The organism is Mycolicibacterium holsaticum DSM 44478 = JCM 12374 (assembly GCF_019645835.1).
GTDB lineage: Bacteria > Actinomycetota > Actinomycetes > Mycobacteriales > Mycobacteriaceae > Mycobacterium > Mycobacterium holsaticum.
The window spans coordinates 4,731,974-5,193,346 of the sequence record NZ_CP080998.1 but is presented as its reverse complement, the minus strand read 5'-3'; the positions used below and the strand labels follow the sequence as shown (position 1 = coordinate 5,193,346).

The window sequence follows — 461,373 nt, the reverse complement described above, 5'->3', positions numbered from 1 at the left end:
CGCCGTTTCTCGGCTTCGACAACTGGCCGCTGGCGGTCTCGATCAGCTCGATCCCGTTGGCGATCGGTCTGATCACCGCCCTGACGTGGTTGTCGTGGCGGCAACGAAAGGTGCACTGGGCGGTCATCATCGCGTTTGCCGGCCTGATCACCGGGGCGCTGGATCCATTGGCGAATTGGGCGACGTTCGCGATATTCGATCCGCGCATGTTGCACTTCCCGCTGTCCTGGCCGTACGTGAACATCTCACCGAATCTTGAACCGGCGCTGGCGTTCCTAGGGGGCTACGCCGCTTACTACCTGCTGAACGGTCTGGGCTTCTTGAAGCTGCACGACAGCCTCTTGGATCCGCTGATGCGTCGCGCCGGCTGGTTGGCACCGCGCAGGCTACTGCGGGTGTTCATCGGTGCGACGATCATCGCCGTCCCGATCAACGGGCTCATCCAGTTCACCTGGATGAGAGCCGGAATCTTCTACTACACAGAGGCAGTCGGTCCGGTGCTGCAGATCGGCCACATCCACTTTCCACTGATCATGGCGGTGTACGACGCCCCGATATTCGCCATGGTCGCCGTGATGTGCGTGCGGGACGAGAGTGGCGAGTTGGTGTTGATCAACCGACTCGCGCGCTGGTTGCCCGCGAGGCGGGGACGCCCAAAGGTGACGCTGACTCGCCAGTTACTGATATCTGTGACGGTGGGCCTGGTGTCGTTCGCTGTGCCGCTGGCTGTGTTGTCCGGGCTGCGAGAGGCAGGTCTGTCGCAGCCCTCCTTCGATCAAAACCCCTTTCCGGAGGTAAACCTGTACGACCCATACGGTCATCTCGAGGAAGCCGGTAAGCCGGGACCGTTTTACCGATAACTACGAACATGCCACGACGACGAGAACGGTTGCCCCGCAGGGCGCAGAAAGGGTGAGAGACAGTGATCGACTTCTCCGGTCGCCGCTATCGAGTTGTCCACGTCGGCACCGGGTTGACCGGCAGGGAGGCCTTGCGTGCGGTCATCGAGGACCCCTTGCTCGATCTCGTCGGGGTGAAGGTGTCGACACCGGAAAAAGCCGGGCTAGACGCAGGAGAACTGTGCGGCGCACCATCGGTCGGCGTACCCGCGACCGATGACCTTTCGACGGTTCTCGCGCTGAAACCCGACTGCGTGACATATTGCGCGACCGCCGTTCGACGCGAAGACGAGGTGATCGCAGACATCGCCACGTACCTCGAGGCGGGGATCAATGTGGTGACGTTCTCGCTGATCCCGATGATCTATCCCCGGGCCGCGCCCGCGTCATGGCGACAAGACCTGGAAAATGCGGCTCAGCAGGGTAATGCAACGTTCTATGCCACCGGCAGCGAGCCGGGGTTCATCAGCCTGAACATCCCCACCGCTCTGCTGACCGGGGCGGGTCGAGTCGACTCGTACCGGATGGACGAGTACGCCGTCGACCTCGACAAGTCCTACCCGATATGGGACGTCCTGCATGAGTCGATGGGATTCGGTAAGCCCGACGGCCATGTGCCCGTTCGAATCGCGTCGGGGAAGGTCAACAAGGACTGGGGCACGGTCGTGACCTACATCGCCGACATCCTCGGATTCGAACTCGACGGAATAGAACTGGACTGGGAGACTCTGCTCGCGCCGACCGACCTTCCGACCGCGCTCGGCGTCATCCCCCAGGGAACGATCTGTGCGCACCGGTGGCAGCTCGCCGGGATCGTCAGAGGCCGCCCAACCGTCGCGGTTCAGTACTTCGCGACGGTCAGCAGCACGCCGTGGCCCGGTCGTTGGCCCAAGCCGGCGCGTGAAGGCCAAGGCGGAATGGTATTCCGCGTCAACGGCAATCCCAACATGAACCTCGAACTGCACCTCGAGCAGTCGGACGACGACCGAGTGAATCCCGGTGTCGCGGCCACGGCGCTCGCGGCGGTGAACGCCATCCCCAGCGTGGTCGAAGCCCCGCGTGGCGTGATCGCCAGCCCTCTTTCCGGGCCGTCGGTCGTCACTCGACAATCCAGCGCTTAACTGCCCGTCACGCCGACGTCCACCGGAATGGCGGCAGCCGTGACAAATCTCGCGTCGTCGGATGCCAACCACGCGACCGCACGGGCGACGTCCTCGGCGGTGGTGATCGCGTCCGGCAAAAGTTGCTTTGTGAAACCGGGCCGCAGCGCCGGATTCGACTTCGCTGCCTCGGCCATCGCCTCGATCATCCGACCGCTTCCCATCGGTGTCGCCACCGAGCCAGGGTGCAAACTGTTGACTCGAATGTGGTATTTGCCGAGTTCGGCGGCAAATGAGCGGGCCAGGGCCGTTACGGCGTGCTTACTGGCTGTGTAGGCGATCATGAACGGCTCCACCGTGAGGCCGGCTGCCGAGCTGACGAGGATGATGGAGCCGCCCCGCCCGGCGGCGACGATGTGCTTGGCCCCCGCCATCACCGTGTTCCAGGTACCGACGATATTGATGTCGATGGTGTCCTGGAAGTCACGCGGCGACACTTGATCCCACGCGGCGGGCACACAGATGCCCGCGTTGGCGACGATGACATCGAGCCGCCCGAGCTCGGCGACCGCGTTATCGACAGCGGTGCAAAGGCCGTCGTGATCTCGAGTGTCGACGATCGCCGTCACTGCCCGCCGGCCCTTGCTTGCCACCATCTCCGCCGTCTCGGTCAGATCCTCGGGCGTGGCCGAATCGTAGGGGACGCTCGGTGGGAGCGGCCCCGCGATGTCAACGAGAATGACGTCGGCGCCGTCGGCGCTGAGCCTTTCGGCATGAGCGCGTCCCTGTCCGCGGGCAGCCCCGGTAATGAGCGCGACCTTGTCGGTCATGTCTGGCACACGCGCACGCTACCGCACCTGAGAATCCAGATTACCAGTTTTAGAGAACGTCCGTTGCGGAAGTGGTAGCTTTTCCGATCATGGGTGTGCTCGACGGTCAGACAGCATTCATCCTCGGTGCGTCGGCGGGCATCGCCCAGGCTTCAGCCAGGCTGCTGGCGATCGACGGCGCCACGTTGTACTTGCTGGGGCGATCCATGAAGCGGCTGGAAGCGACGCGTGACCGAATCCATGAGGCCGCCCCGGACGCGGAGGTTGTGCTGCAAAAGGGTGACCCCGAAGACGAAGACACCGTGAAAGCGGCGGCACAGTCCGCCCACGATGTCCACGATCGGCTGAACATCGTCATCGGCACGGTGGCCAGCGGCGGCACCGGGCCGCTGGTCGAACAGGACCTCGAAACCTTCACGAATTTCGTGATGGGTAACCTGCGCTCGAACTTTCTGGCGCTGCGCTATTCTGCGCCGCTGATGACGGGTGGCGGTTCAATCGTGTTCATCTCGTCGACATCCGCCAGGATTCCGATGGAGGGGCTGGGGCACTACTCGGCGGGCAAGGCCGCGCTCGAGATGTTCATCCGCGTCGCCGCCTCAGAACTGGGCGCGCGCGGTATCCGAGTCAACGCGGTACGCCCGGGCCTGACGGAAGCGGCCACCACTCAGGGCTACATCCACCTCGAAGAGCTGACAAGCAGTTTCCTGGAACGGGTACCGCTAGGCAGGCTCGGTGTCGCCGACGACATCGCTCCCGGCGTGCGCTACCTGGCTGGACCCGAATCCGGCTGGATGACGGGGCAGAGCTTCGCGATCGACGGAGGCAACGAGGTGCGGGGCGCACCACGCGGACCGATGTTCACGGTCTAACCGAAGTCCAGCGCGTTACGGGGCGCCGTGATCGGCAGATCCAGCGACGTGGCGATTCCCGGGGTCGCGGCGACCACGTAGGGGATGGCATTGACGACCCGCATGGCCGTCGCCTCCATCGCGTTGGCGTTGGCCGACTCTGGGGTGTCCTCGGTGCCGAGCTTCAGGTCGCACCGAATATGGGGCTGGCCGTCAATGATGAGCCGGTAGGTGCCGTTGGGCGCCGACGCCCACTCCGGTGCCAAGTCAGGCGCCATCCGGTTGACGTGCTCGATCGTGATCATCGGGTGACCGTCGACGACACCGGTGGTTTCCGCTCGGACGGCGCCACACGTTCCGGCGGGAATGGTTCCGCACGCGACGTGCAGATCCCGCGGGGTGAGCACCCGTTCGTAGGTTTCGGTGACCTTCTCGAGTTCCACCCCAAGCGCCTTGGCCACCAGCCCGATCGGCGGTCCCCAGGCAAACTGCTGTGCGCCTTCGAGTTCCAACAGGGGCGTGAAATCGAGCGGCTTGCCGAAGCCCATCGCATCGATCATCAGCTCTCGGTTGGGATACGTCGAGTAGTCGAAGATCTCTTGCGCTCGTATGGATCGGATGGTGTTCGACAATGTGGTCAGCAGTACCGCGAACTGGTCGCCGGCGAAGCCCGGTTCGATGCCCGAGGTGTAAATCGTGGCTCCTCCGGACAATGCGGCTGTACGCACCTGATCGGCGAGTTGCGGGATCCACCTGTCGGGGAACATCATTCCCGGGGTGTTGGTGGTCACCACGTTCAATCCACCGTTGAGTAGGCGGACGTAGTCGCGCACCGCGGCGGAGTCCATCTCCGCGCTGGCCGCACCGTAGACCACACAATCGGGCTTCGACGCGATGATGTCGTCGAGATTGCCGGTGGTGATCAGGCCGATCGGGCCCAGCCCGACGATTTCGCCGGCGTCGCGCCCGACCTTCTCGGGGCTGTGTACCCACACCCCGACAAGGTCCAGGTGCGGTCGGCGGACGATCGCGCGGATCGACAGGCTGCTGATCCAACCGGTGGATATCACGGCGACCCGTAATGGCTTGTCAGTCACCCGCTGCACTCCTTCTGTATCACGTCGTCTCAACGGGCAGTTGCGAACGATTTTCGCGCGACGCCCACGACTGCTGCGCCACTGCTGCAGACACTTTCACGATCCATTGCCGACGCTGAGTTCGGCCCCGTCACGATCGTCACCTGTCTGCGAGAGGGAACGGTTTCAGTGCCACGTCGCGAATGTACCGTAGCGAGAATGCAAGTTTCCGAAAATAGGAAACCGCCTTCACGTCAGCCACGACGTCATGGTCGAACTGCGGCACCATGCCGTGAAGCTGTCGCGCTCACGTGTCTGAGAGCAGATCGCTGAGCTGCTTTGCGAGTTCCGACTTCTTGACCTTGCCCGTGGCAGTGAACGGCAGCGCCTCTTTGTTTGTGACCCAAATGAACTTCGGGACTTTGTATGCCGACATCGTCCTGCGGACCTGCGCCTGCAGATCCGCGGCATCCAGCTGAGCGTCGCCGCGCGGTACCACCGCCGCGGCGACGATCGTTTCGTTGCTCTCGTCCTCGGCGCCGACGACATACGCCTCGAGGACGCCGTCGCAACCGGACAGCGCCAACTCGACCTCGCCGGGTGTGACGTTTGTGCCGCCACTCGTTTTGATCAGATCTCCCAATCGGCCGGTGAACTTGATCCATCCGTCGTCGTACTGGACACCGCGGTCGCCCGTTCGGTAGTAGCCGTCCGGCGTGAACACGTCTTCGCGTTCGCGCTTGTACAGCCGCTGCATCAGCGAGTAGCCGCGCACCCAGATTTCGCCTTCGGCGCCCGGTGTGACGGGTTCCCCCGTCGCCGGGTCCACCACCAGATGCGCCAACCCCTCGATCGAGTACCCGCCCGTTTCGCAGCGATCGGCGGGTTGCGCTGGATACGGGTCGACGCCGATGTGGTTGCCGCACAGTTCGGTCATCCCGAGGGCACTGGGGCCTTTCGGGCGGCGCTCGGGCGGCACCATCGCGGGCAGGCTGGTGCGCTGCACCGAACTGAGGTCGCGCCGGCCGAAATCCGGGTGGTCGGCCAGTGACTTGCCTTGCTGGGGCCAACCCAGCGTTGTCGTCGCGCGGTGGCGCTCGATCAACTCGAGGGCCTCGGCCGCGTCGAACGCCGGCTGGGTGACAAGCGTCGCGCCGTGGTGGATCACGGCGTGGATACCGGTGATCAGGCCGCCCACCCAGAAGAACGGCATGGAGGTGAACATCACCGTTTCGTTCGTGACGCCGTAGTCGAAGGTGAGATTGTAGGTGTGGCGCACCAGCGTGCCGTGCGTGTGCACGGGTCCCTTCGGGTCGCCGGTGCTCCCCGAGGTGTAGATGATCATCGCGTCGTCGGCCGGCGTCACGCAGGACTCGACGTCGACCAGGAAGTCGGCCGGAAAATCGGCATCGTGTCCCGCGGCGAGGTCATCGGGAAGGCGCGTCGCCCATGGGCGATCAGATTCCTGCCACACCACGATCGTGCGCAGATACGGCGCCTGGCGGATGGTGAGCCTGCCGGGACTGTCCTGGCCGGACAGTCCCGGCAGCGCCTCCTCGAGGCGATCGAGGAAGTCGTGGCCGCGGAACTCCGGCTGGGCGATGATCGCGCGCAGATCGGCGTGACGAGCCGTCCAGCCCAATTCTGCGGCTTTGTAAAACGTATTCAGCGGTACCGCGACCGCCCCGATGCGCGTCGTGGCGAACCAGGCGATGGCCCACTCCACGCTGTTGGGCATGAGGATCCCGACGTGATCACCCTTGCCGAAGCCCTCTGCCAGCAGCGCCGTCGCCAACCGCGCCGACCGCAGATCGAGGTCGGTGTAGCTGAGCGTCTGACCCCCGGCGATCAGGAACGGCTTGTCGCCGAACCGCGCCGCGCACGACCTGACCAGAGCGGGGATCGTGGGCGTCACGGTGGGAAAGGGCACGAGTTGAACATCCTCTCGGACAGGCTGGCCCTCACAGGATAGCCATCCTCGCCGAGGTGAGAATAGGCGTTCTCGCTAGAGTATTACACTTCAGCCATGTCAACCTCGGATCGGCTCGATCGCCTGGAGTCCGGTTTGGAGATCGCTCAACTGCCCAGCCGGTACGCGATGGCGCTCGATGCGCGTGATCTCGACGCCCTGGTGGCGCTTTTCGTCGATGATGTCGATGCGGGCGCGCAGGGCAGCGGCCGCGACGCCCTCAAGCGGTGGTATGACGTGGTGCTCCGCAGGTTCTATCGCAGCATCCACCTGATCTGCGGGCAGGTAGTCGATTTCGTCGATGACGACCATGCGACCGGATCGATCTACTGCCGGGCCGAACATGAGGACGGCGACGGCTGGTACGTCATCACGATGCGGTACGACGACGTCTACGAGCGACGCGGCGGCCATTGGTACTTCGTCACACGACGCGAGCATCCATGGTATTCGGTGGATGTGACCGAACGTCCGGGACCGGATTTCGTTCGGTGGCCCGCCGACGTACCACTGCGCGCGGCCATGCCGCATCGGATGCCGACCTGGCGGGCGTTTTGGGACAGGGGCGACCCGGAGGTTCCCGCCCAGCTGTCCCGGCGTCCCTAGCGCGTTTACAAACCGGTCGGATAGTGCGATTCTCGGAAAACGGAAATCTTTGTTAACAGTTGTAGGAGGCCGTCATTACCGTCGACAACGTGCTCAACGGGGTTCGGGTGCTGGAGGTCGCTGCATGGACTTTCGTGCCGTCGGCGGGCGCAGTCCTCGCCGAGTGGGGCGCCGAGGTGATCAAGGTCGAGCCACGCGACGGCGGTGATCCCCAGCGTGGCCTGGTCACGATGGGCATCGTCGACGAGGGTGGTGGTGCGGTCAACTACATGATCGAGATTCCCAACCGCGGTAAGAAGTCGATCGGTGTGGACCTGAGCACACCTGGCGGTCGGCAGGTGGTTCACGAACTGGCCAAGACCTGCGATGTGTTCCTGACCAGCTATTTGCCCGAGCGCCGCAGGAAGTTCGGCATCGACGTCGACGACATCCGCGCGGTGAATCCGAGCATCGTGTACGTCCGGGGATCCGGGCACGGCCCGAACGGGCCGGATGCGGACAAGCCCGGATACGACGGTGTCTCCTACTGGGCGCGCGGCGGCATCGCCACGGTTCTGACCGAGGACGCCGACCAGCTCGTCCGCTCCCGGCCGGCGTTCGGGGACCTCCTCGGCGGCATGACGATCGCCGGCGGTATCGCCGCGGCGCTGTACAAGAAGGCGACGACCGGTGAGGGATCGGTGGTCGACGTGTCGCTGCTCGGGCTGGCCGCCTGGAACCTCAGCCCCGACGTCGCGGTCAGCCAAATCCACGGCGGCAGCGCCATTCCCAAGTTCACGCACGCCGACGCGCCCAACCCGTTGGTCGGCACGTATCGCACGAAGGACGGTCGCTACGTGCAGTTGATGATGCTGCAGCTGGACAAGTTCTACGCCGAGGCGATGCGGGTGATCGGCCTGCCAGAGCTGGTCGACGATCCGCGGTTCGCCGATCCTGCCTCGCGCTACGAGAATCGGGTCGCCCTGATCGCGTTGCTCGACGAGGCGTTCGCCAAGCGCACACTGGCTCAGTGGCGCACGACGCTGGCGGTGCTGACCGGCGCCTGGGGCATCGTGCAGACCCCTGCCGAACTCTGCGAGGATCCGGCCGTCACCGCGAACGGCTATGTCGCGCATACCGAAACCGTCAACGGCGTGCCGTTCTCACTGCCCACCAACCCCGTTCAGTTCAACGAACGGTCGGTGACTCCGCCGGGCGCACCCGAGCACGGTCAGCATACCGAGGAAGTCCTGATGGACGCCGGAATCGACTGGGACACCATCGAGGAACTCAAGAAGTCGGGAGCGATCCTGTGAACGCCGCGTCCGCCGAAGTGGACAATGTACCCGCCGAATTCGACCCGTTCTCACAGGACTTCTTCGACGGTGCGTACGACACCTACCGCCGCCTTCGCAACGAGGCGCCCGTCTACTACAGCGCGAGGTGGGACTTTTGGGCACTGACGCGTTATGACGACGTGGCGTCTGCGACCAAGGATCACGAAACCTTCTCGTCGGCCAAGGGTGCCACGCTGGATATCGTCAAGGCCCACGACGACGCGATCCCGGTGCCCAAGGTGATCATCTCGATGGATCCGCCAGAACACCAGAAGATGCGCCGCCTGGTCAGCAATGTCTTCACCCCGCGTGCGATCGCCGCGCTGGAAGACATGGTGCGCGAAAAGGTCTACGAGCGCATCGAAGCGCTGAACCCCGAGGGTTTCGACGTCGTCGCCGACTTCTCCGCGCTGTTTCCGAACGAGGTCATCACCACCATGCTCGGCGTGCCCAAGGAGGATCGCGACCAGATTCGGCGCTGGCTGGACCTGCTGCTCGAACGTCGGCCCGGTGAGATCGCCGTTCCCAAAGAGGGATACGAGGCCTCGATGGACACCGGCCTCTACTATTACGACCTCGTACAGCAGCGCCGCGCAGTGCCGCAGGACGACATGATCAGCCGCCTTATCGAGACCGAGATCGAGCGGGACGGCGTGGTGGAAAAGCTCACCGACGTCGATATCACGGGCTTCGCGACGATGCTCGGCGGTGCAGGCGCCGAGACGGTCACCAAGCTGGTCGGCAATGCGATGGTCGCGTTCGCCGAGTTCCCCGACCAGTGGCGCAAACTTCGTGAGGACCGCAGCAAGATCCCCGCCGCGGTCGAGGAACTGCTGCGGTACGAAGCGCCGTCGCAGTATCAGGTCCGCACCGCGACGCGCGATGTCACGTACTACGGCACCACGATTCCCGAAGGCGCTGCGGTGCTGCTGGTCACCGGGGCGGCTCTCCGAGACGAGCGGATGTTCGACGAACCCGACCGGCTGGACATCGACCGCGAACGCAAGATGGGCTTCAACCTCGCCTTGGGATACGGCATACACAGCTGCCTGGGCGCCGCACTCGCGCGGATGGAAAGCCGCATCGCGCTCAACGCGCTGCTCGACCTCATTCCCGAATACGAGGTGGACCGCGAGGGCCTGCGGCGCGTGGCGATGTCGAACGTCTGCGGCTACGCCAACGTCCCGGTGCGCAGCCTGCACCGATGATGGCTACCGCCGGCGGGAGTTCCCGTCGACGAATCCGTTCACCGCGTATGCCCGGACGAAGTCGGCGACCGCGTCGTCGTCGCGCATGTCGATGGTCGGCGACGGAGTCGTGAACAGCGAGAACAGCATTCGTGCGAACCATTCGGTGGCCGACGGTACATCCAGGTTGGCGCGGACCTCTCCGGTCAGCCTGGCCGCCATGACGTAGGGCGCCAGGAAGTCCGCGCACTCCTTGAGCAGCGTGGCGGCGTTCTTGGTCATCATGAGGTTGACTTCCTCGGGGTCGAAGTACACCTCGGGCTCGATGACCTGACGCGCCTGGGTGACGAAGACGGCGGCGCGCACCAGCCGGCCTTCCAGCGTGCTGCCTCCGTGCCGATCGATGGCCTTGGCCATGTTGCGGTAGAACCGCTGCGACGCGGCCTCCGCGCAGGCCTCGACGATCGTCTCCTTATCCCGGAAGTACTCGTAGAACGTGCTGCGCGACACCTCGGCCGCCCTGGCGATGTCGACGATGGTCGTCTTGGCCAACCCGCGGGTCCGGAAACAGGCGAACGCCGCCGAGATGATGACATCCCGGGTGTCGACCACCACCGGTTGCGTCACGTCAGATGCCACCCGCACGACACTAACTTCTCAGTGGTCGGGCGCCAGGATCAGGCCGCTGGTCGGAACGCCGGTGCCCGATGTGACGAGCACGTGTTCGACGTCGTCGACCTGGTTGTACGACGTTCCGCGGACCTGGCGCACGCCCTCGGTGATGCCGTTCATCCCGTGGATGTAGGCCTCGCCCAGCAGTCCACCGTTGGTGTTGATCGGCATTCGGCCGCCCAGCGAGAGTTCGTCGACCGACACGAAATCCTTGGCCTCGCCCCGCCCGCAGAACCCGAGCTCCTCGAGTTGGCTGAACACGAACGGGGTGAAATGGTCGTAGAGGAACGCGGTCGAGATATCTTCGGGTGCCAGCCCGGAGTCGCGCCACAGTTTGTTGCCGACCACACCCATCTCGGGCAGCCCGGTGATGTCGTCCCGGTAATAGCTGGTCATCACCTCGCCGTCGTGGGCAGCGCCCTGGGCCGCCGCGGTGATCACCGCCGGCGGCTTCGCCAGGTCGCGGGCCCGCTCGACGCTGGTCACGACCATGGCCACGCCGCCGTCACTCTCCTGGCAGCAGTCGAGCAGGCGCAGCACCGGCTCGATGATCCAGCGCGACTGCTGGTGGTCTTCGATGGTGATCGGCTTCTCGTAGAACCAGGCATCGGGGTTGTTGGCCGCGTGCTTGCGATCGATGACAGAGATCTTGCCGAAGTCGGCGTTGGTGACCCCGTAGGTGGTCATGTAGCGCTGGGCGTGCAGGGCCACCCAAGCCGCTGGTGTCATGAAGCCGAACGGCGCATAGGGCGCCATCCACAGCGGGGTGACACCGGGTTGGCGTCCGGCGCCGCCGAACCGGAACCCAGAGCGCTCGTTGAATGCCCGGTAGCAGACCACCGCCTCGGCGGCGCCCGTCGCGACCGCCATGGCGGCCTGCATCACGGTGCCCGCAGCGGCGCCGCCCCCGTGCGGCACGCGGGTGAAGAACGTCAGGTTCTCGATGCCGACGTTGCGGGCGACCTCGATCTCCTCGTTCTCGTCGACGGTGAAGGTCACCATGCCGTCGATGTCCTTGGGGCGCAACCCGGCATCGTCGATCGCGGCTTTGACCGCCTCGCAAGCCAGTTGCATCTCGGTGCGGCCCGACTCTTTCGAGAACTCGGTCTGTCCGATGCCGACGAGCGCGGCCTTGCCGCCGATGCCGTCTGTCACGAGACACCCTCGAGCAGGCTCAGCACAGCCGTGCCCTTGACGTGATCGCCGAGGCTGTTGGTGCCTTTGAAGGTGACCTCGATGAGCCCCTCGCCGTCCGCCGAGGACTTGTCGGTCACGCTGCCCTCGAACCGCAGCGGGTCGTTCGGATAGGCGGGCACCCCGAGCCGGATGGACAGCTTCTTGACCATCGCCTCGGGCCCTGCCCAGTCGTGCAGAAACTTCACGCACAGCCCGTTGGTCGTCAGGATGTTGAGGAAGATGTCCTTGGAGCCTTGGGAATTGGCGAAGTCGCGGTCGTGGTGCACCGGCATGTAGTCGCGGGACGCGATGGCGCCCGCGACGATCAGCGTGGTGGTGACCGGGACGTTCATCGGTGTCACCGTGTCGCCCACGTTGATGTCGTTCCACTTGAGCGTGGTGGTGCGGTTCAGGGTCGAGGTCATGTGGTCAGTCCTTCCGCATACGCGTTGCCGAGGCGGGCCAGCTGCTGTGACGCCGACCCCAATGCCAGTTCAATCTGCTTGGCCCACAGGAAATACCGGGACAGTGGGTAGGTCACGTCGATGCCCATGCCGCCGTGTACCTGCTGAGCGGACGCGGCGACCCGCGCACCGGCCTCGGCGGCCCAGAACTTCGCGATCGCGGCTTCCCGCTCGGCCGGTCGACCCTCGGCGATCAGCCAGGCCGCATGCCAGGTGGTCCAGCGGATCGCTTCGGTGTCGATGAAGGCGTCGGCCAGGCGCTGCTGCACAGCCTGAAAAGACCCGATAGGACGCCCGAACTGCTCACGCTCGCCGGTGTAGGCAGCGGCCAGTTTCAGCGCCCGCTCGGCGACGCCGATCTGCATCGCGCACAGGCCGACCAATGCCCTGGTGTACAGCGTGCGGACCACGTCGGCGTCGGCATGCTCGGTGAGCCGCGACCCGATGGCATCCGTCAATTCGATATCGGCGAAAGGCTCGCCGTTGGTCGTGGTCGCCGGCGTCACGTTTACGCCGCCGCCGGTTTCGACGACAAACAGGCCGGGTCCGTCGTCCGCCGTGGCCGATACGACGATGGCCGTGGTGAGTTGTCCGGCGGGTACCAGTTCTTTGGTTCCGGTGAGCCGCCAGACATCGCCGTCGGGACGCGCGCTGGTCCGGGGCGCGGTCGGATCGGAGCTTCCCGGTTCGGTCAGCGCCGCGGTCAACAGGGTGCTGCCGTCGACCACTCCGGGCAAGAAGCGTTGCTGCAGGTCGGAATCACCGTGCCGGGCAATAGTATCGGCGCCAAGGGCGAGCGTCGCGTACACCGGGACCGGCGCGACGCTGTACCCGACCTCGCTGAGCAGCACGCCCAGCTCCAGGAAACCCCCGCCGGTGCCCCCGACGGCTTCGGGCAGCGCGATTCCTAGCAGATCCGCCGACGCCAACTCGGCCCACAGCCCGGCGTCGTACCGTACTTCACCCGCTTCGAGCTCGGTCAGATGCTCTGGTGTGGCGCGGTGCTCGAAGAGCTGTCGGGCGACCTTGGCGACGGTCTCCTGCTCCTCGGTGAAAGTGAAATCCATGTGTCGCTTCCTCTAATTCAGCGCGCCGGCCGAAACTGGTGGAGCACCAGTTCTTCCCCGCTGGGGAGAGCCTCGAAGGTCTCGTAGAAGACCTCGACCTGCATCCCGTTCGTTATCGCCTCAGGCTCGATATCGCACAGGTTCGACACGATGCGCACACCCTCGTCGAGCTCGATCAGCGCAACGACATAGGGGTATTGCAGGAAGGGCAGCGGCGGGTATTGCGGCATCACGAAGCTGTAGACGGTGCCCCGCCCGGTGGAAACGACATGGTCCCAGTTCAAGGATTGGCAGTTACCGCACATGGGTCTCGGCGGGACCCGCAAGGTTTTGCAGTCGGTACACCGCTGGATACGAAGCTCGTGCTCGTTGAGACCCGACCAGAAGAACTCGGTGTCGGGGCTGATGGAGGGTGCGAGTCGGCTGGCCATCAGTTTCCCGTCTTGAATCGCAGGGTGCGGAACCACTGGCGTCCGACGACCTCGCCGTTCTGGTCGCGGTAGGTGGTCACCCAGGTGACGAAGTAGCCGTCGCCCATGGCTGTCTTCTTCTCGTCGGAGATCGAGTCGAAGACAGTCTCCGAGGTGATCTCGTCGCCGACCCGCGGATAGCGCTCGATCTCGAACTCGGAGTTTGTCGCGATGATGCCGGTGTAACCGGCGTCGGCGAGAAATTGCAGAGGGTTCTCACCTTTCATCTCGATCGGCACACCACCGCGCTCGTGGATGCCCTCCAGCTTCGGCGGCGGCATCGTCCAGGTCTGCAGCATCACCGGCGGTGACACGATGTCGCCATAGCGCGAGTTCTTCGCGAATTCGGGGTCGAGGTAGGCCGGGCTCATGTCACCCAGGGCGTACGCCCAGTGGCGGATCATCGCGGCGTTCACCGGATCCGGTGCGCGTACCGGCTTGCCGACGCCGTCGGTAGGCTTGCCGATGAGCGCGTCAAGACGCTCACGCAGCTCGTCTTTGGCTGTGTCGGTCACTGCTGTCTTCCTTTCTCCGACACCCGCATGTCGCGGGGTGCCCGCGGCATCCCGAGCCCGGCCATGGCGATGATGTCGCGTTGCAGCTCGTTCGCACCGCCACCGAAAGTGTTGATGACAGCCAGCCGGTAGGCGCTCTCGAGTTCACCTTTCAGGGGCGCGGTGGCGCCTTTTCGGGTGCCGGCCTGCCCGACGACGTCGAGCAGTTCACGGGCCACCTGCTGGGTGAGTTCGGTGCCGAAAACCTTCGCCGCCGAAGCCTCCCCCATCCCGAGTGCCCCGGAGCTCATGGTGCTGTTGACCCGCAGGTTGAGCAGTCGGTAGGCGGCGACCTGAGCTTCGACGCGCGCCAGCGCCTGCTGGACCCATGGCTGGTCGATCACGTACCCGTCGTCCAGCGGCGTGGTTCTGGCCCAATCCAGGGTCTTGGCGAACAGTGGTTCCAGCGCACCGAGATTGCCCAACGCGGCGCGCTCCAGGTTCAGCTGGTTGGTCACCAACGTCCAGCCCTGGTTCTCGCCGAGCACGATCGCGCTCTCGGGGACGCGCACGTCGTCGTAGAACGTGTAGTACGTCGACACACCCGGCATGGTGTGCAGGGGTTTCCACGAGAAGCCCGGCGAATCGGTGGGCACGATGAACACGGTGATGCCCTTGTGCTTCTTGGCTTCTGGATCGGTTCGCGCTGCCAACCAGATATAGTCGGCGAACTCGGCGCCGCTGGTGAACATCTTGGAACCGTTGATGACGTAGTCGGTGCCGTCGCGGACGGCAGTGGTGCGCAGCGATGCCAGGTCGCTGCCGGCGCCGGGTTCGGAGTAGCCGATCGCGAAGTCGACGGTGCCCTTGAGTATCGCGGGAAGGAACTTTTGCTTCTGTTCCTCGGTGCCGTACTGGATGAGGGTGGGGCCGACGGTGTTGAGCGTGATCATCGGCAACGGCGCGTGCACGCGGCGCGCCTCCTCGCTGAAGATGTACTGTTCCAGCGCGGTCAGACCCCGTCCGCCGTATTCGACCGGCCAAGCGACGCCGAGCAGACCCGCTTCACCGAGCGCCCGCCTGCACTCGCCGACCGCGGCGCCGCCCTCCATCAGATCCGCGACGGCCGCGCGCCGCTCGAGAGTCATCACGGCCTCCAGGCGCGCCCGGAACTCGTTGCGAAGTTGTTCCTGTTCGGAGGTGAAGTCGAAGTCCATCAGACGCTTGCCCCCAGGCGCACCGGCATCCGTTTGACGCCGGGCACCATCGTGGCGCGCAGCCGGGTCACGTCACCGGTCAGTTCGATGCTCGGATAGGCCCCCAGCAGCACCTCGAACATCACCCTGGCCTCCAGACGTGCCAGTTGGGCGCCGAGGCAGGCATGTTCACCTGCGCCGAAAGCAATGTGTGGGTTGGGGTTTCGGGTGATGTCGAACTCTTCACCGCTGGTGCCGAAGACGTCCTCATCCCGGTTGGCCGAGCCGTACAGCATCACCACGGTGTCGCCGGCCTTGATCTTCTGCCCGCGGATGTCGACGTCGGCGGTGGCTCGTCGCGCCATGTGTGTCACCGGGCTGGTGAAGCGCAGCATCTCCTCGACGGCGCACGTCAGCAGAGAAGGATCCGAACGAAGCAACGCGAACTGGTCCGGATGTTCCAGCAGCGCGACGGTGCCGAGCGCAATGAGGTTGCGTGTGGTCTCGTTACCGGCCACCAGAAGCAGGAACGAGAAGTTGAGTAGATCGGCGTCGGTGAGGCGTTCGCCGTCGACCTCTGCGGCCGCCAGGATGCTCAACAGATCGTCTTGTCCGGTGACCTTGCCTGAGCGCCGGGCTTCGATCAGCGCGGTGAAGTACTCGTAAAGCTCGCCGAGCGCCACCAGGTGATCCAACTCGATGTCGGGGTCTGCCGTTCCGACGGCCGCATCCGACCAAGCCCGGAACTTCTCCCAGTCCTCGGGGGCGGCGCCGAGCATCTCGGCGATCATCCGGGTGGGCAGGGGCGCCGCGATCTCTTCGGCGAACTCGTACTCCCGGGCCGGATCGATGCCGTCGACGATGCCCGCGACGATCTTGCGGATCGTGGGCTCCAGCAACGCCACCTGGCGGCGGCTGAACCCGGCGTTGATGAGCTTGCGCAGCTGCCGGTGTCGCGGCGGATCCGTGAAGATCAGATTGCCTTCCTGGACGGGCTCAGGCTGGCTGGGATCCGGAATCGTGATGCCGTACTGCGACGAGAACAACAACGGGTGACCCGAAACGAAGCGCACGTCCTCGTATTTGGTCAGCGCCCAGAAATTCGTGACGTCGTTCCACACCACCGGCGTCGTGTTGCGCAGTTCCCGGTATGCCGGATACGGATCGCCTGCGTAGAAGTCCGGGGAGTGCAGTGGGTGTGCGGACGTGGCTCGGGACGTGGATTCAATCGGCACCGCGGCTCTCCTCAACGCATCGGCCATCGGACAAATAGCATCGCATTGTCCGGTGACGTTGTGTCTACCGTACGTATGACAGGCCTGTCAATCGACATCATCGCAGCACAGCCGCGTTGTGTATTGACTATCGGACGCCGGCGGGTTTACATACACCACAGAGATGTCCGACGTCGGGTTCACGTGGGATCGGTCGGCATCTGTCCGTCGGACAACCAGGAAGGTCAAGTGATCTGATGGCCGGGTCCAGCCTCGTCGACGACTATGACCTCTACATCAACGGCGCATGGGTGGCGCCGGACAGCGGACGCTACGACGTCATCGATCCGGCCACCGAGGCGGTGATCGCGTCGGCGCCGGACGCCGGGACCGCGCAAGTCGACCAGGCGATCGGCGCCGCCCGCACCGCGTTTGACACCGGACCCTGGCCGACGGCGACGCCCGAGGAACGATCCCGGTGCCTGCAACAACTCAGCGATGCGCTGCTCGCTCACGGCGATGAGATCTACGCGCTGGCCCAGGCCGAGTGGGGGTGCACAGCAAACGAGCGGCTGATCCACGTCGAGGGACCGGCGGTGATGGCCGGCCACGCCGCCGAGCTGGCCCTCGAGCCCGCTGAAGCGCCGATGGACGCATGGGGTGCCGCGGGCACGACGCTGTTACGGTACGAACCCCTCGGCGTTGTCGCGGTCATGACACCGTGGAACTTCCCGCACACGCTCAACGTGATGAAGGTGGGCGCCGCGCTGGCCGCGGGCAACACGCTGGTGCTCAAACCGTCACCGCTGACACCGCTGGCCGGGCTGGCGCTTGCCCGGATCATCAAGGAGGAGACCGATATCCCGCCGGGCGTGGTCAACGTCGTCACTCCCACCGGCCTCGAGGCAAGCAAGGTCCTGACCCTCGACCCACGCGTGGACATGGTCAGCTTCACCGGCAGCTCGTCGGTCGGCCGGGACGTGATGGCCGCAGCGGCGGGGACGATGAAACGGGTCCTGCTGGAATGCGGCGGCAAGTCGGCCTGCGTGCTGCTCGACGACGTCGAGGTGACCGATGAACTGCTCGAGCGGCTGCTGTTCGAAGGCTGCACCCTGCACGCCGGCCAAGCGTGCATCCTCAACAGCCGGCTCGTGGTGCCCGCCGTCCTGCACGACGAGGTCGTGACCCGGCTCGCCGACCTCGCCCGCGCGGTCACCATCGGCAACCCCGCCGATGACGGGGTGGACATGGGCCCGCTGATCAGCCGGCCGCATCTGGAGCGGGTGGAGGGTTTCGTCCGGCGCGCCGAGTCCGACGGCGCGAAGGTGGTGACCGGCGGAGGGCGTCCCGTAAACCGTTCGAGCGGATTCTATTTCGAACCGACGGTGCTGACCGATACCAGCGCCGACTCGTACATCGCGCAGGAGGAGGTGTTCGGTCCGGTGCTGACGGTGCTGAGCTACCGCGGCGACGACGAGGCCGTGGCGATCGCGAACAACTCCGCCTACGGCCTCGGTGGCGCGGTGTGGGGCACCGATGTCGACCGAGCCGTCGGGATCGCCCGGCGCATCAGGACGGGCCAGGTCTCGATCAACGGCACCATCCCCGGCGATGCGCCGTTCGGCGGCTTCAAACAGAGCGGCATCGGGCGGGAGGGCGGGGTGATGGGCCTGCGTTCTTACATGGAGCCCAAGGCGATCGGGGTCCCTGCGTGAGCGACGCTTGCGAGCGAACCATGGACCTGGACCGCGGCACCCGAGCCTGCGAGGGGATCGCGTGAGCACGGCGCTGGGCGGATTGCGCGTCGTCGAACTGGGCACCGAGATCGCGGCGCCGTATTGCACCAAGCTGCTGACCGACCTCGGCGCCGACGTGTGCAAGATCGAGCTACCGGCGGGGGATCCGCTGCGCTTTTGGGGACCTTTCCGGGACGACGCGTTGCACCACGGCGGGCTGTTCGACTACCTGAACGCCGGGAAGCGCGGGCTCACAATCGATCTCGGTACGCCGTCCGGTCAGGCGCAAGCTCATGAGCTGCTCGGGCAGGCTGATCTGCTGGTCGAGGATCTGCCCGCAGGATCGGCCGACCGGTTCGACTGGGGCCTTGACCGCGAGTCCCTGCAACAGATCAACCCCGACCTCGTCGTGGTCAGGGTCTCCGACTACGGTCAGGACGGCCCCCGACGTGAACAGCCGTCGACGTCGCTGACGCTGCAGGCGGCGTCGGGATGGGTCAACACCCGCGAATTCGGCCGGGCGCCGGTGCAGGCCGGTGGACGCATACCCGAATACATCGCGGGGAGCTACGCGGCGCTCGCGGCGTTGACCGCGCTGCGCATCGCGGACGCGCAACGGGGCAGGGTCGTGGAGGCTGACGTCTCGGCGTTCGAGTCGCTGTTGAGCACGCTGCCGTATCCGATGCTGTTGGCAGACCGGCTGAAAAGCATGGGGCTTCCGACGAATTCGAAGGCCGCACCGATGCTGGGTATCGTGCGGGCCGCCGACGGCTGGATCGGTATCAACTGCCTTACCGGACAGCACTGGCTGGATGTGTGCGCGATGATGGGGCTAGACGAGTTCGGCGAACACCAACTCGCCATCATGCTGGGCGGTCCCGAGCGCGACGAGTTCTTCGCCAAGGCCCAGCCGTGGCTGGACTCGATGCCCGTCGCCGACCTGGTCGAGTTGAGCCAGGCCATGCGGATTCCGGCGGCCCCGATCAACGACGGGGCGTCGATCCTGGACTGTCCGCAGTACCGCGATCGGGACTTCTTCGTCGAGAGCGGCCCGGACGCCGCACGCTTCCGGCGGCCCGGCGCACCGTTTCGGTTGTCGAAGACGCCGGTGCCTGCGCCGCGGCCTGCGCCGCTTCTCGGTGCCGTGGACAACGCGCGGTGGGAGAGCCGCGCGGAGCGCGACGCGCCGCACGTCGGTGACGTAGCGAACCCGTTCGCCGGTTTGAAGGTCTTCGATCTCAGCACGTTCTGGGCCGGTGCGTACCTCACCTGCTACCTCGGCGCGTTCGGCGCCGACGTGGTCAAGGTCGAGTCGATCCAGCGCCCCGACGGGCATCGGTACTCGGGCTCGCTGCTGCGTGGTAGCGACGACTGGTACGAGATCGGGCCGCTGTGGCAGGGCACGAACCTCAACAAGCGGGACATCACGCTCGACCTGGGCACCGACGCCGGGCGGGAACTGGCACTGCGGCTGGCGGCCGACGCCGATGTGGTGATCGAGAACTTCTCACCGCGGGTCGTCGAGCAATTCGGGTTGGACTACGACTCGCTGGCGAAGTCCAATCCGAGCGTGGTCATGGTGCGTATGCCCGGTTTCGGCTTGCACGGCCCATGGCGGGATTACGTCGGCTGGGCGCTGAACATCGAACAGCTGTCCGGGATGTCGGCGGTCACCGGTTTCCCCGACGGTCCGCCGTGCAATCTACAGGGCCCGGCCGACCCGATCGCCGGCGTGCACGCGACGGTGGCGCTGCTGGCCGCGCTCGAACACCGACGACGGACCGGTGAGGGGCAGTTGATCGAGGTGGCGCAGGTCGAGGTCGGCGCCGCGGTCACCGCCGAACCCGTCATCGAGTATTCGATGACCAAACGCGTGCGCGAACGTGAGGGCAACCGGCACCGCCAGTACGCGCAGGGCGTCTACCGCGCGCACGGCGAGGATGACTGGGTGGCCGTTTCGGTCCGCGGTGACACCGATTGGGTCGCCATGACCGAGGTGATCGGCCGTCCGGAACTGCGCGATGACCCGCGGTTCGTCACGGCGTACGCACGGTTGCAGCATCACGACGAGTTCGACGAGGTGATCGCCGAATACGCCGCGACGCGGTCGGCTGAGGAGTTCGCCGACGCGCTGCTCGGCCACGGGGTGCCCGCGCAGCGCCTGATGACGCCCGACCGGATGTACGACGTCGACCAACTCGCGGCACGGGGATTCTACGAAGACCTCAACCACCGGATCGCGGGCCGACAGCGTTTCCCCGGGTGGCCGTTTCGGATCACGCCGGGGCCGTCACACCACCACCGTTGCCCGTCACCGACCCTCGGCCAACACAACGACGAGGTGCTCGGTGCGCTGGGGTTGGCCGCGGATGAGGTGGCCAAGCTGCGCGACGATCAGATCATCGGGGAGCGACTGCTCAACGCGTAGCCGCGCCCGAACTGAACTTCGGTGTCGCCGTCTACTCGACCATCGCGGCGATCGTCTCCACCACACAGGCCGGCTTCTGCGATCCCTCGACTTCCACGGTGACCCGCACCGTGGCCCTGGCGCCATTGTTCGTGCGGTCCACCTTGACCAGTTCGGCGCCCGCGCGGATCCGTGAGTCGACGGGAACGGGTGCCGGGAAGCGCAGCTTGTCCACGCCGTAATTCACCTGCATCGACAAGCCGGTCACTCGGTAGATCTGCTGTACGAGGATGGGCACCAACGACAGCGTGAGATAACCATGCGCGATCGTCTTGCCGTACGGCCCGTTGGCGGCCTTCTCGGGGTCGACGTGGATCCACTGGTGATCACCGGTCGCCTCGGCGAACAGGTCGATCTCCTTCTGGGTGACCCGCAGCCAGCCGCTGTGACCGAGGTGCTCACCGACGTGCGCCTCGAATCCGGCGATGCCGTCGTACTCCGTCGGCGACGCCGCGGCCTGCGTCACGCCGGAACTTTCAGGCCCAGCTGCTCGATCGCGTTGCCGCCCATGATCTTCGCCTTGGCGGTGTCCGAGATCCCATCGAGCCGGTCCACGAAGCTCAACGGGTCGCCGATGCCCTCGGGGTGGGGGAAGTCCGACCCGAACATCACGTGGTCCTCACCCATGATCTCGACGATCCCCTTGATGTCGTCCTCGAGAAACGGGTGAATGTAGACGTTGCGCTTGAAGACCTCGACCGGATGCTCGTCGAACTCCTTCGGCATCGTCCGGTACGCCTTGTCGAGGAGGCGCAGAAGGTTGCGTACCCAGCCGCTGCCGTTCTCCACGACGAAGACCGTGAGATCCGGGAAGCGGGACAGCGCGCCGTGGCAGATCAGCGCCGCCAGGGTGTCCTCCATGGCCCGGAACCCCATCACCACCTCGCGCAGCGCACTGGGCTTGAACGACAGGTACTCGTCGCCACCCTCCCACTCCATGAGGTGCTTCTGGTAGCCGCTGTCAGCGGCATGGAAGGTCACCGGCACGCCTGCCTTGACCACTTCCTCCCAGAACGGGTCGAATTCGGGCAGGCCCATCGACCGCGAGCCACCGAAACGGCTTGGCACCGGCGCGGGACGGACCAGGAACGTCTTCATGCCGCGCTCGAGGCACCAGTGGAACTCCTTGATCGCCTCGTCGACCAGGGGCAGGCAGATCACCGGGGTGGCGAAGATGCGGTCGTGGTAGTTGAAGGTCCAGTGTTCGTGCATCCATTCGTTGAGCGCGTGGATGATCGCGTGGGTGAGGACGACGTCGTCGGTGGTGCGCTCCTCGATGAGGCTGGCGAGGGTCGGATACATCACGCACTGGTCGATACCCAGCTCGTCCATCAGCTCCAGTCGGGGCGCCGGGGACTGGTAGGCCGGGATGACATCCATTGGCTCACCGATGAATTCACGGAAGTTCAACCCGTCAGGATTATTGCCGAGAAAGTAGTCCTCTGCGCTGCCCGGCCGCGCCACCCGCTCGAATGTCGGGTTCGGGATCATGTGGCTGATGTGGTCCTTGACGACGAGCTTCGGGCGTCCGTTGACCTCGACGTAGCCGACCTTGCCTCGGTGCTGCTTCGGCAGATACTTGGTGAGAGCGTCCGTCGTCTCGTACATATGGTTGTCGATGTCGAAGACCGGATACGGCAAAGACCGGGGTGACATATGGCCGACCTCCTCAGAGCAGCGAATATGACCGTTTACGGTAAGTGAGAATGACGTTATCACCAAGGGTGGGCGACATCCATAACGGGTTAGTCGGCTGCGAGCTCACGCCACGCTTGGACAACGGCTTCGGTGGTGGTCACCGTCGCGAGCAGGGCCAACGTGTTGTCGATGACCGACTCGGCGTATTCGCGTGGATAGCCACTCACCGCGTCGCGGGGCAGCACGAACTGGTAGCTGCGGTTGACGGCGTCCATCACGAAGTTCGTGATCGCGATGTTGACCGAAACACCCACGCCCACAATGGTTCTGACATTCAGGTTGCGCAGCACCGAGTCGAGGTCGGTGCCGGTCATGGGGCCGACGCCGTGTAGACGGGTCAGAACGATGTCACTGGGCGCCTGGCCGAGTTCGGGCAGCACGGAGGCGCCCGGACTGCCGGGCGTCAAGTCGGCGGCGAAGGACTTACCGGCCATGAACAGCCGGGCGTTGGTGTTGGAGCCCCGTTGGTCCTGGCGCTTCTGGATCAGGCAGTGCACCACCGTGACCCCGGCTGCCCGGGCGGCGTCGAGCAGGGTGGCGATATTCGGAATCGCCTCGCGGCGCGCTTCTTCTGCGAGCATCGGCAGCCCCGCTTGCGGGCCGATGACCCCGCCCTGACACTCCTGGGTGACGAGCGCGGTGGTGGCGGGGTTGAGAAGATCGAGCAGGCGTGGTTGCGGCATGAGAACAGACGTTATCGTGTCACGGCAACTTGTGTTTACCGCGGAGGCCAAATGGACGGTTGGGAACTTGAAGTCCGAGAGTCGGTTCGCCAGACGCTATCCGACTACACCGCCGCCACCGACCGGTTCGATCTGCACGCGCTGGCGCAGTGCTTTGCACCCGAAGGTGTGCTGGAATTCAGCGGCGGCTCCGGACCGCTGACGGGCCCCGCGGCGATCGAAGCGGGTCTGGGCGCCGCGATGGCCGGGCAGCCGGATTCCGCTCGGCGCGCGCCGTCCCACGTCCGGCACCACGTTTCGAGCGTCCGGTTCGGACAGGTGGCCCGAGATCGCGTCGAAGTCAGCAGCTATTTTGCCGTGCACACCGACGTCGGGCTCGACCATTGGGGCCGCTATCGCGACGTCCTGGTGCCCGTCGCCGGGCGATGGCTGTTCGCGCACAGGCGCATCGGCGTCGACGGGTTCGCGGCCGACAGCCTTATGCGATGAACTCCTCGGCGAACGCCCGCGCGTGATCGATGACCTCGGCGCGGTCCGCACCCTGGGGAGCGATGGTCAGCCAGGTCACCCCCATGGACTCCAGCTTCGCGATCGTCGCGTGCCGTTCGTCGGTCGACCTGGTGTCGTCGAGCAGATTGCCCGCCGAAAAGCAGATGTCCAACGGTGCGGTGCGGCCGACTTCTGCCGCGTATCTCTTGGCCCACGCGATCACGGACTCCAGATCCTCGAGCGTGGAGATCTCCGCGGTGCGTGAGGCCGCCGCGTAGCCGAACGTGTTGAACGGCGCCCAGCCCTGGGCGCGGGACACCGCGCGCCGCACGGCGGGCTTGCTGTTGCCGCCGACCCAGATGGGTGGAGGCGTCGCAGGCACCGGCCGCAGCCGGACCCCGCGCGCGTTGAACGACGTGCCTTCGTATGCGGTGTCCTCACCGGTCATCAGCTTGCTCAGCACGTCGAGCGCCTCGTCGAGTAAGGCGCCTCGGGTGTCGAAATCGATTCCGAGTGCTTTGAATTCAGGCTTCAGGTAGCCAGCGGCGGTGCCGAGGATGAGCCTTCCGCCCGACAACACGGCGAGGCTCTGGATCGATTTCGCGCCGAGAAACGGGTTCCGATAGGCGGCGATGTAGACGTTGGTCAACAGCTTCACGTCGGTGGTGACCGCGGCGGCGAACGAAAGCGCGACGAACGGGTCAAGGGCGTGATGCCCGCCGTGGTCGAGCCACTTCGCATCGGGCGCGGGGTGGTCGGTGACATGGACCGCGGCGAATCCGCCGGCCTCGGCGCTGCGGGCGATCTCCGCTATCGCTTCGGCGGTGACGAACTCGGGCGCCGCCTCCACCCGCTGGGTGGGTAGTTCAAGCGAGTACGAAACGGTCACGGTGGTCCTTCCGGTTGGTGGCCCGATGATGCGACGAGGGTCGCCAGAGCCTGGGCGTGGTGGTCGGGGGTGCCGAAGATCAGCTGGGTGGTCTTCGCGCGGCGGACGTAGAGGTGTGCGTCGTGCTCCCAGGTGAACCCGATGCCGCCGTGGACGCGCATGTTGTCCAGCGCGACCTGCAGGAACGCCTCTGAGCACGCCATCTTGGCCACCGACGCCGCCACAGCGAGGTCCTCACCGTCGGGAAGTCCGGCGGCGTGCTGCACGGCGGATCGGGCGCCTTCCACCGCCACGAGCATGTCCGCGCAGCGGTGCTTGACGGCCTGAAAGCTGCCGATGGCCCGCCCGAACTGGATCCGTTCCTTGGCGTAGTTCACGGCCATGTCCAGGCATCGTTGCGCGGCGCCGAGCTGTTCGGCGGCGAGCGCGACGACCGCGAGGTGGTATGCCCGCTGCAGGCCGGGGGCCGCGCCGCCGTCGACGCCGATGCGCCGGGCGCTGACGCCGTCGAAGTTCAGCCGGGCCACCTTGCGCGTGCGGTCCAGCGTCGCCAGCGGCTCACGGGTGAGTCCGGCGGCATCCGAGGCATCCGTGTCGACCGCGAACAGCGTCGTGCCGACATCCGTATTCGCCACGGCCAAAACGGTATTCGCGGTGTATCCGTCGATGACGCGATCGGCGGCTCCGTACAGCCGATAGTCGGGGCCGCTGCGCGCCGTCAACGTCACCGCGGCGGGGTCGAAGGCATCGAGGGTTCCGTTGAAGATCACGGTGGCGGTCCTCGCGCCGTCGACAAGCGAGGGCAGGTACTCCCGCGCCGCGGCCGCATCGGCGCTGCCGAGCAGCGTCGGGATCGCCAACGCGACCGTGGCGAAGTACGGCGCGCACAGCAGTGCCGCGCCCATCTCCTCGAATACGACGGTCAGCTCCGCCATGCCCGCCCCGGCACCGCCGAACTCCTCGGGCACCGCGATCGCGGCCAGGCCGAGGTCGGCGGCCAGCTCACGCCAGAGGCCGTGGTCGTAACCGGAATCCATCGCGGTCCGTACTGCACTGCTGGGCGAGCGCGCGGCGAGGAAGTCGCGGACCACCTCGCGGAGGTCGCCCAGATCGACCGGTTCAGCCGTGGACACGCAGACCGCCTGCCCCACCTGCGGTCAATACCGTTGGTGCAGCCATGTTTTCCTTCCGCGCTGGCACGCCGGTGGCCGGCTTCGTGGTGAGCCGTCCTGCGACCGCACCCATTCGAGACTTCCCGGGATAGGCATTACCGATGGAGGATAGTATCTTTTCCTGAAAGAGAGAATAAGCATTCTCGCAACGAAGGAGCGGCGCGGTGACCACCCTCGACTACGGCATCATTGACTGCGATACGCACTGCTACGAGACACGCGACGCCTTTACCCGATACCTGCCGGAAGAGTTCAAGGACCGCGCGATCACGACCGTGCGGGGCGCTGACGGGGTGGAGGCGATCCTCGCGGGCCACCGTGTGGCGACGTTCAACAGCGAAGGCGGTCTCGGCCTGGACGTGGCGTACCGCCCAGGTTCGCTCAAGGAGATGCTGCGCCAGATGGGTTCGGGCAACCCCGAGGAATCCTACGAACCGCAGCCCATGCAACCGGAGTACATCGAACGTTCGGCCCGGCTGGCGGTGATGGCCAAGCAGAACGTCGAGCGGATGGTGATCTATCCCAGCGGGATGGCGCTGGCCGCCGAACACTACGTCGACGACACCCCTGCGCTGTATGCCAACCTGCGGTCGTTCAACCGCTGGATCGACGAGGAGTGGGGCTTCAACTTCGAGGACCGCATCTACGCGGTGGCGATGCTGTCACTGCGCGACCTCGACTCCGCGGTCGCGGAGACGGAGGCGATCATCGCCGCGGGCGCCAAGTTCGTGATGCTGCCGACCGGCCCGGCCTACGGCCGGTCGCCGGGCGATCCCTACTTCGACCCGATCTACGCGCGGCTCGAAGAGGCCGGTTGCGTGCTGGTGTACCACATCATGCCGTTCTGGTACTTCACCGCGATGTCCCCCGCGTGGGGACAGAACCCCGACCCCGCGTCGTGGCATATGTCGGCGTGGCAGTGGATGAACATCTACGGTCAGCGGCCGATCGAGGACACGCTGTCGGCGCTGGTCTTCGACAACCTGTTCGGCCGTTTCCCGAAGCTCAACGCGCTGGTGGCCGAGCACGGCGCCGAGTGGGTGCCGTTCTTCATCAAGCACATGGACAAGAGCAGGGGGATGGGCCGCAACGGGCCGTGGATCGGTGGCAAGCTGACCGAGCGGCCGTCGGCGATCTTCCGCAGGCACGTCCGCGTGGTGCCGTACCCGGAGGACGACGTTCCGGGCATCGTTTCCAGTCTCGGCTACGACGACGTGCTGGTGATGGGTTCGGATTTCCCGCACGCCGAAGGGCTGGCCGAACCGGCGGACTTCGTCAAACTGCTCGACCCGCTCGACGACGCGGCGAAGCGACGCATCATGCGCGGTAACGCCGAACAACTGTTGCTGGGGAGCTGACCGGTAGTGGGCACCGAGGGAGATGCCGCCCTCGACGATGCTGTCGACATCGAACTGGTTCGTGATGCGGCGCGAGAGTTCCTGGCCGGATGCGGAACGCAGGACGCGCTCAAGGACCTCGCGGCGATGGACTGGACGGGACTGCTGGTCGACGAGGAGCTCGGCGGCAGCGGATGGCGTCCGGTCGAGACCACGGTGATCGCCGAGGAACTCGGCCGGTCGGGGAACTCGACGCACTGGCTGGGCTGCGTCACCGCGGCGGCGGCCCTGAGTTCGGCGCCGAGCGATGTGCGCGACCGATGGTTGCCCGCGATGCTCGACGGGACCGGCATGGCGGCGTGTGCGCTGACCGGGGCGGTCACCCGGGTGGCGCGCGCCGATGCGGTCGAGATCATCGTCGCGTTCGACGGCAACGGAATTCAGCTGTTCGAGGCCGCCGATGCCCTGCCGCGCGAGGTCGACGACGAGCTGTTGGACGTCAACCGGCCGGTGTGGCGGGTAGCGCTGGCCGGCGCGGACAGTGTGCAGATCGGCGGACCCGACCGGGCCCGGCAGCTGCTCGCACTGGCCAGAGTCTTGCTCAGCGCGGATTCGCTGGGCGCGCTGTCGGCGACCTTCGAGCGGTTGGTCGCCTACCTCAGGGATCGCGTGGCGTTCGGTGCGCCGATCGCGAGTTTCCAAGCGGTGCAACACCGTCTGGTGGAGCTGTTGGTGTTCGAGGCCAAGGCCCGCGCGGTTCTCACCAAGGCCGCCCGTGCGCTGGCCGCCGAATGTGCGACGGGGGTGCAGTTGTCCGCCGCGGCGCATGCCTTCGTGGCAGCCAACGCCGCCGCCGCCGTCGACGAGTGCATGCAGCTCTCCGGCGGCATCGGTTTCACCTGGGAGTATCCGCTGCACCATGAGCTGCGGCGGGTCTTCACCAACGGATATCTGCTCGGCACGGCGCGCTCGAGTCGCGCGCTCTTCGCGGCGGGGGCCGGCTGGTGAGTGCCCCGAGTGCCCGGCCCACCGACACCGAGCTGACCGAGTTCCGTGACCGCGTGAGAGCTCATGTCGCCGAATATGCGCCGCCGTTCGAGGCCCGCGAGGGACATCGGGCGCCGGAGGATGCCGGGCAGGAAACCCGGCTGCGCACCTGGTTTGCGTCGCTGTTCCACGCCGGTTTCGTCGGCGGGGACTGGCCGGTCGAGTACGGCGGACGCGCCGACCACCATCCGCTGCACGACCGGATTGTTTCCGAGGAGATCCTGCGGGCGCGTGCTCCGCGGCCGGTCGACCAGGTCAACCTGGCGGCGCACGTACTGCTGCAATTCGGCTCCGATGAGCAGAAAGCCGCGCTGCTGCCGCGGATCCGGAGCAGCGAGCATGTGTGGTGCCAGTTGCTCAGCGAGCCCGACGCGGGCAGCGATATCGCCGCCGTGCGTTGCAGGGGCACCGCGCAGCCCGACGGATCATGGGTGATCGACGGGCAGAAGACGTGGATCACCGACGGGCACTGGGCCGACATGGGGTTGGCGCTATTCCGCACCGATCCGTCGTCGTCACGGCACCACGGCCTGTCGGCGTTCAGCGTGCCGTTGGCCGCACCGGGCATCGAGATCCGTCCGATCCGCACGATCAACGAGGCGATCGAGGTCAACGAGGTCTTCTTTGACGGTGTGAGGATCGCTGCCGACAGCCTGATCGGCGCGCCGGGCCAGGGCTGGTCGATCATCATGGCGGGACTGGATTTCGAACGCTTCGGCATCGGCGGCAACGTCATCCTGCTGGAACTGCTGATCGACGACCTGGTCACGGTGGCTCGTCACGGCCGGATCGACGACATGCCCGCACTGCAGCACGAGGACATCCGCCATCAGGTCACCGACTTGGCGGTCGAGGTCGAGGTGGCCAAAGCCTTCATCGACGACCACGTCGAACGCATGGTGGCCGGTACCGAGCAGACCGGGGACGGTTCGATCGCCAAGCTCAGCTTCGCCGAGACGTATCACCGGGTTTCGGCCTACGGCGCGCAGCTGTCGGCGATGGTCTGCACGGTCGCCTCCGATCCGGGCGTGGCACTGGCCAAACAGCGTCTGAAAGAATGCTGGCTGTGGTCGCGTGCATACACCGTGTCCGGTGGCAGCTCTGAGATGATGCGCAACATCCTGGCCAAACGACGCCTCCAATTGCCGACGCGCTGATGGCGCAGACCTATTGGGGCTTGGTCGACGCGGCGGCCCAGAAGCATCCCGACCGCGTCGTACTCGTTGACGACTACGGCCGCAGCTTGACGAACAGCCAGTTGCGCGATGCGGCGGAGCGCGCCGCCGCCGCGTTCGCCGAGCGTGGGGTCGCGGAAGGCACCGTGGTGACGTGGCAACTGCCGAGCACTCTGGAGACGATGGTCGTGATGGTGGCGCTGACCCGACTCGGCGCAATCCAGAACCCGGTACTGCCGATCTGGCGCGAAGCCGAAATCCGGTTTGTGACCGCGCAACTCGGTACCGAGATCTTCGTCGTTCCCGGGATGTGGCGCGGATTCGATCACGTCGCGCTCGCCGAGGAGCTGACCCGCGAACGGCCGATGACGATTGTGGTCGTGGACCACGGCGCGCCGGTCGCCGGGGATCTTCGGCTGCCGGGGGGCGATCCGGCGCTGCTGCCGTCACCACCGACCACCGACGAGGATGCGCGGTGGGTCTACTACTCGTCGGGCACGACCGCAGCACCGAAAGGTATCCGGCACTGTGACCGCTCGGTGATCGCCGGTTCGGCGGGGGTGGTGGGGATGTTCGGCGCCTCGAGCAGCGACGTCAACCCGATCGCGTTTCCGGTGTCGCACATCGGCGGTGCGGCGATGTTGGCTGCCAGCCTGCTGACAGGTATGCGCCTGGTGCTGTTCGACGCATTCGATCCCGCCGTCACGCCGAAGGCAGTCGCCGCGCACCGTCCGACGATGCTCGGATCGGCAACGCCGTTTTTCGTTGCCTACATGGCTGCCCAGCGTGAACACGGCGCCGAGCCACTGTTTCCGGATTTACGCGGGTGTGTCGGAGGGGGAGCGCCGATCACCCCCGAACTGGGGCGGCAGGCACGCGAGACGCTTTCGGTCGCCGGCATCGCGAACTCGTGGGGGCTGACCGAGTTTCCGGTCGTGACCTCGCCGCCGCCGGACGGCGAACCCGAAGTCCTCGATCACACGGTCGGGCGGCCGGTGCCGGGCGTGTCGGTACGGGTGGTCGACGAGAACGAGCGTGTGGTGGGGGTCGGTGAGGAAGGCGAACTGCGCCTCAAGGGGCCCCAGTGTTTCCTGGGCTACGTCGATTCGTCGCTTGACGCCGATGCGTTCGACGCCGACGGCTGGTTCCGTAGCGGTGATCGGGGACGGATCGACGCCGACGGCAATGTCGCGGTCACCGGCCGGATCAAGGACGCGATCATCCGCAATGCGGAGAACATCTCGGCGCTGGAGATCGAGGGCGTGTTGGCCACCCATCCCGCCGTCGCCGACGTCGCGGTCATCGGGGTGCCGGATCCCCGTACCGGAGAACGGGTTTGTGCTGTCGTCGTACCGGAGCCCGAAACCGAGATCACGCTGTCGGTGCTGGCCGAACATTGTCAGGGACAAGGCTTGAGCCGTCACAAATCGCCCGAGCGTCTCGAACTGGTAGACGCGCTGCCGCGAAACCTGACCGGCAAGGTGTTGAAGAACGAACTGCGCGCACGCTTCCTTCACGCCGAAAGGGACAAACGGGCGGGAAAGTGCGAGTAGATCGCGCCGAAACGTCGATCTCGGCGGGGAGGTTGTGCTCGGCGGAAAGCTAGATCCCGATCAGCTGCTTCAGGTTGCCGCCCATGACCTGTGCGGTGGTGTCCGCAGGCAGGTTCTCGAGTTCCGTGACGAACGACGAGGGTTCGGCGAGCCCCTCGGGATGGGGGTAGTCCGAGCCGAACATGACGCGGTCGGCGCCGAGCAGCTCCACGAGTTGCGACATGTCTTCCTCGTGAAACGGGTTGATCCAGACATGTCTGCGAAAAACGTCACCCGGATGCTCGTCGAAATCCTTCGGCCGCTTGCGGTACACCCGGTCGAACACGTCCAGCAGGCGGTACGCCCACGAGCCGCCGTTCTCGATGACACCGATACGCACCCCGGGAAAGCGCTCGAAGACACCGTGGGCGACGAATGCCGCAAGGGTATCGAAGATGTTTCGGCTCTCCTCGTAGATGAAACCGCGTAACTTGCTCAACGCGAACCCGTTGAACTCCGCGGCATCCTCCCAGTCGTCGACGTAGCGTTCGTAGCCGGAATCCGAATTGTGCATCTGCACCGCGATTCCCGATGACTCCACCAAACGCCAGAAGTCGTCGAACTCCGGCAGCGCGGGGGAGCGCGACGTGCCGTCTTCGCGCGGCACCGCCGCCGGCCGGATCAGCACCGTCCTGGCACCGTTCTCCAGGCACCACTCGAGCTCCCGGACACCCAACGCCGGATCGTTCAACGAGATCGCGGGCACCGGGAAGATCCGGTTCTGATAGTTGAACGTCCAGTCCTCCAGCAGCCACCGGTTGAACGCGTGCGTGACGGCGTGGGTGAGTTCGGTGTCGGATTTGGTGCGCTCCTCCAGCATGCCGGCCGTCGTCGGGAACATCACCGCACCGTCGACGCCCTGACGGTCCATCAACGCCAGGCGCAGGTCGGGGCGGCGGAACTCGTCGGGGCAGCGGATCGGCTCGGCGAGCTCACGCAGCGTCTTACCTTCGGGATTGATCCCCCGGAAGTAGTCCGACCAGGCACCCGGGGTCGGGATCACCTCGTAGGTCGGGTTGGGAATGGTCTCGGTGACGGTGCCGAGGATCTGAAGCTTTTTTCGTCCGTTGATGTCGACGAACTTCAGCGCCTCGGAGTACTTCTCCGGCAGGTAGCGCGTGTAGGCGTCGATCGTCTCGTACATGTGGTTGTCGGCATCCCACACCTCGAACGCTTTGTCGTCCACGAGCACCTCCACCGGCTATGAGAATAATGATTCTCAAGATAGCAAACGTCGGTATCCGTTGGGTGCCGGGTCTCACAGGTTCGTGAAGTGGCCGCCGTCGACACCAAGTGTCTGCCCGGTGACGTAACGGGCTTTCGGGCCGACCAGAAACGCGACAGCCGGGCCGATGTCTCGCTCCGGGTCGCCGATCCACCCGAGCGGGATACGTCGCGCCAACCTCTCCTGCATCGCCGGCTCCGCGGCGATCGCCGCCGTCAGCGCGGGCGAGTACGCCAACGGTGACACCGCGTTCACCGTGATGCGGTGCGGGGCCCACTCGCGGGCCAAGCTTTTGGCGAAGCCACGAAGCGCGCCCTTCATCGTGGCGTACAGGGGCAGCGTCGCGCTGCCCTCGATACCCGCAGGCGAGGTCATGACGAGAAACGTGCCGCCGCGCTCCTGGAGCGCCGGCAGCGCGGCGGCGGCGCAATGATGCGCACCGCCAAGCGACACCGAGAAGTGGTTTTCCCACAACGCGCGATCCACATCCGCCAGCTGGTGTGGTCGGCTCGACAGGTTGCTGGTGGCGTTGTGCACCACGGCGTCGAGGCGCCCGCTCGTCGTGATGGCCTGGTCGACGGCCGCGGTGACCGCTTGGCCGTCGGTCACATCGCAGCGCACCCAAATCGCCCGATGTCCCCGTGAGGTGATCTCGGCTGCCACGTCCTGTCCGGTTTCAGACCGGGTCGCGACGACGACGCATGCGCCCTCGGCGGCCAGGGCCATCGCGATACCGCGCCCGACTCCGCCGCCGGCGCCGGTCACCAGTGCGGTGAGGCCGTCGAGCATCACGGCAGCATCACCGAACCGCCGTCGACGACAACGGTGTGGCCGGTCAGATGTGGAAGGTCCTCGCGCAGCAGGAACTTCGACGCCTCAACGACGGAATGCACGAGTGTGTGGTGATCGCCGTACGCGGGCGCCGACAGGTGGGAGTCCACCTCCGGCGCGGCGGTGAACAGCCGTGCGGGTGCTGCGACCATGTTGACCGCGATGCCCTCGGCACCCCATTGCCGCGCCGCGGATTTCACCATCGCCCGAACGCCTTCGAGCGCCGTCGTGCTTGCGCTGAGCCCGGCAGCGCCGGACATGCCGATCGTGGGCACCACGACAAGAATTCGGCCGCCTCGTTCCGGAATCGTGGCGTGGGCGCTCTGGAGCGCCACGAGCACTCGCCACATCACGTCGTTGACAGTGTCCTGCCAATCCGGTGAGACGGCGAGGCGCGTGTCCATGTTGCCGTCGATCACGACCACGTCGTCGACGGCTTCTCTCAGTGCCTGCGCCAGCGCCGCAGCCGGCCAGAGCACAATCGCCGTCATACGGCAGCGAGCGCCGCGAGTTCGCGTTTGACGACCTTGCCGACGTCGTTGCGCGGTAGCTGCTCGACGAAGACGACGCGCACCGGAACCCGGTAGGGCGTCAGACGCTCACGACACCAGGTGATCAGGTCCTCCTCGGCCAGCTTGTCGTCGGCACGTGCGACGAAGGCCCACGGGACCTCGCCGAGGCGGTCGTCGGGGACGCCCACCACCGCGGCTTCTCGCACACCGTCGGCGGCCAACAGCACATCCTCGACGGTGCCGGGAAACACCTTCAGCCCGCCGCGGTTGATCATGTCCGACACCCGCCCGTCGAGCCACAGGAACCCGTCGTCGTCGAACCAGCCAAGGTCCCCGGTGTGAAACCAGCCGTCTTCGGTGAGCCGGTCGAGGAAGGCGGGGTCGATCTTGCGGGCAGCGGTCGTCGGCGTGCGGACCAGCACTTCGTCGTCGGCGATCTTGACGTCGATGCCCGGGAGCGGCCGACCGACGGAGCCCAACTTCGTCGTACCCCATTCGCGGGCATCGGCGGCCGACCATCCGACAACCTCACCGCCGAGTTCGGTCTGGCCGTACGAATTCAGCACGAGTACCCCGAACCTGTCGCGGAACCGGGCCGCGTGGACGGGGGATAGCGGGGCGGTGATGGACCGGACGATCTTCAGCGGGTCGAGGTCCGTTACCGACTCGTCGTGCAGGACCATGGTCAATGCTGCCGGGGGTAACACGGTGGACCGCAGCTGGTGGCGCTTCACCAGCGCCGCGAAATCCTCAGGCGAGAACCTGTCCATCAACACGACGCCAGAGCCCGCCCGGAACGCGAACAGCACCTGGTAGATACCGGCCCACAGGGACAACGACAGCGGCACCAGATTGGGCATCGCCGCACGGTCTGTCTTCGGGCCGGCACCTTTCGTCCCGCGCAGCTTCGCCAGCAGCCGGTCGATCAGGTCCAGCACGGTGGTGTGGCGCAGCGGCACCGGTTTGGGCGGGCCAGTCGTGCCCGAGGTGAACTGCAGCAGCGCAACGTCGGCGTCGTACCGCTGCGCGTCGGTGCGTGTTTCGGAGGACGAGGTCAACCTCCACGCCATGCCCGAGCCGGTGACAACGGGTAAGAAGAACGTCGAAAATCTATGAGCCAGTGCAGGTGTCGTGATCACCGCAACTGGTTTGAGGGTGTCGAGCTGGGCGGCCACCTCCGCATCGGCCGCCCTGGGGTTCAGCGGTGTGTACACGCCGCCCGCGCGCCACGTGCCGAACAACGCCGCGACCGTGGTGGCGTCGTTGGGCAGCATCACCGCCACCACCTGGCCGGTCGTCAGGCCGGCTTCGGTGAGGATCGCGCTCAGCTCATCTGCGCTCGCCAGGAGGTCGGCACGGGACACCTGAGCCGCCATCGTGTGCACGGCGGTGTCGGGAAGACCGGCCAGCAAGTCGGCAAGGCTCACGAATCAGCCTCCAGCGGCGCCCAATTGGGGGTCCGCTTGTCGGCGAACGCCTGTGGTCCCTCGTTCTGGTCGGGATGGCCCCACATCGACGTGAGGTGTTTGGCGCCCTCGCGACAGGCATCGGTCAGGCCCTGCTCGAGTGCGCCCCACAGTGCGCGTTTGGTGGCCCGCATCGCGGCGGGCGAGTTCCTGGCGATCTTCTCGGCGAGTTCTTGCGCGACGTGGGGCAGCCGCTCGGGCGGATCGACGATCTGGCTGATCATGCCCAACTGGTATGCCCGTTGGGCGCTGAGACGCTCATGGCTGCCGACGAGCGCCATCCGTAACACCGCCTCAGCGGGCATCTTCCGCATCAGCGCGATCGTCTCCAATGCGCTGACCTGGCCGATGGAGACGTGCGGGTCGACGAACGTGGCATCCGATGACGCGATGACGATGTCGGCGTCGGCGACCCAGTGCAGTCCGCCGCCTGCGCACACCCCGTTGACCGCGGTGATCACGGGCTTTCCGACATTGCAGTGCCAGGCCGTCAACTTCAGGTCCAACGTGCGCATGGCCTCCTGGAACTGCTGCACGCCCTCGCCGTCGAGATCGTCGACGTCGGCGCCCACCTGAAACGCCCTGCCGTTGCCGGTGTGCACGATCACGCGCACATCAGGGTCGGCGTCCAGTTCCGCCCATGCCCTGGGAAACTCATTGCGCATCACCGCGTCATACGCGTTGAGCCGGTCGGGCCGGTTGTTGATGATCCAGCCGACCGGGCCGCGGCGCTCGACGATCAATCTGTGATAGGTCACGAAACCTCCACCGTGTCGAGTGGGTGCCAGCGTGCCGGGCGCCTTTCTCGCCACGCCCGTGCCCCTTCGGCGTGGTCGGGGTGGTCGCGTAACCGCCAGATCTCCTGGTGGGCAGCGGCTCTGGCGTCGGACAGCCCGACTTCCAAGCTGTGCCACAACGCCTTCTTGGTGGCGCGCATCGCGGTGGGCGAATTGGTCGCCACGGCGGCGGCCAGCCGCCCGGCCGCCACCCGCAGCTGATCGCCCGGGACGACCTGCGAGACGATCCCCAACTCGTATGCGCGCTGGGCCGAGATGCGCTCACCTCTGCCGCTCAACGTCATTCGGGTGATCGCCTCCATCGGCGACTTTCGCAACAGCGTGATCGCCTCGTAGGCGACGGCTTGTCCGACCGACACATGCGGGTCGACGAACGTCGCCTCCTCGGCGGCGATGACGATGTCGGCGTCGGCGACCAAATGCAGGCCGCCGCCCGCGCAGACCCCGTTGACGGCCGCGATCACCGGCTTCCACACGTCGCAGTGCCACGATGAGATCTTCAGCTCGGCATCCCGGGTGCGGCGCGAGTGCTTGCGCATGGCCTGCTTGTCCCTGGCCACCTGTACGACGTCCATCCCGGTGCAGAACGCGTTTCCGTTGGCGGTGGTGACGATGACACGGACGGCGGGATCGGCGTCCAACCGCGCCCATGCGGTCTCGAGTTCGTCGAGCATCAACGCGTCGAAGGCGTTGCCGGCCTCCGGACGGTTCAAGGTGAGCCATCCGATGCCGTCGGACGTGTCGACGATCAACCGCTCATATCCGCTCATGAGCGGGGAATATCTTTCCACGGCTTGCCTTTCCAGGGGTCGGGCTCCCTGGGCAAGCCGAGGACCCGTTCACCGAGGATGTTCTTGTTGATGTCGGTGGTGCCGCCCTCGGTGCTGTTGGCCAAACTGCGCATCATCCCTTGGACCTCGCGTGGCAGCGCATCCGGATCGTCGCCGTCCGGCCATGCCACCGCGGCGGTGCCCAGGAGGTCCACCATCAGGTCCTGGATCTGCTGGTTGAGCGTGGCCTGATGGACCTTGCCGATCGAGGACGCCGCACCGGGAGACTGCCCGGCCGACAGGGCAGCACCCACACGCGCGTTGGTCCAGCCGCGGATCTGCTCCTGGGCCCACAGCCGCATGATCTTGTTTCGCACGTCGGCGTCGCCCCACCGGCCGGTTTCCTGGGCAAGTGAGATCAACCGTGCCGCGCTGGATCCGCCGAGGCGGCCCATGCCACCGGAACCCGAACCCGACACCATCTGGCGCTCACTGGACAACGTGGACGCGCTGACCCGCCAGCCATTGTTGACCTCGCCGACCCGATGCGCATCGGGCACCCGCGCACCGTCGAGGAAGACCTCGTTGAACTCCGCCTCACCGGTGATCTGGCGCAGCGGCCGGACCTCCACGCCGGGTTGGTGCATGTCGAGCAGGAAGTAGGTGATGCCTTGGTGTTTGGGCTGATCGGGATCGGTGCGGGCGAGCAGGATCGCGTAGTCGGCCTCGTCGGCCCAGGTGGTCCACACCTTCTGCCCGGAGATCACCCAGTGGTCCGCGTCGCGTACCGCGCGGGTCGCCAGCGACGCGAGGTCAGAACCCGCGCCGGGCTCGCTGAACAGCTGACACCACTTCTCCTCGTTGCGGACGATGGGTGGCAGGAAGCGCCGACGCTGCTCTTCTGTGCCGTGGCTGAACAGCGCCGCGGCGGCGTTGTTGAGCCCCAGCGGATTGAGCCGGGTCAGCCGCAACGGTGCGAGCACGGAGTCAATGGCGCGGGCGACGTCGTTGCCGATCCCGAGGCCGCCGTGTTCGGGAAGCCAGGTCGGCGCGACCAGACCCGTGTGCGCGAAGATCGGATACCAGTCGCGGTATTCCTGTGGCGTGCGAACGGACCTCAACGCAGCCGGCCCCTCGGCCGCGGCCGCTCGCCAGCGGGCCGGCACCTGAGCCTCGACCCACTCGCCCACCACGCCGACGGCGTCGCAGGCGGAGGTGTCCGGGGTAATTGGCAACGGGCCCATGGTCTTCGTCAACGCCCTGTGAAATCTGCGTCGCGTTTGTCGCGAAAGGCCGCCAGACCTTCCTTGAAGTCCTCGCTGCGGCTGGACAGTTCGAGCGCCATCGCCTCGTTCTGCAGATGGCGGTCGAGATCCAACCCGTTGCCGCTGTGCAGCAGCCACTTGGTCAGGCCGAGCGCCACCGTCGGCGCAGCGGCCAGCCGGCCGACGAGTTGCGCTGCGGCAGCATCGAGTTCGGTGTCGGGATGCGCACCGTGGATGATGCCCCATTCGGCGGCCGTGGTTCCGGGCAGCTCTTCGCCCAGCATCAGCAGCTGTCGGGCCCGCACCATCCCGACGAGGCGGGGCAGCAGCCAGGCCGCACCGCTGTCGGGGGTGAAGCCGCGCGCCATGAACGGTTCCCAGAACCGGGCATCTTCGGCGGCGATGCAGAAATCCGATGCCAGCGCGAGGTGGAAGCCCAGCCCGGCCGCCCAGCCGCGGACCACCGCGACGACGGGCACCTGCGTCTCGAGCAGTAGCGGGATCAGCCGATTGGCCTTGTTGGGCAGCCGGCGCTGGGTGCTGCCCACCCGGGGTTTGCGTTCAGACTTCGCGTTGTTGGCGATCAGATCGGAACCCGCGCAGAAGTCCGGACCTTCGGCGTCGATGCGGATGACGCGCACCGATTCGTCGACGCCTGCGGCGGCAAGGTGGCCGATCATCGCGTCGAGCATGGTGTCGTTGACGGCGTTACGCCGGTCAGCCCGATCCAACGTCAGATGCAGCACCGGGCCGCGGTGGTCGGCCAGGAGCCCGGGAACGCTGTCGTACGTCACGCTGCCTCAACGCTCCTGGAACTGTGCCGACACGGCGGCCAGCAGATCGGTGAGGTTCTCCGCTCCTCCGGGCGGGTCGGGCAACCGGACGGGGCCGTGGGCCCTGCTGGGCAGCAGTATCGTCGCGTGGCCCGGCGTGGTGACCTCGCCGCGGTGATTGGTGGCCGCCAGATCCAGGTCGACCGCCGGGCGGTCCCCGTCGGCGAGGTACTTGCGGGTGACGACACCGGTAATCGTGTGCAGGTCGCCAACGTAGTTGAACAACCGGAACTCGCAGTCCAGCCGCCACAACCAGGCGTCGTCGCCCATCCAGTCGGTGCACAGGTGGATGAGCCACGTCTCGCGCATGCGTCCATAGTCGAACGTCGTCGGGTTGCCCGCTTTCCGGGCGGCGCTCGGCTCCCAGTGCACGCGCTGCTGCACGTCGGGTACGCCGTGTTCGTTGGGCGTGTAGAACCGCGGGATGCGTTGGCGGTTACGCCAGGCCAACCTCAGCGGCCGCACACCGTACATCCCGGTGCCCATGCCGACGTGCCAGCACACCATGTCGGTGACCGTCAGCGGCCCTTTGGTCAACCGGCCCAACTCATCACCCTCGCTGACGTCTTCCCACCACCGCGGCGCGGCGCCGCGCGGGGCCTCGCACGCATACCGCTCATCGAGTTCGGCGATCTCGTCGGCCGTCCACGTCTTCAGCTCGACGTCTTCGTACTTTTTGCGTCCACGCGCCTTGGCGCGCTCGGTACGGATCATGTTGCGGTACTGGCCGCCCAGGATGGTGCCCTCGTCGTCGCGGAACACCTGCGCCGACCACTCGTGCACGGCGCGCCCGGCGAACTCGCTTCTCTTGTCCAACGCGGCGACCAGGGCGTTGCGCCGGAAGACGCGCCGGTCGGCGCGCAGCGGCGCCCACCACTCCCGCGACGACGATGCGTAGAAGGCGTGCACACCGCGCAGCGGGTCGCCCTTTGTCGCGGCGCGGTCCTCTTCGGAGAGTTCGGTGACCTCGTCCTCACCGATCAGCGTGTCGCCGCCGACCAACGCGGGCGGCGCGATCGGTTCACCCCACACCGACTTCGTCGCGTACTCGGGATCGGACCACAGCGGGTTGGCGTCACCGTAGCTTTCTGCGACGTGACGGAACGTATCCTCGTTGGGCCGCAGGTAATGCGGAGGTTGGGGGTGTGGGACGGCGATGCCGATAGTCGCGCGCAACCTGGCCAGGCCCTCATCGGTGATCTGGCCCGCAGCCGAGGACTGGGTCACGCATCGCCTCCTCAGTTCGGCCCATTACATCGGTGGGGACGTCGGCGGAAATTAAGATACCCGAAAAACGGAAACGTCGTTAACGCAGGGGTGAGCGAGTTGATCGAAGAGCAGTCGGGGATCCATGTCGTGGTCGGAGCGGACCGTGTCTGCCGCATCACGATCGACCGGGTCGATACCGCAAACGCGTTGTCCCCCTTGGCCCGTGACGCGTTGACCGATGCGTTCAACGCGGCCGGCGACGACCCGTCCGTGCGTGCGGTGTTGTTGCGGGCGACCGGCGACCGGCACTTCTGCTCGGGTGCGGGCCTGGCGCCGCCATCTGGACAGGCCCCGACGGAGAAGCGCCCGGGCGACATCGCCCGGATGCTGCAGAAGGGTTGGCAACGGTTGGTCTCTGCGGTGCTCGATTGCGACAAGCCGGTCGTCGCCGCCGTCAGGGGCACCGCCGCCGGTGCCGGCGCCAGCCTGGTGCTGGCCTGCGATCTGGTCGTCATGTCCACCGAGGCGAAGCTGGTCGAGGCGTTCGTGCACCGCGGCATACTGCCGGACTCGGGGGCGATACACCTGCTGACCAGGATCGTGGGGCTGCGCAAGGCCACCGAACTGTTGATGCTCGGCGAACCCGTCGACGCCGCGACCTGTGAGCGCCTCGGCATCGTCAACCGGGTGGTCGCGCTGAGCGAGACCGACGCGGTCGCCGAGGAACTTGCCGGGCGGCTGGCCGCGGGTCCCACCGTCATGTTGGCGCTGACCAAGCGGCTGCTGTCGGTGTCCTCGGAGTCGGGCCGCGACCGCGCCTTCGAGCAGGAGGCCTGGGCGCAGGAGGTGGTGTCGGGCACCGCCGATCTGCAGGAGGGGCTGAACGCGTTCGCTCAGCGCCGTCCACCGAACTTCCAGGGCCGCTGACGATCACCCGGTGGCAGGTCCGCCGCGGATCGTGAACGTCGCGCTGTCGTCGATCTCGTCGATCGCCGCCGCGACGGATTCAGCTGTCAGCGACCGGTTCTCGATACCCTTGGTGACACCGATGAACACCCGCGACACCTTGCCCGCGCCCACCGAATAGATGTGCGCGGTGCGGTCACAGTCGCGGTGGGACAGATAGACGACCACCGGCGTGACCAGTTCCGGGTCCATGGTCTTGCCCGCTTCACCCATGATGTCCTCGGTCATCCGGGTCCGCGCGATCGGTGCGATGGCGTTGATCGCGATGCCGTTGCGGGCTCCCTCGATCGCCAGGACATGCATCATGCCGACCAAACCCATTTTGGCAGCGCCGTAATTGGCCTGGCCGAAGTTGCCGAACAGCCCGGTGCCCGAGGTGGTTTGGACGATCCGCCCGTAGTTCTGCGCGCGCATGACGGGCCACGCCGCGCGGGTCACGTTGAAGGCGCCGGCCAGGTGCACCGATATCACCGCGTCGACCTGCTCGGCGGTCATGTTCTTGAACGCGGCGTCGCGCAGGATGCCGGCGTTGTTGACGAGGACGTCGAGGCGCCCGAACGCGTCGACCGCCGCGGCGACGATCGCGGCACCGCCGTCTTCGGTCGCGACGGAGTCGCCGTTGGCGATCGCGGTGCCACCGGCGGCGGTGATCTCGTCGACCACCGACTGCGCAGCAGAGATCGAAGCGCCGCTCCCGTCGACGGTGCTGCCGAGATCGTTGACCACAACGCGCGCACCGCGGCGGGCCAGTTCGAGTGCGTGACAGCGCCCGAGCCCGCCGCCGGCACCGGTGACGACGGCTACCTGATCGTCGAAAGTCATGGTCGATGAGCGCTTGCGCGAAGAGTTTTGATCGGACGCCATACGTGAGAGGTTACATTTACGCTGAAGAGAATCCGCATTTGCATCGAAAGGACACCATGGAGGGGGCTACCGCGCTGCTGCGTTGTGCACACCAGCGAGCGGAGGGCCTGCGGTCCCGGTATCGCGCCGCCGATCTCTGGTCGGATCGGCCGCTCGACGTCGTGCGCTTCACCGCCGAGCGGTATCCGACGCGACCGGCGCTACTCACCCGAGACGCCGAACTCACCTACGCAGACCTCGACGAACGGATCGATCGCGCGACGCATGCACTGCGGGATGCCGGTGTCGGCACGGCCACGCCCGTAGTTGTCGTGGCGGGCAACGATATCGACTCCGTCGTCGCCGTACACGCCGTGATCCGCGTCGACGCGATCGTGCTGCTCGTCCCGCGCAGCGCAGGCCCAGCGCAGGTCGCCGACGTCGTGGCGCGCACCGGCGCCGAGCACGGGGTGGCTGGCGACATCGGCCTGACAGGCGAACCGGCGTTGCATTCGGTCTGCGGTTGGATCGACATCTCGCGCGCGTCGAACACGCCGACGCCTACCCGGCCGATGCGGCCCGCCGACGAACCGTCCTTCGTGCTCTACACCTCGGGCACCACCTCTCGGCCCAAGGGCGTCATCCACTCGCTGAGCACGCTGGCCAAGGCGTCGGCCAACTACATCGCCGCAGCAGGCCTCGGCGCCGACGACCGCATCTTTCTCATCAGCCCGCTCGCCTCGGTCACCGGTGTGCTGCAGGCGCTGTTCATCGGCCCGATGCTCGCTGCGCCGGTTGTGCTCGAGGACCGCTGGGATCCCGCGGCCACCTGCGATCTCCTGTTGACGTCGGGGGCGACGTGGTACGGCGGGCCGGACCGGTTGCTCGACCGGCTGCTCGACGAAGCGGTGGCCCGCGAGCAGGAGGTGCCGCTGCGGGCGGTGTATCTGGGCGGCACGATGCTCGACCGGCGCATCGTCGAACGGGTCGAGGACGATTTCGGCATCGTCGTCATGCGGGCGTACGGATCGTCCGAAGCGCCGGTCAGCACCTCGGGGCTGCGAGCAGAGCCCAGGGCGGTGCGGCACGCGGATGACGGTGTGGCACTGAAGGATGTCGAGGTGCGCGCGGGTTCGGTGGCGGACCCGGGTGAGTGCTGCATCAGGGGCCCGCATACCTTCCTCGGCTACACCGACATCGACGACGACGTGAACGCGTTCGACGGGGACTGGTTTCGCACTGGCGACGTCGCGGAGGTCAGTGAAAACCGGGTGCGCGTCATCGGGCGGCTGAAAGACATCGTGATCCGCAACGGCATGAAGATCCCCGCGGCCGAGGTCGAGGAGGCGGTGGCCGGCATCCGCGGCGTGCGCGAGTGCGCTGCGTATTCCGTCGCCGACGCGACCACCGGCGAGCGGCTCGCGGTGGCGATGGTGCTCGAGGAGGGCGTCGAGTTGTCGCTCGCCGACGTCACCGAGGTGCTCGTCGCCCGCGGGTTGCCGAAGTACAAACTGCCCGAGGAACTGGTGCTGTGGAACGAGCCGCTGCCGCTCAACGACAACGGCAAGGTGCAGCGCAACACGCTCGAGGCACGTTCGCCGGGGCGCCCGCGGATCCTTGCCGACCGCCTCGCCTCGCCCTAGCGGTGATCCTCCGAAGACCCCGTGGTGTTCACGGTGACGTTCCTCATCTGGTCCTGCCAGTTCGATCCGCCGGTTTTTTCTTTTTTGGAGAGGGCTTGGATGGAGACGTCATGGCCCTCGGCGGCTTTGCGCAGGGCGCCGACGGTGGCTTGGTCTTTGCCGATGTGGGTGAAGGGGTCCCAGTGATACCAGCGCATGGCGTTTTGGTAGGTCATCTTGTTGATCTGGTCGTCGGGGACCTGGTTGGCGGTCAGGACCTCGTGCAGTTGTTCAGGGGCGCCGGGCCACATCGAGTCTGAGTGCGGGTAGTCGGCTTCCCAGCAGATGTTGTCCACCCCGATGAGCTCGCGGGTGGCCACCCCGACCGGATCGGCGATAAAGCAGGTCAAGAAGTGCTCACGGAACACCTCCGAGGGCAGTTTGCCGCCGAAGTCCTGACCGGTCCAGGTCGAGTGCATCTCATAGGTGCGATCCACCCGCTCCAAAAAATAGGGGATCCAGCCCGTACCACCCTCACTCAACGCGATCTTGAGCGCGGGGTACTCCTTGATCGGACGTGACCACAACAGATCGGCGGCGGCCTGCACGATGTTCATCGGCTGCAAGGTGATCATCACATCCATCGGGGCATCCGGGGCGGTGATCGCCAACCGCCCCGAGGACCCGATGTGCACATTGAGCACGGTGTCGGTGTCGACCAGGGCATCCCACATCGGCTTCCAATGCTCGAAATCATGAAAGCTCGGATAACCCATCGCCGCGGGATTCTCGGTGAACGTCAACGAATGCACCCCGCGCGCGGCGTTACGCCGAATCTCCGCCGCACACGCCACCGGATCCCAGATCACCGGCAACGTCATCGGAATGAACCGCGCCGGATAGGCCCCGCACCACTCCTCGACATGCCAATCGTTATAGGCCTGCACCAACGCCAACGAGAACTCGTGATCCTCGGTGGCAAACAGCCGCCCGGCGAACCCGGGAAACGACGGAAAACACATCGACCCCAAAATCCCGCCGGCGTTCATATCCTTGACCCGCTCATCGACCTGCCAACACCCCGGCCGGATCTCATCGAGCCCCTGCGGCTCAAGCCCGTACTCCTCCTTGGGCCGGCCCGCCACCGCGTTCAACGCCACATTCGGGATCACCACATCACGAAACTGCCAGGTATCTGACCCATCAGCGTTATGCACCAACCGCGGCGCCTCATCCAAATACTTCTTAGGCAGATGATTTTTGAACATATCCGGCGGCTCGACGATGTGATCATCCACGCTCACCAAGATCATCTCGTCCTTATGCATGCCCGTTCCCTTCAGGTGCGTTACGGTCCGGCCGAAAGACCGGCACCACGAATCCGTCGTCGCCTTCGCGAAAGTCGATGGTGAGTGTCATTCCGGCGCAGAGCTCTTCGGCCGGAGAGTCAGTGAGCACCGTCATCAGCCGGGGGCCCTCGTCGAGGTCCACCATGGCGACGACGTAGGGCAGCCATGCGTCGAAGGGCGCGCCGTTCTGGTGGATGACGCTCCACGTGTAGAGGCGCGCCCGTCCGCTGGCGGGCACCAGCGACACGTCCTCGCTCCAACAGTGCGGACAGAAAGGCCGGACGTACAGCGAATTTCGGCCACACGAGCCGCACGCGTTGATCAGGATTCGGCGATCCTGAACCGCGGCCCACCAGGTCTCGCTGTCGGTGTCGATGGTCGGCCGGTCCGGGCCGCTCGGCGAGGCCGTCATTGCCGCCCCAGGATCATCGTCGCGCTGTGGGTGAAGAAGCCGCCCATCGCGTGCACACACGCCAGGCGGGCGCCGTCGACTTGACGCTCGCCGCATTCACCCCGCAGTTGCCGAACCGCCTCGACCATCAGGAACATGCCGCGCATCCCCGGGTGACACGAGGCCAGCCCGCCGCCGTCGGTGTTGGTGGGCAGTGCACCGCCGGGACGCAGCGCTCCCGAACCGATGAACGGGCCGCCCTCGCCCTTGGCGCAGAACCCGAGGTCCTCCACCGACAGCAGCACCGTCGAGGTGAACGAGTCGTAGAGCTGGCACACGTCGATGTCGGCGGGGGCGACGCCTGCCTGGGCGAACGCGCGCGAACCCGACTGTGCTGCTGCTGATGTCGTGAAGTCTGCCCATTCGCTCATGCTCACGTGCGATGCCGCGTCGGCGGCGCCGAGGATCCAGACCGGTTCTTTGGCGCAGTTCTTCGCCACCCGCTCGCTGGCGAGCACGACCGCCCCACCGCCGTCGGTGCGCAGGCACACGTGCTTGGCCGTGAACGGGTCGGCGAGCATCGGCGCCGAAGCCACGTCCGCGGCGGTGATGCGGTCGCGCTCAAAGGCGTTCTCGTTCATGGCGGCCCACTCGTGCGCAGCGACAGCGACCTCGGCCAGCTGCGCTACGGTGGTCCCGTACTCGATCATGTGACGCCGCGCAGCCATGGCGTACTTGGCGATCAGCGTTGCCCCGTAGGGCGCTTCGAACTGCATGGCACCACCGGTGCTCAGCGCCGCTGCCGAGGCCCGCACGCGGCGCTTGACGTCCGAGCGTGCGGTCGAACCGTAGGTCAGCAGAACCACGTCGACCTCGCCTGCCGCGATCGCCGATGCGGCGTGGCCCGCCATCACCTCCCACGACGAGCCGCCGACGTTGGTGGCGTCGACCCACACCGGCCGCAGGCCCAGGTACTCGCTCACCTCGACGGGCGGCAACAACGTCCCGTGGCCGCCGAAGCCTTCGATGTCATCTTTGGTCAGCCCGGCATCGTCGACCGCGCGCCGCGCGGCCTGAGCCATCAGCGCCGTCGCCGTCTTGTCGGGCACCCGTCCGCAATCCGACAGCGCGGCGCCGACGATCGCGACCCGGTTCTGGGACATATCTAATGGGTACCACACCGATAATGCCGTTTACGAGAAGATGGAATCCTCGTTCTCAGTCGGTTACCGTGGGTGCGTGCCGGGACCGCTGCGAGACGCCTTGACGAGCGACCGCATGGTGCTGTGCCTGGCGCTGCTGAACGCCCGCACGCCCGACGTCCCGGCCATCGCGGCGGCCTGCGGTTACGACGCTGTGTATGTCGACCTGGAACACACCTCGTGCTCGCTGGAGACGGCCCAGATGCTCTGCGTGGCCGCGCTCGGCGCCGGCATCTCCGGCCTGGTGCGGGTGCCGTCACACGATCCCAGCGTCATCGCCCGTGTCCTCGACGGTGGGGCAGTGGGAGTGATTGTGCCGCATGTGAACTCGCAGGAAGAAGCGCGGGCGGTCGTCGATGCGGCTCGGTTCCCGCCCAACGGCCATCGGTCCATCTCGGGCCCGAACGCGGTGAGCGGATACGGGCCGCGGCCGGCGGCTGAGCTCACAGATGTGCTCGAACGTCGCACGGTGGTGGCGGTGATGATCGAGACCCCCGATGCGGTCGCGGCGTGCGATCGGATCGCAGCGGTCGACGGCATCGACATGCTGCTGCTCGGGCCCAGCGATCTGACCGCCGAGATGGGCATCCACGGCCAATATGAGAATGAGCATTTCCACCGTGCCGTAGAATCGGTCGCAGCGGCTTGTCGCGCACACGGAGTCGCGCTGGGAGTGGCTGGAATAAGGTCCCTTGACCTGCTGAAACGCTACGCGGGCCTGGGGCTTGGATTCATTTCGGCGGGAACCGACGTCGGGATGATGACCGAGGCCGCCACGGCCCGCGCGCACGCGCTGCGTGAGCTCGAGGGTCGCCCGGCGAGCGGCGCCGACCGGCGGTGCCGATAACCGAAAGCCTCGTCACGACAACAGGAGGACTGATGCCTACCGCGATCTACGCCGAGCAAGTCGCCGACCCGATGGCATGGACCGGCGCCGACTTCAGGAGCAAGGAGGACTTCGCTTTCGACCTGTCGTCGCGCAACTTGGCCGCGCTGGAGTCCATCCTGGCCAAGACCGCGCACAAGGATCGCGACGACATCACGCCCGAGGACGCCCGCCATCCCGATCTCGACGACGATCTCGCCCGGCTGTACCGCGACCTGATGTTCGGCAAGGGCCTGGCGTGCGTGCGCGGATTCCCCGTCGAACAGCACTCCATCGACGACCTCGAACGCATCTACTGGGCCTTCTGCACCCACCTCGGCTACCTGGTGTCCAACAACTCCTTTGGTCACCGTATGGTGCGCGTGCAGGAAGAGGTGCTGCCCAACGGCGTCCAGCCGGCCAGGGGCACGAAATCGAGCGCCGAGCTGGCGATGCACAACGACGCCGCAGACATCCTGTCGCTGCTCTGCGTGTACCCCGCGGCACGGGGTGGGGAAAGTCAGTTCGCCAGCGGGCCGGCCGCGCACAACCGGATCCTCATCGAGCGCCCCGACCTGCTGCCGGTGCTCTATCAGGGCTTCCCGCACCACCGGCGCAGCGAACAACCCGACGATCAACCCGATGTGACCCCGTACGACGTCCCGATCTTCTCCCAGATCGACGGGCGGATATGCATCAACTTCACGTACAGCAGCATCTTGCCCGCAATGCACACGCTGGGCCGGGAGTTCACCCCCGAACAGAACGAGGCCGTCGAGCTGTTGCGCAACATCCTTGTCGAACAGCAGGTCGAGTTCCGCCTGGAGTCCGGTGAAGCCGCGGTCGCCAACAACTTCGCGATGTGCCACTCGCGGTCGGACTTCGTCAGCAGCACCGACCCGAAGAAGGCGCGCTGCTTCCTGCGCGCGTGGATGGAGGTGCCGCGCGAGGACCGCCGCCTGCCCCTTGGGCGCGAGTACTTCCACATGGAGAACAAGGACCTGCGGCTGGGCTATGACCCTGTGCCCGGGCGCGACGGCACGATCGCACGCAACGACTACAAGAACGTGGACCCGGCGCTGGCGGACATGTTCAAGGCGGCGCAAGCGAAACCCAAAATCAAGCGATGAAAGCCCGCCCGCGACTGGTCTACGAAAGATGGACCGATCCGGTCGCCGGAGATATCCTCGCCGAAAGCGACATCGACGTCGTCAAACTCGAGCTGCGGGCACCCGAAGAAGGCTGGGCGGCACTGGAATCCGCGCACGGCTACCAGGTCGCCACGCGGACCGACGTCGCCTGCGCCGCCGACGGCGCGCAGTGGCTGGCAACACCGGCGCTGGTGAACCGCTGCCCCCGGCTGCTTGCCGTGTGCTCGGCGGGCGCCGGATACGACGTGATCGACGTCGAGGCGTGTACCCGCGCGGGAATCGCGGTGTGCAACAACTCCGGTCCCGGAGCCGAAGCGGTGGCCGAACACGCACTGGGGTTGATGCTCGATCTGGCCAAGAAGATCACCGCGGCCGACCGGGCGTTGCGCACCGGCCCGCTCGGTGACCGATTGGCGCTGCGCGGCACGCAGCTACTGGGCAAAACGCTCGGTGTCGTCGGCCTGGGGGCCATCGGCGGCCGGCTCGTCCAGCTGTGCGCCCCGTTCGCCATGGAGGTGCTGGTCTTCGATCCCTACGTCGACCAAGCGAGCGCCCGCGACAGGGGAGTGACCCTGGTGGCGCTCGACGAACTGGTGGAACGGTCGGACTTCGTTCAGCTCACCTGCCCGTTGACCGCCGAGACGCGAGGGTTGTTCGGCGCCAGGCAGTTTGCCGCCATGAAACCGTCGGCGTACTTCATCACCACCGCGCGCGGGCCGGTGCACGACGAAGCGGCCCTCTACGACGCCCTGGTCGGCGGACGGATTGCCGGTGCGGGTCTCGACGTGTTCCACGAGGAGCCACCCCGGCAGGACAACCCGCTTCTGCGGCTCGACAACGTGGTCGCCACCCCACACGTCGCGGGCATCACGGTGGAGGCGGCTCACGATATCGCGGTCGCCACCGCCACCCAGTGGCAGACGATCTTTGCCGGGCGGATACCGCCCCGGTTGCTCAACCCGGAGGTGTGGCCGCGCTACTGCGATCGTTTCCTCGAAATCTTGGGTGTCCGCCCGACCGCCAGCTGTGGAGTGAGATGACGAAATACGACACGATCACGTTCGAGGTTTCCGGTCATACCGCGTGTGTGACCCTGAACCGGCCCGAAGTGCTCAACGCGATCAACGACGAGATGATCGCCGAGCTCGCCGAGGTGTACACCGAAATCGAACGGGCAGAGAAGATCTGGACCGTCATCGTGACGGGTGCGGGCCGCGCACTGTGCGTCGGAGCCGACGTCAACAAGGCCGCCGACCACGACATGGAGAATGCGCCGGGAATCGACAACCAGGGCGAGCCCATCCTCAACTCGATGCGGCAGTGGGATGCACCGCAGGAGGCGACGCCACCGTGGCTGCAGATGACCAAGCCGATCATCTGTGCGGTCAACGGCATCGCCTGCGGCGCGGGCATGGACCTCGTCACGACCGCCGACATCACGATCGCCTCCGAGCGTGCGACGTTGATGGACCCGCATGTCAGCATCGGTGTCACCTCCGGGCGCGAAGGGGTCCGGCTCGCCAGGATCCTGCCGCTGCCGGTGGCCATGCGGCTGATCCTGATGGGCAGGCACGAACAGCTCGACGCCCAGCGCGCCTACGATCTCGGCATCTTCACCGAGGTGGTGGCCCACGACACCCTCATGGACCGCGCCTGGGAGATCGCCGAGATCGTCAACTCCAACGCCCCCCTTGCGGTTCGAGGGTCGCGGATGGCCGTGCGCAAGGGCCTGACGCTGCCGATCTACGAGGCTGAGCTGCTGGCCGAGAACTACCGCATGAAGGTGGCTCTGACCAAGGACGCCATCGAAGGGCCGCGCGCGTTCCTCGAGAAGCGCAAACCTGACTGGAAAGCCCGGTAACGACTCCGGCGAGCAGACGCAGAACCCCCCCAATCTCACGGATTCTAAGGAGTTTTCACGTCTGCTCGCGGGGAAAAGGAGAGCCCTACACCATTCCGAAGAACGTCTTGGCGTTGGTGGACAACACCTTGCGCTTCGTTTCTTCGTCCAGGCCCTCGGTCGCCTTGTTGGCGACCTCCATGCTGTGCGGCCAGTTGGTGTCGTTGTGCGGATAGTCGGTCTCGAACATGAGCTGGTCCGGGCCGACGAGGTCGAGGATGCGGAATGCGACCGGGTCACCGAAGGTGGAGAACCACACCCGGCCGGGCACCTGGGTGCTGGGCGGTTCGGTCAGCAGCGGATGGATGCCGCCCCATGCCCGCCGGTCCTCCCAGACCTCGTCGACGCGTTGCAGGTAGTAGGGGATCCAGCCGGCTTGCGCCTCGGCGAACGCGATCCTGAGGCCGGGGAACTGTTTGAGTTTCGCGGAGAACAGCCAGTCGACCAGTGCGATGGTGCAGTTGACCGCCATGAGTGCGCTGGTGACGACGTGGGGTGAATCCGGGGAGGACTTCGTCAGCGACGAGCTCGATCCGATGTGCAGCATGATGCCGACGTCGTTGCGTTCGCATGCGGCGAAGAACGGGTCCCAATAGCCGCTGTGGATGGAGGGCAGGTCCAGTCGCGACGGCAGCTCCGAGAAGCACACCGCGGGCATGCCTTTGGTGGCGACGCGTTCGACCTCTTCGGCGGCGAGCTCGACGTCCCAGAGCGGGATGATGCCCAGCGGGATCAGACGGCCGCCGGAACCGCCGCCCCATTCGTCGATCTGAAAGTCGTTGTAGGCCTGCACGCAGAGCAACGCAAGGTCCTTGTCCTTGCCGTAGAGGAAGCGCTGCCCGCAGAACCGGACCAGCGTGTTGGGGAAGCAGGCCGATGCCTCGATACCGGCGATGTCCATGTCGGCGAGCCGGTCGGCCGGACGGTAACAGCCGGGGCGCATCTCGTCGTAGGTGATCGGGTCGGTGCTGAGCTCGTCGAGTTCGTAGCCGGCCGCGGCGCTGATGAGCGGGATCGGGATGACCGCATCCTCGTAGTGCCAGATGTCGGCGTCGCGACCGTCCTCGTCCTCGACGAACACGACATCGGAGGTGACCGTGGGGTCCATTCGCCCGCGTTTGCGGATGATCCGCGGCCCGATGTCGCGGTAGCGCTCGGGTAGCCGGCTGGTCCACAGATCGGCCGGCTCCACGAGGTGGTCATCTGGCGAGACGATCAGGATATCTGCGGTCAACGCTGTACTCCTTAGGCGACGGCCGGCCACGCACGTGCGAAACGAATGTTCCCACAATCGAGAATCATCGTTTCCAGAGTACCGCACGGGTGATGGGGCGGGGCAGCTGACGTGAATCGTGCAGGGAACGCGTATTCTCAAGGCATCATGACTGCGAAGAAACGCGCTGCGCGCACCTCTGACGCCGATCTCGAGCTCGTCGGTGTCGAGCCCGACTCCGAAGTGCCGAGCAGTTGGCAGGAACGCACCATCGAGCGGCGGCTCAGCCAGGCGCGTGCGCGTGCGCTGGCGCGTAGTTCGCGCTTCCTGGCCACGGCGTTGGAACTGGTCGAGGAATCCGGTCGCGCCGATTTCACCATCCAGACGCTCATCGACCGCTCGAACCTGAGCCTGCGCGCGTTCTACCAGCATTTCGCGGGCAAGGAAGAACTGTTGCTGGCGCTCTACGAGAACGCCACCAGCCAGTTCATCGAAGCGATCCGCCACGAGGTGGCGGCCGCGGACGGTCCGATGGAGCAACTCGAGGCGTTCTGTCGTGGATTCCTCTCGCGGGCCGAATCATCCGAGGCCATCGGCGGCCGGGTGATGACGATCTACAACCTGAGTCTGGAGATCGAGCGGCCTGCCGATTTCGCCAAGATCTGGGAGCCGCACCAAAAGCTGCTCACCAAGATCCTCACGGCCTGCTCTCGCGCCGGGTTGGTCCGCAAGGACATGACCCCCGCGCAGTTGACGACCCTGCTGAACTCGACGCTGATCGCGCTCGCCCAGATCGGGGTCTTCCATCTGGGCGGCAAGGGCACCGAGCTCACCGAGGACCAGCTGTGGGCGTGGTGCCTGCAAGCGCTGACGCCGCCCGCGAGCATGCCCAAGAAGGCCGTCACCGCCAAGTCCACACCGCGCCGCAGCAGCACGCGTAAGCCCAAAGATCTAACGGGGTAGGCCCAGCCCGCGTTGGGCGATGATGGTGCGCTGCACCTCGCTGGTGCCTGCGTAGATCGTCGTGCCCAGCGAGAAGCGCATCAGGTGTTCGAAGCGGCCCTGCTCGGGTGCGGTCGGCTCGAAGTAGGACCGCATCGCATCGGGTCCGACGAGTTCCACGATGTCCTGGCTGGCGCGCACCAGAGCCTCGGTGGAGAAGACCTTCGACATCGGGCCCTCCGCGACCGGGGTCTGACCGTTCTCGGCCATCCACACGCATCGGCGCTGCAGCAGCATCGCCACCTCGAGCTCCATCGCGACCCGCGCGATCCGCCGCCGCACTTCAGGTTTCGCGATTCGGGGCGATCCGTCGGCTGACGACGCGTTCGATGCCCACGCCTCGGCATGGTGCAGCAGGCGGGCGATGTGCGGTCCCCATCCCGACGCGTGCTCATCCTGTAGCGACAGACCCAGCACCTGCCAACCGGCGTCGACATCGCCGATCCGCCACTCGTCGCCGATGCGCACGTCGCTGTAGAAGGTGATGTTCGTGCGTTCGCCGGACAGCGTCCACACCGCTTGCGCTTCGACGCCCTCGGAGTCCAGCGGCACCAGAAACATCGTGAGGCCCTTGTGCTTCGGCTTGTCGGGGCTGGTGCGGGCCAGTAGGAAGACATAGTCGGCGATGTGGCCGTTGGTGGTGAACATCTTGGAGCCGTTGATGACCCATTCGTCACCGTCGCGCACCGCCCTGGTGGCCGCCGCGGCTACGTCCGAGCCGCACTCGGGTTCGCTGAAGCCGAGCGCAATCGTGATGTCACCCCTCAACGCGCCACGCACGATGCGGTCCTTCATCGCAGGTGTGCCGATCTCCCGAATGATCGACGCGACCATGCGCGTGGTCTCCGACAGGTACACGGGCGCATCGCAGCGCATGAGCTCCTCGTTGAGCGCCTGCTCCTGCCAGGCGTTGCGATCCTGTCCACCGAGTTCGGCAGGCCAGCTCGGGGCGAAGTAGCCCTTGTCGACGAGGCCCCTGGCGAAGTCGTCGTCGTGCGCGACGCCGCTGCGGTAGATCCGCTCCTCGAACTCCGCAGTCAGCACGTCGTCGAGATGCGCGCGCACCCCGGCCCGGAACGCCTCGGTCGCGCTGTCGGGCTGAAAGTGCATGAGCGGGAACCAATCTGTCGGGAACGCGATGGGGGCAGAAGCAGACGATAATGTTACTCTCAAAACTGAGAGTAGCCATATTCGCACGTGAGAGGAATCGCGTGGATCTGAGCTTGTCCGACGAACAGCGACAACTCGTCGATTCCTTCGCCGCGATGTACGGACGCGAGTTCACGTCTGAGCGCGTGCGGGCCGCCGAGCCCTTGGGTTTCGACCAGAAGCTGTGGCAGGCGCTGCAGGAAACCGGTGCCCTGGAGATGGCCGTGGACGAGGTCGACGGTGGTTGGGGCGCTTCGGTGCTGGAACTGGCGTTGTGCGCCGAACAGTACGGCAGGGCGCTCGCGTCGGCTCCGGTGATCGAGGCGCAGGTGGCGGCGCGACTGCTGGCCGCGTGCGGTCGGGCTGGTGCGCCATGGCTGGCCGCGGCGCTCGCCGGCGAGAAGTTGGTCAGCTTCGCACCCCGGCCCTACGGCGGTACCACGCTGGGACTCGTGCCCGCGGGCGCCGTCGCGGATGCGGTGGTGGCCTTGGTCGACGGGCGCCTGCTCGCGGCACCCGTCGTGGAGCCGGCAATCGTGCAGAACCTCGGGTCGTTGCCGCTGGCGGATATCGCGGTCGGAGACGACGTCGCGCTGCTGGCCGACGGCGAACAGGCCAGCCGGTTGTTCTCGCACGGCGTCGACGAATGGCTGACCCTGACCGCCGCGGCGCTGGCCGGCGTCGCGAACAAGGCCGTCGAGATCGGCGTCGAGTACGCCAAACAACGGCATGCGTTCGGCACCCCGATCGGAGCGTTCCAGGCCGTGTCGCATCCGCTGGCCGACAGCGCCACCGCTGCCGACGGGGCGCGGCTGTTGGCACTGGAGGCGGCCTGTGCGTTCGCCGACGAACCACAGCGCGTCACCGAGCTAGCCGCGATGGCATTCGCGTTCGCGCACGAGGCAGCGCGTGACGCCACGCACCGCAGCCTGCACATCCACGGCGGCTACGGCTTCGGGATGGAAGGCGACATCCAGCTGTACTACCGGCGGGCCCGCGGCTGGGCCATGGTGTACGGCGAACCGGGCGTCGCGCTGGACCGCGTTGCGGATGCCCGTTACGGAGCGGTCACCGGCTGAACCGGTGCGCGTCCGGCGAATGTGGGATTGATGCACGTCTCACGCGCCGAATGCGTGACGGTAACCCACGTTCGGCCGGGTGACCGTCACGCCTCGGCGCGCACCTGATCCTTCACCGACAACACGACCGGCGGCGCCGTGCGCCAGTTCGGCACCCCCTGCTCCTCACCCGCGGTGGCGCGCTTGTCGTCGCGGACGCCGACCCAGTGCGAGTGGTTGAGTTGGTGCAGCGTGAAGCAGGACTGCAAGGCGTTGTAGAACCCCATGTTGTCCACGGACTGATTCACCGATTCCTTGATGAGCAGCGCCGCCATCGTCGGGACGGTGGCGATGCGGCGCGCCAATTCCAGGGTGCGGTCGGCCAGTTCGTCGCGTTTGAAGACCTTGCTCACCATCCCGAGGCGGTAGGCCTCCTCGATGTCGATCGCGTCGCCGGTGAGCATCAACTCCTTGGCGCGGCGGGGACCGAACTCCCACGGATGCCCGAAATACTCCATGCCGCACATGCCCAGCCGGGTACCGACGACGTCGGCGAAGCGCACCTCCTCGCTTCCGACGATCAGGTCGCACGCCCAGATCAGCATCAGGCCCGCCGAGAAGACATCACCGTGCACCTGCGCGATCGTGATCTTGCGCAGATTGCGCCAACGCAGGTTGTTCTGGAAGAAGTAGTGCCACTCCTGCAGCATGATCTTCTCGGCACCCTCGCGGGTGCCGCCGTCGATCGCCGCCGTCGGGTGTTGATCCGGGCCCGCCATGAATTCGGCGCGGGCCTGTTTGGAGCCGATGTCGTGGCCGGAGGAGAACATCGGCCCCTCGCCGGCGAGGATGACGACGCGGACCTCGTCGTCGGCCTCGGCGCGCCGGAACGCGTCGTCGAGTTCGACCAGCATTCCGCGGTTCTGCGCATTGCGCTGCTCTGGCCGGTTCAGCGAGATCCGCACGATCTGACCGTCGTCGAACGTCTCCCATTTCAAGAACTTGTAATCGGTCACGGCTTCCTCCACGGTGCTCTCAATGCGGTAATGGTGTTATCGATGAATGAGAAGGTATGTTCTCACAGATCGAGGTCCGGCCAGGGAAAGGGTGTGCATGACGGACGGCCAGCGTAACCCGCGGGTGATCCTCTGGGGTCCCGGTCAAGTCGGGGTGGGGGCGCTGCGCGCACTGATCGCACATCCCGGCCTCGACCTGGTCGGCGTCGTCGTGCACGCCGAGGCCAAGGACGGTATGGACGCGGGCGCGCTGTGCGGAATGCCCGAAACCGGCGTCGTGGCAACCCGAGATATCAATGCCGCGCTGGCGCTGGACGCCGATGTGGTGGCGTACTTTGCATCCGGGGACTACCGCTACCGCGAGGCAGCCGAGGACATCGCCCGCTGCCTGCGCGCCGGCAGAAACGTGGTCTGCACGTCGCTGGTGCCGATGTGTTATCCGCCTGCGGCCGACAAGGAGACGGTCGAGCTGATCGCCGCCGCCTGCGAGGAAGGCGGCACCAGCTTCTTCAACAGCGGCGTCGACCCCGGATGGGCCAACGACGTCATCGCGCTGACCATGACGGGGTTCAGCAGCCGCGTCGACACGATCACCATGCTCGAACTCCTCGACTACGGCCCGATCAACCAGCCCGACATCATGTTCGACTTCATGGGTTTCGGTCACCCGCCTGACCATCCGGCCCCGCTGTTCGACACCGATCGCCTCGCCGCGCTCTGGGCGCCCACCGTTCACCTTGTCGCCGACGGCGTGGGCTTACCGCTCGATCGTGTGGAGACCACGATCGAGAAGTGTTTGGCCACAGAGCGTTACGAGGTCGCGTCCGGCTGGATCGAGCCAGGCACCATGGGTGGCATGCGGTTCAAGCTCGCGGGCATGGTGGACGACGAGGAACGCGTCGTGCTCGAGCACATCACCCGGATGGGCGAAGGCTCGGCCCCGGATTGGCCACGGCACCCGTCGCCACACGGTGGCTACCGCGTGATCGTCGACGGCCTGCCGACCTACACGGTCGACATCGAGATGCACGGTCGAGGTAACAACATGCGCGGCTTGACCTATGCGACCGTCATGCGCGAACTCAACGCCATTCCCGCGGTGATGGCCGCACCGCCGGGCCTGCTGTCGACCCTGGACCTGCCGCTGGTCACCGGTCCGGTGCGGGGCGGCACCTGGCGCGGTGTGCTTCCGGCTACGACGCGGACATGACCCCGGAATCGGTGCCGACCACATCGGGCGACATCTGGACGGTCATGAGCACCGCATCGACGGTCCGTAGATATCGTGACGAACCCGTCGACGACGCCACCCTGGACCGGTGTCTTTCTGCGGCGACCTGGGCACCGTCGGGCGGCAATCAGCAGCCGTGGCGGTTCGTCGTGCTGCGGTCCGAGCAGGCCCGGGCCGTCGTCACCGCTGCCGCCCACCGGACGTGGGAAGAGCTCAAGGATTTCTACCGGGTCTCCGCGCCCGCGCAGGGCGCCGACGACTCCAAGTCCCGTGTGCTGCGCGCCATGGCCGAGCACATGCGTGTCGGCGGTGCGGCGCCTGCCCTCGTGCTGTTCTGCGTGCAGCCGCAGGCCGGGGCGTCCGAGTTGCAGCAAGGCGGGTCGGTGTTTCCGGCGGTGCAGAACTTCGTACTGGCCGCCCGCAGCCAGGGACTGGGCGTGGCCATCACCTTGTGGCACATGGCCTGCGAGGATCAGTTACGCGAACTGGTCGGGATACCCGACGACTGGATGATCGCGACACTTTTGACGGCGGGGTGGCCCAGAGGCAGGCACAAGTTGGTGCGTCGCAAACCCATTGGAGAGGTGGCGGTGGTCGATCGATGGGATCAGCCGTGGCCGGCGCGAAACCCGCGGTAATACTGCACCCTTCGGGCACCGTTGTGACGTTCGGTGACCTCGATGACGGCGCCAACCGTCTCGCGCGTTTCCTGCGCGGCGCCGGCCTGGTCGCCGGTGACACCATCGCGGTGCTCATGGAGAACAACGAGCATGTCCACATAGCGATGTGGGCGGCGCGTCGGTGCGGTCTGTACTACACCATGATCAACACGCACCTGTCGGCGGCTGAAATCGCCTATATCGTCGGCGACAGCGGGGCGAAGGCGATCATCTCGTCGCAGGCGATGCGGGCCGCCTGCGAAGCGCTACCATCCGGTTTGCCGACGCTGGCGTTGATCGCCGACGACGACCTCGCGGGCTGGCAGCGCTATCCCGAGTGTGTGGCCGGTGAACCGCCGGCGCCGATCACCGACACCCGCACCGGCCAACTCTTGCAGTACTCGGCAGGCAGCACCGGGCGCCCCAAGGGGATCCGCCGACCGCTGCCGCCCGCCGGGTCGACCGGGGTCACGATGTCGACGCCGGTGTTCGAAGCGCTTGGTGTGACGTGTGATTCGGTGTATCTGAGCCCCGCGCCGGTGTACCACACCGCGCCCGCGATGTGGACCATGTGTGCGCAGTCCGCCGGCGCGACGACGGTGATCATGGAACGCTTCGACGCCGAGGAGGCGCTGGCGTGTATACAGCGGTACCGGGTCACCCACGCGCAGTTCGTCCCGACGATGTTCGTGAAGATGTTGCGGCTGCCCGAGGCGACCCGCGCCGGGTACGACCTTTCCAGCCTCGAGCGCGTCGTACACGCCGCGGCGCCGTGCCCGCCGGAGATCAAACGCCAGATGATCGCTTGGTGGGGGCCGATCATCGACGAATACTACGGATCTTCGGAGGGCGCCGGCATCTCCTTCATCCGGGCCCAGGAGTGGCTCCGTCATCCGGGCTCGGTCGGGCGTCCGCTGCTGGGCACGCCACACATCCTCGACGACAACGGATCCGAAGTGCCCGCGGGACAGATCGGCGAAATCTATTACGAGGGCGGGTACGAGTTCGCGTACCTCAACGACGACGCCAAAACCGCTGCGGCGCGCTCGCCCCAGGGCTGGGTCACGGTGGGAGACGTCGGTTACCTCGATGAGGACGGCTATCTGTACCTCACCGACCGGCGCGATCACATGATCATTTCCGGCGGGGTGAACATCTACCCGCAGGAAACCGAGAACATGTTGATCAGCCATCCGCTCGTCGTCGACGCGGCGGTGTTCGGGGTGCCCGACGAGGTGATGGGCCAGCGCGTCACGGCCGTCGTGCAGTTGGCTGAACCGGACTTGGCCGACGGCGCGCTCGCCGAGGCGTTGACCGGTTGGCTCAAAGAGCGGTTGGCGCACCACAAGTGCCCCCGAGCCATCTTCTTCGAAGCTGAGCTGCCCCGCACCGACGCCGGAAAGCTGTACAAGCGCAAGCTGATCAAACGTTACGGCGGGTAAGGCAGCTGAAATTCGTCCGCCAGAAGGCTCTGGACGACGATCATCGCGGTTTGTGAGCCCGCCGCGATGGCTCCGGCCACATACGGCTGCTCGGCGCACAGGTCGCCCGCGGCGAACACTCCCGGTGTGCTGGTTCGGTGCAGTGGGTCGACGTCGACGGTGTCACAGGAAAGTGGGCCGTCGGCGCAGGCCGCACCGAGTTGCTCGGCAAGTGCCGACCGTTGCCGCAGCGGGGCCTCGACCAGGAGCCCATCTCGCGGCAGCCGGCCGACATCGGCGAAGGCCACCGCGGTCAGCTGGCTGTCGTGGCCGATGAGTTCGACGACGCGGCGTTCGTCGACGGCGACGCCGGCCGCTGACAACCGCCGACGCCCGTCGGCGTCGAGCTCGGCTGACCCGTCGGTGAGAAGGACGACGTCGTCGCTCCAGCCCCGCAACATCAACGCCGCGTGGACCCCCTCTTCGCCCGCGGCCAGCGCGGCCAGCCGCTTGTCCCGCATCTCCCAGCCGTGACAGAACGGACACTGGAACACCGAGACGCCCCAGAGCGCGTCGAGCCCGGGCAGGTCGGGCGGGCAATACTGCATGCCGGTGGCCAGCAGCACCCGCCCGGTAACCACCTGCTCACCGTCGTCGAGTTCGAGCACAAACCGGTCGTCGACCGGTGCGCCGCTGACCACCTTCCCCGCGCGGTAGCGCACGCTGGGATAGGCCGCGAGCTCGCGGCGCCCCGTCTCGTACAGCTCCGCAGGCGGGCGAGCGTCATGGCCCAGCAGCCCGCCGATCATCGGAGCTGCGGAATTGCTCGGCTCGCCGGCGTCGATCACCAGGGTGCGTCGGCGCGCCCGGCCCAGCACCAGCGCGGCGCTCAAACCCGCCGCACCTGCGCCGACGACGACGCATTCCCAGTCGTCACTCATGGCGCGAGCGTTTCCCGGTGCCGCTGCTAGCCAAACCTTTCGCGGCCGAAAACAACCGCGACGGGTAGTGGCACTAGGCACATCGCGTTTGAGGTCGGCGGGATCGGTCAAACCCGTTCCCCGTAGATCTCAGGAGGATTGTCAAGTGACCCAGCACAACAAGGCCGACCAGGCGCGTAAGGGTTTGATCGCGTCGGTGAAGGGCAAGGCGAAGGAAATCGCCGGCGCTGTCACCGGCAACGACTCGCTGACCGCCGAGGGGCAGCTCGAGCAGACCGAAGCGCGTAACCGCAAGGAAGCCAGCACGACCGAGTCGGTGGCAGACGCCCAAGCCGAGCAGGCGCGCACCGAGGCGACCGAAGCGCGCATCGAAGGCGCCGCTGAGCGCGCCGACGTCGAGGCCCAGGCCGCGACCGAGAAACAGCGCGCCGACCAGCAGCGGGCCGAGCAGAAGCGCGCCGTGACAGAGACCGCGCACCAGGATCTGGCCGCCCAACGCCGCCAGGCCGAACGCGACGCGCAGGCCCAGGTGCAGCAGGCCAGGGCGCACGAGCGGGCCGAGACCGCAGCCGCGAACGCAGAAGCCGACGAGGCCCTCGATGACCAGTGGTCGTCGGTGCGGGCATCGGCGCATGACCGCGCCGACGCCGCGCGCGCCCGCGACCGCGCCGAGGAACTCGCCGATGACGCGGGCGTACCGCGCGACCAGGAAGGAAGCTGACCATGAAGATCACCGACGTTCCGTTCGCAGTACTGCGTTTCCAGTACCAACTCGCCCGGTTCCCGCTGCAGGTCATCGAGGACCAGGTGGTCGCAAAGATGGATTCCGAGGCCCCGGCCCGGCTGTTCTACGAGCGTTCGCTCGGCAAGCTCGACGTCACCGTCGGCAGCGTGCTCGACGCCCCCGAGGTGGAGCAGCGGGGCACGGCGCTGATCGAGCGCAGCGACGCGCTGCGCCGCGCGGTCCAGCTGGAGGAGACCGCCACTCAGCGGGTCAAGCAGGCCAACACCGAGCTCGAGGAAACCCGCGAGCAGGCGACCGAGGCCAAATCGCAGGCGCGTGCCGACAAGGACCGGCAGATCAAGCAGGCGCAGACCGACGCCCAGCGGCGTAACCGCGCGGCCGTCGAGAACGCAGAGCAGCGGATCTCGAGCGGCAGCAAGCGCGCCGACGACGCCGCGGCACAGCGGAAGAAGTCCGCCGAGTCGGCCAAGAACCAGGAACGCGCCGAGATCACCAAGGCCGAGCAGCGGGTCACCGCGGCAGCCACCGCCAAGCTCGACGATTCGACGGACAAGCGCATCGCCGCGGCCAACAAGCGCGCTCAGGCCGACCAAATGGAGCAGCTCGCCGACGCGGAGAAGCGCAAGCGCCAAGCCGACGGTGAGTCCTCCGGCTGACCGGGTGATCACATGCCGAGCAGCGACTCGATCCAGCCGCGGGCAAAGTAGACCAGAAATCCTGCTGTCACGATCCACAGCAGCGGGCTGATCTCGCGGGCTTTGCCTGCGGCTGAACGCATTACGACCCAGGCGATGAAACCGACACCGATGCCGTTTGCGATCGAGTAGGAGAACGGCATCGTGACCACGGTGAGCACCACCGGCAGCGCCACCGAGAATTCGGAGAGGTCGACGTGGCGCAGGTGCGACGCCATCATCACGCCGACGACGACCAGTGCCGCGGCGGCGACCTCGGTCGGCACCACGGACGCCAGCGGCGAGATGAACATCGCGGCGAGGAACAGCGCCCCGGTCACCAGGTTGGCCAGGCCGGTCCTGGCGCCTTCGCCGATGCCCGCACCGGATTCGGCGAACACGGTGTTCGACGACGCGGACGCGGCGCCGCCGACGACTGCGCCCGCACCCTCGACGATCAGCGCCGCGCGCAGCCTGGGGAAGACGCCGTTCTCGTCGGCCAGCCCGGCCTCGCGGGACAACCCGGTGAAGGTGCCCATCGCGTCGAAGAAGTTCGCGAACACCAGCGTGAACACGAACATGATCGCAGCGATCGCCCCAATGCGGCTGAAACTGTCCAGGCTGACGGCGCCGACCAGGGACAGGTCGGGCACGGCGAACGGCGAACCCGACAGCGTCGGCGCCGACAACGACCATCCGCCCGGATGATCAGCCGCCACGCCCAGGTGCCAGATCGCCTCGATGACCACGGCGGCCACGGTGCCTGCGGTGAGCCCGATGAGGATGGCGCCGGGCACCCGCCGCACGACCAGCGCCCCGGTCAACAACAGCGTCGACACGAACACGACCGTGGGCACGGTGCCGATCGACCCGCTGCCGTCGCCGCCGAGTCCGACCGGCGGGGAAGCGGCCCCGGTGGAGCCGACGAAGCCGGCGTCGACCAACCCGATGAACAGGATGAACAACCCGATACCCGCGGTGATGGCTACCTTGAGCGGCATCGGCACCGCGTCGAACACCAGCCTGCGCAGCCCGGTCGCGGCCAGCACGACGATGATGACGCCGTTGATGACGACAAGGCCCATGGCTTCGGCCCAGGTCAGCGAGCCGACCAGGGTGGTTGCGACGAACGAGTTGATCCCCAGCCCGGCGGCGAACCCGAACGGTAACCGCGCGACCACGCCGAACAGGATGGTCATCACGCCCGCGGCCAGCGCCGTCACCGCCGAGACCTGGGCGAATTGCAGGCTGTTGCCCGCGACATCGTCGGTGCCGCCGAGGATGATCGGGTTCAGCACGATGATGTAGGCCATCGCGATGAACGTGACCAGGCCGCCGCGTAGCTCGCTGGCCACCGTCGACCCCCGCGCCGAAATCTCGAAGAAGCGGTCGAGACGGTTCATCGGTCGAGCCTATGACGGGCACCGGCGCGCACCCGCCGGTCGTCGGGGTCGGGTCGGCGCTCGATGAACCCCTTGGTACGCACTGGATGCCAGCATGGCCGCGGGTGACCTCGACCGGCTGCTGCACCTGGGCCGTTCACCCGAATGGGCGCCCGGTGCTCAACGCGGATCGACCAGGTCGCGCAACCTGTCCGCGGGGTAGACCGACGCACCGGCCGCCCGCGCCCGTTCGGCCAGCGTGCGATCCGAGGTGGCGACGACGACGTCGGCCGGGCGCTCATCGGCCAGCACCAACCGCACGATCTCGTCGTCGGCGGAATTGGCCGCGGCCTGCGGCGCGTGGGTGACGGTGATGACGGACGACGCGATTGGCGGCGACGGCGGGCGTTCGAACACCACGGTGACGTGGTCGACTTCGGGTGCCCAGCGTTCGAGATGACCGACGAGGGCGGTCATCGCCCCGGCGCGGTCACGCCACCAGCCATCGGGGCGCGACCCGATGACGTTCATGCCGTCAACGATCCAGCGCATGCTCCCGTTTGGCCGGCGTGTGGGGCCAGCCGAGCAGGTATCCCAGCCAGCGAATATCAAGTAGCACGGTAATAGACCTCTTCCGCTATGCGGTCTTCTTGGTCAGCAACGGCAGCAGGCGGCGGCGTTCGTCGATGCCTGCTGCGAATTGATGAAGGGCGTCGGGCACCGAGGCCGCGACCGGGAACCCGGCTGCGACGCCACCGAGTGCGTTTTCCACCGCGGGACTGGTCACCAAAGACCACTCCACCTCGGCGTGGTAGCAGCTGTCGTCAACCGCGTACAGCAGCGAAACGCAGTGCGGCGTAAAGGAAGTCACACCGCTCAGGTCGAGAACGAAGGCCTTCTCGGCGAGCACGAATCGCCGGGCGAATGCGTTCACCCGCTCGATGTTGGTGTCGTCGATGACACCGTCGACGGTCACCACTGTGGCCAGTTGACGACAAACGGCGTGAATCTGGGCCCCAGCGCAGTCGAATGTCGGATTTCCGTACATCACTGCCTCCTCTCGAGGTCCTCAACTTGAAGTCCAAGGTAGGCGGCCAATTTAAGGCAACCGGGAGCTGTGGCTAATACTTTGGTAAGAAGCCATTTTCGCTCGGGCTGGCAAATCGTCAGTCGCGGTGCAGCCACTGCGGACCCGAGTAGTTCTCCCACGGGTTGTAATCGGCGAGCAACGGTTCCTGCGGTGGCCGCTGCTTTTCCGGCACATGCTGCAGGTTGATCCGGATTCGGTACCAGATCGAACTGGGTCCCCGCATACCGTCGACGAGAACATCTGCGGGCTGGAGCTTTTCGGCTACTGACGGGTAACGTTGGCGCCACTGGTCAAGCGCCGCCATCGCCTCGTCCTTGGTTTTGGTTCTCGCGATCTCGATGAGCGGCTTGGCGGACACCCGCCGGCCGCCCTGGGATGTCGCACCCTTCTTGGCCCCGCGGGGTGCCTTCTCGGCAGGCCCCAGCCGGTCGGCGAGATCCAAGAGCGCGTCCAGCGAACCGGCCGAGTCGTCCATTCCCTCCCACGGGTCGCCGTAAACCTCGAACCGCTTCGGCACCGTCTCGATGGTGAACGCCTCGGGACGGCAGTCGGGCACCTCGTCCCAGCGCAGCGGTGTGGACACCCGCGCGTCGGGCGTCGCGCGTACCGAGTACGCCGAGGCGACCGTGCGGTCGAACGCGTTCTGGTTGAAGTCGACGAACACGCCCTGGCGTTCCTCTTTCCACCAGCGGGCGGTGGCGAGTTCGGGCGCCCGCCGTTCGACCTCGCGGGCGACCGCCTGCGCGGCGAGGCGGACGAGCTTGAACGGCCAGCGCCGCTGGATGCGGGCGTAGATGTGGAAGCCGCGCGAACCCGAGGTCTTGGGCCACACCGTCAGCCCGTGGTCCTCGAGCACCTCACGAGCGACCAGCGCGACGTCGACGATCTGGTCCCACGTCACCCCGGGCATCGGGTCCAGGTCGACCCGCAATTCGTCGGGGTGGGCGAGGTCGTCGGCGCGCACCGGGTGCGGGTTGAAGTCGACGCAGCCGAGATTGACCGCCCACACCAGCCCGGCGGAGTCGGAGATGACGGCTTCTGCCGCCGAGGTCCCCGATGCGTACTTCAACTCCGCCACGTCGACGAAATCGGGCCGGTTCGCGGGCGCGCGCTTCTGGAAGACCGCCTCCTCGGTGATGCCCTTGACGAACCGCTTGAGGATCATCGGCCGGCCCGCCACCGCGCGCAGCGCGCCGTCGGCGACCGCGAGGTAGTAGTGGATCAGATCGATCTTGGTGACGCCGATATCGGGAAAGATCACCTTGTCCGGATTGGTGATGCGCACCTGCCGGCCGTCCACCTCGAGCGCGAGCGGACCGGCCATGTCGCCATGGTAGTTCCGCACAGCATTCCGGCCGCCGTGCGACGCAAGTCACATATTGTGGCGGTATGCCCAAGCTGACAGATGTCCCGCTGCAGGCCGTCGCGAAAGCACAGCAGCTTCTCGAACGCGGCTCGGCTGAAATGCACTACTTCGGCAAGATGTTCGGAGCCGGCGCGTTCAAGATCGAACCGCCGCAGAACATCGCCGCGATGGTTGCCGACATCCGGCGCTGGGGGGAGTTCGGGATGATCCCGGCCCTGAACGCCCGGCGCACTCCGGACCGCGCGGCGGTGATCGACGACGACGGCGAGTTCACCTTCGCCGAACTCGACCACGCGGCGCACGCCGTGGCCAACGGTCTGCTGACGATGGGTGTCAAGGGCGGTGACGGGGTGGCCATCCTGGCGCGCAACCACCGCTGGTTCCTCATCGCGCTCTACGGCGCCGCCCGTGTCGGTGCTCGCATCATCATGCTCAACAGCGAGTTCTCCGGCCCGCAGGTCAAGGAGGTCTCCGAGCGCGAGGGCGCCAAGCTGATCATCTACGACGACGAGTACAGCGATGCGGTCGCCAAAGCCGAACCGCCCCTTGGCAAGTTGCGTGCGCTGGGTAAGAACCCGGACAAGGAGCAGCCGTCGGGCAGCACCGACGAGACACTCGCCGACGTCATCGCCCGCAGCACCGGGCGACCCGCCCCCAAGGCGACGAAGCACTCGTCGGTCATCATCTTGACCAGCGGCACCACCGGAACGCCCAAGGGCGCCAACAGAAGCACACCGCCGACGCTGGCGCCGATCGGCGGGGTGCTTTCGCACGTGCCGTTCAAGGCCAACGAGGTGACCTCGCTGCCCGCGCCGATGTTCCACGCGCTGGGGTTCCTGCACGCCACCATCGCGATGATGCTCGGCACCACGCTGGTGCTGCGCCGCCGGTTCAAGCCGGCCACCGTGCTCGAGGACATCGAAAAGCACAAGGTGACCGGAATCGTGGTGGTGCCCGTCATGTTGTCGCGCATGCTCGACACGTTCGAGGGCATGGAGAACAAGCCGGACCTGTCGTCCCTGCGCATCGTGTTCGTGTCGGGCTCGCAGCTCGGCGCCGAACTGGCCACTCGCGCGCTCAAGGACCTCGGCCCGGTCGTCTACAACCTCTACGGGTCCACCGAGATCGCGTTCGCGACGATCGCGCGACCGCAGGATCTGGAGAAGAACCCGGCCACCGTCGGGCCCGTGGTCAAGGGGGTCAAGGTCAAGATCCTCGACGACAACGGCAACGAGCTGCCGCAGGGCGAGGTGGGCCGCATCTTCGTCGGCAACTTCTTCCCGTTCGAGGGCTACACCGGCGGCGGGCACAAGCAGATCGTCGACGGGCTGATGTCCTCAGGCGACGTCGGCTATTTCGACGAGGACGGCCTGCTGTACGTCAGCGGCCGCGACGACGAGATGATCGTTTCCGGCGGCGAGAACGTGTTCCCCGCCGAAGTCGAGGACCTCATCAGCGGCCACCCCGACGTCGTGGAGGCCACCGCGCTCGGCGTCGAGGACAAGGAGTGGGGGCACCGGTTGCGGGCCTTCGTGGTCAAGACCGACGGCGCGTCGATCGGCGAGGACGACATCAAGCACTACGTCCGCGACCACCTGGCCCGCTACAAAGTGCCGCGCGAGGTGGTCTTCCTCGACGAGCTGCCACGCAACCCGACGGGCAAGATCCTCAAGCGCGAACTGCGCGAGATGGACCTCGGCGGAGCCGACGAGAAATCCTGAGGTCAGAAGGCGGCGTCACGACGCCATCATCGCCGCGCCGGGCACCGACAGGCACACCAGCATCAACAGCAGCAGGAACCAGCCGGCGCCCTGCCACGCCACCCAGCCGCTGTCTTCGGCCTTCCACAGGTGATAGGTCCGGACGAACGCGCCGATACCGCCCACGAGCAGGATCGCGGGCACAGTGGAGGCCCCGATGACCGAATCTCGGTCGATGAACGCGTAGAGGGCGAACGCGCCAGCCGCGATCGCGATCACCACCGCCCCGTAGGTGACGGCCGCGCGGAACGCACCGGGGCGGTCGAACCGCTTCTCAACGTCGTCGGTCATAGTCCAAGGGTTTCCGTGGCCGCGATTGCTAAACGATCGTCACGGGCCGTTGATGTACCAGGACAGGCAGCCCGGAAAGCCGCGGCAGGCGATCACCGCGGCCTGGTCGGGCATGCCGCCGCGCACCTTCGGTGGGCGCGGGCCGAAGTTGCACGACGTCACCCACGGATTACCGGGGGCGATGCCGTTGTAGCAGGGCGCGGCCTGGTATTGCGGCGACGGCGGGTCGATCAGCGCCAAGGGCGCCACGAGAACCCCCACCGCGGCCGCGGGGGCCGCCAACCAAACCTTGAGGATGCTCATCACCCCAGGTTACGCGGGTATGCAACCGATTTCCGGGCGGTTAGGGATCCCGCGGCAGCCCGAGCAGCCGCTCGGCGATGATGTTGAGCTGCACCTCGGTGGTGCCACCGTAGATCGTGGTGGCCCTGCTGCCGAGCAGGTATTCGATCCACCTGCCCTGGATTTCGCCCGGTTCGGCGATCGCGCCGTCGGTACCGAAGGATCCCACCGCGAACTCCGCGTAGCCCTGACCGGTCTTCATCGACAGCAGCTTGGAGATGGCCGCGGCCGGCATCGGGTCGCCGCCGGCGAGGGTCAGCAGCGTCGAGCGCATGTTGAGCACCTTGGCCGCATGGCCTTCGGCGATCAGGTGACCGGCGTGGTTCTGTTCGATCTGGTCGAACTGCCCGTCCCGGACGAACTCCACGAACCCGTTGAGGGTCGCGAGGAACGGCGGCTCGCTGCTGCCGATCGACACCCGCTCCGCCGTCAGCGTGTTGCGGCTGACCTCCCAGCCACGGTTCACCTCGCCGAGCACCATCTCGTCGGGAACGAACACGTCGTCGATGAACACGGTGTTGAACATCGCGTTACCGGTCAGCTCCCGCAGCGGTTTGACGTCGACGCCTTCGCTGGTCATGTCGAGCAGGAAGTAGGTGATGCCATTATGTTTGGGCGCGCTTGGGTCGGTACGGGCCAGCAGCGCGCCCCACTGCGAGTACTGCGCCCCGGTGGTCCAGATCTTCTGTCCGCTGATCCGCCAGCCGCCGTCGACCTTGGTGGCCTTGGTGGTCAGGCTGGCCAGGTCAGAGCCGGCGCCGGGCTCGGAAAACAGCTGGCACCAAATCATCTCGCCGCGGAACGTCGGCGGCAGGAACCGCTGCTTCTGCTCGTCGGTGCCGAACGCGACGATCGACGGGATGATCCAGGCCGCGATCCCCATGGCCGGGCGCTTGACCCGGCCGGTCTCGAACTCCTGGGCGATGATGATCTGCTCGACGGGTCCAGCCGAGCGGCCCCACGGCTTGGGCAGGTGCGGCTGCACCCAGCCGCCCTCCGCGATCGCGGTGTTGCGCTCGTCGCTCGGAATCGATTTGAGCCCAGCGACTTCCGCGCGGATCTCGTCGCGCAGCTTCTCGGTGTCCGGGTCGAGGTCGATGTTGAGTTGGCGCATCCCGGTGCTGGTCGCAACGTCGACCACCTGCTGCGGGTAGTCCGCGAGGCGGCCGAAGGACGCCGCCAGCACCAGCGCGCGCCGGTAGTACACGTTGGTGTCGTGTTCCCAGGTGAAGCCGATGCCGCCGTGCACCTGAATGCAGTCCTGCGCGCAGTGCTGAGCGGCCACCGGGGCCAGCGTCGCCGCGACCGCCGCGGCGAACTCGAAAGCGCTTTCCTGCGCGCCGTTTTCGCCGCCTTCGCGGGCTTCGTCGATCGCGCGCGCGGCATCCCACACCGCGGCGGTGGCCCGCTCGGTCTCGGCGATCATGTTCGCGCACTTGTGCTTTACAGCCTGGAACTGCCCGATCGGGCGGCCGAACTGCTCGCGAATCTTGGCGTACTCCGACGCGGTGTCGGTGGCCCAGCGGGACACCCCGATGCATTCGGCCGACAACAGCGTCGAGATCAACGCGCGGGCCAGCGTCGGACTCAGGTTGTGCAACACCCGGTCATCGCCGACCTCTACCGCGTTGGCGCGCACATGGGCCACCGGCCGCAGCGGGTCGACGCTCTTGACGGGTTCGATCTCGAGTTGGTCGGCGTCGAGCACCACCCATTTGGAGCCGCTGGTCCCTTCCTCCAGCCCGGCGACGGGCAGCACCAGCACCGACGCCTGCGCGGCGCCCGGCACGGCGCGCACCTCGCCGCGGATGACGAGGCTGGCCGAATCCGCTTCGCCCTGCCGGGTGGCGGTCAGCCCGGAGTCGATGGCGTACGCGGCGATGGCGTTGCCGGATGCCAGGTCGTTGAGCAGCTTCGCGTCGGGGTCGTGCGCGGAGATCAGCGCGCTGGCGATCGCCGAGGGCACGAACGGCCCCGGCACCGCGCCGTAGCCGAACTCGGCCAGGACGATGGCCAACTCGAGGATGCCGAACCCTTGTCCACCGACGGATTCTGCCAGGTGCACGCCCTGCAGACCCTGCTCGGCGGCCGACTTCCAGTACGGCGGCGGGTTGGGGATGGGCGTCTCGAGCGCCTCGTGCAGCACCTCCGACGGCGCCACCCGTTCCACCAGGGACCGCACCGAATCGGCGAGGTCGTTGTGCTCAGTGCTGATTGCGATCGGCATGGTTGCCTTCCCTCGTGTCTTCTGACCCCAAACTAACCGGTCGGTTGGGACCGAGGCTACCTTGGCGCCGTCGGTCCCGAGCAGGCGTGGCACGCAATGCGACCACCACCGCGGCGGAGAGCAGCATCACCGCGCCGACCGCCCACATTCCGGCCCGTTCGCTTCCGGTGAGGTCGACCAGAGCGCCGGTGATGTACGGCGCAGCGAAGCCGCCGAGGTTGCCGACGGAGTTGATCAACGCGATCGCACCGGCAGCCGCCACCCCGGTCAAGAACCGCGACGGCAGCGCCCAGAAACTGGGGATCGCGCAGAACACGCCGAGCGCGACGACCGTGACCGCGATCATCACCAGGACCGGACCGTCCAGATACAGCGCGACCGGGATGGTCAGCCCGCCGACGAGCATCGGGATCCCGACATGCCATACGTGTTCAGCGGTGCGGTCGGCGTGCCGCGACCACAGGTACATCCCGACCGCCGCGCAGGTGTACGGGATCGCGGTGATCATGCCGACCTGCAGGATCGACAGCGTCAGCCCGAAGCTCTCCTGGAACCCGGAGATGATCGACGGCAGGAAGAACGCCAGCGCGTACAGGCCGTAGGCGATCCCGAAATACACCACCGCCAGTGCCCAGATCCGCGGGCTGCCCAACGCGCGTCGCAGCGGAAAATCGAAGTGCTCGCTGACCTGACGTTCCTCGTCGGCCAACACCTCGACGAGCCAGCGACGTTCCTCGTCGGTGAGCCACTGTGCATCCGAGGGCCGGTCGGTCAGGTAGAACCAGCACACCACTCCGAGCACGATCGCCGGGATGCCGCAGCAGATCATCATGAACTGCCAGCCGGACCCGAACAGCCCGTCGCCGACGTGTATCAACCATGCCGCCAGCGGTGTGCCGACGGCGGCGGCGATGGGGGTGGCGAGCATGAACATCGCGACGATGCGGGCCCGGTATGCGCTGGGAAACCAGCGGCTCAGGTAGAAGATCACGCCGGGGAACAGGCCGGCCTCGGCGACCCCGAGCAGGAAGCGCAACACCAGCAGGGTTCCGGCGTTGGGTGCGAACCCGATGGCCACCACCACGATTCCCCACGACACCGCGATGCGAGCCAACCAGCGTCGCGCACCGAACCGGTGCAGGGCCAGATTCGACGGCACCTCCACCAGGACGTAGCCGATGAAGAAGATGCCCGCGGCGAAACCGAACATGGTCGTCGAGAGCTGCAGGTCCTCGCTGATGCTGGCCTTGGCGATGCCGAGGTTGGTGCGGTCCAGGTAGTTGACGAAGTACAGCGCCATCAGGAACGGCACCAGGCGCACGATGACCTTGCGCACGGTGCGCGCCTGCAGCGGCGGGGCGTTAATGGGTCTGTCCGTCGACAGTGTTGACGACGTGCAGCAGCGGTTGGCCCTCGTGCAGCCGACGGCAGTTGTCCACCGCGTGGGTCAGGTAGCGGCGCATCGTGTCAACGGTGTACCAGGTGACGTGCGGGGTGAGCACCACATTGGACAGGCTCAGCAGCGGATTGTCCGGTGCGACCGGTTCGGTGGCGAACACATCCAGCCCGGCCGCGGCCAGCCGGCCGGCCCGCAGCGCTTCGGTCAACGCGATCTCGTCGACGATCGCGCCGCGTGAGGTGTTCACCAGCACCGCTTCGGGTTTCATCCGGGCCAGTGCCGTCGCGTCGAGCAGGCCCAGCGACCGGTCGGTCAGCGGCAGGTGCAGCGAGACGATGTCGCTGGCCGCCAGCAGGTCGGGCAGCGGGCGCCAACCGGGATGCCCGTCGTCTCGGGTGCTGGTGTGCAGCACCGCCGACGGCGGGGTGCCCATCGCGACGACGATCCGTTCGACCCTCTTGGCGATGTTGCCGTAACCGACGAGCCCGACCGTGCAGCCGCCGATGTCGCGTACCGTCTCCCCGAGGCTGGGATCGGCGGGCCAGCCCCGGCCTTCGCGGGTGGCGCGGTCCAGTTCGAGCAGCCGACGCAGCGCGGCCAGCATCAGCAGCACGGCGCCTTCGGCCACCGATGCCGCGTTGGCGCCCGGCATGTTGGCGACCGCGACACCCAGCCGGGTCGCGGTGTCCACGTCGACCGTGTTGACCCCGGCGCCCAGCTTGTTCACCAGCCGTAGCCGCCTGGCCTTCTGTAGGTCCGCACCGGAGATCGGCCGCAGCACATGCCAGATGACGTCGGCGTCGGGCAGTTCCCGATAGAAGGTGTCGTCGTCATCCTCTTCGCAGTAGCGGATGTCGAGCCAATCGGTGTAGGGGGCAAGGAATTCGGTGACCTTCTCGCCTGGGGAGAAGTGCGCGAGAACGCTTAATGCCATCGTTTCGCGATCCACGTGGCGATCAGATCGGCCTTCTCGCTGCGGGCTCCGGGCGTGGTGAAGTAGTGGTCGGTGTCCACCGAGCACTGCGTCTTGTCGGTGCTGGCCAGCGCGTCATAGATGCGTTTGGCGTCCGACGGGTACACCCCGGTGTCCTGTTCGGCGTTGATCACCAGTGCGGGGCAGTCGATTCGGGCAAGGTGCGGTTCGGCGCGCGTCTGCGCGTTTCGAAGGCTCCACATGCCGATCCAGTTGCGCAGCGTGCATGCCGAGGCGATGCCGTGTGCCGAGCGGTTGGCCTTCACCGGGACGCCGGCGTAGCACATGTTGGCCGGCCGTTTGGTCGGTTCCAGGCTCGGGTCCACCATGCGCGGGTCGGCCCAGGTACGCATCACCGTGAACGGGCGGTCCGAGTAGCCGGCGGCGCGCACGCGCTTGAGTTCGGTCTCGGCCCAGTCGGTGATCGCGTGGTTGCGGGCGATCTGCGCGGTGCGGTAGCGCTGCACGAACTCCGGTGAGTACGGTGGGCCGTTGTCCTCGCAGAACAGGTCGAGGTCGGGGTCGGTTGCCACGGCGTCGTTTTCGTCGATCACTGCACCGTCCATCCATGCGGTGAGCACGTCGGGCCTGCCGAGGTGCGCGGCGCTGGCGATGTAGCCGTCGGCGGGCGGCAACTCGGTGAGCCCGGCCGCGGGCCGCATTCCGGGTAGCGGCGTCACGTGCGGGTCGACCGCCTGGGCCTGGTAGGCCGCCATCAGCGATCCGCCGCCTGAGTTGCCAAGCAGCACAATGGTTTCCACGCCTGCCACGTCGCGCAGCCAGCGCACCCCGACACCGATGTCGACCAGCGCGTGGTCGAGTAGGAAGCTGCTCTCGAAGCCCCGGTAGCGGGTGTTCCAGCCTAGGAACCCGATGCCGCGGGTGGCCAAATAGTCGGCGAGATAGTGTTCGGAGAAATCGATCTGGTAGTGCGTGGCGATCATCGCGACCTTGGGTTTGCGCCCCATTCCGCGGTGGTACAGCCCCTGGCAGGGGTGGCCGCCGGCGCCGGCTCGCCGCGCGGTCGACGAGTCGAGTCCGACGAACTCACGGGTGACGCCGGGCGCGCCGGCGCTCACCGGTGTTCTGGTCATGTGGGCCCCCTGTAATAGATCGTCCGGTGAAAGATGTTGGCCAGCGCGGTGATGCATGCCTCGTCGTCCGGATTTTTCCCGTCGCCGCGCCCGACGGGGTTCTCACCGCCGCCCGACAACTGTGTGTAGCAGAACTGGTTGAGCATCGACACCAGCGCCACCGCGGTCAGGTGCGGATCGTCGTCGGTGCAAAAGCCTTGCCGCTGAGCGTGCTTGATCATCTTGGTGATCAACGCGATGGGTAGTGCGCAGATGTCCGTCCAGTACTGCGCGAAATCGTCGTTGACCATCGCCAGCTGCGACACGCTGATCATCTCGGCCAGCCGGTGGCGATAGGTGGTCCAGTGCGCAGTGGCCACCTGATAGGACCGTTCCCAGTCGGTAAGCCCGGGTTCCGCCGCGGACCGGGACCGCTTCCTGGCTTCGTCGCGGAACCGCACGGCCCACTCACGGACCATCGCTTCCTTGGAGTCGTAGTAGTTGTAGAACGACGCCGTCGAACGGCCCGCTTCGGCGGCGATGTCCGAAACCGTCGTGGCCAGAATGCCTTTGCGTGCGATCACCGCACGGGCCGCGGCGTCGATGGCGGCTTTGGTCTGCCTGCCGCGCACGGTCGGCAGCGGCATGCGCGGCGTGACGGTCATTCCGGCGGACTCCTTCACGGGCCGTTGCTCGAAACTGAACCTGATGTTAGATTCAGTTTGCGTTCTTGGCCAGAGGTTCGCCCGAGGAGGCGTGGCATGATCAAGCCCGACAATCCCAACTCCGAGTTCGAACTCGGCGGCATCAACCACGTGGCGTTGGTCTGCTCGGATATGGAAAAGACCGTCGACTTCTACAGCAACGTGCTCGGCATGCCGCTGATCAAATCGCTCGACCTGCCGGGCGGTATGGGCCAGCACTTCTTCTTCGACGCCGGCAACGGCGACTGCGTGGCGTTCTTCTGGTTCGCCGATGCCCCGGACCGGGTCGCGGGCATTTCGTCGCCTGCGGCCATCCCCGGCATCGGTGACATCGTCAGCGCCGTCAGCACCATGAACCACCTGGCGTTTCACGTGCCTGCCGAGAAGTTCGACGAGTACCGGCAGAAGCTCAAGGACAAGGGTGTGCGCGTCGGACCGGTGCTCAACCATGACGAGAGCGAGACGCAGGCATCACCTACCGTGCACCCCGGTGTCTACGTGCGCTCGTTCTACTTTCACGACCCCGACGGCATTACTCTTGAGTTTGCTTGCTGGACCAAGGAATTCACCGAACAGGACACCGTCACCGTGCCGAAGACCGCGGCCGACCGCCGCCCCCGCGTCACCGCCTGACGCGCCGAAAGGGACAACCGGGCGAGAAAGTGCGAGTAGATCGCGCCAAGACGTCGAGCTCGGCGCCCAAGAACCCCAACAGAACTACATCTGCGCGAGCACTTCGAGGGCGGTGGCCAGCTGTTCGACGAGTTGGTCGGGTTCGAGGTCGACGTCACCGGACAGCCAGGCGCTGATGGTCTGACCCACCCCGCCGACCGCGAAGTGCGCGCTGGCCTTGATGCGTTCGTCGCCCCCGGCGCCCATCGCGCCCGCGTGCTGAAACAGCAGGGCGGCGAACAACGCCGTCGACTCCGCGCGTTTGCGCACGATCACGGTGTTCGACAACTCGACGCTGAACAGGAGCCTGCCCACCCGCGCGTCCGCGGCGATGCTGTGCACGACGTTGGCCATCCCGGCGCGCGCCTGTTCCTCCGGTGGTGCCGACGCGACGGCGGCCTGCGTGGTGGAGGCGATATCGGCGACGACGCTGTCGAACACCGCGCCGACGAAATCGTCCTTGTCGGTGAAGCTCTCGTAGAAGTAACGCACCCCCAACCCGGCCTGTGCACAGACGGCGCGCACGGTCAGCTCGGCCGGGTCCTGGGCGCCGGCGCCCAGCAGGTCCAGGCCGGCGTCGAGCAAGCGGCGCCGGCGCTGCGCGAGGCGCTCGGCGGCGTCGACGCCGCGGTACGGCCGGACCTGTGCCATGCCCTACATCTTGACACCCGTCAGGCCACTGGGGCAATATCAGGAAACATAGGTTCTCACATTTGCCGATAGGGGTGACGATGACGGTCAGCGAGCCGATTGCGCATGTCGACCGGGCGGTCAGCGATCCGCCCAAGCCGGCACCCGTCGCCAAGCGTGGCCGAGGAGCGGGTTTCGACGACGGCCTGATGGGTGTCGCGCTGCTGGCCGGGGCCGCCAACGTGATCATGCAGTTAGCCCGCCCGGGCGTCGGCTACGGCGTGATGGAGAGCCGCGTCGAGAGCGGCCGGGTGGACCGGCACCCGATCAAACGCGCACGCACCACCTTCACCTATCTGGCGGTGGCCACGATGGGCAGCGACCAACAGAAGGCCGCGTTCCGCCGCGCGGTGAACCGTGCGCACGCGCAGGTGTACTCACTCGACGACAGCCCGGTGAAGTACAACGCCTTCGACAAGGACCTGCAGTTGTGGGTGGGCGCCTGCCTGTACAAGGGCGGCGTGGACGTCTACCGGCTGTTCGTCGGTGAGATGGACGAGGAAACCGCCGAGCGGCACTACGAAGAAGGCATCCCGCTGGGCACGACGTTGCAGGTCCCCGAGGACATGTGGCCGAAGGACCGCGCGGCCTTCGACAAGTACTGGCAGGAGTCGCTGGAGAAGGTGCACATCGACGACGCCGTGCGCGAGTACCTGTGGCCGATCGCCGCGGGCCGCCTCCGCGGGGTCAAGCTGCCCGCTCCGGTCCAGCGCCGGATGGACGACTTCAACCTGTTGATCACCGGCGGGTTCCTGCCGCAGCGGTTCCGCGACGAGATGAAGCTGGACTGGGACGCCGACAAGCAGCGCCGGTTCGACAGGGTGATCGCGGTCCTGCGCACCATCAACAACCTGCTGCCCCCGTTCCTTCGGCAGTTCCCGTTCAACGTATTGCTCAAGGATCTGGACTGGCGGATCCGCACCGGCCGGCCGCTGGTGTAGGCCGCCGGGCGCGCTGTCGTATTCGCGGCGTATAACCGCAAGTGTGCGCACTGACGACGACAGCTGGGACATCACGACGAGCGTCGGTTCGACCGCACTGTTCGTCGCCGCGGCGCGAGCACTCGAGGCGCAGAAGGCCGACCCGGTCGCCGTCGACCCGTTTGCCGCGGTGTTCTGCCGCGCGGTGGGCGGCCAGTGGGCCGATCTGCTCGACGGGAACGCACCCGACCATGCGCTGAAATCCGAGTTCGGCGCCGACTTCGTGAACTTCCAGGGCGTTCGGACCAAATACTTCGACACCTATTTCCGCGCGGCGGCCGAGGCCGGGGTACGTCAGGTGGTGCTGCTTGCCGCCGGCCTGGATTCTCGTGCCTATCGGCTGGACTGGCCCGACGGCACGGTGTGTTTCGAACTGGACCAGCCGGCGGTGCTCGCGTTCAAGCGTGAGGTGCTGAGCGGCTACACCCCCACCGCCGAGCGCCGCGAGGTCGCGGTCGACCTGCGCGAAGACTGGCCCCAGGCCCTGCGCGACAACGGGTTCGACGCGTCGGCGCCATCGGCCTGGATCGCCGAGGGTCTGCTCATCTATCTGCCCGCCGCCGCCCAGCACCAGTTGTTCACCGGTATCGACAGGCTCGCGGCGGCAGGCAGCCACGTCGCCGTCGAGGAAGCCCCGCCGATGGACGCCGATGCGTTCGAGGCCAAGCGCGAAGAGGAGCGGGCGGCCGGCGAGGAGGGCACCTTCTTCACGCTGGTCTACAACGAACAGCACGAACCCGCCGCCGAGTGGTTCGGCGCCCGCGGCTGGCGCGCTCAGCCCACCCCGCTGACGGAACTTCTGCGGGAGAGCGGCAGGCCGGTGCCCGCGCCCGACTCCGAGGCGGGCCTCATGACGACCACCATCACGCTGGTCAACGCGGTAAAACACTGAGCTGAACGCCCGCAGCGGCCCGACCGTGCGTCTCGACAAGTTAGCTTATGCAATGCTAACTTCAGCCAAAGTTTGCTTAGCCAAATCGAGGGAGACGACGGGGCATGCCCCTTTCGACGGGAATTGCCGCTGCGGCCCGGGTCGACCGCGATGTCGTCAGCCGGTTCGCCACGTGTTGTCGTGACCTGGGGCTGTCGGTGCATGACCGGCGACGGCCGACCGACCTCGCCGCCGCGCGCTCGGGATTCACCGAACTCACCCGCATCGCCCGTGACCAATGCGATGCCTGGACGGGGCTGGCGGCTGCCGGGGACACCAGCGTCGGCGTCATCGCGGCCGTGTGGCAGACCGTCGCGACCGCGGGAGTACTGCAGCGGGAAATCGAGCTCGGCGACGGCGACCTGGCGTTCACCTATGACACCGGCCTGTACCTGCAATTTCACGCCTCCACCCCCGACGACTTCCAGCTGGCCTACGCCGTCGCGTGCGGTGACGCGGGCGACTTCGCCGCGGCGGACGAACTCGTCGACCCGCTCATCGCCAGGCGGCCCGGCTGGCAACAGGCCCGCTGGGTACGCGTCGCGATGTACTACCGCACCGAACGGTGGTCAGACGTGGTTCGGCTGCTCAGCCCGATCGTCAACGACTCGACGTTGGACGAGACGTATGCCCATGCCGTGCGCATTGCGCTGGGCACCTCCCTGGCGCGGTTGGGCATGTTCGCCCCCGCACTGTCGTATCTGGACGACCCGGTCGGTCCCATCGACGTCGCGACGGTGGACGGCACCCTGGTCAAGGCCCTGTCGCTGCGCGCGCAGGGTGAGGACCTCGACGCGGCCGACGTGCTCGCCGAGCTTTACGCCGCCAACCCGGAGAACGAACAGGTCGAGCTGGCACTGTCGGACACCTCCTACGGCATCGTGCCGACGACCGCAGCGCGCATCGAGGCGCGCACCGATCCGTGGGATCCGCAGACCGAACCCGACGAGAGCGACTTCATCGACCCCGGCGCCAAGGAGCGCAAGGCGCACCTGTTGATCGAGGCCGAGGCCGAGCTCGCCGAGTTCATCGGCCTCGAAGAGGTCAAATACCAGGTGGCCCGGCTCAAGAGTTCGGTCGCCATGGCGATCCGCCGCCAGGAGCGTGGGCTGGCTGTCGCCAACCGCGCCAACCACCTGGTGTTCGCCGGGCCGCCCGGCACCGGTAAGACGACGATCGCGCGCGTCGTCGCCAAAATCTATTGCGGCCTAGGCATTCTCAGAAAAGAAACCGTGCGTGAGGTCCACCGCGCCGACCTGATCGGTCAGCACATCGGTGAGACCGAGGCCAAGACCAACGCCATCATCGACAACGCGCTGGACGGTGTGCTGTTCCTCGACGAGGCGTACGCGCTGGTGTCGACCGGTGCCAAGAACGACTTCGGGCTGGTGGCCATCGACACCTTGCTGGCCCGCATGGAGAACGACCGGGAGCGGCTGGTCGTGATCATCGCCGGCTACCGCAAGGACCTCGACGCGTTCCTCGACACCAACGAGGGGCTGCGCTCCCGGTTCACCCGCAGCATCGACTTCCCGTCGTACACACCGCATGAGCTCGTCGAGATCGCCACCCGGATGGCCGAGAAGCGGGACAGCCTCTTCGAGCCCGCCGCGCTGGCGCACATGGAGACGCTGTTCGGCCAACTCGCCGAGGGCACCACGCCCGACTCCAACGGGGTAGCGCGGCGCAACCTCGACATCGCGGGCAACGGCCGCTTCGTGCGCAACCTGGTCGAGCGCTCCGAGGAGGAGCGCGAATACCGGCTCGACCATTCCGACGCCACCGAGTTCACCGATGACGAGTTGATGACGATCACCGACGAGGACGTGACCAGATCGGCCGTTCCGTTGCTGCGTGGACTCGGCTTGACGGTGCCCGGATGAGCGCCGCCGACAACCAGAACGAATACCCCGCCCGCGGAGACCGCCGGGGTTTCAGCTCGCGCACACCGACCAACCACAACCCCGACCACGTCGGCTACCGGCGCGGCTTCGTCACCCGGCACCAGGTATCGGGATGGCGATTCATCATGCGCCGCATCGCATCCGGGGTCGCCCTGCACGACACCCGCATGCTCGTCGATCCGCTGCGCACCCAGTCGCGTTCGGTGCTCGTCGGGGCACTCGTGCTGGTCACCGGGCTGGCAGGCTGCTTCGTCTTCTCGCTCATCAGGCCGGCGGGAGAGCCGGGTAACGACGCGATCCTGGCCGACCGCACCACATCGGCGCTCTACGTCCGCCTCGGCGACAAGCTGCACCCGGTGCTGAACCTGACCTCCGCCCGGCTCATCGCGGGCCGCCCCGACAACCCCACGATGGTGAAGAGCGACGAACTCGACCAGTTCGCGCGCGGCAACCTCGTCGGTATCCCCGGCGCTCCGGAACGCATGGTGCAGAACACAACTCGAGACGCGGACTGGACCGTCTGCGACGGTGTCTCGGGTCCGGCGACCGGCGTGACGATGATCGCGGGCGCGCTGACCGACGGCGGCGAACGGGCCGGCCCGCTGCCCGACGACAAGGCCGTCCTGGTCACCAACGCGAACGGACCGAAGGCCGGCACCTGGCTGTTGTGGGGCGGCAGACGCAGCCCGATCGATCTGAACGACCGCGCGGTGACCGGCGCGCTCGGGTTCGGCGTCGAAACGACCGATGCCCGCCCCATCGCAGCCGGCCTGTTCAACGCCGTACCCGAGGGTCCCGCGCTGAGCGCGCCCGCCATCCCCGCTGCCGGTGAACCGCCACGCTTCGCGCTCCCGGTGGCCGCGCCCGTCGGGGCCGTCGTGACGTCGTTCGACGCGGACAACACGCTGCGCCACTACGTGGTGCTCAGCGAAGGGCTGCAACCCGTTTCGCCGGTCGTCGCGGCGGTGCTGCGCAACACCGACTCGTTCGGGCTCGATCAGCCGCCGCGTCTCGGCGCCGACGACATCGCCCGCCTCCCGGTGGCCCGCCTCATCGACGATTCGGCTTATCCGCGCCAGCAGGTGACGCTGGTCGACGCCGGATCGGCACCGCTGACGTGTGCCCAGTGGGTCAGGCCCGCCGACGCCACCAGCGGCAGGCTCGAAATGCGTTCCGGCGTAACGCTTCCGGTTTCTGAAGAGCTGCGCAGCGTGCCCCTGGTGGGTGCCGGATCCGGCGGCACCGCCGACCGTGTCGTGATCACGCCGGGCCGCGGCTACCTGGTGGAAAGCGCAGGGGCGTACTTCTGGCTGGCGGACACCGGTGTGCGGTACGGCCTCGACACAGACGGCGACCAGGAAACCCTCGCGGCGCTCGGGCTCAACCCGCCGCCGCTGCCGATACCGTGGTCGATGCTGAGCCAGTTCGCACCGGGCCCGACGCTGTCGGCTGCCGACGCGCTGCTGGCCCACGACGGGCTCGCCGCCGACCCCCGACCCGCCGTCGTGAGGGAGACCCCGTGAGCGAAGCTTGCGCGCGAACCATGGCCACCGAATGCGCCGAACGAACCTGCGAGGACCGCGCGTGAGCCGGCTCATCTTCGAAACGCGCCGCCGGATCCCGCCGCCGACGACGCGCCAGGGCACCATCACCATCGAACCACCGCCAGAACTGCCGCGGTTGGTGCCGCCGTCCCTGCTGCGCCGGGTGCTGCCGTACCTGATCGTCATCCTCATCGTCGGGATGATCGTGGCGTTGGTGGCCACCGGCATGCGGCTGATCTCCCCGACGACGCTGTTCTTCCCGTTCGTCCTGCTCCTGGCCGCGACCGCGCTCTACCGCGGCACCGACAACAAGATGCGCACCGAGGAGGTCGACGCGGAGCGGGCCGACTACCTGCGTTACCTGTCGGTGGTGCGCGACAACGTCCGCGCCCACGCCGCCGAACAGCGTGCGGCACTGGAGTGGTCGCATCCGGACCCCGCCCTGCTCGGCGACATCCCCGGCACCAGGCGGCAGTGGGAACGCGACCCCGGCGACGCCGACTTCCTGGTGGTACGCACGGGCTTACACGATGCGCCGCTGAACGCCATGCTGCGGGTGAAGGACACCGCCAACGAGATCGACCTGGAACCGGTGTCGCACAGCGCGTTGCGCGGCCTGCTCGACGTGCAGCGCACCGTGCGCGCGGTGCCCTCAGGCATCGACCTGGCCAAGGTGGCGCGGTTGACCGTGCTCGGCGAACCCGACGAGGTGCGGGCAGCGGTGCGCGCGTGGATCACCCAGGCCGTCACGTGGCACGACCCCGCGGTGCTCGGCGTAGCCGTGTTGTCACCGCGCATCGAAGAAGACGACTGGTCGTGGTTGAAGTGGTTGCCGCACACCGATATTCCTGGAGTTGCCGACGGCGCGGGCCCGGCGCGGTACCTCAGCAGTGACGCCGCCGAGATGCGGTCGATGCTCGCTGCGGCGCTCGATGACCGCGCACCGTTCGGCGCGGCCACCGAGTCCGGTGGCAAGCACCTGCTGATCGTCGTCGACGATCCCGACGTCGACCCCACCACCCTGGTACCCCGCAGCGGCCTGTCGGCGGTGACCGTCGTGCACCGCTCCGAAGAGCCGCCGCACCGCGAACAGTACGTCGACCCGGAGCGCCCGGTCCTGCACGTCGTCGCCGGGCGGCTCGAGCGTTGGCGCAGCGGCGGGTGGCAACCCTACGTCGACGCCGCCGACCGCATCGATGCCGCGACCGCGCGCCACGTCGCGCGGCGGCTGTCGCGATGGGACTCCAACCCCAACCACGCGCGCACGAGCAACGCCGGGGTGGCGACGTTCTCCACCCTGCTCGGCATTCCCGACGCCGCGGCGCTGGACGTGGCCAGCCTGTGGGCGCCGCGGCCGCGGGCAGAAGAGCTTCGGGTACCCATCGGTGTCACGGCGACCGGCGACCCGCTGATGTTCGACCTCAAGGACGAGGCCGAAGGCGGCATGGGGCCGCACGGCCTGATGATCGGCATGACCGGGTCGGGCAAATCGCAGACGCTGATGTCGATCCTGTTGGCGTTGTTGAGCACACACTCGGCCGACCGGCTGATCGTCATCTACGCCGACTTCAAGGGTGAGGCCGGCGCTGACATCTTCCGCGACTTCCCTCAGGTCGTCGCGGTCATCTCGAACATGGCCGAGAAGCGTTCGCTGGCAGACCGGTTCGCCGACACCCTGCGCGGCGAGGTGGCGCGGCGCGAACAGCTGCTGATGGAGGCCGGCCGCCGGGTGCAGGGCGCCGCGTTCAGCTCGGTGCTCGAATACGAAGCCGCGATCGCCGCGGGCTACGACCTGCCCCCGCTGCCGACGCTGTTGGTGGTCGCCGACGAGTTCTCGCTGATGCTGGCCGACCATCCCGAATACGCCGACCTCTTCGACTACGTGGCGCGCAAGGGCCGGTCGTTCCGTATCCACATCCTGTTCGCGTCGCAGACGCTGGATGTGGGGCGGATCAAGGACATCGACAAGAACACGTCGTACCGGATCGGGCTGAAGGTCGCCAGCCCCGCCGTCAGCCGTCAGATCATCGGCGTCGAAGACGCCTTCCACATCGAGGCCGGCCCCGAGCACAAGGGCGAGGGCTTCCTGGTCCCGACCCCCGGTGCGATGCCGGTCAAGTTCCGCAGCACGTACGTGGACGGCATCTATGATCCGCCGCGGGTCGAGAAGTCCGTTGTGGTGCAGTCGGTCCCGACACCGCAGCTGTTCACCGCGGAACACGTTGAGGCTCCCGCCGACACCGTGACGATCGTCGAACCCGCCGCGCACGAGGACCGCCCGCCGCGCAAACTCATCGCCACCATCGGCGATCAGCTCGCGCACTACGGCCCGAAGGCGCCGCGGCTGTGGTTGCCGCCGCTGGACGAGCCCATCTCGCTCGACGGTCTGCTGGCGCGCGCCGATGTACCCGAAGGCCAATGGCGTTGGCCGCTCGGCGAAATCGACCGGCCGTTCGCGATGCGTCGTGACCCGCTCGTCTTCGACGCGACGTCGGCGGCGGCCAACGTGCTGATCCACGGCGGCCCGAAGTCGGGCAAGACGACCGCGCTGCAGACCTTCATCCTGTCGGCGGCCGCGCTGCACACCCCGCGCGAGGTCACGTTCTACTGCCTGGACTACGGCGGCGGCCAACTGCGTGCGCTGGAGGACCTCGCCCACGTCGGCAGCGTCGCCTCGCCCCTGGAGCCCGAGCGGGTCCGGCGCACGTTCGGTGAGCTCGAACAGCTGTTGCGGTCCCGGCAGGCGCGCGGGCACAACGGCTCGGGTGAGCGCAGAGCCGAAAATGGAGAGGTCTACCCCCACGTTTTCCTAGCCATCGACAACCTGTACGCGTTCAGTCGGGACAACACCGACATGTTCAACACCCGAAACCCGTTGTTGGCCAAGGTTACCGAGCTGGTGAACACCGGGATGTCATACGGTATCCACGTCGTCGTCACCACACCGAACTGGCTGGAGGTGCCGTTGGCCATGCGCGACGGACTCGGCTTGCGGCTGGAACTCAAGCTGTCCGACCCGCGTGACAGCAACGTGCGCATCACCGGCGCGCTGCGCCGCCCCGCCGAGGCGGTGCCCGCCGATCAGCCGGGTCGCGGCCTGACGATGGCCGCCGAGCACTTCCTGTTCGCCCAACCGGATCTGGCCGACATCCCGGTGATCAACACCCGCTACCCCGGCGTCACCGCGCCCCCGGTTCGCCTGCTGCCGCACAACCTGGCGCCCGCGACGGTCGCGCCGCTGTATCCGGCGCCCGAGCGAGTGGTCATCGGCCAACGCGAGCAGGATCTGGCAGCGGTGGCGGTGGACTTCGCCCGCAACCCGTTGTTGATGGTGTTCGGGGACAGCAAGTCGGGCAAGACGACACTGCTGCGCCACCTCATCCGGACGATCCGCGAACACTCCACCTCCGATCAGGTGGCGTTCACGGTGATCGACCGGCGCCTGCATCTGGTGGACGAACCGCTGTTCGCCGACAACGAGTACACCCCGAACATCGACCGGGTGACCCCGGCCATGCTCGGCCTGGCCGGCCTGCTCGAAAAGCGGCGTCCGCCCGCGGGTTTGACGCCGCAGCGGCTCGCCGACTGGAGCTACCAGTCAGGAGAGCATGGCCACACCCACTATCTGATCATCGACGACGTCGACCAGATTCCCGACGCTCCGGCGGTCAGCGGCCCCTATGTGGGACAGCGGCCGTGGACAGCGCTGCTCGGCTTGCTCTCCCAGGCCAGCGAACTCGGGCTGCGCGTCATCGTCACCGCGCGCGCCACCGGTTCGGCGCACGCCCTGATGACCGCCCCGCTGCTGCGCCGGCTCAACGAACTGCAGGCCGACATCCTCATGCTGTCCGGCAACCCGCAGGACAGCGGAAAGATCAGGGGACACCGCTTCCGCCGCCTGCCCACCGGGCGGGCCATGCTGCTCGACGACGGCGACGACGCCACCTTCGTGCAACTCGTCAACCCCCTGGCAGACGCAGTTGCCGGAGGATCCGAGAGACAGCCAAGAGATATTGGAAGGGAGTTGAACTGATGACTCTGCGTGTAGTGCCCGAAGGCCTGACCGCGGCCAGCGCTGCCGTCGAAGGGCTGACCGCCCGGCTGGCCGCCGCCCACGCGGCAGCCGCACCTCTGGTCACCACCGTGGTACCGCCCGCCGCCGACGCGGTCTCGCTGCAGACCGCAGCCGGCTTCAGTGCCCATGGCGTGCAGCACAATACGATGGCTGCCCAAGGTGTCGAAGAGCTCGGAAGAGCCGGTGTCGGCGTCGGAGAATCGGCGGCAAGCTATGCCGCCGGTGATGCGATGGCCGCTTCGTCGTATCTGGTGTCGGGTAGCTGACCATGACCGCCCCCATCTGGATGGCGCTTCCTCCGGAGGTGCATTCGGCGATGCTGAGCAGCGGCCCAGGGCCGGGTTCGCTGCTGGCGGCCGCGGGGGCGTGGCAGGCGCTGGCTACCGAATACTCCACCGCCGCCGCGGAATTGACCGGTCTGCTCGGCGCGGTGCAGAGCGGTGCGTGGGAGGGTCCGAGCGCCGAGCAGTACGTCGCGGCCCACGCGCCGTATCTGGCCTGGCTGGCGCAGGCAAGCGCCAACAGCGCGGCGAGCGCCGCTCAGCACGAGGCGGCGGCGGCCGCGTACTCCACAGCCTTGGCGATGATGCCCACCCTCGCCGAGCTGGCGTTGAACCGCACCACCCAAGCGACGCTGATCGCCACCAACTTCCTTGGCATCAACACCATTCCGATCGCCGTCAACGAAGCCAACTACGTGCGGATGTGGATCCAGGCCGCGACGACGATGAGCACGTACCAGGCGGTGTCGGGTGCCGCGGTGGCCGCCAGCCCGACCACCCCGCCCGCCCCGTTCGTGCTCACCCCCGGCGTGGGGGAGGCCGGAGCGGCGGCGGCGACGACGCAGCAGTCGTTCGCGCAGGCGACCGCGGCCGATTCGGGTTCGGCGCTGGCGAACTCGGACATCATCGCGCAGCTGTTGCGGTTCGTCGGCCAGATCTACCAGGCCTACGGGCAGTACGTCTATCAGCTGTTCGAGCCCATCATCGAATTCATGGCCGATCCGATCGGTAACACCCAGCAGCTGATCGTCGGGCTGCTGACCAATCCCGGCCCGACGCTGGTCGCCTACGGCCCGTTCCTGATGGCCGTTGCCTACCAGGCTGTCTCGTGGGTCGGCGCTTCGGTCACCTATCCCAACCTGCTGCTGACGACGTGGATGGCCCCGCTGGCGCTGGGCATCGGCGGCTACTTCCTGCACCAGTACCTCAACCCGCCCGTCGCGCCGGTGCCCGAAGCCGCTCCCGCGCCGCAGCAGGCGCCCTCATCGGCACCCGCGCAGCGCGCCGACCCGATGCCGGTGGCCGCCACGGTCGCCCCGACGGTGCCCGCCGCCCCCGCGGCGCCTGCCGCATCGGTGGCCGCCGGCGCCGCACCCGCGGGCGGCGTGGCCGCCGCGGCCGCCGCACCGGTGGTGCCGTACGCCGTGGCGGGTCCCGGCCCCGACGAGGGTTTCACGCCCACCCTGCGCGAGGGCGCCGGAGCCAAGGCACCCGCATCCGATATCGCCGCATCCGCTGCCGCCGCGGCCGCGGCGGCAGCGCTGGCCAAACGCAAGGCGCGGCGGCGCCGCGCGGCCCCGGTGCACGAACGCCAGTACGCCGACGCGTACATGGACTACGAACCCGGCCCGGAGGACACGCCGCCGGAGCCGGTCCGCAAACCGCGGGTGAGCGCATCCGACAAGGGCGCGGGCCCGATGGGTTTCACCGGAGCGGCCACCAAACCGGAAACCGAAGGAGCGGCTGGGCTGACCGAACTGGCCGGCGACCCGTTCGGCGGCGGCCCGACCGAGCCGCTGCTGCCCGGCGACTGGGACACAGAAGGGGGCTCGCGCAACTGAGAAGACCGACCGACCGCCCAGTTACGACAATCCGAAAGGTAAATCCATGAGCCTCTTAGACGCTCACATCCCGCAACTCGTATCGTCGGAGGCGGCGTTTTCCGCCAAGGCCGCGCTGATGCGCAGCACGATCGCGCAGGCCGAGCAGGCTGCCCAGTCGGCGCAGGCCTTCCACATCGGCGAGTCCAGCGCCGCCTTCCAGGCCGCGCACGCCCGGTTCCTCGAGGTCTCCGCGCGGGTCAACTCGCTGCTGGACATCGCGCAGGTCAACCTCGGCGACGCCGCGGGCAGCTACGTCGCTCAGGACGCAGCCAACGCCAGCACCTACACCGGCATCTGAACCACGAACTGACCAGAGGGAGATCCTGATGTCCCAGATCATGTACAACTACCCGGCGATGCTGGCGCACGCGGGTGAGATGGCCGGATACGCCGGTGCGCTGCACGCCGTCGGCACCGACGTCGCCAGCGAGCAGGCAGCGCTGGCCGCGGCATGGCAGGGCGATACCGCCATGACCTACCAGGCTTGGCAGGCGCAGTGGAACGTCGCCATGGAGGAACTGGTCCGGGCGTACCGCGCCATGGCCACCACCCACGAGACCAACACCATGGCGATGAGCGCGCGCGACGCCGCCGAAGGCGCCAAGTGGGGCGGCTGAATTTCGGTGTCTGCTAACGCAGTCGAACTGACCGCGGAGCAGGCCTGGTTCATCGCTGATGTGTTGAACGCCGGGAGCTTTCCCTGGGTGCTCGCCATCACACCGCCCTACAGCGACCATGCAGCGCGTCCGGCGGCCGAAGCCAGGCTCACCGCGGAACTGGCGGAGCTGGGACTGATCACCGCGGACGGTGTCGTCAATCCCGATGTCCGTCACTGGATCACGCTCACCTGCCGGCCGCGACGCTGGCTGGAGCTGAGGTTCGTCAGCGGGTCGGGCAACATGCTGCGCGGACACGTCGGGCGCCGTGAGGACCAGACCATCGTGGCGCTGCGCAGCGGCGGGCTGGTGACGTTCACGGCGCTGGAGATCGACCATCCGCAGGCGCTGGTGCCGGTGCTGACCGCAGGTCTTACCCGGCGCTCACCGGCGACGTTCGAGGAGTTCACCATCCCCGCGCGCATCGGGGCCCGCGCCGACGAGCAGCTGCGCAACGGTGCGACGCTCACCGAAGTGGTTGACTTCCTCGGTATTCCGGTGTCGGCGCTGCCGGTGGTCGAGGCCGCATACACACCCAGCCGCAGCTACGTCGAGATCGTGGCCGGTGACCACCGCGACGGGCACCGCGTCAGCACGGACGTCGGCGTCAGCGTCGTCGACACGAGCGCCGGACGCATACTGGTGTACCCGTCGCGCGCCTACGACGGTGAATGGGTGTCCACGTTCACGTCGGGCACTTCCCTTGCGATCGCGACCGCGATCGAGCGGCTGACCGCGACCCTGCCTGACGGCGCGTGGTTCCCGCAATTGCAGTTGATTCGAGACTTCAACCTCGACCAGAGAACGGAACACCAGAGATGGCGTCACACAGTTCATTGAACGGCAGCGCGTCGCTGAAGGCGATGCCGATCGTCCGCGTCGCGGTCCTCGCCGTCGGTGACGGCGGTAAGGGCCGTGTCACCGACATGGTGCTGCCGACCGAGTTGCCGCTGCGCGAGGTGCTGCCCGCCGTACGGCGAATGGCGATGGCGGCCGACGGCGACGGCGAGCACCCACCGGTACCGCTTTCGCTCGCCCCGGTCGGCGGCGCACCGTTCAGCCTCGATGCGACGCTGGACACCGTCGGCGTCGTGGACGGCGATCTGCTTGCACTGCAACCCGTCCCGGCGGGGCCCCCGGCTCCGCGGATCGTCGAGGACATCGGCGACGCGACGGTCATCTTCTCCGCTGCGCGAGAACGGCCCTGGGGCGCACCGCACATCATGCGGGGCGCGGGCGTCGCGGTCATCGGGTTCACCCTGGTCGCCACCGCCTTGGCTACCGCGCACCGCATCGTCAACGGTGGCGACGGGGGCCTGTTCGCGGCGGCGGGCGTCGCGGCGTTGACGGTGCTGACCGCGCTGCTGACCAGGGCGCCGTTTCACCGGTTCGCCACAGCGATGTCGGTGACCGCGTTGGCCCCGATCGCCGCGGCGCTCGCACTGGCCGTGCCGGGCGAGTTCGGCCCGTCGCAGGTGTTACTCGCCGCCGCGGGCGTCACGGCGTGGTCCATCGTTGCCATCACCGTCGCCGAGCGCGGCATCGCGGTGTTCACCGCGGCCAGCGTCGTCGGGTTGGGCGCTCTGATCACCGGTGGCGCCGCGGCGATCTGGGAGCTGAACTGGGTGGTCATCGGATCGGTGCTGGTGGTGTTGGCGCTGCTGGCGATCGTGCAGGCGCCGCAACTGTCCGCGTTGTGGTCGCGGCTGCCCGTGCCGGTGATCCCGGCCCCCGGGGATCCGGCGCCGTCGGCGCCGTCGATCACGGTGCTTCGGGACCTGCCGCGTCGGGTGCGGATCAGCGACTCCCATCAAACCGGATTCATCGCCGGTGGCGTACTGCTGATCACCGCCGGTGCGCTGATCCTGGCTGCACCACAAGGTGTTTCGAATTGGACGTGGTACGTCGTCGGGGCGGTGGCATTGGGGACGGTGTTGAAGGCCAGGGTGTGGGACTCGGCGCCGTGCAAGGCGTGGCTGCTGAGCCAGCCGCTGCTCATGGCGACCGCGTTCCTCGCGGCGTTCATCGCGGAGGGCCGCTACACCGCGGCATGGTGGGCGCTTGCCGCGTCAGCCGCGGTGACGGTGGTGTGGGTGATCGCGGCAATGTTCCCGCAGGTGGCTTCGCCGGACACCTACTCGCTGCCGATGCGGCGCCTGGTCGGGTTCGTGGCCTCGGCCGTCGACGCGTCGCTGATCCCGGTGCTGGCTTATCTGGTCGGACTGTTCGCCTGGGTGTTGAACCGATGAGGCTTCGGTGAATCGCATCGGGTGGCGTCGGATTCTCCCGGCTGCGACGGCTCCGCTGGCTGTCGCGGTGGTGAGCTGCCCTGCGGCGCTGGCGATCACGCCGCCGGAGATCGACCCCGCGGCCGCCCCGCCGTCGGGCAGCGCAGGACCCGTGCAGCCGATGGCCCAGCGCGGCCCGTGCGTCACCACCGGCGTGCTGCCCGGCACCGATCCCGGCGCGATCAACCCGAACCAGGCGATGTTAAACGTCGGCGGCGCATGGGAATTCAGCCGCGGTGAGGGCCAACTCGTCGCGGTGATCGACACCGGGGTACAGCCCGGGCCGCGACTGCCGAACGTCGAACCGGGCGGTGACTTCGTCGAGTCGACCGACGGGCGCTCCGACTGCGACGGGCACGGAACGCTGGTGGCCGGCGTCATCGCCGGCCAACCCGGTCCCGACGGCTTCTCCGGCGTCGCACCGGGCGCGCGCGTGCTGGCCATCCGCTCGACCTCGGCGCGGTTCGCGCCACGCGACACCGGCGAGGACCCGGCCACCGCGCGCGTCGCCCACGACGTCGCCACGCTGGCAAGGGCAGTCGTCCGCGCGGCGGACCTGGGTGCGCGTGTCATCACCATCTCCGCGGTCACCTGTCTTCGGGCGAACGAGGCGGTCGACCAGAACGAACTCGGCGCCGCGTTGCGTTATGCCGCCGTCGACAAGGACGCGGTGATCGTCGCCGCGGCAGGCAACAACCGGGCCGGGCTGAACCCCGGCTCGGCCTGCCCGTCCAACCCGCTGTCGGATCCCGGCCGTCCGGAGGATCCACGCAACTGGACGGGCGTGACATCGGTGTCGATCCCGTCGTGGTGGCAGCCCTACGTGCTGTCGGTGGGTTCGGTCAACACCGCAGGGCAGCCCTCGGAGTTCACGATGGCCGGCCCGTGGGTGGGCATCGCGGCGCCCGGCGAGAACATCACCTCGGTCGGCAACGCCGAGGGCGGCGGGCTGGCCAACGCGCTACCCAACGACCGTGGCGAATTGTTCGGGCTCAACAGTTCGAGCTTCGCCTCGGCCTACGTCGCAGGCGCTGCCGCGTTGGTGCGCAGTCGATTTCCCGAACTGACCGCACAGCAGGTCATCGACCGGCTGACGGCCAGCGCACAAGGCGCCGCCCGGGCACCGTCCAACCTGACCGGCGCGGGCCTCGTCGATCCGGTCGCGGCGCTGACATGGGATGTCAGCTCCGCAGGCGATATCGGCACAGCCGAACCCAAACCCAAACCGGTAGCCGCGCCGCCACAGCCGCCGGCTGCCGAATCCACCCCACGCACCGTCGCGTTCGTCGGCACCGGCGTGCTGGCCCTGGCCGCCGCCGCCACTGCCGCGGTCGCTGCCCAACGCAAGCGAAACACCGCGGCGCAGGCCGCACCTGGGAGGCATTCGAAGTGACCATCCGACTGGCGTTGACGCTGCTGGCTATCGTTGCCGCGGCGATGGCCTATCCATTCGACTCCACCACCGACCGTTGGGTCCTTGGCGTGGCCGTCGCCGTGGTGGTCGCGGTATTCGCCAGGTGGGGTGGGCTTTTCCTGACGACCAGGCTCGCACGCCATATCGCGGTGTGGCGGCGCAACCACTCCACACCCAAGCTGCAGCCCTCCAACGAAGCCACGGTGTTGCTGCGTATCGACGACCCGAACGCGGTGGGGCTGTCCTTGCCGCTGGTGGCCGGTTACGTCGAACGCTTCGGGGTCCGGTGCCAGAAGGTGCGCGTCACCAGCCGTGACCAGGCCGGTGTGCGCACGACGTGGATCAGCCTGACGCTCAACGCCGCTGACAACCTCACCGCGCTGATGGCCCGGTCACCCGAACTGCCGTTGCTGGCCACCACCGAGGTCCTCGGCCGACGGCTGGCCGACCATCTCCGCGAGACCGGTCTGCAGGCCGCCATCGTCGACGTCGCCGACCCGCCCGCCGGGCCGGGCCGGGAAAAGTGGCGCGCAGTGCACGACGAGCACGGCGTGGTGTCGGCATACGGCATCCCGGTCGACGATCGGCTGCCCGACCGGTTGAGCGAGGTGTGGTCGCGGCCCACCGAAACGTGGACGGCGGTGGAGTTCGCCGGTACCGCAACCCATCTGACGGTCACAGCGGTGTGCGCGTTCCGCACCCCGCAGGCCGTTCGGGGTGTGCCACTGGCTGGCCTGACCGCGCATCCGGGCATCCAGCGGCCGTTGCTCAACGCGTTGGACCCGCGGACCGCCGAGCGGCTCGACCTTGCGACCAGCCCACTGCCGACCGGGCTGTTGGACCGGATCGACTGGCCGGTCGGGTCGTTCAGCGAGCTCAGTCGAACATGAACGGACGCAGAAAACGCGTCATCCGCCGCAAGTAGTCCGGTTGGCTGACGTGCAACACGTGGTTACCGGGAAACCAGTGAAATGCGCAACGGTCCCAGTGTTCCCACAACATCTCGGCCTGCTCGGGCGGGGCCAGCCGATCGCCCAGACCGGTGATGATCAGCCGTCGCTCCTTGGCCACCACCGGCGCGTAGTTCAACGGTGAGGGGTACATCGTTGCCGCACCGGCCAATTCGTCGTCGGTGCGGGCGAGCAGGTTGCGCAACCGCATGACCTGGTTGGCCGGGAACCACTCGTCGGCCGTGCGATCCGGCGTGACCACAGGGACATTGGGAATCACTGCCTGGATACGGTCGTCCACGCAGGCCAGCAACGCGGCGGTGTAGCCGCCCAGCGACATGCCGGTCAGCGCGATCCGGTCCACCCCGGTGTACTCGAGGTAGTCGACCAGGGAACGGAAGTCGTGCACGGCCTGGGCCATCGCCTCGGCGAACCCCGAGAAGCCGTGCGCGAAATAGCCGTAACCGGAGAACGGGGAAAACCGTTCTGCGCGACGTCCGTGGAACGGCAGCGTCAGCAGCAGCACGTCGTAACCGGACCGGTAGAACCACGGCAGCGAGAAGAACAATCCGTTGAACAGGTAGGCCGAGCCCATGAAGCCGTGGATCAGGCACAGCGTCGGATGCGGCCCGTCGTCGTGGCGCCAATGCTGGGCGTGCACGACGTTGTTGCGTTGGTAAGCACGGCACCGGTCACGCAACGCGGGGTTGACCGCCTCGAAGCTGCTGTTGAACCGGATGTTGTGGACCTGCCCCTTGGCGATCCACTCGGCGACCGGGTCGGCGGGCCGCGAGGAGATCCGCGGTTCGACGGTCGGCGCGGGAAACGACAGCCGGGCGTCGGCCTCGTTGGCCAGGTCGGCGTAGAAGCGCAGATGGTCGCCCTCCGCGCGGGATTGGGACCGCAACGCGGCGCCGACGATCGTGGGCAGCATCGATGCGCCGATCATGGACGCGATTGCCGTGCGCAACGCGACGTCTGCCGCGGCCGACGAGTCGACGATGAGACGTTGGCGCAGTGTGAGGTCGACGCGCCGCGGCAGGCCGCGCGAGCTGGCGTCGTCGCCGGGCACATCGGGGACAGGGATGGGCGGATCGACCGGGGCGGCGTCCGAAGTGGTCACGTCCGCATGGTAACGCGGTCGCCGGTGCCGGGCCGGTGCCGGTGAGACACTGGCCTCATGTGGAATCCCGACGTCTACCTGGCGTTCGCCGATCAGCGCGGACGCGCGTTTTTCGACTTGATGTCGCGGGTGGGCGCCGAGACTCCGCGCCGGGTGGTCGATCTCGGTTGCGGGCCAGGCAATCTCACCGCCACGCTCGTCGAGCGCTGGCCGTCCGCGGTCATCGAGGCGTGGGACAGCTCACCGGAAATGGTCGAGGCGGCACGCGGGCGCGGGTTGGACGCCCATGTCGGCGATATCGCCGATTGGACCCCGCAACCCGACACCGACGTGGTGCTCAGCAACGCCACGCTGCACTGGGTCGCCGAGCATCGCGAACTGCTGGTGCGCTGGACCCGTCAACTCGGGTCGGGCTCATGGTTGGCCTTCCAGGTGCCGGGCAACTTCGATGCGCCTTCTCATCAGGTGATCCACGAACTGGCCGGGCGCGCAGAATGGTCGACTCTGTTGGGCAGCTTGCCATTCGGGGACGGTCAGGTCGACGACCCCGCCCGCTACGCGGGCCTGCTCACCGACGCCGGCTGCACGGTCGACGCGTGGGAGAGCACCTACGTCCACGAGTTGACCGGACCGAATCCGGTGCTGGAGTGGATCACCGGCACGGCGCTGCGTCCGGCGCGCAGCCGGCTCACCGACCCGCAGTGGCAGCGGTTCCGCGAGGAGCTGATCCCGCTGTTGAACCAGGCGTATCCGATGCGACCGGACGGCAGGACGTTCTTCCCGTTCCGGCGGATCTTCGTGGTGGCTCGGGTGGGCTGAGCCCGGCCGAGTGTGGGGTCGTGTCACGCTCGCGGCGCTTCGGGCGTGCGGGTAACGCACGTTCGGCGGAGCGGTTTCACGGGTGATAGGGCACGCCGACCGCGCGGAAGACGTACTCGGGCGGCACGTCGAACGCCAGGGACCGGCGGGGCAGGCGCATCAGCAGCTCGTCGGGCAGCGACTCCTTGTAGTGCAGGGACAGCTGCCCCTCGCACCGCGAATCCACCGCGTGCAGGTCGACCTCGATGAAGAGGCCGGTCTCGGACAGCTCGGCGGTGACGGTGCCTGCCTGCGGGGCGTCCCAGCGCTGATCGACGGTGCGGCCGGCGAGCTTCGGCACCGATGACAGCGTGGCCAGCACCCGCTCGTTGGTCAGCACCAGCGAGCCGACGTAGCTCGCGATGTCGCCGTTGGCGCGTTTACCCGGGATCTTTCCGCTGAAGCGGCGTGTCACGGGCACGTACTCGGCCAGGTGGATGATGCCCTCCGCGGCCACCTCGGCGCGCAGTTCGGCGGGTAGACCGCCGATGCGGAACAGCTTGCGCAGAAATACGGCCATGTGCAGCCACCCTAATCCGCGACGCATCGCAGGTGGTAGAGCTTATGGGTGGCACCACACAAGCGCTGGCTGATCGGCTCGGCGCTCGCAGCGACCGCGGGGTACGCGCTGCTGTGGATCGGCTACGCCCAGCAGTGGCGGTGGCTGAGCGACCTCGACAACGCGCTGCTGGAGGGCTTCTACCGCTACGGTGACGCACGCCCCGGCTGGGTGCTCGGCTGGCACGTGTTCTGCACCGTGCTGGGACCGATGGCCTTTCGGTTGGTGACGCTCGTCGTGATCGTCGTTGCGCTGGTCCGGCGCAACGTGCGTATCGCGATGTTCCTGCTCATCACGGTCGAACTCAGCGGGCTCATCACAGAAGCCGCCAAGCGTGCCGCCGACCGGCCGCGCCCTGCCACCGCTCTGGTCCACGCCATGGGCTCGGCGTTTCCGTCCGGCCATGCGCTGGGCGTAATGGTGGCCGTGCTCGCGCTGCTGAGCGTGGTCCTTCCGGTCGTGCGCAGGCCGCTACGGGCGTGGCTGGTGGTCCTCGGCGTCGTGATCGTCGTCGCGATCGGGTTGGGTCGGGTCGTGCTCAACGTGCACCATCCCTCCGACGTGCTCGCCGGATGGCTGCTGGGGTACGCCTATTTCGCCGTCTGCCTGGCCATGGTGTCGCCGACGCAGCCGATCACGGAACCGGACGAAATACCGGAAGCACCCGGTACCGCGTGACGAAGCTGGCCTCGTCGCATTCGGTGCCGACCTCGCCGTCGTGCGCCAGTACCGTCGTACCGTCGACCACCGTGAACTTGAACTCCGGCACCCGCAGTTCGTGGTACAGCGGGCTGCGTTCGAGGCGTCCCGTCGCCGCCGCGGCGAGTATGCGCAGCTTGGCCCACGGACGGCCGGTCTCCAGGATCCGGATGTCGAGCAGGCCGTCGTCGATGCGGGTGCGCCGCGCCGGGGCGAAACCCGACGGCAGATACGTCGAGTTGCCGAGGAAGAACAGCGACGTCTGCAGCGTCTTGTTGTCGTAGCGGATCCGCACGGGATCGTCGTGTCGCAGCGTGTGGTACATCGCATACACGCTTGCCAGCGGCTTGCCGATCCGGTGTTCGTACTTCTCCCGGGTCGCAACGAACGCCGGGTAGGCCCCGATGCTCGCGGTGTTGATCACCATGCGGTTGTCGTTGAGGCAGACCAGGTCGACGCAGGCGACGGTGCCCTGCTGGATCGCCTCGACGGTCTTGGCCACGGTGTCGCAGCCGATGTCCTTGGCGAAGTGGTTGAACGTCCCACCGGGAAACACCGCCAGCGGGATGTCGGCGTCGAGCGCGACGCCGGCCGCACACGACACGGTGCCGTCCCCGCCGGCCACGGCAAGCACCTCTGCACGCTCGGCCGCAGAGCGCAACGCCTCCTCGATGTCGTCGTCATCCCCGAGTTCGACAATCTCTGTGCGCGGCAATGCTTTTCGCACCTGATCGATGACCTCGGCCCCGGCGCCGGCACCCGAGGCCGGGTTGACGACAAGCACCGTACCCGCGCCGTCGGGACGCTTGGCGGCGCCCACCCACAGCGGGTCAGCGGCCGGAATCTTGGTCGGAACCACCGGCGGCACCACCCGCCCGCCGAGCACGGCCACCGCAGCACCCAGGCCGAGTCCTGCAAGGACGTCGCCGGGGTAGTGCGCGCCGGTCGCCACCCGCGACATCCCGACCAGGCCGGCCAGCAGTCCCAGCGCCAACCCGAGCGGCGGGCTCTCCAAGCCGACGCCGACGGCGAACGCCGCCGCGCTCGCCGAATGCCCCGACGGCAACGAGTTCGACGTGGGCGTGCGTCGTGCGCGCCGCGCCAACGGCACCAACCCCCAGTTGGGCCGCGCGCGCTTCCACACCCGCTTGGCCACCTGGTTGGTGACCAGGCTCGTCACCGCCAGGCTCAGCACGCCGCGCGTCGCGCCGCGACGGACCGACGGCCCGCCGACGGCCCCGAGCACCGCCGCGATCGCCAACCACAACTTCGAATAGTCCGCGGCCCTGGTCAGCCGGGGCATCACCGCGTCGAGCAGCGGGCTGGGCGAATCCGCGATGGCCTCGAACACCTCACGGTCGAGCGTGCCGAGCCCCTGACCGATCTGTCGGATGCCACGGTGCCGCCGTACGGGCAGTAAGTCCATGCCATCAACTTATCCAGCGGGCGCGCGGCTTAACCCAAACCGCACGCGCGGCCACTTAGCATGGTCCGGTGCGCCGACTGCTGATCGTGATGTGTGCCCTGGTGGCGCTGATCGGCACCGCCCCGCGGAGCCATGCCCAAACCCAGCCGTGGTTCGCCAACTCCGTCGGAGCCGCAACCCAGGTGATTTCGGTTGTGGGCGTCGGCGGTTCGAAAGCCAAGATGGACGTCTACCAGCGTACCCCGGCCGGCTGGCAGCCGATCGGAATCGGCATTCCCGCCTGGATCGGAGCCAAGGGCATGGCGCCGCAAACCCACGACGGTGAAATGAAAACCCCGATGGGGATCTTCACGCTCGACTTCGCGTTCGGCACCGCCCCCAACCCCGGCGGTGGTCTGCCCTACGTCCAGGTCGGCTCGGATCACTGGTGGGACGGCGATATGAAAAGCCCCACCTACAACACCATGCAGGTGTGCAAGAAGGTGCAGTGCCCGTTTGACACCGACCCGGCCAGCGGCACCGAGAACCTCGACATCCCGCAGTACGTGCACGCGGTCGTGATGGGCGTCAACAAGGACCGGGTGCCGGGCAACGGCGGTGCGTTCTTCCTGCACGCCACCGACGGCGGCCCGACGGCAGGATGTGTGGCCATCGACGACGCCACGCTGGTCAAGATCATGGCGTGGCTGCGCCCGGGCGCGCTGATCGCGATCTCGAAATAGCCGTCAAAGATTAAGCGCCCGACCGGGTTTCACCTTGAAGTTCAACCCTTCGGTGGACATCGAAGCATCGTAGGTGCGGTCGTAACCGGTTTCGCAGATCTTCCAGCCCTCGCTGGTGCGCCGGTAACGGTCGTGGTAGAAACCGGCGCCGATCAGCATGAAGTTGAAATCCGGTGCGATCACCCGGTCCTGTAGGTACCAGGTGCCGGTCGCCTCGTCGCCGGCCACGTTGATCTCGGGATGGGTGACGCGGTGCTCGGTGATGATCTCCGGGCCCAGTGAGTTGCGCATGAACGTCACCAGCTCATCGCGGTTGGTGAAGTGGTGCTCCTCGCCGATGGACTCGCCGTATCTGCCCACCACATCCTCGGTGAGGGTGTCGGCGAACTCGTCCCAATATTTGGTGTCCAGCGCGCGCAAATACCGGTATTTGACCTGTTTGATGTCGTCTATGTCACCCATGGTCGACATTGCAGCACAACCGCAGCCCGCCGCATACAGTGCCACCATGAAATTCGTCGACGGTTACGTCAGATCGCCCCTTGCGGGCCTCGCGCCGTGGATCTTGATGGGGATCATCAACGGTCCGGGCCGCTTCGAAGAGGCCGCCTCGGTCGCGCTGGCGTTGTCGCTGCTGACGCTGTGGGTCGGTGTGCGCCGGGGCGTGCCCGTGCATCTTCTGGAAGTGTTCACCGTGGCCTATTTCGGCGTCCTTGCCGTGCTGGGCTTGGCGGCCTCCGACGGCGCCATCGAGTGGCTGCAGCTGTGGGCCGGGGCGTTGAGCAGTGTGGCGCTGGCCGCGTTCGCGATCGTGACCTTGCTGGCCCGCAGACCCTTCACCCTTGCCTACGCGAAGGACACCACACCCGAGGAGTACTGGGACAGCCCGATCTTTCTGCGGATCAACTACGTCATCTCGGCGGCGTGGGCGGGCGCGTTCCTGTTCTCCGCGATCGTCGGCGTGTACGGAGACGCGGTGCTCGGGGACAACGACAACTTCTGGACGGCATGGGTTCTGCCGATCGGTGCGCTCATCTTCGCCGTGTCGTTCACCGAGTTCTATCCCGATTACGCGATGGGCGAGACCGCGTCAGTCGCCGGGGTCTTCGACTGGTTCCCGCCGTTTGTCACCGCGGTGGGCATCATCGGGTGGGTGACCGACGCCCTGCCCGACGCGGTGGCCATCGCGCTGATCGCCGCCGGTGTGGTCGGCTCGGCGGTGATGCGGAAGCTCGTCCCGGACAAGCCGGAACCGGAACCTACTGCGCCGCAGTGAGGTTACGTGTCGCAGGGCCTTCGAGCAGCGTGCCGTCGGGGGCGAACCGCGACCCGTGCAGCGGGCATTCCCACGATTCGTCGGCGTCGTTCCAGTTCACGATCCCGCCCAGATGCGGGCACACCGGCGACACCCGGTGCTCGACACCGTCGACGACGCTGCGGGCCTCCAGGTCCCACGGCGGGCCGCTGACCACACCGCCCTCCTCGGGCGTACGGTCGGTGATCCGCGTCGCCGGGGTGATCCAGCCTCTGGTCAAATACAGCGCCACCTCCAGGTTGAGCTGCATGGCCTTGGGGATGCCGGACAGTTCGTGCGGGCTCCAACTGGCGAACGCCTCGGCCCAGTCCATCCGCCCGCCCAGGATGCGGCTGGACAGCGCCAGCGCAGCCGCCGTCCCGTTGGTCATGCCCCATTTGTCGAAACCCGTCGCCACGAAGATCTTGTCGTGGCCCGGCAGGATGGGCCCGACATAGGGCAGCTGGTCAATCGGCGTGTAATCCTGCGCCGACCAGTAGTTGGTCTGCATCGCGCCGGGGTAGTGCGTCTTGGCCCACGCGTCGAGTTCCTGCACCGACGACGCCGGGCTCTTCTCGTGGCCGACGGGATGACCTGCACCGCCGACCAGCAGCCGGTCCCCGTCGGGCGTCGGCGCGTAGCGGATGGACCTGGTAGGTGAATCGGCCGAGATGTACATTCCCCGGGTGATGCTGCCGGGCACCTGGTAGGCCATGCAGTATGAGCGGCTCGGCTGCAGGCGGGCGAAAAACCCGCCTCGGTCGAGAATCGGAATGCCTGTTGCAAGTACGCATTGCTTTGCGTGCGTGTCGAATTCGGCACCGTCGCTGGTGCGCACGCTGAGTGAGAGGCCGTCACCGTCGTTGGACACCTTCTGCACCCGAACGCCTTGTGCGAGCCGCCCGCCGCGTTCGTCGAGTTCGACGATCAGACTGTCCAGCAGCGGCATCGGGTCGAACTGCGCCTGATCGGGCAGCCGCACCGCACCGGCGAACGGGAACGGCACCCCGTCCTCGTCCCTGGCATCGTCCGCCCACGTCGCATCGAGGCCCACCGACTTGCACGCGGCCAACTCCTCGCGCGCTGTCGACAGACCTTTTTCGGACTGGGCGTAGGTGTAGGCGTCCTCGCGCTGCACGGAGATGCCGTGGGCCGCACAGTGCTGGACCAACCATTCCTGGCCCTCGCGGTTGCCGTCGAGGTACTGCTTGGCGGTCTTGACGCCGTGCTTGCCGACGATCTTCGACATCTTCGTGCCCTGCAGCAGCGAGATCTTGGCCGTGGTGTTACCGGTCGCGCCTGCGCCGGCGAACTGCGCTTCGAGCACCAGGACGTCCTTGCCGGCGCGGGCCAGCAGGACGGCGGTGATCAGCCCGGTGATGCCCGCGCCGACCACGACGACGTCGGCAGAACGGTCGGCGTCGACCATCGGGTTGGATGGAGTCGCGCGGTTACCGCGGTTTGCTAGCCACAGAGATGTCATGGCCTGCCTAGTACCCGTTCACGACGGGCCAAAACCGTGACGGCCGAACGTCGTTGGACCGGAGTGTCTGACGGGTTTCGCCAGGCCGGACGGCTATCGTGTGGTCCGTTATGAGCGACCCGTTGGGGTTGTCGATCGGGACGACGAACTTGGTCGCGGCGCGCGTCGGCAATCAACCTGTGATACGACGTGCCGTGCTGGCCCGTGCCGACGGCACGGTGTTGAGCGGTTTCGTGGACCGCGTCGGCGACGCCGTTCCCCTGGTGGCCGCCGACGGATCGACCCATCCCGCCGAACAACTGTTGGCCGATGCGTTGACGGAGTTGGTCCAGGCCAGCGGGGCACAACCGTCGACCGACATCGCCATCGCGGTGCCCGCGCACTGGGGCCCCGCAGCGCTGCGCGCGCTGCGCAACGCGATGCGCGCCAATCCCGTGCTGGCGCCGAACGGTACGCCCGCGCGGCTGGTGTCCGACGCCGTTGCGGCGTTCACGGCGCTGAACGTGAACCCCGGCCTCACCCCCCACGGGGTCGCTGTGCTGCTGGACTTCGGCGGCGGCGGCACCAGCATCACGCTGGCCGATGCGGGTGCGGGGTTCGAGCCGATCGACGAAACCACGCGCTACCCGGACTTCTCCGGCGACCAGATCGATCAGGCACTGATGCGCCTGGTGCTCGACCAGATCGCGCGGACCGGGGAGGCAGATCCGGCAGGCACCGCCGCGGTCGGTTCGCTCACCCGGGTGCGCGACGAATGTCAGCGCGCCAAGGAGCGGTTGTCGACCGAGGCGGTGACCGAGGTTGTCGCAGAACTGCCCGGACACCGGTCAACGGTTCAGGTGTCCCGATCACAGCTGGAGTCGCTGCTCGCCGACCCGCTGACCGGAATGTTGGCGGCACTTGACGATACGTTGCAGCGCAACAGGATTGACTGGCGAAACGTGTCCGCGGTGGTGACGGTCGGTGGCGGTGCGAGCATTCCGCTGATCGGTCAGCGACTTGCCCAGCATTCGGGCGCGCCGGTGATCACCACACCGCAGCCCGCCCTGGATGCCGCCGTGGGCGCCGCGCTGTACACCGCATACGGCGCGGCCGCGGCCGCCGAAACCGGGCTGGCCCCCGCCGCGGCCGCCGAAACCGGGCTGGCCCCCGCCGCCGACGCCGCCACCGGGCTGGCCCCCGCCGCCGACGCTCCAACGGGGCTGGCTCCGGCTCCGCTGACCGACTTCGATGCACCGCAGTCGCCGACGGTCGGGGCACTGGCCTGGTCGCAGGACGACGACGGCGCCGAAGAACCGGTGCCATATACCGGCCCGCAGTCCTACGACACCGGCATGACAGCGATGCGTCCGCCCGTGCAGTACGTGCCGGCGACGGGCCCGATCGACGAGCCCAGCACCTGGCAACGGCTGCCCGTGCTGGTCTTCGGCGTGGCCGCCGCCGTCGCGCTGATCGCCGTCGGCGGGGTGGCGATCGCGCTCACCAGCGCGACCGACAGCACCGACACCACCGACCCGCCCAACACGTCGGCCGCCCCCGGTCCGCCCGCGTCGCCGCCGCCGACCAGCGAATTGCCGCCGAGTCCGCCCGTTGAGACGGTCACGGTGACCAGCGACCCGCCGCCTCCACCCGAGACCACCCAGGCGCCGCCGCCGCCGACGACCACCGTCGTCACGACGACCACCACGCCGCCCACGACCACCACCACAACGACCACGACAACGACCACGACAACGACAACCACGACCCCGCCGACCACGACGACGACACCGACGACCACGACCGCCGCGGTGACGACAACACACCTGGTGGTGCCGGGCATCGGGTCCATCCCCATTCCGGTACCCAACAACCCCAAACCGCCTGTGCCGTAGCGCGCCGACAGCGTTCGGCCCCGGTCAGCGCGGGTAGGGGTATTCCGGTTCGTGGAATCGGTTGATGATCGGGATGCGTTCGATGATCCGGTCACGCAGCCGCGGCTTGGGCTGCGGAACGTAGGCCGGCTGCGGTGGGGAGACGTAGGCCGGGGGCGGCGGTGGCGGCACATACGCCGGGGCGGGCGGTGTGTAGACCGGTGCCGCGGCCGGCGGAACGTACTCGGGTGCGGGTGCGACGTATTCGGGCGGGTCGTACACCGGTTCGGCGACCGGAGCCGCCGGCGGCGGCGGAACCGCGACGGCGATAGTCTGCGCGAGCACCGGGCGCGCCTCGGCCGGCGTTGACACCTTCTTCTCGGCCGGCGTCGACGCACCGTCGGGTTCCTCGACCGGGTTCGTCGCCGAGGCGGCCTCCGGCTGCCCGGATGGCGCACCGGGGGACAAGCTCAGCCCGACGGCGACCGACAGCGACACGACGAACGTCACCACCGCGGCCGCAAGGACCGAAGCCAATGCCCCCACCTTCGACGGCACCTTCGTCCCGGCGGAGTGCAGGCCGTTGACGGCGCGCGCCGACGCCAGCGCCGCGCCCCGGGCCAGTGCCAAATCGGCGTCTGCGCCCGAGAGGACCGGTGCCTCGGTCACGTCGCCGAGGGTGGACACGATCACGTCGAGGTCGTCGGCCGAACCGAGGACGAAGATGACGTCGGGCTGCCAGTCGTCGAGCTGCGACAAGGCCAGCACACTGCTGGGCAACTCCACCGCATCGGCACCGTCGAGGGGGCGGGCGATGCGGTCGACCGTCACGCCGTCGGGCTTGACCACGGCGACCACCGCAGCATCGGGCTCCACGACGCATACCGCGAGGTTGTCGTATCCGCCGATGTCGGCGAGGCCCGCCGCCAGCACGTCGGCGGCCTCGAGCTCGGAAACGGCGATCACGTTGGCGAAGCCCCGCACCGCGAGCGCGTCCAGCACGCCGGAGGCCGCGGCTTCAGCCTCGTTTGTCCAGGTCGCACCGATGGCGTGGACGGGGCCGTCGGCCTCGTTGGCCAAGATCACGTCCAGCAGATCCTCGGGTTCGACGGCCTCGGTGAAGCCGCAGGCGCCGCGGTCCGCGGTGTCACCTTCGCCCGTCGTTCCTTCGACGAGCACCCAACGAACAGCGCTGGAAGTCATCGATAGACCCAGCACGTGGTTCATGGCCATGCCCCCATCCTGCTGACGATCGAATCAGACGTTACCTCTCCCGTCAGAGGCGGTAGCCATTCCGTCAGGGCCGAAACGTCACGCCGCCGTCGACGCTGATGGTCTGGGCGGTGATGAAGCTGCCGTCATCGGAGAGCAGCAGGGTCGCCAGCGCGGCGATGTCATCGGGTGCCCCGAAGCGTGACTTGATCATCTGACGGGCACGTGCCTGCTCGACGACGCCGTCGGGCATCGGCTGATCGTCGAACTTGTAGTGCCAGATCAAACCGGGGGCGATGGCGTTGGCGCGGATGCCCTTCGGCCCGTACCTGCGGGCGATGTGGCGCATCAGCGCGAGCTCTGCGGCCTTGCTCATCTGGTAGGAGACCCGGGTGCTGGCCGCGTTGTAGGCGTCGGCTGACGCGGTGAACACGATCGCGCCACCGCCGCTGTCGATCATCGCCGGGATCGCGTGCTTGGCGCAGATCACGAAACCTCTGGTGTTGACCCGCATTACGTCGTCGAACACCTCCAGCGGCAGCTCGACGACGCCGCCGGGAAGATACGCGTCGGCGGTGTTGGCGAAGTTGAGGTGCAGGCCGTCGAGGCGGCCGAAAGTGCGCACGGCCAGCCCTACGATGGCGGCCACGGAGGCCTCGTCGGCGCCGTCCAGCCTCACCCCGCGCACCCGCTGACCGGACGGGTCGACGTCGGAGACGACGCGCGTCACCAGGTTCTCGTCGAGGTCACCGACGACCAGTCGGGCGCCCTCGTCGGCGAAGCGCCGCGCCAGGCCGTTTCCGATGCCGCCCAGACCAGCGAGGATGACGACCTTGTTCGCAAGCATGCCGACCACGAGTGATTTCCCCTGCGCCCATTGACAGAAGTCAGTTTGATTAGCTAGACATGCTACACACGCAGCAGTTACGTGTTACGTGTGCTGCGAAAGGGGTAGCTCCCTGATGACCGAAGTTCGGCGGGAACGGTCGAAAATAGCGCATATCATCCGCACGTTGGCGATACCGATCGTGCTCGGCTGGATCGCGCTGACGGTCGTCACCAGCGTCGCCGTGCCGTCGCTGGAAGACGTCGGCGAAGCGCACACCGTGTCGATGAACGCCCACGATGCGCCCTCGTTCATCGCGATGAAGCGGGTGGGCGCCGACTTCGGTGAGTTCGACTCCGACAGCAACGCGATGGTGGTGTTGGAGGGCGACAAGCCGCTGGGCGCCGACGCCCACCGGTACTACGACGACCTGATCGACAAGCTGCGGGCCGATACGGCCCACGTGCAGCACATCGCGGACTTCTGGGGCGATCCGCTGACCGCGGCGGGCGCGCAGAGCAATGACGGCAAGGCCGCCTACGTACAGGTGTATCTGCGGGGCAACCTCGGCGAATCGCTCGCCAACGAATCGATCGCGGTGGTCCGCTCGATCGTGGACCAGTCACCACCGCCGCCCGGTGTCCACGTGTACGTCACCGGAACCGGTTCCCTTGTGGCGGATCAACATCACGCCGGGGACAAGAGCGTCGTCAGGGTCACGCTCATCACGCTGGCGGTGATCGCGGTGATGCTGCTCTTCGTCTACCGAGCCGTCATGACGATGGTCATGGTGATGCTGATGGTGTTCGTCGAGCTCGGTGCATCACGCGGGATCGTCGCGCTTCTCGGGTATCACGAAGTCATCGGGCTATCGACGTTCGCGGTAAACCTGTTGACCCTGCTGGCGATCGCGGCCGGAACCGATTACGCGATCTTCGTGATCGGCCGCTACCAGGAGGCCAGGGGAGCCGGTGAGGACCCGGAATCGGCCTACTACACCATGTTTTCCGGGACCGCCCATGTGGTGCTGGGTTCGGGGCTGACGATCGCCGGCGCCATGTTGTGTCTCAGCTTCACCCGGCTGCCGTACTTCAACACGATGGGCGTGCCGTGCGCGGTGGGCATGTTGGTGGCCGTCGTCGCCGCGTTGACGCTGGCGCCCGCCGTGCTTGTCCTCGGCGGCCGCATCGGCCTTTTCGAGCCCAAGCGCCAAATCGCGTCGCGCGGGTGGCGCCGGGTGGGCACCGTGGTGGTGCGCTGGCCGGGTCCCATCCTGGTGGCTACCGTGGCACTGGCCCTGGTGGGTCTGCTCGCCCTTCCCGGCTACAAGACGAACTACGACCTGCGCAACTACATACCGCGCGACGTCCCGACCAACGTCGGCTACGCGGCCGCCGAGCGGCATTTCAACCCCGCCCGGCTGAACCCTGAGCTGCTGTTGATCGAAAGCGATCACGATCTGCGCAACTCCGCCGACTTCCTGGTGATCGACAAGATCGCCAAGGCGGTGTTCCGCGTGCCCGGAATCTCCCGCGTGCAGGCGATCACGCGGCCCGAGGGCAAGCCGATCGAACACACCTCGATCCCGTTTCTGATCAGCATGCAGGGCGTCACCAACCAGATGAACCAGAAGTACCTGCAGGACCGCATGGCCGACATGCTGGTTCAGGCCGACGAGATGCAGACCAACATCGACACGTTGGAGAAGATGTCCAATCTGACCCAGCAGATGGCCGACACCACGCACAGCATGGTGACGAAGGTCAAGACGATGACGATCGACATCACCGAATTACGGGACAACATCGCCAATTTCGACGATTTCTTCCGGCCGATCCGCAATTACTTCTACTGGGAGCCGCACTGCTTCGACATCCCGATCTGCTGGACGCTGCGGTCGATCTTCGACACGCTCGACGGCATCAACACGTTGACCTACGACGTGCAGCAACTCGTTCCCGACATGGAGCGGCTGGATTCGCTGATGCCGCAACTGGTCACGTTGATGCCCCAGCAGATCGAATCCATGAAGACGATGAAAACGATGATGCTGACCATGTACGCCACCCAGAAGGGCATGCAGGATCAGATGGCCGCGGTTCAGGAGAACTCGACGGCGATGGGCGATGCGTTCGACGCGTCGATGAACGACGATTCGTTCTACCTGCCGCCGGAGGTCTTCGATAACGAGGACTTCAAGCGCGGCATCAAGAACTTCATCTCACCGGACGGCAAAGAAGTTCGCTTCATCGTCAGCCACGACGGCGATCCGGCCACCGTCGAAGGCATCGAGCGCGTCGACGACATCAAACAGGCGGCCAAAGAAGCCATCAAGGGCACTCCGCTGGAGGGGTCCACGATCCTGCTCGCAGGCACCGCCGCGACATACAAGGACATGCGCGACGGCTCCAACTACGACCTGGTGATCGCCGGTATCGCGGCGGTGGCGCTGATCTTCACCATCATGCTGATCATCACCCGCAGCGCGGTGGCGGCGTTCGTCATCGTGGGCACGGTGCTGTTGTCGTTGGGCGCCTCGTTCGGGCTCTCGGTGCTGCTGTGGCAGCACCTGCTGGGCATCGAACTGCATTGGATGGTGCTGGCGATGTCGGTGATCCTGTTGTTGGCCGTCGGTTCGGACTACAACCTGCTGCTGGTGTCGCGTTTCAAGGAGGAACTCGCGGGCGGCCTGAAGACCGGCATCATCCGCGCGATGGCGGGTAGCGGTTCGGTGGTGACCTCCGCAGGCCTGGTGTTCGCGGCGACCATGGCCTCGTTTGCCTTCAGTGAGCTGCGCATCATGGGTCAGGTCGGCACCACGATCGCGCTGGGCCTGCTGTTCGACACGCTGATCGTGCGGTCGTTCATGACCCCGGCGATCGCGGCGCTGCTGGGCAGGTGGTTCTGGTGGCCGCAGATCGTCCGCCGCCGTACCGCACCTGAGCTGGGCGATCGCTCAGAAAAGCCGACAATGATTGCAGCAAATGTAACGAATTGATATAGGCTGCTGCCCGTGGGTCGGCATTCCTTAGCCACAAAGCGGCGTAGGCCGCCGATAGGCGTGGCTGCGCTCATCGCCCCGGCGGCTTTGCTCTTCGCGGTGGGGAGCGACGTGCCCTCACCGGCTGAGACCGTCCGCGAGGCCGAACCAATCGCCGCACCCGTCGAGACCCAGCAGAGCCCCGAGAACGCGGTGCCCTGCTGCGTCGAGCTGGTCGCCGCGCCGCCGATCGCGCCGCCGTTCATCGTCGACCAACCGGATGCGACGCCGCCGCCCGGCGAGGTGTTCGCCGCATCGCGCCTGCGCATCGTCGATCGGTCCCTGCCCGCAGGGATCGCTCCCGAGCGGGGTCTTCAGGTCAAGACAATCCTGACCTCGCGCGCCATCACCGAGGCGTTCCCCGAGATCAGCAACATCGGCGGTGTCCGACCGGATTCCCTGAGATGGCATCCCAACGGCCTGGCCCTTGACGTGATGATTCCCAACCCGACCAGCGCCGAGGGCATCGCGCTCGGCAACGAGATCGTCTGGTACGTGCTGCGCAACGCGAAGCGGTTCGGGATGCAGGACGCGATCTGGCGCGGCGTCTACTACACGCCCGACGGCGCCCAGGGATCCGGGCACGGACACTTCGACCACGTCCACATCACCACGATCGGTGGCGGCTACCCCGACGGCGACGAGGTGTACCTGCGCTGAGCCCGTCCCGTGCTGTCGCGGCGCTGAAACAGCGAGCGGAGCTGTGCGGACGCGGATTGCGCAGCGTTCAGCGCGATCTCGAGCTCAGTGATGCCCGGCGTCGTGTTCCTGGCTGTCGGGGCCGGCGGGGATTCCTGCAGTAGGCGCATCCGGCGCGGCGGGCGCGGGTACGCACGTGGGGGTGCCGTCAACGACGGATTCGCTTCCGGTGCAGGCGGGTTCGGCCAGTGACCGTGACGGCGTTTCGTTCAGCGCGCCCACCGCGGGACCCGCAACGAGCGCGACGCCGACGGCGGCTGCAGCGATGATTCGGCTGGTAGACCTTGGCAGATCGAACATTTCACACCTCTCAAATCGAGGAGTCGAGACTATCGGCGTGAATTGTCCGGTGTTGGAATTTCGGAAATAAGAACCGCAGAAACCCGGTACGAGAAGGTCGGCGCTGCGCGCTCGATGACCTTCCCGTACCGGGTCTGACCTGCTCGGCCCTACTCTGTGGCGCGCCTGCGCCGCCCCAGGAAGAGGAACAGTGCGATCGCGGCGAGTCCGAGTGCGCCGCAACCGGCCGCCGCCGCCACGGCCACCGTGGTCCACGAACTGGAGTGGTCGGCCTCGTTGTTGAGCAGCGCGACGTCGTAACCCGGCAGCGGGCTCTCCGAGGGGGCGGTGATGCCGGGCAGTTCTTGGGACTTGGTGATCACGAACATCCGCTCACCGTTGGGGGCCTTGGCCCACTGTCCCCACGCCGGGGTCTCCTCGTCGAGCAGCACCTTGTGGGCGCCCACCTGCGGGTCGTCGCCCAGATCGGTGAGTTGCCTGACCCGGAACGGCTTGGACGTCTCGTTGGTGTACTTGATCCGCACCAGCACGTTCTGGAAGGTCCGCAGCTGTGGCGGCTTCTGCGGCGCCGGCTGCCCGGGGGCTGGCAGATATCCGCCGCCCGAGAAGCTTCCAATCGAAACCTTCACCGGCGCACCCGATTCCGGAGTGGTCATGGCGGTGAAGTTGTACACCCCCGGGTTGCTTGCGGTGAGCGCGACGCGCTGCAGCGGCGGCACGGTGACGATGCGCGGTGCGTTGCCGTACGTGTACATGATCCGCAACGGTGTGCGGTACGGGTTGGTGATGATGGGTCGGTAGTAGCGGTCGTAGCCGACCCATTGTGAGTTCCATTGGGAGACCGAGCTGGACACGGTCAAGGACTGGGCCGTCTGCGTGAACTCCGTGACTTCAGCAGAACTCGCCGGTTCTGGATCGACCGCAGTCGTCGGCAGCCCCTTGGTCAGGTCGAGGTCCTCGTCGGCCACATCACCGGCGTCGACCTGCGGGCCGGTGACGTCGTCCTCGGCAGGTAGCTCAGCACCCAGGTCGAACCCGGACATGTCCTCGAGGCCGGGGTCGGCCTCGGGTTGAGGTTCCTGGTAGACGGGCTCGGGCTCGGGCGCTTGATAGACCGGTTCGGCCTCGGGCTGCGGTTCCTGGTAGACCGGCTCGGGCTCGGGTGCCTGGTAGACCGGTTCGGGCTCGGGTGCTTCGTAGACCGGTTCGGGCTCGTAGACGGGCTCGGGATCAGGTGCGCTGTAGGAGTAGTCAGGCTCGCTGTAGGAGTAGGAGCCGCCGTCGTAGTCGTCGTAGGGATCAGCGGAGGCGATGGCGCCGCTGCCGAGCAAGACCGATACGGACAGCGCGACCGAGGTCGCCACGATGGCGCCGCGGCGAACGAACGCGGTATTGATGGTGAGGCTCATGGTGTCTCCAATCGGGTTGTGTAAGCTCGGATTTCGAAGATGGATTGGGCGTCGGTCACGTGGTGGCCACCACCAGTTGGTGGCCGTACATGCCCCATGCCCTCTCGAAGTCGCGGATCGGCACCTGTTCGTCTGCGCCGTTTTCCGGCCCGCTGTCATTGAGGTGGACGATGCCGTTGGCGGTGTCGACACCGGTGACGACGACGGCGTGAATCCCGTAGTCGCCCGGGTCGTTCCAGATGATGTCGGCGTCGGCCATGGCGAGGACTGCCCCGCTGGTGTCCAGATATTTCTCCAGGGCGGCCATTCCGGTGTCATAACCGGTCTCTGCTGCCTGGTCGTCGTCGATGTAGACGGCATTGAGTCCGTAGACCGACATCAGGACCGGAATGTCGGCCTGGTCGGTGCCACCACCGGTGTTGGGGTCATCCAGGTTGGCCGGCTTGATGTAGATCGATCCGGGGTGCGCCTGGCTGGGCGTCGCCGCCGCCACCCCGACGATCTCTTCCTCGGAGGGGGTCGTGCCGTTGAAGTAGCCGATCAGGTGCGCCGCGGCCATGATGGCGCAGTCGTCGTAGGTCTGCTTGCTCCAGTTCTGCGCCCCGGCCTCGGGGTCGCCGTGTAGGCCTGCCGTGACAGAAGTAGCGGCGGCGGCCGGGCCAGCGAAGCCGATGACGGCGGTGGCCAGCGCGGCGGCGGTGACGGCGCCGATGGCGCACAGTTTCATGGCGAGTCCTTCCAGTTCCGATGCCGCGAAGCGCGGCTGCTGGAAGAAGCCTCAAGGGCGGTCCTTGACAGATTCTTGGAAAATTCTTGATGCGCCCACGTGTGCACGCCGGACGGTAGGGGAGGTCAACCGACCTTGCGCAGCTGGAACGGGCTATGGGTCAGGATTCCGCCCTCACAGCCGTAGTTGGAGTCCGAGGTCAACACCCCGCTCAGCGTCACCGGATCGACCGACATCGACACCACCGCCGGCTCGTAGCGCCCGTCATCGCAGATCAGACCGCCGGGCTTGGAGACCGTGAAGACCCAGCGGCCACCGGAGAACGTGGTGGGGGTGTGCCAGCCCTGGTTGCTGGCCACCGTGCCGGTACACCCGCTGGGGCCGCAGCTCGTCGTGATCGTCCACACGTTCATCGGATCGCCCCCGACTCCGCTGTAGGTGCCGTTGAGCAGCGCCGGATCGGCAGTGGCGGTGCCGGCGAGGGCGACGGCCGCGATCGCGGGCGCGGCGGCGACGGTGGCCAGGGTGCGCAAGACCTTAGTCATAATGCTCAGCAATTTAACGGCCGTGTCATCAAGATCGACGCAGCGGCGCGCTCGATTCCCGGTTGTATCTGTCCTGTCGCCGAATCGAAATCGGCGATTCAGATCAGGACTACCCCTGCTTGCTCGTCGCGGTCGGGCGCATCGTGTAAACCGCGCCGTCGGCCGGATAGAGCGACTTCCCGAACGGTCCGTTGTAGCGGGCGTTCAATTCCATGAAGAATGTGCCGCCGTCCGGGTCGGGCTCGACCGTCTCGATGACGCCACGTATTTCTAGGTAGCGATAGGGCTCGTCGGGATCGTGAATCGACAGCGCCACAGACGGATTGGCTTCGACGTTGCGGTGCTTCTGTTGCTTGGTCGAGAACGAGAACCGCAATGTCGTGCCGTCCCACAGGTACCAAACCGGATTTGACTGTGCGGTGCCGTCGGGACGGATCGTGGCCAGATGCCCGAACAGGGGACGCTCGAGTAGATCCCGGTGGCTGGGGGGAATGGTCGTCATGTCATCGACCAACGGCGGCAATGGTCGATCGCATTCCGGCTTGACGCCGGCGACACGAACCGAACCTCCACAAAAGGCGGTTCGGGACGCCTACCCGCTTCTCCGGAAAACCGCGGTCACCAGCGTGTTCATCGGTAGGATCCGGCGAGGTGATCGACCACAGGCACCGTTGCCGGCGAAAGCGAGACCCCGTGATGCCAACCCGCCGATCGTTTCTTGGACTCCTCGGGGGCGGTGCGCTCGCCGGTCCCGCGCTGGTGACAGTGTTTGGTACCGGCGAAAACGTCGCCGCCGCGTCACCTGCGGTGGCCGGGACAGTGCGCACGGCGTTCAACTGGGTGCCGGAGGTCGGGTGGGCGCCCTGGTACCTCGCCGATGCGAACGGTCTCTTCACAACCCAGGGCGTCACCGCGCCGTTCGTGTACAGCGGCCCGAATGACCGGCCCGTGGACCAGGTCGTCAGGGCCGGCGAAGCCGACGTCGGGGTGGCCGCCGACGAGTTGCAGCTCATTCAGGCCAATCGGCAGGGCGCCGACTTCGTCATCCTCGGAGCGATGTACCAGCGTTCGCCGAACGGCTTCCTATGGCTCGCCCAGACGCCGATCGCGGCGCCCCGCGATCTCGTGGGAAAGCGGATCGGACTGAACAGCGGGGACCGTGCCCGTGTCAACGCGGTGTTCCGGATCAACGGCTTGCCGGCCGACTACCAGGCCGTCCCGATGGGCCTCGACCCGCAGCCGCTCGTTGACGGTGCCGCCGACGTGATGACGTGCTACGTGACCAACCAACCGATTCGGCTGCAGTTGCAGGGCATCGCGGTGAGGTCTGTCCCGTACTCCGACTTCGGGCTGAAGTCCTACGGCGGCGTGCTGTTCGCGTCGAGGCGGTATGTCGAGACCAATCGCGACCTGCTCACGCACTACTTCGCCGGGCTGCTCGGTGGCGTCGATGCCAACGTCGCCGATCCCAATGCGGTACTTCCCATGCTCAAGGCCATAGATCCCAATGTCGACCTCGCCTACAGCGAGGCCGGCAATCGCGCGTACAACGCCTTGCTCGACTCTGACTACACGAAGACCCACGGGCGCCTGATGATCGACCCGGCGTTCGTGGAGGGGCAGGTGTACCCGAGTTATATCGCGGCGGGCGAGACGAACCTGCCGCCCGTCTCCCAACTGCTCGACCCGACGGTGATGGCCGACGCCCACACACTGCTGTAGATCTCGCTGGAGCCGGTGACGGGAATCGAACCCGCGCTCTCAGCTTGGGAAGCTGATGTTCTGCCATTGAACTACACCGGCCTGTTTAGGCACGAAGGCTAACATTCCAGCGGCTAGGCTCGTCGGGTGCTGCTCTCCGACCGCGACATCCGCGCCGAAATCGCCGCCGAGCGGCTGGGCCTCGACCCGTTCGACGACAGCCTGATCCAGCCGTCGAGCATCGACGTTCGCCTGGACAACCTGTTCCGGGTGTTCAACAACACCCGCTACACCCACATCGATCCGTCCATCCAGCAAGACGAGCTCACCACCCTGGTGCAGGCCGATCCCGGCGAGCCGTTCGTGCTGCATCCCGGCGAGTTCGTGCTCGGGTCGACGCTGGAGCGGTGCAGCCTGCCCGACGACCTCGCCGGCCGCCTCGAAGGCAAGTCCTCGCTGGGCCGTCTCGGTCTGCTGACCCACTCCACCGCGGGCTTCATCGACCCCGGCTTCGCCGGGCACATCACCCTGGAACTGTCCAACGTCGCCAACCTGCCCATCACGTTGTGGCCGGGCATGAAGATCGGGCAGCTCTGTCTGCTGCGGCTGACCAGCCCCGCCGAGCACCCTTACGGCAGCGCCAAAGTCGGCTCGAAGTATCAGGGCCAGCGCGGGCCGACGCCGTCGCGCTCGTATCAGAACTTCCTCAAGTCGACGTGACGTTGGCTCTGCGGTGAGGCCAAATTTCGGCCGGTTTTCGCGCCCTGCGCGCAGCACGAAATGACTAGCGCGCACGGACGTCGATCCGAGTAGGGTCGAAGTGCCGGCACCGACTCTTGACCGCCATCAGCTAATGGCACAGTGCAATGTAACGACGAGCCTGTCCATGCCGATGAAGTACTAGTCGCCGGTTTGCGCCAAATTCGAAAAGCGACGACGACCTAGACAGCGTAGCAAACTCATTGGAGGATTCGTGGACATCGTGTTGGGTGTGTCGATGACACCTACGACGGTCCGCATGGTGCTGGTCGAAGGCGAGAAGGCCGACGGGGTCACCGTCGATCACGACGTCTTCGAGGTCCAGGGCGAACCCGGATCAGCAACCTCAAGCGCAGCCAGCCAGGTGATCGACGCTGTGCTGGGCACCAAGGAGAGCGCCGAAACCGGCGGGCACCAACTCAAGTCCATCGGGGTCACCTGGAGCGACCACACCGAGGCCGCGGCGCTGCGGGAAGCGCTGGCCGCCCGCGGCATCGACGACGTCATGCTGGTCGCCGACGGCCACGCCGCGGCGGCGCTGGCCCAGGCGGTGGGCCGCGCGGTGGGATACGACACCACCGCGCTGTTGTTCATCGACCGCGACACCGCAACTCTGTCGGTCGTTGAGACCGACGACGGATCGGTCGTCAAGGTGCTCAGCCGCACCCTGCACAGCGACGACGCGATGGCGGTGCTGACCGAGATGGCCGCCGCCGTCGACGCGCAGGAGTCGCCGCCGCAGGCGATGTTCGTGGTCGGCTCCGGCGTCGACATTGCCTCGGTGAAGAACCACCTCGAACACCTCGTCAGCCTGCCCGTCAGCGCCCCGGACGAACCCGACCTCGCGCTGGCCCGCGGCGCCGCACTGGCCGCCGCCAACGCCCCCGCGTTCGAAGCGTCCACCGTCGGGCTGGCCTACTCTCAGGACCCCGACGGCCCCACGGCCGGCAGCGCATACGCCGCGTTCGCCGGCGCCGCCACGCAGATGGCCATGGTCGACGGCGCCGAACCGCTCGTCGACGATGGCGAGCCGCAGACCGACCTTCAGCCGGTCGGCGGCGAACGCAAGCCGTTTCTGCTCGTCGGCAGCGCGCTGACATCGATCTTCGTCGTCGGCGTCGTGGCCTTGGTCATCTCGCTGGCCGTCAGCATCCGCCCGACCGCCGACCAGCGCCCCAGCCCGGGGCAGAGCGCGATCGTCCCGAGCACCGTGGCCCCCGCACCGCCACCCGTGCAGCAGGAAGCCAAGCCGGCCGAGGCACCACCGCCACCGCCGCCGGCCGAGACGATCAAGGCCCCGATCCCCGTCGTGCAGGAAGCTCCCCAGGCCCCACCGCGAACGGTGTACGTCGAGGCGCCCGCGGCCCCCGCCCCTGCGCCTCCGCCGGCAGCACCACCGCCACCGCCACCCGCGGCGCCTGCGCCCGCGCCCGTCCCTGTGGCGCCCGCGCCGATCCCGGCACCGGTGTACATCCCTCCGCCCGTGTACAGCCCACCGCCGATGTGGTACCCGCGGCCGCAGAATCCGTGGAATCCGCCATGGCGCCCGCCGCGGCCGACCTATGACCCCCCGACGTCCACCTGGGACCCGCCGTGGGAGGAACCTGAGGCGCCGCGAAGCCCGCGGTGGCTGCCGTCGCAGGGCGGCCCCGGCTCGGGGAATTCGTCGGGATCCCGCGGTTCGGGTGACTACGGGTCCGGATCGCGCGGTCCGGGCGGTTCCCACGGGCCGTCCGGGCGCGGCGGTTCGGGCGGTTCGGGCCACAACTGCTTCCTGATATTCTGCAGCTAGTTATCTGCGAAAGCAGTTGAGCGGCAACTCGTTGGAGTGTCATCGTGCAAGATGGTCATCCGCATCGCCGACGCAACGGCCCGGTCAAGCTACGGGTTCGGTGGGTGGCCATGCACGGGGTGGTGCGGATGTTCTCCCGGCTGGCCGCCCGTCGCGGTGACCCGCAGGGCAGGCTGATCGCCGATCCCACGGTGCGCACCGATCCCGTCTCGTTCATCGAGGAAGTGCGTGCGCGCGGTCCGATCGTGCGCGGTCGGGCCGCCTACCTGACCGTCGACCACAAGATCGTCAACGATGTGCTGCGGTCCGACGACTTCCAGGTCTTCGCGATGGGGTCGACCCTGCCCAAGCCCCTGAAATGGCTGGCCGACCACACCAAGACCGACCTGCTGCATCCGCTGGAACCGCCCTCGATGCTGTCGGTCGAACCGCCGGATCACACCCGCTACCGCAAGCTGGTGTCATCGGTGTTCACCACCAGAGCCGTTGCGGCGCTGAGGGATCGGGTGCAGGAGTCGGCTGATGTCATGCTCGACGAGATCGCCGGGGCCGCCGGCGCCGTCGATATCGTCGAGCGCTACTGCGGGCAGCTGCCGGTCAGCATCATCGGCGACATTCTCGGAGTGCCCGACGAGGCGCGCCCGCACATTCTGGAGTTCGGTGAACTCGGCGCCCCCAGCCTGGACATCGGGGTGCCGTGGCAGCTGTACCGCCAGGTCAACCGCGGCATCGAGGGGTTCAACGACTGGCTTGTCGACCACCTGGCCGAGCTGCGGCGCAACCCGGGCGATGATCTGATGAGCCAGATCATCCAGGCCAGCGACGACGGCGCCCAGCTCAACCAGAAGGAGTTGCTCGCCACCGCGGGTCTGGTGCTTGCCGCGGGCTTCGAGACGACAGTCAACCTGCTGGGCAACGGAATTCGCATGCTGCTGGACGCTCCCCAGCAGCTGGAGACCTTGGCAGCCAGACCCGAACTGTGGCCCAACGCTGTCGAGGAGATCCTTCGACTCGACTCGCCTGTGCAGCTCAGCGCGCGAATGGTGCGCAGGGACACCGACATTGCCGGCACCAGGGTGCGGCGCGGCGAAGTCGTCATCCTCTATCTCGCCGGCGCCAACCGCGACCCCGACGTCTTCGAGGACCCGCACCGCTTCGATATCGAACGGGAGAACGCGGGCAAGCACCTGTCGTTCTCCGGCGGCAGGCACTACTGCCTTGGCGCCGCGCTGGCGCGGGCCGAGGGCGAGGTCGGGCTGCGCACGTTCTTCGAACGCTTCCCGGATGCCCGGCTGGCGGGCGACGGCAGCCGCCGCGAGACCCGGGTGCTGCGCGGGTGGTCGTCGCTGCCGGTCACGCTCGGCAAGGCGCGCACCCCGATCGGTTCGTCGATCTAGCCGCGGCGATTGGGTTAAGTTCGGGGCGTGGATTTCCGAGCAGCGCTGCTCGACCAGACCCGGGCCTTCGGGGAACTGATCCGCAGTGCAGACCCGTCAACGCCGGTTCCGACCTGTCCGGACTGGACCCTAAAGCAGCTGTTCCGTCATGTGGGGCGTGGAAGCCGGTGGGCCGCACAGATCATTGCCGAGCGCAGGACACAGCCTGTTGATCCGCGCGAGGTGCGCGACGGCAAGCCACCTGATGATCCCGACGCCGCGTTCGAGTGGTTGAACGCCGGTGCTCGTTCCGTCATCGCCGCCGTCGACCGGGTCGGCTCCGAACGGGTGTGGACGGCCACGGGGCCGCGCCCGGCAGGGTGGTGGATCCGCAGGCTGTTACACGAAGTGGCCGTGCACCGTGCCGATGCCGCGGTGGCGCTCGGCGCCGACTACAATCTTGCGGCTGATTTGGCCGCCGACGGCATCAGCGAGTGGATCGAGTTGATGACCGTCAACGCCACGCAGCACTCAGCACCCGTAGACCGCGGCCGCACCCTGCACCTGCACGCCACCGACGACGGCCTCGGGCCCGCCGGCGAGTGGACCGTCGTCAACGCCGAGGACGGCGTGACCTGGACGCACGACCACGGCAAGGGCGACGTCGCGCTGCGGGGTCCGGCCAAGGACCTGCTGCTGGCACTCGCACGTCGGCGCAGCGTCGCTGACGCAGGCATCGAGGTGTTCGGCGATGAAGCGGTGTGGGCGGACTGGCTGCAGCGCACGCCGTTCTAGGTGGCGTACGTTTCGACCATGAGCACTTCCGAAATCGCCACCGTCCTCGCGTGGTATGACGCGCTCAACGAGCGCGACCTCGACACCCTGGCGTCGCTGTCCAGCGACGACATCGACATCGGTGACGCCGACGGGGCCGCCCAGGGCCACGCGGCGCTGCGGGAGTGGGCGCAGCGCGCCGGCGTGAAGGTCGAGACCGGTCGGATGTATGTGCACGACGGCGTCGTCGTTGCCGAGGAGTTGGCCGCCGATCCCGGCACGGTGGCATCGGCCGCGGCTTTCCGCGTTGTGCGTGACCGCGTCACGTCGGTGTTTCACCACGGCGACCTCGCGTCGGCGCTGGCCGCCACCGAGCTGACCGAAAAGGACCTCGAGAGCTGATGCGCGGCATCGTTCTCGCCGGCGGGTCGGGCACCCGCCTGTACCCGATCACGATGGGTGTCAGCAAACAGCTGGTACCCGTCTACGACAAGCCGATGATCTACTACCCGCTGTCCACGCTGATGATGGCCGGTATTCGCGACATCCAGATCATCACCACCCCGGACGACGCGCCGGCATTTCACCGGTTGCTCGGCGACGGTTCGCATTTCGGCATCAACATCACCTATGCGGTGCAAAAGCAGCCCGACGGCCTGGCCCAGGCGTTCATCATCGGCGCAGAGCACATCGGAACCGGGCCGGTGGCATTGGTGTTGGGCGACAACATCTTCTACGGACCCGAATTGGGAACCGGGTTGCGGAGGTTCCAAAACATCAGCGGTGGTGCGATTTTCGCGTACCGGGTGTCCAACCCGTCCGCATACGGTGTGGTCGAGTTCAGCGCGGACGGCGTCGCGCTGTCGCTGGAGGAGAAACCTGCCACGCCGAAGTCGCACTACGCGGTGCCCGGACTGTACTTCTACGACAACGACGTCATCGAGATCGCCCGATCGCTGAAGCCCTCTGCCCGAGGCGAATACGAGATCACCGAGATCAACCAGACCTACCTCAACCAGAACCGGTTGAAGGTCGAGGTGTTGCCCCGTGGGACGGCGTGGCTGGACACCGGAACGTTCGACTCGCTGTTGGATGCCTGCGACTACGTGCGCACCATCGAACGGCGGCAGGGCCTGAAGATCAGCGTGCCCGAGGAAGTGGCGTGGCGGGTCGGCTTCATCGACGACGAGCAGTTGGCCGAGCGGGGATACGCCCTGCTCAAATCCGGCTACGGGGCATATCTTCTGGGGCTGCTGGAGGAACGCTAGCGACACGCGGGGTGGCGAGCACCGCCGCGATGGCCGTCGTCAACGGCACCGACAGCGCGAGCGCGATACCGCCCACCGCCGAACGGGCGATCTCGATGGCCACGCTCTCGCTCGTCAGCACGTCACCGAGGGACCGGTTGGCGACGCTGAACAACAACAGCAGCGGCAGCGCACTGCCCGCGTACGCCAGCACCAGCGTGTAGACGGTGCTGGCGATGTGGTCGCGGCCCACCCGCATCGCCCCGACGAAGACGGTGCGGCGCGAACTCCCTTCCAACTCGGCCAACTCGAACACCGTCGACGCCTGGGTGACGGTGACGTCGTTGAGTACGCCGAGCGAGCCGATGATGAACCCGGCCAGCAGCAGACTGGTGATCGACACCTCCCCGAGATAGGCGGCCACCGTGTTGTTCTGGTCCTCGGAAAGGCCGGTGAGGTGCGCTAGTTCGATAGCGGCCCAGGACAATACCGTTGCCAGCAGCAGCGAGGTCAGCGTTCCGAGCAGGGCGGCGCTGGTGCGCAGGCTCACCCCGTGCGCCAAATAGATCACCGCGTACAGGATCACCGCCGAGGCCACCAGCGCGACCGGGATCGCCGCGGCGCCGTCGCGCAGGGCGGGCAACAGGAAGACCACGAGCACCAGGAACGCGACGACGATTCCGATCAGCGCGCGCAACCCGCGCCACCGGGCCACGGCCACGACCACGATGGCGAACACCGCGGCGAGCGCGATCAGCGGCCACGTCCGGTCATAGTCGTAGAACGAGTAGGTGGTGGTGCCGGCGTCGTCGATCTGCCGGCTGATGCGGACCTGGTCACCGACGGCGAGGTTGGGCTGTCCCGGCCCGCCGCTGAACTCCAGCAGCGTGTTGGCGCCGGCGTTGGGTCCGGAGTCGATTGCGATGAGCCCCTGCACGCAGGTGCCGCCGTCGCCGCGGGCGGGCGCCGGAGGGGCGGTCAGGACGCGTCCGGCCGACGGGCTGCCGCAGGCGGCCAGGCTGCTGGACACCACGTGCCCGGCTTCGGTGGTGACCGCGCCGCCGGTCGCGTTCTGAAACGGCAACGGGATGTCGGCCTTCTGCTGGCTTGGCCACAGCCACACCGTGCCGGCCAGTACCGCGATGCCGATCACGAACAGCATTCCGACGACGACCTTCGCGGCCAGCGGGCCCAGCGGCGCCGGGCCGCTCAGGGAGTGTGAGTGTCCGTGCGAGTGCGCCACCCGAACAGGGTAGAGGTGTCCGCCATCGCCGCGGTGGCTCCGTCGCGTCCGGATAATCGGGCGGGTGAGGCCCGTGGAGATCCTGCTGTGTGTGCTGAACGCGAGCGGCCTGGGCGCGCTGCTGGTGCCGCCGCGCGGCCGCATCGGCCAGCTTCGCAACCTCGCCCTGCTGGCGCCGTTGGCGGCGGTCGCTCAGGTGACCCTGGAGGGGTACCGCTGGCAGATGGTCCCGGCCTACGTGCTGGCCGCGGTGATCGCGCTGTGGCGCATCGCCGGCGGCAACCGCCGGCGATGCGTGCGGGTGGTCGCGATCGGCGTCGGCGTCGTCGTGTTCGCGGTCTCGCTGACAGTCCCGGTGGCCGTACCGGTGTTCCGGTTTCCCGCGCCCGAGGGGCCCTACGCGATCGGTACGGTGACCTACCACTGGCGTGACGACGACCGCCGCGAGATATTCGACGCCGATCCCGGCGCGCGACGCGAACTCATGGCGCAGGTCTGGTATCCGGCCGAGGCCGGCGCGGACGCCCCGAGCGCACCGTATGTGCCCGATGCTGCGGCGTTTGCGCCTGCCGCGGGCCGGCTCCTCGGAGTGCCGGGGTTCATCTTCGATCACTTCGACGTCGTGCCGACCCACGCCACCCAAATGCCGCCGGTGGCAGCGGATCACACCCGCTATCCGGTGTTGGTGTTCGCCTCCGGGCTCAACGCGTTTCGTCAGTCGAACATGTTCCAGATCGAGCAGTTGGTGTCGCGCGGATTTGTGGTGGTGGGGCTCGACCAGCCCTATACCTCGGTGGTCACCACGTTCCCGGACGGGCGCGCGATCGAGGGATGGAGTAAAGACCGGTTGGTCGACGTCATTCAGCAGAGCATCACACCGTCCACGCCGGCACCGTCGCTTGGCGATGTGGCGCTGCCCGACGGACTGTTTCCGTACCTGGCAACCGATATCGGGTTCGCGCTGGATCAGCTTGCCGCGCTGAATACGTCGGATCCGCAAGGGCTGCTGACCGGCAGGCTGGATCTGGACCGGGCCGGAGCGTTCGGTGTCTCGCTGGGAGCCATCACCGTCGCACAGGCATGTCACACCGATCCGCGCCTGAAAGCGTGCCTGATGATGGATGCCGCGATGCCTGCAGATGTGGTGCGCGAAGGCCTTTCACAGCCGAGCATGTGGTTGACCCGGGACGCCGATTCCATCTTGTTGGAACGAAGCCGCAGCGGCGGCTGGCCGGACCATGAAATCCACGAGACCCTCACCACCCAACGAGCGACGTTCGACAAGAGCGCACCGGGACACGGTTACTTCGTCGAGATTCCCGGAATGTTTCACATGAACTACACCGACGCCCCGGCCTGGACGCCGTTGGCACAGGCGATGGCGTTCTCCGGTCCGATCGGCGGCCGACGTGGCCACGAGGTCCTCGCGGCGTACTCGGCGGCGTTTTACGAGCGGTTCCTTGCCGGCAGGCCGTCGGCTCTTCTCGACGGCCCGCCACCATGGGACGAGGTGCGCATCGACCGGCGTTGAGCAGGCGCTTGATTCACCTCGAGCCGTCCGGAATCGCCGGCTTACGGCCGGTAGCTGGTGAGGAAGTTGCCGAGGCGCTCGATGGCCGCGGCGAGGTCGCGGGACCACGGCAGGGTGACGATGCGCAGGTGATCTGGTGTGGGCCAATTGAATCCGGTGCCCTGAGTGACCAGGATCTTCTCCTGCAGCAGCAGGTCCAAGACCAGCTGTTCGTCGTCGACGACGTCATAGACTTCGGGGTCCAGGCGCGGGAAGGCGTACAGCGCGCCTTGGGGTTTGACGCAGGACACCCCGGGGATCTCGTTGAGCTTCTCCCACGCCACGTCGCGTTGTTCGAGCAGTCGCCCGCCGGGCAGCACCAGATCCTCGATGCTCTGGTAGCCGCCCAAGGCGACCTGGATGGCGTGCTGGGCAGGCACGTTGGGACACAGCCGCATGTTGGCCAGCAGGCCGATGCCTTCGATGAAGCTGGCGGCATGTTCTTTGGGCCCTGTGATGACCAGCCAGCCCGCGCGGTAGCCCGCGACCCGGTAGGCCTTGGACAGCCCGTTGAAGGTCAGGGTCAGTACATCAGGGGCGACGGAGGCCATCGTGATGTGCTCGGCATCGTCGTAGAGGATCTTGTCGTAGATCTCGTCGGCCAGCAGCAGCAGTTGGTGTTTGCGCGCCAGCTCGGCCATCTGGGTCAGCACCTCGCGGCTGTAGACCGCGCCGGTGGGGTTGTTGGGGTTGATGACCACCAGGGCTTTGGTGCGTTCGGTGATCTTGGATTCCAGGTCGGCGATATCGGGTTGCCAGCCTTGGGTTTCGTCGCACATGTAGTGCACCGGGGTGCCGCCGGCCAGCGAGGTCGACGCGGTCCACAAAGGATAGTCCGGTGCCGGGATCAGGACCTGATCCCCGTTGTCCAACAACGCCTGCAACGTCATCGTGATCAGCTCGGAGACCCCGTTGCCCAGGAACACGTCGTCGACGTCGAAACGCGGGAAACCCTCGACCAACTCGTAACGGGTGAACACCGCGCGCCGCGCGGGCAGGATGCCCTTGGAATCGGAGTACCCCTGCGCATACGGCAGCGCCTGGATGATGTCGCGCATGATCACGTCGGGCGCCTCGAACCCGAACGGCGCGGGGTTGCCGATGTTGAGTTTGAGGATCCGATGCCCCTCAGCCTCCAACCGCGACGCATGCTCGTGCACCGGACCACGAATCTCGTAGAGAACGTCCTGCAGTTTCGAGGACTGCGTGAACGTGCGCGGCCGCGGCTGGTGCCCGGCGGTATGGAACGGCACGTGGTGGGTAGTCACGCGCTCAATAGTCCCACTGCTGTCCAACGATTATCTAAAAACACTGGTCAGCCTGGTTCTGAGACGTTCACCGTTTACCCGGTGGGCGGGCACCCTTCGCGATGCCGAGGCCCTTGACCGGGGCCGCCGGCTTATCACCCTCGGCTGGGGCCGCAGCCTGCGGCTCACCGTCGGACCCGCCCTCGGCGTCCGGCTTGGGTTGCGCCGCAGCGGGCTTCCCCGCCGGGGCAGCCGACTTCTTCGCGCCGGGACGGCGTGCACCGGGCGCGATGCCGAGGCCCTTGACCGGAGCCTGCGGCGTTTCCGTCAGGCCGCGGTCCGAATCGGCAGTGTCGGTCTTGGTTTCCGGCGTGGCCTGGTCCGGATCCACGTTGGGCGGTTGTGTGACGGTGCCTTCACCCTCGTTGGGCGACACCTTCGGCGCGGCCTTCTTCGCGCCGGGACGGCGTGCGCCCGCGGCGATTCCGAGTCCCTTGGCCGGTGCGGCGGCCGGCTTATCGGCGACCGGTGCGGCGGCGGGCTTGTCTTCGGCGGCCGGTGCGGCGGCCTTCTTCGCCCCCGGTCGCTTGGCCCCTGCGGCGATGCCGAGTCCCTTGGCCGGTGCGGCGGCGGCGGGCTTATCGGCGACCGGTGCGGATTTCGCCTGCGCCGGCTCAGCCTCGGGCTGCGGCTCGGCTTTCGGCGCGGCCTTCTGCACCGCGGGCGCAGCCGCGGCGGCCTTGGCGGCACGCTCCTCGGATTCCTTTGCCGCCGTGCCCTTCTCGGGTAGTTTGATGCCGCTCTTGTCGAGCGAGTCCAGCAGCAACTGCGCCACGTCGAGCACCTCGGTCTTCTCGACCTCGCGGGCGGCGGCGACGTCGTCGACCCCGTCGGTGATCATCACGCGGCAGAACGGACAGGCGGTGGCGATGGCCGAGGCGCCGGTGTCCATGGCCTCTTCGACGCGTTCATGGTTGACGCGCTTGCCGATGTGTTCTTCCATCCACATCCGCGCACCACCCGCGCCGCAGCACAGCCCGCGGTCGGCATGGCGGGGCATCTCGGTGAGCTGGGCGCCGGACGCGCCGACCAGCTCCCGCGGCGCCTCGTAGACCTTGTTGTGCCGCCCCAGATAGCAGGGGTCGTGGTAGGTGATGTCGCGCCCGCCGTCGACCGGCTTGACCGGCACCAGCTTCTTGTCGCGCACGAGGCGGTTCAGCAGCTGGGTGTGGTGCAGCACCGTGTAGTTGCCGCCGACCTGCGGGTATTCGCGACCCAGCGTGTTGAAGCAGTGCGGGCAGGAGGTGACGACCTTGCGATCCACCCGCTCGACGCCCTCGAAGAGCTCGTTGAGGGTCTCGACGTTCTGCGCGGCCAGCTGCTGAAACAGGAACTCGTTGCCGGAGCGGCGGGCCGAGTCGCCGTTGCAGGTCTCGCCCTCGCCCAGCACCAGATATTTCACGCCGGCGGTGGCCAGCAGTTCGGCGACGGCCTTGGTGGTCTTCTTGGCGCGGTCCTCGTAGGCGCCGGCACAGCCCACCCAGAACAGGTACTCATAGCCGTCGAACGATTCGACGTCCTTACCGTAGACCGGCACGTCGAAGTCGACCTCGTCGATCCAGTTGGTGCGGTCCTTGGAGTTCTGGCCCCACGGATTACCCTTGGCCTCAAGGTTTTTGAACAGCACACCGAGCTCGCCGGGGAACTCCGACTCCATCATCACCTGATAGCGGCGCATGTCGACGATGTGATCGATGTGCTCGATGTCCACCGGGCACTGTTCGACGCAGGCGCCGCACGTGGTGCAGGACCACAGCACGTCGGGGTCGATGACGCCGCCCTGTTCGGCCGTGCCGACCAGGGGCCGGGCTGCCTGCTCGGGGCCCGAGCCCGGAACGCGACCGAATCCGGACTCCGGCACATGGTGGGCTTCTTGGTGCGCGGTCTCCAGGTCGAGGCCCTCGAGCGGTTCGGGCTCCTTGCCCAGCAGATAGGGCGACTTGGCCATCCAGTGGTCGCGCAGATCCATGATCAACAGCTTGGGCGACAGCGGCTTGCCGGTGTTCCACGCCGGGCACTGCGACTGGCAGCGGCCGCACTCGGTGCAGGTCGCGAAGTCGAGCATGCCCTTCCAGGTGAAGTCCTCGATCTTGCCGCGGCCCAGCACCGCGTCCTCGGCGGGATCCTCGAAGTCGATCGGCTGTCCGTTGGACTCGATCGGCAGCAGCGGACCCAACCCGTCGGGGAGTCGCTTGAACGTGACGTTGATCGGGGCCAAGAAGATGTGCAGGTGCTTGGAGTGCAGCACGATCAGCAGGAACGCCAGCATGATCGCGATGTGCAGCAGCAGGAAGATGGTTTCGATCCACTGGTTGGCAGTGGTCCCCAGCGGCGCCATCCACTTGCCGAACAGGTGAGACAGGAACGCGGCATTGCCGTAGGGCAGGTTGCCCAGCGCCGTCGCCGCACCGCGCAGCAGCACGTAGGTCCAGGCGACGTTGAAGATCATGAACAGGATCAGCCAGGCGCCGCCGTTGTGCGAGCCGTAGAAGCGTGAATCGCGGCCGTGCTCTTTGGGGCTGCGGAGGATGCGGATGATCGCGAACGTGACGATGCCCGCCGTCACCGCGACGATGAAGAAGTCTTGCAGGAAACCCAGCACACCCCACTTACCGATGATCGGGATGTGGAAATCGTGGTCGAACAGCAGACCGTAGGCCTCGATGTACACCGTGAGCAGAACGAAGAACGCCCACATGGTGAAGAAGTGCGCCAGGCCGGGGATCGACCACTTCAGCAGTTTGCGTTGGCCGGCCACCTCGGCGATCTGCGTCCAGATTCGCGTGCCGACCTCGTCGGTGCGGCCACTGGCGGGCTGGCCGGCCAGCACCAGCTTCGCCAGCCAGCCGACTCGCCGGGCCGCAAGCGCGACCACGATCGCGGTCATGCCAAGGCCGACGACGAGCCTGAGCAGCATTTGTGTATCCACCGCGTGCCTCCCGATCCTAAGTTACTCAAGGGTAACTTAACGCATGTTACCGGCCGGTAGCTTTAGCTCAGGGCCAGTTCAAGCCGGGCTCATCGTTGCACCCCACGGGGAAAGAGCGCTACAAAGGTTTACCTAACTACGTCCTGGGGGCCGGTCGATCAGCCCTGCGGTGCCAGCATCGCCCGCAGCATCGAGAGCATCTCCGAGCGGGATTCGGCGCCGAGCCGGCGACGGATCCGGGCGACATGGTGCTCGACGGTCTTCGCGGAGATGAACAGTTGCGCGCCGATGTCGCGGTAGGGCATGCCCAGCAGCAACAGTTCGGCGACCTCACGTTCGCGGTCGGACAACCGGGTGGACACCGGCCGGGCCGGTGCGCCCGGGCGGGATTCGGCGCCGGCACCGACGTCTGCGCCCGGTGTGTCGCCGAGCGTCGCGGTCTGCTTGAGGTCGCGGGCGAGTTGCAACATCGCCCCGGAGACCCGGCCGTCGGGCGTCTGCAGCGCGGCCTGGCCGGCCAGCCGGGTGGCGTCCCAGGTCAGCCCGAACTGTGACAAGAGCCGCGCGGCGGCGGTGACGTCCTCGACGTCGACGGTGTTGGCGAGCACCCGTAGCCATGTCCGGCCCGCCCTGGCAAGCGCCCTGGCGAACGCGCTGTCGGGTCCGTCCGCCCGGCTGGCCGCGGTCAGCGCCTGCCCGTGCGGTGCCACCGCGTCCGGTGAGTTGGCGAGGATTCCGGCGTGCACGCCTGCCCAGTGCAGCGGCACCGACCACAGCGCCGGGTTGCCGAGCGATTCCAGCAGGCCGAATGCTTCGTCGAGGGTGTGTTGCAGCCGGTCGACCTGGCGCAACCGGGCCGCGGCCACCCACAACTCACCCAGTGGCAGCAGGCAGAACAGATCCACCGAGTACTCGGCGAGCACTTCCATGGCGGCGTACCAGTGTTTCTGCACCGCACCGCTGTCGCCGCTGCGACGGGCGATCGCGGTCTGCAGCGCCGCCGCCCACAGCGCGTCGCGGCGGTGCAACGCGGCGTCGGTGAGGACGGACGCGGCATCGGCGCCGGCCGCCGGCAGATGCCCGTCCTGCATCCGCGTCCACCCCAGCAGCAGCCGGTGCCGTGGCGCGACGAACGCCGCGTTGTCGGCACCGTCGAGCCCGGCCCGAACCGCGCGGGCGATGACGCTGCGGGCCCGCACCGGGTCGCCGCCGTGCAACGCCGTCAGCGTCAGCAGCGCGGCCGGGGTGTCGGGTGCGACGCCGGCCGGGGAGTGCTCGGCGGCGACAGCCTGGCCCAGCCGGGCGATGGTGGCCGGATAGGGCGCCTCCAACGACATCAACAGGCCCTCGGCGAGGTTGCGGGCCGCGCGCGCCGTCGACGTCGGCGGCCCGGCGCTTTCGGCGCTCAGCGCCGCACGTGCGGCGGGCAGGTCGCCCGCACCCAGCAAGACGATGGCACCGGCCGCGCTGACGAAGGTGTCCGGATACGGGCCGAGCCACCGGACCAGATCAGCGGCCTGCGCGGCGCTGCCGTCGTGCACGGCGATGCTGGCCGCGATCCGCACAGCCGCGGCACGTTCGGCCGCGTCCTCAGATCCCAGCAGCTCGTCGGCCAGCCGGCCCGCCGTCGTGCAGTCACCGGTCAACGCGAGGGCGTCGGCGAGCTGGGAGGTCAGCGTCGTCGCGCCCGCCGCTGCGGCCGCGCGGTAAAACCTTGCCGCCCTTGCTGGTTGGCTGATGTGGCGGGAAGCCAGCTCGGCCAGCGCGGTGGCGAGGCGTTCGTCGCGCAACCCGTGCTCGGCCAGTTGCAGCGCCAGATCGCCTGACAGCGTTGCGGATTCGAGCTGGGACAGCAGCAACGACACCTCGATGTCGTGGTGGCGCGCCGCGCCGATGATTTGTGCGATGCAGCGGTGCAGTGCGCGAAGGAAGGCCGGGCTGTGCGACGGCTCGATCAGCCCGGTGGCGCGGGCGCGGTCCACCAGGTGCTGTGCGTCATCGGCGTCGCGGCGTAACGTCGCCGCCACGTCGTCGGGGCCCAGGTCACGGCTCAGCGATGACACCAGCAGGGTGTCGAGCACCGGTTCGTCGACCCGGCGTAACCGCTCGATCAACGCGAACTTCGCCGCGTCGGCGATGCCGGCCGCGGGGGCCTCGCCGTCGGCGGCCACCGTGGCCGAGATCGCCGGGTAAAGCAGGAAGGGAAGCCCGGCCGTCGCCACCATCAGCGGACGCATCAGGTCTGAAGTCGGTGTGGTGCCGAGTATTTCGGTGGCGGCACGGGCCGCGTCGGCGGAACTCAGCGCGCTCAACGCGACGGCGGGGTTCTCCCGCTCGAGCGCGGTGGTCAACGTGCGCAGGGCCGGCCGGTGTGCCAGCGGTTCGGCCGCGACGACGACCGTGGCGTCGGGATCGGCCACGAGGTCGGTGAGCCGGTCGAGGTCGTCGTCGCCGAGCAGGTGCGCGTCGTCGATGACGACTGCGGCGCGCGGATCATCACCGTCGCGTGGCGCTCTGGTGAGCACCGGGACGTCGGCGGCGCGCAGGGCCGACCGGATGGCGGTGAGCACCGAACTCTTACCGGTGCCGATGCCTCCCCACACCAGAAGCTTGACCGGCGCGGTCGGTGCGGAGGCCAGCGCCGTGACGGCGGTCCGTGCGGTCGGCGGAATGTCGGTCAGTCGTTCCGGCGCCGGTCTGGCCATGAGGTCACGCCCCCGGCTCCGGCTCAGGCTCCGGTTCGGGCTCAGGCTCGGGTTCGGGCTCCGGTGCAGGCGGCGAGGTTGTTGTGACGGTCGTGCGGGTGGTCGTCGGCGGCGTGGTCGTGGTCGTCGGCGCCGTGGTCGTGGTGGTCGTGGTGGTCGTCGTCGTGGTGGTGGTGGTCGTGGTCGTCGGCGCCGTGGTCGTCGTGGTCGGTGGGGGAGGTGGCGGCACCACCGAGGTGGTCGGTTGGCCGTCGGTTCCGGTCACCGTGATGGTCTGGGGCGCAACGGTTGTCGGTGGGCCCTCCGGTGAGGGCCCGGTCTCGACCGTGGTTGCGGTCTCGGTGACCGGACCTGTGTCGCTGCTGGTGCTGGTCAACGTGACCGCGAGCCCGCCGACGGCCAGCAGCGCGGCCGCCGCCGCTGCGCCGAACAGAATCGGTGGGCGCTTGTACCAGGGCAGCGGCTCAGGTTCGGGTTCGAAGCCCTCCTCTTCGTGGGCGAACGCCATCGGCGGGCGGGCGCCGGTGGCGCCCTGGTCGAAGGTGTAGTCCTCGCCCGCGTACGGCACGGGTTCACCGGCGGGGGAGTCGTCCTGCGACCACGCGAGCGCGCGGAACGTCGCGGACGCGGCGCCGTCTGCCGCCGACTCGGTTGCGGCCACACCTGCTGCACCCGCGGCCCACGCCGCGGCGGCCATGCTCGTCGGCGCGTCCGCAGCGGCCGGTGCCATCCCGGTGGGTGCGTCCGCGGCAAGGCCACGGTCGGCAACCAGGGCCGCACCCGCGGCCACGTTGAGCTGAGACTGCGGGGTGGTGACCACCGGCGCGCGCAGTCGCTCCGACAGTTGCGCGGTGACCAGCGGAATGTTCGCACCGCCCCCGACGGTCGCAACGGCCGAGATACTCGCAGGCGCAATGTTTCTGCGCTGCAAGGTCTCCTCGATGGTGTCGAGCAGGCCGGCCAGCGGCGCCGCGATCAGCTGCTCGAGCTCGCTTCTGGTCACCCGCACGTCGGAGTTGAACCCGGGGAACTCGGCGGGCACCACGGTGGCCGTCTCCGCGGACAGCCGCTCCTTGGCCTTTCGCGCTTCGTCGCGCAGCCGGGCCAGCGAGCCGAGGCCCAGCGTCCCGGTGGGGTCGGCGTTGCCGGCCTCGGCGATGCCGGTCGTGACATGGTTGAGCAGCACCTGGTCGATCTGGTCGCCCGAGAAGTCCGGATAGCGCACGGTCTCGCCGACTGGGTCGAAATTCGACCCGGCGTCGGCCAGCGTGATGCTGGTGCCGCTGCCGCCCAGATCCACCAACACGATGACGCCGTCTGCGGGTAATCCGGGCGCGGCCTGCAGAGACGCCAGCGCGGCGATCGAATCGGGAATGAGCGCCGGGGGCACCCCGTCGGGCATGAGGCGCGGCTTGGTGCGCAATGCGCCACGCAATGCGCCGACGGTCGCCGGCCCCCAATGAGCGGGGACCGCGATCGCGATGGGGGCGCCGCCGCCGACGGTGCGCGCCATCGCGTCGAGCGCTTCGACGAGCACGTATTCGCCGCGGTGCGATGACCCGTCGGCCGCCACCAGCGGGACCGGGTCCCCGACCCGTTCGACGAAGCCGCTGAGCACCAGACCGGGCTGGTTGGAATCACGGGCGGGCAGGCCGACTTCGGCGGGACGGTCGTGGAAGAGGGTGAGGATGGAGCGACGCATCACCGGGGGTCGGCCAATGCGGGCCGCCACCAGGTTGGTCATCCCGATCGACAACCCGAGTGAGTCGCTCATCTTCACCTCTACGTTTGGCCGTGTTTCACGATAATGGTTGGGCGCGCCAAGCTACGGCACATCCCCTAGTGCGTCGAAAACCCCTAACGCCCATCCCCCTAATGCGGGATAGGTAGAGCTGGGTTCGGCACCGATCACCGGCGGGTTCGCCGTCGATAGCATCGGAATCAAGCCATAGACAGGCGTAAACCGTAGCGCTGTCACCGCATGTATATCTGCTTTGGGAAGGAGGGTGTTTCGTGGCCAACTCGCTGCTCGACTTTGTGATGTCGGTGCTACGTGATCCCGACACCGCTGCCCGGTTCGCCGCCGACCCCGATCAAGCGATTTCCGACGCCAACCTGACCAACGTGACCAGCGCTGACGTCCACGCGCTGATTCCGGTGGTCTCCGAGTCGATGTCGTCGTTGGTGACCGATGTGCCGACCGTGGCCGGCCTGGACGGCCTCGGTGAGGCCGCGACGAACGTCTGGGCCACCGGCGCGGCGACCGCTGCTTTCGACGCGTTCGGCGACGACGTACCGGTTTCGGTGGTGGACGACGCGCACGCATTGATCGTCGACCACGTGAACGTCGTCGACGAACCCGACGAGGCGCTGCACACCGGACTCGGCATGCTCGACGACGCAGACATGCCCGTGCCCGTCATCGACGACATCCCCGCCGACGAGGCGCACACCGAGAGCGATCCGGGTGACGCCATCGTCGACGTGACCCACGTCGACACCGACGCATCCGGGTTCGACATTTTCTGATCCTTCCCCCGTCAACTATCCGAACTGCGCGGCAGGTTTACTGCCGCGCAGTTCGTCGTTGTTCGGGCTGGTCAGCGCCATCCCCTACGGATCCCCTAATCCCCTAACGGCTGGCGTTGGGGTAGCCCCGGATGACGGGCAGCGGGGAGGGGTTTCGACCCCGTTCCGCGGGGGTCGTCCGCTCCATAACGTGGGTGTCAGTTCGCCGGACAGCCCGGTAACCCAGCTCCTCCGCAAGTGAAAGGACCGAAGAAATGACGAACGTAATCGACTGGATCCTCAACCTGTTCCGCGACCCGGTTCGGGCCCAGGAGTTCATCGCCGATCCCGCTCGGGCGATGTCCACCGCCGGCGTGCAGAACCTGACCGCCGCGCAGGTGCAGTCCGTGGCCGCCACCGTGGCGCCGGCCGCGGTCCTGCAGGGCGGCGGCGACCCGGTCGTCGGGCTGCAGCAGGCCGTCGCCCAGACCCACGGCATCGCGTTCGCGCCGCAGCGCCAGACCGACCTCTGGTCGAACAACGACACGCTCAGCCACAACGACACCCGCTTCCTGAGCCCCGAGACCGACGTCAACAACATCGCCGGCCACGACCAGCAGCAGGGTGCCGTCAACCTCGGCCTGGACTTCGGCGACATCACCTTCGGCGACAAGACCACCAACACCGCCGCCGACGGCGGAGTGGTCAACACCGGCACCGCGGGCGACATCGACGCCACCAACGTCGACGGTGACGGCAACGTGGTCGGCGACGACAACGAGAACGTCAACACCGGCGACATCGACGACTCCAACGTCAACATCGGTGAGGACAACGACATCGACGACAGCGGCGATCAGACCGCGGGCGGCGACATCATTTCCGACAACGACGGCCCCGTCATCAACGACGTCGACATGAGCGGCGGAAACGGCGGCGGTGCGGTCGGCGGGGACGGCGGCGGCGGGCTGATCGGCGTCGGCAACGACGGCGGCAACGCCACCGGCGGAGCCGGCGGCAGCGGTGGCGGCATCATCATCAACGACGCCGACACCACCAACGTCGACGGCAACCAGACCAACGTCGGAGACATCGACGGCTCGGTGTCCGGAGGTATCTCGGGCGGCGCGAGCGTCGAGGACAACTCGGTGGACAACTCCGTCGACAACTCGGTGGACAATTCCGGCCAGGACAACTCGGTGGACAACTCCACCGACAACTCCGGCCAGGTCAACACCGATGTCGATGTGAGCAACGACGTGGGCATCTTCTGACGCAACCGCATCGCGCAACTGGCGGGGATCAAAAACTGATCCCCGCCAGTTGGCGCATCTACCGTTAGCAGACAGCGCTTTCGACAAGAGGAACCCATGACGGAACCGAAAGACCCGGCCAAACCGGCCACGGCCGGCGGGCCGGTCAAACAGGCCACGGCCGGCGGGCCGGCCAAACAGGCCACGGCCGGCGGGCCGGCCAAACCAGCCACGGCCGGCGGGCGGGCCAAACAGGTGAAGGTCATCGTCGAGCTGATCGATCACACCAGCAAGATCGCCGACGCGCACGAGCGCAATGACCTGGTCGAGCGGCTGTCCCGGGCCAAGATGCGGGTCACCGACCCGCAGATCCGGGTGGTGGTCGCCGGTCAGCTCAAACAGGGCAAGAGCCAGCTGTTGAACTCGCTGCTCAATGTGCCGGTGGCCCGCGTCGGCGACGACGAGAGCACGGTGCTGCCGACGGTGGTGACGTACGGCGAGGCGGCGTCGGCGAAAATCATTGTGGCGCGCGGCGAAGGCGAAGAGCCCGACGCGATCGACATCACGATGGCCGACATCAAAACCGATCTGCGCCGCGCGCCGCAAGCCGGTGGCCGGCAGGTGCTGCGGGTCGAGGTCACCGCGGCCAGCCCGCTGTTGAAGAACGGGTTGTCGTTCGTGGACACGCCCGGCGTCGGCGGTCACGGTCAGCCGCACCTGTCGGCGACCCTGGGTCTGCTGCCCGACGCCGACGCGGTGCTGATGTGCAGCGACACCAGCCAGGAGTTCACCGAGCCGGAGATGACCTTCATGCGGCAGGCGTTCGAAATCTGCCCGCTGGCAACGATCATCGCTACCAAGACCGATCTCTACCCGCATTGGCGTCAGATCGTCGAGGCCAACAAGGCCCATCTGCAAAATGCCGGCCTGGACATCCCGATGATCCCGTCCTCGTCACTGCTGCGCAGCCACGCCATCGCGCTCAACGACAAAGAGCTCAACGCGGAGTCGAACTTTCCCGCCATCGTGAAGTTCCTCACCGAACAGGTGCTGGCGCAGCAGAACGACCGGATTGGCAATTTGGTTATCAACGAGGTTCGTTCTGCCGCAGAGCATCTCACGATGGCGGTGGAGACCGAGCTGGCGGCGCTGAACGATCCCGAGACGCGCGAACGGCTCAAAGACGAACTCGAGCAACGCAAACAGGAAGCCCAGGACGCGCTGCAGCAGACCGCGCTGTGGCAGCAGGTGCTCAACGACGGGATCTCGGACCTGACCGCCGACGTCGACCACGACCTGCGCGGCCGGTTCCGGGTGATCAGCCAACACATCGAGAAGGTGATCGACAACTGCGATCCCACCCACCACTGGGCCGAGATCGGCGCCGAATTGGAGGAAGCGGTGGCTACCGCGGTGGGCGACAACTTCGTGTGGGCCTATCAGCGCGCCGAGGTGCTGGCCGCCGAGGTCGCGCGCACGTTTGTGGAGGCCGGTCTCGAGGCCGTCAAGATGCCGCAGATCGACCCCAGCCAGATGGGCGCGAGCCTCGGTGAGATCAAATCGTTGGCCAATCTCGAAGCCAAGCCGGTCGGCAAGGGCCGCAAGGTCACCATGGGCATGCAGGGCTCCTACGGTGGCGTGCTGATGTTCGGGATGATGACGTCGTTCGCCGGTTTGGGCATGTTCAACCCGCTGTCCATCGGGGCCGGGCTGCTGATGGGGCGCACCGCCTACAAGGAGAACATGGAGAACCGCATGATGCGGGTGCGCAACGAAGCCAAGCTGAACACCCGCCGGTTCATCGACGACACCCAGTTCGTGGTCAGCAAGGAATCACGGGATCGCCTCAAGGGCATCCAGCGCCAGTTGCGTGACCACTACCGCGGCATCGCCAACCAGACCACCCGATCGCTCAACGAGTCGCTGCAGGCCACCATCGCCTCGGCCAAGCTCGAAGAAACCGAGCGCAACAACCGGATCCGCGAACTCGAGCGCCAACTCAACATCCTGCGGCAGGTGAGCGATCACGCCCAGCCGAGCGACCAGTCATGACACCCGAACTCGTCCGCGGCGTGTCATAACCGGCCACTGGACGCGCTGGTGCCCGCGGTGCCTAAGCTGGTTCTTCCGGCCTTTACCGAGCGGGAGGACGTCGAGGTAGCGCGAGATGAGCACGAGCGATCGAGTGCGCGCGATCCTGGGCGGAACCATCCAGGCCTACCGCGCCGATCCCGCTTACCGTCAGCGCCCCGATGTGCACAACGAACTGGACCGCATCGGCCGCCGGCTCAACCAGCCGATCCGCATCGCGCTGGCCGGGACCCTGAAGGCCGGTAAGTCCACCCTGGTGAATGCCCTTGTCGGAGAGGACATTGCACCCACCGACGCCACAGAGGCCACCCGCATCGTCACGTGGTTCCGGCACGGGCCGACACCGAAAGTGACGGCTAATCACGTCGGCGGACGGCGGTCCAATGTGCCGATCGGTCGTGACCCGGCAGCGGGCGGCCTCACATTCGACTTCGCCACGCTCGACCCCGAGGACATCGTGGACCTCGACGTGGAGTGGCCGGCCGCCGAACTGATCGACACCACGATCATCGACACCCCCGGCACGTCGTCGCTGAACCGCGACGTCTCCGAGCGCACGCTGCGGCTGCTGGTGCCCGACGACGGCGTGCCTCGTGTCGACGCCGTGGTGTTTCTGCTGCGCACCCTGAACGCGCCAGACATCGCGCTGCTCAAGCAGATCGGCGAGTTGGTCGGCGGATCGGCGGGAGCGCTCGGGGTGATCGGAGTGGTATCGCGCGCCGACGAGATCGGCGCCGGACGCATCGACGCGATGCTGTCGGCCAAGGACGTCGCAGCCCGCTTCACCAGCGAGATGGACAGGACCGGGATCTGTCAGGCGGTGGTGCCGGTGTCGGGTCTGCTCGCGCTCACCGCCCGCACGCTGCGGCAGGGCGAGTTCGTCGCGCTGGAGAAGTTGGCCGCGGTGGACGCCACCGAGTTGACCAAGGCGATGCTGTCGGTGGACCGGTTCGTGCGCGAGGACAGTGCACTGCCGGTCGACGCCGCCACCCGGGCTGCGCTGCTGGACCGGTTCGGGATGTTCGGGATCAGGATCTCGATCGCGGTATTGCGCGCCGGTGTCACCGATTCCATGGCGCTGGCCGACGAGCTGCTGGAACGTAGCGGCCTGGTGGCGCTGCGCGACGTCATCGATCAACAGTTCGCGCAACGATCCGATCTGCTCAAGGCGCACACCGCGCTGCTGTCGCTGCGACAGTTCGTGCAGAACCACCCGATCTACGCGACGCCGTACATCATCGCCGACATCGACCCGTTACTGGCCGACACCCACGCCTTCGAAGAGCTGCGCTTGTTGTCCCAGTTACATTCGCGGCCAACGACATTGAATGATGACGAAATGGCGTCGCTGCGCCGCATCATCGGCGGCTCGGGCACCGACGCCGCCAGCAGACTCGGCCTGCAGCCCGAGGCGCCCTACGACGGGCCGAGGGCGGCGTTCGCGGCAGCGCAGCGGTGGCGCCGGCGGGCCGATCATCCGCTCAACGACCCGTTCACCACGCGGGCGTGCCGTGCGGCGGTGCGCAGCGCGGAGGCGTTGGTGGCCGAATACGCCGCGCGCGGTCGCTGACCCTCCGCGCGGTCAGGGCGGGAGATCAGCTGAAATCCCGCCCTCACCGCTGAATAAATGGGCCTACCGCCGCTGGACTCAGCCCTCGCCCTCGGGCGGAACGGTGACGGTCTCGGTCACCGTCTCGGTGCTCGTGCTGACGCTGGTGGTCGGTTCGGTGGTGGTCGTGGTGGTCGTGGTGGTGGGCGCTGTGGTCGTCGTGGTGGTGGTGGTGGTGGTGGGCGGCGCGGTGGTGGTGGGAGTCACTGTCTCCGTGACGGTTTCGCGCGACGGCACCGTCGTGACGACCGACCGTGATGTTGTGGTGAGCGGGGTCAACGTTTCGGAGTCCGTCGGCTCGTCACCACCGGTGATCAACTGGGCCAGACCCCACACGATAAGCGCGATCAGCACCGCGCCGAGCGCACCGAACGCGACCAGCGCGGCGGGTTTGCGATACCACGGCGTCGGCTCCTCGGGCGGGGTGCCGTAGAACTCCGTCGGTGAGTCGTCGGGGTAATTCGGATCGTCGGGGGGTCCGTATCGCGCCACGGGCACCGATAGTAGGCGCTCAGGGCCGCGGATAGAGCGTGCGCGTCACATTCGTGCGCGGTTGGCGACGGGTGGTGCGCTCGGTCGTGGTCTCTTCGTCCTCGGTTTCGGTGCTCGACTCTGCGCTGGAGGTGGTCTCGGTTTCGGCGGTGGTTTCCGACGTCGACGTGGTCTCGATTGCCGACAGGTCAGTCGTCTGCGGCGGGCTCGTGGTGGTGATCGTCGGGGTGGTGGTGGACGTGGTGGCCGTTTGACGCGCGGGCGCCGAATAGGTGGGCTCAACGAAGTCGAGCGGGGCTTGGTCGGGCTCGCTGGACTGGCGGGCGAGCACGGAGACGGCGAGCACCAGAACGGCGATCACGGCTAGGCCGATCATGCTCGCCCCGACCACCGCGGGCGTTCGGTTGTGCCACGGTTGCCCGTCGTCGCGATCGTCGTCCCGGCGGGTCACGGCACGCATCGTAGCCGCGGGGCATTCGTTAGCGCGCGTTCAGCGCAACGCGGGGACGACCTCGCGGGCGAAGAACTCCAGATGGTCGAGGTCGGACATGTCGAGAAGTTGCAGGTAGACCCGCTGGATACCGGCGTCGGTGTAGGCCGCGAGCTTGTCGGCGATCTCGGCGGGCGTACCCACCAGGGGAGAGTTGCTGCGCAGCTCGTCGACGTCGCGGTCGATCGCCGCGGCCCGCCGGGCGATCTCGGGCTCGTCGCGGCCCGCGCAGACGACGAACGCCGCCGAGAAGACCATTGACTCAGCGGAGCGACCGGCCGCCGTCAACGCCGCGCCGACCCGGCTGACCTGGGTCTTGGCCACGTCAAGGGAAACGAACGGCACGTTGAACTCGGCGGCGAACCGCGCGGCCAGCGCCGGTGTGCGCTTGGCGCCGGTGCCGCCGATGATGATCGGCGGGTGTGGTGACTGCGCGGGTTTGGGCAGCGCCGGCGAGTTCGTCACGGTGTAGTGGGCGCCGGAGTAGTCGAACGTGCCGCCGTGCGGTGTGGTCCACATCCCGGTGAGGATGTCCAGCTGTTCGGTGAGCCGGTCGAACCGCTCGCCCACAGGCGGGAACGGGATCGCGTAGCCGGCGTGCTCAGACGGGAACCAGCCCGCGCCGATTCCCAGTTCGACCCGTCCGCTGCTCATTTCGTCGACCTGGGCGACCGAAACCGCCAGCGGGCCCGGGTAGCGGAACGTCGCCGAAGTGACCAAGGTGCCCAGCCGGATCGCCGACGTCTCACGCGCGATGCCGCCCAGCGTGACCCAGGAATCGGTCGGGCCGGGCAAACCATCGCCGCTCATCGCGAGGTAGTGGTCCGACCTGAAGAACGCCGAGTAGCCAAGTTGCTCGGAGGCGCGGGCGACGGCGAGTTGGTCAGCGTAGGAGGCGCCCTGTTGCGGTTCGACGAACACCCGAAAATTCGACAGAGAGTTCACACGCACCAGCGTAGGGCCACGTAGTGGCGCAGCTCACCTCCATGCCCGATTTGATAACGATTCGATAACGCTCACGCCCCGGTCGCGGACGCAACCCGGCCCGATGTTTGCGCAGGGTTGCGGGGTGAACTCGAGGTTTTGACCGCCGATCGGGCCGGTCGGCGCGCTTGATCGGCTAGTGAGCCTGGCTTACGGTCGGCACACCGATGAACTGAACTGACGATGGTCGACAACTGCTCGGTGGTGACTGCTAACTGGTTATGTCCGCTCTCAATCGTGCCCCGCAATCGTGGGCTGGTGCCCTGCGCTCGCCGACGGCCGCAGACGCGCTCGCAATGCACCGCTTAGTTGCTGCGACCGGTGTGCTGGACCTCAATTCGTCGTATGCCTACCTGTTGTTGGCGACCGATTTCGCCGACACCTCGATCGTGGCGGAGCGCGACGGCAAACTCTGCGGGCTCATCACCGGCTATCACCCGCCGGCCCGCCCCGATGTGCTGTTCGTCTGGCAGGTGGCCGTTTCCGACGCCGCGCGCGGGCAGGGTCTGGCCAGTGCGATGCTCGATGCGCTGGTGCGCCGCGTCCGTCAGGACCGCTGTGGACACCCCGTCACCGTGGAGACCACGGTTGCCCCGAGCAATGCGGCATCACGGGCGTTCTTCGGGGCGTTCGCCCGGCGCCACGGGGTGCCGCTGGCCGAAAGCCCACACTTCAGCTCCGCACTCCTTGCTGCCGACGGGGAGCACGAAGACGAGCCGCTGCTACGCATCGGCCCGATCACGGCATCTTTAACCGCATGAAATGTCCGAAACCGTAAACTGATTGATCGAAACTGAGGATTGACTGCATGTCGCTGGCGATACTGACCCCCCTGTCCGAATCCGAGCTTCCCGAGGTCTACACCTCGGTGGAATCCGAAGTGCGCAGTTACTGTCGTGGTTGGCCCGCAGTGATGGAGAGCGCCCAGGGGTCCTGGGTCACCGATACGTCGGGTCGGCGGTATCTGGACTTCTTCGCCGGCGCAGGTGCGCTGAACTACGGGCACAACAACCCCGAACTCAAGAAACCCCTTCTGGAATACCTCGCGGGGGACGGGATCGTGCACTCCCTGGATATCGCCACGTCCGCGAAGACGGAGTTCCTGCAGACGTTCGAACAGGTGATCCTCAAGCCGCGTGGCCTGGACTACAAGGTGCAGTTCCCTGGACCGACCGGAGCCAACTCTGTTGAGGCGGCGCTGAAGCTGGCCAGGAAGGTGACCGGGCGCGAGTCGATCATCAGCTTCACCAACGCGTTTCACGGTATGACGCTGGGCGCCCTTTCGGTGACCGGCAACTCGATGAAACGTGCGGGCGCGGGCATTCCCCTGGTGCACGCCACCCCGATGCCGTACGACAACTACTTCGACGGCGTCACCGAGGATTTCCACTGGTTCGAACGGGTTCTCGACGACTCCGGGAGCGGGCTCAACCGGCCGGCCGCGGTGATCGTCGAAACCGTGCAGGGTGAAGGCGGGCTCAACGTCGCCCGCATCGAGTGGCTGCAGGCGCTGGAGAAGCTGTGCCACAAGCGCGACATCCTGCTGATCGTCGACGACGTTCAGATGGGTTGCGGGCGAACGGGTCCGTTCTTCAGCTTCGAAGAGGCCGGTATCGTGCCCGACATCGTGACGCTGTCGAAGTCGATCAGCGGGTACGGGTTGCCGATGGCGCTGACGTTGTTCCGTCGCGATCTGGACGTCTGGGCGCCCGGGGAGCACAACGGCACCTTCCGGGGCCACAACCCCGCGTTCGTCACCGCCACCCATGCCCTCAAGAACTATTGGCAGAGCGGGGATTTCACCGACGACACGGTGCGTAAGGGTGAATTCATGCGGGCTCGTCTCGAGGAGATCGCCGCCGCGCACGACGGCGTCTCCGCGCGGGGACGCGGAATGGCGCAGGGCCTGAAGTTCGAGTCCACCGAGTTGGCCTCGCAGGTCTGCCGCGCCGCATTCGACCGGGGCGCGCTGATGGAGACCAGCGGCCCCTCGGACGAGGTCGTGAAACTCCTTCCACCACTTACTATTTCGCAAGACGAACTCGAGAGCGGCCTTGACATTCTCGCCGAGGCTGTCACCGCGACGGTCTCCTGATAGGAAGTGTTCGATCCATGATTGTGCGTACCACCGCCGAGATCACCGGCACCGAACGCGACGTCTCCGACGGCGCGTGGAGGTCCAAGCGGATCATCCTGGCCGGTGACGGTGTCGGCTTCTCGTTCCACGAGACCACCATCGACGCGAACTCGGTCAGCGAGTTCCACTACCAGCACCATGTCGAGGCCGTCTGGGTGGTCGAAGGCAGCGGCTCGCTGACCAACCTCGAGACCGGCGAGAAATACCGGCTCGGCCCGGGAACCATGTACCTGCTCGACGGTCACGAACGGCACCGGGTCACCTGCGACGAGCAACTCAGAATGCTGTGCGTCTTCAACCCGCCGGTGACCGGGACCGAAGTCCACGACGAAACCGGCGCTTATCCGCCGCCGCAGATAGCATGAGCGCCGTCACGATGCCCCGCGTGCACGACCCCTATCCGACCCGGCTTGGCCACGCGGTCGCGCCGATTCCCCGTTCCGAGCCGACCGTGTGGGGCGGTCCGCACGACGGCCCGCTCAGCGCGGCCACCTTGGACGCTTACGCGCAGGCGGGCTACATGATTCGGCCCGGCACCCTTGGCGCAAACTGGCTACCGCCGCTGCGCCAAGAGCTCGAGCGCATCGGCGCCGAGCTCGACCGCGACGACCCGCGGGTGATCCACGAACCCGGCGGCAGCATCCGGTCGGTGTTCGAGCCGCACCTGATCAGCGACCTCGTCGCCGAGGTGGTCGGGCTGGAGACCGTGATACCGATAGCGCGGCAGGTACTCGGCAGCGAGGTCTACATTCATCAGGCCCGGATCAACTTCATGCCCGGGTTCACCGGCACCGGGTTCTACTGGCATTCGGACTTCGAAACCTGGCACGCCGAGGACGGCATGCCCGCCATGCGCGCTGTTTCGTGTTCGATCGCGTTGACCGACAACTTCCCCTACAACGGCCCGCTGATGGTCATGCCGGGATCGCATCAGGTGTTCTACCCGTGCGTCGGTGCCACCCCCGACAACCACCACACCTCTTCGCTGGTCCGGCAGGAAACCGGTGTGCCCGATCAGGACACCCTGACCAAGGCCGCCGCCGAATACGGCATCGACCAGCTGACCGGGGCTGCCGGCACGGCGATCTGGTTCGACTCGAACCTGCTGCACGGCTCCGGGTCGAACATCACGCCGCTGCCGCGGTCGAACATCTTCCTGGTGTTCAACTCGACGGAGAACGCGCTCGCCGATCCGTTCGCCGCGGCGCGCCCGCGGCCGGAGTACCTGGCGGCGCGCAGCGCCGAGCCGTTCGGGCTGCACCCGCCCGCGGTGCGTTAACCCCCGGCGTTTCGTCAGGCCCAGCGCACCATTTCCCGCCCCGGGTGGGCGTCGTGCCACGCCTGGATCGCGGCATCCCACTGGTCACCGTCCAGCGATGTCAGCGCCGCCGGGAAAAGCCCGTCCTCTTCTTTCCTGGTGTGCTCGAAGAGGTGTTCCACCGCGTCGCGGATGGCCTGCTGGCCCTCGGCGCCGGCGATGTCGACCGTGGCCAGCAGCGCCTCGAGTTCGCGGTGCTCGCGGACAAGGGGTTCGATGTGCTGTGCGAACAGGTCGTCGGTGGACATCATGACCGCAAACAGACCGGTCTCCTCACCGCGGAAGTGTGATCGCAGTTCCTCCGCCATGGCGGCCAGTCGGTCCCGCGCGGTCGGCAGGTCGCCGCGGTTGATCGCGCGGACTGCCTCGCCGCCGAGGTTGAGCACGTGGGCGTGCTCGCTGATGTAGTCACGGATCAGCGGCATGTCCCGGCACCCGCAGTATTGGCACATTCCTCAATGCTAGGGAAACGCCCAGGAAATACGCCCTTCTGCTGGCCAGCCGGACCTTTTGGGACCCCCGGGGAACAAACCGGCGCGGGCCGCCGTTGACCCTTTCGATACTTGAGTGGCTTAGGCTCAAGTCTGGTTTGACAGGATAGGATTCGTCGGAGCAGTCTTGAGTGCGGTGCACTCACACACCTAGTAGGACTATTTCAGGAGGCAAAGCTATGGCTCGTGCGGTCGGAATCGACCTCGGGACCACCAACTCCGTCGTGGCGGTACTGGAGGGTGGCGACCCCGTCGTCGTCGCGAACTCCGAGGGCTCCCGCACCACGCCGTCCGTCGTCGCGTTCGCTCGCAACGGCGAGGTGCTGGTCGGCCAGCCCGCCAAGAACCAGGCGGTGACCAACGTCGACCGGACCATCAGGTCGGTTAAGCGCCATATGGGCTCCGACTGGTCCGTCGAGATCGACGGCAAGCACTACACCGCCCCGGAGATCAGCGCGCGTGTGCTGATGAAGCTCAAGCGCGACGCCGAGGCCTACCTCGGCGAGGACATCACCGACGCGGTGATCACCGTTCCCGCCTACTTCAACGACGCCCAGCGTCAAGCCACCAAGGACGCCGGCCAGATCGCCGGCCTCAACGTCTTGCGCATCGTCAACGAGCCCACCGCCGCGGCGCTGGCCTACGGGCTGGACAAGGGGCAGAGTGAGCAGACCATCCTGGTCTTCGACCTCGGTGGCGGCACCTTCGACGTTTCGCTGCTGGAAATCGGCGAGGGCGTCGTCGAGGTACGCGCCACCAGCGGCGACAACCACCTCGGTGGCGACGACTGGGACGACCGCATCGTCGAATGGCTCGTCGAGAAGTTCAAGGGCACCTCCGGCATCGACCTGACCAAGGACAAGATGGCGATGCAACGGCTGCGGGAGGCCGCGGAGAAGGCCAAGATCGAGCTGAGCTCAAGCCAGCAGACGTCGATCAACCTGCCCTACATCACCGTTGACGCGGACAAGAACCCGCTGTTCCTCGACGAACAGCTCAGCCGCGCCGAGTTCCAGCGCATCACCCAGGATCTGCTGGACCGGGCCCGCAAGCCGTTCCAGTCGGTGATCAAGGACGCCGGCATCTCGGTGTCCGACATCGACCACGTCGTGCTGGTCGGCGGTTCGACCCGGATGCCCGCGGTCTCGGATCTGGTCAAGGAGATGACCGGCGGTAAAGAGCCCAACAAGGGCGTCAACCCCGACGAGGTTGTCGCGGTGGGTGCTGCACTGCAGGCCGGTGTGCTCAAGGGTGAGGTGAAAGACGTTCTGCTGCTGGATGTTACGCCGCTCTCACTTGGTATTGAAACCAAGGGTGGCGTGATGACCAAGCTGATCGAGCGCAACACCACGATCCCGACCAAGCGGTCGGAGACGTTCACCACCGCCGACGACAACCAGCCGTCGGTGCAGATCCAGGTGTATCAGGGTGAGCGTGAGATCGCCGCGCACAACAAGCTGCTCGGCAGCTTCGAGTTGACCGGTATCCCGCCCGCTCCGCGCGGCGTGCCCCAGATCGAGGTGACGTTCGACATCGACGCCAACGGCATCGTGCACGTCACCGCCAAGGACAAGGGCACCGGCAAGGAGAACACCATCCGCATCCAGGAGGGGTCGGGCATCTCCAAGGAGGAGATCGACCGGATGGTCAAGGATGCCGAAGCGCACGCCGAGGAGGACCGTCAGCGGCGTGAGGAGGCCGACGTTCGCAACCAGGCCGAGTCGCTGGTGTACCAGACGGAGAAGTTCGTCGCTGAACAGCGTGAAGCTCGCGAGTCGGGAGGTGGATCGGCGGTCCCCGAGGAAACCTTGAGCAAGGTCGACGGCGCGATCGCCGACGCGAAGAAGGCGCTGGAAGGCACCGATATCGCCGCGATCAAGTCCGCGATGGAAAAGCTCGGCGTCGAAAGCCAGGCACTCGGCCAGGCGATCTACGAGGCGACCCAGGCCGAACAGGCCGCAGGCGGCGGTGCCGCCGACGGTGGCGCCGCGGGTTCGTCCGCCGATGACGTAGTGGACGCCGAGGTTGTCGACGATGATCAGGAGAACAAGTGAGCCAGAACGATTCGCACGAGCCGGTGACCGTCACCGACAAGCGGCGTATCGACCCCGACACTGGCGAAGTCCGTGAACAGGCGACCGGGCCGGCCCGCAGCGGGCCGGCGCCGGAAGCCGGGGGTTCGTCGGAGGAAGTCACCGAGCTGAAGTCAACTCTGCAGCGCGTCAAGGCCGAGTACGACAACTACCGGAAGCGCACGTTGCGTGACCAAACGGTCATCGCTGAGCGGTCCAAGGCCACCGTCCTCACCGAGTTGTTGCCGGTGCTCGACGACCTGGACCGGGCGCGCAGCCACGGTGATCTGGAGTCCGGCCCGTTCAAGGCGGTCGCTGACAAGCTGACCAGCATCCTTGACGGCCTTGGCCTTTCGGCATTCGGTGACGAGGGCGAGGACTTCGACCCCGAGCTGCACGAGGCCGTCCAGCATGAGGGCGACGGCACACATCCCGTCGTGGGAACTGTGATGCGCCGCGGCTACAAGGTGGGCGATTTCGTGTTGCGGCACGCCATGGTGGGTGTCGTCGACACGGTGCCCGATTCGGCCGACACGTCGGATAACGGCGACGAATCGACCGAGGAAGCCGCAGAATCCTAATAACGACTAGGCAAATGGTGAGGAGGTGACGCGATATGGCCCAGCGTGAATGGGTCGAGAAGGACTTCTACTCCGAGCTCGGCGTCTCCTCCGACGCCAGCGAACAGGAGATCAAGCGGGCGGCGCGCAAGCTGCTCGCCGAGAACCATCCCGACCGCAACCCGGGCAACACCGCGGCCGAGGACCGGTACAAGGCCGTCTCCGAAGCCAAGGAAGTGTTGACGGATCCGGCCAAGCGGAAGGAATACGACGAGACCCGACGGCTTTTCGCCAACGGTGGATTCGGTCGTGGCAGGTTCGGTGGCGGCGGGGGCGGGTTCGGTGGATATAACTCCGACGGCGTCGAGTTCAACCTGAACGATCTGTTCGATGCTGCCGGCCAGACCGGTGGCGCGAACATCGGCGACCTGTTCGGCGGGCTGTTCGGACGCGGAGCCCAACAGGCCCGGCCGAGCCGGCCGCGGCGCGGCAACGACCTGGAGACCGAGACGGAGCTGTCGTTTCTCGAGGCCACCAAGGGCGTCGCGATGCCGTTGCGCCTCACCAGCCCCGCGCCGTGCACGAATTGCCATGGCAGCGGCGCGCGTCCGGGCACCAGCCCGAAAGTCTGCCCGAACTGCAACGGCTCCGGTGTGATCAGCCGCAACCAGGGCGCGTTCGGGTTCTCCGAACCGTGTACCGAATGCCGGGGCAGCGGCTCGATCATCGAGCACCCGTGCCAGGAGTGCAAGGGCACCGGCGTCACCACCCGCACCCGCACGATCAACGTGCGGATCCCGCCGGGCGTCGAAGACGGCCAGCGGATCCGGTTGGCCGGACAGGGTGAAGCGGGGCTGCGCGGCGCACCGTCGGGCGACCTGTATGTGACCGTGCATGTGCGCCCGGACAAGGTGTTCGGCCGCAAGGGCGATGACCTGACCGTCACCGTTCCGGTGAGCTTCCACGAGTTGGCGCTGGGCACAACACTTTCCGTGCCGACATTGGAAGGCAAGGTCGGGGTGCGGGTGCCCAAGGGGACCTCCGACGGGCGCATCCTTCGGGTGCGTGGACGCGGGGTGCCGAAGCGGTCGGGTGGCCACGGCGACCTGCTCGTCACCGTCAAGGTGGCGGTGCCGCCGAACCTTGAAGGTGAGGCCGTCGAGGCGTTGGAGGCGTACGCAAAGGCCGAGCGCGCCAGCGGCTTTGACCCGCGGGCGGGATGGGCAGGTGCGTGATGGCGGCGAAGCGTTCCAGCAGCCAAGCCCGCACGTTCCTGATCTCGGTCGCGGCCGAGTTGGCGGGTATGCACGCGCAGACGCTGCGCACCTATGACCGGCTGGGCCTGGTGCGTCCGCAGCGGACCGCCGGCGGCGGCAGGCGTTACTCCCAGCATGACGTTGATCTGCTGCGGGAAGTGCAGCGGCTGTCGCAGGACGAGGGTGTCAACCTTGCGGGGATCAAACGCATCATCGAGCTGACCAACCAGGTCGAGGCGCTGCAGGCCCGGATCAAGGAGTTGACCCGCGAGATCGATGATCTACGGGCGCAGCCCAGGGCCAAGAGCACCGCGCTGGTGGTGTGGCAGCCGCGCAACCAGCGTTAGGGGCGGGAGTGTCAATGCCTGCGGCACGCGTTGCCGTTGGTTAACCGGGCAATGGCTTCAAGCACCTGCCGACCCACCGAGGATTGGTACTCGCGCAGGTACTTCTCCCGGCGGGGGTCATCGTCGGCCAGCTGATGAGTGAACGGATGTGGGGTTTTCCAGACCGCCTCCTGCGCCGCCGCACCCACAGCAACCTCGAAGTCGGTCCTGTTCATTGCTCCCACATCGCGTGACATGACGGTTCGATACCCACAATTGTGCGAAACGGAACGGCGTTATGCAATTACCCTAATTATCGCCTGCGTTATTTCGGTTGATGTCGTCTAGCGCGCCGCGTTCCGGCTTGGCCACGGGGGATCGCCTCTCCGCGTGGCCACTTTAGTCACCAAATAGCCTGAGTCACAGCAACTATGACGGCACACCTTGATGTAAATGTTGATCTCTTGGACCCTGGGGCGTTGACTGAGCACGCTCGGTAGCTGGAGTGCCAATCGACCGCATCCGCCCCGAAATACTCGGGATCCAGCGTAATAACCGCGCGGTTTCCCGGGATGCGCCGGACAGAGCTACCTAAATTCTGGCTTTTTACGATCGGTTCCAGTTACCAAGTAGCGCCCGGATCGCATGCCGCTGCCCGCAGTCACGTGCCTGGATCGGACCGCTACAACGTGAAGAGGAAGTCAAGGATGTCGATCAGGGTGAGGAGGAGGATGGGCGGTTCCGTTGCTTGGCCGTCGCCGCCGTCGGTGAGGATGCTTCCCCCGTTCCCGCCGATGCCACCCTGCCCGGCGGTGCGGGGCCCGAAAGCTCTGGCGTCGCCGCCAGCCCCGCCAAAGCCGGGTACGCCGAGGAGATTCGAGGTGTCGCCACCCACACCACCGTTGCCGCCGATGGCTGCCCCCGGAATATCTGTCACGTCTGGGTGCAGCAGGTTGTACGCATCGCCACCTTTGCCGCCGCTGCCGCCGAAGGCGGTTCCGTCGCCGCCGTTGCCGCCTGCGCCACCGATGGCCCGAGCGGGGTCGCCGGAGGTGCCCAGAAGATATGCGAGAACGTTGATAACGGTGCTTATGGGGTCGTACTCGATGTTGATCGCGATGCCGCCGTCGCCGCCTGTTCCGCCTGTGCCCGTCAGCGGGTTCAGACCGTTGCCGCCATCTCCACCGGTGCCGCCCGTGATGGATCCGGGCACCAGGAGTCCTGGGACCCAGAGGACGAGTCGGTAACCCAAATTGAGGCTGAGAACCTGACCGCCGTTGCCGCCGTTGCCGCCGTTATCGCCGTCGCCGCCCCGACCGCCGTTGCCGCCGTCACCGCTGAGGAACCCGCCGTTACCGCCGTCACCGCCCCGACCGCCATTCCCGCGGGTGAGCGCTCCCTCGCCACCGTCGCCGCCGCGTCCGCCGTTGCCGCCCTTGCCGATTAAGAACGCGTGGCCGCCATTGCCGCCGTGGCCGCCGGAGCTACCGTTGACGCCCAAACCTAAGAGGGTGCCGCCGGACGCCCCGTCGCCTCCGTTGCCGCCGTTGCCGATGAACCCCGCGGCGCCACCGTTGCCGCCGTTCTCACCGGAGCCGGCGGGCGGAGAGTAGCCGTCGCCCCCATTGCCGAACAACCAACCGCCGGGCTTGCCGTCCGGGCTGTCCGCGGTCCCGTCGGCACCGTGACCGATGATCTGCCGCCCTCGCCATTCGTTCGTGAACCACGCGGTGGCGACTTCCTCAAGACTCAGGTAGATCGGGATATCGAGGATGGTTATCGGCGCCACCACGGCCTGGAACTGGGCGAGGAGCGAAGCGGCCACGGTAGGGAAGGTGAGGAGGAAGTCGAATTCGCCGGCCATCGGGGTGATCTCGGCGGCCGCCCCGATCAAGCCGCCCGAGTCGTCTGCTGCGGCAACCAGCTTTTCACCCACCGACGGGGTGAGTGAGACCCCATACGGAGAAAGCCATTTCTCGCTGAGAGTGGCCAAATCGACGGTAGTGGTCGTCGGTTCCGAGGTGCTCGGCGAGACGGTCTCCTCGGGAGGGTCGTCCTCTTTCGTGGCGACTTCGGGTGCGGACCCGTCCTCTGCTGAAGGCTCTGTTGCGTCGTCGTCGGCGATGACGACTTCGTCAGGGGGTACTTCGCCCTCAACCGGGTCGTCGTCTGAGGGTGGTTCTTCGTCTACCGGGTCGTCGTCTGCGGGTGGTTCTTCGTCTACCGGGTCGTCGTCTGCGGGTGCTTCGTCCTCTAGGTCTTCTAGCGGTTCCTCTTCTTCGAGGTCCTCGTCTACCGGTTCTTCCTCGGCGATGTCCTCGTCGTCTTGGGCTGCAACGTCGTCCGCGTCGGTGGGGTCCAAGCTGCTGTCGGCATCGTCAATGGTGGAGTCGTCGAAACCTGCGGCGCCGACGGCGTTACGCGTCACGCCGGTAGTGTCACGGCTGTCTGTGGTGTCGCGATCTGCGGTGCTCTGTCCGTCAGATTTGCTGTTGCTGGCCGACGGGGAATCGTTGCTTGGGGTGTCGGCGTGCGCGACTCCGGCGCCGGCGGCCATCCCGGCGCATACCCCGACGGCGATCGCTCCTGTGCCGAGCCAGAGCGCGACTTCACTCTGACGTTGCTGCTCACGGTGGCGACCAGCGCGACGTTTTGCTCTACTCTTGGCACCCTTTGCCACAGAGTGTCTGGCGGCCATCCGCGACACTCTACCGGCTACCTGCGTCCGCAGCCTATGGTTTCGAGTCTTTATTGACGGTCTCAGCTATTTGCTAGTTGAAGCTTTCCGCGTGACTTTGTGATCTGCACGCTTTCGCAACCGACGCAGTGTCGAGTGCGAAGCGTTTCCGGCACCGCGGCGTCAAGACGGCGTCAGGTGGTGGCTATCGCGGGTTTCAAGCCTGATGTAGTTCGTCAGCATGTTCTCGGCGTCGACCGGGACGAAGCCAGTGGACTCGATTTTCGTCAGGTCCAGCGCGCTGTTGGCTGGGCGCGGAGCAACGGGTCCTTCGGCCTGGCCGAAGTACACAGTGGTGGGCACGCCGGTCACCCGACTCGGGTCGTGGCCGGCAACAGCAAACGTATGTTGTGCGATCTGTACCCATGAACGAACCGAACCGGATCCCGTCACGTTGTAGACGCCATAGGGCGCGCGGGTCTCCGTCACGTGCCGGACCGCCCGCGCCAGTTCCGACGTGAACGTCAAGCGCCCGAATTGATCGTCGACTACGGACGGGTTCACGCCGCGGTCGGCGAGCGACAACATCGCGCGTACAAAATTGCGTCCGTCACCGATCACCCATGACGTGCGCAGGATGTAGTGGCGCGGCAGCGTGGCAACCAGTTGATCGCCCGCGGCCTTGGTTTGTCCGTAAACGCCGAGCGGCGCCAGCGGGTCGTCCTCGCGGTATGGCCGCGCGCTCGTGCCGTCGAACACGTAGTCGCTCGAGATATGGACAACGGTGATGCGATGCGCGGCCGCCACCCGCACCAGGGCCGCCACACCGGTGACGTTGGTAGCCCACGCCGCGGAACGTCCTTCTGCGGTCTCAGCCGCATCGACACTGGTGTACGCCGCGGCGTTGATGATCGTGTCGTAATCGCGCCAGTCACGCGCGGAATCAAGATCGCTCACCGTCAGGTCGAGATCGTCTCGCCCGACGAACTCGACCGTCGTCGTGTCTGCGTATGCGTGGCGCAAAGCGCGGCCCAGCTGTCCGTCCGCGCCGAGGACCAGGGTCTTGGGCGACGGTATGGGTTCGATTTCGGCCAGGCGCGGTTGGGCCCGATCCTTGTCCGACATCACCGCTTGGCTCAACGGAATTGGCCAGTCGATAGCGACGCTCTCATCGCCAGGGTCTACAGATGTGTAGTTCGCGTCGGGTGAGTAGTGATCGTTGACGAGGTAGGAGTAGACGGTATTCGGCGCCAGCGTCTGGTACGCGTTGCCGACCCCGCGGGGCACGAAGACTGCGCGCGACGGGTCGAGCTCTACGGTGAACACTGTTCCAAATGACGGGCCCGCCCGCAGGTCGACCCACGCACCAAACGCCCGTCCGGCGGCAACCGAAACGAACTTGTCCCAGGGTTCGGCATGGATACCGCGCGTCGTACCCACCGCTTCGTTGAAGGCGATGTTGTGTTGTACAGGCCCGAAATCCGGCATCCCGGCGGCCGTCATCTTCGCGCGCTGCCAGTTCTCCTTGAACCAGCCGCGATTGTCGCCGTGGACCGGCAGTTGCCAAACCGAAAGCCCCGGAATAGGTGAATCCTTGGTGTCAAATATCTTGCCGTACTCGGTCATTTCGATTGACTTCTCCGTCATTGCCCGAGTTGGGCGTAGAACGCTTCGGTGGCCTCTTTGGCCGGTGCCCACCAGTCCTCGTGTTTCCGATACCAGTCAATAGTCGCCGACAGCCCCTCCTCGAAATCTCCGTACCGTGGCCGCCACCCGAGCTCTGCGCGCAGTTTTGTCGAGTCGATTGCATACCGCAGATCATGACCGGTGCGATCCGCGACGTTGTCGTAGGCATCGGCATCCTGCCCCATCATGGTCAGGATCAACTCGACGACGGTTCTGTTGTCCCGCTCCCCGTCGGCGCCGATGAGATACGTCTCTCCGACTCTGCCGGCTTCCAAGATCTGCAGCACTGCCGACGAATGATCGTCGGCGTGGATCCAGTCGCGTACATTGCGTCCGTCGCCGTACAGTTTCGGCCGAATACCCCACAAGATGTTGGTGATCTGCCGTGGGACAAACTTTTCGACGTGCTGGTAGGGCCCGTAGTTGTTGGAGCAGTTCGAAATCGTTGCCGCCACACCATAAGAGCGGACCCAGGCGCGTACCAACATGTCGCTGCCGGCTTTGGTCGAGGAGTACGGCGAAGACGGGTTGTAGGAAGTGGATTCGGTGAACCTCGCGGGATCGTCGAGTGCCAGGTCGCCGTACACCTCGTCGGTGGAGACATGGTGAAGTCGGGTGCCGTGCTTGCGGACTGCCTCGAGTAGCGTGAACGTCCCGATCACGTTGGTGTGCACGAATGGCTCGGGGAAGTTGAGGGAGTTGTCGTTGTGCGATTCGGCGGCATAGTGCACCACCGCGTCGACAGATGCCACCAGTTCCTCGACGAGCTCCGCATCGGCGACGTCACCATGGACGAACTTCAATCGGGTTTCGGGCAGCCCGGACAACGACGCCAGATTGCCGGCATAGGTGAGTTTGTCGAGCACCGTGACGTGATGGTCGGTGTGGTCGAGGACGTAGTGCACGAAGTTGGATCCGATGAAGCCCGCGCCGCCGGTGACGAGAAGCCGAGCCACTAGCAGCCTCTTTCGAGGAGGTCCAGCAGATACGTTCCGTAGCCGGACTTGACCGACGTCATAGCCCGCTCACACAGCTCGTCGTCGCTGAGAAAGCCCTGGCGCCAGGCGATTTCCTCGGGTACCCCGATCTTCAGCCCAGTGCGGCGTTCCATCGTGCGTACATAGTCGGCGGCGTCGGTCATCTGGTCGAAAGTTCCGGTGTCCAGCCATGCGGTCCCACGTGGCAGCACCTGCACACGCAGACGTCCCTGCTCCAGGTAGGCGCGGTTGACGTCGGTGATCTCGTATTCGCCACGCTCGCTGGGGGCGAGGTCCTTGGCGATCGCCACGACGTCGTTGTCGTAGAAGTACAGCCCCGGGACCGCGTAGTTGCTTCTTGGTTGCTTGGGCTTTTCCTCCAGGGACACCACCGTTCCGCTCGCGTCGAATTCCACGACGCCGTACGCGGAGGGCTCGCTGACCCAGTAAGCGAATATCGTGCCACCGTCGATGTCGTCGAAACGTTTGAGTTGGGTGCCCATGCCCGGCCCGTACAACAGGTTGTCACCAAGAATCAGCGCCACCTTTTCGGCCCCGAGGAAATCCTCGCCGATCGTGAAGGCCTGGGCCAGCCCGTCGGGTGAGAGTTGTTGGGCGAAGGTGATCGACACCCCGAATCGCGATCCGTCACCCAGCAGTCGCTCGAAGCTTTCCGCGTCGTGCGGCGTCGTGATGACCAAGATGTCCCGGATACCCGCCAGCATCAGGGTGGAGAGCGGGTAATAGATCATGGGCTTGTCGTACACGGGGATCAGCTGCTTGGACACCCCGAGCGTGATCGGATGCAGTCGGGTACCGGATCCACCCGCGAGGATGATCCCTTTCACGGCACCGCCGGTAGATAGACGCCGCCCGAAAGTGGAGCCGCGCGTAGAGAACCAAGCGCGCCGCGCGCGGTCGTAGTCATTGTCCGCTCAGTTGACCACCGGCAGCGCCGACTATGCGGTCGCCTTTTCGGTGTCACGGGAAACGTTTGAGTCATTGCTGTCTGCCTTGGTGCCGGTGGTGCTCGACGTCGTCGTGGTTGCGGTCGACGTGTCGTCCGGTCCATCGTCATCGTTCTTGACTGCCGCGGGGTCGTTTTCGCCCGTCACCGGGTCGGTGTCGGTGTCGGTCTCATCGTCTGTCTCCGCGTCGACATCCGTGCTGACTTCTTCGTCGACGTCCGCGTCCACCTCCGCCTCGTCATCCACGTCGGTACCGATTGTGGCGTCTTCGGCGGGCGTCTCGGGGGTTAGTTCCGCGTCGGCGAGGATCTCGTCGGTCACCTCGGCTTCGGTGGGAATCTCGTCGGTCACCTCGCCTTCACCGGGTTGCTCTTCGCCTTCGGCCGTTCCGGTTTCAGAGGTTTCATCAGTTGATTCTGTTGCCATCTTGAGCGCGGCAACGAAGCCAGGCTGTTCTTCGGCGCCCGCGGTGTCGGCCGCCATCAGCGCGGCTTCTGGCTCTGGCTCTGGCCCTGGCTCCGGTTCGGGCGCCGGCGCCGGAAGGACCCCGATAGCCTGCAGCAGGTTCTTGAGCCCGTTGGCAATCCATTCGAGCGCTTGGACCAGCGGTTGGAATGGCCACAGCGTGTAATCCAGGACGTTCACCGCCAGCGCGAGGAAACCTTGTGCTGCGGCGTAGGCGTTGCTGTAAAGGTTGATAGCGGCAGTGCCAAAGAAGCCGGCGACAGTGGTTTGAGTGCCGTTGCCCCAAGGGGAAATACCGAGCGCGGCATTGCCAACACCGATCGCTGAGGCGGTGCCCGGACCCAATTGCAAGACGAGATTGCCCGCGCCTGAGGCGCCAGCATTAGCGGGCGCGTTCCCCATCGGGGAGGCACTGATGATGATGTTGGGTCCGCCAATCGAAGACGCGGTACCCGGCCCCACCTGGGTGACGATCCCGAAAAGGGAGAACATTGCCGCGGCAGTCGCATTGTCGCCGAACGCGGTTGCGGCGGTGAAGGCGCTCAGAGCAGCCGTGGCGTTGGCGCCGGAGCCGATCGCCACCGCGGTGCTGAAGAATCCCAACGAGGCGTTCGCAGTGGCACCGGGGCCGATCGCGATAGCGATTGTCGTGATGTTGCTCGAACAACCGTTGCCGTTGTTCAGCCCGAAGGCGGAGAAGCACGTCGCGTTAGCGGCCGGGGCTCCATTGACGGCACCGGTCGCAATGGCGGTGGAGACGGCCAACGCGCCGAACAACGATCCGCGCTTTTTCACTCGATGCTGAGCCATCGCAATCCTAGTTCCTCGTAGGACATTGCCAGTTCCGGACATTACCGTTGCATCTGCAGGTCCGGAGGCTTTTTTGCACGTTAATTTACTTTGCGGACAATATCCAGTGAATCCAGTGATCGGGTGAATGGGCCGAGAGCCCGCTTTACCGCTGAACGCCCCGCGTGCACAGGGTTTGACCAGCGAATTCGGGTTTGCGATGAGCGCGACGCGCTGCTAGCAGCAGGGGCGCGACCTGTGCGCTCGATCAGGTTGGCTTGAGGTTTACAGGTTGCAGCTCAGTTGTAACCGCTTCGTCCTCTTCCTCTTTTGGCAGCAGAAAGGCCCGCGCTACCGGACGCGGTGCCACGGACCGCAGCATCCGACTGGCCGGACGCGGACGAACGACTTGAGGCCACCAGAACCAACGCCCGAGCAGTGCGGCAATAGAAGGTGTGAGAAACGCGCGCACAACCAGCGTGTCGAACATCAAACCCAGGGCGATCGTGGTTCCGACCTGACCGATGATCCGCAAATCGCTGACCACCATCGCACCCATCGTAAACGCGAACACCAGTCCCGCATTCGTGACGACTTTGCCTGTACCGCCCATCGCGCGAATGATGCCGGTGTTGATCCCGGCGGCGATTTCCTCCTTCATTCGGGAAACCAGCAACAGGTTGTAGTCGGAACCGACTCCAAGGAGGACGATGACGGCCATCGGGAGCACCATCCAGTGCAAATTGATGCCCAAGATGTACTGCCATATCAGCACTGCCAAGCCGAACGACGCGCCCAACGAAAGGCCCACCGTACCGACGATCACCAGGGCCGCGATGATGCTGCGGGTCATCACGAGCATGATGATGAAGATCAAGCAGAGAGCACTTACAGTCGCGATGTACAGGTCGTACTTCGAGCCATCGCGAAGGTCCTGAAATGTCGACGAAGCGCCTGCGAGATAGATGCTGGCGCCTTGCAACGGCGTCGTCTTGAGCGCTTCCTCGGCCGCCATTCGTATCTGATCGATATTCGCAATACTCTCGGGCGCGCCGGGGTCACCCTTGTGGGAAATGATGAATCGAGCTGCTTTTCCATCGGGTGATAGGAAAGAACCCATTGCACGCTGGAAATCAGGGTTCTTGAACACTTCTGGGGGCAGATAGAACGAATCGTCGTTGTTAGCGGCATCGAATGCCTGCCCCATCGCAGTGGCGTCTCCAGTTGATTCGTTGAGCACGTCGAAGATCCCGGCCATGGTGCTGTGCATCGTCAGCAGCATGTCCCGCATCTGGGACATGATCTCGATCATTCGAGGCAATGACTCAAGTAATTTCGGCAACAGGACATCCATTTTTTCCATGCCGGTCACGAGGTCCTGCATCTTGAGGGTGAGCGTGTCTACGGTGTCGAGCGCATCGTAGATACTTCTTAACGCCCAACATACTGGGATGTTCATGCAATGCGGTTCCCAGTAGAAGTAATTACGGATGGGTCTGAAGAAATCATCAAAATCGGCAATGTGATCTCGGAGATCGGCGACTACCAGCGACATATCTTTCGTCGTACTGATCGAATCATGGGTGATTTCGGTGAGTCGCTGCTGCACTTCGTACATCGTCTTCGCCAAGGCAATCTGTTTGTCCATTAGCTCGGCCTGTGTCAGCATGTCGTTCACGCGGTCCTTCATGTGCTCCATCATCTGGACCATTCCGGCGTTCTGCATACTGATCAAAAATGGTATTGAAGTACGTTCAATGGGTGTGCCCTCTGGGCGGGTGATGCCCTGCACTCGAGAAACTCCAGGGACTTGGAATATCGCTTTGGCGAGCCTGTGTAGCACGAGAAAATCATCGGGGTTGCGCATATCGCGGTCGGTCTCGATCATGAGAATATCGGGCATCATCCGCGCTTGGGAGAAATGGCGATCGGCGGCCGCATAACCCAGGTTGGCTGGAACATCCCCGGGTACGTATTTTCGGTCGTCATAGCTTGTCTGATAGCCGGGCAGCGCGATCAAGCCGACCAACGTGATCGCTAACGTGGCAACCAGTATCGGGCCCGGCCAGCGCACGATGGCTGTACCAACCCGGCGCCACCGCCGCGTTCCAATTCGCCGCTTGGGATCGCACAGCCCAAACCCACTTCCGACGGTCAAGACCGCAGGAACAAGCGTGAGCGCGATGCCAACCGCGACAACCATACCGACGGCGCACGGCACACCGACGGTCTGGAAGATCGACATTCGCGTGAAGCTCAGGCACAACAATGCGCCGGCGATGGTCAAACCAGATCCCAAAACCACGGGAGCAACCCCACGATAGGTGGTGTAGAAGGCCGTTTCGCGGTCCTGACCAGCTTGACGTTCCTCTTGATACCGGCCGAAGAAGAAGATCCCGTAATCGGTGCCGGCGGCCATAGCAAGAGCTACCAGCATGTTGATGGAGAAAGTCGAGAGCAGGACCAGGTCAATGTGTCCGATAAAGGCGACGATTCCCCGGGCGGCAAAGACTTCTACTCCAACCGTGAACAGCAGCAGTATGACGGTCGCGATGGATCGGTAGACAACGAGCAGCACCGCGAAGATGATCAGGGCGCCTACCAGCGTCAGCCTCAGGATCGAGCTTTCACCGCTGTGCGTCATATCCCCGACGAGCGCTGCCGAGCCGGTGACATAGATGTCGATTCCCGGAGGCGGTGGCGTCCGGTCAACGATCTCGCGCACCGCTGCCACGGAGTCCTGCGACTTGGGTGTGCCTTGGTCGCCCGCCAGATTCAGCTGTACATAAACCGCCCGGCCGTCAGCGCTTTGCGCGCCCGCCGCGGTCAGCCGATCGCCCCATAGGTCCTGGACATGCTGAACGTGGGGGTCGCTTCTGAGCTCGCGGATCAGTCCTTCGTAGTACGGCCGAACATCGTCGCCGAGAGGTTGCTGACCCTCCAGCACGATCATCGCCATGCTGTCTGAATCGGACTCCTGGAAGACTTTGCCCATCCGGGCCATCGCCTCGACCGCCGGCGCGTCCCGTGGACTCATCGGCACGGCCTGTTGCCTGCCGACCTGTTCGAGAGAGGGGACCGCAAAGGTCACGAGTAGGGTCAGCGCGACCCAGGCAAGGATGATGAACGGCGCGAACTTGCGGATCGTCCGAGCTATGACGGGACGCCGACGGTGCACGGTGCTCATGGCGTCGTTAGCAGGCACCAACAGCCGATGCGATCGTCATTGACCGGCGCCACGATGCTCTCCGCCGCTGCCGGCATCCGCCGCGAAGTCTGCACCCTCCGGCGGCGGGCTCTGCAATAAGGCGCGCACTAACGGACGTGGGCCGGTGGACCTGAGCAACGAACTTGCGGGCCGCTGACGCACTCGTTGCGGCCACCAGAACCACCGTCCCAGCAGTGCGGCAATCGACGGCGTCATGAAGGCGCGCACGACCAAGGTGTCGAACAGCAGACCCAGGCCGATCGTCGTGCCGATCTGGCCGATGCTGAGCAGGTCGCTGATCGCCATCGAGCCCATCGTGGCGGCGAACACCAAACCCGCCGTGGTCACGACCTTGCCGGTGCCCGCCATTGCGCGAATGATGGCGGTGTTGATGCCTGCGCCCAGTTCATCCTTAATCCGCGCGACAAGCAGCAAATTGTAATCGGAACCCACGGCCAACAGCACGATCACTGCCATCACAAGCACCGCCCAGTGAATCGGAATGCCGAGCAGATACTGCCAGACGAACACAGACACCCCGAACGCTGCGCCTAACGAGACCAGAACCGTGCCGACGATAACTATTGCGGCAACGACACTCCTGGTCATGATCAGCATGACAATGAAGATCAGGCAGATCGCTGCGACAACCGCGATTATCAGGTCGAATTGCGATCCGACGACGATATCTTTCGTCATGGCCGCGGTGCCGCTCAGATAGATCGGAGAGCCCTCCAAAGGAGTTCCTTTGAGCGCCTCTTCGGCGGCATTCCTGATTGCGTCGACCCGCGCGATACCCTCCGGCGACGCGGGATCCTCTTTTTGGGTGATGAACATGCGGACGGACTTTCCGTCGGGCGATATAAATATGTCGATCACCCGTTTGAAGTCTTCATTCTTGAAGATCTCCGGAGGAATATAAAATGAATCATCGTTCTGGGCCGCGTCGAACGACTTTCCCATGGCAGTCGGATCGACGTTGGCTTCGTCCATCTGACCGAAAACACCAGTCATGGTGGCATGCATACTCAGCATCATCGTCCGCATACTTTCCATGATGGCGATCATCTGGGGAAATTGGACGAGCATTTGCGGCATCAGCACGTCTAGCTTGTCGAGATTCAACACCAAATCATCCAGCTTTTCGGTGAGCGCATCGACCCCGTCGATTGTGTCGAACAAACTCCTTATCGACCAACAAAGCGGAATGTTGTAGCAGTGCGGCTCCCAAAAGAGATAATTACGTATTGGCCTGATGAAATCATCGAAATGCGCAATGCTGTCCCGCAGTCTTTCCGTGATTTCCTGGACCTCATGGGTTTTGGCGGTCATGTCGTGCATCGTCGCGGCCATCTCTTCCATCAGGCCATACATTTGCCGCATGATTTTCACCGCTTCCTCGAGCATGCCGGCCTGCTCGAGGATCTGATCCATCTGTGTCTTCTGAAATGCCATGTACTGCTGTTGACCCGCTTGTTGCATGCTGAGCATGTAGGGGATCGTCGTGTGCGGGATTGGGGTGCCCTCAGGTCGAGTTACCGCCTGCACCTTCGATACGCCCGGTACGGCAAGTACGACTTTGGCGAGTTTGTTCAAAATCAAGAAATCGGTCGGATTGCGCAGATCCCGATCGGTGGAGACCATCAATATCTCGGGCGTCATCATCACCGACTCGGGAAAGTGTCGCGCCGCCGCCGTCATCCCTTGGTTAGCCGGAATATTCGTCGGAAGGTATTTCTGATCGTTGTAGCTCGGTTTGAAACCCGGCAGGATGAGCAGCCCGACAAGGGTCAGGGCCATCGTGGCGGTCAGGATGGGTGCGGGCCACCTGACGATCGCCGTACCGACTCGCCGCCACCCGTAATGGTTGAGACGTCGCTTGGGGTCGAGCAGACCGAACCTGCTTCCCACAACAATAACGGCGGGAAAGAGTGTGAGAGCTACCGCGATCGCCACCAATACGCCCACGGCACACGGCAGTGCTAACAGACTGAAGAACTGCAATCGGGTGAAGCTCAGACAGTAAAGGGCACCGGCGATCGTCAAGCCGGAGGCCAAGACCACCTTGGCGACCCCGTGATAGGTGGTGTAATAGGCGGTTTCTCTGTCCTCGCCTGCTTGCCGCGCCTCCTGGTAGCGCCCGAAGAAAAAGATCCCGTAGTCGGTACCCGCCGCAATGCACAGGGCCACCAGCAGGTTCACGCCGAAGGTGGTCAGACCAATGAAGTCGTACAAGCCAAGCAGCGCGACAACTCCTCGCGCGGCCTGCAACTGTGTTGCTACCACAGCCAACAAGATGAAAGCGGTCGCGAGGGAACGGTATACGAATAGGAGCATTACGAGGATCACGGAGATGCTCACCACCGTGATCAGGATTACCGTGCTATTCCCGCTTGCGCTGATGTCCGCGGCAACTGCCGACGGCCCGGTGACATATACCGCAAGTCCCGGCGGTGTTTGCACACGGTCGACGATGGCCCGAACCGCTGTTACCGATTCAATGGTCGAGGCTTGGTCTTGGTTTTGACTACCGACCAGGCTTACTTGGACATATGCGGCTTTGCCGTCGCTGCTCTGTGCGGCTCCCCTGGTGAGTTCGTCACCCCAGAAGTCTTGAACGGACAGCACATGCTTGTGATCGGCCCGCAGCTCACCAATCAACTGGTCGTAGTAGTTGTGAGCATCCTGGCCCAGGGGCTGCTCGCCCTCCAGGACGATGATCACGGCGCCGCCAGAGTCGGGTGCGTCGAAGGCATCGCTCATCCGCTCGGCAGCTTGAAATGACGGCGCATCTGTGGGGTTCAACGAAAGCGCCTGACGCTGTTCGACCTCCTCGAGCGTCGGGACTGCGACAGTCAGGATGCCGATGATCACCAACCACGCCAGAATGATCGGTACCGAAAGTCGCCGGATGGTCCGCGCTGCCAACGGTCGATTGCTGTGCAGCTGGTGATTGCTCATGCGGCCTTCAGCATGCAGCTGGTGAAGGTGCTGACCGCGTGCTGTTTGATGTTTTCTGATTTGACGACGTTGTCCACCAAGATGCGGCAGCCCAGACTTTCGCTATCCCCGTTGGCTGCGATGCTGCCAACACCGGCTGCCGTGGTGATCGGGAATTCGAGTGTCCACGGCAAGGACACGTCTCTGACGAACTTCGGGTTACCGTTTTCGTCGAAATAGCTGATCTGCGCGACAGTGCCTGGCGGCCCAAAGATCTCGTATCTCAAGTATTTCGGGTTGACGGGCGTCTCGTCATCGACTTTGGTATCGCCGTACGACAATGCGTTCACGGTGCCGAAGATGCTGTGCAGGCGCGATACCGTGAATGCTCCAGCGATGATCACAAGCACGATGACGAGTGGAAGCCAGACCCGCCGGAAAAGGCGGAACATCGCGGAGGCCGGGGTGCGGCGTCTCCTACGACCTGACCCGTTGACTGGAGGCCTGGGCGAAGGTTGACGTCCTCGCCGCCTAAGCAGGCCGCGCCGGCGAACCCGCTCGGGCCCGTCACTGCTGTCATCGACGGCGACATCGGAGAGGGCAGGTCCAACGTCGTGTGCACTGCCGTCGACCACCGCACCCATCCCTTTCCCCTTTCGACGTTTCGCCCCAGGGGCCATGCCAGCCGAACGGCGGTCTACCGCTAGGGCCCACCGCCTTGGAGGCCGGGGCCGATCTTGAGGACACCTAACCATGTAGGTGGTGCCCATATTGACGTTTCCGTAACGGATCGTAAAGCATGACCCTGAGATGCAGCCCAGGATTTTGCACCGCTCGTGATCTCTGCCCGAGCGTTGCGGTGAAGAGATCAGCAAACGTACTGATCACCAGAGTCTTCGCGTCCTCGCACTTTCATTCGGGGATGACCTGCCGAGGAGTCGTTCAGTCGATCTCGGCACAAAGGTTGAACTCGGTTAGCGTGCGTTCGACCAGATTCCGCAACGCGGCCTTCGTGGTTACGCCGCCGGGTTGGTAGGCCTGGATGCTCATCGAGATCTTGCCGACCGTTGGTAGCCGGCCGAACAAAACCTGCAATTGTCCACCGGTTCGCTCCAGCCGGTCTTGCGTGATGTATTGGTTCGTTCCGCGGGCCCAAGCGGACTGGCACTGGGTACCGTCGGGACAGGTCACCGCCGAGCCGACGTCGCCGAAGTTGGAAATGACCGTCGGCTGGTCGGGGTCGTCCATCGCCCACTCCATCAGCTGTTTCCACGTGCTCCTGGGGGTGAGCGGGGTAAGCGGAAGAAGCGGCGATGCTTCGTCCGGGGTATCCCGCAGGGTCTTCAGCGCTTCTTTTATCGCGTTGCGGGCAGCGCCTAGATCCGTCGTCACGTGCGTCGGGTCGATGCTCGCGCGGGCAAAAGACACCGCCACTGCGCGCGTGTCGTCTTCGGTGCGGTCGCTGACGATGACCTGCATCTTGACAGTGCCATCGTCGGGATGTCGTCGACCAAGATGCTCCCCGAGTCTTGCAGCCAAACCGGTGGCCAGTGTGTTGCTCGCCCCACCAAGGGCCTGCGCGCGGGCATCCCATTCCTCCGCGTCGATCAGAATCCAGACACCGGGCACCACGACACGGCGATCTTCTCCGAGGGCAGCGGTTGGCGTTGTGGGCTTTCTGGCGTCATCGGTTTGGCGTCGCCGCGCCTCCTTCGCCGCAGCTATAAGAGCCCGGGTGACCTCGGGCACGTCACGGGCGGTCTGGCCGGTGTCCTCGACCACGGCCCGCAGTCGAGTGCGCGACCGCGGCGGGGGGTAATCGTGTTCACGCGCCAAGCCCATGATCGCCTTGGCGACTTCGACGACGCTGCCGAGGCCGTCGAGCACATAGTGGGATATCACCCCGGTGATCGCGGTCGAGCCGTCTGTCAGAGGGAGGACGCCGATGTGCCATGCGGGCCCTTGTTCCGGGTCAACGGGTAGTTGCGCGCGTTCGTCGAACCAGTCGCCGAGTTCGGCGCGTGGACGGGCAGTCTCGGCGATGTCGATCGGAGCCGGCCGTAGATCGGCAACCCACCGGTACCGGGCGAACGGCAGGGGAGGACGCTCGATGAGCCGTCCCCACAGCGAGCGACTCATGGTCTGGTGAAACCGCTTCAGCCCATCAAGGTCGATCGCACGGTCGTAAAGCCATGCGACCTGCATGACTTCTTTCTGGCCACTGGCGCGATGTCCCGCGTAGAACGCTTGGTCCATCAGCGCGAGCCGATTGTCCGGGCGCGCGTTACCGGTCGATGCGCGGACAGGGCGGTCCTGGGTTGTCACTGAGAGCCTCCGAGGGCACAGAAGTCGCGCGTGGCCCCCGCTAGGGCGTCGGTGTCGACTGGTGGAACTTATTTGACATGAGCGTCAGAATAACCGACATACCTTTACATTCTGGGCGGTTTTCGTAGTGGTCTATGGCTGAGGCGGCGTGCTGCTGTCGGTTACGCTGCCCGGCGGGCTGTGGCACGTACAGGGACTGGGGGGTCGGAGCATCCGATGAAGTTCGTCCTGGCGTTCTACGGGACTCGCGGCGACGTCGAGCCCGGCCTCGCGGTAGGCCGCGAGTTGATGCACCGCGGGCATGAGGTGCGCATGGCGGTACCGCCGGACTTGATCGGCTCGGCCCAATCGGTGGGGCTTTCGACGGTCCCGTACGGACCCGATACGCAGGTGTGGCTGGAAGATACCCGCGACTTTTGGGGGTATTTCTTCCGCAACTTCTGGAAGGTCCGCGACGTGCGGAGGTATCTTCGCGAATCCCGCGAGCCCGGTATCCGGGCTTGGGGGGAGATGACCAGGACCCTGATAGCGGAGATGGACGGTGTCGATCTCCTGGTTACCGGGATCAGCTACGAAGAACTCGCATTCGACGTCTCGGAATATTGCCGTACACCGTTGGCGACGGTCTTGTGGTTCCCGATGCGGGTGAACGGCCGGCTGGTACCGAACCTGCCCGCGCCGATGGTCCGCACTGCGATGAAGCTGTACGAATGGCTGATCTGGCGGGGGGTCAAGGGCGTCGTCGGTGCGCAGCGGCGTGAGTTGGGTCTGCCACAGGCCGCAGGCCCCGTTCCGGGACGAATCGCCGAACGTGAGCTCCTGGAGATCCAGGCCTACGACGAGGTGTGTTTCCCCGGGCTGGCGAGCGAGTGGACGAGTTGGGATGGACAACGTCCGTTTGTCGGCACGCTGACGCTGGAGTTGGACACGAAGGCGGATGAAGACGTCATGTCGTGGATCGCCCAGGGGACTCCGCCGATTTGTTTCGGGTTCGGCAGCATTCCGGTGGACTCGCCGGCCGAGATGGTCGCCATGATCGCGGGAGCGTGTGCACGGGTGGGCGAGCGGGCGTTGGTGTGTGCGGGCTGGAGCGACTTCAGCGATACCCCACAGTTCGACCACGTCAAGGTGGTCGGTGCGGTGAACTACGCGACGATCTTTCCGGCTTGTCGGGCGGTCGTGCACCACGGCGGCGCGGGCACGACCGCAGCAGGACTGCGCGCCGGAGTCCCGACGCTCGTTCTCTGGATGGCAGACGTGCAGTTGATTTGGGGAGCCGCGGTCAAGGAGCTGAAGGTGGGTACCTCGCGGCGCTTTTCGGCCGCGTCCGAGAAGACGTTGGTTGCTGATCTGCGCACCATCCTCGCACCGCAGTATCTGCACCGCGCGCGTCAGATCGCGGCTCGGATGACAAGACCGACCGAGAGTGTCGCGTCCGCTGCCGACCTCTTGGAAGATCGAGCCCGGCGGCAGCGTGTCGGCTGAGCGATCCATGGAAACGTCAATAATTGACGTCCGCGCAAGTCTAGACTCAGCGCCGAAAATGCTGGTGTGCGAGATTGGGCGATTTTGACCATCACCGACTACGACGTGCGCGCTCTGTATCTGGATCTGCTTCGACGCAACCTGACCCGATACGGGATGCATGAGCGCCCACCCTCGGACTGGCCGTTGCGGCGGCGTCTGCTGCTCAAGACGGTCAACACTGTTGCCCCCAAGCTCAGAGGTGCGGGTCTGCGGAATCAACACCTGCGCGAAGCGGGTCTGGACTGGCCGCCTGAGGCCGAGACGATGATCGGCATGAAGAGGCTGACCAGCCTGCAGCGTTGCGTGGAAACCGTCCTGGCCGAGGACGTCCCCGGTGATCTCGTCGAAACCGGGGTATGGCGCGGCGGCGCATGCATTTTGATGCGGGCCGTGTTGGCGGCATATGGCGACACAACTCGCAGCGTGTGGTTGTGTGATTCTTTTCAGGGGGTTCCGCGCTCTGACACCGCTAATTATGCGGCGGACAAAGGGATCAGGGCAGAGTTCGCAGCCGGCATATTGGGTGTGTCAGAAGCGGAGGTAAGAGCGAACTTCGAGCGTTACGGGTTGCTCGACGCCCAAGTTCGTTTTCTCCCAGGGTGGTTCAAGGACACCCTGCACGACGCCCCCATCGAACGCATCTCCGTGTTGCGGCTCGACGGTGACCTTTATGAGTCCACGATCCAGGCCTTGGACGCGCTGTACCCACGGTTGTCGCCGGGAGGCTTCTGCATCATCGACGATTACCTGGCGGTAAAGGCGTGTGAAAAGGCTGTCACCGACTATCGCAAGCAGCACGGGATATCCGCGGAAATCATCGACATCGATGGAACGGGCGTGTTTTGGCGAAAATAGCGGAGCCATGGCCGGATTCATCCTCACAGCGCGCGCATGCCTGACGGCGAGGCTCTGGTACGGATCGGCATTCTGGGAGCGGCCCGCATTGCACCCGCGTCGCTGATCAAGCCGGCCAAACGCAACGCCGAGGTCGTCGTCGCGGCAGTGGCAGCGCGTGATACGTCGCGCGCCCGGCAATTCGCCGCCAAACATGGTATCGCGCGAGTGCACGACAGTTACGAAGCTCTGATCAGCGATCCGGATGTGGATGCGGTCTACAACCCATTGCCGAATGCCTTGCATGGCAGGTGGACACGAGCCGCGCTCGAGGCGGGTAAGCACGTCATATGTGAAAAGCCGTTCACCGCCAACGCGGCCGAGGCGCGCGAAATCGCTGATCTGGCGGCGAAGTCGGACCGCGTGGTCATGGAGGCATTTCACTATCGTTACCACCCGTTCGCATCACGCGTTGAGCAGATTATCGCGTCGGGGGAACTCGGCACACTGCTGCGCGTCGAGGCGGCCGACTGCTTTTGGGTGCCGAGGTTTTCGGCGAATGCCTACAATTTCTCGCTCGGCGGCGGCGCCCTCATGGATCTCGGCAGTTATGTGGTCGACATGCTGCGTACGTTCGGCGGTTCGACCCCGGAAGTTGTTTCCGCACAGGCGAAATTGCGTGGGTCTCAGGTGGATCGCGCGATGACCGCCGAGCTGCGTTTTGCCGACGGGCACACCGGCGGGCTCCGCTGTTCACTGTGGTCGGCGGATCTGCCGCATGTCACTGCCAGGGTGGTGGGGGACCGAGGTGAGCTTCGGCTCCATCCGGTGATCCCCTTCCAGCAGTTCTCGGTTCGGTCTGCCGACGGTCACCGCGTGGAGCGCTTCTTTCGGGCGCGCACCACCTACGACTATCAACTGGACGCCTTCGCCGCGGCGGTTCTGCGTGGTGAACCGGTGAAGACGACCGCAGCGGAAGCTGTCGAGAATATGACCGTGATCGATGCGATCTATCGTGCCGCCGGACTTCCGGTTCGTGAGCCCACCTAGACGCTAATCCAAAGATTCAGCTCTACTTTCGGTCGACGGCTGACGGCGGGAAGCCAGCGGTTCGAGCTCGTGGGGCAGGTCTGCGTCGCGGAGCCAGGAGTCGACGGTACGGGAAAAGAGGTCCGGATTGCTCAGCGGCCAGTTGTGGCCCATGCCGAGTGCGACCCGGTTGACCGCGTTCGGCATCGACTGCGCGAGCGCTGCGGCCGAGCGACGTACTAACCGCAACTCCTTACCGCCGGCGACGAATAGCGTTGGCGCGTGCGATTGATCGAGCCCGTTGGGGAGAGTGAAACCCGCGGAGGCTGCGGCAATGTGGGCAAACTGTGTGCCGGAATTGAGGCGTGCGTCCTCTTCGTAGCTTTGGTGCTTGGCCGCGTGGCGAGCATCCCAATGGCGGGTGATCAGCATCCATCGGAACAGGTCGCTGCGGGCAAACGCTCCCGCGACGCGGCGCGTTACCTGCGGTGCGGGCATCGTGTTGACGAACGCGCTGCTCAGCACCGCCCGGTCGACGACCTGAGGCGCGGTTGCCAAAACTTGTACGCCCACCTGGGCTCCGAGTGAAAACCCGACCAGGTGCGCTCGACCTCGCCTGACCCGGGTGCGGATGAGTTCTGCGACCGCATCCGCGGCTCGGCTCATCTCGAAGGGACCCTCCCAGAAACTCTTACCGTATTGCGGCAGGTCCGGTACGAGACAACGGTGATGCGCCATCCGCTCGACCACAGGCTCCCAGGTCCAGCCGCTCATCATCCCGCCGTGCAGGAACACGACGGCGGGCGCATCGACCGGACCGGATTCGAGCACGAACAGACCCACGTTTGCGATGCTATCCGCGCTCCCACCGCCGAATGAAGGCGGCGATGGAGTTATGTGGCGAAATGGGCCGCGTTGATGTGCTCTGCGACCCGCAAGGCATTAGCGGCGACGGTCAGGCTCGGGTTGAGGCCGGTGCTCGACGGGAAGAACGAGGCGTCCACCACATAGAGGTTGTCGACTTCGTGGGCACGGTTTTGCGGATTAAGCACGCTGCTGGTGGGGTCGGTGCCAAATCGGCACGTACCGCACACGTGTCCAAGGGTTTGGTTGTTGTCGGCTTGGCGCAGGGTCAGCGTGCGGAAGGGCTGCAGCACCTCATTGAGGTGGCGCAAGAACACCTTGCGGCGTTCGATCTCGCTCGGGTGGATGCGATATTGAAGCCGCAGTCGCTGGCGCCCGTCGAAACTTGGCTGGTCGCTCGGGAGGACTCGATTGTCGAGATATGGCAAGTCCTCCATCATCGCGACAAGCACCAATGCGCCACTGACCACCTGGTTGTAGATGGGCCGCGCAGCGGCGCTCATCAGCCGTAGCGCCCTCGATGTCCACCGCGGTTGGTTCATCAACATGTCCAGAGGCGCCAACGAAGCCATCGAGGCGGCTGACTGCACCGTGCCGTACTTTTGGCCTTCCATGAAATAGAAGTCGTTGAGCCCGATTTCCTTGTTCTCGGCTGTGATCTTGCTACTGCCATGGGGCCAAACCGCGATCCAGTCCATCAGGTGACGCATCAGGTTGCGGCCCACCATGTCTGAGCCGTTGGCCAGCCCGCGAGGCCAATGCTGGGACCGGGAGTTGAGCAACAGCACCGGCGTGGCCAGGGCCCCTGCGGCCAGGACCACGACCTTCGCTTTCAGCGCCAGCATGTCGGACCGGTGCTGGCAGATCACGGTCTGGACCCGTGTGCGGTCAGATTCGAGTCGCACGACTCGGCATTCGGCCAGCAAGTGAGCGCCGTATTCGGTGACGGCAGGTAGGACCCCGCACCGGGCACCGTCGTTCTTGCACGATTTCGCGCAAAGGTAGGCCTGACAGGTTGTGCAGGCATCGGTGTAGTCACAAGCCATCGGCAGGTGATAGGGGTGTAATCCGCGCCCCGTCAGGTAGTTGACCAGCGGCTGGTTATCGACGGAAAAGGGTGGTGCGGCCGGCAAGCCGACATTCACCGCCTCCGGCCGAAGGGGATCGGGTTGGCCGCGCACCCCGAGCAGCTTCTCTGCCTGCGAGTACCACGGCGCCAGCTGGTCATAAGAGATCGGCCACGTCTCCGGCACGGTGGACTCACCGGGGTCGGTGAAGTGTTGGCGGGGGGTGAAATCGTCGACGAAAAACCGTTCGCAGACCATGCCGTAGAGCGCCGATGACCCGCCGGTTCCGCTACCGATGAACGGCACGAATCGTTTCGGGCCGCGGCCGCTGATGTCTGTGATTTCATCGGTGCTGCGTCCGCCACGGGCCAGGGTGTCGAAGTAGGTGTTTTTTGCCCGGGCGGCCTGCGGCTCAGCTATTTCGGGCATCGCCGATCGGATCGTTCCTGGTGCCCCGGGAAGTGTCGAGCGTCCCTTTTCCACGAACAGCACTCGGCGGCCCGCGCGGGCCAACCGGTGGCCGAGCATGCCACCGCCCATGCCGGCACCTACGACGATGACGTCCCACTCGACGCGCTCTGCCTCTCGCCCAGTCACGTCGCCGTCAGGCACAATCACGCTCCTCATGGTGACGGCCCAAAAATGGCCGGGTCTAGGCGATTCGGGATCGTATCAACGACGCAACGGCACCAACAGGCGAACGCCTACCCGCGCGCCCCGAACAAGGATATTTTTACGCCGACGATAATTATGCGTCATAATGGTCGCTGCTCCGTGTGATGGCAAGTCGCGGGGCCCCTGAGAGGGAGGACTCAGGATGCATGTAGCGCTTCGTGCCGGCGTGGCGATCATTTCGGCTGTGGTCGCGGCTACGCTCGTGATCCTTGTTGCGGCGATGACCTTCACTTTTGTCGCGCTCGCGAGCACCACCGTTCTCATTATGGGCGGCACCGGACATCCGCTCTCGACGCCACCGGACACGATTCCTTACGTGCGGCAGTACATGAGCGAAGCGGTGAACAACTTCGTTTCACCCGCGGCCACGGCACCAGCCTTGAATGGCATTCCGCAGGGGCCATACAACAGCGTCGCGGTCATCACACCCGAAGAGAACTGGCCCAACTACGGACGTTTGAAAATCGGAGAATCCATCCGCAAAGGAGGCGCAGCCCTCCACAGCTGTCTCACCTCCAGTGTCTGCGACTACAACAAAGACGTGGACTCCGCCGCACCGTCCGTATCCGACACCTTCATAGTTTTCGGTTATTCACAGAGTGCCACCATCGCACTGCTCGAAAAGCAACGATTGGCCGCCGAATACGCTGAGGGCGAAGGCCCCAATGTCGTATTCGTGGTCATCGGCGCGCCACGACCGAACGGAGGATTGAGCTCACGAGATACGACAGGAATAGTGACATTCCTGCTCTTCGGGCGTTGGCCAGATCAGTCGATACCCGTGCCGATATCGACTGACACCCGGTATCTGACAGTCAATATCGCGCTTCAGTACGACGGTTTCTCGGACTTTCCGTTGAATCCCCTGAACCTGCTGGCGACCTTAAATGCCTACATGGGAATCACTCAGTCTCACGGCAGCTATGGGAGTCACAGCCTCAGCGACCCGGGAGTGCTTGATCAGGGGCAGTACGGAGACACCCGTTATTACCTGATCCCTGCCGACGTGCTCCCGTTGCTGAAACCGGTGCAGCGTATCCCATTCATCGGGCACGCCCTGGCCGATACATTGGATCCGGTCTTGCGGGTGATAATCGAGTCGGCCTACGACCGCAGCGTCAGTCCGGGAGTTCGGACGCCGTTCAATGTTTTCTACTTCGAGAACCCGATCGAATTCGCCAAGAACATCGTCGCTGCCATCCCGGTGGGTGTGGACAACGGGATCGAGACCATCTTGGGATTTCGACCGTTCGGGACACGGAGACCTGGCGCATTTGGTGTCGGTGGAGAAGAGATGAATTTCGTGGGGTCTGGTTCTGCCCCGGTTGAGGCTACAGAATCGGCGTCGGAGTCGTCGGCCGGTGACGACACCGACGTGGCCGATCCCGATGTGGATTCGGGGGCGGCCAATGTGTTGTCCGGCGGGGTCGATTCTGTCGCGGTTGAGACCGCGGAGTCGATGTCGGAGTCGTCGGCCGGTGACGACACCGAGGTGTCCGATCCCGATGTGGATTCGGAAACCGCGGATGTGATGTCGAGCGATGAGGGTCCGGCTGCCGCGACGACGCGAACGGATCTATCGGTCGTCCCCAATAACTCGACGATCTCAACCACACTAAGCAGAACGAATATCAACTTGCGGAAATTCATGCCGCACAGGGCATCGTCGACGAATACGCACGATAGCGACTCCTCCAACAGGGAAGATTCCACCGCTACCGGGGATGCGCGTCAGGATAACTCGAGTATGGCGACGAGTTCGTCGTCGTGACGGGCGCGATCGAAGTGTCTGGCTCTTTCCAGGGCGCCGGCAGCGAGGTTTCGTCGTAGCCGTTCGTCTGACTCGAGGGCGATCAGGTTGGCGGCGAGTGCCTTTGCGTCTCCGGGTGGGCTGAGCAGTCCGGTGACTCCTGGTTGGATGATCTCCGGTGTGCCACCTGAGTCCGTTCCGCATACCGGCAGTCCCGCTCTCATCGCCTCGACGGTGACGCGGCCGAACGCCTCTTGGTGGCTGCACATCAGGCCCACGTGGGCGGCGGCCCAATACGGTTGCAGATCGCGTGTCGGTCCGTGGATGCTCACGAGATCGTCTACGCCCAAGCGTCGAGCAACACGACCAAGTGGTTCAGGGCTTCCGGGGCCCAACAATGTCAACTCGATATCGATACCGGCATTTCGGGCGATAGCAATGGCCTCGATGGCTAGATGCTGTCCCTTGGCGGCGGAAAAGTAGCCGACCAGGATCGTGCGCATGCGCTCACCGGGACACCTCTTCGGTGGAGTGCCCAGCGCGCTGTCGACGGCGGGGTAGATCACGTGTGTCTTCATGCTGGGGCTCAACGCCAGCATGGCCTGCTCGACGGCGTGGGAATTGCAGATCACCGACTCCGATAGTCGACCGATCAGGTGGACGGTTCGGCGATAGCCGAACAGGAACCAGAGTCGATGGTCGTCTCTGCCGAACTCCCGGACTATCCAGTGGTGGGGGATGCCGAGGATCTTGGCGGCGATTGCGTGCGATGGAATGGTCATCGTGTTCGTGAGCACCATCGTCGGACGCAATCGGACAAAAAGCCGCAACGCCTGCACAATGCCTGGCAGAAGCAGTGCGGTGTAGGGCAGCCAGCCGATAAGCGCGTGCGGCTCGACTCTGCCGAAACGCCGCCATTTGCCAAAAGCCCACCACGGTGTCCAACCGATGACGGTTTGGATACCGTCGCTAGTGCATCGCTCTGCGACGGCCCCCTTCTGCGGGATGACCGCGACCAGATCAACGTCTGGCCGCTTTTCCCGCAGCCCCAACAAGATGTCCCGGAATCCGACGACGCCGCCGCCGCCGAAACTACTGACGTTCGAGACCACCACCACCCGCGTGCCGGGGTTCTCGTAGCGCGATGTTTTTTCCACGCGACGTCCGGTTTTCACGCGCGATGGCCGGGCGGCAGGCACGGGCAAAGTTTATGCCCAACCTGCAAACCTTAATCGGTAAGGGGTGCTACGAATATGGGTTGACGTACCCTTCATCTCGCTCACCTGAGCGTCTGGGTACAGCGAACTGAGTGCGTGGAGCGAAGAAGCGATGCAAGGAGCACCTCTCCCATGACCGACGTCATGCCGTTGCCCGACACGGCATTGGTGACGTTGTGGTGCCGCGCGAACGAAGCACGGCGATCCGATGCGATCATCGACGATCCGATGGCGATACGCCTGGTGGATTCAATCGATTACGACTTCAGCAAGTTTGCGCTCCCCGCCGAACGGCAAGATCTCGCGCTGCGGGCGCTTGCCTTCGACGACGGTACCCGCCGTTATCTCTCCACTCACCCCAGAGCCACCGTGGTCGCCCTCGGTGAAGGGATGCAGACCAGTTTCTGGCGCCTTGATGCCGCGGGCGTCGGCCACGAATTTCGTTGGCTTACCTTGGACTTGCCGCCCAATATCGAGCTTCGGCAGCAGTTGCTGCCCGATTCACCCCGCATGTCGACGTGTGCTCGATCGGTACTGGATTTCAGCTGGATGGAAGTGGTGAACCCAGAGGACGGTGTGTTCATCACCGCCGAGGGGCTCCTGCCTTACCTGGAGCCTGCCGAGGCGCTCAACCTGATAGGGGAATGCGCGCGCCGCTTTCCCGGTGGTCAGATGATGTTCGACCTGCCGCCGAAGTCGCAGGCGTGGCTGTCTAGCCGTCCACGATTGTGGAAGGCGTTGCGCGGCGACTGGCCGCGAACGCCGTTCAGTCTTACCGTGGGTGAGCTTGCGAGGTTGGCCGACACAGTGCCCGGCGTCCGGGCTGTGCATGACGTGCAGCTCCCCCGCGGTCGCGGACTGGTGTTCGACACGCTGTTGCCGAAAGCCCAGGGACGGCCGTTATATCGGCCGCTTCGTCGGTGGGTTGGTGTCAACTGGCCAACGATCGCGTCGCTGACCCTGCTCGAGTTCGATAGCTAGTGGCCAAGCGGGTGAAGTTCGGCGTCCTGGGGGCAGCCCAGATCACGCCGATGGCGCTGATCAATCCCGCGAAGGACAATGACGAGGTCTTGGTCGCGGCGGTCGCGGCACGCGATGTTTCACGCGCCGAAGCCTTTGCCGCCAAGCACGGCATCGCCCAGGTCCACGAAAGCTACGAGGCGCTGATCGCCGATCCGAATGTGGACGCGGTGTACGTTCCGTTGCCAAATGGCCTACATGGCAGCTGGACTCGGGCCGCGCTCGAGGCGGGCAAGCACGTGTTGTGTGAAAAGCCATTCACCGCTAACGCCGCGGAGGCCCGCGAGGTCATGCGGTTGGCGACGGCATCTGATCAGGTGGTGATGGAGGCGTTCCACTACCGTTATCACCCCTTTGCGTTGCGAGCCGAGGAGATCATCGCTTCGGGTGAGCTCGGCACGTTGCAACGCATCGACGTCGCCTTCTGCTTCCCGCTGCCCCGGTTCTCCGACATCCGCTACAACTACGCCTTGGCTGGCGGCGCGATGATGGACGCCGGATCTTACGCGGTGCACATGTTGCGGACATTTGGCGGTTCGACACCGGAAGTTGTTTGGGCACAGGCGAAATTACGTGACGGGCAGGTAGACCGCGCGATGAAGGCTGAGTTGCGTTTTCCCGACGGGCATATCGGTCGACTGCGCTGTTCGATGTGGTCGACGGATCTGCTACGGATCACCGTCAGAGTAATAGGCGATCTTGGTGAACTGCGGGTGCTCAACCCCGTGCTTCCCCACATTTTTCACCGCTTTTCTGTGCGATCTGGCGGCGCGAGCCGAGTGGAGCGCTTTCCGCGGCGTGCTACCTATGCGTATCAGCTGGATGCATTCGTCGCGGCGGTGCTACGCGGCGAACCGGTGAAGACGACGCCGGAAGATGCGGTCGAAAATATGACCGTCATCGATTCGATCTACCGCGCCGCGGGCCTTCCCGTTCGCGAACCGAGCTGACGGCATACTGACAGCGAGGCCGTTCTGGCCCGCGGTATTGCTGGTACAGCCGACGAAGCTGGGTTGGCGTCACCGCTGGGGGCGTGCAAGCCCTTGCTCCTACCTTGGTTCATGACCTTGGTGTTGATTAATTGGTTTGCCGGTGGCGCCGGAAAACTGAAGATCCGCAATCTCGGTGGTCACATGGTCGGAAAAAGTGGTCTTTTTCTGCAAAATAATTTGGGAATAAGTATTCAGGATGACATATTCGCCTTTGTAGTATTTCAAAAAGATATTAATCGCCCACGCCGGGTTGGCGCGTGCGCGCGGGAACCCCGCCCACAAGAGATCATCGAAAATCAATAGGCCACCCTGCTTCAGCAGGCGCCAGGCATTAACCCCATCCACTAAGACATCATCGGCAAAATGCGATCCGTCTACGTAGATCACATCAAAAACCTGCTCTTCGTCGAGCAGTTGCGGCAACACCTGTAGCGACGAGCCTTTGCGTTTGGTGAGCCGGGACGCACAAGGGGCGAGATTGGCATCGAACCGGTCTTCAAGGTCGCTCAGGTCCCGCGCCGCGTTATCCTGATGTTCGTCGCCACCTGCCCAGGTGTCCACAGCCGTTAAGTGCCCGTGCGTGAAGTACGTCAGAAGGAAGAGGGTCGAACGTCCCTCCCATGACCCGATTTCCAAGACGTGAACTGGGTCTTTGCGATCGAAAGTTCGCGAAAACGCATCGCACCACATCACCACGTTGATGTCGTATGCGTCAAAGAACAGTTCTCGAAACCGGCCCCGTGCAGCGTTGATCTCAAATTCTTTTCGTGCCTCAGAAATATGCTTTGCCGCGTTCGCAAGAATGCCAAGCTTGATCAACGTATAGCGCAAGTTGTCCTTGGCGAAATTCCACAAAACGGAAGGCCGTCCGCGACCGATCCACAATAAAAATACAAGAGGTCTGGTTGCCCACCGAATACGGGTTAATTTACTGTTTGAATGGTCCATTTCAATCCATCTACGCGTGGCGCAACCGTCGAGTTGGGCGTGTGAATGCTAGCAGGGCACGCGCGGTGGCGGCGGTTTTCTGCCCGCACTCCAACTATCCGCAGGACGCTACGTTCTCGACCCGCCTGACGTTTAGTGTGGTGCTCAGCGGCCTCATTACTAAGCCGCCGTGTTGAACAGTGGGGCGAATGAGGCTCAACCCTCCGGTGACTGGATCCGCGCGCCGGATGAGTACTGCGACCAGATTTCCCGTGTCGAGAGAATCACTCCAGGGAGATAGCCGAATGGCAAGTCGGCAGAGAAGGAACTTGTGATAATGGCCAAACTTCCTGACCTCGGCTAGGGGCACGAGGACGAAAGGCTGGGTCCGCAATGAAGTTCGTGCTGGCGTGCCACGGTGCGCGTGGCGACGTCGAGCCCTCGATAGTAATCGGCCGCGAGCTGTTGCGCAGAGGTCATGACGTTAGCATCGCGGTCCCGCCCAACATGATCAGCTTCGCGGAGGAAGCTGGACTCAAGGCCGTGGGCTACGGACAGGACTCACGGTTCATGATCGACGCGCAGCGCGAGTACTGGACGTGTTTCTTCCGAATCCCCTGGAAGATGAAGGATCTGGATAGGTTGGGTCGCGAAATCGGGGAAATCGTCCGCGAGTGCTGGACAGTGGAGGCAACCTCGGCTCTAGCGTCGCTAGCCGACGGGGCCGACATGGTCATCGCCGGCTACGGTTTCGAGCAGTTCGCTGCCAACGTCGCTGAGTACTACGACATACCGCTGGCCACGCTCCATTTTTTCCCGCTACGGGCCAACGGCAAAGTCCTCCCGTTCCTGCCCGGCCTGTTGGGCCGCGCCGCGATGACAGCGTACGAATGGATGTCGTGGAGCGGTCCGCTGAAGCAAGTTGAGGCGGCGCAGCGCCGCGAGCTTGGTCTGCCGGAGGCAAGAACTCCGTGGCCGCACCGGATGGCGCAACAAGGCGCTCTGGAGATCCAATGCTACGACGATGTGGTTGTTCCGGGTCTGGCCGCTGAGTGGGCGAAATGGGGTGGCCAACGACCTTTTACGGGCACGCTGACACTAGAGTCACCGACGGATTCCGGCGAGGAGGTCGCGTCGTGGATCGCGGCGGGGACGCCACCGATTTTCTTCGGGTTCGGCGGCGTACCAGTCGGGTCTCCGGCTGACACGATCGCCGTCATCAGCGCTGTGTGTTCGCAGTTGGGCGAGCGGGCGTTGGTGGGCGCCGGCGCCACTGACTTCAGCGAGGTCCCAAATCCAGAGCATGTCAAGGTAGTGGGCCAAGTGAACTACTCCACAGTCTTCCCGACCTGTCGCGCAGTCGTGCACCACGGTGGCGCCGGCACCATCGCCGCGTGCATGCGAGCGGGAGTCCCACAGGTGAGCCTTTGGACGTTGCCCGATCAATCATTGCGTACAGCTCAGCTCAAACGATTGAAGGTGGGCACAGGTCGGCGCTTTTCGTCGATCACAGTGGAGTCGTTGGTCAAAGACTTACGCCGGGTAATGGGCCCGCAATACCGCACCCGCGCCCAAGCGTTGGCGACGCAGATGACCACGCCCACTGAAAGTGCCGCGGCTGCCGCCGATCTCGTGGAAAGGGCTGTTCGCACAAGCCGTGAGTTCGGATCGGCGAGAGTCGACCGCCGCGACCGGTAAGTGGCGTACGACACTCGAGGAGTTCGATGGGTTGCAGATACCCGAGGTGAGTTGTCGGGTTGTCCCTGCGCATAGATCTCTGCATGCCGAGGGACGCCACATTGTTGTTCTCCGCCGACGCCGCAGCCCAAGAGGTCAACTTGCTTATCCACACCGCACACTGCCGTTTCGCCATGGGAGTGAGCAGCGATGATGCCAATTCCAGGCGTTCTACTTAGAACGTCTTCTAGTATCGCCTCAGCGGCGGTCGGACGCCGAAAACCGCGTACCGTCAGTCCGATCGACCGCAACACCGGAACTGGCCTTGCCAGCTTTGCGCGGCTTGACATAGGAGAGAGTGAAAGCCCATGCCACACGATGGGGGGCCGGTACGGATCGGCATTTTGGGCGCTTCAAGCTTCGCACCGACGACCATCATCAATCCGGCAAAGGAGAACGCCGAAGTTGTAGTGGCGGCGGCAGCATCTCGTGATCAGCCCAGTGCCGACGAGTTTGCGGCTAAGTACGGCATATCCAAGGCATATGGCAGCTACGAGGCCCTGATCGACGATCCCGACCTGGACGCCATCTATGTACTGGTGCCCACCAGCATGCACGGTCGGTGGACCAAGGCTGCCCTTGCCGCGGGCAAGCACGTGTTGTGTGAAAAGCCGTTCACCGCCAATGCCGCCGAGGCCCGCGAGGTCGCCGAGTTGGCGGCCAAGTCAGACCGGGTGGTCATGGAGGCAATCCAATTTCGACATCACCCGTTGACCCGGCGGGTCGAGGAGGTCATCGCCTCAGGGGAGTTGGGCACACTGCAGCGGGTAGACGTCAGCTTGTGTGTCTTGCTTCCGACGTTCAAGGCGAACTGCTATAACTTCGCGCTTGGTGGCGGCGCGATGATGGATGCCGGAAGTTATGTGGCGAACATGGCCCGCACATTCGGTGGGTCGACGCCGGAAGTAGTTTCGGCGCAAGCAAAACTGCAGAAACCACACGTGGACCGCGCCATGTCGGCCGAGTTGCGGTACGCGGGGGGCCACACCGGTCGACTTCGCTGCGCCTTATGGTCGGCCAACCTGTTCTGGGCTACGGCGAGCGTGGTCGGTGACGCCGGGAAGCTGCGGGTGCTCAGCCCCGCGGCACCTCACCTCTACCCACGGCTTTCGATCCGATCTGCCAACGGCCGGCGTGTGGAGCGCTTCTCGCGACGGGCCACCTATGCCTATCAGCTGGACACATTCGCCGCAGCGGTGCTGCGTGGGGAGCCAGTACGGACTACGCCAGAAGACGCGGTCGAGAACATGTCTGTTATCGACGCGGTCTACCGCGCCGCGGGCCTTCCGATCCGCGAAGCGAGCTGACCCAATCCGGGTGACCAAATTGCCGCTGGGGGTTCTCGACGGGATTTGGGCCGGAAACGCTCTGCTTAGCACCGCGTCCATCTGGCAGGGTCGCAACAAGCAGTCGAGCTGTGGCCGACGGGCCTGAGTCGTCAGGCCCCTAGGCGTCCGAGCCCGGTGATCTCCAAGCTGACCGACTTACGCTGTCCGACCGCGCCGAGCATGAACCGGATATCACCCCACGGTGCGCCCAACCAGAACCGCCAGAATCGCTTGTCCCACATCTTCCACACGTAGCTCCCAACCCCCAGTAAGCGCTGTGCTTGGAACCATTCGACGTGGTGAATCAGGCGCTTCACAGGATCCGTCACCATGGCGACGTTCATCTCCATGATCTCCAATCCCCAGGCCCGGTAACGGAACTCGAAGTCGTACTTGTTCTGGAACTCGTAGAACGCCCTCATTTCACCATTCGTCACCAGGTACTCGTCAAACACAAGAATCGAGCCCACAGTGAAGCGTTCCTTGCAGGTTTCCAGCGCGTGCAGACAGCTGTCGTAGGTGTCCAAATCCATATGGAAGAGCCGTATCGGCCCTGGGTGAGCATCGAGGAACGGCGCCAACGTGTCATAGGTGCTGCCCCTGACGAACTGGACATCACGTCCCAGCGCAGCTGGAATCCCGTCTTCGATCGTGACCCCGGTGTCTTCGATGAGGCGTTGTGCGAACGGCTCTGCAATCGACAATGCACCAGCCCTGATGAGCTTCTGGTCGTCTATCTGCCAATCCTCGACCAGGCCCTCGAACGTGTCGAAGCCGTACACGCGGCGACCGGACTTCTCCGCCAGCAGTCGGGTCGACCATCCGATCCACACTCCCAGGTCGAGGAGCAGCCCGTCACCTTGGAGTTGGGACGCCTCCCATAACAAGGTGTGGCCCGAAATCTTGCACTGGCGCAGATCTCTCAACGCCTGACGAATGAATTCCTGGTAGTCAGCCTCGTAGACGTTGATATCGCGGGAGTACAAGTCCGGGATATATCGGTCGCTTTGTCGAGGCACGCTGGCACTATAAGCGCACCGATCTGGCCTTGGGACGCTTTCCACGAAGCCCCGGCTGACAGCGGCTGTCACGAAACCGTCTTCATACCTGTGGCGCTTTCACCGAGACGGCCTGGCATACGGCGGTCGCCTGGCGCCACGCACACCCAGATCGCGATAGGTGCGCAGCGACCTACCTGCCGCGGGTCGTGCGCCCAGGCCGCCGGAAGCCGTCGCCGCCTACCTGCGCACGCGCGTGCCTTGGTCTTCCACTCAGGTCCGACAGCTGAAAGTCGTCACGAGGCTGCGCTTTTCGATGGTTGCTGAAAAGACATCGCTCCAGGCGTGCGCCGGGCGTCGGCTCTGCGATACCAGTCAAGGGTTTGCGAGTATGCTTCCCGTCCTGGGAAACCCGCCGGTTGCGTGGCTGCCGCTGGGGGTCTCGTCGAGAGTTGCATCGGCGCGTCTGTCGAGGTCGCCTCGGTTGTAGACAGGTTAGGTGTCAGCGTGGGCGAGCGCGAGGTCGGACAGGGCGCCGATGGCCGGAGTCAGCCCCCTGGAGTATTCGAGCGTCATGTGGTTCCGGTCGAAGTAGACAAGGGTGTTGCCGACGATGACCGGGCAGCGTTCTGCGGTACAGAACAGATCGGTAAGGTCGGCATATTGACCACCGCCGGCCTTGGTCGCGGCGGCCTCCGCGGTGATACCTGACCGGTTTACGGCGGCTGATCGCGCTGGCGCACAGGCGGTCGCCTCGTCGAGGTGAGCAGACACGCAGACCGGCACCATCGACTGTGGATCTGGGATCGGTCCCAGTACGAGCACCTGCGCTCCCGTGTCGCGCAACTCTTGCACCATCTGTGTGAGGCTGGCGAGCCACGCCGGATCATAGGAGGTAAAACTCGATGGCCACTCGGGTGAACCATAGCCTCGCCAATTACTGAGAACGACAAGCCGTGGGCGTTCGGCGCGCAACCGGGCGATGATTTCCTCGCGCCACTGCTGACATTCGGTGTAATCCCTGCGCAGAACGGTGTCGCCCACGGGTAAATCCAGTAGTGGGCAACCAGCCCTGGCCAGGGTCTCAAGGCGCCAGCGACGCTGATCGGCGAGATGCCGAAACGCCGGATTCCACATCGCGGCATGGGAATCCCCGACCAACGCGACCGTGGTGGCCGAATCCACATCGCCAGAAGCGCATTCAGGGTGCCCGGTTTCGAAGAAACTGCGCATACAGCCGTCGAGGTACACGCTTTTCTCTTCACCTTTTGCCTCGGCGAGAGGGGGATCCAGATTCGACGGGACGGCGGTGAGTCGAGTAGAGACCGCGAGCGCAGCCCGCACTTGGGCGAATGCCTCACTGACGGCGGTGTCGTAGACATCGACGCTCGCGCCAACGGGAACGCGTTCGGTGGTAATCGTCAACGGCGTCGCAGGGTCGCCACGGCCGACCGCGGGTGGCAGGACCTGGATCAACACCAAGCCGGCGCAGACAGCCATCGCGGTGGCTGCCCCGCCGAGCGCCAGGCTTCGCCTCGGCGAACTGCGAATCGTTGGACTGAAGCGGAGCGGATTTTCGATGTAGCGCAGGGTGAGCCAGGCCAGCCCGGCAGAGAAGAGAGCTGCACCCAGCCGCGCGTCCAATCCCAGCGAATGGCCCACCACCAGCGGGGCGAATACCAGCACCGGCCAGTGCCATAGATACCAGGAGTACGAGATGCGGCCGATCGCGCGCATCGCCGGCAGCCCCAGCAGGCGCCCGCAGCCCCGTGTGGGTGTGGCGCAGCCGGCACCGATGACCAGCGCGGCACCAAGGGTGGGGAGCAGTGCGGCGGTGCCTGGAAACGGTGTGGCCGGGCTGAACCAAATGCAGGCGAGCACGATGAGCGCCAATCCACCCCAGCCCAGGATCCCCGCGGGCACGGCGGAGAGCCGGCGCCATTGGTCGATGGTGAGTGCCAACAACCCCCCGATCGCCAGTTGCCAAGCCCGGGTGGGCAAGGAATAGAACGCCGTTTCAGGGGCGAGGTCGGTGGCGACATACGAGATGCCGAATGACGCGACCGCGACCAGGACGAGTATGACCAGAAAAGGGCGTTGGGTCGATGCCGCGGTGGTACGAGGACGCCGCATCGCCCGACAGATGAGCCGGACGAACCAGGCGGTGGCGAGAAACATTGGAGCCCAGGCCAAGTAGAACTGCTCTTCGACGCCCAGCGACCAGAAATGCAGGAAAGGCGACGGAGATATGTGGCTCGCGGCGCCGAAGTAGTCGACGCCTTCCTGTATGAAGCGGTAGTTGCTGACGTACAACGCGCTGAAGATGCCGTCGTAGAGAACCGCCGGCGCTTGCAGCGGTGGAAGCAGGAACGTCGCGGCGATCATCGTGAACACGCCGACCGCGGCCGAGGCCGGTAACAGTCGACGTGCTCGAGCACCGTAAAACGCGCGCAGTCGCACGGAGCCGCTGCTTTTCACCTCCCGCCAAAGCAGTCCGGTGATCAAGAAGCCAGAGATGACGAAGAAGACGTCGACGCCGACGTAGCCACCACCTAGGCCAGGTACGGCAGCGTGGAACAGGACCACAGCAAGGACGGCGACCGCACGCAGCCCTTCGATATCGGGGCGAAAGTTGGAGCGCTCTGCGCGTCGTTCACTCCGCTCTTTGGTAGTGCGAGCGCTGTCGGCCTGGTGCAAGGTCGCCTACTCAGGTGGGAGAACGCACTGCTCGGTGAGCATTCGTGTACGGGGCGGGACTCCGGAGAGTCTCGTCCTTGTCAGTTGCGGATGAGGAAGCCGTACGGTGCGAATGACCAACCGAATTTATTTTCGCGAGCCGTGTCATGCGTGTAGTCGTCGGGAAATTCGTTCTCGTACGCCTCGATCGCCTCGTAGGGACCCGGACCCCATTCGGGCGCGACGGGATGTCCGTTGAGAAGCGAATCTTCGACGACGAGGTAGTCGTCGGCCGACAGCAATGGCCGTAGAAGCTTCATCTCGGCCAGCACATGATCCATCGAGTGATCGCTGTCAAGGATGGCCCACACCTTGCCGGGGTACTCATTTCTGAGTTCCCGTATACGCTCCGCCACTTTCGGTGATGCAGAAGATGATTCGAGGAACTCCACGTCGGGGTCACGACGCGCTTGCGCCCTCAGCAGGTCATGGCTGATATCAACCGAAAGTACCTTGAACGGTTCGCCGGTCTGTCGCATCACGCTGGCCCAGTAAACGGCGGAGCCACCGAACGCCGTGCCGAATTCAATTATCAGAGAGGGTTTGAGCTGGACCAAAATCTCCTGGTAGTTCCACATATCGCAGGGCGACTTATAGGTCTCGATGCCCATCCAGGTGGTGTCCTGCCACACCAGATTGTTGAAGTACCACTCGCAGTATTCCTCGGGTTCCGCGCCAGTTGAGCGGTAGAACAGTTGAGAAAACAGGCGGGTACTGCGTCGGTCAAACGCAATCTGGTTCAGAATCCGCAGCTTGGTTGCCAGGGTCGACCGTTTTGGTCCGGCTGTTCGTTGACTCGGCATGCTATTCCTATTCTCGATGCGGCAGCACCGGCCGCATGGGCGTGAGCCACCGGCGTCTGCGTTGAAGGACCGATCAACCTTTGACGAAGTAGTACATCCGGTACGACATCCGCCCGTTCGCCAGATTCTGGTAGATCCACGATTCGCGCACCGGTGCCCCCTTTCGGGCCATTCGCTGCATGAATCTCGGTACCAGGCTGTCCATTACGCGGTCACCCCACGGGGTTGGGTTGAGGTCCAACGCTCTCAGCACTTCTGTGTTGATCTCGCGCCATGAGACAAGCTGCAGCCCCGGCGCACCGGCCAGCCCCGCTTCCCATCGCGGGCACTCGTAGCGCTGGCGCACGTCGGTATACAGAAACGCCCCTCCCGGCCGCAGCACCCGCTCAACTTCGCCGAGGAACCGGTCGAAATGTGGGTAACAATGCGATGATTCGACATTGATCACCCCGTCGAACGATGCCGCGGGAAAAGGCAGGCTCTCGGCATTACCCTGCACGAACTCCAAACCCGGCACTTGATGGTTCCGACGGCAGAACTCGATACCGGCAGGGTTGAGATCCAAACCGACATAGGATGTCGGACGCAGCGCGCGGGCGAGATAGGACGCGCCACCCCCGTGCCCGCAGCCGACCTCGAGCATCTGCTTGCCTTCAAGCCCACCGGCCTGGGTCGCGGTGCTGTGGTACAGCTGAATCGGATATCGGTTGGGTTCGTCCGCGGCTTCAAGTGGCACGCCCATCGGGGGGTCTTCTTCGTATCCCCAATTCAAGAAGAAGACGTCGTCGCTGACCCGGCGAGTCAGGTAAGGATAGAGCCGTTTGTTGACGCGTTGGATCGATTGCCGCATGACCGGACCGAGCGCAGCGTCCGCGGTGATGATCCGCCTGACGACGTCGGCGCGTGGCGTAGAAGGTCGTGTCATGGCAGGGATAGTATTCGCCCCCGCGAAGATTTTGACGTGGTTGACAATTTAGCCTGAATCTGTAGCGCGAGCGGTGGCCCGCTGGCGGGCAGAGGGCTGAGGCGCCACATTGATGTCGACGAAGTCGAGGGCGACCAGATGGGCCTTCCTGCCGGTGATTGACCGGTTCGGTTCAGCTGGGGAAATGCGCCCGATCCACATGTTCGGCGACGCGCAACGCATTTGCTGCGACGGTCAGACTGGGGTTCAAGCCTGCGCTCGACGGAAAGAATGAAGTGTCCACCACGTAGAGGTTCTCCACTTCGTGCGTTCGGTTCTGAGGGTCCAGCACGGTGGTGGTGGGATCGGTACCGAATCGGCAGGTACCGCAGACGTGTCCCATGTTGGAGTTGTCTTTGCCGCTCCCCAACCTCCGTTGACGAAACGGCTTCAGAATCTGCTGGAAAAGCCGCTGAAACGCCGCATGGCGGTCAATTTCGTTGGGGTGTAGCCGGTACTGTATTCGCATTCGCTGGCGACCGTTGGCGCCCGACCGCTCCGATAGCAGCACGCGGTTGTCGAGATAGGGAAGGTCTTCCATCATCGTGGCGAGGATCAGTCCGCCGGTGAAGAATTTCTCGTAGATCTGGCGTACTGCCGGGCGCATCAGCCGTAACGCCTTCCCTTGCGGAGTGGGTCGGTTGATGAGCCATTCCATCGGCGGGACCGCACCAAACGACTGCACGGTGCCGTACTTGTGGCCCTGAAAGAAGTAGAAGTCGTTGAGCCCGATCTCCTTGTTGGCAGCCGTGGTCGTGACGTCCGGCTGCGGCCAGATCTCGATCGGATCGAGCATGTGACGCATCAGGTTGCGCCCCACCATGTCTGAGCCGTTCGCCAAACCGTTCGGCCAATCGCCTGATCTGGAATCAAGGAGCAGGACCGGCGTGGCGAGCGCACCCGCGGCCAGCACCACCACCTTCGCCGTCAGTTCAAGACGACCCGACCGGTGCTCGCAGATCACCCGTCGGACCTCGGTGCGGTCGGCGTCAAGGCCGACCACCCGACACTCGGTGAGCAATTTGGCGCCGTGTTCTCTGACGGCTGGCAGCACGCAGGTCCGAGCGGCGTCGTTCTTGCACGACTGGGGGCAGAGATAGGTCTGACAGGTGGCGCACCCGTCGGTGTACTCGCAGGCCATCGGCAGGTGATACGGGTGCAATCCCAGACCCGACAGGTAGTCGACCACCGGTTGGTTGTCAGCCGAAAAGGGCGGCGCCCCGGGCAATCCGACTTCAGCGGCCTCCGGCCGTAGAGGATCGGCCTGGCCGCGCACCCGCAGCAGCTTCTCTGCCTGTGCGTACCAGGGCGCCAGCTGGCCGTAGGTGATCGGCCACGCTTCAGGGACCGTGGAATCGCCGGGATTAGGAAAGTTCTGCCGAGGCGTGAAGTCAGCGACGAAGAACCGTTCGCAGACCATGCCGTAAATGGCTGAGGAGCCTCCGGTTCCACTCCCGATGAACGGTACGAACCGTTTGCGAATGCGGCCGCTGACGTCTTCGACCTCATCGGTTGAGCGCCCCGCCCTGGCCAACGCGGCGAGGTAGGCATCGGCGGATCGAGCCGCCGCCGGCTCAGCCAGTTCGGGCATGGCCGAGCGGATGGTTCCCGGGGTTCCGGGCAACGTCGAGCGGCCCTTTTCGACGAACAGCACCCGTCGGCCCGACCGGGCCAGCGAGTAACCGACCATGCCGCCGCCCATGCCGGTGCCCACGACGATCACGTCCCATGCAATCCGCTCGGCTTCGCGCGAACTCAGCTCGCCGTCAACCAAAACCGAACTCCTCAGCGGGATGGCCCAGCACGGTTTCGTCTGCTCTGGGCGATTCGGGAGCCTATCAACGATTAGCCAAGCTAGCGGCCGAACGCTTACGCGGCCGTCAAAAGCGGGTAATAATGACCGTTGCTGCTGGTGATGCGCGGGCACCGGGATGAAAGGCCAAGACCCCGACGATGAGATTTGTGCTGTCGAGCTACGGCGGACGCGGCGACATCGAACCCGCCGTCGTCGTGGGCCGCGAGCTGCAGCGTGGAGGGCACGACGTGTGTATGGCCGTGCCGCCCAACCTAATTGACTTTGCGGCCGCTGCCGGGCTCGAGGCCATCGGCTACGGCCTGGATTCGGCGCCGATCCTCAACCTGCAACGCACCTACTTCACGTGTTACTCGCGCACACCGTGGAAGCTCAAAGAGCTCAGACGCATGGCGCGCGAAACCGAACAGTTTGCGGCCGAATGTTGGGCGGAGATGACCAGGTCGCTGATGGTGGCGGCCGAGGGGGCCGACCTTCTGCTTACCGGTCTGATCTTCGAACAGCCCGCCGCCAACGTCGCCGAGGCTCTCGACATCCCGTTGGCCACGTTGCATTACTTCCCGTGCCGGGCCCACGGTCAGCTCATGCCCTTCCTGCCGCCTCCGTTGAGCCGCACAGTGATGACGGTGAACGACTGGCTGGCCTGGCGCGGAACCCGCAGTGACGAGGACACCCAGCGCCGTGAGCTTGGCTTGGCCAGCGCCACCGGTCCCGCGCCGCGGCGGATCACCGAACGTGATGCGCTGGAAATTCAGGCCTACGACCGGGTGTGCTTCCCCAGGTTGGCCGACGAATGGGCGAAATGGAACGGGAAGCGCCCGTTCGTCGGCGCGTTGGCGTTGGAGTCCCCGACAGACGCCGACGAGGAGGTGGCGGAGTGGATCGCTGCGGGTACACCGCCGATCTTCTTCGGGTTCGGCAGCGTGCCAATCGGCTCGCCGGCGGAAATGATCCAAATGATCGGCGCCGCCTGTGCGCAGCTGGGTGAGCGAGCCATAGTGGGCGCCGGCGGAACTGATTTCGGCGTCGCGCCGACGTTCGACCACGTCAAGGTGGTGGGCCAGGTGAACTATGCGTCGATCTTCCCGATGTGCCGGGCGGTCGTGCATCACGGCGGCTCCGGCACCCTGGCGGCGTGCCTGCGCGCAGGAGTTCCGCAGTTGATCCTCTGGACGTTGCCTGATCAGCCGTTCTTTGCAGCCCAGTTGAAGAGGATGAAAGTCGGTGCTGGACAGCGATTTTCGACAACAAACGAGAAATCACTGCGCGCTGGTCTGCGTCGGATCCTGACCCCGCAGTACCGGAGGCGCGCACGTGAGATGGCGCCGCATATCATCAACGCATCCGAAAGCGCATCGGCCGCTGCCAGTTTGGTGGAAGACTTCGCTCGCTTACGTGCTAGGCGCTAGTTGCGGAAGAGGGACCCGTAGGCGGCGAAGTCAAATCCGAGCTTGTCCTCGCGCTGCAGCGCAAGTGGTCCTCACGGAACTTGCGGTCGTCGGCTCCGACGGCTCCACTGGCCGTGGTCCCGTCTAGCGCGACGGGAATCACGTGACGGGCTGGATCCGCCACCAAGAGGTTGAGTGACATCCACTGATGGCACCCAGGGCTAGCAGCCCAAATGAGCGCATCTTGGGGCGTGTGAAACAAGCGACTGAGGACGGTACTGGCCTCCCCGAGGTTGACATTTCAGGCGGTCGTTGTAAATTCCGAAAGTTCGGTTGATTGACGCGAGCGTTAGTTAGACTGCGCTGTCAGCGGGTGACGAGGGGTCCCTCGCTTACATCTAGCCGAACGCGTACGGCGCGCGCTGGAGGGCTTGGTACCGCAATGGTTAGAGGTGCGTTCGGACGCAGCGACGCTGAAATCGACTTGTTGGTGCGCGGCATGCGGTCGGGCATCGCCCTGGTGGGTTTCGGCTACATCGGCACGGTGATCGGGGCCGTGCTGGCGGACCGCGGTTGGCCGGTCACCGGGATCGACGTGAGACAGAACGTCGTTGACGAGATCAACCAGGGCAAGACGAGCGTGCCTGAACCCGGGCTTGATGAGCTCGTCTCCAACAGCGTGCGCATGGGTCGGCTCCGTGCGACGTCGGACTTCGGCGCTCTCGCCGATAACGATTTCGTCATCGTGACCGTCGGTACGCCGCTCGGTCCGGACTACGAGCCCATCGTCGATGACATCAAGGCAGCGGCCCGGGCCGTCGGGGAACAGTTGCGGGAAGGCCACCTGGTCATCCTCAAGAGCACAGTGCCGCCCGATACCACCGAACACCTCGTGCGGCCGATCCTCGAAGAGGCCTCAGGGCTTCGGGCCGGGGTCGACTTCGGGCTCGCGTTCTGCCCGGAACGGATCGCCGAAGGTCAAGCCATCCGCGAGCTGACCTCGATACCTGTCGTGGTCGGTGCTGTCGATGAGCGCAGCGCTCGGGCCTGCGCAACCCTGTGGCGACATGCGCTGGGCGTGGATTCCGTGGTCGTGGACGACCCGCGCACCGCCGAGATGGTCAAGCTCGCCGACAACCTCTGGGTGGACCTCAACGTCGCGCTCGCCAACGAGCTGGCCAAACTGTGCGATCGGCTCGGGATGGACGCCCTGCAAGTCATCGAGGCAGCCAACACCATGCCGAAAGGCAGCGGCCCGGTGAACATCTTGCGGCCGAGTATGGGCGTCGGCGGTTACTGCTTGACGAAGGATCCGTGGTTCCTCGACCACCTGGGCCAGTCGGTCGGGCTCGACCTCGCCATTCCGCGGACCTCGCGAACCGTCAACGACACGATGCCTGCCTACACCTACGGGCTGCTCACCGAACTCCTCGCCGAACAGGGCAAGACGATCGAGGCCAGCAAGATCGCCGTGCTGGGTATCGCGTTCAAGAACAACACCGGCGATTGCCGACTCACCCCGACGAAATACGTCATCGCCATGCTCGAGGAATCCGGATGCCAGCTGTCGGTCCATGATCCGTGGGTTCTCGAAGAGGAAGCGCATCTGGTGACGAAGATCCCGCTGACTGCCGACATCGAGTCCGCGGTCAAGGACGCCGACGCGCTGATGGTGCTCGCGGGACACCGCGAGTTCCACCAGATCCCGCTGACCCGGCTGGCCGAGCTGTCCACAACGGGATGTGTGTTCCTCGACGGACGGAACAGCTTCGACCCCGCGGCCGTGCGCGCCGCCGGCTTCGTCTACAAGGGGGTCGGCCGATAAGGGCCGGGTCGGCGCCAACCTCCGCATCGAACAGAGAGAACGAACATGTCGAATGTCGTCGTGACAGGCGGTTACGGCTTCGTCGGGTCACACCTGGTCACCGCAATGCTGAACCGCGGCGACACCGTCACGGTCTTCGACTTCGCCAAGAACACCCGCGACACCAGTATCGACTTCGACCGGCACCCCAATTTCCGGTTCGTGCAGGGTGACGTCACCGACCGCGCCGCCCTGGAGGCGGCCATCACCCCCGACGTGGACAAGGTCTTTCACCTGGCTTCGGTGGTCGGCGTCAACAAGTACGTCGAGGATCCGCTGCGGGTCGTCGACGTCAGCGTGATCGGCACGCGCAACGTCCTCGAACTGAGCCATCGCCACGGAGCGCGGGTCGTCTTCACGAGCACGTCGGAGGTGTACGGAAAGAACCCCAACACGCCGTGGGCCGAGGACGACGACCGCGTCGTCGGTTCGACGAGGACGGCACGCTGGAGCTACAGCACCAGCAAGGCCATGGCCGAGCACATGGTCTTCGGAATGCACGACGCCTACGGACTCCCCGTCACCGTCGTGCGGTTCTTCAACGTCTACGGACCCCGGCAGAACCCGATCTTCGTGCTCTCCAAGAGCATCCACCGCATCCTCAACGGCCGGGAACCGTTGCTCTACGACTCCGGAAACCAGACCCGGTGTTTCACCTACGTCGACGACGCGGTGGCCGGCACCCTACTCGCTGCTGACAGCGAAGCGGGCATCGGTGAGGTCTTCAACATCGGCAGCATGACCGAGACGTCGATGCGCGACGCCGTGGATCTGGCGATAAAGATCGCGAAAGTCGATTCAGTGTCGAGCACTGCGGCTTTCGACACCGCGGCGAGCTACGGCAAGAGCTATGAAGACATCCCGCGTCGCGTGCCGGACTCGACCAAGGCGCAGCGCGTCCTGGGATGGCGTCTGCAGATCGACCTCGAAGAGGGGCTGCGTCGCACGATCGACTGGGCTCGGGCCAACCCGTGGTACCTGGAAGAAACCGTCAGGAACGAAAAGGTTTAGCGCACACGATGAAATTCGTGTTAGCGAACTGGGGAACGCGCGGTGAGGTGGAACCGTTCATCGCGATCGCCCGCGAACTCGTGCACCGCGGGCATGACGCACACCTGGTTGTCGGACCGGAGTTGGTGGGTTTCGCTGAGTCGGCGGGCCTGAGCGCCGTCGCGTTCGGACCGGCGTTGGACACGGTCATCGAGGCGCACCACGAGTATTGGAGCCTGGTGTTCAGCAAGCCCTGGCGCGTCCAGGAAATGAACAAGTTGTTGAACGAGTTCGCAGCACCCCTCATCGAGTACCGCGAGCAGGCGCGAGAGACGCTGTTGGCGCTTTCGGCCGGGGCCGACCTGCTCGTCTCCGGGATGAACTACGAGGAGGTCGCGTCCAACGTGGCCGAGTATTGCGGCACCGCGTTGGCCACGCTGCAGGTCTTCCCGCTGCGAGTCAACGGCTTTCAGCTACCGTTTCTGCCGGTGCCGGTGTGTCGCTCGGTGATGGCTGCGTCCGAGTGGCTGACGTGGCGGGGGCACAAAGCCGAGGACGACGCGGAACGCAATGCTCTCGGTCTGCCGGAGGCGACCGGTCACTGGACGCAGCGCATCGCCGCGTTGGATGCGATGGAAATTCAGGCTTACGACGCGGTGTGCTACCCAGGGTTGGCAGACGAATGGGCGTCGTGGAATGACCAGAAGATCCCCAAACGGCCGTTTATCGGGGCGCTGACGATGGGACTGGCGGCCGATGAGGATGTCGCGACCGCGTCGTGGATCGCTGCGGGAACGCCGCCGATCTTCTTCGGCTTCGGCAGCATGCCGGTGGGCTCAGCAGCCGACGCGGTTGCGATGATCGCGGGTGCGTGCGCACAGTTGGGCGAACGGGCGCTGATTGGCGCGGGATGGGCGGACTTCGGCAGCGTGCCCGAGTACGACCACGTCAAGATTGTCGGCGCGATCAACTATGCGGAGGTCTTTCCGTCCTGTCGGGCGGTAGTCCACCACGGCGGGGCCGGGACGGTTCACGCGGGTCTGCGCGCCGGACGCCCCACCTTGCTCCTGTGGATGTTGCCCGATCAGGCCTGCTGGGCGTCTCGGCTCAAGAAGCTCAAAGTGGGTGCGGGACGGCGCTTTGTGGCCACCACCGAGAAATCATTGGTTGCAGACCTGCGCAAGATCCTCGCCCCGGATTACCTCGACCGCGCCCAACAACTTGCCGCCAGAATGACCAAACCCGCCGAGAGTGTGGTGGTCGCGGCCGACCTGATGGAAAGCTTCGCACTTTCGCGGCGCGCCTGACCTCAGCCGCGCACGCCGCCGGATTCGGCAGCGGTCCGATAGCTGCGGACTGCGATGGGCCCGATAATCGCGCCCAGACCGACGGTCCACACCACACCCCAGAGCAGCGGCCACCACGGGAGCCCGCCTTGAGCGAGCGTGCGCATCGAATCCACGATCGGCTCCATCGGCTGAAACCGAAGAAGCGGCCACATCCACGAAGGCAGCGATTCGACGGGAGGCGAGCCGGAGCTGGCAAACACAGCGGTGATTGCAGGCAGACCCAGCCAGATGAGCACGGTGCCGTCCTTGGCGCGCACCGCGACGGCGATCACCGCCATCGCGAACACGACAACCACCATCACCGGCACCAGCAGGTACAGGAGCATTTCGAGCGGGCCACCTTCGAAGCGAAGGCCCAACCCGATGCCGACCGCGGTGATCAAGACGGTGCTCACCAGCGTGCGCGCACCTTCGGCGATGAGCCTGCCGGTGAGCGCACTGGCGCGGTTCACCGGCAACACCCACAGCCTGCTGAGCAGGCCGGTGCTCCGTTCGAAGGGGAGGGTGAGGCCGACCGCGATCGCCCCGGAGAACGCTCCCGCTATGGCGCAGGTGGGCACCAAACCGTAAAGGCTGTCCGTCCCCGTGATGCGCATAATCGACTTGCCGATCAGCAGATAGTAGGTAATCAACAGAAAGGTGGGAAATATCAGCGCTTGGATCGGCACCAGCGGGTCGCGGCGCCAGTGGGCGAACTGCTGACCCGCGAACACCAGGCTTTCGGAAAACAGCGAACTGCGCACAGGCGCTTTCGTGGTCATTGCACGCGCCGTTGCATCCGCACCGCCATCGCCCCGAAGATCCCCAGTAAGCCGATGCACCACGCCAGGCTGATCAGCAGGCTGCTCACCGCGACATGGCCGGCGGCGAGTCCGCGCAGCGCGTCGGTGACCTGTGAAACAGGCTGATGCCGGACGAACCCGTGCAACCACTCGGGAAACGAATCGACGGGCGCCATCCCGGTCGACAACATGATCAGGACCATCTGGGGGACGAGGAGAATCTGGCTGGAGCCCCCGTTCCTGCCGATCGCAGCACCCGAGATGCTCACCCCGATCGCATCCGCGGCAAGCGAAAGCGCCAACGTCAACGCCAACACGAAAAGCGTGAAAACCACGAGGTGACCTGCTCCCCCGAGCATCCGAAAGCCGAAGGCGTACCCGACGGCGATCGTGACCACCAAGGCGATCGCTCCGCGGATAAGGCAGTACATCATGCGAGCGATCAACGGAGTCATCGCCGAAATCGGCAACGTTCGAAAACGACGGCCCAGTTCGGAGCCGTGGTCGCGGGCAGCCCGATCGACGGTTGTCAGCGCGCCGAGCAACGTCACCTGGACGATGATGACGGGCAGCACGTACTGGGGATAGCCGATCCCACCGGTGTCGATCACGTTGCGCAGCGCGAAGTTGAAGACGATGAAGTTCCCAACCGGTGCCAACACCGCGAACGGCAGATCGTTACGCAGCGTTTCACGGATCGTGCGTTCGGTCAGAATGGCGATTGCGGTCACGCGGTGATACTGCCCGTGAGGTGTAGGAACACCTCGTCCAGCGACGGCTTGCGCAGCGAAATGTCGGCGAACTCGACGTCAAGCTGATCGACCCGACGAAATACCTCGCTGAGCGTCCCCATTCCGTTGGGCGCCAACACCGTAACGATATTGCGCTCTTCATCGGCATGGGCATCCTCGAAATCGGCAACCGCAGCGAGCACCTTGGGCAGATCGGCGGGATTGACAGGACTGACCGTGCAGTAGCTGATTCCGACTCGGCTCTTCAGGTCCTCGGCCGTGCCGGTTGCGACGACCCGGCCGTGATCGATGACGACGATCGAATCGCTCAGCACATCGGCTTCCTCGAGGTACTGGGTGGTGAGCAGCACCGTCACACCTTCGGCTACCAACGATGACACCAGATCCCACACGCTGCGGCGGCTACGCGGGTCCAACCCGGTTGTCGGCTCGTCGAGGAAGAGCACTTTCGGCGGAACCACGAGTGCGGCGGCGATATCGACGCGCCGACGCATGCCGCCGGAATACGTCACCACTGCACGGTCGGCGGCGTCGATGAGGTCGAACTGTTCGATCAACGCGTCGGCCCGCGCGTTCGCCTGCTTGCGACGCATTCCGTGCAGCCGGGCGAACATCACCAAGTTCTCGCGTCCGGTCAACTGCCAGTCGATCGCGGCGATCTGTCCGGTCATTGCGATCGATGCCCGTACCCCCGCTGGATCTTTGACGACGTCACAACCGGCCACCACAGCTTTGCCGTACGTGGGTTGCATCAAGGTGGACAGAATGTTGATCGTCGTGGTCTTGCCTGCACCGTTTTGGCCGAGCAATGCGCACACCGACCCTGCCTCAACGGAAAAGCTCACATCCTGCAGCGCGAGTACGTTCCCATCGAACGTCTTCGCGACACCGTCAAGCTCGATCACGGATATTGACCCTAGCGTTAGCGAAGTTGCTTCGGGCGAAGTAGCGAAGTCTTCGTCGGGGTCGACTTGTCCCGCTCGACGGCTCGTCGACGAATCACATGCCGATCCAATCGAGAAGCGCACGTGTCCCGTCTTCGAGCGACCACTTCGGATGCCAGCGGAGTTCTTTCGTCGCCTGCTCGATATCGCATTTCGCAGCCCGCACATCCCCGTCGCGGAACTTCGCCACGACGACCGGTGCCGGCGCTTCGCAGATAGTCGCAAGTTGTCGGGCCAACTCGTGGATGGTGGTCGCGACACCCGAGCCGATGTCGAGGCAGCGCGATGACGGTGCAGGCTCGGCTATCGCCGAGAAGAGCGCCTCGACCACGTCGTCGATGTAGACGAAGTCACGTACGATCCGGCCGTCTTCGTACACCTCCAAGGTCTGCTTCTCCCGCGCCAACCGCGCGAAAAGCGCGACTATTCCGGTGTAGGAATTCGTCAGCGACTGGCCAGGTCCGTAGACGTTCTGCAACCGCAGCACACTGAGTCCGGTGTCGTGGGAGGCGGTCCAGGCCGCCAGCACATGTTCCTGAGCGAGTTTGGTCGCGGCGTAGATGTTGGTGGGTTTTGGTTGCGTTCGGGCCGCGTTGCTCGCAAGCGGCACGGCGGGCTCGCCCGACGGACTTTGGGGATCCCAGATGCTCGCCGCGAGTTGAGCATGGCTGCGCGGCGGCGGATAGAAGACGCGGCCGTCCGACTGCCAGGCGCCCTCGCCGTAGACGGCGCGTGAGGATGCCAAGACCACCTGCTCAGGCACGTGCCCGCAGCGGCTCAACGCGTCGAGAAGCTGGGTCGTCCCAACAACGTTGACGGATCCGTGCCGGCTGGCCTGGGACAGCGACTGCGCCGTTCCGGTTTCAGCCGCCAGGTGCACGATCTGAGCGGGCTTGAACAGTCGCAGCACCGCATCGCAATCGGGCGCGTGGGTGACGTCGCCGGTGAAAAGTCGCACCGATGAGGGCAGGTCGATGGCTGCATGCTCGGCGTGCACTTGCGGGTGCAAAATGTCCATCACTGCGACGTCGTAACCAGCTTGCACGACACGGCGGGCGAGTGCCGAGCCGATGAACCCGGCGCCGCCGGTGATGAGAACAGACGCTGGCACGTCGGGCCTCCTTCTTTTTTCGAGTCAGTTGTTGGCGAGCAGCCGGTCGACGAGCGCACCCATGGCGGGGGCGAGTAGCCGGGCGTACTCCAGCGTGGTGTGGGTTGCATCGACGTAGACCAGGGTGTTGCCGACGATGACTGGGCAGCGGTCGGCAGTGCAGTAGAGCTCAGTGGTGTCGACATATTCGCCGCCGCCGGCTTCGGTGGCGGCGGCCTCGGCGGCGATGCCCGATTCGTTGACCGCTGCCGACCGCTCCGGTGTGCACGCCTGCACGTCATCGAGGTACCCCGACAAACACACCGGGACAACGAAGCCGGGACTAGGTATCGGGCCGATCACCAGTACCTGTGCACCGGTGCCGCGAAGCCGTTGCACCAGGCGGGTCAGGCTGTCGATCCAAGCGTCGTCGTAAGGCCGGTAATCGGAGAGCGATTCTTCGGTGCCGTAGCCACGCCACAAGCTCAACACGATCAATTCTGGCCGCTCGGCTTCCAGCCGGGCGACGATCTCGGCGCGCCACTCCGCGCAGCGTTGGAGGTAGTCCGCCAGGCGACTCAAGGGGTTGGTGATCGGCAGGTCCAGCAACGGGCATGCGCCCTTCGCGAGCATCTCGAGCCGCCAATGCCGCTGGATGGCGACCTCCTGGAAGGCCGGAGTCCACATCGCCGCGTGGGAATCTCCCACCAGGGCCACCGTCGTCGACGAGGCGGTGACCGCCATCGCGCACTCCGGCTGCCCGCTTTGGAAAGGCTCGCGCAGGCAGCCGCCGAACAACATGGCATCCCTGTCAGCCCATGCCTCGGCGAGCGAAGGCGTCAGATTGGAGGGAACCGACCTCAAGTCAGCAGACGCCGCGACCGCGCGCTGTATATCGGCGAACGTGCGCTGCACCGTTGCGTCGTAGGCGGCCGCGTCCGATCCGGAGGGTACGAGTGTTGCGGTGAGGTTCACCGGCTTCGCCGGCAGACCTTGTCCGATCGGAGAGGGCACCACCTTGAGCAGCGCGATGCCGACACCGACGGCCGCCACGGTGGCGACCGCCCCCAGTCCGAGACTGCGCCAGGGGAAGTTACGGATTGTGGGGGCGAACCGCAGCGGGTTCTCGAGGTAACGGAAGGTCAGCCACGCCAACCCGGCGGACACCAGTGCGGCAGCCAACCGCGCGGGCAGCGAGAGTTGGTGTCCCAGCAGGAAAGGCGCGAGGATCAGCACCGGCCAGTGCCACAGGTACCACGAGTAGGAGATTCGTCCGACGGCGCGTACCGCCGGCAGACCGAGCAGGCGTCCGCAGCCCTGGCTGGGTGCCGCGCAGCCGGCGCCGATCACCAAGGCCGCACCCAGAGTGGGCAGCAATGCCGCGGTACCCGGGTACACGCTGGCCGGGCTCAACCATGTGCAAGCCAGCAGTATGAGGGCGAGCCCTGCCCAACCCATGATCGCAGCGGACAGCGGGTTCAGGCGGCGCCACTGGGTGACCGTGAGGGCGATCAGCCCACCGACGGCCAGCTGCCAGGCCCGAGTCGGCAACGAATAGAACGCTGCAGCGGGCACCAGGTAACTGGCGAGGAAAGACAACGCGAACGAAGCCACCGCGACCAGTGCGAGGAGCACGAGATATGGACGTCGCGAAGAAGCGGCGTCGATTCCGCGGCGTCGGCGCAGTCGCCGGATCAGCCACGCTGCGCCAAGGATCATGGGCGCCCAGACGATGTAGAACTGCTCTTCCACACCCAACGACCAGTAATGCAGGAAAGGCGACGGCGACACGTGGTCGGCGAAGTAGTCGGCGCCTCGCAACACGAACTGGTAGTTGCTGACATACAGGGCGCTGGCGATGCCGTCGCTGATGGCCGGCCGAGCCTGCAACGGCGGTAACAGAAGCGCCGAGGCGATCATCGTGACGACACCGACGGCAGCCGAGGCCGGCAGTAACCGCCGAGCCCGCGCGCCGTAGAACCGGCGTAGCCGCACGCTCCCGGTCGTGCTCACTTCCCGCCACAGCAACCCGGTGATCAGAAACCCTGAGATGACGAAGAACACGTCGACACCGATGTATCCGCCACCGAGACCCGGAACGGCGGCGTGGAAGAGGACAACCGCCAGCACTGCGACAGCACGCAAGCCCTCGATATCGGGGCGGAACTTGACCTGTTCTGTGTTCGGACTCTGCTGTGCCTCGGTGACGCCGAGGCTGTCGGCCTGCGACAAGGGCACCTACTTGCGTGTTCTACGGATACGTCAATTAGTCGAGGCATTCTTACACTCGGGCGCGTCCCTCAGAGCCGGTTTGTCTAGTCCGGCGCTCGGATTTGGTTTCGAGACCGTCAATTATGTGCGATGCGCATCTGCCAGCGCTTAGTCTGGCTAGCCGAGAACTAGGGGGCGAGGCGGTGGGCGCAATCGCTAAGCGCACGGCGGACCGGACGAGCAGGCAGTCGGTGGACCGCATGACCCTGCATCGGGTGTGGCGAGCCGTCCTCGTCGGCCTCGTGCTCGTCGTCGCCGCGGCGTGCTACTTCGTGCCGGCTCTGCTGATCCTGATCGGTGCGCTTCTGCTGTCGCTCGTGTGCGCGCGCCTGGTCTATCGAGGCCGCGACCGCTACATCCCGAACCTGTACGCCCGCGACATCAGGGTGTACGACGATGCCTACCGCGCGTTCATCACCGGCGGCCTGGCTGACTTGCGACAGCGCCGGATCCCAGGGCACACGCTGCTGTGGGAAGCGTCGCAACTGGCATCACCTTCGCCAGAGAATGCGTACGAACTCCAACTCGACTTGGGCGTCTGGATCGGCTGGTCGACAAGGTTGACCGCGGACGCATGCGGACGCACCGTCCACGGCTTCGACACCTTCTCCGGCCTGGTCGAAGACTGGGCCGTCGACGATCAGATGGTCGTCAAGAAGGGCACCTTTTCGCTGACGGAACCGCTGGCGCAACGGCTCATGGGGGAGACCGGGGTAACGCTGGACGACGACGGCGTCCCCGCCCCGCTCGGACGCGACGTGCAGTTCATCAAAGGCATGACCTACGACACCCTCGCCCCGTATCTGGCAGAGCGACCGGAGGCGCCGATCCGGCTGTTCCATATGGATCTGGACACCTACGAGAGCTGCCTGCACGCGTTGGAAACCTGCAAGGACCGGTTCATCGAGGGGTCGATCCTGGTCTTCGACGAATACCTCGTCACCAACGGCGAAATGCAGGCGTTCTACGAGTTCCAGAAGAAGTACGGGCTGCAATGGCGGTACCGCGCCTGGGGTCTCGAGATCTGGGAGATGAACGTGGAGATGGTGACCTCGCGCTGGAAGCGCCTGGGTTACTACTTCCTCGCCATCGCGCTCTTCTGGATGCTGGGCGGCGGTAACTTCGCGTGGGCGTTTTTCACCAAGCGCTTCTGGCGGTTCTGGCTGGGTGCACCGGTCGGCGACATCGCGTTCATGCTCGGTGCCGCCGGCCAACGGAAGTCGGTCAGCCTCGAGATCACCGGCCTCGGCGCGTTGGCCCGCGACAACCGATGATCCGCGGCGCCGTGTCACGCGTGGTCGGTGATCCACGTCGTGGTGAACCGCACCACCTCGGGGATGCTCGCCGCCAAATTGGCTCCGAGGGACTTCTCGAAATTGCCGCCGACGAGCGGAATCTTGACCTCCACCCGGCCGGTGAAACTCAGTTGCGAGCCTTCGGCGGCCGGCACCAGACACGTTTTCGCGTGGCAGGATCCAAGACCGCCGGAAATGGCGACGCTGATCTGCCCCCGTACCTCGCCGTCGCCCGCGGGGCGCCATGTCTCGCCATGAAGCAACTTCACGTCGCCAGGCAGGAACTTGGTGACCGACGCGGGTAGCAGCTGGCGCCCGAGGTACTGGGTGAGATGCACTTCCACCGTGCCGTCGGGGTCGACGGCGAGCGAATCCAACTCGGCGGTGGCGTCGCTGGTCGCCAGCCGGGCCCGCCAGTAGTCCGCGGACCCGAACGCTGCATGGATCTGTTCGACGCTCGCCGACGATTCGGTCTGGCCTTCGAACGAACGGGGCATAACCGCCAATCCTAAATTAACGTCAACGTCATCAATTCCTTGTCGGGGGCGCACCTTTGTGGGCAGGATCATCGCGTGAACTTCAACAGCGGCCTCGTGATGTTGGTCGACGCCCTGCCAGGGGTCAACCGGATCAGGGCGGTGAAGCGGGCGCTGGCCGGCCGGACGAACCCCGTCTACCTGGAGATCGGTGTTTCCCGGGGCCAGGCATTTCAGCAGATCCCTGCCGATGTGAAGATCGCCGTCGACCCGGCCTTCAACCTCTCGCAGCGCACCCGCGAGCGCGCCGACGCGAAGGGACGTGTCACCCATTACTTCGAGACCACCAGCGACGCCTTCTTCGAAGACCAGAAGGCTCTGCTGGAACGCCACCCCGTCGACGTCGCGCTGATCGACGGACTGCACACCTACGAGCAGGTGGTGCGCGACGTCGAGAACACTGTGCGCTACCTGCGCGACGACGGTGTCATCTTTCTGCACGACTGCAACCCGCCGTTCGAATTGGCCAGCCGCCGTGCGGAGTCGTGGGAGAGCTTCATGGCCCAGCAGAAGGGTCCGCTGGTGATCGGTGTGTGGAACGGCGATGTCTGGAAAGCCATCGTCCAGCTGCGCAGCACCCACGACGACCTGCAGGTCGGCGTCCTCAAATGTGACCAGGGCGTCGGGTTCGTGCGCAGAGGAACCCCGGAATCGACGTTGTCGTATTCGGTGAAGCAGATCGAGGCGCTTACCTACGCGGATCTCAAAGCCGACCGCAAGCGCCTGCTCAACCTCAAACCACCCCGATATCTGGACGAACTTCTCAGTGCGAGCACCGAGTCACCGAAGTAACGACCCGGGCGCGCAATGAAATTCGTGCTGGCGAGTTGGGGGAGTCGCGGCGACATCGAGCCGAATGCCGCGGTGGGACGTGAGCTGATGCGGCGAGGGCACGAGGTGTGTATTGCCGTGCCGCCGGACCTGATCGGCTTCACCGAGGCGGCCGGATTGCCGACCGCGGGCTTCGGCCCCAACTCGGGGTCGATCCTTGACGCTCACCGTGATTTCTGGACCTGCTTTTTTCGCACACCCTGGCGAGTCCGCGCGATGATCCGGTCGCGCGTCGCGATCGGGGGACCGCTGCTGCGCGGTTGGCAGGAGATGAGCACGACGCTGATGTCGCTGGCCGACGGTGCCGACTTGATATTCACCGGCATCAATTTCGAGGATGCCGCCGCCAATGTCGCCGAGCACTACGACATCCCGCTGGCCACCCTGCACTATTTCCCGCTGCGACCCAACGGTCAGGTGCTGACATTCCTGCCTGCGGCGTGGCGACGATCCGCCGTCGCAGCGTTTTGGTGGCTGTCTTGGCGGGTGATGAAGAAGGTGGAACACGCTCAGCGCCGCGAGCTCGGTCTGCCCAGAGCCAAAGGCTCCGCCCCGCGGCGGATCACCCAACGCAGATCGCTGGAGATCCAGGCGTACGACGCCGCATGCTTCCCGGGGTTGGCGGCCGAATGGACAGAATTCGCGGATCAGCGCCCCTTTGTCGGGACGCTGACGTTGGAGCTGGCTACCGCTGCCGACGAGGAGGTCGCGACGTGGATCGCTGCCGGTACCCCACCGATTTTCTTCGGTTTCGGCAGCATTCCAGTGGAGTCGCCCGCGGACACGATCGCCATGATCAGCGCGGCCTGCGCCCAGTTGGGCGAGCGGGCTTTGATCGGCGCCGCAGGAACCGACTACAGCGATGCGCCCCATCCTGACAACGTCAAGGTGGTGGGCACCATGAACTACTCGACCGTCTTTCCCGCGTGCCGGGCACTCGTCCACCACGGCGGTTCGAGCACCACCCCGATCGGAATGCGCGCGGGCGTCCCCCAACTGATCCTGTACTGGGACATGGTGCACGCGATCTATGGCGCCGCCGTCAAACGGCTCCGGGTGGGCACCGCGCGGCGCTTCTCGACCGCCACCGAGGCATCGTTGGTGGCCGATCTGCGGACCATCCTCGCGCCGGATTACCACGACCGAGCGCGTGCGCTCGCCGCCCAGATAACCCCACCTGCCCACGCCGCTGCAGCCGCGGCCGATCGCCTGGAAGATCTCGCTCGCCGCTACCGCAGGAGCTGACCAGCAGCGAAGCCTGGCGTCGGAAAAGATCGCGACGACAGCGTTCGCGCAAACCCCATGACAGGGCCCACGCCCCGAAGTATTGTTTACAGATTCTTACAGAAGCGTCAATTAGTTGATCGGGGGAGTCCAGGTGATCAGCCACCCATTTGACGATGGACATGCGACTTCTTCGTGTCGGTCAAGGACGAAGAGCAACACCCCCGGGGCGATGAGCGGAGCTTTCGATAACTAGAGCGTTCGACTTCGCGGACCCGATGGAGCTTGATGACAGCAGGCTTCAGCCGACCCCTGCACAGCGGCACCTCTGGAAGCGGCCGGTAAGGCGAGCGACCAGACCGGCCCCCGAGGAGATCGCGTACCCGCCACCGTGACCGGTATCGATCGCTCAACCCGTCCACACGTCAACAGAAATTCCACGCCTTGGCTCCAGGCGATCTGGCTGGCGCCGAAGCCTTTTGAAGAACCCCGTAGAGAGGACAGCCCCGTGACAACCATCGCAGACTTGATGGAGCGGGTACCGACGATCGTCGCCGAGGCTCCCGGGAGCTCGAGCGTCGCCGGCGGTGGTCGGAAATGACCGACCTCGGAAAACCGGTGCTGCCACCCCACGAGGCCTTCGCGGTAGTCGGCTACGCGGTGCGCGTGCCGGGCGCTGCCGACGCAGACGAGTTTTGGGAGGTGCTGCGCGACGGGCGGGATGCCGTATCGGAGGTGCCCGCGGACCGGTGGGATGTCGAGGAGTTCTACGACCCTGATCCTGATGCGCGCGGAAAGATCGTCACGCGTCGCGCAGGCTTCATCGACGACCCAACCGGGTTTGACGCGCCGTTCTTCGGGCTGTCGAAGCGGGAGGCGATGCTGATCGATCCCCAGCATCGGCTGTTGCTGGAGACGGCCTGGCAGGCGGTGGAGCACTCAGGAACTGCACCGTCGTCGTTGGCGAACACCAAGACCGGGGTGTTCATGGGGTTGGGAACCCACGACTACCTGCAGCTGATAGCCGAGGCGGTTCCGGACGCCGACATCGACTCGTATCAGGCGATCGGCTCGTCGGCGGCCGCGGGCGCAGGCCGGATCAGCTACGCGATGGGGCTGCAGGGCCCGGCGATCACGGTCGACACGGCGTGCAGCTCTTCGCTGGTGGCAGTTCACCAGGCATGCCAGGCGTTGCGCTTCGGGGAATGCGACGTCGCGCTCGCCGGTGGCGTGAACGTTCTGCTCAGCCCCAAGAGCGTGATGTCGTTCGCCCGGGCGAAGATGCTGGCCCCGGACGGCAAATGCAAGACCTTCGACGCGTCAGCAGATGGCTATGTGCGCGGCGAGGGGTGCGGTGTCATCGTCGTGAAACGCCTCGATGACGCCCTGCGCGACGGTGACCGGATCCGGGCCGTGATCCGGGGCAGCGCGGTGAACCAGGACGGCGCATCGGGCGGTTTGACGGTTCCCAACGGCGTCGCGCAGCAACGGGTCATCAGCGAAGCCCTGGCCCGCGCCGGGGTCGCTGCCTGCGACGTCGGATATCTGGAGGCGCACGGCACCGGGACCTCCCTGGGCGACCCGATCGAGGTCCAAGCCGCCGGCGCGGTGCTCGGCGACGGGCGCGACGCCGACCGGCCACTGCTGATCGGGTCGGTGAAAACGAACATCGGGCATCTGGAGGCTGCCGCCGGGATCGCCGGTCTGATCAAGGTGATCCTGGCGCTCGAGCACGAGGAATTGCCGAAGCACCTGCACTTCCAGAACCCGTCTCCGCACATCCCCTGGGACCGGCTTGCGGTGCGCGTTGTGGACGAGGGCCGTCCCTGGCCGCGCGGCGCACGTCCCCGTATCGCCGGGGTCAGCTCGTTCGGATTCTCCGGGACGAACTCGCACATCATTCTCGAAGAAGCGCCCGCTGCGGTCGAGCCGTCCGCGGCGGAGCCGCAGGCGCCGTCCGACGACAGACGCTTCAGCGTGCTACCGCTGTCGGCGCGCAGCCCCGATGCGCTGGTACAGCTCGCGCAGCGATACGACGGCTGGCTGGCTGCCCACCCGGACGCAGCACTGGCCGATGTGTGCTTTACCGCCGGTGTCGCGCGATCACACTTCGAGTACCGGGCCGCGTTGGTGGTGAACTCGACGGAGTCCGCGCGTGAGGTGCTTCGTGGGCTCGCCGAAGATCGCCCGGCGCCAGGTCTGTTGCGCGGTGAATGTGGAGACCGGCCGAAGACAGCGTGGTTGTTCACCGGGCAAGGCAGCCAGTACGCCGGCATGGCCCGGGAACTGTTCGAGACCGAACCGGTGTTCGCCGAAACCATGACGCGGTGTGCGGCCGCCGTCGCCGATGTCCTCGAAAAGCCGTTGCTGGATGTCATCTTCGACGTGGATGCTCCAGATGCCGCCGAGACCTTGCGGCAGACGAGCTATGCCCAACCGGCGTTGTTCGCGGTGGAGATGGGCCTGGCCCGGCTCTGGCAGTCGTGGGGCTTCGAGCCCGACGTGGTGATCGGCCACAGTGTCGGCCAGTACACGGCGGCCTGCGTTGCGGGCGTGTTCAGCCTCGAGGACGGCATGCTGCTGATGGCCGAGCGTGGCCGCCTGTTCGGCAGTCTGCCTGCTGGTGGCCGGATGGTCGCGGTCTTCGCGGCCGCCGAACGGGTCGAAAGCCTGACCGACGAGTTTCCCGGTTTGTCGGTGGCCGCCTACAACGGCGCCAACACCGTGCTGTCGGGCCCCGCACAGGATCTGGAGTCGGCGGTGGCCAGGCTGGAGGCCGACGGTGTGCGCTGCGACTGGCTCGACACCAGCCACGCGTTTCACTCGGCGCTGCTGGATCCCGTTCTCGACGAGTTCGAGGCGTACGCGAACCGCTTCGAGTTCGGTGCGCCCCGAAAGACACTGGTGTGCAACCGTACCGGTGCCGCATTGGGTCGCAAAGCGAAACTCGATGGCGCCTACTGGCGTCGACACGCACGGCAGCCGGTCGAGTTCGCCAAGAGCGTGCGCACACTGGCCGACCTTCATTGCTCGGTGCTGCTGGAAATCGGCCCGCAGCCGGTGCTCACCGCCGCAGCCATGCGCGCCTGGCCTGACCCGGCAACCGCCCCGCGGGCGATCGCATCGCTGCGCCGAAACATCGCCGACCACCGGCAGATCACCGAGGCCGTCGCCAACGCATACATCGCCGGTCACCGGCCCGACTTTGCTGCCCTGATCGGGCCGGCGGGCACGCTCGACCTGCCGACCTATCCGTTCCAGCATCGTCAGTACTGGTTCCGTGAGCAGCGCGACCTGCCCAGTCAGACGGTCGAAGGGGCGCAAGCCGCGCGCACCGAAACCATCCAACTTCTCGAGGACGGCCGGATCGACGAACTCGCCGCGCTCTTCGATGGTGACGGCGACAAACAGCAGGCGGTCAATCTGCTCAAACAGCTTGCCGCGCAACATAACCAACAGCGCAATGCACTGTCGATCACAGACACCCGCTATGAGATTCGCTGGGAGAAGTCCGCTGCCACAGCGGCACGTCCGCAAAGCGGTGAAGGTTCCTCCTGGTTCCTGATATGCGACGACGCCACCGCAGCGCAACCGCTGGTCGACGCGCTGACCGCACGTGGGCACCGGCACCGGATCTTCGGGGTACCCCTGTCTGATACAGACGAGGAACGGCTCTCGGCCACCTTGCGCGCCGCGGTAGCCGACGAACCGACGACTCGCATCATCAATCTGTGCGCCCTCGATTCGGATCCTGCGCCGTCGACGCAGTCGTTGTTGCGGATGCAACACCAAGTGTTGAGCGGAACGCGGCGACTGTTCTGCGCGGCGGCCGCAGCTGAACTCCGGGTACCCATCTGGCTGGTGACTCGTGGTGCACAACGAATTACCAGTACCGACACGGTGTCACCGGCACAGTCGGCCCTGTGGGGGTTCGGTCGCGCCGCATCGCTGGAACAGCCGCGGCTGTGGGGCGGCCTGGCGGATCTGTCCGCGACCGGAGCCTTGGACGAGGCGACTTGGTCGCGGCTCATCGACCAGCTGCTGGTAGCGCCGGCCGGTGAAGACCAGATCGCGCTTCGCGACCAGGCGGTTTACGTAGCCCGGCTGACGCGACGCGCGGGGCAGCCGAACGCAACACCGGTCGAACTTCGCGAGAATGCCACATATCTGATAACCGGCGGGCTCGGCGCCATCGGACTGGAGGTCGCCGGGTACCTGGCAGCGCACGGTGCCAGGCACCTGGTGCTCACCAGCCGTCGCGCGCCCAGCGATGCCGCACAACAGCGCATCGATGCGATACGTGAGCACTCCGGCTGCGATGTCCGGGTGATCAGGGCCGATGTCGCCAACCCGCACGACGTCGCTCGGGTACTGCCCACCGTGCGGGCCGAGATGCCACCGCTGGCCGGTATCGTGCACGCCGCCGGAGAGATCAGCACGACCCCCTTGCCAGACCTCGATGACGAGGAAATCGGCCGGGTGTTCGCCGGGAAGGTCTGGGGTGCCTGGAATCTGAGTGAAGCCACAGCGGACCTGCCGCTGGATTTCTTCGTCAGCACGTCTTCGATCGCCGGGGTTTGGGGTGCCGGCGGTCAGACCGCGTACAGCGCGGCCAACTCCTTCCTCGACGGATTGGCGTGGCGGCAGCGTGAGCACGGCGTTCCCGGGATCAGTGTCAATTTCGGTCCGTGGCTGAACGCGGGGATGGCCGACGAGGCCGCGCGCGCTGAACTGGACAAGCGTGGGGTCCGGCCGTTGTCGCCCGCCGACGCATTGGCCGGGATGGCCGAGCTGATGGCTTCCCCGGGTAAGGGCGCGTCCCACGGTGTGGTGGCCCGCATCGATTGGGCCGCATTCCTGCCGCTCTACCAGATAGCAGGCAAGCGGTCCTTCTTCGCGCAGTTGCAGCGGGAGGTGCCTGAGGCGGCTCCCACGGCATCGGGGGCTGCCAGCACCCAGCTGGTCGAGCGGGTCACCCTCGCTCCGGCGCAACAGCGAAAGAAACTGGTCGTGGACTACCTGCGCGACGTCGTCGCGGAAGTGACCCGCATCGACGCGTCCGAAATCCGCGATGAGGCAGGCTTCTTCGATGTCGGCATGGATTCGCTGATGGCCGTCGAACTTCGGCACCGGGTCCAACGGGCGGTGGGCAAGGAGTTGCCCTCGACCCTCGCGATGGACTACCCGCGCCTGGTCGACGTCGCCGATTTCTTGCTCAGCGACGTTCTCAACATCGGCACCCCGGCGCCCACCGTGCCGGCGCCGGTCCAACCGGCCCCGGTAGTGACGACGCGCAGTGATGAGCCGATCGCAATCGTGGCGGTCGCCTGCCGCTTCCCGGGCGCGCCCGATCCCGAAGCGTATTGGGATTTGTTGTCGGGCGGGATCGATGCGATCCGGGAGATCCCCGACGACCGCTTCGATGTCGACGAGTACTACGACCCGGATCCCGAAGCGCCGGGCAAGATCTATACCCGCTACGGCGGATACCTGGACAGCGTCGACGGATTCGATCCGGAGTTCTTCGGTATCTCGCCGCGTGAGGCCGTGTGGATGGACCCGCAACAGCGCTTGATGCTCGAGATCGGGTGGGAGGCGTTGGAAAGAGCCGGGTACGCACCGTCTTCATTGCGCGGCAGCCTAACCGGCGTGTTCGTGGGGGTTGCCGCCAACGAGTATTCGCAGCTGTTGGGTACCAACGCGGTCGAGACCATCGAAGCCCACTACATCACCGGCAACGCACTCAACGTCATCGCCGGCCGGGTAGCGTTCGCCCTCGGTCTCGAGGGTCCCGCGATGGCAGTGGACACCGCGTGCAGCGCGTCGCTGGTGGCCGTCCATCAAGCCTGCCAGGCTCTGCATTCCGGTGACTGCGATATGGCGCTGGCCGGTGGAGTGAACGTTTTGGTCAGTCCGGCATCCATCGTTGCCACTTCACGCGCGCGAATGCTTGCCGCCGACGGCCGATGCAAGACCTTCGACGCCGCCGCAAACGGTTATGCGCGCAGTGAAGGCTGCGGTGTCCTGGTGCTCAAGAGGCTCAGCGATGCGGAGCGCGACGGCGATCCGATCTGCGCGGTCATCCGGGGCAGCGCGGTCAACCAGGACGGTGCTTCCAGCGGTTTGACCGTGCCCAACGGCGGTGCGCAGCAACGGCTTATCGCCGCAACGCTGGCCCGCGCGGGTCTCGTCGGCGGGGACGTCGACTATCTCGAGGCCCACGGCACGGGTACCTCGCTGGGTGACCCGATCGAGGTCCAGGCAGCCGCGGCAGCCTATGGCGTGGGCCGTGACGCGGATCGCCCGCTGCTGATCGGATCGGTCAAGACGAATGTCGGACACCTCGAATCGGCAGCGGGCATCGCCGGTCTGATCAAGGTCGTATTGTCCTTGCAGCACGGGGTGTTGCCGCAGAACCTGCACTTTGAGAACCCGTCGCCCAATATCCCGTGGGACTCACTGCCTGTGCGGGTGGTGGACAAAGCGATTCCGTGGCGGGCCAACGGAAGACCGCGCCGGGCCGGAACAAGCTCGTTCGGATTCTCCGGCACGAATGCACACGTGCTCATCGAGGAGTCACCACCGAAAGTCGCTGCCGAAGATGAACGCTCCGAAGGCTCCACGCGCGACAGCAGTGCGGTAACGGAGCCAGTCGACGGCGACAAACCAATCAGCGTGCTGCCGCTGTCGGCGCGGTCGTCGGAAGCGCTGGTGGCGTTGGCGCAGCGTTATGGCTCCTGGTTGGACGCGCATCCAGAGGTCGATATCGCTGATGTGAGCTTCACGGCCGGGGCGGGACGTTCACATTTCGAGCACCGGGCCGCCCTGGTCGTGGACTCGGTCCAGAATGCGCGCGAACTGCTGGTCGGGTTGGCGGAGAACCGGCTGGAGCCCGGTGCGGTGCGCGGCCAATGCGGTGACCCCCCGAAGACGGCGTGGTTGTTCACCGGACAGGGCAGCCAGTACCCGGGAATGGCACGGAAACTGTTCGACACCGAACCAGTTTTCGCCGAGACGGTGACACGATGCGCGGAGGCGGTCGAAGGCATGCTCCCGCGCCCGTTGCTGGAGGTGCTGTTCGAAACTGACAGCGGCTCCAACGGCCAGTCCGGGAACGCGTTGGGGCACACGTCATTTGCTCAGCCGGCGCTGTTCGCCGTCGAAATGGGGCTGGCCCGGTTGTGGCAGTCCTGGGGCATCGAGCCCGACGTGGTTCTCGGGCACAGCGTGGGCCAGTACGCGGCCGCGTGTGTGGCCGGCGTGTTCAGCCTCGAGGACGGGGCGCGGTTGATGGCCGAGCGCGGCCGACTCTTCGGTGAACTGCCCGAGGGCGGCCGGATGGTGGCGGTCTTCGCCGCCGCCGAACAGGTGGAGCGGGCTGCCGAGGGGCTCCCCCAGGTTTCGGTGGCTGCCTACAACGGCCCCAACACGGTGCTGTCGGGTCCGGCTGCGAATCTGGAACAGATTGTCGCCAAGTTGGAGGGCGCGGGGATCCGCTGTAAGTGGTTGGACACCAGCCATGCCTTCCACTCGGTGTTGCTGGAGCCTGCGCTGGACGAATTCGAATCGTATGCACAAGGTTTCGACTTCGCGGTTCCGACGCTGCCTCTGGTGTGCAACCGCACCGGCGCGGTCCTCACCGCCGAGACCCCGCTGGATGCCCAATACTGGCGGCGGCATTCCCGTCAACCGGTGCAGTTCGCCGAAAGCGTGCAAACGGCGGCTGCGCTGGGCTGCTCGGTGTTGATGGAGATCGGCCCGCAACCGATTCTGACCGGCGCCGCCGTGCAGGCCTGGCCGGATTCCTCAGCAGCTCCGCGCGCTGTCGCTTGCCTGCGTAAAGGCACCGACGATCGGCGTCAGATGGCAGAGGCGCTGGCCGCGATCTACGTCGCCGGGCATCGGCCGGATTTCGCTGCGTTGCACCATCAGCCACGCCGCAGGGTCGAAATGCCCACCTACCCGTTCCAGCGTCGTCGTTTCTGGCCCCGGATCGTCGACATCCGCGCCACCGATGGTCAGGGCATTTTTGGTTCGGGAATCCTCGGTAGCGCAAAGGATCTGGCCTCTGGCGACACCGTCCACACCGGCCTGTGGTCCGTCAAGACGCAGCCGTGGCTGTCGCATCACGTCATCTACGGCACGATTGTCGTTCCTGGCGCGACGTACGCGGCGATGGCGCTTGCCGCGGTCGGGACACCGGCGCAGGTGCGTGAGGTCTTTTTCTACGAACCGATCATCCTGCCCGAGAAAGCGTCTCGAGAGGTGCAGCTGACTCTGCATCACCTCGAGGACGGCAGCGGCTCCACCTTCCAGGTACACAGCCGCCCGCACGGTGAGCGCGACGCCGAGTGGTCGTTGAACGCCGACGGACGAATCGTGACCACCGTCGACGACGAGCCGGGCACGGCGCCAACCGAATCCATCGAGGCCGCATGCGAGCGGTTGAAGCGGACACGTCCACAGCAGCTGTTCGACACCTTCGCCGATATGGAGCTGACCTGGGGCCCCACCTGGTCCACCTCGCTCAAGTCGCTGTGGACCGGTGACGGCGAGGCGGTCGGCGACGTCGCGATCGGCGACGAGCTCGCCGAACATCTCGGTAGTGAGCCGATCCATCCGGTGCTGCTTGACCTGTGCACCGGAGTCGCCTTCCCGGCCTTCCCCGCGGTTCTCGCAGCGACCGAGGACAGCGGCCCGATGGCCGATCTGTTCCTGCCGCTGCGGTACGGGCGGGTGGTGCTGCGGGAGAAGATGCCCAACCGGTTCTATTGCCGCGCGCGGTGGCAGAGCGGAAGCGCCGAAAGCGAAACACAGGTATTCGACCTCGACTTTGTGGATCGCAGTGGTCGTCTGCTGGGTGAGATCCGCGATTTCGCGGTCAAGCGGGCACCTCGAGAAGCGTTGTTGCGCGGGCTCGGTGGCGACACCACCCGGACCCTGTACACCGTCGGTTGGCAGGAGATGCCGCCGCCGGCCGAGACCGATACGGCCGACAAGAGCGACGGTACCTGGCTGATCGCCGGGTTCGACGAGTTGTCGACCCGGCTGCCGGACTCCGTCTCGCTCGACCGGACATCACTTTCGGATCCGGAGTTCTGGAGGCGGCCGTTCGTGCAGGCCGCCGAGCGCGGTGCCCCGATTTCGGGCATCGTCTGGCGCAGCGCCGGACAACCCGGCGCCGACGAGTCGGCTGCTGAATTCGCCGAGCGGCTGGAAAGCGAGATCGACCAGCTGCTCACAGTCGTGCGGACTCTGCAATCGCAAGAAGACGTAAAGCTGACCGGCGGCCTGTGGATCGTCACCGAACGAGCGGTCGCCACCGAATCCGGCGAGGCAGTCGATCCGGCGCAGTCGGCGCTGTGGGGCCTCGGACGAACGATCATGACCGAGCAACCGGCACTACGTTGCAAACTGGTCGACTACGACACCCTTGACGACGTCGTGCGCTCGCTGCCGGGCCTACTCGGTACGTCTGTCGACGAGCCAGAACTTGCGCTGCGGCAAGGGAAGTATTTGGTGCCGCGAATGCTGCCCTGGGCACGCGGCGGCCCTCTGGCGGTGCCCCGCGCGACGGATTACACCTTGGAGCCGACCGAGCGCGGAGCTATCGACAACCTTCGTCTCATCGAGATCGACGTACCGCCGCCGCCCGCGGGACAGGTGCAGATCCGGGTGGAGGCCGCGGGGCTGAACTTTCGCGACGTGCTGAATGTGCTCGGTCTTTATCCGGGTGATCCGGGACGGATCGGTGGCGACCTCGCAGGCATCGTCACCGAGGTGGGTGCGGGCGTCAGCGGGTTCGAAGTCGGCCAGCGCGTCTTCGGCTTCATGCAGGGAGGTTTCGCCACCCGGGTCAACATTCCAGCGCAGTTCCTATCGCCGTTGCCCACCGGGGTGAGCGCGGTGGGTGCGGCGACCATACCTGCTGGTGCGCTTACCACGAGGCTCGCGTTCGACTGGGCAAAGGTCGGGCCCGGCGATCGTGTGCTCATCCACGCCGCCAGCGGTGGTGTCGGTCTGGCCGCGATCCAGTTGGCCCAGCAGGCCGGTGCAACGGTCTTCGCCACGGCCAGCACCTACAAGCGGGCGACGCTGCGCGAGATGGGGGTGGAATACGTCTACGACTCGCGCACCACGGATTTCGCCGACCAGATTTTGGCCGACACCGGCGGTTCAGGCGTCGACGTGGTGCTCAACAGCCTCACCAACGAAGGGTTCATCGAAGCGACGGTGCGGGCGACTGCCCAAGGCGGCCGGTTCGCCGAAATCGCGAAACGAGACATTTGGACGCCCGAACAGATGGCGGCGGTTCGTCCCGATATCGATTACGAGATCATCGCGCTGGACGCGACCATCGAGCAAGAACCCGAGCGGGTGGGGAACTTGCTGGCCGAGTTGGCCGACAGCATGGGCAGCGGCGCGCTGGCGCCGCTTGCCGCCGAGGTGTACCCGTTGACCGAAGCCAAGACCGCGTTCCGGCGCATGCAACAGGCTCGGCACATCGGCAAGATCGTGCTGCAGATGCCGAAGCCGTTGCAGCCGCGCGAGGATCGCAGCTATCTGATCACCGGTGGCGTCGGTGCGCTCGGCCTGTACACGGCGGCCCACCTGGCCCAACTCGGGGCGGGTGACATCGTGCTGAGCAGCCGACGGGCGCCCGACGCGGATGCCCAACGGGCGATCGCCGATCTCACGGAACGCTACCGGTGCCGGATCCATACCTTCGCGGCCGACGTCGGCGACGAGTCGCAGGTTGTCGCGCTGCTGGAACGCATCCGTGCGGAATTACCGCCGCTTGCAGGCGTGATCCACGGGGCAGGTGTGCTCGACGACGCGCTGCTGACACAGCAGACCGTGGACCGTTTCCGAGACGTGTTGGCACCCAAGGCATACGGTGCACGGCACCTGCATCGGATGACGGCCGACGACGAACTCGAGTTTTTCATCGTGTACTCGTCAGCCGCCAGCGTGCTCGGCTCGCCCGGTCAGGCCAACTATGTGACTGCCAACGCGCTGCTCGACGGGCTGGTCGCGGACCGCCGCGCCCAAGGACTCCCCGCGACCTGCGTCAACTGGGGTCCGTGGGCGCACGGCGGTATGGCGACTTCGCACGCTGCACGGGCGAATCTCAGTGCGCAGGGGCTGATTCCGCTGGAGCCAGCGGCAGCCCTCAACGCGCTCAACGAGACCATCGCCCACGGAACGGGGCAGGTGACCGTCCTCAAAGCGAACTGGCAGCGTGCCGCCAAGGGCCTGGGTGGCTCGCGTCCGTTCATCCTCGACCACCTTCTGCCGAGTGCTGTCACCGCGACGCGCGGCGACAGCGAACTGCTTCGGCAGCTGCATGACGTACCCGAGGAGGAGCGCAGAAGCTTCCTCATCGAATTCCTACGGTACGAAGTACAGAAGTTCCTGCGGCTCGCGCAACCGCCGGCTGCAACCAGCCGGTTCCTCGAACTGGGTACGGATTCACTGATGGCCGTCGAGTTCAGCAACCGGTTGCTGCCCCAGTTCGGCGGCGTGGTCACGATCAGCGCCACCGCGGTGTTCGACTATCCGACGATCGGGTTGCTCGCCGAGTACCTGGCCGGTCAAGTCCCGGTGCCGGAGGAGGCCGAACCCGTCGGTGCGCCCAAGCACGACCAATGACGAAAGAAGCACTCATGGATCTTTCTAACGAGCGTTCGGAAGGCGATACGCAACTGGCGATGTCGGCATATCTGGCTGACGATCTGCTCTCCACGACCGCCGGTGGCTGGCGCAGCTTCTACAACAAGCTGAGCCGTCGCTTAGAAGACGTGGGAGTGGCGGATTCATCGTTCTTTCTCAACTATGGATATCTGCCAATCGATTCCAATAACGAGTCGGCGTTCGAGATTCGGGAGGGCACTTTCAACGTCAATTCGGTTCGGCTGGTGTTGGAGGTCGTCGGGCCAGTTGATCTCAACGACCGCACTATCGTCGAGATAGGGTGTGGCCGCGGGGGAAATTCGGCGCTCATCGCGGAAAAGTTCAACGGTCAGGTGACCGGTATCGACATGTCCTCCGAAGCGATCGCCTTCTGCAGTCGGGCACATACCAAGGACCCGATCGATTTCAAGGTCGGCGATGCCTTGGATCTACCCTTGCCAGATGAGTGTTGCGATGCCGTCGTCAACGTGGAGTCGTCGCATTCGTATGGAAACCTTCCCAAATTCCTGAACGAAGTCCGCAGGGTTTGCCGCGCCGACGCGTGGTTCTTGCACACGGACTTTTTGAGCCCCGAGGACTGGGACTATGTCAGGGCACGGTTGAAGGCGCTCGGGTTTGTCACCGAAAGCGACCGCGACATCACCGCCAACGTGTTGGCGTCACGCGATCAAGCGAGCAACAACTGGGAGCAGGTTTACGGCGACGGGAACGCCCGTGTCGCCAACTTCCTGGCGCTGCCGGGGTCGGCCATCTACGAGCAGCTACGGGCGGGGCTGTTGGAGTACCGAATCCTACGATCCCGACTGTGTACCGCGCAGTCAGCGTAGTTCTGCTGCGGTGCGTCGAGCAGGCCAGCAAGCTCGGGCACGACCGGAGCGAGATCGGGTCGGGGGCGGGCTGCGCGCTCGGAGGTTTCAACGCGGCGGCGGGCCGACCCGGAGTCCAACAGACGTTAGCACAGCAAACTAGAAAAAATGTGCCCACGGGACACTACTTGACTACTGGCAACGGTATTCGCGCACTAAGCGCTCCGCTCAACAGTTCGAGGCCGAAAATCAGTCGCCTTGGGAACGTAACTGCGCGTGACAGGGTTAACACCCAACCGCGTGACAGGGCTCACACCCGCGAAGTATCGTTTACAGATTCTTGCAGAAGCGTCAATTAGTTGGATCTGGAGCACCGGGTGAGCAGCAACCCCTTTGACGACGAAAGCGGAAGCTTCTTCGTATTGGTCAACGACCAAGATCAGCACAGCCTCTGGCCGACCTTCGCTGACGTGCCGGCCGGATGGCGGGTGAGGTACGGCGAAGCGGACCGCGCAGCCTGTCTGGACTACATCGAACAGAACTGGGCCGACGTCCGGCCGAAGGCCCTACGCGAGAGGTTGGGCGTAGGTGGGACAGGCAGTTCGGGGATCTGATGGAACTCGGGGACAACGTGCTGCCGCTGACGCGTGCACAGCTCGACATTTGGCTTGCGGAGGAAACGGGTCACTCCCACACGGACTGGCAGCTGGGTGTGCTTGCCCGCTTCGACGGTGCCATCGATCATGACTTGCTCGGCCGGGCGATTCGTCAGGTGATGCGGGAGGCCGAACCGGCCAGGGCCGCCATCGTCGAAGCCGACGGCCAGGTATTCCAGAAAGTGATCGACGACCCGAACGTCGAAGTGACCTTCCATGACCTGACTGACTCCCCCCACCCGGTGCAGGAAGCCCGTCGGATGGCGCTGGCGATCCAGCGCACGCCAATGCCGTCTGCTGGCCCGCTGTTCAAATTCGCGCTGTTCCAAACCTGGGATGACGAGTTCTACCTGTTCGGGTGCTTCCACCACATCGTCATCGACGGGACCGGAATTACCCTTCTCGCGCATCGGATTGCGACTGTCTACGACGCGATGGTCTCGGGCGCTGCCCTTCCTCCGGCGTTCTTTGGTTCGTTGCAGAACCTGATCGACTGCGAGGCGGACTACGAAGCCTCTCCGGATTATCTGGAAGACGAGGCCTACTGGATCCAGAACCTGCCATCACAGAACGGATCCGGTATTCGGTCGCCTCATACCGCAGCCGAGACCGATCCGGATCAGCCGTTGACGCCGGTTCGACTCGATCCCGTCGTCCTTCGACGGGTTCAAGAACTATCCCAAGAATGGAACGTGCCCCGATCATCGGTGATCACCGCCGCGTGCGCGCTTCTGGTGCGGGGATGGTGCGCTGACGGTTCGGAGGTGGTCCTCGACTTTCCGGTCAGCAGGCGGGTGCGTCCGGAGTCCAAGTCGCTTCCCGGGATGGTGTCGGGAGTCGTGCCGCTGGTGTTGAGGATTTCACCGGATGCCACCGTTGCCGACTTCTGCGCATATGTTGATGCGCGGATACAAGAAGCACTGCAGCATCAGCGGTATCCGGTGCACGCCCTTGAACGCAAGGCCCGACCGCGCGGCACAGAGCAGGACACCCATCGGGTGAGCGTCAACTTCATGCCGTCGGCATTGACGTTGGACTTCAACGGTGTCGAGGCGTCGGCATCCTTCACCAACCCCGGCCAAGTCGGCGACTTTGCGTTGATCTTCTCCGGAGCCGGCGACCAACTCTTCTTCAGCACCGCGGGTAACTGGGGACCGTTCTCGAACTTTGACCTTCCCGAACTGGCCAAACAGCTGGAGCGGGTGTTGGTGGGGTTGGTTGGTGGTTCGGGTCGGCGGGTGTCGTCGGTGGGTGTGTTGGGTGAGGGCGAGTATGCCCAGTTGGCGGGGTGGGGTAATTCGGGGGTGGTGGATCGGCCGGTGTCGGGGGGCCGGTCGATTCCGGGGGTGTTTGCTGGGCGGGTTGCTGATGCTCCTGAGGCGGTGGCGCTGAGTTGTGAGGGTCGTGTGTTGACCTATCGCGAGCTTGATGAGGCTTCGAATCGGTTGGCGCATTTGTTGGTGTCTCGTGGTGTGTCTTGTGGTGATCGGGTGGGGTTGTTGTTGCCGCGTGGTGTTGAGGCGGTGGTGGCGGCTCTCGGGGTCATCAAGGCCGGAGCGGCCTATGTGCCGATTGATCCGTCGGTGCCTGCGGCTCGGGTGGATTTTGTGTTGGGTGATGCTGATCCGGTGGCGGTGGTGACGTCGGCGGTGTTGGCTGATCGTGTTGGGGGCCGAGGTTTTTCGGTGGTGGATGTGGCTGATCCTGGGTTGGTTGATCAGCCGGTGTCGGGGTTGGCTGTGCCTGGTGCTGATGAGGTGGCTTATGTGATTTACACCTCGGGTACGACGGGGGCGCCTAAGGGGGTGGCGGTTGCTCATGGTGGTGTGACGCGGTTGTTGGCGACGTTGGATGCTGAGATGGGTCTGGCGGGGCAGGTGTGGTCGCAGTGTCATTCGTTGGCGTTTGACTATTCGGTGTGGGAGATCTGGGGGGCGTTGTTGTACGGGGGCCAGGTGGTGGTGGTCCCGGATGCGGTGGTGCGTTCGCCGCAGGATTTGTATGCGTTGTTGGTGGCTGAGGGTGTGACGGTGTTGAGTCAGACGCCGTCGGCGTTTTATGCGTTGCAGGGGGTTGAGGAGGTCGGCGCCGGGGGTGGGGAGCTGGCGTTGGGTGCGGTGGTGTTTGGTGGGGAGGCTTTGGAGCCTGCGCGGCTCAAACCGTGGTTGGCTGCGCATCGGGATGGGCCGCGGTTGATCAATATGTATGGCATTACCGAGACCACGGTGCATGCCTCGTTCCGTGAGATCGGCGCGGTCGATGTGGATGGTGGGGCGTTGAGTCCGATCGGGGTGCCGTTGGCCCATTTGGGGTTCTTTGTTCTTGATTCGTGGTTGCGCCCGGTGCCGGTGGGGGTGGCTGGTGAGTTGTATGTGGCCGGTGCGGGGGTGGCCTATGGGTATGTGGGTCGTTCGGGGTTGAGTGCGTCGCGGTTTGTGGCGTGTCCGTTGGGGGCGCCGGGGCAGCGGATGTATCGCACCGGTGATGTGGTGGCCTGGGGTGCTGATGGGCAGTTGCGTTATCTGGGTCGTGCTGATGAGCAGGTCAAGATTCGTGGGTATCGCATTGAGTTGGGTGAGGTGCAGGCGGCGTTGGCCACCGTGGAGGGGGTGGTTCAGGCTGAGGTGATCGTGCGTGAGGACCGCCCGGGGGATAAGCGGTTGGTGGGTTATATCACCGGCAGTGCTGATATTGCGCGGGTGCGCGCGGTGTTGGCGCAGCGGTTGCCCGATTACATGGTGCCTGCGGCGGTGGTGGCGGTGGCGGGGATGCCGTTGACGGTCAACGGGAAACTGGATAAGCGTGCGTTGCCGGCTCCGGAGTATCAGGACAGCGGGTCGTATCGGGGCCCTGGTGATGCGGTTGAGCAGATCCTGGCCGATATCTATGCCCAGGTGTTGGGGCTGGAGCGGGTCGGGGTTGATGACAGTTTCTTTGAGTTGGGCGGGGATTCGATCTTGTCGATGCAGGTGGTCGCGCGTGCCCGCGCGGCCGGGGTGATCTGTCGGCCCCGCGACGTGTTCGTCGAACAAACCGTCGCCCGCCTCGCCCGAACCGCCACCATCACCGACGTCGACGCCGAATCCGACGACGGTGTCGGCCCGGTCATCAGCACCCCGATCATCCGCTGGTTGGAAAGCCACAGGGACGCCGGCAGTCCGGTGGACCACTTCAACCAAACAGTGGTCGTGCAGGCGCCCGCGGGAACCACCGAAGCCGATGTGCTGGTGATGCTGCAGGCGCTGCTGGATCGGCACGCCATGCTGCGGTTGCGTGTCGATGACGACGGGGCCGGCGGATGGTCGCTGACCGTGCCCGAACCCGGTGCCGTCGACGCCGCACACTGCCTGCAGACCGTCGACACCCTCACCGACGAAGCCGTGGTGCGCACGGGATTACGGTTGAACCCGGCCGCTGGGCAGATGGTCAGCGCACTGTGGGTCACCTCCACCCGCCGGCTGCTCGCGATCGTGCACCACCTGGCCATCGACGGCGTGTCCTGGCGCATCCTGCTCGAAGACCTCAACCTCGCCTGGACCCAACACCGCACCGGCCAACCAGTGGTGCTGCCCGAGCCCGGTACGTCGTTCGCCCAGTGGGCCGCGCTGCTCGCCGAGCACGCCCGAGATCCCAAACTCGTTGAGCAGGCCGAAACTTGGCGGCAGATTGCGTCCAGCCCCGCAGCGCTGCCGCCGGTGCGCCCCGAGGCGGACACGTTGAACACCGCGGGAAACCTCGCGGTGAACCTGGATATCGAGACCACCCGGATGCTGCTCGGAGAGGTGCCCGCAGCGTTTCACACCGGGATCAACGAGATCCTGTTGATCGCATTCGGATTGGCACTGGCGGAATTCTTCGGGATATCAGGCGCCCAGGACACGCCCATCTGCATCGACGTCGAGGGACACGGACGCGAGGAGGAACTGGCCGCCGACATCGACCTGTCCCGCACGGTGGGCTGGTTCACCGCCAAATACCCGGTCGCGCTGAACGTCGGTGGATTGGACTGGGCGCAGGTGCGCGCCGGGGACGCCAAGCTGGGCGCACTGATCAAAGCCGCCAAAGAACAACTCCGCGCCCACCCCGACGGCCTCAACTACGGGATCCTTCGTTACCTGAACAGCGAGATCGACTTGGAAGGAGCTGACCCGCCGATCGCGTTCAACTACCTAGGCCGCCAAGGTGTGATGACCGCCGAGGACTCCGGTGACGTGTGGCAGATCTGCTGGGACGGGTTGGCCACCGTCAGCCCGAGCGTGAAGCCGCCCATACCGTTGATGCACACCCTGGAACTCAACGCGGGCACAGTGGACACCGACGCGGGTCCATACCTCTGTGCGATGTGGATGTGGGCGCCCTCGGCACTGAACCACGCGCAGGTTAACCGGTTGAGCCAACTGTGGTTCGACGCGCTCACCGGTATCTGCACCCACGTGCGGGGCGGCGGCGGCGGGCTCACCCCCTCCGACATCGTCGCCGGTCTCAGCCAACAGCAGATCGATGAGCTTCAGCGGCAGTATGCGGATAGCTGATGTTCTGCCGCTAACCCCCCTGCAGCAGGGGTTGCTGTTTCATGCCAGCGCTGCGCAGGCTGGCGACGACACCTATGCAGTACAGCTTGATGTCACGCTGAACGGTCGACTGGATTCCGACCGGCTGCGCGCGGCCGTCCAAACGGTGATCACCCGACATCCCAACGTCGCGGCACGGTTCTCTCAACAGTTCGCCGAGCCGGTGCAGATCCTCGTCACTGAGCCGACGGTGCCGTGGCAGTACGTGGAGATCGATGGTGCCGGCGGCGATGTCGAGGAGCAGATGGCGCGGGTGTGCGCTGAAGAGCGTGCCGCCGTCTGCGATTTGGCTACTCAGCCGCCGTTTCGGGCGGCCTTGATTCGTACTGCTGTTGACCAGTACCGGTTTGTGTTGACCAACCATCACATCGTGCTCGACGGCTGGTCGCTGCCGATCCTGTTGGCCGAGGTGTTCGCCGGTTACTACGGGCAGCGGCTACCGCCGGCCACACCGTACCGCCGCTTCATCAGTTGGCTGGCCGAGCGCGACCTCGACGCCGCACGCTGCGCATGGGCGCAGGCGCTGAACGGTTTCGACACCCCCACTCTGGTGGACCTGTCGGGTAACACAGCCCAGGGTCGGCGAGACGTCGCTTCGTTCGTTGTGGCTGAAGACATCACGAATGCGCTTGGCGATCTGGCGCGTACGTGTCAGACCACGGTCAGCACCGTGCTGCAGGGTGTCTTCGCGCAGGTGTTGATGTCGCTGACCGGTCAGCGCGACGTCGTCTTCGGCACGACGGTTTCGGGGCGCCCCGACGAGGTATTCGGCGCGGACTCGATGGTCGGGCTGATGATCAACACCGTGCCTGTGCGGGCCGCCATCACCGCGGCCACCACCACTGTGGAGTTACTCAATCAGCTGCAAGAGGCCCACAACCAGACTTTTGAGCACCAACATCTTGCGCTGAGCGAGATCCACCGTGTCACCGGCCAGGAGCGGCTGTTCGACACATTTTTCGTCTACGAGAACTACCCGATCGACATCGCGAAGTTGTCTGGCGATGACGGCCTGACCGTTACCGGGTTCACCCACCATGAGAACAACCATTACCCGCTTGCGGTGCAGGCGCTGCCGGGCCGTGAGCTTGGCCTTCGCGTCGAATTCGAGACCGGCGTATTCGACCGGAGCGACATCGAGACGCTGATCGAGCGGTTCAAGCAGGTATTGGTGGCGATGACCGCCGACCCGCAACAGCCGCTGTCGTCAGTCGATGTCCTGGATCGCGCTGAGCGTGCGCGCCTTGACGAGTGGAGCAATCAGGCGGCGTTGGGCCAGCCCGCGCCCGCCCCGACGTCGATTCCGCAAATGTTCGCCACGCAGGCCGCGCGTGCCCCCGACGCGGTGGCACTGACCTGGAGTGAGCGGTCATGGACCTACCGCGAGCTCGACGAGGTGACGAATCGGTTTGCACATCTGCTGGCCGGCCAGGGGATAGGCGCCGGGCAGCGGGTGGCGCTGCTGTTGCCGCGCTCGAGCGACGCGATCGTGTCGATCCTGGCGGTTCTGAAAACAGGTGCCGCGTATGTGCCGATCGACCCGACGGCCCCGACTGCGCGCACGGAACTCGTTCTCGCCGACGCCGCCCCGACGGCCGCCATCACCAACCGCGAACTGTCCGGTCTGCTGGCAGGCCAGGATCTGCACATCATCGACGTCAACGATCCCGCCATCGACACCCAACCCAGCACCGCGCTACCCGCACCGGCGCCCGGTGACGTCGCTTACCTGATCTACACCTCGGGGACCACCGGCATCCCCAAGGGCGTCGCCATCACCCACCACAACGTGACCCGACTCATGGAGGCATTGGACGCCAGTTTCGAACTGGCGGGCCAGGTTTGGTCGCAGTGGCATTCGCTGGCCTTCGACGTCTCGGTGTGCGAGATGTGGGGCGCGCTGTTGTTCGGTGGCCGCTTGGTGGTGGTCTCCGAATCGGTGGCGCGAGCCCCGGAAGAATTCCATGCGCTGCTGGCTAGGGAACACGTCACCGTACTGAGCCAGACACCGTCGGCGTTTTATGCGCTGCAGACCGCCGACGCGCTCCAGCCCGAGCTGGCCAGGCAGCTGAAGCTGCAAGCGGTTATCTTCGCTGGGGAAGCCCTTGAGCCACAGCGCCTTCGGACCTGGCTGGAACACCATCCGGGTGCGCCGCGCTTACTCAACTTGTATGGAACCACCGAGACGACAGTGCACGCCTCGTTCCGGGAGATCGTCGACGGAGACGCCGACAACGATGTCAGTCCGGTCGGCGGCCCCTTGCCCGGCCTTGCTTTCTTCGTATTGGACCAGTGGTTGCGGCCGGCGCCGGTCGGCGTAATCGGTGAGTTGTATGTGGCTGGCGTACAAGCCGGCTTGGGATACTGGCGACGGCCCGGACTGTCGTCGTCGCGGTTCGTGGCGTGTCCCTTCGGGCCGCCAGGTCAGCGCATGTATCGCACAGGCGATCTGGTGTGGTGGGGTGCCGACGGGCACCTGCGGTATGTAGGCCGCGCCGACGAGCAGGTCAAGATCCGCGGCTTCCGCATCGAGTTGGGCGAGGTCCGCGCCGCCCTGGCTGAGCTGGACGGGGTCGAGCAAGCCGTGGTGATCGCCCGTGAGGACCGCCCGGGTGAGAAACGGCTGGTGGGCTATGTCACCCCGGCCGCTGCTGCTCCCCTCGATCCGGCCGCGGCGCGCACCGCGCTGGCGCAGCGACTGCCCGAGTACATGGTCCCGGCGGCCATCATGGTGATCGACGATATGCCGTTGACGGTCAACGGAAAACTCGACAGGCGCGCGCTACCGGCACCGGAGTTCCACGATACCGAGAGTTACCGGGCACCGACGACCGCCGTCGAGGAGATCTTGGCAGGTATCTACGCCAAGGTGCTGGACGTCGAGCGGGTCGGCGTCGATGACTCATTCTTCGACCTCGGCGGGGATTCGCTGTCGGCGATGCGCCTGGTAGCGGCCGTCAATACTGGTCTGGAGTCCGGCCTCTCGGTGCGTGCGTTGTTCGAGGCGCCATCGATCGCCCAACTAGCGGCGCGCATCACCGGCGGCGGCGGCCGGCTCGAACCGCTGACGGCGATGGAGCGGCCCCCGGCCATCCCGTTGTCGTTCTCCCAGAACAGATTGTGGTTCCTCGACCAGCTGCAGGGACCATCGGCCACCTACAACATGGCGGTGGGCCTGCGGATGCAGGGGCACCTGAACGTCGAGGCGCTCGGTGCCGCGCTGGCCGACGTGGTGGGTCGCCACGAGAGCCTTCGCACGATGTTCCCGGCGCCCGACGGGACACCCCGGCAGCTGGTCGTGCCCGCAGAACAAGCCGATTTCGGTTGGGAAGTCGTCGATGCCAGCGGTTGGTCGGAATCAGAACTAGACGATGCGATCGGCGCCGTGGTGCGCCACCCCTTTGACCTGGCGGCCGAAATCCCCTTCCAGTCACGACTTTTCCGCCTCAGCGAGGACGAGCACGTCGCGGTGTCCGTAGCGCACCATATCGCCGCCGACGGCTTATCCATGGCGCCGATGGTGAACGACCTTGGCATGGCCTATGTCTGCCGCTGTGCGGGGCTGGACCCGGTGTGGACCGAATTGCCGGTGCAGTACGTCGACTACACGCTCTGGCAACGCGCACAATTCGGCGACCTGAACGACGAGAACAGCCTGATCGCCGAGCAGTTGGCGTACTGGCAGGCCGCGTTGGCGGGGATGCCCGATCGGCTTCAGTTACCGACGGACCGACCCTATCCACCGGTCGCCGACCAGCGTGGCGCCAGCATCTCGATGACCTGGCCCATCGAACTGCAGGAGCGGATCGCCCAGGTGGCCCGCGAACACAACGCCACCAGTTTCATGGTGGTGCAGGCGGCCCTGGCAGTGCTGCTGGGTAAGCTCAGCGCGAGTTCCGATGTGGCGGTGGGCTTCCCGATCGGCGGACGGCGCGATCCCTCGCTCGACGATTTGATCGGCTTCTTCGTCAACACGCTGGTGTTGCGGGTCGACGTCGGCGGTGATCCCACCGTCGCCGACCTGTTGGCTCAGGTGCGTTCGCGCAGCCTGGCTGCCTACGAGAATCAGGATGTGCCGTTCGAAGTCGTTGTCGAGCGGCTGAACCCGACCCGGTCGCTGACCCATCACCCGCTGGTCCAGGTGATGTTGTCCTGGCGCAGTCTGCCCGCGGAGGCCAGCGATGAGATCGCGGTGGCCCTAGGAGATCTGCAGATCACGCAGATCCCGGTCGACACGCACACGGCCCGAGTGGATCTGGCATTCTCGATGAGCGAAGGCTGGACCCGCGACGGTGGCCCCACCGGGATCGGGGTATTCGCCGAATTCCGGACCGACGTGTTCGACGCGGCCAGCATCGAGTTGATGCTGGAACGGCTGCGCCGGATGTTGGTGGCGATGACCGCCGACCCGGTGCGTCGGCTCTCGTCACTGGATGTGCTCGACGAAGCCGAGCACGCGCGGCTGGACGAGCTGGGCAACCGCGCATTGCTGACCCGCCCTGTGGCCGCGGCAGTTTCCATCCCGGACATTTTCGCCACACAGGTCGCCCGAACTCCCGAGGCGGTGGCGCTTTCCTTCGGCGACCGGTCCATGACCTACCGCCACCTCGATGAGGCGGCCAACCGGCTGGCGCACTTGTTGTCTGGGTACGGGGTGGGTCCAGGGTCCTGTGCCGCGTTACTGCTGACACGTTCGGACCAAGCCGTCGTCGCCATGTTGGCTGTGCTGAAAACCGGGGCGGCCTACCTGGCGATCGACCCGACGCTGCCGGCGGCGCGCATCGAGTTCATGCTGACCGACGCGATGCCAATCGCGGTGCTCACCACCGAGGACCTCAAACCGCGGCTGGACGGGCGCGATATCACGGTCATCGATCTGAACGACCCGGCCATCGAAACCCAGCCCGGCACCCCGCTGCCGGCGCCGGCAGCCGACGACATCGCCTACTTGATCTACACCTCCGGCACCACCGGCACCCCCAAGGGGGTGGCCGTCACCCACGCCAACCTGGCGCACTTGGCCAAGTCGACGCCGACGGACCTACCGACGGAACAGGTTTGGACCCAGTGCCATTCGTACGCATTCGACTTCTCGGTGTGGGAGATCTGGGCGGCGCTGCTGGGCGGCGCGCGGCTGGTTGTGGTGCCCGAGTCCGTCGTCGGCTCACCGGCCGACTTCCACGCCCTGCTGGTCAGCGAACGAGTCAACGTGCTCACCCAGACTCCCTCGGCGGTTGCGGCGCTCTCACCTGACGGCCTTGAGTCGACGGCGTTGCTGCTCGGCGGCGAGGCCTGCACCGCCGAGGTGGTGGACCAGTGGGCACCCGGACGGGTGGTGATCAACGCATACGGCCCCACCGAGGTCACCGTCTACGCGTCGATGAGTGCCCCGCTTTCTGCGGGTTCGGGCGCAGCGCCGATCGGTGCTCCGCCGTCGACGGTGGCGGTGTTCGTCCTCGACGAGCGATTGCGCCCGGTACCCGTGGGTGTCGTCGGTGAACTGTACGTGGCGGGTCGAGGCGTGAGCGTCGGCTACGTCGGCAGGCCCGGGTTGACCGCAGCGCGGTTCGTGGCGTGCCCGTTCGCCGGCGGTGCGACGTTTGGTGCGCGCATGTACCGGACCGGAGACCTGGTGCGCTGGCGTACCGACGGTCAACTGCAGTACCTCGGGCGTGCCGACGAACAGGTCAAGATCCGTGGATACCGCATAGAGCCCGATGAAGTCCGGGCCGCACTCGCCGAATTGGACGGCGTGGAGCAGGCGGTGGTGATTGCCCGCGAAGACAATCCGGGCGACAAGCGGCTGGTCGGTTACATCACCGGAACCGCCGATCCGGCCAAAGCGCGCGTTGCGCTCACCGAGCGGCTGCCCGGCTACATGGTGCCCGCTGCGGTGGTGGCGTTGGCGGAACTGCCATTGACGGTCAACGGAAAACTCGACAGACGAGCCCTGCCGACACCGGAATACACCGCCGGTGATTACCGGGCGCCCACCACCCCCACCGAGGAGATCCTGGCGGGCATCTTCGCCGAGGTGCTCGGGCTTGATCGAGTCGGGATGGATGAATCGTTCTTCGATCTCGGTGGAGATTCGCTGTCAGCGATGCGCCTGGTCGCTGCCGTCAACGCCAGCCTCGATGCCGGCATCTCCGTGCGAACGGTGTTCGAGGCACCCACGGTCGCCCAGTTCGCCCTCCGCATCGGTGAGGGACAGGCACGGCTGGATCCGTTGGTAGCCGCCCAACGGCCTGCCGAGGTGCCGTTGTCGTTCGCCCAGAGTCGGTTGTGGTTCATCGAGCAGCTTCAGGGCCCGTCGGCGACCTACAACATCGCGGTGGCACTGCGCCTGCACGGGCTGCTCGACACCGACGCGTTGGGTGCGGCGTTGACCGATGTGGTCGGCAGGCACGAGAGCCTGCGCACCTTGTTCGTCGCACCCCAAGGCATACCCCGGCAACTGGTGGTGCAGCCCGAAGACGTCGATTTCGGCTGGGACGTCATCGATGCCACCGGCTGGTCTGAACGTCGGCTCAAGGAGACGTTCGACGAGCTGGCACAGGACCCGTTCGACCTTGTCGCCGAAATCCCATTGCGAGCACGGCTTTTCCGCATCACCCACGACGAGCACGTGCTGGTCTCCGTCGTGCACCACATCGCCGCCGACGGTCTGTCGATCACGCCGTTGGTGCGCGATCTGGGTGTCGCGTACGCCAGCCGGTGCGTGGGGCACGACCCCGGCTGGACGGAACTGCCGGTGCAGTACCTCGATTACACGCTGTGGCAGCGCGCGCAGTTCGGTGACTTCGGCGACAGCGAGAGTCCCATCGCCGGGCAGCTGAGCTATTGGGTCGAAGCGCTGGCCGGCCTGCCAGAACACCTGCAACTGCCCACCGACCGGCCCTACCCGCCCGTCGCGGATTACCGCGGCGACAGGGTGTTGTTCGAGTGGCCTGCCGAGCTGCAACAGGCGATCGACCGGTTGGCCCGCGAGCACAACGTCACCAACTTCATGGTGATGCAGGCCGCTCTTGCAGCGCTGCTGGGTAAACTCAGCGCGAGTTCCGATGTGGCGGTGGGCTTCCCGATAGCAGGACGGCGTGACCCCGTGCTCGACGACCTGGTCGGCTTCTTCGTCAACACGCTGGTGTTGCGGGTGGACCTCGGCGGTGATCCCACCGTCGCCGACCTGTTGGCTCAGGTGCGTTCGCGCAGCCTGGCTGCCTACGAGAATCAGGACGTGCCGTTCGAAGTCGTTGTCGAACGACTGAACCCGACCCGGTCGCTGACCCATCACCCGCTGGTCCAGGTGATGGCGTCCTGGCGGAAGCTGCAGGAGGACGGCGAATCCGCCGGGTTGGCGCTGGGCGACGTACAGGTCACCGAGATGCCGCTAGACACCGGGACCGCCCGCGCGGACCTGTCGTTTGGCTTGGCCGAGCGGTGGGCTGCGGAGGGAACGCCTGCCGGCATCACGGGTGAGGTGGAATTCCGCACCGATGTGTTTGACGCCGCCAGCGTAGAAGCGTTGATCGAACGCTTCCGGCGGATGTTGGTGGAGATGACCGCTGATCCGGGCGGCCGGTTGTCGTCGGTGGATGTGTTGGACGCAGCTGAACGCGTTCGCCTCGACGAGTGGAGCAACCGGGCGGTGCTCTGCCAGCCCGCGTCCGCGCCGTTGTCGATTCCCGCGCTGTTCGCTGGTCAGGCCGCCCGCACCCCGGAGGCAGTCGCCGTCAGTTGCGGTGACCGGTCGTGGACGTATCGCGAGCTCGACACGAAGTCGAATCGGTTGGCACATCTGCTGATTGAGCGTGGTGTGTGCCCCGGCCAGAAGGTGGCACTGTTGTTGCCGCGGACCGCCGAGGCCGTGGTGGCGATTCTGGCGGTGGTCAAGGCGGGCGCCGCCTATGTGCCGATCGACCCATCGGTGCCCGCGGCCCGCATCGGGTTCGTACTCGCCGACGCCGCCCCCGTCGCGGCCATAACCACAGCCGAATTGGTCGAACATCTTGGCGGGCACGAGCTCTGCATCGTCGACATCGCAGATCCGGCTATCGATACCCAGCCGGTGTCGGGGTTGGCTGTGCCTGGTGCTGATGAGGTGGCTTATGTGATTTACACCTCGGGTACGACGGGGGCGCCTAAGGGGGTGGCGGTTGCTCATGGTGGTGTGACGCGGTTGTTGGCGACGTTGGATGCTGAGATGGGTCTGGCGGGGCAGGTGTGGTCGCAGTGTCATTCGTTGGCGTTTGACTATTCGGTGTGGGAGATCTGGGGGGCGTTGTTGTACGGGGGCCAGGTGGTGGTGGTCCCGGATGCGGTGGTGCGTTCGCCGCAGGATTTGTATGCGTTGTTGGTGGCTGAGGGTGTGACGGTGTTGAGTCAGACGCCGTCGGCGTTTTATGCGTTGCAGGGGGTTGAGGAGGTCGGCGCCGGGGGTGGGGAGCTGGCGTTGGGTGCGGTGGTGTTTGGTGGGGAGGCTTTGGAGCCTGCGCGGCTCAAACCGTGGGTGGCTGCGCATCGGGATGGGCCGCGGTTGATCAATATGTATGGCATTACCGAGACCACGGTGCATGCCTCGTTCCGTGAGATCGGCGCGGTCGATGTGGATGGTGGGGCGTTGAGTCCGATCGGGGTGCCGTTGGCCCATTTGGGGTTCTTTGTTCTTGATTCGTGGTTGCGCCCGGTGCCGGTGGGGGTGGCTGGTGAGTTGTATGTGGCCGGTGCGGGGGTGGCCTATGGGTATGTGGGTCGTTCGGGGTTGAGTGCGTCGCGGTTTGTGGCGTGTCCGTTGGGGGCGCCGGGGCAGCGGATGTATCGCACCGGTGATGTGGTGGCCTGGGGTGCTGATGGGCAGTTGCGTTATCTGGGTCGTGCTGATGAGCAGGTCAAGATTCGTGGGTATCGCATTGAGTTGGGTGAGGTGCAGGCGGCGTTGGCCACCGTGGAGGGGGTGGTTCAGGCTGAGGTGATCGTGCGTGAGGACCGCCCGGGGGATAAGCGGTTGGTGGGTTATATCACCGGCAGTGCTGATATTGCGCGGGTGCGTGCGGTGTTGGCGCAGCGGTTGCCTGATTACATGGTGCCTGCGGCGGTGGTGGCGGTGGCGGGGATGCCGTTGACGGTCAACGGGAAACTGGATAAGCGTGCGTTGCCGGCTCCGGAGTATCAGGACAGCGGGTCGTATCGGGGCCCTGGTGATGCGGTTGAGCAGATCCTGGCCGATATCTATGCCCAGGTGTTGGGGCTGGAGCGGGTCGGGGTTGATGACAGTTTCTTTGAGTTGGGCGGGGATTCGATCTTGTCGATGCAGGTGGTCGCGCGTGCCCGCGCGGCCGGGGTGATCTGTCGGCCCCGCGACGTGTTCGTCGAACAAACCGTCGCCCGCCTCGCCCGAACCGCCACCATCACAGGCGATTCCGTGGACGAGCAGGATGCGGGGCTGGGCAACGTGCCGATCACGCCGATCATCGGTTGGCTCCGCGACGTCGACGGCCCGACCGATGAGTTCAACCAGACGGTGTTGCTTCAGGCGCCGGTGGGTGTGACAGAGGCTGACGTCGTCGCCGTACTGCAGGCGCTGCTGGATCGGCACGCCATGCTGCGGCTGCGTGTCGATGACGACGGGGCCGGCGGATGGTCGCTGACCGTGCCCGAACCCGGTGCCGTCGACGCCGCACACTGCCTGCAAACCGTCGACACCCTCACCGACGAAGCCGTCGTCGAGGCCCGGTCGCGGTTGAACCCGGCCGCCGGGCAGATGGTCAGCGCACTGTGGGTGACCAACACCCGCCGACTGCTCGCGATCGTGCACCACCTGGCCATCGACGGCGTGTCCTGGCGCATCCTGCTCGAAGACCTCAACCTCGCCTGGACCCAACACCGCACCGGCCAACCAGTGGTGCTGTCGGACACGACGGGCACTTCCTTCCAACGGTGGGCCGCGGTGCTCACCGAGCACGCGCACAACCCCGAAGTCGTTGAACAGGGCCAGGTTTGGCGCGACATCGCGGCGGTGCCTGCGCCGTTGCCTGCGGTGCAACCGGCGATCGACACCTACGCCAATGCCGGCAGCCTGTCGGTGAACCTGGACGTCGAAACCACTCGAATGCTGCTGGGCAAGGTGCCCGCAGCGTTTCACGCCGGAATCAACGACATTCTGTTGATCGCATTCGGACTGGCGCTCGGTGAGTTCCTGGGCGAACTCGACGCCGGCGCTTCCCAGCTCGTGATCGACGTCGAGGGGCACGGACGCGAGGAGGAACTGGCCGCCGACATCGACCTGTCCCGCACGGTGGGCTGGTTCACCACCAAATACCCGGTCGCGCTGAACGTCGGTGAATTGGACTGGGCGCAGGTGCGCGCCGGCGACGCCAAGCTGGGCGCACTGATCAAAGCCGCCAAAGAACAACTCCGCGCCCACCCCGACGGGCTGTCCTACGGAGCGCTGCGGTATCTCAACGATGCCGTCGACCTCCAAGGGCCCGATCCGACCATCGGGTTCAACTATCTGGGCCGGATGGCCGCGGCAGCCACACAGACATCCGGCGATTACTGGGAGATCTGCCCCGACGGGTCCAGCGCGGGCACCGCCGCCGCGATCCCGATGCCGTTGATGCACACCCTGGAACTCAACGCGGGCACGGTGGACACCGACGACGGGCCGCGCCTGCGCGGCGGCTGGACATGGGCCCTGTCTGCGTTGGATCACGTACAAGTCAACCGGCTCAGCGAGCTCTGGTTCGATGCGCTGACCGGTATCTGCACCCACGTGCGCGACGGCGGCGGCGGTCTGAGCCCCTCCGACATCACGCCCGCCCGCCTGGCGCAGCAGCAGATCGACGAACTGTGCCGCGACGCCCAGGTCGCCGACATCTTGCCGTTGACCCCCTTGCAGCAGGGACTCTTGTTCCATGCCGCGGTCGCACACGGCTGCGGTGACGATGTGTATGCCGTGCAGCTGGACGTCACGCTGACGGGTCGCCTGGATCGGCATCGGCTCAACGATGCGGTGCAGGCGGTGGTCACCCGTCACCCCAACCTGGCCGCCCGGTTCTCCTACGCGTTCGACGAGCCAGTGCAGCTGATCGCCGCAGAACCCGAAATCCCCTGGCGCTACCTCGATCTGGCCGGAGACGGACAGGACACCGATGCGCAGATCGCCCACGTGTGCGCAGCCGAGCGCGCCGCGGTCTGCGACCTGACCGAGCAGAGCCCGATCCGGGCGGTGCTGATCCGCACCGGCGCCGACGAGCACCGGTTTGTGTTGACCAACCATCACATCGTGCTCGACGGCTGGTCGCTGCCGATCCTGTTGGCCGAGGTGTTCGCCGGTTACTACGGGCAGCGGCTACCGCCGGCCACACCGTACCGCCGCTTCATCAGTTGGCTGGCCGAGCGCGACCTCGACGCCGCACGCTGCGCATGGGCGCAGGCGCTGAACGGTTTCGACACCCCGACGCTGCTCGGTCCGCCTCACCCGGTGGAACCGGCGAGCCGACGTGTTGCGGCAGTCCGCGTTGCTGAGGACACCACCCGGGCCCTCGGCGAGCTGGCCCGCTCCCGGCAGACCACGGTCAGCACCGTGCTGCAAGGCGCATGGGCGCAGCTGCTGATGTCGGTGACCGGCCGACGCGACGTCGTCTTCGGCTCCGTCGTCTCCGGACGGCCGACCGACGTGGTGGGCGCAGATTCGATGGTCGGGCTTTTGATCAACACGGTGCCGGTGCGGGCCAGCGCCGACGAAACCACGACCACCGTCGACCTCATCGACCAACTCCAGCGCGTCCGCAGCCAGACACTCGAGCACGAACACCTGGGCCTGAACCAGATCCACCGGATCACCGGCCAGCCAAGACTTTTCGACACGGTCTTCGTCTACGAGAACTACCCGACCGACCCAGCCCAGCTGGTCGGCGCCGATGGATTGGCCATCACCGCGCTCGACAACCGCGACTACTATCACTACCCGCTCGCCGTTCAGGCGGTGCCTGGCGACGAACTGGACCTCCGGTTCCAATATCGCGCCGACGTATTCGACAGGGTCGGCATCGAGGCACTGATCGAGCGCTTCCAGCAGGTGTTGGTGGATATGACCGCCGACCCGCACCGGCCACTGTCGGACAGCGGGAACCTCGCACAACCCGACAACACCCAGCCGGTGAGCAAACCCCAAGCGCCGCAACACCACAACGGCAGCGGCGATCGGGGCCCGGCCGACGCCGTCGAACAGGTCCTGGCCGATATCTACGCCCAGGTGCTCAACCTCGACAGCGTCGGCGTTGACGAGTCCTTCTTCGACCTGGGCGGGGACTCGCTCACCGCGATGCGGGCGGTGGCCGCGATCAACGCCGCCTTCGATATCGACGTTTCGCTGCCCACGCTGCTCGCGGCGCCCAGTGTACGAAGCTTGGGCGGCAACCTGAGTTCTCTGCCGGGGGTCCAGATACCCGGCGGGAGATAGCCAAAGATGCGGCGCGGACACTTTCCGGATTGTGGCGAAAGCGTTAAGGGGGTTCGGTGACGGCCGTTCTCAGACTGTTGGTTTCCGGCCTCGCCCAACCTGTGGTGTTGGGTGTGATTGTGTTCGTCGTCGCCGGCACGGTCGACTACTGGCAGGCGTGGCTCCTGGTGGGGGTGTTCCTCGTCTCGGTATGGACGTCGAACGTCTATCTACTTCGCGCCCATCCCGCTGCGCTGCAACGGCGGATGCGCGGAGGGCCGGGGGCGGAGACCCGGATGGTGCAAAAGGCCGTCATGGCCGGATTGTGGCTGTCGCTGCTGACCATGTTGGTGGTCAGCGCCCTCGACCACCGCTTTGGTTGGACCCATGTGCCCGCGCCGATCTCCTTAGCCGGAAATGTGTTGGTGGCAGCCGGGTTGATGGCACCGATGCTGGTGGTCATCCAGAACAACTACGCCGGATCAACCGTCCGGGTGGAGGCAGGACAGCCGCTCGCGTCAACCGGCCTGTACGGGCTGGTGCGCCACCCCATGTACACCGGCAACGTCATCATGATGGTCGGCGTCCCCCTTGCGCTCGGTTCCTACTGGGGACTGATCCTGGTCCTTCCGGGCGTACTCGTGCTCGCCACACGCATCCGCGACGAGGAGAACCTGCTCAGAGCAGAGTTGGACGGATACCTCGAGTACACCCAGAAGGTGCGCTACCGCCTCGTGCCGGGGATGTGGTGACGTTCACCGCACGCTGATCGAGAACCGCGCGGTCTCGGGTCTACCGGGCACCGCGTAACGGTAGGTGCCGCGCCGCAGCGAATCGGTCGGTGCGGCCATCGGTTCGATGGCGACGATGTCGTCGCTGCGAGGGGCGAAGATCTGCGCCGCGGGATAGCCCGCCTCGAACTTGACGTCGATGCGACGGTCGCCGCCGGACACCGAGAACACCGCCCCGTCGGGCACGTTGTCGAAGCCGTCGTCGTACTCGACGTGCTTGAGCGGTTCGGTGGCCCCGTTCCACTCCTGATGTTCCCCGGTGGGAATGCCCCAGTGGTCCACCGGCAGGCGACGCATCGACGGGGTGGTGAGCCGCCACTGTTCGCGCGGAACGCCGGGGATCGTGAGGTAGGGGTGGTAGCCGAAGCACAGCGGCACCGACGCCGACGTCGTCGGCATCACCGTGGTCTCGACGGTGAGTTTGCGGTCTTCGAGCGCGACGCTTTGCGTCAGCAGATGCGGAAACGGGAACGACGCCAGCAGTCGGGGTTTGCCGCCGTAGTCGAGCACGGCGGTCAGCGAGTTCTCGGACCGGGCGGTGACCAGCCACCCCGGGTAGGCCGCCAGCACGCCGTGGATCGGCACACCGTGCTCGTCGGTGCGGACCCCGCCGGTGCCGGGGGTCAGGGTTACGACGGCCCCGTTGATCCCGTACTTGCTGGCGCTCAATCGATTCGCCCACGGATACAGGATCGGAATGCCCATCGTCTTACCGGTCGTCACGTAGGCGTTCAGCCCGCGGCGCTGGCCGAGGAACTCGTCGCCGGCGTCGGCGAGCGAGGTGCCGACCATGCCGGCAACGGGTACGAACGTGGCGGTCATCGACGATGCCGGATCCTTCAGCATGACGCTCTCAAATTCGGCCATGCCAGCAGATCCTGCCACCGGATGCGGTTAGATCAAGCGGTGATCGAAAATCCGCGGACGCACGATCAAACCGAAGCGCGCAACCTCGAGGTTGTCCGCGCCGGTTTCGACGCGTGGAGCAACGGCAGCGGCAGTCCCTACGAGGCACTGGCCGATGATGCGGTGTGGGAGATCGTCGGCAACTCGGCGGCATCGCGCGTATACACCAGCAAGGAAGATTTCCTGAGCAATGTCATCAGGCCGTTCAATGCGCGGATGGCCACCCCGTTGCGCCCGACCGTCCGTGACATCTACGCCGACGCGGATACCGTCATCGTCTTCTTCGACGCCGAGGGCACCGCTCGCGACGGGATACCGTATCGCAACACCTATTCGTGGTTTTTGACGCTCACTGATGGTCGAATTGTCAGAGGCGCAGCGTTTTTCGACAGCATCGCCTTCAACGACTTCTGGCACCGGGTGTCCGCCGAAAGTCAGTCGTAGACGATCACGGCGCGACCGACGAAGTCACCGCGGCCCAGCGCCTCGATGTGGTCGTTGACGTCCTCGAAACGGACCTCGGTCACCGAGTCCTTGATCTTGCCCGCCTCGGCGAGTGCGATCACCTCGGTGAGGTCGTTGTAGTTTCCCCAGAACGAGCCGAACAACGTGTATTCACGGCTGACCAGAGGGAACAGCGGCATGTCGACACGATTGCCGACCAGCCCCACCGTCGCCACCGCGCCTTCGGTGGCCAGCAGTGCGAACGCCAGCCGGATGGTGTTCTGCGCTCCGGCGCATTCGATCACGGCGTCGAACTCGGGCCTGCCGGTGGCCTGCGCGAGCGTTTCGCGCACCTCGTCGTCGGTTTTGTCGCCGATGTTGATGGCGTGGTCGGCCCCGTTCTCCGTTGCCAACGCGAGCTTTTCGTCGTTGCGGGCCAGTGCGACCACCGTGGCGCCCGCGCCGAGCAGCTTCGCGTACTGCACGGCGTAGGCACCGAGTCCGCCGACGCCCATCACCGCCAGCGTGGTGCCCGGCCCGAGGACCCCGACGGCGCGCAGCTTCTTCAGGCCGCGGTAGGGCGTCAGGCCGGCGTCGGTCAACGGCGCCAGTGACAGTGCCGACAGCTGGCCGCTGACCTTGATCAGCTGTTGGTAGGCGACGGGCACGTATTCCTGGTAGCCGCCGTGCGGCCCGAAGCCGATCCAATGTCCGTTGTTGCAGATGTGCTCGTTGCCGCGATGGCATTGGCGACAGGACCCGTCGCCCTGTGGACCGAAAACCACCACATGGTCACCCTCGGAAAGACCCTCGGCGGCTGGAACGTCGGCGCCGAGCCGGTCAATGGTCCCGGCGATCTCGTGGCCGGGTGTCGCCGGGAGCGCCATATCCGTGCCGAAGTAACCGTCGATGAGCTGAAAGTCTGTGCGGCACATGCCTGCACCGCCCACCTTGACGAGTACTTGATCGGGCGCGATGTCGGGTATGGGGATCTCTTCGAGCTTCAGCGGTTGCCGGTATCCGTACATCCGTGCAGCGCGCATGGTCGGCATGGCTTCTCCTCAGCCGTAATGATCTGAACAGTGTATGAGCGTGCTCGCCGACGTGCATCCACGGCGAAATTTTGCCCGGTTTTCGCCGTGAGTGCGCGTGTGCCGAGGCGGTTGAGGAGGTGAGAGGACCCGCCGTCAGTTCGACAAGGGATCGTGCTGAATTCGATCGGCCGGCGTGCCTTTCGCGAGCAGCGCGGCCTTGGTGGCTTCGACCATCTCCGGTCCGCCGCAGACCAGGATCTGCCGGTCGCCCCAGTTGCCGTACCTGGTCACCACCTCGGGCAGCCTGCCCGTCTGACGCACATGCAGGCCCCGGGGCGGGGTCACGTCGGGATAGTCGCCCGCCCACGGTGGATCGACGTTGTACTCCGACACGGGCGTCACCGACAGCCACGGGTTCTGCGAGGCGATCTGCCACAGCGTCTTCAGGTCGTAGAGGTCGCTGGGGTAGCGGCCGCCGAAGAACAGGTGCACCCGAGGGTTGACCCCCCACCGGGTGAGGTCCATGATCAGCGTCCGCAGCGGGGCCAGGCCGGTACTGCCCGCCACCATCAGCACGTCACCGCCGTCGCGGTCGACGTGCAGGCCGCCGTGGGGGTTCGACAGCCGCCAGCGGTCGCCGGGCCTGGTCTCGCCGACGATCGTCGGCGAGACCATGCCGCCGGTCACCGAGCGGATGTGGAACTCGATGGCGCCGTCGGGGTCGGCGGGAATCGACGGGCTCAGGTATCGCCACCGTCTCGGCCACTGCGGCACCTGCACGGTGACGTACTGGCCGGGGTGGTAGGGCAGCGGCCGGTCCAGTTGCAGCCGCACCACCGAGACGTCGCGGGTGGCGCGGATGTGCTCGACGACCGTGCCGTCACAGTACGGTGGCCCCTTCTCGGCGTCGGCCGCGCCGCGCATGACACCGACGAACAGCGCGACCGCGTCGTGGGTGGCCTCGGCGATCTTGTCGTCCCAGCTGTCGACGAGATGCGCGCGCAGCGTGCTCAGCAGAGCGCTCTGCATGCTGTCGTAATGACGTTGGGTGACACCGTATTTGCGGTGATCGCGGCCCAGCTGGGCCAGGAACGCCACCGGCTCGTCGGCGCGTTGGGCGACGAGTTCGCCGAACAGCCACGTCATCGCTTGCGCGAACACACCGCGTTGTTGGGCCATGTCGGGCGGAAACAGGTCCCGCACCGACGGGTCGGTGGCGAACCAATGGGTGTAGAACCTGCGGATCAGGTCCTCGGAGCCGAGCGCGGGATCGACCGCGTCGCGCAGCACGCGCAGCGCGTTCCGGTCGTCGAGTCCCACGCCGCCCGAGTGTAAGTCAGGTCGGCCGGTTGCCTCGTTCCCGTAGGCCAGCGATGACCATCAACGCCGCGCCGACCACTACCCAACAGGCCAGCACGATGATCGGCATCGCACCGCCTGCGCCGTCGAAGAACGCCGTCGACCGCAGCAGGCTGGCGTTGGCACCCTGAGGCAGCCACTGACCGAGTTGGCCCCACCCGCCGGGCAACATCTCCGGTGCGCTGTTCAGCCCGGACAGCGGGTTGCCGACCAGCAGGGCGAGCAGCGCGCCGACGATCAACCCGGCCCGCCCGAACACCGAACCCAGCCCCATGATCGTCAGGCCGGCGGCCAGCACCCCCAGCGTCAGGCCCGCGGTGACGGCCCAGAAGTTCTGGTCGATCGAGCCGAGCACGAAGCGCAGCAGCGCCGCGATCGTCACGGCCGACACCCCGGAGAAGACGACCATGGCCGTCACGCGGGTCCAGATCTCGCGCCTGAGCACCAACACCAGCGCGACCGCGGGAAGCAGCGCGGCCAGAGTGATCGGTAACGCCGAGGCGGCCAGGCCCGCTCCGCGCGGATCGTCGACGGTCGGCGGCGCGAGGTCCTCGATCTGCACCCGAGTACCGGTTTGCCTGGCGATGCCGTCGGCGATCTGGGTGAGCGCCTGCGCGACGATCGGGCTGCCGCCGGTGGCGATCATCAGAGTCGGACCGTCGTCACCGAATACCAAGCCGCCGTAGATATCCCGGTGGAGCACCGCATCACGCAGTGCAGCCTCGCCGGGGTAGTACGTGATGGCGAACGCGCCGGGAGCGTGTTGGTTCAGCATCGCCTCGACTCCCCTACCTTGTGGAGTCCCCTGTCCGCCGGCCGCCTGCGGGCCGGCCGCGCCGATCGGCACGTCGCGGGGCGCCGTGTGCACTGCGGGCAGGGCGAAGGCGAGCGCGACGATCGCGAGCACAACCGTGAGGGCCACCACGATGCCGGCCGCGCGGATGGCCGCGGGCGGTTGGTGAGTTGGTGGCGCGGGCGAGGTGTCCAGCCGTGTTTCGGTCATGGTCCCAACCTTTTCATCTGATGTTGAATTAATGCCTGCACGGAGCGTAACTCCGTGCAGGATCGATTTCAACACCCATTGAAATGTTACTGTTGAGATATGCCGTCACCAGCCACGACGCCCAAACGTCGGGGCCGCCGCCAGGGTGATCCGGTGTCGCGTGATGCGGTGCTGGCCGCCGCCAAGAAGCGGTTCGCCACCCAGGGCTACGACAAGACGACGTTGCGGGCGATCGCCCGTGACTGCCGTGTCGATCCGGCGATGGTGCTCTACCTGTTCGGCTCGAAGGCCGACCTGTTTCGGGAGTCGCTGAACGTCATCGTCGAACCGGAGGCGCTCGCGGCGGCCGTCGCGGGCGGGCCCGCCGACGACCCCGACATCGGCGCCCGCATGGTGCGTGCGTATCTGCGCATCTGGCAGTCACCCGAGTCCGGCCCGACGATGGTGTCGATGCTGCAGTCGGCCACGTCGAACCCCGATGCCCACGAGGCGTTCCGCGGGTTCATGCAGAACTATGTGCTGGCCGCGGTCTCCGGCGAACTCGGGGGCGGGGAGCAGGCCCGGTTGCGTGCGCTGCTGGCGGCGAGCCAACTCGTCGGCACCGCGATCCTGCGCTTCGTCATGAAGATCGAACCGTTGGCCACGCTGCCCGACGACGACCTGGTCCGCCTGCTGGCGCCCGCGGTGACCCGGTACCTGACGGCCGACGCCGACGAGCTCGGGCTGCCGAAACGCTGACCGCGCGGTCGTGACCTAAAGGCCGTGAATACCCTTGTACAGCACCATAAGCCCGATCACGACGAGGATCACCGCCATCAGCACGGCGTGCTGTTCTTCCATCCAGGCCTTCAGCCGGGTCAGCGCACCGTCGAGGCGGTCACCGGACACCGCATAGGCCAGGATCGGCAACGCCACCGTCGATCCGGCGACGGCGACGAACCAGACTACGGCGATCCACAGGTTCGACGAGTCGAGACCTGCCGTACCGATCGCCAAACCCGCTGCGGCACAGATGAATAGCACCTTCGGGTTCGCCACCGTCAGCGCCGCGGCGGCCCCTGCGGCGCGCAGCGGGGTGAGCCTGCCGAGGCTCTGCATCCAGCGCGGCATGTGCGCAGACTTGTTGCGGGTGAACCAGCGGTAGAGGCCGAACACGATGAGCGCGGCGCCGACCACGATGCGCAGCCACGATGCCCAGCCGGGGGGTTTGTGGCCGAGACCGCCCAGCAGGCTGGAGACTCCGAGGAACGCCGTCGTCAGCGCCGCGATGCCGACCAGCCAGCCGATCAAGAACGCCAGCCCGGTCGGGCGTGGGTGCGGTGTGTGCAGCACCAGCACCGCCGGGATGATCGACAGCGGGGACAGCGCCACCACTAGCGCCAGCGGGATGAGTTCGGTGAGCACCGATTTCAGCATCGCCAACCTCTCGGTTACGGGTCCGTCGCACTATATGGTCTCGACGGGGTGATACCGGCACGCCCTCCACTGCGCGCCCTCGCGGACAAAGTCGACGGCCAGCGTCTCGGTGTGGCTGGCCGCTTCGAAGCGCACGTTGGCAACGGCCGAAGAGGCCGGGTCGCCGGCCACCGACACCGAGCGGACGGTGATTTGCGTGGGCCCGTCGACACGCCTGCTGGAATACCAGTCCGCCTCGAAGCCGGCGGAATGCCGCATCGCGGTGCACACATGCTGCGCGAACCCGTCGAAGTCGAACCGGTTGTACGAGTCGTTCATCCCGTCGAGGACCGCACGCACCTGTTCCTGGTCGGTCGCCGCCCGGGCCGTCCCGGACGGCCACGCCAACCCGAGCACCGCCAGCACCGTCAACCCCGCGACCAAACGCAACATGGGTCAAGGGTCGCCGACCCGAGCGTACGAAACGGGTACACCGCAACGGCGTGTTGCGGAAGAAGGTGCGCGCTCGCAGAAAAATTTGGCAGACTTGAGCGGAACAGACTCAACCTTGACTGCGTTGAACATCGCGACAAGGCTTTTTCTACCCCTTTCGCAACGAACGGAGGACTGTCGTGGACTCTTTCAACCCGACGACCAAGACCCAGGCGGCGTTGACTTCGGCGTTGCAGGCGGCGACCACCGCAGGCAATCCGCAGATCACCCCCGCCCACCTGCTGATGGCACTGCTCACCCAGAACGATGGCATTGCCGCTCCGCTGTTGGAGGCCGTCGGCGTTGAACCCGCGACGATTCGCGCCGAGACCCAGCGGCTGCTCGACCGGTTGCCCAGCGCGACCGGTGCGGCCACGCAGCCGCAGTTGTCGCCGCAGGCGCTCTCGGCCATCACCGCCGCCCAGCACCTGGCCACCGAGATGGACGACGAGTACGTCTCGACCGAGCACCTGGTGGTCGGCCTGGCCGGCGGTCTGGGTCGCTCCGCAGGCTCTGCTCCCGCAGGCGACACCGACGTCGCCAAGCTGCTGACCGGCCACGGCGCCTCTCCGCAGGCGCTGCGTGAGGCGTTCGTCAAGGTCCGCGGCAGCGCGCGCGTCACCAGCCCCGACCCCGAGGGCACCTACCAGGCGCTGGAGAAGTACTCCACCGACCTGACCGCCCGCGCCAAGGAAGGCAAGCTGGACCCGGTCATCGGGCGCGACAACGAAATCCGTCGGGTCGTGCAGGTGCTGAGCCGTCGCACCAAGAACAACCCGGTGCTGATCGGCGAGCCCGGCGTCGGTAAGACCGCGATCGTGGAGGGCCTGGCCCAGCGCATCGTGGCCGGCGACGTGCCCGAGAGCCTGCGCGACAAGACGGTCGTCAGCCTGGATTTGGGCTCGATGGTCGCCGGCTCGAAGTATCGCGGTGAGTTCGAGGAACGGCTCAAGGCCGTGCTCGACGACATCAAGAACAGCGCGGGCCAGATCATCACGTTCATCGACGAGCTGCACACCATCGTCGGCGCCGGCGCCACCGGCGAGTCCTCGATGGACGCGGGCAACATGATCAAACCGATGCTGGCCCGCGGTGAGCTGCGGATGGTCGGAGCCACCACGCTCGACGAGTACCGCAAGTACATCGAGAAGGACGCCGCGCTGGAGCGCCGCTTCCAGCAGGTGTTCGTCGGCGAGCCGTCGGTGGAGGACACCGTCGGCATCCTGCGCGGGCTCAAAGACCGCTACGAGGTGCACCACGGGGTGCGCATCACCGACTCCGCGTTGGTGGCGGCGGCCACGCTGTCCGACCGCTACATCACCTCGCGCTTCCTGCCGGACAAGGCCATCGACCTGGTCGACGAGGCCGCATCACGGTTGCGGATGGAGATCGACTCGCGGCCCGTGGAGATCGACGAGGTCGAGCGGCTGGTGCGTCGCCTCGAGATCGAGGAGATGGCGCTGTCGAAGGAAGAGGATGAGGCGTCGAAGGAACGGCTGGAGAAGCTGCGCGCCGAGCTGGCCGACTACAAGGAGAAGCTGGCCGAGCTGACCACCCGTTGGCAGAACGAGAAGAACGCCATCGACGTGGTCCGTGAGCTCAAGGAGCAGCTCGAGACGCTGCGCGGCGAGGCCGACCGTGCCGAACGCGACGGCAACCTCGAGCGGGCCGCCGAGCTGCGCTACGGGCGCATCCCCGAGGTCGAGAAGAAGCTCGACGCCGCATTGCCGCACGCCGAGGCGCGTGAAGACGTCATGCTCAAGGAGGAGGTCGGACCCGACGACATCGCCGAGGTGGTGTCGGCGTGGACGGGCATTCCGGCCGGGCGGATGCTCGAGGGCGAGACGGCCAAGCTGCTGCGGATGGAAGACGAGCTGGGCAAGCGGGTCGTCGGCCAGAAGCGTGCGGTGCAGGCGGTGTCTGATGCGGTGCGGCGTAGCCGTGCCGGGGTCGCCGACCCGAACCGGCCGACGGGGTCGTTCATGTTCCTCGGCCCGACCGGTGTCGGTAAGACCGAGCTGGCGAAGGCGTTGGCGGAGTTCCTGTTCGACGACGAACGCGCGATGGTTCGCATCGACATGAGCGAGTACGGCGAGAAGCACTCGGTGGCTCGGCTGGTCGGTGCGCCCCCCGGCTACATCGGTTACGACCAGGGCGGTCAGCTGACCGAGGCGGTGCGCAGGCGTCCGTACACGGTGATCCTGTTCGACGAGATCGAAAAGGCCCACCCCGACGTGTTCGACGTGCTGCTGCAGGTGCTCGACGAGGGCCGGTTGACCGACGGTCAGGGCCGCACGGTCGACTTCCGCAACACCATCTTGATCCTGACCTCGAACCTGGGTGCCGGCGGCACCGAAGAGCAGGTGATGGCCGCGGTGCGCTCGGCGTTCAAGCCGGAGTTCATCAACCGGCTCGACGACGTCATCGTGTTCGACGCGCTCAACCCCGACGAATTGGTGCACATCGTGGACATCCAGCTCGAGCAGCTGGCCAAGCGGCTGGAGCAGCGCCGCCTCACCCTCGAGGTGTCGCAGCCTGCCAAGAAGTGGCTGTCCGAACGCGGCTTCGACCCGCAGTACGGCGCACGGCCGCTGCGCAGGCTGATCCAGCAGGCGATCGGCGACCAGCTGGCCAAGCTGCTGCTGGCCGGTGAGGTGCACGACGGCGACGTGGTGCCGGTCAACGTCAGTCCGGGCGGCGATTCGCTGGTCCTGGGCTGAGTTCTTCCCGCCGTGGGCCCCCGCGCAAGCTGGCGACAGACACAAAATCGCACTGACACACCGTCAGGAATGCGATTTTGTGTCTGCTCGCGCTTCGGATGCGGGACCGTGACCAATCCGAGTTCGGGATTTGGCCGCATCTGCAAGTAGGCTGACCGTAATGGTGCCGCTTTGGTTCACGCTGTCCGCACTCTGTTTCGTGGGTGCGGCGGTGCTGCTGTACGTCGACATCGACCGTCGACGCGGGCTGGGTCGACGACGCAAGTCGTGGGCCAAGTCGCACGGGTTCGACTACGAGCACGAGTCGTCGGACATCCTCAAGCGCTGGAAGCGCGGCGTGATGTCGACGGTCGGCGATGTCACCGCCAAGAACGTCGTGCTCGGCCAGATCCGCGGCGAGGCGGTGTTCATCTTCGACCTCGAGGACGTCGCGACGGTGATCGCGCTGCACCGCAAGGTGGGCACCAACGTCGTCGTCGACCTGCGCCTCAAGGGAATCAAAGAGCCCCGCGAGAACGACATCTGGCTGCTCGGCGCGATCGGCCCGCGCATGGTCTACTCGACCAACCTCGACGCCGCGCGTCGCGCGTGTGACCGGCGGATGGTGACGTTCGCCCACACCGCCCCGGACTGCGCGGAGATCATGTGGAACGAGGAGCACTGGACGTTGGTGTCCATGCCGGTCACCAGCACCCGCGCGCAGTGGGACGAGGGGCTGCGCACGGTGCGCCAGTTCAACGACCTGCTGCGGGTGCTGCCGCCGACGCCGCAGCCCGGTGCGCAGGCCGGCCAGGCCGCGCTGGCCCGCCGCAGCGGCTCACCGAGCCGTCCATTGGCTCCCGCCCCACCGCGCGCGGAGATGGCTGCCGGCCGCGCCGAGCCTGCGCAGGGTCGCGCGGAATCCCTCCCGCCCGCCCGCCCGGAGGCGGCTCGCTACCCGCAGCCGCCTGGCCGCCCGGAAGGCATCCGACGGCCGCCGTCGGCGCGCAACGGACGGCAGTCACCGCACTACCAGCGGTAAGTACCCTCTTAGGCATGTCACGTCCTGTCGCGCTGATCACTGGGCCGACGTCGGGCCTCGGCGCGGGCTTCGCGCGTAGGTACGCCATCGACGGCTACGACCTGGTCCTGGTGGCCAGGGACGCCCAGCGCCTCGAGCGCCTCGCCGCCGAACTGCACGACGAGGCCGGCGCGGGTGTGGAAGTGCTCGTCGCCGATCTGGCCCAGGCGGCCGACCGGGCCAAGGTGGCCGACCGGCTCGCCGGTGGGGTGCGGGTGCTGGTCAACAACGCCGGGTTCGGTACCTCCGGCGAGTTCTGGACCGCCGACTACGCGTTGTTGCAGTCTCAGCTCGACGTCAACGTCACCGCGGTCATGCAGCTCACCCACGCCGCGCTGCCCGCGATGCTGGCCGCGCGCGAAGGAACCGTCATCAACGTCGCCAGCGTGGCCGGTCTGCTCCCCGGCCGCGGGTCGACATACTCGGCGTCGAAGGCGTGGGTGATCGCGTTCTCCGAGGGGTTGGCCAACGGGCTGGGCGGCACCGGCGTCGGTGTGTACGCGCTGTGCCCGGGGTTCATCCGCACCGAGTTCCACGAGCGCGCCGGCATCGAGATGAGCGGCACACCGTCGTTCCTGTGGCTGCAGGTCGACGACGTGGTGCGCGACACGATGGCCCACATCGGCAAGGACGACAAGAAGAACAAGGTCGTGATCGTTCCCGGGCTGCAGTACAAGGCGCTCACCACCGGCGGCCGGGTGGTGCCCCGGCGCCTGGTGCGGGCCATGACGAAAGTTGTTGGGCGTGGCCGGAATAGAACCTAGATCCGGACGTACGTGCGCGCGCTGATCGCGACGCTGGCAGCGATTGTCGTCGTCGCGGCCTCGGCGTGCTCCAATGACGACCGGCTCGAATCTCCCTACGCCGCACAGACCACCGCCGTCGGCGAATCGCTTGCCGTGCTGGGCTGGAACATGTCGGTGTCCAACCTGCGCGTCGACGGCGACCACGTGTTGATCGACGTCGACGCCGCCCCGGCCCAACCGGACGCCCCGCACGCGAAACCCGAGGACATCAGGTTCGGCCTCTACGGTGCGCTGGCGCATCCGATCGAGGCCAACGCGATCGGCGGCTGCCGTGACGTGACCAACCTTGCAGTGCAACCAGTCTCGGCGTCATCACCGGACCGGATATCGGGCACGGTGTGCCTCGGCCCGCACCGGGACCTGGTGCAGGTGCGCGGGGTCTACGTGTACTCGCCGCACGACCGGATCGCCGGTACGACGACGGCCTATCCCGCGGCGTTTCCGGTCGGGTTGCCGGCGACCAAGGACAACGAGACCGGGCTGTCCATCAAGACGACGAGCATCGACGCGTTCCGCGCCGACGGCACCATGCTCAACCCGACCGCGCTTGGCGATCCCAACGCCTTCCAGGGCAACGGCTACATGCTGCTCGGACTCGAGATCAGCGGGCTGGCAGAGCAATACCGCGAAGCCTCGCAACGCAGGGGCGGTCCGACGATGGTGCTGGTGTCCCCGACGCTGCCGGCGCCGGGGTTGAGCCACGCCTGCGACGTGTACGGCGCCTCGGTGTTGGTGCTGCCCGACGCGTCGCGCGACGCGGTGCAGGTGCGGGTGTCGCTGTGCCCGCAGGGCGAGATCAACCAGGCGCTGCTGTACAGCACCGTATCGGTGATCGGCACCCACGCCGGGCTGTGGACCGTCGATGGATGAGCCGGGCCCGACCGAATGGGGCCAGAGCCCCGGTGTCGGCCCGTGGCAGGGCCCGCCGCCCGAGGACGACCGCTACGACCCCGCGCTGCTGCGCGACGGCGACACCCGCAACGTCGTTGACGCGTACCGCTATTGGACGCGTGAGGCGATCATCGCCGACATCGACCAGCGGCGCCACCCGCTGCACATCTCGATCGAGAACTTCGGCAACGACGCCAACATCGGCGCCGTCGTACGCACCGCCAACGCGTTCGCCGTCGACACCGTGCACATCGTCGGCAGGCGCCGCTGGAACCGGCGCGGAGCCATGGTGACCGACCGCTACCAGCGGCTGCGGCACCACGACACCACCGCCGAACTGCTGGCGTTCGCCGCCGACGCCGGGTTGACCGTCGTCGCCGTCGACAACGTGCCAGGCGCCGCACGCATCGAAGACACGACGCTGCCGCGGGAGTGCCTGATGATCTTCGGTCAAGAGGGGCCGGGTATCACCGACGACGCCAGCGCGGGGGCGGCGCTGACCGTGTCGATCGCCCAGTTCGGGTCCACCCGCAGCATCAACGCCGGGGTCGCCGCGGGCATCGCCATGCACACCTGGATCACCCAACACGGGGACATTACCAAGGCCTGGTAGGGCAGGATCGACACATGGATCAGGTATGGGCCAACCGCGCCGCCAGCGCCGAAGCCGCGATCGAACGACGACACCTGAAACGACTGTGGGGGATGCCGGGCACCCAACTCGGTGTGGTCGCCTGGCCGGCGGCGCGCAAACAACAATGGTTCGGCACCTGGCATTACTGGTGGCAGGCCCACTTGATCGACAACCTGGTCGACGCGCAGGTCCGCGACCCCCGGCCCGAGCGGCAGACGGAGATCCGCCGGCAGATCCGGGCGCACTGGCTGCGAAACACCGGCTGGGTCAACGACTACTACGACGACATGGCCTGGCTGGCGCTGGCGCTGGAGCGCGCCGAGCGGCTGGCCGGTGTCGCCCAGCCCAGGGCGCAGAAGAAGCTGGCCGACCAGTTCGTCAACGCATGGGTGCCCGAGGACGGCGGCGGCATCCCGTGGCGCAAACAGGACCAGTTCTTCAACGCCCCGGCCAACGGCCCGGCTGGCATCTTCCTGGCCCGTTACGACGACCGGCTGCGGCGCGCACAGCAGATGGCCGACTGGATCGAGGAGACGCTGATCGACCCGGAGACCCATCTGGTCTTCGACGGCATCAAGGCCGGCTCCCTGGTGCGCGCCCAGTACACGTACTGCCAGGGCGTGGTGCTGGGGCTGGAGACCGAACTCGCCGCGCGCACCGACGACCCCGACCACGCGGTACGGGTGCATCGGCTGGTCGCCGCGGTCAAGGAACACATGGCCCCGGGCGGGGTGATCCGCGGCGCAGGCGGCGGCGACGGCGGGCTGTTCGACGGAATTTTGGCCCGCTACCTCGCGTTGGTGGTCACCATGCTGCCGCAAAACGACCCGCAGGACGCCGCTGCGCGCGACACCGCCCGATCGCTGGTGCTGGATTCCGCTCAGGCGGCCTGGAACAACCGCCAAACCGTCGACGGGCTGCCGCTGTTCGCCGCGTTCTGGGACCGCATCGCCGAGATGCCAACGGCGGCAAGCAAAGAGGCACAGTTCGTCGAGGGCGCCGTCAACGCGTCCGAAGTGCCCGAACGTGATCTTTCGGTGCAGCTCGCCGGCTGGATGTTGATGGAAGCCGCGCACGCAGTCTCCCAGACGTGATCGCCGAATCGGCACCGCGGATCGTCCGACTGCTGCCCACGCGGTTCAGCCGCGACGGCAGGGCGTCACGGACCGGGGAGAACAGCGCGGCGGCACTGCTGCTGGCGGCCACGCTCATCGCTATCCTCTGGGCGAATTCGCCGTGGGACCACAGCTATTGGGCGCTGCTGGACACCCACATCGGGGTCACGCTCGGGACGAACGACTTCGAGCTGACTGTCAAGCATCTGGTGAACGACGGCCTGATGACGTTCTTCTTCTTCATCGTCGGCCTGGAAGTCACCCGCGAGTTCACGATCGGCGAGCTCACCGACCGCTCGCGGGCGGCGGTGCCCGTGGTCGCCGCGATCGCCGGGCTGGTACTGCCCGCGCTCATTTTCGTGCTGTTCAACTCGTCGGGGGAAAACGCGCACGCGTGGGGCGTGGTGATCTCCACCGACACCGCGTTCCTGATCGGCGCGCTGGCCATCATCAAACCCAAATTTCCTGGGCGGCTGAGGATCTTCCTGCTGACCCTGGCCGTGGTCGACGACGTCGGCGCGCTGATCGTCATCGCGGTGTTCTACTCCGACCGCATCGAGGTGGCACCGCTGGCGCTGGCGGTCGCACTGATCGTCGCGATCGCGATGGTGCGCTTGCTGCCTGCGGCCCGCGGACCGGCGTACGCGGTGCTCGGGTTCGCGTTGTGGGTGGCGCTGGCCGTCGCGGGTATCCACCCGACGCTGGCCGGCGTCGCCGTCGCGCTGCTGATCCCGGTCTTCACCCCCGAACGGCAAAGCGTCGAACAGGCGATCGAGGTGATCCGCGCGTTCCGCCAGTCGCCGAACTCGCGCTACGCCCGCACCGCGGCGCGCAGGCTGCGCGAGTCGATCTCGATCAACGAGCGGCTGCAGACCGACATCGGGCCGTACGTGTCGTATTTCGTGCTGCCGCTGTTCGCGTTGGTCAACGCCGGTGTGCACCTGGACGCCGCCAGCCTTGCCCAGGCGTTCGGATCGTCGTTGACCTGGGGCATCATCGCCGGGTTGGTGTTCGGCAAGTTCATCGGCATCACCGGCGCGACGTGGTTCATGCATCGCGGGCCCCTTGGGCAGTTGGCGCCGGGGCTGACGGTCAAACGGTTGGCGGGCGGCGCCGCGCTGTCCGGGATCGGCTTCACCATCTCCCTTTTCATCGTCGACATCGCGATCGCCGACCCCGACCGCCAGGATCAGGCCCGCATCGGCGTGCTGGCCGCGTCGCTGATGGCGTTCGCCCTCGGCTGGGCGATATTCCGGATCACCGACTGGCTCAGCCCACCAGAACCGGTCGGGCTCAGGATGATTCGACCGATCGACCCCGAGCGCGATCACCTGCGCGGCAATCCCGACGCCCCGCTGAGCCTGGTCGAGTACGGCGACTTCGAATGCCCGTTCTGCAGCCGCACCACCGGCGCCATCGACGAAGTCCTGGCACATTTCGGCGACCGGCTGTGCTACGTGTGGCGCCATCTGCCGCTGGAGCGGGCCCACCCGCGGGCCTTCGATGCCGCGCGGGCCAGTGAGGCGGCCGCGCTGCAGCACAGGTTCTGGGAGATGGGCCGCGAACTGTTCGCGCACCAGGACGACCTGGAATGGTCGGACATGTACCGCTACGCGGTGGCCGCGGGCTGCGACATCGAGCAGTTCGACCAGGACGTGCGCGTGCAGCCGTCGAAGGTGCTGCACCGGGTGACCGACGACGCGCAGGACGCCGAGGAGATGGACCTCAACGCGACGCCGACGTTCTTCATCAACGGCAAGCGGCACAAGGGGCCGTGGGACGCCGCCAGCCTGATCCGCGCGTTGGAGGCCGCTCGCTAGCTCCAGAGCGTGACGTGGATCTTGGGCCGGAACCGTGTCACGCCGACACCGGCGCCGCGCAACATCGCCTGCGTACATCGCGGCGTCGTGATGAACCGGACCAGCTCGGAGGCCGCGGGCTGGCGCGCCGCGGGCGGCAGCGTCATCGCGCACCACTCGCCCGGTCGCTGTAGCCGCGGGCCCTTGATGTGGACCAGCCGTCCCGCGGCCAGGTCCTTACCGACGGCGAAACCGATCGCCAGGCTGACGCCGCCGACGTGCGCCACTTCTTCCAACGCGGCGGCGTCGCTCTGGAAGATCCGCTGCTGCTCCTCGGGGATCGCCAGATCCGCCAGCATCGACGCGATCTCACCGTCGACGCTTCCCGCCGACGGGCCGAGCATCCACTGCTGTTCGTGCAGCGCCGACAACGGTGGCGGCGCATCGGAGAACGCCGCCAACGGGCTGTTGGGCGCGGTCACCGTCACGATCTGGTAGTTGAGGAACGGCCGCAGGGCCACCGAGCCGTCGTCGAGGCCGGCGACATCGCCGGCGACGCGACCGAGCGCGATGTCCACCGCGCGTGAAACGATCAGCTCCCGAAACCTACTCGTCGGATGCACGCTCAGCTCCACCGAAAGGTCCTTCGCGCGCGACGAGAACAGCTCGATCAGGCCGGGCGCCGCGTGTTCGGCGAACGCGCTCGACGCCGCGATGCGCAGCAGCCGCCTGCCGTGGGCGGCCTCGGTGACCTCGATCGCCGTCTGCTGCTGCAGGCCGAGGATCTCCACGGCCCGGCTGGCCAGCCGCAGCCCGCCAGGGGTGAACGCCAGACCCGCCGAGGTCCTGGAGAACAACGGGTCGTCGAGTTCTTTGCGCAGCTGCGCCACGTGCATCGAGATCCCTGCGTCCGATACGCCGAGCTCCTCGGCGGCCGCCCGCACCGAGCCCAACCTGACGACGGCCGAGAAGGCACGAAGCTGAGCCGGGGTCACGACGTGAGCCTAGTACCAGCCCAGTGGGGCGCCGCGCCGCCGGAAGCCAGGTCGGCCCACCAGTTAAGCGATCGCTTAACTCCCTATTGACGCCCAGGTCAGAGACACCGACACTGGGGGCCCAGCCCATCCCGTGTGAGGACGATCACATGCAGGTCCCCGGACCATTCGAATACGAACGTGCCACCAGCGTCGATCACGCCGTCGGACTCCTGGACCGCCTCGGAGACGGCGCGATGGTCGTGGCCGGCGGGCACAGCCTGCTGCCGATGATGAAGCTGCGCATCGCCAACCCCGAATACCTCGTCGACATCAACGACCTGGTGAACGAGCTCGGCTATATCGAGGTCGAGCCGACCAGGGTGCGCATCGGGGCGATGACGCGGCACCGGCAGGCGCTGGAATCCGATGCGCTCGCCGCGGTCTGCCCGATTTTCCGGGACGCCGAGAAAGTGATCGCCGACCCGGTGGTGCGCAACCGCGGCACCGTCGGCGGATCGCTGTGTCAGGCCGACCCCGCCGAGGATCTGACGACCGTGTGCACGGTGCTCGACGCGGTGTGTGTGGCCCGCGGCCCGGCGGGGGAGCGGGAGATCCCCATCGCCGATTTCCTGGCCGGCCCGTACGAGACCGCGCTTGCCCACAACGAGCTGCTCACCGAGGTCCGGATCCCGCGGCGCGCGCACAGCTCCAGCGCGTACTCGAAGGTGGAGCGGCGGGTCGGCGACTGGGCGGTCACCGCGGCAGGCGCCGCGGTGACCCTCGAGGGTGACACCCTGGCCGCCGCCCGGCTCGGGCTGACCGCGGTGAACACCGACGAGGCTGCGCTGGCCGCCGTCGGTGCGGGCCTGGCCGGGCGCCCGGCCACCGAAGAGTCGTTCGCCGAGGCGGGCCGCGGCGCCGCGCAGGCGTGCAACCCGGTCAGCGACATGCGCGGCAGCGCCGACTACAAGCGCCACCTCGCATCCGAGCTCATCATCCGAACGTTGCGCACCGCGGTGGCGCGGGTGCGCGACAACAACTGAGGCCGAAGGGATCTGACGATGCAAGTGAATATGACCGTCAACGGCGAACAGGTCGCCGCCGAGGTGGAGCCGCGCACGTTGCTCGTCCACTTCCTACGAGATCAGCTGCGGCTCACCGGAACCCACTGGGGCTGCGATACCAGCAACTGTGGCACCTGTGTGGTCGAAATGGACGGTGAGCCGGTCAAGTCGTGTACGGTGCTCGCCGCGATGGCCAGCGGGCGCGCCATCCGGACGGTGGAGGGCCTGGAGGTCGACGGCCGCCTCGACCCCGTGCAGGAGGGCTTCATGCAGTGCCACGGCCTGCAGTGCGGGTTCTGCACACCGGGGATGATGATCACGGCGCGGGCCCTGCTGGAAAAGGATCCCGACCCCGACGAGGAAACGATCCGCGAGGCGATCTCCGGACAGATCTGCCGCTGCACCGGTTACACGACGATCGTGCGGTCCATCCAGTGGGCCGCCCAAGCCCGCCGTGCCGAGACAGAGGAGGCGGCCAACGCATGACCACCACCGAAGTACGCCCAGAGGGTGTACCCGACGACGCGACCGACAACGACCGCAAGCCGTGCGGTCACGGGCGGATGCTGCGCAAGGAGGATCCCCGCTTCATCAGGGGCCGCGGAAACTACGTCGACGACGTGGCGCTGCCGGGGATGCTGCACCTGGCGATCCTGCGCTCACCGTATGCGCATGCCCGCATCGTCGGCATCGATACCAGTGCGGCCCAAGCACATCCGAAGGTCAAAGCGGTGGTCACCGGGGCGGATCTGGCCGCCAAGGGGCTGGCGTGGATGCCGACGCTGTCCAACGACGTGCAGGCCGTGCTGGCCACCGACAAGGTGCGCTTCCAGGGCCAGGAGGTGGCCTTTGTCGTCGCCGAGGACCATTACTCGGCGCGCGACGCGCTCGAGTTGATCGACGTCGAGTACGACCCCGTCGATCCCGTCATCGACGCGCGCCGTGCGCTGGACCCCGACGCCCCGGTGATCCGCACCGACCTCGACGGCAAGTCCGACAACCACTGCTTCGACTGGGAGACCGGCGACGCGGCCGCCACCGAGGCCGCCTTCGCCAAGGCCGACGTCGTCGTCAAGCAGGAAATCGTCTATCCCCGTGTGCATCCCGCACCGATGGAAACGTGCGGCGCGGTCGCCGATCTGGACCCGGTGAGCGGAAAGCTCACACTGTGGTCGACCACGCAGGCGCCGCACGCCCACCGCACCTTGTACGCGTTGGTCGCCGGTCTGCCCGAGCACAAGATCAGGGTCATCTCACCGGACATCGGCGGCGGGTTCGGCAACAAGGTGCCGATCTATCCCGGTTACGTGTGCGCCATCGTCGGCTCGCTCCTGCTGGGCAAACCGGTCAAGTGGATGGAGGACCGCAGCGAGAACCTGACCTCGACCGGGTTCGCGCGCGACTACATCATGCTCGGCGAGATCGCCGCCACCTGGGACGGAAAGATCCTGGCGATCCGGTCCAACGTGCTCGCCGACCATGGCGCGTTCAACGGCACCGCGGCCCCGGTGAAATATCCCGCCGGTTTCTTCGGGGTGTTCACCGGCAGCTACGACATCGAGGCCGCGTACTGCCATATGACCGCGGTGTACACGAACAAGGCGCCCGGCGGTGTCGCCTACGCCTGCTCGTTCCGCATCACCGAGGCGGTCTACCTCGTCGAACGGCTGGTGGACTGCCTGGCCCACGAGCTGAAGATGGATCCCGCCCAGCTACGGCTGTCCAACTTGCTCAAACCCGAACAATTCCCGTACAAGTCCAAGACCGGCTGGGTCTACGACTCGGGCGACTACGAGACGACCATGCGGTTGGCCATGCAGATGGTCGACTACGACGCGCTGCGCGCCGAGCAGAAGGAGAAGCGCGAACGCGGCGAGCTGATGGGCATCGGGATGTCGTTCTTCACCGAGGCCGTCGGCGCGGGCCCGCGCAAGGACATGGACATTCTCGGTCTGGGCATGGCGGACGGCTGCGAGCTTCGGGTCCACCCCACCGGCAAAGCCGTTGTGCGGCTTTCGGTTCAGAGCCAGGGTCAAGGCCACGAGACGACGTTCGCCCAGATCGTCGCCGAGGAACTCGGAATCCCGCCCGACGACATCGACGTGGTGCACGGCGACACCGACCAGACCCCGTTCGGGCTGGGCACCTACGGCAGCCGGTCCACCCCGGTGTCGGGTGCAGCGGCCGCGCTGGTGGCCCGCAAGGTCCGCGACAAGGCCAAGATCATCGCCGCGGGCATGCTGGAGGCCAGCGTCGCAGATATGGAATGGGACAAGGGCACGTTCCACGTCAAAGGTGACCCGTCGGCGTCGGTCACCATCGCCGACATCGCGATGCGGGCCCACGGTGCCGGGGATCTGCCCGACGGTCTCGAGGGCGGCCTGGACGCGTCGATCTGCTACAACCCCGAGAACCTCACCTATCCCTACGGTGCGTACTTCTGCGTCGTCGATATCGACCCCGGCACCGCCGTGGTGAAGGTGCGGCGGTTCCTCGCCGTCGACGACTGCGGCACCCGCATCAACCCGATGATCATCGAGGGTCAGGTGCACGGCGGCATCGTCGACGGGATCGGCATGGCGCTGATGGAGATGATCGCCTTCGACGAGGAGGGCAACTGCCTCGGCGGATCGCTGATGGATTACCTGATCCCGACCGCCGTCGAGGTGCCCAACCTGGAGACCGGACACACCGTGACCCCCTCGCCGCATCACCCGATCGGCGCCAAGGGCGTCGGCGAGTCGGCCACCGTCGGTTCGCCGCCGGCCATCGTCAACGCCGTGGTGGATGCCTTGGCGCCGTTCGGTGTTCGGCACGCCGACATGCCGCTGACCCCGTCGCGGGTGTGGGAGGCGATGCAGGGCCGGGCGCAACCCCCGATTTAGGAGCCTGATATGACGATCACCGAACGGGTCGCCCAGTTGCGCCGTGCACGCACACCTTTCGTGCACGCCACCGTCGTCCGTGCCCAACAGCCCGCATCCGCACACGCCGGCGATGAGGCAATCCTGTTGTCGGACGGCACGATCGAAGGTTTCGTCGGTGGGCACTGCGCGCAGAACTCGGTGCGCAAGGCGGCGCTCGGCGCGTTGCAGGCCGGGGAGAGCGTGCTGCTGCGGGTGCTGCCCGACGGCGACGTGCACTACCCCGAGGCGCCGGGCGCATGCGTCGTGGTCAACCCCTGCCTGTCCGGCGGGGCGCTGGAGATCTTCCTCGCGCCGCAGTTGCCCGCGCCCCTGATCCGGGTGTGCGGGAGCACGCCGATCGCCGAAGCGCTGGCGGACATGTGCGCGGTGCTCGGCTACGACGTGGCGCGCGACGGGGACGGTGAAATCAACCAGGCCACCGCGCTCGTCATCGCCACCCACGGCGGGCCGGAAGCCGAAACGATCGCCGCGGCGCTCGACGCGGGGGTGGGCTACGTCGGGCTGGTGGCCAGCAAGATCCGTGGCCAAGCGATCCTCGATGAGCTCGACCTCACCGAGCAGCAGCGCCGACGTGTGCACACCCCGGTGGGCCTGCCGATCGGTGCGAGGACCCCCGCTGAGATCGCGGTGTCGATCCTGGCCGAGGTGATCCGCGGTATCCGGGTGGACGGCCTTGCCGCCGACCGGGACGCGACGAGCACACCGGAGACGCGAAGAGAGGAAGCATGCCACAGTCACGGGTGACTGGGATAGTGCTGGCGGCCGGCTCATCTCGCCGGTTGGGTGGTACGCCGAAACAGTTGTTGAAACTCGGTGATACGACGGTTCTGGGTGCCACCCTCGCGGTCGCCAGAAGCTGCCCGTTCGACCAGCTCATCGTCACCCTCGGCGGCGCGGCGGATGCGGTGCGAAAATCGGTGGTCCTCGACGGCATCGACATCGTGATGGCTGACGACCCCGGCTCGGGATGTTCTTCCTCGCTGCGCACCGCGCTGCCGTGGGTGGATCCGCGCGCCGACGGTATCGTGCTGATGCTCGGTGACCAGCCCGGCGTGGCCCGCGCGTCGGTCACCAAGCTGATCGCGTCGGGGCGCGGCGCCCCGATCGCGGTGTGCCGATACGATGACGGTATCGGCCATCCGTTCTGGTTGGGCCGCAAGGTGTTTCCCGAGCTCGCAGAGTTGCACGGTGACAAGGGTGTGTGGCGGATGATCGAGTCCGGTCGACATGACGTGCGCCGCATCCCGATCGACGACGTGGTACCGCTGGACGTCGACACCTGGGACGACTACGAACGTCTGCTCGCATCGGTGGCGCGATGACCCGACCATCGGCACTGTTCGCCGATGTCGACGACGTCATCCGGCGCTTCGACACCCACGACTACCTGCTGGACACCGGTACGGCGTCGGCGATCTATCTGGCGGCCACGCTCGGGCGTCCGCTGCTGCTGGAGGGTGAACCCGGGGTCGGCAAGACCACTGCGGCCAAAGTCCTTGCCGCGGTGGCGGGTACGCCACTGGTGCGGCTGCAGTGCTACGAGGGCCTGACCGCGGCCGAGGCGCTGTACGACTGGAACTACCAGCGTCAGCTGCTGGCGATCCGGTTGGCCGAGGCACGCGGCAGCGGAATCGACGAGTCCGACCTCTACACCGAGGCGTACCTGGTCGACCGGCCGATCTTGCAGTGCGTCCGGTACCGCGGACCCGGTGCGCCGATCCTGCTGATCGACGAAATCGACCGCGCCGACGACGAATTCGAGGCGCTGCTGCTGGAGTTTCTCGGTGAGGCCGCCGTCACTGTCCCGGAACTGGGCACCTTCGTCGCCGAACGACCGCCGATCGTGGTGCTCACCTCCAACCGCAGCCGCGACCTGCACGACGCGCTGCGGCGACGGTGCCTGTACCACTGGATCGACTACCCCGACCCGGTGCGCGCGGCGAACATCGTGCGGCGCACCGTGCCCGGTGCCAGCGCCCCGCTGATCGAGCACGCCGCCCAGTTCGTCGGTGCCACACGCGGTCTCGACCTCGACAAGCCACCAGGGGTCGCGGAAACGATCGACTGGGTCGCCGCGCTCGTCGCGCTCGGGGTGACCGACCTGGTCACCGCCGACACCGAACGCGGGTTGGCGAGCCTGGGCGCACTGGCCAAGACCCCCGACGACCTCGCGCTGATCAAGGGCGCGTTCGCCGAATACAGCTGAAAACCGAGAGGAAATACTTGATGAAGATCGCCAACGAGTTCACCGTCAGTGTCCCCATCGAAGACGCATGGCGGCTTCTGACCGACCTCGAACAGGTCATTCCGCTGATGCCCGGCGCGCAGATGACGGGCCGCGAGGGCGATGACGTGCTCGGCAAGGTCAAGGTGAAGGTCGGCCCGGTGACCAGTGAGTTCAGCGGCAAGGTGCGCTTCGTCGAACAGAACACCGACGAGCACCGCGCAGTCATCGACGCCAAGGGCAAGGAGGCCCGCGGTACCGGCAACGCCGCCGCTACCGTCATCGCCCAGTTGCACGACGAAGGTGACCACACCCGGGTCACCGTCGACACCGACCTGAAGGTGGTCGGCAAGCTTGCCCAGTTCGGAAGCAGCATGCTGCAACAGGTTTCGGAGAAGCTGCTCGGTCAGTTCGTCGAGGCGCTCGAGGCCAAGTTAGCCGCCGACAAGGCAGCGCCGGCCGCGCCGGAAAGCGGTGGCACCGCCTCGGTCACCCATCTCACGACGGCCAAGCCCGAACCCGAGGCCATCGACCTGATCGACCTCGCCGGTGGCGGTGCGTTGAAGAAGTACGCCCCGGCGGTGCTTGGCGCCGTGGTGTTGGCGGTCGTTCTGGTCATCATGGGCCGGTTGCGCGCCGCGCGAAAGGCCCGGCACGCGAACGGATGACGACGCCGTACCTGCTGCGCGGCGTCGACATCGCCGCCTTCGCCGTCGCGCTGGTGGATCGGCTGCACAACGGTGGTGTCGCGGTCTCCGCCAGCGGCCCAGCGGGATTCGTCGAGGTGCTGCGACACGACTGGCCCGCCACCCGCACGCAGTTGTACTGGGCGGCGCGGCTGACCCTGGTCAACCGGGTCGAGGACATCGCCCCGTTCGACGCGGTGTTCGACGCGGTGTTCGCCAACGCCGTGCTCGGCGTGGATCCCCCGGGGCTCAAGCGCAGCCTCGGCACGACCGCCGCCGCCGACCCGGGCGTGCCCGGTCGCCAGGACACCGTCGCCGAAGGCGGGCTGCCGTGGAGCACCCGGCCCGCGTCGGTGACGGCGACCGACCCGCATGACGGTGACGTCGGCATTCCCGACACCCTGCCCAGCCGCATCGTCGCGCACGCCGACGAACCGTTCGATCACTTCGATCCGGACGAGCTGCGGTTGATCGGGCGGTGGCTGGAACAGTCGGTCGTGCGCTGGCCGCAGCGCCGCAGCATGCGCAGGGAACGCCACCACCACGGCAAGCGCATCGACCTGCGGGCGACCATGAAGCAGTCACGCCAGACGGGCTGGGAGACGATGCGGGTCACGCGGACCCGCGCCCGTGCACATCCCCGCCGCGTGGTGCTGCTGTGCGACGTCAGCCGCTCGATGCAGCCCTACGCCACCGTCTATCTGCATCTGATGCGGGCTGCCGCGCTGCGGCACAGCGGAATTCGACCCGAGGTGTTCGCCTTCTCCACGTCGCTGACCCGGCTCACCGCCGCGCTTTCGCACCGGTCCGCGGAGGTGGCGCTGGCCAGAGCCAACGCCAAGGTCGCCGACCGCTACGGCGGCACCCGCATCGGGCACTGCGTGGGCGAGCTGTTGTCGGCACCGCAGGGCAATGCGCTACGCGGCGCGGTGGTGATCATCGCCTCTGACGGGTGGGACAGCGACCCGCCGGAGGTCCTCGAGCGGGCGCTGGCGCGGGTGCGTCGGCGCGCTCAGACGCTGGTGTGGCTCAACCCGCGCGCGGCGAACCCCGACTTCCGCCCGTTGGCTGCATCGATGGCCGTCGCGATGCCGTACTGCGACCACTTCCTGCCGGCGCACTCACTGACCGAGCTGAAGAGGTTGTTCGCGGTGCTGGCCGACCAGGCGGGCTAAGACGGCTGCTCGGTGGCCGGCTGGGCGCCGGCCCGCTTGGCGGCGCGGCGACGCTTGTACCACTCGATGAACATCGGCAGCACCGACACCACCACGATCGCGATGACGATCGGCTCCAGCAGCTGCTGCACGGCCTCGAACCGACCGAGCCAGTAGCCGAGCAACGTCAGCCCGATGCCCCACACCACGGCGCCGAGAATGTTGAAGAACGCGAACGCCGGATAGTTCATCCGGGCGGCGCCCGCGGTCAACGGTGCCAGCGTCCGCACAATCGGCACGAACCGCGCGATCACGATCGCGAACGGCCCGCGCTGCTCGAAGAACACATGCGCCTCGTCGAGGTACTTCTGCTTGAGGAACCGGGCATCGGGTTTGAACATCGCCGTGCCGACGTTGCGCCCGATCCAGTAGCCGACCTGGCCACCGAGGATGGCCGCGATCGGGATGAAGACCAACAGCTGCCACAGCTGAAAGTTGATGGTCTGGCCGCCGTCCTTCGCCAGCGCTGCGGTGCCCGCGGCGAGCATCCCGGCCACGAACAGCAGCGAGTCGCCGGGCAGGACCGGGAACAGCACACCTGACTCGACGAAGATCACGACCAGCAGGCCGACCAAGGCCCACGTCCCGAAGTACCCGAGCAGCGTCATCGGGTCCAGGAAGTCGGGCATCAGCGCCAGTTGGTCGCTCGCCGCGAAAAAGGCCGTGGTGGTCACAACGCCCCAAGATACCGGTCGGCCACGCCGATCAGGGAAACGCGTTGGCAGGCGGCCCCGCGTCGGCGCCGCTAATGTTCGAATATGCCAAGTCACAGAGCCGTTCTTGTCGAGTCGGCGGGCGCGCCGCTGGTACTCAGCGACGTCGAAACCACGTCGCCGCCGCGCGACCACGTGCGCATCACGGTCGCCGCGTGCGGCGTGTGCGGCACCGACCACGGCATCGTCAACGGCGCATTCCCCGAGATGACATGGCCGGTCACGCCCGGCCACGAAATCGGCGGCACGATAGCCGAACTCGGTGACGGCGTGGACACGTTCGCGGTCGGTGACCGGGTCGCGGTGGGGTGGTTCGGCGGCAACTGCAACAAGTGCGTGCCGTGCCGCAAAGGCAAGTTCATGCAGTGCGAGCGCATGCAGGTGCCGAGCTTGCACTACCCCGGCGGGTACGCCGAATCGGTCGTCGTGCCCGCGACCGCGTTGGCCCGGATTCCCGACCAGCTGTCCTTCGCCGAGGCCGGACCGATGGGGTGTGCCGGCGTCACCACGTTCAACGCGCTGCGCCGGACCGCGGCCAGGCCCGGTGACCTGGTGGCCGTCGTCGGCATCGGCGGCCTCGGACACCTCGGGGTGCAGTGGGCAAGGGCGATGGGCTTCGAAACCGTGGCGATCGCTCGCGGCGCCGACAAGGCCGACGACGCCCGCACCCTCGGTGCGCACCACTACATCGATTCGACCGCCGAGGATGTGGCGGCGGCCCTTCAGGCGCTCGGCGGTGCGACCGTGGTGTTGGCGACCGCGGCGAACTCGGCGGCGATCGGCCAGGCCGTCGGCGGCCTGGGCCCGGAGGGCGATCTGGTGGTCTGCGGCGTGTCACCTGATCCGCTGCCGATCACGCCGGGGGAGTTGATCATGGCCGGGCGTCGCATCACCGGGCATCCGTCCGGCACGTCGCGCGACGTCGAGGAGACCATGCAGTTCGCGGTGCAGACCGGGGTGCGGGCCTGGATCGAGGAGCGGCCGCTGGCCGAGGCCGCCGCGGCGTACGACGCGATGGAGGCGGGCCGCGCGCGCTACCGGATGGTGCTCACCATGTGATTTCGGTGTATTTGGTCACGCTGGGCGTGACTAACTACACCGAAATCACGACTGCGGGGCCTGGCAGATCTTCCACTGGTCGTCGCGGAACTGCAGGTCGAAACTGCGGGTCGAGCGGGTCTGCGGGGCGAACGCCATGAACGTGGTGACGTTGGCCTCGGCGTGGTCGCCGTTGACGACCACCTCGTCGATGCTGGCCACCACCGGGTACTGCTTGGCGGCGGCCACCCGGGCGTGGGTCTCGGCCCACGAGTGATCGTTGTACTTGACGTAGCTGTCGCGGGTGGCGCCGCAGGTGATGCTGCGCAGGGTGGCCAGGTCGCCGTTCTGGATCGCGATGTCGAAGTTCTGGATCGTCGAGCGAACCTTCTCCTCCTGCGACACCTTCGACTCCGAACCCCGCGTCAACAGCACGGTGCCCAGGATCGCGATGGCGGCCAGGGCCGCGATCACCAGGACCACCGCGATCACCCACCCCCAGCTGCGGCGGTTCGCGAGCATCTTGGACCCCTCGCCGCGCGGTGGGATCATCTGTGGTGCAACGGGTTTCTGCGGCGGCACCGCGCCGGGCGGTGGCGAGAACACCTCGGTGGCGGGATCGGTCGGGGTGTCGATCTTCTGCGTCGACCCGGCGTCGAAACCCGACGGCGCGGTGTACCGGCGCTCGGCGGGTTGGCTCACCGGGGCCTGCTCGGTGTGCGCCTGGGCCTGCGAGATCACCTCGGTGGCCGGTTCATGTTCGGGGTCCGGAGGCGGCAGCACCTCGGTGGCGGCCTCGGACGCGGTCCGGTCGGTGTCGGCGGCTACGTCGGCGGGGGTCTCGTCGACCTCGTCATCTGGCTGGTCAGGCCCTGATGGGTTCGGCATCCGTGCTGCTTTCCTCCCTTACGACGCTACGGCCGGAAGCTTAATCATCCGGCCGGATCTTTGCTTTGCCCGCCGCACGGCACAATGGGGCCATGACGCGGATGGGTGATCTTCTCGGACCGGATCCAGTACTGCTTCCCGCGGACAGCGCCGCCGAAGCGGAGTTGGCCGCCGCTGAGAACCCCGCGATCGTGGCCGCCGCGCATCCGACGGCGTCGGTGGCGTGGGCGGCGCTGGCAGAAGCCGCACTCGCTGCCGATCAGGCCGTCACCGCGTACGCGTACGCCCGCACCGGTTACCACCGCGGGCTGGATCAGTTGCGCCGCAACGGGTGGAAGGGTTTTGGGCCCGTGCCCTACCGCCACGAACCCAACCGCGGCTTCCTGCGGTGTGTCGCCGCGCTGGCCCGCGCCGCCGACGCGATCGGTGAATCCGACGAGTATCAGCGTTGTCTTGATTTGCTCGACGACTGCGATCCCGGCGCGCGCCCGGCGCTCGGGCTCGGCTGACCGATCACTCGGCTTCGCATCTGCAGTCCGCGGCGTCGTCGGGCGGCTCCACCTGAACGGTCGAGTGGTCCAACCCGCGGGCGGTCAACACCGCGCGGGCGTCGTCGAGCACCAACGCCGAATCGCGCGCGCTGGTCAGGTGCGCGGTGACCATGTCCTTACCGGGCACCAGGGTCCACACGTGCAGGTCGTGCACTTCGGTGACGCCCTCCACGTCGCACAGTGCAGTGCGCAGTTCGTCGACGTCGATGTGGGCCGGTGAGGACTCCGAGAGGATTCGCAAGGCGGCGCGGGCCAACGAGAACGCCCGCGGCAGCACCCACAGCGCGACGAACACGGCGACCACCACATCGGCGTAGGGCCAGTGCGTGGTGACCGTGACGATGCCGGCGATCAGCACGCCGATGCTGCCCACGGTGTCGGCGACCACTTCCATGTAGGCGCCCTTGACGGCCAGGCTCGTCTTGGAATGCGACCGCAGCAGCAGCACGACAACGGCGTTGGCGGCCAGCCCGGCCAGCGCGACGACGATCATCGGCACGCCGGGCACATCGGGTGCGTGGCCGAGCCGTTCGAACGCCTCGTACAGGATGAACGCCGCCACCCCCAGCAGCAGCACCGCGTTGGCGACGGCGGTGAACACCTCGGCGCGGTGCCAGCCGTAGGTGCGCGCGGGTGAGGTGCTGCCGCGGCGGGCCAGCAGCACCGCGGTCAGGCCCATGAACATGGCCACCAGGTCGGTGAGCATGTGGCCGGCGTCGGCGAGCAGCGCGATCGAGTTGATCAGCAGCGCGGTCGTGAGCTCAAGCGCGAAGAACGCGGTGAGGATCGCCGCGGCGATGACCATCCGCGAGACGCGGGCATCGACCGACCCGTGATCATGTCCGGCACCCATGCCAGCAATATATGCAGAAATACGCATATGTCAAGGACTCCGTCGCGCGCCGCCCGGCTCCGGCACGGGACGTCAGAGCCAGGCGGACCAGAACCGGGTCAGCGCGCTGCCGGCGCCCACCAGCTGCCGCGGCACACCGGAGAAGTCGAAGAACCACAGCACGACGTTCCAGAACCACTGGTTGAGCCCGGGTGCCAGCAGCAGGATCAGCAGGATGAAAAAACCCCACTGCTTGGCGGGCTGCAGCGCGCGCTGGGTGTCGGGGCTCAGGTGCGGTTCCAGCGCGCCGTAGCCGTCGAGGCCGGGGATCGGCAGCATGTTGAGCACGAACGCGGTCACCTGCAGGAAGCCCAGGAACGCCACCGCAGACCAGAACACCGAGCGCTGTGGGTCACGCATCGACGCGGTGAGGGTCAGCAGCAAGATCGCGAAGACCAGGTTGGTGGCCGGCCCTGCGAGGCTGACCAGCGTCTTCTGGCGTTTGGTCATGAACGACGTGCGCACCCACACCGCGCCGCCGGGCAGCCCGATACCGCCGATCGCGATGATCAGGATCGGCAACCCGATCGACAGCAGCGGGTTGGAGTACTTGAACGGGTTCAGGGTCAGGTAGCCCCGGACGGGAACGTCGTGGTCACCGAAGCGCCACGCGGTGAAGGCGTGGGCGAACTCGTGCAGGCACAACGTCACCACCCAGCCGGCGATGACGAAGACGAACACCCCGACGTAGGCCAGCGGTTCTGCCGCGTCGGCGGCCACCCACGCCAGCGCCCCGCCGAGCGCCGTCAGCGCGACGATCGCCAGGAAGATCGGGCTGGGGCGCACCGACTGGTTCAGCGGACGGACGGTCACGACTCGGACGCTACCGATCCCGCCAGTTTCGCCCAAAGGGACAACCGGGCGAAAAAGTGCGAGAGAAGTCCGCCGTTTCGTCGATCTCGGCGCGGCGCATCGCATCAGCCGACCCGCAGCCAGCCTTCGGTGTGCCGGTAGAACGTCGAGCGCCGTACCGGCCGCGGCGCCGGCACCCCGTCGCGCAGGACGACCGCACCCGTCGTGCCCAGCTGGACGGCGCGGCCGGTGACCCAGCGCAACCGGCCTCGGCGCAGCACCGCCGCACGCAGCCCGGGCAGCGTCGGCGTGGGTGTGACGCGGACCCCGGCCGCCTCCCCGTCGAACAGCACGGTGTCGTCGACGACGGCCTCGCCGTGCAGCGCAGCGCCGACCGGGTCGCCGTGCCATTCCGCCGCGCCGACGATCACGGTGCCGGTTTCGTCGCGGATGAGCGGCACCCGCGTGGCGACACCGCGCAGCGCGCGACGTGCCTGCCAGCAGCGCCGCACGTGCGCGACCTCGACGTCGAGCCGGTCGGTGCGCAGCAGCCGCGTCAGCACGCCCGCCAGTTCGGCATGGGCCCCGACGACGATCATCCGGCGGCACGGGGCGTCGGGCGTGTCGGCAACGGGCAAACCGCGCAGCGCGCGGGGCAGTTCGCGGCCGCCGAACAGCAACACCACGGCGTCAGCGGCGCTCAACGCGGCTCCTCACATGGGGCTGGGATAAGGTAGCTCACCGGCTGCAAAGTGTTGATGCAAGAGTAGCGGGACTGCGAGGACCGAGCCATGCCGGCAATCGTGCTCATCGGCGCCCAATGGGGCGACGAGGGCAAAGGAAAAGCCACCGATCTACTCGGTGGGCGTGTCCAGTGGGTGGTGCGCTACCAGGGCGGCAACAACGCCGGCCATACCGTCGTGCTGCCCACCGGCGAGAACTTTGCCCTTCACCTGATCCCATCGGGGATCCTCACCCCCGGCGTCACCAACGTCATCGGCAACGGTGTGGTGGTCGATCCCGGTGTGCTGCTCACCGAGCTGAAGGGGCTGGAGGACCGCGGCGTCGACACCGAGCGGCTGCTGATCTCCGCGGACGCGCATCTGCTGATGCCGTATCACGTGGCGATCGACAAGGTCGTGGAACGCTACGCGGGCAGCAAAAAGATCGGCACCACCGGCCGCGGTATCGGCCCCTGCTACCAGGACAAGATCGCCCGCATCGGAATTCGTGTCGCCGATGTCCGCGATCCCGTGCTGCTGGTCGAAAAGATCGAAGCCGCACTGGAATTCAAGAACCAGGTGTTGGTCAAGATCTACAATCGCAAGGCCATCGAGACCGACGAGGTGGTCGAGAACCTGCTGGAGCAGGCCGAGGGGTTCAAACAACGCATCGCCGACACCCGCTACCTGCTGAACGCGGCGCTAGAACAGGGTGAGACGGTTCTGCTGGAAGGTTCGCAGGGCACGCTGCTCGACGTCGATCACGGCACGTATCCCTATGTGACGTCGTCGAATCCGACGGCCGGTGGCGCGGCGGTGGGATCGGGAATCGGCCCGACACGGATCACCACGGTGCTGGGCATCCTCAAGGCGTACACGACGCGGGTGGGTTCTGGCCCGTTCCCCACCGAGCTGTTCGACGAGTACGGCGAGTACCTGTCAAAGGCCGGCGGCGAGGTCGGCGTGACGACGGGCCGTCGGCGCCGCTGCGGGTGGTTCGACGCGGTGATCGCGCGCTACGCAACACGTGTCAACGGCATCACCGACTACTTCCTGACCAAACTCGACGTGCTGTCCAGCCTGGAGACCGTACCGGTGTGCGTGGGCTATCGGGTCGACGGCAAGCGCTTGACCGATATGCCGATGACGCAGTCCGATATCGCCCGCGCCGAACCGATCTACGAGGAGATGCCGGGCTGGTGGGAGGACATCTCCGGGGCCCGCGAGTTCGACGATCTGCCCGCCAAGGCGCGTGACTACGTGCTGCGGGTCGAAGAGCTTGCCGGAGCTCATGTTTCGTGCATCGGCGTCGGCCCGGGGCGCGACCAGACCATCGTGCGCCGCGATGTGCTGGCGGCCCGCGCGTGAGCGATGATCCGCACCTGATCGATCCCGACTATGCCAAACACGGTGGCTTTCCCGATTTCGCGCCCGCGGAGCCGGGACCCGGTTTCGGACGGTTCCTGACCGCGATGCGTCGGCTGCAGGACCTTGCCGTCTCCGCGGATCCCGACAGCGACACCTGGGACCAGGCCGCCGACCGCGCAGAGGACTTGGTTCAGCTGCTCGAGCCCTTCGAGGCGCCCGAAGGCGTCGGCCCCGCCAACCGGGTTCCGTCGCTGCCCGGCGCGGGCAGCCTGCTGATGCCGCCGTACCGGGACGTCACCCTGCGCCCCGAGGGGGTCGAGCTCACCGTGCAGTTCAGCCGCTTCTCGGTGGGTGGCAACTCCGCGGTGCACGGCGGCGTGCTGCCGTTGCTGTTCGATTCGGTGTTCGGCATGGTCATCCACGCCGTGGGGCGCCCGATCAGCCGTACCGCGTTCTTACACGTCGACTACCGCAACGTGACCCCCATCGACACCCCGCTGACCGCACGCGGCTGGATGCGAGAGGCCGAGGGCCGCAAGGCGTTCGTCAACGCCGAGCTGCGCGACCCCGAGGAGAACCTGCTCGCCGAGGCCAACGGGCTGATGATTCGCCTGCTGCCGGGCCAGCCATGACCACGCCCGCGCGACACCGGCTTTCCACACCCCGCGCAGCGGCGCTCGCCGGGGTGATGTTCGCGGTGCTGTTCACCACCGTGATCGTGTTGATGCGCACTGGCGTGCCCGACGGCGGCGATGCGCGGGCCCGGGTGGCCGCGATCCTGATGCCGTTCGCGGGCATCGCGTTTCTGTGGTTCATCGGTGTGGTGCGCGACGGCTTCGGCGGCTTCGAGGACAAGTTCTTCTCGACCGTGTTCATCGGCAGCGGGTTGCTGTTCCTGGCAATGATGTTCGCCGCGTCGGCGACGAATATGGCTGCCGCACACGGCAACGGCGAGACGGCCGAGTTCGCCCACGAGCTGATGCTCGCGTTCGCCAAGACGTACGGGTTGCGGATGGCGGCGGTGTTCATGATCACGCTGGCCACCATCTGGCTGAAGACCAACCTGATGCCACGCTGGCTGGTGGTCGCCACTTACCTTGCCGCGGTCGGCATCCTGGTGGCCAGCGACACCTCCATGTGGCTGGTGCTGGCGTTCCCGCTGTGGGTGCTGTTCGTCAGCGTGCTGCTGCTCACTCGACGAGCCGGAGCGCTTGTGACGGACACAGCTTGACGGCTTCTTCGACGTTGTGCAGTTGGTCCTCGGGCACCTCGCCGGTCTGGACGGCTCCGCCGTCCGCGTCGACGAGCACCACCACGATGCCGTCGTCGTCCTGATCGAACACCGCGTCGGCGACCATCACGCAGTTACCCGCCTGGATGCACACCTCGCGATCCGCTTGAACTCTCACTTGCTCATCTCCATGCCACCCTCAACGACTTCAGACCGTAGATGAAGTGAAATGACCGGAACTGGACATCCGCGAAATCCTCGGCCAACTCCAGCGTCGGAAACCGGCGCAGCAGCGCGGGAAACGCGATGCGCATCTCCATCCGGGCCAGCGGCGCGCCGAGGCAGTGATGAACCCCGTGGCCGAACCCGAGATGCCCGATCGCGCCGCGCCGGATGTCGAGCACCTCGGGCGAGTCGATGAAATCGGGGTCGCGATTGCCTGCAGGCAGTGAGACGAAGACGAGTTCGCCCGCCGGGATCGGCACCCCGGCCACTTCGACGTCGGTGGTGGTGTACCGCGGGATCGCGTTGTGCACGATCGACAGCCAGCGCATCAGCTCCTCCACCGCGGGCGCGACCGCGGTCGGGTCGTCGCGCACCGCGGCCAGCTGTTCGGGATGGCGCAGCAGGGCCAATGTGCCCAGCCCCAACATGTTCGACGTGGTCTCGTGGCCGGCCAGCAGCAGCAGGCTGGCGATACCGACGAGTTCGTCGTCGGTGAGTTCGGCGCCGTGTTCGCGCACCAGCATGCCCAGGATGTCATCGCCGGGATTTCGCCGGGCATGCTCCACCAGCGAGCCCATGTAGGCGCGGCTCTGCCGCTGCAGGTCCACCCGTTCGGCGATGGGGATGGACAGGTCGAGTTGACGTGCGCTGCGCTGTTGGAATTCGGCGCGGTCGCCGTAGGGCACTCCGAGCAACTCGCAGATCGCCAGCGAGGGGATCGGCAGCGCGAAGGCGTCCACCAGGTCGACGGGCGGACCGGCTTTTGCCATCGCGTCGAGCTGCTGATCGACGATCTGGGCGATGCGCGGCTCCAGGCGCTTCATCCTGCGGATGGTGAACTCCGGGGTGAGCATGCGGCGCAGCCGCTGGTGCTCGGGCGGGTCGAGGCCCAGCAGGTTACCGGAGCGGGCCTTGGCCAACTCCTCCTCGGAAAGCGTTGGCGCGCCGGGCAGCACGAAGCCGGCCGGGCGGGTGTTGGAGAACCGTTCGTGGTCCGACAGCACGGCCTTGACGTCGTCGTGGCGGGTGACCAGGTAGACCCGCATGCCGAGCGAGTTGGTCGAGACCGACACCCCGGCGCTCTGCCGGATCTCCCGCAACGCCGGCGTCGGGTCGAACCCGTCGCGGCGCATGTGCAGCGGCGGTACCGCGACGGTTTCGGTCATGTTCTCGACGGTACCCGCGAGGCGTCGTTGGCCCCGAGATCGACGTTTTGGACGCTTTTACTCGCACTATCTGTGCGATTTGTCCCGTCGGGCCGGAGAGTGGGCGTCCGACTCCTTGACCCACGGAGCAGGCCACCAGATGCGCGGGCCGATCAGCGTGAACAACGCCGGGATGATCACCGTGCGCACCAGGAAAGTGTCCAGCAGGATGCCGAGCCCGACGATGATGCCCACCTGGGTCAACACGATCAGCGGCAACACCCCAAGGACGCAGAACACCGCCGCCAGCACGATCCCGGCGCTGGTGATGACGGCGCCGGTGGCCGAAACGGCACGCACGATGCCGTCGCGGGTGCCGTGCTCGGGGGTCTCTTCGCGCGCACGGGTGACCAGGAAGATCGTGTAGTCCACGCCGAGTGCCACCAGGAACAGGAACGCGAACAGCGGCGCGGTGTTGTCCAGCGCGGGAAAACCGAAGAGGTGCACGCTGGCCCAGCCGCCCAGGCCGAGCGCGGCCAGCGCGCTGAGCACCGTCACCGCCACCAGGACCAGCGGCGCCAGCGCCGACCGCAACAGCACGTACAGCACCGCCAGCACCACGACCAGGATCGCAGGTATCACGACCAGCCGGTCATGGCCCGCCGCGGCGCTGGCGTCCCGCGCGGTGGCATCCGAGCCGCCGACCAACGCGTCGTCGTCCACCGCGCTCACCGAGCCGCGAAGATCGTCGATGATGTTGAACGCCGCGTCGGAGGCCGGTTCGGCGTCGAGCACCACCGACCACTGCGTGAGCCCGGAGGGGCTTTGGCCCGCCGGTGTCACCGACACCACCCCGGGGGTGTCGGTGATCGCGCGTTCGACCTCGGCGGCCCGTGCGGTGGGAGCGACGACGTGCGTGGGATCGGTCAGGCCGCTGGGGAAGTGTTCTGACAACCGCTCGTATCCGGTGACGGACTCGGCCTGCACCCGGAACTGTTCGGTCTGCGAGAGGCCGACCGGCGTGTTCCACACCCCGATGCACAACAGCGCCAGCCCCGCGATGGACACCGCGACGACGCGGCCGGGACGGCGGGCCACCGATTCGGCGATACGGTGCCAGACCCCGCTGTCGGTAAGGGGTTTGGCGCCCAGCTGGGGGACGAACGGCCAGAACAGCCGCCTGCCGAACAGCCCCAGCAGCGGCGGCAGTACCAGCAGCACATACACCGCCGCGACGATCAGACCCGCCGCGGCCTGCACGCCGAGGCTGCGCACGCTCGGCGACGAAGCGAACACCAGCGTCAGCAGCGCCAGCACCACGGTCGCGTTGCTCGCCAGGATCGCCGGCCCGGCCTGGCGCACCGCGACGGCCAACGCCTCTCGGTGGTTCTCGTTGCGGCCCAATTCCTCTCGATACCGGGAAATGAGCAGCAATGCGTAGTTGGTGCCGGCGCCGAACACCAGCACGCTGGTGATGCCCGACGTCGACCCGTCCGGGCTCATGCCGACGGCCTGAGCCACGGCGGTGCCCAGCACCGCGGCCACCCGGTCGGCGAACCCGATCACGGCCAACGGCACCAGCCACAGCACCGGCGAGCGGTAGGTGATGATCAACAGCAGCGCGACGACGGCGGCCGTCACCGCGAGCAGCGTGATGTTGGCACCCGAGAACGAGTTCGCGATATCGGCGCCGAACGCCGGGCCGCCGGTGACCTCGGCGCGCAGATCCGGCGGCAGCCCGGCCGCGGCGTCGCCGCGCAGCTGTTTGACCGCGTCGTTGAGCTCGAAGCCGGACAGGTTGGAGTCCAGCGGCACGGCTGCCAGCGCGGCCTGGCCGTCTTCGGAAACCTGAGCGGGCCATTTCCGGTCGACGGCGTCGACGTCGGCCGGGCTCAGCGCGGCGCCGTCGGTGCGGGTGACGACGATGATCGCCGGTGCGCTGTCCCCTCCGGGGAACTGCGTGCGCAGCGCGTCGACGCGGGCGGACTCGGCGGAGTCGGGTACCGGCACCGGCGAGCGCCCGCTGGAGTCGTCACTGCCGATCAGGGCCATCAGGACGCCGGAGAGTGCGACCACGAGCACTGCCAATACCCAGGACACGCGCCGCGACATCTCTCCAATATCTCAGAGACGGGCATGAGCCCGCCGAACCGTTCATCTGGCAGGCTGGACATCGCGATGAGTGACACGACGCAGGACGACGCAGCCGACGGGTCCGCAGCAGCGGCGAACTCGACGGTGATGCTGCTCGGCGCCGGGGAGCTGGGCCGTGAGTTGGCGCTGGCGTTTCAGCGGCTGGGCGCCGACGTCATCGCTGTGGACCGCTACGCCGACGCGCCCGCGCACGGGGTAGCCGATCGGTCCGTCGTCGCCCAGATGAACGACGCCGACGCGCTGACCGCGCTGATCGAGAAGGAGAGCCCGCGCTACATCGTGGCCGAGGCCGGACTGATCGCCGCGGATGCGTTGATCGCCGTCGCCGAGCGCGGCGACGTGGAAGTGTTCCCCACCCCGCGCAGCACCCGGCTCGCACTGGACCGGGAGGGTCTGCGCCGGCTGGCCGCCGATGAACTGGGTCTGCCGACCGCGCCGTTCTGGTTTGCCGGCTCGGTCGATGAGTTGACCGCGGTGGCCCAGCACGCCGGTTTTCCGCTGCTGGTCAAGCCCGTTTTTGCGGCGGCGGGCGACGGTGAGTCGGTGCTGTTGCGGGCCGAGGATGTCGAGCCGGCCTGGCAGCGCGCCGTCGTGGCCGGAAGGATCCCGCACAACCGGGTGATGGCCGAGACGATCGTCGACGTCGACTTCGAGGTCACGCTGCTGACCGTTCGGACGACCGGTCCGACGGGGCCGGTCGTGCACTTCTGCGAGCCGATCGGGCACCGCCAGGTCGACGGGGGTGTGCTGGAGTGCTGGCAGCCGCAGCCGATGCCGTCGGCGGCGCTGGACGTCGCGAAGTCGATCGCTGCGCGCATCGTCAACTCGCTGGGCGGGCGCGGCGTGTTCGGCGTCGAACTGCTGGTGCGCGGTGACGAGGTGTACTTCGACAGCGTGCGGCCGCGTCTGCACGACAGCGGACTGGTGACGCTGCGCTCGCAACGACTTTCGGAGTTCGAACTGCACGCCCGCGCGATCCTCGGCCTACCGGTGGACACCATCATGATCTCTCCGGCCGCCGCGGAAGTAACCTACGCCGGCGCCGAATCGACCGCCGGCACCGGCGTTGATCCGCAGATCGTGCTCGCCGATGCGCTGACCGTGGCCGAAAGCGACGTGCGGTTGTTCAACCGGCCCGACGACGGCGAGACGCCGCGCCGTCTGGGGGTGGCGATGGCAACCGCCGCCGATCCGATCGTGGCGCGCGACCGCGCCAAGCGCGTCACGACCGCGCTGCGGGGGCTCTGGTAGCCATGTCCGAGCCCACCCCGGCCGACCGGCCGACGATGACGCCGTTCCTGGCGGCGCTGGGGGTCTTCGTGCTCGTCGTGGTCGGAATCGCTCTGTTCAATCTGCTGGGCGACGACGAGCCGTCCGCCGAGGCTCAGGTCGCCCGCGCGGCGGTCGGCCAAAACGATGCGCTGCAGCGGCAGAGTTACGCCGATTTCGGTTCCTACACCTGTGCTGCCGAGCGGGGTACCGAAGCTGACCTGCTTGCCGGTCAACGGAATTCGGTCGATTCGCGCGGTGAGCGGTTTGTCGACGACGTCACCGATGTCACAGTGCAGGGCGACCGCGCCAGCGCCAAGGTGACCTACCACTTCGACAAGGCGCCGGACGCCAAAACCAGTGTGAACATGAACTTTGTCCGCGAAGACGGGGCATGGAAGGTCTGTTCAGCTGGCCCCAGGTAGCTGTGGGACACTTCGGTCCGTGAGCTATGCCGGAGACATCACACCGCAGGAGGCCTGGGCGCTGCTGACCGACGACCCAGAGGCGGTACTGGTGGACTGTCGCACCGCGGCCGAGTGGCACTTCGTCGGGGTTCCCGATCTTGCCACGCTGCAGCGCGATGTCGTGTTCATCGAGTGGAACCGCACGGACGGAACTCACAACGAGGCGTTCGTCGACGACCTCGTCCAACAGATCGGCGACGCAGGCAACCGCCCGGTGGTGTTCCTGTGCCGCTCGGGTAACCGCTCGATCGGCGCGGCCGAGGCCGCCACCGCAGCCGGCATCGCGCCGTCCTACAACGTGCTCGACGGGTTCGAGGGCCACCTCGACGAGCACAGACACCGCGGCAGGAGCGGCTGGAAGGCGGTCGGCCTGCCCTGGACGCAGTCATGAGCGGCCCCGACACCGACCACGACGAGGTGCCGTCGGTGCGCCGCCCAGCCGAACTGCCCAACGGCGTCGGCCAGGCCACCATCGGGGTGCGCGGGGGGCTGCTGCGCTCGCAGTTCGAAGAAACCGCCGAGCCGATATACCTGACGTCGGGATACGTCTACGCGTCGGCCGCCGAGGCCGAGAAGTCGTTCACCGGTGAGATCGACCGCTACGTGTACTCCCGCTACGGGAACCCGACCATCTCGATGTTCGAGGAGCGGCTGCGCCTGATCGAAGGTGCGCCCGCGTGCTTTGCGACGGCCACCGGGATGGCGGCGGTGTTCACGTCGCTGGGGGCGCTGCTGGGCGCCGGTGACCGTCTGGTCGCCGCGCGCAGCCTGTTCGGGTCGTGCTTTGTGGTGTGCAACGAGATCCTGCCGCGATGGGGGGTGGAGACGGTCTTCGTCGACGGTGAGGACCTGTCCCAGTGGGAAGAGGCGCTGTCGGTCCCGACCACGGCGGTGTTCTTCGAGACCCCGTCGAACCCGATGCAGTCGTTGGTCGACATCGCCGCGGTGTGCGACCTGGCCCACGCAGCGGGTGCAAAAGTGGTGCTGGACAACGTGTTCGCGACGCCGATCCTGCAGCAGGGTTTTCCGTTGGGGGTCGACGTCGTGGTGTATTCGGCCACCAAACACATCGACGGGCAGGGCCGCGTCCTCGGCGGGGCGATCCTGGGGGACAAGGCCTACATCGATGAACCGGTGCAGAAGCTGATGCGGCACACCGGCCCGGCGATCAGCGCGTTCAACGCCTGGACGCTGCTGAAAGGGTTGGAGACGTTGTCGGTTCGGGTGGATTACCAGAACACGTCGGCGCAGCGGATCGCCGAGTTCCTCGAGAATCATCCCGCCGTCAGCTGGGTGCGATACCCGTTCCTGGAATCCCATCCGCAGTACGACCTGGCCAAGCGGCAGATGACCGGCGGCGGCACTGTCATCACGTTCGAGCTCGCAGGCGCCGGCGGTGCCGGCAATCCAGCCACGGCCAAACAGCGCGCGTTCGAGGTACTCGACAAGCTGCAACTGGTCGACATATCCAATAACCTGGGCGACGCCAAGTCGCTGGTCACCCACCCCTCCACCACCACCCACCGCGCGATGGGCCCCGAGGGCAGGGCGGCGATCGGCCTCGGCGACGGGGTGGTGCGAATCTCGGTGGGGCTGGAGGACACTGACGATCTGATCGCCGACATCGACCAGGCGCTGAGTTAGTTGTCACGGCGGACGGACGCGAAAAAGGCGCGGCGACGCAAGCGGCGCGCGGCGCGTGACGAGCGTTGGGTGCCCTACTCCGTCATGGACGCGATGTCCGAGGACATCGAACTGGCTGCGGTGCTCGAGGAGTTCGACAAGCGAATCACCGAGCGCGGCTGGGTATTCGACGACGAATCCTCTGACGACGAGTCGGCATTGTGGTGTTATCCACCGTCACAAGCCGACGTCGTGGACGACGAGATCGTCGACATGACGACGATCGTGTTGGTGGCTGCCGACGGGGCAGACGTCGTCCACGTGGTGTTCGTCGGCACCAGCGATGACTACCAGTTCGGCTTCGAGGAACTGTTCGAGAACCTCGATGCCGTCGAGGCGTACCGCAGCGGGGATCCGCGCCCGGTGTTCGGGTCCTGAAGCTTTAACGGCGCCACGAACGTTCCTTACCACTCGAACTTCTGGCCGAAATTCGAGCGGTAAGGAACGTTCGCGCGGCATGGAACCGGGCGCCGGGCCACGCGCGTCTTATACCCATGGGCCCATTCATTGGTTCGGAAGCGGTGGCCGCCGGAGTCGTCAACCGGTACCAGCTGGCCACCCGACACGACGCAGTGTTTCGCAACGTGTACGTACCCAGCGGATACGTCGTCACGGCTGTCGACAAGGCAGTGGCGGCGTGGCTGTGGTCGGAGCGGCGCGCCACCGCTGCCGGTCTTTCCGCCGCCGCGCTGCACGGCACGCTATGGATCGACGCGCACCTGCCTGCCGAAATCAATCAGCCACATCGCCACAAGACCACGGGAATCTTGCTGCACTCCGACAAGCTCGCGGACGACGAGGTATGTGTCGTGAACGGTATACCGGCGACCACCCCCGCACGAACGGCCTACGACCTGGGACGTCGCCGTGGGCTCACCACAGCCGTGATCCGGCTCGACGCGCTGATGCAGGCGACCGAGCTCAAGCCCGCTGACATCCAGTTGCTCGCCGATCGCCACCGCGGTGCACGGGGCATCGTCCAGTTGCGTGAAGCAATCAGCCTGTCCGATGCCGGTGCGGAGTCGCCCCAGGAGACGCGTACCCGACTGATCCTGACGCAGGCCGGGTTGCGGCCGACGTGCACGCAGCTCGAGGTCTTTGATGAATGGGGTGATTTCGTCGGCCGCATCGACATGGGCTGGGACGAGTGGCGGGTCGGCGTGGAGTACGACGGGATTCAGCACTGGACGGACCCCCGGGTCCGGGAGAAGGACATCGAGAAGCAGGCCAAATTCCAGGGTTTGGGATGGCGGATCATTCGCGTCAGCGCGAACATGCTCCGCAACCGTCCCCATGTCGTCATCGGTCGCACTCGAGCGGCTTTGCGTGCCGCGGGCGCATCAATGTGAACCCGCCGCGAACGTTCCTTACCACTCGAAACTTCCGCGAAAGTTCGGGCGGTAAGGAACGTTCGCGCCGCATGGAAGCGGTCGGCGGGCTACTTCTTGTCCGGTCCTTCTACCACGCCCTGGGCGGCCTGCGCGCGCTGCTCATAGCCCTGCCGCGCAGAGGTGTCGAACTCGAGGAACACCCGGTCCAGGCCGAGTTTCTTGTTCAGCCACCGGCGTCCGCGCGGCCCGAGCATCTGGGCGGCCTGCGCGGTGAAGCGCAGCGGAGGTGGAACCGACACATGGGTTTTCGGTTTCTGCAGGGTCTTGACGACCGCCGCGGCGATGTCCTCGGGCTCCACCGGCTTGATGGCTCCGCCGCTCTTGGTGCCCGAGATCAGCTCGGTGTTGGTGAACGGCGGCATGACGACCGAGACGTCCACGCCGTGCGGGGCCATCTCGTCGGCCAGCGCGGCCGACAGCCCGACCACGCCGAACTTGGCGCCCACGTACACGACCTGACCGGGCACCGGGATCAGCCCGGACAGCGAGGCGATGTTGATGATGTGGCCGCTGCGGCGCGCGATCATCCCCGGCAGTACCAGCTGGCAGCCCGCGATCACGCCGTACAGGTTCACCTCGATCGAGGACCGGATGGACTGCTCGGACTGCTCGAGGAACGGCCCGATCGGCATCACGCCGGCGTTGTTGATCAGCACATCGATATGGCCGCCGCCGTCGGTGCGGGCCTTGTCCAGAAACGTCGCGAACGACTCGCGGTCGGTGACGTCGAGCGGATAGCCCGACACCGGGCCGAGCTTGGTGAGCTGGGCGACGGCCGATTCCTGGAACGCCACGTCACGGTCGCCGATCACCACCCGCGCGCCGTGTTCCAGCAGCGCTTTGGCGGTCGCATATCCGATGCCGCGGGCAGCCCCGGTGATGGCGATGGTCTTGCCCCTGATGTTGTCCATGCGGCCGAACTTTACACGTGTCAAGTTCGGGGTGAAAGTGCGCAGGGATGCACCCGACCGCGGTATCCACCCGGCGAAGTTCGCGAAGCAAGTCCTTGGTGGCCTAAGTAAGTACTTGCTACCTTGTGTTGCATGGGTCGCACGGGTCAACGACAGGGGGCGCAGATGGCGGGTTCCGACGACGCCGAAACCGTCGAGGTGCTGATCCTGGGTGCGGGGCTGTGCGGTGTCGCCGCGGCCGTCGAACTCGGCCGCGCGGGCATCGACGATGTCGTCATTGTCGAGCGTGCGGGCAGCGTTGGCGGTACCTGGCATCACAACACGTATCCGGGGTGCGCGGTCGACATCCCGTCCCACGTGTACAGCTTCTCGTATGCGCTCAAGCCCGATTGGTCGCGTGTGTACGGCACCCGCGCCGAGTTGGAGGCCTACATCGGCGCTGTGGTCGACGACTTCGGTGTGCGCGACAAGGTGCGGCTCCACACCGAGGTGCTCGACGCGCAGTGGGACAACGCCGACGGCCGCTGGAATATCGTGACGGATCGCGGCGTGTTCCGGGCGCGGTTCTTCGTGATCGCCGCCGGCCCGCTGCACGATCCGGTCATTCCGAAGCTACCCGGCCAAGACCTGTTCCGGGGCAGGGCATTTCATTCGTCGGCCTGGCCCACCGATCTCGACCTCAGCGGCCGTACGGTCGTGGCGATCGGCACCGGTGCGTCGGCGATCCAGTTCGTACCGGCGGTGCAGCCGCAGGTCGCCAAACTCACGCTCGTGCAGCGCACCCCGTCGTGGGTGTTGCCGAAACCGGACTGGGAGATCTCGGCGACCTCGAAGCGGTATCTGACTCGAATCCCGCTGCTGATGAAGCTCATCAGGCTGGTCACCTGGCTGCTCATGGACGCCTTCACCACCGCGGCCATCCGTTCACAGCGGTTCGCCGGCGCCGTGTTGGGGTCTATCTGCCGAATGCACATCCGCCGGTGGATCAAGGACGATGCGACGCGACGGGCGTTGACGCCTGCCTACCTGCCGACGTGCAAGCGGCTCTGCTTTTCCAACGACTATTACCGTGCGCTTGCCCAGCCCAACATCGACTTGGTGACCTCGCCGGCCGTCGGATTGCGCGAGCATTCCGTAGTGACTGCGGACGGCCGCGAAATACCAGCTGACACAGTCATTTACGGCACCGGATTTCACACGATGCAGCACCATCCCGTCGCCGAACGTATCCGCGGCCGGTCCGGCGAGACGTTGGCCGAAGTATGGAAGGGCGATCCCAAGGCGTACCTGGGCACCACGATCAACGGGTTTCCCAACGCGTTTCTGATGTTCGGGCCCAACGTCGGCACGTTGTCTGGCTTCACGATGGCCGAGGCGCAGGCCACCTACCTCGTCGGCGCCATCAAAGAAACCAATCGCCTCGGGGTGCCCGCACTCGAGGTGTCGGCTGCGGCGCAGGAGCGGTTCGTCGCCGAGGCCGACGAGATGTTGGACAAATCCACGTTCGCCCTCGGTGGCTGCGACAGTTACTACCTCGCCGACGGTCACCGGCGGGTGTCGTTGCCCTGGCCCGGGACGATGTTTTCGCTCACCAGGCGGCTTCGCACATTCGATGCGGCGTCCTACGAGCCCGTCGGAGCCGCGGGATAAGTCAGCGCTCTGGCGGGGTTCCCACGCCGTGGATGAGCATGGACGTGATCGCCTCTGCCGTTGCGGCACGATCGCGCTCACGCGCATTCAGCCGGTCGGCGGTGGCGACGAACCATGCCATCCCGACGGCCAGCCGAACCATCAGCGCGACGTCGAAGTCCTTGTGCCGCCATGCCGAAAGGTTCGCCTCGACGACACGCTCGATGTCATTGAGCGCCGGGTCGATGCGGTTGCGGAAATACTCCCCGGCGCGGTCGGCCTGCCCGAACAGCATGACGCCCATCAGCGGACCGATCTCGTCCATGACCCCAAGCAGATCGAAAATGAAGCGATAGGTCCGGTCGTACATCACCGTGCCGGTGGCATCGAACTCTTCTGGAGGGGCGCCGGATAACTCGACGACCTTGTTCACCGCCTCCTCGAGCGGTGCGGCGACCGCAGCTTCGAACAACTCCTCTTTCGACCCGAAGTGGCGGTAGAGCAGCGCCTCGTTCACCCCCGCCGCGGCTGCCAGATCTCGCGTGCGGGCGCCGTCGAACCCGGTCTGCTCGAATACTTGGCGGGCGGCCTGGATGATCTGCTGTCGGCGTTCGTCGGCGGAGAGGCGCGGCTGCGGATTCGAGTAGGGGGCGCGGCTACGAGCCGATCTAGACGGCACCGGCAGCCCGCGTGGTAAGTGAATACTTCACCCGCTGAGTATAGGGACCTCTCCTCGCCAACCGCGGGATCGGCCGAACCCCCAGCCGTGCGCGGTAGGGTCGCGTGCGAAGTGCCGCATCCTCAACCTCGTTTCGTATCGGTGGGCCAGGACGACCCGCTGGCCCAGCCGCTGCTCGCCGAGTTGGCGGTGGAATACGCGGGTCGCTACGGCGGCACCGAGGAGCGCGTCATGAAATGGCTGCGTTCGGTTCCGTCGGACGCGTTCGCCCCGCCGAGTGGCGGGCTGCTGATCGGACTGGTCGGTGAGCAACCGGTGACCGGCGGCGGGTTCTGCCGCTTCGACGACGACACCGCAGAGCTCAAGCGCATCTGGACCGACAGCCGGTTCCGGCGCCGGGGCCACGCGCGGGCACTGCTTGCCGCGTTGGAGGCCAAGATCGCTGCGCGCGGCTACCGGCGGGTGTACCTGATGACCGGTGATCGCCAACCGGAGGCCGAAGCGCTTTATTCTGCAACCGGATACACGCGGCTGGACGAGCCGCTGCCCGCCGACGGCGAGGTTTTCCCGGTGGCGTTTGCGAAGACCCTGGACGGGCACCCCTCGCAGATCGGCGCGGCTGACAGCGAGGACACGGAAGTGGGCATGTGACGTTGACGCAGACGACCGTCGGCTGGCTGATCCTGTTGGCCGCCGTCGGAGCGTTTGCGCTCGGAGTCGCGTCGCGGGTATTCATCGGCCGCAGGCGCAACACCCGGGCGGTGCGGGGCCTGGTGCACGCGTTCCGCAAGACCGGCGTGGCACGGGTGCTGTTCGGCCGGTTCCAGGACGACGTGCTCGACGACGACGAACTCGACAGCATGATCCTGATGCCGGCCATCGTGGTGGCGTGCGGCCTGTGCCTGACGGCGATCTTCTTGCTGGGCTACCAGACCCTCACCTGAGAGTCGATCCGCGCCTCGCGGTGTCGGCGGCCTCCCGGATCGACCCGCGCCACACCGGGCCGTGCCCGGGCAGCAGCACCTCGGCGTCGAGCATCGCCAGGGCGTCCAGGCTGCGCACACAGCCGTCCTGGTCGTGGTTGAACAGCGTGGGCAGCAGCTGCGGCCCGCCGCGCGGTGCCAGCGGGTGCCCGGTGACCAGAGCGTCGCCGCTGACCAGCACACCGTCTACGACGTACGAGCAGTGACCGCCGGTGTGGCCGGGGGTGGGAATCGCCATCGGCCGGCCGGGCAGGCGGGCGGCGACGTCCTCGGTGAGCGCCTGGGTGGCCGGGATTCCTTCGCGGATCAGCGCGCCCTTGCGCGCGATGGCCACGCTCCACGCGAGATACCGCGGATGCCAGATGTGTTTGGCGATGTCGACCGGCGAGGCCTGCTCGAGATACTCGCGCTTGGCGTGTCCCACCTCGGCGCCGTGCGAATACACTGGTGTGCCATGGGTTTTGGAAAACCAGATGGCCGACCCGAAATGGTCGATGTGGGCGTGGGTCAACAGGATCGCGCGCAGGTGCTCGACCCCGAAGCCCAGCTGACGCAGCGACGCCAGCACGTCGTTGCGGCTGCCGGGGAACCCGGCGTCGATCAGCAGTACACCGTCGTCGTCGGTGACGAGCGTCCAGTTGACCAGGTCGGTGTGCGCGAAATGGACGTTGTCGGTGATGGCGGTCAGGACCGGGGCCATCCCGCGATTCTAGGTAGTGGAGTAGAAACGAACACGTGGCTGAACTCAAACTGGGATACAAGGCGTCGGCGGAACAATTCGCCCCGCGCGAACTCGTCGAACTGGGCGTGGAGGCCGAAGCGCACGGCATGGACAGCGCGACCGTCAGCGATCACTTCCAGCCCTGGCGCCATGAGGGCGGCCATGCGCCGTTCTCGCTCGCCTGGATGACGGCGGTCGGTGAACGCACCGAGCGGATCGTGCTGGGCACGTCGGTGCTGACGCCGACGTTCCGCTACAACCCCGCCGTGATCGCGCAGGCGTTCGCCACCATGGGTTGTCTATATCCGAACCGGATCTTCCTCGGGGTGGGCACCGGGGAGGCGCTCAACGAGATCGCCACCGGGTACGAGGGTGACTGGCCGGAGTTCAAGGAGCGGTTCGCCCGGCTGCGCGAATCCGTGCGGCTGATGCGTGAGCTGTGGGTCGGTGACCGGGTTGATTTCGACGGCGAGTACTACCACACCAAGGGCGCGTCGATCTACGACGTGCCAGAGGGCGGCATTCCGGTCTACATCGCCGCCGGCGGCCCGGTGGTGGCCAAGTACGCCGGGCGCGCGGGCGACGGTTTCATCTGCACCTCGGGCAAGGGTGAGGAGCTCTACAAGGACAAGCTCATCCCCGCGGTCGCAGAAGGTGCCCAGGCTGCAGACCGCAGCGCCGATGAGATCGACCGGATGATCGAGATCAAGATCTCTTATGACCCCGACCCGGACCTGGCGCTGGAGAACACCCGGTTCTGGGCGCCGCTGTCGCTGACCGCCGAGCAGAAGCACAGCATCGATGACCCGATCGAGATGGAGAAGGCCGCCAACGCGCTGCCCATCGAACAGGTCGCCAAGCGCTGGATCGTCGCGTCAGATCCCGACGAAGCCGTGGAAAAGGTCGGCCAGTACGTGAAGTGGGGCCTCAACCACCTCGTTTTCCATGCGCCGGGGCACGATCAGCGCCGGTTCCTGGACCTGTTTCAGAAGGATCTGGCGCCCCGGCTGCGCCGGCTTGGTTGATCTTGGCGTCGGGCGGCCGGGTATTCGCCGGCCGCCCGGTGGCCCGGTAGACCCGGAACCGTTCGTCGCCCGTCGCGCCGTACACCGAATGCACCAGCGTGCCGAGACCGGCGCCGTCCTGCCACAGGGTGGGGTAGCGCAGGTTCAGCGCATCGGCGTTGCTGATCGTCGGGTTGCTGGCCACGATGTACTGCACGCCGAAATCCCACGGCCGGTTCAGCGCGGGGGCGAAGTCGTAGTCGCTGGTGATCAAGAACTGGCGTGGCCGGTCAGACGCCAACCAGACACCCCACGTGTTGAATGTGTCCATCAGGACTGAGCCGTCGGGTAATTGCTTGCGATCGAAGTAGTCGGCCAGCGCGCGATCGTTGACCATCAGTCGGCGGTACCACTGTTCGTCGGGCGGATACCGGTCGGGGTCGACCAAAGACCGCAAGCCGAACTGGAGTTGCTGATTGCCGATTCGTTCGTCCGACATCGCTGCCACCGTCACCGGAATCCCGATCATCAGCGAAACGCACACCAGTACAGCGCCGACGCGGCTCGCGACATCGTTGACGCGCCACCGAACGTTTTCGCGCGCTGAGTCGGGTTCCCACAGCGCCAGCGCGACACAGATCACCAGCGGGATCGCCAGCAGATAGAACCGGAACCAGCCGAACGTGGCCGACGTGTACTGTCCCCATACTGCGAATGCCAGTACCGGGCCCAGCACCGCGACCGGTACCAGCACGTCGGCCTTTCGGCGCAGCACACTGTGCGCCACAGCGATGGCCACAGCAAGCACGACAAAGGGCTGCATACCGAGGAGCCGGGCAGCGATCACCACCCAATCGCTGGAGGCCGCCTCGGCAAGCGGGCCGCCACGCTCCATGGCCGCGGTCACCTGACTGTCGTTGCCGTACTGCGAGGACAACGTCGCGAACAATTCGCCGGAAACCACCCAGCTGGTCATCGCCCAGACGATGAACGCCGCCGCCAACGGAAAGAGCACGATGATCACGCAGAGTATGGCGTTGTTGACTCGTTGCGATCGTCGCGCGGTCTGGAACGCGACGACGCCAACCAGCAGAGCCGCCCCGCATGCGGCGGGGACCGTTTCATAACGGCACAGGTAACCCAGGCCCAAAGCGATACCCGCCCAAGCAAGATCGCCAACGCGGTGGAGGTGCACCCACTGCATGAGGTGGCGGACGCACCAGAGGAGGCAGAAGGTCTCGGCCGCTTCACTCATCCCGGACGCGCCGTAGATGATGATCATCGGCTGCAGCGCGAAGCACCCGACGGCCAACCAGCGCCATGCCGTCCCCACCCTGCGGTCCAACGCGATCCGCCGCACCATCACTGCCGCGCCGGCCATGAACAATGCGCTCTGCACGACGCCGGCCAACCCGTGGGTCTTCAGCTCGGGCCACCACTGACTGAACGGAAGGATCGGGATCTGGACCATGCTGGGCAGTGGGTTCCAGACGAAACCGATGGCCGACAGATGTGGGTGACGGCTCATCACCACGTAGCCGGCGTTGGCAACCCGGCTCGGTGCATCCGGGTCGAACATGTTGAACCGCAACACAAGTACGGCCCCGACAGCGAAGTACAGTCCGGCCAGCACCGCGAACAGGCCCGCTCCCCACGCGCGGCCAGGTTCAGTCGCGGGCATCGGGTCGGCGGCCACGACAATTCCTGCGTCGCCGGCGATGACGGGCCGTTCGGTCATTACCTCACCGGGTTCGGCGTCGCCAGCGGACCATTACCAGCACCAGCGCTGCGATGGCTATCGCGACCCCGGCCGCGATCGACACCCATGCCCACCACTTCCAGGCGTCACCCGGGTATTCGTTCATCAGCCCGCCACCCTCACGGACAGTGAGGTTGACGGTGTGACGTTCGGCCCCGGTGGCGACGACATCGCCGCTCAAAGACGCCCAGCGATTCTCCAGACCGCGGATGTAATTGAACGACTCGGCCACCAGCGACCAATCACCGCTGCCGGAAATCGCCAACACCTTGCGGTCGTTATGGGTGAACGTCTGCACGACGCCCAACGGACCGCCCAGATCCAGATCGGTCTCCGGGTTGGCATTGACGCTGACGGTGTTCGGCGCACCCGGTTGAATCGGCGGCCTCATCCCCGCGTCGGCCAGTTCGCTGCCCCCGGTGACCGCGAGAAGGCCCGTGCCGGCCGAGGCGGCTGCGGCAAACGTCGTGAGCCGCGGGCGCAACGCCACTGTGGTCTGCTGTCCCATCAGGTTGATTGCTTGCGCGGCGTACGTCAGATGGTCGGGGCTGTCGATTGCCACATCGAAGTCAGGTGTGAACGCCATGGGCAGCACCGGGAAACCGCCGCGGTTATGGGTCCCTGGCGTAACGGTCACCGTCGACTGTGGGTCCAGCCAGAAGGTCATGCGATCGTTTGCGGGCGCACATTCCTGGCGCGGGGAATACCGCAACTCGAGTGCCAAACCGACGGTCGAAGTGATCGACTCCGGCGGAATGTCACCTGTCACGTCGAGCACACCGGATCCGTCCAGGACCCGGGTGGCCAGCACCGTCGATCCGGACCGGATCAAGACCGACGCCTCTCCGCCGACCACCGGTGTGTACTTGGCTTTGAGGTGGACCTTCGCGTGGCTGATCGAGCCGAGGGCGAACTTGCTGACGTCGAAGCCGGCGTACAGCGTGCTGGCGCCAAGGACCGACGCCTCACCGGTCATGCCGAGCTGGGCGAACGTCTTGATATTGGTCGCCTTGCTCCGGTCCTCCAGCGCCGAAAGAGTTGCGGCCGAAGGTGTCTGGGCCAGGCTGAAGCGGCGATCGGCAAACAGGTCGACCTGCTGCACGAGCTCTAGGCCACTGCCGGTGATCGCCAGCACCGCGCCGGGGCTACCTGGCTTCTCGACGGTCAGCGCCGCCGTGCCACCATCGCGAATGTCGATCACCCGTCGTGCGATGGCGCTCCCCGGCGGGACCGGGCCATCGGAGTTGTCCACCTCGATGCGCACGGGCATTGGGCGGTACAACTGGGTGAGCTCAGCGACCAGATCAAGCGCGGCCTGCTGCTGACTCTCCGTCGGTGCCGGGCCCACCCGGATCAAGACCTGGTCGAGGTAGCCGGGTAGAAAGTCTGCCACGGTGCGAGGGGCCGGAGTGGGTCCGGAGAACGCCGCGGCGAGTTGGCTCAGCGCCAGCGACGGCGGTTGTGTGCAACTGTCGGCGGCGGCGGCCGTCTTGTCGCGCAGGATGAAATTGAGCTGCGCCTGGCCGTCCTTGACTTCGGCGCGGGAGATGTCGACTTTGAAGGGAACGGTGGCCAGGTCGCCCGGCACCGGGATCGTGCCGAGCACGATGCCGCGTCTGTCGAGAACTTCGATCCGGCCTTGCACCACGTTGATCACCGACCCGATCTGACCGGTCAGCGTCGTGGGTTGCACACCCGAAGGCACGGGAACCGCGACCCCGGTGGCCTGGTTGGCCCCGATCAACTCCAACCGATCGGGCAGTCCCAACTCGGGCCAGACGATCGGCGGCGTCACATTCGAGCCGGGAACATCCTGACCCCTCGGCTCTGCCGAGGCGGCCGGCAGCGCAGGCGCGAGGACCTGCGCCCACAGGGCTGCGACGACGAGGAGGGGAGCCCCCGCAGTCCGGACGAGCGCTTTCACCGAATACCTCCAGCCGATGGTGACGGAGCGTTTGGATGGGTCAGGCCGTGCACGGTCTTCTCCCAGAAGAACGGCCGGAACACCAACTGATAGATGGCTTTAACGGCGGCGACGGCTTGCAGGACCCAGTACAGCGGGGTCAGAAGCGCGGCCGGCCACAGATGCGGTTTGCCGAGCTCCTTGGTGACGACCAAGCCGGAGAACACCGACAACGGGGCGCCGATCAGGAACAACGCCAAGCATACGTAGTAGGTCATCGGCGGAAAGACCATGGCGATGACGGGCGGGCGCCCCAGCACCCAGACCAGCATCGTGAACCAGAAAACCAGGTTGCAGACAGAGGTCAACGGCACCCCGCCGGTCATGTTGAGCAGCCGAAGGATGGACTTAGTGCCGATCTCGCGCCGCAGCCCGGCTGGGTTACGCAGATGCACCAGCATCGTCTGCAGGTAGCCCTTGTACCAGCGGGACCGCTGCCTGATCCAGTTCACCACGTCGGAGTTGGCTTCTTCCAACGTGATCGAGTCCAGGATCAGCGTGCGGTAACCGTGGCGCGCCAGCCGCACCCCGAGGTCAGCATCCTCGGTCACATTGAATTCGTCCCAACCGCCGACTTCGCGCCAGGTGCGGGTGGACATGTGATTAGAGGTGCCGCCGAGCGGGACCACGCAGCGTGCCTTCTCGACGGCGGGCAGGATGACGCCGAACCACTGGTCGTATTCCAGGGAGAACCAGCGGGTGAGCAGGTTCTGGCGCTCGTTGAAGTACCCGAGCCGGGCTTGCAGACAACCGATTTCGTCGGGCAGCCGTCGGAACGCGGCCACCGCGCGGCGCAGTTGCAGGGGGTCGGGGATGTCCTCGGCGTCGTAGATCGTCACCATCTCGCCACGCAGATCCGGTAACGACATCCCGTAGTTGCAGGCTTTCGGTTTCGTCTTCGGCAGGCTGTGGGGGACCAGCACGACGCGCACCGATTGGAGTTCGGCGCCGATCAGCGCCGCCTGGGTCGCGACGTCGTCCTCCTCGACCAACAAGAGCACTTCCAGCTTGTCGCGCGGGTAGTCGAGCTTGCCGACTCCGTTGATCAGGTTCGTCACGATCGACGGTTCGTCGTAGACGGGTAGCAGAACCGTGTACACGGGTAGTTCGTCGTCGGACAGCGCCAACGCTTCTTCGCGGGTCACGCGTACCATCGCCGAGGCTCGAAGACCCTTGAACAACAGGTAGTTTCGGTCCAGCGTGGCCGCCAAATAGAGCAGTGCCACCAGGCCGGTCAACAGTGGTGCGACGATGCGCGGCGCCGCGATCACCGCGCCCACCACGACCGCGCCCAGCAAGCCGAACCGGATCAGCGATGCACGGTTCATCGCCGTGCGCGCGGAGAAGTGGGCCGGCAAGAACGACGATGTAGCGGTCTCAGCCACCTGTCGGTGCCCTGGTCAGCTCGGCGGACTTCTCGAGTTGTCGCGTCAGTTGGTCGGCGCGGCTGATGACCGCCGGGTCTACCTCACCGTCGACGTGGGGCTGCTGCCGTGTGGTCCACAACGCCGGCCTGATCGAGGTGTCCAGCAGGGACAGCGGTGCGGGGGCAGGGGGCATGGCGCGTCCGTCGAACGCCTGGCTGACGATCACGGTGACACGCTCATAGCTGGCGTCTGTGCGCCAGTCCCAGGTGACGGCGTACCAGTGCTGATCCGCGTCGTACGTTGCCGTATCGGCGTTGCTGTGCACGATCCGGGCACCTGCGGGCAAACCGGCCGACGATGGGGCGAGGCGGTACTCCACCGGGCTGAAACTCGGATACCAGACCGCACCGGCGAAATCGTCCAGCACCGCCCTGTTGGGGCTGGACATCACATCGACCGCGGCGGCCGGCCTTCCGACCGAACCAGGAATCGAGTAGCGCACCAGCGTCGCGTCTGCACCCAAGGACTGGGTGATGAAGGGGAACGCGGTGGGCGCCACGAGGCCGGCGCGTGCTGTCCAATCGGCCGCGACGAGGGGCGCATCGGGCAGACGGGAGCCCGGGTAATTGACGACCGCCAGCGCGATGGCGACGACCGTCAGCACCAGAAGCGATATCGGCGAGACCAGCGGCAGCCGGGTTTCAGCCGAATCCGGCGCGTCGCCGCTTGCCGCCATTGCCCGCCTCAGCACAACGACAGTGACGACCGGGAGGACACCCGCGCCGACGATGACCGCGGCGAGCAGGCCGATGTGCGCATCGAGGGATACCACGATGGTGGCTGCCAGAACGAAACAGGAGATCGTCGCGAACAGCCGGTGCCGGAACGGGACAACTTCTGACGCCAAGAACACCGCGACGGCGCCGACAGCCGCGACCAGCAGGGCTGCTGCGTCGTCCGAGCCGCCAAGTGCGGCCGTCGCAAGCAGGAAGGGCAGCGGCGTCGCGCAGCAGACGGCGAACACCCACAGCTTCCACATCCGGACCACGTGGCGGGCGCCGAACAGGATGGCCAGCAGACACCCGAACCACACGACGAAGCCCAGGGACTGCAGACGCCACAGCGAAGACAGGGTCGGCATGCGTTCGCTCAGCAGGTAGATCCCCGTGAAGCAGCCGAACCCCACCACCGCCGCGATGATCCAGTCGGACTCCGCGTCGTCGACCCCGCGCGCCGGCAACTGATAGCCGGTGGCGATCAGCACCATCAGCAGCGGGGTGACCACCATAACTGCCGCGCGCGATCCGGCCGCGGCATCGGCGATGGCTTGGCCGAACATCGAGAAGTACGGAATGAGGGCCAGCGTGGCGGCGATGCAGATCCGCGCGGTGAACGGCAGTTCTGCTACCGACGTGCGCTTTCGCGGGGCGGTGGTGACCGGCGGTTGCGCGGGCACCAAGCTCAAGGTGACGGATCGCGTCGTGAGACCCGTGCGAAGGGCGGTGTCGGTCATGGTCCTCGCAATATTGGGGGCCGCCGACTACACTCCTCGCGGCGCCGTGGATCGTTTGCTGAATCTACACACGCAAGTGAATTTACATAATAGTTAATACGTGTGACATGTTGATACGTCAGATGACGTCTCACGCGCAAACCTATGGTACTTTACTGAGACCAAAATCACATCGGTTTTTTCCCGGGCGGTGGAAACTCTGTGGGAGCGGTCTCGCGGCCGTCGCGTTTCCCGTCCGGCCGCACCCGCGTGCGTGCCCTAGGCTTGACCCGTGCCGCGCGAGCGCTCAACATCGGCGATCTACATCGCGTCCCCCGAGGGCGACACCGGTAAATCGACGATCGCTCTCGGCATCTTGCATCGCCTCACGGCCACGGTCGCGACCGTCGGCGTCTTCCGGCCCATCGCCCGGCTGGGCGAACGACGCGACTACATCCTCGAGCTCCTGCTCGCCCAGGCCACCGCGGACCTGCCCTACGAAGACTGTGTTGGCGTCAGCTACCAGCAATTGCATGACGACCCCGACGCGGCGATCGCCGACATCGTCGATCGCTATCACCAGGTCGCCGAGCGGTGCGACGCGGTGCTGATCGTCGGCAGCGACTACACCGACGTCGCCACCCCGAGCGAACTGTCGACGAACGCGCGCATCGCCGCCAACCTCAAGGCCCCGGTGGTGTTGGCGGTGAAGGCCAAGGACCGCACCCCCGAGCAGGTCGCCCAACTCGTCGACATCTGTGTTGCCGAGGTGGCCGGGCAGCACGCGCATACCGCGGCAGTGGTGGCCAACCGCTGCGATCCGGCTCAGCTGCAGGCGGTGGCCGAGGCGCTCAAGGAATTCGGGCCGCACTGCTACGTGCTGCCCGAGGCGCCGCTGCTGGTGGCGCCGACCGTGCGTGAGTTGCAGGCCGCGGTCGACGGTTCGATGGTGATCGGCGACCCGGCCCTGCTCAACCGCGAGGTGACGAGCATGATGGTGGCCGGCATGACCGCCGAACATATTTTGGAGCGGCTGACCGAGGGTGTCGGCGTCATTGCTGCCGGTGATCGCTCCGACGTGGTGCTGGCCCTGTCGAGTGCACATGCCGCCGAAGGGTTTCCGTCGCTGTCCTGCATCATCCTCAACGGCGGCCTTGAGCTGCATCCGTCGATCGCCGCACTGGTTTCCGGTCTCGGCCTGCGGCTGCCCATCATCGCAACGGAGTTGCGCACCTTCGAAACCGCCAGCAGGGCTGCTGCGACACGGGGCCGGGTGACGATCACCTCGCAACGCAAGATCGACACGGCACTGCAGCTGATGGACACCCACGTCGATACCGCCGAACTGCTGGCGCAGCTTGCTATTCCGATCCCGGACGTCGTCACCCCGCAGATGTTCACCTACCAGTTGCTTGACCAGGCCCGGTCGGAACGCAAGCGCATCGTGCTGCCAGAAGGCGACGACGACCGCATCCTCAAGGCCGCAGGCAGGCTGTTGCGCCGCAAGGTCGCCGATCTGACCATCCTCGGCGAGGAGTCTCAGATCCGTTTCCGCGCTGCCGAACTCGGGGTGGACCTGTCGTCGGCGTCGGTGATCAACCCGCAGACCAGCGACCTGTGCGACAGGTTCGCCGAGCAGTACGCCGAACTACGCAAGAACAAGGGTGTCACGGTCGAGCAGGCCCGCGAGATCATCCACGACGTCTCGTACTTCGCCACCATGCTGGTGTACAACGACATGGTCGACGGCATGGTCTCCGGGGCGCGGCATACCACCGCCCACACGGTGCGGCCCGCGTTCGAGATCATCAAGACCGCACCGGGTGTCTCCACCGTGTCGAGCGTCTTCCTGATGTGTCTGGCCGATCGGGTACTGGCCTACGGTGACTGTGCGATCGTGCCGGACCCGACCGCAGAGCAACTGGCCGACATCGCGATCTCCTCGGCAAGCACCGCTGCGAAGTTCGGCATCGAACCGCGGGTCGCCATGCTGTCGTACTCGACGGGCACCAGCGGATCGGGTGCGGACGTAGAAAAGGTTCGGGCGGCAACGGAACTGGTGCGAGAACGCGCCCCCGACCTGCTGGTCGACGGCCCGGTCCAGTACGACGCGGCGGTGGAGCCGTCGGTCGCCGCGACGAAGATGCCCGACTCGAAGGTGGCGGGCCGCGCGACGGTGCTGATCTTCCCCGACCTGAACACCGGCAACAACACCTACAAGGCGGTGCAGCGTAGCGCGGGCGCCATCGCGATCGGCCCCGTCCTGCAGGGCCTGAGAAGACCCGTGAACGACCTGTCACGGGGTGCACTCGTGCAGGACATCGTCAATACCGTTGCGATCACCGCGATCCAAGCCCAAGGTGGACGATGATGACGTCGCCGACGCGCACGGTCCTGGTCGTCAATTCCGGGTCGTCCTCGCTGAAATGTCAACTGATCGACCCCGACTCGGGCGCATCGCTGGCAGACGGCACCGTGGAACGCATCGGCGAGGATTCTGCGCTGGCCGGAGTGAGCGCCGGCGAACGCGAAGCCCGGCGCGACGGTCCCGCCATCGTCGATCACGAGGCCGCGCTGCGCACCACGTTCGACCTGCTCGAGGAGGTCGGCACCAGCCTGGACGCCGTCAACCTGGTCGCCGTCGGGCACCGAGCGGTGCACGGCGGGCGCAGTTTCTACCAGCCGACGCCGGTGACCGACGAGTTGATCGCCAAGATGCATGAGCTGTCACCGCTTGCGCCCCTGCATAACCCGCCCGGCGTACTCGGCATGGAGGTGGCGCGCAAGATCCTGCCGGACCTGCCGCACATCGCCGTGTTCGACACCGCCTTCTTCCACGACCTCCCCGCCGCCTCCGCCACCTATGCGATCGACCGAGACGTCGCAGAGCAGTGGCACATTCGCCGCTACGGGTTTCACGGCACCTCGCACAAGTACGTCAGCGAGCAGGCGGCGGTATTCCTCGACCAACCCCTGGCGTCGCTGAACCAGATCGTGCTGCACCTCGGCAACGGCGCATCCGCGTCGGCCATCGCCGGCGGGCGTCCCGTCGACACCTCCATGGGCCTGACACCGCTGGAGGGGTTGGTGATGGGCACCCGCCCCGGGGACATCGACCCCGGCATCATCTTCTACCTGGCCCGCACCGCGAAGATGAGCATCGACGAGATCGACGAGATGCTCAACCGGCGCTCCGGCGTGTTCGGCCTCGGCGGCGAGATCGATTTCCGGGAGCTGCACAAACAGATCGGATCCGGTGACACCGCAGCACAATTGGCCTACGACGTGTACATCCACCGGCTGCGCAAGTACATCGGTGCGTACCTGGCGTTGCTCGGGAACACCGACGTCGTCGTGTTCACCGCCGGGGTGGGGGAAAACGATGCCAGCGTTAGACGCGACGCGCTGGCGGGGTTGACGGGGTTGGGCATCGAACTCGATGTGCACCTCAATGCCAGCCCAGGGCACACCGCCCGGCGCGTCTCGGCCGACGACTCACCCACGACCGTGCTGGTGATCCCCACCAACGAGGAACTGGCGATCGCCCGCGACTGCATCGCGGTGCTTACCGCCGAACGATAGATCAGACCAGCGCGCCGTCACCGGCCTGCACGTCGTCGAGCAGCGACTGAGGCTCCTCGAGGGGCAGGGACGCATCGGGATTGCAGACGGCGAGAAGGCGGCGTACCTGCCTGCCGCAGCGCAGCTGCCAGGTGACGTTATTGCGGATGCAGACGACGTTGATGTTGTGCAGGGCGGCGAAGCCGGCGGTGCCGAAGAAATCGACCAGCCGAAGGTCGACCAGCAGATGCGACGCGCCGACCAACTGCGCCTCCACATATGTCACCATCGCCCGGCTGTTGGCGGCGTCGACCTCGCCCTCCACCGTGACGACGACCCTGGATGCGTGGTGCGACGCCGAGAACTGCGCGCGATGGTGGTGTTCGCGCCGGTCCAGCGCCTGAGGGTCGGGACGGAACACCCGGTAAGTACCTACTGCAGCAGACACGATGGAACTCCCTCAGCCGAAACTCATGATTCGTACTGTGGATGCCGCCATAGGCCGGGTTGTGCACCGATGGCGTCACCAGTCAGCTGTTAACTCAACCTGATCGGAGATTACTACGGATTTCGTTGCTTGACCATGGTTGATCTGCGAGCGAAAACACTGGTCAAGGCCACACGGGCGGGGTGTGCGACAACTGATTCCGTAGCCCGGCCCAGCAAATCAAAAAGTACTGGTCGGACGCACGCTGTTGGCCAGGTCAACCAGCGCGTAGCGGTGCGCCTGCGTGGGCGCGACGCGGGCCAGCGCGCGCAGCGACGCCTCGACGCCGAGCTGCAGGCCGTGCTGGGTGAACGGGAAGCCCAGGATGTGGTTGGTGCTCGCGGTGTTGTCGGCGTTGTCGGCCAACCAGTCCATCGCGGTGCCCAACACCAACGCCCTGATCTGCAGCACGCGTGGCTCGGTGTCGGGCAGCGCCTCCACGCGGCGAGCGGCGTCGCGGATGTGCTGCTCGGTGATCTCGCTCATCGAGCGCCCCGACAGCAGCGTGACCGCACTGGTCAACCGCGCGGTGGTGAAATGCCGTGACATCGCAGGCACCTGGTCCAACGTCTTGACCGCGGCGTCCCGGTCGCCTGCCGCGGCTTGCGCACGGGCCAGCCCGAACCCTCCGGAGATGACGCCGTTGTCCGTGGACCACACCGTGTTGTAGAACTTGCGCTCCTGCGATTCCTCGATGTCCGAACCGGCCAACTCCGCGGTGGCCGCCAGCGCCAGCTTCGGTGCCAGCTCTCCGGGAAGTGTGTCCAGCACCTCAGTGAAATGCTTTGTGGCAGAAACGTAGTCGGCGGTCAACAGTTCGGACACGGCGCGGAACCACACCAGCCGCCAGCGCCAGCCCACCCGGGCGGCCAGGTCGTCGAGCTTGCGGGTGGCCTTGGCGACGTCCCCGAGATCGAGCAGCGCGCGCGCTTCCATCAACGGCAGCTCGACGGATTCCGAAACGTCGATACCCTCCGAGTCCAGCGCCCCGTGCCGCGCCGCACGCAGTTGGTCCAGCGTCTGGATCGGCTGGCTCAGCACGCTGGCCGACAAGACCGGCGCACCCACATCGGTCGGGTCCACCAGCGGCACCGGCAGGGCCTTGACGATCTCCTGCGCGGTCAGCTTCTCCGAGTGCACCTGTCCGTCCAGGTAGACGTCGGTGTGGGCCACCAGCAGATCGATGCCGAACGTGGATCGTGCGGGGGAGAACACCGTCGACAAGCCGGGCTTGGGGGTGCCGGTGTTGCGGGCCACCACCTCACGCAGCACACCGAGCAGCTGGCTGGACATCTCCTCGGCGCTGCCGAACCGGCGCCGGGGATCTGGGTCGATGGCACGGCGCAGCAGCCGGCCGAACGAATCGTATTCGGCCAGAACGGGATCGTCCTCGGGCAGCCCGTCGACGTAACGACCCCTGCGGGTCCGCAGTTTCAACGTCAGCGCCGCCAGCGTGCGACCGACGGTGTAGATGTCGGTGGCCACCGTCGGACCCGTGCGCACGATCTCCGGCGCCTGATAACCCGGTGTGCCGTAAAGGTAACCGAACGAGTTGATCGTCGAGACCGCGCCGAGGTCGATGAGCTTGAGCTGCTCCTCGGTGATCATGATGTTCTCGGGTTTGAGGTCGTTGTAGGCCAACCCGATCGAGTGCAGGTAGGCCAGCGCGGGCAAGATCTCGAGCATGTAGCCGATGGCCTGATCGACCGGAAGCTTCTCTCCCCTGCCGGGTTTGAGCGACGTGCCGCCGACATACTCCATCACGATGTAACCGACCGGGTTGCCGTGTTTGTCCTCGTGCTCGACGAAGTTGTAGATCTTGACGATCCCCGGATGGGTCACCTCGGCGAGGAAGCGCCGTTCGGCCATCGCGATCTTCTGCGCCTCGGCATCGCCGGAATGCACCAAACCCTTGAGGACAACCGGTCTTTCGTTGACATTGTGATCCAGTGCGAGGTACACCCAACCAAGCCCACCGTGTGCGATGCAGCCCTTGATCTCGTACTGGTCGGCGACCCTGTCTCCCGGGCTCAGTTGCGGCAGAAACGAATACGCGCTGCCGCAGTGCGGGCACCAGCCCTCCGACAGTGCTGGGCCCTGATCTGTTGCTCGGCCGACGGGGCGCCCGCAGTTCCAGCAGAACCGCTTCGATTCCGCAACCACCGGATTGCGCATCAAGGCCGTGAGGGGATCCTTGGCGCGTACCCGCGGGATCTCCACCAGCCCGCCCCCGAGGCGGCGGGTGGGTGACAACGCCCTGGTCACCGTCGTGTGGTCGTGGGGTTCGGTGTCGCCGGTGCCGTCGGAGTCGTCGGCGTCGTCATCGAACTGCGGCCGGTACACCGCCTGGGTGGCCATCGGCCGCAGCGTCGACGCGGAATCCATGCCCATGTCGTCGAAGCTGGCGGGCTGCGTCCCGACCGTCGGTTCTTCGGAGGCCCGCCGGTCCTCGCCGAAGTCGTCTTCTCGTGGTTCGCCCATCAGTCCGAATACCTCGCGACCGGGGGTGCCGGCGCCGGGCCGAGCACCGTCAGCCACTTGCGGTACAGCGTGTACCAGGTGCCGTCGCGGCGGATCCGCTCCAACGTGCCGTTGACGAAACGCACGAGCCCGGTGTTGTCCTTGTTGATCCCGATTCCGTAGGGCTCCTCGTTGAGGCTGGGCCCCACGATGTGCAGGTAGGGATCCTGCGAGACCAGCCCGGCCAGTATCGAGTCGTCGGTGCTCACCGCGTCGACCTGGCGCTGCTGAAGCGCGACCAGGCAGTCCGCCCACGCCACCACGCCGACGACGATCGGTGGCGGGGTGATCTCCTGGATCCGCTGCATCGACGTGGTGCCCTTGGCCACGCAGACCCGCTTACCCGACAGATCCGACGGCTGCGCGATCGTCGAATCGCGAGGCGCCATGATCCGTTGATTGGCGTTCAGGTACACCGTCGAGAAGTTGATCTGCTTCTTGCGCTCGCAGGTGATCGTCATGGTCTTGACCACGACGTCGACCTCGTTCTTCTCCAGCCCGGCGATGCGGTCGGCCGAGGACAGGATCCGGTACTCCACCTGTGACGGGGTGCCGAAGATGTCGCGGGCGACCTCACCGGCGATGTCGACGTCGAATCCGGTGATCTGCCCGGTGATCGGATCGCGGAAGGAGAACAGGTTGCTGCCGATGTCGAGCCCGACGATCAACCGTCCGCGCGCCCGGATGTTCTCCACGGCCGCGTCCGCCTCGGCCTTGGTGCCGAACGGCCGCAGGCTCGCCGTGCGGTCACAGTCGTCGTTGGACTCCTCCGGAACGCGCACCGGCTGCGGCGCCATCTCCTCCATGCCCGCCGGGGTCGGCGGCGCCAACGTGACCCCCGGTGGCATCGACGTCGACGCCGCTTGCGTACACCCGGACAGCATCGCCGCCGCGACCAGCGCAACTCCCAGCTTCTTCAACATCATCGGTACTCGCTGAGCCGCGGCCACAACCCCAGCGCCACCGACACCGCGGCCACGATGCTGAGCACCGCGGCGCCCACGGTCGCCCCGGACAGCACCCGGTGGGCGTTGACGATGTTGTTGCGCAGTTGGCCGCGGCTCCCTTCGATGCCCTTGCTCAACGCCTCGTCGAGCTGGTTGAACGCCGGGGTGGAATCGTCTTCGCGGGTGCCCAGCGCGACCTGGGTCGCGGCCTGGTAGTTGCCCACGTTGATGTAGGCGTTGATCCGGTCGTCGGCGGCGCGCCACCGGTCGAGCAACTGCTGGGCGTCGACGAGGTCGGTCTTGTCGATCGCGTCGTCGCGGCCGAGGTACTGCGAAAGCTGCTGGGCCATCGTGTCGATGCGCTGATAATAAGACTGCTTGCGCACCGTCTCGTCACCGCGCCGGATCAGCGAAAGGATCTCGTCGGCGCGGGCCTGCTGCGCGGTGATCGCCAGGTTGGTGATGGTCTTCAGCGACTGCGCCGCAGTGTCTTTGGCGCTGCGGCTGTCTGCCGTCGAGAGGACCAGCGCGGTGCCGACCCAGATCAACATGATCGACACCGCCAACCCGCCTGCCACGAACCCGATGTTGATCCGCCGTCGGGTCCGGCGTGCCAACCAGCGGTTGGCGAACACCCCGAACAACAACGTCGCGAGCACCACGAGGATCACCGGCCCCGGGATCCGCGTCGACGCGGTCGTCTCGGCGTCCACCATCGCCGACGTCTTCTCATACAGCCGCTGGGCGTTGGGCAGGATCTGGGTCTGCATCAACGCCGACGCCTCGGACAGGTACGACGAGCCGACCGGGTTTCCGGACCGGTTGTTCGTGCGTGCGGTCTCGACCAGACCGGTGTAGACGGAGAGTTGGGCGTTGATGCGGCCGAGCAGTTGGACCATGTCTTCGTCGGTCAGCCCGCTGGCCGCCCGGGTCACCGCGACCGACGCGTCGGTGATGGCCTGTTCGTAGCGCTGTCGGACGTCGCGCGGTTCGGCGCCGGCGATGAAGGCGGTGGCCGCGGCCGCGTCGGCGACCGACAGCGTCGTGTAGAGCTGCCCGGCGGCGAATGCCAGCGGCTCGGTGTGGTTGAGCACCCGGGTCAACACCTGCTGGCGGTCGTTGATCGTCGTCGACGTCGCGAAGGCGCTTGCGATCACGAGCGCGGACAACACGAACCCGATGCTGAGGATGCGGCCGGGGGTGGTCCAGAAGAACCACCAGCGCGGATGCGCAGGGGCGGTCGGCGACCGCGATGCGAGCGGCTCGGTCGACGGGTGCGCCAACTCCACAGTCACGTGCGCGCGGACTCCATCACTTTTATCCGACTCGTGCTTTTCCGGCTGTCGTTCCCGACCGCTCAACTCTATAAAAGAAGTCTAAGAGGTTGGGGATGCGCGCGCGTCCGTATTCTGATCCCGTGCGTGGCGACGGTGACGGCTGGGTGGTGTCGGACACCGGCGCCGCTTTCTGGGGGCGGTTCGGTGCGGCTGGCCTGCTGCTGCGGGCGCCGGATCCCGGCGGTACGGCTGCGGTGCTGCTGCAGCACCGCGCGGCGTGGAGTCATCAGGGCGGCACCTGGGGACTGCCCGGCGGCGCCCGCGACAGCCACGAAACCCCCGAAGAGGCCGCCGTGCGTGAGGCGCAGGAAGAGGCCGGGCTGACAGCCGAGCAGCTCACGGTGCGCACCACCGTCGTCACCGCGGAGGTGTCCGGCACGGGCGGCGCCTACTGGAGCTACACCACCGTCATCGCCGACGCGCCAAAACAGCTGGCGACCAGCCCCAACCGCGAGAGCGCCGAACTGCGCTGGGTCCCGGTCGCGCAGGTCACCGATCTGCCGCTGCACCCGGGTTTCGCCGCGAGTTGGGAGCGGCTGCACACGCTCACCACGTCGATTCCGTTGCTGATCAACTAGCGGCCAGCGCCGCCTTGAGGTGTCGAGCCGCCGCGCGTGGATCGTCGGCCGCGGTGATCGCCCGCACCACCACGATTCGGCGTGCGCCGGCCTCCAGCACCTCCGGTAGCCGCTGCGCGTCGATTCCGCCGATCGCGAACCACGGCTTGTCGGTGCGTAGTTCGGCCGCCGCGCGCACGAGGTCGAGGCCGGGGGCGGGCCGGCCCGGTTTGGTCGGCGTCGGCCAACACGGGCCGACGCAGAAGTAGTCGACCGCTTCGCCGACCGCGGCGCTCACCTGATCCGCGTCATGGGTGGACCTGCCGATCAGCGGGTCGGGGCCGATGACGTCGCGCGCGATGGTCAACGGCAGGTCGTCCTGGCCCAGGTGCAGCACGTCGGCGCCGGCGGCCAGGGCGATGTCGGCGCGGTCGTTGACCGCGAGCAGCGCGCCGTGCCGCCGCGCGGCATCGGCGAGCGTGGCCAGCGCGTCCAGTTCCTGGCGGGCCTCCAACGGTCCGAACCGCTGCTCACCCGGCGAGCCCTTGTCGCGTAGCTGAATGATGTCCACCCCGCCGGCCAACGCCGCATCCGCGAATTCGGCGAGGTCGCCGCGCTCACGGCGGGCGTCGGTGCACAGATAGAGCGACGCGGCGCCAAGACGGTCACGAGGGTTCTGCACAGGGCGAACGGTAGCCGTTCGCGCTGGCGGCCCGCGACTGGAAACCGCACATCCGAGGACGCCGCGCCCCCCGAGTAGGGTGGGTGGCGCGACACGGGAGTCCCGGGACCGGGGACTGAGAGTGGGCCCGCCTGCCCTTACCGTCACACCTGATCCGGGTCATGCCGGCGAAGGGAGGGATCTTGGACTCAGGAACCACCGGTAGGTCGCTGGCCGTCATCGGCGGCGGCGTCATCGGGCTGTCCGTCGCCCGCCGCGCCGCGCTGGCGGGCTGGACGGTCCGGCTGCACCGCAGCGACGAACGCGGCGCCTCCTGGGTGGCCGGCGGCATGCTGGCACCGCACACCGAAGGCTGGCCCGGCGAGGACGAAATGCTGCGGCTGGGGCTGGAGTCGTTGGCACTGTGGAATGACCAGGGGCGGGGCTCCTATCTCGACGGGCTGCCCGACGGCGTGGTCACCTCGCGCGAATCGCTGGTGGTCGCCGTCGACCGCGCCGACGTCGCCGACCTGAAGAGGGTGGGCGAGTGGCTGGCCGGCCAGGGTCATCCGGTGATCGGGACGTCCAGCGCGCGCGATGTCGAACCGATGCTGGCGCAACACATCCGGCACGGTTTGCGCGCGGAAAACGAACTGGCCGTTGATAATCGGGCCGTCGTCGCGGCGCTGGAAGCACACTGCGAGCGGCTCGGGGTGCAGTGGGCCCCGGCTGCGCTGCAACTCGCCGACGTGCGGGCCGACGTCGTGGTGATCGCGAACGGGATTGACGCGCCTGCTCTTTGGCCCGGCCTGCCGATCCGCCCGGTGAAAGGCGAGGTGCTGCGGCTGCGCTGGCGACGCGGCTGTATGCCGGTGCCGCAGCGGGTCGTGCGCGCGCGGGTACATGGCAGGCAGGTGTACCTGGTGCCCCGCGCCGACGGCGTCGTCGTCGGCGCGACGCAGTACGAGCACGGCCGCGACACCGCGCCGACGGTCACCGGGGTGCGGGAACTGCTCGACGACGCGTGCGCGGTGATGCCGGCGCTCGGAGAATACGAACTGGCCGAAGTCTCGGCGGGCCTGCGCCCCATGACGCCCGACGGGCTGCCGATCGTGAAACGGCTCGATGAGCGCACACTGGTGGCCGCGGGACACGGGCGCAACGGATTCCTGCTGGCGCCGTGGACCGCACAGCAGATCGCGGCCGAACTCGATGTCATAGTTGGAGCAAGTCTCGGAGCAAGCAGATGAAAGTGACCGTCAACGACGAAGCGGTCGAGGTCGACGCCGACACGACCATCGCCGCGCTGTTGTCCCGCCTCGGCTTTCCCGACAAGGGCATTGCGGTGGCATTGGACTGGTCGGTGCTGCCGCGGTCGGAGTGGGACACCACGCTGGCCGACGGTGCGCGCCTGGAGGTGGTGACGGCGGTGCAGGGTGGCTGATTCGATCTCGCAGCGGGAGAGCGTGACGACCTCGGAATCAAAGTTGACCATTGCTGGGCGTGACTTCGGCTCCCGTCTGATTCTGGGCACGGGAGGTGCGGCCAACCTCGCCGTCCTGGAGCAGGCGCTGGTCGCGTCCGGAACGGAGCTGACCACGGTGGCGATGCGCCGCGTCGACGCCGAGGGCGGCACCGGCGTGTTGGATCTGCTCAACCGGCTTGGCATTTCGCCGCTGCCCAACACCGCAGGGTGCCGCAGCGCCGCCGAGGCGGTGATGACCGCACAGCTGGGCCGCGAAGCGCTGCAAACCGACTGGGTCAAGCTCGAGGTGATCGCCGACGAGCGCACGCTGCTTCCCGACGCCGTCGAGTTGGTCAAGGCGGCCGAGCAGCTGGTCGACGACGGGTTCATCGTGCTGCCCTACACCAACGACGACCCGGTGCTGGCCCGCCGCCTCGAGGACACCGGGTGCGCGGCGGTGATGCCGCTGGGCTCACCGATCGGCACGGGGTTGGGGATCGCCAACCCGCACAACATCGAGATGATCGTCGACGCGGCTTCGGTGCCGGTGGTGCTCGACGCGGGCATCGGCACGGCCAGCGACGCCGCGTTGGCGATGGAACTCGGCTGCGACGCGGTGCTCTTGGCGTCCGCCGTCACCCGCGCCGACGATCCGCCCACCATGGCCGCCGCGATGGCCGCGGCGATCACCGCCGGGTACCTGGCCCGTCAGGCCGGCCGGATCCCGAAGCGGTTCTGGGCGCGCGCATCCAGCCCGTCGGTATGAGTCGCTATGTCGCGCGGGCACCACGCATGGTCCGCTGACCCGTCGACGACCAAGTTCGGGCTGCTCTGGCCCGGTCGCCCGTCGTGCGCAACAGGCACGATGCCAGAACTTACCGCTACCGTGGTGGGCGATGAGACACACAAAGTCGTCGAAACTGGTCGCGGCCGCAGCCGCAGCCGTCGTGGTCCTGGCCGGATGTGGCCGCGCGGCACACGAGCAGCCGTCGCCGTCCACACCCGCCGGGCCCAGCGCGGCCGCCACGGACTTCGCGGAGACGCTGCAGCAGCAGGTGACGGTCGATGCGCTGACCGGGCACCTGAGCAAGCTGCAGGAGATCGCCGACCAGCACGGCGGCAACCGCGCGTTGGGCAGCCAGGGCTACGACGCCAGCGTGGACTACGTAGCGAACACACTGCGGGACAACGGTTTCGATGTGCAGACCCCCGAGTTCGAGGTGCGCATTCCGTTCGCCGAGGAGCCGTCGCTCACCGTCGGCGGCGCCGATATCGCCGCCAGCCCGCTGAACTTCACCATCGGCACCCCGCCCGAGGGCATATCGGCACCGCTCGTGCCGGCCCGGGTCGAGGACTCACCGGGGTGTACACCGTCTGACTACGACGGGCTTCCTGTCGCCGGCGCGGTGGTGCTCGTCGACCGGGGCACCTGTCCGTTCTCCGAAAAGGAAAGCGCCGCTGCCGAGCGCGGGGCGGTGGCGTTGATCGTCGCCAACAACGAGGAGGGCGACGAGATGGGCGGCACGCTCGGCGAGCAGACCGAGGTGAAGATCCCGGTCATCAGCATCACCAAGGCCTCCGGTGAGCGGCTGCGGGCCGACCCGGCCGACACCACCATCAAGCTGCACGCCGGGGTGAACACCGAACGCACCCGCAACGTCATCGCCCAGACCAAAACCGGGTCCACCGACAACGTCGTGATGATCGGCGCCCATCTGGACAGCGTCCCCGAGGGACCCGGGATCAACGACAACGGCTCGGGGGTGTCGGCGGCTCTGGAAACCGCGGTGCAGTTGGGCAGCTCACCTGAGGTCAACAACGCGGTGCGGTTCGGGTTCTGGGGCGCCGAGGAGAACGGCCTGCTCGGATCCAGCGACTACGTGTCCTCGTTGACCGTCGACGAACTCAAAGACATTGCCCTGTACCTGAACTTCGACATGATCGCATCGCCCAACGCCGGCTACTTCACCATCGACGGCGATCAGTCCGGCCCCCCGGACCAAAGCCAACCCGTCCCGCGGGTGCCCGAGGGTTCGGCGGGTATCGAACGCACGCTGGTGGCCTATCTGAAGGACGCCGGAAAGCCGCCCGCAGACATCAACTTCGAAGGCCGCTCGGACTACAGCAGCTTCACGTTCGCAGGCATCCCGGCCGGCGGCATCTTCTCCGGTGCAGAGGGGAAGATGTCTGAGCAGCAAGCCCAGCGGTGGGGCGGTCAGGCCGATCAACCCTTCGATCCCAACTACCACAAGGCATCCGACACGCTGGAGCACATCAACCGCACGGCGCTGGAGATCAACGGTAAAGGCGTTGCCTACGCTGTTGGGATCTACGCGCAGGATCTTGGCGGCCGCAACGGCGTTCCGATCCGCGACGACCGCACCCGCCACGCCATCGAATCATGATGAGGTGGGCGGCGCTCATCGCAGTGGTCGCGGTGCTGATGTCGTGCGCGAAAGGCGACGACCAGGCCTCGGCGGCCGAATTCCCCCGCCGGGTGGCCGACGCCGTCACCGCCGACGGGATGTACACCCACCTGCAGAAGCTGCAGGACATCGCCGACGCCAACGACGGCAACCGGGGGCAGGGCTCTGCGGGGCTGGCGGCCAGCGTGGACTATGTCGCGCAGTTCCTGCGGGACAAGGGTTTTGATGTCGAGACACCGGAGTACGAGCGGCTGGACCGGGTGCAGGGCGGCGATCCGACGCTGACGGTCAACGGTCGTGACCACCATGTCGATCAGGCGTCGTTGTTGATCAGCACACCGCCGGGTGGGCTGAAGGCGATCACGCTGCGCCCCGGGAAACCGTCGGGGTGCCGCACCGCCGACTACGACGGGGTATCGGTCAAGGGCGCGATTTCGGTGGTCGACGACACCGGTTGCTCGGTTGTCGACAAGCAGAACGTGGCCGTGTCCGAAGGGGCGGTGGGGCTGCTCGTCGTCAGCGGACCGCGCCAGGGCGGCGGCAGCCCGCCCGGCCTGTTCACCCCCGGTTACTACCGTGGGCTGACCGTCCCGGTGGGGGTGATCGACGCGGCTACCAACTCGGCGCTGCGCCGCACCACCGCCCGCGTGACGCTGGTGCTGGATGGCAAGCCGGTGATGGCCAAGGGCCGAAACATCCTGGCCCAGACCAAGACTGGAAACACCGACAATGTCGTGGTGGCCGGCGCCCACATCGACAGCTCGGCGGCCAGCCCGGGCATCAACGACAACGGCTCGGGGGTCGCGGCGCTGTTGGAGACCGCATCGGCGTTGGGACCACGACCGCAGACCGCCAACGCCGTGCGGTTTGCGTTCTGGGGTTCGGAGCAGAACGGGCTTGCGGGCGCGACGAGCTATGTCCGCGGGTTGTCGGCCGAACAACTCGACCAGATCGCGCTATACCTGGACTTCGACATGATCGGGTCGTCGAACGCGGGGTATTTCACCTACGACGGTGACCAGTCGGCGCAACTGAACCCCGACATCCCGTTGCATTCGGTGCCGGAGGGGTCGGCCGGTATCGAGCGCACCCTGGCCGGCCATCTCTACTCCGTGGGCGCGCGGCCCGCCGACATGCCGCTGAGCAGGATCACCGACTACAACGCGTTTCTGAGCGCCGGGGTGCCGATCGGCGGGTTGACCGCGGGCTCCTCACAACGCAAATCCGAAGCACAGGCTCGCCTTTGGGGCGGCACGGCCGGTGTTGCCTTCGACCCCAACTACCACACCCGACGCGACACGGTCGACAACATCGACCGGGATGCGCTTGCGGTGATGGGGTCGGCCGCCGCGTTCGCGATCGCCACGTACGCGCAGTCGATCGAAGGCGTCAACGGCGTTCCGGCTCAGGGGCAGCGACATCGGGGCGCTCGCTAGCCTGCCTGAACCCGAGCAACCTCATGCCGTGATACACCAGCAGTGCGGCGATCGAACCGAGCGCGATTCCGGTGAACGTCAAACTCCCCGCATGCCAGGTGAAGTCGGCGATCCCGACGATCAGGGGAATGGCAGCGGTCATCTGGTTGAGCGGCTTGGAGAAGTCGACGTGGTTGCTCAACCAGATACGTACGCCGATCACGCCGACAAGTCCGTACAACACGACGGTCGCGCCGCCGAGAACGCCGGCAGGGACCGCCGAGATCGTCGCGCCCACCTTGGGGCACAACGACAGCCCGATCGCGACCGCCGCCGCGACCCAGTAGGCGGCCGTCGAGTAGACCCGGGTGGCCGCCATGACGCCGATGTTCTCGGCGTAGGTGGTGGTCGCCGAACCGCCGCCGAAGCCGGCCAACGTGGTGGCCAGCCCGTCCGCGGCGATCGCGCGGCCCGTCACCGGATCCAGATCGGTGTCGGTCATCTGGCCGACCGACTTGACGTGCCCGATGTTCTCGGCGACCAGCGCGATCACCGCGGGCACAAACATCGGCAGGACGGCCAATGTGAAGGTGGGCGACTGGAATTCGGGTAGGCCCAACCACGGCGCGGACTTGATCGCCGACGTGTCGACACCGCCGGTGAGCAATGCCAGCAGGTATCCGGCGACCACGGCAAGGAAGATGGCCATGCGTCCGACGATGCCGCGGAAGAACGCCAGCGTCGCGACCAGCAGCACCAACGTGACCAGGCCGACCAGCGGCCCCTTCTCGAAGTTCGCCTTGGCGGCCGGCGCAAGGTTGAAGCCGATCAGCGCGACGACCGTCCCGGTGACCACCGGAGGCAATGCCGCGTCGATCCAGTGGGTGCCGATCACGTGCACGACCGTTCCGATGACGATGAGCGCGACGCCGACCGCCACCAGACCACCCAGCGCGCTGCCGGCCCCCTGTGTGGCGACCGCGGCGGTCACCGGGGCGATCACCGCGAAACTCGAGCCCAGGTAACTGGGCAGCCGGTTGCCGGTGACCAGCAGGAACAGCACCGTGCCGACCCCGGAGAACAGCAGCGTGGTCGCCGGCGGGAACCCGGTCAGCACTGGGACCAGGAAGGTGGCGCCGAACATCGCCACGACGTGCTGGGCGCCGATGCCGATGGTGCGCGGCCAACTCAGCCGCTCGTCGGGTGCGACGACGAAGTCACTGTCCGGCGGGGCCTGCACCGGCGTCCACGTCATGGAAATCATGTTGTAAGACGGTATGCCAGCGGACCCACCAGTGAGAACGCCAGCAGCAGACAACCGATGAATCCGGCGGTCGGAATGACCCGCCGACCCAGCGTGAACGCCGCGGCGTTGGCGATCGCGTAGTACATCAGCACGGCGAACGAGGAGAATCCGATCGCGCTACGCACATCGGCCACCGCCGCCAGCACGGCCACCACGGCGCCGACGGCGACGTCGGCGCGGTGCGGGCTGCCGAAACGCGGGTGCACCACCGCAAGTGCGTGGGGCAGGCGCCGGTCGCGCGCCATGGCCAGCGTCGTGCGGGACACCCCGAGGATCAAGGCCAGCAGTGAGCCGAGCGCCGCGACCGCCGCACCGGCCCGCACCACCGGCTCGAAGCCGGGGTAGCCGGCGGCCGCCACCGCGTCGGCCAACGGCGCCGTGGCCAAAGCCAGTGTCTGGCCGCCCAACTCGGACAGCACGGCGACCGCGACGGTGGCATACACCACCAACGTGATACTCAGCGCGATGGGGATGGCGCGCGGGATCGTCGTGGCCGGGTCACGTACCTCTTCGCCGAGCGTGGCGATGCGGGCGTAGCCGGCGAACGCGAAGAACAGCAGCGCGGCGGCCTGCAGCACCCCGGCCGCGGACACGTCGTCGCCGAGCGTCAGCCGTGCCGCGTCGATGTCGCCGAAGCCGAGCACCACCACGACCACCGCCGCCAGCACCGCGAGCACGACCGCGACCAGCACGCGGGTCAGCAGTGCCGACTTCTGGATGCCCACGTAGTTCACCGCCGTCAGCGCCACCACCGCGCCGACCGCAACCGCGTGTGCCCAACCCGGCCACACGTAGTACCCGACCGTCAACGCCATGGCCGCGCAGGACGCGGTCTTGCCGCTGATGAAGCTCCACCCCGCGAGGCCGGCCCAGAACCCGCCGAGCCGTTCCTTGGCGTAGACGTAGGTGCCGCCGGACTGCGGATATATCGCGGCCAGCCGAGCCGATGAGGTCGCGTTGCAGTACGCGACGGCGGCGGCGACCACCAGCCCGATCAGCAGGCCGGATCCTGCCGCAGCGGCGGCGGGAGCGAACGCGACGAAGACGCCGGCGCCCATCATCGAGCCCAGCCCGATGACGACGGCGTCGACGGTTCCCAGCTGCCGGTGCAGCGCAGGGCCGTCCGGCGTCTTCACGCCGAAATGGTAGGTCAGATTGTGTCGCGGTGCGGTGTCAGTGATTCGCGCACCGACGTCGCCGCCGATGCCACGACGACGGCCAGCAGCACCACGCCGCTGATGGCCGCCAGCGGAATCGTCCACAAGCGGCGGCTCAGCAGCGCCGACTGGCATTGGTCGACGTAGTTGGTGTCGCCGACGACCGCGGCGGCCTGGGTCAGATCGGAGACGTAGCCCGTCCCGCACTTGATCTGGAAACCCCACTGGTCATAGGCGTCGAGGAAGACCGGGAAGTTCATCGCGAACAGCCCGACACCCAAGAGGACGGCGGAGACGATGCCGATGTAGGCAAGGCGGTGATGCCGCTGGCTCAACAGTGCTCCCGTTCAGGTCATGCAGACGTCGGAAAAGAGCAGCACCGGCCAGGACACGATCGACCCGAGATAAGAAACCACCAGGTCGATGCCCGCCATGTGCTGCAGATGTTCGGTGTGTGTGCTGGACCAGAAGACTCCCATGACCAGGTACGGGGTTCCGAGGACCAGCCCCACCATGATCAGCTCACCTACTGTCACGCGGAAGCCCAGTACCCTGCGCAGCGTGCCCAACACCCCCATTATGTTAATCGCGATTCTGTCCGGCGCCAGACCCTTCGCGATGAATTCGACGTGGAGTCGGCAGATATGAGCCCATAAGGTCGGTTATCGTGAATGCCATGTCGCCCAGCGGGCAAGCCCGCACTGATGCGGTGCGACGTCGCCCGAAGGACCGCAAGGCCCAGATCGCGCAGGCGTCGGCCGAGGCGTTCAGCGCGTTGGGGTATTACGGCGTGAGTATGGAGGCCATCGCGTCGCGCGTCGGCATCTCCGCGGCCGCGCTGTACCGGCATTACGCGAGCAAGTACGAACTGTTCCGCGACGCGGTGCTCAGCCTGGGACAGCAGTTGGTGGACTGCACCGCGTTCGCCGACGGGGTCGAGCTCGACGATCCGCCAGTCCTGCTCGACCGGTTGGTTGCCGCGCTCATCGAAACCGCGATGCGCAACCGCGTCTCCGGTGGGCTCTATCGGTGGGAGGGCCGGTATCTGCGGGGTGACGACCAGGCATCTCTGATCGCGCAGATGCGCATCGTCAACCACCGAATCCAGCGGCCGCTGAACGAGATTCGCCCGGACCTTACTTCGCGGCAACGATGGACCCTGTCCATTGCGGTGCTTTCGGTGATCGGCAGCATCGTCGATCACCGGGCCAAGCTGCCCGCCGTCCAGGTTCGCGCGCTGCTGGCTGACCTCGCCCACGCGGTGTTGACGACCGACCTTCCCGACGTCGCGGATGCCGACGCGGCGCCGCGGGCACGCATCGCCGCGGACTCGTCGAAGTACGAAGCGTTGTTGACCGAGTCGATGTGGCTGTTCAACATCAACGGCTACCGCGAGACCAGTATGGAGGACATCGCGGCGGCCGTGGGCATGCCCGCGTCCGGGATCTACCGGTACTTCTCCGGAAAGAGTGACATCCTGGCCGCCGCTTTCCGGCGGGCGGCCGACCGGCTGTCGGCTGAGCTGGCGACGATCACGAGCACCATTGCCGATCGGGAGGACGCGCTGACCGCGGTCATCGACGCCTACGTCGAGCGATCGTTCGACCAACCCGAACTGGACTACGTGTACTACACCGAGCGGCTCAACATGACCGCGGCCGACCAGAAGATCCTGCGCAACATGCAGCGCGCCACCGTGGAGGCGTGGGTCGACCTGGTGGTCGCGGTGCGCCCCGAGTGGACGCCCGGTCAGGCCAGGTTCGCCGTGCACGCCGCGATGTCGCTGGTGATCGACCTGGGCCGGTTGACCCGCTACGAGAACTCACCGCAGAGCCATCTGATGCTGCAGCGGCTGCTCGATCTGACGCTGTTGGGCCGCTACCGGTTACGTGCGACGTTGCCCGCGAGGTAGACGAGGTACCCGACCGTGCCGAGGATGGCCAGCTTGCGCGTCTTCCGGGCGGCCAAGCCGAGACCGAGCGCGGTCTCGATGCCGCCGTTGATGTAGATGTGCTGGCGGCTGTTGTCGCCGAAGGCCTGTTCGGTGATCGACTCGAACAGTTCAGGTTTGGCGAAGTGCGCCAGCCCGGTCCCCGCGACGGCTAGCCCGGCGAGGGTGGCGGCACGCGAGTTGCTTCCTGATTCGTCCACTGGCACAGCGGTGTTCCTCTCTGATCACGCAAACTGGTAGTCGTTCAACGGAAAATGTGAAGCCTCTTTGAGTGCCGTGCGGGTGGGCATCGGCCGCAGAAGTGATGCCTCCCCCGCAGGGTCGAAGTAGTAGGAGCGCGACGTCGCGCAGCTGCCGACGGCGAACACCGAGTCCTCGATGAGGTCGGTCATCCGGTCCAGGTAGCGGGTGTTGGCGCGCTCGGTGACCTCGAACGTGGTGGCCCCGCGGCGCTTCACCTCGCCGAACAGCCGGTCCATGTGTCGCATCTGATATTCCATGGTGTTGAAGAAGTTCAACCCGAGGAACGCGTAGGGGCTGGCCAGGCTCAGATAGTTGGGGAAGTAGGGCACCGCAACACCCTGGTAGGCCTGGAACCGGTTGTCGCGCCACCACTTTCCCAGATTGCGCCCGTCGCGCCCGACGATCTCGATCGCCGGGAAGTTGGCCTCCCACAGGTCGAACCCGGTGGCCAGCACCAACGTGTCGATGACGGTCTTGGTGCCGTCGTTGGCAACGATGCCGTCGGCCTCGATGCGTTCGATGCCGTCGGCCTGCAGGTGCACGTGCGGGTTGGTGAAGACGCGGTAGTAGCTGTTGGAGAACGTCGGCCGCTTGCAGCCGAAGTCGTAATCGGGCGTCAGCTTCTTGCGCAGCTCGGGATCACGCACCGACAAGAACCGGTGCGTCTTGGCCAGATCGGAGGCCGCGATGTTGAGGCGACGGAAGAACAGCTGCCGGTGGTGCAGCACGACGAAGATGAAGAATTCGTAGAGCGAGTCGGTGACCGCGCGGATCGCGCGCTGCGCCAACGGCACTCGGGTGAACAGCCGCTTCACACTCGGCGAGAACCGGAAGTCGAGCTTGGGCACCACCCAGATCGGAGTGCGCTGGTAGACGGTCAGATCGGCGGCGGTCTTGGCCAGCTCGGGGATGAGCTGCACGGCGGTGGCGCCGGTGCCGATGATCGCGACGCGCTTCCCGTTGAGGTCGTAGTCGTCGTCCCAGGCCGTGGTGTGGATGATCTTGCCGGCAAAGCCGGTGATGCCCGGAATGTCGGGAGTGCGCGGCTGGGAGAGGAAGCCGGTGGCCGTGATGAGGTAGCGCGTGGTCAGCGTCGCGCCACCGGCCAGCGCGACCCGCCAGACCCTGGCCTCCTCGTCCCACCGGGCACCTTCGACGGTGGTGCGGAATCGCATGTGCCTGCGCACGTCGTACTTGTCGGCGACGTCCTCGGCGTACTGCTTGATCTCGTCACCGGTGGAGAACAGCCGCGACCAGTTCGGGTTGGGCTCGAAGAAGTAGGAGTACGTCGTCGTCGGGACGTCGACGGCCAACCCGGGGTAGCGGTTGACGTGCCAGGTGCCGCCCAGGTCGTCCTCGCGGTCGACGATGATGAAGTTCTCGTAGCCCATCCGCTTGAGCTGAATGGCCGCGCCGATTCCGCCGAAACCGGCGCCAACGATCACGGCGTCGAACTGCTCGGAAAGCATGTGGAAACGGTACCTCAGGTACCGCTTGAGAACGGGAACGCCTCGGCTGCGCGGTCAGCCTTTGATGGTTCCCGCGCGTGGCGGATCCAGCGTCGCGATGCAGGTTACCGCCCTGTCGCCGGCTGCCCAGGTTTCGGCAGTGGGATAGAGCACATACATCTGGATGGAGTCGTCTTCCATCGCGGCGGGGGAGTAACTGGCCAACTCGGGGCTGCACTTGTCGGCGTAGTCGTCGATGGCGTTCTGGCCCGGAAAATCGCCGTCGGGCATCAACAGCACCGCGAAGACCTCACCGGCGTGCGGTTCGTCACATCCGGTGGTTTGCACCGTCAACACCCGGGCGCCGTCGGGAATCTCCTTGAGGCAGTCGCCGACCTTCACATCCGTGGCGGTGACGGTGTCCTTCCCGACGATGAGGAACAACGCGATGCTGCCGCCGACGACGAGCACGATCAGCCCCACGATGACGCCGAGCACGATCAGGAGAACCTTGTTGGACTTGGAGTTCGGCTTCTGCTGCGGTTGGTAGCCGCCGGGCGGTTGCGAGTACGGCGGCGGGGGAGGCGGCGGATACGGCTGCCCGGGGGGCGGTGGGTACGGCTGCCCTCCGTACGGCGATGGAGGAGGTCCGTATGGGGGCGGTTGGCCCGGCGGCGTGGTCACGCCAGCAAGCGTAGTGCCGCATCGACCGCCATGGTCGGTACATCGAGGGACTTGGAGCCCAGGTCATGGCGTGCACCGGTGATCTCGACGATCTCGGTGCGCGCGTCGACGAGCGTCGCGGCGGTGCGCAATTCCTCGACGGTGCCGAACGGATCCGAGGTGCCGTGGGTGAACACGGTCGGGGTGGTGATGCGCGGCAGGTGCTCGGTGCGCAGCCGCTCCGGCTTGCCGGGCGGGTGCAACGGATAGGAAAACAGCGTCAGCACATCGACTTTGGCGCTCTGGTCGGCGACCACCATCGACGTCATCCGGCCGCCGTAGGAATGCCCGCCCGCGATCACCGGACCGTCGGCCAGCTTGCGGACCGCGGCGACGGCCTCGGCGACACCGGCTTGATCGGCCTTGGCCGACCCCGACGGCGGACCCTTGGGCCGGCGCCTGCGGTACGGCAGGTTGTAGCGCACCGCCAGCCAGCCCCGTCGCGCCCACTCGTCGCAGATCCGAACGAGCAGCGGCGCCTCCCGGCTGCCGCCTGCCCCGTGGGTGAGCACGACCACCCCCGTCGGGGTGTTCGCCGGTTCGTGGACGATGCCTGCGATCTGGTCCAGGTTCACCGGCTCAGCCTGAACAACGGCGACACCGGCCCGTGACCTTGGCCTAACGGATAGGCCGCGCTGAGACATTCGGTGACCCAGCGTTTTCCGAACGCGACGGCATCGGGCACGGAGTAGCCATGGGCCAGCGCGCTGGCGGTCGCGGCGGCCAGCGTGTCACCGGCGCCGTGGTCGTGGCCGGTGTCGATGCGCGTCGCGTCGAACTCGACGAAGTCGGCACCGTCGAACAGCAGATCCGGGCTCTGCGACGACGTGCGCAGATGGCCGCCCTTGACCAGCGCCCACTGCGGTCCCAGCGCGTGCAGTGCGCGTGCAGCGTCGCGTTGCGTAGCGGCGTCGATGACCTCGATGCCGGTGAGCAGCCGAACCTCGTCGAGGTTGGGCGTCACCAGGGTCGCCAGCGGAAACAGCTGACGCCGAAGGGAATCCAATGCGCTGGGATGAAGCAGTGGATCACCGTGCATCGATGCGCACACCGGGTCGACCACCAGCGGCACGTTGCCGGCCAGCCCCTGGCTTCGCCAGACGTCGGCCACGGTGTCGATGATCTGCGACGACGCCAGCATGCCGGTCTTGGCGGCCTGGGCCCCGATGTCGGAGGTCACCGCCTCGATCTGGCCGGCGATGACGTCGAGCGGAACCTCGTGAAAACCCTTGACGCCCACGGAGTTCTGCACCGTCACAGCGGTGACGGCGACGAGGCCGTGCACGCCGAGCAACGCGAACGTGCGCATGTCGGCCTGGATTCCGGCGCCGCCGCCGGAGTCCGATCCTGCGATGGTCATCACCCGCACCGGCGTCGCACCGGGTGGCGGCACCGGCAGAAATTGCGAATTCGGCGTGATTTCTTTCGCTGAGCGAACGTTTTCACGCCCAAATCGCTGGTTCATGCCAATGGAAGATAGACGCGGTTGCCGTGTTCGGCGAACTCTCGGGACTTCTCGGCCATCCCCACCGACAGGGCCGCCTCGATTGCCTCCTCGGTGTCCAACCCGTGTTCGGCGGCGTAGTCGCGGACGTCCTGGGTGATGCGCATGGAGCAGAACTTCGGACCGCACATCGAGCAGAAGTGCGCGGTCTTGGCCGGTTCGGCGGGCAGCGTCTCGTCGTGGAACTCGCGGGCGGTGTCGGGGTCGAGCGACAACGCGAACTGGTCGTTCCACCGGAACTCGAACCGCGCGCGTGACAGGGCGTCGTCGCGATCTTGGGCATGCGGATGTCCCTTGGCCAGGTCGGCGGCGTGTGCGGCGATTTTGTAGGCGATCACGCCGTCCTTGACATCCTTGCGGTCGGGCAGGCCGAGATGTTCCTTCGGGGTGACGTAGCACAGCATGGCGGTGCCGGCCTGGGCGATGATCGCCGCGCCGATGGCCGACGTGATGTGGTCGTAGGCCGGTGCGATGTCGGTGGCCAGCGGCCCCAGCGTGTAGAACGGCGCCTCCTCGCACAGCTCTTCCTCGAGGCGCACGTTCTCGACGATCTTGTGCATCGGCACGTGGCCGGGCCCTTCGATCATCACCTGCACGCCATGGGATTTGGCGATCTTGGTCAGCTCACCGAGCGTGCGCAGCTCGGCGAACTGGGCGGCGTCGTTGGCGTCGGCGATCGAGCCGGGACGCAGCCCGTCACCCAGCGAGAACGTCACGTCGTAGCGGGCCAGGATCTCGCAGAGCTCGTCGAAGTTGGTGTAGAGGAACGATTCCCGGTGATGGGCCAGGCACCAGGCGGCCATGATCGAACCGCCGCGGCTGACGATGCCGGTGACCCGCTTGGCGGTCAGCGGGACGTAGCGCAGCAGCACGCCGGCATGCACGGTCATGTAGTCGACGCCCTGCTCGCATTGTTCGATCACGGTGTCGCGGTAGAGCTCCCACGTCAGCTCGGTCGGGTCACCGTTGACCTTCTCCAGCGCCTGGTAGATCGGCACGGTGCCGACGGGCACCGGCGAGTTGCGCAGGATCCACTCCCGGGTCATGTGGATGTCGCGGCCGGTGGACAGGTCCATGATGGTGTCGGCGCCCCAGCGGGTGGCCCACACCATCTTGTCGACCTCCTCGGCGATGGAGCTGGTCACCGCCGAGTTGCCGATGTTGGCGTTGACCTTCACCGCGAACGCCTTGCCGATGATCATCGGCTCGGATTCTGGGTGGTTGTGGTTGGCGGGTATCACCGCGCGTCCGCGGGCGACCTCGTCGCGGACCAGTTCGGCCGCGACGCCTTCGCGGGCGGCGATGAACGCCATCTCGGCGGTGATCTCGCCTGCGCGGGCGCGTTGCAGTTGGGTGCCGCGGTCACGCACCACGCCGGGCCGCGGCGGCAGCCCGCGCTGCAGGTCGAGGTCCGCGCTCGGATCGGTGTACGGACCCGACGTGTCGTACAGGTCGAAGTGTTCACCGTTAGACAGGTGCACTCTTCGGAACGGCACGCGGGCACGGTCCTGGAGTTCCCGGTAGATCTTGGAGCTGCCCGCGATGGGGCCGGTGGTGACGGACGGAGTTGCCGCGGAATCATTCGACAGCGCCATTTGAATCATCTCCCTACGCCGGCATTACCCGGTCAGGTTCGTACGGTCGACGGGCCCACCCGTCCTCTCAGCGCACTCGGCGTGCACTCCCGTGTATGGACGCTGACCACGCTAGCGCAAGCGGATACGCGTTTGGGAGGAGGAATTGCCCCCAGATGGTTTGCATAGCTAATATATGTGTTTTCCCGCGAGCGACCCCAGACAACGCAGATGTCGACGGAGATCGAGATGACGAAGCTCCCGCTGGCGCCGGGTGTCGACAAGGCACTCACCGAGACCGCGCGTCGGCGCCGGCGCATGGACCAGGACCACCCCTTCTACAAGTGGATCGTGCTGTCCAACACGACGCTGGGCATGCTGCTGGCGTCGATCAACGCGTCGATCGTGCTGATCTCCCTGCCGGCGATCTTCCGTGGCATCGGGCTGAACCCGCTCGCCCCCGCCAACGTGGGCTATCTGCTCTGGATGCTCATGGGTTACCTGGTGGTGACCGCAGTGCTGGTGGTGTTCTTCGGGCGGCTCGGCGACATGTTCGGCCGGATCCGGATCTACAACCTCGGGTTCGCCGTGTTCACCGTTGCCGCGATCGCCCTGTCCTTCGATCCGTTCCACCTCGGTCCAGGTGCGCTGTGGCTGATCGGCTGGCGGGTGGTGCAGGGGATCGGCGGCGCGATGTTGATGGCGTCCTCGGCGGCGATCCTCACCGACGCGTTCCCGTCGAACCAGCGCGGCATGGCGCTCGGCGTCAACATGGTGGCCGCGGTTGCCGGATCGTTCCTGGGCTTGCTGATCGGCGGCCTGCTCTCGGAAATCCACTGGCAGGCGATCTTCTGGGTGGGCGTGCCGATCGGGGTGCTCGGCACGGTCTGGAGCTTCCGGTCGCTGAAGGAGCTCGGGGTGCGGACTCCCGGCCGGCTGGACTGGGCGGGCACCGTCACGTTCGGCGTCGGCCTGACCGCGCTGCTGACCGGCATCACCTACGGCATTCAGCCGTACGGGGATTCGACGACGGGATGGGCCAACCCGTGGGTGTTCGGCTCGATCGCCTTGGGCGTGCTGTTGCTGGTGGCGTTCTGCTTCATCGAGCTGCGCGTTCCCCAGCCGATGGTCAACATCCGGCTGTTCCGCTCGACCTCGTTCGGCATGGGCAACCTCGCGGGCTTGATGTCATCGGTGGGACGCGGCGGCCTGCAGTTCATGCTGATCATCTGGTTGCAGGGCATCTGGCTTCCCTTGCACGGCTACAGCTTTGAATCGACACCGCTGTGGGCGGGGATCTACCTGCTGCCCGCGACCTTTGGTTTCCTGGCCGCGGCGCCGCTGGCGGGAGTCTTCGCCGACCGCTTCGGCGCCCGGCCATTCACCGTCGGGGGCATGGCGCTGATGGCCGCATCCTTCATCGCCTTGATGATGATCCCGGTCAACTTCGACTATTGGGTGTTCGCCGTTTTCGTCTTCCTCAACGGTCTGGGCGGGGGGATCTTCACCGCGCCGAATACCGCAGCGATCATGTCCAGCGTCCCGGCCGCCGAACGCGGTGCCGCTTCGGGGGTGCGCGCCACGTTCTTCAACGCGGGCTCGTCGTTGTCGATCGGGATCTTCTTCTCGCTGATGATCATCGGACTGGCCAACACGCTGCCGTCGGCGTTGAGTACCGGCCTACAGGACCAGGGGGTGTCCGCCCCGGTGGCGAATGAAGTCGCCAACCTGCCACCGGTCGGCAGCCTGTTCGCCGCATTCCTCGGCTACAACCCCGTCGCCGAGCTCCTCGAGCCGTATCACGCCCTGCAGCAACCCGGTGTCAACGCCGAGGTGCTGACCGGCCAGACATTCTTCCCACACCTGATCACCGAGCCGTTCCACTCCGGTCTGGTTGTGGTGTTCGTCGCCGCGGCGGCGATGATGGTCATCGGCCTGATCGCGTCGCTGTTCAACCCCGGCCGCTACGCCGAGGAGGGCTAGAACGGCGGGTCGTCGTCGGGCAACGGCGGCGGTTCTGGTGGAGGCTCCCACTCCGGCGGCAGCTCCTCCGGCTCGAACGGCTCGTTGATCCAAGGACACCAGGGGCTGGTGCTCGGCGTGCCGCCCTTGAAGAGGATGAGCATCCTGCGTGACTGGTTGCGCCACCTGCGCAGACGGATCTCTTCGCGGCAGGCTCGGTTGACCCGGCGCCTTTCGGCGTTGACTGGTCGCTGCGCCTGAAGTTTCTTGCGGGACTTAGTGATTCGGGCCGCTCTTTCTTCGGAACGGTTATGCAGCCGCGGCTTGGGAGGTTCGCAGGGCAAGCACATCTCAGGAAACAGGTCGCCCCGCCGGGTGTCGTGCGGTAGGTGCGGCCCGTCGGCGAGGTCCACACGATGGTGCCATCCGGTAGCTGTTCGTCGCGCCACCCTCCCGGACCGCCATGAAATGTCTTCAGCCGGTGGTGTTCTCGGCAATAACATGCCAGGTTCCACGGGACGGTCAGGCCGCCGGCGGCGGGATCGTCGTGGTTGAACGGGACAGTGTGGTCCAGGTCGCAGTGCGCGGCCGGACGATCGCAGCCGGGGAACCTGCACGTGAGATCGCGGAAGCGGACCCAGCGCTCGACGGCGGCGGACGGGTGATATCGCAGTGCCTCTTCGGGGGTGACTTGCGGTCGGTCGACCATTCGCCAGGATGCGTCCACGGCGAGTTCGCGCACCTGATCGGCGTCGACCACGCCGAAGCCTTCCACGTAGCCTGGTTGATCGCTCTCGCCGGTGAGGGTGCACTCGGAGGCGATCACGTTGATCACCGGCCGGGCCACTGGAGGCGCCGGGACCTCGGTTGTGTTCGCGGGGCAGTCCGGAGTACCGCAGGCGCACGGCAGTCGTTGACCCTCCATGAGGGCGGTCACCGCGTCGGCCCGCCGCTGTTTGACCGTCCGTGGATCCTTCGCGCACACCGACATGGCCAACTGTGACAGCCGCTTGTCAAACGCTGCTGCCGCGGTGGCGGGCAGGGTGCCGTGAACTTTGGCCATACCGTCTGGCTGACCGGTGACACCGATGTTGCGATCGTGGTAGGCAGCTACCCGCCGATCCTTGACGGCATCGGGATCGACGGAACGCACCGCGGCGTCGACCTTGTTGATGATCCGTCGTCGTGACCAGCAGTCCCACCGCCCGATTTGTCGAGCCAACGACTTGTCCAATTTGGCGATCACGTCGCTGTCGACGAATTCGGTGCGGCTGATGACCAGTTGCACTGTGCGCCAGTCGGTCTTTCCTTCGGCCAACAATCTGCCGACCTTGGGAAGGCGGGAATCCAAATCCTCGGCCTGGCCCACCAGCTGGCGGGTGGCCATCGGGGACATGTTCATGGCTGCCGACACCTCGGCTGTGGTCCGGGCGAACCCCGTGACCATCATGTAGCCAGGGTCGGGATCAACCTCCTCGACCTCGGCGATGCGTTGCCCCAGCAGCTCGGCGATCGCCGCCAGCCTGCGCGCCATGAGAATCGACTCTTCGTGATGGGTCGACTCGATCTCTCCGAGCAGAACGCCCGGACTCGCAGACTCGAACATGTGTTCGATCGACATGCTCTGATCGTGCCACCCGCCACCGACAACTTTTCAGGACAACTCCACCAGCACCGGCGCGTGGTCGCTGGGCGACTTACCTTTGCGTTGTTCCCGCACGATTTCGGCGTGGATCACCCGTTGCGCCAGGGCGGGTGATCCGAGGATGAAGTCGATGCGCATACCGCGGTTCTTGGGGAACCGCAGTTGGGTGTAGTCCCAGTAGGTGAAGACGGCAGGCCCCGGCGTGAAAGGCCGCACCAGATCGGTGAACTGGGCATCGAGGATGGTGTTGAACGCCGCGCGTTCGGGTTCGGTGACGTGGGTGCTGCCCTGATAGAACTCGACGCTCCACACGTCCTCGTCAGTGGGTGCGATGTTCCAGTCGCCCCCGAGTGCGATCTGTGCGGACGGATCCTCAGACAGCCACTTCTCGGCGGCGTTGCGCAGCGCGGCAAGCCATTCCAGCTTGTACAGGTAGTGCGGCGAGCCCACGGAGCGACCGTTGGGTACGTACAGACTCCACACCCGTACCCCGTCACACGTCGCCCCAACGGCGCGTGCCTCGGCGGCGGCTTCGACCTCGGGCTTATCGCTCCACGTGGGCTGACCCTCGAAACCGACCTGCACGTCGTCGATGCCGACGCGCGAGGCGATCGCCACGCCGTTCCACTGGTTGAACCCGCAGTGCACTACCTCGTAGCCGGCCGCGAGAAACGGCATGACCGGGAACTGCTCGTCGGAGCACTTGGTCTCCTGCATGGCCAGCACGTCGACGTCGTCGCGCTCCAGCCAATCCACCACCCGATCCACCCGTGCTCGGATCGAATTGACGTTCCAGGTCGCCAGTCGCATGCCCTACAGGCTACGAAAGGCCACGAAAACCAGCAGATGAGCGGTAGCGTTCGGGGTCATGAAGCGCTGCATCGTCGCAACAGTGGCTGGCCTGCTGATGGCGGCGGGGACGATGACGTTGGCGCCGCAGGCCAGCGCCGGCTGCCACTATGGCGGGCTCTACATCAGCAAGTGCGACGGGCCGGTTCAGCCCGACGGCACCTGGGAACGTTGCGTGGGGGTTGCGCAGTGGGTCCCCAGCGGCCTGAGTTCCCATCTGACACCGGTCAAGCACTGCGGTCTGATGGGTCCCGGCCAGCACACCGCGGACCTCGCGTTCGCCGACCCGCCGATCCACATCGACGGCTGAGCTACCGGTCAGCGCCCAGATGAAGGGCGTCGGCTCGCATGTAACGCGAGCGATGATGCTCGGTGAAACCCATCGACTCGAACAGCCTTCTGGCCGGTGCGTTGTCGATCAACACCTGCGCGTAAGCGTGGGAGGCGCCGTGATCCAGACCCCAGGACAGCAGCGTCGAACACAGCCGCCGCGCGTGCCCGCGCCGGCGGGCGGCGTCGGTCACCCGTAAGGCCGAGATACCCACCCAGCGGCTCAAGTCGAGCGTCGTCGTCACCGCGGCTCGGGCGACGGCCGCACCGGGAGCCGTGGCGAACACCGCCTCGCCGTCCACCACCGAGGTCAGCACCTCGACCGGCACGTCGCGCTCATACCGCCGAAGCCACTCGTCGCCGGGGGCGGGGGCCAGCAGCACCGTCGCATCGCGTACTTCAGCGGCACCGAGTTCGCGTGCCATCACGACGGTTTCCAGATGCGGAGCGGCATCGGCGAGTTTGAACAGCCGATCGGGAATCGAAAGCCACGGCGTGAGGCCACGCGAGGAGTACCACTCGACGATGTCGGGCAGTGCCGATGCGGTCGCGTCGAACCCAAGCGGCACAGCCGAATTGCCGCGACGGGTGTGTCCGCCGGCGGCCCGCAGGAACCACCCCTCGACCCAGCGCTGTTCGACGCCGGGCCAGGCCAGCGCGGCCGCGTGTTCGAGCTTGCGGATGTCGGCGGTGCGAACGGTCGCCGCGGGCAGTTCCCGAAGGACCACCACGTCGTCGGCCGCGACCGCAACGACGTCACCGGCTTTGGTTCGCACGGTCAGTGTTCGGCCCGCCTCGAGCAGGTGACCGACCACGTCACTCAACGGCGGCTCGGAACCGGCGGGCAGCCGATAGCGGATCACCACCCGGGACCCCACCGCTGGAACCTGCATCAGTGACCGAACGGGTCGGGGTCCTCGCCGGGCATCCACGACAGTCCCGGCACGCCCCACCCGTGCGACTTCACCGCGCGCTTGGCGCTGCGGGCGTGCCTGCCGACCAACCGGTCCAGGTACAAGAACCCGTCCAGATGACCGGTCTCGTGCTGCAGCATGCGCGCGAACAGACCGTTGCCCTCCACCGTGATGGCGTTGCCGTCGGCGTCCAGGCCGGTGACCCGGGCCCAGTCGGCCCGGCCGGTCGGAAACGATTCGCCGGGCACCGAAAGGCACCCCTCGTCGTCGTTGTCGGGGTCGGGCATCGTCTCGGGCACTTCCGAGGTTTCCAACACCGGGTTGACGACCACACCGCGGCGACGAGTGGTCCGGCCCCGTTCGTCGGCGCAGTCGTAGACGAACACGCGCCTGGCAACGCCGATCTGATTGGCCGCCAAGCCAACGCCGTTTGCGGCAGCCATCGTGTCGTACAGATCCTGGATCAGATCCGTGATATCGGCGGGCAGCGAACCGTCGTCGTTGACGGTCACAGGCTCGGTAGCGGTGTGCAGGACGGGGTCTCCTACGATGCGGATTGGTACGACGGCCACGGGGAAAGCTTAAGGCGGCAACCCTTATACCCCGACTCGCGGGCATATCTGACGCCTCAGGTCACAAACCCGTGATTGAATGTTCGCCGAACCACAGCGATGTTATTTCGATTGTCGGAAGGGTCCAAGGAGCGAGATGGACGGCGCAATCGCGCGGACTGAGCAATCCGGGGACGACTCTGATTCCAGCGATGGGCTGACCCGCCGAGAACACGATATTTTGGCGTTCGAACGCCAGTGGTGGAAGTACGCCGGATCCAAGGAAGACGCCATCAAAGAGCTGTTCTCGATGTCGGCCACCCGCTACTACCAGGTACTGAACGCGCTTGTCGACCGCCCCGAGGCGCTGGCAGCCGACCCGATGCTGGTCAAGCGGCTACGGCGGTTGCGGGCCAGCAGGCAGAAGGCACGCGCGGCGCGGCGGCTCGGCTTCGACGTCACCTGATCTTCGTTGGCCCGACGGGCCGTTACAGTGGGCGCAATGAACCAGCGAAACTCCTCCGGCCTGCCGCTGCGCGCCATGGTGATGGTGCTGCTGTTTTTGGGTGTGGTGTTTTTGTTGGTGGGATTTCAGGCGATGGGCTCGGACAACGACGACGACGCCGAGCAGTCGACGATCGCCACGAGCACCATCACGACCACCGCGACCAGCGCGGCGGAATCGCCGGAACCGGCCAAGGCCGACGTGCGGGTCTACAACATCTCCGAGGTCCAGGGCGCAGCCGAAGGCACCGCCAACCGGCTGCGGGAGGCCGGCTGGGACGTCACCGAAACGGGGAACCTGACGCTGCCGGACGTGCCGGTCACCACGGTGTATTTCAGCGACGCGCCCGGCGAGCAGCAAGCGGCCGATGAGGTGGGCAAAGTGCTGGAGGCACCGGTGGAACCACGACGCCCGGAATTGGCTGAGCAACCGCCGGGCGTGATCGTAGTCGTCACCGGCTAGGCTCTTGCCCATGCTCAAGACCGTCGCCGCAGCCGCCTTGTTTGCCGTTCCCGCTCTTGCGTTGAGCGCATGCGCCTCGCCTGACCAGCCCAGCGATACACCGGGCACCACACCGTCGATCTGGACCGGTTCGCCCTCACCGACCGCCGCGCCCGGCGCGCAGGGGGGCGGCGAAGGCGCCGAGGGCGGTAGCGAGAAGCTGACCGCGGATCTGAAGTCACCCGACGGCACCACCGTGGCCACCGCCGACTTCGATTTCGCGAACGGATACGCCACCATCACCGTTCAGACCACTGGCGCGGGCAACTTGACCCCCGGTTTCCACGGCATGCACATCCACTCCGTCGGCAAGTGCGAGGCGAACTCGGTGGCACCCACCGGTGGCGCGCCCGGCGACTTCAATTCCGCGGGTGGACATTTCCAGGTGTCCGGGCACACCGGGCACCCGGCCAGCGGTGACCTCGCCTCGCTGCAGGTCCGCGAGGACGGTTCTGCGCTCCTGGTGACCACCACCGACACGTTCACCGCAGAGGATCTGCAGGCCGGCGAGAAGACCGCGATCATCATCCACGAGAAGGCGGACAACTTCGCCAACATCCCGCCGGAGCGCTACCAGCAGGTCAACGGAAACCCGCCGCCCGACGAGACCACCCTGGCTACCGGCGACGCCGGAAAGCGTGTGGCGTGCGGTGTTATCGGCACCGGTTAGCAGCCATATAGATTTCGCCGGATCGCCCCGGCCTACCGTCGGGGTGGAATGGGAGTTCGCGCTCGTCGACGCCGAAACTCGCGACGTGAGCAACGAGGCCACCCAGGTCATCGAGGAGCTCGGCGAGAACAACCCGCGGGTGCACAAGGAACTGCTGCGCAACACCGTCGAGATCGTCACCGGGATCTGTGATTCGGTGCCGGAGGCGATGGAGGACCTGCGCGAAACGTTGGGGACCGCCCGCGAGATCGTCCGGGGCCGCGGGATGGAGTTGTTCTGCGCGGGCACCCATCCGTTCGCCAAGTGGTCGCCGGGCAGCCTGACCGACGCGCCGCGGTACGCAGAGCTCATCAAGCGCACCCAGTGGTGGGGCAGGCAGATGCTGATCTGGGGCGTGCACGTGCACGTGGGGGTGCGGTCCGCGCACAAGGTGATGGCGATCAACACGTCGCTGCTCAACCACTACCCGCACTTGCTGGCCCTTTCGGCGTCGTCCCCGTTCTGGGACGGTGAGGACACCGGCTACGCGTCGAACCGGGCGATGATGTTCCAGCAGCTGCCCACCGCCGGGCTGCCGTTCCACTTTCAGACGTGGGCGGAGTGGGAACGCTTCGTCTACGACCAGAAGAAGACCGGCATCATCGACCACATGAACGAGATCCGTTGGGACATCAGGCCTTCACCGCACAACGGGACCGTGGAGATCCGCATCTTCGACGGTGTTTCCAACCTTCGTGAGTTGAGCGCTCTGGTCGCGCTGACGCATTGTCTGGTGGTCGACCTGGATCGGCGTCTCGACGCCGGCGAGCGGCTGCCGACGATGCCGCCGTGGCACGTGCAGGAGAACAAGTGGCGCGCTGCGCGTTACGGTCTGGACGCGGTGATCATCTTGGACGCCGAGAGCAACGAGCGGTTGGTCACCGAGGATCTCGACGAGCTGCTGAACCGGCTCGAACCGGTGGCCGAATCGCTGCACTGTGCCGACGAGTTGGCCCGCGTCGCCGACATCTACCGGACGGGCGGGTCCTACCAGCGTCAGCGCAGGGTGGCCGAGGAGCACGACGGCGATCTGCGGGCGGTGGTCGACGCGCTGGTTGCGGAGTTGGAAGTCTAACCGTGGCCGCGATACCGATGTTTCCGCTTCAGGTGGCGATGCTGCCCGGAGAAGAGTTGCCGCTGCGCATCTTCGAGCCCAGATATACCGCGCTGGTCACGGACTGTCTGGCGACCGAGGATCCGGCGTTCGGTGTGGTGTTGATCGAGGCGGGCCGCGAGGTCGGCGGAGGTGACATCCGCAGCGACGTGGGCGCGCTGGCCCGCATCGTCGAGTATGCCGACCACGGCGACGGGCGCTACCGGTTGCGTTGCGTGATGGGTGAGCGGATCCGGGTGCTCGAGTGGCAGCCCGACAACCCTTACCCGCGCGCGGCTGTCGAGCCGTGGCCCGACGAGGTTGGTGGCACCGTCGAGGTCGACGCGATCCGCGACGTCGAAGACCGCATGGTGGCGTTGTTCGAGCGGATCGCCGCCGCCCGCGGCACCGAGGTCAACGGTCGAGACATCGTGGTCGGCGCCGACGCCTCCGGGGACGCCGGAATGTGGTTGTACGCGTTGACGTCCCGACTTCCGATCGGACAGGCCGACCGGTACGCGGTGTTGGCGGCACCGAGTGCGTCGGCGCGGCTGGCCGCGCTCAGCGATGCGGTCGAGACCCTGACCGCGATGGTGGAGTTCCAGCTGTCGGCCGGAGAGTAGGCGACGCACCCGCGCAAGCTCACGTTCGGCGGATCTAGAACACGCTGTCGAAGCTTCCTGAGAGGGCCGAGTCGGTGACCTCATAGGTATTGCCCGCACCGCGTACTGCCTGAGCCAATTCGGTGAGGTTGGCGGCGATGACGTCAACCCGCTCGGCAACGTGCGCACCGACCAGTCGCGCGGCCCACTGGGTGGCCGTCCCTCAGCACACCCGCCGGGCGTCGATGAACTCGGTGCGAGGTGTGGTCCCTGCGGACTCCTCAGCGCCGGCGCGACCGTACCGATCCATCAGGTCTGCCGCTGTGGTGGACGTGACCTCCCAACCGTGTCCGGTCAACCATTCCGTCACATCGGTGCGCTCCTCGGCGTACCACAGGTCCTCGACGTCGAAGACGTTCTCTTCCTCGTCGGCACCGGACTCCTCGCGCAGTTGACGCAACTGCTCGCGCCGGCTGGCCAGATAATCCCCATCGAAAAAGCCGGCTCCGAAGGACTCCACGGCGATCCGGCTGCCGGCCGCGCTGAGCTCATGGATGCGTTCGAACAGCAGGTCTTGGCCCGCGGCCGGCAGGTAGGGCAACAGGCCTTCTGCCGTCCAGGCGGTCGGCTCGGTATCGTCGAACCCGGCGTCGCGCAACGCTTTCGGCCAGTTCTGGCGCAGGTCGATCGCCACCTGCACATACCGGGCGGCCGGCTGGACGTCGTTGGCCCGCAACGTCTCGGCCTTGAACGCCAACACCTTCGGCTGATCGATCTCGTAGACGACGGTCTCGTCCACCCACGGCAGCCGCCACGCCCGCGCGTCCAAGCCCGCGGCCAGGATCACCACCTGCTCGATTCCGTTGGCCCCCGCCGCGATGACGAACTCGTCGAACCACTTCGTGCGTGACGCGGCGTAGTCGGTGATCGACCGGATCCGCTCCAGCATGTACGCGGGCGGCAACTGCCAACCGCGGGCCAGGGCGGCGTCGATGAACATCTGCGCGTGCGGATCGGTGAACAGCGGACATTCCGAGGCGTTCTCCTGCGCCCGCGACCAGGCCACACCCAGTGCGGTCGCGCCGACACTTTCGGTGACGTCCCAGTTGTCGTCCTCAGTTCTCGCCATTGTCGTCTAGTTCCCCTTCCGCGACCGCTTCACGCATGTCGTCCCTCGTGAGCAGATCGTCGCGGAAGCTGTGTTCGCGGTACGCCAGCTGTCCCACCCGGTTCGCGATGACCGGGGCGGTGATCACCGCGAACAGTCCGGTCAGGATCAACATGCCGACGTCGGCGTTGCCCCGCAGCCGGATCGTTGCGCCCGCGATCACCAGCAGCAGCCCCAGGGTCTGGGGTTTGGTCGCAGAGTGCATGCGCGTCAAGGTATCTGGGAAGCGAACGATGCCGATAGCGGCGGTCAGCGCCAGCGTGGAACCACCCAGGATCAGCACTGCGGTGATGATGTCCGCGACGTTCATCGCGGCCCCCGTCCACCGAGCGGCTTCTCCACGTCCCGCACGCGGAACCGCGCCACGCTGACCGTGCCGACGAACGAGATCAACGCCAACGCCGCCATCGGGTAGGTGACGGTGGAGTCCTGGCTGAACGCCGCCCAGGTGCCGATGCCGCACATCGTCACCGCGGTCAGGGTATCCAGCGATACCAGCCGGTCGAGGGTGCTCGGGCCGGTCAGCATCCGGTACATCGTGATGATGGCGGCAGCACTGATCAGCACGGCGGCGATCACCCACACGTAGTTCACGCGGCCTCCTTGTCGGCAGCCGGGCGCCAGTCGGCGTCGCGTTCCAGCGCCGCTTTGAGCAACCGCTCCAGCGTCACCATCTGGTCGTGGAATTCGCGCATGGCCCGGTCGGTGTGCGCGTTGAGCACGTGCACGTAGACGACTCGGCGGGCCTGGTCGACCTCGAGCGCGATGGTCCCCGGGGTGAGGTTGATGAGGTTGACCGCCATCGCCAGCACCAGATCGGATTTCAGCGCGAACTGGGCGCGCAGCACCGCGCTGACCGGCGGCGGTCCCGGTTTGACGGCCAGCCACGCCACCTGGATCGAGGACCGCACCAACCAGTACGTCATCTGGACCACCAGGCGCAGCAACGACAGCGGGTGCACTTTGCCTTCCACCGGCACCACCGGCAGTGGCAGCAACAGGGTGATGACCAGCGCGACCACCAGACCGCCGATGAAGTTCGCCACAGAGATGCTGCCCCACAACAGCATCCACACCAAGATCAGTCCGCCCAGCACGCTGAGCCGCAGCAGCACAGCCCTCATCGATGCACCTCCAGCACGGCGGAGATGTACTGCTGGCGGTTGAGCACCTGATCGGCGGCGCGCTCGCTGTACGAGATGATCGGCCCGGCGAAGACGGTCAGCGCCAGACCCACCAGGATGAGCGCGCCGGTGGGCACCAGCATGCTGACTGGCATACGGCCGACGTGCAGCCGATCGGCGAACTCGACGTCCTCTGAATCGTCGAGCAGCACTGTCGGCGTCGCGGCGGCCAGGTGTCCCTCGGGGGCATCGGCCCGGGTCCGCCAGAACGCCTTGGTCCACACCCGCGTCACCACATACAGCGTGAGCAGGCTGGTGACCACGCTGCCGCCGACCAGGACCCACGCCAGCACCGATCCGTTGTCGGCGCCCGCCTGCATCAGCGCGACCTTGCCGATGAAGCCGGAGAACGGCGGAATGCCACCGAGATTGAGCGCGGGGACGACGAAGACGAACGCCAGCAGCGGGCTGGCCGCGGCCAGCCCGCCCAGCCGCTGAAGGGTCGACGCGCCGGCTTGCCGCTCGATCAGGCCGACCACCAAGAACAACGTCGTCTGCACGACGATGTGGTGGGCGACGTAGTAGATCGCGCCTGCCGTGCCGAGGTCGCTGGACAGCGCGATGCCGAACACCATGTACCCGATGTGGCTGACGAGTGTGAACGACAGCAGACGTTTGATGTCGCTCTGCGCGATCGCGCCGAGGATCCCGACCAGCATCGTCACCAGCGCGGCCACCAGCAGCACCGGGTCCAGGCCACCGTTGGGGAACAGCAGCGAGTGCGTGCGGATGATCGCGTACACACCGACTTTGGTCAGCAGGCCGGCGAACACCGCGGTGACCGGTGCGGGCGCAGTGGGGTAGGAGTCCGGCAGCCACGCCGACAGCGGGAACACCGCGGCCTTGACGCCGAACGCCACCAGCAGCACCGCGAACATCGCGGTGCGGGTCCCACCGCTGACGTGGTCAAGGCGCACCGCCAGTTCGGCCAAGTTCAACGTCCCGGTCGCCGAGTACACGAACGCGATGCCGAACAGGAAGATCATCGACGAGACCATCGACACCATGACGTAGGAGGCGCCCGCGCGTACCCGGTCCTCGCTGGCGCCGATGGTCAACAACACGAAGCTCGCGGCGAGCAGCACCTCGAAGCCCACGTACAGGTTGAACAGGTCACCGGCGAGGAACGCCATGGCGACGCCCGCCGACAGCACCAGATAGGTGGGCAAGAATATCGACACCGGTTGACGTTCGTCGCCGTCGCGGATGCCCTGCCCGATCGCGTACAGCATGACGGCGAGCAGCACAACGGAAGACACCACGAGCATCAACGCCGACAACCGGTCGACCACCAGCGTGATGCCCAGCGGACCGATGCCGGGAACCGTGGGGCCCCAACCGCCGACGTGCAGCGCCATGGTGCCGCTTGCGTCGGACAGCACCAGCAGCAGCGAACACACCACCACCACGGCCGTCAACGCGACGATCGTGATCAGGCGCTGCAGCCGCACCCGCCGGCCGGCCAGCAGCGTCATGGCGGCGGCCAGCGTGGGGATCAGGACCGGTAACGGCGTCAGCACGCCCGCGAGCGTCATCGTGAACCCTCGTGCCCGGGCAACGCGTCCAGTTCGTCGGGTGCGTCGGTGTCCTTGTGCAGCCCGGGTGGTTGCGGGCGGTCGGCGTCGATGGTGGTGGCTTCCTCGTCGGAGAGCTGAGACACCCGGGTGTCCTCGGGGTCGTCGCTGACCTCGTCCACCGTGGTGAGCCGGTAGGACCGGTAGGCCAGCGCCAGCACGAACGCCGCGACGCCCATGGTGATGACGATCGCGGTGAGGATCATCGCCTGGGTCAGCGGGTCCACGGTGTCCTCGGCGCCGTTGCTGGTACCGCCGCGGATCGGCGGGCTGCCCGACGCGCCCCCGGCGCTCAAGATGAGCAGGTTCACCGCATTGCTGATCAGCAGCAGCCCCATCAGCATCCGGGTCAGGCTACGTTCCAGCAGCAGATACACCCCGGCGCTGGTGACGCCGCCGATCAGCACGAGCTGAACCAGGTAAGAGGTCATCGGGCACGCACCTGCGACCTGCGTCGAACCGGGCTCGACTCGGCCAACTCGACGTCCAGGCGGGCACCCAAACTGCGTAACACGTCGAGAACCAGGCCGAGCACGATCAGGTACACCCCCGCATCGAAGAACAGTGACGTGACGAACTTGACGGTGCCCAGCACGGGCACGTCGAACTCGATCAACGCCGACGACAGCGCCGGGGCGCCGAACAGCAGCGAGGTGACCGCGGTGCCTGCCGACAGGGTCAACCCGGCGCCCAGCACCCGACCGGCGTCGAACGGCAGCGTTTCGCCGAGTTCGTAACGGCCACCGGCGATGTAGCGCAAGACCACGGCGAGCCCCGCGGTCAACCCGCCGGCGAAGCCGCCGCCGGGGGTGTTGTGGCCGGCGAAGAAGAAGTACACCGACAAGACCATGATCAGCGGGAAGATGATGCGGGTCGCCACCTCCAGCACCAACGACCGGTGTTGCGGGTCGCGCAGGTCGCTGCCGCGCAGCCAGGTGATGTCGCCGACGGCCGGGCTGATGTTGATGAACGCCGCGATCCGGCCGATGTCGGGCTGGCCGGCATCGGCCACCCGCGGTGGCGTGCCAAAACGTCTGTGCCGGAACACCATCGACGTCACTCCGGTGGCCGCGACCAGCAGCACCATGATCTCGCCCATGGTGTCCCAGGCGCGGATGTCGACCAGCAACACGTTGACGGTGTTGGCGCCGTGGCCCACGAAATAGGCCGCGTCGGGCAGCAGTTCGGAAACCGATATCCCGGTACGCGCGGCGGCGGCGAAACTTGCCAGCGCGGTGACGGTGGCGCCGACGGCCAGCGCGAGCACCGCGCGTGGCAACCGGTGCGCACCGACGTGGGCATGGTCGGCTTCGGCGGGCAGGGTCCGCAGCACGAGGACGAAGATCACCAGCGTGAGCGTCTCGACCAGGAACTGGGTCAGCGCCAGGTCGGGCGCGCCGTGCAGCGCGAAGATCACCCCGCAGCCGTAGCCGGTCACCCCGACCAACAGCGCGGAAGCCAACCGGTTGCGCATCACGGTCAGGCCGAACGCGGCCGCCAACATCACCAGCGCGACCACGGCGTGCAACGGAAGGTCCCACACCGCGAAATTGGGTCGGTCCCGGGCCCCGAAGGCCAACCCCACCGACGGCACCGCGACGAGGGTGGCCAGGATCGCCGACTGCGTCGCCGGGATCGACCCGCGCTGGGTTATCGCTGTCACCCGCACCGAGAGCACGTCGAGCGCGCGGACCACCGCGTCGTAGATGTGGTCGGCATTGCCCAGCGGCGTGGGCGCGGTGCGCACTCGGCGCAGTTGTTCGCGGCCGACGTAGGCGGCCGTGCCGACGCCGAGCACGACGATCGACAGGATCAGCGGCAGACCGAAGCCGTGCCAGAGCGCGAGGTCGTAGTCCACCCCGCCGGGAACGGTGTCGGCGTAGTCGGCGAGCACGTCGTCGAGCCGCGACGGCCACATCCCGAAGACCAGCCCGGCCACCGCGAGGATCCCCGGTGGGATCAAGAAGGTGAACGGAGGGCGGTGCAGCTCGGCCACCCGCTTGCTGGGCTTGGCCAAGCCTTTGCGGCCGAACGCGCCGAACAGAAACCGCAGGCTGTAGATCGTGGTGAACACCGATCCCAGCACGATGCCGGTCAGCACGAACGGCGCGGCCGAGCCCAGAGCCGGGCTGTACAGCACGGTTTCGAAATCGGCCTCCTTGGCGACGAAGCCGAAGAACGGCGGCAGCGCCGCCATGCTCGCCGTCGCGAGGACCGCGATGACGAGCAACGGTTTCGCCCGATCACCGAGCCAGGCCAGCCTGCGGATGTCGCGGGTGCCGGTGGCGTGGTCGATGATGCCGACGACCATGAACAAGGTCGCCTTGAACATGGCGTGCGCGACGAGCATGGCCAGCCCGGCCAGCATCATGTCGCTGCCGCCGCCACCGACCATGACGGTGATCAGGCCCAGCTGGCTGACCGTGCCGAACGCCAGGATCAGCTTCAGGTCGTATTCGCGCACCGCGCGCCACCCGGCCAACAACATGGTCAGCAGACCCAGGGTGATCACCGTCGGGCGCCAGATCGGCGAATCGGAGAATCCCGGCGTCATCCGCGCGATCAGATAGACGCCCGCCTTGACCATCGCGGCGGCGTGCAGGTAGGCACTCACCGGGGTGGGAGCGGCCATCGCGCCGGGCAGCCAGAAGTGCATCGGCACGATGGCTGACTTCGACAGCGCGCCGACCAGAATGAGCACCAGGCCCACCGCCGCGGCCACCCCGGTCGGCGGGGCCGCGATCAGCTCCGACAACAGATAGGTGCCTGCGATGTTGCCGAGCACCACGATGCCCACCAGCATCGCCAGCCCGCCGAACGTGGTGACCAGCAGCGCTTGGGTGGCCGCGCGTCTGCTGGTGGCCCGTTCGGCGTAGTGGCCGACCAGAAGGAACGACAGCACGCTGGTGAGCTCCCAGAACACGTAGAGCACCAGCATGTTGTCGCTGACGACGAGACCGAACATCGTGCCCGAGAAGGCCACCATCTCGGCGGCGAAGCTCGGCAGCCGGTTCTCCATGCGGCCGTCGCGGTGATGGAAATAGTCCCCGCAGTAGAAGAGCACCAGCGCACCGATGCCCAGCACCAGCACGCTCAATATCGCGGCAAGCGAATCGAACCGCAGCGTGATGTTCATCGACAGCTCGGGCACCCACTGCACGTCGGCGGTCTTCGCCTGACCGGCACCCGGCCAATTCAGCACCACCCAGACCAACGAACCCAGCGGCACCAACGCCAGCGGATAGAACGCGTTGCGACCCCACCGGTACACCAAAAGCGGCGCCAACGCGGTGGCCACCGCATGGGCGAGCAAGATGGTGAGCATGGCACTCCGATCGGGTCGTCTGGTCGGCATCAGCCGTCAGGCGATGTGCAGAGGGCGGGGTGTCAGCCGGTGTCAAACGGCCAAGTTCGGAGCCATTCTACGTGGGCCGATGTCGTGCCCACGCACCCTCGTGGTGCCGCCGGTGTGCTATTGGGCCGCCCTCACCACCATCCGGTGACATCGGAGAGTTGGCGGCCCAGCTCGTCGGCCAGCGTCCGCACATAGGTCGACGAGAGGTGATGGGCGTCGTGGTAGACGAGCACGTTGCCCTCGACCGCACGGCAGATGTCGACCCGGCACACCGCATCGCTCAGGTCGAGTATCGACATCGACCGGTAGCGGCCGAGGTAGTCGTATGTCGGGTTGCGTTCGGCCAGTGCCTCATGGCGCGGCAGCCCGCAGAGTTCGGCGTCACCGCCCTCGGCCAGACAGTCCACCGGTGCAAACAGGGTGCCGTCGCGGTACATCCACGGGGTGTCGCGCAGCCCGAGGATCGCGATGTCGTTGGCGTCGAGCTCATCCCAGACGCCGAGATAACCGTCGGGCACCATGTCGCCGGGCCCGGCGGGATGGGGCCGGGTCGTCGTGGTGAACACGTAGTCGGGCCGGTCGGCGACCAACGCGTCCAGCGCATCCCGCACCCACGACCGGCACTCCGGATAGGGCTCCTGTGTGACGGCGTTGCGCGGATCGTCGTCCGTCGTCAACGGGCAGCCCATCTTGAGATAGGTCACGACGCGAAAGCCGTGCCGCACCCCGAGCAGGTCCAGCCCGGCGATCCAATGCTCGGAGTGCGAACCGCCCGCCAGCGCTATGGTTCTGGTCGCGCCGGGGTCGCCGTACACGCACCGGATCACCTCGGTGCTGGCGAAGTCGGTGATGCAACCGTCGGTCGTGGTCGCAGGAAGATCATCGGCGGCCTCCAGGATGGAGGGCCGCATCGGAAGCGCGGGCACCCGCACCGGTTCGATGAGCGCGCGGGCACCGGGATAGTCACGCGGCGACAGCGACGACAGCTCGTTGCCGTTCGCCCGGATACCGGCGATGTGGTCGCGCCATCCGAACGACGTCACGCACAGGGTCACCGCGAGCAGCGCCACCACCGTGCCCAGCGCCGCGGTCAGCCGACGTGCCCGGCCTCGAACCGGTTGTGGGGCAAGGGCCGTCGTGCCGGTTGTCTTACGCAGCGGATCCTCGACGAACCGCCACGTCAGATAGGCCAGCAACAGCGACGCGGCGAACAGCAGCACGCCGCCGCGCAGCCCGACGACGTCGCGGTCCAGAAAGGCCATGGCGAAGATCAGCAGCGGCCAGTGCCACAGGTACAGCGCGTAGGCCATGGCGCCCAGCGTGACCAGCGGGCCGGCGGCCATCAACCGGTTCGGCCACGGCAGCTTGCCCTCGGCTCCCGCGCCGCTGAAGATCAGCAGGATCGTGGCGCCCACGGGGACCAGCGCCCACGGGCCGGGGAACTGCGCCGCTCCGTCGATCAGGATGCCGCAGCCGACGATCATCGCCAGCCCGGTCAACGCGGCCGCGGCGCGCAGCCATCCGGGCATGCGCACGACGGCGATCACCGCGGCGGCCAGCACACCGGCCAGCAGTTGCCAGGCGCGGGCGAAGCTGTCGTAGTAGGCGCTGGTCTGGTCGAGGTGATGGGCGAACACCGCGTAGGTGAACGAGGCGACGGTGGCCACGCCGGTGACCGCGACCAACACCTGGCGTCGGCGCGCACCCCAGCCACGTTTGTCGGAGGCGATCATCACCAGCCAGGCGATCAGCAGCATCGCGACGAAGAACTGGCCCTGCACCGACATCGACCAGATGTGTTGCAGCGGGCTGACACCTTGGCCGGCGCGCAGGTAGTCGTTGGCCGTCACGGCCAGATACCAGTTCTGGAAGTAGCCGAGGCTGGCCAGGCTCTGATCGGCGAACGCCTCCCAGCGCGTCTGCGGCTGGATCACCACCGTCAGCACCGCCGACGCGGCCAGCACCACCACGAGCGCCGGGCACAGCCGGCGGACCAGTCGAATCAGCGCACCGGACAACGGCTCGTCGGCGCCGGGTTCGGCGGCCTGCCGCAGCAACCGGCCGCCGAGGAAGAACCCGGACAGCACCAGGAAGACGTCGACGCCGCCGGAGACCCGCCCGAACCAGATGTGATAGACCACCACCAGCGCGATCGCGATACCCCGCAGGCCGTTCAGATCGTCACGGACCCGACGGTGCACAGCTTGAGCAGCGGGGTAGGGCTTTACGGCGGGCACGCGGAATCCTATGGGCGCCGGGCACCACACCCGGTCAGCAGGTCAGAAGTCGCTCAAAAATACCGCAGCCAACCGGCACCCGGGCCAGCACGGTGGCACGGCGCCGCATATCACCGCCAGTAGCCGGACGAACACGTCGGCCATGCCGGTGCGACAAGGCCGAATCGCGTTGGCCCGCGGAGTGATTCGTGTGACGACGATCGGGTCGCGGTCGACGTCAGCGTGTGGCCGAGCACCCCGATGCCCGCCCCGAGGATGGGCCAGACCGGCCAGAAGTACCAGGAGCCCGCCGTCAGGCCGACCGCGAGCCACACGGTGAGCACGATCGCGACCATCGTCAGGTAACCCGCCAGGTGGATCCGGACGGCGCGCCGCGCTGCCTGTCTGCGGGCCTGCCGGCGCTGCGGATCGTCGCGCTTGAGCCGGTCGACCGGCAGGTCGGCGGTCAGTTCGCGCAGTTGCGCGCGGGTATTCGCGGCGAACGTGGTCTGCAGCCGCGACTCGTACTCGTCCATGGGGAGATAGCCCTGCGCGAGGGCCTGGCCGAGCAAATTCGCGGTGTTCTCCCGGTCGGTGTCGCCTGCGCGCACGCCGGCCGTGTCGGGGACGATCATGGTGAACCTCCGCAATCTTGACATTGACAAGTTCACCTGCCGACTATGCCGCCTGAACCTGGCACTGTCAAGATGTGTCCGCGGCGGGAGGTCAGCGAGCCGCGGAGAACGCGCGCAGCGACTCCACCTGCGCCGCGTCCAGCGACGGCCGCACGGCATCGCGGGCGGCGGCGACGTCGGCGGCCGTCACGTCGGCCGCGTCGATGGAGCGCCGCATCGCGGTCAGCGCCGACTCGCGCAGCAGCGCGACACAATCTGCGGCGCTGTACCCCTCCAGGTCGTCGGCGAGCGAATCGAGGTCGACGGCCTGATCACCCTCGGAGGCCAGCGGAATCGACTTGCCCGCGGTGCGCAGGATCTCGCGGCGGGCCTCGGCGTCGGGCGGTTCGACGAACACCAACTTCTCCAGCCGACCCGGACGCAACAGCGCGGGATCGATGAGATCGGGCCGGTTCGTCGCGCCCAGCACCACCACGTCACGCATCGGCTCGATCCCGTCGAGCTCGGTCAGCAAGGTCGCCACCACGCGGTCGGTGACCCCGGAGTCGAAGCTCTGCCCGCGCCGGGGCACCAGCGCGTCGATCTCGTCGAGGAACACCAGCGACGGCGCCGAGTCCCGGGCGCGTTGAAACAGTTCGCGCACGGCCTTTTCCGAGGATCCCACCCATTTGTCCATCAGCTCAGCGCCTTTGACCGCATGCACCGACAACCTGCCCGAACTGGCCAGCGCCCGCACCACGAACGTCTTACCGCACCCGGGCGGACCGTAGAGCAGCACGCCTCGCGGCGGCGCGACGCCCAACCGGGCAAACGTGTCGGGATGCTGCAGCGGCCACAGCACCGCCTCGGTGAGCGCCTGCTTGGTGGCGGCCATGTCGCCGACGTCGTCGAGTGTCACCGAACCGACGGACACCTCCTCGGTGGCCGAGCGCGACAGCGGACGGATCACCGACGTCGCGCCGATCAGGTCTTCCTGGGTCAGGCGCGGCGGTTCATCTTCGGCGCTGGCGCGTGCCGCCGCCCGCAGCGCCGCCTCGCGAACCAGCGCGGCCAGATCCGCGACGACGAAACCCGGTGTGCGATCGGCGACTTCGTCGAGGCTCAGATCGGCGGCCGGGACGTCGCGCAGCAGCACCTCCAGCAGCTGTCTGCGGATCGCGCCGTCGGGCAGCGGCAGCCCCAGCTCGCGGTCGCACAGATCGGGTGCGCGCAGCCGCGCGTCGACGTTCTCGGGCACCGCGGAGGTGGCGACGAACGCGACCCCGCGGGTATGTACGGCGTTGCGCAGTTCGGCCAGGATCAGCGAGGCCACCGGCTCCGGCGTCGATGGCAGCAGCGCGTCGATGTCGGTGATCAGCAGCACCCCGCCGCCGTCGCAGACCGTGCGCACCGCCGACGCCACGCTGCTGAGCCTTTCCTCGGTGCGCAGCGCCCCGACGTCCGGGCCGTCGAGCTCGATGAGCCGCCGGTTGGCGCACACGGCGCGCACCATGGTCGCCTTGCCGACACCGGCGGGACCTGACACCAGTACACCGAGGTTGGCTGCCGCACCGAGTGTTTCGAGTAGTTCGGGCTGATCCAGTGCGAGCTTGAGCCATTCGGTCAGGCGCTCGACCTGGGCTTGGACGCCCTTGAGGTCCTCGACACTGCGCGCCGGCGTTGGCGCGGTGGTCGGCGCCGACGCGGTCGTGGTCGGCGCGCCGTCCGAGTTGGCTGAGGATGCCCATGCCACCGACGTATTCGGTTGCACGCTCACCGGTCCGGCGGGGTCGGTCGCGGTCACCGTCAGCAGTTCCGATGTCCAGGTGATGCCGACCGAGGACGCCAACGCCGCCGTGGCACGCGAGGTGGGGATGTCGGGGCCGAGTTCGCGGGGCAGCAGCGACACCGTGTCACCGACCGTCATCACCTTGCCCAGCAACGCCTGTCGCAGTGTCTGCGGCGAAATCGACTGGGTCGCCAGCTTGGAACCCGACAGCGTCACCGAGCGCGCGCCGTAGACGGTCACCGGGGCGACGAGCACCGTGGTGTCTTCCCGAAGCCCGGCGTTGGACAGCGTGACGTCGTCGAGTAGCGCGGTGCCCGCCGGTGTGCCCGCCGGGGCCGCACCCACGACCGCGGAGGTGGTCCGTGCGCCGGTCAACGACACCGCGTCCCATTCCCGGACGCCCAGCGCCGCAATGGCTTCTGGGTGCAGCCGGATGACTCCCCGCCTGGAGTCCAGCGCGGATGTGTTTAGCCGCGCGGTCAGGCTGAGTTGCTGTTCGGTCACGTCAGGAGCCCGGCCTGCGCAGTCCGAGCCGCAGCATGGAGCGCCGGTGCGGTTGTGCGCGACGGATGGCCCGTCGCGCCGCGCGCTGTTGGCGCGGCCGCTCGTCCCACACCTCGGGATGCTGAGCCAGGAACCGCTTGGTGCGCACGGCGAACGGGATATGGATCACGTACGCCGCGATGATCAACAGGATCACGAGGTAGCCGTAGAGGATCGCGGCCGCGACGCCGAGCGCCAGCAGCGCCAGCAGCGGCGCGACCATGTTGGGGGACACCGAGAACGTGTGGATCTTGCGCATCGGAATGGTGCTGACCACCAGCAGTGAGACGCCCACCATCCAGATCACCACGGCCCACTCCGACGTCCACCAGCCGTCGCCGAACTGCATTTTGGCGGCAAGGGGTCCGATCGCGCCGATCGCGCCTGCCGGTGCGGGCATCCCGACGAAGTACTTCTTTTCGAAGGCGGGTTGATCCACCGCCAGCATCGCGTTGTAGCGCGCCAGGCGCAGCACGATGCACACCGCGTACAGCAGCACCACCATCCAGCCGATCCGCGACTGCGACAGCAGCGTGCCGTACACGATGAACGCCGGTGCCACACCGAAGTTGACCGCGTCGGCCAGCGAGTCGATCTCCTCGCCCATCCGTGAGGTGGCCTTCAGCGCGCGGGCCATGCGCCCGTCGAGCGCGTCGAGGATCGCCGCAACGGCAAGAAAGGCCATCGCCTCGGTCGGCCGGTTGTCCAGCGCCATCTTGACCGCGGACAGGCCCAGGCAGATCGCGGCCACCGTCATACCGCTCGGCAGGATGCGCAGGCTGACCACGCCCGGCTTGACCCGAGGTTTGATCACGGAGCCGCTCCGGCGGCGACATCGGATCGCGGCAGCTCGGCCAATACCGTTTCACCGGCCAGCGCGCGCTGCCCGGTCGTCACCAGGATGTTCGCGTCGGCGGGCAGGTACGTGTCCAGCCGGGATCCGTAGCGGATCAGCCCGTACGTCTGCCCCATCGCGAGCTTGTCGCCGATTTTGGCGTCGCACACGATGCGGCGCGCGATCAGCCCGGCGATCTGCACGGCGATCACCTCGACGCCCTCGGGGCTGCGGATCACCATGCTGTTGCGTTCGTTGTCCTCGCTGGCCGCCTCGAGTTCGGCCGAGCCGAACAAACCGGGCCGATGCACGACGGCGGCGACCTCGCCGCCGATCGGTGCGCGCTGCACGTGCGCGTCGAACACCGAGAGGAAAATGCTGATACGCATCAAAGGTGTTGCCGGCAGACCCAGTTCGGCTGGCGGCGGCTTTTCCTCGATGAGACAGATCAACCCGTCGGCCGGTGCCACGACAAGACCCGGGCGGGTCGGTGCCACGCGGGGCGGATGCCGGAAGAACGCCGCGTTGGCGGCCGCCGACGTCAGGCCCGCCCTGCGCAGCCACGGGTTCTTCCACCCGAGCGCGGCGACGGCGAGGCTGGCTCCCACGAAGGGCAGCCCGGCGCGGTGCATCGGCGGAATCGTGGTGCGCACCAGCGCCGCGAGCCGCTCGGGGCCTGATGTGAGGTCGGGGCGTCTGGCCATTGTCCCGCGATTCTACGGGCGAACGCCTCGGCCGAGACGCCTATGCCAGGTCCCACACCCGCACGTGGGTCCCCGCGGCGACCTCGGTGACGTCCTCGTCGATCTCCAGCAGACAGTTCGCCGACGCCAGCCAGCGCAGATGATGTGAGGCGGGCGGGCCGTAACCGGTGACCGTGCCGGCGTCGGCGTCGAACACGCCGCGGCGAAACTGGCGCTTGCCCCGTGGTGAGGTCAGGTCCTCGGTCAGCACCGCGGTGCGGCGCGGACGCTCCGGGTTCGGCAGCCCCATCGCGGCACGCAGCGGCGCGCGCAGGAACACCTCGAAGGACACCAGCGCGCTGACCGGGTTGCCCGGCAACGTGATGATCGGCGTGCCCTCGAATTCCCCGCAGCCCTGCGGCATGCCCGGTTGCATCGCCACCTTGACGAAATCGACCGAGCCGCTCAACGCGTCCTTGACGACCTCATAGGCGCCCGCGCTGACGCCACCGGTGGTGACGATCAGATCGGCGTCGCGGGCGTGGCGGGCCAGCGTGTGGCGGAACGAGTCGACGTCGTCGCCGGACATCGCCGAGGCCACCACCTCGGCGCCGGCGTCCCGGACGGCCGCCGCCAGCATCACCGCGTTCGACTCGTAGATCTGGCCGGGCTGAAGCGGCGTGCCCGGGGTGACCAACTCCGTGCCCGTCGACATCACCAGCACCCGCTGGCGCGGAATCACCGTCAGCTCACCCAGTCCGAGCGCGGCGGCCAGGCCCAGCGCCGCCGGGGTGACCAGATGCCCGTGGTGCAGCACTGTGGTGCCCGCGGTGACGTCCTCGCCTGCGCGGCGGATGTGTTTACCGGGTGTCGCGCCGGCCCGGATGGTGACGGTGTCGACGCCGCCGTCGGTCGCCTCGACCGGCACCACGGCCGTCGCACTGGACGGCACCGGTGCTCCGGTCATGATCCGGTGTGCCGTACCGGGTTTGAGCGTCAGCACATCGGTGCGGCCGGCCGGGATGTCCTCTGCGACGGGCAGGACGACCGGCTGCTCGGGCGTCGCGGCCGCCACATCCTCGGCGACGACGGCGTATCCGTCCATCGCGGAGTTGTCGAACCCGGGCAACGACAGCGGCGCGACCACGTCGTCGGCCAGCACCAGACCCAGTGCCTCGGCGATCGGCACCCGGACGGGGGAGCGGGGCGCGATGAGTCCCGCGACGACGCGTTGGTGTTCTCCGACGGGGCGCATCAGACGGGAAAGGTGACGCCGGTCAGCTCTTCGGACATGCTCCAAAGGCGACGTTGGATGTCTTCGTTGTGCGATTGTGCGCTGGAGGCAACGAGTTTCGGATGCCCCCTGGTCTCGCCGATGCTGTCGGGTCCGTAGTACTGGCCGCTCTGCACGCCGGGGTCGGTGGCCGCGCGCAGGGTCGGCAGCGCGCCCATCTCGGCGGGTTGGGCGACGATCTTCCAGAAGAGGTCGGGGATCAAGTCGGGCAGATGCCGCATGAGTTCGGTGTCCGACAACCCCGGGTGTGCGGCCACCGCGATGGTGGGGGCGTCCTTGGTCTTCAGCCGGCGGGCCAACTCGTAGGTGAACAGCAGGTTGGCCAGCTTGGACTGGCCGTAGGCCTCCACCCGGTTGTATTTGCGCTGCAGGTGCGGATCCTCGAAGTGGATACGGGCCAGCAGCCGGTGGCCCACGCTGCTGACCGTCACGACCCGCGACCCGCCGACCGGCAGCAGGTTCTCCAGCAGCAGCCCGGTCAGCGCGAAGTGGCCCAAGTGGTTGGTGCCGAACTGCATTTCGAAACCGTCCTCGGTGGTTTCGCGCTGGGGTACATACATCACGCCGGCGTTGTTGATCAGCAGATCGATGCGTGGATAGGCGGCGCGAAGCTCGCCCGCGGCCTTGCGGACGCTGCGCAGCGAGGACAGGTCGAGCTCCTGCAGCGTGACGTCGGCGTTGGGGCTGGCGGACCTGATCCGGTCGACGGCCTGTTGGCCCTTGTCGAGGTTGCGCACAGCGAGCACCACATGTGCGCCCTTGTCGGCAAGCACTGCAGCGGTGTCATAGCCCAGTCCGGAGGTGGCGCCGGTGACGATCGCCACCCGGCCTGACTGATCCGGCACGTCGGCCGCGCTCCATTTGGCGGTCATGCGATCAACATACTGCGCCCGGCATACGTCATGCTCGGATCATGGATCTGGTTGAACCCGCCCATCCGCCGAGTCGCAAGGCCCCTCTGGTGTGGGCGATCGGCGCGGCGATCCCGTGGCTGGTGCTGGCGTTGGCCCAGCTGGCCTGGCTGATCGTCGACCCGCGGAGGTGGTGGCTGCACGCGTTGGCGGCGGTGCTCACCGCGGTGGGCGTCGCGGTTTTCGTGGTCGTGGTGCCGCTGTGGCGGTATCGCGTGCACCGATGGGACATCGACGCGCGGGCGGTGTACACGCGGTCGGGTTGGCTGGTGCAGGAGTGCCGGATCGCGCCGATATCACGGGTGCAGACCGTCGATACCGAACGAGGGCCGCTGGACCGGCTGTTCGGCCTGTCCACCGTCACGGTGACGACGGCGTCGTCGGCGGGCGCGGTGCGCATCGTGGCGTTGGACGCCGAGGTGGCCGACACGATCGTCGCGCAGCTCACCGACGTCGCCGCGCTGGGCGCGGAGGACGCGACGTGAGCGAGCTTCCCACCGCGCAGGTGTGGCACCGGCTGAGCCCGCGCATGCTGCTGGTGCATCCGGTGCACGAGGTGATGCGCCAGATCCCGGTCATCATCGGATCGTTGGTGCTGGGTTCGGCAACCGGGAACCCGGTGGTGGTGGTGATGGTGGTGGCGGCCACGGTGGCGTTCGGCGTGGCGCGCTGGTTCACCACCACCTACCGCATCGGCCCCACCGATGTGCAACTGCGCACCGGGGTCCTGCAACGCAAGGTGCTGTCGGTGCCGCGCAACCGGATTCGTTCGGTGTCCACCGAGGCGCGGCTGCTGCACCGGCTGCTGGGCCTGACGGTGCTGCAGGTGAGCACCGGCAAGGAGGCCAGGGGCGACGCGGTGTTCGCGTTGGATGCGGTGCAGGCCGAGGAGGTGCCGCGGCTGCGGGCCGTGCTGCTGGCCGACTCGTTGGCGGTCGCCGCAGAAGAGCAGGGCCCCGCCGGGCGGGTGCTCGCGCAGTGGGAGCCGTCCTGGCTGCGTTACAGCCCGCTGAGTTTCACCGGGTTGGCGATGATCGCGGCGGCGGCCGGTTTGGTCTATCAGATGGGAGCCGGTGCGGCGCTGGAGGGTTCGCAGGTGGCCCGGTCGGGTCTGAACGCTGCCGAACAGTTCGGTGTGCTGGCGACGGTTGCGGTGCTGGTCGCCGGCGTGCTGCTCGCGTCGGTGGTGCTGTCGGTGCTGCAGTCACTGTTGAGCTACGGGAACCTGGTACTGCGGCGCGACGCGGATGTGCTGCACCTCAAGTTCGGCTTGGTTCGGGTGCGGGAGCACACCTTCGACATGCGCCGGTTGCGCGGTGGAACGCTGCGCGAACCGTTGTTGGTGCGACTGTTCGGCGGTGCGCGGTTGGATGCGGTGATGACCGGTGTCGGCGGGGAGGGCGAGGCGTCGCTGCTGTTGCCGCCGTGTCCGAGGGCGACGGCCGAGACGGTGCTGACCGATCTGATCGCGCGGCCCGACGTGGTGCGCGGCCCGCTGCGCGGACACGGCCCCGCCGCCACCCGGCGGCGGTGGACGCGGGCGATGCTGGTGCCGGTGGTGGCCGCCGTCGCGCTGGCTGTCGCGTCGGCGCCCACGTGGGCCTGGGTGCTGTGCGCGGTGCTCGCGGTGTGCTGTGCGCTGTTGGCGTACGACCGGTCGCGGGCGCTGGGGCACCAGGTCGGGAACGGCTGGTTGGTCGCGCGCACCGGCAGCCTGCAGCGGCGCCGTGACTGCATCGAGACGTCGGGCATCATCGGCTGGACCGTGCGGCAGACGCTGATGCAGCGCCGCGCGGGAGTGGCGACGCTGATCGCGGCGACGGCGGCGGGCGTCAAGCACTATCAGGTGATCGACGTGCCTGAAGAGTTGGCGTGGTCGGTCGCCGCGCAGGCGTCACCGTGGGTCGCCGACAACGAGTGGGCCCGGGCGGGGTCCGAGTTGCGCTGAATCGGTTGCCGTTTAATGTCGGGCAATGGCGATCGGTGGAGTGCTCTTCGACATCGATGGTGTGCTGGTGACTTCATGGAAACCGATCGAGGGTGCGGCGACGACGCTGCGCACGCTGGCCGACCATCAGATCGCCTGCTCCTATCTGACCAATACGACGACACGCACCCGGGTGCAGATTGCCGAACTGCTCACCGAGGCGGGCATGGCCGTACGCCCCGACGAGGTGATCACCGCGGCGGTGTTGACGGCGGAGTATGTCCGCGACCGGTTCCCGGACGCCCGGTGCTTTCTGGTCAACAGCGGTCAGATCGCCGAGGACATGCCCGGCATCGACATCGTGTATTCGAACGAGTTCAGCGGACCGCAGACGCCCGACAAACCCGACGTCGTACTGCTCGGCGGCGCGGGTCCGGAGTACAGCCATCTGACGCTGTCGTGGGTCTATGACTGGATGGCCCAGGGCGTGCCGGTGGTCGCCATGCACCGCAGCACCGCCTGGACCACCACCGACGGGTTGCGGGTGGACACCGGGATGTATCTGATCGGGATGGAGGAGACGTCCGGACGCAAGGCGACCGCGGTCGGCAAGCCGGCGCCCGACGGGTTCCTCGCGGCCGCAGGCCGTCTCGGCGTCGAACCCGACGAGATGTATATGGTCGGTGACGATCTCAACAACGATGTGCTGGCCGCGCAGGTGGTCGGAATGACGGGGGTGCTGGTGCGCACGGGCAAGTTCCGGCAGGACACGCTGGACCGTTGGGCCGCAGACGAGTTCGCGATGCAGCCCAACCACGTGATCGATTCGGTGGCCGGGCTGCCGAAGCTTCTCGGGCTGTAATGATGACAGTGTGGGAGCGGATGCAGCAGGCGCTGCTGCGGCGGGGGATCAACACGGTGTTCGAGCTGGTGTTGTGGATCGCGTTGGCGTACACGGTGATCGGTGTCGGCTACGCGATGCTGCACATCGAATTGATCGGCCAACTCAAGCACGTGCTCAGCGCCGACTTCACCGTGTTCGCCAACATCGCGGCGCTGATCGTCGCGGTGGCGTTCTGGCCGGTGCTGCTGGCCAGTTCGCTGCTGTGCGGCGTGGCCGGCTGCGGGTTGCTCACCTAGCTAGTCACGTCTGAAGCGTGCGGACCGCCTCGATGCGCGCCCGCAGTTGCTCGGTGGTGGCCGCCGCCACCGGGGGCCCGCCGCAGATCCGGCGCAGCTCGTTGTGGATCCAGCCGTGCGGCTTACCGGTGCGGTGATGGGCGATCGACACCAGGGCGTTGAGCTCGCGGCGCAGTTCGCGCAGCTGTCCGTGGCGCGAGATGTGGGCCACCCGCTCCGTTTCACCGCTGGCGGTGCCCGACTGGGTGTCGCCGACCGCGCGGCTGCGACGGTCGATCTGCTCTTCCTGCCTGCGCCGCAACAGGTCTCGCATCTGCTCGGCGTCCAGCAGCCCGGGGATGCCGAGGTAGTCGGCTTCCTCGTCGCTGCCGGCGGGCGTCGCGGTGCCGAACGACGAGCCGTCGAAGATCACCTGGTCCAGCTCGGCGTCGGCGCCCAGCGATTCGAAACCGTTGTCGAGCTCGCTGGGCTCGGACTTGCGGGGTTCGACGTAGTCGTCGTCGCCGTCGGATTCGCGGTGCGGCTTGCCGAGCACGTGGTCGCGCTGGGCTTCCATCTCGCTGGCCAGCATCAGCAGGTTGGGCACCGAAGGCAGGAAGATGCTCGCGGTTTCCCCGGGTCTGCGGGACCGCACGAACCGGCCGATGGCCTGGGCGAAGAACAGCGGCGTCGACGCGCTGGTGGCGTAGACGCCGACGGCCAGCCGCGGCACGTCGACCCCTTCGGAGACCATGCGCACGGCGACCAGCCAGCGGCTGGTGCCCGCCGAGAACTGGCTGATCCGGTCCGACGAGCCGGGGTCGTCGGAGAGCACCACGGTCGGCGCCTCGCCGGTGATCTTGGTGAGCAGTTCGGCGTAGGCGCGCGCGGTGGTCTGGTCCGAGGCGATGACCATGCCGCCGGCGTCGGGCATGTGCTGGCGCAGTTGCCGGAGCCGGGTATCGGCGGCGGCGATGACGGCGGGCATCCACTCGCCGGCCGGGTTCAGCGCGGTGCGCCAGGCCCGTGCGGTCTGCTCGGCGCTGAGCGGCTCGCCGAGGCGAGCGGAGTGTTCCTCGCCCGCGCTGTCGCGCCAGCGGGCCTCACCGGAGTAGGCCAGGAAGACCACCGGACGCACCACCCCGTCGGCGAGCGCCTCCGCGTAGCCGTAGGTGTGGTCGGCCACCGACCGGCGCACACCGTCGCCGTCGGGCTCGTAGGTGACGAACGGGATCGGGCTGTCGTCGCTGCGGAACGGCGTACCCGTCAGCGCCAGCCGGCGCGCGGCGTCGCCGAACGCCTCGCGCATGGCCTCGCCCCAGCTCTTGGCGTCACCGCCGTGGTGGATCTCGTCGAACACGACCAGCGTGCGGTAGTTCTCCGTGCGCACCCGGTGCCGGGTCGGGTGGCTGGCCACCTGGGCGTAGGTGACGACGACGCCGTGGTACTCCGAGGACGTCTGCGCCGACGAGTTGGTGAACTTCGGGTCGAGCGCGATCCCGACCCGGGCCGCCGCCATCGCCCACTGCGTCTTGAGGTGGTCGGTCGGCACGACGACGGTGACCCGCTCCACGGTGCCGTCGGCCAGCAGCTCACCGGCCACGCGCAGGGCAAACGCAGTCTTGCCGGAACCGGGCGTCGCGACCGCGAGAAAATCGCGCGGTTGGGCGCCAAGATACCGCACCAAAGCCCGACGCTGCCAGCCTCGCAAAGCCTGGGTGTCGGGCGCTGAATTAGCCCGCACCCAAGACTCCTCACTGATCGGTAAGCAGCCTAGCGCAACGGATTACGCGTTCGCATCTTCCCCGGGCTACGTGTCGACAAAGAAATTGTCGTTACGGACGAACCAGTCGTGCCGCTCGTCGTCGGTCATGTCGCCGAGCTGCGCCAGGCCCTCGAAGTAGTGCTCACGGGGAGCGCCTGGAGCAAACAACATCAACAGCGACGCGGGCTCGTCGGCTTCGTTGCGGAAGCCGTGGATGCCCCCGGGTGGGACGTAGAGGAAGTCGTTGGGGTTCGCGTCGGTCCAGTCGCTGCCGTCGTAGAGGGTGACGGTCCCGGACAGCACGAAGAACGCCTCGGACATCGCCCGGTGGAAATGGGGTCCGGGTCCGCCGCCCTTTGGGGCGATCTCGACCCGGTACAGCCCGTAGTCGCCGTCGGTGGCTTCCTGGTTGGCCAGGTAGCGGTACTGCACCAGGCCGAACGACTCGTAGTCCGGCGGTTCGTCCCCGCGTTTGACCCACGCGCTGACCTCCGGTTGGTCCTCGGTGTACCGGGCTGGAGGATAGGGCGGCACATCCCGCGGATTCCAGAGTGACATCGCATGTCAGCCTGCCATATTCGGATACCGGGAATCGCGAACTCCGGTCAGTTCCTCCGTCGCCGCCCGCAGGGTGGGCAGCGCGCCCATCGCGGCCGTGGCCGACGTCAAGACGATCCTGGTCAAAGCGCAGGTCATGCGGAGCTGTGACCCCGAGGCGGCACAGCGACTCGTCGATGTCATTTTGGACGGGCTGCGGACCCGCTAGACGACCTTGCACTCTCCCTGGTCGAGTGCTAAGAATGCAGTTGGCACTCGCGACCGGTGAGTGCTAGGTCGGGCCGGTGAGGCAAGGGGCCGCAACCCGCGGAGCACACCCAACGCCGTCCGTCGCGGGCACTGCACCCGGCCAACAGATGTGCCACCCCCAATCCGGAGGAATCACTTCGCAATGGCCAAGACAATTGCGTATGACGAAGAGGCCCGCCGCGGCCTTGAGCGGGGCCTGAACGCCCTCGCCGACGCGGTAAAGGTGACGTTGGGGCCCAAGGGTCGCAACGTCGTGCTGGAGAAGAAGTGGGGCGCCCCCACGATCACCAACGATGGCGTGTCCATCGCCAAGGAGATCGAGCTGGAGGACCCCTACGAGAAGATCGGCGCCGAGCTGGTCAAGGAAGTCGCCAAGAAGACCGACGATGTCGCCGGTGACGGCACCACCACCGCCACCGTGCTGGCCCAGGCGCTGGTGCGCGAGGGTCTGCGCAACGTCGCCGCGGGTGCCAACCCGCTCGGCCTGAAGCGCGGCATCGAGAAGGCCGTCGAGAAGATCACCGAGACGCTGCTCAAGTCGGCCAAAGAGGTCGAGACCAAGGAGCAGATCGCTGCCACCGCGGCGATCTCGGCCGGTGACACCCAGATCGGCGAGCTGATCGCCGAGGCCATGGACAAGGTCGGCAACGAGGGTGTCATCACCGTCGAGGAGTCCAACACCTTCGGGCTGCAGCTCGAGCTGACCGAGGGTATGCGCTTCGACAAGGGCTACATCTCGGGTTACTTCGTCACCGACGCCGAGCGGCAGGAAGCGGTCCTCGAGGATCCGTACATCCTGCTCGTCTCGTCGAAGGTGTCGACGGTCAAGGATCTGCTGCCGCTGCTGGAGAAGGTCATCCAGTCCGGCAAGCCGTTGCTGATCATCGCCGAGGACGTCGAGGGCGAGGCGTTGAGCACCCTGGTCGTCAACAAGATCCGCGGCACCTTCAAGTCCGTCGCCGTCAAGGCCCCGGGCTTCGGTGACCGCCGCAAGGCGATGCTGCAGGACATGGCGATCCTCACCGGTGGCCAGGTCGTCAGCGAGGAAGTCGGGCTGTCCCTGGAGACCGCCGACGTGTCGCTGCTCGGCAAGGCCCGCAAGGTCGTCGTCACCAAGGACGAGACGACGATCGTCGAGGGCGCCGGCGACAGCGAGGCGATCGCGGGCCGGGTCGCGCAGATCCGCGCCGAGATCGAGAACAGCGACTCCGACTACGACCGCGAGAAGCTGCAGGAGCGTCTGGCCAAGCTGGCTGGCGGTGTTGCGGTGATCAAGGCCGGCGCTGCCACCGAGGTGGAGCTCAAGGAGCGCAAGCACCGCATCGAGGACGCCGTTCGCAACGCCAAGGCGGCTGTCGAGGAGGGCATCGTCGCCGGTGGCGGCGTGGCTCTGCTGCAGTCCTCGCCGGCGCTGGACGATCTGAAGCTCGACGGTGACGAGGCCACGGGTGCGAACATCGTTCGCGTGGCGCTCGAGGCACCGCTGAAGCAGATCGCCTTCAACTCGGGCCTGGAGCCCGGCGTGGTGGCCGAGAAGGTGCGCAACCTCGACGCCGGTAAGGGCCTGAACGCCGCGACCGGTGAGTACGAGGACCTGCTCAAGGCAGGCGTGGCCGACCCGGTCAAGGTGACGCGTTCGGCGCTGCAGAACGCGGCGTCCATCGCGGCGCTGTTCCTGACCACGGAGGCCGTCGTCGCCGACAAGCCGGAGAAGGCGGCCGCGCCCGCGGGCGACCCGACCGGTGGCATGGGCGGCATGGACTTCTAAGTCTGTCCGACGAAAAGCCCGGTTCCTCGCAAGAGGGCCGGGCTTTTTCGTGGGTGAACAGATCCGCCGAACGTGGGTTACCCGCACGCTTTTTCGCGCCAGCCGTGACACGAGGCCACACTCGGCGGGCCGCGCAGCGGGATTACTTCTTCAGCGGCACGCAGTCGTGCAGGCAGTCCGGGCTCGTCGACGGCGATTGAGCCGTGGCTTTACGGTGCAGCACCGCGCGGGTCGGCGTGATCTGCAACGTGTCGTCAGCGGGTCGGCCGGTTCCGTCGACGATCAACGAGTAGCCGCCAGGTTCGCGCGGCGGCCAGAGCACCGTGACATCGCCGTGCGCGGTGACGTTGCGTTGTGTGGTCTTGCCGATGGATCCGACGTCGAGCGTGCCGTCGACGAGGACCGGGTCCACCGCGACGGTGTGCGCGCGGTAGTCGTCGCCGACGGTGATCAGGTAGGCGAAGTCGAAATCGGCCAGCGCGTCACCCAGCTTGTCGAGGTCGACTTTGACACTCATGACGTCGGCTCCGGTTGCCGACCCCGGATCAGCCGGCCGGGGCGCGCCGCGGTCGGAACACCGTTCTCGGCGATGATCTCACCCGACACGATGGTCGCCACGTAACCGTCGGCGCCCTGGTCCAGGCGGCGACCGCCCGCGGGCAGGTCGTAGGCGATGACGGGCCGGTGCAGATGCACCGCCGCGTGGTCGATGACGTTGAGGTCTGCCTTGTAGCCCACCGCGATTCGGCCGCGGTCGGCCAGGCCCGCCACGCGTGCGGGCACCGAGGTCAGCTCGCGCACCGCCTCGGCCACCCCCAGCCTGCCGGATGCGCGGTCACGCGCCCAGTGCGCCAGCATGTACGTGGGAAAGCTTGCGTCGCAGATCATTCCGTAGTGCGCGCCGCCGTCGCCGAGGCCCAGCACGACATCGTCGCGGCGGATCAGCTCCGCCACCGTGTCGAGGCTGCCGTCGCGGAAGTTGGCCAGCGTCACGAGCAGCATGGCATGGCCGTCGTCGTCGAGGAGGCGGTCGTATGCCTCCTCGAGCGGGCTGACACCGCGTTCCCGGGCCCGGCTGGCGATGCTCTCCGACCTCGGCGGTTCGTAGTTCGGCGGATCGCCCAACGGGAACATCCACTCGAACGCCTGCGCCGCGAACATCAGCGGGTGGCCGTCGGACGCCGGCGTATCGGCCAAGATCCGTTGGCGGACCTCGGGTCTGCGCATCTGCGCGATGCGTTCGGCCAGCGGCAGGTCGGCGATCTCCCGGTAGCTCGGGTACATGACGAACGGGTTGCCCGAGAGCTCGAGTCCGAGCACCAGCCCGATCGGCCTTGGGAAGATCTGCGCGGTGACACGGGGCCCGTCACCGCCGGCGGCGTTCGCCTTCTCGACCATGGTGAGCGCGTCGACGAAGAACGGGTCGCCGGCGTTGCCGATCGCCAGCGTGAACGTGACCGGAAGGCCGACGTCCTCGGCGACGTCGAACACCGTCTGCAGCACGGGTTCGTAGTCGCCGGCGACGAGGTCGGGGACGAACTGGATCAGGCCCCCACCGCCGTCGTCGACACCGCGGGCGATCGCCTCGATCTCGGCGCGGTCGGCGTCGTAACTCGGGATGGGCCGGCCGCTTTCGGTCTTGTGCAGCGTGAACCGCGACGACGCGAACCCGAGCGCGCCGACCTGAACCGCTTCGGCGGCCAGCTTGCGCATCAGCGCGAGGTCCTCGGCCGTAGCCGGTTCACGGTCGACGCCGCGCTGGCCCATCACGTACACCCGCAGCGGGGAGTGCGGCAGAAGGGCCGCCACGTCGATGTCCCGGTGTCGCGACTCCAGCACATCGAGGAACTCCGGGAACGTCTCCCAGCTCCACGGGAGCCCGTCGACCATCACCACACCGGGGATGTCCTCCACCCCGGCCATCACGTCGACCAGCACGTCATGGTCTTCGGGGCGGCAGGGCGCGAACCCGACGCCGCAGTTGCCCATCACCGCCGTCGTCACGCCATGCGCGGAGGACGGGGTGAGCCGGTCCGACCAGATCGCCTGGCCGTCGTAGTGGGTGTGCAGGTCGACGAACCCTGGGGTGACGAGCAGACCGGCCGCGTCGATCTCGCGCGCCCCGTCGCCGTCCACCGCGCCGACGGCGGCAATCACCCCGCCAGAGATGGCCACGTCGCCGACGTAGGGTTCGCCGCCGAGGCCGTCGACGATGGTGCCGCCGCGGATCACGAGTTCGTATGTCATATGTCGAATCTACGATGTCCCGGTGATCGATCACTTCGGAATCAACTGTGCGGACTTCCAGAGGTCGCAGGCCTTCTACGACAAGGTGCTCGGCGTGCTGGGTTACACCCGGCAGCTGGACTATCAGGTCGCCGTCGGCTACGGCAGGGACGGCAAGCCCGACTTCTGGATCGCCGACATGAGCAAAGGCGACGCGGCGGGCCCCAACCGCGAGGTGCATTTCGCGTTCTCGGCCGCAGACACCGCCGCGGTGCAGGCCTTCTACGACGCCGCGCTCGAGGCCGGTGCCGAGTCCCTGCACCCACCACGGCTGTGGCCGGAGTACCACCCCGGCTATTACGGCGCGTTCGTGCGTGACCCGGACGGTAACAACGTCGAAGCGGTTTTCCACGGCTTTTCCGGTGACGCGCAGCCCCAGGCGGACTGAGTACCGTCGGGGTATGGCTGACTCTGATGTCTCGGCGGTCCGCGAACTGCTGCGGGACATGTTCACCCGGCAGATCGAGCACGTCGAGGAACTGACCGACGGGTTGAGCGACGAGGTCGCGTTCTACCGCCCGACCGAGAACGCCAACAGCATCTCGTGGCTGATCTGGCACGCCGCGCGGCAGCACGACCTGCAGCTGTGCGCGATCGTGGGCACCGAGCAGGTCTGGTTCCGCGACGGCTGGGTCGACCGGTTCGAGCTGGACCTTCCGCGCGACGCGATGGGCTACGGCGACGGGCCCGAAGAGGTCGCCAAGGTGCGCGCGTCGGCCGACCTGCTGGCCGGCTACTACCGCGCCGTGCACAAGATGACGCTGGAGTACATCGCGTCGGTGACGCCCGACGAGTTGGGCCGCGTCGTCGACGAGCACTGGGATCCGCCGGTCACCGCGGGGGTGCGCCTGGTGAGCATCGTCGACGACGCCGCCCAGCATCTGGGTGCCGCCGCCTACCTGCGCGGTATTGCGTGATCCGGTGGTGGCCGGCGGCCGGTTTGACCGCGATGGTGCTGCTCGGCTGGGTCGTCGGTAAATCCAGCACCGGGCTGGACGACTGGTTTCACCAGTACAGCAACAGCCCGACACGCGACCTACGAGGGTTCACCGACCCGCTGGCGCTGGCCGTGGTGGTGGCGGCCACCGTAGCCTTCGCGCTGTATCGGCGCCGGTGGCTGCTCGCCGGTATCGCGGCCGTGCTGCCGTACGGCGCCTACCTGTTGGTGCAGGTGATCAAGCCGTTCTTCGGCCGGGACAAGGGTGGCGGTCTGGCGTATCCGAGCGGCCACATCACCACGACGACCGTCGTGCTCGGGCTCTTTGTGCTGGTCACCGGATGTGCGTTGTGGGCGTTGGTGTTCGCGACGGTCTATGTCGGGCTGGCGGTGATCGGGGTCGGCACCACCTTCCACTACTTCACCGACACGATCGGCGGGGTGCTGCTGGGAACGTCGCTGGTCTGCATCGCGGCCCTGCTCGCCGCACCGAACTTGACGCGTGTCAACACCCGTGCGACCTGGGTCACACGGGGTGGCTAGCATGGGGTTATGACTGCGACGCCCGACGTTGAGCTGCCCGATACCGGCACCGTCCGCAATCCCGCGACCGGCACCGTCGCCGGCACCGTGCGATGGACCGACCCCGCCGACGTGCCACGGGTCGCCGCGCGGTTGCGCGAGGCGCAGAAGCAGTGGGAGGCGCGCGGCGCCAAAGGGCGGGCCAAGGTGCTGGCCCGTTACGCGGTGTGGATGGGTGAGCACCGCGACGAGATCGAGGCGCTGCTGATCAAGGAGACCGGCAAGTCGGCCACCGACGCCGCCCAAGAGGTGCCGCTGCTGATCATGATCGCCTCCTACTACATCAAGACGATGGAAAAGGCGTTGGCCCCCGAGGCCCGGCCGGCGGCGCTGCCGTTCCTGTCGATCAAGAAGGTCGAGGTGCATTACCGCCCGCGCCCGGTGGTCGGCATCGTCGCGCCGTGGAACTATCCGGTCGCCAACCTGTTGATGGACGGCCTGGCCGCGCTGGCCGCCGGATGCGCGGTGCTGCTCAAACCGTCCGAGCGCACCCCGCTGACCGCCGAGTTGCTGCTGCGCGGCTGGCTGGATTCCGGCGCGCCGGAGGTGATGGCGATCGTGCAGGGCGCGCGCGAGGCGGTCGAGGCCGTCGTCGACAACTCCGACTACGTTCAGTTCACGGGCTCGAGCGCGACGGGCGCGAAGGTGATGGAGCGGGCCGCGCGCCGGCTCACCCCGGTCAGCCTGGAGCTGGGCGGCAAGGACCCGATGATCGTGCTCGAGGATGCCGACATCGAGCTGGCGGCCAACGCCGCGGTGTGGGGCGCGATGTTCAACGCCGGCCAGACGTGTGTATCGGTGGAGCGGGTGTACGCGCTGGAGTCGGTGTACGACGAGTTCGTCGCGGCGGTCGTGCGCGCGGTGGCGAACCTGAAGATGGGTGCGGGCGAGGGATATGACTTCGGCTCGATGATCGATGAGAGCCAGGTCGAGGTGACCGACCGGCACGTCCGCGAGGCGGTGGCCGCCGGCGCGAAGGCGCTCACCGGCGGCAAGCGACCGGACGGCCCTGGCAGTTTCTATCCGCCGACCGTGCTGGTGAACGTGGACCACTCGATGGCGTGCATGACCGAGGAGACGTTCGGCCCGACGCTGCCGATCATGAAGGTGGCCAGTGTGGCCGAAGCGGTCCGGCTGGCAAACGACAGCCCGTACGGCCTGTCGGCATCGGTGTTCTCGAAAGATATCGAACGTGCCAAATCGGTTGCTTTGCAACTGGATTGCGGAGCGGTCAACGTCAACGACGTGATCTCCAACCTGATGTGCACGACGGCGCCGATGGGTGGCTGGAAGACCTCGGGCATCGGGGCGCGGTTCGGCGGTCCCGACGGGGTGCGCAAGTTCTGCCGCCAGGAGGCGGTGGTGGCGCCGCGCACCAACGTCGGCGCGGGCGGAAACTACTACAACAACTCGCTCAAGGCGCTCAAGCGGATGAACAAGCTGATGACCAAGTTGGCGTTGGCCCGACCGCGGCGCGTCGCGAAGTAGCTCGGGCATCGCCGAAACCTCACCGAGGTCTTTGCCCGTCGGCGCAGAAGATCTGCGGCCGAAGGGCTTGAGTAAGTTCGACTAGGGCAACGAGGCGAGGAGGGCACGCGTGCGGCTGGTGGCGACCGTGGTGTTGTGGCTCGTCACCACGGTCCTCCTTGCCGTAGCGGTGCCCGCGATGTGGGCGCAGAGGAACGTCATCAGCGAGGACGGCTACGCCGCGTTCGCGGCCTCGGCCGCCAAAGACCCGCAGTTGCAGAGTGCAATGGCCGCGGAGCTGACCCGGCAGATCATCTCTTTTGCGGCCGACAACGGATACACGCTGAACCGGGACCTGGTTCGCGGCGGCACCGTCGCCTACACCAGCAGCGCCGGGTTTCCCGGGCAGTTCGGTCAAGCCAACCGCATCGCGCACCGCTGGATGTTCACCGACTCCGTCCAACGGGAAGAGGGCTCCGACCGCTGGTTGATCGATATCGCCCCGATGCTCAACGACCCGTCGATCAAGGAGTTGCTCGGTGATATCGACCTGGATGTCCCGCAGACGCTGACCGTCCCGATCACGGTGCCCGAAACCACCGGCCTGTACCCGGGGCGACTACGGCAGGTCTCGACGTGGGGGCCGTGGATCACCGTCGGCGCGACGATCTTGACTGGTGTGTTCGCCCTGTTGACCTTGGCGGCATCCCGATCCCGCGGGAAAACGCTCGCGGCGCTGGGGGTGTCAGCTCTGCTGGTTGGTGCGGCGGGATGGGCCGGGCTGGAGGTGGCGCGCGGCCATGTCAACGACGCGCTCAACCGCACCGCCGGCGACATCCGCCAGATCGCCGACGTGATGGTCAGCCGCGCAGAAGACAGCCTGCACCACTGGCTGAACCTGACGTTGGCCGCCGGCGCCGCGCTGGTGGTGTTCGGGGTGCTGGTGGCGATGTTGGGCGGTTTGCGAAGCCGCGACGCTTAGCCCGCCTTTGCATTGATACCGTCGACTCATGCCGTTCGTCTCGGACATCGTCGGCCCGCAGCTGCCCGTCCAGACATCGCCGCCGCTGGCCACCGGTGCCTTGCGTCGCACCAGCACCATCGACACCCATCCGGACGGTGACGGGAGCTCCGATGTCGACCTGCGCGCCAGCGACGTGGCGGGACGCGGTCCCGACGCGGTGGATACGCTCGGCCACCTCGGGCTGCGCGCGCACCTGACCGGCCGGGTCATCGACGGGATCGCTGCCGTGCCGCCCGACGACCGGCTGAGCCGGCTGATCGGCCACCGCGTCGGTCCCGGGTTCCGTTCGGCGGTGGCTGAGCTGCTCCCCGGCGAAGTCGATCGGGCCAGCCTGCTGCACCTGCTGCTCGACGATTGGGTGGGTGCGGCGCTGGTATCCGGTTATGCGTTGCAGTACAGGGGGATTGAACTCGGCGTCGAGCAGAAGCTGCCGGCAGGTACCGCGGATCGTATGGCGGGTATCTGTGCGGGCTTCGCGCCGGACGCCTCGCTCGTGTCGTATGCCCGCCGCCACGACATCGTCCCGACCGCGCGCGGCCCGCTGGCGCCACCCATCGAGTTGGCGCACGCCGTCGAACCGTTGCGCCCCAACGGGATGCGCAGGTACCGACGACTCGACCTATGCGTGGCCGATGACAGGTCCGCGGACTTCGACGCCCACTTCCGTGACTCGCACATGGACAGCGACGGGGTCGAGACGATCGTGCACGAGTACACCGTTACCGGTTCGGTGGACACGTCCACGCGGACCATTACCGCGGTCACGGCGGACGTGCGGGTGCTGCCGTGGCAGGAATGTCCCGGTGCGATCGCGAGTGCGCAACGTGTGCAGGGGTTTTCGCTGACGGAGCTGCGCGGCCGTATCCGCGGTGAGTTCGTCGGTACGAGCACGTGTACGCACCTCAACGACACACTGCGTGCCATCGGCGATCTCGACGCGCTATTCGACTTGCGCTCAGGGCTCGATGACGTGTGACGGGTCGGGTCGTCTGTCGGACGACGCCTGGCTGTAATCGCCCCAGGGACCGTCGCGTTGTTCAACGGCAGCCCGAACACCTTGTGAGGCAGCTGTTTCGACGAAGCCGAGCGCATCGGGGGTGTTGCGCATCAACCCGTCGAGGATACCGCCCAGCGTTTGGGTCGACGCCAGACCCATGTTCTCGTAGGCCTGGTTGACGATCAGCTTCTGGGCCTGAAGTTGGGACAGCGGAATCTTCGCCAGCTTGGCCGCAACCTCACGGACCCGGGTTTCGAGGTTCTCGAACGGCACCGACTCGTTGATGAGTTCGATTGCGGCAGCTTCTTTTCCGGTCAGTGGTTCACCAGTCAGGGAATGCCACTTTGCCTTCGACAGGCTCAGGCGGTAAAGCCACATGCCGGTCAGGTAGGCGCCCCACATCCGCGCATACGGCGTCCCGATGACGGCGTCGTCGCTGGCGATGACGATGTCGGCGCACAGGGCGTAGTCGCTGGCGCCGCCGACGCACCAGCCGTGCACCTGGGCGACGACGGGTTTGGATGCCCGCCAGATCGCCATGAACTTCTGGTGCGGGCTGGTCTCCCGCGCGCTGACCATCGCGAAATCCTTGCCCGGGTCCCAGCGGCCGTCGGTGTTCATCGCCTCACCCCAGTGGGTGAAGCCGCCGCCGAAATCGTAACCGCCGGAGAACGCGCGGCCGGCCCCGCGCAGGATCATCACCTTGACCGCGGGATCGCGCTCGGCCAGGCCGATTGCCTTCTCGATCTCGTCGGGCATCGGTGGCACGATGGTGTTGAGCTGATCGGGCCGGTTCAGCGTGATCGTCGCGATCGGTGCTTCGGCGGCGTAGAGCAGGGTCTCGAACTGCGGCGTTGTCGGCATCTTTCAAGTTTGGCAGAGGGGTCGATGGTCCAGACCCGTCGTGGCGGAATCTTCAGTTCGGAGCCGGAATCCCGACGTCGTCGAAGGCCTTCGAAATGGCCGCGAGCTTCTTGGCCTTCACTGCTTGTGCACTGCGACGGAACAGGCTCTTGGCAGACAGTTCGAGCGCGTCGCGGCTGGTGCTGAACCCAGATGTAGGCGCCAGCCGTTGCGTGAGCGCAAGGTAGAAAAGCGCAGAAACCTCTTGGGGTGTGAACAACAGGTGCTCCCCGTCTTTGGCCGTGATGATGTTGAAGGCAGCCTTGTTGTGGATTCCGCTGTTCGTGTGTACCCCGCCGAAATCGCCCTCGGTTGCCAGGTAGTCGTTCATATGGTCGGGCTGTCCGCGTCGCGGCGGATCGCTGATGTCCCGTAAGGGAATTCCGGTACCGCTGAGGTCTTCGCCCATCTCCCAGTCCCACTCCTCGATGTCGTCCTCGTGGGCATTGGCGATGATGATGCCGAAAATATCTGAGTAGCTCTCGTTCAGCGCACCGGGCTCATCTTGATATTGCAGCCCCGCGGTGTGGTCGGTGAGCCCGTGGGTCATCTCATGCGCGACGACATCGATTGCTGCTGCGTATGATCGGAGCCTGCCGTCGATCATCCGCTGCCCGTAGACCATTTGGGTCCCGATCCAGGCGGCGTTTCGCCATTGCTTTGGCGTGTTGTCTCGGATCGAACGGCAGTTGATCGATGAAATGAACCGTCCCCCAGTGCCATCCAGACCGTTTCGTTTCAGCGTGTGGAACAGGTAGTCGGCGACCTGCTGCGCATTGGCGTGGGCGCTCACGGCAGCCGAACTCCACGGTTGCGGTGGGTTAGCCACCGGAGCGCCGGGAAGGGCTGCGCGTTGCAGTTCAATTCGACGAAATTCGAAGTCGTAGGTTTCGATGCGACGTTCCGAATCGACTAGCCGGGTATTGCCATTCTCGTCACGCTCGGCGCGCACCCGTCGGCTGTTGCCTAATTCATCGGCGATATCAAGCTCTTCTGGTGTCCACACGATGGATTGTGTACGCGACAGTTTCGTGACCAGTTCTCCAGAATGCGCATCTACCACGTAGTCGAATACTTCGGGAAGTGCGGTCGGTTGGCGGGTGGATGCATGCTCTCCACGCCGCGGAACGTTTGTGGCGATATAGACGAGCCGCCACTTTTCCGCCTTGGTGTCGTAGTAGTAGTTCAACGTGGGTGGCGTCGTAAGTGGAAGGGCGTCCTCACCCGCGTCGCCGATTATTATTTCCTGGGCATCTGCCGGCGATAGCTTGGCGACCGAATCGACGTCCGTGGGTGCGCCGAGCGCGGTATTGACGGCCAGCATTGAATTGTCTTGGTCGAGCTCGATACTGACCAATGAGCCGTACACCGGAATCTTTTGTACTACCTGTTCGAACTTGACCACCGTGGAGTCGGTGAGCGGCACGGTCTCAGTGCTCAGGGTGCGGTACTCCGTCGTCACGCCCTCGTCGGCCAAAGCCGGAATCTGCGGGCTTTCGATCAACTGCGTCAGATACTGGCGTGCGGCCGTCTCGGGATCAAGCTTGTCGCGAGCCAGTGGAGCGACGGCGCTCGATGTCGCCAACTCCTCGTTGATCGCGGCGAGTGTCGGTCCCTGCTGAGAGTCCTCGCTATGGAGTGAGAAGCTGTCGAGGCCGTTGTTGATCATGTTCATCATCTCCTTTATTACAGCCCTAAGTAATTTTGCGTCACCCCTAACTCCTGCGCCTGATATTCCGCATTTATCTGAGAAACTCTATGGTTTTCAACTCCAGTGGAGAATAATCGAGAGACAATGACGGAACGGGCCGCAACTGGTGTGACATATGGTGCCAAACACAAAGGCGATAACGATGAAACTGTTGGTGACCGTTTGCATTCATATATCGCTTATTGGCGTATATCGACGGCGTGAACAATGACGAGCGGTCCGCCGCCCGCGCCGCAGCGTCGTCCGCCGCTTGTCAGCCCTCTTGTTCTGGCGACCGCCGACGCGTCGTCGCCGGATGCCGCCAACGCGATGGTCGCCGATGACGAAGATCGTCGGCTGCTCCTCGTCGAATTGCGGGTGCGCGCCGGCGACGACCCGGAGTCCGTGCGTGAGCGGTTCATCGAACTGTTCGACAGGGTTTTCCGCTCAGGTGATCGGCCGCCGCGGCCGGTGCCGATCGGCCGACACTACATGCGGTGCGCACTGACGCCGGATCAAGTGATCCGGCTGGTACAGGGTGGCGCCAAGTCGGCCGATGCGAAGGCGGCGTTGCGTGCCCTGGAGATCATCTACCACGTATGGCCGGACTTGGTCGTCGACGCGCATCTCGATCGATCGCTGACCACGATCAAGGCCGACGCCGCCTCGCGTACATACAGTTGCGGTGGTGCCGGAGTCGTCTGGGGAATCCTCGATTCCGGCATCGACCGTAACCACCCCCACTTCGCCGAGTACAACACTTTGGCTGGTGACTCAGTCAAGCATCTGCACCGTGATTTCACGCTGCCGGCTACGCTGGGACCACCGCCGGATCCGTTGCGGGATCTGGTCGGCCACGGCACTCATGTGGCAGGAATCGTCGCGGGCTGCTCGCCAAGCGATGCGCGCAGACTGCGCATCGCGTCCAACGAACCCACGGTCGAGGGCTTTCCCCGCTGGTCTGGAAGAACGCTGCCCAAGGGCACAAGTCTGAGTGGGGTGGCGCCGCAAGCTCACCTGGTGAGCCTCAAGGTGCTCGACGACAACGCCAAGACGGTGTCGAGCGTGGTCATCGAGGCGCTCGATTATGTCCGCACTATCAACGGCCAAGGGCGAAGCCTGCAAATCCACGGTGTGAACCTGTCACTCGGCTGCGGTTGGTTGCCCGAGGAGTACGGCGCCGGGCAGAGCCCGCTGTGTAAAGAACTCGACCTCCTCGTCGGGACGGGTGTGGTGGCCGTGGTCAGCGCAGGCAACTCCGGTGCAGCCGGGACGACCAAGCTGGTCAGCAGCGATGTTTATGGGCAGCTGTCCACGATCACCGACCCGGGCAATTCGGCGACCGCCATCACAGTCGGTTCGGTGCATCGGTATCGGCCGCACACGTACGGTGTCACGTTCACCTCATCGAAGGGCCCGACCCTTGACGGTCGACTCAAACCGGACCTCGTCGCTCCCGGCGAACGAATCACCTCCGCCGCCACTGGAGCATTCGCCACCGGGGTGCCACCCCTCACCGCGGAACGCGCCGAGCGACAAAACCTCGCTCGGTATGTCGAGCACAGTGGCACGTCGATGGCCGCTGCGCATGTTTCCGGGATGATCGCCGCATTCCTGTCGGCCAGAGAAGAGTTCATCGGCCAACCGCAGCTGGTGAAGCAGCTGTTGATGGATACCGCATCCGACCTCGGCCGCCACCAGTTTTTTCAGGGCGCCGGGCTGATCGATCTCATGCGTGCCTTGTCCAGCACATGAGAACGAAGGAGAAACAACACTATGCCCACGATCAGCGGCCTGCCCTACTACGAGGTTCATTTCAACGCCGACGGGACGCTGAACGCGTCGGTCGGCAACGGTCACGGTGAGCTGCGCGCCGCCGTGTCCGCAGGCGACATCGATGAACTGTTTGTGTTCGCCCATGGCTGGAACAACGGTGTCGAATCGGCTCGCGACCTGTACGCGGCGATGTTCACCCTCCTCGCCGGCCAACTCGGCGGCGACTTCTCGGGAAGTGCGGTCGTCGGGGTGTTCTGGCCATCGCTTCTCTTCCCGGACGACGATCCGGCGACCGCGACACCGCACCCGTCGACCGGTGCGCAGATCGTCACGGCGCTCGCTCCGGCTTTTCCCGACCAGCAGCAAGATCTGGCGACCATCGGAGCGCTGCTCGACGAAAAGCCCCAAGACCCCGACCGGCTGAGTGAGTTCCAGTCCCTTGCAGCCAATTTGGTGACAACCGCCCCCCAAGGCGACGAGGACACCGGTGAAGCCGCAATGCTCGACGGCGATACCGCCACTGTCATCGGCCAAGGTGTCGCGATGGCACCCAAAGGAGACGGTGACGCACAGGGAATAGGCAACCCGTTCACAGGGCTGTGGTCAGGCGCGCGTGAGGTACTGCGCACCATGAGTTACTACGAGATGAAGAACCGCGCCGGCGTCGTCGGCAAAGACGGGCTGGGTCCGCAGATCGCCGCCCTTACGCCCGCTCCGCGGGTTCACCTGATCGGCCACAGCTTCGGCGCGCGTCTCGTTGCCTACGCATTGGCCGGGATGCCAGAGAATCTCACCGGGTCGGCATCGCCGGTGAAATCAGTGACCTTGATCCAAGGCGCCTTCTCGCACTTCGCCTTCGCCGCCCCGATGCCGATCGACGGCGACCGAAGGGGCGCACTCGCCGGGTTCGCAAATCGGGTGGACGGCCCGCTGCTTGCGACCTTTACCTCCGCAGATCGCGCCGTCGGATGGTGGTATCCGACCGCGAGCATGCTGGCGCGTCAAGACAATGAAGCAGTCGATGACCTCGTGTATCGATGGGGTGCCATGGGACGGGACGGATTTCAACAGAATCCGGCGGCCGTGGTGACCCCGCTGGCCGCTGCAGGTCATGTCTATGACTTCGATCCGGGCGGCTTCTACGCGGTGGATGCCAACGCGGTCATCAAGGCGAACCAGTCAGCGTTCTCCGGAGCCCACAGCGATATCCGGCATCCCGAGGTGATGTGGGCAGTGGCCGCAGCGGCCGGACGCACTTAGACAGGTCGATTCGGGCGTGACGAGTCGCAGGCGAAGCGCCCCCGACGACGCCAGGTCGCGGCACGGTGTGTACACCGTCGTCGCCGTCCAGATCTGGGGACGGCTCCTCAACGACTGGATAGCTCACCTGCCGGACTTCGAAATCATCGGCAGCGCCACCAACGGCGTGGAAGCCGTGGCCGAGTTGCAGCGATCGGATCGGCCGATCCAGATCGTCGTGATTGACGCCGGAGGCCGCTTCGCCCTCGAAACAGCCGCGGCGATAAGGCAGGCCGACGCAAGCAAGCGGCTGGTGGCAGTCAACGTCGGTGAAGATCCGGATCGAGCCGTCGTCTGGGCCACGACGGGCGCGCTGGGTCTTGTCGGTTCAAGCGCATCGCTGGACGAACTCAGCGCAACTCTCCGGGAGGTGGCGGCGGGCCAGGCTGGGTGTTCCGTCGGAATTTCCGGGGCGTTGGTTCGAGGCGTCGGCAACAACGGCGTTGCCCGGCTGCATCGAAACGGCGCACCGCTTACGGCTCGCGAACTGGAGATCGCACGCCTCGTGGCCAACGGTTTGACGAACCATGAGATTGCCACCCGACTGCAGATCTCCACGGGCACCGTCAAGAGCCATGTCCACAACATCATCCGAAAGCTTGGCGTGGGCCGGCGCGCGCACATACGCCAGAAGCTCAACCCGGAAAATCCACTACCCCCGCACCGTGATGCAGCACCGAACGGGGGAACTGAGTGACCGTGCATCCGTCGGCAATGGGTGGCACCGGTCCCATCTACGCCGTCGGAACAATCGGGTTTGATTTCGGTACGCAGGCGCGTCGAGACAGCATCGGCGAGGAGATGCATTTGGCCCAGATCCGTGGCAACCCAGACGATCCGGTTCAACTACGCAGACTTCTGAGGTTCCGACCCTGGTTGGTGGACAAGGTCATCTGGGTTCTGAAGGTGGACCGCATTGCCCTTTATGCACTCGAGCCTGAACGAGCACACCGCGGCAACTGGCAGGAATTCGTTGCCGGCGAGGTTTCTCAAGTTCTGTCCACCCTCGCCCGCGCGATCGACGGCCAGGCCGCACCCGCCAGCAGTGACAGTTACGTCTCGCGGGTTTCGTTAGCAGGATGGCTCACGACGCGCACGGCCCGGCTGATATCAGGGCAGGTTCTGCCGGTGGTGGAGGTGGCTGCGAGGCGCATTGACCTGTGGCTCGAGAACGTGATCGTCGACTCGGCGGTCTCGGCCTTCCTCGAGGATCCGCGGCTCGCGCAGAGGACCGGTGTCGATGTCCGGGACACGGCCGATTCGGTGGTGCGTGCCGTGCTGAACAAGACCTATGCCGAACTTCGCAACGGTGGACACACGCCTGCGGACCGGGCGTTGAACTTCCTCGGAACGGGACTTGTGCATGCCAGTCGATTCTTCAAAGAGCCATTGTTTGCCGGATGGGAGCTCGACGATGTCCCGGCATCGCACGAGCTCGCGTCCGAAAGTCTGAATCTCTATACGCTGGGCCGAGTCGTGGTGTCCAGAAGTCCTGTCGGATCGTTGTATTCAGACAGCTGGGACGTGACCCTGGTGTTTTTCGACCCTCGCGCACCGCAGCGAGCCAAGGCTTGTTACGTCTTCACGGTCGATGTGCGTGATCAACTGCCGGTATTGCGACCGCACTACCACAGGTTCATTTCCAGCAGCAGGTTCGCTTGCTAGCGATCCATTAAAGACGTTGTGACACAATGCATATTGAGCTACCCTTGGGAGATGTACCATGGCGGGGCCTTCGGGGGCGTCGGCGAATACATCTCGTATCTCGATGATGCGGAGACCATCGCGACAGCGCCGAAGAGAGCCAGCATTTCAGCGCTGGCGTTGCTTCCCGGAGACGCCGTGCTCGACGTCGGGTGCGGAACCGGTGGCGATGTCCGCCATCTCGCGGAGTCAGTGGGCGCGACGGGACGAGCGGTCGGGTTAGACGAAAGCCCGGAGATGATCGCTACGGCAGGATCACGTGCAGCGGCTTGGCCCAATGTCGAGTTCATCGTCGGTGACGCCGCGGAAATGCCCTTCGCCGATGACGAGTTCGCCGCCGCTCGAGTTGAACGCGCACTCCAGCACATGCGGGATCCCGCATCTGCCGTAGCCGAGATGGCCAGGGTGGTGCGGTCAGGCGGGCGGATCGTCGCGATGGAACCGGACTGGGACACCCTCGCCATCAGCGCGGCCAATCTCGAGATCACCCGCAAGGTCGTGCGGAAGTCGGCGGAACGGTTCCGCCATCCCGACTCGGGCCGCAGGCTACCGGAATGGTTCGCCCGCGCAGGTATCGACATTCTCCGCGTGGAGGCGTCGGCCGTCCCGATCCGAAGCGTCGAGGTCGCCGACGAGGCGTTCAGGCTGACGCCGGTCGCTCGTGCGCTCGGCGCGGAGGACTGGCTGGAAGACCTGCGTGTACGTGAGATGCACAATGCGTTCATCGCCTACTCGATGGGTGTCGGCGTGGTCGGTCAGGTGCGTTGAAGCGACGCATAGCTGTCCCAGTCATCACCTAGTAGTCCCCGGATCTCGTGTAACGGCCGTGGCTGCCAACCCATCGACCTGGTCGCCTTGGGATGACTGTTGTCCTCATGCAGGATCGCCACCAACAGGGCGTCATCGTTGTCGCAGAACACGGTGTTCGAAGCATGGCTCCGAACGAACCTGATGTCTTCACCGGTGGTCACCGGGTCAAATGGATGAGCACGCCACGCGTCACGCGTGTAGCACAGTCCGCTGCCGGCCACCCAGGGCCGGTGCGCATTCTGCGGATAAACATAGCGCCAGCACTGATTGCGGGCCGGCGCGTAGAACCGTACCCGCCGCGGGCCGCAGACCTCGGCGCCATGTCTGTGAAGTCGGGCGATCTGCGTGCCGAGGCGATCGGATGGGTACCAGTCATCATCGTCCCAGTGGGCGATGATATCGCCGCGCGCAAGTTCACAGGCCTGGTTCCGCTTCTCGCCCAGCGGAATTGGGTGCCGCAACCGCACATAGCGAACCCGGTCATCCGTGGCGGCCAGATCTTGCACCGGTGTTTCACCATCATCGATGATCACCAGCTCACGGGGCTCATAACTCTGGCGGAGGAAATAGGTCAAGGCGCGGCGGACGAACGACCGCCTGGCACCCGTCGGCATGATGCACGTCACAAGGGGATGTTCCGATTCCCGGATCTTTGAATAAAAGTGCCGGTCCGCTGACGAGAAGCGCGGCTCGTCTGCAACCCGCCATCCATCGCCGTTGCCGCACTGAAAGTTCCAGGAGTTGTGGCCGTGGCGAACGTACATGAACAGCCCCGACCCGTCGACCCGGGCCAGGCGGGATTTCCGCCGTAGCGCCGAAGCCACAAACCCGGCGTCTTCGGCGAGTGACGCATCGGGGAACCGAACCGAGCCGCCCCAAAGAGTACGCCGGAACACCAGCGTCCCCGCAGCGACGTCCTGAAGAAACATGCGTCGGTGCAACGTTGGGGACACACGCCAGAATGTCCAGCTGTGCACATCGAAGAACAATGAAGCGGTGAGCGCCGAGATGTCAGCGTCGCCGTCGATCAGCGGAGCGAGTTGTGCCGAGAGTCGCTGCGGACCGTACCAATCGTCGTCATCCCACAGCGCGATGAATTCGCCTTTGGCGGCCGCGCACGCCCGATTGCGCTTGGCGCCGATCGTTTCGCCGCCGTTGGCTTCGAGGAAACGCACTCCCGGTGGAAACACACCGGACATCTGGTCACCAACGATGATCAGTTCACGAGTCGGATAGTCCTGCGCCGCGAATAGTCTGATCGCTTGGCGCACGAAATGCGGCCGCCTGCATGTTGGCATCACGCAGCTGACGAGCGGCGATGCGGGTGTCATGATCGACAGAGGGTGCACCGGCGAGATCTCGCCGATGCACCCTCGACGGTTTCAGATCAGGCCGGCCAGCGCGGGCAGCGCAACAGGGGCGGCGGCTTTGGCCACATCTCCGAGGACGTCCCAGAACCCTGAGGCCTGGACACCGGAACTCGCGGCGAATGCCATCGCACCCGCTGGAGTGCGGTCGATCGGAGCGGATTGTGCCGGAAGGATATTGGTTGTGCTGGACATTGATAACTCCTATGTGATGAGTGGAAATCGTGCCGCAATGACTACTCCGATGAGCGTTTGTCCCTTCCCTTTCTGTCGGCGTTTCACCGGAGTGAAATCACCATCGCCCGCAGCCGGCCATTGCGTACGACGCGAGTGTCGGACATATCGCCACACTGAACGGTGCGGCAAGGGAGAAGGGCCGACAGGGATCGTTGGGGTCCAAGCCGAACGGCCCGAACCTCGACATCCGAATGATCTTCTTCTTGCCGTCGATGTCAACGAATGTGCGGTCCCAGAGGGTGACGTGTAACTGCGGTGTGCCGTCGAGGTTGCGAGCCGACGGGGAACGGTCGACGGGTGGTGCCTGGACCGGCAGATACGGTGTTTCGGGTGCCCGTTCGAGTGCCATGAACTCCCGCCGCCGGGCGACAACGACTTGCGTTGGTGAGTGCTTGAGTGCAGAGGGAAGCGGGCGCACCTCCATCGTGCCCTCCGGGGCAAGCGCATTCAGCCGAAACACTGCGGCCGGGCTCGTCGAATCGGTCATGTCGCCTCCGTCGGATCAAGGTTTGTCAGGGGCCTAGGGTCTGCCCGGCGCGGCGCATCGGCGCTGCTGCCCGCCGATGCGCCGCAGAGCACTCAGATCATGCCGGCCAGAGATGACAATGCGGCGCTGCCTGCGGCCTTGCCGACGTCACCCAGTACGTCCCAGAAGCCCGACGCGTCGACACCGGTTTGGTCTGCGAAAGCTGCTGCGCCAGAAGGTGTGCGGTCTATCGGGGCGGCCTGAATCGGAAGCATGGTTGTGGTGGACATTGCTTACTCCTTGGTGATGAGAACTTATCCGTGTGATGCAGCGATGACGTATTAGCTGATGGTCAACTCCTTTCAGGGTCTCCGTCAGAACCCGCTGATGCCTTGATTCAGGTAGCAGATTGAGCGGGCAGGACCTGTGAGGTCTCCGCAGCTGCGAGACGCGGTGACCCCAGCAGAATCCGGTCTACCGCCGGCCTCGGCTTGTCGCGGAATGCCCGGCGACTGCAGCGGGATGAGTTCTGAGCGCTTCTTGGGTTGCATGGCTTAGCCTCCGCCTAATAGGTACTGATGTGTCGGCGACAGCGCCACAGGAAGCTCGTCGCTGACGTCGACCGTGGTTTGGTACACGACCCGCGCGCGTCGATCGTTGTCGGGTGCGAAGAACGTGAACCGCACGTCCCAGCAATCCGAATCGATTCGGCAGTACGGGCTTCGGACCGCGCTGATGCTCTCGAGGGAGTACAGGACCGTCGTGTCGCTGTCGGCGACCTCCCCGGACAGAAGTCCTTGTGCGATGACCGACGTGTAGTTGAACGCGTTGGTCGCCATGTAATTGATCGCGCGGTCCTGCGGCGACGTGCCCAGGTTGCGCAGTTCGTAGTACACCTTGTCCAGCATCTGGCGCACTTTTTGCTCCAGGCGGCGCTGCGCGGCGTCCTCATCAGCCACACCGACGGCGCTGAGCACGGACGGCAGATCGATCGACTCCACCACGGCGTTGACAAGCGCCTGTTCGCTCCAAGCGGCCAACCCCCGACGCTGTACCACGACAACCGGGACCACCTGCCCGGAGTAGAGCCGGACCGTTCGATCGGTCAGCACACCGGGCAGCGACACGCGGGATACGAAGTTCTCGTCGAATGCGGGCAGAACCTGGTTTCGCAGGATTGTCCGGAACAGTTCGTAGACGCGTTCGGCGTAGGTGACCTCTGCCTCGACGGCGTAAACCGGCGTCAGATCGAGGTTCACCGTCCATATCACCTTCGTGCAATCCCACGGATTGCTGTCGAGGTAGTCGGCGAGTTGGGTGGCGTCATATGGATTTGGTTCCCGTTGTATGGGTGGTGAATCGAAGCTTTCGGTCACCGGCATCAGCTGGCGGAATGTGTCGCGACGGGCCTCGGTGCCGAAGTCGAAGCCGATGTTGCCGATCGCGAAGACGCGCGCGACCGGTGTCGGATTCGCCGCGACCGGTGGCGTCGGCGCTTCACCAGACGGTTTCGTTCCGCACGAGCAGCCACCGCCACCCGACGCAACGACGGCGGGCGCTGCGGCCACCGGCGCGGGGATCGCGACCGGAGGAGCTTCGGATGCGATCACGGCCGCTTCAGGTGGGCTCGGTGCCACCGCAACCGCGGGAGCTGTCATGGCGGGCGGTGGTGGCTGCGCAGGCATGCTTGGGGGCGGCGGACCCGGGTCCATCGGGGGAAGCTCACCGCCGCCCGGTGCGGCGCCGGCAGGTACGACTCCGGCGACCGGCGTGGCCATTGCGCCTCCCGGTGCGGCCATGTGTGTGGCATACAGTCCACTTATTTGGGTCACTTCGCCTCCTCGTGTGATGAGTTCGTGCGCGCCCCGTACGTTTAAAATCCCGCCGAGACAGCGCGATAACCGGTCCGGTTCGCCTTCGACGCATGGCAACGCGCTCTTCAAGATCGCCTCGCGCACGGCGGTGATGTCGGTTGTGCCGAACAACCGCAGCTGTTCACAGAGCATCAGGGCAGCTAGGGCGCTGACTATGGGTGTTGCGAAGCTTGATCCGGTGTAGGTCGTGATCGCGCCACCGGGTACCGCGCCGGGGATCTTCTCTCCCGGCGCGAGCACGCCGTGTGCGGAGTACGAGCTGCCGAAGTTGCTTGACGGCACGGGGTCGCCTGAACGACCGAGGGCTCCCACGGCCAGCACCGTCGGGATCGCCGCCGGGACGTGGACGCAGTCACAGCTGTCGTTGCCGGTGGCCGCGACGACCAACACACCACTCTGCTCGCAGAGATCGATCGCGCGAGCGAGCAAGGGGTCTGGGTCCCCGCCGGAGACCCGCTCCCCACCGCTGATGTTGATTACCTGCGCGCCTTCGTTGACGCTGCGTTCGATCGCACGCGCGAGATCGAGTTGCGAAAGGTATCCACTGTTGTCACGGAACACCGGGGCGACCACGCCGCGGCACCCGGATGCCAAGCCGAGGGTTCCGTTGAGGGGTTGGCCGAAGACCACGCTGGCCACGTGCGTGCCGTGCGCCGACATCGGGCCGGGGCCGGCCTGGTCGCCGACCAGCGTATCTACCCGCCGTAGGGTTGCACCACGAAAACACGGGTGGCCTAGATCAACTGGGCCGTCGAGGATCGCGACGCATATGTCAGGGTTAGGCGGTATCTGATCGCGCAGCGCGCTGAGCTCGCTGAGGATCATGGAGGTATGCCCCGGGCCCAGCGGGTCGGAAACCGCTTGCGCGGTCATCACCTCAGCCATGGCGCAATGCTGCTCGTCAACACAGCGGCAGACAATTCCCCGTAGGGTCGATCTTTGGCCGTGCACCCTGGCTTTGCGCCGGCCTCTATCTATCGGTCACAGGATATAGACCGTCTGGACCATTTGCGCGGTGCCCGCTTGACATGAGCCGAGCTTGAGGTCTACCACAAAGAGCATGGCGCGCAAGAAAACTGACATTCAGAATGTCCGCAGCGAACTCATCAAGGTCAAGCAGCGGCAAGCACAGGATCAGGTCGATCGCAAGATCTTGATCGGTCGGCTGGACCGGATCTCCGACGGAGAATCACCCATACTGCGCGAGCAGCGCAGGTGGAATTCGGTCGCACCGCTTCTGCCGCAGCAGGTTTCGATCTGACCGAAGTACGCGGGTCGAAGGCTCAGCTCACCTCGGCGGGGAGTTGTCCGACAACTGCAGTCGGGTGCTCGTGGCCGTGGCACAGCTTGGTCTGCTGGGGGAGTGTCACAGCGACGTGTCCTCTGCGTACCACACCGAGTTTGCGGATCACGTTGTGCACGTGACTTTTCACCGTTCCCGGTGAGATCTGCAGACGTTCCGCGATCTCCTTGTTCGTGAAGCCTCCCGCTACGAGCCAGGCGACCTCCTGCTCACGGCTACTCAGGAGACTGCCGGCCTCGGATGTTCTGGACCGAACGGTCAACCGGCGGTCGGCTTTGCCGCCTCCGATCCCGCGAAGCAGCGCGCCGGAGATACCTGCCGAACAATGTGCCGCACCGCCGGACACTTCGCCTAGTGCGTTGAGCAGTTCCTCGTAAGTTGCGTTGCCCTCGACGAGGCCGACTGCTCCCGCGGTGGCCCACGCGATGGCTTGTCCAGGATCCTCATCGAGCCCGACCGCGACGATCCTCGTCGATGGATGGGATCGGTTCATCGCTGTCGCAAACTGAAGTGCGTGCCGGGTCGTGGCGTCGATGACGACGATGCAGCCCGGTGAGCAGATGCGCTCGAGTTCGGCCAGGGCAACGGCGCCGTCGGCCGCACTGCCGACGACATCGAAGTCACCCAATTGCCTGATCTGAAGTTCGAGCAACTGCGCCCACAGTCGGACGGCGACGATGAACACGCGCTGTCGCATGCTTCAACTCCCGCCCCGAAGCGTCGGGCAATTCGGTTCGCCGCCGCCGACTGGACCGAAACGTCGTTTGCTGTGAGTCCGACCGGCATATCGTGCCACTTTCTGCGCTTTCCCGCACCACGATTGGCTACTGCATTCTCCGGTCGTTGATCGCTGAACCAGCCCAAAGAATCGGGCCTACGATAGAGCGCTAACTTGCCGCGCGTTGCTGAAATCGCAAGTGGCGGACCGAGATAGTGGTAGGGCTGCTGCGGTCAAAACTCGATTTGCAGACGAGTCGGCAAATTCGAAGGCCGCGGCGGCACGGGATAAATGCCGAGGGTCGATTTGCCAAAGCCAAATCGAATTCAGGGTCCAGTAAATGCACCATCGGAAATGGCGGAATCCGTGTTGGCCAGCCAGCCGGAATGCCTTTGGTCAGGCGCAACGCCAAAGGCGCGTTGCCGCTGTGCTCAATCGGGGCCGTCGAGTTCGACGATCGCGATGGCGAGTCGGCGCGCAGTAGGTCCGGCGCGAAATTGCTTACCGTAGGGACTGGCGAAGCGCCGGTAATTTGCCAGATCGCCGCTCAGCGCAAGGGCCTTGTTTCTCTGGATTATTCGGAAGTCGGTCCCCAGCTATCCCGGCGTGGTAATCGCACCGGCGGTGACCTATACCGCATCGGCGGCAGCGGCGATTCGCGCGGGCTAGTCCAGGAAACACGTGCACGGCGGTGGGCCTTGCACTTATCGGTGCGCAGCGACTGTGGGGGGAATAGACATTTACTGCCGTCAGGCGTACGCCAACCCAACGTTCGGCGACGCGGTGCGTCCTGTTAGGTGTGCCTACCCTCCGACATGCGCGAGGTGTTATGTTCAGCCTCGCCCGACGGAGAGGTGCATATGAACCGCTACATCGCATGGACCGTGCCCGTGGCAGCAGTCAGCCTCATCCTGGCCGGCTGTTCCAGTGACGGCTCCGGCGACAGCGACGCCGCCGCGACCACCGACGCCACCACGACGTCCGCGGCCCCAACCGTTCCCGCCGAGGTCCTGGACAAGGCGGCCGCCGACTACAAGGCCTACGCGCAGCGCAACATCGACGAACTTCAGCGTGTGGTAAAGGTTTTCACCGATGCCGTGCGCGCAGGTGATTTGACGGCCGCCCAGGAGGCCTACGCGCCGTCGCGCGCACCGTGGGAGCGCATCGAGCCGATCGCGGGCCTGGTCGAAGACATCGACCGCAAGATCGACGCCCGTGTCGAGGACTTCGCAGGCGCCGACGATCCCGAGTTCACCGGCTGGCACCGTCTGGAATACCTCCTGTTCGCGCAGAACACCACCGAGGGCGGCGCCCCGTTCGCCGACCAGCTCGACAAGGACGTCGCTGCGCTCAAAGAGAAGTTCCCCTCGGTCGAGGTGAAGCCCGTCGACGTGTCCAACGGTGCCGCCGAGCTGATCGAAGAAGTGTCCGAGGGCAAGATCACCGGCGAAGAGGACCGCTACTCCAAGACCGACCTGTGGGACTTCGACGCCAACCTGCAGGGTGCCCGCGATGCCGTCAACACGTTGAATCCCGCGTTGGTGAAGGCGGATCCGGCGTTGTTGGGCAAGATCGGCGCCGGGTTGAACTCGATCTTCGACACCATGCGGCCGCTGCGTCGCGGTGACGGCTGGGTGCTGTTCTGCACCGAGAACGACCCCTACCCGTCGCCGCGGTGCACCGGGGTGACGGTCGATCCGCCGACGATCGACAAGCTCAAGGCAGAGCTCGCCGGGCTGTCGGAGAACCTGTCTCAAGTCTCCGGGGTGTTGAAGCTGAAGTGACTCGGCGGCAGCGGCCCTCGGGCATCTCTCGCCGGACGTTCGTCGCCGGGGCGTTGGGCACCGGCGCCGTCGTGGGCGCCGGCGCGGGGCTGGTCGGATGTTCGCGTGACGACGGCCCGCCGGCAACACCGCAACCCGAGTTCGTGCCGTTCGAAGGCGCGCACCAAACCGGGATCGCCACGCTGCCGATACCCGCACAAGGCCTGGTCGCGTCGTTCAACGTGTTGTCCAAGGACCGCGCCGCGCTGTCGGCCACGTTGGCCGAGCTCACCGACGAGATCCGCGGCCTGATGGCCGGCAAGCCGCCGGAGGTGCGCGATCCGGAATACCCGCCCGTGGACTCGGGCATCCTCGGGGACAAGCCGCCGGCCGACAACCTGTCCATCGTGGTCGGGGTCGGGGCGTCGCTGTTCGACGACCGGTTCGGCCTGGCCGATCGCAAACCCAGGGAACTGGTCACCATGCCGTTTCTGGCCAACGACCGGCTGGATCCGAAACTGTCACACGGCGACCTGTCGATCATCTTCGAGGCCGGGCACATCGACACCGTGCAGTTCGCGCTGCGACAGCTGATGCGCCGCACCCGAAGCGACCTGGTGTTGCGATGGATGGTCGACGGCTACGCGCGCGGCATCGGTGCCGGCCGGGCCTCGGAGGCGACGACACCGCGAAACCTGCTCGGGTTCAAGGACGGAACCTCCAACCTCGACGTGGACGACACCGCCGTGATGGACCGCCACGTCTGGGTAGGCGCCGACGACGGCGAGCCCGAGTGGGCAGTCGGCGGCTCGTACCAGGCGGTACGCATCATCCGGATGTTCGTCGAGTTCTGGGACCGTACCCAGCTCGTCGAACAGGAGGCGATCTTCGGGCGCAACAAGGTCAGCGGGGCGCCGCTGGGCATGTCCGACGAGTTCGCCGATCCCGACTATGCCGCGGACCCCGACGGCAACCGGATTCCGCTTGACGCCCACATCCGGCTGGCCAACCCCCGCACCCCGCAGACCGACGAGAACCTGATCCTGCGCCGCGGATTCAACTACTCGCGGGGTTTCGACGGGGCGGGCCGGCTCGATCAGGGCCTGGCCTTCATCGCCTACCAGCGCAGCCTGAAGAAGGGTTTTCTGACCGTGCAGGACCGGTTGAAGGGTGAACCGCTCGAGGAGTACATCCTGCCGGTCGGCGGCGGCTTCTTCTTCATCCTGCCCGGCGCAACCGGCCCCGACCGGTTCCTGGGCGACCAACTGGTCAGCTGAGCACCGACCACAGGAACTCGTAGATCAACGCCGACCGGAACGCGGTCTGGGCGTTGTCGGCCGCGCCTGCGTGTCCACCCTCGATGTTCTCGTAGTAGTGCACCGGATGGCCGGCCGCCTCCAGCGCCGCCGTCATCTTGCGGGCATGTCCCGGATGCACCCGATCATCGCGGGTGGACGTGGTGATCAGCACCGGCGGATAGCGCCGGTCAGCCGAGATATTCTGGTACGGTGAGTATTTGGAGATGAACGCCCAGTCTTCTGGATTGTCGGGATCGCCGTACTCGGCAACCCAGGACGCGCCGGCCAACAGCAGGTGGAACCGGCGCATGTCCAGCAGCGGCACGCTGCACACCAGCGCACCGAACAGCTCCGGATAGTGCGTCAGCATCACGCCCATCAGCAGCCCGCCGTTGCTGCCGCCCTGCGCGCCGAGCTCCTCGACGGTGGTGATGCCCCGCGCCACCAGATCTCTTGCCACAGCCGCGAAGTCCTCGTACACCAGATGCCTGTTCTCGCGCATCGCCTGGGTGTGCCACCGTGGGCCGTACTCTCCGCCGCCGCGAATGTTGGCCAGCACGTAGGTGCCGCCGCGCGCCAACCACAGCCGGCCAAGCACACCGCCGTAGCTCGGTGTGTTGGCGACCTCGAAGCCGCCGTACCCGCCGAGCAGCGTCGGGCCCGGCGCTTCGACGTGACGGTGGCCGACAACGAAATACGGGACCTCGGTGCCGTCGTCGGACTCCGCGAAGTACTGGGTGACGACGAGATCGGCGGCGTCGAAGAACGACGGCGCCCGCTTGATCTCGGTCAGCTCGCCGCCGGCGGGTCCGTGTAGCAGGCGGGACGGGGTGTCGAATCCGCTTGAGTCCAGGAAGATCTCGTCGCCGAGATCGTCGGCCGTCACGATCACCGTGTTGGTGTTGGGCGGCAGGCCGGGCGCCGGCTCGGCCCGCCACGTCCCCGGCGTCACGATCTGCACCCGGCTGGCGACGTCGGCCAGTGTCACCATCACCAGCCGATCGCGGGTCCACGCGTAGTGGTTCAGGCTGGTGTGCTCGTCGGGTTCGAACACCACCGCCAGTTCCGCGGTGCCGGCGAGGAATTCGTCGTAGTCCGCGGCCAGCAGCGAGCCGGCCGCATACTGCGCCGATCCGGTGAACCAGTCGGTGCGCAGCTCGATCAGCAACCAGTTGCGATGCGCCGCGACGGTGGCATCGGTGGGCGCGTCGATGCGGATGAGCTCCTCGCCGCGTAGTTCGTAGACCTCGTCGTTGAAGAAGTCGATCGCCCTGCTGATCATGGTGCGCTCGAACCCCGGCGTGCGGTCCACACCGGCCGCGACGATGACGTCGTCGGGCGCCGCGCTGAAGACTGTCTCGGCGTCGGCGAGCCGTTGGCCCCGTCGCCACCGCTTGACCAGGCGTGGATAACCCGATTCGGTCAGCGAGCCCTCGCCGAAGTCGGTACCGACCAGGACGGTGTTTTCGTCCTCCCAGGTGATCTGCGTCTTGGCCTCGGGCAGCTCGAACCCGTCCGAAACGAATTCCCGTGTCCGCATGTCGAATTCGCGCACCACCGCCGCATCCGAACCGCCGCGCGACAACTCGACGAGCGCCAGATGGTGATCGGGCTCGATGACGTCGGCGCCTGCCCATACCCAGTTCTCGTCCTCGGCGGCCGCGAGCACGTCGACGTCGATGAGTACATCCCACTCGGGTTCCTCGCTGCGGTAGCTGGCCAGCGTGGTGCGCCGCCACCGCCCGCGCGGGTTGGCCGCGTCGCGCCAGAAGTTGTAGAGATACTCCCCGCGCCGACGCACATAGGGGATGCGGGCATCGGTGTCGAGCACTTCCAGCGCCTCGACGCGCATCTGCTCGAAGCGTTCACCGCCGAACTGCGCCAGCGTCGGTTCGTTGTGCTTGCGCACCCAATCCAGCGCGTCGTCGCCGGTGATGTCTTCGAGCCAGAGATACGGGTCATCGGTCACGTCAGCCATTGTGGCGGCTCAGCGTAGTGTGAGGTGGATTACACCGTCCAGAAGGGAGTCGCTGATGACCGTTTACGCTCGCCCCGGTTCGGCGGACGCACTGATGGCATACGAGTCGCGGTACGGAAACTTCATCGGCGGCCAGTGGGTGCCGCCGGTGTCCGGTGACTACTTCGAGAACCCGACGCCGGTGACCGGTCAGCCGTTCTGCGAAGTGGCGCGGTCCACCGAAGCCGACATCGACAAGGCCCTCGACGCCGCCCACGGTGCGGCCCCGCAGTGGGGCAAGACCGCGCCCGCAGAACGCGCCGACATCCTCAACAAGATCGCCGACCGCATGGAGGCCAACCTCGAGTCGATTGCGCTGGCCGAGGCTTGGGACAACGGCAAGCCCATCCGCGAGACGCTCAACGCCGACATCCCGCTGGCGATCGACCACTTCCGCTACTTCGCCGGCGCCATCCGCGCCCAGGAGGGCTCGCTGAGCCAGATCGACGACGACACCGTCGCCTATCACTTCCACGAACCGCTCGGCGTCGTCGGCCAGATCATCCCGTGGAACTTCCCGATCCTGATGGCCACCTGGAAGCTGGCGCCCGCGCTGGCGGCAGGCAACGCCGTCGTGCTCAAACCCGCCGAGCAGACCCCGGCGTCGATCCTGTACCTGATGTCGTTGATCGGCGACCTGTTGCCCGCCGGAGTTGTCAACGTGGTCAACGGCTTCGGGTTCGAGGCGGGCAAACCGCTCGCGTCGAGCAACCGCATCGCCAAGATCGCGTTCACCGGTGAGACCACCACCGGCCGGTTGATCATGCAGTATGCGTCGCAGAACCTGATCCCGGTCACCCTGGAGCTCGGCGGCAAGAGCCCGAACATCTTTTTCTCCGACGTGCTGGCTGCCGCCGATGACTACCAGGACAAGGCGCTGGAGGGCTTCACCATGTTCGCCCTCAACCAGGGCGAGGTGTGCACGTGCCCGTCGCGCAGCCTGGTGCAGGCCGACATCTACGACGAGTTCCTCGAACTCGCCGCGATCCGCACCAAGGCCGTGCGCCAAGGCGATCCGCTGGACACCGAGACGATGATCGGCAGCCAGGCCTCCAACGATCAGCTCGAAAAGGTGCTGTCCTACATCGACATCGGCAAGTCAGAGGGCGCTAAGGTCGTCACCGGTGGGGAACGCGCGCAACTGGGCGGCGACCTCAACGGCGGCTACTACGTACAGCCCACCATCTTCGAGGGCAACAACAAGATGCGCATCTTCCAGGAGGAGATCTTCGGGCCCGTCGTCGCCGTCACGTCGTTTTCCGACTACGACGACGCGATTGCCATCGCCAACGACACCCTTTACGGGCTCGGTGCGGGCGTGTGGTCGCGCAACGGCAACACCGCCTATCGTGCCGGTCGCGACATCAAGGCCGGCCGGGTGTGGACCAACTGCTACCACGCCTACCCGGCGCACGCGGCGTTCGGCGGCTACAAGCAGTCCGGGATCGGCCGCGAGAACCACAAGATGATGCTCGACCACTACCAGCAGACCAAGAACCTGCTGGTGTCCTACAGCGACAAGGCGCAGGGCTTCTTCTGACGAGCGCTTGCGCGAGGAGGCGAGGATTCTGATCATGCCCGGGCGCGAACGTGGGTTACCCGCACACCGAACCGCGGATTCACGTGCGGGTAACCCACGTTCGGCGCAAGAAGCGGCGCCGCCGCGGGCGCTGCTCACCGCGGCGGCGGCCGATCTGCTGGCCAGGCTGCAGGCCAAACACGGCGCGCTGATGTTTCACCAGTCCGGCGGATGCTGCGACGGGTCCTCACCGATGTGCTACCCCGACGGCGAGTTCCTCGTCGGCGACCGCGACGTGCTGCTCGGGATCCTCGACGTCGGGGACGGCGTGCCGGTGTGGATCTCGGGCCCACAGTTCCAGGCGTGGAAGCACACCCAGCTGGTGATCGACGTGGTGGCCGGCCGAGGCGGCGGGTTCAGCGTCGAGGCCCCCGAGGGCGTGCGGTTCTTATCCCGCGGGCGGGCGTTCACCGGCGAGGAGAACGCCATGCTGGCCGAACACGCGCCGCTCACCGGCGCGGATTTCGCCCGCGGCATGCGCCCGACACCGACACCGCCGCTGGGGCGTGGCTCAGAGGTTTGACGGCCCATCGGCGTTAACCTCGAAAGCGTGATACCGCTGCCGCGTCCGTGGCTGCTGACCAGTGCGATGCTGGTCGGGGCGGCGGTCGGCGTGATCATCGGCATTGCCGCATCGCTGCTGGTCACTGCCACCATCCGGCCCGACATCGTCATCGGGCTCGTCGTCGGTGTGCCCAGCGTGATCGGGATGTTGACCATTCTGCTGTCCGGCCGACGCTGGGTGACCACCGTCGGCGCGTTCGTGCTGGCCCTGGCACCGGCCTGGCTGGGAACACTGGTCGCGATCCAGGTGGTCAACGGTGCCTGACACCGTGAACCGAGACCTCCTTGCCGGCGAGCCGACCGAGCCCTACACGCCGATGTTCACCGGCGCGCTGCCCGCGGCGACCCAAGCCGCTGACGCGCCGTCGGAGCCGTTGCCCGCCCCGGCGCACCCGCTCGTCGTCCCCGGTAGCCACCCGTTCCTCAAACGCTGGACGTTCGTCGGGGTGGTGGCGTGCGTGTGGATCGCGGCGGCTGCGGCCGGCTGGGGCCTGTACTACTGGTGGTTCCAGTCGATCGACAAGACCGCGTCGCTGTTCGTCGTGCTGGTCTTCCTCGTGGTCTGCGGGGTCGGTGGCCTGCTCACGGCCATGGTTCCCGACCGGCCCGCGGTCGCGGCGCTGGCGATCGCGTTGATGTCGGCGCCGCTGGCGGCCACCGCCGGCGCGGCGGTGCTGCACGGTTTGAACTTCTGCGAGTACGCCAGCCGCTGCCTCATCGGCCTGATCCCGTACTGACGACGACGGCCGGATAGCACCGTGCCCACGGCGCAGTCCGACCAGATCGTGCTGGCCTTTGGCACTAGGGTGATGAAGGTGACCCACTATGACGTCGTCGTCCTCGGAGCCGGCCCCGGCGGGTACGTCGCGGCCATCCGCGCCGCCCAGCTCGGACTGAACACCGCAGTCGTCGAACCCAAATACTGGGGCGGGGTATGCCTCAACGTCGGCTGCATCCCGTCGAAGTCGCTGCTGCGCAACGCGGAGCTGGCCCACATCATCACCAAGGACGCCAAGCTGTTCGGCATCAGCGGTGAGCCCACCATGGATTACGGGGTGGCCTTCGACCGCAGCCGCAAGGTCGCCGACGGCCGCGTCTCCGGTGTGCACTTCCTGATGAAGAAGAACAAGATCACCGAGATCCACGGTTACGGGAAGTTCAAGGACGCCAACACACTCGACGTCGATCTGAACGACGGCGGAACCGAGACGGTCACCTTCGACAACGCGATCATCGCCACCGGCAGCAGCACCCGGTTGGTGCCGGGCACGTCGCTGTCGGACAACGTCGTCACCTACGAAGAACTGATCATGTCGCGTGAGCTGCCGTCCTCGATCGTGATCGCGGGTGCGGGTGCGATCGGCATGGAGTTCGGTTACGTGCTGCGCAACTTCGGCGTGGACGTGACGATCGTCGAGTTCCTGCCGCGCGCGCTGCCCAACGAGGACGCCGAAGTCTCGAAGGAGATCGAGAAGCAGTTCAAGAAGCTGGGCGTGAAGGTCCTCACCGGTACGAAGGTGGAGTCCATCAGCGATGACGGATCGACGGTGACGGTCCAGGTCAGCAAGGACGGCAAGTCCGACGAGCTCAAGGCCGACAAAGTGCTGCAGGCCATCGGCTTTGCGCCCAACGTCGAGGGCTACGGCCTCGACGCCGCAGGGGTCAACCTCACCGACCGCAAGGCGATCGGCATCGACGACTACATGCGCACCAACGTACCGCACATCTACGCCATCGGCGATGTCACCGCGCTGTTGCAGCTGGCACACGTCGCCGAGGCCCAAGGCGTGGTGGCTGCCGAAACCATCGCGGGCGCAGAGACTTTGGCGCTCGGCGACTACCGGATGATGCCGAGGGCGACGTTCTGCCAGCCACAGATCGCCAGCTTCGGGCTCACCGAAGAGCAGGCCCGCGACGAGGGCTACGACGTCAAGGTCGCCAAGTTCCCCCTCACCGCCAACGGGAAGGCGCACGGGCTCGGCGATCCCAGCGGCTTCGTCAAGCTCATCGCCGACTCCAAATACGGTGAACTGCTCGGCGGTCACCTCATCGGACACGACGTCTCCGAACTGCTGCCCGAGCTGACCCTGGCGCAGAAGTGGGATTTGACCGTCAACGAATTGGCCCGCAACGTCCACACTCACCCGACGCTGTCCGAAGCGCTGCAAGAGTGCTTCCACGGTCTCGCCGGCCACATGATCAACTTTTGAGAGCCATCTGGGTCGCCGGTATCGGCGGGCTGGTGGTCGGCCACATCTTGTGGCTGGCCGGCATCTCCCTTGCCACCGCCACCAGTACGGTCAGCAGCTGGGTGTTGGTGGTCGCGGCGTTGTCGTTCGTCCTCGGCGCGGTTTCGGCGGTGCTGGGCTGGCGGGCATACCAGCGCAAGTCCGAGGTGTGGGCGGCGTTCCTGTGCGCCCTGCCGATCTCGCCGGTGCTGCTGTCGATCGTGGTGCTCGGGGTCACCTACCTCTAGCGATATCGGTGTAGTTCGTCACGCTCACCGTGACCAAATACACCGAAATCACCAGGAGATCACGAGGGGAAGTCCAGCGGCACGTTGAGCGTGGTGATCGTCGCGGCCAGCCCGTCGTACTGGGCGGCGAGCATGCAGAACTCGATCAGCTGGGGTTTGGTGAGGTGGCGGGCCAGCGTCGACCACGTCTGCGCCGACACCCCGCGGGTGACGACGAACTCGTCGGTGGCGGTGATCAGCGCGCGCTGACGCTCGGTCAGCCCCTCGGCGTCGGGGCCCTCGAAGATCTTGGCCTGCACGTCCGGGCCGAGCCCGCGGGTGCGGGCCAGCCGTCGATGCTGCTGCAATTCGTACTCGCAGTTGCGTAGGTGACCGACGCGCAAGATCACGGTCTCGGCGTCCTTCACCGGCAGCTTGCTCAGCATCCCGAGCAGTATTCCGCTGTAGGGCAGCCACGCCAGAAACAAAAGCCGGTGCTGGCCAAGGACATTGAACAGGCTGAACCTCGGCGCTCGGATCGCACGCGCACCGAGTTTGGCAATGGCCCAGTTGAGCGGGCCGAGTTCCTTGAATCCGCCGGGCGCGATGCGCGCGGGCTCGATGGCGCTCACCGAATCGAGTCTGTCACATCGGCTGGGGCTTCTTCACCAGGTAGGGCGACACGGTGCTGCGGTGCTCGCTGATGTCCAACGCGCGGCCCAGCGCGGGGAAGGCGCGCTGCGGGCAGTTGTCCCGCTCGCAGACCCGGCAACCGGCGCCGATCGGCGTCGCGTTGTCCCCGGACAGGTCCAGCCCCTCGGAGTAGACCAACCGGTGCGCGTGCCGCAACTCGCAGCCGAGCCCGATCGCGAAGGTCTTGCCCGGTTGGCCGTAGCGTCGGGCGCGGCGCTCGACGGTCCGCGCCACCCACAGGTAGTTGCGCCCGTCGGGCATCTGGGCGATCTGCACGATGATCTTGCCCGGATAGGCGAACGTTTCGTAGACGTTCCACAGCGGGCAGGTGCCACCGCTGGAGGAGAAGTGAAACCCGGTGGCGGACTGCCGTTTCGACATGTTTCCCGCGCGGTCCACCCGAACGAACGACAACGGCACCCCGCGCATCGACGGCCGCTGCAACGTCGACAGCCGGTGCGCGATCGTCTCATAGGAGACCGAGTAGTAGGCCGACAGGCGTTCCACGTCATAACGGAAGCTCTCGGCGACCTCGTGAAAATGCCGGTATGGCAAAACCGTTGCGGCCGCGAAGTAGTTCGCCAGGCCCAGCCGAGCCAGGATCGTGGACTCCTCGCTGGTGAACTTGCCGTCGTCGACCAGCTTGTCGATGAGGTCGCCGAACTCGAGATAGGCCAGTTCGGTCGCCATCTTGAACACCGTCTGGCCGGAGGACAGGTGGTTGCTGATCTGCAGCACCTTGGTGTCCGGATCGAACCGGTGCAGCACCGTGTCGCCCAGATCGCTGCGCCGCACGATGTGCACGCCGTGCACCATGGTGAGCCGGTCCGACAGCTGCCGGCCCAGTTCTTCGCGGTGCATGCCCAGGCGGATGGTGAAATCCTCAGCGGCGGTGTCCAGTTCGTGCAGATAGTTCTGTCGCTCGTAGAAGTAGTCGCGCACTTCCTCGTGCGGCATGGTGATCGCGCCGCTGCCGCTGCCGTCGGAGTACCTGTCCTCGGTCGCGGCGGCCAACTGGGTGGTGGTCAACCGGTAGCGCCGGTGCAGGTTCACCATCGCGCGGGCCAGCGCCGGATGTGCGGCGACCATGTCGGCCACCTCCGTGAGGTCGGCGTCGACGTCGACATCGCGGTCGATGGTGACCTCGCGCAGTTCGGCGACCAACCGGGTGTCGTCTTCGGAGGCGAAGAACGTCGCGTCCACCCCGAACACCTCGGTGATGCGCAGCAGCACGGCCACGGTCAGCGGCCGCACGTCGTGCTCGATCTGGTTGAGGTAGCTCGGCGAGATCTCCAGCATCTGCGCGAGCGCGGCCTGGCTGAACCCGCGTTCGCTGCGCAGTTGACGGACCCGTGAACCGACGAACGTTTTCGCCACGTGAACCACCCTAACCCCGTTGTGAAGACCGCCTTCGCATTGTTGGCAAGTTGGCGGCTGTGGGAGGATTTATCGGGTCGGAAATCAGGGGAGTAACGCGCATGGCGGCTAACGCAGGTAACGCCGGTTTGGCGAAGGTGATGATGCCGGTGCCCGACCCGCACCCCGATGTTTTCGACCGGCAGTGGCCGCTGCGGGTTGCCGACATCGACCGCGTCGGCCGACTGCGTTTCGACGCCGCCACCCGCCACATCCAGGACATCGGCACGGACCAACTGCGCGAGTTGGGCTACGAGGAGACGCATCCGCTCTGGATCGTCCGGCGCACGATGATCGACCTGATCAGGCCCATCGAGTTCCAGGACATGCTGCGGCTGCGCCGCTGGTGTTCGGGCACGTCGAACCGGTGGTGCGAGATGCGGGTACGCATCGACGGCAGGCGCGGCGGCGGGCTGATGGAATCCGAGGCGTTCTGGATCAACATCAACCGGGAGACCCAGGGGCCCGCGCGCATCTCCGACGACTTCATCGAGGGCCTGCGACGCACCACCAACGTCGACCGGCTGCGCTGGAAGCCCTATCTGACGGCCGGCAGCCGCGAGGACGCCGCGCAGATCCGCGAGTATCCGGTGCGGGTGGCCGATATCGACATCTTCGACCACATGAACAACTCGGTGTACTGGACGGTGATCGAGGACTATCTGTTCTCCACGCCCGAACTGCAGGGCAAGCCGATCCGGGTGACGATCGAACACGATGCCGCCGTGGCGCTGGGCGACAAGCTGGAGATCATCTCGCACGTACACCCGCCCGGATCGACCGAACAATTCGGTCCGGAGCTGACCGATCGCACTGTTACAACGCTCACATATGCGGTCGGCGACGAGACCAAAGCCGTCGCGGCGATCTTCGAACTCTGAGCGCAGCCGTTTAACAGTACGCCCGTACTGACCAGCGAAAATGTGTTACCGATCGGTAACTACTGAACCGGTCAAGTGCGAAGGCTTCTTCGCAAGATTTGCAAATTCGCGCGTGCCGTTAACGGAACTTGACAAGCGAAACGACTGGACCTGCGGTTATGGCGTAGGGCATGCTCGAATTATCGCGACAGTTCCGTCGCCCAGCTGTTAACAACGCTCACACATTTGGAGGGAACCATGTCAACGGTCGGTAAGCCGAAGACTCCCGAAGAGATCCAGAAGGATTGGGACACCAACCCGCGGTGGAAGGACGTCACCCGCGAGTACTCCGCCGCAGACGTGGTAGCGCTTCAGGGCTCTGTCGTCGAGGAGCACACCCTGGCCCGCCGCGGCGCCGAGGTGCTGTGGAGCCAGCTGCACGACATGGAGTTCGTCAACGCCCTCGGTGCGCTGACCGGCAACATGGCCGTCCAACAGGTGCGCGCCGGTCTGAAGGCCATCTACCTGTCGGGCTGGCAGGTGGCAGGCGACGCGAACCTGTCGGGTCACACCTACCCGGACCAGAGCCTGTATCCGGCCAACTCGGTGCCGCAGGTGGTGCGCCGCATCAACAACGCGCTGCTGCGCGCCGACGAGATCGCCAAGGTCGAGGGCGACACCTCGGTGGAGAACTGGCTCGCCCCGATCGTCGCCGACGGTGAGGCCGGTTTCGGTGGCGCGCTCAACGTCTACGAGCTGCAGAAGGCGATGATCGCCGCCGGTGTCGCGGGTTCGCACTGGGAGGACCAGCTGGCGTCGGAGAAGAAGTGCGGCCACCTGGGTGGCAAGGTGCTGATCCCGACCCAGCAGCACATCCGCACCCTGACCTCGGCCCGGCTCGCCGCCGACGTCGCCGACGTGCCCACGGTCGTCATCGCGCGCACCGACGCCGAGGCCGCCACGCTGATCACTTCCGACGTCGACGAGCGTGACCGCCCGTTCATCTCCGGGGAGCGCACTTCGGAGGGCTTCTACCGGGTCAAGAACGGTCTGGAGCCGTGCATCGCGCGGGCCAAGGCCTACGCGCCGTACGCCGACCTGATCTGGATGGAGACCGGCACCCCGGATCTCGACCTGGCCCGCAAGTTCGCCGAGGGCGTCAAGTCCGAGTTCCCCGACCAGATGCTGGCCTACAACTGCTCACCGTCGTTCAACTGGCGCAAGCACCTCGACGACGCGACGATCGCGCGGTTCCAGAAGGAGCTCGGCGCGATGGGCTTCAAGTTCCAGTTCATCACGCTGGCGGGCTTCCACGCGTTGAACTACTCGATGTTCGATCTGGCCTACGGCTACGCCCGCAACCAGATGACCGCGTACGTCGAGCTGCAGGAGCGCGAGTTCGCCGCCGAGGAGCGCGGTTACACCGCGACCAAGCACCAGCGCGAGGTCGGCGCCGGCTACTTCGACCGGATCGCCACCACGGTGGACCCGAACAGCTCGACGACGGCGCTGGCCGGTTCGACCGAAGAGGGCCAGTTCCACTAGGAGTTCCTCATCGCCCGAGCGCACGGTTGTTGATACGCATCAATAACCGTGCGCTCGGTGCGTTAAGAGTCAGAAAGCCGGCGCTTCTCGGCCTTGATGTCGAAATCGGCGGGCGGCCACGACAAGTCCAGCTTCTCGAGCGCCTCGATCAACAGCTCGGTGACGGCTAACCGGCTGTACCACCGCCGGTCGCACGGCAGCACATGCCATGGCGCGTATTCGGTCGACGTGCGATCGAGCATCGCCTGATAGGCCTGCTGGTAGGCCGGCCATTTGAGACGTTCGTCGATGTCGCCGGGGTGGTACTTCCAGTACTTCGTCGGATCCTCGAGCCGTTCGAGCAGTTGCTCCTTCTGCTCGTCGAGCGAGATGAACATCGCGACCTTGACCAAAGTCGTTCCGCTGTCGACCAGTTCGCGCTCGAACGTGTTGATCTCGTCGTATCGCTTCTCCCACACCTCAGGTGGCACCAGGTTGTGCACGCGGACGATCAGCACGTCCTCGTAGTGGGATCGGTCGAACACGCCGATGTGCCCCGCGGGCGGCAACGCGTTGCGGATCCGCCACAGGTAATGGTGGCCCAGTTCCTCCTCGGTCGGCTTACCGAAGGCGGTGTAGCGCACCCCCATCGGGTTCACCGCGCCCACAACGTGTTTGACGATGCCACCCTTACCCGCGGCGTCCATGCCCTGCAGCACCAGCAGCACCGAGCGCTGATCGTCGGCGGCCTTCCAGTTGGCGTAGAGCAGCTCCTGCAGCTCGGCGAGGCGCTCGTTGCGCGACGCCTGCACCGGCGCCGCATCCGACTTGGACCCGGAAAAACCAGGCGTCGCGTCGGTGTCGATGTCGGCGACCGAGTCGCCCTGGCGGAACCGCAGAAGTGCCGGGATCTGGCTCATTTGGGACGTCGCTGCATCGGCAGCGCCGGTGACGGGTGCGGCTGCTCGCGGAACTTCTGCAACGACCCACCGACCTCCACGATGCCGCACAACGCATTCCACGACAGCATCGTCAGATAGTCGATCAATTCATCGGCGCTCATCCGCCGGTCGCTCATCCACGAGTGCGTGGCCAACTGCACCCCGCCGACGGTGTGGTACGCCCACGGCCCGACGCCGCCGGTGTCCATGCCCACCTCGGCCATGCGGCGGCGCAGCATCACCGCCAGCATCCTGGCGATGATCTGCTCGGAGGCCGCAACGGCCTTGCTCTTGCTCGCGGAGTTGTTCGCCATCACGAACTGGTAGGGCTCCGGCTCGGCGGCCACCGTTTCGACGTAGACGCGGATGATCTCGCGCGTCAGCTCGTATCCGTCGAGGTTCGACGACAGCGCCGCGGCCATGTTCGGGATCAGCGTCGTCTGCGCGAACCGCATCATCACCGCGGTCGTCAGATCGTTCTTGTCGACGAAATAGCGGTACAGCACCGTTTTGGAAACCCCGATCTCGGCCGCGATCTCGTCCATGCTGACGTTGCTTCCGCGTCGCCGGATGGCCTCCAAGGTGCCGTCGACCAGCTCGTTTCGGCGCTCCACCTTATGTCGATGCCACCGCCGCTTACGCCCGTCGGGTTTGACCGCAATGGCCTCGCTGTGCTGTGCCACTTTCTCCGTGATCCGTTCCGTAGTTCCCCCCGATAGTACGGCTGATCTTGACATCGGGCGCTCGGAAGGGGTCGCCGGCTTCGGGCATAGCGGATGATGGTGGGGTGGCACACAGACCCGACACCGGCCGACGCGCCGTGACCCGGGATCGCCCCAGTTTCGCCGAGTCGCTCGCAGGTGCCGACAGCGTCGCCGACGCCGAGCGGCTCCGCAGCCTGCGTCGGATGAAGGTCGTCGCGCTGTCCTTCCTCGTCGGCGCCACCGTCATCTTTCTGATCTGCACGTGGGCGCAGTCCCACGGCGCACCGGGCTGGGTCGGCTACGTCCGCGCCGGCGCGGAGGCCGGAATGGTGGGCGCGCTGGCAGACTGGTTCGCGGTCACCGCGTTGTTCAAGCACCCGCTGGGCATCCCGATCCCGCACACCGCGATCATCAAACGCAAGAAGGACCAACTCGGCGAGGGGCTCGGCAACTTCGTCCGCGAGAACTTCATGTCCCCGGAGGTGGTCGCGACCAAACTGCGCGACGCCGAGGTCGCAGGCCGGGCCGGCAAGTGGCTCTGCGAGCCCGCGCACGCCGAGCGGGTGGCCGCCGAAACATCCAGGGTGCTAAGGGTTCTGGTGGAGATGCTGCGCGACGAGGACGTCCAGCAGGTGCTCGACCGGATGATCGTCAAACGCATCGCCGAACCGCAGTGGGGGCCGCCGATCGGACGGGTGCTGGCCACGCTGCTGGCCGAACACCGCCAGGAGGCGCTGCTTCAACTGCTCGCCGACCGGGCCTTCCAGTGGTCGCTGAACGCAGGCGACATCATCGAGCGCGTCGTCGAACGCGATTCGCCGACCTGGTCGCCGCGCTGGATCGACCATCTCGTCGGCGACCGCATCCACCGCGAGCTGATGGACTTCACCGACAAGGTGCGCCGGAACCCCGACCACGAACTGCGGCTCTCGGCCACCCGGTTCCTCTTCGAGTTCGCCGACGATCTGCAGCACGACGACGCGACGATTCAGCGCGCAGAGAACGTCAAGGAACAGATCATGGCCCGCGAGGAAGTCGCCAGGGCCGCCGAGACCGCCTGGACCGCGGCCAAGCGGATCATCCTCGAGTCGGTCGACGATCCGTCCTCGGCGCTGCGCGCCCGCATCGCCGACTCCGTGGTGCGGATCGGGGAGAGCCTGCGCGACGACGCCGAACTGCGCGACAAGGTGGACGACTGGATCATCCGCGCCGCGCAGCATCTGGTCGGTGAATACGGGGTGGAGATCACCGCGATCATCACCGAGACCATCGAGCGCTGGGACGCCGACGAGGCCAGCCGGCGCATCGAACTGCACGTCGGCCGCGACCTGCAATTCATCCGGATCAACGGCACCGTGGTGGGTGCGCTGGCCGGCTTGGTGATCTATTCGGTAGCCCAACTACTGTTTTGACCTGCGCTAACTAGTGCTTGCAAAAGTTAGCACTCCGTCGTAGTCTGGTGTTGTCGTATTTGGATACCCAACGCACGAGGGGGCCTCGCATGTCGCAAGACGACAACCTTGCCGTCGTCGTGTCCAGCGCTGCGCAGAACGCTGCTCAGGACATCGGCAGCTTCATTCGCACCCAACGCGAGGCTGCACAGGTATCCGTGCGCCAGCTGGCCGAGAAGGCCGGTGTCAGCAATCCCTACCTCAGCCAGATCGAGCGGGGATTGCGCAAACCCTCCGCCGACGTGCTCAACCAGATCGCCAAGGCGCTGCGCGTCTCTGCCGAAGTGCTCTACGTGCGGGCCGGGATCCTCGAGCCGAGCGAGACCAGTGAGGTCCGCGACGCCATCATCACCGACTCGGCGATCACCGAGCGGCAGAAGCAAGTGCTGCTCGACATCTACACGTCGTTTTGTCAGCAGAACGAAGCCGAAGCCAGCCAGGCAGATGAGGAGCCGACTGATTGAGCCATTTCGACTGACCACTCCATACCTGCAGTGACACAACCAACTTCGAAAGGAACAACCACCATGGCCAAGAACACCCCGGCCAAGAACCAGCCGACCGCCGACGACCTGAAGGCCCCGCTGCTCGCCGCGGTGGGCGCCGCCGACCTGGCGCTGGAGCGGGTCAACGAGATCGTCGCGACCCTGCGTGAGCGTGCCGACGACGCCCGCAGCGACGCCCGCAGCACCGTCGAGGAGCGCCGCGCGCGCATCAACAAGCTGCAGGAAGAGCTGCCGTCGCACGTCGGTGAGCTGCGTGACCGGCTGAGCAGCGACGAACTGCGCAAGTTCGCCGAGACCTATGCAGAGGCCGCGCAGAGCACCTACAACAAGCTCATCGAGCGTGGCGAGGTCGCGCTGGAGCGGTTGCGCAGCCAGCCCGGCTTCTCCGATGCGGCCGGCCGCGTCGAGGGCTACACCGACCAGGCCGTCGAGCTGACCCAGGAGGCGCTGGGCAACGTCGCCGCGCAGACCCGCGCCGTCGGTGAGCGTGCCGCCAAGCTGGTCGGCGTCGAGTTGCCGAAGAAGGCCGAGAAGGGTGCGGCCCCGGTCAAGAAGGCCGCCAAGAAGGCGCCGGCCAAGAAGACCCCGGCCAAGAAGGCGCCTGCGAAGAAGGCCGCGGCCAAGAAGGTCACCCAGAAGTAGTTCGACGGAAATTCGCCCAGAGGGCGTAACCCGCATAGGCTTAGCTCGTGCAGCTCGAAGGCCTAGTGGGTTACGTCCTCTTCTTTTTGCAGATCGCCGTGCTGGCGACGGTCGTGTACGCGTTCGTGCACGCCGCCATGCAGCGCCCCGACGCCTACACGGCCGTCGACAAGCTGACCAAGCCGGTGTGGCTGGTGATCCTCGGCATCAGCGGGTTGCTGGCGCTGGTGCTGGGCATCATGGGCACGGCCATCGCGGCCGTGGCCGCCGGCGTCTACCTGGTTGACGTGCGGCCCAAGATCCTGGAAGTCCAGGGAAAGTCCCGGTAGTGCGCCCGCTGCTGACGCTCGCCGTCGCGGCGGGCGGTGTGCTGGGGGCCGTCGCGTTCGCGCCCGCTGTCTCCGCCGCCCCGGCGGCGCCGGCCCCGCCGTACGTCGAGGACGTCGAATGGGCGAAGTGGGGCGATCTGTCGAGCCTGCGGGTCTATCCCACCGACGCCGGGCGTGAAGCCGCCACCCTGGGCAGCCCCGTGGGTCCCGACGAGGCGTGGGCCGAGGTGCTGGCGCTTTCCCCGGACGCCGACCTCCCCGGTATGCGGTCGCAATTCGAATGCCACTGGTACTACGCCGAACTCGCGGAGCCGGGCAAGTCGAGCTGGAACCTGGAACCGTGGCGGCCCGAGGTCGGTTTCGACGCGATGGTCGCCGCGGGGTGCAACCCCGGCGGTACCGAAGAGCCGTTCTAGCGGTGGGCACCTACCGTCGCGCGGACGTGGCCGCGCTGGTCGACCACACCCTGCTCAAACCCGAGGCCACCGCGGCCGACGTCGCGCGGCTGGCCGATGAGGGCGCGCAGTTGGGGGTGTACGCGCTGTGCGTGTCACCGTCGATGGTTTCGGTGGCGGCGCGCGCGCGATCGGGCGCCCAGAAGATCTGCGCGGTGGTCGGATTTCCGTCAGGCAAACACCTTTCGACCGTCAAGGCCGAGGAGGCCCGGCTCGCGGTGGCCGAAGGCGCCGACGAGATCGACATGGTGATCGACGTCGGCGCCGCGGTGTCGGGTGACTTCGGGGCGGTACGCGCCGACATCGCCGCGGTGCAAGCCGCCGTCCGGGCCGCCGCGGGCATACCGATCCTGGTGAAGGTGATCATCGAGTCCGCGGCGTTGCTAGAACTGGCCGGAGAGCGCATCCTCACCGAGACGTGTGTGGCCGCCGCCGACGCGGGCGCGGACTTCGTGAAAACCTCCACCGGTTTCCACCCTGCAGGCGGTGCGTCGGTGCGGGCCGTCGAAGCCATGGTCGCCGCAGTAGGGCCGCAGGTCAGGGTGAAGGCGAGCGGAGGTATTCGCACGGCGGCAGACGCCGTCGCGATGCTCGACGCCGGCGCGGCCCGGCTGGGCCTCTCCGGCACCCGGGCAGTACTCGACGGAATCAAGTAGGATAAACGAGTTAATTTACGGGACGAATAATTTGCTGCCGTCAAACGCGAGCACACGGATAGGATCAGAACATGACTGAACTGAATCGTCGACCTCGGCAGCTCGCAGCTGTCGTCGGCATGGGTGCTGTCATCGCCATGGGCGCCTTGACCGCAGGCTGCTCCAGCGACGAGGAGAAGGCCCCCGAGACGACGACCACCACGTCCACGACGACGTCGGCTCCGGCGCCGGTCTCCCCGACCGAGAAGGCGCCTCGCATCGATCCGAACAACCCGAACCCGTTCTCGCCGACCGTTCATGCTCCGACGCCTGAAGGCCCCACGCCTGGCCGCCATCACGGTCCTCGGGGGCAGTAGGCGCCGGGTTTCGGCCCTCTTGGTCGCCGCGCTGCTGATCGCGGCGTCTGCGGCGTGCGCGACGCGCACTTCGGCGGTGATCACCGGTCCGTATGCGGCGCTGCTGGGCAGTTCGACCGATCTGGGTCCGTCGCGCTCGGCTGACACGCAACTGACCGTCACGCTCGCTGGTGCCGACGCACCGGATGCGTTGATGGAGTGGGCCGGGGCGCGCGACCTGTGGGTGCGCTGGCGCCACGGTGACCGCTGGGCAATCGTCCAAGGCGCCGCCGACAACGTCGCGCGGGCGTTCGACGTACCCGTGCGGGACTACCGGGGCCCCAAGGATCAGGTGTTCTACGCGTCGCCGCAGCAGCCGTCGGTGCCGGGGCCGCTGCGCGGATCGGTCACCGAGGTCGGCCGGATCATGAGCTACACGCCGCACTACACCAAGAACCCCGGCTTTCTTCCGCTCGACGTGCCCAAGGGCGGGCTGACGCCGCGGGGTCTGCTCGAGGCGTACAACGCGTCCCCGCTCGCCGACAAGGGTTTCACCGGCAAGGGCTCGACGATCGTGTTCTTCGCGTTCGACGGCGCCGAGCAGGACGACCTCGATCAGTTCGCCGACACGTCCGGGTTGCCGCGGTTCACGCCGGTCTGGGTCGGCGGGAAACCCGAAGAGTCACGCGGCGAGACCGCGATGGACCTTCAAGTGGCCCACGCCATCGCGCCCGACGCGCAGCTCGTGGTGGTCAACGCCCGACCGACCGTGGAGGGCGACGGCGCCTACGAGAAGATCGGTCAGCTGTTCGAGTCGGTCGACCGGCAGTTCCCCGGCGCGGTATGGAGCCTGTCCATCGGGTGGGGTTGCGAAAAACTGGTGACCGCAGCGGATCTGGCTCCGGTGCAGGCGGCGTTGACGGCCGCCCAGGAGCGCGGCACGTCGGCGTTCGACGCCAGCGGCGACAACGGCGGGCTGGAATGCAAGGGCGGTGACGAGTGGTCGTCGCCGCCGGGCTCAGATGACGTCGGCCTGGACTCCATCTCGTCGCTGCCGACCATGACCGCGGTCGGGGGCACCACGCTGTCGACGGGTCCGCGCGGCCAGTGGCGCGCCGAGCACGCGTGGGTGGATTCGCCGCTGTCGCATGGCAGTAGCGGTGGGGTGTCGCAGCTGTTCGACCGGCCGCACTGGCAGCAGCACCTGTCGGTGGATCGCGACACCGAGGGCAGGCGGCTCTCACCCGACGTCGCCGCGGTCGCCGACCCGTTCACCGGAGTGCGGTTCATCTACCAGGGCACCGAGGTGCTCGGCGGCGGCACGTCGCAGGCCGCGCCGATCTGGGCCGCGCTGACCGTGCTGATGAACCAGTACATCGTCGCCAACGGCGGGCGCCCGCTGGGCAACCTCAACCCGCAGCTGTACCGGGTGGCGGCCGGTTCGAACCTGCCAGGGTTCCGCGACGTGCGCCGCGGCGGTAACAACGTCGACCTCACCCAACCGGGCTATGACCTGGTCACCGGTCTGGGCAGCCCCAACACCTACAACCTGGCGCGCAACCTCCTGGACCTGCAGAGGGGGACGGCCCCGCGGTGAGCACCGGAGACGACGCGGCTGCCCAGGCTTGCCCGGCGTGCCGCGCCGACGGGCCGGGCGCGACATTCTGCGGCACCTGCGGGGCACCGCGTTCGGCTCGGCGCGGCCGGCTGCGGCTGGGCAGCTACGCGGCGGCGCCAGGGGAGTCGGTGCTGCGGCCGGCGGTGACCAGTTCGCTGTTCCCGCACCTGCCGCGTCGCTCCCGCGCACCGTTCGGCGTGGCGTTGACCGTGCTGGTGGCGACGGCGGTCGGGTTGGCGCTGTTGCGTTGGCAGGCGCCGTTGATCGTGGTGAGCGCGCTCGGGTTGCTCTTCGTGGTGGCGCTGTATCTGTACGAGGCCGACGCCCATCGCGATCTGCCGATTCGCTCGCTGGTGCTGACCTCGGTGTCGGCGATCGGCATCGGTGTCGGATGGGCCTGGTTCATCGGGGTGGCGTTCGCCGACGCCTACGACATCGCCCTGTTCGGCCCGGAGACCGACGAGCGGGCCTACGTGCTCGGCGTCGCGATACCGACCGTGGGCGCCGTCCTGATGCTCGTCCCGGTGGCCGCGGTACGGCTGATCCGCCAACCCGGCAGAGAACCCTTGGACGGGTTCGCACTCGGGTCCTTGAGCGCGCTCGCCTTCAGCGCGGCGGCCACCATGACCCGGCTGGCGCCGCAGTTCACCATGGGTCTCACCGCCGAGGACTGGCCGCTGAGCGGGCTGCTGGTGCAGGCCGGGATCGTGGGCGCCGCGATCCCGGTGACCGCCGCGGCGATCGGCGGCCTCGTCGGCGCCGCGCTGTGGTCGGGGCGGACGCGGGCGATCGTCATCAGTATCGTTGTGGCGCTTGGGCTTTACGCCGCCTCGGGGCTGCTCGAGGTCTCCCCGCTGTTGCACGGCCAGCACCTCGCCCTGCACGTGGTGATCGCGGTGCTCGCGCTGTTGGCGTTGCGGATCGGGTTGCAGGACATGCTGCTGCACCACGCCGACCACGCTGCGGATCCCGACCGGCGGGTGCTGTGTGCGCACTGCGGGCACGTCGTCGCCGACACCGCGTTCTGCCCGAACTGCGGGGCGGCCAGCAGCGCGGCCTCGCGTACCTCGCGCGCCGCGCGCCGCGCGGATGTGCCGACGCGTCCCACCAGCCTGGCCAGGGTGCTCACGGTGCTGGCGGCCGGCGTCGGCGTCGCGGCCGCGGGCGGGTTGACCGCCGCGGCGTTGCTCACCGCGCCGCCCGCGGCGTTCGTCTGCCCGCCGGACTGCGGGAGCCCACCGTTCGGCGAACAGGTCGAGTCCAACCCGCGGTTCGTCGCCAGCGACGGCGCGTTCACCGTCCAATACCCCGGCCCGGGAACGGCTTACGAGGCGACGCTGGAACCCGACGGCGTCACGCTGGATTTCGTCGGCGGCGACACCGGCACCATGTACCTGTTCGGGATGCCCGCACACGACCAGTCGGCCGAACAGATCGCCCAGGACCTGATCCGCGAGCGGTTCCCGGACGCCGAGGTCGATTACGAGATCCCCAACGCCATGGTGGGATACGAACCCGGCTACGGCGTCGTGGTCGACGATTACGCGGCCTACGGCAGGCTACGGCTGATCGTCATGGTCGCCGTCAAGTACGACTACGCGTTGGTGGCCGCCGCGGTCGGCCCCTACCGCGAGTTCACCCCCGACGACGGCCCCGGCCACCCGTCGGCGGCCAACCTTCAACTCGCCATGGATATGGGTAAGTACGTCAACAGCTTTCGGTGGCGCGACCTGAGCGGCTGAGGTTCTACAGCCGCGCGAAGCAGGGGTCTTGTTCGCCCTTCGGCATCGACGCGTTCTTTGTGGAGAACTGGCTCACCACACCGGAATCGGTGACCTGCACCGAATCCGCGGAGATGCCCATCGGGTAGTTCTCCGTCAGCGAGGCGGTGAAGGCGTCCAACGCCGGCTGCACGACCTCGCGAGGCAGGGTGAAGCCCAGCCCGGTGAGCTGGGTGACCTGCAGCGAGATTCCGCTGTTGACGACCACAGGCCTGGCCTTGATGCTGCCCAGCGTCCCTTCCAGCTCGATGGTGCCCTCGGACGGATTGGTCGTCACCCCGTTGACGAACGCGCCGACGAGCGGAATCGAATCGGCGATCGTCTGCCGGATACCCTCTGACGTCCAGTCGATGTTGGCGACCAGCGAGCCGACCGAACCGCTGGAGGTCGCGGTGTCCTGCAGGCGCACATCGGTGATCGTCAGGGTCACCTTCATCCCCTTGGCGTCGCGGACCTGGTTGCCCGCGGTCTCGATGTGGATATTGGTGTAGTGCCCGGTCATGTGCTGCCACAGGAACGGGGGCATGACACCGAACGAGGCGCTGGCTTCGTCCTGCACCACGCATTGCACGACCCCTGCCACCACGGTGTTGGCGCGGTTGCGGGCGTAGAGCTCACCGGCGAGCAGCCCGGCGAACGCCAGCGCCAACACGGTGACGACGACCAGCACGATCGACAGCGGGTCGCGCAGCAGGCCGGTGAGCTTGCCGAGCAGCGATGCGTCATCTTCGGGAGGCGGCCCCGACGGTCCCGCCGGTCCTTGCGGAGCTGGCGGCGGGGGTCCCTGGGGCGGGCCATTCTGGGGCATCGGTGGCGGTGGGCCGGGCTGTTGTGGCGGCGGGCCCGGCGGCTGCGGGCGGGACCACGGATCAGTCATCCCCGCGATTCTGCCTTACCTGAGGAAGTGAACTCCGCGCGGTTGTTCATCACCGCGATCGTCGCGCGGGTCTTCTCCGCGGCGGCCAGGTCGATGTCGGTGACGAGCAGCTGCGGGTCGGCGCCCGCGGAGGCCACCACCTGGCCGACCGGAGAGGTGACCAGGCTGCCGCCCACCCCGGTGGGGCCGACGGCGGCGATTTCGTCCCCCGGGTAGGCCTGGTCGACGGCGGCGACGAAGCCGGTGGTGTCGATCGCGCGGGCCCGGGCCAGCAGCGTCCACTGGTCGAGCTTGCCGTCGCCGCTGCCCCACGAGGCATGCACGGTGCACAGCTGTGCGCCGCGGCGGGCCAGTTCGACGTACAGCTCGGGGAAGCGGACGTCGTAGCACAGGGTGAGGCCGACGGTCACGCCGTCGACCTGGATGACCACCGGCTCGCGGCCCGGCGCGACGGTCTTGGACTCGGCGAAGCCGAATGCGTCGTAGAGGTAGATCTTGTCGTAGTGCGCATCGACGTCGGGGCCGGTCGCGATCAACGTGTTGGTCACCCGCCCGTCGGGCGCCGGCACGAACATGCCCGCGACGACGACGATGCTCGCCCGCTCGGCGATGGCCCGCACACCGGATGCCCACGACCCGTCGAGCGGTTCGGCGATCGGGCCGAGCGGGACCCCGAACCGGCACATCGTGGCCTCGGGAAACAACACCATCTGTGCGCCCGCGTCGGCGGCGCGGCGGGTGTACTCCTCGACCAGCCCCAGGTTGGCCGAAGGTTCGGTGCCGCTATGGATCTGCGCCAACGCAATCCGCATGGAGCCAGTCTAGCCGGGTGACACCGTCGCCCACGGCACGGTCAGCACGCCGTCACGCATCCGGCGCCGCGGCGGCTCGATCGGAAAGCCCTGCGCGCGCAGCAGATCCAGCATCGCCCGCCAGCGCACCCGCGGCCCGAACACCCCGTGGCCGGCGACGCTGGCCCACGCACGGTCGGCGTCGGTCAGCAGCGTGTGGATCGGCTGGCCCGCGACGTTGTGGTGGATCAGCACCTTGGGCAGCCGTTCGGCGAGGTCGGACGGCCGCTGGATCGCGAACGGATCGCAGGCCAGCGTCAGGCTGACCGGCCCGTCGGCGTCGAGCAGCACCCAGCAGCACCGGCGCCCGAGCTCGTCGCAGGTGCCGTCGACGATCAGCCCGCCGGGCGCCAACTGCGCCGACATCCGCGACCACGCCTCGGGCACCGCCTCGGCGGGGTACTGGCGCAACACGTTGAACGCGCGCACCAGCACCGGCTGCAAACCGGCCAATTCGAAACCGCCGAGCGCGAATTCGACGGTGTCGCCGCCGGCCGCGCACGCCGACACCACACGTTGGGGATCGATCTCCAACCCGACGACGCGCAGGTCTTCGCGCACCACCCGCAGCCGCGCGGCCATCTCGAGCGTCGTCACCGGGCGTGCGCCGTAACCCAGATCGACCACCAACGGGTGCACGGCCGACAGCAGCGTCGCCCGCACGCGAGGGGAATGGGTCAGCCAGCGATCGCTGCGGCGCAGCCTGTTGAAACCGGTGGTGCCCCGTGTGAGCTGGCCGATCGGGGCGCCCATTGCCCTGATTTTACGGGCGGCGGCGCGGTTCTCCGGAACCCACGCCGATGCCGGCCGGGTTTCACACCGGGGCGCCTAGTGGTGCTTTGCGATCCAGTCGGCGGCGAAGGCCTCCTCGGCGTCGAAGAGCGACGTGATGTGGTGCAAGATCAGGTCCTCGAGCGCACCGCCGACCAACGGAATCGACACCTTGCACACGGTGGCCAACCGCAACTGGCTGCCGGCGTCGGTGTCGGTGAGGAAGTACCGCCCGCCGAACCGGCCCGGCGCGCGCGGAACCGACGCCGCGTAGGTGCCGACCGCCCGGTTCTTCGCATGGTCGAACGGATCGAAATGCTGCCTGCGGGTGATCACCATGTCGGCGGGGATCACCGAGCGCGCGATCGACGGCAGCTCCGAGCGCGGCATCTCCTGGACGAACACGATGTCGGTGCCCCGCTCATCGGACGAGAACGAGGTGATTCTCGACGGGGTCAGCCGCCGGTACGCCGCCATCAGGCTGTGCCAGTAATCGCGGCTGGTGAAGTCCTGGTACATCTTCGCCGCCGGCACGTCGAACGCGATCGTGTACTCCATGCGTCGCGACATACCGCATAAGTTTACGTACTGATCAGGCGTTTTCGGTGATCCACCCCGTGGTGAAGCGTTGCTCGGCGATGAGCAGGTCGACCAGCTTCGAGCCGATGAAGTTCTCGATCTTGCCGCCGACCAACGGCACCCGGACCTCGACGCTGACGTTGAACTCGAGCCGCGAGCCGCGGCCCGTGGCAGACGGCGCCAGCACGGCGGTACCCGACAACCCGGCAGGCGCACCGTCGATGGCACCCTTGATCGTCGCGGTGGCCCGCCCGTCGCGCACCGGGCTCCAGGTCTCCTCGCGGACGAAGCTCAGATCGCCCCAGTGAAACTGCGTCACCAGGCCGGGCAACCGGTCGGCGCGCAACGTCTGGGTGGTGACCACGTCGATTCCGCCGTCGTCGTCGACCACCATCGAATCCAGCGAGTACTCGTCGGCGCCGGAATCGGTCAGCCGCGCCGACCAATACTGCTCGTCGCGGAACGCCCGGTGCACCTGTTCGACGCTGGCCTCGTAGTCGGCGGCCATGTCGAATGAACGCGGCATAGCTGGCCACGCTACCGTTACCGGCCGTGGTCACATCGGTCATCGGGGGCGCATCCGTCGCGGAGGCGGTGCCGCTGGGTCCGTTGACCACGCTGCGCGTCGGCGGGGTCGCGCAGCGGCTCCTCACCTGCGACACCACCCAAAAGGTCGTGGACGTGGTGCGTGCCCTCGGCCCCGACGACGACGCGCTGGTGCTTGCCGGCGGATCCAACGTCGTATTGGCCGACGACCTGACCGATCTGACCGTCATCCTGCTCGCCAACACCGAGATCACCGTCGAGGACAACGTGGTGCGCGCCGAGGCGGGCGCGGCGTGGGACGACGTCGTGGTGACATCGCTGGCCCACGGCCTCGGCGGGCTCGAATGTCTGTCCGGCATACCGGGTTCGGCGGGCGCCACCCCGGTGCAGAACGTCGGCGCGTACGGCGCCGAAGTCGCCGACTCCATCCGCCGGGTGCGGCTGCTGGAGCGTCGCACCGGCGAAGAGCGGTGGGTGGCGGCCCACGCGCTGAAGTTCGGCTACCGCAGCAGCGTCCTCAAGCACTCCGATGACGCGATCGTGCTCGAGGTGGAGTTCGCGTTGGACCCCGGCGGGCGCAGCGCCCCGATGCGCTACGGCGAGCTGGCCACCGCGCTCGGTGTCGAGGCCGGCGCACACGTCGACCCGGTGCGCGTGCGGGAAACCGTGCTGCAGCTGCGGGCCCGCAAGGGCATGGTGCTCGACGAGGCCGATCACGACACCTGGAGCGTGGGCTCGTTCTTCACCAACCCCGTGGTGTCACGTGCGGAGTTCGAGCGGCTGCGCACCAGCGTCGACGGGCCGGTGCCCAACTACCCGGCGGCCGAGCGGGTGAAGCTGGCGGCGGGCTGGCTCGTCGAGCGCGCGGGGTTTGCCAAGGGCTATCCCGGTGACGGCGCACCCGCGCGGCTGTCCACCAAGCACGCGCTGGCGATCACCAACCGCGGCACGGCCACCACCGCCGACGTGATCGCGCTGGCCCGGACCGTCCGCGACGGCGTCAGAAGCGCGTTCGGGATCGAACTCACACCCGAGCCTGCACTGGTCGGCTGCCGCCTCTAGGTACGCTGGGTTCGCGTGAGCCCCGGCCCGAATTTCGATGCCTGGCCGCCGCAGATCAGCCGGCGGCGCGCCCTGTCCGCCCTGGTGGTCGGGGTCGTCGTACCCGGGGCGCTGGCGGCCTGTTCCGGTAAGACGAGCTCGACGCCGGGGGAGGCGGCCGCCCCTGCGGCGCCGTCGGTCAAGTTCGAACCGGCCGACGCGGCCACCGACGTCTCGCCCGTCGCGCCGGTGCGCGTCGAGGTCACCGACGGCTGGTTCCAGCACGTCACGCTGACCAATCCGGAGGGCAAGGCCGTCGCAGGCACGCTCAACCGCGACCGCACCGCGTTCACCGTCGCCGAACCGCTCGGCTACGGCGTGCGGTACACCTGGGGCGGCTCGGTGGTCGGCCGCGACGGCAACGCGATGCCGGTGTCGGGCGACTTCACCACACTCGACCCGGCCAAACAGGTCAGCGGACAGTTCCAGCTCGCCGACGGTCAGACCGTCGGGGTGGCGGCGCCGATCATCCTGCAGTTCGACGCGTCGATCAGCGACAAGGCGTCGGTGGAGCGAGCCGTCAAGGTGACCACCGACCCGCCGGTGGAGGGCGGCTGGGCCTGGCTGCCCGACGAGGTCGGCGGCTCGCGCATGCACTGGCGCACCCGCGAGTACTTTCCGCCGGGCACGAAGGTCGACGTCGATGCTCGGCTGTACGGGGTGCCGTTCGGCGACGGCGCCTACGGTGCGGCCGACTCGACGCTGCACTTCCAGATCGGCCGCAGGCAGGTGGTTCGGGCGCACGCGCCGTCACACCGCATCCAGGTGATCGACGAGCAGGGCGCGGTGATCATGGACTTCCCGTGCAGCTACGGCGAGGGCGACCTGGACCGCAACGTCACCCGCAGCGGCATCCACGTCGTCACCGAGAAGTACGAGGACTTCTGGATGACCAACCCGGCCGCCGGTTACGCCAACATCCACGAACGCTGGGCCGTGCGGATCTCCAACAACGGCGAGTTCATCCACGCCAACCCGGCCAGCCTGGGCTCGCAGGGCAGCAGCAACGTCACCAACGGCTGCATCAACCTGTCCGAGGGAGACGCCCAGCAGTACTTCGGCAGCGCTGTGTACGGCGATCCGGTGGAGGTCACCGGCACCCGCATCGAGCTGTCCTACAGCGACGGCGACATCTGGGACTGGGTGGTGCCGTGGGATGAGTGGAAGGCGATGTCGGCGCTGACCGACACACCCTCACCCAACGCGATCCCCAGCACCGCCCCGGCCACACCGTCGGGTGCCCCGCAACCGGCCGGCCGCTGAGGGATTTGTGTGCGTTTTGTTGCGCTCACCGCTCGTCAACGCGCACAAATCACTGTCAGCGGCGGTTGAAGCGCGACGCGGTGGCCTGATCGCGCGGGCGGATCACGATCGAATCCAGGTTGACGTGCGACGGGCGTGACGCGACGAACCCGATCACCTCGGCGACGTCCTCGGCGACCAGCGGCGTGACACCCTCGTACACCTTGGCGGCCCGCTGCTCGTCGCCCTCGAACCGACGCAGCGAGAAGTCGGTCTTCACCATGCCCGGTGCAATCTCGGTGAGCCGCACCGGTTTTCCCAGCAGCTCCCCGCGCAGGGTGCGGTGCAGCGCGCCCTGGGCGTGTTTGGCCGACGTGTACCCCGAGCCGCCGTCGTAGGTCTCGAACGCCGCGATGGAGGTGACGGTGACGATCAGCCCGTCGCCGGATTCGATCAGCTTCGGCAGCAGCGCCCTGGTGACCCGCAGCGTGCCGAGCACGTTGGCCTCCCACATCCAGCGCCAGTTGTCGATGTCGGCCTCGGCCACCGGCTCCAGGCCGCGCGCACCGCCGGCGTTGTTGACCAGCACATCGACCCGCTGCAGGCGCTGGGCCAGGGCCGACACATCCTGCTCGGAAGTGACGTCCGTCACACTGGCGGTGCCGCCGATCTCCTCGGCCAGCGCCTCGACACGGTCCGCCCGGCGGGCCACGCAGACCACGTGAAAACCTTGAGCGGCAAGGGTTTTCGCTGTTGCTGCGCCGATGCCGGCACTGGCGCCGGTGACCACCGCGACCCGCGCTGCGGTCTGTGGTGTCGTCATCTGCCCAACTGTAGTAGCCGTGCTAAATTCCACCGCATGTACGCAAGCTGTTGTTGTCGCCGCGCGATCTGCCGCGCCTGAGCGACCTCGGATAGCTGCTTCGTACGTCCTGACGAGTCGCCGGGTATGGCCAACCCTCCGCCCGCCGACTTCCCGAAGGACATCCCATGACCACCACCATCGTTCGCCCGGCTCCCACCGTCGCCCACACCAAGCGCGCGCTGTCCCCCGCAAGCGGGCGGTACCCCCAGGCCCGCACCTACATCGTCGCCCCGTCGCTGAAGGTCGCCGACGGCGCGGCCGCCTCGGTATTCGGGGCCGCGCGGCTGCGCGGCCCGATCGCCCGTGACGTCATCGCGCAGGTCACCGGGCTGAGCATCGCCACGGTGAACCGGCAGGTCACCGCGCTGCTGGAGGCCGGTGTGCTGCGGGAACGCGCTGACCTGGCGGTATCCGGCGCGATCGGCAGACCCCGGGTGCCCGTCGAGGTCAACCACGAGCCGTACCTGACCCTCGGTATCCACATCGGCGCCCGCGCTGTCAGCATCGTGGCCACCGACCTGTTCGGTCGCACGCTCGACGTGGTCGAGACACCGACCCCGCGCGGACCCCAGGGCGTCGCGCTGGCCGCCTTGGCCGAAAGCGCTCGCCGCTACCTGAGCCGCTGGCACCGCCGCCGCCCGCTGTGGGTGGGCGTGGCCGCCGGCGGCGTCGTCGACAGCACCGCCGGATCGCTGGATCACCCGCGGCTGGGCTGGTCGAACGCGCCCGTCGGACCGGTGCTCGCCGAGACGCTCGGTCTGCCGGTGTCGCTGGCCTCCCACGTTGACGCCATGGCCGGTGCCGAACTACTGCTCGGCGTGCGCCGCCCGCCGTCGCACGCGTCGACCAGCCTCTACGTCTACGCGCGCGAGACCGTCGGCTATGCACTGTCGATCGGCGGGCGGGTGCATTCCCCGGCTAGCGGGCCCGGCACCATCGCCGCGTTACCCGCGCATTCCGAATTGCTCGGCGGCACCGGTCAATTGGAGTCCACGGTCAGCGACGAGGCGGTGCTCACCGCGGCCCGCAAGGCGCGCATCATCCCCGCCGAGGGTCCTGCGTCGACCATGCAGGCGCTGCTGCGGGCCGCGCGCCAGCCTCACTCGCAGGCGCAGGGCCTGCTGGCCGAACGGGCGCGGGTGCTCGGCGAGGCGGTGGCGCTGCTGCGCGACATGCTCAACCCCGACGACCTGGTGGTCGGCGGTCAGGCGTTCACCGAGTACCCCGAGGGCATGAGCCTGGTCGAAGCGGCCTACGCGCAGCGTTCGGTGATGCCGCCGCGGCAAATCCGGTTGACCGCCTTCGGTAACCGGGTGCAGGAGGCCGGCGCCGGGGTGGTTTCGCTCGGCGGCCTCTATGCCGAGCCGATCGGTGCGATGCGACGCGCCAGCCGCAAGGACGCCACCGCCTGAGCCCAAGCTCTCGGCCGTGGCGGTGTAGACATGAGTGTGTGCGCCTAGTCACGGATGTGCCCCGGCCAGAAGGTGCCGGCGGCCCGCCTCCCAGACGCGTCGCCGTTTTATCGGTGCACACGTCCCCGCTGGCCCAGCCCGGCACGGGCGACGCGGGCGGCATGAACGTCTACGTGCTGCAAACCGCGCTGCAGATGGCCCGCCGCGGCGTCGAGGTGGAGATCTTCACCAGGGCAACCTCGTCGGCCGACGCGCCCGTGGTGCCGGTGGCGCCTGGGGTGCTCGTGCGCAACGTGGTGGCCGGGCCGTTCGAGGGCCTCGACAAGTACGACCTGCCTACCCAGCTGTGCGCGTTCACCGCGGGCGTGCTGCGCGCCGAGGCGACCCATGAGCCCGGCTACTACGACATCGTGCACTCGCACTACTGGCTGTCGGGTCAGGTGGGCTGGCTGGCCAGGGACCGGTGGGCGGTGCCGCTGGTGCACACCGCGCACACGCTGGCCGCCGTCAAGAACGCCGCGCTGGCCGACGGTGACGCACCCGAACCGCCGCTGCGCGCGGTGGGCGAACAGCAGGTGGTCGACGAGGCCGACCGGCTGATCGTCAACACCGAACTCGAAGCGCAGCAACTGGTTTCGCTGCACCAGGCCGACCCGTCCCGCATCGACGTGGTCCACCCCGGCGTCGACCTGGACACGTTCACCCCCGGGGACCGCCGCGCGGCCCGGGCCGCGCTCGGCCTGGACCTGGATGCGCCGACGGTGGGTTTCGTCGGGCGCATCCAACCGCTCAAGGCGCCCGACGTGGCGCTGCGCGCGGTGGCCAAGCTGCCCGGGGTGCAGGTGCTGGTGGTGGGCGGGCCGTCGGGCACCGGACTGGCGGCGCCCGACGGGCTGATTCGACTCGCCGACGAGCTGGGTATCGCCGATCGGGTGAGGTTCCTGCCGCCACAATCGCGCGAACAACTGGTCAACGTGTACCGGGCCGCCGACCTGATCGCGGTGCCGAGCCATTCGGAGTCGTTCGGCCTGGTCGCCATCGAGGCCCAGGCCGCCGGCACCCCGGTGGTCGCCGCCGCGGTCGGCGGGCTGCCCGTCGCCGTGCGCGACGGCGAAACCGGCACCCTGGTGCACAGCCACGACGTCGACGAGTGGTCGGCGGCCATCGGCGCGCTGCTGGACCGCGGCCCGGACACGTTGCGCGCGGCGGCCGTCGCGCATGCCGCCACGTTTTCCTGGGCGCACACCGTCGATGCGCTGCTGGCCAGTTACAGGCGCGCGATCACCGACCACCGCGCCCGCGACCAACAGCGCGACGCCGCCGCGCGACGCAACGGCCGCATCTTCACGCGACGCCGGGGGGTGCGGGCATGAACAGCGCCGACGTCGAAAAGATCATCGAAGACGCCTGTAAGGACAACGACCTAATCTGCACCCGCCACGAGGGCGCACACGGCGGGCTGCCCGGCATCATCGTCGAGCTGCCCGGCGAACGGCGCCTGAAGACCAACACGATCCTGTCCATCGGCGAGCATTCGGTGCGCGTCGAGGCGTTCGTATGCCGCCAGCCCGACGAGAACCACGAGGGCGTCTACCGGTTCCTGCTCAAGCGCAACCGCAGGCTGTACGGGGTGGCCTACACCCTCGACAACGTCGGCGACATCTATCTGGTCGGCCGGATGGCGCTGCACTCGGTCACCCACGACGAGATCGACCGGGTGCTGGGCCAGGTGCTCGAGGCCGTCGACTCGGACTTCAACACGTTGCTGGAGTTGGGTTTTCGCTCGTCGATCCAGAAAGAGTGGGAGTGGCGGGTGTCGCGCGGTGAGTCGCTGAAGAATTTGCAGGCCTTCGAGCACCTCATCGACGAGTGAGTTCTCGGGCTCTCGCCCGAATGCACCTTTGGGCGGGTTTGTGCGAGTAGATCCCACCATTTCGTCGCTCTCGACTCGGGCTAGTCTCTGAGCCATGGGCAACTCGACGCTGATCCTGCTGCGCCACGGCGAAAGCGAATGGAACGCCAAAAACCTGTTCACCGGATGGGTCGACGTCGACCTGACCGAGAAGGGGCGCGCCGAAGCTGTGCGCGCCGGTGAGCTGATGAAAGAGCTGGACCGCCAGCCCGACGTGCTCTACACGTCGCTGCTGCGCCGGGCGATCAGCACCGCCAACCTCGCGCTGGACAAGGCCGACCGGCACTGGATCCCGGTGCACCGCGACTGGCGGCTCAACGAGCGCCACTACGGCGCGTTGCAGGGTCTGGACAAGGCCGAGACCAAGGAGAAGTACGGCGAAGAGCAGTTCATGGCGTGGCGCCGCAGCTACGACACCCCGCCGCCGCCGATCGAACCCGGCAGCACCTACAGCCAGGACGGCGACCCGCGCTACGCCGACATCGCCGGTGGCCCGCCGCGCACCGAATGCCTCAAGGACGTCGTGGAACGGTTCGTGCCGTACTACACCGAGGTGATCGAACCCGATCTGCGCGCGGGTAAAACCGTGTTGATCGCCGCCCACGGCAACTCGCTGCGCGCGCTGGTGAAGTATCTCGACGGCATGTCGGACGACGAGGTCGTCGGGCTCAACATCCCCACCGGCATCCCGCTGCGCTATGACCTGGACTCCGATCTCAAGCCGACGGTCATCGGCGGGCAGTACCTGGATCCAGAGGCCGCCGCGGCCGGTGCGGCCGCCGTCGCCGCCCAAGGCGCCAAATAGCTCCCCGCCGCGCCGTTTTGGGCGAACACGGGGTGAACGGCAGTCGAATACCTGGGATTTGCTGTGTGACTTGTCCCGCTTACCCCGCACGCTGCTGGGATGACGTCGACCGAATGCGTACGCTTCTCGCGTGAGTGTCGTATCGGCGCTACCGCTCGCGGTGGTGGCGCTGCTCGCGCTGGTGATCGGCGTCGGGCTCGGGGCGGGCGTTGCTCCCCGCCTGGTCGAGCGTCGCCGCCGCCGGACCGCTCAGCAGGCCGGCATCACCGTCTCGCAGATGCTCGAACACGTACTTTCCCAGTCTCCGGTCGGCATCGTCGTGGTCGACACCTTCCGTGACGTCGTCTACACCAACGACCGGGCGCGCGAACTGGGCCTGGTCACCGACCGGCTGCTCGACGACCGGGCGTGGCTGGCCGCCCAACGCACGCTGGCCACCGGCGAGGACGTCGAGGTCGACCTGTCGCCGCGCAAACGCAGCACCCCGGGACGATCGGCGCAGTCCATCCGCGGCCACGTCCGGCTGCTGACCGAGGAGGATCGCCGGTTCGCCGTGGTGTACGTCGACGACCAGTCCGAGCACGCGCGCATGGAAGCGACCCGCCGGGACTTCGTCGCCAACGTCAGCCACGAACTCAAGACCCCCGTCGGCGCGATGAGCGTGCTCGCCGAGGCGCTGCTGGCGTCCGCCGACGATCCGGAAACCGCACGCCATTTCGCCGAGAAGATGCTCGCCGAATCACACCGGCTGGCCAACATGGTCGGCGAGTTGATCGAGCTGTCGCGGCTGCAGGGCGCCGAGCGACTGCCCGATCTGGAAGCCGTCGACGTGGACACCGTGGTGTCTGAGGCGCTGTCCCGCTACAAGGTGGTCGCCGACAACGCCGACATCGCGATCACCACCGACGCGCCGACCGGCTACCGCGTGCTCGGCGACCAGACGCTGCTGGTGACCGCGCTGGCCAACCTGGTGGCCAACGCGATTGCCTACTCGCCCAACGGATCTTCGGTGTCGGTCAGCCGCCGTCGGCGCGAGAACAACATCGAGATCGCGGTCACCGACCGGGGTATCGGCATCGACAGTGAAGACCAGGAGCGGGTTTTCGAACGCTTCTTCCGGGTGGACAAGGCGCGCTCACGGGCCACCGGCGGAACGGGCCTCGGGCTCGCCATCGTCAAGCACGTCGCCGCCAACCACAACGGATCCATCCGGCTGTGGAGTCAGCCCGGGACGGGATCGACGTTCACGCTGTCGATTCCGGTATATCCCGATCACGATGACGAGAGGACTAGCGAAATCACATGACCAGCGTGTTGATCGTGGAGGACGAGGAGTCCTTGGCTGATCCCCTGGCCTTTCTGCTCCGCAAGGAGGGCTTCGAGGCCACCGTGGTGGCCGACGGACCTTCGGCGCTGGCCGAATTCGAGCGGGCCGGCGCCGACATCGTCCTGCTCGACCTGATGCTGCCCGGCATGAGCGGAACCGACGTGTGCAGGCAATTGCGGTTGCGCTCAAGTGTTCCCGTCATCATGGTGACGGCCCGCGACAGCGAGATCGACAAGGTCGTCGGTCTCGAAATCGGCGCCGACGACTACGTCACCAAGCCGTACTCCGCGCGTGAACTCATCGCCCGCATCCGCGCGGTGCTGCGCCGCGGCGCCGAGGCCGACGACAACGGCATCGGCGACGGCGTGCTGGAAGCCGGTCCGGTGCGGATGGACGTCGAACGGCACGTGGTCACCGTCAACGGTGAGACGATCACGTTGCCGCTCAAGGAGTTCGACCTGCTCGAGTACCTGATGCGCAACAGCGGGCGGGTGCTGACCCGCGGCCAGCTCATCGACCGGGTATGGGGCGCGGACTATGTCGGCGACACCAAAACCCTTGACGTGCACGTGAAACGGCTGCGCTCCAAGATCGAGGCCGACCCGGCCAACCCGGTGCGCCTGGTCACCGTGCGCGGCTTGGGCTACAAGCTCGAGGGTTAATCCCTATTCGGCGGCTCGGGTTGCGGGGTGCACGGCGATGAGACCCAAAGCGCTGCGCCGCTTGCACATCGCCGCCAGCTCGCTGTAGGCCTTCTCGCCGAGCAGTTCGGTCAGCTCGGGGGCGTAGGACTGCCACACCTGTTTGGCGCCGACGTGGGCGTTCGGGTCACCGGTGCAGTACCAGTGCAGATCGGCGCCGCCCTCACCCCAGCCCCGGCGGTCGTATTCGGTGACCCAGGTCTTGAGGATCTCGGTGCCGTCGGGCAGCTCCACCCATTCCTGCACCCGCCGGATCGGCAGCTGCCAGCACACGTCGGGCTTCATCGTCAACGGTTCCACCCCGAGCTTCAACGCCTTGCTGTGCAGCGCACACCCGATGCCGCCGGGAAACCCAGGTCTGTTGAGGAAGATGCACGCGCCCTTGTACTTTCGGGTGCGCAGATTGGGCTTGCCGTCGTACTCGTCGTCCTCGAGGTAGCCCTTCTTGCCCAGCCCCTTGTCGCGGTACTGCCAGTCGTCGGCGGTCAGCTGTTTGACGGCGTCGTCGAGGCGGGCACGGTCGTCGTCGTCGGACAGAAACGCGCCGTGCGAACAACACCCGTCGTCGGGACGGTCCTTCACCGTGCCCTTGCACGCGGGTGTGCCGAACACACAGGTCCACCGCGACAGCAGCCACGTCAGATCGGCGGCGATCAGATGCTCGGGGTTGTCGGGGTCGTAGAACTCGACCCACTCACGGGCGAAATCGAGTTCGACCTCTCCAGGGTGCGTGCCAGTCACGTATTCAACGGTAGACCGATTAAGTTGGGTGGGTGCGATTAGGCGTGCTCGACGTGGGCAGCAATACCGTTCACCTTCTGGTGGTGGACGCGCGCCGTGGTGGCCATCCGACGCCGATGAGCTCCACCAAGGCGTCGCTGCGGCTCGCCGAGGCGATGGACAGCTCGGGCAACCTGACCAAGAGGTGCGCCGACAAGCTGGTCCGCACCGTTGACGAGTTCGCCAGGATCGCCACCAGCTCCGGGTGCGCGGAGCTGATGGCGTTCGCCACCTCCGCGGTGCGCGACGCCACCAACTCCGAAGCGGTGCTCACGCGGGTGCGCGCCGAGACCGGGGTGGAGCTCAAGGTGCTCGGCGGGGTCGACGAGTCCCGGCTGACGTTTCTGGCGGTGCGCCGCTGGTACGGCTGGAGCGCCGGGCGCATCGTCAACATCGACATCGGCGGCGGCTCGCTGGAGCTGTGCAACGGCGTCGACGAGGAACCCGAAGTGGCGCTGTCGCTCCCGCTGGGCGCGGGCCGGCTGACCCGCGAATGGCTGCCCGATGACCCGCCGGGTCGGCGCCGGGTCGCGATGCTGCGCGACTGGCTGGCCACCGAACTCGCCGACGCCGGTGCCGAGGTGCTCAAGGCCGGCGCTCCCGACCTGGCCGTTGCCACCTCCAAGACGTTTCGCTCGCTGGCCCGCCTGACCGGCGCGGCACCCTCAGGAGCAGGGCCGAGGGTGAAACGGACCCTCACCGCGACCGGCCTTAGGCAGCTCATAGCTTTCATCTCTAGGATGACCGCTGCTGACCGAGCGGAGTTGGAAGGGGTGAGCAGCGACCGGGCGCCGCAGATCGTGGCCGGGGCGTTGGTGGCCGAGGCGAGCATGAACGCGCTTGCCGTGGAGACCGTGGACATCTGCCCGTGGGCGTTGCGAGAAGGGCTGATTCTGCGGAAACTCGACAGCGAAGCCAACGGTAGCGGCTTTATCGGCGGCGCCGACGATCCGAGGACCGTCGGCGATGCCGACAATCCGGTCTCGGTGGAAACGTCCGCACGCAATGCTGGACGATAGTGACGAGGCCCAGAGGCGACAGAGGATGACAGGACCAGAAGACAGCAGCACCACGCGACCGATCTCGGTGGCGGAGTTGCTCGCGCGCAACGGCACCATCGGTGCCCCGCCCCTTGGGGGCCGCCGCAGGCGGCGCCGCGGCGACACGGATTCGATCACGGTCGCCGAGTTGACCGGCGAGATCCCGATCATCCGCCCCGACGACACCGCCACGAGCACCCGACCGGCACCGGCCGAGACCGAGGCCGTAGAGACCAACGGTGCCGTCGACCAGGACGTCGCGGTGGAGACCGAGGCACAAGACGTCGAGACCGAGCAGGCACCGCCCGTCGAGGAGGAGGCGCCAGCGGTCGACACCGACGCACACGACGTCGAGGCCGAGCCCCAGGACGCCGAGGCGCTCGAGGATGCCGACACCGAAAGCGCCGAGGACACCGACGACGACTACGCCGATGCGGTGGCCGATTACGCGGCCTACATCGAACACCGTGAAAAAGATCCCGACCTGGACTTCTTCGCGCCGCCCCTGCGCTCCTCCGACGCGTCGAGCCGCTCGTCGGCCGCCGCGGTGGGCGCCGAGCAGATGAGCCCCGACCCGGTCGTCGACTGGGCCGACGCGCCCGCCGATGAGGACGACGCTGACCTCGCCGAAACCGACGTCGACGACGCCGCCGAGGACGCCACCGACGGTGACGAGCTGCCGTCGTACCTGCGCTCCACCGACGGACCGCTGTTCGGCGGCCAGACGGTCGCCGACGACCTGGCGCGCCGCGGCGTGCATCCCGGGCCCGAGGACATCGACCTCGAGGAGCACGACGAGGACGCCGACACCGCCGCGCCGGGACGGCTGTCCGCGATCCTGCGGGCGGCCTGGGTGGTCGGGCAGTGCGTCATCGCCGTCGCGTTCGGCGCGGGCCTGTTCATCGCGTTCGACCAGCTGTGGAAGTGGAACAACATCATCGCGCTGGTGCTGTCGGTGCTGGTGATCCTCGGCCTGGTCGTGGGCGTGCGGGTGGTGCGCAAGACCGAGGACATCGGCAGCACGCTGATCGCGGTCGCCGTCGGGGCGCTGGTCACGCTGGGCCCGCTGGCACTGCTGCAGTCGGGCTAGGCGCCGGCCGATAACGCGATAAACACTGTGCGCCCTGCCATCAAGGTCGGTCTGTCGACGGCCTCGGTCTATCCGCTGAGAACCGAGGCCGCGTTCGAGTACGCCGCACGCCTTGGCTACGACGGTGTGGAGTTGATGGTGTGGGCGGAAACGGTCAGCCAAGACATTGAAGCCATCGCCAAGCTGTCGCAGCGCTACGGGGTGCCGGTGCTGTCGGTGCACGCGCCGTGCCTGCTGATCTCGCAGCGGGTGTGGGGCGCCAACCCCATCCCCAAACTGGAACGCAGCGTGCGCGCCGCCGAGGAACTGGGCGCCGAGACGGTCGTCGTGCATCCGCCGTTTCGCTGGCAGCGCCGCTACGCCGAGGGGTTCAGTGAACAGGTCGCCGAGCTCGAGGCGTCCAGCCACGTGATGGTCGCGGTGGAGAACATGTTCCCGTTCCGCGCCGACCGGTTCTTCGGCGCGGGGCAGACGTCGATCGAGCGGATGCGCAAACGCGGGGGCAAGCCCGGACCCGGCATCTCGGCGTTCGCCCCGTCCTACGACCCGCTGGACGGCAACCACGCGCACTACACGCTCGATCTGTCCCACACCGCGACCGCGGGCACCGACGCGGTCGACATGGCCCGCCGGATGGGGGACGGGTTGGTGCATCTGCACCTGTGCGACGGCAGCGGCGCCTCCACCGACGAGCATCTGGTGCCCGGCCACGGCACCCAGCCCACGGCCGAGATCTGCGAGATGCTGGCGGCCAGTGACTTTTCCGGGCATGTGATCCTTGAGGTGACCACCTCGGGCGCGCGGACCGCTGCCGAACGTGAGGCGCTGCTGACGGAGTCGCTGCAGTTCGCCCGCGCACACCTGCTGCGCTGACATTCCCGCTGACGGAGGAAAACCGCTGATGGCTGGCTCCACCCTGTTCACCGATGCGATGGCGCTCACCGAGGCCGGTGACGGCGTGTACGACGGTGAGCTCAACGAGCACTGGACGATCGGGCCGAAGGTGCACGGCGGCGCGATGCTGGCGTTGTGCGCGAACGCCGCGCGCACCGAGCACGGGGGCGACGTCGAGCCGATCGCGGTCTCGGGCAACTTCCTGTGGGCGCCCGACCCCGGGCCGCTGCGGCTGGTCACGACCGTGCGCAAACGGGGCCGGCGGGTCAGCCTGATCGACGTCGAACTCAACCAGGGCGAGCGCACAGCGGTGCGCGCCGCGGTGACGCTGGGCGAACCCGAGCACCACGTGGCTCCGCTGTTGTCGGTGAATCCCGTCATCCCGTTGATGCAGCCCGAGCCGCCGCCGGGGCTGGAGCCGATCGGCCCGGGCCATCCCATGGCCGATGTCGTGCACCTGGCGCGGGGCTGCGACATCCGCCCGGCGCTGACCAGCTTCGCCCCGCGCACCGACGGCGGCCCGCCGGTCATCGAGTACTGGGTGCGGCCCAAGGACACCGCGCCCGATGTGTTGTTCGCCCTGCTGTGCGGTGACGTGTCGGCCCCGGTGACGTTCGGCGTCAACCGGTTCGGGTGGGCGCCGACGGTGCAGTTGACGGCCTATCTGCGTGCGTTGCCCGCCGACGGCTGGCTGCGGGTGCTGTGCACGACGGTGCAGATCGGGCAGGACTGGTTCGACGAAGACCACATCGTCGTCGACTGCGAGGGCCACATCGTGGTGCAGAGCCGTCAACTCGCGCTGGTGCCGAGCGAATAGCCCGACGGGCATCTGCAATGCTTTCCGGCATGGCCAGAATCGCGATCGTCGGTGGCGGAGGCATGGGTGAGGCGCTGCTGTCCGGGCTGCTGCGCGCCGGACGACAGGTCAGGGATCTGGTGGTCGCCGAGAAGGACCCCCAGCGCGCGAAGTACCTCGCCGAGAAGCACTCGGTGTTGGTGACGTCGGTCGCTGATGCCGTCGACACCGCGACGTATGTGATCGTCGCGGTCAAGCCGTTCGACGTCGAGGGCCTGGTCGGTGAGATCGCCGAGGCCGCGGCGCAGGCCGAAAGTGACACCGCCGAACAGGTTTTCGTCACCGTCGCGGCGGGGGTGACGACGGCCTTCTTCGAGAACAAGCTGCCCGCAGGCGCGCCGGTGATCCGGGTGATGCCCAACGCGCCGGTCGTGGTCGGCGGAGGCGTCAGCGCGTTGGCGCCGGGCCGGTTCGCCACGGCCGAGCACCTCAAGGAGGTGTCGGCGATCTTCGACGCGGTCGGCGGCGTGTTGACCGTGCCGGAGACGCAACTGGACGCCGTCACCGCGCTGTCGGGTTCGGGCCCGGCCTACTTTTTCCTGATGGTCGAGGCGTTGGTGGACGCCGGGGTCAACGCGGGGTTGACGCGCGCGGTGGCCACCGAACTGGTGGTGCAGACCATGGCCGGGTCGGCCGCGATGTTGCTGGATCGGCTCGACCAGAGCCAGGCGGGCGCCGGCGCACCCGCGAGCGCGGCCGCGGACACCTCCGCAGCCCAGTTGCGCGCGACCGTTACCTCGCCCGGCGGTACCACCGCGGCTGGTCTGCGTGAACTCGAAAAGGGCGGTTTGCGGGCAGCGGTGGCCAACGCCGTCGAAGCCGCCAAAACACGCTCTGAGCAGCTAGGAATTACATCTCAGTAATTCAATTAATTCGGGCCGATTAACCCACACCCGTCGCAGTAACCCCACAAGCCACGCTATTCTCCTCCTTGTAAGCACGGGTTGGGGTGCCAGCGGTGGGGAAGCCGCTGGAGCCGCCTGTGCCTGAATGATTGGGTTGCGATGACGTCTATGAACGGGCCATCGGCGCGGGATTCGGCTAGTGGCAAGTCGGCACGTGATACCGGCTCCACCGACGGCCAGCCGCCACGAGCTCAATTTCTCACCGTCGCCGAAGTGGCCAGCCTGATGAGGGTCAGCAAGATGACGGTGTACCGGCTGGTGCACAACGGAGAGCTGCCCGCCGTGCGGGTCGGCCGCTCGTTCCGGGTGCATGCCAAGGCGGTCCACGACATGTTGGAGAGCTCGTACTTCGACGCCGGCTAGGGGTTTCTCCGGCGAGGCGCGCACATCACGCATGCGGCGTCCGACGCTGCCCGATGGGCGTGCGCATTCTGCCCGCCAGCAGAGCCGTTTTCCGTTCACCGAGGTCGTGCCGGTAAGGTGGCCGGGTCAAGCAATTGCTATAGGTAGCGGAGACTTCGGAGTTCATGGGTTCAGTCATCAAGAAGCGACGCAAGCGGATGTCGAAGAAGAAGCACCGTAAGCTGCTTCGTCGTACCCGGGTCCAGCGCAGAAAGCTCGGCAAGTAACTTTCGTCCGCGGTCGCTAGGCTGACCGGATATGGATTCCGAGGGTCGCGGGCGCGCCGACGGGCCTGAGTCGCGCGAGAGCGCGCACTATCCGAAGGTCGTGTTGGTCACCGGGGCGTGCCGGTTCCTGGGCGGGTATCTCACCGCCCGGCTGGCGCAGAACCCGTTGATCGACCATGTCATCGCCGTCGATGCGATCGCGCCGAGCAAGGACCTGCTGCGCCGCATGGGCCGCGCGGAGTTCGTCCGCGCCGACATCCGAAACCCGTTCATCGCCAAGGTGATCCGCAACGGTGACGTCGATACCGTGGTGCACGCCGCGGCCGCGTCGTACGCCCCGCGCTCGGGTGGGCGGGCCACGCTCAAAGAGCTCAACGTGATGGGTGCCATCCAGCTGTTCGCCGCCTGCCAGAAGGCGCCGTCGCTGCGCCGCGTGATCGTCAAGTCGACATCTGAGGTGTACGGAGCCAGCGCACACGACCCGGTGATGTTCACCGAGGACACCAGCGCCCGGCGCCCACCGCGCGACGGCTTCGCCCGCGACAGCATCGACATCGAGGGCTATGCCCGCGGCCTGGGCCGGCGCAGAGCCGACATCACCGTCACGATTCTGCGGCTGGCCAACATGATCGGACCGGCGATGGACACCGCGCTGTCGCGCTACCTGGCCGGGCCGGTGGTACCGACGGTGGCCGGCCACGACGCCCGGTTGCAGCTGCTGCACGAACAGGACGCGCTCGGTGCGCTGGAGCGGGCGACGATGGCAGGCAAACCGGGCACGTTCAACATCGGCGCCTCCGGGATCATCATGATGAGCCAGGCGATCCGGCGGGCCGGGCGCATACCGCTGGCGCTGCCGCGGTCGGCGCTGGCCGTCGTGGATTCGGTATGGCGCGCAACTCGCTACACTGAGCTTGATCGCGAGCAGTTGGATTACTTGAGCTACGGCAGGGTCATGGACACCTCGCGGATGCGAAATGACCTCGGCTACAGCCCTAAGTGGACCACCGCGGAGGCCTTTGACGACTATGTCCGGGGTCGCGGCTTGACTCCGATCATCGACCCTGGCTGGGTACGCTCAATGGAGAGTAGGGCCGTGGCTGCGGCTCAACGGTGGGGAAGGTAGACGCGAACTTTACATCCGGCGGGAGAAGGTAACGAGCGTGGCGGGCGAGCCGAAGGCGAAAGTCATTCCGCTGCATAAGAACTCGAGTCGTGCAGCGGCTCAGCGGCGCACCGCCGCGCGTGCCGAGAGCGCGCGTCGCCGACATCCCTCGGTGCTCTCCGACCCGCCGGGCGGCGCGTCGGCCGAACAGATCGCCGCCGTCATCCACGAGATCGACGAACACCGCGGCGTCGCCGCCGGCACGGACCCCGAGCAGACCCCCAACGAACTCGCCAAACGCATCGCTGCGGTCGCTGAGTTCATCCGCAAGCGGATGACCGGTGACTACCCGGTCGACGAGTTCGGATTCGACTCACATCTCAACGACGCCCTCTTTCTGCCGTTGATGCGGGTGTTCTTCAAGTCCTGGTTCAGGGTTGAAGTCAGCGGGATCGAAAACCTGCCGACCTCGGGAGCGGCGCTGGTGGTCGCCAACCATGCGGGTGTGCTGCCGTTCGACGGGTTGATGGCGTCGGTGGCGGTGCACGATCACCACCCGACGCACCGCGATCTGCGCCTGCTGGCCGCCGATATGGTGTTCGACCTGCCGGTGCTCGGCCACGCCGCGCGCAAGGCCGGCCACACCCTGGCGTGCACCGCCGACGCGGACCGGCTGCTGGCGGCCGGTGAGCTGACCGCGGTGTTCCCGGAGGGCTACAAGGGCCTCGGCAAGCACTTCAAGGACCGTTACAAACTGCAGCGGTTCGGCCGCGGCGGGTTCGTGTCGGCCGCACTGCGCGCCAAGGCGCCCATCGTGCCCTGCTCGATCGTCGGATCCGAGGAGATCTATCCGATGATCGCCGACGTCAAGCTGCTGGCCCGCCTGCTGGGGCTGCCGTACTTCCCGATCACGCCGCTGTTCCCGCTGGCCGGGCCCGCCGGGCTGGTGCCGTTGCCGTCGAAGTGGCACATCCAATTCGGTGAGCCGATCGAGACCGCCGAATACGACGAGTCGGCCGCCGACGATCCGATGGTCACCTTCGAGCTGACCGACCACGTGCGCGAGACCATCCAGCAGACCCTGTATCAGCTGCTGGCCAACCGCAGGAACATGTTTCTCGGTTAGCGCCGAGCGGCCAGTCGTCGCACACTTCCGGTGCGCCGTACGCGGCCCTTCAACGGATCGCTAGCCCTTCGCGCTCTGTTTGGCGATCATCTGCTTGATCGCCTCATCGCGGGCCGCGGCGATCTGCGCGGTGACCTCGTCGGCCTCGGTGTCCGAGGCGGCCTCACCCATCACGGTGACGACACTGGTGATCACCGGCTTGCCGTCGGCGTCGGTCACCTCGCCGCGGACCTCGGTGACCACGGCGCCGTGCGACTCGGTGACCGAATCCAGATAGGAGTCGAAGTACAGCCTGTCACCGGCCACGATGGGGCGGTGAAAGGTCAGCTTCTGATCGCGGTGCAGCACCCGCTCCATGTTGATCGGCACGTCGAACTGGTTGAAGATCTCCAGCTGCACCCGCCGGCCGGCCACCGCCAGAAACGTCAGCGACGCGATCAGCCCGTCGTAACCGCACTCCTTGGCCGCTTCCTCCGAGTAGTGCGCGGGATGTTCGTCCTTGACCGCCTTGGCGAACTCACGGATCTTCTCCCGGCCCACCTCGAAGTAATCCGGGTAGCGGTAGTGGGTTCCGATGATGTTTTCGGCAATGGCCATGACGCGATCTCTTCTTTCGGTTTCGGCGGCGCGAGCCTATCAGCGCGCCGGCACCGGACCCCGGTTCCGGCCCGCTACTTGGCGTCCTGGCGGCGCGACGCCACGGCCGCCAGCGCACCGCCGACCGCGCCGAGGGCCAGCGCCGAGGGCACCCCGATGCGTGCAGCCTTGCGCGCGGTGCGGAAATCGCGGATCTCCCAGCCGCGCTCGCGGGCGAGCTCACGCAGGTCGCCGTCGGGGTTGATGGCCACGGCCGTGCCGACCAGCGACAGCATCGGCACGTCGTTGAAGCTGTCCGAATAGGCCGTGCAGCGTTTGAGGTTGAGCCCCTCGCGGATGGCCAGCGACCGCACCGCGTGCGCCTTGCCGGTGCCGTGCAGGATGTCGCCGACGAGCCGACCGGTGAACACGCCGTCGACGGATTCGGCGACGGTGCCCAGCGCCCCGGTCAGGCCCAGCCTGCGCGCGATCGTGGCGGCCAGCTCGTAGGGCGTCGCGGTGACCAGCCACACCTGCTGGCCGGCGTCGAGGTGCATCTGGGCCAGCGCGCGGGTGCCCGGCCAGATCTTGTCGGCGATGATCTCGTCGTAGATCTCCTCGCCCAGCGCCTCCAGCTCGGCGGTCGACCGGCCCTCGATGAACGCCAGCGCCTTGCGTTTGCCCTCGGCGACGTCGTCGCTGTTCTCCCGGCCGATGAGCTGGAATTTGGCCTGCGCGTAGATGAACTTCGCGACATCGCCGTAGGTGAAGTATTTGCGTGCGGCCAGCCCGCGGGCGAAGTGCACCAGCGAGGATCCGTGCACCAACGTGTTGTCGACGTCGAAGAACGCCGCGGCGGTCAGATCCGGCGGCGGGGGCGGCGGAGCGGACACCTCCTCGGCGGCCAACTCCGTGACGGCCGCCTCGGCGCTGGCCTCACCGGCAGCCCGCTGCGCCGAGGGCGTCGACGGCCCCGCCAGCTGTTCGGCCTCGATGCGACCGGAATCGGACACGAATCAACCCTAAGTCACGCACCGGCGATACTTGCGACATGGACCGGCGGGTGGAGTTGCTGACGCGTGAGGGCTGTGTGATCTGTACGGGGGCGGCCACCCAGCTCCAGCGGCTGGCCGACGAGCTGGGGTTCGCATTGACGATCACCGACGTCGACGCCGCCGCGGCCGCCGGAGATTCGACGCTGCGCGCTGAGTTCGGCGACCGCCTCCCGGTGGTGTTGCTCGACGGCAGCGAGCACAGCTACTGGGAGGTCGACGAACCGCGGTTGCGGGCCGACCTGGCCAGGTGAACACAGTTTCGCAGCAGAAGTCGCGAAATTTGGTTACCTAACTGTTCACCGACTACCTTGGATGACATGGTGATGCGGCCGTGAGCGTATTGCTTTTCGGTGTTTCGCACCGCAGCGCGCCGGTGTCGGTCCTCGAACAACTGAGCACCGACGAGGCCGAACAGGCCAAGATCGTCGACCAGGTGCTGCAGTCGCCTCTGGTGACCGAGGCGATGGTGCTGTCCACCTGCAACCGCGTCGAGGTCTACGCCGTCGTCGAGGCGTTCCACGGCGGCCTTTCGGTGATCGGGCAGGTGCTCTCCGACCATTCCGGCATGTCGCTGGGCGACCTGACCAAATACGCCTACGTGCGCTACGCCGAGGCGGCCGTCGAGCACATGTTCGCGGTGACCAGCGGCCTGGACTCGGCGGTGATCGGCGAACAGCAGGTGCTCGGGCAGGTGCGCCGGGCGTACGCCGCCGCGGAGGCCAACCGCACCGTCGGCCGCACGCTGCACGAACTCTCCCAGCGCGCCCTCTCGGTGGGTAAGCGGGTGCACACCGAGACCGGCATCGACGCCGCGGGCACGTCGGTGGTGTCGGTGGCGCTGGGCATCGCCGAAGCGAAGCTGGGCTCGCTGGCCGGCCGCAGCGCGGTCGTGATCGGCGCGGGCTCGATGGGCTCGCTGTCGGCCAAGCAGCTCATCCGCGCCGGCATCGAGAACGTGCACGTGGTGAACCGGTCGCTGCCCCGGGCCCGGCGCCTGGCGCAGCATGTGCGCGCCCAGGGCGTCGTCGCCGACGCGTTTCCGCTCGACCACCTGCCGGGTGTCCTCGGCGACGCCCACGTGGTGGTGTCGTGCACCGGCGCGGTGCGCCCGGTGGTCTCGCTGGCCGACGCGCACCGCGGCCTGGCCGGCCGCTCGGAGCGCGAACAACTGGTGATCTGCGACCTAGGCATGCCCCGCGACGTCGACCCGGCGATCACCGGTTTGCCCGGGGTGTACGTCGTGGACATGGAGCGCATCCAGCGCGAGCCCACCGCGCGCGCCGCGGCCTCCGACGCCGAAGCCGCCCGTTCGATCGTCGCCGCCGAGGTAGCCAACTACCTGGCCGGGCAGCGCATGTCGGAGGTCACCCCGACCGTCACCGCGCTGCGGCAGCGGGCCGCCGACGTGGTCGAGGCCGAGTTGCTGCGGCTGGACAACCGGCTGCCGGAGTTGAACGCCGCCCACCGCGCCGAGGTCGCCAAGACCGTGCGGCGGGTGGTCGACAAGCTGCTGCACGCACCGACCGTGCGGGTCAAACAACTGGCCAGCGCGCCGGGCGGCGACAGCTACGCCGAGGCGCTGCGCGAACTGTTCGAGCTCGACCAGCAAGCCGTGGACGCCGTGGCCGCTGGTGAATTGCCTTTAGTGGCAACCGAAAACGACAAGACCGAGTAACGCTTGACGAAACGTCGCCCTAAACTTCGGATCGGCACCCGCGGCAGCCTGCTGGCCACCACCCAGGCCGGTACCGTCCTGGACGCGTTGACCGCCCGCGGATACGACGCCGAGCTGGTGATCATCTCCACCGAAGGTGACCGCAACCTGGGACCGATCGTCGACATCGGCGTCGGGGTGTTCACCGCCGCCCTGCGCGAGGCCATCCACGACGGGCGCGTCGACATGGCCGTGCACTCCTGTAAAGATTTGCCGACCGCCGTCGATCCGCGGTTCACGATCGCCGCAACGCCGCCGCGCGAGGATGCTCGCGACGCTCTGGTGGCCCGCGACGGAATGGTGCTCGGGGAGTTGCCGGCGGGCTCGGCGATCGGCACATCGAGCCCGCGGCGGATCGCACAGCTTAGAGCATTGGGTCTCGGTTTGGAAATCCGCCCCCTAAGAGGCAACCTAGATACCAGGTTGAACAGGGTTAGCAACGGTGATCTCGACGGCATCGTGGTCGCACGGGCGGGACTGTCCCGCATCGGACGGCTGGCCGATGTCACCGAGACTCTCGAGCCGGTGCAGATGTTGCCAGCGCCGGCTCAAGGTGCGCTCGCGGTGGAGTGCCGCGCGGACGACACCGAGCTTGCCGCGCAGCTGGCGGAGTTGGACGACGCCGACACACGCGCAGCAATCACCGCTGAACGAGCCCTGCTCGCCGAACTGGAGGCGGGTTGTTCCGCACCGGTGGGCGCGATCGCCGAGGTGGTCGAGTCCATCGATGAGGACGGCCGCGTCTTCGAAGAGCTGTCGCTGCGCGGATGCGTGGCGGCGCTGGACGGATCCGACGTGATCCGCGCGTCCGGGATCGGAACTCCCGATCGGGCACGAGAGTTGGGGCTCTCGGTGGCCAGGGAGCTGTTCGATCTCGGTGCGCGCGAAATCATGGCGGGTCGCACTGAGCTGTAGAGCGGAGTGACGAGAGATGACAGGCCACAGTAGCGGGCGAGGTCGCAGGGCGAAGCCGGGCCACATCACGTTCGTCGGCTCGGGTCCGGGTGATCCGGGCCTGCTGACGTTGCGGGCCCGCGCGGTGTTGGCCAACGCCGCCCTGGTGTTCACCGATCCCGACGTGCCCGAAGCGGTGCGGACGCTGGTGGGCTCCGAGTTGCCGCCACCGGCGGGGCCAGAGCCAGCCGAAGCGCCCACCGACGCCGACGGCGAAAGCTCGATGATCCCCGGCGGCCCGGACATCCGGTCGGCCGTCGGCGATCCGGCCGAGGTCGCCAAGGCGCTGGCCACCGAGGCCCGCACGGGTGTCGACGTGGTGCGGTTGGTGGCGGGTGACCCGCTGTCGATCGACGCGGTGATCACGGAGGTGTCGGCGTTGGCGAAGACGCACCTGAACTTCGAGATCGTGCCGGGGCTGCCCGACACCACCGCGGTGCCCACCTATGCCGGGTTGCCGCTGGGATCGGCGCACACCGTCGCCGATGTGCGCGGTGACGTCGACTGGGCGGCGCTGGCCGCTGCGCCCGGCCCGCTGATCCTGCACGCCACCGCGACGCATCTGCCGGACGCGGCGCGCACGCTGATCGAGTACGGGCTGACCGACACCACGCCGGCCGTGGTGACCGCCAACGGCACGACGTGCCAGCAGCGTTCGGTGGAGACCACGCTGGGCGGCCTGCTGGACAAGGCGGTGCTGGAGAAGCCGGCCGGCATCGAACCGGCGACGGGCCCGCTGGCCGGTCCGCTGGTGGTGACGATCGGTAAGACGGTGAACCACCGCGCCAAGCTGAACTGGTGGGAGAGCCGCGCGCTGTACGGCTGGACCGTGCTGGTGCCCCGCACCAAGGACCAGGCCGGTGAGATGAGCGAAAAGCTGGTGGGCCACGGCGCGACGCCGATCGAGGTGCCGACCATCGCCGTCGAACCGCCGCGCAGCCCCGCGCAGATGGAGCGCGCGGTCAAGGGACTGGTCGACGGCCGGTTCCAGTGGGTGGTGTTCACCTCGACCAACGCGGTGCGCGCGGTGTGGGAGAAGTTCAACGAGTTCGGCCTCGACGCGCGCGCCTTCTCCGGGGTGAAGATCGCCTGCGTGGGCCAGGCCACCGCGGACCGGGTGCGTGCCTTCGGCATCGAACCCGAGCTGGTGCCCTCAGGTGAGCAGTCCTCGCTGGGCCTGCTCGACGACTTCCCGCCCTACGACGACGTTTTCGACCCGGTGAACCGAGTGCTGTTGCCGCGCGCGGACATCGCGACCGAGACGCTGGCCGAGGGGCTGCGTGAGCGCGGGTGGGAGATCGAGGACGTCACCGCGTACCGGACGGTGCGCGCCGCGCCGCCGCCTGCGCATACCCGCGAGATGATCAAGACCGGTGGCTTCGACGCGGTGTGCTTCACGTCGAGTTCCACGGTGCGCAACCTGGTCGGCATCGCCGGTAAACCGCATGCGCGCACCATCGTCGCGTGCATCGGCCCCAAAACCGCCGAGACCGCAGCGGAATTCGGTCTGCGCGTGGACGTGCAGCCGGAGGTCGCCGCGGTGGGCCCGCTGGTCGACGCGCTGGCCGAGCACGCCGCCCGGCTGCGGGCCGAGGGTGCGCTGCCGCCGCCGCGCAAGAAGAGTCGCCGGCGGTAGCGACGGGAGGAGCCGCAGTGACAGGGTCTTCGCGCGAGCGCTCATCCATGTTCCCGCGTCACCGCCCTCGCCGGCTGCGATCCAGCCCGGCGATACGCCGCCTGGTCGCTGAAACATCGCTTGAGCCACGGCATCTCGTGCTGCCGATGTTCGTCGCCGATGGCATCGACGAGCCGCGGCCCATCTCCTCCATGCCCGGCGTCGTGCAGCACACCCGCGACTCATTGCGTCGCGCCGCCGCCGACGCGGTCGCCGCGGGGGTGGGCGGGCTGATGCTGTTCGGGGTGCCGCGCGACGACGACAAGGACGCCACCGGGTCGATCGGGGTGGCGCAGGACGGCGTCCTCAACGCCGCGCTGCGCGACCTGGCCAAGGATCTGGGTGACGACACGGTGCTGATGGCCGACACCTGCCTCGACGAGTTCACCGACCACGGACACTGCGGGGTGCTGGACGCGACCGGCCGCGTCGACAACGACGCGACCAACACCCGCTACGTGGAACTTGCTGTGGCACAAGCCGATGCCGGTGCGCACGTGGTCGGTCCGAGCGGCATGATGGACGGTCAGGTCGCCGCGATCCGCGACGGCCTGGACGCGGCAGGTCATACCGACACCGTGATCCTGGCCTACGCCGCGAAATTCGCATCGGGCTTCTACGGCCCGTTCCGCGAGGCCGTGGCCTCCAGCCTCAGCGGGGACCGCCGCACGTATCAGCAGGAGCCCGGCAACGCCCGCGAGGCGATGCACGAGGTGGCGCTGGACATCGACGAGGGCGCCGACATCGTCATGATCAAGCCGGCGATGGGCTACCTGGACATCGTGCGCGCGGCCGCTGAGGTGTCGCCGGTACCCGTTGCCGCATACCAGGTTTCGGGTGAGTACGCGATGATCAGCGCCGCGGCCGCCAACGGCTGGATCGACCTGCGCACCGTCGCGCTGGAGACGCTGACCGGCATCAGGCGGGCCGGTGCCGACATCGTGCTGACGTACTGGGCGGCCGAGGCCGCCGGCTGGTTGGCGTGATCTCGGATCCGGACGAGCCGCGGGCGCCCGGCGGCCGGCCGCCCGACGTCGAAACAGGGTTCTGGCTGTGGGTGATCGCGCTGCCGCTGACGGTGACCGGTTATCTCGTCGATGTGCTGGGTTCGGCTGAACACCACGTGCCGATGCCGGTAGCGGTGGTTTCGGTGATGTTCGTGGTCAATCTGTTCGCGGTGGTGCTGACTTTCCAGATCCTGATGCGCCACGGCTACCGGTGGGCCCGCACGCTGCTGACCGGCGGCGGCGTCGCGTCGGTGGTGTACATGGCGAGCAGCTTGTTCGCCGAGGAACGCCACACCGCGGCGGCCTTCACATATGCGGTGTGCGCCATCGTGGGATCGGTGCTGATCATCGGGGGGGCGGTGCTGTTGCACCGCAAGGACGCCCACCCGTTCTTCACCCGTTAGGCTGGCCCGACAATGACCGCCGCACAGCCCCGACCGACCCTTGTCAGCGCCGCGTTCTGGTGCTGGGTGGGTGCTGCGGTGATGCTGATGGTGGGCGGCTTGCTGACCGCATCGGTGAACCTGCCCACGGTGTTTCGCGCCGGCGGTGTCGTCACCGTCGTGGTGGGCGCCGCGATGGCGTTTCTGGCCGGGCGAAGCCGCAAGGGCGACACGCGGTTCCGCCGGGCCGCGGTGGCGCTGGCGTTGGTGACCGCGGTGTGGGTCGGTCTGACCGCCGCACTGGGCGTCGTGCACCTACTTACGTTGTTGGCGATCCTGCCGCTGATCGCCGGCGCCGTGTTGATGACGCGGCGAGGTGAACCCATGCAGGAGGACATCCAGTGACGCAGAGCAGCGCAACACCGCAGCAGGTGTTGTTCTACGAGCAGGGCGCCAGTTGGTGGTGGGTGCTCGCGGGTCCCGCCGCGGCGCTCGCCATGGGCCTGATCCAGGCGTCGGCCGGCTACGGCATCCAGCTGCTGGTGCCCGGCATCTTCCTGGTGTTGGTTTCGGGATTTCTCGGCATCCAGGTCAAGGCCGCGCGGATCCACACGTCCGTCGAGTTGACGCCGGATACGTTGCGGCAGGGCACCGAACGGATCAGCGTCGACGACATCGTGCGGGTGTATCCGGAGGCCACGGGTGCCGAAGAGCCGAAATGGCAGTCGGCGCGCGCGCTCGGGGAGCTGACCGGCGTCCCGCGCGGCCGCACCGGCATCGGGCTGAAGCTGGCCAACGACCGCGCCGCCCAGGCGTGGGCGCGCAAGCACCACCAGCTGCGCATGGCGCTGAGCCAGCTGGTCGAGGAACGCATCCCACCGGACCGCACGCCGTGAGAGCACCGGTTCGCGCCGCGGTCGAACTGGCGCTGGCGGTGGTCGCGGCCGTCGGCTGCGTGCTGAGCTGGCTGGCGGCCAGCACGACGGTCATGGTCGGGCCGGTGCTGGACGGTGAGCCCGCGACGTCGTCGGTGGTGTACAGCGCGCCGCTGCTGGGGCTGTCCCTGCTGCTGGCGACGGTGGCCGGGGTGCTGGCCGTGCTGGGTATCGCCCGGCTGCGACGGCGCTCGCCGGGACCGTGAGGCCGCTCACAACCGCTTGGTACAAAGTGCACAATTTGTAACACTGTTCCCCATGACCGAGTTGGTGGAGAAGTCCGAGCACCTCGACGATGCGCTGCCGCTGGGCCCGCAGTCGCTGGTCTGGCGCTATTTCGGCGACAACCGGATGTTCCTCATCGGACCGCGGCCCGCGGTGCTGCAGAACATGCTCGCTGAACTCGGCCAGGGCGTGCTCGACCACTCGGTGTTCTTCGACGACACCGCCGCCAGGGTCAAGCGCTCGCTGCCGCCGATCTTCAACACCGTGTACGGCTCCGACGACGACCACCCCGGCACCCAGGTCCGCGACTTCCACACCGACATCAAGGGCGAGATGCCTGACGGCGCGCGCTACCACGCGCTGGATCCCGACACCTACTTCTGGGCGCATGCGACGTTCGTCGAACAGGTGCTGTACTTCGCCGACACTTTCGTCAAGCGGCTCAGCCGCCAGGAGAAGGAACAGATCTACCTCGAGTCCAAGACGTGGTACCGCCGCTACGGTGTCAGCGACCGGCCGATGCCGGCCACCTACGACGAGTTCGAACGCTACTGGGACCGGATGATCGACGAGATCGTCGTCGCGCACCCCACCGCGAAATACGGCGTCGGCTATGTGACCAAGGGCTTTCCGCGCCCCAAGGGTGTCCATCCACTGGCGTGGCGGCTGATCGCCCCGATCTTCAACCCGTTGGCGGCCTTCCTCACCACCGGCGGCATGCCGCCGCGCACCCGCGGCATGCTCGGCCTGCCATGGACCGAACGCCAGGAGCGCAGATACCAGCGCTTCGCCGCGTTCTGGCGTTCGCGTCCGGTGAACTGGCTGTGGGACCGACTGCCGATGACCTTGCGCTACAACGGATATGCGTGCAAGGGCTATGCCAGAGGCTGACGCCACCACCCTGGCGATACTCGACGCCGCGGTCGTCGAGTTCGAGCAGCACGGCTTCCGGCGGGTCGCGCTCGAGGACGTCGCGCGCCGCGCCCGCGTCAGCCGCACGACGATCTACCGGCGCTTCGCCAACAAGGACGAGCTGATCGCCGCCGTCATCGAACACGGCAACGTGACGTTGTTCGCCGACATCGCGCACGAACTCAAACAGGCTGGGCCGCAGTCGAACTACTATGTCGAGGCATTCACCCTCTCGATCGTGAAGTTCCGCAGCCACCGGGTGCTGCACCGGATGGTCACCGACGAGCCGGCGCTGGTGCTGCAGCTGGCCACCCAGCACTGGGCGGCGGCGATCGACCGGATGGCCGAAGCGCTGCGGATCATCTTTCCGCCGGGGTTCGCCGAGCGGATCGGAGAGGACGCCGTCACGGAGCTGGCCGACACCATCCTGCGCTACGCCGCGATGGTGCTGCTGCTGCCCAGCGTCGCACCGCTGGACACCGCCGAGGACATCCGGGCCTTCGCCACCCGCCACTTTTTGCCCAGCCTGCCCGCGGCGCTACGCACGGTGCCGGCCTAACTCCAGTTGGCGTGGGCCACATCGCGATATGCGACCGGTGGGCGTCCCGGCCGGGGCTCACCGGTTTTGTATTCACCCCGTTGGGGCAGTCGTTAGGCCATGACCAACGAAGAACGGCAGAGCGCCGAACCCCGCACGGATGATCAGCATCAGGTCATCGACAAACCCGAAGAGCGGCCACCCACCGACAAACCCGAGGTGACAGAGGAACACCGGGAGAAGGCCAGGGAAATGGCGAAGGACTACAAGGAGGAGCGCCCGACCGTCACGATGCCCGGAACCGGTGGGGCGGTCGCGGGCACCGCCGTCAACGACTGGCTCGACGACGAGGGCAACCCGAAGTTCAGCGACAGCAAGGACGACTCACCCTCCACGTAGAGTGCCGGGCGTGACATCCCTTGAGCAGATCGCGCCTGCCTTCGTCGAGATGGCGCACTCCATCGTGTGGGCGTCGGTGGCCACCGTCGACGCCAACGGCCGTCCGCGCACCCGCATCCTGCATCCGATTTGGGAGTGGGACGGCACCGACCTGTTCGGCTGGATCGCGACCGTGCCCAGCCCGGTGAAGAGGGCGCACCTGGCCGCCCATCCCGAGGTCTCGGTGAGCTACTGGTCGCCCAGCCACGACACGTGTAGCGCCGAATGCCTCGTCGAGTGGTATCTGGACGACGAGACCCGCGCCGCGGTGTGGGACAAGTTCGCCACCGGCCCCGCGCCCGTCGGCTACGACCCGCGCATCATCCCGATGTGGAGCGAGGGGCCGGGCTCCGAACAGTTCGCCGCGCTGCGGCTGAGCCCCTACCGGATCCGGGTGATGGCCGGCACCGTGATGACAACAGGCCAGGGCGCCCCGCTGATCTGGGCGGCCTGAGCCGGCAAAGCGCGCACCCGGTGGCCGCGCGCGCCGACGCTGGGCGATGATCGTTGCCATGACGACGACGCTCGACGTCAGCAGCCTGCCGCTGGTTCCGAAGAACCCCCTGCCGTTCTGGCAGCTGGTGAAGTTGGTGCGCAGGCTCGACACCGGCCAGGAAGCGATCCGCGACGCCGGCGGGCGCATCACCCGGATCCAGTTCGGGCCGAGATGGTTGTTTCCGCCGATCGTCGCGGTGATGTCGCCGGACTCGATGCGCGACGTGCTGGGCCGCAGCGACGCCTCGTCGGATCGGTGCATCATCCACGAGGAAGTGCAGAACATGGCGGGCGACAGCCTGTTCGTGCTGCCCAACGAGCAGTGGCGGCCCCGTAAGCGGGCGCTGCAACCGGTGTTCACCAAGCACAATGTCCGCAACTTCGGCGGCCACATGTCGGGGGCGGCGCAGCAGTTCGTCGACCGCTGGCCCGACGGCGGCGAGGTCGACCTCGACCTGGAATGCCGCAAGGTCGCCATGCAGTCGTTGGGCCGGTCGGTGCTCGGGCTCGACCTCAACGAACGCGCCGAGACCATCGCGCGGTGCATGCACGTGGCGTCGTCCTACACCGCCGACCGCGCGTTGCGCCCGGTACGCGCGCCGCGCTGGCTGCCGACACCGGCACGCCGACGCGCCCGCGCCGCGGTGGCCGAGATGCGCAAGATCACCGACGACATGGTGCACGCGTGCCGCGCCGATCCCGACCGCGATGCGCCGCTGGTGCAGGCGTTGATCGCGGCCACCGACCCCGAGACCGGCAAGCCGCTGTCCGACCAGGACATCTCCAACGACCTGCTGATCTTCATGCTCGCCGGGCACGACACCACCGCGACCGCGCTCACGTACTCGCTGTGGATCCTGGGTCACCACCTCGACGTGCAGGCCCGGGTGGCCGAGGAGGTCGCCGCGATCGGCGACCGGGAGCTGACCCCTCAGGACGTGCCCCGGCTGGAGTACACCGTGCAGGTGCTGCACGAGTCGTTGCGGCTGTGCCCGCCCGCCGCGGGCGTCGCCCGCCTGGCAACGCGGGAGATCGCCGTCGACGGCTACCGGGTGCAGAAGGGCAGCCTGCTGGCCGTGGGCCTGTACGCGCTGCACCACGACCCGACGCTGTGGCCCGACCCGATGGTGTTCGACCCCGAGCGCTTCAGCCCGCAGAACGTCAAGACCCGCCCGCGCTGGCAGTTTCTGCCGTTCCTCGGCGGCGGGCGGCCATGCATCGGCGAACACTTCGCGCGGTTGGAGACCACGCTGGCGCTGGCCACGATCGTCCGGGCGCTCGAGATCCGCTCGACCGACGACGCGTTTCACTGCGAGGTGCCGTTCACCACGGTGGCCAAGGGGCCGATCCGCGCCCGGCTGCGCCGCCGTGAGCGAGGGGCTTGACCGCACCGAGTGCGACGGTCCGGTGAAAATGGGGTAGTTCACTACCCCAGCCGCTCGGCACCCCGCGAAATACGTTGCCCCCTGACCGTCAGACCAATGAAGGGAGCACAGTCGTGAAGCGTCGATTACTGGTCGCGGCGGGCGGCGTCGCGGTCGTCATCGCTGGTTTGTCCGGTTGCTCGTCAGGTGACAGGTCCGAGGATCCCGCCACGTCGGCCGCCGACCCGGGCACCGCCAGCGCCGCACCGGCTGGATCCAGCGGTGCTGCCACCAAGGTTTCGATCGACGGTCAGGATCAGAACGTCGAGGGCACCGTGGTGTGCAGCGCCATGGGCGGAAACATGAACATCGCCATCGGTGACGCGATGACCGGCATCGGCGCCGTGCTGAGCGAAGACGGTTCGACCGTGCAGTCGGTGGGTCTCGGCAACGTCAACGGGGTGACGCTGGGCTTCCAGAGCGGCACCGGTCAGGGTGAGGCGAAGGTCGAAAAGGACGGTGACGTCTATAGGATCTCCGGCACCGCCACAGGCGTCGACATGGCCAATCCCATGCAGCCCGTCAACAAACCCTTCCAGATCTCGGTGACCTGCCCGTAGCGAAACACCTTCAACGCGACCGGCGGTGTCCCATCCTGGGCGCCGCCGGTTGTCGATATCCGTTGTGCGCCAGGAATATAGCCAGATGGGGTAGTGGACTACCCCATCGACTGGGCTGCACCGGCCTTACGTTACCGATACAGGCGCGGATGGAGGACGACATGTCGAAACGCAATTCAACGTCGACCGCTGACATCAACACCAAGATCGCGGCCGGTATGGCGGCGGGCCTGCTCGTGGCGGGCGGTATAAGCGTTGCGGCCCAGGAACTCTCGTCGTCGACGCCCGCCGAGTCCACCGGCACGTCGCCCGCCTCGGGGCCCCCGCCGGTGGCGTTGACGTCGTCGCAGTCGGGGAATCCATTGGGGGTGGCCGGATTTCTTCCGTCCACCGACCAGACCTCGACGGTCAAAGCCGCGGGAAGCAGCGCCGCTGCGTTGAGCACCGCTGTCGAACACTTCGCGGCCAGCGCCCATTCGGCGACCTCGACAGGCCCCAGCTTCTACGCACCGCTGGTTTTCGTGACACCGCAGGGAGGTTCAGGCGGCAACAACGGACCGTCGGCGTTGTCGGTGCCCTACAGCCAATCGTTGCCTCCCACAGCGTTCGGTGGCGCGGTGTACCTGATCGGCCCGGGCGGTCTGCTGATCGGTAACGGCCTCGACGCCACGTGCGCCGGTTGTCCCGGCGGCGACGGCGGCCTGTTATGGGGTAACGGCGGAAAAGGCGGCGATGGCGTCTTGATCGGCCAGGCGGGCGGTCCCGGTGGCCGCGCCGGGTTGCTCTTCGGCAACGGCGGCGCCGGAGGCGACGGCGGACCCGGCGGGAACGGCGGTGACGGCGGCGACGGTGCGCTGCTGTTCGGCAACGGCGGTGCAGGCGGCGACGGCGGGGCCGGGCTGGCGGGGCTCGACGGTGACCTCGTGTGGGACGGGGTCAGCCGCGCCCCCGACGGTGCGGACGGCGATGACGATTTCGTGTTCGGCACCGCTTCACCCGGAGGTCCTGGCAGCGCCGGCGGCCCCGGTGTGGCCGGCGGGAACGGCGGCAACGGCGGGGACGATGTCGAGATTCCCGATCCCGCAGTGGCGCCCGGCGGCGGCGACGGCGGCGCCGGAGGTTACGGTGCGCCGGGCGGAAACGGCGGTGCCGGCGGTGATGCGACCAGCCTGGGCAGTGACGCGACCGGCGGCGACGGTGGCGACGGCGGTGACGGCGGAACGGGTGCTGACGGTGGCGACGGCGGAAACGGCGGCTATGCGATCACTCAGGGCAATGGCGTGACCCTGGTCTCCGGCAGCGGCGGTGACGGCGGCGACGGCGGTGACGGTGCCCCCGGCGGTGCCGGTCAGAACGGCGGCGCAGGCGGCAATGGTGGCAAGGGCGGATTCTTCGGAACCGGCGGCACCGGCGGTAACGGCGGTACGGGCGGCGACGGCGGCGACGGCGGCGACGGTGGGAACGGCGGGAACGGCGGCCACGGCGGCGGCGTGATATTCCCCGCGGACCCGACCACCGATGTCACTCTCGGAAGTGGCGGGACCCCAGGTTCCGGCGGTACAGGCGGTCCGGCGGGTGCGCCAGGTGTCGGTGGGCTGGGCGGCGCCGGAGGCGCCGGTGGTCAGGGCTCAGGCACGGACGGCGCTGACGGCGGTGCCGGCGCCGGCGGCAGCGACGGGGCAAACGGAAGCGCCGGCAACCCCGGCTGACGCCGATCGGTTACGCGTCACGACCCGTGCAGCAGTGAGATGAGCTGATCGCGGCTGTTGGCGCCGACGCGTTGCGAGGCGCGGAACAGATGGCCCTCGATCGAACGGATCGACATGGTCAGTCGTTCGGCGATCTCCTTGTTCGACAAACCTTGTGCAGCAAGCGAAATGATCTCACGCTGACGGGTCGTGAACGGCTGCGGCATGCTCAGGGCGCGCAGCGCAGGGGTCTGGGCCCCCTGGCATTCGTCGGCGAGCCGTCCGGCGATGGCAGACGCGGTCAGTGCCGCTCCGCGCAACCGGGCGTGCTGATATGCGACGACGGCGTGGGCGGCGGCGTCAGCAGCGGCCAGCCGATCGCCGAAAGTCTCGTAGCGATGCGACGCGTCGAGCAGTGCGTCCCCGTCGCCTGCGGCGAGCGCGGCGGCGTGCGCCGCGGCGGTGGGCGCCCGAGGCCCCTGCACCTGACCGGCCAGCTCGGCCGACCTGGCAGCGGTGGTGTGGTCGCCGAACTGTGTCGCCGTCTGCAGCAGGACCACTTCCCAGGCCGGCCGGTCGAGCGCGCGTTCTCGCTGCGCGGCATCGCGCATGATCGAAATCGACTGCGACACAGCGCCTTCAGATGCGCACACCCAAGCCTGCGCCAGCGACCGGTACGGGTCGAACATGCAGGCATCGGGGTCACGGGCCCACCACTCGATGGCTTCGAGCTCGCAACGTGCCTCGGTTGCCGATCCGGCCATCGCGGTCACCGTCGTCAGCCACAACCGGCCGAAGGTCTTCACCATGCGTCCGCTATCGCCGGGGCCGAGATAGGCAAGTGCGTCCCGCAGCGACCGTCGCGCGTCCTGCAGCGCACCCCGGGTCATCGCCGACAGGCCGACCATCACGCGGTGCCACGATTCCTCGAACGGGACGTCGAGCGTGTCGCGCCTGATCCGGGCGATGACTTCGTCCGATTGCTCCAGCATGCCGCCGAGCCGGTAGCCGTGCGTCTCCTGAAGTGCCAACCGACGCAGCAGGTGCCCGGACTCCGGCGACTTGTCGGCGATCGCATAGCCCCGCTTCGCCGCGGGTTCGATCTCGTCGATCCGCCCGAGATCGCCGAGGCCGGCGACGAACACCCAGGCCAGAAAGATCTTCGCGACGTCGTTGTCCAACGAGCTCGCCTCGGCGGCGAACGCCATGTCCACCGCTGTCCTGGAGTGCCCGCGCACCATCTGGATCAACGCCCGCAGTGCGGTGGCGACCGCCTGCGCGGAGCGATCATCGGCGGGCAGCAACTCGAGTTCGCGTTCGGCGCGGGTCACCTCACCGAGAATCAGCGTGAAGTTCATGGCGCGCAGGATCGCGATCTGGGTCCGTTCCAGGCCCGACGCCTGTTCGGCCTGCTCGGCCAGGACCTCCTCGGCTCGTACGCCGCGCTCCTGCCAGGTGATCGCCATCGCATGCGCGATCTTGGCCCAGGGGCCGCCGCCGACGGCCACCGCTCGCTCGGCGAGCGTCTCCGCGAGCCGGTGATCCAGCAACTGCATCGCCGCCGCGGCGGCGGACAACAGCAGTTCCGGGTCCGGGGTGAGATCGGATTCGAGGGTCAGCACCGCACGCCGGATCAGGTCGCGGGGGTCTGACGAGCCCCGTCGGGCGAGCTCGGCGGCGATCCGCCCGCTCAGCCGGCGCAACCGTAGCGAGCCGGTGTGGCGGACCTCGCCCAGCAGGGGATGCGCGAGCCGCACCGACGCCGGCCGAGCACTGGTGTCGACGCTGATCAGGCCGAGCGATTCGGCCTCCGCGACGGCATCGGGATCGGCCACCGCCTCCAACACCTCGGTTTCCAGTGGCTCTGCCAACGCGAGCGCATCGAGAACGACGTGAACGGAGGCCGGGACTTTCGTCATCCGCGCCTCGATCAGTTCGATCAGCGTCGGCGACAGCTTTGGGTGGCCGTCCCACAGCCACACACCGGAGCACTGTGAGATCCGGCCGGCGTTCACCTCGTTGTCCAGTAGGTGACGCAGATAGAGCGCATTGCCCTGGGTGTACTGCCACAGTCGCTGTGCGCTGAACGAGTCCACCGGCCCGGCCAGCACGTGCTGCACCAGGTCAGCGATTTCCGGCTGCGAAAGCGGCTGCAGTTCAAGGCGTTCCAGATGCTGGTCTTTCCAGATCGCGGTGATCGCGTCCGGCGGCGACTCACCCGTGCGGATCGTCAGGATGACGGTGGCCAGTCGTCGCGTGACGAGCTGGTTCACGGTGAACGCCGACAGGTCGTCGAGCAGGTGTGCGTCGTCGACACCGACGACGACTTCGCCGTATCGCGCACCACCGATCAGCCCGTCGATCACTTCACGGACCCGCCGCAACGGATCCGGTCCGAAGTCGCTGGCGATGTCGATGAAGGCACCCAGCGGGACACTGCGCGACGACGCGGTGCCTGCGATCCAGTGCCGGCGGGCGCCGCGCGGCCCACATTCTGCGACGGCTTCCCGCGCCAGCCGCGTCTTGCCGACGCCGGGGGAGCCCGATAGCACGATCCCGCGGGCGCGATTCGCTGCCCGCACGGCCTCGGCGATAACCGCCAGTTCCTCTGACCGCCCTACCAGCGGCCAGCCCTGGATCACCGGAAAATTTTAGCCGCTACCGGCGCGTTTAGCGCGGTGTCTGCTTCGATACGGCGGCGAGCTTTGCCTCGGCCACCCGCATGAACGTCGGTAGCGCATCGACCTCCACGCCCACCCGCTCGGCGATCACCTCATCGTCGACGCCGGCATCGCGCAACCGCAGCGCGGTCGCGTACGGCAGGGGCAGCTGCGTCAGCGACTCAGCCCGACGCGGATCGGCCGACATGAACCAAGATTGACCGCGCAGGCCAGGCGATGCTGGGGTAAAGCCCTACCCCAGTTCGACGGCCCGGGCGGTCAGGCCCGGCGCAGCAGCACCGCCTGCTCGAACGGCAGCCGCGCGAAGATCGGCCGCCACCGGCCCGTGACCGCTGTGGCCGCCTGCGCCTTGGGCAGCACCTGCGGATCGCGCACCTCGAACGTCCTGCCGTACCGCTTCATCCGGGCTTGGCCCGCGACGGTGATGTTCTTCAGCCAGTCCCGGTCCGGCCCGTAGGTGAGCAGGATCGCGACCCCGTCGCCGGTGGGAAACACGGTCAGCGGCGTGCGATAGGGCCTGCCGGACCGGCGCCCGACGTGCTCGAGGATGCCGTACGTCGGCGCCCAGCCCGCCCACAGCTTCTGGATCGGGTTGGTGACGTACCGGTTGAACCGGGCCAGCCGTTGCGGGAGCTGCACGTGAACCATCACACTCCGAAGACATGGCATATCTCAAGCCTGGCTGGCTCACCACCAAGATCTTCAACCCACTCGCGAAAGTCACCGGGATGGGCGAGACACTGACGGTCACCGCGCGGCGCACCAAGAAGCCCCAGCGGATCCCGATCATCTCCGTCGACGTCGACGGCTCCAAGTACCTGGTCTCCACCCGCGGCGAAGCCGAGTGGGTGAAAAACGTGCGGGCCGATCCCAACGTGAAGATCGGCTCGACGGACTATGTCGCGCGTGAGATTCCCGAACAGGACCGCCCGCCGATCTTGACCGCATACCGCAAGAAGGCCGGTCGGGTGGTCGAGGGCTATTTCGAGCAGCTGCCTCACGAGGCCGACCATCCGGTGTTCGTGGTGACACCGGAGGGCTGAGAACTACACCCTGTAGTTGACGGTTTGCATGGTGCTGGGACACTGGTGGCCATGCGTGCTGACCAGATCTCCACCGAGGTTTCGGCACGGCTGTTCGCCGACGCCGCCGGGGTCATCCCCGGCGGGGTGAACTCGCCGGTGCGGGCCTTCGCCTCGGTCGGCGGCACCCCGCGCTTCATCACCTCGGCCAACGGCTACTGGCTGACCGACGCCGACGGCAACCGCTACGTCGACCTGGTCTGCTCGTGGGGCCCGATGATCCTCGGTCACGCCCACCCCGCCGTCGTCGAGGCGGTGCAGCGCGTCGCGGCCGACGGGCTGTCCTTCGGCGCCCCGACTCCCTCGGAGACCGAACTGGCCGCCGAGATCGTGGCCCGCGTCGCCCCCGTCGAACGGCTGCGCATGGTCAACTCGGGCACCGAGGCCACCATGAGCGCGATCCGGCTGGCCCGCGGTTACACCGGCAGGCCCAAGATCATCAAGTTCGCCGGCTGCTACCACGGGCACAGCGACGCGCTGCTGGCCGACGCCGGCTCCGGCGTGGCGACGCTGGGGCTGCCGTCCTCACCGGGGGTGACCGGCGCCGCGGCCGCCGACACGATCGTGCTGCCCTACAACGACGTGTCCGCGGTCGAAGACGCGTTCGCCCGGTTCGGCGACGACATCGCGTGCGTCATCACCGAAGCCAGCCCCGGCAATATGGGGACCGTGGCGCCGCTGCCCGGGTACAACGCCGCGTTGCGCCGTATCACCGCCCAAGCCGGCGCGCTGCTGATCGTCGACGAGGTGATGACGGGGTTCCGGGTGAGCCGATCCGGTTGGTACGGCGTCGATCCCGTCGACGCCGACCTGTTCACGTTCGGCAAGGTGATGAGCGGCGGGTTGCCCGCCGCGGCGTTCGGCGGCCGCGCCGAGGTGATGGAGCGGCTGGCCCCACTGGGTCCGGTGTATCAGGCGGGCACTCTGTCGGGCAATCCGGTCGCGATGGCCGCCGGGCTGGCGACGCTGCGCGCCGCCGACGACGCCGCGTACGCCGCGCTGGACGCCAACGCCGATCGGCTGGCCGGCCTTTTCGGGCAGGCGTTCACCGAAGCCAATGTGGCACATCAGGTTGCGCGCGCCGGCAACATGCTGTCGGTGTTCTTCACCGATCGGCCGGTCACCGACTTCGCGTCGGCGCGGGCCACCGAGACCTGGCGCTTCCCGGCGTTCTTCCACGGCCTGCTCGGCGCGGGCATCTACCCACCGCCCAGCGCCTTCGAGACATGGTTCGTCTCAACGGTATTGGACGACGAGGCGTTCGAACGCATCGCGGCGGCCCTGCCCGGCGCCGCGCGGGCCGCAGCGGAAGCGAGCCGCCCCGAATGAGCGACAGGACCACCGTGCACGTGATGCGGCACGGCGAGGTGTACAACCCTGAGGGCATCCTGTACGGCCGCCTCGAGGGCTACCACCTCTCCGAGTGCGGCTACGCGCAGGCCGAGAAGGCGGCCGAGTACCTGGCCGACCGCGACATCGCGCTGGTGATGGCTTCCCCGCTGCTGCGTGCACAGCAGACCGCGACCCCGATCGCCAAGCGGATGAACCTGCCGATCGAAACCGACGACGACCTCATCGAGGCGCTGAACATCTTTGAAGGCAAGCGCATCTCGCCCGGTGACGGTGCGCTGCGCGATCCGCGTAGCTGGCGGCACCTGTGGAATCCGCTGCGCCCGTCGTGGGGCGAGCCGTACCGCGACATCGCCGAACGGATGCGACGCGCCGTGGACAAGGCCCGCGCCGGCGCGCAGGGCCGTGAGGCGGTGTGCGTGAGCCACCAACTGCCGGTGGAGATCGTGCGCCGGTCGTTGACGGGCAAGCGGTTCGCCCACGATCCACGCAAGCGTCAGTGCGGGCTGGCGTCGCTGAACTCGTTCGTCTACGAGGGGGACACGCTCGTCGACTGGTACTACAGCGAGCCGGCTGAGCAGTGAAGTGGTGGGTGGTCATCGTGAGCGCGGCCGTGGCCGTGCTCACCGGATGCTCCACCGGTGACGACGCCGTCGCGCAGGGCGGCACCTTCGAGTTCGTCGCGCCGGGCGGCCAGACCGACATCTTCTACGACCCGCCCGAGGACCGCGGCCGCCCCGGCGCGTTGAGCGGCCCCGACCTGATGGACCCGGCCAAGACCATCTCGCTCGACGACTTCGCAGGCGAGGTCGTGGTGGTCAACGTGTGGGGGCAGTGGTGTGCGCCGTGCCGCACCGAGATCGGCCAGTTGCAACAGGTTTACGACAACACCCGCGGCCTCGGCGTCCAATTCCTCGGCATCGACGTGCGCGACCACAACCGCGATGCCGCAAGGGATTTCATCCTCGACCGCAACATCACGTTTCCGTCCATCTACGACCCGCCGATGCGCACGATGATCGCCTTCGGCGGCAAGTACCCGACCACCGTCATTCCGTCCACCGTCGTGCTGGACCGTCAGCACCGGGTGGCCGCGGTGTTCCTGCGCGAACTGCTCGCCGAGGACCTGCAACCGGTGGTGCAACGGTTGGCCGCTGAGCCGGAGCCCACGACGTGACCGGGTTCGCCGAGATCGCCGCTGCCGGACCGGTGCTGCTGGCCCTGGGGGTCTGCGTGCTGGCCGGTCTGGTGTCGTTCGCCTCGCCGTGTGTGGTGCCGCTGGTACCCGGGTACCTGTCATATCTGGCGGCGGTGGTCGGCGTCGCCCCCGAGGACACCCCCGACCTTTCTCGCCGTAACGTCCCTTCGGGCGCGGAAGTGCGGGAGGAATCCGCCAGAGCGTCGATCTCGACGAGCGCGGAGACCGGCAGGGCCGCGGTTCGCGCCGTGCGGTTGCGGGTCGCCGGTGCGGCCGGGCTGTTCGTCGCGGGGTTCACCGCGGTGTTCGTGCTGGGCACCGTTGCCGTGCTCGGCATGACGACCACGTTGATCACCAATCAGCTTCTGCTGCAACGCATCGGCGGCGTCGTCACGATCGTGATGGGGCTGGTGTTCGTCGGCTTCATCCCCGCGCTGCAGCGCGACGCACGGTTCACCCCGCGCCAGCTGTCGACCGTCGCAGGCGCACCGCTGCTCGGCGCGATCTTCGCGCTGGGCTGGACACCGTGCCTTGGCCCCACCCTGACCGGGGTGATCACCGTGGCGTCGGCGACCGACGGCGCCAACGTCGCGCGCGGCGTGGCGCTGGTGCTGGCCTACTGCCTCGGGCTGGGAATCCCGTTCGTGCTGCTGGCCTTCGGCTCCGCGAGCGCCGTACAGGGCCTGGCCTGGCTGCGCCGCCACACCCGCACCATCCAGATCGTCGGCGGTCTGCTGCTCATCCTCGTCGGCACGGCGCTGGTGACCGGGGTGTGGAACGACTTCGTGTCCTGGGTGCGCGACGCCTTCGTCTCCGACGTCACCCTGCCGATATGAGCACCACCGAGGCGCGTGGGCCCACGCGCAAGCAGGGAACAGACGTGAAATCCCCCAAAAGTGGGGGAAATCGGGGGATTTCGCGTCTGCTCGCGGTGATCCGCAACACGTGGCGCACCCTGACGTCGATGGGCACCGCGCTGGTGCTGCTGTTCCTGCTCGCGCTCGGCGCGATCCCCGGGGCGCTGCTGCCGCAACGCAGCCTCAACGAATCCAAGGTGCAGCAGTACATCGCCGAGCATCCGACGATAGGCCCGTGGCTGGACCGGCTGCAGGCCTTCGACGTGTTCTCCAGCTTCTGGTTCACCTCGATCTACGTGCTGCTGTTCATCTCGCTGGTGGGCTGTGTGACCCCGCGGCTGATCGAGCACTTCCGCAGCATGCGCGCCACCCCGGTGGCCGCGCCACGCAACCTGAGCCGGCTCCCCAAGCACCACAGCGCCACCGTCGCCGCCGAACCGCAGATGCTGGCCGCGGCGATGACCGAACGGCTGCGCGGCTGGCGCAAGACCACCCGCCACGACGGCGCCAGCACCGAGATCTCCGCCGAGAAAGGCTATCTGCGCGAGTTCGGCAACATCGTGTTCCACTTCTCGCTGCTCGGCCTGCTCGTCGCGGTGGCCGCAGGCAAGATGTTCGGCTACGAGGGCAACGTCATCGTCATCGCCGACGGCGGCCCCGGCTTCTGCTCGGCCTCCCCGGCGGCGTTCGACTCGTTCCGGGCGGGCAACACCGTCGACGGCACCTCACTGCATCCGATCTGCCTGCGGGTCAACAGCTTCGACGCCGACTATCTGCCGACCGGCCAGGCCACCTCGTTCGCCTCCGACATCGAGTATCAAGCCGGCGAGGACCTGACCACCGGCACCTGGCGGCCCTACCGGCTCAAGGTCAACGAGCCGCTGCGGGTCGGCGGCGACCGGATCTATCTGCAGGGCCACGGCTACGCACCGACCTTCACCGTGATCTTCGCCGACGGCCAGATCCGCACGCAGACGCTGCAGTTCCGCCCCGACGACCCGATCACCCTGCTGTCGTCGGGCGCGATGCGGTTCGACCCGCCCGCAGGCACCTACCCCGACGCCGGCGAGCGCCGCGAGAACCAGATCGCGATCCAGGGCCTGTTCGCGCCCACCGAAGCGTTGCACGGCACCCTGCTGTCGTCGAGCTTCCCGGCGCTCAACGACCCCGCGGTCGCCATCGACATCTACAAGGGCGACACCGGCCTGGACACCGGCCGCCCGCAGTCACTGTTCAACCTCGACGCCCGGCTGATCGAACAGGACCGGCTGACCAAGATGGCGCGCGTCAACCTCGGCGCAGGGGAGTCCACCCAGCTCGACGACGGCACCGTGGTGCGCTTCGACGGCGCGGTGCCGTTCATCAACGTGCAGGTGTCCCACGACCCGGCCCAGATCTGGGTGCTGGTGTTCGCGATGACGATGATGGCCGGGCTGCTGGTGTCGCTGGTGGTGCGGCGACGACGGATCTGGGTGCGGATCACCCCGGCGGGCCCGGGTACCGTAAGCGTCGAGCTGGGCGGGCTGGCCCGTACCGACAACTCGGGGTGGGGCGACGAGTTCGAGCGGTTGACCAAACGCCTGGTGCCTGACGTGCTTGATGGGCCGGATGACACCGTCCAGCGGTCACGAGAAGAGGTCACATGAACACCAATATCGACATCGGCCTGGCCCGCTATTCGGACTGGGCGTTCACCTCGTCGGTGCTGGTGTTGGTGGGCGCGCTGCTGCTGCTGGCCGTCGAGCTGGCCTACAGCCGCACCCGCAAGGTGGAAAGCCGTGAGCTCGTCGCGGCGGCGTCCTCGGCGCCGCCGGCCGCGGTCGGCGGCGACAGCGCCGCACCCGGCGTCGTCGTCGACCGGCCCAAGCGTTCGGTCGACGAACGGATCGGCGGCGCCGGGCTGGCGCTGGCCTACCTCGGCATCGGGCTGCTGCTGGGCTGCATCGTGCTGCGCGGCCTGGCCACCTCGCGGGTGCCGTGGGGCAACATGTACGAGTTCATCAACCTCACCTGCCTGTCCGGGCTGATCGCCGCCGCGGTGGTGCTGCGCCGTCCGCAGTACCGCGCGCTGTGGGTGTTCGTGCTCGTTCCGGTGCTGATCCTGCTGACGGTGTCGGGCCGCTGGCTCTACACCAACGCCGCCCCGGTCATGCCTGCGCTGCAGTCGTACTGGCTGCCGATTCACGTCTCGGTGGTCAGCCTCGGCTCCGGGGTTTTCCTGGTCGCCGGCGTGGCCAGCATCCTGTTCCTGGTCAAGATGTCGCGCTTCGGCGCTCCCCAGGACGACACCGCCGACGGTCTGGTGGCCCGCATCGTGGCGCGCCTGCCCGACGCCCAAACCCTGGACCGGATCGCTTACCGCACAACGATCTTCGCGTTCCCGGTGTTCGGCTTCGGGGTGATCTTCGGGGCGATCTGGGCCGAGGAGGCGTGGGGCCGCTACTGGGGCTGGGACCCCAAGGAGACGGTGTCGTTCATCGCCTGGGTCATCTACGCGGCCTACCTGCACGCCCGCTCGACGGCGGGGTGGCGGGACCGTAAGGCCGCGTGGATCAACGTCGCCGGCTTCATCGCGATGGTGTTCAACCTGTTCTTCATCAACCTCGTGACGGTGGGACTGCATTCGTACGCGGGTGTGGGTTAGGCGTGTCCGAACGTCCGGCACACCGCGCGGCCGAAAGCACCTTCGTTCCAACCGGATTCCGTGCACAGGACCGGTTCATCGATCCGGCCGCCGCGCCGCCGCCGGAGTGGACGGCCCCGACGCCGCCCAAAGGGCTGCCGCTGCCACCGGCCCCGCCACCCGAGCAGCAACAACACCAGGACCCACCGCCGTATCTGGATCTGTCCACCGTCGCGCTGCTGGGCCAGCGTAAACGCGCCCCCTCCGAAGGCTGGCGCAAGTGGCTGTACCTGGCGTCGTTCAAGCTGATCAACGTGGGCGAAGGCGCCAAGGCCACCCGCCGCCAGATGCTCGTCGCGCAGGTGCAACGACCGCTGCGGGGCTGCTACCGGATCGCGGTGCTGTCGCTCAAGGGCGGGGTCGGCAAGACGACGATCACCGCGACGCTGGGTGCGACGCTGGCCTCCATCCGCGGTGACCGCGTCGTCGCCGTCGACGCCAACCCGGATCGCGGCACGCTGAGCCAGAAGGTGCCGCTGGAAACCCCGGCCACGGTGCGCCATCTGCTGCGCGACGCCGAGGGCATCGTGGCCTACAGCGACGTGCGCGCCTACACCTCACAGGGCCCGAGCCGGCTGGAGGTGCTGGCCTCCGAAAGCGACCCGGCGGTGTCGGAGGCGTTCAGCTCCGCCGACTACACCCGCACGCTGGATGTGCTGGAGCGGTTCTACAGCCTGGTGCTCACCGACTGCGGCACCGGCTTGATGCACTCGGCGATGGCCGCGGTGCTGGCGAAGGCCGATGCGTTGGTGGTGATCAGCTCGGGCTCGGTGGACGGCGCGCGCAGCGCATCGGCGACGCTGGACTGGCTGGACGCGCACGGCCACCAGGACATGGTGCGCAACTCGATCGCCGTCATCAACGCGGTGCGGCCGCGATCGGGCAAGGTCGACATGCGCAAGGTCGTCGACCACTTCAACCGGCGGTGCCGCGCGGTGCTCGAGGTGCCGTTCGATCCGCATCTGGAGGAGGGGGCGGAGATCAGCCTGGAGCGGCTGAAGCCCCAAACCCGCGAAGCGCTGCTCGAACTGGCGGCCGTGGTCGCCGATGGGTTTCCCGGCGCAAAACGCAGCGCCGGATAGCGGGGTCAGGGCCTGGGGTTGTCCTCGGTGCCGAGACGGCGCAGGAAGTCGGGGTCGTCGTCGGGTCCGATCACACGGGTCCGCGGACGACCGGCGGACACCCGCGTCAGCCGCCAGCCCACGTATGTCAGCCCGGCCAAAACGGAAAGCAACAGCAAGTACGCCACGGCGAAAAAAACCTCCTTGTAGCGATGATACTCGTCATCGGTAGGCTCGGGCCGTGTCTGACGGACGTCCAGCAGCTCGGCTGGCAATCGACGTGGCGGTCTACGCCGGGGCGCGGCTGCTGTTGGTCGCGGCGGTGACCGCGGCGATCTTCGGCGCCGCCCAGTTGCTCGGGCTGCACGAATTTCCGCTTGTGGTCGCGCTGTTGTTCGCCGTCGTCATCGCGTTGCCGCTGGGCATCTGGCTGTTCGCCCCGCTGCGGCGCCGCGCCACCGCAAGCATCGCGGTGTTCGACGAACGCCGGCGCAAGGACCGCGAACAGCTGCAGGCCAGGCTGCGCGGCGAAGACCCCCCGACCTCCTGACCGGCCCGGTTACTCGCCGTGGTGTCCGGGTAGTCGTCTATGCATGAGGTCTGCCAAGGATTTATACGAACGATGGATATATGAGGTCTGGGCTGGTCAGCCCGTCGCAGCCGAGGTGGTGACCGACGATTTCGTCGGACACTGGCCGGACCGCGTCGTGCGCGGACCCGCGGGGCTCGAAGACGTGGTCGACGAGACCCACAAGATGTTCGCCGAGCTCAAGTTCGTCATCGAGGTCGAGCCGTTCCTCGAGGGTGACCTGCTGGCCGCCCGCTGGATCGGCACCGGCGCGGCCAAGGACGGCCCGAAGCGGTTCACCGGAAACGACATTCTGCGGGTGGTCGACGGCCGGTTCGCCGAATACTGGACCGGCACGTCGGTGGCCTGACGTCACGTGGCCGCATCCTGCAGCACCTGGCGTAACCGGTCGATGGGATCGCCCATCTCGGGATGCAGCAGCAGCGGTGGCCGATCGGCGTCGGTCTGCGGTGCGCCGGGCACCGCCACGGGCGCGGGCGGCGGAGGCGGCGGCGTGGACGCCCGCGGTGCCGGCGGCGGTGGTGCCGTCAACCCGGCCGCCTTGGCAGCCAGCCGGGATACGGTGTCGGCGCGCACGGCGCGCCGCTCGAGATCGGGATCGGAATTGCCCTCGAAACAGCCGTCAGGCGCCTGCGCGACGACCGTCGACGCGCTGCCGTAGCGTTCCCGCGCCGCATCCGATCGGCCCTCCCACGCCTCGATGTCGCCCTGGCGTTCGCGGACCAGCGCCAGGTTGACCCGCACCGGGCACGACCCCGCGGCGTCGGTGCGCGAAAGCGCTTCGGAGAACCGGGCGTCGGCGTCTTCGAGCCGGTTCTCCAGCACCGCCAACGCGCCCGCCGCGAACGGCGCCCTGGCCGGTTCGATCACGTTGAGGACGCTCAGCGTGGAGACGTCGTTGCGCAGCGCGCTCAGATTCCGTTCCTCGAAGTGGGATTCGGCGGCGTTGCCTGCGAGCACCACCGACAGCATCTTCACGACGGCGAGCACCGCGACGACGACCACCGGCGCGGAGAACACCAGCAGCCGCCGCCGCAGCCGAATCCGCGAAGGCAGCGTCATGAGCTCACCTCCCGGCGCGTCGTTCGGGTGCGGCGGAATTCGCGGATGCTCAGGTAGCTTTCGAAGAGCAGCAGCACCGCGGCGACGATGGTGAACATCCAGTACAGTTCGGTTCTCTGGTCGGCGACCCGGTCAGGTTGTGCCGCAGCGCCGCCCGGAGCGGCCCGGGTGACGGGTACGTCGTCGTCGGGACCGAGGTAGGGCACGTCGAGCGCCTCGGCGATGCGGCGCAACGCCGGTTCGTCCAGCGTGGTGCCGCGGCCGAACACCGCTCCGCCGGCCACCGATCCGGGGACCGGGTTGAATTCGTTTTGCGGGGCGCTTGATCCGGGAGCGCCGGAGCCGAAGTAGTACACCAGGTTCTGCGAGCCGGGATACTGTTGGCCGGCCAGGATCAGTTGGTAGCGAAGCACGTTGGCCGCGGCGGCGGCGTTCACCAAATCGGCGGGCTCGTCGGATGGTGTGAGCGCGGCGATTTCGGGTTTCAGGCTCCACGCGTCCTGCGACAGCGGCCAGTCCAGCGACGGCCGCGAAGCGAAGCCGAGCACCGCGAACCGCGCCTGCGGGTGCTGCTCGATCAGGGCCGCGATGTCCTCGCGGACCGCGTCGAGGGCATCGGTGGACCGGTCGACGAGAAAAAAGACGTTGGTGGTGTCACCGGATCGCGCCGTGGTCGCCTGTTGCGGCCCGCTGTGCCCGATTCCGGGGCGGGCGGCCGCGATCAGCATCAGCAGCAGCGCGAGCGTCAACCCCGACCAGCGCCAGACCGTGGCCCAGCGCTGGCGTGGCCCGGTCGCCAGTTGCCGCATGGTGACCAGTCGCAGGACGACGACCGCCGCGGCGATCACCAGCAGGATCACCGCGGGAACCACCGGCATGAACGTCATCGCCGCACCACCACCAACACCAACGCCAGCAGCGCCGACGCCACCACCGCGACGGTCAACGGAAGGCTCGGCGTGTCCCCGTACCACGCGGTGACGGTGTCCGCCTTTGCGGCGGAATCGGGCGGGTTGGCCGCGATCCCGTCGAGGGCCCGAGTCAAGCCCGCGTCGCCGGTGTCGAGCGAAACAGCCTGACCGCCCGTCGATTCGGCGATGTCGCGAACAGCGCCCGGTGACGTGGCGAGCAGGTTGACTTGGATACCCGCCTTTTCGGCCATGTCGGCCACCTGCTGAGCGTCCAGCAGCGACGGCCGTTGTTCGTCGGGTGCGCGAAGCTCACCGGGCCCCAGGTAGATCAGCGAGCGCCGATGCGTGCTCGGTGCGTCGAACGGCGGAAGTCCGGTGATACACAACGCCAGGAGGTCGGCGACGCTTGGCGCGTAGTCGAGGTAGGACACCGCGGGCGAAAACGACGCGATGGCACTGCGTTTGGCGGCCCGCTGGGCGGGGGACACCTCTGGGTCAGCGGGGGCGCGCCCGGCCTCGGCGATGTCGCTGAGCGTCTCGGCGGCGTAGGCGTAGTCCCGGGTGAGCGGTATCACCCTGCGGTTCGGTGAGGTCAACCCGATGCGCTGGGTGCCGTAGGTTCTGGCCTGCGCGGCGAAGTGCGACAGGAACGCCGCGGTGGTCTGGTCGGTGACGGGTTGGCCGACGCAGAGCATGATGTCGTGCGGGGCGTCTTCGGCGCGCGACGACGACCACCATCCGCTGGGCCTGGCGCTGGCCAGTACCGCGGCGGCGAACAGGATCAGCAGTAAGACGATCGTCACGATCGTCGACATCAGCCTGGTCCGCGCGACGCGGGCGTATTCGGGGAGACGCGTCAACCGCGCCGTGTTCGCGAGCGGGCGCAACTGGCGGGTCTCGCGGTCCAACGGCGGCAGCACCGCCAGCGCGACGGCTGCGGCAAGGCAGATGACGCCGACCACCGCCACCGGCCACCAAGTCAGGGCCACGTGCGCACCAATTCCTCGACAGCCGAACCGGTCTGGTCGATATCCACCGGTGATGCGGCGTTGAACTGCGCGTCGCCCAGCGCCTCGAACAACGGCGCAGCCGGCGCGAGGTCGCTGGCGGCGATGGTCTCGACGTGCATGTACTGCGCCGGGGTGCCGGTCCTCTGATGCAGAAAGCTGCGCAACGTGTGGCTCATCCGGGCGGCCGCCTGCGGTGCCGACAGCTCACCGCGTCGGTGTTGACCGGCGACCGCGCTGATCGTGCGCGCGAACCGGCGCCGCAGCAGGGCGGCGTGCCACGACCGGATGACGGGCAGGCGGCGCAGCCGATATGACGGCAGTGTCCACACGAAAACCACGGTGTACCAGCCGATCACGATCAACATCAGCGTGATCGCCAGCCACAGCCACCACGCCGAGTACGGGGTGGGGCCGATGACGAAGCGCAGCAGGTCATCCGGCACGGGCGAACACCTCGGTCAACTCGACGAGCCGGGGCCGGATCTCACTGCCGGCGCCGATGGTGGCGTAGGGGATCGCACGGGAGGTCAGAAACTCGTTGAGTTGATGTGCGCGGGCCTGTTCGGCGCGTCGGTAGGCGGCCAGCACCCGCGGCCCCAGCATGGCGCTGCTCAGTACGAAACGGCCGGAGCCGACGTCGTAGCCGCCGCGGTCGTCGTCGACCGCGGACATGTCGGAGACCATCGCCCACATCACGTTGTGGCGGGCCCGCAACCGGTCGACGGCGTCGGCGAGGCGGCCGTCGGCGTCGGGTTCGTCGGAGACCACGATCACCAACATCGAATGGCGGTAATGGGTCGCGACGTAATCGAGTTGGCACACGATGTCGCTGACGGCGGGCTGCGCGAGGGTGTGCGCGTAGAACCGGTGCAGCATGTTTTCGATGTGGGTTTCGCCGCGTCGCTGCCGGATGTTGACACAGCCGCGGGTGTCGCCGTAGACCATGCCGATCTGGTCGGCCCGGCCGAGGGTGATCAGACCGAACGCGCCCAGGATGTACGCCGCCACATCGCGTTTCGTCTCGCCGCTGGGGGTCAGCGCCGACATGTTGCGGCCGGCGTCGGCGACCAGCAGGATCTTGTGGTGCTTCTCGGAGACGAACCGTTTGATCAGCACCTGCCCCGAGCGCGCGGAAGCCTTCCAGTCGATGTCGCGGACGTCGTCTCCGGGCACGTAGGGGCGCAGCTCGTCGAATTCCAGGCTGCGGGTGTGCAGCAGCGCGTAGCGTCCGCCCTCCAGCATTCCGCGGGTATCGGTGCCGAAATGCGCCTTGGCACGGTTGAGATGCTGGCCCACCGTTAGGGCACCCGGATCGCCTGCAGGACAGCCTCGATGATGCGCTCGGACGTGATGCCCTTGCTGGCCGCCTCGAACCCCAGGATCAGCCGGTGCCGCAGCACCCGGTGCGCGAGCTTGGCGATGTCGTCGGGAACGACGTGGGCGCGGCCGGACAGCACCGCGAGGGCCCGCGCGGTCTGGCACAACGCGATGGTGGCGCGCGGGCTGGCGCCGTACTCGACGAGCCGGGCCAGCTGGGCGGGCAGGAACTGCTCGGGGTTGCGGGTGGCGCCGACGAGTCGGCCGGCGTAAAGCATCAGCGCCTGGTCCATGTGCACGTTGCGCACGACGTGCTGCGCGCGCCGCACATCGTCGAGGGTGACGACCGGTCGTGCGCGGTGCTCGCGGTCGTAGAGCCCGGCGTCCATCCGGAACATGACCTCGACCTCTTGTTCGGCGGAGGGGTAGCCGAGGATCTCCTTGATCATGAACCGGTCGGTCTGCGCTTCGGACAGCGGATAGGTGCCTTCCTGGTCCACCGGGTTCTGGGTGGCGATCACCAGGAACGGCTCCGGGATCGGGTAGACGGTGCCCGCGATGGTGGTCTGGCGCTCCTCCATCGCCTCGAGCATCGCGCTCTGCGTCTTGGCGCTGGACCTGTTGATCTCGTCGAGCAACACGATGTTGGTGTGCACCGGGCCCAGTTGGGTGACAAACGAGTTCGTCGCGGCTTCGTACACCTGGGTGCCGATGATGTCGCTGGGCAACAGGTCCGGGGTGCACTGGATGCGCTGGAACCCGCCGTGGATGGATTCGGCGATCACCCGCGCGGCCGTCGTCTTGGCCAGACCCGGAACGCTTTCGATGAGGACGTGTCCGCCGGTGAGCAGGCCGATGAGCAGCGACTCGCGCAGGTTCTCCTGCCCGACGACCTTGGCGGAGAACGCCTCGGAGACCGCGGTGGCGATGCGGTGCGCGTCGGCGATATCGCGGCGGTCGAGTCCGGTGCGTGCTGCGGTCATTCAGGGCCTTTCGGGATGCGGACAGCGTTGGTTACCCCGGCGAGGGTAGGCGCACACGTCTTGTCGCGACCGTTGACGTCAAGTAAAGTTGACAGCGTGATCGATATCGACGCTCTGACCAGCACCGACCCGGCGGTCGGCCTGAAGGCCGTGCACGCGCTGCAGCGATTCCAGCAGCGGATGGAGGCGATCCACGTCGCGAACGCGCGCGAACAGGGCTGGAGCTGGCAGGCCATCGCCGGCGCGCTGGGGGTCAGCCGACAAGCCGTACACCAGAAGCACAACAGGAGGAAATGACATGTTCGAGCGGTTCAGCCGCAGCGCCCGCGTCTCGGTGACGCTTGCCCAGGAAGAGGCGCGCGAACGGGAGTCCGAAGCGATCGGTCCCCAACATCTCTTGGTCGGCGTCCTGCAGAGTGCCGGGCGCGACCTGGCCGGGCTGCTGAGCGGCTACGGGTTGACCGCCCAGGTGGTCCGCGAACGGCTGGACGCACATTCACCATCGGGTGATCCGCTGTTCGACGACGACGCCGAGGCGCTGAAGTCGATCGGCATCGACCTGAATGCCGTCCGTGACCGGGTGAATCGGGCGTTCGGAAAGGATGCCTGGGACAACGCGTTCGGCAAGTCCGGCCGGCGCAGCCGTCGTTTCGGCCACGTCCCGCTCACCAAGCCCGCCAAGAAGGTGCTCGAACTCGCGCTGCGGGAAACGCTGGCGCACAAGGACAGCACGATCGGATGCGAGCACCTCATGCTCGGCATCCTGCGCGGCGGTGACGAGTTCACCATCGGGCTGATCGCCGAGCACGTGGGCGTGGATGAGTTGCGTTCGGCGATCGCCGGCCTGCTCGACCAGGCCGCCTGACCCCTTCTCGTTCTCCCGGCGAGCAGCCGCCGGCACCCCGTCATTGCGCTGTTTTCAGGGCGATGTCACGTCTGCTCGCGACGGGTCGTGCTAACCGAGGAACCGCTCGATGTAGGGGGTGAACCGGGCCTGCAGGTCGTGCTCGTCGAGACCGAACATCTGCGCCGACGTCGCCACCCGGCCGAGCCTGCCGCGCTGATGACCTTCGAGGTAGCCGAGCATCGCGGCGCGTTCCTCGGCGCTCATCGTCTCCCCGGCAAGCTCGTAGATCGCTGCGGCGACGCCCATTTCGTCTGCCATGAAGTCGTCGAAGCGCACGTCGATCGAACGATCCTGCGGCAGCACGTCGCGGTCGCGGATGAGCGCGCCCAGCATGAGCTCGAGCCGCTGCACCCATGACGCCGCGATCTCGTCCACCGGCACCGGCGAACAGTGCATCCGCGCCGAGTAGGCGATCATCGTCAGCATCGACAGCACGACCGGCACCGGGTCGCGGTGCGTGACGATCACCACGACGTCGGGGAACACCTGGTTCAGCACCGGCAGCTGCTCGAGATGCTGCGGTGACTTGAGCAGCCAGCGCCGCCCGCCGCGCAGGAACTGCAATGCCTTGAGCTGGGTGACCAGGTGCTCGTAGTGCGGGGTCTGATCGTGTGACAGGTAGTAGTCGCGCCAGCGCGGCACGTGCGCGAGCGTCTCGAACAACATCGACGAGAAGTCGTTGGCCAGCAGCTGAATTTCCTCGTGCACATGATCGGTCGTCATCTCGTGCATCAACGCGAAATGCGGCATCACCGCGTTCATGAACTCGACGGCGGCGTCCATCCGCAGGCGGCGCGGATCCGGTTCGACACCGACCTCGGTCGGCAGCGGGAACGGCTCGTTGCTCTCCCAGTACGGGATCGTGCGAAACGTCGGCCCCGCCGCCAGCAGGTTGTGCAGGTGGGTGGTGCCGGTGCGGGGCAGACCGGCGATGACGATCGGCGGCACCAGCTCGATGTCGTGGATCTCCGGATGCCGGTTCAACAGGTCGGTCAACAACAGCCGGTTCTTCAACCATTGCACCAGCTGCGCGTGGAAGTTCACCACACCGGCCGCGTGCAGGTGGGGAATCTCCTGCAGCGCAGCCAGATACACGTCCAAGCGCGCACGGTAGTCGTCGGCGCCGAAGTCGTGCAGGCCGGTCTCGGCCGCGGCCTTGGCGTGCAGCACGTCAGCGTCGAGCGGGCACTCGGGCGCCATCGCCGCCATCATCTGCCGGATCGGCTCGACCGCCTCGGGGAAGCGGGGCTCGGCGAGGTCGGTCAGCTGTACGGGATCGGTCACGACGGGTTATGTTACTGTCAGTTTCGTAATGACGGTGGAGATCGGGCGACCCCGCGATCCGCGGATCGACGGTGCCGTGCTCGAGGCGACGGTCGAGCTGCTCGGGCAGACGGGATACGCCGCGCTCTCCGTCGATGCGATCGCCCGCCGGGCCGCCACCAGCAAGCCGGCGATCTACCGCCGCTGGCCCAGCAAGGCCCACGTCGTACACGAAGCCGTCTTCCCGATCGGGGCGGCCACCGAGCTGCCCGACACCGGGTCGGTCGGCGGCGATGTGCGCGAGATCCTGCGCCGGACGGTGGCCGTGCTGACCACCCCGGCCGCGCGTGCGGCGCTGCCCGGGCTGGTCGGGGAGATGGCCGCCGATCCCACCCTGCACGCCGCGCTGCTCGAGCGCTTCGCCCACATCCTGGGCCGCGGGCTGACCGACTGGCTCGACGTCGCCGTCGCACGCGGCGAGGTCCGTGCCGAGGTGAGCGCGGCCGACGTCGTCGACGCGATCGCAGGCATCACGTTCTTGGCCCTGATCACCCACGCCGACACGCTCGACGACGCGTGGATGAACCGCACCGCCGAACTCATCACGAAAGGGATCAGTGCATGACGCAACACGAATCCACGAGAGCGTGGCACGAACTGCTCGACACGCTCGGCAGCCTCGACGCCGCCTTCCTCGAGGGCGAGCGCGCCGTCACCGACGACCGCCACGTCGCCGACGGCTACCGCATGCTCGCGACCACGCTGGGCGTCGCGCTGGACAACTACCTGTTCGCCGAGCCGAGCCGGCCGATGTGGATCGAGGTCAACTCGCCCTATCGGCGCGACCGCCGCTGGGGCGGCGACAATACCGACGCCTACTACTACATGTGCCCGATCGACCCGAAGCGGCGCTACCGCATCAGCGGCAATCGCGGTGACAGCGTGTACTTTTCGGTGACGGCCTACAACGAGCCCGCGCCCGGGGCGTGGTCGGACCGCATCGTGACGATCGTGCGCGACGACGACCTGGACTCCTCAGGCGCCATGGATGCCGAGGGCAACTTCACCTTCGACCTGGGGCCGACCGAAGACGGCGTCGTGCTCATGACCCGGGATTACCAGGCCGACCCGGCGACCGGACGCCCGGTGTCCTGGCGCATCGAGGCGCTCGACGAACCCGACCCCATCCGCCACGGCGACGCCGAAACCGCTGCGGCACTGCGGGCCAGCGCGGCGTGGCTGCGCACCATGTTCGCGATCGTGCCGCTGGCCGTCGGCGTGCGCGCCAACGACGACAAAACGCTCGGCCACGAGATCTCCCAGGTGGCAAACGAATTCGCCGAGCCCTACCAGGTGCCCGACGCCAACTTCGGCTGGTCGGCGCGCGACGCCTGCTACTCCTACGGCAGCTTCGTGCTCGAGGACGACGAGGCGCTGGTGGTCACGCACACCCCGCCGGCGTGCCGGTTCTGGAACCTGGTGGTGTGGAACCAGTTCATGGCCGCCCACAGCGCCGATGACGCCCGGTGCTCGATCAACGGTCACACCGCCGTGCCCAACGCCGACGGGTCGGTCACCGTCGTCGTCTCACGGGCAATGACCGAGCATCCGAACGCGATCACCACGGTGGACTATCCACGCGGCAACCTGGCGTTCCGCTGGTTCCTCGCCGACGAGGTGCCGGCCCGCCCGCAGGTGCAGCTGGTCAAGGTCGCCGACTTGTGATTTCGGCGCGCTTATCGCCCGTGAGCGTCCGTCAGCGCGCCGAAATCACCAAAGTCAGGGCGGTCGCGACGGCCCACACCAGCATCGTCAGCCCCGTGTCGCGCAGCACCGGGATCAGCGCCTTACCGCCGAGGCCCCGGCGCACCGGACGTGCCGCGCGCACGGCGAGCGGCAGCGCCGCCAGGCCGGCCGCGGCCCACGGCGTCGCACGCATCAACGCCAGCGTCACCACGAACGCCGTCGCCACCAGTACCTGGTACAGCACCCGGGTACGGCCCTCACCGAGGCGCACGGCCAGCGTGATCTTGCCCGTCTGTTTGTCGGTCGGGATGTCGCGCAGGTTGTTGGCCACCAGCACCGCCGACGACAGACACCCCATCGCCACCGCGCACGCCACCCCGACCCAGTCGATCCGCAGCGCCTGGGTGTACTGCGTGCCGAGCACCGCGATCAGGCCGAAGAACACGAACACCGCGACCTCGCCCAGCCCGGAATATCCGTAGGGTCGCGACCCGCCGGTGTACAGCCACGCCCCGGCAAGGCATAGCGCGCCGACCGCGATCAGCCACGGCGCGCTGAACCAGGCCAGCACCACCCCGGCGACCGCGGCGACGGCCAGGCTCACCACCGCGGCGGTCAGCACCGCCCGCGGCGCGGCCAGCCGCGACCCGACCAGCCGCAGCGGCCCGGCCCGCACGTCGTCGGTGCCCCGGATGCCGTCGGAGTAGTCGTTGGCGTAGTTGACTCCGACGATCATCGCCACCGCAACAAGCAACGCCAGCAACGCCTTCCACCAGCAGGCGGCACCGAGCCAAGCTGCGGCCCCGGTGCCGGCGATGACGGGGGAGATCGCGTTGGGCAACGTCCGGGGGCGAGCGCCCTCGACCCATTGCGCGAAACTGGCCACGAGCGTCATCGTCGCATGACGGACAATGACCCAATGCTCGGAGTCATCGGAGGCAGCGGCTTCTACTCGTTTTTCGGCGACGACGCGCGCAGCGTGCGCCTGGACACCCCATACGGCGCGCCGAGCGCACCGATCACCATGGGCACCGTCGGCGAACACGAGGTCGCGTTCCTGCCCCGCCACGGCGTCAACCACGAGTTCTCCCCGCACAGCGTGCCCTACCGGGCCAACATGTGGGCGCTGCGCGCGCTCGGAGTGCGGCGGATCTTCGGGCCGTGCGCGGTCGGCAGCCTCACCCCCCAGTACGGCCCGGGCGCCACGGTGGTGCCCGACCAGCTCGTCGACCGCACCACCGGGCGCCCCGACACCTATTTCGACTCCGGCGGCATCCACGTCGGGTTCGCCGACCCGTACTGCCCGTCGTTGCGCGCCGCGGCCAGCGGGCTGCCCGGCGTCGTCGACGGCGGCACCATGGTGGTGATTCAGGGGCCGCGGTTCTCCACCCGCGCCGAGAGCCAATGGTTCGCGAGCCAGGGTTTCACGCTGATCAACATGACCGGCTACCCGGAGGCGGTGCTGGCCCGTGAGCTCGAAATGTGTTATGCGGCCATCGCATTGGTGACCGACCTGGACGCCGGCATCGACGCGAACAGCGCGGTACGCGCCGTCGACGTCTTCGCGGAGTTTCAGCGCAACCTGGTGCCGTTCCGCAAACTCGTCCACGAGGCCATCGAGAACCTCGACGACGAACGCACCTGCACGCACTGCCTGGCCCACGACGGCGTCCAGCTGCCCTTCGAGCTGCCGTGAGAGTTCTGCTGACCGGCGCCGCGGGCTTCATCGGAGCCCGGATCGCCGCCGCGCTGCGCGACGCCGGCCACGATGTCGTCGCTGTCGACGCGATGCTGCCCGCCGCGCACGGGCCCGGCGCCGAGGCGCCCGACGGCTGCCGGGTGCTCGATGTCCGCGACGGGCCGGCGCTGGCGCCGCTGCTGAAGGGCGTCGACGTGGTGTGTCACCAGGCCGCGGTGGTCGGCGCGGGGGTCAACGCCGCCGACGCACCGTCCTACGGCAGCCACAACGACTACGGCACCGCGGTGCTGCTCGCCGAGATGTTCGCGGCGGGATGTGAGCGGCTGGTGCTGGCGTCGTCGATGGTGGTGTACGGGCAGGGCCGCTACGACTGTCCCGAACACGGCCCGGTCGAACCGGACCCGCGCACGCGCGAGGACCTCGACGCGGGCGTGTTCGACCATCGCTGCCCGGTGTGCGGGACGTTCGTGCAGTGGCGGCTGGTGGGCGAGGACGCGCCGTTGCGGCCGCGCAGCCTGTACGCCGCCAGCAAGGCCGCCCAGGAGCACTACGCGCTGGCCTGGTCGGAGGCGACCGGCGGGGTCGTCACCGCGCTGCGCTACCACAACGTGTACGGCCCGTACATGCCGCGTGACACCCCGTACTCGGGGGTGGCGGCCATCTTCCGCTCGCAGCTGGAATCCGGCGACGTGCCAAGGGTTTTCGAGGACGGTCAGCAGATGCGCGATTTCGTGCACGTCGACGACGTCGCCGCGGCCAACGTGGCGGCGGTGGCGGCCGGGCTCGGCGGGTTCGCCGCGTTCAACGTGTGCTCGGGCCGGCCGATCTCGATTTCCCAGGTGGCGACCGAGCTGTGTGAGACGCGCGGGGACGCAGCGCCCGTCGTCACCGGGCAGTACCGCAGCGGCGACGTCCGCCACATCGTCGCCGACCCGGCCCGCGCCGCCGAGCTGCTCGGCTTTCGCGCCGTGGTGGACCCGCGCGACGGGCTGCGTGAGTTCGCGTTCGCACCGTTGCGGACCTGATGCGCCGCGCGACGGTCGTTGTCGTTATCGTCACGCTTGTGGCGACGGGGCTTTTGGGGTTGATCTGGTCGCAGCAGCGACGGTTGGTCTACTTCCCGTCGGCAGGTCCGGTGCCGTCGGCGGCCACGGTGTTACCCAGCGGGCGCGACGTGGTCATCGAGACCGACGACGGAATCTCGTTGGGCGCGTGGTATTTCCCGGTGTCCGGAGACGCACCCGCGGTGCTGGTGTGCAACGGCAACGGCGGTGACCGGTCGGGCCGCTGGCCGCTGGCCGCGCTGAACCGGATGGGCCTTTCGGTGTTGCTGTTCGACTACCGCGGTTACGGCGGCAACCCGGGCCGTCCGACCGAGGACGGGCTGGCCGCCGACGCGCGCGCCGCGCAGCAGTGGCTGGCCGCGCAGCCCGGCGTCGAGCAGCTGGTGTACTTCGGGGAATCGCTGGGTGCGGCAGTGGCGGTCGGGCTCGCGGTGCACCAGCCGCCCGCGGCGCTGATCCTGCGTTCGCCGTTCACCTCGCTGGCCGACGTCGCCGCCACGCACTATCCGTGGCTGCCGGTGCGACGGCTGCTGCTGGACCGGTTCCCGTCGATCGAGCGGATCGCGTCCGTGCGGGCTCCGCTGCTGGTGATCGCCGGCGACCGCGACGACATCGTGCCCGAGCAGCTGAGCCGGCGCCTCTACGAGGCGGCTAACGAACCCAAGCGCTACGTCCTGCTGTCTGGCGCAGGCCACAACGACCAGGTGATGCTCGACGGCGCGGTGATGCTCGACGCGATCGGCGGGTTCCTGTCGTCGACGGGGGTGACTTAGCGATACTGGCCGTGTGAAACCCGCGATCTGCGAACAGTTCGGTATCGACTTCCCGCTGTTCGCCTTCAGCCATTGCCGCGACGTCGTGGCCGCCGTGACCAACGCCGGAGGCTTCGGTGTGCTCGGCGCGACCGCCTACACCCCCGAGATGCTGGACCAGGAACTGTTGTGGATCGACGAGCACGTGCACGGCAAACCCTACGGGCTGGACCTCATCGTGCCCGCCAAATTCGAAGGCAAGGGCGAGAAGCTCTCCGACAGCGCGCTGGCCAGCCGGATCCCGTCTGAGTACCGCAACTACATCGACGAGTTACTCGCCAAGCACGGCATCGAACCCGACGAGTCACCGCGCACCGGGTCGTCGCTGCTGTCGGGCAACACCGGCCAGGATCTGCTGCAGGTCGCGATGAGCCATCCGATCAAGCTGATCGCCAACGCGTTGGGTGTTCCGCCGGACTACATGATCGAGGCGGGCAAGGAGAACGGCATCCCGGTCGCGGCGCTGGTCGGCGCCAAGGAGCACGCCGTCAAGCAGGTGCAGGCCGGCGTCGACCTGATCGTCGCGCAGGGCACCGAGGCCGGCGGGCACTGCGGTGAGGTGACCACGCTGGTGCTGGTGCCCGAAGTGATCGAGGCGATCGAAGGCGCCGTGCCGGTGCTGGCCGCGGGCGGCATCGTCACCGGCAGGCAGATGGCCGGTTGCGTCGCGATGGGCGCCGACGGCGCATGGACGGGCTCGGTGTGGCTGACCACCGAGGAAGCCGAGACCCCGCCCTACACGGTGCAGAAGTTTCTGCAGGCGTCGTCGCGCGACACCATCCGGTCGGCCGGTCGCACGGGAAAGCCGGCACGGCAACTAGTTTCGGATTGGACACAGGCCTGGCTGCCCAACGACGGCGGGCAGCGGCCGCTGCCGCTTCCGCTGCAGTCGATGGTGGCCGAGCCGGTGATCCGCCGTGTCGACGTGTTGGCGTCCCAGGGGCATCCGGGCGCGCAGGCGTTGGCGACCTACTTCGTCGGCCAGGGGGTGGGCCTGATGAACAAGGTCAAGCCGGCCCGCGAGGTGGTGCGCGAGTTCATCGAGGACTACCTGTCGGCCACCGAACGGCTGAGCAACTCGCTGCCCGACTGACTGCGATTTCGGCGCGCTCATGCCCGCTCAGCGTCCGTTACCGCGCCGAAATCACTCGGCGTCGCCGGTCACCGTGGTGCTGCCGTGTCTCAACGAGGCGGAGTCGCTGCCCGGTGTGCTGGCGGCGATACCGGCCGGCTATCGGGCGTTGGTCGTCGACAACAACTGCACCGACGACACCGCGCAGGTGGCGCGGCGACACGGCGCCGACGTGGTCGTGGAGGCCCGGCCGGGCTACGGGGCGGCCGTGCACGCCGGGGTGGTGGCGGCGAGGACGCCGATCGTCGCGGTGCTCGACGGCGACGGGTCGCTGGATCCCGCCGATCTCCCGGCCCTCGTCGAGGACCTGGACCGGGCCGACATGGCGATCGGGCGACGACGCGCGCTGGCCGGGCTGCGCTGGCCGTGGCACGCCCGGCTGGGCACCGCCGCGGTGTGCTGGCGACTGCGCCGCCGCCACGGCCTGCCCGTGCACGACATCGCCCCGATGCGGGTCGCCCGGCGCGAGGACTTGTTGGGCCTGGGTGTGACGGACCGCCGATCGGGGTACCCGCTTGAACTGCTGGTCCGGGCGGCCGCCGCGGGCTGGCATGTGGTGGAGCGCGACGTCGCCTACGGTCCACGGACCGGCGGACAATCGAAGGTCAGCGGATCACTGCGCGGCAGTGTGGTGGCGGCCCTTGACTTTTGGCGGGTGATCTCGTGACGGTGCTACCGGTGGTCGGGTTGGTGGTCGCCAAGGCGCCGGTGCCCGGGCTGGCCAAGACCCGGCTGGCCGCCGCGATCGGTGCGCGCGCCGCCGCCGACATCGCCGCCGCCGCGCTTCTCGACACGCTCGACGCGATGATCGCCGCGCCCCTGCAGGAGCGGGTGGTGGCGACGGTGGGCAACCTCGACGACGCCCTACGCATCGACGAAATCCGGGACCGGCTCGGCGAATTCATCGTCGTACCCCAGCATGGCGCGGACTTCGCCGAGCGGCTCGCCAACGCGCACCAGGACGCCGCCGACGCCGCAGGCCACCGCACGGTGCTGCAGATCGGGATGGACACCCCGCAGGTGTCCGACGAGGTGCTCACCGATTGCGCGCAGGAACTGCTCGGCGCCCAGGCCGTCGTCGGCGTCGCCGAGGACGGCGGGTGGTGGGTCCTCGGCGTGGCCGACGCCGCGATGGCCGACTGCCTGCGCGGGGTGCCGATGTCGCGAGCGGACACCGGCGCGTTGACGTTGGCCGCGTTGTACGCCAAGGGAATCGACGTTCAGCTGGTGGCCGAACTCGCCGACTTCGACACCGTCGACGACCTTGACGCCGTCGGCCGGGCCTGCCCCGCGCGCAGCCGGTTCGTCCAGGCGATCCAGGCGGTGCAGGTCTGAGCTGATCACCAGTTCGTCAGGATGAGGTGGTTCAGCGCCAGCGCGCCGACGACGTTGAGCGCCAGCCACCAGCGCTGCGATCGCTGCGGTAGGAGCGCCGCCGCCGCGGGCAGCCACACCGTGAACGGCAACCAGATCCGTTCCGTCTCAGCCTTACTCAACATCGACAGGTCGGCGAACGCGATCGCCAGCAAGACACCGATCACCACCATGTGCAGGCCGCAGCGCCGCTTGATCGCGCCGATGTCGAAGACCCGTCCGGCACCGGCGACGCTGCCCAGCCCGATCGCGCAGACCACCGACGCCAGGTTCGCCCACCCCCAGTACGCGAACGGCCGGTCGTTCGCGATGCCCTGCCAATAGCGTTCCTGCACAAGAAGGTAGCCGTCGAACCACCAGAACCCCGCGACCAGAAACACCACGGCCACCGCGCAGGCGACCACAACCGCAGGCACCACCGCCCGCAGCGCCGCCCGCCACGACGACGCGCACACCAACACCGCCACCGCGGGCAGCGCCATCAACACCAGGCCGTAGTTGAGGAAGACGCCCCAGCCCAACAGCAGCCCGGCCCCTGCTGCGGCCAACGCCGGCCAGCGCACCGCAGATCGAACGGCCAACGCCAACAACGCGATACCCCACGCCGCCACGCCCGCGAAATACCCGTCGGCCGACACCGCGATCCAGATCGCGGTCGGGGCCACCGCGACGAACGGTGCCGCCAACCGCGCTGTGTTCTCGTCGGCCAACGCGCGCACCGCAACCAGGATCGCCGCCGCGGCGCTGGAACCCACCAGAAGGCACAGCAGCGCCGCCCACCCGCCGCCGCCAAGGCCGATACGATCCAGCCACACGAACGTCAGCAGCGCCCCCGGCGGATGGCCCGACACGTGGGTGATCCACGAATCCGGTTGATAGTCAAGGATCCTGCTGGAGAAGGTGCGCACCGCTTCAGGGATGTCGGTGACGGTCGGCACCTGACGCAGGTACTCGTGACGGGCGGTGAGCCGGCCTGCGAATCCGCGCTGCCAGCCGTCGATCATCGCCAGCGAGAACGCCCATGCGCAGGCCGTCGCCCAGGTCAGCCACACCAGCGCCCGCCACCGTAACCGGCCGGCGATCCGCTGCCCCCACAGCACCGCCGCGGCACCGATCACGATCGCGGGGATGGTGCCCCAGCCGACGTGGGCCTGGAACCACCCGAAGATCGGCGCCGCGCCCGCGAACGCTTCGAACCGCTCCGGTGAGGCGTTGATCAGCGGTGTGACCCCGATGTCCAGGCGCGGCAGCACGAACGCCGCCGCCACCAGCACCGCCCCGACGGCGACGGCCACCACTTCGCGGCGCACCCCATACATGCGCCCCACCCTATTCAGCAGAGCCGAATTGGAATGCGCCTCCGTGAGTGCTCACGACCAGCCGCTGTTCGCCGCGACGGCGCTGGCCGAACGTACCGGCGTCGACGCGTCCGTCATCACGGTGGCCGGCGGTGCTGCGTGCTTCGCCGAATCCGGATCGCGCGGTGCTGGTCAAATAAGCGCCTAGTACAGCGCCTTCCGGAAGTTCTCCTCGCTGTAGTACTCGTCGAGTTGTTCCTGGCTCCAGTCGTGCCGGATGGCCTTGGCGATCCGCGCGGTGCTGGGCAGCGCATCGGGCGCCCAGGTCGACGGGTCCCACACATCGGCCCGCAGAAAAGCCCTGGCGCAGTGGAAGAACACCTCTTCGACGGCGATCTCCAGCGCCAGCGTCGGGCGTACCCCCGCCACGACCAGCGCGTCGAAGTAGTCGGCGTCGGCGAGGATGCGGGCGGTGCCGTTGATGCGCAGCGTGTCGCCGCGCCCCGGTATCACGAACACCGTGCCGACCTGCGGGTTCTGCAGCAGGTTGAGGTAGCCGTCGACGCGTTTGTTACCGCGCCGGTCGGGAATCGCGATCGTGGTGTCGTCGATGATGTGCACGAAGCCGGCCGGGTCGCCCTTCGGGGACACGTCGACGCGGCCCTGCGCGTCGGTGGTCGCCAGAAAGCACAGCGGCGAGTTCTCCAGCCATTGCCGTTGCACCGCCGACAGCTGGTCCTTGACCTTGTTGGCGACGTACTGGTCGGGCTCCCCGACGATCGCCCGCAGTTGCTCGACGTTCTCGACTTCGCGACGCATCGTCATATCATGCCCCGCGCCGGCCTAACCGGTGTTGCGCGCCCGGGTAGCTGGCGTCAGCCGCTGAACCGGGCCACCAGCGCGCGGCGGTCCAGCTTGCCGATGCCGCGGCGCGGCAGCGACGCCACCGCGTGCACCTCCCGTGGGGCGGCGGTGACGGCCAAAGTCTGCGCGACGTGCTCGCGCAGCGCGGCCACCGTGGGTGCGGCCGCACCCGCTGCGACGACGACGGCCGCCGCGACCCGCTGGCCGAGCCGTTCGTCGGGCACCCCGAACACGGCGCAGTCGGCGACGGCGGGATGCGTCGCCAGCGCCGCCTCCACCAGCTGCGGCAGCACGGTCAACCCGCCGGTGCTGATCGCCTCGTCCACCCGGCCGAGAATCCGCAATCGCCCCGAATCGTCCACCGCGCCAAGGTCGTCGGTGCGAAACCAGCCCGGCTCGTCGAACGGGTCGGGATGCACAGGGTTGCGGTAGCCCTTGGAGATCGTCGCGCCGCCCAACACCACCCTGGTGTTCTCGATGCGCACCCGCACCCCGTCCAGCGCGACGCCGTCGTACACGCACCCGCCCGCGGTTTCGCTCATCCCGTAGGTGCGCACCACCGCGACACCTGCGTCGGCGGCGCGCTGCGCCAGCCCGGCAGGCAGCGGGCCGCCGCCGATCAGCACGGCATCCAGCGACGCCAACGCGGACGTCGCCGCCGGATCGCGCAGCGCCTTGTCGAGTTGCGCCGCCACCAGCGAGGCGTAGCGCCGCCCCGAACCCAGCGACCCCACCGCCGAAATCAGTTCGGCCACTTCGAATCCCGGCGCGATCGCCACCGGCGTCGTGCCCGCGACGACGCTGCGCACCAACACCTGCAGTCCCGCGACGTGGTGGGCGGGCAGCGCCAGCAGCCACCGACCGGCACCGCCCAGCCTCGCGTACGTGGCGTCGGCGCTGGCCGTCAACGCGGCGGCTGTCAGCATGGCGCCCTTGGGCACACCGGTGGTGCCCGATGTGGACACCACCACGGCGACGTCGTCGTCGATCTCGGAGTCGGCGCGCAATGAGGTTGTCAGCATTGAGGTTGCGCGCGGATCGCCGGCAGGGACCGGCAGCACCGACACCCGCCCGGCGAGTGCGTCCGCCACGACGGGCAGCATCGACAGCGCCGCCGCGCCGGACGCGACGGCCACGGGGCGCAGGACGGCTATGCGGTCTCCTCGGGGTCGCGGGGGTCGTCGAGCGGCCACCCCTTGGCGGCCAACCGGCTGCGCACCCGTTCGACGTCGTCGACCGACGGCAACCCGTCGGTGATCTGGGTGATCAGCACACCGATGTCGGCGTGGTCGAACTCGCCGCGGGCCATCAACTCCCGCGCGACGGCCTTGACCTCGTCGTCGGTCAACCGCCGCCTGAGCAGCGCCAACAACGGCACCCGGTCAGGGCCGGGCACACCCTCGGGATAGCCATCGGTGATCCATGCCACGATCTTGGCCAGAAACTTCGTCACAGTTGCTCACGATGCTAGCGGGGTTGCGCGCCAAGCAGGTACAGCCCGGTCTGGTGGCCGATGAAGTCCCGCGCGATGAACAGCACGCCGATCAGCACCCCCACCACGACCAGCGCGAAAATCACCCAACTCAACGCCGCCACCATCGGATGCCGTTGCGCCGCACTGTGCTCGGTGACACCTGCGCCCTCGGCGCTGAGCCGCACCCCGATCGCGAACAGCGTGGGAAGCCCGGCCCCGAGCACCAGACCGACGGCCAGGATCTTCAGCGCCGCGGTGTAGTTGAACCACTCGGTCACGGTCGGTCTCCGGTTCTCGATGTCATACGGGCTCGGGTGTCTTGACCGGCTGCGGCGGTAAAACCGGTACGGGCGGGACCGGCGGCACCGCGGTCTGGGCGGCCGTACCCGCGGTCAGCGTGCCTTCCCAGTCGTTGTTGACGTTCTGGTGGTCGATCGGCGCCTTGCGCGACTGCAGCCAGATCGCCACGGCCACCGCCACCAGCACTCCGAACCCGACCCCGGCGCCGAAGTAGCCGCCGATGGCGTCCACCAGCCAGTACGTGACGGCCCCGACGAACCCGGCGGCGGGCACCGTGATCAACCACGCCGAGGCCATCCGGCCTGCCACCCCCCAGCGCACCTCCGCGCCGCGCCTGCCCACCCCGCTGCCGAGGATCGACCCGGTGGCCACATGTGTGGTCGACAGCGAGTAGCCGAAATGGCTGGACAGCAGAATGATTGCCGCCGAAGAGGATTCGGCCGCCATACCCTGCGGCGGCTTGATCTCGACGAGGCCCTTGCCCAGCGTGCGGATGATGCGCCAGCCGCCCAGGTAGGTGCCCAGCGCGATCGCCACCGCGCACGACAGGATTACCCAGAACGGTGGCATCGGATCGGATTCGTTCACCGAGCCGTAGGCGATCAGCGCCAGGAAGATGACGCCCATCGTCTTCTGCGCGTCGTTGGTGCCGTGCGCCAGCGACACCAGCGCCGCGGAGCCGACCTGCCCGTAGCGGAACCCGCGTTCGGTGCGCTTTTCCGGAACGCCGCGCACGATGCGGTACACCAGCCAGGTGCCCACCCCGGCGACGACGGTCGCGATCACCGGGGCCAGCACCGCGGGCACCAGCACCTTGGACACCACGCCCTGCCAGATCACGCCGTGCCCGCCGACCGCGGCCAGCATCGCGCCGACCATGCCGCCGATCAGCGCGTGCGAGGAGCTCGACGGCAGACCGAACAGCCAGGTCAGCAGGTTCCACACGATGCCGCCGACCAGGCCGGCGAACACCAGCTCCAGGCTCACCAGGCCCGGATCGATGAGCCCCTTGGCGATCGCCGCGGCCACCGCGGTCGATAGAAACGCCCCGACCAGGTTGAGTACCGCCGACATGGCGACGGCGACCTTCGGCTTGAGCGCGCCGCTGGCGATCGAGGTCGCCATGGCGTTGCCGGTGTCATGAAAGCCGTTGGTGAAGTCGAAAGCCAGTGCCGTGATCACGACGATGATCAGCAGAAAAAGCTCAAGGCTCACAGTGCGGATTCTCCGGGTGGCATAACGGGCATTTCGCTATCCTCTGGTGTCGCGCCGCAGCGGATGGGTCTCCGGAACCTGCACGAATATGAGAAGCACGCCGTCCGGATCGTGTACATGCATCTCGTGTAAACCCCATGGTTCCTGGCGCGATTCCCTGGCGATCGGCACACCCCGGCCTGCCAGCTCGTTCTCGGCCGCGTAGACGTCGCGGACCTGCAGCCACATCGCGCCGCCGGCGTTGGGTGTGCCGTGGTCGGCGAGCTCGATGAGCGACTGACCTGCGTAGAAGACGGTACCCGCGCCGTAATCCCTGGCGATAGCCAGCCCCAGCTCGTCGCGGTAGAAGCGCAGCGAGCGTTGGTAATCGGCCGGTCGGATGAGCATCCGGCTGGCCAGGATCTCCATACAGATGTGTGTAGCACGTCAGCGCCGTGATCCAATCGCGACACCCGGCGCGTCACCGGACTCGCCGCTCGACGTCGCGCCAGTAGGGTTCCCGCAGCTGTCGTTTGAGCAGTTTGCCGCTGGGATTGCGGGGCAGTTCGGCGGCGAAGTCGACCGATTTGGGCAGCTTGAAGCCGGCCAACCGGTCGCGGGCGAACCGGATCAGGTCGGCGGTGTCCAGCGCGGCCTCGGTCGCGGGCACGACGACGGCTTTGACCGCCTCGCCCCAGGTGTCGTCGGGGACCCCGATGACGGCGACGTCGGCGACCTGGGGGTGGGCCATCAGCACGTTCTCCACCTCGACCGGGTACACGTTCTCGCCTCCGGAGACGATCATGTCCTTGACCCGGTCGTAGAGGTATACGTAGCCGGCGTCGTCGCGGTAGCCGACGTCACCGGTCTTCAGCCAGCCGTCGGCGGTGATCGTCGCCGCGGTGGCCTCCGGGTTGTTCCAGTACCCGAGCATGTTCTGCGCCGAGCGGGTCCACACCTCGCCGACGGCGCCGGTGGGCACGTCGCGGCCGTCGGCGTCGACGATGCGGACCTGCACCCACGGGTATGCCTTACCGCAGGAGCGCAGCAGCTCGGCGTCATGGTCGTCCAATTGCGTGATGGATCCGGTGGTTTCGGTCATGCCGTAGACCTGGCACAGGTGGCAGTCGAACCGTTCGATGGCCTTGATCAGGACGTCGTCGGTGATCGGTGACGCACCGTAGACGATGACGCGCAGGCTCGACAGGTCCGCGGCCTCGACTCCGGGGGTGGCCAGCAGACGCTGGATCACCGCGGGCACCAGCAGCATGTTGGTGACGCGGTGGCGGGTGATCGCGGCCAGGATCGCGTGCGGGTCCACCTCGCGCAGCACGACCGTCGGGCAACCGACGTACAGGCCGACCAGCGCCCAGCCGAAGCCGGCCATGTGGAACAACGGCATCACGGCCATGCTCACGGCGTCGGCGGTGAACCGCCACTGCCCGGCACACCCGACCGTCTTGGCCAGGTAGTTGGCGTTGCTCAGCATCACCCCCTTGGGTGCACCGGTCGTCCCGGAGGTGTACATCATGACCGCGACATCGTCGGAATGCGTTGTGACACCGGGATCTTCGGCGGGATAGCAAGCCAGCCAGTCGTCGAACGCCTGCCATCGATCGTGCGCGCCGATCGCCACCACGGTGTGCACGTCGGGCAGCTCGTCGAGGACGGCTTCCAGGTGCCCGAAGAACTCGTCGCCCACCACGACCACACCGGCTCCGGCGTCGGCGATGACGTGGGCCATCTCCGGGGCGGCCAGTCGCCAGTTGACCGGGACGCCGACCGCGCCGAGTTTGGCCAAGCCGCACATCGTTTCGAAGAACTCGGCGCCGTTCTTCTCGACGAACGCCACCCGGTCGCCGAACCCGACACCGGCCGCGCGCATCGCCTGCGCGGCACGGCTGGAGCGCGCGTCGAGCTCGGCGTAGGTGATGGTGCGCTCACCGCAGATCAGCGCGACGGCCTCCGGGCGCGCGGCGCCGTGGGCGCGCACGACGTCGGCGATCGTGGCGATCTGGGGCATCGAGGTCAGGGCTGCACGGTCTGACGCTTCATCAGCGCGTTGAGCCAGTTCGGGGCGACGGTGTCCAACGCCCTGGCGGTCATCGCGATCCGCGGCGCGATGCGCACCGGCCGTTTGCGCGCGGCCAGGATCATCCAGTCGGCCGCCTCGGCCGCGGTGAGCGCGGGCAGGCCCTCGTAGGCTTTGGTCGGCGCGATCATCGGGGTGGACACCAGCGGGTAGTACAGCGTCGTGGAGTGCACACCGTGGTGGGACCACTCGGTCTCGATGACCCGGCTCACCGTCGACAGCGCGGCCTTGGACGCGTTGTACACCCCGAACAGCGGGGAGGCTTCGCTGAGCACACCCCACGTCGACACGTTGATGATGTGGCCGTCGCCGCGCTCGCGCATCCCGGGGGCCAACCCGCGGATCAGGCGCAGCGGCGAGTAGTAGTTCAGCGTCATCGTGCGCTCGACGTCGTGCCAGCGGTCCAGCGATTCGGCCAGCGGGCGGCGGATCGACCGGCCCGCGTTGTTGATCAGGATGTCGACGCCGCCCAGGTCGCGGTCGACCTTGGCGACCAGCGCGTCGACCTCGTCCAGGTCCGCGAGGTCACACGCGTGCGCGGTGGCCGTGCCGCCCGCGCCGGTGATCCGTGCGACGACCGCCTCGAGCAGCTCCTGGCGACGCGCGGCCACCACCACCGTCGCGCCCCGGCGGGCGAACTTCTCCGCGGCCGCCTCGCCGATACCCGACGACGCCCCGGTCAGCAGTACGCGCTTACCGCTGAGGTCGACGTCGGAAAGGTCGGGGCGCAGCATCACCAGCTGCGGCGCCAGCGGCGGCCGCATGGTGGTCAGGACAACCTGCTCGCGCAACCGCCGCAGCGGGCTCTTACTCACGAGTCCGCAGTCTACGAGGCCCGCGAACGTGGGTTACCCGCACACCATTCGCGGCTCAACCGTGACACGAGCCCACACTCGGCGGCCTGGTCCGTCAGAAGTAGCGCGGGAAGGCGCTCCAGTCCGGGTCGCGCTTCTCCAGGAACGCGTCGCGGCCCTCGACGGCCTCGTCGGTCATGTACGCCAGCCGGGTGGCCTCCCCGGCGAACAACTGCTGGCCCACCAGGCCGTCGTCGGTGAGGTTGAACGCGTACTTGAGCATGCGGATGGCCTGCGGCGACTTGCCGTTGATCTGCGCGGCCCACTCCAGGGCCACCTTCTCCAGGTCCTTGTGGTCGACGACCTCGTTGACCGCGCCCATCGCGTGCATCTGCTCGGCGGTGTAGGGCTTGCCTAAAAAGAAGATCTCCCGGGCGAACTTCTGGCCGACCTGTTTGGCCAGGTAGGCGCTGCCGTATCCGCCGTCGAAGCTGCCCACGTCGGCGTCGGTCTGCTTGAAACGCGCGTGCTCGCGGCTGGCCAGCGTCAGATCACACACCGCGTGCAGGCTGTGCCCGCCGCCGGCCGCCCAGCCGTTGACCAGGCAGATCACCGGCTTGGGCATGAACCGGATCAGGCGCTGCACCTCGAGGATGTGCAGCCGGCCCGCTCGCGCCGGATCGACCGTCTCCGCGGTCTCACCCGAGGCGTACTGATAGCCGCTGCGGCCCCGGATGCGCTGGTCGCCGCCCGAGCAGAACGCCCAGCCGCCGTCCTTGGGCGAGGGGCCGTTACCGGTCAGCAGCACCACCCCGACATCCGAGGACATCCGGGCGTGGTCGAGCACCCGGTAGAGCTCGTCGACGGTGTGCGGGCGAAACGCGTTGCGCACGTCGGGCCGGTCGAAGGCCACCCGCACGGTCGGTTGCGGTTGACCGTCGAGCACGTGCCGGTGATAGGTGATGTCGGTCAACTCCACGCCGGCGACCGGCTGCCAGAGTGACGGGTCAAAAGGGTTGTCGCTCATGCGTTTACCGGCTCCAGGAGAAAGACGGGGCAGCGGCCCGCGAGGTTTTCGAATTCGTCGGGGTTGGGCCCGGTGACCAGGCCGATGGTCTTCATGAAGTCGACGCCGGTCGGCACCTTGACGGGGAACTCCCGCAGCAACGGGCGCGCCTGCTCGACGGGCATCTCCACCACCCGGACGCGTTGGCTGGTGCGGCCCTGGTGCAGCGTCGCCTCACCGGCGGCCCGGACGTTGGCGGCCCAGTCGGCGCCCGGCACCCCGCCGACGATGTAGCGCTTACCGTCCACGGTCATCGGGGTGACCGGCGTGGAACGCGGCTTGCCGGTCTTGCGGCCGGGCACGCTCAGCACCACCGGGCCCTTGCCGCCGAAGCCGACGCCGAGTTTCTGCAGACCGATCATCACTTTGTTGACGTACTTCAGCCACCACGGCAACGGAGTGTTGGACATGGTCACGACGCTACGTGACCGCCTCGGCGCCCGACACCGGCAGGCGCTGAACCGTGCGGTCGTGCACCGCGCCCCAGTTCCGGGGAGCAGACACAGAATCGTGTCGACACGCCGGTGCGCATACGATTCTGCGTCTGCTCACGGTGGGAAGGTGATCGGTGATGGCGCATCGTCTGGTTACCGCTTACCGGGAGGGCCGCAAAGCCTTCCCGCACACGCTCGTCAACCCGTATGCCGGCATCGGCGACCGCGCGGTGGCGCGGATGTGGCGGCTGGGCTGGCAGCGGGCCGCCGAGGAGAACCGCGGCATCCCCAGCGAGGAAGAGCGCATCGCGCGGTTGGCCGCGGAGATCGACGCGCTGCTTGACTGATGGAGCCGCTGGCGCGCGTGGCCGCCCGGTTGGCTCGGCAGCACCGGGTGGTCCTCGGGATCTGCGGCGCGCCGGGCGCGGGAAAGTCGACGTTCGCCGAGGCCGTCGCCGCGGCGTTCGACGGTGCCGTGTGCGTGCCCGCCGACGGCTTTCATCTGGCTGACGTGGAGTTGACGCGGCTGGGCCGGCGTGACCGCAAGGGCGCCATCGACACCTTCGACGCTTACGGCTATCTGACGCTGCTGCAACGCATTCGGGCCCAGCCCTCACACACCGTTTACGCGCCGGCGTTCGCTCGTGACCTCGAACAGCCGATCGCGGGCAGCATCCCCGTCGCACCCCAGACGCGGCTGATCGTCACCGAAGGCAACTACCTGCTCGACGACGACGCGCCGTGGCCCGCCGTTCGGGACCTGCTCGACGAGGTTTGGTTCCTCGACGTTGCGCGCAGCGAACGTCAGCAGCGACTTGTCAAGCGGCACATACAGTTCGGCAAGACAACGCAGCAGGCGCAGGCCTGGGTGCGCGACGTCGACGAACCCAACGCCGACCGGATCGAAGCCTGTCGGCACAAGGCCGACCTGATCGTGCCCCTCCCTTCCTAGCGCGAGCGTGCGTGTTCCCCGCGCTGCGCGGTGGGCCCAGCGCCCGACACGCCGGTCAGATGTCGCAGTTTGCGCGCACGCTCGCGGCGTCATATCCCGTCCAGCACCCCGACCACGTCGTTCCGAGACCACAAATTCAAGAAGTTCGTCATCATCAACAGCCGGCTGCGGGCCTGCTCGTTGTCGGCGATCCGGGCGTCGAACCGGTCGGGTACCGATGACGGCAGAAGCTTCAACAAGTACCCCGGCACATCGAGCAGCCACGCCAGGCCCATTACCGCGACGTAGAGCAGCAGATGACGTTTGACGGTGGCCACCTGCAATAAGGGCCCGCCCGCCGCGCGGAACTCCGCGAGGAAATGGTCGAGCAGCGCCTCGAAGTGCTGGTTCCACATGTCGGTCTCGGCGCTGCACATCGCACCCCACAGCACCATGGCGAGGTTCATCTGGCCGACACAACCCCAGTCCAGCAGCCCGCAGTCGAGGCGGCCATCCGGGTGACGCCAGAACCACGCGTTGTCGACGTTGGCGTTCCAGTGGCACAGCGCGACGTAGTCGGGGTCCTCGGCCAGGTACCGCCAGATGGCCGCCTCCGACGTCGGGAACCGGATCACCTGATCGCGCAGCCGGGCAAGGAATTTCGGGTCGCGGATGTCGTCGGGCAGCAGGTTCGGGTGCGCGACGGCGAATT

At 66.9% G+C, this 461,373-nt stretch carries 424 protein-coding genes, 1 tRNA gene, 1 pseudogene and 1 riboswitch (2 of these 427 only partly in view); of the genes and pseudogenes, 229 read left to right on the top strand and 197 right to left on the bottom strand.

What is annotated here, in order from left to right; translation table 11 throughout:
* Window positions 1-860: the 3' portion of a spirocyclase AveC family protein gene (locus tag K3U96_RS24880; RefSeq protein ID WP_220691413.1), read on the top strand. It extends 205 nt beyond the left edge of the window; the window shows 860 of its 1,065 coding nt (coding positions 206-1,065); the start codon falls outside the window, past its left edge; its stop codon occupies window positions 858-860.
* Between the two features lie 62 nt (window positions 861-922).
* On the top strand, window positions 923-2,020 hold the full coding sequence (locus K3U96_RS24875; RefSeq protein ID WP_230982287.1) for a dihydrodipicolinate reductase: 1,098 nt from the start codon (window positions 923-925) through the stop codon (window positions 2,018-2,020).
* On the opposite strand, the gene K3U96_RS24870 is transcribed toward K3U96_RS24875, so the two are convergent.
* The gene (locus K3U96_RS24870; protein ID WP_069404260.1) at window positions 2,017-2,829 is read right to left on the bottom strand and encodes a mycofactocin-coupled SDR family oxidoreductase; all 813 of its coding nucleotides are present in this window, start codon (window positions 2,827-2,829) and stop codon (window positions 2,017-2,019) included. The two genes, K3U96_RS24875 and K3U96_RS24870, sit on opposite strands and share 4 nt — an antisense overlap.
* Before the next feature lie 89 nt (window positions 2,830-2,918).
* Here K3U96_RS24870 and K3U96_RS24865 point away from each other — a divergent pair, with 89 nt between their 5' ends.
* Window positions 2,919-3,701, top strand: a complete 783-nt coding sequence (locus K3U96_RS24865) for an SDR family NAD(P)-dependent oxidoreductase (protein WP_220691412.1) — start codon at window positions 2,919-2,921, stop codon at window positions 3,699-3,701.
* On the opposite strand, the gene K3U96_RS24860 is transcribed toward K3U96_RS24865, so the two are convergent.
* A complete protein-coding gene (locus K3U96_RS24860) occupies window positions 3,698-4,777 on the bottom strand; it encodes an NAD(P)H-dependent amine dehydrogenase family protein (RefSeq protein ID WP_372514922.1) in 1,080 nt (359 codons plus the stop codon). The two genes, K3U96_RS24865 and K3U96_RS24860, sit on opposite strands and share 4 nt — an antisense overlap.
* Window positions 4,778-5,063: 286 nt before the next feature.
* Window positions 5,064-6,686, bottom strand: coding sequence for a class I adenylate-forming enzyme family protein (locus tag K3U96_RS24855; protein ID WP_220691411.1), 1,623 nt, complete (start codon window positions 6,684-6,686; stop codon window positions 5,064-5,066).
* A 96-nt stretch (window positions 6,687-6,782) separates the two neighbouring features.
* Between K3U96_RS24855 and K3U96_RS24850 the strand changes: the two genes are divergently transcribed.
* The 3 genes from K3U96_RS24850 (at window position 6,783) to K3U96_RS24840 (ending at window position 9,855) form a co-directional block, all read left to right on the top strand.
* Window positions 6,783-7,331 (top strand): nuclear transport factor 2 family protein, encoded by a 549-nt coding sequence (locus K3U96_RS24850; RefSeq protein WP_220691410.1) that lies wholly within the window; start codon window positions 6,783-6,785, stop codon window positions 7,329-7,331.
* A gap of 89 nt (window positions 7,332-7,420) precedes the next feature.
* Window positions 7,421-8,626 carry a CaiB/BaiF CoA transferase family protein gene (locus tag K3U96_RS24845; protein ID WP_230982286.1) on the top strand — a complete coding sequence of 402 codons (1,206 nt, stop codon included), beginning with the start codon at window positions 7,421-7,423 and terminating at the stop codon, window positions 8,624-8,626.
* Window positions 8,623-9,855 (top strand): cytochrome P450, encoded by a 1,233-nt coding sequence (locus K3U96_RS24840; RefSeq protein ID WP_220691409.1) that lies wholly within the window; start codon window positions 8,623-8,625, stop codon window positions 9,853-9,855. The genes K3U96_RS24845 and K3U96_RS24840 overlap by 4 nt, the downstream gene beginning before the upstream one ends.
* Window positions 9,856-9,858: 3 nt before the next feature.
* On the opposite strand, the gene K3U96_RS24835 is transcribed toward K3U96_RS24840, so the two are convergent.
* From K3U96_RS24835 to K3U96_RS24800, 8 genes are read right to left on the bottom strand one after another with little or no spacing between them, the layout of a single operon-like run.
* Window positions 9,859-10,473 (bottom strand): TetR/AcrR family transcriptional regulator, encoded by a 615-nt coding sequence (locus tag K3U96_RS24835; RefSeq protein WP_230982285.1) that lies wholly within the window; start codon window positions 10,471-10,473, stop codon window positions 9,859-9,861.
* Window positions 10,474-10,491: 18 nt separating this feature from the next.
* Window positions 10,492-11,661 carry a lipid-transfer protein gene (locus K3U96_RS24830; protein WP_220691408.1) on the bottom strand — a complete coding sequence of 390 codons (1,170 nt, stop codon included), beginning with the start codon at window positions 11,659-11,661 and terminating at the stop codon, window positions 10,492-10,494.
* Window positions 11,658-12,107, bottom strand: a complete 450-nt coding sequence (locus K3U96_RS24825; RefSeq protein WP_220691407.1) for a MaoC family dehydratase — start codon at window positions 12,105-12,107, stop codon at window positions 11,658-11,660. Before K3U96_RS24825 ends, K3U96_RS24830 begins: the two co-directional genes overlap by 4 nt.
* Window positions 12,104-13,213 carry an acyl-CoA dehydrogenase family protein gene (locus K3U96_RS24820; protein WP_220691406.1) on the bottom strand — a complete coding sequence of 370 codons (1,110 nt, stop codon included), beginning with the start codon at window positions 13,211-13,213 and terminating at the stop codon, window positions 12,104-12,106. Before K3U96_RS24820 ends, K3U96_RS24825 begins: the two co-directional genes overlap by 4 nt.
* Window positions 13,214-13,230: 17 nt before the next feature.
* Window positions 13,231-13,644 carry a Zn-ribbon domain-containing OB-fold protein gene (locus tag K3U96_RS24815; RefSeq protein ID WP_069404444.1) on the bottom strand — a complete coding sequence of 138 codons (414 nt, stop codon included), beginning with the start codon at window positions 13,642-13,644 and terminating at the stop codon, window positions 13,231-13,233.
* Window positions 13,644-14,198, bottom strand: a complete 555-nt coding sequence (locus K3U96_RS24810; protein ID WP_069404445.1) for an FAS1-like dehydratase domain-containing protein — start codon at window positions 14,196-14,198, stop codon at window positions 13,644-13,646. Before K3U96_RS24810 ends, K3U96_RS24815 begins: the two co-directional genes overlap by 1 nt.
* Complete coding sequence (locus K3U96_RS24805) at window positions 14,195-15,394, bottom strand: acyl-CoA dehydrogenase family protein (RefSeq protein WP_220691405.1); 1,200 nt, start codon at window positions 15,392-15,394, stop codon at window positions 14,195-14,197. Before K3U96_RS24805 ends, K3U96_RS24810 begins: the two co-directional genes overlap by 4 nt.
* Window positions 15,394-16,566, bottom strand: a complete 1,173-nt coding sequence (locus K3U96_RS24800; protein WP_230982566.1) for a cytochrome P450 — start codon at window positions 16,564-16,566, stop codon at window positions 15,394-15,396. The genes K3U96_RS24805 and K3U96_RS24800 overlap by 1 nt, the downstream gene beginning before the upstream one ends.
* A 278-nt stretch (window positions 16,567-16,844) precedes the next feature.
* Between K3U96_RS24800 and K3U96_RS24795 the strand changes: the two genes are divergently transcribed.
* Together K3U96_RS24795 and K3U96_RS24790 are read left to right on the top strand one after the other, a co-directional pair.
* Window positions 16,845-18,302, top strand: coding sequence for an aldehyde dehydrogenase family protein (locus K3U96_RS24795; RefSeq protein WP_220691403.1), 1,458 nt, complete (start codon window positions 16,845-16,847; stop codon window positions 18,300-18,302).
* Between the two features lie 61 nt (window positions 18,303-18,363).
* Window positions 18,364-20,751 carry a CaiB/BaiF CoA transferase family protein gene (locus K3U96_RS24790; protein ID WP_220691402.1) on the top strand — a complete coding sequence of 796 codons (2,388 nt, stop codon included), beginning with the start codon at window positions 18,364-18,366 and terminating at the stop codon, window positions 20,749-20,751.
* 31 nt (window positions 20,752-20,782) lie between these two features.
* Here K3U96_RS24790 and K3U96_RS24785 read toward each other — a convergent pair whose 3' ends face one another.
* The 3 genes from K3U96_RS24785 to K3U96_RS24775 all read right to left on the bottom strand — a co-directional run bounded on the left by K3U96_RS24785 (window position 20,783) and on the right by K3U96_RS24775 (window position 23,171).
* Window positions 20,783-21,256 (bottom strand): MaoC family dehydratase, encoded by a 474-nt coding sequence (locus K3U96_RS24785; protein ID WP_069404449.1) that lies wholly within the window; start codon window positions 21,254-21,256, stop codon window positions 20,783-20,785.
* Window positions 21,253-22,446, bottom strand: coding sequence for an amidohydrolase family protein (locus K3U96_RS24780; protein ID WP_220691401.1), 1,194 nt, complete (start codon window positions 22,444-22,446; stop codon window positions 21,253-21,255). The genes K3U96_RS24785 and K3U96_RS24780 overlap by 4 nt, the downstream gene beginning before the upstream one ends.
* An 89-nt stretch (window positions 22,447-22,535) precedes the next feature.
* Window positions 22,536-23,171, bottom strand: a complete 636-nt coding sequence (locus K3U96_RS24775; protein WP_069404451.1) for a cysteine hydrolase family protein — start codon at window positions 23,169-23,171, stop codon at window positions 22,536-22,538.
* A 51-nt stretch (window positions 23,172-23,222) separates the two neighbouring features.
* On the opposite strand from K3U96_RS24775, the gene K3U96_RS24770 reads away from it, so the two are divergent.
* Window positions 23,223-23,660 (top strand): nuclear transport factor 2 family protein, encoded by a 438-nt coding sequence (locus K3U96_RS24770; RefSeq protein ID WP_069404452.1) that lies wholly within the window; start codon window positions 23,223-23,225, stop codon window positions 23,658-23,660.
* On the opposite strand, the gene K3U96_RS24765 is transcribed toward K3U96_RS24770, so the two are convergent.
* Complete coding sequence (locus K3U96_RS24765) at window positions 23,650-24,549, bottom strand: TIGR03619 family F420-dependent LLM class oxidoreductase (RefSeq protein WP_220691400.1); 900 nt, start codon at window positions 24,547-24,549, stop codon at window positions 23,650-23,652. The two genes, K3U96_RS24770 and K3U96_RS24765, sit on opposite strands and share 11 nt — an antisense overlap.
* A complete protein-coding gene (locus tag K3U96_RS24760; protein ID WP_230982284.1) occupies window positions 24,546-25,682 on the bottom strand; it encodes an acyl-CoA dehydrogenase family protein in 1,137 nt (378 codons plus the stop codon). The genes K3U96_RS24765 and K3U96_RS24760 overlap by 4 nt, the downstream gene beginning before the upstream one ends.
* A gap of 203 nt (window positions 25,683-25,885) precedes the next feature.
* On the opposite strand from K3U96_RS24760, the gene K3U96_RS24755 reads away from it, so the two are divergent.
* The 4 genes from K3U96_RS24755 to K3U96_RS24740 are packed head-to-tail and all read left to right on the top strand — an operon-like array spanning window position 25,886 to window position 30,833.
* Entirely contained in the window at window positions 25,886-27,079 is a 1,194-nt protein-coding gene (locus tag K3U96_RS24755; RefSeq protein ID WP_220691399.1) for an amidohydrolase family protein, read from the top strand.
* A gap of 6 nt (window positions 27,080-27,085) precedes the next feature.
* Entirely contained in the window at window positions 27,086-28,066 is a 981-nt protein-coding gene (locus K3U96_RS24750; RefSeq protein ID WP_220691398.1) for an acyl-CoA dehydrogenase family protein, read from the top strand.
* Complete coding sequence (locus K3U96_RS24745) at window positions 28,063-29,262, top strand: acyl-CoA dehydrogenase family protein (RefSeq protein WP_220691397.1); 1,200 nt, start codon at window positions 28,063-28,065, stop codon at window positions 29,260-29,262. Before K3U96_RS24750 ends, K3U96_RS24745 begins: the two co-directional genes overlap by 4 nt.
* The gene (locus K3U96_RS24740; protein ID WP_220691396.1) at window positions 29,262-30,833 is read left to right on the top strand and encodes a class I adenylate-forming enzyme family protein; all 1,572 of its coding nucleotides are present in this window, start codon (window positions 29,262-29,264) and stop codon (window positions 30,831-30,833) included. The genes K3U96_RS24745 and K3U96_RS24740 overlap by 1 nt, the downstream gene beginning before the upstream one ends.
* Before the next feature lie 49 nt (window positions 30,834-30,882).
* On the opposite strand, the gene K3U96_RS24735 is transcribed toward K3U96_RS24740, so the two are convergent.
* From K3U96_RS24735 to K3U96_RS24695, 9 genes are all read right to left on the bottom strand, one after another.
* Window positions 30,883-32,016: an amidohydrolase family protein gene (locus tag K3U96_RS24735; protein WP_220693683.1), complete on the bottom strand. Its 1,134-nt coding sequence runs from the start codon at window positions 32,014-32,016 to the stop codon at window positions 30,883-30,885.
* Between the two features lie 114 nt (window positions 32,017-32,130).
* Entirely contained in the window at window positions 32,131-32,886 is a 756-nt protein-coding gene (locus tag K3U96_RS24730; protein ID WP_230982283.1) for an SDR family NAD(P)-dependent oxidoreductase, read from the bottom strand.
* Window positions 32,886-33,419 (bottom strand): SDR family oxidoreductase, encoded by a 534-nt coding sequence (locus K3U96_RS24725; protein ID WP_220691394.1) that lies wholly within the window; start codon window positions 33,417-33,419, stop codon window positions 32,886-32,888. Before K3U96_RS24725 ends, K3U96_RS24730 begins: the two co-directional genes overlap by 1 nt.
* Window positions 33,416-34,867 carry a class I adenylate-forming enzyme family protein gene (locus K3U96_RS24720; protein WP_220691393.1) on the bottom strand — a complete coding sequence of 484 codons (1,452 nt, stop codon included), beginning with the start codon at window positions 34,865-34,867 and terminating at the stop codon, window positions 33,416-33,418. Before K3U96_RS24720 ends, K3U96_RS24725 begins: the two co-directional genes overlap by 4 nt.
* Entirely contained in the window at window positions 34,864-35,664 is an 801-nt protein-coding gene (locus K3U96_RS24715) for an enoyl-CoA hydratase/isomerase family protein (protein WP_220691392.1), read from the bottom strand. Before K3U96_RS24715 ends, K3U96_RS24720 begins: the two co-directional genes overlap by 4 nt.
* On the bottom strand, window positions 35,661-36,473 hold the full coding sequence (locus tag K3U96_RS24710) for an enoyl-CoA hydratase/isomerase family protein (RefSeq protein WP_220691391.1): 813 nt from the start codon (window positions 36,471-36,473) through the stop codon (window positions 35,661-35,663). The genes K3U96_RS24715 and K3U96_RS24710 overlap by 4 nt, the downstream gene beginning before the upstream one ends.
* A complete protein-coding gene (locus K3U96_RS24705) occupies window positions 36,470-37,717 on the bottom strand; it encodes an acyl-CoA dehydrogenase family protein (RefSeq protein WP_220693682.1) in 1,248 nt (415 codons plus the stop codon). Before K3U96_RS24705 ends, K3U96_RS24710 begins: the two co-directional genes overlap by 4 nt.
* 8 nt (window positions 37,718-37,725) lie before the next feature.
* Window positions 37,726-38,532, bottom strand: a complete 807-nt coding sequence (locus K3U96_RS24700; RefSeq protein ID WP_069407621.1) for an enoyl-CoA hydratase/isomerase family protein — start codon at window positions 38,530-38,532, stop codon at window positions 37,726-37,728.
* Window positions 38,533-38,538: 6 nt separating this feature from the next.
* Entirely contained in the window at window positions 38,539-39,798 is a 1,260-nt protein-coding gene (locus K3U96_RS24695; protein ID WP_220691390.1) for a hotdog family protein, read from the bottom strand.
* Between the two features lie 90 nt (window positions 39,799-39,888).
* Here K3U96_RS24695 and K3U96_RS24690 point away from each other — a divergent pair, with 90 nt between their 5' ends.
* Entirely contained in the window at window positions 39,889-40,707 is an 819-nt protein-coding gene (locus tag K3U96_RS24690; protein WP_220691389.1) for an enoyl-CoA hydratase/isomerase family protein, read from the top strand.
* Window positions 40,708-40,710: 3 nt separating this feature from the next.
* On the opposite strand, the gene K3U96_RS24685 is transcribed toward K3U96_RS24690, so the two are convergent.
* The gene (locus tag K3U96_RS24685) at window positions 40,711-41,568 is read right to left on the bottom strand and encodes an SDR family NAD(P)-dependent oxidoreductase (RefSeq protein ID WP_220693681.1); all 858 of its coding nucleotides are present in this window, start codon (window positions 41,566-41,568) and stop codon (window positions 40,711-40,713) included.
* A 149-nt stretch (window positions 41,569-41,717) separates the two neighbouring features.
* Here K3U96_RS24685 and K3U96_RS24680 point away from each other — a divergent pair, with 149 nt between their 5' ends.
* A complete protein-coding gene (locus tag K3U96_RS24680; protein WP_220693680.1) occupies window positions 41,718-43,232 on the top strand; it encodes a class I adenylate-forming enzyme family protein in 1,515 nt (504 codons plus the stop codon).
* On the opposite strand, the gene K3U96_RS24675 is transcribed toward K3U96_RS24680, so the two are convergent.
* From K3U96_RS24675 to K3U96_RS24665, 3 genes are read right to left on the bottom strand one after another with little or no spacing between them, the layout of a single operon-like run.
* The gene (locus K3U96_RS24675) at window positions 43,229-44,539 is read right to left on the bottom strand and encodes an amidohydrolase family protein (protein ID WP_220691388.1); all 1,311 of its coding nucleotides are present in this window, start codon (window positions 44,537-44,539) and stop codon (window positions 43,229-43,231) included. The genes K3U96_RS24680 and K3U96_RS24675 overlap by 4 nt on opposite strands.
* Window positions 44,532-44,972 carry a Zn-ribbon domain-containing OB-fold protein gene (locus K3U96_RS24670; protein WP_220691387.1) on the bottom strand — a complete coding sequence of 147 codons (441 nt, stop codon included), beginning with the start codon at window positions 44,970-44,972 and terminating at the stop codon, window positions 44,532-44,534. Before K3U96_RS24670 ends, K3U96_RS24675 begins: the two co-directional genes overlap by 8 nt.
* A complete protein-coding gene (locus tag K3U96_RS24665; RefSeq protein ID WP_220691386.1) occupies window positions 44,969-46,114 on the bottom strand; it encodes an acetyl-CoA acetyltransferase in 1,146 nt (381 codons plus the stop codon). Before K3U96_RS24665 ends, K3U96_RS24670 begins: the two co-directional genes overlap by 4 nt.
* A 40-nt stretch (window positions 46,115-46,154) precedes the next feature.
* Between K3U96_RS24665 and K3U96_RS24660 the strand changes: the two genes are divergently transcribed.
* From K3U96_RS24660 to K3U96_RS24645, 4 genes are read left to right on the top strand one after another with little or no spacing between them, the layout of a single operon-like run.
* The gene (locus K3U96_RS24660) at window positions 46,155-47,000 is read left to right on the top strand and encodes an HpcH/HpaI aldolase family protein (protein ID WP_220691385.1); all 846 of its coding nucleotides are present in this window, start codon (window positions 46,155-46,157) and stop codon (window positions 46,998-47,000) included.
* A gap of 32 nt (window positions 47,001-47,032) precedes the next feature.
* Window positions 47,033-48,148, top strand: coding sequence for a TauD/TfdA family dioxygenase (locus tag K3U96_RS24655; protein ID WP_220691384.1), 1,116 nt, complete (start codon window positions 47,033-47,035; stop codon window positions 48,146-48,148).
* A complete protein-coding gene (locus tag K3U96_RS24650) occupies window positions 48,145-49,209 on the top strand; it encodes a hydroxyacid dehydrogenase (RefSeq protein ID WP_069407838.1) in 1,065 nt (354 codons plus the stop codon). The genes K3U96_RS24655 and K3U96_RS24650 overlap by 4 nt, the downstream gene beginning before the upstream one ends.
* Window positions 49,206-50,030 carry an enoyl-CoA hydratase/isomerase family protein gene (locus tag K3U96_RS24645; protein ID WP_069407837.1) on the top strand — a complete coding sequence of 275 codons (825 nt, stop codon included), beginning with the start codon at window positions 49,206-49,208 and terminating at the stop codon, window positions 50,028-50,030. The genes K3U96_RS24650 and K3U96_RS24645 overlap by 4 nt, the downstream gene beginning before the upstream one ends.
* Before the next feature lie 85 nt (window positions 50,031-50,115).
* On the opposite strand, the gene K3U96_RS24640 is transcribed toward K3U96_RS24645, so the two are convergent.
* On the bottom strand, window positions 50,116-51,303 hold the full coding sequence (locus K3U96_RS24640; protein ID WP_220691383.1) for an amidohydrolase family protein: 1,188 nt from the start codon (window positions 51,301-51,303) through the stop codon (window positions 50,116-50,118).
* A gap of 147 nt (window positions 51,304-51,450) precedes the next feature.
* On the opposite strand from K3U96_RS24640, the gene K3U96_RS24635 reads away from it, so the two are divergent.
* The gene (locus K3U96_RS24635; RefSeq protein WP_220691382.1) at window positions 51,451-52,245 is read left to right on the top strand and encodes a TetR/AcrR family transcriptional regulator; all 795 of its coding nucleotides are present in this window, start codon (window positions 51,451-51,453) and stop codon (window positions 52,243-52,245) included.
* Here the strand turns inward: K3U96_RS24635 and K3U96_RS24630 are convergent.
* Complete coding sequence (locus tag K3U96_RS24630) at window positions 52,234-53,394, bottom strand: acyl-CoA dehydrogenase family protein (protein WP_220691381.1); 1,161 nt, start codon at window positions 53,392-53,394, stop codon at window positions 52,234-52,236. The genes K3U96_RS24635 and K3U96_RS24630 overlap by 12 nt on opposite strands.
* 101 nt (window positions 53,395-53,495) lie before the next feature.
* On the opposite strand from K3U96_RS24630, the gene K3U96_RS24625 reads away from it, so the two are divergent.
* On the top strand, window positions 53,496-54,512 hold the full coding sequence (locus K3U96_RS24625) for an acyl-CoA dehydrogenase family protein (protein WP_220691380.1): 1,017 nt from the start codon (window positions 53,496-53,498) through the stop codon (window positions 54,510-54,512).
* 86 nt (window positions 54,513-54,598) lie between these two features.
* Here K3U96_RS24625 and K3U96_RS24620 read toward each other — a convergent pair whose 3' ends face one another.
* Window positions 54,599-55,507, bottom strand: a complete 909-nt coding sequence (locus K3U96_RS24620; protein ID WP_069406007.1) for an enoyl-CoA hydratase — start codon at window positions 55,505-55,507, stop codon at window positions 54,599-54,601.
* Window positions 55,508-55,631: 124 nt separating this feature from the next.
* Here K3U96_RS24620 and K3U96_RS24615 point away from each other — a divergent pair, with 124 nt between their 5' ends.
* The 3 genes from K3U96_RS24615 to fadD4 are packed head-to-tail and all read left to right on the top strand — an operon-like array spanning window position 55,632 to window position 58,839.
* Window positions 55,632-56,717, top strand: coding sequence for an NAD(P)H-dependent amine dehydrogenase family protein (locus tag K3U96_RS24615; protein WP_220693679.1), 1,086 nt, complete (start codon window positions 55,632-55,634; stop codon window positions 56,715-56,717).
* Window positions 56,714-57,376, top strand: coding sequence for a nitroreductase family protein (locus K3U96_RS24610; RefSeq protein WP_230982281.1), 663 nt, complete (start codon window positions 56,714-56,716; stop codon window positions 57,374-57,376). The genes K3U96_RS24615 and K3U96_RS24610 overlap by 4 nt, the downstream gene beginning before the upstream one ends.
* A complete protein-coding gene (gene fadD4, locus K3U96_RS24605; RefSeq protein WP_220691379.1) occupies window positions 57,340-58,839 on the top strand; it encodes a fatty-acid--CoA ligase FadD4 in 1,500 nt (499 codons plus the stop codon). Before K3U96_RS24610 ends, fadD4 begins: the two co-directional genes overlap by 37 nt.
* On the opposite strand, the gene K3U96_RS24600 is transcribed toward fadD4, so the two are convergent.
* The gene (locus K3U96_RS24600; protein ID WP_220691378.1) at window positions 58,827-59,759 is read right to left on the bottom strand and encodes an NAD(P)/FAD-dependent oxidoreductase; all 933 of its coding nucleotides are present in this window, start codon (window positions 59,757-59,759) and stop codon (window positions 58,827-58,829) included. The genes fadD4 and K3U96_RS24600 overlap by 13 nt on opposite strands.
* A 145-nt stretch (window positions 59,760-59,904) precedes the next feature.
* Here K3U96_RS24600 and K3U96_RS24595 point away from each other — a divergent pair, with 145 nt between their 5' ends.
* Window positions 59,905-60,480 carry a general stress protein CsbD gene (locus K3U96_RS24595; protein ID WP_069405993.1) on the top strand — a complete coding sequence of 192 codons (576 nt, stop codon included), beginning with the start codon at window positions 59,905-59,907 and terminating at the stop codon, window positions 60,478-60,480.
* Between the two features lie 2 nt (window positions 60,481-60,482).
* Complete coding sequence (locus K3U96_RS24590; protein WP_220691377.1) at window positions 60,483-61,160, top strand: IF2 family translation initiation factor; 678 nt, start codon at window positions 60,483-60,485, stop codon at window positions 61,158-61,160.
* Window positions 61,161-61,168: 8 nt separating this feature from the next.
* Here K3U96_RS24590 and K3U96_RS24585 read toward each other — a convergent pair whose 3' ends face one another.
* The 4 genes from K3U96_RS24585 to ligD all read right to left on the bottom strand — a co-directional run bounded on the left by K3U96_RS24585 (window position 61,169) and on the right by ligD (window position 64,974).
* Window positions 61,169-62,581, bottom strand: coding sequence for an NCS2 family permease (locus tag K3U96_RS24585; protein ID WP_220691376.1), 1,413 nt, complete (start codon window positions 62,579-62,581; stop codon window positions 61,169-61,171).
* A gap of 159 nt (window positions 62,582-62,740) precedes the next feature.
* Window positions 62,741-63,112 (bottom strand): NYN domain-containing protein, encoded by a 372-nt coding sequence (locus tag K3U96_RS24580; RefSeq protein ID WP_069405996.1) that lies wholly within the window; start codon window positions 63,110-63,112, stop codon window positions 62,741-62,743.
* Between the two features lie 85 nt (window positions 63,113-63,197).
* Complete coding sequence (locus K3U96_RS24575; protein ID WP_069405997.1) at window positions 63,198-63,608, bottom strand: STAS domain-containing protein; 411 nt, start codon at window positions 63,606-63,608, stop codon at window positions 63,198-63,200.
* Window positions 63,609-63,726: 118 nt separating this feature from the next.
* Window positions 63,727-64,974, bottom strand: a complete 1,248-nt coding sequence (gene ligD, locus K3U96_RS24570; RefSeq protein ID WP_220691375.1) for a non-homologous end-joining DNA ligase — start codon at window positions 64,972-64,974, stop codon at window positions 63,727-63,729.
* 65 nt (window positions 64,975-65,039) lie between these two features.
* Between ligD and fadD2 the strand changes: the two genes are divergently transcribed.
* Window positions 65,040-66,737, top strand: a complete 1,698-nt coding sequence (fadD2, locus tag K3U96_RS24565) for a long-chain-fatty-acid--CoA ligase FadD2 (protein WP_069405998.1) — start codon at window positions 65,040-65,042, stop codon at window positions 66,735-66,737.
* A gap of 15 nt (window positions 66,738-66,752) precedes the next feature.
* Here the strand turns inward: fadD2 and K3U96_RS24560 are convergent, their stop codons facing one another.
* From K3U96_RS24560 to K3U96_RS24530, 7 genes are all read right to left on the bottom strand, one after another.
* Window positions 66,753-67,067: a hypothetical protein gene (locus tag K3U96_RS24560; protein WP_069405999.1), complete on the bottom strand. Its 315-nt coding sequence runs from the start codon at window positions 67,065-67,067 to the stop codon at window positions 66,753-66,755.
* Window positions 67,068-67,106: 39 nt separating this feature from the next.
* On the bottom strand, window positions 67,107-67,370 hold the full coding sequence (locus K3U96_RS24555) for a hypothetical protein (protein WP_069406000.1): 264 nt from the start codon (window positions 67,368-67,370) through the stop codon (window positions 67,107-67,109).
* 40 nt (window positions 67,371-67,410) lie between these two features.
* Window positions 67,411-69,636: an acyl-CoA dehydrogenase family protein gene (locus tag K3U96_RS24550; RefSeq protein WP_069406001.1), complete on the bottom strand. Its 2,226-nt coding sequence runs from the start codon at window positions 69,634-69,636 to the stop codon at window positions 67,411-67,413.
* Window positions 69,614-70,936: an MFS transporter gene (locus K3U96_RS24545; protein WP_220693677.1), complete on the bottom strand. Its 1,323-nt coding sequence runs from the start codon at window positions 70,934-70,936 to the stop codon at window positions 69,614-69,616. The genes K3U96_RS24550 and K3U96_RS24545 overlap by 23 nt, the downstream gene beginning before the upstream one ends.
* A gap of 61 nt (window positions 70,937-70,997) precedes the next feature.
* A complete protein-coding gene (locus K3U96_RS24540; RefSeq protein WP_220691374.1) occupies window positions 70,998-71,969 on the bottom strand; it encodes an NAD(P)-dependent oxidoreductase in 972 nt (323 codons plus the stop codon).
* Complete coding sequence (locus K3U96_RS24535; protein WP_220691373.1) at window positions 71,960-73,102, bottom strand: alpha/beta hydrolase; 1,143 nt, start codon at window positions 73,100-73,102, stop codon at window positions 71,960-71,962. The genes K3U96_RS24540 and K3U96_RS24535 overlap by 10 nt, the downstream gene beginning before the upstream one ends.
* Window positions 73,099-73,746, bottom strand: coding sequence for a TetR/AcrR family transcriptional regulator (locus tag K3U96_RS24530; RefSeq protein ID WP_069406004.1), 648 nt, complete (start codon window positions 73,744-73,746; stop codon window positions 73,099-73,101). Before K3U96_RS24530 ends, K3U96_RS24535 begins: the two co-directional genes overlap by 4 nt.
* Before the next feature lie 96 nt (window positions 73,747-73,842).
* On the opposite strand from K3U96_RS24530, the gene K3U96_RS24525 reads away from it, so the two are divergent.
* Entirely contained in the window at window positions 73,843-74,418 is a 576-nt protein-coding gene (locus K3U96_RS24525) for a VOC family protein (RefSeq protein WP_220691372.1), read from the top strand.
* Window positions 74,419-74,502: 84 nt separating this feature from the next.
* On the opposite strand, the gene K3U96_RS24520 is transcribed toward K3U96_RS24525, so the two are convergent.
* Window positions 74,503-75,108, bottom strand: coding sequence for a TetR/AcrR family transcriptional regulator (locus K3U96_RS24520; protein WP_069406006.1), 606 nt, complete (start codon window positions 75,106-75,108; stop codon window positions 74,503-74,505).
* Between the two features lie 80 nt (window positions 75,109-75,188).
* Here K3U96_RS24520 and K3U96_RS24515 point away from each other — a divergent pair, with 80 nt between their 5' ends.
* The 13 genes from K3U96_RS24515 (at window position 75,189) to eccE (ending at window position 91,714) form a co-directional block, all read left to right on the top strand.
* Window positions 75,189-76,088 carry an oxygenase MpaB family protein gene (locus K3U96_RS24515; protein ID WP_069407217.1) on the top strand — a complete coding sequence of 300 codons (900 nt, stop codon included), beginning with the start codon at window positions 75,189-75,191 and terminating at the stop codon, window positions 76,086-76,088.
* A 43-nt stretch (window positions 76,089-76,131) separates the two neighbouring features.
* Window positions 76,132-77,019 (top strand): class I SAM-dependent methyltransferase, encoded by an 888-nt coding sequence (locus K3U96_RS24510; protein ID WP_220691371.1) that lies wholly within the window; start codon window positions 76,132-76,134, stop codon window positions 77,017-77,019.
* 104 nt (window positions 77,020-77,123) lie between these two features.
* A complete protein-coding gene (eccA, locus tag K3U96_RS24505; RefSeq protein WP_220691370.1) occupies window positions 77,124-78,941 on the top strand; it encodes a type VII secretion AAA-ATPase EccA in 1,818 nt (605 codons plus the stop codon).
* Window positions 78,938-80,485 carry a type VII secretion protein EccB gene (gene eccB / locus K3U96_RS24500; RefSeq protein WP_220691369.1) on the top strand — a complete coding sequence of 516 codons (1,548 nt, stop codon included), beginning with the start codon at window positions 78,938-78,940 and terminating at the stop codon, window positions 80,483-80,485. The genes eccA and eccB overlap by 4 nt, the downstream gene beginning before the upstream one ends.
* Before the next feature lie 61 nt (window positions 80,486-80,546).
* Window positions 80,547-84,539 carry a type VII secretion protein EccCa gene (gene eccCa, locus K3U96_RS24495; protein WP_220691368.1) on the top strand — a complete coding sequence of 1,331 codons (3,993 nt, stop codon included), beginning with the start codon at window positions 80,547-80,549 and terminating at the stop codon, window positions 84,537-84,539.
* Window positions 84,539-84,847, top strand: coding sequence for a PE family protein (locus K3U96_RS24490; protein ID WP_220691367.1), 309 nt, complete (start codon window positions 84,539-84,541; stop codon window positions 84,845-84,847). The genes eccCa and K3U96_RS24490 overlap by 1 nt, the downstream gene beginning before the upstream one ends.
* A gap of 2 nt (window positions 84,848-84,849) precedes the next feature.
* A complete protein-coding gene (locus K3U96_RS24485) occupies window positions 84,850-86,424 on the top strand; it encodes a PPE family protein (RefSeq protein ID WP_220691366.1) in 1,575 nt (524 codons plus the stop codon).
* 46 nt (window positions 86,425-86,470) lie between these two features.
* The gene (locus K3U96_RS24480; RefSeq protein ID WP_069407214.1) at window positions 86,471-86,764 is read left to right on the top strand and encodes a type VII secretion protein EsxS; all 294 of its coding nucleotides are present in this window, start codon (window positions 86,471-86,473) and stop codon (window positions 86,762-86,764) included.
* Window positions 86,765-86,792: 28 nt separating this feature from the next.
* Complete coding sequence (locus tag K3U96_RS24475; RefSeq protein WP_220691365.1) at window positions 86,793-87,083, top strand: WXG100 family type VII secretion target; 291 nt, start codon at window positions 86,793-86,795, stop codon at window positions 87,081-87,083.
* Between the two features lie 6 nt (window positions 87,084-87,089).
* The gene (locus K3U96_RS24470) at window positions 87,090-87,962 is read left to right on the top strand and encodes an ESX secretion-associated protein EspG (protein ID WP_271035640.1); all 873 of its coding nucleotides are present in this window, start codon (window positions 87,090-87,092) and stop codon (window positions 87,960-87,962) included.
* Entirely contained in the window at window positions 87,941-89,371 is a 1,431-nt protein-coding gene (eccD, locus tag K3U96_RS24465) for a type VII secretion integral membrane protein EccD (protein ID WP_220691364.1), read from the top strand. The genes K3U96_RS24470 and eccD overlap by 22 nt, the downstream gene beginning before the upstream one ends.
* Before the next feature lie 7 nt (window positions 89,372-89,378).
* On the top strand, window positions 89,379-90,803 hold the full coding sequence (gene mycP / locus K3U96_RS24460) for a type VII secretion-associated serine protease mycosin (protein ID WP_372515080.1): 1,425 nt from the start codon (window positions 89,379-89,381) through the stop codon (window positions 90,801-90,803).
* Window positions 90,800-91,714, top strand: a complete 915-nt coding sequence (gene eccE, locus K3U96_RS24455; RefSeq protein ID WP_220691363.1) for a type VII secretion protein EccE — start codon at window positions 90,800-90,802, stop codon at window positions 91,712-91,714. Before mycP ends, eccE begins: the two co-directional genes overlap by 4 nt.
* On the opposite strand, the gene K3U96_RS24450 is transcribed toward eccE, so the two are convergent.
* The gene (locus K3U96_RS24450; RefSeq protein WP_220691362.1) at window positions 91,701-92,897 is read right to left on the bottom strand and encodes an alpha/beta hydrolase family protein; all 1,197 of its coding nucleotides are present in this window, start codon (window positions 92,895-92,897) and stop codon (window positions 91,701-91,703) included. The genes eccE and K3U96_RS24450 overlap by 14 nt on opposite strands.
* Before the next feature lie 57 nt (window positions 92,898-92,954).
* On the opposite strand from K3U96_RS24450, the gene K3U96_RS24445 reads away from it, so the two are divergent.
* A complete protein-coding gene (locus K3U96_RS24445) occupies window positions 92,955-93,716 on the top strand; it encodes a trans-aconitate 2-methyltransferase (RefSeq protein ID WP_220691361.1) in 762 nt (253 codons plus the stop codon).
* 76 nt (window positions 93,717-93,792) lie between these two features.
* Here the strand turns inward: K3U96_RS24445 and K3U96_RS24440 are convergent, their stop codons facing one another.
* Window positions 93,793-94,275, bottom strand: a complete 483-nt coding sequence (locus K3U96_RS24440; RefSeq protein WP_069407649.1) for a hypothetical protein — start codon at window positions 94,273-94,275, stop codon at window positions 93,793-93,795.
* 48 nt (window positions 94,276-94,323) lie between these two features.
* On the opposite strand from K3U96_RS24440, the gene K3U96_RS24435 reads away from it, so the two are divergent.
* A complete protein-coding gene (locus tag K3U96_RS24435; RefSeq protein WP_069407648.1) occupies window positions 94,324-94,992 on the top strand; it encodes a phosphatase PAP2 family protein in 669 nt (222 codons plus the stop codon).
* On the opposite strand, the gene K3U96_RS24430 is transcribed toward K3U96_RS24435, so the two are convergent.
* Complete coding sequence (locus tag K3U96_RS24430) at window positions 94,949-96,439, bottom strand: bifunctional phosphatase PAP2/diacylglycerol kinase family protein (protein ID WP_069407647.1); 1,491 nt, start codon at window positions 96,437-96,439, stop codon at window positions 94,949-94,951. The two genes, K3U96_RS24435 and K3U96_RS24430, sit on opposite strands and share 44 nt — an antisense overlap.
* Window positions 96,440-96,507: 68 nt before the next feature.
* Between K3U96_RS24430 and K3U96_RS24425 the strand changes: the two genes are divergently transcribed.
* Complete coding sequence (locus tag K3U96_RS24425; RefSeq protein WP_220691360.1) at window positions 96,508-97,161, top strand: L,D-transpeptidase family protein; 654 nt, start codon at window positions 96,508-96,510, stop codon at window positions 97,159-97,161.
* Between the two features lie 3 nt (window positions 97,162-97,164).
* Here K3U96_RS24425 and K3U96_RS24420 read toward each other — a convergent pair whose 3' ends face one another.
* Entirely contained in the window at window positions 97,165-97,623 is a 459-nt protein-coding gene (locus K3U96_RS24420; RefSeq protein WP_069407645.1) for a nuclear transport factor 2 family protein, read from the bottom strand.
* Window positions 97,624-97,669: 46 nt separating this feature from the next.
* Between K3U96_RS24420 and K3U96_RS24415 the strand changes: the two genes are divergently transcribed.
* On the top strand, window positions 97,670-98,437 hold the full coding sequence (locus K3U96_RS24415; RefSeq protein ID WP_220691359.1) for a DUF3159 domain-containing protein: 768 nt from the start codon (window positions 97,670-97,672) through the stop codon (window positions 98,435-98,437).
* Here K3U96_RS24415 and K3U96_RS24410 read toward each other — a convergent pair.
* On the bottom strand, window positions 98,421-99,938 hold the full coding sequence (locus K3U96_RS24410; protein WP_220691358.1) for an FAD-dependent oxidoreductase: 1,518 nt from the start codon (window positions 99,936-99,938) through the stop codon (window positions 98,421-98,423). The two genes, K3U96_RS24415 and K3U96_RS24410, sit on opposite strands and share 17 nt — an antisense overlap.
* A 110-nt stretch (window positions 99,939-100,048) precedes the next feature.
* Between K3U96_RS24410 and K3U96_RS24405 the strand changes: the two genes are divergently transcribed.
* Window positions 100,049-101,812 carry an Hsp70 family protein gene (locus K3U96_RS24405; protein WP_220691357.1) on the top strand — a complete coding sequence of 588 codons (1,764 nt, stop codon included), beginning with the start codon at window positions 100,049-100,051 and terminating at the stop codon, window positions 101,810-101,812.
* 24 nt (window positions 101,813-101,836) lie between these two features.
* Here the strand turns inward: K3U96_RS24405 and K3U96_RS24400 are convergent, their stop codons facing one another.
* Entirely contained in the window at window positions 101,837-103,018 is a 1,182-nt protein-coding gene (locus tag K3U96_RS24400; protein WP_220693674.1) for a DUF7159 family protein, read from the bottom strand.
* A 70-nt stretch (window positions 103,019-103,088) separates the two neighbouring features.
* Entirely contained in the window at window positions 103,089-103,850 is a 762-nt protein-coding gene (locus K3U96_RS24395) for an SDR family NAD(P)-dependent oxidoreductase (protein ID WP_220691356.1), read from the bottom strand.
* A gap of 115 nt (window positions 103,851-103,965) precedes the next feature.
* Between K3U96_RS24395 and K3U96_RS24390 the strand changes: the two genes are divergently transcribed.
* Window positions 103,966-106,827: an MMPL/RND family transporter gene (locus K3U96_RS24390; RefSeq protein WP_220691355.1), complete on the top strand. Its 2,862-nt coding sequence runs from the start codon at window positions 103,966-103,968 to the stop codon at window positions 106,825-106,827.
* Between the two features lie 15 nt (window positions 106,828-106,842).
* Complete coding sequence (locus K3U96_RS24385; protein ID WP_069406452.1) at window positions 106,843-107,529, top strand: VldE C-terminal domain-containing protein; 687 nt, start codon at window positions 106,843-106,845, stop codon at window positions 107,527-107,529.
* Between the two features lie 84 nt (window positions 107,530-107,613).
* Here the strand turns inward: K3U96_RS24385 and K3U96_RS24380 are convergent, their stop codons facing one another.
* The 5 genes from K3U96_RS24380 to K3U96_RS24360 all read right to left on the bottom strand — a co-directional run bounded on the left by K3U96_RS24380 (window position 107,614) and on the right by K3U96_RS24360 (window position 111,051).
* Complete coding sequence (locus K3U96_RS24380) at window positions 107,614-107,868, bottom strand: hypothetical protein (protein ID WP_069406451.1); 255 nt, start codon at window positions 107,866-107,868, stop codon at window positions 107,614-107,616.
* Between the two features lie 149 nt (window positions 107,869-108,017).
* Complete coding sequence (locus K3U96_RS24375; RefSeq protein ID WP_220691354.1) at window positions 108,018-109,277, bottom strand: hypothetical protein; 1,260 nt, start codon at window positions 109,275-109,277, stop codon at window positions 108,018-108,020.
* A 55-nt stretch (window positions 109,278-109,332) separates the two neighbouring features.
* Window positions 109,333-110,004 carry a C39 family peptidase gene (locus K3U96_RS24370; protein ID WP_220691353.1) on the bottom strand — a complete coding sequence of 224 codons (672 nt, stop codon included), beginning with the start codon at window positions 110,002-110,004 and terminating at the stop codon, window positions 109,333-109,335.
* 125 nt (window positions 110,005-110,129) lie between these two features.
* On the bottom strand, window positions 110,130-110,549 hold the full coding sequence (locus K3U96_RS24365; protein ID WP_220691352.1) for a hypothetical protein: 420 nt from the start codon (window positions 110,547-110,549) through the stop codon (window positions 110,130-110,132).
* A gap of 109 nt (window positions 110,550-110,658) precedes the next feature.
* Window positions 110,659-111,051 (bottom strand): PPOX class F420-dependent oxidoreductase, encoded by a 393-nt coding sequence (locus K3U96_RS24360; RefSeq protein ID WP_069406454.1) that lies wholly within the window; start codon window positions 111,049-111,051, stop codon window positions 110,659-110,661.
* 194 nt (window positions 111,052-111,245) lie between these two features.
* Here K3U96_RS24360 and K3U96_RS24355 point away from each other — a divergent pair, with 194 nt between their 5' ends.
* Entirely contained in the window at window positions 111,246-112,271 is a 1,026-nt protein-coding gene (locus tag K3U96_RS24355) for an ABC transporter substrate-binding protein (protein WP_220691351.1), read from the top strand.
* Window positions 112,272-112,278: 7 nt separating this feature from the next.
* Here K3U96_RS24355 and K3U96_RS24350 read toward each other — a convergent pair.
* Window positions 112,279-112,352 (bottom strand) — tRNA-Gly (locus K3U96_RS24350).
* A gap of 45 nt (window positions 112,353-112,397) precedes the next feature.
* On the opposite strand from K3U96_RS24350, the gene dcd reads away from it, so the two are divergent.
* From dcd to rfbA (K3U96_RS24320), 6 genes are all read left to right on the top strand, one after another.
* Window positions 112,398-112,970, top strand: a complete 573-nt coding sequence (dcd, locus tag K3U96_RS24345; protein WP_069405858.1) for a dCTP deaminase — start codon at window positions 112,398-112,400, stop codon at window positions 112,968-112,970.
* A gap of 253 nt (window positions 112,971-113,223) precedes the next feature.
* Entirely contained in the window at window positions 113,224-114,801 is a 1,578-nt protein-coding gene (locus K3U96_RS24340) for a DUF7159 family protein (protein WP_220691350.1), read from the top strand.
* A gap of 110 nt (window positions 114,802-114,911) precedes the next feature.
* On the top strand, window positions 114,912-116,198 hold the full coding sequence (locus tag K3U96_RS24335; protein ID WP_220693673.1) for a cytochrome P450: 1,287 nt from the start codon (window positions 114,912-114,914) through the stop codon (window positions 116,196-116,198).
* Between the two features lie 27 nt (window positions 116,199-116,225).
* Window positions 116,226-116,972, top strand: coding sequence for a maleylpyruvate isomerase family mycothiol-dependent enzyme (locus tag K3U96_RS24330; RefSeq protein ID WP_220691349.1), 747 nt, complete (start codon window positions 116,226-116,228; stop codon window positions 116,970-116,972).
* A gap of 18 nt (window positions 116,973-116,990) precedes the next feature.
* Window positions 116,991-117,353 carry a nuclear transport factor 2 family protein gene (locus K3U96_RS24325; protein WP_069405862.1) on the top strand — a complete coding sequence of 121 codons (363 nt, stop codon included), beginning with the start codon at window positions 116,991-116,993 and terminating at the stop codon, window positions 117,351-117,353.
* Window positions 117,353-118,219 carry a glucose-1-phosphate thymidylyltransferase RfbA gene (rfbA, locus tag K3U96_RS24320; RefSeq protein ID WP_069405863.1) on the top strand — a complete coding sequence of 289 codons (867 nt, stop codon included), beginning with the start codon at window positions 117,353-117,355 and terminating at the stop codon, window positions 118,217-118,219. Before K3U96_RS24325 ends, rfbA (K3U96_RS24320) begins: the two co-directional genes overlap by 1 nt.
* On the opposite strand, the gene K3U96_RS24315 is transcribed toward rfbA (K3U96_RS24320), so the two are convergent.
* Window positions 118,170-119,441 carry a YibE/F family protein gene (locus tag K3U96_RS24315; RefSeq protein ID WP_220691348.1) on the bottom strand — a complete coding sequence of 424 codons (1,272 nt, stop codon included), beginning with the start codon at window positions 119,439-119,441 and terminating at the stop codon, window positions 118,170-118,172. The genes rfbA (K3U96_RS24320) and K3U96_RS24315 overlap by 50 nt on opposite strands.
* Before the next feature lie 64 nt (window positions 119,442-119,505).
* Between K3U96_RS24315 and K3U96_RS24310 the strand changes: the two genes are divergently transcribed.
* Complete coding sequence (locus K3U96_RS24310) at window positions 119,506-120,972, top strand: alpha/beta hydrolase family protein (protein ID WP_230982280.1); 1,467 nt, start codon at window positions 119,506-119,508, stop codon at window positions 120,970-120,972.
* A 41-nt stretch (window positions 120,973-121,013) separates the two neighbouring features.
* Here the strand turns inward: K3U96_RS24310 and K3U96_RS24305 are convergent, their stop codons facing one another.
* The 4 genes from K3U96_RS24305 to K3U96_RS24290 all read right to left on the bottom strand — a co-directional run bounded on the left by K3U96_RS24305 (window position 121,014) and on the right by K3U96_RS24290 (window position 129,726).
* Window positions 121,014-122,306 (bottom strand): pyridoxal phosphate-dependent aminotransferase, encoded by a 1,293-nt coding sequence (locus K3U96_RS24305; protein WP_220691347.1) that lies wholly within the window; start codon window positions 122,304-122,306, stop codon window positions 121,014-121,016.
* Window positions 122,307-122,346: 40 nt separating this feature from the next.
* Entirely contained in the window at window positions 122,347-125,247 is a 2,901-nt protein-coding gene (locus K3U96_RS24300) for a (Fe-S)-binding protein (RefSeq protein WP_220691346.1), read from the bottom strand.
* Between the two features lie 158 nt (window positions 125,248-125,405).
* Window positions 125,406-127,952, bottom strand: a complete 2,547-nt coding sequence (gene iniR / locus K3U96_RS24295; protein WP_220691345.1) for an isoniazid response ATPase/transcriptional regulator IniR — start codon at window positions 127,950-127,952, stop codon at window positions 125,406-125,408.
* A gap of 4 nt (window positions 127,953-127,956) precedes the next feature.
* Window positions 127,957-129,726 carry an Hsp70 family protein gene (locus tag K3U96_RS24290; RefSeq protein ID WP_220691344.1) on the bottom strand — a complete coding sequence of 590 codons (1,770 nt, stop codon included), beginning with the start codon at window positions 129,724-129,726 and terminating at the stop codon, window positions 127,957-127,959.
* A 239-nt stretch (window positions 129,727-129,965) separates the two neighbouring features.
* Here K3U96_RS24290 and K3U96_RS24285 point away from each other — a divergent pair, with 239 nt between their 5' ends.
* From K3U96_RS24285 to K3U96_RS24270, 4 genes are all read left to right on the top strand, one after another.
* On the top strand, window positions 129,966-130,481 hold the full coding sequence (locus tag K3U96_RS24285) for an Rv0340 family IniB-related protein (RefSeq protein WP_220691343.1): 516 nt from the start codon (window positions 129,966-129,968) through the stop codon (window positions 130,479-130,481).
* 254 nt (window positions 130,482-130,735) lie between these two features.
* Window positions 130,736-131,734 carry an IniB N-terminal domain-containing protein gene (locus K3U96_RS24280; RefSeq protein WP_220691342.1) on the top strand — a complete coding sequence of 333 codons (999 nt, stop codon included), beginning with the start codon at window positions 130,736-130,738 and terminating at the stop codon, window positions 131,732-131,734.
* Window positions 131,735-131,830: 96 nt separating this feature from the next.
* Window positions 131,831-133,765 carry a dynamin family protein gene (locus K3U96_RS24275; RefSeq protein WP_220691341.1) on the top strand — a complete coding sequence of 645 codons (1,935 nt, stop codon included), beginning with the start codon at window positions 131,831-131,833 and terminating at the stop codon, window positions 133,763-133,765.
* 115 nt (window positions 133,766-133,880) lie between these two features.
* A complete protein-coding gene (locus tag K3U96_RS24270) occupies window positions 133,881-135,374 on the top strand; it encodes a dynamin family protein (RefSeq protein WP_069404603.1) in 1,494 nt (497 codons plus the stop codon).
* Window positions 135,375-135,452: 78 nt separating this feature from the next.
* Here K3U96_RS24270 and K3U96_RS24265 read toward each other — a convergent pair whose 3' ends face one another.
* From K3U96_RS24265 to K3U96_RS24255, 3 genes are read right to left on the bottom strand one after another with little or no spacing between them, the layout of a single operon-like run.
* Window positions 135,453-135,905 carry a hypothetical protein gene (locus tag K3U96_RS24265; protein ID WP_220691340.1) on the bottom strand — a complete coding sequence of 151 codons (453 nt, stop codon included), beginning with the start codon at window positions 135,903-135,905 and terminating at the stop codon, window positions 135,453-135,455.
* A gap of 19 nt (window positions 135,906-135,924) precedes the next feature.
* Window positions 135,925-136,365, bottom strand: a complete 441-nt coding sequence (locus K3U96_RS24260) for a hypothetical protein (protein WP_069404605.1) — start codon at window positions 136,363-136,365, stop codon at window positions 135,925-135,927.
* Window positions 136,366-136,395: 30 nt separating this feature from the next.
* On the bottom strand, window positions 136,396-137,340 hold the full coding sequence (locus K3U96_RS24255; RefSeq protein ID WP_220691339.1) for an LLM class F420-dependent oxidoreductase: 945 nt from the start codon (window positions 137,338-137,340) through the stop codon (window positions 136,396-136,398).
* A 260-nt stretch (window positions 137,341-137,600) separates the two neighbouring features.
* On the opposite strand from K3U96_RS24255, the gene ectA reads away from it, so the two are divergent.
* The 4 genes from ectA to thpD are packed head-to-tail and all read left to right on the top strand — an operon-like array spanning window position 137,601 to window position 140,795.
* The gene (ectA, locus tag K3U96_RS24250; RefSeq protein WP_069404606.1) at window positions 137,601-138,140 is read left to right on the top strand and encodes a diaminobutyrate acetyltransferase; all 540 of its coding nucleotides are present in this window, start codon (window positions 137,601-137,603) and stop codon (window positions 138,138-138,140) included.
* Window positions 138,141-138,187: 47 nt separating this feature from the next.
* The gene (gene ectB / locus K3U96_RS24245) at window positions 138,188-139,474 is read left to right on the top strand and encodes a diaminobutyrate--2-oxoglutarate transaminase (protein WP_220691338.1); all 1,287 of its coding nucleotides are present in this window, start codon (window positions 138,188-138,190) and stop codon (window positions 139,472-139,474) included.
* Between the two features lie 17 nt (window positions 139,475-139,491).
* A complete protein-coding gene (locus K3U96_RS24240) occupies window positions 139,492-139,881 on the top strand; it encodes an ectoine synthase (protein ID WP_069404608.1) in 390 nt (129 codons plus the stop codon).
* Window positions 139,878-140,795, top strand: coding sequence for an ectoine hydroxylase (gene thpD, locus K3U96_RS24235; protein WP_220691337.1), 918 nt, complete (start codon window positions 139,878-139,880; stop codon window positions 140,793-140,795). Before K3U96_RS24240 ends, thpD begins: the two co-directional genes overlap by 4 nt.
* A 14-nt stretch (window positions 140,796-140,809) precedes the next feature.
* Here thpD and K3U96_RS24230 read toward each other — a convergent pair whose 3' ends face one another.
* Window positions 140,810-141,259: a hemerythrin domain-containing protein gene (locus K3U96_RS24230; protein WP_220691336.1), complete on the bottom strand. Its 450-nt coding sequence runs from the start codon at window positions 141,257-141,259 to the stop codon at window positions 140,810-140,812.
* 245 nt (window positions 141,260-141,504) lie between these two features.
* Here K3U96_RS24230 and dnaK point away from each other — a divergent pair, with 245 nt between their 5' ends.
* The 4 genes from dnaK to K3U96_RS24210 are packed head-to-tail and all read left to right on the top strand — an operon-like array spanning window position 141,505 to window position 145,560.
* Window positions 141,505-143,379: a molecular chaperone DnaK gene (dnaK, locus tag K3U96_RS24225; RefSeq protein ID WP_220691335.1), complete on the top strand. Its 1,875-nt coding sequence runs from the start codon at window positions 141,505-141,507 to the stop codon at window positions 143,377-143,379.
* Window positions 143,376-143,978 (top strand): nucleotide exchange factor GrpE, encoded by a 603-nt coding sequence (gene grpE, locus K3U96_RS24220; protein WP_069404612.1) that lies wholly within the window; start codon window positions 143,376-143,378, stop codon window positions 143,976-143,978. Before dnaK ends, grpE begins: the two co-directional genes overlap by 4 nt.
* A gap of 35 nt (window positions 143,979-144,013) precedes the next feature.
* On the top strand, window positions 144,014-145,192 hold the full coding sequence (gene dnaJ / locus K3U96_RS24215; protein WP_069404613.1) for a molecular chaperone DnaJ: 1,179 nt from the start codon (window positions 144,014-144,016) through the stop codon (window positions 145,190-145,192).
* Window positions 145,192-145,560, top strand: coding sequence for a heat shock protein transcriptional repressor HspR (locus tag K3U96_RS24210; RefSeq protein WP_220691334.1), 369 nt, complete (start codon window positions 145,192-145,194; stop codon window positions 145,558-145,560). The genes dnaJ and K3U96_RS24210 overlap by 1 nt, the downstream gene beginning before the upstream one ends.
* 11 nt (window positions 145,561-145,571) lie before the next feature.
* Here the strand turns inward: K3U96_RS24210 and K3U96_RS24205 are convergent, their stop codons facing one another.
* From K3U96_RS24205 to K3U96_RS24160, 10 genes are all read right to left on the bottom strand, one after another.
* On the bottom strand, window positions 145,572-145,775 hold the full coding sequence (locus K3U96_RS24205; protein ID WP_220691333.1) for a hypothetical protein: 204 nt from the start codon (window positions 145,773-145,775) through the stop codon (window positions 145,572-145,574).
* A 446-nt stretch (window positions 145,776-146,221) separates the two neighbouring features.
* Window positions 146,222-148,237, bottom strand: coding sequence for a PGRS repeat-containing protein (locus K3U96_RS27085; protein WP_220691332.1), 2,016 nt, complete (start codon window positions 148,235-148,237; stop codon window positions 146,222-146,224).
* A gap of 162 nt (window positions 148,238-148,399) precedes the next feature.
* Window positions 148,400-149,842: a sugar nucleotide-binding protein gene (locus tag K3U96_RS24195; protein WP_220693671.1), complete on the bottom strand. Its 1,443-nt coding sequence runs from the start codon at window positions 149,840-149,842 to the stop codon at window positions 148,400-148,402.
* A gap of 17 nt (window positions 149,843-149,859) precedes the next feature.
* A complete protein-coding gene (gene rfbB, locus K3U96_RS24190) occupies window positions 149,860-150,858 on the bottom strand; it encodes a dTDP-glucose 4,6-dehydratase (protein WP_220691331.1) in 999 nt (332 codons plus the stop codon).
* Entirely contained in the window at window positions 150,858-151,727 is an 870-nt protein-coding gene (rfbA, locus tag K3U96_RS24185) for a glucose-1-phosphate thymidylyltransferase RfbA (RefSeq protein ID WP_220691330.1), read from the bottom strand. Before rfbA (K3U96_RS24185) ends, rfbB begins: the two co-directional genes overlap by 1 nt.
* A 111-nt stretch (window positions 151,728-151,838) precedes the next feature.
* The gene (locus tag K3U96_RS24180) at window positions 151,839-153,122 is read right to left on the bottom strand and encodes a hypothetical protein (protein WP_220691329.1); all 1,284 of its coding nucleotides are present in this window, start codon (window positions 153,120-153,122) and stop codon (window positions 151,839-151,841) included.
* Window positions 153,123-153,369: 247 nt separating this feature from the next.
* A complete protein-coding gene (locus K3U96_RS24175) occupies window positions 153,370-156,288 on the bottom strand; it encodes an MMPL/RND family transporter (RefSeq protein ID WP_220691328.1) in 2,919 nt (972 codons plus the stop codon).
* A 36-nt stretch (window positions 156,289-156,324) separates the two neighbouring features.
* Entirely contained in the window at window positions 156,325-159,270 is a 2,946-nt protein-coding gene (locus tag K3U96_RS24170) for an MMPL/RND family transporter (protein WP_220691327.1), read from the bottom strand.
* Window positions 159,267-159,701 carry an MmpS family transport accessory protein gene (locus tag K3U96_RS24165; RefSeq protein ID WP_220693670.1) on the bottom strand — a complete coding sequence of 145 codons (435 nt, stop codon included), beginning with the start codon at window positions 159,699-159,701 and terminating at the stop codon, window positions 159,267-159,269. The genes K3U96_RS24170 and K3U96_RS24165 overlap by 4 nt, the downstream gene beginning before the upstream one ends.
* Before the next feature lie 490 nt (window positions 159,702-160,191).
* Entirely contained in the window at window positions 160,192-161,505 is a 1,314-nt protein-coding gene (locus K3U96_RS24160; RefSeq protein WP_220693669.1) for a condensation domain-containing protein, read from the bottom strand.
* Between the two features lie 285 nt (window positions 161,506-161,790).
* On the opposite strand from K3U96_RS24160, the gene K3U96_RS24155 reads away from it, so the two are divergent.
* From K3U96_RS24155 to K3U96_RS24145, 3 genes are all read left to right on the top strand, one after another.
* Window positions 161,791-163,059 (top strand): glycosyltransferase, encoded by a 1,269-nt coding sequence (locus K3U96_RS24155; RefSeq protein ID WP_220691326.1) that lies wholly within the window; start codon window positions 161,791-161,793, stop codon window positions 163,057-163,059.
* A gap of 84 nt (window positions 163,060-163,143) precedes the next feature.
* Window positions 163,144-163,956, top strand: a complete 813-nt coding sequence (locus K3U96_RS24150; protein ID WP_275086171.1) for a TylF/MycF/NovP-related O-methyltransferase — start codon at window positions 163,144-163,146, stop codon at window positions 163,954-163,956.
* A gap of 36 nt (window positions 163,957-163,992) precedes the next feature.
* Window positions 163,993-164,985 carry a Gfo/Idh/MocA family protein gene (locus tag K3U96_RS24145; protein ID WP_220691325.1) on the top strand — a complete coding sequence of 331 codons (993 nt, stop codon included), beginning with the start codon at window positions 163,993-163,995 and terminating at the stop codon, window positions 164,983-164,985.
* A 3-nt stretch (window positions 164,986-164,988) separates the two neighbouring features.
* Here the strand turns inward: K3U96_RS24145 and K3U96_RS24140 are convergent, their stop codons facing one another.
* Both K3U96_RS24140 and K3U96_RS24135 read right to left on the bottom strand, forming a co-directional pair.
* Complete coding sequence (locus K3U96_RS24140; protein WP_220691324.1) at window positions 164,989-165,807, bottom strand: alpha/beta fold hydrolase; 819 nt, start codon at window positions 165,805-165,807, stop codon at window positions 164,989-164,991.
* 50 nt (window positions 165,808-165,857) lie between these two features.
* A complete protein-coding gene (locus tag K3U96_RS24135) occupies window positions 165,858-167,507 on the bottom strand; it encodes a GMC oxidoreductase (RefSeq protein ID WP_230982278.1) in 1,650 nt (549 codons plus the stop codon).
* A gap of 229 nt (window positions 167,508-167,736) precedes the next feature.
* Here K3U96_RS24135 and K3U96_RS24130 point away from each other — a divergent pair, with 229 nt between their 5' ends.
* The gene (locus K3U96_RS24130; RefSeq protein WP_230982277.1) at window positions 167,737-169,341 is read left to right on the top strand and encodes a PE-PPE domain-containing protein; all 1,605 of its coding nucleotides are present in this window, start codon (window positions 167,737-167,739) and stop codon (window positions 169,339-169,341) included.
* Here K3U96_RS24130 and K3U96_RS24125 read toward each other — a convergent pair.
* Window positions 169,302-170,519 carry a glycosyltransferase family 4 protein gene (locus K3U96_RS24125; protein WP_220691321.1) on the bottom strand — a complete coding sequence of 406 codons (1,218 nt, stop codon included), beginning with the start codon at window positions 170,517-170,519 and terminating at the stop codon, window positions 169,302-169,304. The two genes, K3U96_RS24130 and K3U96_RS24125, sit on opposite strands and share 40 nt — an antisense overlap.
* Window positions 170,520-170,669: 150 nt before the next feature.
* Between K3U96_RS24125 and K3U96_RS24120 the strand changes: the two genes are divergently transcribed.
* Together K3U96_RS24120 and K3U96_RS24115 are read left to right on the top strand one after the other, a co-directional pair.
* A complete protein-coding gene (locus K3U96_RS24120) occupies window positions 170,670-171,518 on the top strand; it encodes a class I SAM-dependent methyltransferase (RefSeq protein WP_220691320.1) in 849 nt (282 codons plus the stop codon).
* Window positions 171,518-172,507, top strand: coding sequence for a Gfo/Idh/MocA family protein (locus K3U96_RS24115; RefSeq protein ID WP_220691319.1), 990 nt, complete (start codon window positions 171,518-171,520; stop codon window positions 172,505-172,507). The genes K3U96_RS24120 and K3U96_RS24115 overlap by 1 nt, the downstream gene beginning before the upstream one ends.
* 99 nt (window positions 172,508-172,606) lie before the next feature.
* Here the strand turns inward: K3U96_RS24115 and K3U96_RS24110 are convergent, their stop codons facing one another.
* Window positions 172,607-173,497, bottom strand: coding sequence for a class I SAM-dependent methyltransferase (locus K3U96_RS24110; protein WP_220691318.1), 891 nt, complete (start codon window positions 173,495-173,497; stop codon window positions 172,607-172,609).
* 372 nt (window positions 173,498-173,869) lie between these two features.
* Between K3U96_RS24110 and K3U96_RS24105 the strand changes: the two genes are divergently transcribed.
* Window positions 173,870-175,174, top strand: coding sequence for a glycosyltransferase (locus K3U96_RS24105; RefSeq protein ID WP_220691317.1), 1,305 nt, complete (start codon window positions 173,870-173,872; stop codon window positions 175,172-175,174).
* Window positions 175,175-175,521: 347 nt separating this feature from the next.
* Window positions 175,522-176,520: a Gfo/Idh/MocA family protein gene (locus tag K3U96_RS24100; RefSeq protein WP_220691316.1), complete on the top strand. Its 999-nt coding sequence runs from the start codon at window positions 175,522-175,524 to the stop codon at window positions 176,518-176,520.
* A gap of 131 nt (window positions 176,521-176,651) precedes the next feature.
* On the opposite strand, the gene K3U96_RS24095 is transcribed toward K3U96_RS24100, so the two are convergent.
* The 5 genes from K3U96_RS24095 to K3U96_RS24075 all read right to left on the bottom strand — a co-directional run bounded on the left by K3U96_RS24095 (window position 176,652) and on the right by K3U96_RS24075 (window position 183,816).
* On the bottom strand, window positions 176,652-177,560 hold the full coding sequence (locus tag K3U96_RS24095; protein WP_230982276.1) for a class I SAM-dependent methyltransferase: 909 nt from the start codon (window positions 177,558-177,560) through the stop codon (window positions 176,652-176,654).
* Window positions 177,561-178,034: 474 nt separating this feature from the next.
* Complete coding sequence (locus K3U96_RS24090; protein WP_220691314.1) at window positions 178,035-180,236, bottom strand: acyltransferase family protein; 2,202 nt, start codon at window positions 180,234-180,236, stop codon at window positions 178,035-178,037.
* A gap of 80 nt (window positions 180,237-180,316) precedes the next feature.
* A complete protein-coding gene (locus tag K3U96_RS24085) occupies window positions 180,317-181,078 on the bottom strand; it encodes a rhamnosyl O-methyltransferase (RefSeq protein WP_220691313.1) in 762 nt (253 codons plus the stop codon).
* A gap of 73 nt (window positions 181,079-181,151) precedes the next feature.
* Window positions 181,152-181,928, bottom strand: coding sequence for a phthiotriol/phenolphthiotriol dimycocerosates methyltransferase (locus K3U96_RS24080; protein ID WP_220693667.1), 777 nt, complete (start codon window positions 181,926-181,928; stop codon window positions 181,152-181,154).
* Between the two features lie 247 nt (window positions 181,929-182,175).
* Entirely contained in the window at window positions 182,176-183,816 is a 1,641-nt protein-coding gene (locus K3U96_RS24075; protein ID WP_220691312.1) for a GMC oxidoreductase, read from the bottom strand.
* Window positions 183,817-183,995: 179 nt separating this feature from the next.
* On the opposite strand from K3U96_RS24075, the gene K3U96_RS24070 reads away from it, so the two are divergent.
* The 4 genes from K3U96_RS24070 (at window position 183,996) to K3U96_RS24055 (ending at window position 189,404) form a co-directional block, all read left to right on the top strand.
* Entirely contained in the window at window positions 183,996-185,264 is a 1,269-nt protein-coding gene (locus K3U96_RS24070; RefSeq protein ID WP_220691311.1) for a glycosyltransferase, read from the top strand.
* Between the two features lie 421 nt (window positions 185,265-185,685).
* On the top strand, window positions 185,686-187,068 hold the full coding sequence (locus tag K3U96_RS24065; protein ID WP_220691310.1) for a nucleotide sugar dehydrogenase: 1,383 nt from the start codon (window positions 185,686-185,688) through the stop codon (window positions 187,066-187,068).
* 45 nt (window positions 187,069-187,113) lie between these two features.
* Complete coding sequence (locus K3U96_RS24060; RefSeq protein ID WP_220691309.1) at window positions 187,114-188,118, top strand: NAD-dependent epimerase/dehydratase family protein; 1,005 nt, start codon at window positions 187,114-187,116, stop codon at window positions 188,116-188,118.
* An 8-nt stretch (window positions 188,119-188,126) separates the two neighbouring features.
* Entirely contained in the window at window positions 188,127-189,404 is a 1,278-nt protein-coding gene (locus K3U96_RS24055) for a glycosyltransferase (RefSeq protein ID WP_220691308.1), read from the top strand.
* Window positions 189,405-189,406: 2 nt separating this feature from the next.
* On the opposite strand, the gene K3U96_RS24050 is transcribed toward K3U96_RS24055, so the two are convergent.
* From K3U96_RS24050 to K3U96_RS24030, 5 genes are all read right to left on the bottom strand, one after another.
* Complete coding sequence (locus K3U96_RS24050; protein ID WP_220691307.1) at window positions 189,407-190,207, bottom strand: ABC transporter permease; 801 nt, start codon at window positions 190,205-190,207, stop codon at window positions 189,407-189,409.
* Window positions 190,204-190,959 (bottom strand): ABC transporter permease, encoded by a 756-nt coding sequence (locus K3U96_RS24045; protein ID WP_220691306.1) that lies wholly within the window; start codon window positions 190,957-190,959, stop codon window positions 190,204-190,206. The genes K3U96_RS24050 and K3U96_RS24045 overlap by 4 nt, the downstream gene beginning before the upstream one ends.
* A complete protein-coding gene (locus K3U96_RS24040) occupies window positions 190,956-191,885 on the bottom strand; it encodes an efflux ABC transporter ATPase subunit, DrrA-related (protein ID WP_220691305.1) in 930 nt (309 codons plus the stop codon). The genes K3U96_RS24045 and K3U96_RS24040 overlap by 4 nt, the downstream gene beginning before the upstream one ends.
* 94 nt (window positions 191,886-191,979) lie before the next feature.
* On the bottom strand, window positions 191,980-193,035 hold the full coding sequence (locus tag K3U96_RS24035; RefSeq protein ID WP_220691304.1) for an NAD-dependent epimerase/dehydratase family protein: 1,056 nt from the start codon (window positions 193,033-193,035) through the stop codon (window positions 191,980-191,982).
* Between the two features lie 24 nt (window positions 193,036-193,059).
* The gene (locus K3U96_RS24030) at window positions 193,060-195,246 is read right to left on the bottom strand and encodes an acyltransferase family protein (RefSeq protein ID WP_220691303.1); all 2,187 of its coding nucleotides are present in this window, start codon (window positions 195,244-195,246) and stop codon (window positions 193,060-193,062) included.
* A 239-nt stretch (window positions 195,247-195,485) separates the two neighbouring features.
* Between K3U96_RS24030 and K3U96_RS24025 the strand changes: the two genes are divergently transcribed.
* Complete coding sequence (locus tag K3U96_RS24025; RefSeq protein ID WP_220691302.1) at window positions 195,486-196,559, top strand: class I SAM-dependent methyltransferase; 1,074 nt, start codon at window positions 195,486-195,488, stop codon at window positions 196,557-196,559.
* Window positions 196,560-196,573: 14 nt separating this feature from the next.
* Here the strand turns inward: K3U96_RS24025 and K3U96_RS24020 are convergent, their stop codons facing one another.
* Window positions 196,574-197,077 (bottom strand): DUF2505 domain-containing protein, encoded by a 504-nt coding sequence (locus K3U96_RS24020; RefSeq protein ID WP_220691301.1) that lies wholly within the window; start codon window positions 197,075-197,077, stop codon window positions 196,574-196,576.
* A 99-nt stretch (window positions 197,078-197,176) separates the two neighbouring features.
* On the opposite strand from K3U96_RS24020, the gene K3U96_RS24015 reads away from it, so the two are divergent.
* From K3U96_RS24015 to K3U96_RS23980, 8 genes are all read left to right on the top strand, one after another.
* Complete coding sequence (locus K3U96_RS24015) at window positions 197,177-197,908, top strand: class I SAM-dependent methyltransferase (protein WP_220693666.1); 732 nt, start codon at window positions 197,177-197,179, stop codon at window positions 197,906-197,908.
* 15 nt (window positions 197,909-197,923) lie between these two features.
* Window positions 197,924-199,192: a glycosyltransferase gene (locus K3U96_RS24010; protein WP_220691300.1), complete on the top strand. Its 1,269-nt coding sequence runs from the start codon at window positions 197,924-197,926 to the stop codon at window positions 199,190-199,192.
* A gap of 576 nt (window positions 199,193-199,768) precedes the next feature.
* Window positions 199,769-210,823 (top strand): type I polyketide synthase, encoded by an 11,055-nt coding sequence (locus tag K3U96_RS24005; protein ID WP_220691299.1) that lies wholly within the window; start codon window positions 199,769-199,771, stop codon window positions 210,821-210,823.
* Window positions 210,820-211,692: a class I SAM-dependent methyltransferase gene (locus tag K3U96_RS24000; protein ID WP_220691298.1), complete on the top strand. Its 873-nt coding sequence runs from the start codon at window positions 210,820-210,822 to the stop codon at window positions 211,690-211,692. Before K3U96_RS24005 ends, K3U96_RS24000 begins: the two co-directional genes overlap by 4 nt.
* A 356-nt stretch (window positions 211,693-212,048) precedes the next feature.
* A complete protein-coding gene (locus K3U96_RS23995) occupies window positions 212,049-212,285 on the top strand; it encodes an MbtH family protein (RefSeq protein WP_220693665.1) in 237 nt (78 codons plus the stop codon).
* Window positions 212,285-216,859, top strand: a complete 4,575-nt coding sequence (locus tag K3U96_RS27235) for a non-ribosomal peptide synthetase (protein ID WP_220691297.1) — start codon at window positions 212,285-212,287, stop codon at window positions 216,857-216,859. The genes K3U96_RS23995 and K3U96_RS27235 overlap by 1 nt, the downstream gene beginning before the upstream one ends.
* On the top strand, window positions 216,828-229,361 hold the full coding sequence (locus K3U96_RS23985; RefSeq protein ID WP_220691296.1) for a non-ribosomal peptide synthetase: 12,534 nt from the start codon (window positions 216,828-216,830) through the stop codon (window positions 229,359-229,361). The genes K3U96_RS27235 and K3U96_RS23985 overlap by 32 nt, the downstream gene beginning before the upstream one ends.
* A 56-nt stretch (window positions 229,362-229,417) precedes the next feature.
* On the top strand, window positions 229,418-230,092 hold the full coding sequence (locus K3U96_RS23980) for a methyltransferase family protein (protein WP_220691295.1): 675 nt from the start codon (window positions 229,418-229,420) through the stop codon (window positions 230,090-230,092).
* 3 nt (window positions 230,093-230,095) lie between these two features.
* Here K3U96_RS23980 and K3U96_RS23975 read toward each other — a convergent pair whose 3' ends face one another.
* A complete protein-coding gene (locus tag K3U96_RS23975; protein ID WP_069404616.1) occupies window positions 230,096-230,998 on the bottom strand; it encodes an aldose 1-epimerase in 903 nt (300 codons plus the stop codon).
* 21 nt (window positions 230,999-231,019) lie between these two features.
* Here K3U96_RS23975 and K3U96_RS23970 point away from each other — a divergent pair, with 21 nt between their 5' ends.
* Window positions 231,020-231,481 carry a nuclear transport factor 2 family protein gene (locus K3U96_RS23970; protein ID WP_069404617.1) on the top strand — a complete coding sequence of 154 codons (462 nt, stop codon included), beginning with the start codon at window positions 231,020-231,022 and terminating at the stop codon, window positions 231,479-231,481.
* On the opposite strand, the gene K3U96_RS23965 is transcribed toward K3U96_RS23970, so the two are convergent.
* The 3 genes from K3U96_RS23965 to K3U96_RS23955 all read right to left on the bottom strand — a co-directional run bounded on the left by K3U96_RS23965 (window position 231,472) and on the right by K3U96_RS23955 (window position 234,877).
* A complete protein-coding gene (locus K3U96_RS23965; protein ID WP_230982274.1) occupies window positions 231,472-232,533 on the bottom strand; it encodes an NAD(P)-dependent alcohol dehydrogenase in 1,062 nt (353 codons plus the stop codon). The genes K3U96_RS23970 and K3U96_RS23965 overlap by 10 nt on opposite strands.
* Before the next feature lie 135 nt (window positions 232,534-232,668).
* Window positions 232,669-233,835 carry a globin domain-containing protein gene (locus tag K3U96_RS23960; RefSeq protein ID WP_220691294.1) on the bottom strand — a complete coding sequence of 389 codons (1,167 nt, stop codon included), beginning with the start codon at window positions 233,833-233,835 and terminating at the stop codon, window positions 232,669-232,671.
* A 16-nt stretch (window positions 233,836-233,851) separates the two neighbouring features.
* The gene (locus K3U96_RS23955; RefSeq protein ID WP_069404619.1) at window positions 233,852-234,877 is read right to left on the bottom strand and encodes a hypothetical protein; all 1,026 of its coding nucleotides are present in this window, start codon (window positions 234,875-234,877) and stop codon (window positions 233,852-233,854) included.
* A gap of 99 nt (window positions 234,878-234,976) precedes the next feature.
* Here K3U96_RS23955 and K3U96_RS23950 point away from each other — a divergent pair, with 99 nt between their 5' ends.
* Window positions 234,977-235,615 carry a TetR/AcrR family transcriptional regulator gene (locus K3U96_RS23950; RefSeq protein WP_205870986.1) on the top strand — a complete coding sequence of 213 codons (639 nt, stop codon included), beginning with the start codon at window positions 234,977-234,979 and terminating at the stop codon, window positions 235,613-235,615.
* A gap of 15 nt (window positions 235,616-235,630) precedes the next feature.
* On the opposite strand, the gene K3U96_RS23945 is transcribed toward K3U96_RS23950, so the two are convergent.
* Window positions 235,631-236,293 (bottom strand): GAP family protein, encoded by a 663-nt coding sequence (locus K3U96_RS23945; protein WP_069404620.1) that lies wholly within the window; start codon window positions 236,291-236,293, stop codon window positions 235,631-235,633.
* A 30-nt stretch (window positions 236,294-236,323) separates the two neighbouring features.
* A complete protein-coding gene (locus K3U96_RS23940; RefSeq protein ID WP_110917278.1) occupies window positions 236,324-236,725 on the bottom strand; it encodes an Rv0361 family membrane protein in 402 nt (133 codons plus the stop codon).
* Window positions 236,726-236,904: 179 nt separating this feature from the next.
* On the opposite strand from K3U96_RS23940, the gene clpB reads away from it, so the two are divergent.
* The 7 genes from clpB to nhaA all read left to right on the top strand — a co-directional run bounded on the left by clpB (window position 236,905) and on the right by nhaA (window position 245,810).
* Window positions 236,905-239,484, top strand: a complete 2,580-nt coding sequence (gene clpB / locus K3U96_RS23935) for an ATP-dependent chaperone ClpB (protein ID WP_069404621.1) — start codon at window positions 236,905-236,907, stop codon at window positions 239,482-239,484.
* 160 nt (window positions 239,485-239,644) lie between these two features.
* Window positions 239,645-240,505 (top strand): trehalose monomycolate transport factor TtfA, encoded by an 861-nt coding sequence (gene ttfA / locus K3U96_RS23930; protein ID WP_069404622.1) that lies wholly within the window; start codon window positions 239,645-239,647, stop codon window positions 240,503-240,505.
* Between the two features lie 14 nt (window positions 240,506-240,519).
* Window positions 240,520-241,308 (top strand): SDR family NAD(P)-dependent oxidoreductase, encoded by a 789-nt coding sequence (locus tag K3U96_RS23925; RefSeq protein WP_220691293.1) that lies wholly within the window; start codon window positions 240,520-240,522, stop codon window positions 241,306-241,308.
* A 12-nt stretch (window positions 241,309-241,320) separates the two neighbouring features.
* A complete protein-coding gene (locus tag K3U96_RS23920) occupies window positions 241,321-242,220 on the top strand; it encodes a hypothetical protein (protein ID WP_069404624.1) in 900 nt (299 codons plus the stop codon).
* A complete protein-coding gene (locus K3U96_RS23915) occupies window positions 242,213-242,854 on the top strand; it encodes a TrmH family RNA methyltransferase (RefSeq protein ID WP_220691292.1) in 642 nt (213 codons plus the stop codon). The genes K3U96_RS23920 and K3U96_RS23915 overlap by 8 nt, the downstream gene beginning before the upstream one ends.
* A gap of 14 nt (window positions 242,855-242,868) precedes the next feature.
* Complete coding sequence (locus K3U96_RS23910) at window positions 242,869-243,969, top strand: glycoside hydrolase family 76 protein (RefSeq protein WP_069404626.1); 1,101 nt, start codon at window positions 242,869-242,871, stop codon at window positions 243,967-243,969.
* Window positions 243,966-245,810 carry a Na+/H+ antiporter NhaA gene (gene nhaA / locus K3U96_RS23905; protein WP_110917279.1) on the top strand — a complete coding sequence of 615 codons (1,845 nt, stop codon included), beginning with the start codon at window positions 243,966-243,968 and terminating at the stop codon, window positions 245,808-245,810. The genes K3U96_RS23910 and nhaA overlap by 4 nt, the downstream gene beginning before the upstream one ends.
* Here nhaA and K3U96_RS23900 read toward each other — a convergent pair.
* The gene (locus K3U96_RS23900; protein WP_069404627.1) at window positions 245,807-246,784 is read right to left on the bottom strand and encodes a LysR family transcriptional regulator; all 978 of its coding nucleotides are present in this window, start codon (window positions 246,782-246,784) and stop codon (window positions 245,807-245,809) included. The genes nhaA and K3U96_RS23900 overlap by 4 nt on opposite strands.
* A 149-nt stretch (window positions 246,785-246,933) precedes the next feature.
* Here K3U96_RS23900 and K3U96_RS23895 point away from each other — a divergent pair, with 149 nt between their 5' ends.
* Genes K3U96_RS23895 through K3U96_RS23860 form a run of 8 tightly spaced genes read left to right on the top strand, consistent with a single transcriptional unit; the run spans window position 246,934 to window position 254,842 of the window.
* Complete coding sequence (locus K3U96_RS23895) at window positions 246,934-247,809, top strand: FAD binding domain-containing protein (protein WP_220691291.1); 876 nt, start codon at window positions 246,934-246,936, stop codon at window positions 247,807-247,809.
* Window positions 247,810-247,827: 18 nt separating this feature from the next.
* Window positions 247,828-248,316, top strand: coding sequence for a (2Fe-2S)-binding protein (locus tag K3U96_RS23890; RefSeq protein WP_069404629.1), 489 nt, complete (start codon window positions 247,828-247,830; stop codon window positions 248,314-248,316).
* A complete protein-coding gene (locus tag K3U96_RS23885) occupies window positions 248,313-250,715 on the top strand; it encodes an aerobic carbon-monoxide dehydrogenase large subunit (RefSeq protein ID WP_220691290.1) in 2,403 nt (800 codons plus the stop codon). Before K3U96_RS23890 ends, K3U96_RS23885 begins: the two co-directional genes overlap by 4 nt.
* Window positions 250,716-250,724: 9 nt before the next feature.
* Entirely contained in the window at window positions 250,725-251,501 is a 777-nt protein-coding gene (locus tag K3U96_RS23880; protein WP_220691289.1) for an XdhC family protein, read from the top strand.
* Window positions 251,483-252,079, top strand: coding sequence for a nucleotidyltransferase family protein (locus K3U96_RS23875; protein ID WP_069405439.1), 597 nt, complete (start codon window positions 251,483-251,485; stop codon window positions 252,077-252,079). Before K3U96_RS23880 ends, K3U96_RS23875 begins: the two co-directional genes overlap by 19 nt.
* Window positions 252,076-252,963: an AAA family ATPase gene (locus tag K3U96_RS23870; protein WP_220691288.1), complete on the top strand. Its 888-nt coding sequence runs from the start codon at window positions 252,076-252,078 to the stop codon at window positions 252,961-252,963. Before K3U96_RS23875 ends, K3U96_RS23870 begins: the two co-directional genes overlap by 4 nt.
* A gap of 20 nt (window positions 252,964-252,983) precedes the next feature.
* The gene (locus tag K3U96_RS23865; RefSeq protein ID WP_220691287.1) at window positions 252,984-253,649 is read left to right on the top strand and encodes an SRPBCC family protein; all 666 of its coding nucleotides are present in this window, start codon (window positions 252,984-252,986) and stop codon (window positions 253,647-253,649) included.
* Entirely contained in the window at window positions 253,646-254,842 is a 1,197-nt protein-coding gene (locus K3U96_RS23860) for a vWA domain-containing protein (protein ID WP_220691286.1), read from the top strand. The genes K3U96_RS23865 and K3U96_RS23860 overlap by 4 nt, the downstream gene beginning before the upstream one ends.
* On the opposite strand, the gene K3U96_RS23855 is transcribed toward K3U96_RS23860, so the two are convergent.
* Window positions 254,839-255,510, bottom strand: coding sequence for a DedA family protein (locus tag K3U96_RS23855; RefSeq protein WP_069405466.1), 672 nt, complete (start codon window positions 255,508-255,510; stop codon window positions 254,839-254,841). The genes K3U96_RS23860 and K3U96_RS23855 overlap by 4 nt on opposite strands.
* A 129-nt stretch (window positions 255,511-255,639) precedes the next feature.
* Here K3U96_RS23855 and K3U96_RS23850 point away from each other — a divergent pair, with 129 nt between their 5' ends.
* The gene (locus K3U96_RS23850) at window positions 255,640-256,653 is read left to right on the top strand and encodes an alcohol dehydrogenase catalytic domain-containing protein (protein ID WP_220691285.1); all 1,014 of its coding nucleotides are present in this window, start codon (window positions 255,640-255,642) and stop codon (window positions 256,651-256,653) included.
* A gap of 45 nt (window positions 256,654-256,698) precedes the next feature.
* On the opposite strand, the gene K3U96_RS23845 is transcribed toward K3U96_RS23850, so the two are convergent.
* Window positions 256,699-257,520, bottom strand: coding sequence for an Rv0361 family membrane protein (locus K3U96_RS23845; RefSeq protein ID WP_220691284.1), 822 nt, complete (start codon window positions 257,518-257,520; stop codon window positions 256,699-256,701).
* 92 nt (window positions 257,521-257,612) lie between these two features.
* Between K3U96_RS23845 and K3U96_RS23840 the strand changes: the two genes are divergently transcribed.
* Entirely contained in the window at window positions 257,613-258,029 is a 417-nt protein-coding gene (locus K3U96_RS23840; protein WP_069405445.1) for a DUF3151 domain-containing protein, read from the top strand.
* Between the two features lie 4 nt (window positions 258,030-258,033).
* On the opposite strand, the gene K3U96_RS23835 is transcribed toward K3U96_RS23840, so the two are convergent.
* From K3U96_RS23835 to K3U96_RS23825, 3 genes are all read right to left on the bottom strand, one after another.
* Window positions 258,034-258,924 (bottom strand): cation diffusion facilitator family transporter, encoded by an 891-nt coding sequence (locus tag K3U96_RS23835; protein ID WP_220691283.1) that lies wholly within the window; start codon window positions 258,922-258,924, stop codon window positions 258,034-258,036.
* Window positions 258,925-258,996: 72 nt separating this feature from the next.
* Window positions 258,997-259,776, bottom strand: coding sequence for a site-2 protease family protein (locus tag K3U96_RS23830; RefSeq protein ID WP_069405447.1), 780 nt, complete (start codon window positions 259,774-259,776; stop codon window positions 258,997-258,999).
* Between the two features lie 104 nt (window positions 259,777-259,880).
* The gene (locus K3U96_RS23825) at window positions 259,881-260,459 is read right to left on the bottom strand and encodes a peptidase M50 (RefSeq protein WP_220691282.1); all 579 of its coding nucleotides are present in this window, start codon (window positions 260,457-260,459) and stop codon (window positions 259,881-259,883) included.
* Window positions 260,460-260,546: 87 nt separating this feature from the next.
* Between K3U96_RS23825 and K3U96_RS23820 the strand changes: the two genes are divergently transcribed.
* Genes K3U96_RS23820 through K3U96_RS23810 form a run of 3 tightly spaced genes read left to right on the top strand, consistent with a single transcriptional unit; the run spans window position 260,547 to window position 263,076 of the window.
* Window positions 260,547-261,845 (top strand): adenylosuccinate synthase, encoded by a 1,299-nt coding sequence (locus tag K3U96_RS23820; RefSeq protein WP_220691281.1) that lies wholly within the window; start codon window positions 260,547-260,549, stop codon window positions 261,843-261,845.
* Window positions 261,842-262,477, top strand: coding sequence for a PaaI family thioesterase (locus tag K3U96_RS23815; RefSeq protein ID WP_220691280.1), 636 nt, complete (start codon window positions 261,842-261,844; stop codon window positions 262,475-262,477). The genes K3U96_RS23820 and K3U96_RS23815 overlap by 4 nt, the downstream gene beginning before the upstream one ends.
* A complete protein-coding gene (locus K3U96_RS23810; protein ID WP_220691279.1) occupies window positions 262,474-263,076 on the top strand; it encodes a hypothetical protein in 603 nt (200 codons plus the stop codon). The genes K3U96_RS23815 and K3U96_RS23810 overlap by 4 nt, the downstream gene beginning before the upstream one ends.
* Here the strand turns inward: K3U96_RS23810 and K3U96_RS23805 are convergent.
* The 3 genes from K3U96_RS23805 to K3U96_RS23795 all read right to left on the bottom strand — a co-directional run bounded on the left by K3U96_RS23805 (window position 263,036) and on the right by K3U96_RS23795 (window position 266,558).
* Window positions 263,036-263,254 carry a ferredoxin gene (locus K3U96_RS23805; RefSeq protein ID WP_220691278.1) on the bottom strand — a complete coding sequence of 73 codons (219 nt, stop codon included), beginning with the start codon at window positions 263,252-263,254 and terminating at the stop codon, window positions 263,036-263,038. The two genes, K3U96_RS23810 and K3U96_RS23805, sit on opposite strands and share 41 nt — an antisense overlap.
* A 4-nt stretch (window positions 263,255-263,258) precedes the next feature.
* Complete coding sequence (locus K3U96_RS23800; RefSeq protein WP_220691277.1) at window positions 263,259-264,467, bottom strand: cytochrome P450; 1,209 nt, start codon at window positions 264,465-264,467, stop codon at window positions 263,259-263,261.
* Between the two features lie 66 nt (window positions 264,468-264,533).
* Window positions 264,534-266,558, bottom strand: coding sequence for an MMPL family transporter (locus tag K3U96_RS23795; protein WP_220691276.1), 2,025 nt, complete (start codon window positions 266,556-266,558; stop codon window positions 264,534-264,536).
* Between the two features lie 66 nt (window positions 266,559-266,624).
* On the opposite strand from K3U96_RS23795, the gene purT reads away from it, so the two are divergent.
* The 6 genes from purT (at window position 266,625) to K3U96_RS23765 (ending at window position 271,368) form a co-directional block, all read left to right on the top strand.
* Complete coding sequence (gene purT, locus K3U96_RS23790) at window positions 266,625-267,851, top strand: formate-dependent phosphoribosylglycinamide formyltransferase (RefSeq protein WP_230982273.1); 1,227 nt, start codon at window positions 266,625-266,627, stop codon at window positions 267,849-267,851.
* Window positions 267,852-267,886: 35 nt separating this feature from the next.
* Window positions 267,887-268,294, top strand: coding sequence for an Rv0361 family membrane protein (locus K3U96_RS23785; RefSeq protein ID WP_230982272.1), 408 nt, complete (start codon window positions 267,887-267,889; stop codon window positions 268,292-268,294).
* 19 nt (window positions 268,295-268,313) lie between these two features.
* Window positions 268,314-268,727, top strand: coding sequence for a rhodanese-like domain-containing protein (locus tag K3U96_RS23780; RefSeq protein ID WP_069405457.1), 414 nt, complete (start codon window positions 268,314-268,316; stop codon window positions 268,725-268,727).
* The gene (locus tag K3U96_RS23775) at window positions 268,724-269,980 is read left to right on the top strand and encodes an O-succinylhomoserine sulfhydrylase (RefSeq protein ID WP_220691274.1); all 1,257 of its coding nucleotides are present in this window, start codon (window positions 268,724-268,726) and stop codon (window positions 269,978-269,980) included. Before K3U96_RS23780 ends, K3U96_RS23775 begins: the two co-directional genes overlap by 4 nt.
* Window positions 269,981-270,397 (top strand): hypothetical protein, encoded by a 417-nt coding sequence (locus K3U96_RS23770; protein WP_220691273.1) that lies wholly within the window; start codon window positions 269,981-269,983, stop codon window positions 270,395-270,397.
* A gap of 116 nt (window positions 270,398-270,513) precedes the next feature.
* Window positions 270,514-271,368: an endonuclease domain-containing protein gene (locus K3U96_RS23765; protein WP_220691272.1), complete on the top strand. Its 855-nt coding sequence runs from the start codon at window positions 270,514-270,516 to the stop codon at window positions 271,366-271,368.
* An 89-nt stretch (window positions 271,369-271,457) separates the two neighbouring features.
* On the opposite strand, the gene K3U96_RS23760 is transcribed toward K3U96_RS23765, so the two are convergent.
* Window positions 271,458-272,321, bottom strand: a complete 864-nt coding sequence (locus tag K3U96_RS23760) for an SDR family oxidoreductase (RefSeq protein WP_069405460.1) — start codon at window positions 272,319-272,321, stop codon at window positions 271,458-271,460.
* Between the two features lie 165 nt (window positions 272,322-272,486).
* Here K3U96_RS23760 and K3U96_RS23755 point away from each other — a divergent pair, with 165 nt between their 5' ends.
* The gene (locus K3U96_RS23755) at window positions 272,487-273,971 is read left to right on the top strand and encodes a flavin-containing monooxygenase (RefSeq protein WP_220691271.1); all 1,485 of its coding nucleotides are present in this window, start codon (window positions 272,487-272,489) and stop codon (window positions 273,969-273,971) included.
* 1 nt (window position 273,972) lies between these two features.
* Here K3U96_RS23755 and K3U96_RS23750 read toward each other — a convergent pair whose 3' ends face one another.
* On the bottom strand, window positions 273,973-274,629 hold the full coding sequence (locus tag K3U96_RS23750; RefSeq protein ID WP_069405462.1) for a TetR/AcrR family transcriptional regulator: 657 nt from the start codon (window positions 274,627-274,629) through the stop codon (window positions 273,973-273,975).
* Window positions 274,630-274,770: 141 nt separating this feature from the next.
* Between K3U96_RS23750 and K3U96_RS23745 the strand changes: the two genes are divergently transcribed.
* Window positions 274,771-275,280, top strand: a complete 510-nt coding sequence (locus K3U96_RS23745) for a GNAT family N-acetyltransferase (protein WP_230982270.1) — start codon at window positions 274,771-274,773, stop codon at window positions 275,278-275,280.
* A 2-nt stretch (window positions 275,281-275,282) separates the two neighbouring features.
* Window positions 275,283-275,573, top strand: a complete 291-nt coding sequence (locus tag K3U96_RS23740) for a hypothetical protein (RefSeq protein ID WP_069405468.1) — start codon at window positions 275,283-275,285, stop codon at window positions 275,571-275,573.
* Here the strand turns inward: K3U96_RS23740 and K3U96_RS23735 are convergent.
* Window positions 275,566-276,312 carry an MBL fold metallo-hydrolase gene (locus K3U96_RS23735; protein ID WP_069405464.1) on the bottom strand — a complete coding sequence of 249 codons (747 nt, stop codon included), beginning with the start codon at window positions 276,310-276,312 and terminating at the stop codon, window positions 275,566-275,568. The two genes, K3U96_RS23740 and K3U96_RS23735, sit on opposite strands and share 8 nt — an antisense overlap.
* 35 nt (window positions 276,313-276,347) lie before the next feature.
* On the opposite strand from K3U96_RS23735, the gene fgd reads away from it, so the two are divergent.
* Entirely contained in the window at window positions 276,348-277,358 is a 1,011-nt protein-coding gene (fgd, locus tag K3U96_RS23730; RefSeq protein ID WP_220691269.1) for a glucose-6-phosphate dehydrogenase (coenzyme-F420), read from the top strand.
* On the opposite strand, the gene K3U96_RS23725 is transcribed toward fgd, so the two are convergent.
* The 4 genes from K3U96_RS23725 to K3U96_RS23710 form a co-directional block, all read right to left on the bottom strand.
* Entirely contained in the window at window positions 277,261-279,018 is a 1,758-nt protein-coding gene (locus tag K3U96_RS23725) for an ArnT family glycosyltransferase (protein WP_372515051.1), read from the bottom strand. The genes fgd and K3U96_RS23725 overlap by 98 nt on opposite strands.
* A 61-nt stretch (window positions 279,019-279,079) precedes the next feature.
* Window positions 279,080-281,020: a hypothetical protein gene (locus K3U96_RS23720; protein WP_230982267.1), complete on the bottom strand. Its 1,941-nt coding sequence runs from the start codon at window positions 281,018-281,020 to the stop codon at window positions 279,080-279,082.
* Window positions 281,017-282,387 carry a glycosyltransferase family 2 protein gene (locus K3U96_RS23715; RefSeq protein ID WP_220693662.1) on the bottom strand — a complete coding sequence of 457 codons (1,371 nt, stop codon included), beginning with the start codon at window positions 282,385-282,387 and terminating at the stop codon, window positions 281,017-281,019. Before K3U96_RS23715 ends, K3U96_RS23720 begins: the two co-directional genes overlap by 4 nt.
* A gap of 49 nt (window positions 282,388-282,436) precedes the next feature.
* The gene (locus tag K3U96_RS23710; protein WP_220691268.1) at window positions 282,437-283,939 is read right to left on the bottom strand and encodes a hypothetical protein; all 1,503 of its coding nucleotides are present in this window, start codon (window positions 283,937-283,939) and stop codon (window positions 282,437-282,439) included.
* Window positions 283,940-284,210: 271 nt separating this feature from the next.
* Here K3U96_RS23710 and pta point away from each other — a divergent pair, with 271 nt between their 5' ends.
* Complete coding sequence (pta, locus tag K3U96_RS23705; RefSeq protein WP_220691267.1) at window positions 284,211-286,289, top strand: phosphate acetyltransferase; 2,079 nt, start codon at window positions 284,211-284,213, stop codon at window positions 286,287-286,289.
* Window positions 286,289-287,500 (top strand): acetate kinase, encoded by a 1,212-nt coding sequence (locus K3U96_RS23700; RefSeq protein ID WP_220691266.1) that lies wholly within the window; start codon window positions 286,289-286,291, stop codon window positions 287,498-287,500. Before pta ends, K3U96_RS23700 begins: the two co-directional genes overlap by 1 nt.
* A gap of 1 nt (window position 287,501) precedes the next feature.
* Here K3U96_RS23700 and K3U96_RS23695 read toward each other — a convergent pair whose 3' ends face one another.
* The 4 genes from K3U96_RS23695 to glnX all read right to left on the bottom strand — a co-directional run bounded on the left by K3U96_RS23695 (window position 287,502) and on the right by glnX (window position 292,728).
* The gene (locus tag K3U96_RS23695) at window positions 287,502-287,927 is read right to left on the bottom strand and encodes an STAS domain-containing protein (protein WP_084222959.1); all 426 of its coding nucleotides are present in this window, start codon (window positions 287,925-287,927) and stop codon (window positions 287,502-287,504) included.
* A gap of 219 nt (window positions 287,928-288,146) precedes the next feature.
* Window positions 288,147-290,447, bottom strand: coding sequence for a serine/threonine-protein kinase PknG (locus K3U96_RS23690; RefSeq protein WP_220691265.1), 2,301 nt, complete (start codon window positions 290,445-290,447; stop codon window positions 288,147-288,149).
* Complete coding sequence (locus tag K3U96_RS23685; protein ID WP_230982266.1) at window positions 290,447-291,412, bottom strand: glutamate ABC transporter substrate-binding protein; 966 nt, start codon at window positions 291,410-291,412, stop codon at window positions 290,447-290,449. The genes K3U96_RS23690 and K3U96_RS23685 overlap by 1 nt, the downstream gene beginning before the upstream one ends.
* Window positions 291,409-292,728: a protein kinase G-activating protein GlnX gene (gene glnX / locus K3U96_RS23680; protein WP_220691264.1), complete on the bottom strand. Its 1,320-nt coding sequence runs from the start codon at window positions 292,726-292,728 to the stop codon at window positions 291,409-291,411. Before glnX ends, K3U96_RS23685 begins: the two co-directional genes overlap by 4 nt.
* A gap of 122 nt (window positions 292,729-292,850) precedes the next feature.
* On the opposite strand from glnX, the gene K3U96_RS23675 reads away from it, so the two are divergent.
* Complete coding sequence (locus tag K3U96_RS23675; protein ID WP_084222963.1) at window positions 292,851-293,348, top strand: NUDIX hydrolase; 498 nt, start codon at window positions 292,851-292,853, stop codon at window positions 293,346-293,348.
* Here K3U96_RS23675 and thiE read toward each other — a convergent pair.
* On the bottom strand, window positions 293,341-294,009 hold the full coding sequence (gene thiE / locus K3U96_RS23670; protein WP_069404200.1) for a thiamine phosphate synthase: 669 nt from the start codon (window positions 294,007-294,009) through the stop codon (window positions 293,341-293,343). The two genes, K3U96_RS23675 and thiE, sit on opposite strands and share 8 nt — an antisense overlap.
* A gap of 161 nt (window positions 294,010-294,170) precedes the next feature.
* On the opposite strand from thiE, the gene thiO reads away from it, so the two are divergent.
* The 5 genes from thiO (at window position 294,171) to K3U96_RS23645 (ending at window position 299,315) form a co-directional block, all read left to right on the top strand.
* Window positions 294,171-295,238, top strand: coding sequence for a glycine oxidase ThiO (gene thiO, locus K3U96_RS23665; RefSeq protein WP_165614094.1), 1,068 nt, complete (start codon window positions 294,171-294,173; stop codon window positions 295,236-295,238).
* Window positions 295,235-295,432: a sulfur carrier protein ThiS gene (gene thiS / locus K3U96_RS23660; protein ID WP_069404201.1), complete on the top strand. Its 198-nt coding sequence runs from the start codon at window positions 295,235-295,237 to the stop codon at window positions 295,430-295,432. The genes thiO and thiS overlap by 4 nt, the downstream gene beginning before the upstream one ends.
* Window positions 295,433-295,454: 22 nt before the next feature.
* Window positions 295,455-296,219, top strand: coding sequence for a thiazole synthase (locus tag K3U96_RS23655; RefSeq protein ID WP_069404233.1), 765 nt, complete (start codon window positions 295,455-295,457; stop codon window positions 296,217-296,219).
* A 130-nt stretch (window positions 296,220-296,349) separates the two neighbouring features.
* Window positions 296,350-297,858: a M28 family metallopeptidase gene (locus K3U96_RS23650; protein WP_084222960.1), complete on the top strand. Its 1,509-nt coding sequence runs from the start codon at window positions 296,350-296,352 to the stop codon at window positions 297,856-297,858.
* A complete protein-coding gene (locus K3U96_RS23645) occupies window positions 297,855-299,315 on the top strand; it encodes a M28 family peptidase (RefSeq protein WP_069404202.1) in 1,461 nt (486 codons plus the stop codon). The genes K3U96_RS23650 and K3U96_RS23645 overlap by 4 nt, the downstream gene beginning before the upstream one ends.
* Here K3U96_RS23645 and K3U96_RS23640 read toward each other — a convergent pair.
* The 4 genes from K3U96_RS23640 to K3U96_RS23625 are packed head-to-tail and all read right to left on the bottom strand — an operon-like array spanning window position 299,269 to window position 302,329.
* Complete coding sequence (locus K3U96_RS23640; RefSeq protein ID WP_069404203.1) at window positions 299,269-300,558, bottom strand: uracil-xanthine permease family protein; 1,290 nt, start codon at window positions 300,556-300,558, stop codon at window positions 299,269-299,271. The two genes, K3U96_RS23645 and K3U96_RS23640, sit on opposite strands and share 47 nt — an antisense overlap.
* Window positions 300,555-301,736 (bottom strand): APC family permease, encoded by a 1,182-nt coding sequence (locus tag K3U96_RS23635; protein WP_069404204.1) that lies wholly within the window; start codon window positions 301,734-301,736, stop codon window positions 300,555-300,557. The genes K3U96_RS23640 and K3U96_RS23635 overlap by 4 nt, the downstream gene beginning before the upstream one ends.
* Before the next feature lie 14 nt (window positions 301,737-301,750).
* The gene (locus K3U96_RS23630; RefSeq protein WP_069404205.1) at window positions 301,751-302,092 is read right to left on the bottom strand and encodes a hypothetical protein; all 342 of its coding nucleotides are present in this window, start codon (window positions 302,090-302,092) and stop codon (window positions 301,751-301,753) included.
* Between the two features lie 12 nt (window positions 302,093-302,104).
* Window positions 302,105-302,329 (bottom strand): hypothetical protein, encoded by a 225-nt coding sequence (locus K3U96_RS23625; RefSeq protein ID WP_205870957.1) that lies wholly within the window; start codon window positions 302,327-302,329, stop codon window positions 302,105-302,107.
* Window positions 302,330-302,433: 104 nt separating this feature from the next.
* Between K3U96_RS23625 and K3U96_RS23620 the strand changes: the two genes are divergently transcribed.
* On the top strand, window positions 302,434-303,669 hold the full coding sequence (locus K3U96_RS23620) for a TetR/AcrR family transcriptional regulator (RefSeq protein WP_069404207.1): 1,236 nt from the start codon (window positions 302,434-302,436) through the stop codon (window positions 303,667-303,669).
* Here the strand turns inward: K3U96_RS23620 and K3U96_RS23615 are convergent.
* From K3U96_RS23615 to thiC, 6 genes are all read right to left on the bottom strand, one after another.
* Window positions 303,636-303,914, bottom strand: coding sequence for a DoxX-related protein (locus tag K3U96_RS23615; protein ID WP_230982265.1), 279 nt, complete (start codon window positions 303,912-303,914; stop codon window positions 303,636-303,638). The two genes, K3U96_RS23620 and K3U96_RS23615, sit on opposite strands and share 34 nt — an antisense overlap.
* Window positions 303,915-303,932: 18 nt before the next feature.
* Entirely contained in the window at window positions 303,933-305,420 is a 1,488-nt protein-coding gene (locus K3U96_RS23610) for a flavin-containing monooxygenase (RefSeq protein WP_069404209.1), read from the bottom strand.
* A gap of 54 nt (window positions 305,421-305,474) precedes the next feature.
* On the bottom strand, window positions 305,475-306,083 hold the full coding sequence (locus K3U96_RS23605; protein ID WP_069404210.1) for a septum formation family protein: 609 nt from the start codon (window positions 306,081-306,083) through the stop codon (window positions 305,475-305,477).
* Window positions 306,080-306,697, bottom strand: a complete 618-nt coding sequence (locus tag K3U96_RS23600) for an alpha/beta hydrolase family protein (protein WP_220691263.1) — start codon at window positions 306,695-306,697, stop codon at window positions 306,080-306,082. The genes K3U96_RS23605 and K3U96_RS23600 overlap by 4 nt, the downstream gene beginning before the upstream one ends.
* Window positions 306,694-307,482, bottom strand: coding sequence for a bifunctional hydroxymethylpyrimidine kinase/phosphomethylpyrimidine kinase (gene thiD / locus K3U96_RS23595; RefSeq protein WP_230982264.1), 789 nt, complete (start codon window positions 307,480-307,482; stop codon window positions 306,694-306,696). Before thiD ends, K3U96_RS23600 begins: the two co-directional genes overlap by 4 nt.
* Before the next feature lie 101 nt (window positions 307,483-307,583).
* A complete protein-coding gene (thiC, locus tag K3U96_RS23590) occupies window positions 307,584-309,221 on the bottom strand; it encodes a phosphomethylpyrimidine synthase ThiC (protein WP_220691262.1) in 1,638 nt (545 codons plus the stop codon).
* Window positions 309,216-309,324: riboswitch (TPP riboswitch) on the bottom strand. Its footprint overlaps the gene before it by 6 nt.
* A gap of 107 nt (window positions 309,325-309,431) precedes the next feature.
* Between thiC and K3U96_RS23585 the strand changes: the two genes are divergently transcribed.
* Entirely contained in the window at window positions 309,432-311,183 is a 1,752-nt protein-coding gene (locus tag K3U96_RS23585; protein ID WP_220691261.1) for an MFS transporter, read from the top strand.
* Here K3U96_RS23585 and K3U96_RS23580 read toward each other — a convergent pair.
* Window positions 311,180-312,768 (bottom strand): annotated as a pseudogene (locus tag K3U96_RS23580) (HNH endonuclease signature motif containing protein). The gene K3U96_RS23585 and the pseudogene K3U96_RS23580 sit on opposite strands and share 4 nt — an antisense overlap.
* Before the next feature lie 48 nt (window positions 312,769-312,816).
* Window positions 312,817-313,617 (bottom strand): exodeoxyribonuclease III, encoded by an 801-nt coding sequence (locus tag K3U96_RS23575; RefSeq protein ID WP_220691260.1) that lies wholly within the window; start codon window positions 313,615-313,617, stop codon window positions 312,817-312,819.
* Window positions 313,618-313,675: 58 nt separating this feature from the next.
* Between K3U96_RS23575 and K3U96_RS23570 the strand changes: the two genes are divergently transcribed.
* On the top strand, window positions 313,676-313,966 hold the full coding sequence (locus K3U96_RS23570) for a CDGP domain-containing protein (protein ID WP_220691259.1): 291 nt from the start codon (window positions 313,676-313,678) through the stop codon (window positions 313,964-313,966).
* A gap of 1 nt (window position 313,967) precedes the next feature.
* On the opposite strand, the gene K3U96_RS23565 is transcribed toward K3U96_RS23570, so the two are convergent.
* Complete coding sequence (locus K3U96_RS23565) at window positions 313,968-314,879, bottom strand: N-acetylglutamate synthase, CG3035 family (protein ID WP_220691258.1); 912 nt, start codon at window positions 314,877-314,879, stop codon at window positions 313,968-313,970.
* A complete protein-coding gene (locus K3U96_RS23560) occupies window positions 314,879-315,472 on the bottom strand; it encodes a peptide deformylase (RefSeq protein WP_069404216.1) in 594 nt (197 codons plus the stop codon). Before K3U96_RS23560 ends, K3U96_RS23565 begins: the two co-directional genes overlap by 1 nt.
* A 136-nt stretch (window positions 315,473-315,608) precedes the next feature.
* Between K3U96_RS23560 and napA the strand changes: the two genes are divergently transcribed.
* From napA to K3U96_RS23535, 5 genes are read left to right on the top strand one after another with little or no spacing between them, the layout of a single operon-like run.
* The gene (napA, locus tag K3U96_RS23555) at window positions 315,609-315,917 is read left to right on the top strand and encodes a nucleoid-associated protein NapA (protein ID WP_069404217.1); all 309 of its coding nucleotides are present in this window, start codon (window positions 315,609-315,611) and stop codon (window positions 315,915-315,917) included.
* Window positions 315,918-315,953: 36 nt separating this feature from the next.
* The gene (locus K3U96_RS23550; protein WP_220691257.1) at window positions 315,954-316,418 is read left to right on the top strand and encodes a LytR C-terminal domain-containing protein; all 465 of its coding nucleotides are present in this window, start codon (window positions 315,954-315,956) and stop codon (window positions 316,416-316,418) included.
* A 10-nt stretch (window positions 316,419-316,428) separates the two neighbouring features.
* Window positions 316,429-317,127 carry a superoxide dismutase[Cu-Zn] gene (sodC, locus tag K3U96_RS23545; RefSeq protein WP_069404219.1) on the top strand — a complete coding sequence of 233 codons (699 nt, stop codon included), beginning with the start codon at window positions 316,429-316,431 and terminating at the stop codon, window positions 317,125-317,127.
* Window positions 317,108-318,241, top strand: a complete 1,134-nt coding sequence (locus K3U96_RS23540) for a glutamate--cysteine ligase (protein ID WP_084222964.1) — start codon at window positions 317,108-317,110, stop codon at window positions 318,239-318,241. The genes sodC and K3U96_RS23540 overlap by 20 nt, the downstream gene beginning before the upstream one ends.
* A 2-nt stretch (window positions 318,242-318,243) precedes the next feature.
* Window positions 318,244-318,882, top strand: coding sequence for an LON peptidase substrate-binding domain-containing protein (locus K3U96_RS23535; protein ID WP_110917259.1), 639 nt, complete (start codon window positions 318,244-318,246; stop codon window positions 318,880-318,882).
* Window positions 318,883-319,084: 202 nt separating this feature from the next.
* Here the strand turns inward: K3U96_RS23535 and K3U96_RS23530 are convergent, their stop codons facing one another.
* The 14 genes from K3U96_RS23530 to K3U96_RS23465 all read right to left on the bottom strand — a co-directional run bounded on the left by K3U96_RS23530 (window position 319,085) and on the right by K3U96_RS23465 (window position 334,988).
* A complete protein-coding gene (locus tag K3U96_RS23530) occupies window positions 319,085-319,990 on the bottom strand; it encodes an SAM-dependent methyltransferase (protein ID WP_220691256.1) in 906 nt (301 codons plus the stop codon).
* A complete protein-coding gene (mnhG, locus tag K3U96_RS23525; protein WP_069404222.1) occupies window positions 319,977-320,339 on the bottom strand; it encodes a monovalent cation/H(+) antiporter subunit G in 363 nt (120 codons plus the stop codon). Before mnhG ends, K3U96_RS23530 begins: the two co-directional genes overlap by 14 nt.
* Complete coding sequence (locus tag K3U96_RS23520; protein WP_069404223.1) at window positions 320,336-320,623, bottom strand: monovalent cation/H+ antiporter complex subunit F; 288 nt, start codon at window positions 320,621-320,623, stop codon at window positions 320,336-320,338. Before K3U96_RS23520 ends, mnhG begins: the two co-directional genes overlap by 4 nt.
* The gene (locus K3U96_RS23515) at window positions 320,620-321,153 is read right to left on the bottom strand and encodes a Na+/H+ antiporter subunit E (protein ID WP_069404224.1); all 534 of its coding nucleotides are present in this window, start codon (window positions 321,151-321,153) and stop codon (window positions 320,620-320,622) included. Before K3U96_RS23515 ends, K3U96_RS23520 begins: the two co-directional genes overlap by 4 nt.
* A complete protein-coding gene (locus K3U96_RS23510) occupies window positions 321,150-322,748 on the bottom strand; it encodes a Na+/H+ antiporter subunit D (protein ID WP_220691255.1) in 1,599 nt (532 codons plus the stop codon). The genes K3U96_RS23515 and K3U96_RS23510 overlap by 4 nt, the downstream gene beginning before the upstream one ends.
* The gene (locus K3U96_RS23505) at window positions 322,745-323,218 is read right to left on the bottom strand and encodes a Na(+)/H(+) antiporter subunit C (RefSeq protein WP_069404226.1); all 474 of its coding nucleotides are present in this window, start codon (window positions 323,216-323,218) and stop codon (window positions 322,745-322,747) included. The genes K3U96_RS23510 and K3U96_RS23505 overlap by 4 nt, the downstream gene beginning before the upstream one ends.
* Window positions 323,215-326,112: a Na+/H+ antiporter subunit A gene (locus K3U96_RS23500; protein WP_220691254.1), complete on the bottom strand. Its 2,898-nt coding sequence runs from the start codon at window positions 326,110-326,112 to the stop codon at window positions 323,215-323,217. Before K3U96_RS23500 ends, K3U96_RS23505 begins: the two co-directional genes overlap by 4 nt.
* A 161-nt stretch (window positions 326,113-326,273) precedes the next feature.
* Window positions 326,274-328,379 (bottom strand): acyltransferase family protein, encoded by a 2,106-nt coding sequence (locus tag K3U96_RS23495; RefSeq protein WP_230982262.1) that lies wholly within the window; start codon window positions 328,377-328,379, stop codon window positions 326,274-326,276.
* A gap of 110 nt (window positions 328,380-328,489) precedes the next feature.
* Window positions 328,490-328,993 carry a DUF1707 domain-containing protein gene (locus tag K3U96_RS23490; protein ID WP_220691252.1) on the bottom strand — a complete coding sequence of 168 codons (504 nt, stop codon included), beginning with the start codon at window positions 328,991-328,993 and terminating at the stop codon, window positions 328,490-328,492.
* A gap of 91 nt (window positions 328,994-329,084) precedes the next feature.
* Window positions 329,085-331,265 carry an AAA family ATPase gene (locus K3U96_RS23485; protein WP_069404229.1) on the bottom strand — a complete coding sequence of 727 codons (2,181 nt, stop codon included), beginning with the start codon at window positions 331,263-331,265 and terminating at the stop codon, window positions 329,085-329,087.
* A gap of 1 nt (window position 331,266) precedes the next feature.
* A complete protein-coding gene (gene pssA, locus K3U96_RS23480) occupies window positions 331,267-332,118 on the bottom strand; it encodes a CDP-diacylglycerol--serine O-phosphatidyltransferase (protein ID WP_205871063.1) in 852 nt (283 codons plus the stop codon).
* Complete coding sequence (locus tag K3U96_RS23475; protein ID WP_069406295.1) at window positions 332,115-332,843, bottom strand: phosphatidylserine decarboxylase; 729 nt, start codon at window positions 332,841-332,843, stop codon at window positions 332,115-332,117. Before K3U96_RS23475 ends, pssA begins: the two co-directional genes overlap by 4 nt.
* Before the next feature lie 40 nt (window positions 332,844-332,883).
* Window positions 332,884-334,077 carry a molybdopterin molybdotransferase MoeA gene (gene moeA / locus K3U96_RS23470; protein ID WP_220691251.1) on the bottom strand — a complete coding sequence of 398 codons (1,194 nt, stop codon included), beginning with the start codon at window positions 334,075-334,077 and terminating at the stop codon, window positions 332,884-332,886.
* Complete coding sequence (locus tag K3U96_RS23465; protein ID WP_220691250.1) at window positions 334,077-334,988, bottom strand: SDR family NAD(P)-dependent oxidoreductase; 912 nt, start codon at window positions 334,986-334,988, stop codon at window positions 334,077-334,079. Before K3U96_RS23465 ends, moeA begins: the two co-directional genes overlap by 1 nt.
* A 41-nt stretch (window positions 334,989-335,029) precedes the next feature.
* Here K3U96_RS23465 and K3U96_RS23460 point away from each other — a divergent pair, with 41 nt between their 5' ends.
* From K3U96_RS23460 to K3U96_RS23445, 4 genes are read left to right on the top strand one after another with little or no spacing between them, the layout of a single operon-like run.
* Entirely contained in the window at window positions 335,030-335,512 is a 483-nt protein-coding gene (locus K3U96_RS23460; RefSeq protein WP_220691249.1) for a PH domain-containing protein, read from the top strand.
* Window positions 335,513-335,556: 44 nt separating this feature from the next.
* Window positions 335,557-336,975 (top strand): PH domain-containing protein, encoded by a 1,419-nt coding sequence (locus K3U96_RS23455; protein WP_220693660.1) that lies wholly within the window; start codon window positions 335,557-335,559, stop codon window positions 336,973-336,975.
* A gap of 25 nt (window positions 336,976-337,000) precedes the next feature.
* On the top strand, window positions 337,001-337,816 hold the full coding sequence (locus K3U96_RS23450; RefSeq protein ID WP_220691248.1) for an HAD-IIA family hydrolase: 816 nt from the start codon (window positions 337,001-337,003) through the stop codon (window positions 337,814-337,816).
* A 2-nt stretch (window positions 337,817-337,818) separates the two neighbouring features.
* Window positions 337,819-338,094: an addiction module protein gene (locus K3U96_RS23445; protein WP_230982261.1), complete on the top strand. Its 276-nt coding sequence runs from the start codon at window positions 337,819-337,821 to the stop codon at window positions 338,092-338,094.
* Window positions 338,095-338,098: 4 nt separating this feature from the next.
* On the opposite strand, the gene K3U96_RS23440 is transcribed toward K3U96_RS23445, so the two are convergent.
* The 3 genes from K3U96_RS23440 to K3U96_RS27080 all read right to left on the bottom strand — a co-directional run bounded on the left by K3U96_RS23440 (window position 338,099) and on the right by K3U96_RS27080 (window position 340,534).
* Window positions 338,099-339,817 carry a DEAD/DEAH box helicase gene (locus tag K3U96_RS23440; RefSeq protein WP_069406300.1) on the bottom strand — a complete coding sequence of 573 codons (1,719 nt, stop codon included), beginning with the start codon at window positions 339,815-339,817 and terminating at the stop codon, window positions 338,099-338,101.
* 66 nt (window positions 339,818-339,883) lie between these two features.
* Window positions 339,884-340,396, bottom strand: coding sequence for a cupin domain-containing protein (locus K3U96_RS23435; RefSeq protein ID WP_069406301.1), 513 nt, complete (start codon window positions 340,394-340,396; stop codon window positions 339,884-339,886).
* 6 nt (window positions 340,397-340,402) lie between these two features.
* Window positions 340,403-340,534 carry a hypothetical protein gene (locus K3U96_RS27080; RefSeq protein WP_268928461.1) on the bottom strand — a complete coding sequence of 44 codons (132 nt, stop codon included), beginning with the start codon at window positions 340,532-340,534 and terminating at the stop codon, window positions 340,403-340,405.
* 253 nt (window positions 340,535-340,787) lie between these two features.
* Between K3U96_RS27080 and groL the strand changes: the two genes are divergently transcribed.
* A complete protein-coding gene (gene groL, locus K3U96_RS23430; protein WP_069406302.1) occupies window positions 340,788-342,413 on the top strand; it encodes a chaperonin GroEL in 1,626 nt (541 codons plus the stop codon).
* A gap of 142 nt (window positions 342,414-342,555) precedes the next feature.
* Here groL and K3U96_RS23425 read toward each other — a convergent pair whose 3' ends face one another.
* Window positions 342,556-342,930 (bottom strand): pyridoxamine 5'-phosphate oxidase family protein, encoded by a 375-nt coding sequence (locus K3U96_RS23425; RefSeq protein WP_220691247.1) that lies wholly within the window; start codon window positions 342,928-342,930, stop codon window positions 342,556-342,558.
* Window positions 342,927-344,660 carry an N-acyl-D-amino-acid deacylase family protein gene (locus K3U96_RS23420; RefSeq protein WP_220691246.1) on the bottom strand — a complete coding sequence of 578 codons (1,734 nt, stop codon included), beginning with the start codon at window positions 344,658-344,660 and terminating at the stop codon, window positions 342,927-342,929. The genes K3U96_RS23425 and K3U96_RS23420 overlap by 4 nt, the downstream gene beginning before the upstream one ends.
* 22 nt (window positions 344,661-344,682) lie before the next feature.
* Between K3U96_RS23420 and K3U96_RS23415 the strand changes: the two genes are divergently transcribed.
* The 6 genes from K3U96_RS23415 to K3U96_RS23390 all read left to right on the top strand — a co-directional run bounded on the left by K3U96_RS23415 (window position 344,683) and on the right by K3U96_RS23390 (window position 349,685).
* Window positions 344,683-345,087 (top strand): VOC family protein, encoded by a 405-nt coding sequence (locus K3U96_RS23415; protein WP_220691245.1) that lies wholly within the window; start codon window positions 344,683-344,685, stop codon window positions 345,085-345,087.
* Window positions 345,088-345,100: 13 nt separating this feature from the next.
* Window positions 345,101-345,616, top strand: a complete 516-nt coding sequence (locus K3U96_RS23410) for a mycothiol transferase (protein WP_220691244.1) — start codon at window positions 345,101-345,103, stop codon at window positions 345,614-345,616.
* Entirely contained in the window at window positions 345,613-346,179 is a 567-nt protein-coding gene (locus tag K3U96_RS23405; protein ID WP_230982260.1) for a phosphatase PAP2 family protein, read from the top strand. The genes K3U96_RS23410 and K3U96_RS23405 overlap by 4 nt, the downstream gene beginning before the upstream one ends.
* A 9-nt stretch (window positions 346,180-346,188) precedes the next feature.
* A complete protein-coding gene (locus K3U96_RS23400) occupies window positions 346,189-347,706 on the top strand; it encodes an aldehyde dehydrogenase family protein (RefSeq protein ID WP_220691243.1) in 1,518 nt (505 codons plus the stop codon).
* A gap of 109 nt (window positions 347,707-347,815) precedes the next feature.
* Window positions 347,816-348,667: a hypothetical protein gene (locus tag K3U96_RS23395; protein ID WP_220691242.1), complete on the top strand. Its 852-nt coding sequence runs from the start codon at window positions 347,816-347,818 to the stop codon at window positions 348,665-348,667.
* A gap of 28 nt (window positions 348,668-348,695) precedes the next feature.
* Window positions 348,696-349,685: a DUF2889 domain-containing protein gene (locus K3U96_RS23390; RefSeq protein WP_220691241.1), complete on the top strand. Its 990-nt coding sequence runs from the start codon at window positions 348,696-348,698 to the stop codon at window positions 349,683-349,685.
* Here the strand turns inward: K3U96_RS23390 and K3U96_RS23385 are convergent.
* Both K3U96_RS23385 and K3U96_RS23380 read right to left on the bottom strand, forming a co-directional pair.
* Window positions 349,665-350,570, bottom strand: a complete 906-nt coding sequence (locus K3U96_RS23385; protein ID WP_220691240.1) for a crotonase/enoyl-CoA hydratase family protein — start codon at window positions 350,568-350,570, stop codon at window positions 349,665-349,667. The genes K3U96_RS23390 and K3U96_RS23385 overlap by 21 nt on opposite strands.
* Before the next feature lie 52 nt (window positions 350,571-350,622).
* Complete coding sequence (locus K3U96_RS23380; protein ID WP_230982259.1) at window positions 350,623-352,287, bottom strand: M4 family metallopeptidase; 1,665 nt, start codon at window positions 352,285-352,287, stop codon at window positions 350,623-350,625.
* 240 nt (window positions 352,288-352,527) lie between these two features.
* Between K3U96_RS23380 and K3U96_RS23375 the strand changes: the two genes are divergently transcribed.
* The 5 genes from K3U96_RS23375 (at window position 352,528) to K3U96_RS23355 (ending at window position 357,846) form a co-directional block, all read left to right on the top strand.
* Window positions 352,528-354,054 (top strand): S8 family peptidase, encoded by a 1,527-nt coding sequence (locus K3U96_RS23375; protein ID WP_220691239.1) that lies wholly within the window; start codon window positions 352,528-352,530, stop codon window positions 354,052-354,054.
* A 21-nt stretch (window positions 354,055-354,075) separates the two neighbouring features.
* Complete coding sequence (locus K3U96_RS23370) at window positions 354,076-355,335, top strand: alpha/beta hydrolase family protein (RefSeq protein WP_220691238.1); 1,260 nt, start codon at window positions 354,076-354,078, stop codon at window positions 355,333-355,335.
* Window positions 355,336-355,402: 67 nt separating this feature from the next.
* On the top strand, window positions 355,403-356,071 hold the full coding sequence (locus K3U96_RS23365) for a LuxR C-terminal-related transcriptional regulator (RefSeq protein WP_069404664.1): 669 nt from the start codon (window positions 355,403-355,405) through the stop codon (window positions 356,069-356,071).
* Window positions 356,068-357,039: a cyanobactin maturation protease PatG family protein gene (locus K3U96_RS23360; RefSeq protein WP_220691237.1), complete on the top strand. Its 972-nt coding sequence runs from the start codon at window positions 356,068-356,070 to the stop codon at window positions 357,037-357,039. Before K3U96_RS23365 ends, K3U96_RS23360 begins: the two co-directional genes overlap by 4 nt.
* 51 nt (window positions 357,040-357,090) lie before the next feature.
* Complete coding sequence (locus tag K3U96_RS23355; RefSeq protein WP_069404666.1) at window positions 357,091-357,846, top strand: methyltransferase domain-containing protein; 756 nt, start codon at window positions 357,091-357,093, stop codon at window positions 357,844-357,846.
* Here the strand turns inward: K3U96_RS23355 and K3U96_RS23350 are convergent.
* The 4 genes from K3U96_RS23350 to K3U96_RS23335 all read right to left on the bottom strand — a co-directional run bounded on the left by K3U96_RS23350 (window position 357,834) and on the right by K3U96_RS23335 (window position 362,717).
* Window positions 357,834-359,219 (bottom strand): glycosyltransferase family 2 protein, encoded by a 1,386-nt coding sequence (locus K3U96_RS23350; RefSeq protein WP_220691236.1) that lies wholly within the window; start codon window positions 359,217-359,219, stop codon window positions 357,834-357,836. The two genes, K3U96_RS23355 and K3U96_RS23350, sit on opposite strands and share 13 nt — an antisense overlap.
* Before the next feature lie 328 nt (window positions 359,220-359,547).
* Window positions 359,548-359,979: a hypothetical protein gene (locus K3U96_RS23345; protein WP_131815072.1), complete on the bottom strand. Its 432-nt coding sequence runs from the start codon at window positions 359,977-359,979 to the stop codon at window positions 359,548-359,550.
* Between the two features lie 92 nt (window positions 359,980-360,071).
* A complete protein-coding gene (locus tag K3U96_RS23340) occupies window positions 360,072-360,248 on the bottom strand; it encodes a hypothetical protein (protein WP_165614109.1) in 177 nt (58 codons plus the stop codon).
* Between the two features lie 264 nt (window positions 360,249-360,512).
* Complete coding sequence (locus K3U96_RS23335) at window positions 360,513-362,717, bottom strand: PatA/PatG family cyanobactin maturation protease (RefSeq protein ID WP_220691235.1); 2,205 nt, start codon at window positions 362,715-362,717, stop codon at window positions 360,513-360,515.
* 175 nt (window positions 362,718-362,892) lie between these two features.
* On the opposite strand from K3U96_RS23335, the gene K3U96_RS23330 reads away from it, so the two are divergent.
* Entirely contained in the window at window positions 362,893-363,093 is a 201-nt protein-coding gene (locus K3U96_RS23330) for a cytochrome P450 (RefSeq protein WP_220691234.1), read from the top strand.
* 22 nt (window positions 363,094-363,115) lie between these two features.
* Here the strand turns inward: K3U96_RS23330 and K3U96_RS23325 are convergent, their stop codons facing one another.
* Entirely contained in the window at window positions 363,116-363,832 is a 717-nt protein-coding gene (locus K3U96_RS23325; RefSeq protein WP_069404670.1) for a response regulator transcription factor, read from the bottom strand.
* Between the two features lie 881 nt (window positions 363,833-364,713).
* Between K3U96_RS23325 and K3U96_RS23320 the strand changes: the two genes are divergently transcribed.
* On the top strand, window positions 364,714-365,637 hold the full coding sequence (locus tag K3U96_RS23320; RefSeq protein WP_220691233.1) for an EfeM/EfeO family lipoprotein: 924 nt from the start codon (window positions 364,714-364,716) through the stop codon (window positions 365,635-365,637).
* Window positions 365,634-366,893 carry a Dyp-type peroxidase gene (locus K3U96_RS23315; RefSeq protein ID WP_220691232.1) on the top strand — a complete coding sequence of 420 codons (1,260 nt, stop codon included), beginning with the start codon at window positions 365,634-365,636 and terminating at the stop codon, window positions 366,891-366,893. Before K3U96_RS23320 ends, K3U96_RS23315 begins: the two co-directional genes overlap by 4 nt.
* Here the strand turns inward: K3U96_RS23315 and K3U96_RS23310 are convergent.
* Entirely contained in the window at window positions 366,886-368,892 is a 2,007-nt protein-coding gene (locus tag K3U96_RS23310) for a prolyl oligopeptidase family serine peptidase (protein ID WP_220691231.1), read from the bottom strand. The genes K3U96_RS23315 and K3U96_RS23310 overlap by 8 nt on opposite strands.
* A gap of 55 nt (window positions 368,893-368,947) precedes the next feature.
* Here K3U96_RS23310 and adh point away from each other — a divergent pair, with 55 nt between their 5' ends.
* The 6 genes from adh to K3U96_RS23280 all read left to right on the top strand — a co-directional run bounded on the left by adh (window position 368,948) and on the right by K3U96_RS23280 (window position 373,550).
* A complete protein-coding gene (gene adh / locus K3U96_RS23305) occupies window positions 368,948-370,471 on the top strand; it encodes an aldehyde dehydrogenase (protein ID WP_220691230.1) in 1,524 nt (507 codons plus the stop codon).
* Between the two features lie 34 nt (window positions 370,472-370,505).
* Entirely contained in the window at window positions 370,506-371,033 is a 528-nt protein-coding gene (locus K3U96_RS23300; RefSeq protein WP_220691229.1) for a DUF779 domain-containing protein, read from the top strand.
* Window positions 371,034-371,060: 27 nt separating this feature from the next.
* Window positions 371,061-371,339 carry a putative holin gene (locus K3U96_RS23295; RefSeq protein WP_069404675.1) on the top strand — a complete coding sequence of 93 codons (279 nt, stop codon included), beginning with the start codon at window positions 371,061-371,063 and terminating at the stop codon, window positions 371,337-371,339.
* Window positions 371,332-371,811, top strand: coding sequence for a hypothetical protein (locus K3U96_RS23290; RefSeq protein WP_230982257.1), 480 nt, complete (start codon window positions 371,332-371,334; stop codon window positions 371,809-371,811). Before K3U96_RS23295 ends, K3U96_RS23290 begins: the two co-directional genes overlap by 8 nt.
* A 78-nt stretch (window positions 371,812-371,889) precedes the next feature.
* The gene (lpdA, locus tag K3U96_RS23285; protein WP_220691228.1) at window positions 371,890-373,284 is read left to right on the top strand and encodes a dihydrolipoyl dehydrogenase; all 1,395 of its coding nucleotides are present in this window, start codon (window positions 371,890-371,892) and stop codon (window positions 373,282-373,284) included.
* Window positions 373,281-373,550: a hypothetical protein gene (locus tag K3U96_RS23280; RefSeq protein ID WP_220691227.1), complete on the top strand. Its 270-nt coding sequence runs from the start codon at window positions 373,281-373,283 to the stop codon at window positions 373,548-373,550. Before lpdA ends, K3U96_RS23280 begins: the two co-directional genes overlap by 4 nt.
* A 59-nt stretch (window positions 373,551-373,609) precedes the next feature.
* On the opposite strand, the gene K3U96_RS23275 is transcribed toward K3U96_RS23280, so the two are convergent.
* Both K3U96_RS23275 and ramB read right to left on the bottom strand, forming a co-directional pair.
* Window positions 373,610-374,161, bottom strand: coding sequence for a carboxymuconolactone decarboxylase family protein (locus tag K3U96_RS23275; protein WP_069404677.1), 552 nt, complete (start codon window positions 374,159-374,161; stop codon window positions 373,610-373,612).
* A 13-nt stretch (window positions 374,162-374,174) separates the two neighbouring features.
* Complete coding sequence (ramB, locus tag K3U96_RS23270) at window positions 374,175-375,599, bottom strand: acetate metabolism transcriptional regulator RamB (protein WP_069404693.1); 1,425 nt, start codon at window positions 375,597-375,599, stop codon at window positions 374,175-374,177.
* A 101-nt stretch (window positions 375,600-375,700) separates the two neighbouring features.
* On the opposite strand from ramB, the gene K3U96_RS23265 reads away from it, so the two are divergent.
* Together K3U96_RS23265 and aceA are read left to right on the top strand one after the other, a co-directional pair.
* Entirely contained in the window at window positions 375,701-376,519 is an 819-nt protein-coding gene (locus K3U96_RS23265) for an acyl-[acyl-carrier-protein] thioesterase (protein WP_220691226.1), read from the top strand.
* Between the two features lie 237 nt (window positions 376,520-376,756).
* The gene (aceA, locus tag K3U96_RS23260; RefSeq protein WP_069404679.1) at window positions 376,757-378,043 is read left to right on the top strand and encodes an isocitrate lyase; all 1,287 of its coding nucleotides are present in this window, start codon (window positions 376,757-376,759) and stop codon (window positions 378,041-378,043) included.
* A gap of 62 nt (window positions 378,044-378,105) precedes the next feature.
* On the opposite strand, the gene K3U96_RS23255 is transcribed toward aceA, so the two are convergent.
* Window positions 378,106-378,942: a polyphosphate kinase 2 family protein gene (locus K3U96_RS23255; RefSeq protein WP_220691225.1), complete on the bottom strand. Its 837-nt coding sequence runs from the start codon at window positions 378,940-378,942 to the stop codon at window positions 378,106-378,108.
* Window positions 378,939-379,646 (bottom strand): TetR/AcrR family transcriptional regulator, encoded by a 708-nt coding sequence (locus K3U96_RS23250; RefSeq protein ID WP_220691224.1) that lies wholly within the window; start codon window positions 379,644-379,646, stop codon window positions 378,939-378,941. Before K3U96_RS23250 ends, K3U96_RS23255 begins: the two co-directional genes overlap by 4 nt.
* A 104-nt stretch (window positions 379,647-379,750) precedes the next feature.
* Here K3U96_RS23250 and K3U96_RS23245 point away from each other — a divergent pair, with 104 nt between their 5' ends.
* The 9 genes from K3U96_RS23245 (at window position 379,751) to K3U96_RS23205 (ending at window position 387,401) form a co-directional block, all read left to right on the top strand.
* A complete protein-coding gene (locus tag K3U96_RS23245) occupies window positions 379,751-381,079 on the top strand; it encodes a DUF445 domain-containing protein (protein WP_069404682.1) in 1,329 nt (442 codons plus the stop codon).
* A gap of 89 nt (window positions 381,080-381,168) precedes the next feature.
* Entirely contained in the window at window positions 381,169-381,582 is a 414-nt protein-coding gene (locus K3U96_RS23240) for a helix-turn-helix domain-containing protein (protein ID WP_069404683.1), read from the top strand.
* Window positions 381,583-381,645: 63 nt separating this feature from the next.
* Window positions 381,646-382,266, top strand: coding sequence for a heparin-binding hemagglutinin (locus tag K3U96_RS27075; protein WP_069404684.1), 621 nt, complete (start codon window positions 381,646-381,648; stop codon window positions 382,264-382,266).
* Window positions 382,267-382,313: 47 nt separating this feature from the next.
* Window positions 382,314-382,595: a DUF2516 family protein gene (locus K3U96_RS23230; protein WP_069404685.1), complete on the top strand. Its 282-nt coding sequence runs from the start codon at window positions 382,314-382,316 to the stop codon at window positions 382,593-382,595.
* An 8-nt stretch (window positions 382,596-382,603) separates the two neighbouring features.
* Window positions 382,604-383,011 carry a DUF2599 domain-containing protein gene (locus K3U96_RS23225; protein WP_372515052.1) on the top strand — a complete coding sequence of 136 codons (408 nt, stop codon included), beginning with the start codon at window positions 382,604-382,606 and terminating at the stop codon, window positions 383,009-383,011.
* 2 nt (window positions 383,012-383,013) lie between these two features.
* On the top strand, window positions 383,014-383,706 hold the full coding sequence (deoC, locus tag K3U96_RS23220; protein WP_069404686.1) for a deoxyribose-phosphate aldolase: 693 nt from the start codon (window positions 383,014-383,016) through the stop codon (window positions 383,704-383,706).
* 71 nt (window positions 383,707-383,777) lie between these two features.
* Complete coding sequence (locus tag K3U96_RS23215; protein WP_084223013.1) at window positions 383,778-384,062, top strand: superantigen-like protein SSL4; 285 nt, start codon at window positions 383,778-383,780, stop codon at window positions 384,060-384,062.
* Window positions 384,004-385,638, top strand: a complete 1,635-nt coding sequence (locus tag K3U96_RS23210; protein ID WP_220691222.1) for a S53 family peptidase — start codon at window positions 384,004-384,006, stop codon at window positions 385,636-385,638. The genes K3U96_RS23215 and K3U96_RS23210 overlap by 59 nt, the downstream gene beginning before the upstream one ends.
* Window positions 385,635-387,401: a zinc ribbon domain-containing protein gene (locus K3U96_RS23205; protein ID WP_220691221.1), complete on the top strand. Its 1,767-nt coding sequence runs from the start codon at window positions 385,635-385,637 to the stop codon at window positions 387,399-387,401. The genes K3U96_RS23210 and K3U96_RS23205 overlap by 4 nt, the downstream gene beginning before the upstream one ends.
* Before the next feature lie 4 nt (window positions 387,402-387,405).
* Here the strand turns inward: K3U96_RS23205 and K3U96_RS23200 are convergent, their stop codons facing one another.
* From K3U96_RS23200 to K3U96_RS23180, 5 genes are all read right to left on the bottom strand, one after another.
* Window positions 387,406-388,317: an LmeA family phospholipid-binding protein gene (locus K3U96_RS23200; RefSeq protein ID WP_220691220.1), complete on the bottom strand. Its 912-nt coding sequence runs from the start codon at window positions 388,315-388,317 to the stop codon at window positions 387,406-387,408.
* On the bottom strand, window positions 388,314-389,129 hold the full coding sequence (locus tag K3U96_RS23195; protein WP_220691219.1) for a carbon-nitrogen hydrolase family protein: 816 nt from the start codon (window positions 389,127-389,129) through the stop codon (window positions 388,314-388,316). The genes K3U96_RS23200 and K3U96_RS23195 overlap by 4 nt, the downstream gene beginning before the upstream one ends.
* A 9-nt stretch (window positions 389,130-389,138) precedes the next feature.
* Complete coding sequence (locus K3U96_RS23190) at window positions 389,139-389,921, bottom strand: class I SAM-dependent methyltransferase (protein ID WP_220691218.1); 783 nt, start codon at window positions 389,919-389,921, stop codon at window positions 389,139-389,141.
* A 75-nt stretch (window positions 389,922-389,996) separates the two neighbouring features.
* Window positions 389,997-390,509, bottom strand: a complete 513-nt coding sequence (locus tag K3U96_RS23185; RefSeq protein WP_205871139.1) for a DUF2505 domain-containing protein — start codon at window positions 390,507-390,509, stop codon at window positions 389,997-389,999.
* Between the two features lie 22 nt (window positions 390,510-390,531).
* Window positions 390,532-391,044 carry a DUF2505 domain-containing protein gene (locus K3U96_RS23180; protein ID WP_220691217.1) on the bottom strand — a complete coding sequence of 171 codons (513 nt, stop codon included), beginning with the start codon at window positions 391,042-391,044 and terminating at the stop codon, window positions 390,532-390,534.
* Between the two features lie 26 nt (window positions 391,045-391,070).
* Here K3U96_RS23180 and K3U96_RS23175 point away from each other — a divergent pair, with 26 nt between their 5' ends.
* Together K3U96_RS23175 and K3U96_RS23170 are read left to right on the top strand one after the other, a co-directional pair.
* Window positions 391,071-392,126 (top strand): UDP-N-acetylmuramate dehydrogenase, encoded by a 1,056-nt coding sequence (locus K3U96_RS23175; protein WP_069407522.1) that lies wholly within the window; start codon window positions 391,071-391,073, stop codon window positions 392,124-392,126.
* 15 nt (window positions 392,127-392,141) lie between these two features.
* Window positions 392,142-393,428 carry a L,D-transpeptidase gene (locus tag K3U96_RS23170; RefSeq protein WP_069407521.1) on the top strand — a complete coding sequence of 429 codons (1,287 nt, stop codon included), beginning with the start codon at window positions 392,142-392,144 and terminating at the stop codon, window positions 393,426-393,428.
* Window positions 393,429-393,483: 55 nt separating this feature from the next.
* Here the strand turns inward: K3U96_RS23170 and K3U96_RS23165 are convergent, their stop codons facing one another.
* Window positions 393,484-394,230 carry an SDR family oxidoreductase gene (locus K3U96_RS23165; protein WP_069407520.1) on the bottom strand — a complete coding sequence of 249 codons (747 nt, stop codon included), beginning with the start codon at window positions 394,228-394,230 and terminating at the stop codon, window positions 393,484-393,486.
* Between the two features lie 167 nt (window positions 394,231-394,397).
* On the opposite strand from K3U96_RS23165, the gene K3U96_RS23160 reads away from it, so the two are divergent.
* The 6 genes from K3U96_RS23160 (at window position 394,398) to K3U96_RS23135 (ending at window position 400,390) form a co-directional block, all read left to right on the top strand.
* On the top strand, window positions 394,398-395,684 hold the full coding sequence (locus K3U96_RS23160; RefSeq protein ID WP_220691216.1) for an ROK family transcriptional regulator: 1,287 nt from the start codon (window positions 394,398-394,400) through the stop codon (window positions 395,682-395,684).
* Window positions 395,685-395,722: 38 nt separating this feature from the next.
* The gene (gene mshA, locus K3U96_RS23155) at window positions 395,723-397,057 is read left to right on the top strand and encodes a D-inositol-3-phosphate glycosyltransferase (RefSeq protein ID WP_084223693.1); all 1,335 of its coding nucleotides are present in this window, start codon (window positions 395,723-395,725) and stop codon (window positions 397,055-397,057) included.
* Window positions 397,054-397,557, top strand: a complete 504-nt coding sequence (locus tag K3U96_RS23150) for a type III secretion system chaperone family protein (RefSeq protein WP_069407517.1) — start codon at window positions 397,054-397,056, stop codon at window positions 397,555-397,557. The genes mshA and K3U96_RS23150 overlap by 4 nt, the downstream gene beginning before the upstream one ends.
* Before the next feature lie 94 nt (window positions 397,558-397,651).
* Window positions 397,652-398,401, top strand: a complete 750-nt coding sequence (locus K3U96_RS23145) for a phosphoglyceromutase (protein ID WP_220691215.1) — start codon at window positions 397,652-397,654, stop codon at window positions 398,399-398,401.
* A gap of 130 nt (window positions 398,402-398,531) precedes the next feature.
* Window positions 398,532-399,707, top strand: a complete 1,176-nt coding sequence (locus K3U96_RS23140; RefSeq protein WP_069407997.1) for a sensor histidine kinase — start codon at window positions 398,532-398,534, stop codon at window positions 399,705-399,707.
* Window positions 399,704-400,390, top strand: a complete 687-nt coding sequence (locus tag K3U96_RS23135; RefSeq protein WP_069407996.1) for a winged helix-turn-helix domain-containing protein — start codon at window positions 399,704-399,706, stop codon at window positions 400,388-400,390. Before K3U96_RS23140 ends, K3U96_RS23135 begins: the two co-directional genes overlap by 4 nt.
* Before the next feature lie 3 nt (window positions 400,391-400,393).
* Here the strand turns inward: K3U96_RS23135 and K3U96_RS23130 are convergent, their stop codons facing one another.
* Window positions 400,394-401,170 (bottom strand): DUF3109 family protein, encoded by a 777-nt coding sequence (locus K3U96_RS23130; protein WP_069407995.1) that lies wholly within the window; start codon window positions 401,168-401,170, stop codon window positions 400,394-400,396.
* 32 nt (window positions 401,171-401,202) lie between these two features.
* Between K3U96_RS23130 and K3U96_RS23125 the strand changes: the two genes are divergently transcribed.
* From K3U96_RS23125 to K3U96_RS23085, 9 genes are all read left to right on the top strand, one after another.
* On the top strand, window positions 401,203-402,228 hold the full coding sequence (locus K3U96_RS23125) for a Ppx/GppA family phosphatase (RefSeq protein ID WP_220691214.1): 1,026 nt from the start codon (window positions 401,203-401,205) through the stop codon (window positions 402,226-402,228).
* Window positions 402,229-402,253: 25 nt separating this feature from the next.
* Window positions 402,254-403,339 carry an Rv0497 family membrane protein gene (locus K3U96_RS23120; RefSeq protein ID WP_220691213.1) on the top strand — a complete coding sequence of 362 codons (1,086 nt, stop codon included), beginning with the start codon at window positions 402,254-402,256 and terminating at the stop codon, window positions 403,337-403,339.
* Between the two features lie 27 nt (window positions 403,340-403,366).
* Window positions 403,367-404,212, top strand: a complete 846-nt coding sequence (locus tag K3U96_RS23115) for a sugar phosphate isomerase/epimerase family protein (protein WP_220691212.1) — start codon at window positions 403,367-403,369, stop codon at window positions 404,210-404,212.
* Window positions 404,213-404,240: 28 nt separating this feature from the next.
* The gene (locus tag K3U96_RS23110; RefSeq protein WP_220691211.1) at window positions 404,241-405,050 is read left to right on the top strand and encodes a thioesterase family protein; all 810 of its coding nucleotides are present in this window, start codon (window positions 404,241-404,243) and stop codon (window positions 405,048-405,050) included.
* A 29-nt stretch (window positions 405,051-405,079) separates the two neighbouring features.
* Complete coding sequence (gene proC / locus K3U96_RS23105; RefSeq protein WP_220691210.1) at window positions 405,080-405,952, top strand: pyrroline-5-carboxylate reductase; 873 nt, start codon at window positions 405,080-405,082, stop codon at window positions 405,950-405,952.
* Window positions 405,953-406,093: 141 nt separating this feature from the next.
* Window positions 406,094-406,357 (top strand): helix-turn-helix domain-containing protein, encoded by a 264-nt coding sequence (locus K3U96_RS23100; protein ID WP_069408249.1) that lies wholly within the window; start codon window positions 406,094-406,096, stop codon window positions 406,355-406,357.
* A gap of 164 nt (window positions 406,358-406,521) precedes the next feature.
* Window positions 406,522-406,623 (top strand): 30S ribosomal protein bS22, encoded by a 102-nt coding sequence (locus K3U96_RS23095; RefSeq protein WP_003402602.1) that lies wholly within the window; start codon window positions 406,522-406,524, stop codon window positions 406,621-406,623.
* Window positions 406,624-406,654: 31 nt separating this feature from the next.
* On the top strand, window positions 406,655-407,749 hold the full coding sequence (locus K3U96_RS23090; protein WP_220691209.1) for an SDR family oxidoreductase: 1,095 nt from the start codon (window positions 406,655-406,657) through the stop codon (window positions 407,747-407,749).
* A 37-nt stretch (window positions 407,750-407,786) separates the two neighbouring features.
* Window positions 407,787-408,854, top strand: coding sequence for a lysophospholipid acyltransferase family protein (locus K3U96_RS23085; RefSeq protein WP_069407992.1), 1,068 nt, complete (start codon window positions 407,787-407,789; stop codon window positions 408,852-408,854).
* Between the two features lie 60 nt (window positions 408,855-408,914).
* Here the strand turns inward: K3U96_RS23085 and K3U96_RS23080 are convergent, their stop codons facing one another.
* Together K3U96_RS23080 and K3U96_RS23075 are read right to left on the bottom strand one after the other, a co-directional pair.
* Window positions 408,915-409,451, bottom strand: a complete 537-nt coding sequence (locus K3U96_RS23080; RefSeq protein WP_069407991.1) for an FAS1-like dehydratase domain-containing protein — start codon at window positions 409,449-409,451, stop codon at window positions 408,915-408,917.
* Between the two features lie 74 nt (window positions 409,452-409,525).
* Window positions 409,526-410,443, bottom strand: coding sequence for an HAD family hydrolase (locus tag K3U96_RS23075; RefSeq protein ID WP_069407990.1), 918 nt, complete (start codon window positions 410,441-410,443; stop codon window positions 409,526-409,528).
* Between the two features lie 38 nt (window positions 410,444-410,481).
* Between K3U96_RS23075 and K3U96_RS23070 the strand changes: the two genes are divergently transcribed.
* The 16 genes from K3U96_RS23070 to K3U96_RS27070 all read left to right on the top strand — a co-directional run bounded on the left by K3U96_RS23070 (window position 410,482) and on the right by K3U96_RS27070 (window position 423,454).
* Window positions 410,482-410,736 carry a glutaredoxin family protein gene (locus tag K3U96_RS23070; RefSeq protein ID WP_069407989.1) on the top strand — a complete coding sequence of 85 codons (255 nt, stop codon included), beginning with the start codon at window positions 410,482-410,484 and terminating at the stop codon, window positions 410,734-410,736.
* An 80-nt stretch (window positions 410,737-410,816) separates the two neighbouring features.
* A complete protein-coding gene (locus tag K3U96_RS23065) occupies window positions 410,817-412,160 on the top strand; it encodes a glutamyl-tRNA reductase (RefSeq protein WP_069407988.1) in 1,344 nt (447 codons plus the stop codon).
* Between the two features lie 3 nt (window positions 412,161-412,163).
* Window positions 412,164-413,114, top strand: coding sequence for a hydroxymethylbilane synthase (hemC, locus tag K3U96_RS23060; RefSeq protein WP_220691208.1), 951 nt, complete (start codon window positions 412,164-412,166; stop codon window positions 413,112-413,114).
* A gap of 16 nt (window positions 413,115-413,130) precedes the next feature.
* Window positions 413,131-414,789 carry a bifunctional uroporphyrinogen-III C-methyltransferase/uroporphyrinogen-III synthase gene (locus K3U96_RS23055; protein WP_220691207.1) on the top strand — a complete coding sequence of 553 codons (1,659 nt, stop codon included), beginning with the start codon at window positions 413,131-413,133 and terminating at the stop codon, window positions 414,787-414,789.
* 47 nt (window positions 414,790-414,836) lie between these two features.
* Window positions 414,837-415,814: a porphobilinogen synthase gene (gene hemB, locus K3U96_RS23050; RefSeq protein WP_069404825.1), complete on the top strand. Its 978-nt coding sequence runs from the start codon at window positions 414,837-414,839 to the stop codon at window positions 415,812-415,814.
* Window positions 415,811-416,239 carry a hypothetical protein gene (locus tag K3U96_RS23045; protein WP_372515045.1) on the top strand — a complete coding sequence of 143 codons (429 nt, stop codon included), beginning with the start codon at window positions 415,811-415,813 and terminating at the stop codon, window positions 416,237-416,239. The genes hemB and K3U96_RS23045 overlap by 4 nt, the downstream gene beginning before the upstream one ends.
* A 12-nt stretch (window positions 416,240-416,251) precedes the next feature.
* Window positions 416,252-416,623, top strand: a complete 372-nt coding sequence (locus tag K3U96_RS23040) for a hypothetical protein (protein WP_069404826.1) — start codon at window positions 416,252-416,254, stop codon at window positions 416,621-416,623.
* Window positions 416,620-417,114, top strand: coding sequence for a transport-regulating membrane protein Mce1N (mce1N, locus tag K3U96_RS23035; protein ID WP_069404827.1), 495 nt, complete (start codon window positions 416,620-416,622; stop codon window positions 417,112-417,114). The genes K3U96_RS23040 and mce1N overlap by 4 nt, the downstream gene beginning before the upstream one ends.
* Entirely contained in the window at window positions 417,111-417,359 is a 249-nt protein-coding gene (locus tag K3U96_RS23030; protein ID WP_069404828.1) for a hypothetical protein, read from the top strand. The genes mce1N and K3U96_RS23030 overlap by 4 nt, the downstream gene beginning before the upstream one ends.
* A 52-nt stretch (window positions 417,360-417,411) precedes the next feature.
* Entirely contained in the window at window positions 417,412-418,269 is an 858-nt protein-coding gene (locus K3U96_RS23025; protein WP_069404829.1) for an oxygenase MpaB family protein, read from the top strand.
* On the top strand, window positions 418,256-418,849 hold the full coding sequence (locus tag K3U96_RS23020) for a TetR/AcrR family transcriptional regulator (protein ID WP_069404830.1): 594 nt from the start codon (window positions 418,256-418,258) through the stop codon (window positions 418,847-418,849). Before K3U96_RS23025 ends, K3U96_RS23020 begins: the two co-directional genes overlap by 14 nt.
* A 99-nt stretch (window positions 418,850-418,948) precedes the next feature.
* A complete protein-coding gene (locus K3U96_RS23015) occupies window positions 418,949-419,227 on the top strand; it encodes a hypothetical protein (RefSeq protein ID WP_069404831.1) in 279 nt (92 codons plus the stop codon).
* Window positions 419,228-419,237: 10 nt separating this feature from the next.
* Window positions 419,238-419,720, top strand: a complete 483-nt coding sequence (locus K3U96_RS23010; protein WP_069404853.1) for a pyridoxamine 5'-phosphate oxidase family protein — start codon at window positions 419,238-419,240, stop codon at window positions 419,718-419,720.
* A 58-nt stretch (window positions 419,721-419,778) separates the two neighbouring features.
* Window positions 419,779-421,146, top strand: coding sequence for a cytochrome P450 (locus K3U96_RS23005; protein WP_220691206.1), 1,368 nt, complete (start codon window positions 419,779-419,781; stop codon window positions 421,144-421,146).
* Between the two features lie 113 nt (window positions 421,147-421,259).
* Window positions 421,260-421,745: a lipoprotein LpqH gene (locus K3U96_RS23000; protein ID WP_220691205.1), complete on the top strand. Its 486-nt coding sequence runs from the start codon at window positions 421,260-421,262 to the stop codon at window positions 421,743-421,745.
* Window positions 421,746-421,906: 161 nt separating this feature from the next.
* Window positions 421,907-423,454: a PGRS repeat-containing protein gene (locus tag K3U96_RS27070; protein WP_220693713.1), complete on the top strand. Its 1,548-nt coding sequence runs from the start codon at window positions 421,907-421,909 to the stop codon at window positions 423,452-423,454.
* Between the two features lie 17 nt (window positions 423,455-423,471).
* Here K3U96_RS27070 and K3U96_RS22990 read toward each other — a convergent pair whose 3' ends face one another.
* From K3U96_RS22990 to K3U96_RS22980, 3 genes are all read right to left on the bottom strand, one after another.
* Window positions 423,472-426,075: a LuxR C-terminal-related transcriptional regulator gene (locus K3U96_RS22990; RefSeq protein WP_220691204.1), complete on the bottom strand. Its 2,604-nt coding sequence runs from the start codon at window positions 426,073-426,075 to the stop codon at window positions 423,472-423,474.
* A gap of 28 nt (window positions 426,076-426,103) precedes the next feature.
* Window positions 426,104-426,301 (bottom strand): hypothetical protein, encoded by a 198-nt coding sequence (locus tag K3U96_RS22985; RefSeq protein WP_069407921.1) that lies wholly within the window; start codon window positions 426,299-426,301, stop codon window positions 426,104-426,106.
* A 71-nt stretch (window positions 426,302-426,372) separates the two neighbouring features.
* Window positions 426,373-426,753 carry a nitroreductase family deazaflavin-dependent oxidoreductase gene (locus K3U96_RS22980; RefSeq protein WP_069407926.1) on the bottom strand — a complete coding sequence of 127 codons (381 nt, stop codon included), beginning with the start codon at window positions 426,751-426,753 and terminating at the stop codon, window positions 426,373-426,375.
* 23 nt (window positions 426,754-426,776) lie between these two features.
* Between K3U96_RS22980 and K3U96_RS22975 the strand changes: the two genes are divergently transcribed.
* The 8 genes from K3U96_RS22975 to K3U96_RS22940 are packed head-to-tail and all read left to right on the top strand — an operon-like array spanning window position 426,777 to window position 434,366.
* The gene (locus K3U96_RS22975) at window positions 426,777-427,157 is read left to right on the top strand and encodes a nitroreductase/quinone reductase family protein (RefSeq protein WP_069407922.1); all 381 of its coding nucleotides are present in this window, start codon (window positions 426,777-426,779) and stop codon (window positions 427,155-427,157) included.
* Between the two features lie 51 nt (window positions 427,158-427,208).
* Window positions 427,209-428,525 carry a glutamate-1-semialdehyde 2,1-aminomutase gene (gene hemL / locus K3U96_RS22970; RefSeq protein WP_069407927.1) on the top strand — a complete coding sequence of 439 codons (1,317 nt, stop codon included), beginning with the start codon at window positions 427,209-427,211 and terminating at the stop codon, window positions 428,523-428,525.
* Window positions 428,522-429,130 carry a histidine phosphatase family protein gene (locus K3U96_RS22965; RefSeq protein WP_069407923.1) on the top strand — a complete coding sequence of 203 codons (609 nt, stop codon included), beginning with the start codon at window positions 428,522-428,524 and terminating at the stop codon, window positions 429,128-429,130. The genes hemL and K3U96_RS22965 overlap by 4 nt, the downstream gene beginning before the upstream one ends.
* Window positions 429,131-429,147: 17 nt before the next feature.
* On the top strand, window positions 429,148-429,723 hold the full coding sequence (locus K3U96_RS22960; RefSeq protein WP_372515046.1) for a TlpA disulfide reductase family protein: 576 nt from the start codon (window positions 429,148-429,150) through the stop codon (window positions 429,721-429,723).
* The gene (locus K3U96_RS22955; protein ID WP_069407925.1) at window positions 429,720-430,580 is read left to right on the top strand and encodes a cytochrome c biogenesis CcdA family protein; all 861 of its coding nucleotides are present in this window, start codon (window positions 429,720-429,722) and stop codon (window positions 430,578-430,580) included. The genes K3U96_RS22960 and K3U96_RS22955 overlap by 4 nt, the downstream gene beginning before the upstream one ends.
* On the top strand, window positions 430,577-432,247 hold the full coding sequence (gene resB / locus K3U96_RS22950) for a cytochrome c biogenesis protein ResB (RefSeq protein ID WP_220691203.1): 1,671 nt from the start codon (window positions 430,577-430,579) through the stop codon (window positions 432,245-432,247). The genes K3U96_RS22955 and resB overlap by 4 nt, the downstream gene beginning before the upstream one ends.
* The gene (gene ccsB, locus K3U96_RS22945; RefSeq protein WP_069405406.1) at window positions 432,244-433,245 is read left to right on the top strand and encodes a c-type cytochrome biogenesis protein CcsB; all 1,002 of its coding nucleotides are present in this window, start codon (window positions 432,244-432,246) and stop codon (window positions 433,243-433,245) included. Before resB ends, ccsB begins: the two co-directional genes overlap by 4 nt.
* A 2-nt stretch (window positions 433,246-433,247) precedes the next feature.
* Window positions 433,248-434,366: a MinD/ParA family ATP-binding protein gene (locus tag K3U96_RS22940; protein WP_069405407.1), complete on the top strand. Its 1,119-nt coding sequence runs from the start codon at window positions 433,248-433,250 to the stop codon at window positions 434,364-434,366.
* Window positions 434,367-434,371: 5 nt separating this feature from the next.
* Here the strand turns inward: K3U96_RS22940 and K3U96_RS22935 are convergent, their stop codons facing one another.
* The gene (locus tag K3U96_RS22935) at window positions 434,372-434,533 is read right to left on the bottom strand and encodes a hypothetical protein (RefSeq protein ID WP_110917321.1); all 162 of its coding nucleotides are present in this window, start codon (window positions 434,531-434,533) and stop codon (window positions 434,372-434,374) included.
* A 53-nt stretch (window positions 434,534-434,586) separates the two neighbouring features.
* On the opposite strand from K3U96_RS22935, the gene K3U96_RS22930 reads away from it, so the two are divergent.
* Both K3U96_RS22930 and K3U96_RS22925 read left to right on the top strand, forming a co-directional pair.
* On the top strand, window positions 434,587-434,895 hold the full coding sequence (locus K3U96_RS22930; RefSeq protein ID WP_069405408.1) for a DUF4229 domain-containing protein: 309 nt from the start codon (window positions 434,587-434,589) through the stop codon (window positions 434,893-434,895).
* A gap of 43 nt (window positions 434,896-434,938) precedes the next feature.
* Window positions 434,939-435,283 (top strand): ester cyclase, encoded by a 345-nt coding sequence (locus K3U96_RS22925; protein ID WP_069405409.1) that lies wholly within the window; start codon window positions 434,939-434,941, stop codon window positions 435,281-435,283.
* 2 nt (window positions 435,284-435,285) lie between these two features.
* Here the strand turns inward: K3U96_RS22925 and K3U96_RS22920 are convergent, their stop codons facing one another.
* The 6 genes from K3U96_RS22920 to K3U96_RS22895 are packed head-to-tail and all read right to left on the bottom strand — an operon-like array spanning window position 435,286 to window position 440,217.
* Window positions 435,286-435,996, bottom strand: coding sequence for a hypothetical protein (locus K3U96_RS22920; RefSeq protein WP_069405410.1), 711 nt, complete (start codon window positions 435,994-435,996; stop codon window positions 435,286-435,288).
* Window positions 435,993-436,883, bottom strand: coding sequence for a vWA domain-containing protein (locus K3U96_RS22915; protein ID WP_069405411.1), 891 nt, complete (start codon window positions 436,881-436,883; stop codon window positions 435,993-435,995). Before K3U96_RS22915 ends, K3U96_RS22920 begins: the two co-directional genes overlap by 4 nt.
* Window positions 436,880-437,896, bottom strand: a complete 1,017-nt coding sequence (locus K3U96_RS22910; protein WP_069405412.1) for a hypothetical protein — start codon at window positions 437,894-437,896, stop codon at window positions 436,880-436,882. The genes K3U96_RS22915 and K3U96_RS22910 overlap by 4 nt, the downstream gene beginning before the upstream one ends.
* Window positions 437,887-438,360: a hypothetical protein gene (locus tag K3U96_RS22905; RefSeq protein ID WP_069405413.1), complete on the bottom strand. Its 474-nt coding sequence runs from the start codon at window positions 438,358-438,360 to the stop codon at window positions 437,887-437,889. Before K3U96_RS22905 ends, K3U96_RS22910 begins: the two co-directional genes overlap by 10 nt.
* Window positions 438,350-439,213: a DUF58 domain-containing protein gene (locus K3U96_RS22900; RefSeq protein ID WP_069405414.1), complete on the bottom strand. Its 864-nt coding sequence runs from the start codon at window positions 439,211-439,213 to the stop codon at window positions 438,350-438,352. Before K3U96_RS22900 ends, K3U96_RS22905 begins: the two co-directional genes overlap by 11 nt.
* 2 nt (window positions 439,214-439,215) lie before the next feature.
* Window positions 439,216-440,217 carry an AAA family ATPase gene (locus tag K3U96_RS22895; RefSeq protein ID WP_069405415.1) on the bottom strand — a complete coding sequence of 334 codons (1,002 nt, stop codon included), beginning with the start codon at window positions 440,215-440,217 and terminating at the stop codon, window positions 439,216-439,218.
* A 96-nt stretch (window positions 440,218-440,313) separates the two neighbouring features.
* On the opposite strand from K3U96_RS22895, the gene K3U96_RS22890 reads away from it, so the two are divergent.
* The gene (locus K3U96_RS22890; RefSeq protein ID WP_084223179.1) at window positions 440,314-440,514 is read left to right on the top strand and encodes a helix-turn-helix domain-containing protein; all 201 of its coding nucleotides are present in this window, start codon (window positions 440,314-440,316) and stop codon (window positions 440,512-440,514) included.
* Window position 440,515: 1 nt separating this feature from the next.
* A complete protein-coding gene (locus K3U96_RS22885; RefSeq protein ID WP_069405416.1) occupies window positions 440,516-441,082 on the top strand; it encodes a Clp protease N-terminal domain-containing protein in 567 nt (188 codons plus the stop codon).
* 90 nt (window positions 441,083-441,172) lie between these two features.
* Here the strand turns inward: K3U96_RS22885 and K3U96_RS22880 are convergent, their stop codons facing one another.
* Complete coding sequence (locus K3U96_RS22880) at window positions 441,173-442,336, bottom strand: sulfotransferase family protein (protein ID WP_275086048.1); 1,164 nt, start codon at window positions 442,334-442,336, stop codon at window positions 441,173-441,175.
* 100 nt (window positions 442,337-442,436) lie between these two features.
* Between K3U96_RS22880 and K3U96_RS22875 the strand changes: the two genes are divergently transcribed.
* Window positions 442,437-443,012, top strand: coding sequence for a TetR/AcrR family transcriptional regulator (locus K3U96_RS22875; RefSeq protein ID WP_220691201.1), 576 nt, complete (start codon window positions 442,437-442,439; stop codon window positions 443,010-443,012).
* On the top strand, window positions 443,009-444,112 hold the full coding sequence (locus tag K3U96_RS22870) for a DUF1214 domain-containing protein (protein WP_220691200.1): 1,104 nt from the start codon (window positions 443,009-443,011) through the stop codon (window positions 444,110-444,112). Before K3U96_RS22875 ends, K3U96_RS22870 begins: the two co-directional genes overlap by 4 nt.
* A 31-nt stretch (window positions 444,113-444,143) precedes the next feature.
* Here K3U96_RS22870 and K3U96_RS22865 read toward each other — a convergent pair whose 3' ends face one another.
* Window positions 444,144-445,019, bottom strand: a complete 876-nt coding sequence (locus K3U96_RS22865) for a 1,4-dihydroxy-2-naphthoate polyprenyltransferase (protein WP_220693657.1) — start codon at window positions 445,017-445,019, stop codon at window positions 444,144-444,146.
* Window positions 445,020-445,052: 33 nt separating this feature from the next.
* Between K3U96_RS22865 and K3U96_RS22860 the strand changes: the two genes are divergently transcribed.
* Genes K3U96_RS22860 through K3U96_RS22835 form a run of 6 tightly spaced genes read left to right on the top strand, consistent with a single transcriptional unit; the run spans window position 445,053 to window position 450,175 of the window.
* Window positions 445,053-445,829 (top strand): S-methyl-5'-thioadenosine phosphorylase, encoded by a 777-nt coding sequence (locus K3U96_RS22860; RefSeq protein ID WP_069405436.1) that lies wholly within the window; start codon window positions 445,053-445,055, stop codon window positions 445,827-445,829.
* Entirely contained in the window at window positions 445,826-446,857 is a 1,032-nt protein-coding gene (locus K3U96_RS22855; protein ID WP_220691199.1) for an NAD-dependent epimerase/dehydratase family protein, read from the top strand. Before K3U96_RS22860 ends, K3U96_RS22855 begins: the two co-directional genes overlap by 4 nt.
* Window positions 446,857-447,669, top strand: coding sequence for an alpha/beta hydrolase (locus K3U96_RS22850; RefSeq protein WP_220691198.1), 813 nt, complete (start codon window positions 446,857-446,859; stop codon window positions 447,667-447,669). The genes K3U96_RS22855 and K3U96_RS22850 overlap by 1 nt, the downstream gene beginning before the upstream one ends.
* 13 nt (window positions 447,670-447,682) lie before the next feature.
* Entirely contained in the window at window positions 447,683-448,801 is a 1,119-nt protein-coding gene (locus tag K3U96_RS22845; RefSeq protein WP_220691197.1) for a nitronate monooxygenase, read from the top strand.
* A 19-nt stretch (window positions 448,802-448,820) separates the two neighbouring features.
* Window positions 448,821-449,507 carry a glycosyltransferase family 2 protein gene (locus K3U96_RS22840; RefSeq protein WP_220691196.1) on the top strand — a complete coding sequence of 229 codons (687 nt, stop codon included), beginning with the start codon at window positions 448,821-448,823 and terminating at the stop codon, window positions 449,505-449,507.
* Window positions 449,508-449,509: 2 nt separating this feature from the next.
* Window positions 449,510-450,175, top strand: coding sequence for a TIGR04282 family arsenosugar biosynthesis glycosyltransferase (locus tag K3U96_RS22835; protein WP_220693656.1), 666 nt, complete (start codon window positions 449,510-449,512; stop codon window positions 450,173-450,175).
* 5 nt (window positions 450,176-450,180) lie between these two features.
* On the opposite strand, the gene K3U96_RS22830 is transcribed toward K3U96_RS22835, so the two are convergent.
* A complete protein-coding gene (locus K3U96_RS22830; protein ID WP_220691195.1) occupies window positions 450,181-451,533 on the bottom strand; it encodes a hypothetical protein in 1,353 nt (450 codons plus the stop codon).
* 43 nt (window positions 451,534-451,576) lie between these two features.
* Here K3U96_RS22830 and K3U96_RS22825 point away from each other — a divergent pair, with 43 nt between their 5' ends.
* On the top strand, window positions 451,577-451,720 hold the full coding sequence (locus K3U96_RS22825; RefSeq protein WP_220691194.1) for a hypothetical protein: 144 nt from the start codon (window positions 451,577-451,579) through the stop codon (window positions 451,718-451,720).
* Here the strand turns inward: K3U96_RS22825 and K3U96_RS22820 are convergent.
* The 10 genes from K3U96_RS22820 to K3U96_RS22775 form a co-directional block, all read right to left on the bottom strand.
* Window positions 451,717-452,331 (bottom strand): pyridoxamine 5'-phosphate oxidase family protein, encoded by a 615-nt coding sequence (locus K3U96_RS22820; protein WP_220691193.1) that lies wholly within the window; start codon window positions 452,329-452,331, stop codon window positions 451,717-451,719. The genes K3U96_RS22825 and K3U96_RS22820 overlap by 4 nt on opposite strands.
* A gap of 56 nt (window positions 452,332-452,387) precedes the next feature.
* Window positions 452,388-453,479: an o-succinylbenzoate--CoA ligase gene (gene menE, locus K3U96_RS22815; RefSeq protein WP_220693655.1), complete on the bottom strand. Its 1,092-nt coding sequence runs from the start codon at window positions 453,477-453,479 to the stop codon at window positions 452,388-452,390.
* A gap of 47 nt (window positions 453,480-453,526) precedes the next feature.
* Complete coding sequence (locus tag K3U96_RS22810) at window positions 453,527-453,829, bottom strand: DUF3349 domain-containing protein (protein WP_069406359.1); 303 nt, start codon at window positions 453,827-453,829, stop codon at window positions 453,527-453,529.
* Window positions 453,830-453,843: 14 nt separating this feature from the next.
* Entirely contained in the window at window positions 453,844-454,128 is a 285-nt protein-coding gene (locus K3U96_RS22805; RefSeq protein WP_069406358.1) for a hypothetical protein, read from the bottom strand.
* Window positions 454,129-454,150: 22 nt separating this feature from the next.
* Complete coding sequence (locus tag K3U96_RS22800; protein ID WP_069406357.1) at window positions 454,151-455,365, bottom strand: inorganic phosphate transporter; 1,215 nt, start codon at window positions 455,363-455,365, stop codon at window positions 454,151-454,153.
* 36 nt (window positions 455,366-455,401) lie between these two features.
* On the bottom strand, window positions 455,402-455,773 hold the full coding sequence (locus K3U96_RS22795) for a VOC family protein (protein WP_069406356.1): 372 nt from the start codon (window positions 455,771-455,773) through the stop codon (window positions 455,402-455,404).
* A 52-nt stretch (window positions 455,774-455,825) separates the two neighbouring features.
* Window positions 455,826-457,367 carry a long-chain-fatty-acid--CoA ligase gene (locus tag K3U96_RS22790; protein ID WP_220691192.1) on the bottom strand — a complete coding sequence of 514 codons (1,542 nt, stop codon included), beginning with the start codon at window positions 457,365-457,367 and terminating at the stop codon, window positions 455,826-455,828.
* Between the two features lie 5 nt (window positions 457,368-457,372).
* A complete protein-coding gene (locus tag K3U96_RS22785; RefSeq protein ID WP_220691191.1) occupies window positions 457,373-458,251 on the bottom strand; it encodes an SDR family oxidoreductase in 879 nt (292 codons plus the stop codon).
* 94 nt (window positions 458,252-458,345) lie between these two features.
* Window positions 458,346-459,257, bottom strand: coding sequence for a 1,4-dihydroxy-2-naphthoyl-CoA synthase (locus K3U96_RS22780; protein ID WP_220691190.1), 912 nt, complete (start codon window positions 459,255-459,257; stop codon window positions 458,346-458,348).
* Window positions 459,254-459,706, bottom strand: coding sequence for a nitroreductase family deazaflavin-dependent oxidoreductase (locus K3U96_RS22775; RefSeq protein WP_220691189.1), 453 nt, complete (start codon window positions 459,704-459,706; stop codon window positions 459,254-459,256). The genes K3U96_RS22780 and K3U96_RS22775 overlap by 4 nt, the downstream gene beginning before the upstream one ends.
* 161 nt (window positions 459,707-459,867) lie before the next feature.
* Here K3U96_RS22775 and K3U96_RS22770 point away from each other — a divergent pair, with 161 nt between their 5' ends.
* On the top strand, window positions 459,868-460,077 hold the full coding sequence (locus K3U96_RS22770) for a ribosome modulation factor (protein ID WP_069406352.1): 210 nt from the start codon (window positions 459,868-459,870) through the stop codon (window positions 460,075-460,077).
* Window positions 460,077-460,682, top strand: coding sequence for a nucleoside/nucleotide kinase family protein (locus tag K3U96_RS22765; protein ID WP_220691188.1), 606 nt, complete (start codon window positions 460,077-460,079; stop codon window positions 460,680-460,682). Before K3U96_RS22770 ends, K3U96_RS22765 begins: the two co-directional genes overlap by 1 nt.
* Window positions 460,683-460,771: 89 nt before the next feature.
* Here the strand turns inward: K3U96_RS22765 and K3U96_RS22760 are convergent, their stop codons facing one another.
* Window positions 460,772-461,373 carry the end of a hypothetical protein gene (locus K3U96_RS22760; RefSeq protein ID WP_220691187.1) on the bottom strand. 670 nt of this gene lie beyond the right edge of the window, so the window shows 602 of its 1,272 coding nt (coding positions 671-1,272); the start codon falls outside the window, past its right edge; its stop codon occupies window positions 460,772-460,774.

Coding starts and splice junctions, on each gene's coding strand:
- K3U96_RS24870 (WP_069404260.1), bottom strand. CDS start 2,829: ATGACCGACAAGGTCGCGCTCATTACCGGGGCTGCCCGCGGACAGGGA.
- K3U96_RS24865 (WP_220691412.1), top strand. CDS start 2,919: ATGGGTGTGCTCGACGGTCAGACAGCATTCATCCTCGGTGCGTCGGCG.
- K3U96_RS24850 (WP_220691410.1), top strand. CDS start 6,783: ATGTCAACCTCGGATCGGCTCGATCGCCTGGAGTCCGGTTTGGAGATC.
- K3U96_RS24825 (WP_220691407.1), bottom strand. CDS start 12,107: ATGACCTCGACCCTGAACCGCACCACCACGCTCAAGTGGAACGACATC.
- K3U96_RS24820 (WP_220691406.1), bottom strand. CDS start 13,213: ATGGATTTCACTTTCACCGAGGAGCAGGAGACCGTCGCCAAGGTCGCC.
- K3U96_RS24815 (WP_069404444.1), bottom strand. CDS start 13,644: ATGGCCAGCCGACTCGCACCCTCCATCAGCCCCGACACCGAGTTCTTC.
- K3U96_RS24805 (WP_220691405.1), bottom strand. CDS start 15,394: ATGGACTTCGACTTCACCTCCGAACAGGAACAACTTCGCAACGAGTTC.
- K3U96_RS24795 (WP_220691403.1), top strand. CDS start 16,845: ATGGCCGGGTCCAGCCTCGTCGACGACTATGACCTCTACATCAACGGC.
- K3U96_RS24780 (WP_220691401.1), bottom strand. CDS start 22,446: ATGTCACCCCGGTCTTTGCCGTATCCGGTCTTCGACATCGACAACCAT.
- K3U96_RS24775 (WP_069404451.1), bottom strand. CDS start 23,171: ATGCCGCAACCACGCCTGCTCGATCTTCTCAACCCCGCCACCACCGCG.
- K3U96_RS24770 (WP_069404452.1), top strand. CDS start 23,223: ATGGACGGTTGGGAACTTGAAGTCCGAGAGTCGGTTCGCCAGACGCTA.
- K3U96_RS24740 (WP_220691396.1), top strand. CDS start 29,262: ATGGCGCAGACCTATTGGGGCTTGGTCGACGCGGCGGCCCAGAAGCAT.
- K3U96_RS24735 (WP_220693683.1), bottom strand. CDS start 32,016: ATGTACGAGACGATCGACGCCTACACGCGCTACCTGCCGGAGAAGTAC.
- K3U96_RS24730 (WP_230982283.1), bottom strand. CDS start 32,886: ATGCTCGACGGCCTCACCGCACTGGTGACCGGCGCCGGCGGCGGAGTC.
- K3U96_RS24725 (WP_220691394.1), bottom strand. CDS start 33,419: ATGACGGCGATTGTGCTCTGGCCGGCTGCGGCGCTGGCGCAGGCACTG.
- K3U96_RS24710 (WP_220691391.1), bottom strand. CDS start 36,473: ATGAGCGGATATGAGCGGTTGATCGTCGACACGTCCGACGGCATCGGA.
- K3U96_RS24705 (WP_220693682.1), bottom strand. CDS start 37,717: ATGGGCCCGTTGCCAATTACCCCGGACACCTCCGCCTGCGACGCCGTC.
- K3U96_RS24685 (WP_220693681.1), bottom strand. CDS start 41,568: ATGACTTTCGACGATCAGGTAGCCGTCGTCACCGGTGCCGGCGGCGGG.
- K3U96_RS24675 (WP_220691388.1), bottom strand. CDS start 44,539: ATGCATAAGGACGAGATGATCTTGGTGAGCGTGGATGATCACATCGTC.
- K3U96_RS24670 (WP_220691387.1), bottom strand. CDS start 44,972: ATGACGGCCTCGCCGAGCGGCCCGGACCGGCCGACCATCGACACCGAC.
- K3U96_RS24665 (WP_220691386.1), bottom strand. CDS start 46,114: ATGTCCCAGAACCGGGTCGCGATCGTCGGCGCCGCGCTGTCGGATTGC.
- K3U96_RS24660 (WP_220691385.1), top strand. CDS start 46,155: ATGGAATCCTCGTTCTCAGTCGGTTACCGTGGGTGCGTGCCGGGACCG.
- K3U96_RS24655 (WP_220691384.1), top strand. CDS start 47,033: ATGCCTACCGCGATCTACGCCGAGCAAGTCGCCGACCCGATGGCATGG.
- K3U96_RS24650 (WP_069407838.1), top strand. CDS start 48,145: ATGAAAGCCCGCCCGCGACTGGTCTACGAAAGATGGACCGATCCGGTC.
- K3U96_RS24645 (WP_069407837.1), top strand. CDS start 49,206: ATGACGAAATACGACACGATCACGTTCGAGGTTTCCGGTCATACCGCG.
- K3U96_RS24635 (WP_220691382.1), top strand. CDS start 51,451: ATGACTGCGAAGAAACGCGCTGCGCGCACCTCTGACGCCGATCTCGAG.
- K3U96_RS24630 (WP_220691381.1), bottom strand. CDS start 53,394: ATGCACTTTCAGCCCGACAGCGCGACCGAGGCGTTCCGGGCCGGGGTG.
- K3U96_RS24610 (WP_230982281.1), top strand. CDS start 56,714: ATGACCCCGGAATCGGTGCCGACCACATCGGGCGACATCTGGACGGTC.
- fadD4 (WP_220691379.1), top strand. CDS start 57,340: ATGGGATCAGCCGTGGCCGGCGCGAAACCCGCGGTAATACTGCACCCT.
- K3U96_RS24600 (WP_220691378.1), bottom strand. CDS start 59,759: ATGAGTGACGACTGGGAATGCGTCGTCGTCGGCGCAGGTGCGGCGGGT.
- K3U96_RS24590 (WP_220691377.1), top strand. CDS start 60,483: ATGAAGATCACCGACGTTCCGTTCGCAGTACTGCGTTTCCAGTACCAA.
- K3U96_RS24585 (WP_220691376.1), bottom strand. CDS start 62,581: ATGAACCGTCTCGACCGCTTCTTCGAGATTTCGGCGCGGGGGTCGACG.
- K3U96_RS24580 (WP_069405996.1), bottom strand. CDS start 63,112: ATGCGCTGGATCGTTGACGGCATGAACGTCATCGGGTCGCGCCCCGAT.
- K3U96_RS24575 (WP_069405997.1), bottom strand. CDS start 63,608: ATGTACGGAAATCCGACATTCGACTGCGCTGGGGCCCAGATTCACGCC.
- ligD (WP_220691375.1), bottom strand. CDS start 64,974: ATGGCCGGTCCGCTCGCGCTCGAGGTGGACGGCCGGCAGGTGCGCATC.
- fadD2 (WP_069405998.1), top strand. CDS start 65,040: ATGCCCAAGCTGACAGATGTCCCGCTGCAGGCCGTCGCGAAAGCACAG.
- K3U96_RS24560 (WP_069405999.1), bottom strand. CDS start 67,067: ATGACCGACGACGTTGAGAAGCGGTTCGACCGCCCCGGTGCGTTCCGC.
- K3U96_RS24555 (WP_069406000.1), bottom strand. CDS start 67,370: ATGAGCATCCTCAAGGTTTGGTTGGCGGCCCCCGCGGCCGCGGTGGGG.
- K3U96_RS24550 (WP_069406001.1), bottom strand. CDS start 69,636: ATGCCGATCGCAATCAGCACTGAGCACAACGACCTCGCCGATTCGGTG.
- K3U96_RS24545 (WP_220693677.1), bottom strand. CDS start 70,936: ATGGCGCTGTACTTCGTCAACTACCTGGACCGCACCAACCTCGGCATC.
- K3U96_RS24540 (WP_220691374.1), bottom strand. CDS start 71,969: ATGGCATTAAGCGTTCTCGCGCACTTCTCCCCAGGCGAGAAGGTCACC.
- K3U96_RS24535 (WP_220691373.1), bottom strand. CDS start 73,102: ATGACCAGAACACCGGTGAGCGCCGGCGCGCCCGGCGTCACCCGTGAG.
- K3U96_RS24530 (WP_069406004.1), bottom strand. CDS start 73,746: ATGACCGTCACGCCGCGCATGCCGCTGCCGACCGTGCGCGGCAGGCAG.
- K3U96_RS24525 (WP_220691372.1), top strand. CDS start 73,843: ATGATCAAGCCCGACAATCCCAACTCCGAGTTCGAACTCGGCGGCATC.
- K3U96_RS24520 (WP_069406006.1), bottom strand. CDS start 75,108: ATGGCACAGGTCCGGCCGTACCGCGGCGTCGACGCCGCCGAGCGCCTC.
- K3U96_RS24515 (WP_069407217.1), top strand. CDS start 75,189: ATGACGGTCAGCGAGCCGATTGCGCATGTCGACCGGGCGGTCAGCGAT.
- eccA (WP_220691370.1), top strand. CDS start 77,124: ATGCCCCTTTCGACGGGAATTGCCGCTGCGGCCCGGGTCGACCGCGAT.
- eccB (WP_220691369.1), top strand. CDS start 78,938: ATGAGCGCCGCCGACAACCAGAACGAATACCCCGCCCGCGGAGACCGC.
- K3U96_RS24490 (WP_220691367.1), top strand. CDS start 84,539: ATGACTCTGCGTGTAGTGCCCGAAGGCCTGACCGCGGCCAGCGCTGCC.
- K3U96_RS24485 (WP_220691366.1), top strand. CDS start 84,850: ATGACCGCCCCCATCTGGATGGCGCTTCCTCCGGAGGTGCATTCGGCG.
- K3U96_RS24480 (WP_069407214.1), top strand. CDS start 86,471: ATGAGCCTCTTAGACGCTCACATCCCGCAACTCGTATCGTCGGAGGCG.
- K3U96_RS24475 (WP_220691365.1), top strand. CDS start 86,793: ATGTCCCAGATCATGTACAACTACCCGGCGATGCTGGCGCACGCGGGT.
- eccD (WP_220691364.1), top strand. CDS start 87,941: ATGGCGTCACACAGTTCATTGAACGGCAGCGCGTCGCTGAAGGCGATG.
- K3U96_RS24445 (WP_220691361.1), top strand. CDS start 92,955: ATGTGGAATCCCGACGTCTACCTGGCGTTCGCCGATCAGCGCGGACGC.
- K3U96_RS24440 (WP_069407649.1), bottom strand. CDS start 94,275: ATGGCCGTATTTCTGCGCAAGCTGTTCCGCATCGGCGGTCTACCCGCC.
- K3U96_RS24430 (WP_069407647.1), bottom strand. CDS start 96,439: ATGGACTTACTGCCCGTACGGCGGCACCGTGGCATCCGACAGATCGGT.
- K3U96_RS24420 (WP_069407645.1), bottom strand. CDS start 97,623: ATGGGTGACATAGACGACATCAAACAGGTCAAATACCGGTATTTGCGC.
- K3U96_RS24415 (WP_220691359.1), top strand. CDS start 97,670: ATGAAATTCGTCGACGGTTACGTCAGATCGCCCCTTGCGGGCCTCGCG.
- K3U96_RS24410 (WP_220691358.1), bottom strand. CDS start 99,938: ATGACATCTCTGTGGCTAGCAAACCGCGGTAACCGCGCGACTCCATCC.
- K3U96_RS24405 (WP_220691357.1), top strand. CDS start 100,049: ATGAGCGACCCGTTGGGGTTGTCGATCGGGACGACGAACTTGGTCGCG.
- K3U96_RS24400 (WP_220693674.1), bottom strand. CDS start 103,018: ATGAACCACGTGCTGGGTCTATCGATGACTTCCAGCGCTGTTCGTTGG.
- K3U96_RS24395 (WP_220691356.1), bottom strand. CDS start 103,850: ATGCTTGCGAACAAGGTCGTCATCCTCGCTGGTCTGGGCGGCATCGGA.
- K3U96_RS24390 (WP_220691355.1), top strand. CDS start 103,966: ATGACCGAAGTTCGGCGGGAACGGTCGAAAATAGCGCATATCATCCGC.
- K3U96_RS24380 (WP_069406451.1), bottom strand. CDS start 107,868: ATGTTCGATCTGCCAAGGTCTACCAGCCGAATCATCGCTGCAGCCGCC.
- K3U96_RS24375 (WP_220691354.1), bottom strand. CDS start 109,277: ATGAGCCTCACCATCAATACCGCGTTCGTTCGCCGCGGCGCCATCGTG.
- K3U96_RS24370 (WP_220691353.1), bottom strand. CDS start 110,004: ATGAAACTGTGCGCCATCGGCGCCGTCACCGCCGCCGCGCTGGCCACC.
- K3U96_RS24365 (WP_220691352.1), bottom strand. CDS start 110,549: ATGACTAAGGTCTTGCGCACCCTGGCCACCGTCGCCGCCGCGCCCGCG.
- K3U96_RS24360 (WP_069406454.1), bottom strand. CDS start 111,051: ATGACGACCATTCCCCCCAGCCACCGGGATCTACTCGAGCGTCCCCTG.
- K3U96_RS24355 (WP_220691351.1), top strand. CDS start 111,246: ATGCCAACCCGCCGATCGTTTCTTGGACTCCTCGGGGGCGGTGCGCTC.
- K3U96_RS24335 (WP_220693673.1), top strand. CDS start 114,912: ATGCACGGGGTGGTGCGGATGTTCTCCCGGCTGGCCGCCCGTCGCGGT.
- K3U96_RS24325 (WP_069405862.1), top strand. CDS start 116,991: ATGAGCACTTCCGAAATCGCCACCGTCCTCGCGTGGTATGACGCGCTC.
- rfbA (WP_069405863.1), top strand. CDS start 117,353: ATGCGCGGCATCGTTCTCGCCGGCGGGTCGGGCACCCGCCTGTACCCG.
- iniR (WP_220691345.1), bottom strand. CDS start 127,952: ATGGCCAGACCGGCGCCGGAACGACTGACCGACATTCCGCCGACCGCA.
- K3U96_RS24290 (WP_220691344.1), bottom strand. CDS start 129,726: ATGAGCGACTCACTCGGGTTGTCGATCGGGATGACCAACCTGGTGGCG.
- K3U96_RS24280 (WP_220691342.1), top strand. CDS start 130,736: ATGACGAACGTAATCGACTGGATCCTCAACCTGTTCCGCGACCCGGTT.
- K3U96_RS24275 (WP_220691341.1), top strand. CDS start 131,831: ATGACGGAACCGAAAGACCCGGCCAAACCGGCCACGGCCGGCGGGCCG.
- K3U96_RS24270 (WP_069404603.1), top strand. CDS start 133,881: ATGAGCACGAGCGATCGAGTGCGCGCGATCCTGGGCGGAACCATCCAG.
- K3U96_RS24260 (WP_069404605.1), bottom strand. CDS start 136,365: ATGCGTGCCGTGACCCGCCGGGACGACGATCGCGACGACGGGCAACCG.
- ectA (WP_069404606.1), top strand. CDS start 137,601: ATGTCCGCTCTCAATCGTGCCCCGCAATCGTGGGCTGGTGCCCTGCGC.
- ectB (WP_220691338.1), top strand. CDS start 138,188: ATGTCGCTGGCGATACTGACCCCCCTGTCCGAATCCGAGCTTCCCGAG.
- K3U96_RS24240 (WP_069404608.1), top strand. CDS start 139,492: ATGATTGTGCGTACCACCGCCGAGATCACCGGCACCGAACGCGACGTC.
- thpD (WP_220691337.1), top strand. CDS start 139,878: ATGAGCGCCGTCACGATGCCCCGCGTGCACGACCCCTATCCGACCCGG.
- K3U96_RS24230 (WP_220691336.1), bottom strand. CDS start 141,259: ATGCCGCTGATCCGTGACTACATCAGCGAGCACGCCCACGTGCTCAAC.
- dnaK (WP_220691335.1), top strand. CDS start 141,505: ATGGCTCGTGCGGTCGGAATCGACCTCGGGACCACCAACTCCGTCGTG.
- dnaJ (WP_069404613.1), top strand. CDS start 144,014: ATGGCCCAGCGTGAATGGGTCGAGAAGGACTTCTACTCCGAGCTCGGC.
- K3U96_RS24210 (WP_220691334.1), top strand. CDS start 145,192: ATGGCGGCGAAGCGTTCCAGCAGCCAAGCCCGCACGTTCCTGATCTCG.
- K3U96_RS24205 (WP_220691333.1), bottom strand. CDS start 145,775: ATGAACAGGACCGACTTCGAGGTTGCTGTGGGTGCGGCGGCGCAGGAG.
- K3U96_RS27085 (WP_220691332.1), bottom strand. CDS start 148,237: ATGGCCGCCAGACACTCTGTGGCAAAGGGTGCCAAGAGTAGAGCAAAA.
- K3U96_RS24195 (WP_220693671.1), bottom strand. CDS start 149,842: ATGACCGAGTACGGCAAGATATTTGACACCAAGGATTCACCTATTCCG.
- K3U96_RS24180 (WP_220691329.1), bottom strand. CDS start 153,122: ATGGCTCAGCATCGAGTGAAAAAGCGCGGATCGTTGTTCGGCGCGTTG.
- K3U96_RS24175 (WP_220691328.1), bottom strand. CDS start 156,288: ATGAGCACCGTGCACCGTCGGCGTCCCGTCATAGCTCGGACGATCCGC.
- K3U96_RS24170 (WP_220691327.1), bottom strand. CDS start 159,270: ATGAGCAATCACCAGCTGCACAGCAATCGACCGTTGGCAGCGCGGACC.
- K3U96_RS24165 (WP_220693670.1), bottom strand. CDS start 159,701: ATGTTCCGCCTTTTCCGGCGGGTCTGGCTTCCACTCGTCATCGTGCTT.
- K3U96_RS24160 (WP_220693669.1), bottom strand. CDS start 161,505: ATGGACCAAGCGTTCTACGCGGGACATCGCGCCAGTGGCCAGAAAGAA.
- K3U96_RS24155 (WP_220691326.1), top strand. CDS start 161,791: ATGAAGTTCGTCCTGGCGTTCTACGGGACTCGCGGCGACGTCGAGCCC.
- K3U96_RS24145 (WP_220691325.1), top strand. CDS start 163,993: ATGCCTGACGGCGAGGCTCTGGTACGGATCGGCATTCTGGGAGCGGCC.
- K3U96_RS24120 (WP_220691320.1), top strand. CDS start 170,670: ATGACCGACGTCATGCCGTTGCCCGACACGGCATTGGTGACGTTGTGG.
- K3U96_RS24110 (WP_220691318.1), bottom strand. CDS start 173,497: ATGGACCATTCAAACAGTAAATTAACCCGTATTCGGTGGGCAACCAGA.
- K3U96_RS24105 (WP_220691317.1), top strand. CDS start 173,870: ATGAAGTTCGTGCTGGCGTGCCACGGTGCGCGTGGCGACGTCGAGCCC.
- K3U96_RS24100 (WP_220691316.1), top strand. CDS start 175,522: ATGCCACACGATGGGGGGCCGGTACGGATCGGCATTTTGGGCGCTTCA.
- K3U96_RS24085 (WP_220691313.1), bottom strand. CDS start 181,078: ATGCCGAGTCAACGAACAGCCGGACCAAAACGGTCGACCCTGGCAACC.
- K3U96_RS24080 (WP_220693667.1), bottom strand. CDS start 181,928: ATGCGGCAATCGATCCAACGCGTCAACAAACGGCTCTATCCTTACCTG.
- K3U96_RS24070 (WP_220691311.1), top strand. CDS start 183,996: ATGAGATTTGTGCTGTCGAGCTACGGCGGACGCGGCGACATCGAACCC.
- K3U96_RS24065 (WP_220691310.1), top strand. CDS start 185,686: ATGGTTAGAGGTGCGTTCGGACGCAGCGACGCTGAAATCGACTTGTTG.
- K3U96_RS24060 (WP_220691309.1), top strand. CDS start 187,114: ATGTCGAATGTCGTCGTGACAGGCGGTTACGGCTTCGTCGGGTCACAC.
- K3U96_RS24055 (WP_220691308.1), top strand. CDS start 188,127: ATGAAATTCGTGTTAGCGAACTGGGGAACGCGCGGTGAGGTGGAACCG.
- K3U96_RS24050 (WP_220691307.1), bottom strand. CDS start 190,207: ATGACCACGAAAGCGCCTGTGCGCAGTTCGCTGTTTTCCGAAAGCCTG.
- K3U96_RS24025 (WP_220691302.1), top strand. CDS start 195,486: ATGACCCTGCATCGGGTGTGGCGAGCCGTCCTCGTCGGCCTCGTGCTC.
- K3U96_RS24020 (WP_220691301.1), bottom strand. CDS start 197,077: ATGCCCCGTTCGTTCGAAGGCCAGACCGAATCGTCGGCGAGCGTCGAA.
- K3U96_RS24015 (WP_220693666.1), top strand. CDS start 197,177: ATGTTGGTCGACGCCCTGCCAGGGGTCAACCGGATCAGGGCGGTGAAG.
- K3U96_RS24010 (WP_220691300.1), top strand. CDS start 197,924: ATGAAATTCGTGCTGGCGAGTTGGGGGAGTCGCGGCGACATCGAGCCG.
- K3U96_RS24005 (WP_220691299.1), top strand. CDS start 199,769: ATGACCGACCTCGGAAAACCGGTGCTGCCACCCCACGAGGCCTTCGCG.
- K3U96_RS24000 (WP_220691298.1), top strand. CDS start 210,820: ATGACGAAAGAAGCACTCATGGATCTTTCTAACGAGCGTTCGGAAGGC.
- K3U96_RS27235 (WP_220691297.1), top strand. CDS start 212,285: ATGGAACTCGGGGACAACGTGCTGCCGCTGACGCGTGCACAGCTCGAC.
- K3U96_RS23985 (WP_220691296.1), top strand. CDS start 216,828: ATGAGCTTCAGCGGCAGTATGCGGATAGCTGATGTTCTGCCGCTAACC.
- K3U96_RS23975 (WP_069404616.1), bottom strand. CDS start 230,998: ATGGCCGAATTTGAGAGCGTCATGCTGAAGGATCCGGCATCGTCGATG.
- K3U96_RS23970 (WP_069404617.1), top strand. CDS start 231,020: ATGCGGTTAGATCAAGCGGTGATCGAAAATCCGCGGACGCACGATCAA.
- K3U96_RS23965 (WP_230982274.1), bottom strand. CDS start 232,533: ATGCCGACCATGCGCGCTGCACGGATGTACGGATACCGGCAACCGCTG.
- K3U96_RS23955 (WP_069404619.1), bottom strand. CDS start 234,877: ATGACCGAAACACGGCTGGACACCTCGCCCGCGCCACCAACTCACCAA.
- K3U96_RS23950 (WP_205870986.1), top strand. CDS start 234,977: ATGCCGTCACCAGCCACGACGCCCAAACGTCGGGGCCGCCGCCAGGGT.
- K3U96_RS23945 (WP_069404620.1), bottom strand. CDS start 236,293: ATGCTGAAATCGGTGCTCACCGAACTCATCCCGCTGGCGCTAGTGGTG.
- K3U96_RS23940 (WP_110917278.1), bottom strand. CDS start 236,725: ATGTTGCGTTTGGTCGCGGGGTTGACGGTGCTGGCGGTGCTCGGGTTG.
- ttfA (WP_069404622.1), top strand. CDS start 239,645: ATGGTGCCGCTTTGGTTCACGCTGTCCGCACTCTGTTTCGTGGGTGCG.
- K3U96_RS23925 (WP_220691293.1), top strand. CDS start 240,520: ATGTCACGTCCTGTCGCGCTGATCACTGGGCCGACGTCGGGCCTCGGC.
- K3U96_RS23915 (WP_220691292.1), top strand. CDS start 242,213: ATGGATGAGCCGGGCCCGACCGAATGGGGCCAGAGCCCCGGTGTCGGC.
- K3U96_RS23910 (WP_069404626.1), top strand. CDS start 242,869: ATGGATCAGGTATGGGCCAACCGCGCCGCCAGCGCCGAAGCCGCGATC.
- K3U96_RS23895 (WP_220691291.1), top strand. CDS start 246,934: ATGCAGGTCCCCGGACCATTCGAATACGAACGTGCCACCAGCGTCGAT.
- K3U96_RS23890 (WP_069404629.1), top strand. CDS start 247,828: ATGCAAGTGAATATGACCGTCAACGGCGAACAGGTCGCCGCCGAGGTG.
- K3U96_RS23885 (WP_220691290.1), top strand. CDS start 248,313: ATGACCACCACCGAAGTACGCCCAGAGGGTGTACCCGACGACGCGACC.
- K3U96_RS23880 (WP_220691289.1), top strand. CDS start 250,725: ATGACGATCACCGAACGGGTCGCCCAGTTGCGCCGTGCACGCACACCT.
- K3U96_RS23875 (WP_069405439.1), top strand. CDS start 251,483: ATGCCACAGTCACGGGTGACTGGGATAGTGCTGGCGGCCGGCTCATCT.
- K3U96_RS23870 (WP_220691288.1), top strand. CDS start 252,076: ATGACCCGACCATCGGCACTGTTCGCCGATGTCGACGACGTCATCCGG.
- K3U96_RS23865 (WP_220691287.1), top strand. CDS start 252,984: ATGAAGATCGCCAACGAGTTCACCGTCAGTGTCCCCATCGAAGACGCA.
- K3U96_RS23860 (WP_220691286.1), top strand. CDS start 253,646: ATGACGACGCCGTACCTGCTGCGCGGCGTCGACATCGCCGCCTTCGCC.
- K3U96_RS23855 (WP_069405466.1), bottom strand. CDS start 255,510: ATGCCCGACTTCCTGGACCCGATGACGCTGCTCGGGTACTTCGGGACG.
- K3U96_RS23850 (WP_220691285.1), top strand. CDS start 255,640: ATGCCAAGTCACAGAGCCGTTCTTGTCGAGTCGGCGGGCGCGCCGCTG.
- K3U96_RS23845 (WP_220691284.1), bottom strand. CDS start 257,520: ATGCCGAACCCATCAGGGCCTGACCAGCCAGATGACGAGGTCGACGAG.
- K3U96_RS23840 (WP_069405445.1), top strand. CDS start 257,613: ATGACGCGGATGGGTGATCTTCTCGGACCGGATCCAGTACTGCTTCCC.
- K3U96_RS23835 (WP_220691283.1), bottom strand. CDS start 258,924: ATGGGTGCCGGACATGATCACGGGTCGGTCGATGCCCGCGTCTCGCGG.
- K3U96_RS23820 (WP_220691281.1), top strand. CDS start 260,547: ATGCCGGCAATCGTGCTCATCGGCGCCCAATGGGGCGACGAGGGCAAA.
- K3U96_RS23810 (WP_220691279.1), top strand. CDS start 262,474: ATGACCACGCCCGCGCGACACCGGCTTTCCACACCCCGCGCAGCGGCG.
- K3U96_RS23800 (WP_220691277.1), bottom strand. CDS start 264,467: ATGACCGAAACCGTCGCGGTACCGCCGCTGCACATGCGCCGCGACGGG.
- K3U96_RS23795 (WP_220691276.1), bottom strand. CDS start 266,558: ATGTCGCGGCGCGTGTCCTGGGTATTGGCAGTGCTCGTGGTCGCACTC.
- purT (WP_230982273.1), top strand. CDS start 266,625: ATGAGTGACACGACGCAGGACGACGCAGCCGACGGGTCCGCAGCAGCG.
- K3U96_RS23785 (WP_230982272.1), top strand. CDS start 267,887: ATGACGCCGTTCCTGGCGGCGCTGGGGGTCTTCGTGCTCGTCGTGGTC.
- K3U96_RS23775 (WP_220691274.1), top strand. CDS start 268,724: ATGAGCGGCCCCGACACCGACCACGACGAGGTGCCGTCGGTGCGCCGC.
- K3U96_RS23765 (WP_220691272.1), top strand. CDS start 270,514: ATGGGCCCATTCATTGGTTCGGAAGCGGTGGCCGCCGGAGTCGTCAAC.
- K3U96_RS23760 (WP_069405460.1), bottom strand. CDS start 272,321: ATGGACAACATCAGGGGCAAGACCATCGCCATCACCGGGGCTGCCCGC.
- K3U96_RS23755 (WP_220691271.1), top strand. CDS start 272,487: ATGGCGGGTTCCGACGACGCCGAAACCGTCGAGGTGCTGATCCTGGGT.
- K3U96_RS23735 (WP_069405464.1), bottom strand. CDS start 276,312: ATGGCCCCGGTCCTGACCGCCATCACCGACAACGTCCATTTCGCGCAC.
- K3U96_RS23725 (WP_372515051.1), bottom strand. CDS start 279,018: ATGCCCGCGACTGAACCTGGCCGCGCGTGGGGAGCGGGCCTGTTCGCG.
- K3U96_RS23715 (WP_220693662.1), bottom strand. CDS start 282,387: ATGAACCGTGCATCGCTGATCCGGTTCGGCTTGCTGGGCGCGGTCGTG.
- K3U96_RS23710 (WP_220691268.1), bottom strand. CDS start 283,939: ATGACCGACACCGCCCTTCGCACGGGTCTCACGACGCGATCCGTCACC.
- K3U96_RS23700 (WP_220691266.1), top strand. CDS start 286,289: ATGACGTCGCCGACGCGCACGGTCCTGGTCGTCAATTCCGGGTCGTCC.
- K3U96_RS23690 (WP_220691265.1), bottom strand. CDS start 290,447: ATGGGCGAACCACGAGAAGACGACTTCGGCGAGGACCGGCGGGCCTCC.
- K3U96_RS23685 (WP_230982266.1), bottom strand. CDS start 291,412: ATGATGTTGAAGAAGCTGGGAGTTGCGCTGGTCGCGGCGGCGATGCTG.
- thiO (WP_165614094.1), top strand. CDS start 294,171: ATGCCGGCGAAGGGAGGGATCTTGGACTCAGGAACCACCGGTAGGTCG.
- thiS (WP_069404201.1), top strand. CDS start 295,235: ATGAAAGTGACCGTCAACGACGAAGCGGTCGAGGTCGACGCCGACACG.
- K3U96_RS23650 (WP_084222960.1), top strand. CDS start 296,350: ATGAGACACACAAAGTCGTCGAAACTGGTCGCGGCCGCAGCCGCAGCC.
- K3U96_RS23645 (WP_069404202.1), top strand. CDS start 297,855: ATGATGAGGTGGGCGGCGCTCATCGCAGTGGTCGCGGTGCTGATGTCG.
- K3U96_RS23640 (WP_069404203.1), bottom strand. CDS start 300,558: ATGATTTCCATGACGTGGACGCCGGTGCAGGCCCCGCCGGACAGTGAC.
- K3U96_RS23620 (WP_069404207.1), top strand. CDS start 302,434: ATGTCGCCCAGCGGGCAAGCCCGCACTGATGCGGTGCGACGTCGCCCG.
- K3U96_RS23610 (WP_069404209.1), bottom strand. CDS start 305,420: ATGCTTTCCGAGCAGTTCGACGCCGTGATCGTTGGCGCCGGTTTCGGC.
- thiD (WP_230982264.1), bottom strand. CDS start 307,482: ATGACCATCGCAGGATCGGACTCCGGCGGCGGCGCCGGAATCCAGGCC.
- thiC (WP_220691262.1), bottom strand. CDS start 309,221: ATGGCGCTGTCGAATGATTCCGCGGCAACTCCGTCCGTCACCACCGGC.
- K3U96_RS23585 (WP_220691261.1), top strand. CDS start 309,432: ATGTCGACGGAGATCGAGATGACGAAGCTCCCGCTGGCGCCGGGTGTC.
- K3U96_RS23575 (WP_220691260.1), bottom strand. CDS start 313,617: ATGCGACTGGCGACCTGGAACGTCAATTCGATCCGAGCACGGGTGGAT.
- K3U96_RS23570 (WP_220691259.1), top strand. CDS start 313,676: ATGAAGCGCTGCATCGTCGCAACAGTGGCTGGCCTGCTGATGGCGGCG.
- K3U96_RS23565 (WP_220691258.1), bottom strand. CDS start 314,879: ATGCAGGTTCCAGCGGTGGGGTCCCGGGTGGTGATCCGCTATCGGCTG.
- napA (WP_069404217.1), top strand. CDS start 315,609: ATGGACGGCGCAATCGCGCGGACTGAGCAATCCGGGGACGACTCTGAT.
- K3U96_RS23550 (WP_220691257.1), top strand. CDS start 315,954: ATGAACCAGCGAAACTCCTCCGGCCTGCCGCTGCGCGCCATGGTGATG.
- sodC (WP_069404219.1), top strand. CDS start 316,429: ATGCTCAAGACCGTCGCCGCAGCCGCCTTGTTTGCCGTTCCCGCTCTT.
- K3U96_RS23530 (WP_220691256.1), bottom strand. CDS start 319,990: ATGGCGAGAACTGAGGACGACAACTGGGACGTCACCGAAAGTGTCGGC.
- mnhG (WP_069404222.1), bottom strand. CDS start 320,339: ATGAACGTCGCGGACATCATCACCGCAGTGCTGATCCTGGGTGGTTCC.
- K3U96_RS23515 (WP_069404224.1), bottom strand. CDS start 321,153: ATGAGGGCTGTGCTGCTGCGGCTCAGCGTGCTGGGCGGACTGATCTTG.
- K3U96_RS23510 (WP_220691255.1), bottom strand. CDS start 322,748: ATGACGCTCGCGGGCGTGCTGACGCCGTTACCGGTCCTGATCCCCACG.
- K3U96_RS23505 (WP_069404226.1), bottom strand. CDS start 323,218: ATGACCTCTTACCTGGTTCAGCTCGTGCTGATCGGCGGCGTCACCAGC.
- K3U96_RS23500 (WP_220691254.1), bottom strand. CDS start 326,112: ATGCTCACCATCTTGCTCGCCCATGCGGTGGCCACCGCGTTGGCGCCG.
- K3U96_RS23490 (WP_220691252.1), bottom strand. CDS start 328,993: ATGATCGTCCCCGACACGGCCGGCGTGCGCGCAGGCGACACCGACCGG.
- K3U96_RS23475 (WP_069406295.1), bottom strand. CDS start 332,843: ATGGCCAGACGCCCCGACCTCACATCAGGCCCCGAGCGGCTCGCGGCG.
- moeA (WP_220691251.1), bottom strand. CDS start 334,077: ATGCGCCCCGTCGGAGAACACCAACGCGTCGTCGCGGGACTCATCGCG.
- K3U96_RS23465 (WP_220691250.1), bottom strand. CDS start 334,988: ATGACCGCCAAATGGAGCGCGGCCGACGTGCCGGATCAGTCAGGCCGG.
- K3U96_RS23460 (WP_220691249.1), top strand. CDS start 335,030: ATGGATCTGGTTGAACCCGCCCATCCGCCGAGTCGCAAGGCCCCTCTG.
- K3U96_RS23455 (WP_220693660.1), top strand. CDS start 335,557: ATGCTGCTGGTGCATCCGGTGCACGAGGTGATGCGCCAGATCCCGGTC.
- K3U96_RS23450 (WP_220691248.1), top strand. CDS start 337,001: ATGGCGATCGGTGGAGTGCTCTTCGACATCGATGGTGTGCTGGTGACT.
- K3U96_RS23445 (WP_230982261.1), top strand. CDS start 337,819: ATGACAGTGTGGGAGCGGATGCAGCAGGCGCTGCTGCGGCGGGGGATC.
- K3U96_RS23435 (WP_069406301.1), bottom strand. CDS start 340,396: ATGTCACTCTGGAATCCGCGGGATGTGCCGCCCTATCCTCCAGCCCGG.
- K3U96_RS27080 (WP_268928461.1), bottom strand. CDS start 340,534: ATGACCTGCGCTTTGACCAGGATCGTCTTGACGTCGGCCACGGCCGCG.
- groL (WP_069406302.1), top strand. CDS start 340,788: ATGGCCAAGACAATTGCGTATGACGAAGAGGCCCGCCGCGGCCTTGAG.
- K3U96_RS23425 (WP_220691247.1), bottom strand. CDS start 342,930: ATGAGTGTCAAAGTCGACCTCGACAAGCTGGGTGACGCGCTGGCCGAT.
- K3U96_RS23420 (WP_220691246.1), bottom strand. CDS start 344,660: ATGACATACGAACTCGTGATCCGCGGCGGCACCATCGTCGACGGCCTC.
- K3U96_RS23410 (WP_220691244.1), top strand. CDS start 345,101: ATGGCTGACTCTGATGTCTCGGCGGTCCGCGAACTGCTGCGGGACATG.
- K3U96_RS23400 (WP_220691243.1), top strand. CDS start 346,189: ATGACTGCGACGCCCGACGTTGAGCTGCCCGATACCGGCACCGTCCGC.
- K3U96_RS23390 (WP_220691241.1), top strand. CDS start 348,696: ATGCCGTTCGTCTCGGACATCGTCGGCCCGCAGCTGCCCGTCCAGACA.
- K3U96_RS23385 (WP_220691240.1), bottom strand. CDS start 350,570: ATGCCGACAACGCCGCAGTTCGAGACCCTGCTCTACGCCGCCGAAGCA.
- K3U96_RS23380 (WP_230982259.1), bottom strand. CDS start 352,287: ATGATGAACATGATCAACAACGGCCTCGACAGCTTCTCACTCCATAGC.
- K3U96_RS23375 (WP_220691239.1), top strand. CDS start 352,528: ATGACGAGCGGTCCGCCGCCCGCGCCGCAGCGTCGTCCGCCGCTTGTC.
- K3U96_RS23370 (WP_220691238.1), top strand. CDS start 354,076: ATGCCCACGATCAGCGGCCTGCCCTACTACGAGGTTCATTTCAACGCC.
- K3U96_RS23355 (WP_069404666.1), top strand. CDS start 357,091: ATGTACCATGGCGGGGCCTTCGGGGGCGTCGGCGAATACATCTCGTAT.
- K3U96_RS23350 (WP_220691236.1), bottom strand. CDS start 359,219: ATGACACCCGCATCGCCGCTCGTCAGCTGCGTGATGCCAACATGCAGG.
- K3U96_RS23345 (WP_131815072.1), bottom strand. CDS start 359,979: ATGACCGATTCGACGAGCCCGGCCGCAGTGTTTCGGCTGAATGCGCTT.
- K3U96_RS23340 (WP_165614109.1), bottom strand. CDS start 360,248: ATGTCCACCACAACCATGCTTCCGATTCAGGCCGCCCCGATAGACCGC.
- K3U96_RS23335 (WP_220691235.1), bottom strand. CDS start 362,717: ATGGCTGAGGTGATGACCGCGCAAGCGGTTTCCGACCCGCTGGGCCCG.
- K3U96_RS23330 (WP_220691234.1), top strand. CDS start 362,893: ATGGCGCGCAAGAAAACTGACATTCAGAATGTCCGCAGCGAACTCATC.
- K3U96_RS23325 (WP_069404670.1), bottom strand. CDS start 363,832: ATGCGACAGCGCGTGTTCATCGTCGCCGTCCGACTGTGGGCGCAGTTG.
- K3U96_RS23320 (WP_220691233.1), top strand. CDS start 364,714: ATGAACCGCTACATCGCATGGACCGTGCCCGTGGCAGCAGTCAGCCTC.
- K3U96_RS23310 (WP_220691231.1), bottom strand. CDS start 368,892: ATGGCTGACGTGACCGATGACCCGTATCTCTGGCTCGAAGACATCACC.
- adh (WP_220691230.1), top strand. CDS start 368,948: ATGACCGTTTACGCTCGCCCCGGTTCGGCGGACGCACTGATGGCATAC.
- K3U96_RS23300 (WP_220691229.1), top strand. CDS start 370,506: ATGCCCGGGCGCGAACGTGGGTTACCCGCACACCGAACCGCGGATTCA.
- K3U96_RS23265 (WP_220691226.1), top strand. CDS start 375,701: ATGGCGGCTAACGCAGGTAACGCCGGTTTGGCGAAGGTGATGATGCCG.
- aceA (WP_069404679.1), top strand. CDS start 376,757: ATGTCAACGGTCGGTAAGCCGAAGACTCCCGAAGAGATCCAGAAGGAT.
- K3U96_RS23255 (WP_220691225.1), bottom strand. CDS start 378,942: ATGAGCCAGATCCCGGCACTTCTGCGGTTCCGCCAGGGCGACTCGGTC.
- K3U96_RS23240 (WP_069404683.1), top strand. CDS start 381,169: ATGTCGCAAGACGACAACCTTGCCGTCGTCGTGTCCAGCGCTGCGCAG.
- K3U96_RS27075 (WP_069404684.1), top strand. CDS start 381,646: ATGGCCAAGAACACCCCGGCCAAGAACCAGCCGACCGCCGACGACCTG.
- K3U96_RS23215 (WP_084223013.1), top strand. CDS start 383,778: ATGACTGAACTGAATCGTCGACCTCGGCAGCTCGCAGCTGTCGTCGGC.
- K3U96_RS23210 (WP_220691222.1), top strand. CDS start 384,004: ATGCTCCGACGCCTGAAGGCCCCACGCCTGGCCGCCATCACGGTCCTC.
- K3U96_RS23200 (WP_220691220.1), bottom strand. CDS start 388,317: ATGACTGATCCGTGGTCCCGCCCGCAGCCGCCGGGCCCGCCGCCACAA.
- K3U96_RS23195 (WP_220691219.1), bottom strand. CDS start 389,129: ATGCGGATTGCGTTGGCGCAGATCCATAGCGGCACCGAACCTTCGGCC.
- K3U96_RS23190 (WP_220691218.1), bottom strand. CDS start 389,921: ATGGGCGCCCCGATCGGCCAGCTCACACGGGGCACCACCGGTTTCAAC.
- K3U96_RS23185 (WP_205871139.1), bottom strand. CDS start 390,509: ATGTCGCGACGCATGGAGTACACGATCGCGTTCGACGTGCCGGCGGCG.
- K3U96_RS23180 (WP_220691217.1), bottom strand. CDS start 391,044: ATGCCGCGTTCATTCGACATGGCCGCCGACTACGAGGCCAGCGTCGAA.
- K3U96_RS23165 (WP_069407520.1), bottom strand. CDS start 394,230: ATGACGACACCACAGACCGCAGCGCGGGTCGCGGTGGTCACCGGCGCC.
- K3U96_RS23160 (WP_220691216.1), top strand. CDS start 394,398: ATGACCACCACCATCGTTCGCCCGGCTCCCACCGTCGCCCACACCAAG.
- K3U96_RS23150 (WP_069407517.1), top strand. CDS start 397,054: ATGAACAGCGCCGACGTCGAAAAGATCATCGAAGACGCCTGTAAGGAC.
- K3U96_RS23145 (WP_220691215.1), top strand. CDS start 397,652: ATGGGCAACTCGACGCTGATCCTGCTGCGCCACGGCGAAAGCGAATGG.
- K3U96_RS23135 (WP_069407996.1), top strand. CDS start 399,704: ATGACCAGCGTGTTGATCGTGGAGGACGAGGAGTCCTTGGCTGATCCC.
- K3U96_RS23120 (WP_220691213.1), top strand. CDS start 402,254: ATGACAGGACCAGAAGACAGCAGCACCACGCGACCGATCTCGGTGGCG.
- K3U96_RS23110 (WP_220691211.1), top strand. CDS start 404,241: ATGGCTGGCTCCACCCTGTTCACCGATGCGATGGCGCTCACCGAGGCC.
- proC (WP_220691210.1), top strand. CDS start 405,080: ATGGCCAGAATCGCGATCGTCGGTGGCGGAGGCATGGGTGAGGCGCTG.
- K3U96_RS23100 (WP_069408249.1), top strand. CDS start 406,094: ATGACGTCTATGAACGGGCCATCGGCGCGGGATTCGGCTAGTGGCAAG.
- K3U96_RS23095 (WP_003402602.1), top strand. CDS start 406,522: ATGGGTTCAGTCATCAAGAAGCGACGCAAGCGGATGTCGAAGAAGAAG.
- K3U96_RS23090 (WP_220691209.1), top strand. CDS start 406,655: ATGGATTCCGAGGGTCGCGGGCGCGCCGACGGGCCTGAGTCGCGCGAG.
- K3U96_RS23080 (WP_069407991.1), bottom strand. CDS start 409,451: ATGGCCATTGCCGAAAACATCATCGGAACCCACTACCGCTACCCGGAT.
- K3U96_RS23070 (WP_069407989.1), top strand. CDS start 410,482: ATGGACCGGCGGGTGGAGTTGCTGACGCGTGAGGGCTGTGTGATCTGT.
- K3U96_RS23055 (WP_220691207.1), top strand. CDS start 413,131: ATGACAGGCCACAGTAGCGGGCGAGGTCGCAGGGCGAAGCCGGGCCAC.
- hemB (WP_069404825.1), top strand. CDS start 414,837: ATGTTCCCGCGTCACCGCCCTCGCCGGCTGCGATCCAGCCCGGCGATA.
- K3U96_RS23040 (WP_069404826.1), top strand. CDS start 416,252: ATGACCGCCGCACAGCCCCGACCGACCCTTGTCAGCGCCGCGTTCTGG.
- K3U96_RS23025 (WP_069404829.1), top strand. CDS start 417,412: ATGACCGAGTTGGTGGAGAAGTCCGAGCACCTCGACGATGCGCTGCCG.
- K3U96_RS23020 (WP_069404830.1), top strand. CDS start 418,256: ATGCCAGAGGCTGACGCCACCACCCTGGCGATACTCGACGCCGCGGTC.
- K3U96_RS23015 (WP_069404831.1), top strand. CDS start 418,949: ATGACCAACGAAGAACGGCAGAGCGCCGAACCCCGCACGGATGATCAG.
- K3U96_RS23005 (WP_220691206.1), top strand. CDS start 419,779: ATGACGACGACGCTCGACGTCAGCAGCCTGCCGCTGGTTCCGAAGAAC.
- K3U96_RS27070 (WP_220693713.1), top strand. CDS start 421,907: ATGTCGAAACGCAATTCAACGTCGACCGCTGACATCAACACCAAGATC.
- K3U96_RS22985 (WP_069407921.1), bottom strand. CDS start 426,301: ATGTCGGCCGATCCGCGTCGGGCTGAGTCGCTGACGCAGCTGCCCCTG.
- K3U96_RS22975 (WP_069407922.1), top strand. CDS start 426,777: ATGGCATATCTCAAGCCTGGCTGGCTCACCACCAAGATCTTCAACCCA.
- hemL (WP_069407927.1), top strand. CDS start 427,209: ATGCGTGCTGACCAGATCTCCACCGAGGTTTCGGCACGGCTGTTCGCC.
- K3U96_RS22965 (WP_069407923.1), top strand. CDS start 428,522: ATGAGCGACAGGACCACCGTGCACGTGATGCGGCACGGCGAGGTGTAC.
- resB (WP_220691203.1), top strand. CDS start 430,577: ATGAGCACCACCGAGGCGCGTGGGCCCACGCGCAAGCAGGGAACAGAC.
- ccsB (WP_069405406.1), top strand. CDS start 432,244: ATGAACACCAATATCGACATCGGCCTGGCCCGCTATTCGGACTGGGCG.
- K3U96_RS22925 (WP_069405409.1), top strand. CDS start 434,939: ATGAGGTCTGCCAAGGATTTATACGAACGATGGATATATGAGGTCTGG.
- K3U96_RS22920 (WP_069405410.1), bottom strand. CDS start 435,996: ATGACGCTGCCTTCGCGGATTCGGCTGCGGCGGCGGCTGCTGGTGTTC.
- K3U96_RS22915 (WP_069405411.1), bottom strand. CDS start 436,883: ATGACGTTCATGCCGGTGGTTCCCGCGGTGATCCTGCTGGTGATCGCC.
- K3U96_RS22895 (WP_069405415.1), bottom strand. CDS start 440,217: ATGACCGCAGCACGCACCGGACTCGACCGCCGCGATATCGCCGACGCG.
- K3U96_RS22885 (WP_069405416.1), top strand. CDS start 440,516: ATGTTCGAGCGGTTCAGCCGCAGCGCCCGCGTCTCGGTGACGCTTGCC.
- K3U96_RS22880 (WP_275086048.1), bottom strand. CDS start 442,336: ATGATGGCGGCGATGGCGCCCGAGTGCCCGCTCGACGCTGACGTGCTG.
- K3U96_RS22875 (WP_220691201.1), top strand. CDS start 442,437: ATGACGGTGGAGATCGGGCGACCCCGCGATCCGCGGATCGACGGTGCC.
- K3U96_RS22870 (WP_220691200.1), top strand. CDS start 443,009: ATGACGCAACACGAATCCACGAGAGCGTGGCACGAACTGCTCGACACG.
- K3U96_RS22860 (WP_069405436.1), top strand. CDS start 445,053: ATGCTCGGAGTCATCGGAGGCAGCGGCTTCTACTCGTTTTTCGGCGAC.
- K3U96_RS22850 (WP_220691198.1), top strand. CDS start 446,857: ATGCGCCGCGCGACGGTCGTTGTCGTTATCGTCACGCTTGTGGCGACG.
- K3U96_RS22840 (WP_220691196.1), top strand. CDS start 448,821: ATGCCCGCTCAGCGTCCGTTACCGCGCCGAAATCACTCGGCGTCGCCG.
- K3U96_RS22830 (WP_220691195.1), bottom strand. CDS start 451,533: ATGTATGGGGTGCGCCGCGAAGTGGTGGCCGTCGCCGTCGGGGCGGTG.
- K3U96_RS22820 (WP_220691193.1), bottom strand. CDS start 452,331: ATGCGTCGCGAAGTCGAGAACGTCGAGCAACTGCGGGCGATCGTCGGG.
- menE (WP_220693655.1), bottom strand. CDS start 453,479: ATGCTGCCCGTCGTGGCGGACGCACTCGCCGGGCGGGTGTCGGTGCTG.
- K3U96_RS22795 (WP_069406356.1), bottom strand. CDS start 455,773: ATGGAGATCCTGGCCAGCCGGATGCTCATCCGACCGGCCGATTACCAA.
- K3U96_RS22790 (WP_220691192.1), bottom strand. CDS start 457,367: ATGCCCCAGATCGCCACGATCGCCGACGTCGTGCGCGCCCACGGCGCC.
- K3U96_RS22780 (WP_220691190.1), bottom strand. CDS start 459,257: ATGAGCGACAACCCTTTTGACCCGTCACTCTGGCAGCCGGTCGCCGGC.
- K3U96_RS22775 (WP_220691189.1), bottom strand. CDS start 459,706: ATGTCCAACACTCCGTTGCCGTGGTGGCTGAAGTACGTCAACAAAGTG.
- K3U96_RS22770 (WP_069406352.1), top strand. CDS start 459,868: ATGGCGCATCGTCTGGTTACCGCTTACCGGGAGGGCCGCAAAGCCTTC.
- K3U96_RS22765 (WP_220691188.1), top strand. CDS start 460,077: ATGGAGCCGCTGGCGCGCGTGGCCGCCCGGTTGGCTCGGCAGCACCGG.